This is a genomic window from Rhizobium sp. CB2179, from assembly GCF_057653455.1.
The window spans coordinates 1-391968 of the sequence record NZ_JBYGKR010000005.1; the positions used below are offsets into that span (position 1 = coordinate 1).

A 391968-nucleotide genomic window follows, 5' to 3' on the forward strand; every position below is an offset into this window, starting at 1 on the left:
ATGGATCAGATGACGACCCGCAAGCCAACGAGCGAATCCTCCGCTGCGAAGATTACACGCCAAGCGCAGATGTTGTCAGCGCAGTTGCAGTCTCTTCGCACCCATATGTATCCGCCGGAGGCGATGAAATCGTTGCGCACCTTTACCTCGCGCGACGTGGCCACCATGCTTGGGATCGCCGAATCGACGCTCCGACAGATGTCGTTGGACGGCGAAGGCGCAATGCCCGAGAGGCTGGAGAATGGCCGCAGGAGCTACACGCTCGCCCAGGTCAATGAGATCCGTCGATACCTGGCGGTGAAGCGGCCCATGGAAGCCTTGGATTTCTTTCCGCGCCGGCGTCCCGGTGAGAAGTTGCAGGTTATCGCGGTTGCGAACTTCAAGGGCGGATCGGCCAAAACGACGACGACCGTTCATCTCGCCCATTATCTTGCTCTGACGGGTTTGCGGGTGCTCGCGATCGATCTTGACCCGCAGGCATCCTTGTCGGCCATGTTCGGCTATCAGCCGGAGTTCGATGTCAGCGACAACGAGACCATATATGCGGCGATTCGCTATGACGACGACAACCGCCGGCCGATGCGCGACGTCATTCGCAAAACCTATTTTGACGGAATCGATCTCATACCCGGCAACCTGGAGCTCATGGAATACGAGCATGAGACGCCGCAGGCGATCGCAAGCGGCGGCGGGCGCGGCGACGGGATCTTCTTCCGGCGGCTCGGCGCCGTCATAAACAGCGTCGAGGAAGACTACGATGTCGTCGTCATCGACGCGCCGCCGCAACTGGGCTATCTGACCCTGGGCGCGCTTTGTGCGGCGACCTCGCTGCTGATCACCGTTCATCCGGCGATGATCGACGTTGCCAGCATGAACCAGTTCCTGGCAATGATGAGCGATGTCATGCACGTCATCGAGGAGCGTGGCGGTGTTCTGGAACACGATTTCATCCGATATGTCATCACCAGGCACAATCCGAACGACGTCCCGCAGGTGAACGTCGTCGCGCTCCTGCGCTCCCTGTTCGGCGAGGACGTGCTGGCGCCAGCGGTGGTGGACACGACCGCGATTGCCAGCGCCGGCCTTGAGAAGAAGAGCCTTTACGAAATGGCGCGTGGTTCGGTTGGTCGAGACACGCTCACGCGCGCCCTGGATTCCGTCGACGCAGTCAATCTCGAGATCTTCAACCACCTCAAATCGGTATGGGGACGGTCATGACGAATGCCAAAGAACGCTCCAGTCGGATGAAAAGTCTGTTCGCGAATGTCGATTCCGCGGAACTTGCTAAGCAAATCTCAGCTGGGCCTGCGGTGAAGGTCGGATCTGGAGCCGTCAAGTCGATGGACCGGGCCTTCGTTGCCGTCGAAGAGGAGAATGAACGCCTCCGCCTGCAATTGAGCGGCTCGGAAGCCATTGTCGAAATTGACTCCGCTCTTGTCGTTCCCTCCTTTGTCAGGGACCGCCTCGATATCGAGGGAGATCCGAATTTCCAGGGTTTCGTCGAGGGCATTCGGGAAAGCGGCCAGAGACTTCCCATCCTCGTTCGCCCCTCCCCCGACAAGCAAGGCTACTTTCAGGTCGCTTACGGCCACAGGCGCTTGCGCGCCTGTCAGATCCTTGAACGGCCGGTGAAAGCGATCGTCCGCGATCTTACCGACGATGAACTGGTGGTCGCTCAAGGTATCGAGAATACCGAACGCGCCAATCTCTCCTTCATCGAGCAGGCGTTCTTTGCCGCGACCCTCAAGGCGCGCGGCTTTCGGCGGGAGACGATCGCCGCCGCGCTCGGCAGGGCGGATGGCAAGCTGACCTACGTTTCGATGCTGATTGGAATCGCCGAACAGGTCCCCGCCGAACTGATCGGCATCATTGGTCCGGCTCCTTCGATCGGCCGCCCCAAGTGGGAAAAGCTCGCCGCCCAATTCAAGGATGGCAAGGCACCGGCTGCGGCCCAGACGATCATTGATAAGCTGACTTCGACGGCTGTATGGGCCGCTGCCACGAGTGACCAGCGCTTCGCCGCGCTGATGAGCGCGCTCGAACACAAGGCGTCTAGAGGAAACCAGGGCGAAGAGGTCGACCTCGGCGGCGGCGCCGTGATCACCGCGAAATCTTCGCGTTCTTCAACGCTTATCACGATTCCGGAAAGCAAGGTGCCGGGCCTCTCGGCCTGGCTCGTCGAAAGGCTTCCGGCGCTGGTGGAGGAGTACCGAAAGCAAACGGGAGAGACGCCGATGGGGTAGGCTAATTCAGAAATAGGAAAGGGCCCACCGACGGCAATCGGCGAACCCTTGAATCCTAGCCGACAGTACGAAAACGTCCCGTCGACATCAGCTCTTACAAACTGATTCTATGACGGACCGCTGGCACAATCAACCCCTGCGTAACAGCCGGGAATGAAAAACTGTGCCCGTCTGCTGGCTTTCATCAACAAGAATCTCGATGGAGCCGCACGCCAAGGCGTTGCGGGCAGCTAGCCCATGACAGAAGCAACGGCAATCGCATCGTTCAGACGCGTCAGTCCGGCCATTCTCGCAAGCGCGCGGATGGCGATGGCCAACGACATACCGGACACCTCGAAGTCGGAGATCTCTCTCCTGTTGAAAAAGGCAGCGCCGATCCTTGGGATCGACGGCACGACCTATCATGTCCTGGACATTCTCCTTGGCCTCTCGCGCGCCGATGACTGGAAAGGCGCCGGGCGACCGATCGTTGCCATCTCGAACGCCAAGCTCGCCGAATACACGCTGCGCTCCGAACGCACAGTGATGCGTTGCCTGCGCAGGATCGTTGAGGCTGGGATCGCCGCCTACCGTGACAGTCCGACCGGCCGGCGTTTCGTGTACCGCGACAATGACGGGATGGTTGCCAGCGGCTTCGGGCTTGATTTCACACCGGCGCGCGTGCGGCTCGCAGAGATCAGGGAGAGCGTCGAGAACTACCAAAGGGAACTCAAGGCCAGCCAGGATGCACGTCGCGCGGTCACGCGGTTTTCCAGAGCAATCATCGATGCCTGCGAGGCGTTCCCGGAAAAGGCAGACATCTGGAGGAGCGCCGCACAAGCAATCATCGATGCCGTAGCCGGCCGGGCAGACCAGGCAAGCGGTCTCGAATCACTCCACGGAGAGGTTCTTGAGTACGCGGAGCAACGCTTCCGGGAGCAAGATATGTCATGCGCGGGTGACATCGGCGTCACCTCTAATATTAATACAATCCCTAAAAACCTTCCTGATAGTAATCAACAGACCCGCTCTAACGAGCGAGACATAATTTCCACTGACGTCGGCTACGCCGCCGATATGGCTTATGAAAATAAGCCTGAAGCGGCTGCGGGTGACATGCAATCCCGATTGCGGCAGGCGGAAAAGACGGTTGGTGATATCCAAGGTGTCGTTCTAGCTGCGGTGCCGATTGGTTTGCTTCAGGTTGGGTGCCGCGCGGCGCAGGAATGTGTCAGCGTGGAGTTTGACGGATGGTCCGATGTAGTCGGGGCGGCTGAAACGATGCGGCGCATGATCGGCCTGTCGGAGACTGCATGGGTAGACGGTGTAGGGAGGGTCGGCCGATATGCTGCGTCCGCCATCTTGGCGACCGTGCTCGAAAAATCCTTGCGCGACCCGGAGCTAATTGCAAAGCCCGGGGGCTATTTCCGTGCAATGGTCGACCGGGCTGTCGATGGAAGTCTTCACCTCTCGAAAAGCCTTTACGGTCTTGCGGAAAGCGAGATGAACACACGGGATAGATAGGCGAAAAGTAACAGCTGTTACCCTGCCCTTGGCCTTGCGGGACGGATTAATCGCGACGAGGTTTTGGGGCGAAGCCGCCGCAGGAATGGATCGAGTTCAGGGGCGTGGCCTCGCCATCTGGGGCGGATGGGCGGCAACGGGGCGGGCGAATACAGGAAGAGTGGTCGTTTCGTCGGGTATCCATTTTCGCCCGACGTCGATGCAGCCATATCCATCTGGCTTCCGCAACAAGACGGCGAGGGCGGTACAACTGCCCTGAAGTAACTTCAGACAAAGCTGTTGCCGAGAACTGCCATTCCTACTGTCGATTGAAATGGGATCTGCTTGGCTGCCGATCGAGGGCACCCCTCAGATGTGAATGTGTTGCCGGTGATAGCCCAGCGTCGACGGTTCTGGCGGTTGCGATCTCGCTCTCTGGCTGCGTGGTTCATACTTTTCGGGGATGAATTTTTGCGCGTCCTTGGAGCCACTCCGCTCGAGGAAGAACGTGGATGTTGGCGGGCATAGACGAATTCGAAGGAGCGGGGGCGGCCCACGGCGAGGGCATTGGGTAAGGACGTTCGCATATACGTCCATGATGCTGCGGGGTGGCAGCTGAGCGTGCGCGAGGGATGGAGTTTATGATGAGAGTGAGGGAGAGTCGTGAAGAAGGACGTCTTCGAATGTTCATTCAGCAACCCATGCCACCTGTCTCGGCCCGCCTGTGGCCCGCTCAGAGATCATGTGCATTGCTGCTTAAAGGGACCGAACGTCAGTCGGGGCGTGCGGCACCCGCCATGCAAAAGAAGTTCCAGGAAGGCCGGCAATGGCGTTTGCGCGATGGGTGCTGCAGGCCGTCTTGCTGGAGAGATCGACGGGTGGAGGGTTGCCTATCGTCGCTTCTGAAATGAAAGTTGCCTATCCACGGACGGAGAGGTCCGTGGGCAGGATCCGGTCGACACGCCCGTTTCGCGCTGTCATCATCGTGAATGTTTTTGTCGCTCGCGTTGGACCAACCAGGCGATCTTAACGAGAAACCCAAAAGGTAACAGCTGTTACCTTTTGGGCGTTGCGTGCCGACAAGGATGTGACCCTTCTCCTTCTTCAAAATGCTCAATCACCAAAGGCGACACTGCTTCCTGGAGCTCGGGTAGGTGCCGAGCGGTCTGACTTTCAAGGCGTAAGAGACGTGGAAGGGTCCGGCGCAGGGCGGCAGAAATCGGTGCCACTGGCGACGTCGACACTATGGCGTAGCGTGCACTTGATGCTGGAGCGGTGGCAGCGAGAATGACTTGCGGACAGAGGGCCGAGCGCGATCGTGATAGGCGGGGCCTAAAAAAGTAACAGCTGTTACCTTCTGCGACACGGCTTTAAGACACGCAATGATGCAGCGTTTGAACACGCAATCGTTTCAATCGCGGCATGCGCGCGAATTGCTCGATGACTTCACATCCGCCGCATTGCATGACTTTTTTTGGGCCCCCGTGTCGCCTCGACTGGTTCGGCCTCTTCGGTCCTTTGTCCAAGGGGACGCGGCGGTTGGGATCTATCTCTTTTTCTTAATCAGGGCAGATTTAGTGCATAGCGTGCGTGCCGGCGATCGCCGGTGCGCGTGAGCGCTTCTTTCTCCACCAAGTCATGAAGATCGCGCGTCGCTGTCGCTCGCGAGGTCCGCGTTATCGAAATGTAATTCTCAGCGCTCAATCCGCCTTTAAACCCCCCAGGACCTTCTCGGAACATCCGAGCGAGGGCCTTCTCCTGGCGCTCGTTGAATTGCCCGCGGAACCTGTCATAGAATTGCGCCTTGCTGATGTAGAAGGCCACCCGCATCAAGGTGGTCTGTTGTGCATCAAGGATGGTTCCCGCAAAATACACCAGCCATTCGGTGATATCGAGCGTGCGCTGATGCCGTTCGAGCTGATCGTAATAGGCTTTCCGGCCATTCTCGATCGTGTAGGCAAGTGCAATCAAGCTCGGCTGCCCGATATTTTGGGCAAGCGATTTTTCGGCGAGCGCTCGGCCAAGCCTGCCATTTCCATCTTCAAACGGATGGATGCTTTCGAAGTACAAATGGCCTATGCCGGCACGGGTGAGCGCGGGCAAGGGGAGTTCACCGTGCGGCGCCGTTTTGTTGAACCACTCGGTGTAGGCCGCCATTTCCGCCGGGACCTGCCTTGATGGTGGAGCCTCATAGTGGACGGTCGGATTGTCCAGACGGCCGGACACAATCTGCATGGCATCTTCATGCGTTCGATATGCGCCGATCGCTCCAAGATGGCGATTGCCTGTCATCAACATGCCGTTCCAGCGAAACAGGGTTTCATCATTGAGCGGGGCCGACCAAGTGTCGTACACATCGACCATCATTTCCGCGATGCCGCGCTCTTGCGGAGTTGATGGCCGATTGTCGGCATCGAGACCAAACTGGCGGCGCAATGAGGATTGCACGCTCAACCGATCAAGCATTTCGCCCTCAATCTCGGAGGTTTTCACTGCCTCGTCGCTTAAAAGCTCGATACGAAGCAGATTGCGTTCCTCATCGCCGACATGACGGACTGCGCCGATCACTTCCCCCGAGGACAGAAGGAATCGGCTTTCGAGTGGTTCAAGCGGCGCATGATCATAGATGAAATGCGGCCAACCTTCCTGCGTCCAGTTCCACTTCATGAGTTATAGGCACCTTTTCTATAACTCACTATAATGCATTGCGATGAGTGATAGAAATGAATTCTATCGCTCATGCAATGGATCGAAGGTGCTCGCGGAGACCCAGAGAGCACCTTGAAAGGTTAGAATCGACTATATCCAAAGGGCAGCAAACCCATATGTCGCCAAGCGCCTCGTCGGCTGCGTCACAACCGGCACTCATAAGCGTATGGCCTGAGGACGCGCTTCGTCCAACAGCGCCCTCGGATTGTTGATGACGCTCGCGCCCGGGTTTGGAAGACATTGCGATAGCCGCCACGGCTAAAGTGCACGGATTCACGGTCTTGACCCGCAATATGCGCCATTTCGGGCCCTGGGCGTTCAGGCACTCGATCCGTTTGAAACATTGCCGGAGTTATAGGTGAGGGGGCTTTTTCTGGAAGTCCGGCCGCTCAAGTCAGATTGGTCGGGAGACGAGAACCTGGGCATACAGGCATGGGAAAGACGAAGATCATGGGGGCTCCTCTAGGCGATATGCATCTATCTATTCGCTAAGTAAGACTAATCAGAGCTTTGCCTATCGAGGCTAGCGGCATTGCTTCCACATCGTGCTTTAGGGGGAAAGTTTCCTGCCCAGGGTAAACGACGATGCGTCGTGCCGGGTCGAGATCTTCACATGCAAGATAGAAGCCTTTCTCGAGTTTCGGTGTCAGGCTCCGCTTGATTTCGATAGCCCAAGGTCGTTCGCCCCGGGGCGTTAGAAGAAGGTCGATCTCGGCACCAGCCGACGTCCGATAAAAATTGCTCTGAGTTCCGGGCGGCGCTGCTGCAATCAAGGTCTCGATCACGAACCCTTCCCAGCTTGCTCCGGCGACCGGGTGCCCGAGCAGGTCCTCCTGAGTGGTCAGCCCCAAAAGGGTGTGGGTGATGCCGCTATCGCGAACATAGACCCGCGGTGATTTGACCAGGCGTTTGCCAATGTTCACGTGCCAGGGCTCTAGGCGTCGTACGAGGAGTAGATCAACCAGGAGATCGAGATAGGAGGCGACCGTCTTGCCATCGACGCCGAGCGAACGCGCAAATTCCGCGGCATTTAACAGTCCGGATTGGTGATGCGCGAGCATGGTCCAGAAGCGCCGCAATGTCTCGGCTGGAATGCGAGGACCAAGCAAGGAAATGTCTCGTTCCAGATAGGTTCGTATAAAGTCTTGCCGCCAGCGCTGGCTTTCACGATCACTCGCTGCTAGGAAACTATCCGGGAAGCCGCCTCGCACCCATAGCGTATTCAGATCGTCAACTGGCACTTCCAGGCCGTCGATCGGACCCATTTCAAGGTAGGCGATGCGACCTGCCAGCGTCTCACCCGACTGTTTCAATAGATCGATGGATGCGGACCCGAGCAGCAGGAAATGGCCAGCCTTCCTTCCATTTCGCCGGCCCCGGTCGATAAGCCCACGCAAGTTCTGAAAAAGATTTGGTAGCCGGTGAACCTCGTCCAGGATAACGAGCTTGTCGCTGTGCTGGCTGAGATATAGTTCCGGCTCGGTGAGTTTGGCGCGGTCGGCATCCGATTCCAGGTCGAGATAGATTGATGGGCGCTGTTCGGCTATCGCGAGCGCCAGCGTCGTCTTGCCGACCTGACGCGGGCCAATGAGCCCAACGGCGGGGCTCGAATCGATCAACTCAATCAGTTTTGTAGATATTCGACGTTCAATCATCCTTGCATTTATGGAGGATAATTCCGCAATTGCAAGGATTACATATTGATGTTTGGGCTGCGTCAGTTGGCGCGTCGCTCGGCGTGTGCGATTTGAGGGTCAGTTCCTTCAAATGACCAGCCTTGCGGCCCGCCCGTTCTTCTGTTCTGCGTTGTTGTAGTAGCTTGCAGCCTGCGCACCGGTTTATGAAGGGACTGCCGCTTTCGCCGAACTGCGACCCAAAACATCACCATTGGCGAGGCAACCGGGCCAGGAGTTCTTTTTCAGCGAGCTTTTCGCGGACCATAAGATGAACGGTGCGACGGAGGCGCTCGAGGGGAAATGCTCGGTCGGGCCCTATCGCGTCAAGCGGATTCACATTGCGGTCGCATGGGGGTCACGCAGGGCAATTCAGGTAAATAGGGCAATACAGACGGCCATCCAGATTAACGCCGTCCCCAGTACCATCGCTCGCCTGGCGACGACGACTTTGTCTGCATCGTCCTCCGCTACAGGTGTAGTCACAATCCAAGGCACGGAACCAAGTGCTGCAAATCCGATGATAGCCAGACCCATCACAAAATAGTCGAATGAATGCCAGGCCCCATGTTCATATACCCCCCAGTAACCCAGAAAGGCCATTCCGACTGCAAACATTGTGGCGGACGCCGAGCAGAGGCCTGTGACGGATCCGGTAGGTGCGCGCATGTTCCTTTTTTCACGTGTTTCCAAGTTCATGACGCGATATCCATGACGGTTGGCTGCCTCTCTGCAAATATGTCAGGAATTGAGCGCGGCGTGAAGCGCGTGTGACTGTCTGGGACGGCCGTAAAATTCCCCGCCTCGGCATGGGATGCTGGGCGATCAGCGGCCACTTTCCTCCGTGACAGAAGAGCGCTGCATCCGCGTGTCGCATACGAACATCACATATCACACCATTTGAGCTGCCCGCCCGCTTCGACGTGTCGCGTTGTTGTAGTAACCTGACGCTTGTTGAATCGAGCGGTGGCGGGACTGCTCCATCGCCTCGGGCAGGGGGATGCCACGGTTTGCCGCCTCGGTCAGATATCCAGATCGTAGCCCGTGCGCGGAAAATTCCCCCGGCTCCAATCCAGCCAGTTCCACCCGCTGCTTGATGATCGCATTGACCGACTGCGGATCGATCGCCCGTCGCGACACAGTCCCCCATCGCCCGATCGCCCGAAACACGCTGCCGCTCTCGATCTTGGCGGCCACCATCCAGGCATTCAGCGCATCCACCGGCCGACCGGTCAGATAGACAACGTCGTCCTCGTCGCCGCTAGTCGTCTTGGTGCGTCCGAGATGGATGGCGAGAGAGGGGAGGGAAGGGCCATCGTCCCCCGGGATTGGCGGCTCGACGGTCAGCTGCTCGCTGCGCAGGCCGGCGATCTCGCTGCGCCGCCGACCACCGGAGGCAAAGGCAACCATCAGGATTGCACGGTCACGGAGATCGCGCAGACTGTCGGTCGTGCAGGTTGCAAGCAGTTTTGCCAGCACATCGCTGGTGACGGCCTTGGCGCTCTTGCGACGCCGCGTCCGGGGGACGGCGCGAACGGCGAGGCGAATGGCTGATTTGAGGGCAGGGGAGGCGAAGGCGCCGTCAAAACCGCGCCATCTGGTCAGCGTCGACCAGTTCGCCAGCCGCCGGCGCACCGTCGATGGCGCGTGCGGGCCTGCGGATCTGAGAAAACCCTGGCTCCGAAGGTCTTCGTCGACGTCGGCCGGCATGCCGTGATCCGGATCGGTCTCGCGGTGCTGCGGATCCCAGAGGTGATGCGCGACGAATTTCAAAAGCAGCGCCTCGGGTGCCGGCCAGGGCAGGGATTGTCCGGTCGCCGCCAGTCCCCAGGCTTCCAGATAGGCAAGGTCGGAAGTCAGCGCCCGCAGCGTGTTGTCGCCCATGCCCTGGTTGACGAGATGGCGCAGCGTCTCGACGTCCTGGTCGGTCAGAAGCTTGGCGAGTTCGTCGCGGCGCTCTATCGGGAGGACGGCGGCAATGGTGTCGAGTTCTTCGGCGCGCCGCTCGACGGAAGTCTGTGATTTTTTGGGTTTGGCCACAGGCGCTCCAGAAAGACGGTTTCGGCGGCCTCTGAGACCGTGATTTGCGCCGACTCTTGCTGATTTGGACCTCGAAATCAATCTACCATCGATAAACGCAACTTATCGATGGTTAGGTTTGCGTTCAAAAGCCACGTGCATGGCGGAAGCTAATGGCGATATTGCTTCTGGTTAATGGCGTGTTTACCATGATTTCAAGGCGTTAAGATCAAACCAAACCATGCATCTTGCGCCGTCGGCCGGGTAAGCGGGGCTGATTTGGTGGCGATGCCGACACAATCAGCATGTCTGACCCAGAGCAGGGTGCTAGTTGCGCAGAGGATCGAGAGCGTTCAGGCGCGTGCTGCAACCATCGAGGCGAGGGGTGCAACAAGATGATCTTCGTCACCGATCCCCAGCCGATCGCCGAGATAGTGCCAGAACGACAGGCCGAGCTTTTGGCAGGTCTTCATCAGGCCGAGCATGCTGTCACGCGCCTGCCGACCGTTGCGACTGACCGTGCCGCCGGAGATCTTTCGCTTGATGACAAATCCGCGCAGATCTCTTTCCGAGGCATTGGTATGGAGCGGGGTTTCAGGCCGCTCCAGCACCCGCAGCAGTTCGTCCTTGCGGCGACCCAGTCGAAACAGCAGTTTGTCGAGGTCGCCATAACCGGTGCGCAGCGAAAAGATCCGATCGAACCGGGCCTGAAGGCCCCGGGCCGCGACGAGCAGGAGGAGGTCGCGCGAGCGGCAGGGGCCGATCTCGTCATTAACAGGCACGAAAAAGACGTCCTGCATGCCATACGGTCGGCCACGGTCGGCCATGGCGTCGACCGTATCGTCGACGTTGATGTCGCCGCCAATATCGACGTTGCGCTCGCTTGTCTGGCCCGCGACGGCGTCGTCTCGGCCTATTCGACGGAATCACCGGAAGCTAAGCTCACAATACCGTTCTTCCCGGCGCTGCGGGGAGCTTGTCATTCCGTTTCGTCTACGTTTATACCATGCCGGAAGCTGCGATGCGCCAGGCGGCCGAGGAGATTTCGGCCTGTGTGGCATCGGGAGCATACGTTCCGCAGATCGGGAAAACATATGCCCTCGATGCAGCGGCCGATGCGCACGAGTTTCAGGAGAGCGGCAAGGCCGTTGGAAAGGTCCTGGTCCGACTGCAAAACTCCTGACCCGGTTCGATTGCGGCTCCAAGATGCGGTCATCAAGATATGATGGCTTTCGGCTCCAGGAACGCCTCAAGGCCGAACACGCCGTATTCGCGACCGATCCCCGACTGCTTGAATCCGCCAAAGGGCGCGAGCGGCTCATGTGGGGCGCCGTTGATAACAACCCGCCCGCTGTCCAGTCGATCCGCAAGCGCCTGCATGCGTGCGGCGTCGGTGCCATGTAGATAGGCCTGAAGGCCGTATGGGGTGTCGTTCGCGATGGACACGGCTTCGTCTTCGTCGCGGAAGGCGATAACCGAGAGGACCGGACCGAAGATCTCTTCGCGTGCGATCCGCATCTGGTTGTCAACGCCGAAAAAGATTGTCGGCTTTGTAAACCAGCCGTTATCCAGACCGGCAGGCCGCCCCAGGCCGCCCGTCAGGAGGCTGGCGCCCTCTTCCGTTCCCAGTGCAATGTAGGACTGGACGCGATCGTACTGCTTGCGGCTGACCATCGGCCCGATCATCGCGTCCGGGTCGTTGGGGGCGCCGACCTTGTACGTCTCGATCTCCTGCTTCAGCCGGACCAGGACGTCATCGAGTCGACCGTTCGGAACCAGAATACGGGTACCAGCGATGCAGGCCTGGCCGCTGTTGATGAAGCCCATCCGCAAGACGGCAGGAATGACCAGATCCAGATCTGCGTCGTCGAGAATGATGTTCGGACCCTTGCCGCCAAGCTCCAACGTGACGCGCTTGAAGGTGTCGGACGCGTTGCGCAGGATTTCCCGGCCGACCGCGGTGGAGCCCGTGAAGGTCACTTTCGCGATATCAGGATGTCGGCTGAGTTCCGCGCCGACGACATTGCCATACCCGTTGACGATATTGAACACGCCCTTCGGCAGGCCCGCTTCATCCAGGCATTCGGTCAGGATCTGCGTCTGGATCGCGCTCATCTCGCTTGGCTTTATGATGATGGTCGAACCGGCGGCGATGGCGGTTGCGAGCTTCGAGGTGATGAAGCCGATGTTGCTGTTCCATGGGGTGATAGCCGCGGCGACGCCAGACGGCTGCATGACAATACGGGCTCGGCCCAGATAGCGTTCGAATTCATAGTCCTCCAGGACGGACGCCATGGTGAGAAAGCTCGAAGCAGCATGGGGGATAGCGAACCGTGTGAAGGTCTGCGGAGCACCGTATTCGAGCGCCATTGCTTCGGTAAGATCGGTAACGCGCGCGGCGACCGCCGCGTTCAAGCGCTTCAGCATGTCGATGCGCTCGGCCTTCGACGTGCGGGAGAATAGGGGGAAGGCGCGTTTTGCCGCGGCGACGGCTTCCCAGGCATCCTCGATGCCGGCAAGCCGTACCGTCCCGATCTTCTCTTCCGTAGACGGATTATGAAGATCGCCCGTTTCGGTGCCCTTTGGCGTGACGAACTGACCGTCGATATAGATCTTGTCGATGTTGCGCATTTGAAACTCCTTTCGACTGTCAGGCTTATCTGGCATTTCTCCATTGTCCTGATAAGCTGGCGAAAAGCGCTCAGCCTGATAAGGGATTACGTACAATGATGCGTGGCTCGCTCGCCGAACTCGAAGCAGTTCTCGCTGTGTCCACCCAAGGCGGGTTTCGAGCCGCAGCGCGCGAGCTTGGGGTCTCGTCGTCGTCGCTGAGCCAGCAGATCGCTGCGCTGGAGGCGCGCATGGGGGTCAGATTGTTCAATCGCTCCACACGGAGCGTCGTCCTTTCCGCCGCGGGCGAGCAATTCGTGGCGAGCGTCGGTCCGGCACTGAAGGCCATTCGCAACGCCGTCGAGCATGTCGACGAACATCGTGCCGAAGCCACGGGTATGCTGCGCATCAACACGTCGGTCGGTGCGACCCGCATGATCCTGACGCCGCTGATCCTGGAATACATGCGAAGGAACCCGCAGATGGCGGTGGAGATTGTCACGGAGGGGGCACTTGTCGACGTCAATGCCAAGGGATTCGACGCGGGTATAAGGATTCGGGAAGCCGTTCCGCACGACATGGTCGTCGTTCCGATCGGCGACAGCGTCCGTCCGGCCATCGTCGGTTCGGTCGAATATCTCCGGCAGCATGGAAAGCCGCAGGTCCCGGCAGATCTTCATAACCACGAGTGCATTCGGGCCAGAATGGCGAGCGGCACACTCTATCGCTGGGAGTTCGAAAAGCGAGGAGAGAGCTTCATGCTCGACGTTCCTGGCAAGCTCACGCTCGACGACAGCGACCTGATGCTTCGGGCGGCCCGGGACGGAGCCGGACTCGCCTATCTGAACGAATGGCAGGTTTCAGAGGACGTCGCCGCTGGAAGGCTGGAGCAGGTCCTCGCCGACTGGACCCCGCCCTATCCGGGGCTCTGCCTTTATTATCCGGGAAGGCGAAACATCCCCGCCAAACTGCGGCGGTTCGTCGATCTCATCAAGGACGTTCGGCACGGCAGCCACGTTGATAGCCCGCCTCAAGATTGATGAATGTCTCGACAGGGCTCCCGTAACCCACAGGCGTGAGCAAGGCCCATCCGACTACGCGTTCCTTTCAGGAATGAGCTCACCACGCGAGGCGGGTTCCAAGCACTGTTGCGTCCAGCGTAACGGTGCACTGTCAAACATGAGTATTCAGCCCGCTGATCGCCCGTTGCATCCTTTGCGCATGGATCGGGAACGGACCCGGCCTTCAATCAGGAGCGATCACATGAAACTTTATCACCATCCGCTGTCGGGCCACGCGCACCGCGCCAGACTTTTTCTCTCGCTGATCGGGCTCCCTCACGAGCTGGTCGAAGTCGATCTGAAGGCAGGCGCCCATAAGCAGCCCGACTTCCTCAAAATGAACCCGTTCGGGCAGGTCCCGGTGCTGGCGGATGGCGACGTCTTCATCTCCGATTCCAACGCGATCCTTGTCTACCTCGCCAAGAAGGCAGGTCAGACGGAATGGCTGCCGGAAGACGCAAAAGGCGCGGCCGAAGTCCAGCGCTGGCTCTCGGTTGCAGCCGGTGAGATCGCCTACGGCCCGGCCGCTGCCCGTCTGGTGACGGTCTTCGGCGCCAAGTTCAACCCTGAAGAGGTCATTGGCCGCGCGCATGCCATTCTCGGCCGGATCGAGAGCCAGCTGCAAGGGCGGGAATGGCTGGTGGGCAATGGCCCGACGATCGCCGATGTCGCGATCTACAGCTACGTCGCGCGTGCTCCGGAAGGCAATGTCGATCTGAGCGCCTATCCATCCGTCAATGCTCTGCTGCGCCGGGTCGAACAACTTCCAGGCTTCGTCGACTTCGTCAAGACGCCGGTCGGCCTTGCCGCCTGATCAACGATAGGGGGTGCGACACCTCGCACGCTCTAGCCTCTTTCCCTGGAGAACGCAGATGTCCGTGAACCTCACAAAACTGCCGACGTGGCATGAAGGCGAGACCCTTATCCAGGAAAAGCTTGGCGTAAAGGAGCGCATGGCCTCAGTCGGTCAGCGTGTAATTCGCGATTACATGCCGGACCAGCACCGCGACTTCTACGCCCAATTGCCTTTCATCGTTCTTGGCAGTGTCGACCCAACCGGTGACGCCTGGGCGACTTTTGTTGAAGGCCAGCCAGGGTTCATGTCGTCGCCTTCGCCTGTCGTCCTGGACATTCTCGCAAACCGCGATCCGAGCGACCCGGCAAGCGAAGGACTGGCGGACGGCTTGCCGATCGGCCTCCTCGGCATCGAGATGCACACGCGTCGCCGCAACCGCATGAATGGGTTTGTTTCAACGATCGACGGCGGCTTCCGCGTCGATGTGGACCAGAGTTTCGGAAATTGTCCGCGCTACATTCAGCTGCGCGACTTCGCGTTCGAGCGTCAGCCGGAAGCACCATTCCAAGGTGAGGTAGAGGAACTGCCTGTGCTCGATGATCCGGCACGCGCGATCATCCAGGAAGCCGATGCATTTTTCGTTGCTTCTTATGTCGATCGCGAAGACCGGCGCCAAGTGGATGTATCGCACCGCGGCGGGAATGCCGGATTTGCTCGCGTCGGCGACGACGGCGTCCTGAAGATCCCTGATTTCGATGGAAACCTCTTCTTCGCGACGCTTGGCAACATCCTGCTGAACGGAAAGGCAGGACTTCTCTTCGTGGATTTCGCAACAGGCGACATGCTGCAGATGACGGGGAAAGCCGAAGTCCTCTTCGACTCGCCCGAGATCGTCGCCTTCCAGGGCGCGGAGCGGTTTTGGACATTCAAGCCGACACGGATCGTTCGTCGCCGCAATGCATTGGCTTTGAGATGGGCTTTCCAGAAGGACGGCTGGTCGCCAAGCTCCCTGATGACAGGCAGTTGGAGCCAAGCGGCCGACCGTCTCCGAGCGAAAGAGCTTGCCGGCGTGTGGCGGCCAATGACCGTCAGCGCGATCGTTGATGAGAGCGCGACGATCAAGTCTTTCCATCTGCAGCCCGGCGATGGCGCCGGGCTACTCCCCCATAGGGCGGGTCAGCATCTACCTATACGGATAAAGCTACCCGACGAAAAAAAGCCTGTCATCCGCACCTATACGCTTTCGGTTGCGCCGTCCGACGGAATATACCGCATCAGCGTCAAGCGGGACGGCCGGGTTTCTCAGTTCTTGCATGATAATGTTGCCGTCGGCGATGTCATCGAGGTGCGCGCGCCGGCCGGCGACTTCAGCATCGACGCCCGCTCGACCCGTCCGGCGGTTCTTCTCGCAGGCGGCGTCGGCATCACACCGCTGCTCGCGATGCTCCGTCATATCGTTTACGAGGGGCTCCGCAAGCAGCGTGTCCGTCCGGTCACGTTGTTCTACGCGGCTCGCTCAAAGGCCGATCGACCGTTCGACAAGGAGATCGCCGACCTTATCGGTGCGACAAAGGGCGTGATGCGCTTGGTCAGGGTCCTCAGTGACACCACCAACGCTGAAGAGGGCAGGGACTTTGACGCCGCGGGTCGGATCGATATGGCGATGCTGACGCGGTTCCTTCCCTTCAACGACTATGATTTCTATCTCTGCGGACCTGCCCAGTTCACGCAAGGGCTATATGACGGGCTGCGGACTTTCAACATCGCTGACGATCGCATCCAGGCTGAAGCTTTCGGTCCGTCGTCGCTGATCCGCACGGGGCAACCCACACCAACAGCTGTGTCTTTTACCACGCAACCGTCCGAAAAACCCGTGCCCGTCGTGTTCACGAATTCACTGAAAGAGGCACGGTGGACACCTGGCTCCGGCACTCTCCTGGAACTCGCCGAAGCACGTGGCCTCGAGCCTGAATTCAGTTGCCGCGAAGGCAATTGTGGGACCTGCCGGACCAAACTCGTCAAGGGGGCCGTCGCTTATATCAAGCAGCCCACCGCGAAGATCGATTCCGACGAAGTGCTGCTCTGCTGCGCCGTTCCAGCCGAACAGGAAGGTGGCCTGCAGCTTGCTGTGTAAGGGGCGATTGCTGCGTCCAGCGTAACAGTCCCTTGTTTCCTTTCGATCTTCAGCAAGTTGCGCCACCGGATCATATTCAATCCCAAGAGCAACGTCTCTCTCAACCGAAAAGGGAGATTACAATGTCACGCATTCCCACGCCCGCAACCATCGAAGAAGCTCCGGAAGCGTCCCGTCCAGTCCTCGAGACCATCCAGAAGCAGATCGGATCCGTTCAGAACATTTTTCGGCTGGTTTCCAACAGCCCCGCCGCATTGACGGGCTTGACCTCGCTCCAGGGCGCACTCGACATGGGCAAGCTGCCGCCGGCCACCCGCGAACGCATCGCGCTCGCCATGGCTGAAGCCAACGGCTGTGACTACTGCCTATCCGCCCACACCTTTACGGGAACGAAGTTCGCCAAGCTCGACGAAGCGAAATCGCTGCCAACCGCAGCGGCACATCCAACGACCCCAAGGCAGCGGCTGCCGTCGAATTTACTCGCGCACTGACAGTGGCTCGCGGGTCCGTCGCGCCAGCGGAAATCGCCAGGGTCCGTGATGCCGGCTACAGCGACGCCGAGATCATCGAGATCATCGCCCATGTCGCCCCCAATACCTTCACCAACTACGTGAACGAGGCCCTCGACACCGAGATCGACTTCCCCCGCATCGATCGCGCGGCTGCCTGACGCCTAGCCTGGAGGCGGTGCAAGACGTACCGCCTCCCGCCCCAGAGGAAATTGAACATGTCCCGCCCTCCACTTCCGCCATTCACCCAAGAAAGCGCCATCGAAAAGGTCCGCCTTGCAGAAGATGGCTGGAATAGTCGCGATCCCGCCAAGGTGGCGCTTGCCTATACACTCTGGCCTTCACCGGCAATCGTATCGCCGTCCGGTACGCCTACGAATATCGCGACGACAGCGGTCAGTGGTTCCGCGCCTATGGCAATGAGAACTGGGAATTTGCCGAGGATGGCCTGATGCGGGAACGTCATGCCAGCATCAACGGACATCCGATCGCTGAAGCGGACCGCAAGTTTCGTTGGCCCCTCGGCCGCAGACCAGACGACCATCCCGGCCTGAGCGATTTCGGCTTTTAAGCCTTAACCCGAGGAGATGAACAATGGTTGGCTCGTTAATTGATCCACGGGCAAGACTTTCAATCGAGCTGGCCCTCACAGGAACGAAAGCGAGCAAGCTTCTACTCGCCAAACAAGAGGAAGCCGGTCGTGCCCTCGGGATGACCGGCGCCGAGATGGATGTGGCAAGGCGGGGTTCAAGCTTCGACTTCAATACATCGATCGTCGTATCACTTGCTCTGGATGCCTGTCGCGAAACCCGCCAGCGCGCAATACGCGCTGGCATTTCCGAGGAAACTTGTGATGAAATCGAACGCATCGCGCTTTCTCTTCGTGCGCGGGCTGCCTGAACATGAGTTGCCTCTTGAGGCTTCGGTTTCGAGCACTTAAGGTGCTGGAAACAAACGTGATTGGGGACGCGGATGGACCGGTGGCAGGCAATGAGGATCTTTGTGAAGGTCGCCGAAACCGAGAGCTTCGCAGACACCGCTCGCCAGATGTTCATGAGCGCGCCAGCCGTCACGAGAGCGGTTGCTTCGCTTGAAGACCTGATCGGGGCTCGCCTGCTGGTGCGAACCACTCGCTCGGTGAAGATGACCGAAGCGGGCGTTCGTTATTTTGAAGACTGCCGCCGGATTTTGGCCGATATCGCTGAAGCAGAGGCGGCCGCCGGCGGCTCCTATGCTACGCCGACGGGAACTCTGTCCATAACCGCGTCAGCGCTGTTCGGCCAAATGTACGTCCTCCCGATCGTAACGAGCTATCTCGACACATACGCGACTATGAAAGCAAAGACCCTCTTCATCGATCGACCGGTCAACATCGTGGAGGAGGGCATCGATGTCGCTGTGCGAATCGGCCATCTCCCGGATTCAAATCTTTCTGCCGTCAAGGTCGGAAGTGTCCGTCGCGTCATGTGCGGTTCGCCAAAGTATTTCGAGCGCTACGGCGTTCCGAATTCGCCGGACGATCTCAAAGACCACCGCATCGCTGCATCGACAGCGGCATGGGCTTCACCTGAGTGGAAATTCGGCAACGATCTGCGCATATCCGTGGATGCGGCTCTGCAATGCAACACGAACGAAGCAGCGATACAGTCCGCGCGTGAGGGATGGGGCCTGACCAGGGTTCTCAATTACCAGATCGGTCCAGCCCTCGTCGCTGGAGAACTCCAGATCGTTCTCAGCGAGTTCGAGGAACCAGCTTTGCCAATTCATATACTCCATCCTGAAGGACGGCATGCTCCAGCAAAGGTCCGTGCCTTCGTCGATATGGCTGCAGCCAGGCTACGCGAGAACCGGCTTTTGAATTGATGTTTGGCTTTCAAGGGTCAAATAGTCGGTGACCAAGTTGCTCTTGGCATGCCCATTCTGTTGCACTCATATCATCAGATGCAATAATCCCTTGTCCAATATGGACATTCACCCTCCAGGCAGGAAGAGCGATGGTGATTGCAGGCAACGAGCCGCTCGCAATCACTCCTGAGGAGAACCACAATGTCTCGTACTCTCACCGCACTGCTTCTCGCATCCGCCAGCATCTTTGCTTCCGCTCCAGCCACGATAGCCTTCGCCGAAACACCTGCCATCACTCAGCAGGCGCCTGCAACGATCCATTATCGCTCCATTAAGATCGATGGCGTCAACGTCTTCTATCGCGAAGCCGGCCCGGCCGACGGCCCCATCGTCGTGCTGCTTCACGGCTTTCCGACATCGTCCCACATGTTTCGCAACCTGATCCCGTCGCTGGCAGACCGCTACCGCGTCATCGCTCCTGACTACCCGGGCTTCGGACAGAGCGATGCGCCCGATCACGCAAAATTCGAATATTCCTTCGGCCACTATGCCGATATCGTTGATACGCTGCTGACCAAGCTCGGCGCCGCTAAATATTCGATGTATGTCATGGATTATGGCGCACCTGTCGGCTACCGGATGGCGCTCAAGCACCCGGACCGCGTCACCGGCCTGATCGTTCAAAACGGCAATGCCTATGACGAAGGTATCCGCGATTTCTGGAACCCGATCCGCGCCTACTGGAAATCAGGAGCGAAGAAGGACCGCGAAGCACTCTCCGTGCTCGTCGCGCCTGAGACGACCAAGTTCCAGTATACCGACGGCGTCAAGGACCTGACCCGCATCAGTCCTGACAACTGGGTCCACGACCAGGCTCTACTCGACCGGCCGGGCAACAAGGATATCCAGCTTGACCTGTTCTACGACTACCGCACCAACCTGCCGCTATATCCGCAGCTCCAGGCTTTCTTCCGCGATCGCAAGCCGCCGACGCTGATCGTTTGGGGCAAGAACGACCAGATCTTCCCGGAAGCAGGCGCGCATCCTTATCTGCACGATCTTCCTGACGCAGAGTTCCATCTCTTGGACACGGGACATTTCGCACTCGAAGACAAGCTGGATGAGATGGCGCCGCTCATTCGAAGCTTCCTTGATCGCAAGGTCGCCAATTGAAACGCCGCTGGCTTCCTGTAACTGCCTTACTGGTTGCGGGAAGCCTGTAGCCTTCGATGTTGCAGGCGTTCATTTGTTTAGGAACGCCTGCTGAGTCTGGTCGGGAAACCATTGCAAACTGGATGCCATCACTAGATGCTTGTGTTGGGCTGCGGTTCGACTACCTTCGAGGCCAGGCCCTGATCCTTACGCGCGTGGCAAAAAAATCTCAGGTGTCTTCTTTCAACGCTGTCCAGGCAATTAGCTGAAACGTCGGACCCACCGCATGGTCTCGCCGATTGGATCAAGAGGTTGTTCAACGTTGAATAGCCCGACGCGATAGTCTTCAAATGTGCTCTTCAAATGTGACTGGCGTAAGTGCGTCAGCGATAGCGTGGTATCCGTTTGAAGGCGACATTGTTCCGGACGATCGGCCCCATCTGGTCGGGGTTCATCTGGTAGGCCGGCATCAGGTTGATCAGGCTTTCGGCATTCTGGGCCCATTTCGCGACCCAGTCCTTGTCTTCCATCCGATAAAGATTGCACATGCCGGGCCATGCCCTTCGCTCAAGTCTGACGGAGCAGAGGATAATGACATTGCGTCGAGAGCTACGATTTTGTCGCCTTTGGCTAGCTCGTGCTTGTGGTGGATAGCCCGTTGACGCAGCCTGAAAGAAATCGCCTCATTGGAGGGCAGAAGCCTCTACGGAATTCAACTCATAGCTACTTCTGCCTTCGAATTACTGGGCGTCGAAACGCCACTCGAGGCGATAACGAAGGTTGGATTTCAGTGCTGCGGAATGAGGCTAAGAATAAATTGGGTTCCTGGCGTTGCTTTGGATGTTGGTGACATATATCGATATCCGGCCGACCATTGATCATCAGAGATGAGCCGGTTCCATAAATGCGCGTTACACCTCAACCGTTAATTCGTTGGGTAGGTGGTCGATGGTTCAGATCCGTTCAAGGAGGTCACTGGAGACACGCTGGGGTTTTCGGGCTGGAAAACTGAGCCAGCGTCGCATCCACTATTTAGCCAGTATGTCTCCGACGAAATCGGCAAACGCGCGCCTTGGCGCTCACCAGGCGGCCAGATGGGAAAACGGCCCAAAGATCAATCGTTGGAAGCGTCCAGTCCGGTAGCAGTCGCTGAACTGCGCCGCTTGCCAGTTCCGGTGCGAACATCCAGTCAGAGGTGACTGCTAGTCCCATGTCAGCAAGGACGCCGGCACGGATATGATCGTGCCTGAGAAATCCTCCAGGGCGACTCGCGACCCATGGACCCGAGCGTCACGCTGCAGGCAACGGAGGCATGGCCTCCACCGTCTCATTATCTTGCGGAGCGAACGAAATGCGCGTTCGCGCGTTATGCCAGCTCGGTAGGGGATACTTTGATGATGAACATCAGCATGTCGGATCAGATCGTAAGACTTGCTTTTGAACCATCCGTTCGCCGCGCAGTGCAAGACCTCCCTCAGCACCAGCCTATCCAGTCCGATGACCGATTCAATGCTCTCCTCGACCGCCTTGCTCAGTCTGAACGTGAGAGTCGTGCCGCAGCTTCCATCCCATTGGATGTCTCCCCGTCACTTGTTGAGCGCTGAGTCCCCGGACGCGATAGCCAAGGAAGCAACGACGCGACATTTCCGATGCCTTTGTCCTAGCACTGCCCGTCCAGCCAAAGCTCGCTGTTCCGGCCACTTGAGGCTCAACGCCCGCGATCTATATGCTTTCACCTCTTATTCTCGCTGTGTAGGTAGACCATGTCCGAAGGATCAGACGAAGTAGAGACCATCGACGCCCCGCGCATTTCCACCGGCGTAGAGGGGCTTGATGTCATACTCGACGGCGGTGTGGACGAAAACCGGCTCTACCTCTATGAGGGCCGCCCCGGCACTGGCAAAACAACGATAGCGCTGCAATTCCTCCTAGAAGGCGTCCGGCAAGGTGAGCGGGTGCTGTACATTACCCTGTCTGAGACGGAACGCGAACTGAAGCTCGTCGCCAAACGTCACGGCTGGTCGCTCGATGGCGTCACCCTCTTCGAGCTTGTTCCTCCGGAAACGACGCTCGATCCCGATCGCGAGCTGACGGTGTTTCATCCGGCGGAAATGGAGTTAAATGAGACGACGAAGCTTATCCTGGACCGCGTCTCCGAGCTCAATCCGAAGCGGGTCGTCATCGACAGTCTTTCCGAATTGCGCCTACTTGCCCACAGTCCTCTGCGCTACCGGCGGCAGGTGCTCGCGCTGAAGCACTATTTTACCAGCCGGCAGTGTACCGTCATTCTTCTCGACGATTTGTCATCTCAGCAAAATGACCTGCAGCTTCATTCCATTGCCCATGGGGTTGTCCTGCTGGAGCAGACCGCGATCGACTATGGCGCCGAACGTCGGCGCCTAAGGGTCGTAAAAATGCGCGGCATCAGGTTTCGCGGCGGTTATCATGATTTCATCATCGAGAAGGGAGGGCTGCATGTTTTCCCCCGACTGATTGCCGCAGACCACCATCAGGCGTTTGATGAGGAGTTCACCTCCAGCGGAATTGCTGAACTCGATCAGATGCTCGGTGGCGGGCTCGAGCGGGGCACGAATGCGCTATTTCTTGGAGCCGCCGGCGTTGGCAAGTCGTCGCTCGCGCTGACCTACGCTTTGGCTGCCGCCGACCGGGGCGAGTACGCAGTCATCTACGCTTTCGACGAAGGGCGAGGAACCCTGCAGGCACGCGCCAAAACCCTGGGTCTCGATTTGCAGAAACATTTGCAAAGCGGGATGATCCGCGTGCAGCAGATCGATCCGGCGGAACTCTCGCCAGGCGAGTTCACGGCTAACGTCCAGAGAAGCGTCGAGAGCGACGGTGCCCGTGTCATCGTCATCGACAGCTTGAACGGCTACATGAATGCGATGCCAGACGAGCGTTTCCTAATCCTGCAGATGCACGAACTGCTGACCTATCTCGGCCAGCGCGGTGTCGTGACGATCCTCGTTCTCGCTCAACATGGGCTCGTTGGCCCCCTCGAAGCCCCGCTCGACTTGAGCTACCTTAGCGATTCCGTCGTCATGCTGCGCTATTTCGAGGTGCAAGGCTCGGTGCGCCGGGCGATCTCGGTCGTCAAGAAACGAAGCGGCCGGCACGAGCACAGCGTGCGCGAGTTCAGCCTGTCCGATAAAGGCATAAAGCTTGGGCCGCCGACCACTGGTTTCGTCGGCGTGCTGGCGGGATCGCCTCATTTTACCGTGGCTCCAGTAGTAAATTCAGCTGACGGACATGATGGCATTAAGTAAATTCCACCCCGAGCCCGTCCTCGTCTTTGCTCCGGTAGGCAGGGATGCGGCCGCTTCGGTTGACCTGCTTATGCGCAACGGGATCGCTTCCAAAGCATGCGGCGATCTTTCTGCGTTTGTGACAGCACTGGAAGCCGGCGCCTCAGCAGCGTTTCTTGCAGAAGAAGCCCTCTTTGGAAAACATGCCAACTCGTTATTCAGATGGGTCGCGGACCAGCCTCCGTGGTCAGATCTTCCCTTCGTCCTGCTCACAAGCCGCCAGGAACAAGTGGGCATCGAAGCATGGCGACAGGACCTGATTGCCAGGTTGCGCAATGTGACTCTCCTTGAGCGCCCGGTGCAGGCTCTGACGCTTGTTGGCACGATCCAGGCGGCGCTTCGTGCAAGAACGCGACAGCTGGAACTTCGCGCGCTGCTGGAAGAGCGGGAGCGTTCTGGACAGGAGCTTGAGAAACTCGTCCTGGCACGGACGGAGGCGCTCGAAACGGCCAACGAGGCCCTGCGCGACGAGATGCGCGTCCGGGCAGAAGTCGAGGAGAAACTTCGTCAGGCCCAGAAGATCGAAGCGATCGGCCAGCTGACAGGGGGTGTCGCCCACGACTTCAACAACCTTTTGATGGTCATTTCCGGCGGTCTGGAGATGCTTGACCGCCAGACGGATCCGGCGAGGCGCAAGCGGTTGATGGATGGAATGCGGCAAGCCGCCGAGCGGGGCTCCGGCCTCACACGGCAGTTGCTGGCTTTTTCCCGGCGTCAGGAGCTCAAACCGCAAACCATCGACCTGGCCCACCAGATCGGCGGCATGCGCGAGTTGCTCGACCGCAGCTTGAGAGGCGACGTCCATGTCGTCATCGATCTGTCGCCAGACCTGTGGGCGGTCGAGGTCGATGCGAGCGAACTGGAGCTCGTTGTTTTGAACCTCGCAGTCAACTCACGCGACGCGATGCCTAAGGGCGGCACGATCAAGATCACTGCCGAGAATGAGGTGGCGGAGGCTGAAGCCAACGGTCAACGAGACTTTGTCCGCCTCGTCATCGCCGACGACGGCTGCGGAATGACGCGTGAGGTGAAGGCGAGGGTATTCGAGCCTTTCTTCACGACGAAGGACATCGGCAAGGGATCGGGCCTCGGTCTCGCGCAGGTTCACGGGTTTGCTCAGCAGTCCGGTGGGAGGATCGAGATCGACAGTGAAGTCGGCAAGGGAACCACGATCTCCCTGCTGTTGCCACGCTCCCCGAACCACCCCGCCCCTGATCAGCACCATTTGGTCGACTTGCAGGTCGGGCGGCGGCGGGCAGAAGCTGCCGGCAACATCCTGCTGGTCGAAGATGACGACGAAGTCGCGGCGCTCGTCGCTGAGATGCTCGACGAGTTGGGGTTTGAGATCGTGCGGGCAGCGACGGCCGCCGCGGCTCTCGGTGCCTTGGCCAACAACCGCGCTGTCGACCTGGTGTTCTCCGACATCATGATGCCAGGTGGCATGAACGGTGTGGAGCTGGCAAAAGAGATCCGCCTACGCCGCAAAGATCTGCCCATCCTGCTGACCAGCGGTTATTCGGAGGCAGCCAAACAAGCGGCGGAGAACCAGGGGATCAAGATCCTGCGCAAGCCCTATCAACTGGCGGAGCTCGCGGAAGCGCTCCGAAGAACCATGGCCGGTGGAGATGGGAATTGAGTCTGCGACCAACAACAACGGAAGCGGCTCGCTTTCGCCAGTCATCGTTGGGGGGGTGTCGCGATGGCGATCGATGCCGAGCGCGCGCCATCCTCGCCGCTTGCCGAGCGCTTGATTTCTCACGACATCCTTTCGATGCAAACAGAGGATTTCCAGTCGCACCGCGCCATCTCCACCACAACGACCAGGTCATAGAATGAACACTGCCTCCCGTTTCCCCGCCGAACGCCTCCAGCCGGTCCTCGACAGCGCCGTCGATACCGGGATCATCATGCTCGACGTCGAATCACCGGCTGGAGCAAGGGCGCTGAAGCTCTCCTCGGCTGGTCGCAGGACGAAATGCTGGGCAAAACTCTGGTGGCGATCTTTCCGCCGGAAGGAGGAGCTGCCGTGCTGCTCGAGGCGGAACTGGCCGACGCCAGGTCCAGGGGAAAGGGAAGCGGCGAGGGATGGCGGTTGCAGAAGGGCGGTGGCCGCATTTGGGCCGTAGGCGAGACCACCCCAATCCTCGATGACGCCAAAGGGTTAGTTGGTTTCGTGAAAGTGCTGCGAGATCGCACCGAGCAGCGCGAGACCGAGATGGCGCTTCGGGAGCGGACTCGCGCGCTTGAGATCCTCCATCGAGCCGGAGCAAACCTCGCGCGCGAGGACGACCTGGAAAAAGTTGTCCAACTGGTGACGGATGCCGGTGTCGAGCTTACCGGAGCGCAGTTCGGCGCATTCTTCTACAACGTCATCAATCCATCGGGCGAGAGCTACATGCTCTACACGCTATCCGGTGTACCTCGCGAGGCATTCTCGAAGTTTCCCATGCCACGCAATACGGCTGTCTTTGCACCGACCTTTCTCGGAGAGGGGATTGTGCGTTCCGCCGATATCACCCAGGACAGCCGGTACGGCAAGAATGAGCCACGAAAAGGGATGCCGGAAGGTCATCCTCCTGTACGGAGCTATCTGGCCGTGCCAGTCATCTCGCGAACGGGCGAGGTAATTGGTGGACTGTTCTTCGGGCATGCTGACATCGGCGCGTTCGATGAGGCATCGGAAAGCGGTCTCGCTGGCCTCGCCGGCGAAGCTGCGGTCGCCATCGACAACGCCCGCCTGTTCGATGCCGCCCAACGCGAGCTGCAGGAAAGACGCCGGGCGGAAGAGGCGCTCAAGGACTTGAACACCAATCTCGAGCATCTCGTCAAACAGAAGACCGAGGAACTCACACGGAACGCCGAAGCGCTGCGGCAGGCCCAGAAAATGGAGGCGGTCGGGCAGTTGACGGGTGGCGTCGCCCACGACTTCAACAACCTGCTGCAGATCATCGTCGGCAATCTCGACACCCTTATATGGAACCTAGCGGCGGAAGCGGGGCGGTTGCGGCGGGCAGCCTCACAGGCGATGAACGGCGCCAAACGGGCAGCGGCTCTGACGCTGCGACTGTTGGCCTTTGCCCGCCGCCAGTCGCTCGATCCAAACCGATCGACGCCAACAGCCTGATCCGCGGCATGTCGGAGCTCCTGCACCGGACACTTGGAGAAATTTTCCACATAGAAGTGGTGCTCGAGGCGGAGACCGATCCGAACGAACTGGAAAGCGCGCTTCTCAATCTTGCGATCAATGCGCGTGACGCGATGCCTGATGGCGGCAAGCTAACGATCGAAAGCTTCAATGCCCATCTGGACGAAGCCTATGCTTCATCGCATGCCGAGGTGATCCCCCCGGGCAGTATAGCGCCATCAGCGTCTCCGACACTGGGACGGGGATGGACGCCGAAACGCTGTCGCACGTGTTCGAACCATTCTTTACGACCAAGGATCAGGGCAAGGGCACCGGGCTTGGTCTCAGCCAGGTCTACGAATTCGTCAAGCAGTCGAAGGGCCATGTGAAGATCTACTCGGAAGTCGGCGACGGAACGACGGTGAAAATTTCCCTGCCGCGGCTCTACGCAGACGGAGCCGAAGAAAAGGTCGTAGAGGCACCTACTATCCCCGAGGCTGCACCCGGCGAAGTTATCCTTGTCGTCCAGGACGACCCGGACGTTCGCGCCTATTCGGTCGAGTCACTGCGCGAATTAGGCTACCATGTACTCGAAGCCAAGGACGGCCCAGCGGCCCTGCAGGCGCTGTCGAACCACGGCAAAGTCGATCTGATCTTTTTGGACGTCGTGTTGCCCGGCGGCATGAGCGGCGCCGACGTGGTTGCCAAAGCGCGTGAGACAGACCCCACGCTCATGGCGTTGTTCACGACAGGCTATTCTCGCAACGCCATCGTCCCTCAGGGCCGACTCGACAAGGGCGTGCATTTGCTGCCCAAGCCATTCTCCTTCGAGGACCTGGCGGTGCGGGTTAACGGCACAAGTCGCGACTGCGCATTGAGGCTAATCCTCACGGCGACCTTGCCGGAACTGCTGGGCACCGGAAAGCCATGCAATTAGTTCGAGCAGGTCATCAGGCGTAGCAGGCTGAGAGCTCGTGGCCGCGCCGCGACGAGCTCCGTTTCTCTCCAGACAAAAAGCCCGCGCCGAAGCGCGGGCCCATCCAGGTAAAACATAGCCTTAGTGGCTGTTCTTATGGCTTTGCTGACCAGCCTTCACGTGCTGCTCATGCGAACCGCCTTGGGTGCCACGCGAATTGTCCTCGCGGCCTGCCGAACCGGATGACGCGGATTTCGCGCCTTGGTTCTTGTGGCTTTGCTGGCCGGCTTTGACGTGCTGTTCGTGGCTTCCACCTTGGTTGGCCATTTGACTTCTCCTTGGTTTGACTCTTTCGAGACCCTCATCGGCCTCGCGAAACTAACGACGCGCCCGCGCTGTTGTTCCATCGTTTCTTGGTCCTTTGTTATTATTGAGAATGATGATCGGATGGTCAAATAAGAAGCCGATGGAAGTGGCTAGCCGGCGAAGTCGAGGACGGGTATTTTCTGGTGGTGGAGCTATCGACCGGATGTGTGCCGTGGAGTTTTAACTGCGACCTGCCGGTTCCATCTCCATCGGATAGGGGTAGAGGACATTCGCGAGCTTGGCCAATCTCGAGAGAAAGCCGGTTCTAGATATCCCGCTGGATGACGATGATAGATCAATCCGGAGGTGACTGCCGCGAGCCCGAGATTTCTAAGCTTGTCCGGGAAGTTCCGGTCCTTTCGGATCAGGCGCCAGCGAGGAGACATGTCAGATCTCAGGATCTCTGTCGCCAAGGTGAATTTGGCGCGGTAGCTTGTAGCGGCTTGGGCGGAGAGCCGCCATTGGAGGTACGTCTGTTGCATGGCGTCTTAACGCATCAGCTGCGGAAAACGCCGCCCGCCATCTGTATACAGAGTGAATGTATTTTAACTAAAACTTAAACGTAAGTTAGAGTCTACCTATTAAACTACAGGATATCCGCCTCACGCTCGCGTCGTGCCACAACCTCGCAGGGCGGCCAATAAGGGCGCCGGCCGAAGTTAACGCCCACAATCATCCTAGAGGGTTGTCAGTCCCGACCGGATGCCACTACTGGCGGACCTGCACCACGGTGTGCCTGCGGCTGCCTTCATCGAGATCGAAGCCGTCCCATTCACCCGCTACGGCATCGCTCCGGAACACGGGTCGGAAGGTAGCGGAGGGTGCGATGGGAGCATTGGGCTAAATGGCGTGATGCGCGGGCTCCGTTACAACAATGACTACATGCGGCACGCGAGAACTCCAGACCCTGTCATTTACCTGGGACGGACCCGCCATCGTCTTCATTAATCCGAAACACGTTGTTGCTTTGTGAACACTCGACAACAGCACTCACATCCATGTTAGAAGCACGGGCACCGGGTTATTATCCGCTGAGAGAGACGATTGAGGAAGTCGTTAAGCTGCTAACGGGTCAGTAGTGCCGAGCGGCGGAACTTACATAGTTCACCCAAGTTTTATCGGCATGAGCAACACAGAGCAAAAGCCACCAAAGGCATGGTCAAACTTGTGCTGACTATCGTCGTCGTCGCGGTAATCATAGCGGTGGCGTATTTGGCTTTCTTCACGCCGGGACAAGCCTAGGCTGAACTGGCGCAGTGCACCGACACTGCGAAAGCGGCCAGCAACAGCAGTAGCTCGCCCGGAAATGGCTTTGCCTCCGACTGGAGCAGGCGAGATGAGCGATAACTTCAGCGCAAAAGAGACCTTGGCCATATATGGCGAGTGCGCAACCACGATCACATTCGTCCGTGATGGCTTCCTTGCAGACGAAAAGACGTTTCCGACAATGCAAGAAGCAATGGATTATCTTAAGGCATTGGACGCTACCCCGCTCGGGGTAGTTCTCCACATCCGCGTCCACGGTCGCAACATTCCATTCGACCGCGATAACGTAGCGAAGCTGATGCGGGAGCTTTTGTAGATGCCGGCCTTATTGCGGTAGGACAAGATCTGGGCGGCTGGGCTGGCAACTCGTTTCCCTGCTTTAGCTGTGTTGAAACTGAGTTTTGTTCTTCGTGCGGTCCTCCGCTCGGGAAGGACGCAAGGTGTCTTGTGCGACCCCTGACTTGCCGCGCCTCGGCCGAGCGCTATTTGGGAAAGCACGGGCAGAAGTCGGTCAACCTCGGCGTCTCCCTCATCCGAGGCGCGCACGTCTGGACGAACCGACCTCCGAAACACGCTAGTGCAATGTCACGCGTTCCGACTCGGGCGATGGAGATCCCCGTCCGCACCGGCGACAATAGATACCAGATCATCGAGGGCGATGAGCTTGTTTGGTCGATCGCGCGGTTTTGCCGTCGCCACTTAAGCTAGCCCGGAGTTCTCAGAAGCCACACGCCAGACAGCCCCAACGTCCATCACCAGGGAATGCTCGGTCTTCATCAGCGGTGTCGGAACTTTTTCGGCTTCAATGCGTTTGGCAGCCGGATCTGAAGGTTTAGCCTTCGATGATCCCCTTTCCATGTACGCTCACTAGCCCCGCAGTTCAAACGCGGGGCTCTTTTTGAGAGCCTGGCTGGCTGGCGATGTCTGGCGCCCTTTCGCCGCCCGCCCGTGACCGTCGAGGCGATGGTTTCTGCCAAAGTCAAAGTAGTACCGCTTACCTCCTGTCTGATAGCATTTACCGGTTTCACGCCGGCCGAATAGCGTGCCAAACTCAATTTTTCATTCTTGATGCCCCGACCCCTCTTGAACCGGTAACCGTCTGAATTAAATGATCTATGCTGGTAGCCCAATTGGGACCGGCAAAGTCCAGGAGACGCCGGATCGCTCTTGGCGTCTCCTTGTATCCATGTTGCTTCAAAGGAGGATATGGCTATGAGGACAGACCTCGATTTCTCTCCCCTGTTCCGGTCAAGCATCGGCTTTGACCGAATGTTAAGTGCGCTTCAAGCCGGGATCGACACCGTCGATAACTGGCCGCCCTACGACATCCTCAAGACGGGTGAGGATGCATACCGCATCGAAATGGCGGTGGCGGGATTCTCCCAGGACGAACTGTCGATGACGCAGGAGCAGAACCTGCTCGTGGTCGCGGGCAGGAAGGCGGACAGCGATGACGACGTGCAGTATCTTCATCGCAGCGTCGCTCAGCGAAGCTTCCAGCGCCGCTTCGAACTTGCCGACCATGTCAAGGTCGAAAGCGCTGAACTCGTCGACGGACTGCTGATCATCGATCTGAAGCGCGAGATTCCCGAAGAAATGAAGCCGCGCCAGATCGAGATCGGAACTGGCCAGGCGCTTCCAAAGTTCGAGACCAAGCAGATCGAAGCTGAGACGCAAACAGCTTAAGCCTCGAAAGGCACGTCGGTGCCGGGCACGCCCGGCGCCGATATGCGCGCTTCGCTGCTAACCAAGAGAAAGGAGAAAAACATGAGTGTTCGTGATCTCATTCCCTGGAGCGGGAACACCGGCCATAAGGCTCCCAGCCTTTTGCGTGATGACGATCGTGATCCGTTCCTGTCCCTGCATCGCGAGGTGAACCGATTGTTCGACGACGCATTCCGCGGCTTCGGTTCCAACTTTCCGTCGTTGACTGGCCGCAGTGGCTTTGGTGGCGGATGGCCGAACGTCGAGATCTCCGACAACGAAAAGGAGATCACGGTGACGGCCGAGGTGCCTGGACTTGAGGAAAAGGACATCGAAGTCCTGCTCAATGACGGCGTGCTGACGCTGAAAGGCGAAAAGCACTCCGAGACCGAGGACAAGGATCGCCAGTTCTCCGAACGCTACTACGGCCGCTTCGAGCGTCGCATTCCGCTCGGTGCGGAAGTCAAGGAAGACAATATCGACGCCCGATTCAGAAACGGCGTGTTGACGGTGACCTTGCCGAAGAGTGAACAGGCGCAGTCGCAAGTCAAGCGGATCGCCATCAAGAGCTAACCAACCGATGAGCGACCGGCGGCCGGCTTTGCGGCGGCCGCCGGCATCCTTCGCCGATAGGGAGGGATATGATGATGGACGTTAACAGAGAGACCCACAACAGAGAGACGCAGAAACCAAACACGGCTGTTTCGGATACGTGGCCAGCAAATGACAACCAGCGGCAGCCTCTGTCATTCGGCCGCTCAGTATTTCCCGAGGGTGCTGTCGCCCGAATCTTCAAGCCATCGCGCTCGGTGATGACGTCAGGCACCCCGCGAACGAAAGGTTGGCAGCTCGTCTTCGAGCGCCGTAGCGCACCGTTCATCGAGCCTTTGATGGGCTATACGGGTAGTACCGACACGCTCCCACAGGTTGAGCTGGAATTTCCAACCCTTGAATCAGCAATCCGTTATGCGGAGCGGCAGGGGCTGACCTACAGGGTGCAGCGTCGGGTGAATAAGCCGGCGGCAAAGCAGAGAACCCGCCCGCGAACGTACCGACCTCATGCCTTCTCCGACTCGACATTGCTACGGCTCGGCCTCGCGGCACGTCAGGAGAGCTACGGACAGGCACTGGGCGCCGGGTTGCAGACCCACGATGGTCCCGCAACATGGCCATCGCCCGCTGACGTTGTCCGCGATCGCACGCTGACGCTGCAAGCAAAGCGGACGATCCTGATGAACTGGGCCTGGACGGAGTACCTGATCGACCGGGCAATCAACGAGGGAATGCCTGAGAACAACCGGCCGTCGCGCCTTCACGAGGTCGAGCAGGCACTGCTTGACCTCGAGCGCAACGTCGAGAGGCGAGATCTTCAGCCGACGATCAACCGAGATGCCGCGTGAGGTGGAGCCATGAACCCATCTATCGTCTTCGATTGCGAGAAGATCCTGCCCAACAGGTTCGCGCTGACTATGGCTGCGGCCGCACGAAGCCGCGCCCTTTATCGAGGGGCGGAGCCGAGGCTGGATCCGTTCTCCAGCAGCGAGCTCGCACCCTTTCTGGGCGGACCGGCAGGAACAAAGCGACTTCACTCCGCCGATCCGGCCACTCACCTTCGCGGCAACGGCGAACAATCGCCGCTGCAGCACCCGTCTCCACGCCACCGGAGGCGGTTCAATGATGATGCAAACAAGTGAGGAGAAACGACAATGATGAAATCTCAGTCTTCGAAGGACCGTGCAGCATTCGATATCATCAATATCGTTGCTGGGCTGGCTCTTTTCCTGTCACCCTGGCTCCTTGGTTTCGCAACCGAGGCCTATGCAGCGTGGAATGCCTGGATCGTCGGCCTTGCCATTGCCGTGATCGCCGCCGCCGCTCTCTTCGCATTTTACGAGGCGGAAGAATGGATCAACCTCGTGCTCGGCGTCTGGGCCGTAGTGGCGCCATGGGTTCTGGGTTTCTCGGCTGTGGGCGCTGCGATGTGGGCACATCTGATTGCCGGCATCGTGGTCGCGGTTTTGGCCGCAGGCAGCATCTGGTTTACCCACAACCGCCCGCTGTCGACCACCTGAGGCAAAACGAGCGGGCCCGGAACTCCGGGCCCGCTTCTTTGTTTGCATTGGGCTGGGCGGCATTGACCTCCCGTCAAATCCAAGGAGCAAACCATGTTCGATATCCTCCAGGGATTTCATAGGATTGCCGCGTCGGTCGTGATCGCCTTTGCAGCAATCCTGCTTACGATAGCGCCGGTCACCGCGCAGACGCCGGAATCCGGCACCGCTTCGGCGTCACCTCCATCCCTGGCGCCGATGCTTGAACAAGTCACGCCGGCCGTCGTCAACATCGCGGTCGTCTCCCGCGCACCGTCGCGAGACAATCCTCTCTTCAGCGATCCCACCTTCCGCCGGTACTTCAGTCTGCCGCAACAGCAACGACGATCGAGGATGAGCGCAGGATCCGGCGTCATCGTCGACGCCGCAAAAGGCTATGTTCTCACCAATCATCACGTCGTCGACGGCGGCAGCGAGATTTCAATAACGCTGAAGGATGGACGAGAGCTTTCGGCCAAATTGATCGGCAGCGACAAGGAAACGGACATCGCTCTGTTGCAGGTCAATGCTGCAAATCTTACCGCTATCCAGATCGGGGATTCCTATGCGCTTAAGGTTGGCGACTATGTCGTGGCGATTGGCAATCCGTTCGGGCTTGGCCAGACTGTTACGTCAGGCATCGTCAGCGCGCTGGGGCGAAGCGGCCTGAATATCGAAGGTTACGAGGACTTCATTCAGACAGATGCCTCAATCAACCCCGGAAACTCAGGTGGTGCCCTGGTGACGCTCGACGGCAAATTGGTCGGCATCAATACCGCAATTCTAAGCCCCGCCGGCGCCAACGTCGGTATCGGCTTTGCCGTGCCGAGCAGTATGGCGGCGACGGTCATGAACCAGTTGATCGCGCACGGCAAGGTGGAGCGCGGTGAGCTCGGCATCGGCATTCAGGATCTGACGCCGGAGTTGGCGGAGGCTCTCGGACTCGGTGACCTCCGCGGCGCACTGATCGCCAACGTCCAGTCGGGCTCGCCGGCTGAACAGGCCGGGCTGAAGACCGGAGACGTGGTCACCGCAACCGACGGACGCCCGATCGGTGGTGCGACTGATCTCAGGAACCGCATTGGCCTCATGCCTGCCGGGAGCAAGGTGAGCCTCACAGTGAAGCGCGGCGACGAGGAGAAGGTGATCACGGCTACCATTGCCATGGACGATCGGTCATCCGCAGCTCTCTCCGGCACGCCGCTCGAGGGCGCTATGATGAGGAATGCTTCTGGCGAAGAGGCGCAGCAAGCCGGAGGTCACGGTGTGGTGATCGAAAAGGTGGCTTCCGGCAGCGCGGCCGCCGGTGCTGGCCTTCAAGCAGGTGACATGATCGTCGCGCTCAATAGAGTTCCGGTCGCTTCCGTCACCGAGTTGCAGCGCAGGATTGCCGAAAAACCCGGCGTATTGGCGCTTGAACTGGTCCGTGAGGGCGCGCGACTCCTTCTGGTAATCCGGTAGGAGGACCGTCAGGCGCTCCCTCATGCGGGGCGAGCGCCCTCTGTGCGTTCATTGACTGTATCCTTATGCCATGCAGGTCATCGCTCGTTATCTTTCTGCATGGGATCGGTGCATCCGGCGCGCAGCCTATGCCGCTCGCCTCCTGGCACGCGAGCCTGCCGATCACCGGCTTCGCAGCACCGGACGCTCCCTTCCCACATCGTTATGGCATCAGTGGTTCAGCACGGATGGAAACCCGCTCGATCGATCCCGGATCCGAGCAGCTCGCGAAGCAATCGACGGACTGATGGACGACGCCAGGATCGCATCATCGGCCTCTCGCAGGGCGCGATTGTCGCGCTGGATGCGGTAGCGTCCAGACGATAGAGGATCGGCGCGCTGGTTTCCTTCGCCGGACTTCTGCCGCCTCAGCGGATATCCTCCGCGAGTAGGGAAACTCGGGTGCTTCTGGTGCATGGGCAACATGACACGACGATCCCTGCGGCCGCCCTCGACGCTTGCGCTGCCAGCTCGGAGCGGCTGGCATCAAGGTGGATCTGCATATAGAACCAGTAGTCGGTCACACGATATCCTTTTCAGGGCGGAGAAGACGCTCGCGTTTCTGAAGCAGCCGATCGCGTAGTTCGGTTGCCTACTTCCGCCGGACCGGGACCGTGCTGCGGCAACCTGCCGCGGCATACATTCATGGAAGCTACTCGGAATGCTTTGATTCCCCCGAGCCGGAAGGCTCCGCCTCGAAAGAGTTGCATTCCGCACCCGGCCAGGTCGTACCCTGCTGCTGTGCGGCCATCAGGTATCGCGGCTTTCTCTCCCCTTATTGTTGTTGCGTGTCCGGTTGCGCACAGACGTCGACGGAACGGGAACTGGCGCGAAACAGGAAGGTTCGTTTAGCTGGCATCATACGCAGAAGGAGGCCCGTCAATGGAGACGGTCATCAAAGCTGACCCGCACATCAGATGGGGAGTTCCCGTGTTCGTTCGCATAGGCAATGGCTTCCTTGAGCGTATCGACGGACCTAAGGCCGCACTGGAAGCCTTGACTCATCGTTGGCCATCGCAATCTCAACCGCAGTTCGCGGCTGCGAAGTGCAGATGCGCAGACGCCATCATGCACCACGGAAACGCTGAACTCGCTCGCAGGACGTTCATAGATGCTGCTGTCGCAGCCAAGGTGCTATCATGAGCGTTCGTCCCGGGATCGCTGGTGTTGGATCGCGGCCGGGGAAGACCACTATGGCGACAGTCTCTCGGGGCCGGCAATAGTTGGCTGGGCTCTGACTACTAACCATAGACCGGCAAGCACTCATCGAATTGACGTCGCACGTAAGCATTGCAGCTGAAGCGACACCTCGCCGTCTTCCGAAAATAGCCTCTACCATCCTCCCACGTTTCGGGTTGGTCAACCGCCGCGTTTAGGGTCGTAATGACACGGCTGATATGACTGCGATCGACCCCAGCATGCCGGCCATTCCTGACGAAAGATCACCTCCCTTAGCTTCCAAGGAAACATTGGAATCCCCGGAGATCGCTCCGAGAGACTCGGAGGGAACCGAGCTTTCGAGCCTTGAGGATGCACGGTTCGACGCCAGGGAGGATGCATCGATGGCCTTTCCACCAGCGTCTTCTTCGTTCCGTGGCTGATCTTCTCTGCACGACGAAAGCCTGGCTTGCCGGGCTGGCTTCGATGGAATGCGATTGTCTGCCGCGTCACTGGGTGGCGGCGTTCGGATCAGGCAGCGGCACCGGCGAATCGGCGAGCGTGCGCAGGTAGAGAATGACGTTGGCGCGGTCCTGATCCTTCGCCAAACCGGCAAAGCCCATGGCGGTACCGGGAACATCCTTTTTGGGCGCCAGCAGGAACTTGTTGAGGTTTTCGAAGGTCCACTTCTCGCTGCTGCCCTTGGAGAAATCCTTCATGGGAGCGGAATAGGCGAAGCCTGCATGCGAGGCGATCGGGCGATCTACGACACCAAAGAGGTTGGGACCGACCTTGTTCGGTCCCCCTTTGGTGCCGTCATGACAGGCCTGACACTTCTTGAAGACCGTTTCACCGGCCTTGGCATCCGCAGAAGCGAGCAATTGCGCGATCGGAACGGCAACGGCAGGCGCAGCCTCGCCGCCAGCGGCGGGCGCCTCTTCGGCAACGATCGCGAAACCTTCCTTTTCCGGTGCTTCGGAATGGAAGATCCCTTCGGACGCGATAGAGACCGACATCAGAACGAAAATCGTTCCGAGCAGCGCCCCGACGGCCGTATTGACGTATGAATTCATCCGCAATGCTCCCCTTGCAGCCGGCAGACCATAAACCGGACCATCTTCAAATCGCGCGGAAGCGTCAAAAAGAGCCCCGCTTTTCTTGCGGGGCGAGTGAGCGTACATGAGAGGGATCGACGAAGGCCAAAAAACCTTAGATCCGACCCTCGAACGCATAGAAGTCGGAAGAGTTCCCCGAGCCCCCGAAAAACACTAAAACGAGGCGTGGATATATCGTTTTCACCTGGCGAACGAATCAACAGCCTGCTAATCAGCTGTGACTAATGATGGCTCGGGGCGAAGAGGATTTTCTTGCATTCACGAAGGTCAATCGCGGAACGCACTATCGCGCGGGCGCGGGAGCGCGGCATGCCAATTGACGACGACGTGGAGTACATGACCCTGGTTGAGCTCTGGATCGAAGGCGAGATCGATGTCCAGGGCATGCGTCACCGCTATAACGAGCTCGTTGCCCGCCGGTCCGCGGATCGAAGAGCGCGAAAATCCTCCTTCCCAAAGCTTTAAGCCGGTTCCGGTGTTATGCTTCATGTTCCCGCCCTGGGTCTACCCCTTCAGGAGCTGGGCGCTGCCATCCGCTACGGGACTCGATTAAGCGACCGCGTCCGCGAAATTGCAATCCTCTGCGTTGCCGCCGAAACCGACAGCGCCTTTGAACGATATGCCCACGAGCGGGTTGGGCGCGCTGTTGGGCTCGGTGAAACCGAGCTGAATGACCTGGCCGCAAGCCGCTTTTCGGCACCAAGTTCCTCGCCGGCGAGCTGCCGATGTCTGATGAGGAAGTCGCTGACAAAAGGCATAGGCCGCTGTTTCGACTGGAAAGGGCAAGTATTTCACCGGACGGACGGTTATTACTGGATCACCGGCCGCGTCGACGACGTGCTGAACGTCTCCGGCCACCGGGTCGGCACGGCGGAGGTGTAATCCGCTCTCGTCTCGCACAATCTGGTCTCGGAAGCCGCGGTCGTCGGATCCGATCAAGGGCCAGGGTATTTATTGCTACGTGACGCTGATGGCCGGTCACGAGGGATCGGATATGCTTCGCCAGGATCTGGTGAAGCATATGCGTTGCCGAAATTGACCCGATCGCCGCACCAGACAAGATCCAGTTTGCGCCCCGGCCTGCCGAAGACCCGCTCCGGCAAGATCCTGCGCCGCATCCTGCGCAAGATTGCCGAAGACGACTTCGGTGCTCTCGGCGACACTTCGACGCTTGCCGATCCGGCAGTCGTCGACGATCTGATCGCCAACCGGCAGAACAAGACAGGTGGCGGCGCGTAACACAGGCGATGGAGCGATGTCGACCGGCTCAATTACATCGCATCGAAGTTCCATAAATACCCTTTACGCCACCGACCAATAGCGGGGTCAATGATTCTGGCAGGGCGAGAGCTTCGAGGCCGGCGTCCGACTTGTTGCTATGGGGTTCACGTTGCAAACCAGGCAGATCGCATAATGGATTGACGGGAACTCACGATCTACTCGTGGTGATCAGGTGCAAGGCAGAATTGCCCCTTGTAACCGCTGCTGCTGACAGCTTGCGATCGAAGGTTGCCAGCTGGCCCCCACGCGCCTTGGCGAGCGCGAGCAGGTAGGTGTCAGTTACCTGCCCCGATGTTAGAATTTTCGCGGGAGCGATATCACCTGACCCGACAAGGCTCACATCGTCCGGCCAAAAACTGTGACCGGGGAGCGACCGCAATTTGCGGACAATTTCCATCACGAGTGACGGTGAACCGGGAGAGTTGGGATATTTAGGGTTGCCGACAATCCGGATGACACCATTTTCGGTAATGGGGCAGGTAGCCCACGCGCTCTGACCTATCGCCGCGAACCATTCGTGCGCATCATCATGGGCTACATGGCCCGGATCGATTAAGGCAATCAGCACATTGACGTCGAGCAGGAAAGTCACGGCAGTTCGTCACGCATGGCGTTCACGATTTCGAGCGTCACTGGCGGCGTATCCGGCCGTGTTGACAAGAGAGGAATGCCATTGCGCTCGCCGCTGCTCGGCGGTCGGCGCAGAGAACGTCTCGCCAGCTCGGAAATGACCTCGCCGACGCTCCGGTGCTGCTGGGTTGCCATCGCTTTTGCGGCGGTCAGCACATCGTCGTCGATTGCCAAGGTCGTTCTCATCTTCGTCTCATCGCGCATCAATCATCACGCATCATATAAAGCAAGTGGTCGGTCTTCTCAAGGTGGGTACCGAAAGAACGCACCACTACGCCAATCTGTTCACCTGCGAAACGGTTGCGATCAGGTTCTCAAATGCGCGCAAACCACGGGTCTCCGGTTCGAACCTGCTCAAGCCGCCCAACCGCCCGTAGCCGGAACCGTCTCCTTCAGATTCTTCCGGTGTAGGATGAAGAGCCCCGCAACTGAAATGATTGCGGCGCAGATGATGATCCGTGCACCGGGAATATCGTTGAAGAAGAGGTAGCCGAGGACGATCGCCCAGAGCAGCACCGTACATTGCAGCAAGTGGCGAGGCCGTTGACTTCGGGCATCGCCTTGTCTTTCGTCGTCTGGTAGAGAGGCAGCATCACGTGACCTTGGGCTTTTGCTGAAGGCATATCCTCCTCGTCACGGAAGGCGAAGGTTGAGAACGAACGGAGTTTCAACTGTGGTACGGCGCTATTGTGGACTTCCCATCGTTAAAGGCGCTCGCGATCTTCGAGGCATCCGCCCGCCATTCGAGCCTCACCGTGGCGGCAAATGAGCTCGACATCACGCCGGTGGCCGTCAGCCGGCAGGTCAAGGCGATAGAGGACGAACTCGGAGTCCAGCTATTCATTCGCAAGGGACAGAAGTGACGTTAACGACCCATGGGGAGGAGCTATACAATGTGCTGGCAAGCGCCTTTTCCCGGACCTCTGACGTCGTCAAATCGATAAAGCGCGGGGATAGGGCGCGCAACGTGACATTCGCTTGCAGCGACGTCTTCGCCACCATGTGGCTGATCCCGCGAATGCCCGACTTCTGGCGCAGCCATCAGGAGGTAATGGTAGACCATCTCATTTCGACGACGTGAAGAACTTTCGCCGGGCCGAAGTGGAGTTGAGGGTGCGGTATGGCCTTGGCGCCTGGATCGACGAGACGGCAGAATTCGTGTTCGATGACTGCGCCTATCCCGTGTGCAGTCCGAATTTCGCTGAACAAAATCGGCAAGCGACGAGAACCGAACTCGGCGAACTGCCGCTACTGAATGCTGACTGGCTCGGCCCCGACTGGGTGGGCTGGGAAGAGGCACTTCTTCGAGCCTGTGCTCCTCATCGCGGCCAGGTCGGCCGCAGATTTGGAAAGTTCAATGTGGCGCTGCAAGCGGCAATGGCCGATCAAGGCCTGGTGATAGGTTGGCATCGCTCGTCGGCCACCGGGATCGAGATAGGGCGGCAAAGATCGTCGGGGCGCCGTCCTTGGCGACGAGCGCCAGAGTTGCGAGATCGCCGAGCACCCCATGATCGGCAATAGAGCGAGGGATCCCGCCATCTTCAGCCGAAACGCGACTTGAGGCACCAGCTTCCGCCTGCATATTCATAGGATACTCCGTCCTTGGGATTTCGGACACGTAGGGGCAGTCGGCAAGACGCCGCAGCGTTTCCGATCCCGGCATTCCTGTGTGCCTTGCCGCTCGAGCCTCAAGGTCGATGGGCTATTAGTCCTCATGCATCCTACAAGCTGTTCGCTATTCGCAAGTTCTGCTTAGCCAAATGGTCGTGGGGATTTATCTCGCCGGCAAGCAATTCCGCGTGGGCACGCAGTCTCTCCGATATGAACTCCGTGAAGAGGCGAACACGCTTGGTCTTGCGCGCCTCACCCTGTGTCAGCACCCATAGGGTTCCATGGGGGCCGAGACGTGTGCCTGGAACCCTGACGAACAGCGGCTCACCGTCTCCCACGAAGCTGGGGAGCGCCGATATCCCCAGTCCCAGGCGCATCGCCTCGAGGTGGGCTGCATCTTCCAGGACACGGAACGGGGCGCCGGTGACTTCGACAACATCGCCGCGAGCCCACTCCGGCACGCCTTCGATGTTCTTCGAGATCCACGCCGTCCCGGATGTCGCAAAGGCGCTTCCGACCTGGGATGGCAAGACCATCGTCGATGTGACCAATGCCTACGGTGTGCCTCCAGAGGAACTGGGCGGACAACCGTCTTCAAAATTCAACGCGCAGGCCTTCACTGGTGCAAGTTTAGTCAAGGGCTTCAACCATCTGGGCGCAGCCTCCCTTGCCCAGGATCCCGCTGTGAAGGGCGGCAGGAGAGCCGTGTTTCTGGCAAGCGACGATGACGCTGCCGCGGCGGCGATTTCCACGCTTGCGGAAAATCTCGGCTTCGCTCCGATCAAGCCTGGCGGGCTTTCGGAAGGCGGGTTGCTCGTGCAGGCGCGTGGAAACACATGGGGCCAGCTGATTTTCAAGGACCTGATCAAGTTCGATTGATCAATCGGGATCGCAGATGAAATGCGGTCCCGCCTCGAGCCCAACGACAGACAGTGAAGGAGAGATACGATGAGCGTCGAAAAGAATGTCCAGATTGTGAAGGATTTCTTCACAGCGATAGGCAGCTACAAAGAGCACGATCTGCTGGCGCTGGTCGCAGACGATATTGAGTGGATCATTCCCGGTCGGAACTGGCCCTTGGCCGGCACACACCGCGGGCATGCGGAATTGGCGGCCGTGCTGAAGAAGGCATCCGAAGAAGTGGAAATGGCCTATCCGAAGCCACCGGAATTCGTGGCCCAGGGTGACCGGGTCATGGTGATCGGCGTCGCTACGGGAAAAATCTACGCAACGGACAAGCCGTACAACGACGATTGGGTCTTTGACATGACCGTGCGAGATGGCAAAATTACGAAGATCCGTGAGTACATCGGCACTGGCGCGAGCCTCCGAGACTGATGGCCCCGTTACGTGAGCACCACAAGCCGTCGCGAGACGCTTCATCGAATATCACTCCGACGTCGCGCATCGTTCGGCGAAGTTCTGAAACGGGCTCGGGTGCATTGCTGCAATGTTCGAAAATGCCAATACGACGAACGCGGGCTGGCTGGTCGCCGGCATTGCCACCGGAACCTGGGCGGAACTGTTCGGCTATCATTCCGTTTTCGGCCTCTGCGCTGCTCTGAGCTTTTTCGGCGGCACGCTGCTGGTCTCAGGTTCGTTCCTGGGTGCCGAAACGAAATCATCTCGAGCGTGGTGAGGCGTGGCCGACAAGGTATCGCTGGCGAACTACTATTCGGGGGGGGGGCATGAGCGCGCCCGATGAAGGCAATATGTGCTCGACCAAAGCCGTCGGATTTCCTCCGCAATCCAGTGCCGCAGCGCGGAATGGCAGCGGTCTCTACCTGTCAATCGGCATGAAAATTCACCCCTTATCGGCATCCAAATTTGTGGGCCGGAACACAATCGATAGACGCGCGAATGAGCCGAAAGATATGCCCAGGCTCAGAATATACAAAAAAGGACGCGTTCAGTTCATCCACGTTAAGGTTGCGAAGCCAGGCTCACCCCTTTCAACCAACGTCCCAATTTCGACCCACATTCGAGAGCGCGAGCTAAATGGATCCATTAGAAACACGTGGCCCGTTTCGGTTCCACCTCATCAAAACGGCCAAGGACCGGAAACCTCTCCTGCCGACGGCGCTACACGGGACCTGTCCTGCCGTTCAGTAGTCCGCGCGTTGGAAACGCTGACTGCTGTCGAGGTGGCTCGCTTCCACGGTCAACACCTCCTGATGTCTGATCGACTCCCGAAGCCGCGCCTCCCGCTCTGCCCGTTCATCGCGACCCCGAGCATGGAGGCGAAGCTTTCAAGGAACGCAACGTCCGATTTGTCGAACTGGCCCTCGCCGGGTGTGTCCACTTTGGAGGACGTCGTAACGCCGCTCCTCGCAGCGGATAATCACGTCGTTTAAAGTGCGCTTGATACCATGTTCCACGTGTAGCGCCGGCGTTCGAAATCTCTCCTCGTTCGAGAGATCACCGCCTTCTCCGTGTGAAAAGCATAACCCGCCGGGCTTTCCATATCGTCGCCAACCCTCGCATGTCCAACCACGCTGGGCTCCCAACCGACGCCTGCGGCTCAACGACAAGCCCGCCGATCGAGCCGGTAGCCATCGCTGCGACGAAAGCGGATATTATAGGCAGGAACATGGGCAATAATGAACATATGTCTCTCTTGCAGCGACCGCGAAAGCGTTCAGTTCCCGCGCATCGGCCTGGAGACGAATCCGGCCGAGCGAAGGTGAGCCTATTGCTATCATCGCCCCGGTCACGAGGTCGACACCACTTTGATGTCGCCCCGGCGGTCGATGACCTTGACGACAACCTGCCGCCCCGACCGGCGCAGCGCGACATCAACCGTGCAGTTCGAAAGCCGCAGGTTCCGCAGCGTGACATCATCAACGAACGACGGCAGGGTGGGCTCGTCAAAGCTGATCTGCCGACCGTTCGGATCAAACTCCAGACCTAGGCATGACTGCAGCAGCAGGAGAGGGGCTGCCGCGGCCCAGGCCTGCGGAGCACAGGCGACAGGGTAGAAGGTCGGACCCTGCGCCCGTTGGCGCGACATGCCGCAAAACAGCTCGGGAAGCCGGCGCAGGTCGATGTAGGTCGACGCTGCAAACAGACCCTCGAAGATCCGCGCTGCTTCAGCGCGATATCCATAACGTGCAAGACCGCTGGCGATCATCGCGTTGTCATGCGGCCAGATCGAGCCGTTGTGATAGCTCATCGGATTGTAACGCGCCTCGGTCGAGGGGATCGTGCGAATACCCCAGCCGCAGAAGGATGAGGCACCCATCAAGGTGTGGGCGACCTGCGCAGCCCTTTCGGGATAGGCGATGCCGGTAAACAATGCATGGCCGGCATTCGAGGAACGGACCCGGCAGGGGCGCTTGTCCCCGTCGAGCGCCAGTGCGTAGGTGCCAATTTCCTCATCAAAGAAACTGATGTCGAAGGCACGGCGGAGCCCTTCCGCCCTTGCCAGGAATTTTGCCGCCCGTTCCGGCCGCTCGAGCCGTCGAAAAATCTCAGCGGCAGCGTTCCAGGCACCATAGACATAGGCCTGGACCTCAGCAATCGCGATTGGACCTTTGGCAAGGGTCCCATCGCCATGGAAGACGGAGTCGTGGCTGTCTTTCCAGGCCTGGTTGATCAGCCCTTCTTCGCTCAGTCGCCCATACTCGACGAAACCGTCGCCGTCGCGATCGCCGTGCTCGTCGATCCAGGTCAGCGCCGCCTCGATATTCGGCAGGACCGTTTTGATAGTGGTAAGGTCGCCGGTGCGCTTGAGGTATTCCCCGGCCAGCATCACAAACAGGGGCGTCGAATCGATGCTGCCGTAGTAGCGCCGGAAGGGAACCTCGCCAAGTTCTGCCATTTCGCCGTAGCGCACCTCGTGCAGGATCTTGCCGGGCTCGGCATCCGCGGCCGGATTGAACTCCGTCGCCTGGTTGGCAGCCAGATGTCCAAGCACGCCGCGGGCAATCTGCGCATCGAGCCAAAGCGTTTCCAGCGCGGTAATCAGCGCATCACGGCCGAAGACCGTGCTGAACCAGGGAATGCCGGCATAGGGATAAGGTCCTTCTGGCGTATCCGTCATCAGCATGTGGAGGTCGGACACACCGCGTCGCGCCACCTCGTTGAATATCTCGTTGGACGTTACGATCGACGCCGCACGCGAGGCGGACGAGCGCAGTGCGCGGCGGGCGTCGCGAAATGCGAAGAAAAAGGAAAGGTGGTTCGGTGCCCGGGCTTCGGCTTCGTCGCAGCCGATCTCGACAAATAGCGATCGGGTCTCGTGCGGGGCCAGGTGAAGATCATAAACGGCAAGATCGCCTGCCAACCTATCGGGAGTAGGATCAAAGGATAAACGCGTCGACCGCTTTCGATCGTCGAGCCCGAAATACGAAAGGAGGATGCTGTCCGCCTCGATCACTGCTGGAAGAGAGCGTCCTTTCTTTGCCCTGACGGTTCCCCGAACCTCGAAAAGGTCGGCGAAATCGGCTGCAAATGCGATCTCGATGCGGACCTGCTGGGGCCGTTCGTCGTAGTTCTTGACGGTCAGCCGCTCGTAACAGCGCCTATCCCAGAGGAAGCGTGTCCTGCGCAGGTGGACAAGGTCATGCGCGAGCGCAAGCTTGCCCTTTTTATCGAAGAGATCGGGATTGGTGAGGTCACAGGTCAGCGCCGCGTTGTCGTCGCGGAGCGTCGACGACAGCAGCATCGGCCGCGTGCTGTTGATCGTCAAAGAGAGGTGTGAGAGATACCGCGTATCTCGGTGAAACAGGCCTTCGGGGCTGCCGGGCCCAGAAAGCGCGTCGCCATTATGGTCGAAGACAGCGAAGGTGTCGCCGTGCTTCAAGGTGCGCGGCCGCCGCTCCTGCAGCGATGCGGTGGCCGGAATGAAAAACTGGCCCGTAGGCGACAACTGCGTTGACGTTGCCGGCATCCCGTTGCTGTCTGTCAGCGCGCTCGACATGGCTTCTCCTTACGAGACGACGTTAAGGTCGGGAGCCGTCCCATTGGACCGGCGCATGCGAGCGGTCTCGGTGCGCACTCCCGGCAGACGTCGGTATATATCAAGGTAGTCGGACGCCATGCGGCTTGCGGAAAAGCGTCTCCCGAACGTTTCGCGCACCCTGTGACGATCCATGCGCAGAGCCCATTCGACGTTTTCCACCGCTTCCGTGACTGTATCGACGATGATGCCGGAGAGCCCGGGGTCGATCAGTTCAGGCACCGAGCCGCGGTTGAAGGCGATAACGGGTGTCCCGCACGCCATGGCTTCGATCATCACCAGCCCGAAAGGCTCGGGCCAGTCGATCGGAAAGAGCAGGGCACCTGCATTGCCGAGAAATTCCGCCTTCTGATGTTCGTTGATCTCTCCGATGAACTCGACGTTGGGATGGCTCTTGACCATCGGTTCGATCACCGTGTCCCAGTAGGCCTGGTCGGCATTGTCGACCTTGGCGGCCATCCTTAGCGGCATCCCGGCTTTCGCCGCGATCTGGATCGCTCGATCGGGACGCTTCTCCGGCGAGATGCGGCCAAGGAAAGCGAGATAATTGCCTTTCGACTTGGCGGTGAAGGGCAGGCCATCAGTGGCAAGCCCGTGATAGACTGTTCCGGCCCAATTGACCGGCGGCATGGGATGGCGCTGGTCGTTGGAGATCGACACCAGCGGAATATCGGGGAACGCCTTGTAGAAGGGCCTGAGGTCTGGCAGATCCAGCCGCCCGTGCAGCGTCGTGACGGTAAGATCGGCAAAATCCCGGATCAGCGGGAAATGCAACAGATCGATGTGGAAGTGTAAGACGTCGAATTCATGCGCCCGGCGGCGGACCTCCTCCAGCATGACGACATGATGCGGCAGGTGGTCCTTGACGGCCGGATTAAGCCGCAGGGCGACGTCAGAGCAGGGCACCAGCCTGGCATCGGTGACGGAATCGCCGCTGGCAAAGAGGGTGACATCGTGACCCCGCCGAACCAGCTCGTCGGTCAGGTATGAAACAATGCGCTCGGTGCCGCCGTACAGCTTGGGCGGGACACTTTCAGCGAGCGGCGCGATCTGGGCGATCTTCATCGGCAAAACCTCCGCAATTGAGCAAAGAGTCGACGGTAAAAATCAGATCCGCATCCTTGCTAAGGCATGCGGCAGATTAAGCCGTTTCTACATCTCGAATGGCTGTCGCAGGCGGTCTCCTCTCCGGAAGCTACACAGGCTGAAGCCGCCCATCCGGCGTGGTTGTGGTCTGCGGCGCTGGCTTCGGTGGATGTTGGCGGCAACGGGTAAACCTTGCTCTCCAGCGCGCGTATCGCCCTCGTCCAGATGTTTCAGCGCTTGGATGATCTCGTCATAAGAGACGGCCTTATCCGTGCCGGGGTAAAGTCGTAGGGCGGGTGCGGATTCGATCGCGAATATATCGGATGCCCACGAAGCGAGAATGGCCCGCTTCTCTTGCTTGCCAATGCCCTCGGCCGCAAGCACGTCCCGCGGGTGATTGAAATGTTTGGCCGGATGCAGGAGATGGGCAGCACTGATGGCCGCGGTGGCTTGCTTTGGAAGAGTATTCTCGATGTCCTTTCTCATAGGTTGGCTCCATTGATGTTGCTCGACGGAACGGCTGGTACGGATATGAAATGTAAGGGAAGGCCCGCTGTAACGGCCTGCGCGGGCCTTCCCGCAGGCCTTAGAAGTCCATGCCGGCCCCAGCGGGCAGGGCGGGGGCGGCATCCTTCTTCGGCTTTTCGGCGATCATCGCCTCAGTTGTGACCAACAGACCCGCGACCGAGGCCGCATCCTGAAGCGCGGTGCGCACCACCTTCGCAGGGTCGATCACGCCCTGCGCGTATAGATCGCCATATTCGCCGGTCTGGGCGTTCCAGCCGAAGGACAACTCCGACTTTTCGCGCAGCTTGCCGACGACGATCGAACCTTCGGCGCCAGCATTTTCGGCGATCTGACGCACCGGCGCCTCGATCGCCCGACGGACGATGTCGATCCCGACGCGCTGATCGTCGTTGGCCGTCGGAAGACCGTCGAGCGCCTTGACCGCACGCAGCAGGGCGACACCGCCACCGGGCAGAATACCTTCTTCGACGGCAGCACGTGTCGCATGCAGCGCATCGTCGACACGGTCCTTCTTCTCCTTGACCTCGACCTCGGTCGAGCCTCCGACGCGGATGACGGCAACGCCGCCGGCGAGTTTGGCTAGGCGCTCCTGCAGCTTCTCACGGTCGTAGTCGGAGGTGGTTTCCTCGATCTGAGCGCGGATCTGGGCGACCCGTCCATCGATCTCCGCCTTGGAGCCGACGCCATCGATGATGGTGGTGTTTTCCTTCTCGATCGAGACCGTCTTGGCGCGGCCAAGCATGTTGAGTGTCACGTTCTCCAGCTTGATGCCGACGTCTTCGGAGATCACGGTACCGCCCGTGAGGATGGCAATGTCTTCCAACATGGCCTTGCGGCGGTCGCCGAAGCCTGGGGCCTTGACGGCGGCGATCTTCAGACCGCCGCGAAGCTTGTTGACGACGAGGGTCGCAAGGGCTTCGCCTTCCACGTCCTCGGCAATGATCAGCAGAGGCTTGCCGGACTTCACCACGGCTTCCAGGACTGGAAGCATCGCCTGCAGATTGGAGAGCTTCTTCTCGTGAATGAGGATGTAGGGCTCTTCGAGCTCGACCCGCATCTTGTCCTGGTTGGTGACGAAGTACGGGCTGAGATAACCACGGTCGAACTGCATGCCTTCGACGACTTCCAGCTCTGTCTCTGCGGTCTTGGCTTCCTCGACGGTGATCACCCCTTCGTTGCCGACCTTTTCCATCGCTTCGGCGAGATACCTGCCGATTTCCTCGTCGCCATTGGCCGAAATGGTGCCCACTTGGGCGATTTCCGAATTGCTGGTGATCTTGCGGGCGTTCGCCTTCAGTTCCTTGACAACGGCGTCTACGGCAATGTCGATGCCACGCTTCAGGTCCATCGGGTTCATGCCTGAGGCGACAGCCTTTGCACCTTCCTTGACAATGGCCTGGGCAAGGACGGTCGCCGTCGTGGTGCCATCGCCAGCGAGGTCATTGGTCTTCGACGCCACCTCGCGCAGCATCTGGGCGCCCATATTCTCGAACTTGTCTTCCAGCTCGATTTCCTTGGCGACGGATACTCCGTCCTTGGTAATCCGGGGCGCTCCGAACGATTTGTCGATTACGACGTTGCGTCCCTTCGGGCCGAGCGTAACCTTCACGGCGTTTGCCAGAACGTCGACCCCACGCAACATGCGTTCACGGGCATCGGTATTGAATTTGACTTCTTTCGCAGCCATTGTTCACTCCTTCAATAGGCAGCTTTTTGACTGATGAGCGGCGTGTTACGCGGCCTGCTTCTGTTCGGCCTGGGCTTCGATGATGCCCATCACGTCGCTTTCCTTCATGATCAGCAGGTCTTCGCCGTTGATCTTGATCTCAGTGCCTGACCACTTCCCAAACAGGATGCGATCGCCGACCTTGACATCGAGCGCCTGGATCTGACCGGCTTCATTGCGAGCGCCAGAGCCTATGGCGATAACTTCGCCTTCCTGCGGCTTTTCCTTGGCGGTGTCAGGAATGATGATCCCGCCCTTGGTCTTCTCCTCAGAGTCGACGCGGCGGACGAGAATGCGATCATGCAGCGGTCTGAACGACATGTTTTCCTCCATGGACAAACAAGATGACGTTGACCCCGCGCCGAACCAGATCACCGGTCCAGCCGGGTGCGAAGCCTCTTCGAGCGTTTCGCGCGAAAGATTTATTTTCTAGATTTTCCGATTTCAAGAGGGTGCTGCAGAAAAATTAGCAATCTCGCACGTCGGCTGCTAACGTGCTGGAAAGGAACAATAAGGCATGGGTTTCCGTTTGAAAAACAGTTGATGACCGGGCGCACTCGCGGCATCCGTCCAACGTTACGAAAAGGAGATGAAGCATGCAGTTTTCGTCGGATCTTGAGCGGCAACTTAATGGTTATGGCCTCACTACAGCGCATATCCTGTATCACATCCCCGATTTTGAAACCGTCCTGCAAGCGTACGTCTGGCAGGACTACGATCTGGCGCCGAATTTCCCGGAGATGCAGAAGTTCCTCGATTATTGGCAGGCCAATCTCGACGGGCCTCTGCACTCGGTACGCTATACCCATCAGCGTCTCATCGGCCCGAACGAATGGCGGCGCGTCGACGGCGAGTTCAAGCTGCACTGAATCTTGAATCCGGATTTTTCTCTTCCCAATTCTCCGAGCGATCGAGGCTCCACGAGCTCGGTCGCTATCGAAGGTCTGTTTAGAGTGAGATGATATGGAAGAGCAGATCAGGAATATCGGAGACCTCAGCATCGAGGAACGGGAAGAGGTCTTGTCGATGTCGCTACGGCCCTCGAGGGCACGGCACGTGAGGCCTTTGCTGAAGGTAACCCGCACTTTGCAGCGCTTTGGGCCAATATGGCGCAAGCAATCCGCGTCAACGCCAATGAGCTGGCTCGTGACGATTTGACAAACACCGAACGTATCTTGCGGCAAGCAGCTGCCATGATTGGCGAGATCTGCATCCCAGGAACTGGCGCTGGTCCTCGTGAGTTTGCGGCTGAAGCCAACCTTCCTGGATCCACAGTTCGAGCTCGGTTACTTCGATCTTGAGGCGATGACGGGATTCACGATCGTCCCCCAGCCAGTTAGCGTTTTCACACGGTCGGGGCCATTTTTCTCGCACGGCGGCGAGCCGTTGGGCCGACGGTGCCGTGGAACCGAGACGGCTGTCAAATCTTTTGCCATTGCTTTGATCGAGATAAGGCAGATGAACACGAAGATAAAACCCGAACGCGCCGAAATCCTCCGTCTTCGCGCCCGCATTGTCGCCGTCGAGCGCGCAACCCTCGCAGCACTCGAACTCGTCCTCCTCCTTAAACCAAAAGAGCTCGAAGCTTTCCTCGAAAGCCGAAGGAAAGAATTATCGCAGAACTATTTGGACGAGACGTTCGCGACGGATTTGGTAGATCCGGCTGAACGAGACTTCGTCGCTGAAGAGGTGGAAAGATTGATGCGTGCGCTTCAATCGGAAATGGATTTCAAGGGTGGAGTTTCAACTCCGGAAAGCGGATGATCAACGCCACGGGCCTATAAGCCGCTCGTACTCTGCTTCCGATACACCGTAGCAACCGTTAGACCGTTTGGCCAAGCCAGCACGGTCAATGATCTCGATTGTGCCCCGGCTGGCCTTGATGAGCCGCTCTCCTTCAAGAATGTGGGTTGCATCAGTGACGCTGGGCCGTCTCACGCCCAGCATCAGCGACAGAAAGTCGTGGGTGAGGGAAAGGGGTGACCCCAGACGATCTGCCGACATCAATATCCAGCGGGCGAGCCGTTCTTCAACGTTGTAGCGGGCATTGGCGTAAGCGGTCTGACCGACTTGCAGCTGGAAGACGTGAACATAGCGCAGGAGAAGCTTTCGCAGGGATTCGCTCTCGTCGATCGCTCTCAAAAGGGGTGCGACCGCTATGCGTCTAGCTGGACCGCCAACCTGCATGAATGTCTTGTGTGGCGTTTGCATGGCGCCAAGGATGACCGGCACGCCGATAAGCCCTTCGTAGCCCTGCGCACCGATCTCGGCCGAGCCGTAAACCTCGTCAGGCATTACCGTCGAACCCAAGCCGCCGTCCAGAAAGTATACGTGGGTCAGCGGTCGCTGGCTCTCTATGCACACATCGCCCCTGTTGAGGGCGACGGGCTCGAGGTGATCCCAAAGCAAATCCCCATCCGCTTGCGATAAGGCGCGGAGCAATAGGTTCGATCGGCCAGCGGGCAATGTAGACAGTTGGTTCATGGTAAAATCGTCGAAATAGCTTTTGGCAGAACGCATGACAGCCATCAAGAGTTCAGTATAAGATTGAAAATGGTCTTCAGTTTTCAGAGGCGACACGTAGCTGTCGGAGGCGTTCGTTCTTCTCCTCGCGTCGTCTGCGTTCCTCTTCAGCGGCTTCGGCCGCGGCCTTGTTTGTTCGCTCGAATGCTTCCGCGCGTTCCTGCACGGTCAGAGTGCGTCTGTCCTGCTTACCATTGGAATGTTCCTTGAGGGTTTTCCGATATATGGGTGGATTGCCAAGCCGCTTCAACACCTTGAGCGAAGTGTCTGGTAGCGTACCGCCCTTGAGCGGGCGCTTGCGAAGGGTGCGATCGGGCCCATCTATGTCGGGCCACCCCATAATCGTGAAGCTCCGCAGATGTCCGCCGGCGTCCGCCTCGATGCTCGCGCGTCGGGGTGAGAGGGCGGCTCCCCTTCTTCCGGTGAGCCCCCTCGGTCCATTTCAGCAAGCTACGGAAAATCATGGCCGCTTACGATCACCTCGTCATTTTTCTGCACGGCATCGGGGCGTCTGGCGCTCAGCTCATGCCATTGGCATCATCCTGGCGAGCACAGCTTTATCCTGTGTGCAAAAAGAGATGAATGAACCGGCGTTCCACTTAGTTCATGACGCGCTTGCCTCGCAACCCTACTCGGTCGACATTCGCGTCAACCACTCTCCGGCCTCCGCCGCAAACGTCGCCGGGATGGTTCGGGCGCTCCCCATCGGGTCGAGCGTCCTTTTTTAACCGCTTCCTGGTGACACGCTCTCATCGCCCTTGTCGGGCAATGCTCCGGCGCCGGGCGTCTTGCTTTCGTCCTGCAGGTGCTCCTTGTCATGAGGACCTGCAGCGGGTTGATCCTGACCGTCGACTGGTTTCTTGCGTGTCTCCTCGATTGCCTGCTCGGCTTTGGTGTCCTGGACAGAGCCGTTCGGCGGCACTTTGAGGGTGCCATCGTTGGAACGGCAGTCTCTCAGAGCAGCCCATTTCCCGACGGCGATGGTCAGGGATGCGGCGTCGTTCGGTGTCCCCGGTGCGAACGACCTTCCAGACCTGCGGAACGAAGCTGCAGACGGAACAGACGGAGGCAATATCCGACAATGAGCGCTATATCCATAATTTCGATCTCCTGACTCCGCCATTCACGGCCGTCGGGAACTATCGCCGCTGATCGGTGTTCCAAAACGCTCCCTCCGCCTCAGGGCGGTTACCGATAATGGATGATGGAATGGATCTAACAAAAAGAGACTGCATCATCGTCGGAGGTGGGCCTGCCGGACTGACGGCGGCGATCTACCTGACGCGCTATCACCTGTCTGTGACTGTTTTTGATGACGGAACCAGCCGGGCAGCCAACATCCCGGTGTCCCATAACCATGCCGGCTTCCCCAGCGGCATCAATGGTGCGGACCTGCTCCGCCGGATGCGCGCTCAAGCCGTCATGTACGGCGCGGAAATCGACGATAAACGTGTGACGGCACTGCGCAAGGCAGAAAAGGATTTCGTCGTCTCTTTCGCCGACGGCTCCTTATCGGCCCGAACGGTTCTCGTCGCCACAGGTGTTGTGAACCGCATGCCGTCGATGCCAAAAGACAAGCACGACGAGGCAGTGAAACGAGGGCTCATCCGCTACTGTCCGGTTTGCGACGGCTTCGAAGTCACGGACAAACGCGTGGCGATCATCGGGCAAGGCTCCCAAGCGTTCAAGGAAGCGGTATTTCTCAGAAGTTATAGCCGTGACATTACTTTGGTGTCACCCTCCGGCGAGCATGAACTCAAGGCGAGCGAGGAGACGCGGCTGCAGCAGCTGGGCATATTGGTGAAGGGTGGCCCTTTCGAAATCGATGTCGAACAAGGCGCGATCGCGATCCGTACAAGCAGGGGCACGCATCGGTTCGACTCCATCTACCCCGCGTTAGGATCGGACGTCAGATCGGAGCTCGCCTTAGGGGTGGGTGCAACGGTTTCGGGGGAAGGATGTATTTGCGTCGACGGTCACCAACGCACAAACGTCCGGGGCCTGTATGCCGCTGGAGACGTGGTGATTGGACTGGATCAAATTAGCCACGCGATGGGCCAGGCTGGTGTCGCGGCCACGACGATCCGGAATGATCTTAGCGATTTGTCAGCATTGATCCGCTGAGCCCAGCGGGCCCGATGCGTATAATTAATTGCTGAGCGACGTTGCATGAGTGTCAAGGAAGTCGCACCTCAGCCATATTAGCGACGAAGGCTGGCCGACGCGTTCCGAGAACGCGGCGGATGGACGTCAATAGGTGCTCCTGACCCGATTCGCGTGGGGTGACAAGTTCTGGCCAGACGCAAAAAAGGGCGCTCGTCGAGCGCCATTTTCCATTCTGGTTGGGATCGGGCTGCCTTGTTCCCCTTAACATTCGCGGACGCTTCGGCGAGCTGCGTCAGTTTCTGGTCGGTCACTTCTTCCTCGCCAAGGTTGGCTTGCAAGAGCGGTACGGCGTCTTTAAGCCCCAGCTGCTTCGCCCATGCGAACAGCGTGCCGTCGCGGGCGATCTCGTAGTGTTCTACACCCTGTGCAGACGAAATGAGACCAGCGTCGAGGGCCACGGTGCCGTTGTATTCCTCCATGATCTCCTGGACTTCGGCGATAACACCCTGGATGGCTTCGCAGGTCTTGCCACTCAAACCTGCCCCGTCTTAACTAAGGCGGGGCTTTTCTTGGCGTTTCGCCGATCGGCTTCGACATTCCAGGAGGTTGGATGAGCGACACCGATAAGCCGGCGTTCCGCATCGATGGCCGATATCACTGTCAATGATGAGACGCGGACGATGGCGCGTTTACCTGCAGCGAGTGAAGGCTATCAAACTTCATGATCAGCAGCGTGACCAGTTCCTCGCGCGTCCTATGTCCTTCATTATAGAGGTCGACGGCCGCGCTGCAAAGCAGCTGCATTGATTGTTCCGTCGGCGCAGCGTGATTGTGCCGGTACCAAGTCTGGACGGCATCGGAAAGCACGTTTACGTCGTCCATCTGAAGTGAGAGATTGAAGTCCGCCATCTCATGCTCCTTGAGCGTCGCAACAACTCGCCCGGACCGCGATAGGAAAACTGGTACTGCATTAACCTCCCAAGGACAACCATCAGTACGGTTGCGAACGGTTGCCGGGAGCCTCCGCCAAGTCAGCGGCGATCCGCTTCTCCAACGATTTGTACGGAACCGCGCAGGAACCGGTATCGCACGCGCCCGGTTAGAAAGGCGGATCGCGGGAGGGGAAGCCATGTTTCCTTGCACAACGCCCTTTGCACTCTCCGCGATCCACCCTCCCAGGGGATGGCCGCGCGGAGGCAAGGTTGTTTGGTGTTTCCTCTCATCCAATGCCTTCGGGCTCTGCGCGGCCTCCTGATTTAAATCTGCCGACGAAGGAACAAGAGTGGCCGCCGAGAGTAAGGCCGATGGGCCACGCATCCGTTTCCTTTTACGCGGCCTACTCCTCCAAACTTCCCCAACTCGCCCCGCCTTTTACGCGGGGCTTTTTTCTGAGTCTCATGCGGCTAGGTTTGAATGTGGTCGATCGACAGCCCGGGTGGAACAACTTTGCTATCGAGAGGTTCGGTGGGATTCTCGTTGGTGGAGCAAACCATGCCGAAGTATTTTTTCCACATCCGCCGGAACGATGTCTTCGAGGAAGATTTAGAAGGCATCGACTTGGCTTCGCCTGAACAGGCACGGGAGGAAGCGGTCGCGGCCGCTCGCGAAATCGTGGCGGAGGGGATCCGCAGGGGCGATCCGGCAGACGGAGCGACTTTCGAGATCATGACCGAAGAAGGCTCGCTGGTCGCAACCGTTCCTTTCCGGTCGGCTGTCGGCCTGGAATAGCGCCCTCGCGCAAACGGTTTCAATTGTCAAAACCGCACAGAGCCTGAAGCCTTCGAACGAAAGGAGTAGGTTCTCGTTTTACCATTCGACGGATGGTGCGATGTTATGACAGAATTGCTGCAGAGGCGAGTGAATAACAGATTGTTGCGGCGGTTTCCGGAGGATGCCTTCGAGCTTCTGGCGCCGTTCCTCGAACCCGTCGATCTTCCTGTCAAACGCCCACTCATGCTGCCGCGCAAACCGATCGAGCATGTCTGCTTTATCGAAAGCGGCCTCGCCTCGATGGTCGCCGAAAGCGCCGAGGGCAGAAGCCTCGAAGTCCGCCACATCGGCCGCGAAGGGATTGCCGGATACCCCGTTATCCTCGGCGTGGATCGGACGCCCAATAAGACCTTCATGCAAGTGTCAGGCCACGGGCTTCAGGTCGCTAAGGAGGATTTTCTTCCGACGCTTGAGAACGCGGATGTGCGGCAACTGCTGCTGCGCTATGTCCACACCTGCGAGCTGCAGCTTGCCCACACGGCGCTGGCTGCGGCGAAATTCAACATGCATCAGCGCCTAGCGCGCTGGCTGCTCATGTGTCACGACCGCATCGAGGGCAATGATCTGCCGCTTACGCATGATTTCCTGGCATTGATGCTGGGTGTCAGGCGAGCCGGCGTCACCGATGAGCTGCACATCCTTGAAGGCATGCACGCCATCAAATCGACACGCGGCAACGTCCGCATCCTGGATCGCGACATGCTGATCGAAATCGCCGGCGGCTGCTATGGTGTGCCGGAGCAGGAATACGAGCGGCTGATTGAGAACTCGCCGCAGCCGTCGGCTCTGCCCGTCCAACTAAACGGCAATCGCCATCATCATACGCTTTGAGCAGCCGCCCCAGGGCCCAAAGCTTGCACCGACCCGCACCGCGCGTAATATAATCCCACGTCGTCCCCGCGCGCGCCATCTCCCAAAACTGACCCAACAGTGAGGGTTCCTTTTTGAGCACTCCCACTAAGGGCATCCCAGGGGTATCGCTAAGGAACCGAGCGTCGGCGGCATAAAGGATCGCACCGACATTCATTGTTCGGCCCTCAGATCGTATCGGTTCGGCATGCGCAAGCATTCCGTCTGGCAACTTCCGCGAACTGGGCACAGGCTTAATAGCCCGGTCCCGGAGAACCTCACCATATGCATGCAACCAGTCTGCGAGTTTGCGATGAAACCAAATCGCAGCAATATATGGCGTCTCATGCGTGCTCCGTGATTAATGAGCGATCGGCAAAGTAACGCGATGGCGTGGTCCCAAGCGCCTTCCTGAACATGACGATGAAGGCTGTCGTGGATTCATACCCCAAGTCTCCTGCTACCCGCTGGACTGTCGCACCGCCGGCAAGTTCCCGCAGCGCGATGACCAGATGTAGCTGACGCCGCCAACGGCCGAAGCTCAATCCTGTCTCTTGGACCATAAGCCTCTTCAACGATCGCTCGCTCACCGCGACATGCTCAGCCCATTCGCCAAGGGTTCGGCGGTCGCTCGGGTCTGCCAAAAGAGCCGCGGCGATCAGGGCGATCTTTGGATGGTCAGATACGGGCAGCTCCAGCCTCTCCCGCGGCATCAGCGCGAGCTCATCGAGCATGACCCGCACGAGGCGATCGACATGAGCGTCGCGGGCGTGATTTTCCGATAGGTCCGCTACCCGGTGTATCATCTCCCGAAGCATCGGCGATACCGAAAGCGTGCAGCATACAGCCGGAAGCATGGCCGCGCCGGGCTCGACAAACAGGTACGTTAGACGAGCATTGGACGTGACCTGATTGCTGTGAGGAACGCCACCTGGTATCCAAACTCCGCAGTCGGGCGGAACGATCCAGACCCCACTTTCCGCTCTGCAGGTCACCGCGCCATGGAGCGCCAGGATCAGTTGACCCTGCGGGTGCTGGTGCTGCACCCCCTCGGCTTCATAGTCGGCGAAGTCCATCCTGATCGCCATCGCAGGCCCATGCAAGAGGCTTAGATCTATCGCGGCACTGCAGGGTGGCTTATTCGAAGGTTGGCCCGATTTCGAGATCATATGGCATTATCTCCACTTTTGCTCGCGGGGCAATCCTTTAGGCTCCTGGTTTAGCAACTCTCAGGAGATCACCCATGCGTATAGCCGTGGTTGGCGCGACCGGCAGGATCGGTGCCAAACTTACCGAGAACCTCTTGGCCAAAGGCCATTCAGTCAAAGCTCTTTCAAGAGGAGGGCCGGCCCTCGATGACCTTGTCGCGAAAGGAGCGGAATCGTTCCTTGGCAGCTTCGATACGGGTGCTGGTGAACTTAACGCGTTCTTCGAAGACGCTGACGCTGCGTTCCTCATGGTCAAAACCATCTGGGGCTCGGAGGACCTCCATGGGCACTACCCTACGGTAGCGCTTCGGTTTTTCGACGCCCTTCGAGATTCCCCTGTGAAATTGGCCGTGAGCCTGACCGGAATGGGATCCGAGGTCAGCGGAAACACCGGCCATTTTCAGGGCTTTCATATCCTGGATCAGATCCTCAACCGACTACGCGACATCAAAGTGGTGCACCTGCAGGGTGGCTGGTTCATGCAGGACCTTGCCGGGTGGACCGACTCCATCGCGCAGCACGATAGGATCGGCTGGTCGCTTGACCCAAACGTGAAAACTCCTTGGATTGCCATTCAGGACATCGCGGATCTCGCGGCGAAAGAGTTCGACACGCCGACTGACCAGCACCGATCCGTAAAGCAACTGGGCATCGATTACACGATGACCGAGATCGCCGCGATTATCAGCCGGGCACTCGCTAGAGAGGTGGACTATCGCTTCATCGATAGGAGCGATCGCGAGGTCGAGGCGGTATTCCGGGAGAGGTTCGGAGCTCTCGGACGGTGGGTCTACGATAACGACACCTTGGCTGCTCTTAACGATGGGCGTGTAAAGTTTCACAATGATCGTCCTGCACTGCGCACCACAATGGAAGAATTCGTCAAAGACACACTCCGGCCGCTGATCGAGAAGGCGCGGACGGATGGCGTCAAACCAGAGACCTTCCTAACGTGGAGCTCACATCGCTAGAGCTTTCGGAGATTCCGCAGCGAGCGGGCAGTGGTGGCTGAGCCAATGACAACGATCAACTTCTCGGCGCGTTTGAGAGCCTGATCGTTGATGAATTGGCGACCGATGAAGCGGCTGGAATCTGCCGATGAAGGTCAGGCATTCTCGGTGAGCCGCCGCCCACTTTGGACGTGATTGCGCAGTTTCCATCTACACCGCCGAAGGTTTCTTCCGGATCAACGGCTTCGCTAATAGTAAACACGTCGGCGGTTAGACCCCGTTCAAGGCGGCTGCCATGGACCAGGGCCCAGGTCGTTCCAATCATCGGTGGCAGTAAGGATCTGCATCCAGGCCGCCGCATCCGGCGTCGCGGCCAGCTATACGTTTTGAGGCACGTCCACAGCCTTATCACGGGACGATGTTTTAATCGTCTGACCGATCCTGAGCAGAAAGGCGGCGACATATGGCAGCGAGGCGGGCACCCACATCAACAACCCGGCCAACTGCTGATCTTCGAGGGGCGTGAGACCGTAAAGGTCGGTGGTCAAAAAATGCGGGCTGAACAGAGGGTGTGGAGTGAGCGTCAGAAATGCCCCAAGCATCGTCATCTGCAATATCGTGCCACCGCAGATGGCGAGCGCACTGCCTGAGGCGCGTCGCGGGTAGAGGATTTCACGCCAAAGCCACAGGGCCGACAGAAGGAGAGGGATTTCCATTGCCCAATAGGCAAAATTGCTGGAGAGAGCCCAGGCGTAGGGAAGAGGCAGATGCCAGAGCCAGACCATCACTGTGTGTACGACGAATGCGGCCATGGATGGAAAGCGATCAAGCGTAACAGATGATCCAAAGAAAAAGCGCCAACCGAGCGGCGCAGCAAGCGATACCAAGACAATATGATGGAAGGCCCGTGCCGAGAAGAGGGCGGAGCTGAAGGCACATAGGGGCGAGACAAAGGCGAGGACACAAAGACCCATGAACAGGGCCCACTGACCCACCCGGTCTTCCGCCATAGCTCGGCGCCATGTCCACAGCGCCACTAGAGCGATTGCCGACAGCAGGATTGGGTCGAAGTTCCAGTCCGCCATCAGGGCCTCAGGTGCTGGAGCGTTACCGCAGTAGGGTTCGAGCTGGAAGGTCATGATAAAGCCATCACCGGACAATTGACGAGGAACCAACGCTCGGCCGAATTGTTCCAGGCTTGCCAGTTGCGTCGAGCTGGGAGCTACTATGTGTGACCATGTCAAATCGAAAGAAACCTGCGAAGGCCGCGACTTTACCGGACAAGCTGTTCACTGGCCCGTTCCGGCAACAATATGGCGCTCTCTGTTTTCGGCGGACTGAAGGCGCCGCGATCGAGATACTGGTCATCACTTCGCGCGACAGCGGCAGATGGATCATTCCGAAGGGGTGGCCGATGAAGCGAAAGAAACCATACGAGGCTGCTGCGATCGAAGCCTGGGAAGAGGCAGGCATTCGCGGTGCCGTTCATAAGAAACCCGTCGGCCGTTACACCTATCTCAAGGAACTGGATGACGGAGACGTCGCGCCATGCGTCGTTGAAGTGTTTCAGATCGAGGTCCACGAGCTGAATGCGGACTTCAAGGAACAAGGACAGCGTACGCGTGAATGGGTCAGTCCGGATGAGGCTGCGAGGCGTGTGCGGGAAGTGGAACTGAAGTCAATGCTCGCGGATTTCAGGCCAAGGACAGGGCGAAAGATGCAAGCCGAATGATCGCGACTAGGCCGCGCTCAGAACGGAGAGATCTCAACGAAATGTCGCGTCTGCGGGAACCGGCTGCCTAAGAGAGGGTTTTCGCCTCAATGTGGAGGTCTCAACTATGCGCTGGCGTTCCTGGTTGACGGATTTAGGCACATGGACTGCCAGCCCCATCGCTTTTGCCATTGTAATTTTCTATGGGATCTCCTGGCTCATCTTCAGCCCCGAGACGCTGGAATGGCACGGCCTGGCCACGCTGATCACCTGGATGATGACGCTTTTCATCCAGCGGGCGGAACATCGGGATACACAGGCAATCCATGCCAAGCTCGATGAACTGCTACATGTGCATGGCGATGCGAAAAACGAAATCACCCAGATTGACGAGAAGGAGCCAGAGCAGATCGAGCGCTTTCGGGCAACACATACCGAATCGGAGTAATGGGTATAGCTGGAATGTGTCGCTGTGGCATAATTTTAAACCGTCTGTCTATTCGAAGACATCCACTCGGCAGGATGTGGGATAACTCGGGAGCGAAGGACCATCGGTGAAGACGCGAGTTCGGACAATTTTATTGGGGGCCGCTCTTACTGTTGCAATGCTCGCCGCTGGCGCGTGGCTCATCACCAAACCAAATATCCCTTTTGAAGAGAATGATCCGGCGTTCGTGAAGCCGGGCGATCCTGCTCGTGGCGAATTGATATTCGCCGCAGGAGATTGCTCATCGTGCCATGCGACACCTGGGCAAAAGCATCGGTTGCAACTCGGCGGCGGCCTTGCGCTCGCCTCGCCGTTCGGCACGTTCCGGCCTCCCAATATCTCGCAAGATGCGAAGGACGGAATTGGTTCGTGGACCGCCGCCGATCTTGGCAACGCGCTGATCGGGGGCGTCTCTCCCGACGGACAGCATTATTATCCGGTCTTTCCCTATCCAAGCTACACCGGAATGACGGTGGACGATGTTCGGGACCTGTTTGCCTATCTGAAGACTCTACCAGCAGTGTCGGGCGGCGCGCCGCCCCACGACCTCGTCGCACTCTTCCGCATCCGGCGGTTCGTCGGCTTCTGGAAGCTGCTGTTTTTCGACGAGGGAAAGTCCGAAGCCGTGCTGAGTGGCGATCCCATCCATGACCGAGGCGCCTATCTCGCCGAAAGCGTTGCCCATTGTGCCGAGTGCCATTCGTCGCGCAATGTCTTTGGAGCGATCAAGCAGGCGACGCGATATGCCGGGGGTGAGGATCCTGAAGGAACGGGGTTCGTTCCGAACATCACGCCCGCGCGTATTGGCGATTGGTCTCAGGCCGATATTTTCGAGGTTTTGACCAGCGGCAACACCCCGGACCACGGGCGCGTCGGATCCTCCATGGCCGACGTTGTCACTAACACCGCCAAACTCCCCGCAGGTGACCGCGATGCCATTGCAACTTACATTAAGTCGCTGCCAGCACGACCGACACCGCAGCCGTAGTCACTGCCCGTAAAGATAGGCAGCCAAGTCCCGCGCTTCGGCTTCTGAAATACCGGTGTCCGGCATCGCCGTTTTGGCATCGAACGCACTCGGCGCCACAATCCAGTGGACAAGCGCCTCCGCGTCATTATTCGCGACTCCCGCTAGGTAGACGCGCTGGCGTATGTCGACCAGTGGGCCGCCGACCTTGCCGTTGGCTCCCGCGATGCCGGGAATCGTATGGCATCCGGTGCAACCATAACGCCGGAAAATCTCAGGCGCACGGGCGGGATCGCCGCGAGCAAGTAAACTTGCGACTTCTGTCCTCTGGTTGCGATCTCTAACCTGGTACGTGAGGACCCCCGCCGCGAGCCCGAGCATCGTGACCAGTAACAGAACTACGATCTTGACGGGAAACCCTTCGCCGCTCATTTCTGTCTCCGGCACCGTTTCGGATCAGTGTTGACAAGGGTTTATTATAAAAGTGGCCGCGGCCTGCATCGCCAAGGCAAACGCAAATGCTGATCCCGCGAGAACGCTGATCGTTCTGATGAACGTATCTGACCTCGATTTCGGGCTTCTAGGTGCCGCCAAAGGCGCCAGAACACCGACAACCGCCAACAGTGCTAGAAGCACCGTGGCCATCACGGACCATGGCCTGCCCATCCGGCAGTCCACATAGGGCATGACTTGGCCAATCTGTGTGCTGACGGCCCAAGCTAGTGGGGCGAAAACCAATCCTCCAGCGACTGCGATGGAATATCTCATAGACGCGGCACCCAATAAAGACAGAGATAGAGCGGAACCCACGTTGCGACAACAAAGTTCCAGTACATGACGTTGTCCTCCACATCGCCATAGCGCCTCGGATTGTCGCCGTGCCGCGTGAACATCAGGCACATCAGAACCAGCGTGTCGATCAGATCGGTCAGGATGTGGGTGGTGTGCAGTCCGAGCAGCACCCAGGTGATCGAACCATAGGCGTTGCTGTCCCACATCACGTGGAGGGCCGGGAACTCAAATACCCGCAGGAAGAGCGGGGCGACGCCGAGCAAAGCCATGACGATCAGGCCGATCCGGACCTTTTTTAGCTCTCTGCGTTCAGCCCAGCGCGCCACCAGCACGTTCGGTATTACGCTGACAGCGAGCACAGCGGTCAAAAGAGTGCCAGGCAGCAGATCAGGCGCCGGCGCGTTGATCGGCCAGACGCTGGCGATGCTCATCAGGTAAAGGTAGACGACTATTCCGAGAGCAAAGCCGGTCCCTTCGATCAACATGAACGCCAGTGTTCCCCACCAGGTCGGGCTGGCGGTGCCGGAGCCGTGCAATGGCAGGTGCGAGACATCGAGAACCAGGCGCTCTTTCATGACTCATCCTCCGGGTCGCCCTTTGGCCAAAACCAGCCGGTCAGGGCGATTGCGATCGGGATTGAACCCCAAACGACCGCCCATGGCGAGAACATCGACCATATCAGCATGATCGACGTCGCGATGGCTGCAATGAGTGGCCAGATCGAATTGGTCGGAGAGGACTCCCGTGCTTCAGGCTCGGCCTCGACGACGCCACTGACGATCAGTTCCCGTCGGTCCAGCCGCATTCCGCTGACCACCGGCAGATCCGACGAGCCTGACCATAACGGTTCACGCTGGCTGACAACCGGGATGCGCCGGAAATTATAGGGGCTGGGAGGTGAGGTCGTTGCCCATTCCAGCGTGGATGCGTTCCATGGGTTCTCTTCGGCAACAGCGCCGGAGCGCGCACTGCGGACAACGTCCATGAAAAACAGGAGAAATCCTACGGCGAGAATAAAAGAGCTGAGGCTGACGAACAGGTTCAGACCGGCCCAAGGCATCTCGGGCTGATAGGTATAGATACGACGCGGCATACCGAAGAGACCGAGAAGATGCATCGGGAAGAACGTCAGGTGGAAACCGGTGAATATCAACCCGAATACCCAGCGGCCGATCCGTTCGCTCATCATCCTTCCGGTGAATTTTGGGAACCAGTAATAGATCGCTCCAAGCAGCGGGAAAACAGAGCCGCCAACGAGGACGTAATGGAAATGCGCGACGACGAAGTAGGTGTCGTGCGCCTGCGTGTCGAATGGCACCGACGCCACCATGACGCCAGTCAGTCCGCCAAGCACGAAGGTGATGATGAAGCCGATAATGAACAGCATTGGTGACTTGAACACCGGTCTTCCATCCCACAGTGTTGCGAGCCAGCAGAAGATCTGAATGCCGGCGGGCACGGCAATAGCCATGCTGGAGGCCGTGAAAAAGCTCTCGCCAAGTCGCGGTAGGCCGACGACGAACATGTGATGCACCCAGAGGCCGAAGGCGAGGACGCCCGTCGAAATCAACGCCATCACCAGGGCCAGGTACCCAAACACCGGCCTGCGGGCGAACGTCGAAATCATCGTCGACACCATTCCCACCGCCGGCAGGAAGATAATGTAGACTTCCGGATGGCCAAAGAACCAGAAAAGATGCTGCCACAACAGGACGTCGCCGCCCTCGGCGGGATTGTAAAAATGGGTACCAACCAGACGGTCGAGAATCAAGGTGCTGCTTGCAAACATGATCGCCGGCATCGCCAGGATCACAAGGAATGAGGTGACCAGCATCGACCAGACGAAGAGCGGAATTCGATCCAGGGACATTCCCGGTGCGCGCTGCTTGAATACGGTAACAACGATCTCGACAGAGACAGCAAGCGCCGAAACCTCCGTGAACGTGATCATCTGCGCCCAAATGTCAGCTCGCTTTCCGGCACCATATTGGGGGCCGGAGAGGGGGACATAGGCAAACCAGCCCACGTCGGGACCGACGTCCAGCGCGAATGCGATCCATAACAGCAGGCCGCCGGCTAAAAATATCCAGTAGGAAAAAGCGTTGAGGCGCGGAAAGGCGATGTTGCGGGTGCCGAGCATCAGCGGCACGAGATACACGCCCATGGCCTCCATCACCGGTACGGCAAACAGGAACATCATGTTGGTGCCGTGCATCGTGAAAATCTGATTGTAGCGATCGGGACTGATATAGCGCGCCTCGGGCGTGGCCAGCTGGAGGCGCATCGCCATCGCCAGGATGCCGCCAAGTAGAAGAAACACAAAAGCCGTGATGATGTAGCGCCGGCCGATGATTTTGTGATCGACGGTCGAAAGCGCGCCCCACAAGCCTGTTGGCGTTTTCCAAATCTGATGAAGCCTGAGGTCGATCACCTCGTCGCCAAGATCCACATCGGTCAGCGGGGGAGGATCAGCGCTCATTTGAGACTTTCTAGGTAGGCGGAGACCTGTTTCAACTCTTCCCCGGAGAGCGGCACGAGCGGCATGTTGTTGCCGGGCTTGAGCGTCTGCGGGTCGGCGATCCAAGCAGCGAGGGACCCGCGAGTATTCGGCAAAAGCCCTGCCGCGATCGTCTGCCGGCTTCCAACGTGCGTCAAGTCAGGCCCGGTTACCCCGGCCGCCGATGTGCCGCGAATGGTATGACAGGCGGCACAAGGCTTGCTCATGAACACCGTTTCGCCGGCTGTGACCTGTGGATCTGCCGGCGGGAGCCGTTCACGCTGCTGCCCCTGCACCCATTGCCGATAACTCACCTCGTCTTCAGCAATGACAAGCACCGCCATGTGGCTGTGCTGCAGCCCGCAATATTCCGCACACTGGCCGCGATAGATTCCCGGTCGATCAGCATGCAACGTCAGTTCGTTGATCCGGCCCGGTATTAGATCCAGCTTTCCCGCCAGGCTCGGAACCCAGAAAGAATGAATGACGTCGGCGCTCTCCAACCGTAGTTTCACAGCTTGTCCGACAGGGATGTGCAGCTCGTTGGCCGTCTTGAACTCTCGCCCCGATCCATCATCGGGATAGATGAACTGCCACCACCACTGCTGACCTCGCACGGTGACGGTCAACGCTGTTTCGGAGGCTTCGCCAATCTTGCGCGTCGTATAAAAACTTATGATCGTCAGACCGGCGATGATGAAAGCGGTGGCCGCCACCGCTCCGGCGACAACTTTACGCGCTTTCTGGTCGTTGCCAGCAACCCCGCGTCCGTCACGCGGTCGTAGCAGGGACCATGCCAGCACCAGCATCACCAAAAGCCAGACAACAGCGCAGACCACGACAATGACAACGATGAGCTGTTTCAGGGCGGAAGCCGATGCGCCGGCTGCGTCAAGCGCAGACTGCGACCCCGTACAGCCTGAGAGACAGAGAGACGCAAGGGACGGGCCGATGATCGAAGAGCGCGTCAAGGCGATGGCCCCTGATCAGGGTGCGCGCCGGCGGGCCCCTCGTCGAAGAGAGCCGCGGCCGGTGCGCGGTTCTCGGACGGCCGGGTGTTCTTGTCGTCATTGCGACTGGGCGCGGTCGTTTTTGCCGAATAGGCGCCGATCGTTCTCACATAGCCGGCGAGCTGCCAGATTTCATCGATCGTCATCTTGTCACGAAAGGCAGGCATTCCGTGGGGCCTGCCATCGCGGATGGATGCTACGACCGAGATCATCTCAGGACCGTAAAGCCACCATCCGTCCAGAAAAGATGGGCCGGCCGCACCCCGGCCGTCGCCGTGGCATGCCGGACAGCCAAACCAGGAATAAAGCCGCTTTCCCTGGCTCAAATCGTAAGCGGTACTTTCGTATGGCTTTCCCAGCTTGAAATAGATTTCTGGCGGCGCTCCGCTGATGTCATTCGGCATCAATCGGATCTTCTCGAACTCGGCCGAAAGCGGCGGATCCAGGCGCAAGGTGCGGCCTTCTCGTGCCCAGCCCACGAGAGCGCCCGCGCCGACGACAACGGCGCCACCAAGTGCGATGGCTATAGCTGAACGACGATTACCTCGAACACTGCCCATGGAAAGCTTCCCGTGCCGGATCAGTCCTTCGGCTGCTGCTGTGACCTGGTGACGAATACCGGAAGCAGCTTGTAGGACGGCGTCTTCGACTGGGCATCGTGGTGTCCCAACGGAAATAGCGGGTTGCATTCCGGATAGTATGCCGCGCAGCAGCCTTGCGGAATATCGTACTCGACGACCCTAAGCGCGCCTACCTGGCGCGCGGTCGAGTGATCGATGGCCGTGCGCAAATCGACGCTGTCGCCGTTGGCGAAGCCGAGGCGAGCGACGTCATCGCGATTCATGAAAACGACTTTGCGTGTTCCGTTGACGCCGCGAAACCGATCGCTGTAGCCGTAAATGGTCGTGTTGAACTGGTCGTTCGATCGCAGTGTCGACAGATGCAGGACGTCTTCTTGCGCGCCATCGATTGCAAATTCAGGAAACAGCCGGTCCGGCGTCAGGAAGTTGGCCTTGCCCGTCTTGGTAACCCATTTCCGTTCGCGCGCTGGCAGGGGCCGAGCGAACCCACCCGGCTGGAACAGCCGCTTGTTGAAGTCGCTGAACGTTTCGGGATAGGTGCGCTCGATCGCGTCTCTGATCCGGCTATAGTCGTCGATCCATGCATCCCAGGGGACGTCACCACGGTCCAAGGTGGCTTTCGCCAATCCGGCAATGATCGCTGGCTCAGATCTTAGATGGCTACTCGCCGGTGTCGCTTTGCCGCGCGACCCATGGAAGTGTGCGACTGAGCTCTCGATCGATACAGCCTGTGGACCGGTGGCCTGGTTGTCGATCTCCAACCGCCCCAGACAAGGCAGCAGATACGCGATCTCGCCGTGGAGCACATGGCTGCGGTTTGGTTTGGTCGCGATCTGCACCGTCAGGCGCAATTTCCTCCAGGCCGCCTCCATCGCCTCTGTCTCCGGCACGGCACGCAGAAAGTTACCGCCGAGGCCAATGAAGGCACGCGCTTGGCCATCGAGAATTGCTTTGCAGGTGTCCACCGTCGATCGGCCCGTCCAACGCGGCGGTTCGAATTTGTACAGCTCGGACAGCTTGTCCAGGGGCACGAGCCCCGGCTTTTCGGTAATACCGACCGTTCGTTGTCCCTGGACGTTGGAGTGGCCCCGAATGGAGCAGATATTGGCGCCTGGTTTACCGATGTTGCCACGCAGGAGCGCGAGGTTGGCGATCATATGGATGTTGTCGACGCCCATCACGTGCTGCGTGACACCCATCCCATAGGCTATCAAGACTGCCTTGGCTTTTGCATAAGTCTGTGCCGCATGCGTCATCTGCTCCCGTGTGAGACCGGAAACTCGCTCAAGCTCCGCCCAGCTATAGGACCGGGCCGCATCGGCAAACTGTTCGAAACCGGTTGTGTGCTCCTGGATGAAGTCGTGGTCGAGGACATGCTTCTTGTCGGCAGCTGCAATCGACGCGGCAAATGCGATCGTTCCGGCCTCAGATGGGTCATCTGGGATGTCGTCGTTCCCGGCGATTTTACTTGTTCCTGACGCTTTGAGCGCATCGTCGGCCTCGATCAACGCTTTGCACACGCCAAAGAGCGCTGCGATATCGCCACCATTCTTCACCTGATAGTATTCCGACGAGATCAGTGTTTCCTTCGAGGACAACATCTCGGTTGGCGCCTGCGGGTTCTTGAAACGTTCAAGGCCCCGTTCCCGCAGCAAATTGAATGTAACGATCGGAACGCCGCGGTGTACGGCATCCTGCAGGTCATGCAACAGCCGGGGCGAGGACGTCCCGACATTCTGGGCGATATAAAATATGCAGTCGGTGTTCTCAAAGTCCGAGAGGACCGCCGTTCCGACCGATGCTCCGATACTTTCGGGCAAAGCCACCGAGGTGCTCTCGTGACACATGTTGGAACAGTCGGGGAGATTGTTGCTGCCGAACAGTCGTGCGAAAAGTTGATACATATAAGCCGCCTCCAGAGAGGCGCGACCGGACGTATAAAAGTCGACTTGTTGGGGCGTGAGGGCTCGAAGTTCTTTGCCGATTTCGGCGAATGCCACGTCCCACTCGACCGGCTCATACTTATCAGTTTCCGCGTTCCACCGCATCGGCTGCGTCAACCGACCCTGTTCCTCAAGATCATGGTCGCGCCAGGCTTCTAGCTCCCTCAGCGTATGCGCGGCAAAGAAGCCGGCATCCGCCCTGCGGTTTGTTACCTCCCAGGCGGTAGCCTTGGCGCCGTTCTCGCAAAATTCCAGCGGATGCGTCTTGGCGGGCTTCGCCCACGCGCAGCTGACGCACATATAGCCTTCGGGCTTGTTTTGCTTGTCCAGCAAGGCGGCGCCGCTCGCCGGGATATGCTCACGGAGCAGGATCCCGGCAACTGATTTTGCGGACCCCCATCCACCGGCCGGGCCAGTGTATGGCTTGATCGAGGGTTTGTCTTTCGGATGTGCTGTCATGATCGCTCCCAAACTATCTAAAGCTCTCTGAAAACGACAAGTTCCTTAGTGCGTGCTTTTTTCGCTCCCGGCCGGCTATTTCGCCAAATATTGATCCAGCGCTCGGTGTCCGCGCCCGGAAAGGGCGTCAATGTAAGCCCGAACATCTATCGATCAGCCATTCTCGCGCGTAGGCGTTGGTGATTTTAGCGATAGCCGTCGGAAGCCGGTTGAAACCATGCGGCCCGGCCGGAACGATGCTTAACGATGCGTTTCCGTTTGCGTCTTGCCAAGTGCGGAACATCTGAATGCTGTCATCGACGATGGGATCGAGCTCGCCCGCGATGAACAGAGCCGGCGGGAGGCCCTCGAGCTGCGCATGTAACGGCCCATCCCGTTCATTCCAGGGCAAACTGGAACGTAATCTTTGTAGATTTCGAAGAGCAGCGGGAGCGTCCACGATGAGGGAGGCGCTATTGGCGCTCCTGAGGCTGCGCGATCCCTTGAAATCAAACGCGCCGCATGTCGAGATAAATCCCCAGAATGCTTCGACCATTCCCCGGTCCCGCAGACGCAGCAAGGCCTGGGCGGCAAGGTGAGCCCCAGATGACTCACCGCCCAGAACAATCCGTCCGACGCCGAGATCTGACAGGTTCCGGACCACCCAGTTCAGAGCGATTTCACAGTCGTCTATGGCAAGGTCGACGCGATCATCGAGGGCGTTACGAAAATCGACAGCGACGGCGATGAGTTGGCACTCTTTAGCGACACGTGACGTGATGCCATCATCGAGGCGGGCATTGCCGAGCACCCACGCGCCACCGTGAAAGTGCACATAAACACCTCTTGGCGCTCCATCGGGCAGGAGAAACCGCAAGCCGACGCTACGTTCGCCGGCCGCGATGCTTCTGCTGAAAACGCGGCAGTCGTGAAACAGGCGCGATGGAAAGACGGATTGCAGCCCCAAGACTATGGCGTTGGCGACTTTCGCATTCCACCTGCGATCGGTGTAGTATCGTGGAAGTAAATGCAGAAGCGCGTTCAGCCGCTGAGCGCGGGTGACATGTTTTTCTTCAAGGCGGCCGATCAAGTCGCAGGCGCGTGAGCTCATCCGGCTGCGCCTTCTTCATGCATCGGCGGTCCGACTTCGTCGAGGTCTACCGGTTGGGGAGGTGGCGCGCCTGCATCACAGCCTTGGAATTGTACAGCGAGGCTATGGTCGCCAAGGCGGTCCTGCATCATGCCGGCCATCACGTTGAGAGAAGCCTCGACTCCATGCCTGGCCTCGAAACTGCGACACGCTTCCTTGAGTGCTCTGGCATCAGCGTTCATAATCTCATGCCGTCAGGACGACCTTGATGCAGTTGTCCTTCTTGTCCCTGAAAGTCTCGTAGAGAGCCGGGCCGTCTTCGAGCTTCGCCCGATGCGTGATGATAAAGCTCGGATCGATCTCGCCTTCCTCGATGCGGCGAAGCAAATCGAGTGAATAGCGGTTGACATGGGTCTGACCGGTGCGGATCGTCAGTCCCTTGTTCATTGCGGCGCCAAAAGGAATCTTGTCGAGGAAACCGCCATAGACCCCAGGAACCGAGACGATCCCGGCGGGTCGGCAAGCCATGATCGCGGTTCGTAGCGCATGCGGGCGGTCAGTTCCAAGCAGGGTGGCGGCCTTGACCTTGTCGACGACGGCATCAAATGATGCTGTAGCATGGGATTCCGCACCAACAGCGTCGATGCACTTGTCGGCGCCATGACCCCCGGTCATCTCCTTGATGCGGTCCGGGATTGTGCCGTCCACTTCGTCGAAATTGATGATCTCGGCTCCAGCCGACTGCGCCAGCGCCAGACGCTCCGGAACATTGTCGATGGCAATGATCCGCGCGGCACCCTGCATCAGCGCGCTTTTGATGCAAAACTGACCGACCGGACCGCAGCCCCAGACGGCGACGATATCGGTGGGTTCGATCTCGCAGTTGGCTGCGGCCATCCACCCCGTCGGAAAAATGTCGCCTAAAAACAGCGCCTGCTCATCGGTCATTCCATCGGGAATGACGATTGGAGAAACGTCTGCATAGGGAACACGCACATACTCCGCCTGACCGCCGGCGTAGGCGCCCGTCAGATGCGAGTATCCGAACAAGCCGGCGGTTGGATAGCCAAACGCCTTGGTGGCGTTATCGGCATCGCGGTTGGTGCGTTCACAAACCGACCAGTTGCCTCTGAGGCATTGCTGACATTCCCCACAGCAGATGGTGAACGGCACCACCACCCTGTCACCAACCTTCAGCTTCTTGTTGTCACGTCCGACCTCAACGACCTCGCCCATGAATTCGTGGCCGAGCACGTCGCCCTTTTCCATAAAGGGAATGTAGCCATCCATCAGGTGCAGATCTGAGCCGCAGATGGCGCAGGCGGTCATCTTGATGATGGCGTCGCGCCCATCTTCGATCTTGGGATCCGGAACGCTGTCGCAGCGGATGTCGCCCTTGCCATGCCAGCACAGTGCCTTCATCGATAAGCTCCTTGTAAGTTCAATTGATCGCGGCCGTTCCTTCAGCACGGATTTGCGTGGTGATAGCAAGAATGAGCGCAACAACCCCGATTGCGTAGACCGGCCAGCGCGTATCCATGGGAAAGGGAAAAAGCCAGGGTGAGAGCAGCATTGCTACGCCAAAGATAGCATCAAGCAACGAACGGATCCGTAGGAACCGCACAGCGTCAATTTCATGGTCGGTCAGGAGCCTGTAGAGCACCATAATGATGCCGAGCGCGATAAGCACCATTCGAGGAGTGCCATTGAGTTCGAGAAAAAACGGCAGGCCGATCACAAAGGACCCGACGACATAAGCAATTCCATGAAGCATGGTCGGTACGAAGCGCATTGTTCCCCCTATCCTTTCTGGCCTTCAAACTTCCAAATGAGGCGCTGGTTCCCGCTTTTCAGGGAGCTTACGGATCCGCAAAAACTCAGCTACGCGTGGTCCCCCGATGGCGGGAAGTGGCTTGGGCAGTTTTTGTAGGATTGTAATCTGCTGTCCACCATGATCGTATATCACCTTGCAGCGACGGCTCCTGACGCGGTGGTTTCACCGAGCGCCGAAATTACGGCGGCCCTTGCACGCGAGATACGGCTTTTGATCGTGCCGAGTTCGCACCCGCACACCCCGGCGATATCCTCGTAGCTGTCGCCATTTGCCGCCATCAGCAACACCTGGCGCTTGTCGGCGTCGAGAGCTGAAATGGCTTTATCGACTTCCCCCGTGCGCAAAGACCATTCCTGGGTCGATTGTACCGCCTGCCCGGATGTAGCGACTTCCATGTCCGCACAGAGGGTAAATCTCTGGCGGATCTTGTATTTCGTGCAATAGGTGTTGCGGGCAATCGTGAACAACCAGGATTTTACGTTGGTCCCGGGCCGAAATTGATCAATGTGAGCGAGCGCCTTGAGCATGGTATCCTGCGTGAGATCGTCCGCATCTGTCACAGATCGTTCGAACCGCATCGCGAACCGGTGCACCGCCGGCATTAACGCAACGATTTCCTTTTTGATCTCCGCACCCGTTCCACCCAGTCCGCTCATGTTTTCTCTCCTCGTGGTCGAAGAAGAATGAGGATGGAAGCTACGCGTTCCCGCTCGTTCGGGAACAGTGCGGAACCGTACGGGCGATTCCAGCGGCGGGAAGGCGTAACGTTTCACCACGACCTAGACTATTGCTGGGCCGCGTCGAACATCATCCTGAGGATGGCGAAGACACAGAGTAGACAGACCAGCCAGGTGAAGGCCGAGTTCAGAAACAGAAGGACGAGCTTTCTCATGTGTCCATGGACGTAGTCTTCGATGATCGTCCGCATGCCGATATCCATGTGGACGGCGCTGAGAAGAATGAAGGCGAGGAGGGCGGGGCCAATCCAGAAGCTGCCGATCGAAGCAACGACAAAGTCGCGATCTCTTCCAAGCAGATAGATCCCGATCCCGATCAAATAAGGGGTCAAGATGCCCAATGCCAAACCCGATGCTTGTTTGAGAACGTAAGGCCGGGTGCCTCCCTTCGCGGATCCCAAACCCCGAACGCGTCCGAGCGGTGTCGTCATCGTGGTCCTCCCAATTCGCAAGCGTCCTCTTGCGTCGGCTCGCTGTTGAACCAATTCACCTTTCAAGCAAAGCGAACTTACTTGACCGAAGGTCTTCGCCGTATTCGCTCACCTGCCTTGCTCACGAAGGTCGCGGCCCCTGTTTTAACGACCTGAAGGTCGGGCCGGTCTTCAGGATGAGCAATGGCATGCTCATCAAACTCTAGCTCGCGCTGGCTATCACCATGGTCAGAAATGACTGGGGGTGCAGCTAAGGTTTCAGAGGGTCCCGCGCTGGGCCGTTCCTCCGCCGCCCGACAGTGCTCAGACTGCTTTCCGGCCGGTCGGCCCGCTGCTCCCCGGATCCGATTAGCGCGTCGGCCGATGACATCATCTTGACTTGCCATTCCTTCTTTCTCCCCTGGTCGATCATCAACGTGAGACTATCGGTCTACCGGTAGGCGTCGTTTCCGCTCTTGTCAGGCTTTGCCGGGTCGAGCGCATACGGTCGTCCCTCAGGCACGGCAATTGCTGAAAAATTCGCGGCAAGCTCGTGGAGACGCGCACGCATGTGTTCGCCCCGAACCGGCTGGCCGTGCCCCGTGATGACCAGTTCCGGTTCCAGACTAGCCAGCATGACGACCGAGCGTTCGGCCTCGTCCCAATCGGGTGTCAGGTAGCGCGGTGGCCCGTGCATCTCCGGTTTTTGCGTCAGGACCTCGTAGACGGATTCCTGGCCTGTCGTGACGATCGCGTCGCCGGCTATCAAGGTGCGGTAACTTTCACGCCACAACGAGATGTGACCCGGCGTGTGCCCTGGCGTATGCAGCCACTTCCATCCCGGCATGGCTGGTACACTCCGATCCGGCGGCAGCATCTTCAGCCACCGACCCACATCGACGGGGGAGCGTGGAAAGAGGGGTGACAACAGCGCCATCGCGCCACCGCCGACAAAGGCATCGGCCGGCGGATAAGAAGCTTGTCCGTTTAAATATGGAAACTCGAGAGGATGCGCGTAGACTGGAACGTCCCAATGCTCCGCGAGCCCCTCCAGGGAGCCGGCGTGGTCGAAATGGGCATGCGTCATGACGATCGCAGACGGGCGTGTATTTCGTCCGAACCGGGCTTCCGCCGTCTCGACGATTGTATTCTTCGACGTCGGCAGACCGGTGTCGATCAACACCCAGTCATTACCCTTTGCAGGGTCGCCGTGAAAAATCACATTGACGATCGACATCAGGCGGTATGCCAGATCAGGTGCAAAGACCCGTGCTCCAGACGCGCTTTCCGCAGTCGGCGCAATATCGTCGGTCTCAAGTGAAAGCTGAACAACCATCTAGATCTCCTTCGTGAGCGCAACGAACTCCGCGACGAGGGAGAAGTTCCCTCTGCTCATTCTTCGGAAGGCGCAAACAGGAGGGAACCTGATCGGCTGTCGCTTGTTTGCGGGCTTCACAACGAAGGAGAGCTCCATGTTCTACACTGACGGTAAGCTGCAATATCCTGTGACAGACGCCGGCGGATTGCCGGCGTCTGTCAATGAAGAGCGATGAGCAACGCGGCACCTCTGCGCTCGTTTGGTGGGCACTAAGCGTGAAGCGCGGGAACTCGCAAGCCCGACAGAGGTTCGTGGGGAAAATATACATGAGGTCTCCCATGAATGAGATTATTGACGCCGATTTCTGCGTCACCTGGCAATCGCCTGTCTTCGTCCGGATCGGTAACGGCATGCGGGAACGTCTCGACAGCCCCGATGCGGCATTGGCGGCGCTTCTCCATCGCTGGCCATCAAGCTATGGTTCCGAATACGAAGTTGCTAAGCGCCGATGTGTCGATGCGATTGCAAGTCACGGCAGCCCGGAGCTTGCCCGCAGAGCGTTCGTAGAAGCGGCGGTCGCTGCCAAGTTGCGCGCATGACAGGCTTGGAGAGGCGACCCACGCGAAGCTTCCCTCTGTCCGCTGGCCTGCTTCTGGGCTTGGGACTCGGAGGTTTCTTTGATGGAATTGTCCTCCACCAGCTTCTGCAATGGCATCATATGCTCAGCTCATGGTATCCAATCGCCACGATCGAGAACCTCGAACTGAACACCTTCTGGGACGGCGTCTTCCATTCCGGTACATACGTCTTCGTGCTCGCCGGGCTTTTTATTTTGTGGCGGTGCGGCCGCCTCAGCCATTTCCGCTGGTCGACGGGCGATCTTGTCGGCACCATGCTCATCGGCTTCGGAGCGTTCAACCTCATCGAAGGCGTCATCGACCACCATGTCCTCGGCCTGCATCACGTCAATGAGATGGCTCCCCGCGGGCAGTGGCTATTCTGGGACCTCGGTTTCCTTGCCTGGGGTGGGGCGATGATAGGCGTTGGGTTGTTGATCATGAGGCGGCTCCATGACTGAGATGCTGCGCGAACTCCGCACAGCGGCGATCTGGGCGGCCTTCGGTCTTGGCCTCCTCTTCGCGACGCGACCAGTGTGGTCGTTTCTCCTGTTCGGCCCCCTGATTACCCTGGAAGACCTGCTTTCATTGCGCTGCCTCGGGCTCCCGACATAAAGAGTCGGTTGAATAAGCGATATCGGCGAAGCAGTCGAAAATTTTTTCGATGAACGTAAATGAAGATCGAGCTACCATCGGTGCAGAATGCCGCTCCTCCCGCCGTGTGTATCATCGGCGGCGGTTTCGGCGGTCTCGCGTGCGCAATCGAACTCGGTGCCGCTGGGGATATCAAGGTCACGCTCGTTGACCGACGCAACCATAATCTCTTTCAGCCGCTCCTTTATCAGATCGCCACTGCAGCCTTGTCGCTGGCCGACATCGCCGAGCCCATTCGTAAGATGCTTGCACGTCTCAAAAACTTCAACAAGATCATGGCTGAGGTGTCGGCTCCATCCTCGCGTAGCGTATCACTGTCCGATGGCGACTCGCTCTCCTATAACAAGCTCGTCCTTGCGACAGGTTCTGACTAGAACTATTTTGGACACGATGTTTGGCGGACGTTCGCGCCCAGCCTCAAGAGCATCCATGAGGTGCGCCAGATCCGCCATCGGCTGCTTCTGGCTTTCGAGCGAGCGGAGCGGGCGAAGAGCGAGGCTGAGAAGCAGGCGTTGCTCGCCAGTTATTGGCGGGGGACCCACAGGCGTCCAAATGGCGGTCGCGATTTTTGAGCTCGCTCACTTCATGATCAGCCCCGACTTCCAAAACTTGCAGCCCGACGATATGCGAGTGATCCTGGTTGGGGCCGGACCACGTTTGACGAAACGGCAGGGGAGACCGGCGCCGACCATCATCTCGCAGCGGCTGATGGCGTTAGCAACAGGCCAGTTGATCGCGTACGACCATAATCTTAATATTCGCCCCGAGGGAGTCTAAGTTCGCGATCCGCGATGTTGAGGGCGCATACCGGGCGATGGCCCCGGGGTGTGCTGATGCAAAGCGAGCGGGGCTCGCTGGCGAGGCTATTCCCATCATCGCAGCGCTTTATGAGGTCGAGGCCACTTTGATATCCCCCCGCGATCAATGACGTCGACGACTTGCCGCCCCGACCGGCGCAGCGCGACATCGACCGAGCAATTCGAAAGCCGCAGGTTCCGCGGCGTGATGCGCCGACCTTTTTCGGAATCTTCAGTTTTGCCATGACGGGCTCCTTTCGAGCGGGAGACTCCAGCAATGCACCTCAAGTTCCTGCGCTAAGTTCAATGGCAGCTAAACTGCTGTCGGTTCCGCTTGAAATCATTTCATAACCAGGTCGCTCGCCGGCTGCATCGCCGAAGAACTTCAGAGGGCCACGCCAGCCAGAGCCGATATCATGATAGAGCCCTACTGCTCATTTAGCGAAATCGCTTGCCGGACGTAGGGCGATTTAATGACGCGTTGCCCGATGCAAACCGCTAAGACATGCGTTGAAGCACTCGTTCGGGCAACGCTGATCCGGAAGGGAATCAAGCAGCATTATGCAAATTTTTGCAACTGGACGGCAGCGCATGATGCCTCCGAGGATGTAAAGTGGTGGAAATGCCGCTTTCAAGGAGCATTTATGGTGATCCTAGCGAGAGAGCAGCGGCATTTCCTGTCGCGAGAGACATCAGCAAGCGTTGGCCGCACCGGATTGCGCTGAGCTGGTGGGAGCAGGATTACCGGTGCCAGTTCCCGCTGCGCGCTGGCAATCATTCGGATCGCCGCCGGAGGCACCTGAATTGCTGGTGCTGTCCGTGGGATTGCCAGCGTCGGCTCCAGTGCCAGTAGAATTGCCGCCGCTGTTGCCGCTCCCGGATGCGGCGCCGCCAGACGACGAGCTATTGCCCGAGGTCCCGCCGTTAGCAGCCCCGGAGTTTCCCGAGCTTCCCGACGACTGGGCGATGGCGGATGTCGCGAGTGTGAGTGCGAGCGCGGACGTTGCAAGGATCTTTATGATCATGAGTATCACCTTTGGGTTAGGACATCGTTACTATGGTCCAACCTCGAAAACACGACCGGGTTCCTGCAAGAGAGCCCGCGTTCCGGATATGTCCGTCAACGTACAGAGGAAGGCTCGATCAGGCTTTTATCGGCAGGTGGTGATAGGCAGCCATTGATCTGACTTCGGGATGAAAACTGGCCAACGCCACTCATGCGCTTTGGCCGCCGCGCTGGCCAAATTTGGCCGAATGGAGGAAGCAAGAGTGGCCGCAGCTCGCGTGCTCCAGCTTTCGTTTCGACCGCCAGTTTGTCGGTGTAAACTAAGGCTCCAGCTCTGACATCGGTTTTCTGTAGCGTCCCGCGGAACGAAGAATGCCGGAATAAGCCGCCGTTGCCCTTGGCGATACCCGACGCAAATCAACGCATCGCAAGCTAGCACACTGTGGATCGTTTGCGGATCGCGCGCTTCTGCAATGCCATCAGCATTCTTAGAGCACGTTTACTTGCGTAGGTCGGCTGCCTTTTGATCCAAACCGACGGCGGCGCGCGAGAAAGTTCGGCAGGATGTCGTGGCTGCCAGTTCGGATAACTGCTACTGGTGCCCGGAAATATTGGTCGGCCTTGTTTCGTCGGTGAGGTCAGCATGCCAAGCGGCGGAACTTCCATATTTCGTCTATGTTTTATGGACATGAGCAACACAGAGCAAAGAGCCACGAAAGGCATGGTCAAACTCGGTCTGACTATCTTTGTCGTCGCGGTAATTATTGCGGTGGCGTATTTGGCTTTCTTCACGCCGGGAAAAGTCTAGTCCGACGCTGCGACAGCGGCCACCAACAGCAGCACTGACCCGGCGCCGGCGGAAATGGATTTGCCCCTACTGGAGCAGGCGAGATGAGCGATAACTTCAGCGCGAAAGAGACCTTGGCCATATATGGCGCGTGCGCGACCACGATCACACTCGTCCGGGATGGCTTTTTCACCGAGGAAAAGACGCCGACAATGCAAGATGCAATCGACTACCTTAAGGCATTGGACGCTGCCCCACTTGGCGTCGTTCTCCACATCCGCGTCCACGGGCGCAACATTCCATTCGGCCGGGATAACGTATCGAAGCTGATGGGGGAGCTTTGAGTAGATGCCGGTCCTTTTTCCGATAGGACATGATCCGGGGTGGCTGCCTTGCGCAACTCGTTTCGCTGCTTAACTGTTGAAGGCGGGGTTCGGCTTCACGCGCTCTTTCTCGTGCGGTCCACTACTCCGAAGACGAGGAATGCAAGCTCGCTGCCAGCCAAAATAGCTGAAATCGCGACGGCGAAATCTACCCGCCGATCGCATCTGCGAGATCTCCGTTGCGCTGCTAATCCGCCCTAGCTCGACTTCCGCGACTGGAACGATGGACGTCCGACAGAATTCGCCCTGCTAGCGACAGCTATTCCACCTGGAGCGATCCCGCGAGAGCCCCGTCATTACTGGTTTCGGTACGGTTTTGGACCGTGCGGTTGGGTTTTGGAACGCAGTCACCATTCGGTTGTTGAGTTCAACGCTACATGGAGATCCTCATGTCTCAATCTGATCACCCACGCAGCCCAATGAACTTCCAGTATCCTGGTGAGCAGACCCGCGGCGATCCTACCATGGGCATGATCAATGCCGAACTGGCCGACAAAGGCTTTCTCGTCACTAGTACGGATGAGTTGATCACCTGGGCCAGAACCGGCTCGTTGATGTGGATGACGTTCGGCCTTGCATGCTGCGCCATCGAGATGATGCAAATGTCGATGCCGCGCTACGACGTCGAGAGGTTTGGTGTTGCTCCGCGCGGCAGCCCCAGGCAGTCCGATTTGATGATCGTTGCGGGGACGCTCTGCAACAAGATGGCACCAGCGCTTCGCAAGGTTTACGATCAGATGCCCGAGCCGCGATACGTAATCTCGATGGGCTCTTGTGCCAATGGCGGCGGATACTATCACTACTCCTATTCCGTAGTGCGTGGCTGCGACCGTATCGTTCCCGTGGATATCTACGTTCCAGGCTGCCCACCAACTGCTGAAGCATTGCTCTATGGCATCTTGCTCCTGCAGAAGAAAATCAGGCGTAACGGCACGATCGAGCGATAGATACGACCGTTCCTATTGCCGCACCTCTCGGTTTGCCGCGGCGGCCGAGGCCGACCCGAAACTACTCCAAATTCGAAGTCATTCGCTTTCCAGCTCTGGGCGACTTTCAACGAGTTCGCGGTCGAGGATCTGGAAGAATTCTGAGCAGGGAGGAATGCAAGTCTCGCCGCCGCCGGCGTCTCCTGGACTTGGCGGGTCCCAATTGTACCAGCACAGCCGGGATCGACACCTTCGACAACGGGCCGCCCTACGACATCCTCAAGGCGGTCGAGGATGAATGCCACGTCGAAATGGCGGTGCGGGATTCTTCCAGGATGAACTGACGATGACGCAGGAGCAGAACCTGCTCGTGGTCGCGGGAAGCAATGCGGACAGCGATGACGACGTGCAATATCTACATCGTAGCGTCGCTCGGCTAAGCTTCCAGCGCCGCTTTGAGCTTGCCAACCACATCAAGGCGGTTTCGAACATCATCATCAGGATTGCAAACGCACACAGTAGGCAACCGACCAGCTGAACGCAGCATTCAAAAACAGCAAGGCCAGCTTTCTCATGGGACTGTCCAACGTAGTCCTCAATGATGATCCTCATCCCGATGTCCATGTAATGGCGCTCAGGATAACGAAAGCCAGCGAGGGCGCGCCCCAAAAGCTCCCGGCGGCATCACGGTCGCGACCGAGCAATATATCCCAAGGGCAACCAGGTAGGGCGTGTCAGAATGCCTGGCGCGTTGCCAGATCCCTGCTTTCGAACATAAGATCTCGTCCCCCCTTTGGCTGACCCAAGGCCACGAACTCGTCCCAACGGTGTAGCCATAACTTCTCCAAATATAGGCTGTTCGGCATCATCAGTCGATTGTTACGTACCGTCGGTCAACCGGACCGGCAGCAGGGACAAGCCGCGCCCGGTTGCTCGTGGTGGAGCGTGTCCAGGGAACCGGACAAAGCTACCGAGCTGGCAAACCGATTTGGTTTATTTTCATCGCGGGGACCCAGCAATGACCAGTAGGCGTTTGGGCTTCTCGAATGCGAGTCGTCACGTCGGGTAAGACGCCGGCGATATCGCCGACGTCTGTCATCCTCAGAGCTGCTCCGTCTGCGCACCGCTGTTCGGTTTTGCCGGACCGAGCACCGGTTTCTGTCCAAGCGCTGCCGTCATAGGCATGGAGGTGAATTCGCCCTTTCCATCAACAGAGGAACCCTGTGACCACCGGCCGGGGACCGGATCGCTGGCGTCGGCTTGAAAGCCGAGGAAGGTATAGCTGAATTCCTGCTTTTCCTGCTCTTGCGGAAAGCTGTTTGGGATTGGGAATACACCCGATGTCCCGCCCAATTCCTCGAGAGCGGCTAGCCACTGGTTCTGGTGCATGGTATCGCGGGCGATCAGAAAGGATAACATATCCTTCATGCCGGGATCGTTCGTCATGTTGAACAGGCGGACAGCTAGCACCCGCCCGGTCGATTCGGCAGTTACGTTCGCGGTCATATCCGCGGCAATGTTTCCGCTTGCATAGATATGCGACATGTCGAATGGCACGCCGTCGGAATCGACGGGCATCGCCGAAAGTCCGGCAGAAAGCAGGTTCTTGAGGTTGATGCCGCCAAGGACGGCTCCCCCGATCGGATCGGCGGCAATTTGCTCTTTGAGTTTGAGCGGCGCGCCCTCGAGGTTCATGGCAACCGCGGTCGCGAGCATTTCGATATGTCCGAGTTCTTCCGCAGCGGTGTTCATCAACAGGTCGCGGAACTTAGGGTCCCCGCGAGCGCCGCATGCCTGAAAGAAATATTGCATCGCCACGCGGATCTCGCCCTCGACGCCGCCGATCGCCTGCTGCAAGGCGCGCGCGAACAGGGGATCGGGCTTCTCAACCCGGACAGGATATTGCAGCTTACCGTCGGTATAAAACATGGAGACTCTCCTCTGATGTGAAGCCACACGAACAACTCATGGCGGTTTCGGTTCCATGCCACCCACGAATTTCACCAGTTAAAGGCTGCAGGCGTGTCGTTCGGGCAAAATCTCGCTGACGATCAAAGCTGCATCGGAAAAATTCCCGTACGTTACCGCGCGGTTCTCGAACCGTTCGGAACGCGCAGACGCCATGCCCATTCCTGTTCCAGCACAGTAGGAGAGGGATATGAGTGGACCGGGTTCAGCAGGTGCCGAAATGGAAAGGGAAATTGTTCGTTGATGCCGACAGTGCGCCGGTTTGTAAAGCAGCTCGAGCGATCTGCACAGATGCAGACGGATCTCACGCAGGATACGATGTTAAAGGCGCTCGCCCACCGGATAGCACAACGGCGCAATCGGAAGAATCGCCGTTGGGGGGAGAAACCTCTCGCTGCCAAGTGATGGGATTGGGCGACAACAGACACCGGTGGCGCCGCAGCAAGCTTCCCGAACTACAGCGAGGAGATGCACTGGGGCAGTCGCCATGGCCTCGTCGCCGCCTCGGGCTGCTGGCCTAACTCTTCCATGGAAATTTCCGCTAAAGCCGGCGGTTGGCATGCCACCGCGCGCAATTCTTCAGAAGCGCGCTCCCATTGTTCTCGGTCCCGTCCAGCGGGTGAGCCCTCCCTTATCCAAATGTCATAAGCTCGACGGCGGATTTCTACTTCGGAATCGTTCGCCATCCCAGTGCCTCCTCTGTGCTCGCAATGGCTTGGAAAATCAGACATCACGCCGGGCTCGCGTTGGTCCGTACAAATTGGTTCGTGCCAACTTTTTATCTGGCCCGCGTCAATCCCGCGTTCTGTCGGCATCCACCCGATGTCTTTGATCACCTAGGGAGACGAGGTTCATTCCAGTGCCTCCGTCGAGTGGGCAAACGCGACCCGGTGCTGGTCGTGCTAATCGGAAACACCTATTGCAGTTAGACCTTGGCAGTCTGCCCATCTTCCTTGAGGCTTGCGAACCTGGTAGTGACAGCAGCCACGTTCTCGTCCAGCCACTGGGCCATTGCCTGTTCTTCTTTCAAGTTCGCCAGGAGCGCGGAGGTTACATTTCCGTGACCGGCAAGCTCAGCAAGGATGAGGAGCGATTTATAAGCTGCGATTTCAAAATTCTCGAATGCAAAGTTGGCGAACGAGTTCTTGAGGATTTCGTCGCCTGCTATCGTATGCCCCATCGCCGCCATGCTTCCGGAGAAGGAGAGGGCAAAGTCCTTCAACGTAGAACTGTCAGCGCCGAACTGATCTAGCAACTCGTCAATGCGTCCAATCTGACCCTCCGTCTCGGTGATGTGCTGCTCAAGACGGCGGGCGACCTCGGGATAGCTTTCGATGCGAGCGACCTGAGGACGCATGATCGACAGAGCTTGGTTTTCCATGGCGTGTGCGTTCTTTAGGCCTGTGACGATAAGGGTTTCGTGTCGTGCGTCGGGCATGTTTCTCTCCTGAGTTGAAGGCGATCTAACTTCCAGGGTGTCCCGCGGTTCCCCTGTCCAGCTTTGAAGATTGGAGGAACTAACCGTCAGCAGGCGGCGCTCCAAGGCGTTGCTTTCCGCAATGGCCGTCGTAGCGATTCATCATCCTGAGCAGCGGGGAAGGCAAAAGCTCGGGTCAATGGGCGTATCAGCGCAACCTTTGTGTCGGAGGTGTTGATGACGGGAACGTTCGCGCGGCGCTTCTTGGAAACGAAGTTGAGCACGGCGCGTCACCAAGCGAGCTGCGGTTTTCTGCCCGGCCGACGAGTGGGATTTGAGGGAACCCATCCATCGATCTATAACCAGCCGCAAAGCAGCAGCTACAGCAACATGTATCTGTCATGACACCAGTAGGGATGAAGGAGATGATCCACGCACAAATGACATGACTTGTCTCGTGGTGACGATCCTGCGGTGCCCTGCTCGAATCCGACCAAGGCAAGACGAGTTAAGGACGCACGTGCGGGCCTGTCATCGGCTAGAATGGTTTCGAGCTCGACGAGGAGGACCTCCGGCATGGTCGCAACTATTGTCAAGAGCTCGGTTGTGATTGCGCCGGTCTGGAACTCTTCTCCCACATAAAAAGCTATGAGGGCGTTGTCTTCGAAGGCATCGATAGCCGTTACTACTGCGTTCCCTGGAAAGGCGCTGATCGTGCCGCCAATCATGTTGATACGGTAACCGGCGAGATCGGCGAGCCCGCTGCAGCTCCGACCCCGAAACTGATAGCAGATCCGACCTCTTTTCAGATACTCGACGGAGAACCGGAACGAGAACCCGCTGTCACACGGGTAGGTTAAGGCCGTGAGCTGGGCGAGCGTATCTTGAAAGGCTGTCCGGGCATCAGTCATCGGCTTTCAAACTAGGCCTGCCCCCGGATGTTCCAGGAAGGCAGCAAGCTAGCGAGTTCCAACTGTGATTGGCCACATAGCTGCCTGTTATTCAAGAGGGCATATCCGAGGGAGCGATACCGCCGCCTCGAAATCGCCTGAAGTCAAAAGTCTTTTTACATCACGTTCAAGCTAGCCTCCCACTTGCAGCGTCCGCAATCGTACTGGAACTAGCTGCCCCCTGCACGGTTTCAGAGGGCAGCCGCGTCTAAGGACGCAGGCGAAGGAATAGGCGAGAGTACAAGAGCCCCAGGGAACCCAATGTACAATCTGGAAATCGAGCCGGGTCTGCAACCGGCGCAGAAACTTCGCGTGCAAGAGGTCGGCGTCTACCGTGGCCCGAACCTTCACAGTCGAACCAAAATGGTCCGCATCCAGTTGGACCTTGGGAAGTTGGAACAGTATCCGACAAATCTTCTGCCTGGCTTCGTTGATGCCCTTCTGAAACATGTCCCCGGATTGCGCGAGCATGGTTGCAGCTATGGTGAACCCGGAGGGCTGGTTCTGCGGATGGAAGAGGGCACGTGGCTCGGACATGTCGCCGAGCACGTCGCCATCGAACTGCAGAACATGGCGGGCGCCGATGTTGCCCGCGGCAAGACCCGTTCGGTGACCAACATGCCCGGCGTCTACAACGTCATGTTCGAATATGAAAATGAGGATGTCGGCCTGTTGGCCGGACGCTTCGCGTTAGAGCTCGTCAACTTGCTATTGCCCATCGAATTGCAGGGGCTTGCTGGCGCCGACATGATCGCACCGTCCCCTCTTGCGCTGTTTGCCATGCCTGAAGCCCTGCGCGTTCTGCGCGCGATGCATTCTGAAATTGCCTTCGGCCCCACGACCGCATCGATCGTTCGTGAAGCTGAAGCGCGCTCCATCCCCTGGCGAAGACTGGACAACAGCAGCCTTGTCCAGCTCGGCTATGGCAAACACATCAAGCGCATCAGAGCAAGCTGCAGCTCCCTTACCTCCGAGATCGCAGCGGAAATAGCCAGCGACAAGGAACTCACCAATCGCCTGCTGATCGAAGCTGGCCTACCGGCGCCGCTGGGCACCGTTGTCAGTAGCGCGGAAGAAGCGGTCGAGGCAGCACGGACGATAGGCCTTCCGGTCGTCATCAAGCCCGTGGACGGCAACCATGGTAGAGGTGTCAATATCGGTCTTTCGACCCATAGCGAGGTGGAGTGGGGTTTCGAGCAGGCGCGAGCGCATAGCAGCCTGGTCCTTGTGGAACAGCAGTTTGTCGGCGGGGATCACCGCATCCTTGTTATCGGCGGCAGGCTCGTTGCCGCTGCAAAACGTGTCCCCGCCCACGTCGTCGGGGACGGCAGGGCGACGATCGAGCAGTTGATCAACCGCGAGAACGAAGATCCTCGCCGTGGCGAGGGGCATGAGGCGGCACTTACCCGGATCTCGATCGACGAATGCCTCATCCACTACATCGCCCGTTCCGGATATACGCTGGCTAGCGTTCCGGAAAGGGGGAAACCGGTCATGCTCCTGCCAACTGCGAACCTGTCAACCGGTGGCACCGCCATCGACTGCACCGAAGACATTCATCCGGACAATGCGCTGATTGCCTGTCGCGCGGCGCAGATTATCGGCCTTGACATAGCCGGCATAGACTTCGTCGCGCCGGATATCAGGAAGTCTGTTCTTGAGACAGGCGGGGGCATCATCGAGGTCAATGCGGGACCGGGGTTTCGCATGCATCTTTATCCCTCCCAGGGCAAGCGGCGTGACGTTGCAGGTCCGGTTTTGGATCTTCTTTATCCGCCAGGCGCGCCCAGCCGAGTGCCGGTACTGGCCGTGACAGGCACGAACGGCAAAACGACAACGACCCGGATGCTGGCTCATATCCTCGCCGCCGATGGCCAGATAGGCGGAATGACGTCTAGCAACGGCGTCTACATCGACGGCCGGCGTATCATGGAGGGCGACTGCACCGGTCCAATGAGCGCGCGTGTTGTGCTGGGCGAACCGACCATAGACGTCGCTGTTCTCGAAACGGCGCGCGGTGGACTGCTTCGTGAGGGACTGGCATTCAACGCTTGTGACATAGGCTGCGTGACGAATGTGACGGCTGATCACCTTGGCCTTCGGGGTGTCCATTCGGTGGAAGACCTCGCCGCTGTAAAGTCGGTGGTGGTTGAAGCCGTTCATGAAGATGGGTGGAGCATCCTCAACGCCGATGACCCACTGGTCGCCGCCATGCGCGAGGAAGCCGGTGGCCATATCTGCTACTTCTCCACGAAAGCACCCAAGCAGTGGCCGGACTTTTTGAAGGACCACGTTCTCCACGGCGGCCGAGCCCTGGGATGCGACCTGGCTTCCGGCCTGTTCGACATGATACTCTACGACAAGGCACAGAAAATGCTGATCTGCCGCGTCGACGAGATCCCCGCCACCATGAACGGAATGGCTGCCTTTAATGTCGAGAATGCGCTGGCAGCGTCAGCGATGGCCGTATGCAACGGTGTTCCTTTGCCCGTCATCCGTGAGGCGTTGCGTTCATTTGGAACATCCTACGAGCAGTCGGCTGGACGTCTTAACATGGTCGAGCGCGAGGGGGTCCGTATAATCGTGGATTATGCCCATAATCCGGGAGGTCTTCGCGCCCTTGGGAGGCTGGTCGGAAAGCTTAGGACCGGGAATAGCAGCTGCATTGGCGTCGTCGGCATCGGCGGTGACAGACGCGACCAGGATATTTATGAAATGGGCGAGATTGCGGCTAGCGTTTTTGACCGCTTGATTCTGAAGGAGGACTATGATTTGCGGGGAAGATCGGCTGGCGAGGTTGTTGCCATTCTTCGTCAAGGCGCGCTCAAAGCGGGCTTCGACGCTTCCAAGCTCGAGGTCGTGCTCCGCGAACACGAGGCGGTCGAGCGCGCGCTGGGCTCAGCCCTAAATGACGACTTAATAGTCGTCACCGCTGACGACATCGCCCGTGTTTGGAAGCGGGTCTCTGCCCCGCCGGCCAACGAACTCGATCCTCTCCCATACAAGGGCGCTATTCCACTCCAATCAGAAATTCGGGTTTTCTGATGTGGTCAATCATTCTCCATGGCGGAGCTAAAACAATTGCAATGAAGGATATGGCTGCCAACCGTTCCGGCTGCAGAAAGGCTTTGGAGGCGGGTGCTGCGATCCTCAGGAATGGCGGCACGAGCATTGACGCCGCAGAGGCGGCAGTGCGCGTTCTTGAAGACGATCCGACCTTCAATGCGGGTTACGGCAGTGTTCAGAACGAAGATGGCGAAGTCGAATGTTGCGCGGCGATGATGGAGGGGGAACGCTTCAACGTTGGCGCGATCGCGGCGGCGAAAGGTGTTCGCAATCCGGTTGCGGCAGCAAAAGCAATGTTATTCGATAAGCCCGTGCTGATCGCAGGCGACGGAGCAAGAGCGTTCGCCGCGCAAGCCGGCCTCAGGCTCTGCGATCCGGATGCGCTCATCGTTATGCATGAAGCCAAGCAACCGGATGCCGAAAAACGTCACGACACCGTTGGCTGCGTTGCACTCGATGAACAAGCACTTTTGGCGACTGCCGTGTCAACCGGTGGATTGCAGGGAACTCCGGCCGGTCGCGTCGGCGATTCCCCTCAGCCAGGTTGCGGTTCTACTGCGACAACAATATCGGCGGGGCAGTATTTTCGGGTGATGGTGAGGATATCGCCAGGATGATGCTCGCCGCCCGGGTCATGTACGCCCTTCACGACCTCTCGCCGCGAGAGGCGGTAGAGGCCTCGCTCGCTCATCTCGAGCGTATCGGAGGAGAGGCCGGTGGAATTGCTGTGACGCCTGACGGCAAGTTCGGCTGGGCTCACAACAGCGAGCATTTTGCCGTCGCCTATGCGAGCAGCGGTGAGCCGTCTCCAAAGGTTTATTTGAGCAAATCGGAAGAGCAAAATGCTTAAGAAGACCAAGACTGCGAACGGTCGAGATGGCACGCTCATCATCATCGGCGGCCATGAGGACCATGACGGCGAGCGCGTCATTCTCAAGGAGGTTGCAAAGAATGTCAGAGACGGAAAGCTCGTGTTGGCAACCGTCGCGTCGCACGAGCCGGAAGGATATCTCGAAAAATACCAGCGGTCGTTCGGCGATTTGGGCATACCCCATGTGACCGAGCTCTATATCGAGGAGCGGGACCAGGCGACGAGCGAAGACAAGCTTGCAGGACTTCGCGACGTCGGCGCCGTTTTCTTTTCTGGCGGTGATCAGCTCCGCATCACCAGCCTCATCGGCGACACGCCGATCGACGAGCACGTCCATGAAATCTTTGCAAATGGCGGCGTCATCGCCGGCACGTCCGCCGGAGCTTCGGCGATGAGCGATACAATGCTGGTCCGCGGCTCAAATGCTAGCTCGTTCCGGATTGGTGATCTAAGCATGGCTCCCGGGCTGGGTCTGCTCCCGAACGTCATCATCGACCAGCATTTTGCCGAGAGGGGGAGGATCGGCAGGTTGATCGGCGCCGTATCGCAGAATCCACGGGTCTTGGGTATCGGCATCGATGAGGACACCGCGATCGTCGTGCGCGGTCACCGTTTCGAGGTCATTGGCACTGGAGCGGTTTACCTCGTCGACGCTGGAGACATCACCCATACCAATATCGCTGAAGCTTCCCCGGACGAGGCACTATCGATCTATGATCTGAAACTCCATGTCCTAAGCTCCGGTGACGGCTTCAACCTCGAGACCCGTCGGCCGGACCGCGAGACCGTCGCAGTCTCTCTTGAAAAAAGGTGGTAACAGTATGCGGGGGCGCATGGCAACCGCTGTCGCGAGCATTTCAATGTGACCGAGCGCTTATGCAGCCGTGTTCATCAACAGGTCACGGAAATCTCGGATTGCCGCGCGCACCGCATGCTTGAAAGAAGGGTCAATCGCCTGCCGACGAGCCTTCTCAGTAGCCTGGTTCGTAGATGTACATCGCAGACGCGCCGCGGCTGACAGCGTTGCCGCTCGTTAATCAGCGATCGACTTCGCCGAAGACGATGTCGAGGGAGCCGAGAACGGCGGAGACGTCGGCAAGCTGATGGCCGCGGCACATGAAATCCATTGCCTGCAGATGGGTAAAACCGGGTGCCCTGATCTTGCAGCGATATGGCGCATTCGTGCCATCGGCGACAAGATAGACGCCGAATTCACCTTTCGGCGCCTCCACGGCCGCATAGACCTCCCCCTTCGGCACTCGGAAACCTTCGGTGTAGAGCTTGAAGTGGTGGATGAGCGCCTCCATCGACCGCTTCATCTCGCCGCGCTTAGGAGGCACGACCTTGCCGTCGTTCGAGTTCACGGGGCCGGTGGACGCGCTTCCGAGCAGCAGGTCTGCGCACTGGCTCATGATCCGCACCGATTCCCGCATTTCCTGCATACGGATGAGATAACGGTCGTAGCAATCTCCGTTCTTGCCGATCGGAATATCGAATTCGAGGTCGGAATAGCACTCGTATGGATTGGCTCGTCGAAGATCCCACGCAGCCCCCGAACCCCGGATCAGCACACCGGAAAAGCCCCAGGCCCAGGCATCTTCAAGTGAAATGAGGCCGACGTCCACGTTGCGCTGCTTGAAGATCCGGTTGTCGGTGAGAAGGCCGCCGATATCTTCAATAACCTGGGGAAATTTCCGGCACCATTCGCCAATGTCTGCAACCAACTTCGGCGGGAGATCCTGATGAACCCCGCCCGGCCTGAAATAGGCGGCATGCATGCGAGAGCCGGAGGCGCGCTCATAAAAGACCATCAACTTCTCACGCTCTTCGAAACCCCAAAGGGGCGGCGTCAACGCCCCAACGTCCATCGCTTGAGTGGTGACATTCAGCAGATGAGAGAGAATGCGGCTGATCTCGGCGTAGAGCACGCGGATTAGCTGCGCGCGATAAGGCACCTCAAGGCCGAGCATCTTTTCGATCGCTAAGCAATATGCGTGCTCCTGGCTCATCGGCGCGACATAATCAAGCCGGTCAAAATAGGGCAGCGCCTGAAGATATGTCTTCTTCTCGATGAGCTTCTCGGTGCCGCGATGTAGAAGACCAATATGGGGGTCGATGCGCTCCACGATCTCCCCGTTGAGTTCCAGTACCAGCCGCAATACGCCGTGTGCGGCGGGATGCTGCGGGCCGAAATTGAGGTGGAAGTTTCGTACATCGTGCTCTGCCACTTGGTATTCTCCCTGGATCACCGCCTTTACTGCTTGGATGGGTCGGCAGCTGATTTCTCGTCGCCTGGGAGGACGTAATCGGTTCCTTCCCACGGGGAGAGGAAATCGAAGTGCCGATATTCCTGCTTGAGTTCCACCGGCTCATAAATCACGCGTTTCGCAGCGTCGTCGTAACGAACTTCGACGAACCCGGTCAGCGGGAAATCCTTGCGCAGCGGGTGTCCTTCGAAGCCGTAATCCGTCAGAATTCGGCGCAGGTCCGGATGGCCGGTGAAGAGGATCCCGTACATGTCCCAAGCCTCGCGCTCATACCAGTCCGCGCACGGAAAGAGCTCGCAGGCCGATGGCACCGCTGATTCTTCGTCGGTCTCGAGCTTAACCCGAAGCCTCAGGTTTTGCGTCGGAGATAGCAGATGATAGACAACATCGAAACGCTCGGCCCGGCCCGGCCAGTCGACGCCACAGATGTCGAGTAGGCAGACGAAGCGGCAGTTTTCATCGTTCCTCAGGAAACCGAGCAGCTCAATGATGTGCTCCCGGCCGGTGTGTAGCGTAAGTTCTCCCAGCTTGAACTGATGGTCCGAGATTGCCTGCGGCACCTTGTTGACGAGGTATGATGCGAGTTCGGGAAGATTTCCGCTCAAAGGTGGCTCCATGCGCGCGTTGAAGGCAGTCGAACCCACAAGCGCCCGTTGGGTTCCCGCTTCGGCGAGAATTCGGTGGCGGCGGGTTCGTCTTACGTCGAGGGCGCCGCGCGCCCTCGACTGGCCGTCAGCAGAGGGTAGGGTAGCTATTGCTGGACTTATGAGACCTCGCGATGGCCGGAAATAGAGGGCCGAGATTGACCGCTGGCAGTCAAGGTTGGCTTGGCTCTGACTACTGAACAAGAGCATCATGAGGTCGGCGGACCGAACCGGCACCATGGTGCTTGCCGTGCGACGCTGGCGACGGCAGACGGAGGCTGCTGATGTCGCGCAGCCGACGGCGTCGACCACGCGGTGGCGGGTGAGTGTCATGCCTTCGGGGGAGCGGTCGATGGGATCGTCATGGACACAGAGGGTGCCGATCACCTGCAGGGCGGCGAATTCGCCATGGTGGCGAAGATCGCCATGTGTCGGCCGGCTGGTCCTGCAACTGGTCGAAGAGCTGCAGAGGCGCGGCCTTGGCGTCCGCCGAGCGCACCTGATTTCGAAGAGGTCGACGGTACGCGGCCGGCGATCCGTCCAGCACGGTGAAGCCAGTGCGCGATGTCGCGTGGCTGACGAAGCTGTTTTGTGGAGAAGATCGAGCCCGGGATCGGGATCGGAAGCTGACCCTGTTCGCGGCGATGACCGAGCCGCTGGAGGAGCGCCAGGGATCGTCATCGCTGGTCGAGGAGGATGTCACCGACGTTACGCCGCTGATCGATATTTACGGCAGCCGAAGCCAGCTTGTGTATCGGGTGATACGACGGCTTCATGAAATTCCCTCTTGTTTGATTCTGCAGCTCGCAAACTTCGGAGCGAATTGTTTCATCGGACCTGTCTAAACCACACGCGCAAGCAGCCGCCAGTGGCAGAAATCACCAAAGCTGGTGGCTGGAAGCCCAAACGTCCGCTTGCGCCCTAAACAGCTACACGCCGGAGAAACTCCGGTCTCGGGCTGGGCGCAGATGCGATGGGGCGTCTTTGATGTCGGCAAGTATGCCGCGCTTCTTTAGGAACCGGCGAAAATTGTCTGCGACAGCCTGAGCCGGAAGTTGGCCGCTTGCTGCCTTCCTGCATGCGTCCAACATCACCTCGCAGACGATGTCGCGGTTGTTTTGCGGCCATTCGTCCAGGAGATCAAGACGTCGTCGAGACCATTGATCTCCTGTATGAAACGCTTCCGCTGCGCGTAACTCGGGCGGCCGCCGCGAGGGCAATGGATAGGGCAGCCGTTGGCGGCGAATCATTACCATGCAGATGATGCCAGGCGGCATGAACGGTGTGGAGCTGACGAAGGAGATTCGCTCGCGCCGCAAGGATCTACCCTAGACCAACGGGTATCCGGAGGCGGCGAAACAGGCGGCGGAGAACGAGAGCATCAAGATCCCGCGGAAGCCCAACTGTCGGGACTCGCGGATCGCTTCGGCGAACTAGGACTGTGTGTCCTTTCACCAGTCATTTGTATGGGAGCGCAGAGACGCCGATTGCGCGCCATCTTTCGGCCTCGCTGCGGGCGCTGTGGAGGCCGGGTGCTCTGGGCCAGCCGTATCCGAATAGAATGCCGTCATGAGCATTGAAGAAGTGTCGAGCCATATCCGTTGCTCCTGAACAGGCAAGAGCAATAAGATTCTCCCAGTCATCCGGCGGCCTGACGCTGCTGAGCGGGCAAGGCCATGCGCTGTCCAGTGTTCCTGCGGTAGATGCGCCAATTCGTTGTTTCCCGCACTTTGTCGTAATGGCGGGCGATATAGTGAGCAAAAATGTCGCGCATGCCATTCGCCGTCCAGATTTCGATGGGCCACTTGGGATCGAGGATCAGGTCGACGTGTGCGAACATCTCCTCCGCGGGTGGATGGTATTCGGGACCGAGCGTCCGTCCCCAGTGATACCAGACGCTGTCGCCAATAGGCGGCGGAAGCGCCAAGCCGGCCGAGAAGGGGTTGACGAAGTCCAATACGGCGACAGTCGCCTGGCGAGCGCCCAACTGGGACAGCACGTCCGACGCCTCAGCCAGAGTGCGATTATACTGCACAAAGTAGTCGTACTGACCAATACTCCATGTCTCGACGAGCCGAATTCTCGAGAATTCCGGCAGCGGCATAGGCTCGCCCTGCCCGGCGATGGCGTAACGGGCATGAATGGCGACAGCCGAGGCATTGCTTATCGCCGCTGGCACAAGCAGAAATGCCAGCAGAAGCGATAGGACGAGGCGAGCCTTCCGGTGCAGTCGGGAAAGCTCGCCATTCAAAAGAGATTGAGTGATGACAGCAGCGCTCGGCCCCAGCGTCAGGATGCCCGCGCGTTGAAAGTTTTGTTCAATCAGCAGCACACCGGTTAAGACGCAAAAACCGATAAAAAAAAGACGGCGGTAGCTTGGTGCGAGGACAAGAAAGATGCCGGCGGCAATCGCGTAGACGGTGAGGTCAGCGAAATTGTTCAGGAAAACGTACCCCAGAGCGCCGAGGGCCGGCAGCCCGCCACTATTCTCGCCCGCAAGGCGCAGATCGGCGAGGTAATTGAGGCTGCCGCGCCAGAAAAGTTCGATGGCAACGACGCTTATCGCGATCATCCCGAACGCCAGCGCCGTCCAGCCGATTTGACGTCGGTCGGTTGCCAGGAAGACCAGAAATGCGAGCTCTACAACGCTATAGGTGATCTTCGTGTAGAGCATGAACAATACGAGGAAGCTTGCACAGGCGGCATCCACGGCCTTGCTCCCAGCGCTGGTTAGGCGGGGCAGGTACATGACCAAAAGAAGACCGAGCGAAGACCAGCCCAGCCGATTGTAGAACATCGCAAATGTGAGATCGCCGATCCGTTCTCCAGGATTGGCAGGAGCCGCGACGAGCAAAAGCAGAAAAGCTGCCAACGGCAAACCGAGCGCCTTGTGCATGCGGCTGCCGAGGATCGCCGCGGCAACGGCCGCGAACAGGAGGGTGACTATGGCCATTCCCACTGGCATCGCACCGCCCATACTTCCCGAAAGGCCATAGCCGACAGCGGGAATATAGAAGGTGAGCGCTCCAAGCGACGTATGGAAATCCACGTTCGGAACTTGTCCCGACCAGATGCGATGCGCACCATCGAGAAAAACAAACAGATCGTTGACGTATTTGGAGGTGATCGTCTGGCTGGGCAGAGCGAGAAGAGCTGAAAGCACCAGAGCAAATGGGACGATGGCGGTCCACCAGACGGTTTGGCGGCCCGCCCGTGGCGATGCGCCTTCCTGCTCCGGCATCGACCTCACTGCCTGGGTCATCGCGCCTCGCTTTCCAACGCGGTCTGTGGTCGCTGGTAAATCGTCCATTCCGGCGTTTTCTGCACCATGTCGTAATTCTTCGAAATGAAGGGGCCATACAGCTCCTGCAACGGCAGGCTATTGATGCCAGTCTTCGGCACCATCACAATCTTCACGTCGGCGAACAGTGCTTCTGGTGGGATGTACGCCTTCTCATTGATGTTGCGGTTCCAGTGGAACCACGCAGTGTCACCTGTGGGAGGACGTATCCCGAGACCCGCTGAAAAGGGGTTGACGAAATCGAGCACGAACACCCGTTCGAGCGGAATCGGCAGGGCCTGAAGTAGGGCCCCCCCACTTTCGATACTATCGAGGTAGCGCTGTATGAAATCAGGCTCGCCACCGGGCGGGTCGATTTCCCGGACGTCCTCAAAAAGCGGAGGGCCAAGGGGCTTGCCCACATTCTCCGCCGCAAGAGCCGTGTGGAGAGCGATCGCCTCTCCATGATGGACGATGGGCGGCAACAGAAAGAAGATCAGAAGCAGCGGTAGTGCAGCGGCAAGACGAGCAGGCTTCTCCATTTGCGCGCTTGGATCGACAGATTGAAAGCGCCGTGCCTTTTCCACGACGACGGCCGCTCCGCAATAGAGGGTGATGATACCCCAGCTGTGGGCGTTCTGGTTGATGATTGCCAATCCGGCACCCACGCAGAAGCCACTGTAGAGGAGGTCTCGAAGGCTGCGGATGTGCCAGAAGGCAACCAGCGCAAACACCGTGAAAACCACCAGATCCGACAGATTCTCACGGACATTTTTCAGTATGCTGCGAACGTCGTGATCACCGCTGACCCGTGCGGCGGCCCGCAGATCCTCTATATGATGAAGCGTGCCGCGCCAGAAGAACTCGATTACGATCATTGCCAGTACGGTCAGGAGCAGACTGAGCAGGATCCAGGAACGTTGCTGCCGGTCCAACAACAAGAAGATCAAAAAGGCCACGCCGCAGAGTCCGTAGGTTGCTTTCGTGTAGAATTGGACAAGTAGAAGAAAAGCCGTCGCGAGAATGTCTGCAACGTCGTTGCGCGCGGCGTCGGATCTCGGCTTCAGGTACAAAACCAGGATGAGCCCGAGAGCGACCCAGCCGATGCGATTGTAGAACATCGCGAAAGAAAGAAGCCGGACCGGACTTCCGAGATTGATAGGGACAGCGAGAATAAGAATCAGGAATATGCCCAAGGCGATGGCTAACGGCGAGCTGAGGCGCGAAAGAAGGACACGCATCATCGCAGGCATGAACGCGACGATCAGGAGCGCCATTCCTATCGGTATCGCGGCGCCGAAATTTCCGGACAGGAAGTAGCCAAGGGCAGGGATATAGAAGACCAATGGTCCGAGCGCCGTGTGAAAATCACGGTTTGGCACCTGCCCAACAGCAATACGATGCGCTCCATCAATGAATACCAAAACGTCGTTGATGAAAGCGGTGTTAATGGTCCGTCCAGGAAGGGCAAGCATCGCGGAACAAATAACCGCGACCACCAGGAGCGCAACTTGTGCGGAAAAAAGGCGGCGCTTCATCTAGACCCCGTCCTTCCCGGGTGCAGGTCTCGATCCGCATCGAAGCGCGGAAAAAACCGACAAGAGGGACAGCGCAATCTACCTCTTGTTCCGCCGGCTTCGATCACAGCCGCAACCTTTTGAAGATCGGTTCCGGGACGCCTCGGATTATCGCCATGAGTGGATACCAAATCCGTCTGACATAGACGACGTCCCCTCCCTTGCTGCCATCGGCAACGGCGAAAATCCTTTGAGCGACCTCTGCAGGCTCGGCCGTAAGCATTGGTGGAAGCTTCATTCCATCAGTCATCCCCGTTCGGACAAAACCGGGTTTAATGGTGAGGACGCGTACCCCGGCTGTGAATAGTCTGTTCCTGAGACCGGACAAGAACGCCGTTAGGCCAGCTTTCGCGGCGCCATACACATAGTTTGATCCTCTCCCGCGGTCGCCGGCGACCGAACTTATGCCGACGATGGTGCCGGACCCACGCGCGGCAAACCGGCTTGCCAGGAGGCCGAGCATCAAAGCCGGTCCTTCGAAATTCGTCCGCATCACCATAGCGGCGTGTTCGAGTTCCCTTTCGGCGCGGGCCTGCTCGCCGAGTTCGCCGACGACACAAATGGCCGTGTCAGGCAATGGCGACACGGTGCTCAGGAACTCTTCGAAGCGGCCGGTATCAAGAATATCCAGTTCATGGGCTGCGACGGAGGCGCCGGTGCGCGTGACGATGTCATCGGCCTCGCGTTGAACAAGCTCACGCCTGCGTCCGACCAAATGAACGTCCCAGCCCGCCTCGGCATAGACCAGGGCAGTCGCACGACCAATATCCGACGTCGCGCCAATCAGGAGCAATGTCTTGCCGATGGCTTTCATATTCCAAGCCTTTTTCCCAGCTGGGAACTAAAGTGTCGGTCAGCCCCCGTTGTTCGTCGCACCTCCTTGAACGCCTGCAGTTGGGGGTAACCGGCTTCGAATGTGTGGCGGGATTGCCTCGCATCCTTGGCGAGATAGAGCCGTCCTCCCGCCGCGACAACCAGCTTGTCAATTTCGTCTAACAGCTGGAACACGTCGGGCGCGACCGGCAGGTCGAGCGCGAGGGTATACCCTGGCGCCGGAAATGACAGAAGGCCTGCGCCACCCCTCAGCCTTTTCAGAACGGCCAGGAACGAGGCTTTCCCAGAACGAGCGAAACGATCGAGCATACTGCTCAGAACCGCAAGTGCGTTTTCGTCAGGCACCACGCACTGATGCTGCAGAAAGCCGCGCTTGCCGTAGAGGCGATTCCATTCGAGCAGACCATCAAGCGGGAAGAAGTAGCTGTTCCAGTCGACCAACGAGGCTCGGCCTGCTTTGCGGGCACCCGCCTGATAGTAAAGTTCGTTGAATGCAGAAACACTCGCTTTGTTGAGCGCCCAACCAGGCAGATCGACCGGCAGTGAAAAACGGGCTGCCTTGATGTGAGGCAATAGCGCTGCCTTTGGCATTTGAGCGATGTCGTTCGCGATGGCGTGCTCTCCGACAAAGATCAGCGAGCGGCCGAGCGAAGCGCCCCGCGAAAGGCAATCGACCCAGGCGACGGAATAGGCCGCGTCATCTGTCTGCTTCAAGGCTTTCAGCGTATCGCCAAGGTTTTCCGTCACGACTTGGTTTTGGACAATCCACCCGGTAGTGATGGGCCTCAGCGTAAAAGTAGCTTCAGCGATGATGCCCGTCAGGCCCATACCACCGACCGTTGCGAAAAAAAGCTCGGAATTCTGGGTTCTGCTGCAGGTAAGGATCTCGCCACCGGCAACAACCAGCTTGATTTCGCTAAGGTGCTCTCCAAAGCCACCGTCGCGATGATGGTTCTTCCCGTGCACATCGGATGCGATCATTCCTCCAACCGTGACGAACTTCGTTCCTGGCACCACTGGGGGGAAATAGCCCCGGGGGATGAACGACCTGAGAATCTCTGACAGCATGACGCCACCTTCGACGGTCAGGGAGGCAGTCACCTGATCGAAGCTTTTCATCCGGTTCAATCCGCCGCAGGTCAAAGTGAGATGCTCACCGACAGCGGCATCTCCATACGAGCGGCCGTTGCCGCGAGCAATCAGACCCGCGCGCGATGACACCAGTCCAGGCAGCGTCTCCGGCAGCCTGCAATCAATCACTTCACTTTTATGGCGTGGATAACGTCCCCATCCCTCCATCGGTCTGTCACGCCCCCTCCAACTTGAAAACGAATTTTCGATCCAGCGCGAATTTTGAGATGTAACCGATCGCCAGACCGATCGCGCCGCCGGCATACTTCGCAACATCCGTTCTCCACACTATCCAGAAGACGATTTCGAATCCCCAGAATATGATTGTCGTCACGACGCTGAACAGGCCGTAAAGGACGATCTTGAGCAATTCGTCGCCGTGCGATTCGTATCGGTCAAAGAAGATCCACCTTTTGTCGAGGAAGTACTTAAGCCCGAATCCAGCCGCAGTGCCCGCGAGCATTGACGGCGCGAGGCTTTGCGACGGGTAGATCTTCACGACAGCCGCCTGAATCGCAAAATTTGCCAAAGTCGAGACGATCGCGAACACGACATAGCGAACTGCGATCCGGGGCGGGATTCCTTCACCCCCATAATGGGAACGCATCTCGCTCACCTCACAGTGCGGCGACAACAAAGGCGCTGGCAACGCCCAGAGTCGCAAGACTCACCTTGTCTTTGATCGCAAATACGACCGGATCGTCATGCATCAGTCCCCTATGGGCCAGCAACAGGATGCGGGCAATCCAACAAGCCAGGATTGGTCCAGCCAGCCATAAAATCCCTGGCCGAGTGTAGAGATCCTGCACGCTGTCGCTTGCAGCGTAGAGCGCATACAATGTGAGCGCGTTCATACCGGCCCCGGCCGCCAACGCGCCGACCATGCCGATGTCACCATTCTTGTAGTCGCGGCTCTTGGAGTCGGGTAAGTTCGCGGCTCGGCGCGAAATGAGCTCCGTGTAACGCTTGACGAGTGCAAGCGATAGGAACCAGCTCATCATGAAGGCGAGCAGCCAAGGAGAAGGCCAAACAGAGATCGCCGCCGACCCTCCTACCACGCGTGCGGTGTAAAGAGCGGCAAGGGTCACGACATCCAGGATCATCTTCCGCTTCAGAACGAACGAATAGGCGGTGGTCAACGCAAAGTATCCGGCGAGCACCAAAATGAAGGCGGGTGTAATCGTCAGGGCGACCATAAACGACAGCAGAAGGAGAACGGGGATTGCCATGAGCGCGTGTGAGAGCGGGATCTCGCCACAAGCGAGCGGCCTGCGGCATTTGCTGCGATGTCCGCGGTCGTCCTGAAGGTCGACCAGGTCGTTCAGCACATAGACGCTCGACGCGCAAAGCGAGAAGGCGATCAAAGCCAGAGCGGCATTGGCGAGACTATGGACGTCGAAGAGCTGATTTGTCAGCAACGGGATAAAGACGAGCCCGTTCTTGACGTATTGATGCGCCCGCAGCAACCGCGCCCAAGTCCGCCAGGTCGGTCTGTCGTGCGCAAGATGTTCGACATTGTCGCATTGGCGCGACAATTGCCGAGCAACCCTGGCGGACGACCGAATTGCGTACGCTTTTCCGGCATGACGCCATACAGGCAGATCTGCCGCGTCGTTGCCGACATAGTCGAAGCCGCCATCGCTAAAGGCCGCGACGAGCTTTTCCGCCTTCAACTCGGCGGCGCAGTTTGTCATCTCGTCGGTTGCAAACCAGCCGTTGAAGACACCTAAATGGTCGGAAATGCGCGAGACAAGGCGCTCGTGAGTCGCGGATGCGAGATAGACCTGACGTCCCTCATGCCGCGCCGTATGGATCAAGTTCAGAACTTCGGGATCAAAGGGCAGGATAGCCGGATCGAAATCCGCCGGTGTGGAAAGACGGTGCTTGAGGCATGCCTTTCCCCTGCACGTTGCGAGGACAAGGTCAACGATGGAAAAGGGGCGGCGCCTGAGTTCAGAAAAGGCGGTCTCGATCAGAAGGTCGGATCGAACCAAGGTGCCATCGAGGTCGATGACCAGCGGCCGCGACGAATCCGAACTTTGCGGTGTCGAAGAGCCACCCACCGATGACATCGTTCGACGAGGCAAAATCCACTCGTTCTCCTGGCCCGTCGGCAGAGAATCTCTTCGAAGTTCAAACTCCTGGCGCAATTCGCTCAAAGGATTTCCCTTTTTTACCTTGGCTCGGTGGAAATCGCCGAACAACGGCCACGCCGCTTAGTTCCATGGCGTCCCAAAAGAGGCGTCGTGACGGCTTGCACGACGTTCCCGCACCTCCACTTTCCAGCAGGCAGCGGATATTCCTGGATGATCAATAATCAAGCGCGCACCTGCTCGTTGCCATGTCACGAGCAGGTTGCGCTGAGCGACGTACTCTACCGGACGGAGTTTCGACGGCGGGAACAAAACGGTCATGTACCGGTTTTGTGCCCCATACAAAGGACCGGATGATCGAAGCGATGAACTTGGCACTTGTTTTTGGGACATTGACACTGACCTGCTGGATGATTGGCGGGGCTATTGCAGTCTTCGGAAATGCGGAGCAATGCCATCCCCACCGTCAGCAGATCAGCGAGTTCGTCACGCTCGGCTTGAACATCCTTGGACTCCTCTGCGCAATCATGATGGGAGCCGTTCTGGTCGCGCAGTAGTGACGATACGGTTGAGCGGCTTTTAATTGCCAGAGGCTCCGCTTGGCGTAAGATCTTTGCCTACCGTTTTGTCAAGCTTGGGGCTCATGTCAGTGGGATGGCCTGCGCCGTCTTTGAAACTGCGCGGCTTCGGCAATCCTACACCTAGCTTGTCAGGTGTAAATCCAGCTCGCGATCGCAACCGCCAGCGCAACAAGAGCCAGTGTGGCGATGAAGATGCGCAGAGGGTTAGAGCGCGTCGTCTGGGGTGTGGTCTCTGCACTCCCCGGTTCACGCATGGCGACATCGTAGTCGCGCTGGCGATCGGCCGCTCCCCTGCTCTGGGTATGAAGCGCCGTTTCGATTTCTTCGTGGCTCATCGGCTGACCGGCGGCCTCAGCATCTGTTTCGAGGGGTGCGGCTGCGGGGTCAAATCCCGACCTGATGTCTCCACTGTCTCCTGATTGGATTCGACCGCGCACCTCGGCAGCGGTCTTGCCATCTTTCTTGGTCATCGCGGTCCTCCGAGTTGGCTTGATGTTGATGCCGCCCGTCACCCCCCACTCAATCTCCGGATCGAGATCGAGCCCCGCGGTGACGATGAGGCCGACAATGATGCCAGCGGCCACATAGGATGACAGCTGCCATTTGGGTGAACCTTCTCGATTGTCGGCCCTACTCCTACTCCTGGTAACCCTTCAAAAGAAGGCATATGCCTGCAGATGCCGCTAACAATAAAGGTCGGCAAAGGTTCCAAGGGCGGCTCCTCGATCCGGTAGGCTGCAACAGTCGAGTGCGCCTCCGAGCGCTTGAGAACGACTTATCAACGCTCTCGGACGCGCTGACGACGGAACGCCGATGCTCCACGGGCACGGGCGCTTCGCAACTGGCACGGTTGACGCAAGGCGTCGAGGTTCGGAAGTTAAGGGCGCGCCAGGACGCGACGAAGCGATGACAAGTACTCGTCACAATGATCTCCTACTTGATAGGAATCCCTTTTTCAGCGAACCCGTCTTTCAAGCTGTCGATGAGGTCGTACCGGGTATCCGTCCACTCGCTGGTCGAAGTCCAGTACTCGATCTTGAGCGTCGTCTTGTCGGCCGTCAGGTCATCGGAAAGAACGCTAGGCGAGGGATTTTGTTTGACGCGATGATCGGCTGAGACGATATCGAGGATGATTTTTTTGACAGACCCTACATCGACATCATTGCCGATGGCGATGGAAAGCTCCTGTAGCCGGTCCGGTTCGCGGCTGTGATTGAGGATCGGCGTGTTCCAGAGGTTCGAATTCGGAGCCATCAAGTATAGTCCGTTCGCCGTTCTCAGTTCAGTCGCAAACAAGCCAACTTCAACCATTTTGCCCTTGACGCTGGACGTCTCGATGTATTCCCCAGTCCGAAACGGCCGAAGCACCAAAAGCATGATGCCGGCGGCGATATTCTGCAATGTTCCTTGCAAAGCAAGTCCGATTGCCAGGCCGGCTGCACCCAGGGCTGCGACAATCGATGCGGTCTGAACGCCAAACTGTCCAAGGACCATGACGAAGACCAGGACCAACAGACCATAGTGCAACACATTTTCGAAGAAGCGAGCAAGCATCTCGTCAATGCCGTGGATCCGGGACAAGCCCTTGTAGGCCCACCTGCTGACGAAGCTCGACAAAATCCACCCCCCCACGAGGAGAACAACGGCCCCGGCGAGCGAAAGGCCGTAATGAACTGCTAAGGTGCCGATTTGAGCAAGAGCAGTCGGGGTTTTGAGAATGGCATCAGTCGTTTGGTTTTCCATGCTGTTTCGACACTCGGATGAATTACAGTTGGGTTCCGCAGCGACGATCGTCACAAGCGAAGCGAGCGAGATGTCTGAAGGAATGACGGCAGGTGCGTCCTCGGCAAGAACCGTCGTCTTGTTGGTCAGCTCGGCCTCGAGAATCTGATAGAAATCGTGCTCTTCGGCGTTATCACGCTCTTCGATCTTTGCTCCCCATATTCCTCACCCGTTTCGAGAACTTCTGAACTGGGGTTCACTGCTTTCGGAAGATGTCCTTTCAGGCATCGAGGAGCGCGAAAAGCAGCGGCAGTACTGCGGCGCCTGAATCAGTCCCACAGAAAATCTGGGCCCGTGACCTGATAAGTGAGTTTGAGAGTGCCATCTGGCTGAACCTGATATCGCTCAAAGACCCGGTAGCCGAATTGATCGAGGAAGGTGTTCTTCACGATCGTTCCTGGCTTATACCGGGAGTAGACCACCTTGCCGTAGGTCAGACTGCCTGGCATTGGCCGCTGCGGGTCTGTCAGTGAACAACCGCTGACCGCGATGAGCAGTCCGAGCACCAGGTACCTCATTGTTCCTTGTACGATTGCAATCGCTCGCTCCCACAGCCTGTGCCACAGAGAATGTCTCGCTTAACCACTTTGTGCTGGGGATGTTCCCGACATATTGTGGAAGGAGGTGTATGAAGGAACGGAAACTGGCGCTGATTGCAAAACCTAGGCTGAAACAGCTTTGGCTGAAAAGGGATTTCACCTCGGCGGCGCGGTGGGCAAGACCAAACGCACCGGCTGCTAGTCAATATCTACCGTTCGGGTGGAGAGATCGGTAAGACGCGGTTCAAGGAAGGGTTCGCCAAGAAGTGGAACCGAAACGGAGGAACGACGGGCTCATGACCTATTGACGAAAGCCGGCGTTCCGCATCGATGGCCGATATCACTGTCAATGATGAGACGCGGACGATGGCGCGTTTACCTGCAGCGAGTGAAGGCTATCAAACTTCATGATCAGCAGCGTGACCAGTTCCTCGCGCGTCCTATGTCCTTCATTATAGAGGTCGACCGCCGCGCTGCAAAGCAGCTGCATTGATTGTTCCGTCGGCGCAGCGTGATTGTGCCGGTACCAAGTCTGGACGGCATCGGAAAGCACGTTTACGTCGTCCATCTGAAGTGAGAGATTGAAGTCCGCCATCTCATGCTCCTTGAGCGTCGCAACAACTCGCCCGGACCGCGATAGGAAAACTGGTACTGCATTAACCTCCCAAGGACAACCATCAGTACGGTTGCGAACGGTTGCCGCGAGCCTCCGCCAAGTCAGCGGCGATCCGCTTCTCCAACGATTTGTACGGAACCGCGCAGGAACCGGTATCGCACGCGCCCGGTTAGAAAGGCGGATCGCGGGAGGGGAAGCCATGTTTCCTTGCACAACGCCCTTTGCACTCTCCGCGATCCACCCTCCCAGGGGATGGCCGCGCGGAGGCAAGGTTGTTTGGTGTTTCCTCTCATCCAATGCCTTCGGGCTCTGCGCGGCCTCCTGATTTAAATCTGCCGACGAAGGAACAAGAGTGGCCGCCGAGAGTAAGGCCGATGGGCCACGCATCCGTTTCCTTTTACGCGGCCTACTCCTCCAAACTTCCCCAACTCGCCCCGCCTTTTACGCGGGGCTTTTTTCTGAGTCTCATGCGGCTAGGTTTGAATGTGGTCGATCGACAGCCCGGGTGGAACAACTTTGCTATCGAGAGGTTCGGTGGGATTCTCGTTGGTGGAGCAAACCATGCCGAAGTATTTTTTCCACATCCGCCGGAACGATGTCTTCGAGGAAGATTTAGAAGGCATCGACTTGGCTTCGCCTGAACAAGCACGGGAGGAAGCGGTCGCGGCCGCTCGCGAAATCGTGGCGGAGGGGATCCGCAGGGGCGATCCGGCAGACGGAGCGACTTTCGAGATCATGACCGAAGAAGGCTCGCTGGTCGCAACCGTTCCTTTCCGGTCGGCTGTCGGCCTGGAATAGCGCCCTCGCGGAAGCCGGGCTTAGCTCTCCACCGTTCAAAGATGGATGGATTGACGGCGTTGTTTGGAACTGTGGCATCTCCAGTGCGTGAGCGTTCGACATTTCTATCCTTCATCTTTGCAGCCAATAAGTTCACATTTTGGCTTCCGGCCCCTGCTCACGAAGTTTTTTATTCGCAAGGCTACCACTGAACGCACTTCCCGCAATCACTCTCCGTCAACGTGACTGTCAGCAGGCGACGCGAACTTGCTGAGGGCTTTTGCAATGGCAAGCACCAGTCCTGCGGCCGCTTCTGTCCGTCCTTCCTCAGTTGTTGCGTTGACGAGCACGAAGCCGTGCCGGCGAACAATGCCTAGTGCTTGGTCCACAGCCCAGGAAGGAAGAGTGTGGGCGGGACGGGACATGCCGCCAGCCCCTTCATTTGCGCGCATCATCATGAGTATGGTGGCTGTCGCGTTCGCCACCTCCTCCCGATACGCCGCTTCGCGCTTTGTTATCCGATACCGCCGGGGGCTTTTTTACCTCCAGCGGCGCTCTACTGCTTTCGTGCGACGCACCAGGGCCGCCCTGACGAACTGTGGATGGATGCTTCGATGATGTCGACATGGCTCCTCGCTTTATCGATCCTGCTGGTAACCCTGATGGGTCGTGTTGACCTTGCTGTTGCCTTGCTGTCCGACCTTGTCTGGGTTCTTGGCGGCAGCTACCAGCCTGCCGTCATTATCCGCGTGGGAAGTTTCGCCGGAACCCTTGTCGGAACGGTTGGCCTCCGGCGTCGGCGGCACTTTGCTGCTCATGATATCCTCCTAATCTGGCTCTCTGTTGGCGGCATGGTCTTGATACTGCTCTGTCTGCACGGTTTTGCCATCGAGACCGCGCTCGCGTGAGTGCTGCGCCTTGTCTCTGTTGGACAGGACCATGTTGGGCGGCAGAGTGTCCGGGTCGAGATCAGTCATTGCGCCTGACCCGTCACCTTTGCCTTTGGCGCCGGCGCCGATGTGCTTTCGATCCGCATTGGGCATGAAGCTCCTCCTTCTTGGCTTGCTTCGTGGGCTCTCAACAACGAAAGGCTCCTGAAGTTCCCGACGGAGTGATTATTGGAAATCAGAGCTTACTTCGAAGGGCTCAACCGATTTTGCCGCACGAAGCTTCGAGACGGATGTGCTGGAATAGTGGTCCTCATGTCGAGGAGCCGGTGATTGCCGAAAGCACCCCTTGGTGGTTTAAGCCTCGGCTCATTGAGCCGACCCAAACCTGGATCCACGACGTGCCGCCAGCGGACGACAAACTAAAAAATCATTGGCATAGTCCGCTGCAGATGGAACTTGACCAATGCTGCTCGGTTCGCGGGTCACAGGAGGCAACACATGTCAAACAAAGCGGATAACGGAAGCAAGCCATTGGCAGCACCGATGGTGGCCAAGATAGAGCCGGAGGATCAGCGGTCGCTCAACCTGGAGGACGTCGACATGAGCCGGGCGTGCGTCCAAGGAGACGTGCTGGTTTCCAAAGGCCAGTCGAGCACCTTCGTCTCGAAGCTCAGAAAGCCGAAGGATGGCTGACGCAGCTTACATTCCTGAAGCCGGCTTCTTCCACTCGATGCAGGTCAGCGCAGCTTGAATTGGACCGTGAATACTGTCGACCGTTGGACTTTCGGCTGCTTTGGCGGGTGACTGGATGGTCGTGGCATATCCCCTTTCGGGATTCGGTGTTCGACATCACCCCGGGATGGGGCGCCATCAGCCAAAGTGGTGAGATCGATCTCATGAAGGGATTGGAGGGACTGCAGGCCGTCAAAAGTGTGGTGCTGTCCCTCCTTCGCACAAAGCCCGTCAAGGTTCCGGATCGCGCCACCGCACCCGATGGCGGTGACGGTGCCCATTCAGGCCATAGATGAGAACGGCTCCGGTCAAGGCGATGGCGACAGCTGTGATCGTTTTTGCAGACGGCACACGCTTTCTCACGCGCCAGCCGCCGCTGGTCCCGGTTCCAGCAGCATTTGGTGACATCACGCTGCCGTCGGTGTTAGGCACTGGTTTGGCTTTCTTCCGGATCGCTGCAGCAGTGGCGCCGGCGAGACGCTCGACGGGACCGCGTGCAACCGTATAGGCCACCTGACCGGCACGGGCCGGCCACCCAACGGCGACCTCGTCGCGCGGTATAAGAGCAACGCCGACGATGGCCTCGGCCACATCCTCAGGATCGTACAGGAAAGGGGGCGGCTCCAAAGCATGGCCAGTGTAGTTCGCACCGTGCTCGATAATCGGCGTGTCGATGACGGCAGGAAATACTCCGCAGACGTGAATGTGGGGCATGCCTACCAGCTCCTGTCTCAGGCTGGCGGCAAAACCTCTCAGCCCGAATTTGCTGGCCGTGTAGGACGCGGCAAAGGGGTTCGGCACCCATGCTGCCATGGAGACGATATTGATCAGGGTTCCTCGGTTCTGTCGCATGAAGATCGGCAACACGGCGTAAGCACCGGACATCGCGCCAAGCAGATTTACCTCGATCGTCTTGCGATGCAGTTCGAGTGGCGCGTCGTGGTATGAGCCTGCGACGCCAGTGCCAGCATTGTTGATCCACACGTCAATCCCGCCGAACGCGACTTCGGCGGCATCGGCCAGCGCTGCCACTGCATCAGCATCCGTGACATCCATCGGTACTACGATTGCTTGAACACCCAGCGACTGACATTCGCGAGCCACTTGCTGCAAGACATCTGCGCGGCGCGCTGCAAGGCAGACACGAGCGCCACGTCTGGCGAAGGCGAGCGCTGTCGCACGCCCAATCCCGCTCGATGCGCCGGTGATGACGACCGATGATCCGCGAAGATCCTGCACGCTGTTGGCTCCCACTTATTTTACAGTATTCGACTGTTTCCAAGAACCTTGTCGCCGGGCTGTGGTTCCGATCTTCGACTACGCGCTGCCGAAGGTCTTCCATTGGCCGATCATCCGGAAGAAAAATGTGTAGTGCCACTCCGCGAATTCGTCGGGATCGCGACTACCTTGTCCCTCACTGTGCTCGTTCCCGTTCGATGGCGAGACGTCGCCGGAGCCAATCAAAGCCACAACGTCGCGAGCTAAAGACCGCGGCTGCGTGCGTTATCGTACTGGAACGGCTGTTACCTGGCTTGGTTCGGCTGCCGAGGAGGATGCATGCAGTACCAAGAGGCAATTCGATCACTGACAGATGCGGTGGCGAGACGGCAGGCGATCCTATTCGTTGGAGCCGGGGTTTCCATGAGCGTTGGTCTTCCATCATGGGAAAGCCTGATTGCTCATATCCAGTCAGACCTTGGAATTGACTGTTCGACCAACGATTGTCATCGAAGCTCGTACCAGGAGATTGCGGAGTTCTATCGTCTCAAGCATGGCTCGATTTGTCCGCTCGTCGAGTGGATGAGCCAAGAGTGGCGAGTCGATCCTGATTGTCTGCGGAAATCGCATCTGCACCGCCTGATAGTGGATGCCGATTTCCCGTTAATTTACACCACCAACTACGATGCTAATCTTGAAGCGGCCTATGAGGCGTTCGGCAAACCATACGTTAAGATAACGGGGGCCGCGGATCTGGCCGCAGCTTTGCCGGGCCTCACGCAGATCATCAAGTTCCACGGGGACTTTTCCAATCCCGAGGGTCTCGTCATCACTGAATCCGATTATTTCGACCGGCTGTCATTCGACGCTCCGATGGACATAAAGTTCAGGGGTGACGCATTTGCCTCGACGCTTCTTTTTGTCGGCTACAGCATGACGGATCTGAACATCCGCTTCCTGCTCCACCGGTTATGGAAGACGTGGCGCGATACCGGCCAGGAGCGGGCCCGACCCCCACTCTACATCGTGATGCACGACGCCGACGATGTGCAGAAGCATGTTCTTGACCGATGGGGCGTTACAGTGATCGAAGGAAGGGGTGGAAACGCTGAAGAGTCTCTTTTGCTGTTTCTACAGGAGTTGAAAAACTCTCTTGCGGCTCAGAGGGCGTCCTGTGGATCAGCGGACGCTTTGACTTTCAGCCGAGCCTCGCGACAAACGAAATCCGACAAACTGGTCTCCGATGAACCTCGTTCCTGTTCGACGACAGCCTCTTCGTTGCAAGGAACATCTGTCGCGGCTTTCGATGAGGCTTCGAAAACATGATTGGCGAGCTGGAAATCGATCTCGACGCGATAGCCTTCCCCATCGCATCGGTTCTTCATGAGGTCAGCACTTGAGGGCGAGCCGGATGTGGAAGACCGCGGTGCGTCTGGTCGGGTGCGGCCTGATGGGTCTGGGAATCGTCATCATCATGACGCCCGAATTGGCCGCGCCTCTATTTGCGACGAGCAATTCATCCGGTGCCAGTGCTACATACATCCGCGCAATCGCAATTCGCGATATTGTCATCGGCCTCTGCTTGGTGGTTGGTCCTTATTTTTCGATTGCCGGCACAACCATGTCGATCGCTGCAATCAGCGTCATTCCCTGCGGCGATCTTGTTCTTGTGTGGCTCGCGGGTGGCGGGCTGCTTTCGCTTCTCCCTCATGTCGGGAGCGTGGTGTCGCTACTGGCGCTTGCCGCGTGGGGAAGCCGCGTTGCCTGACCCCCAGACGCTTGATCATAGTACGATGTCGTACAGGAACAGCAACGACAAAAGTGACGTTCGGCAGCACGATATTTGAGGTTCCCCAAGCATGATCGAATGGTGGCAACGTGCCGCGATCTACCAGACTTTCCCTCGATCATTCCAGGACAGCGACGGCGATGGAGAGGGGGACATTCAAGGTATCATCCGGCGCTTGGATTACCTCCCCTGGCTCGGCATAGACGCGATATGGCCAGGGCCGACCTACAGGTCGCCGCTCCTCGATAGCGGTTATGATGTCAGCGACTTCCGCTCCGTCGATCCTGTCTTCGGCAGCATGCAGGATTTCGATGCGCTGATCAGTGAAGCTCACGCCCATGGCCTAAAAAGTCATTCTCGTTCAGCTAAAGTGAAGAAGATTGAAGACAGGCAGGAACCTCCAGGCGCGATCAAAGTTCGCGTTGACATAAATGAGAACCCACTTGGAGAAAGCAATGAGCAGCTCTGACACGACAAACGATCACGGCACCATTCAAAAATGGGCAGAAGCGCGCGACGGTCGGCCCTCCGTTGTTCGTACTGGCGGAAAGGGTGGCGTCCTTCGGATCGATTTCGGCGAAAAGGAAGCGGATTTCGAGGAGGTCAGTTGGGAGGAGTTCTTCAAGATATTCGAGGAGAACAAGCTGAGCTTCCTTTACCAGGACAAGACAAAGGACGGGAAGACGAGCCGCTTCAACAAGTTTGTCGAACGTGAGTGACGTTTGTTTGCCCTTCATGAAGTCGCCGTCACCGGCGATAATGCGAGTGCCTGCAGATGCCCTGCGAGGATACCAGATAATGCTTGTTCGATCTTCGCCGGGCTGTCTTGGAGCAGCCGAACGACAAAGACGCCCCTTACCGCTTTTGGGCTACCTTTACGATTAGATCCATGGCGGCGTTCTCCGCCCCGCCCACCGCGCAATCGTCGAGCTGATGCCAGCGCAAGAGGGACGCGTTCTCGAGGTGGGAGTCGGGCCCCGGCTGTTGCTGCTTCAATACCCGGCGCACCTGCAGGTGACCGGTCTCACATGCTCGCCAAAGCACGCCAAAGAATACAGGATCACCGGCTTGAACATGTCGTCCTGCAGGTGGGTGACGCGCAAAAGCTTGATTTCTCACCCGCGAGCTTCGGCGTTTTGGTGCTGCCGTTCGTGTGCGGGGAGCGATAGCGCGAGCAATCGCTCCGGCGTTCGAGCGGATCTGCTGGAGTGCGACATTTTGGTCTCGGCGTCTTTTGCGATGGATCGAGGGCCGAGGCGATTTCGAAGTCAGCGAATGGCGGCCTGTTTCCCCGCTTGGACTGTTCAAGGTGATCAAGTTGACACGGGTGGCGCGAGGTAGGCGAAGCCTGATGCATTCTCTGCTTTCACCCAGCTTCACAGCGCGAGGGATCGCACGGTGCGAATTCCGACAATGCCGGACGAGGTCGCCAGGACGGTGTATAACTGTGGCGCTTGCACAGAAGGAGCTGAAAATGACGCTTTTGCCGACGGTGTTGCTGTTAGAGGACGAAGCTTTGATCGCGCTCGACATCCAACAGACTTTGCTGGGCGCCGGTGCGAAAGACATCGTACATCTCACGTCGTGCAGCGCCGCAACTGACTGGCTAGGGATTTACATGCCTGATCTTGTGATCCTCGATATATTCTTGCTCGACGGCGAAAGCACGGACATTGCGAGCCACCTCGTCGAGCGCGGCATTCCCTTTGTGGTCCATACGGCTCGTCGGAAGGTGACGCAGGAGAGCCATCAGGTGTTGCTGAATGGACAATGGGTTTGCAAACCGGCACGACCTGACGAACTAATCCGGGCAATCGGTCGGTGCCTCGAACAACGGCGCGACAAAGGCGGGCTTGGCTGCCGCGATCTGAATACACGTCACGCGGCTTGATTGTGGCTAGTCGCGACAGTTGAGTCGTAGTTAGACCAAGGCGGCTGTGCCGGCATAGCCTGCGTTGCTGGCGACGGCCTCGAGGCGCTGCGGAACGACTTACAGCAGGTTTTTCAGGTGTTTTTTTGTGGTCAGCTTGTAGATGTCCAGCCGATTTCGCCGTGGCGGCATCTGATCGAGAGCACGATCAGCCGTGTTCCGTCCTGGTAGCCCCGGCCCCAACGCGCACCGATCGACTTCCGGGAGTAATCGAACGTCTTCATCCCGATTTCGCCTGCGGCGTTTTCGTAAGCCAGGGGGATGATCTCGATCTCGGGACCATCCTACCGGCGAACCGGCTTTTCAGCGCGGCAAGCCCATGCTCGCGCTCTTGGCAAAGAGGGGGTCGGTTGTCCGGCCTAGCGCTCCATCAAGCGAGGCCGGGACAGCGCCTTCTGTCGAAAAGAGATCGACGCGAATACACGTCACCGGATCGGTGGGTTCTTCCGATAGCAGGCAAGCTATTGGGAGGTTGGCTGACACTCCAACAAGTTCCCGACCGCCAATTTCGACCGGCGGGTAGAAGATTGGCAGCGCAGTACCTTTCATGATGTGATCGACGTTCAAAGCCACGATATCGCTGTCGAACACGATGTCCTCGCCCTTCATCCAAGGTGGTAACGACCAGAGAGATGCCGCCGCTGCCGATCCGGTCGAACTCGATCAGGCGTTCCAAGGTTTTGCGCTGGGGCTGGGTGTCGAATAGGCTGTCGTCTACGCCCATGAAGGGAAGCGTCGACCACAGCCGGGGAAGCCCGGCTTGTACAGCGCGGGTCGCCCCGTCAGCAATTCCTGCACGGTCACGGTCGAGCAGCTTTTACCAGGCGGCATGAACATCGCCGGACCGTCGTCGCTAACAAGCTGCCAGAACTCCCGCAGTCGCGCCATCCGCTGGTCGAGGGCGTTTCCGGCGATCAAGGCGCCAGTGACTGCTCCTATCGACGCGCCTGCGATCCGCGATGGTTCGACCCGAGCGTGCAGCGCCTGGTAGACTCCGGCATGGTAAGAGCCGAGAGCATTGCCACCGGAAAGACAGAGGCAAGGGCCGATCGTCATTTCGATGCCCCCAGAATGAACGGGAGGTCGCATCAGCCGCCATGGGCGTCATGCCTTGCTGGCCGCGCCTAACATTGTGGACGTGATCAAGCGTCATGATGGTTTGAAGACCTAGGCTTCGAATGGCCTCGATGTAATGAGCAGCGTGCGGCGAAAATGACCCTGAGGATGGATCGGCACCAAGTCATCGTCGTCATTCCTCTGGGCCGTCAAAAACTGCAGACAAACTTGATTTTGCCATTGTGGTTCCAACGAGGGCAGCCTTCGCTGAGCGGGAACATTGGGGCTCCGCAGAAGTTCGCGACCGATCATGAAACGTCACCGCTGTTCAGGAGGATAAGATGGGACAGGAAGGCAGAGAAGATCTCATACGGGATCGCGCCCAGCAGATATGGGAGCGAGAAGGTAAAAAGGATGGTGATCACGAACGCCACTGGAGGCAGGCTGAGCAGGAGATCAGAGAAGAGCAAGTCGGCGAGGAGGGGGCCAGTGATACCGGAAGCCAAACCGGCCGCAAAGCGGGTGGCGCGAAAGGCATCGCCAGCGGCGTGCAGCCAGGCGGGATGTCTCCAGGAGGAGGACCGGCAGCCGGCGCCGATAGCATGGGCGTCAAGAATAAAGGCGGCAAAGGCATCTCCGGTCCGAATTAACAAGGCATACTGATATGAATGATGTTACCGAGAACGATGCTGAATTTCTCGAACCAGGTCCAGGCCGGCGGGTCGAGGCGCTCGCCGGTCGCGTCGCTGTGGTCACCGGCTCCGATTCCGGAATAGGCCGCGCAATTGCCGAAGCCTTCGCGCTGGAGGGTGCCGACGTTGCAGTTACCTATCACAGAGGAAGGCGCCTGAGCGACTGCGGCGCAAGTGGAAGCCGCCGGTCCACCCGCGATGGTACAAAGTCGCGACGTGCGCGACGAGGCGATCGTGATGATGTTCATGGGTTCATTCCAAGAAACGCTTGGGTTGACCGATATTCTCGTCAACTGCGCCGGCATCGGCTGCTCCAAGCCCTTTGTAGAAACAAGGTTCGAGGACTTCGACAATGTCGTCAAGACGGATCTCTACGAAACGTTCTTCTTCTGCCGCGAGTTCGTGCGCCGCGGTCAGGGAAAGCTTGGCGGCAAGATCATCAACATCACCTCTGTCCACCAGGCGATCCCCAGTCGGGGAAACCCCAGCTTGCGCACGGACGATCCGCAAGCGCGGGCTAAGGAGATGCCACGCATCCCGTGGCGCGACTTGCCGTTTACCCTGCTTCTGACCATATGTCACCTGGCAAAGCTTCACTATCGACAGCAGGCTTGAGATGAACTAGGGCCAGGGCGCAAGCGGATCGGTTGAAATTTGGATGTACCCGCGGCTAGGCCGCCTGGATTTTACCTGCGATGGTTCTTGGGTCTCCGGCTGCTGTCCGCTTTCGCACAAAGGCGGAACCGGCGACTAGCAGCCCAGTTTGCTAGTAATGAAACCAAGGCAGCCACACGCCCCGCTTCGGGGCTTCGACCGAGTCGTCAACGGACGCAACGTGCATCTCCTGAACGTCGGCGATGACGCTTATCCGCCCGTCGTCCTGCTGCATGGCTGCGGCAGCCTCGCTCAGGAAGTTCTGGCGCCTTTCAGGAAAACCGGGCTGCACATCGTCGCGCCCGATCGGCCTGGCTACGGTTTGAGCGACCCGCTACCACAAAGGCTGCGAGGGCCGCTGGCCCAGTCCCTATGGCTCGAGGACTTTGTCGACGCCCTTGGGTTCTCCAGCCTGACAATCGCTGGCCATTCCATCGGCTGCGCGCCGGCTATTCTTCTGGCGCGGCGGCGGCCCGATCTGGTGAAGTCTCTGGTGCTGATCGCGCCGTTTTGTCGCCCGACACCGGAGCAGGCAATGTTGCTGCTTCGGCTGGCCATCGCTCCTTGGATCGGCGGCATGTTCTCACAACACCTCCTGTATCGCTTTGCCGACTATTTTGGCGAACGAGTGATGCGCAAGGCACATCATCCCAATCCTGTTCCGGACACCCTGGCCGATTTCCCCTATCGACACGCGGCGAGCCCGCAGTCGCTGCGGATGATGGCCGACGAGCTGCTGCAGTTCAATGCCGATATGGCAGCCGTCGGCGATGAACCGATACCATGCGTTACGCATATCATCTACGGAATGGAAGATGCCGTCCTCGATCCGCATTGGCACCTCGACTGGCTTGTCCACAGAGTGCCTCAAGCGAGAATCCGGTTGCTGCAAGGTGTAGGCCACAATCCTCACCATGCAGCATCCGCCGTCGTTCGCTCCGCTCTGCAAGATGCCGTATGGGCTGGAGCGATACCGGGGCGCTGCGAACGCCCGCCGGTTGCTGAGGGTCTTGTACGGACATCGTAACTCGGCTCAATTGCCGTTCATTCACCCGCAATCACGATGTCCGTCAGGTAAGCGCTTCCACCCACTGTCAGGCGGTAGCTTCTTGCTCTGAGGTCATCACCCTTGGCCTCGATCAGGCCAAGCTCCTCGGCGACCAGCGCTGTTTTCAAACCGACCTGTTTCGGAAGCTTGCGCCACCGGCCTTTTCGCAGATGGTCGAGGAGCAGCTTGAGGCGGACCTGCTTCGCCCCTGATGTCACTTGCTTCCAATCAAGCGTTCGTATTCTTTCTCGGGCGCTCCGTAACAACCGCCGGCAATCTCTTCCAGCTTGGCCCGGTCGCGCACGCGTATCCGACCGCGCGTCGCCTTGATCGCCAGCATGCCTTCGAGAATATGCAAGTGGTCTGTCACACCGGAGCGGCGCACGCCCAGCATCAGGGAGAGGAATTCGTGCGTGAGCGCCATGTCGTCATCGCGGATGCGGTCGTGGCACATCAGCAGCCAGCGCGACAGTCGCTCCGCCATATTATACCTGCCGTTTGCCAGCGCCGAATGGGCAAGCTGCAGTTCACAGGTGTGGATGTAATGAAGAAACAGATCTCGGGATCGGGCATCTTCGTCGATCAGCCGGTAGACGAGTTCAACTGGAACCCTGATGCCGCTTCCATCGATCTGCATGAAGGTGCGATTGGGGGTCGTGTCGAGTCGCAGCAGCCGATGTGTGCCACACAATCCTTCCCAGCCGATATGGCCGACCTCAATGGCCTCGTCATCTACTGTCCTTGCAACGATCGACGCCAATCCCGTTTCGAGAAAGAACACGTGATGGGTTGGCTGATCACTTTCGATCAGCACGGTCCGTACGGGCAGATCGACCCGCTCCATTCCGGGCTGCAGTGCGTCGAATGCTTCCCGGCCAAGGGCGGCAAGCAGCCGGTTCTGAACGTCTAATTTTTGAATCTGAGGCATCTTTGGGCTCCAGCGGGGAGGAGCCCGCACTCGAACCCATCAAGTGACAAGAGAGGCATAGAAAGATTATGGCGCAGATTGCCGAAATAGCCTAGCGTCGTCCGATAACCGTGCGGTTTTGACATAACTTAGGATTCGCAACCCGCAGCGTATCTGTTCTCACCAGCCGGCACAGGTCCTGACTGACGTTGGCACATTCCGCGAAAGGCGGTCGATGCCAAGATTCTTTTTCCACATTTTGACGCGAACGAACATCATCAGGGACGAGGAGGGCACCGATCTTACGGACTTGGGCGCGGCGCGAAGCGAAGCGATCAAGGATGCCAGGGGTATGATGAGCACGGCGATCCGGGAGGGGAGGGACCTCTCGCACCGCCACATCGAGATCTGCGACGCGGTTGGTACTCTGCTTCTTAAGGTGGCGTTTTCTGAGGCGTACGAACCAGGCGACTGAGCGTCCTGAGGAGCCTCCTCTCGCCTGAAGTTACAATCTCTTGATCGGAAACCCGATACAGTCCGCATATTCCTGCTCGGGGACACCATAGGAGCCTCCGGCAATGTCCTCCAGCTTTTGCCGGTTCACAATCCTGACGTTTCCGCGGGTCGCCTTGATCGCACGCACGCCTTCCAGAATGTGGATTTCGTTGGTAACGCCCGAGCGGCGAACGCCAAGCATGATCGAAAGAAACTCGTGGGTAAGAGGCAAATCGTCGGTCAGTAGCCGGTCATGGCACATCAGAAGCCAACGCGCCAACCGTTCCGGCATGTTGTAGCGGGCATTGGCAAGGGCGGAATGTGCTAGTTGCAACTCACAACAATGCACGTAGCGCAGCAGCAGGTCGTTGGCGGCCGGCACCCGTTCGACCATGTTCAGGAATACAGAGGTCGGTAAGGATATTCCGCTTCCCTCGACCTGCATAAATGTCCTGTTGGGGGTTTTCGGCACTTTCAGCAGGGCGTGCGCGCCCGACATGCCCTCATAGCCGATGTGCCCAACTTCGACGATTTCGTCGTCGCTGCTTGTGGCAACGACAGATCCGAGCCCGCGCTCCAGGAAGTACACCCGGTCGTTCGCCACACCAGGGGTCACCAACTCATACTTCAATGGAAGATCGACCTGCTGCATCGCCGGTCTCAGAAGCTCGAATGCTTCGAGAGGCAAGGCCCGCAACAGCAAATTTGAAACGGTCGATTGCGAACAGTCGGGCATCGCCCAGCCTCCGGCGGGAATGAGCCCGATCTCATGTCGACGAAAAACGAGGCGTCAGCACTGGATAGCTTATGCCGCAAACTGCCGCCCCAGGCCAAGAGCGCTCGCCGCTCTGTGCGGTTTTGACATTTGTCCATTGTGGCGGTCCTTGGAGCAGAGACACCAGGTTGGTCGATGACTTTGACTGCCCCGCTCAACGACGGGACGACACGGCGTTCAACTATAGTCTCTACCGCTTCGCTACGGGCGCTTTCGATGTCGGCATGCTCAGTGCCTACCAAGTCCGGCATAGAGATGCCGTCGTGAACGTTGAAGAAATGGCCAGCCATCGATCCTTGCTCCTGTGCAGGGAAGAGCAAAAAAGACTCTCAGCCAGCCTCGCCTGTGATAAATGCCGGATGATCATCCCATATCGCATGTCACAAAGTTCTGAAGAAGATCCGACTCTCGGTCACCCCTCAACTCGGCTTGGACCAGAACGACTGCTGCCATCTCGATGATGTTCAAGCGCCCCGGAAGATTACGCGACGATGCCGCGATTCACGTCAAACGCAGTTTACCTAGGCGCTGCCAGTTTTTCTTTTGAGATCATATCGGAGATCTTCTCGGCGAGGACCTCGACCGCAAACGGCTTACCGATCATCGCCATATTGGAACCGAGAAACTCGGCCTTCGCTGTGGCATTCTGCGCATATCCCGTCACGAAAATCACGGGGAGCTCAGGACGGTGCTGACGCGCGACCTCGGCAAGTTGACGCCCGTTCATCCCGGGCAAGCCGACATCGGAGATCAATAGGTCAATCGCGCGTGGGGAGGCAATGATCGGTATCGCTGCGTCCGCATTCGAGGCTTCCACCGCTTCGTAAGAGAGATCGGCGAGAACCTCGCAGATCAGCAGGCGGACTGAATCGTCGTCTTCGACGACGAGCACTGTCTGCCCCTGACCCGCTTCGACGGCCAGGCTCTCACGGCTTTGATCCTGATCACCATTATCCGTTGCAGGAAGGAGCAGCCTGATCGTCGTGCCCTCACCAACCCGGCTGTCGATCTCGACCTGACCGCCCGACTGTTGCGCAAAGCCATAGATCATTGAAAGGCCAAGGCCCGTCCCCTGACCAATCGGTTTGGTGGTGAAAAAAGGTTCAAACGCTCTTGCGACAATCTCCGGCGGCATGCCCACCCCCGTATCGCTGACACCGATGGCAACGAACGCTCCGGGCTTCAGACCTGGCAGGGATCGCGCCTCGATTTCATCAATTCTTCTGGTCGCAGTGGAGATCGTCAGACTGCCTCCGTCCGGCATCGCGTCGCGGGCGTTGATCGCCAGGTTCAGCAGAGCGCTTTCCAGCTGATTGGCATCTGCAACGATCCAACCGGCCTCGGGATCAGCCTCGATGTCGATTGCTATGTTCTCAGGCAAGGTCCGCCGCAGCAATTCCCGCGTCGCAACGAGATGGTCGTTGACATCAAGGGGTTTGGCATCAAGCGTTTGGCGACGGGAAAAGGCCAACAACCGGGCGATCAGCGCTGCTGCGCGGTTAGCCGCGTCCGCAGCGGCATCCATGAATCGATCAACATCGTCCAGTCGGCCGCCGGCAATGCGACGCTTGGCAACGTTGATCCCGCCGATGATCCCTGTCAGCATATTGTTGAAGTCGTGTGCAATTCCGCCGGTGAGCTGACCGACGGCCTCCATTTTCTGAGACTGCCGAAGCGCTTCTTCTGCCCGATTGCGCGCCGACATTTCCTCTTCGAGTTCGGCCGTGCGCTGCGCGACCCGCTCCTCGAGCGTCCGATTGAGGTCGTCAAGCGCTTGCCGCTCGATCCTCAACGCTGCTTCCGATGCCGCAAGGGCTTCCTCGGTCTTCTTTCGCTGCGTGATGTCGATGACCGTCCCAATGAAGCGAACTGGTTTACCGCCGGCAAACATCGCCCCACCCTTGGCCGCGACCCAGCGCTCGATGCCGTCTTCGATCCCGATCGTTCGAAATTCGATATCATAGATCCCGCTGCTACCAGGCTGGAGGGCTTTGGCGACAGCGTCGTCTGCCATTTGCCGGTCATCGGGGTGAAGGCCCGCGAGGAAGCTGTCTTCATAGGAGATCGCGCCGTCCGCAAAGATACCGAACATTGCCTTGCACCGGTCGTCCCAGCTCAGCCGGCCGGTGACCGGGTCGAAGTCCCACGTTCCAATCTCTGCAGCGTTTGTCGCCAGCCGCAGCCGGGTCTCACTCTCATCCAGTTCCAGGAGCCGATCGCGCATCAGGAACTGTTTCTGGCGAAGGCGCATTGCGGACGCGACAGCGCTGTGGAGCGAGGCTCGGCCGAGCGGGCGTTCGAGCACGACGCTGTTGATGGCGATGTCAAAGAGCTTTAGGTTCGTCAACTGCGCGTTGGTCGTTCGTCCGGAGCGAGGGGCGGCAAGCAGCACAAACGGCACATCCGACCACGTTGGTTGCTTTGCCAACGCGTCTTTTAATGTGATTAGGCATGGAATAAGGACCCCGCATTTGGGGTGATCGGCGTCCAAACGGGACCCCCATCTGCGATGGGGTTACAACAGCCTCCGGTTTCATCGGAGGCTTTTTATTTGGATGCTTGTTGTGGAGACAATTCTAAAGATACGTCGACTTTCCCGTGTGCAGGGCAAGTCGATCAAGGCGATCTGCCGGGAGCTTGGCATATCGCGGAAAGTGGTGCGGAAGGTTCTGCGCAGCGATGAGACGGAGTTCAAATATGAGCGGACCCGTCAACCTCAGCCGAAGCTCGGCCCCTGGCGCGATCAGCTCGATGGAATGCTGCTCGCCAATGAGGCCAAATCCTCTCGCGAACGGCTGACACTGATCCGGATATTCGAGGACTTGCGCGACCTCGGCTACGAGGGCGGTTACGACACAGTCCGGCGCTACGCCCGAACCTGGGCGAAGGAACGCGGCTCCGTAACGGCGGAAGCCTACGTGCCGCTCTATTATGCGCCGGGCGAGGCTTACCAGTTTGACTGGAGCCACGAGATCGTCGTGCTGAACGGCGTGACGACGACGGTAAAGGTGGCGCATGTCCGGCTCTGTCACAGCCGGATGATGTATGTGAGAGCCTATCCGCGCGAGACGCAGGAGATGGTCTTCGATGCCCATGACCGGGCATTCGCGTTCTTCGGCGGGGCCTGCACGCGCGGCATCTACGATAACATGAAGACCGCGGTGGAGACGGTCTTCGTCGGCAAGGAACGGCAGTACAATCGCCGCTTCCTGCAGATGTGCAGCCATTACCTGATCGAGCCGGTGGCCTGCACGCCGGCGTCGGGGTGGGAGAAGGGCCAGGTCGAGAACCAGGTCAATCTGGTGCGGGAACGCTTCTTCACGCCGCGGCTGCGCTTCAAATCCTACGATGAGCTGAATGGCTGGTTGCTGGACAAGTGCATCAGCTATGCCCGCGCCCATAAGCATGTCGATCAAACGGAGCGCACGATCTGGGAGGTGTTCGATGCGGAACGGCCGCACCTGGTCGGCTATCCCGGCAAGTTCGACGGCTTCCACGCAGTGCAGGCCTCGATCGGCAAGACCTGCCTCGTGCGTTTCGACAACAACAAATACTCGGTGCTGTCCACGGCAGTCGGCCGCCCGGCCGAGATACATGCCTATGCCGATCGCATCGTCATCCGGCAGGATGGCGTGGAGATCGGCCAACACGATCGCTGCTTCGGCCGTGGCGAGACGATCTATAATCCCTGGCATTACGTGCCGGTCCTGACCCGCAAACCGGGAGCGCTGCGCAACGGTGCGCCATTCCACGACTGGGTTTTGCCCGCCGCCATGGAGAAGGTGCGCCGCCGGCTGAAGGCCATGCATGACGGCGACCGGCAGATGGTGTCGATCCTCGAATGTGTGGGCCTGGACGGACTCCCCGCCGTCGAAGCGGCCTGCCAGGAGGCGCTCGATCAGGGCGTATTCTCGGCTGCCGTCATCATCAACATCCTGGCCCGCAAGCGTGATCCGCAGCCGGCCGCCATCCTTTCCATTCCCGACGCGCTTCGCCTGACCCACGAGCCTCTGGCCGATTGCGCCCGTTACGACAGCCTTAGGAGGGCAAGCTGATATGGAACGATCCCAAATCCTTAACATGATGGGCACGCTGAAGCTGTTCGGCATGCGCAGCGCCTATGACGAGATCATGGCCTCCGGCATCAAGCGGCAGCACGAACCGCCACGCATCGTCGGCGACCTACTTCAGTCGGAGATCGCCGAGAAGCAGGCGCGCTCCATCAAATACCAGATCACCGTCGCCAAGCTGCCGCTGGCCAAGGACATCGACGACTTCGACTTCACCGACACGCCGGTCAACGAAGGGCTCGTGCGCCAGCTTGCGACAGGAGCCTTCCTCGCCGAGCAGCACAATATCGTTCTGGTCGGCGGAACCGGCACGGGGAAGTCCCATTTGTCCATCGCGCTCGCACGCGCCCTAATCCGCAACGGCGCACGCGGCCGCTTCTTCAACGTCGTCGACCTCGTCAATCGGCTCGAGACGGAGGCACGTAGCGGAAAGCAGGGGCGGCTGGCCGACTTCATCACCAGGCTCGACTTCGTCATCATGGACGAACTCGGCTACCTCCCATTCGCTCAGGCCGGCGGCCAGCTCCTCTTCCATCTGATCAGCAGGCTCTACGAGCGGACCTCGATCATCGTCACGACGAACCTGGCGTTCGGCGAGTGGCCGGCCGTCTTCGGCGACGCCAAGATGACCGCCGCCCTCCTCGACAGGCTAACCCACCATTGCGAAATCGTTGAGACCGGGAATGAATCCTGGCGCTTCAAAAACCGCTCTCAAAGCTAAAGCCGAAAAGACAAACAACCCGCGCCCGCAGGCCCCTGCGCTAAATGGAGAGCTCCGGGCCTACGCGCGCTGACCCTATGCAACCAGAGGCAGGGGTCCCTTTTGGGAGCCGATAAGGGGTCCCGTTACGATGCCGATTGACATCTTTTAAAGGCGTTAGGTCGCCGGACAGAGTCTCCTCAGTCAGGAGAATGACGCCGATATCGTCGCAGATCTCGCTGGACAACTCTTTTAGGTCACGGCAGACAGCGACCTCGAACTGCTGTTCCCGCAAAAGCGCTGCTAGCGTGTCACCGTCGCGGCCGAACGGTGCGCTGACGAGAACACGCTGCCCCTCCTGCTGACGTTCAAGCATCGCTGCGGCGGTCTTCCAGTAGGGGATCCCTGGACCCGAGATATTCCGGCGTCCCGGTCAGCACACCCCGGAACTGCGACAAGGGTTCGCCGATACGCAGACCTCCACGATCGACCCGCAGCTCGCGGATCGCATCCTCATGCATGCCACCGCGGTTCTTCAGCACAGAGATCGCCTTGCGCACACGGCCTTCAGCCTCGAAGAAGCGCAGCAGTACGACCGTGTCGGCAACATAGGAAATGTTGAGGCTTGTCGACATTGTCCCGACGAGTCCGTGCTGTGGATTGAGCAGGAAAGTCACCACGCCCTTGTGGCTGAGATAGGACAGGAGCTCATGCATCTGCAGGATCAGTTGTTGTTCCTGCGGCATCGCCGCCATGTAACCATTGAGACTGTCGATAACGATCAGCCGTGAGCCGCGGTCTTCAACTTCGCGACGTACCCGAGCTGCGAATTCACCGGGGGAGATTTCCGCGGGATCGATCTGCTGCAGGACGAGAGTTCCGTCGTCGATGAAAGCCTGGAGATCAAGGCTGAACGCCTTCGCGCGGGTGAGAAGCGTGCCGATGCGCTCATCGAACTCGTAGACTGTACAACGCTCACCGCGAGCACAAGCTGCATAGAGATACTGCAGCGCCACTGTCGTCTTGCCGCTTCCGGCTGGTCCGGTCACCAGTGTGCAAGTTCCGCGCATCGGGCCGCCGCCGAAGAGATCGTCCAGTTCTCCGATTCCGCTTGCGATCGTTTCGCCGGTGAACTCTGTATGGTGCGTCGCGGCGATCAAGCGCGGATAAACGTGCAGCCCGCCTTTGCGAATGTTGAAATCATGGTAACCGGCGGTGAAATCCACACCCCGTAGCTTCTGGACCTGCAGGCGACGGCGCGCAGCACCGAAATCGAGCGTCAGGCGCTCCAGAGTAATGACCCCGTGACAGAGGCTATGAAGGTGCGAGTCCCGCTCACTGGCATTGCCTGACATGTCGTCGACCAGAATGACGGTCGTGTCGCGACCGGAGAAGAACTGCTTCAGGGCAAGAACCTGTCGTCGATAGCGCAGGGGATCCTGGGATAGAAGACGCATTTCGGATAGGCTGTCGAAGACGACCCGTTTTGGCTGGACCTTCTCGACCTCCTCTTGGATCAGCCGGATCGTTTCGCCAAGCTCCATCTCCCAAGGATGCAGGATAGACTGTTCGCGCCCGTCTCCGAAGACGTCGGATGCCGAACTGAATTCAAAAACGTCAAATTCGCTGATGTCGAAACCGTGCGAGGCCGCGACCTCGGACAGCTCCTCCTTTGTTTCCGACAAGGTGATGTAGAGCGCCTTTTCGCCCTGCCTCACCCCCTCGCGTAGAAACTGTAGAGCGAGGGTGGTTTTGCCGGATCCTGGCGCCCCTTCGAGCAGATAAAGCCGGCGAGCCGGCAGCCCACCGGCCAGGATTAGATCAAGACCTTCATTCCCAGTAGATATAGTGGCAGACAAGTTTCGATCCCGGCCTCTGCGACCTCGGTCGCGTTTTTTGATAAAATGTATGCAATTGTTATCCGGCGACAAGATGCAACGCAATATTTCCGCGAGTACAACGAAGCCTCAGCGATTGCCCTGTTCATCGCTTGACCCAATAGCTTCGCAACCAAGAGTGGCAAGGCGGTTCGCGCAACCACGCAGGAAAACTTGTGCTGATAAATCTGCATTTCTTATAGCTCCGCAGTTTTTCTTATGCGGGCGAACCCTGATCGGATTGCTACCCGCGGAGCAATTTTGATGCCTGCGTCAGTGTGGAAGCCAATACCTCGAATTGATGGCTGGCGAACTGGTAGGCCAATTTGGCATCCGTTGTGCCGCGACACGTTTAGGGTCGCCATGGAGCTCAGGGTTGCCTCCTCGCGAGAATTCGGCACGATTACAGCTGAGATTCGAGAGGCAGCCATTTTATGAGCCACGCTGTCGCGCGCCTCGCGATACCGGCATCCGGCTCGTCGCGGACGAGGGTACGTTTCCCATCGACAACTTTCAGCCACCGCAGGGATCCGTTTTCGAGCCTTAAGGGATAGCTCAGGTCTGTTTCGGTTTCCTTGGCAAAGATCGCGTCCAATTGCGCGACAAGATCCGATGACTTAAACAGCACGCCCATCTCCGTGTTCAAGGAAACGGACCTAGGATCGAGGTTGAGAGATCCTATGAAGCCATACTTGCCATCCCTGGCAAAGGCTTTCGTGTGCAGGCTGGCTTGTTTGGAACCGCGCAAGGAGAAGGATCCCACGTCGGCGATCGATTTCAGCTCGTAGAGCTCAATGCCGGCTTTCAGCAGGGCGGGGCGGTAGCGCGAATACCCCGCGTGTACTGCAGCAACGTCGGTAGCTGCGAGCGAGTTTGTCAGGACGGAAACCTTCACCCCTTTGTCGCGGAGCTTCGTCAGGGCCCTGACACCGCGTTCGCCGGGAATGAAGTACGGCGAGGTGATATGGATGAACTCGGCTGTGCCGGTGATCACAGGAAGAAGCGTTTCCATCAGCATGTTTTGCCCGGTGCGCAGCTTCCCCGCAGCTTTTTCCGGGGGATCGGCAAGAACATCGACTTTATCGACCCAAATGTAATGGTTTTCGGCGACAGCGTCTTCCAGTGATGTTCTGTCTTGAACCCTATCAAGATAAGGCCGGGCACGCTGTTCGAAATCGAGGCGGTCCATGTTGCGTCGAAGCTTCCTCAACTTGTTGGGGCGGCGCGACAGCAACGAGCGTACAGGCACGGCAACCGAACTGTTCCAGTAGTCGTCGAAAAGACGCTCGGTCTTCGCAACGGCTTGACCGACCATCACCAGATCGAAGTCCCTGAAGTTTGCGTCCTCGCCGGCATCGAAATACGGATCGCCGATATTGCGTCCCCCGACCATCGCGATCCGGCCGTCGGCAATCCATGCCTTGTTGTGCATGCGACGGTTGACGCTTCGAAACCGCAAGACCATCTCGAGGCCGCGGCGCAGGATATTCTCTCGCGCCTTCGTGGGATTGAAGAGCCGCAGCTCGATATTCGGATGGCAGTCAATCGCATAGAAGATCTTGTCGGACATGGAGACGCCGAGATCGTCGAGAAGGATCCTCACGCGTATGCCACGGTCAGCGGCAGCGACGACTTCCCGCATGATCAGCATTCCGGTCAGGTCCGCATTCCACATATAATACATGAGGTCGAGGCTGCGGCCGGCGGAACGGGCAGCTAAAAGGCGGGCTGCGAACGCTTCCAGGTTAGAGGTGATCAAAACGAGCCCGCTTGCCGCCTCCCGCTCGTAACAAAGCCTGGCGCCATATCGATCAAGCTCGGTGTCTGCAGCGGCTATCTTGAGGGCTTGAGAATCCACTTGCTGGACCCGCTTCAGAAACCCGGGATCGCCTGATGCTGCCAAAACCACCCACAGGGCTAGCAGCGCGACAACCGCGATGATGGCAATGCTGAACCAACTCACACGATACCCCTCAGCCGCGACCATGAAGCAATATATTCGATCCGCCCGAGCAAAATAGGGTGTACCGACTTGCGAGCAAGATGCCGCCGAAAGAGGCGCGAGGAGGAGATAGGACCGACTTTCGAAACCTTCTCTACGCCACCTGCTTTCGAGCCGGCCATAGCAGGCGGTCTGAAAATTGCGGAACCCCAATCAAAGCAGAAAGTTATAGGTCGAACGGGAGGCGGGACCTGCGCAATGGCAATGAAGATACTCGTGGTGGAAGACGAACCAATGCTCCTGATGTTGGCGGTAGACATCGTCGAGGAAGCGGGGTTCGAAGCAGTCGAAGCCCGTAATGCTGATGAGGCAATGGTTGTGCTTGAGGGCGACGAAGACATCTCCATCCTTTGGACAGATATCGACATGCCGGGCTCCATGAACGGATTGATGCTTGCGGCCACCGCTCGCAACCGCTGGCCACCCATGGAAATCCTCATCGTCTCCGGTATGAAGCGCCCGGCAAGTTCCGACATACCCGACCGCGGCGTGTTCCTTCCCAAGCCCTACGATACTCACAAGATCACCGAAACTCTGATGAGAATGGCGGCCTGAAGATGGCCGGGCGATCTGTCCGAATCTAGCGGTCGAGAGCGCTACGCACTTTGCGGGCAAGATCGCCGAGTGTCGTGGGTTTCTGCAAGAATATGACGCCGGGGTCCAGTACACCGTTTTGGACGATCGCATTGCGGCTATACCCGGTGGTGAAGACGACAGGCAGGTGGGGATGCTTGCTTCGACCTCGTCTGCCAGCTTGCGGCCATTCATTGGTGCCATGACGATGTCGGTCAACAGCAGGCGAATGTCGGCGCGCTCGTCAACGATCTTGAGAGCCGTGACTGGTCCATCTACTGCAATGACGCTGTAGCCGAGTTCTTCCAGCATCTTGGTGTGGATCTCACGGACACTGGCGTCGTCCTCCACCAGCAAGACGGCTTCGCTCGCGGTCCCTCGCGGCACACTTTCGTCCTTCACGTGGGGCGCGATGTCGTTCGTGCCATAGTCACGCGGCAGGTAGATTTTCATCGTCGTGCCGGTTCCGACCTCTGAAAAAATCTTCAGATGTCCACCCGACTGCCTGGCAAAACCAAAGGCCTGGCTGAGGCCAAGGCTGGTCCCCTTACCGACAGGCTTGGTGGTGAAGAACGGGTCGAACGCCTTCTTGATGATCTCCTGCGGCATGCCGCAGCCGGTATCCGTGACCGCAATCATCACATACTGTCCGGGCGCGACGTCGTGTTCTGCCGCGTAAGCTTCGTCGATATGAGCGTTTGCTGTCTCGATCGTCAGCTTGCCGCCGTCCGGCATCGCGTCACGCGCATTGACGGCGAGGTTGAGCACCGCGTTTTCGAGCTGGTTCGCATCGGCCTTGGTCCTCGTCTCACCAAGGGTCGAGGACAGGATCTCGGCCATGTTAGCAACCAGCTTGTTGGCATCGACAGTGTCAGGAGAAAGCGGTTGCTGTCGCGAAAACGCCATGGCGTCAAGTCGAAGTGTGGAGGTATGGACCAATTGATCTCTCAGACGAGCGTGAAATACCGCTGCGGCCTCGAACCAAGCTCCCGCCCGCGCGTTTCTGTGGTATCTGCAGAGGGCGACTTTACTCATGACAACTGACATTGCGAACCATGTAGCAAGACTTGCGTTCGATTCGACCGTGCTTCGCGCAGTCCATGCATTGCCTCAGCATCAGCCCATCGCGGCCGACGAGCGTTTCAATGAACTCCTCAATCGCCTTTCCCAGTCAGAGCAAGGGCCCTCCCTGCCGGTGCATTCGTCACCTGCGACGCAAGAACTCAGGCACGATCATAGGTAAAGGACGTCAAGAGCGTGGTGACGAAGTTGCTCACCCTTTCCTTGACAACCACTTCCGTCCATTCGTCCGTGCCAAGCAGTCGCAAATCGGTATAGTTGCTGTCGACAGAAGCTTCCTCTATGCGTTTGATATTCCTGTTCTCACTGCCGGCATGATACATGTCCCTGATGACCATGCGCAGGATTTCCTGAATGGCGTTCTGCCAAGGGGTATTGATAGCCTGAAGTTCGTGAGCGTCCTGCGTCATAGGAAGTCCTTCGATCGGGGAAAGGTTAGCCCGCTAATGCAGGAGTTTAACGGGCGCGATGATTTCAAAGGTGGCATCCATCCGGGGCCGCAGCCTGCTACTGCGGCACCGAAGAACGCTGTGGTCGACATGAAATCTCTACGGTACATGGTTCACCTTTTCCGTTGTTCGATCAAAGAGCGAAGTCGACGACGATCTTGCCGAAAGCACCACGGGTGAGGTGGTCCAAGGCCTTCTGGAGATCCGATAGGCCATAGCGGGCGTCGACGATGGGCTTGATCTGCAATTCGTCGATCGCCCTCACAAGCTCTTCCTGCGCGCGTTGATGACCGACGGCAATACCCTGAATGACAGGCCCTTTCAGAAGGAGTGGGCCAACGGAAGCAGATAACTGCCCGCCTTCCAAAACGCCGATCATCGATATGCGGCCACCAGGCGCGACTGCTTCGAGAGCCTTTGCGAGGTGAGGGCCGCCAACAATTTCGAGAACATGGTCGACGCCGCGGTCCGACGTGATGTCGTAGACTTTACCGACCCAGTCCTCGCGAGTTCGGTTGATCACGAAATCGGCAAGGCCGAGTGCCTTCGCCCGTTCGAGCTTCTCGTCGCTTCCGGAAACGAGGATCACGGTCGCACCTTTTGCCTTGGCGATCTGCGCGCCGAAGATCGCGACGCCGCCCGTTCCCTCAATCAGGACGGTCTGGCCCTTCTCGACCCGGCCGAGTTCGACGAGCGCGTACCAGGCGGTGAGCCCCGCGCAAGGAAGCGTGCTGGCCCCGAGCTCGTCGAGTGATGATGGGCCTTTCGTCAGCCATGCCGCCGGAAAAGAGACGTATTCGCTCAAGACGCCCGGATAGTGACCGCCAAGGGATTGGTAGTTTGGATGTCGACCGGACCCGAGAGGACGACCATCTTTCCAGTCCGGAAAGAATGTCGAGATCACCCGGTTTCCGACCGCGAACTTTTCAACAGACTTGCCCACCTCGACAACCGTACCAGACATGTCGGAGCCAATGGTCATTGGCAGGTTGAACGCGCCCATGCGCCCGGCAATAACGTCCTGGTCGCGATAATTGAGTGCGACCGCATTGACCCTGACGAGCACCTCGTCTGCCCCGACTATTGGGACTGGCACTTGTTCAAGGCTCAGTCCGTCACGGCTGAAGGCCGATAGTTCCCAACGCTTCATGAGGTGTCGCATGCATCTAATTCCTTCCGATTTCTGATGATTGAAGCTATCACCTCGAACAGCGCACCAGTTGCGCCGTTTATGCTCGACTATGGTGCGTGGGATGCTACAATTATCAATGACGATTTCCCTGAGCGACATCCCCGTTTTCGTCTGTGCCGTCGATACCGGAGGCTTTTCCGAAGCTGGGCGACGGCTGAACCTGTCACGCTCTTCGGTCGGAAGGGCGGTCGCCCGCCTCGAAGCAGGTCTGAATGTCCGGCTGTTCGACCGAACCACGCGTCATCAGAGCGTCACGGCGGACGGACAGCTCTTTTACGAGCACTGCCAGCGGGCGATGGCCGAACTTCGTGCCGTCGAGGCCGCGCTGGATTCGGGATCGAGCGCGCCGCGGGGCAAGCTTCGAGTATCTATGCCTGTTCTCTTCGGTCGAATGTGTGTCGCTCCCATCCTGACCAGGCTTGCCAGAGAAAACCCCGGCCTTGAGCTGGAACTCAGCTTCAGCGATCGTAAAGTCGATCTCCTGGAAGACGGCTTCGACCTCGCGATACGAAACGGTTCGCCGGGCAATGCCGCGGGCACGCGCATCCGTCGGGTCGGCCATGAGGAGACGATGCTTTACGCCGCGCCGGGCTACCTCGAAAGGCAAGGCGTTCCGGAAGCTATCTCAGAGCTCGACGCCCATGACACGGTCACGTATTCCCGCGCGGGGCGGGTGCAGTCCTGGACGCTCGAGGTCGAAGGTGTCGTCCATGAATTCAATCCTGTCTCCCGGCTCCGGTTTGACGACATCGACGCCATAGCAGACGCCGCGACAGAGGGTTTCGGACTAGCGTGGCTGCCGTTCTGGCTCGTCAAGAAACGGGTCGAGACCGGTGAGCTCGTGCCTGTGATGCGGCAGATGCCTCCCTATGTATCCGAGGTCTGGGCTTTGTGGCCGGATGGCGCTCACCTGCCAACCCGGGTGCGGGCGGCCATAGATGCACTCGTAACGGAACTGCCGAAGCAAGCATCATCGTCGAACGGCGCTGGGAGGGATGATACATGTGTGTAAAAGTATGTGCAGGAATGGTCGGAAATATCCCAGCCTTCCATACCGTAAAGGCATAAGATGGACCGGCTTTCCGAGCTCAAGGCGTTCCTTGCGGTCGTCGAGACGGGCGGCTTTACGGCGGCCGCCCGCAGAACCGGCACGTCACAGCCGGCGGTCAGCAAAGCGATCGGTGCGCTCGAAAACCGTCTGGGCGTCGCACTCTTCAATCGCAGCACCCGAAACGTCACCTTGACGGATCAGGGGCAAAGATACTTCGACAGGATGAAGCCGTTGCTCGAGGAGATCGACGACGCCAATCGCGAGGTCATAGGCAGCGCGGTCGACATGTCGGGGTCGATACGCATTGCTGTCCCCACCACCCTCGGTCGACTTCATATCCTGCCAATCATTCCGGATCTGCTGTCCAGATTTCCCAAGCTCGAAGTGGATCTGGTTCTATCGGACCTCATGCGGGACATGGTCGAGGATCGGGTCGATTTGGTGATAAGAGTGGGGTCTGTCGAAGAGCCCGATGCCGTCGTCAGACGGGTGGCAAAGACTCCTCTCGTATGCGTCGGATCTCGCCAGTATTTCGAAAAGCATGGTATTCCCACAAAGCCTGCCGATCTTGCAGATCACAACTGCCTCGTCTACGGCGGCTTCAAGGAGTCGGCGAATTGGCCATTCGTCGGTCAAGAAGGTCACTTCAGCGTCGCAGTGCGCGGCAACCTCACCTCCAACAGCATCGAGACGATCCGTGCGGGTGTGCTTGCAGGCGTCGGGATCGGCATGTTCACCAAGGCATCGCTCGTCGAAGAGCTCTCGCATCCTGACGTCGTGACGATCCTCGGCGAATATGTTCAGGGCACAAGGGACATCAGCTTTGTCTGGCCGAAGCGTCGGCTGGTTTCTGCGCGGGTTCGGCACGTGACAGACTTCCTCGCCGCGTCGCTCGAAGGGCGGATCTAGCGGCATTTGAACGCCTTGGCGACCTTCGGTAACAAGCGCCGGAGTGTGAGATCCGCACTTTAAGCTCGCTGCTATTTATTCCAATATCGCATCAATTTCATGCCATTCGTCCGTATTATAGTTATTTTCGCCATGCGCTACAAACAGTGATCGTCAGAATTCATCGAGAACACGATCATGAACATTTCACTTGAAGGTCGCAAGGCAGTCGTCACCGGATCCACCGCCGGCATTGGTCGGGCGATCGCACAGGGCTTGGCGCGGGCCGGCGCATCCGTGGTTATCAATGGCCGTAGCGAGGGCCGGGTCTCCACAGCGGTGGCTGAAGTCAAGGCGCTCTTCCCAGACATCGAGATCGCCGGCGTGGTTGCGGATCTGGCCACCAAGGAAGGCAGCGCGGTTCTTGCAGCCCAGGCGCCCGATGCCGACATTCTTATCAACAACGCAGGCACAGCCAATCCCAAACCCTTCTCCGATCTTACCGATGAAGACTGGCTGAGCCTGTTTCAGCTCAACGTCATGAGTGGCGTTCGTGCAGCGCGCCATTACCTGCCGAGGATGACCGCGCGGGGCTGGGGGCGTGTTGTGTTCATCAGCAGCGAATCCGCACTCGCAATCCCAAGGGATATGATCGACTACGGCATGACCAAGACGGCGCAGTTGGCGATCTCGCGAGGTTTGGCTGAGACGGTTGCGGGGACGGGCGTGACGGTCAATTCGGTGCTTCCTGGTCCGACGAACTCTGAAATCATGGCGAACTGGATGGCGGGAACGGCTCGGGAACAGGGCATCACCCAGGAAGAGGCGGAACAGCAATTCCTGAAGGCCATGCGCCCGACAACGCTCATCAATCGGTTCACGAGCACGGAGGAGGTGGCCAACATGGTCGTCTACATATGCTCGGAGCAGGCATCCGGAACAACCGGGGCCTCCATGCGCGTTGATGGCGGTGTGCTTAGACAGATCGCATAGCTCATTCAGACAAACACACTCAAGGAAGCTATCATGGCAACGGCACAGAACGAGCTGAAGCGTGCGCAATCACCTTCATATGATCTCACTGGAAAACGTGTGGTCGTCGTCGGCGGCAAAACAGGGATAGGGCTCGGCATCGCTCAGGCCGCTCACGCGGCGGGAGCGAGCGTAACGGTCGCCAGCCGGCGCTCGGTTTCTTCAGCAGACCATCCAGAGCTGGCGCCCTTCGAGCAGCTAGTGCTCGACATTAGCGATGAGGACGACGTTCGGGCTTCCTTCAAGGCAATTGGCAATCTGGATCATTTGCTTGTCGCTGCGGGGCCAACCGATGGCAGCTGGGGTGCATTCATGGACGAAGACATGCGAGGGGCGCGCAGCTACGGCAATAGCAAGTTTCTCGGCTCCTGGGCATGTGCGCGCTATGCTGTACCAAAACTCTCCTCTAACGGGTCGATCACCTTTATGACCGGAGGGATCGCGGCCCGTTCGAAGATCGGCATGACGAGCGTCACATCGACTTTTGCCGCAGTGGAGGCACTCGCGCGCTCGCTGGCGCTCGAACTTGGCCCAATCAGGGTAAACGTCATTCGGCCTGGGTTCATCGATACCGACCTTTGGAACTTCCTTTCCGCGACAGACGCCGCTGATGTCCGCGAAAAGGTGCGCGCCAATTTCCCAGCGCGCCGGATCGGTCAACCGGCCGACGTGGGGCACGCTGCGGTGTTTTTGATGACCAACCCCTACGTTACAGGCACTGTGCTTGAGGTGTCTGGCGGAGAGCAGCTCGTCGATTGGCAGTTCTGAGCGGTTTCTTGCCGTTTTCACATTCCAAACCCGAGACGGTTATCATCGCGCATCATACTCGTGCCCCTCGTCACCCCATCACGATTACGGATTTTCCTGGAAGCCGGTTGCCGGCTTCGAGGTCTCCGATCAGGGAAATCGCCTCGATAAAGGGGCGGTGCGGCTGATCGGTATCGTGAACTGGCCGGTGGTGGCCAGGTCGATGATCTTTTGCAGGATGGATGTGACCTATGCTCTCGACCGTTATACTGTTTTTGAAGAACAGTATAACGCCGGAGTCGAGCTTATGAAGTCCGTCGATCTCATGTATCAGACGATGCTCGCCGAGTTGCCAGCGCTCGTTAGGTGCTACGCTTCCCGGGCCAGGCCGTGAGTGCGATGTCGATCATCCGCTTCAGCCGCGCATTGCAGGCGCCATCGCAGGCCTGTGCGGACATGCCCTGGATAATCGCACCATAGAAGCGCGCGAGCGTATCGGTATCGGTTTGCGCCGGCAGTTCGCCTTCCTCGACGGCCCGGTCAAACCGGGCTTTGAGTGTCTGCATCGAGGTCTCGCGCAATGCCGCCGTCATCCGCGCCACTGACGCATTCTCTTCCGCGTGCTGCAGGACCGCCGTCGAGACCATGCAACCTCGCGGCTTGTCCGGCTGGGTGTCACCATCAGCGATGTCGTAAAGGTAGAGGCTTAGGGCTTTGTGAACCGGAAGGTTGGACGCTAAGATTTCTAACCGGCGGCTGTTTTCACGGGCAATGCTGAAGTCGAGCGACTGACGGTATAATTCCTCCTTTGAGCCGAACATCGAATAGAGAGTCGGCGGATTGATCCCCATGGCCTTCGTGAGGTCGGCCGTCGAGGTTCCTTCGTAGCCGCGTTCCCAGAACAAGCGTGCCGCGATGTCGAGCCCGACGTCGCGATCAAGCACGCGTGGTCTGCCTCGTTTGCGGACTGGATCCGTCATTAAAATAGCAATCCCTATTAAATTGTTGACAGGCGAGCTTCACCGCTTATGATAGCGATCACTACTTAATTTAGCAACGGAGTGACCCCATGTCCCAAAGACTAGCAAACAAGATAGCCCTTATCACAGGAAGTTCGCGCGGTATCGGCCGGGCGGTTGCTCTTGCGTTTGCGAGGGAGGGTGCCGCACTGATTGGCGTGCACTACACCGCCAACGGGGATGCGGCCAAGGCCACCGTACGCGACATCGAGGCGCTTGGTGTCAAGGCTGTCGGTGTCAAAGCTGATCTGAGACAGGGCAAGGAGGCGGCCGACAGTCTCTGGGCGCAGTTCAGCGAAGCCGCGCGTACCGAGACGGGCTCGTCCGCTCTTGATATTCTTGTGAACAATGCAGGCATTGCGCCGGCGCTGCCGTTGAAGCAGACGAGCGAAGCTGCTTTCGATGAGGTGATGACGATTAACTACAAGGCGCCGTTCTTCCTGATCCAGGCAGTGGCCGATCACATTCGTGACAACGGCCGCGTCATCAATGTCTCCACTGGGTTTACGCGGATCGCGGCGCCGACCCATCCCGCCTATGCGGCCTCCAAGGGGGCGCTGGAGACATTGACCCTGGCGCTGGCGCCTGAATTTGCAGCTCGCGGGATTACGGTCAATGCCGTGCTGCCGGGTGTAACGGAGACGGATATGAATGCCGAGTGGTTGGCATCGCCGGATGCGCGCGCCGGCGCCGAAGCCCTCTCGGTCTTTTCACGTGTCGGACAGGCGGAGGACGTCGCCGACGTCATCGCCTTCCTCGCATCGAACGATGCGCGTTGGACGACGGGCCAGATGATTGATGCGACGGGTGGCGCCCGGATCTGATCGATCCCGACACTCCGCTATGTTTGTAGCCATTCCAGCTGCGGCAGAGGACGCACCCTTGACAAGGCGCCGGTTGAGGTCCGGCTCCCCGTCAAACTACTAGACAGGATCGCGCTCGCCGAGCGCGATCCTGTCTTCATCCACTCGGCGGGGCGGCTGCCCCAAGCTGGCGGGATCATTCCTCACATCGTGCAGAACGATGGAGCGGTCCGGATCGATAGTGGGAATGCATTGCTGCGCGGCCGCCGGCCTAGATCGGCGGCGTTGAGCTGCATCCCTGGAACTGTGAGCCTGGTCAGCCGGAAGTGCCTGGCCATCCGGTGTTCGACCTCGGTCCTGATGTCGAGTTCTCGACTGTCGTCGAAGGCGCCCGTGAAATCCGCGACCGCCTGGAAGAGCTCGGTCGATGTTGCGCTGGGTCACCGGTTGCTCCTAAAACCGTTCAGCAAAACACCAGTGGCTCACTTGGCTGCCACGGTTTAGCAGATCGACCAATTTATTGGCCTCCTCGGCGGTGAGCATGTTCATGACAAACCCATCGATGATGGCCGCCTGTCCGATGACTTTATCGAACACCGTCCAGTAAATGTTGAGGTTCTTGCAAGGGCTGTATCTCTGCGCTGCCATCGTGAACGACCTCCGTGTGGTAACGACTTTCGTCAATTGTGAGCGGTCGATCAGACATGGCTGCCGGGCGTCTCTTGGAAATCTGCGAGGCTCGTGACACCAGTCGGCAGCTCAGCAGAGGAAGAGGGCTCGCATTCAGCGGGTGGCAAATGAACTCTGGCACCACGAAGAGTTAGGCCGCTCGTTGCCTTCAAGAAGGCGCTCACAATAGAGCATTCTTGTACCCGCTAATGAAGAGATGCGTTGGAATCAGGCATGCTATCTTTTCGTATAACGGCGCTTGCATCACTGGTTTATCCACCATGCGCTTGCCGCCGCTTCCTACAGTCCTCCCGGCCTCGTGTTTCCAGTTACCGCGGCCTCGATGAAGAGCTTTCGCGCCAAGGATGACTCAGGTGAAGACCATGGCGAGCCATCGGAGGGCGGACGCAATGGCGGGCGCGACTTCCGCAGGACTGCCATTTCATTCGGCCGTTGGGCTGTGCATCGATTTGTGTGGACCTCCATTCGCTCGGCAAAGAATACTGAGGGCATCTTGCAATCTAAGGGCGGCCAGCGCCCGCGTTGCTTCCTCGGCTGGCCATCCGGCTGCCATTGCCGCCGAAAGCAAGGTGGATTCGGTGCGCAGCGCCAGTCTTTCGTAGAGGGGTTCAAGCGCCTCGTGCGCGGTGACTAGGCGCTCGTCTCGAGGCGTGATCGGAGTCGGAGATAGCGTCGGCATTCTGCGTCCTTCCCTAAGGGTATTGAACCTGAAAACTGGCCATAGTTCCAACGTTCTGTGAATGGCTAGCGACCCCGGTGCGAGGATGAGCAGCGTGGCGAAGCCTGCACTTGCGAGCAACGTTAAAACAAAGTGCGCAGGTCAACCATCATACTTGTGTATGCGGAAATTATACGGCCGCAGCAGACAAGCGGGAGCTGGGGAGCCATCCCAGGCTCAACCAGTCGTTTTCGAGGATGTTGCCCTCGGAAAAGGAGCTCGATATCGGCGTCATGGTCGTCTGTCTTTGCCGAGGGCATCTCGCGAAGCGTGTGATGGTCGACTTTTCAGCAGAGCCATCGCGCGGCTTGCCGGCCTCGAGCAAGGCCTCCTAAACCCCCGTATAAGTCATCCCCTCCCATTTGCCACCCGATCCTAACCTCCGATCAATGGCAGGTCGGGCAGCGTCCTGCTATGGTCAGGTTACATTCTCCCACGCGGCCATTTCGTCAAGCTCACTGGGAGTTCAGCGGGGTACCTGAATCAAGGACATTCCGGACGGCGGGTTCACCGCCGGCGAGCCCACGGGTCGCACCGTTTGCGTCGTTCCTTGCGTTCTTCCGAGGATTGGCACCATGACATATGAACTCGACCGAATCGAAATCGAGCTGGTCCCGTTGACGCTGTTTCCCAGCGCACGAGGGAAAGCTGGGCCCTGGATTCTGGCCTCTCCGCTCCAGATGCCGCCAGATGGTGCATCACGGCCGAATACGGCCTTTGAAGCTCATTTGATGACGTTTTCCACCAAGCCAAGCCAAGCAATCACGCCTCCTTGGGAACAAGCTTTGCTCGCCTGGAGATCTGTCTTTACCCTATATGTTACGGGGACGCGGTTCGATCTTTGGTGCTACTCCCTCGGGCTTGTCCGTCTTGTGGAGGACCTCGAGAATCTTTGCCCTTCAGAGAGTTCCGCGGCCATGCATTGAGCCCAAGCGATCCGCGTCTTGGAAGGGGTTTTTGGGTCCGTACCCGAGGACCATCGAGCTTGGGGCCTAGACCGTTTTGCTGGTGTGGACATGGTGGTACTGTCCGTCGCGTTCAGCTTACTGCCGCAAGATTTCGTGCGATGCGATGCGCTTGTTGCTTTCGCCACTGCTGCCTCCATTGGCCTGAAGACCGCGCCGTGAAGGTGAATTCAACTTCGGCAGCACCTCAGTCGTCTCGCGATGGAGAGGAGAGGCCCGCCGACGGCCTTCACACTTCGCGGAGAGCACTGCCTGCGTGAGCTTCAGCCAGTCGTTGGCCCTATTTTCCAAACATCGCGATTTGGTCGGCATGGGTTGCGCCAGGGGTTTCGTCTCGTTCTAGAGGCAGGGTGAACAGAAACGCCGCCCCACGAGGGCCATTAGCGGTGGCCCACATCCGACCGCCATGAGCCTCGATGATCGAACGGGAGATCGCCAGGCCCATACCCATGCCGCTGGATTTGGTGGTGTAGAAGGCCTCGAAAATGCAGTCCATACTTTGTGGGTCAAGGCCCGGACCCGAGTCGCGCACCCCGACGACCACACCTCCCGAGGCCTCTGTCCCCGTGCTGATCAGCAAATCGCGCTCTTCCTCATTAAGGCCGATCATCGCCTCGATGGCGTTCATGATCAGGTTTAGGATCACCTGTTGCAGCTGGACGCGATCTCCTTCCACGGATGGGAGGCTCGTCGCGAATTGGGTCCGCAGCGTGACGCCTTGTCGGAGCACTTCATTGCCGGTCAAGGCAATCACGTGACGAATGGCCTCGTTGAGGTCGAATTGCCCCTTGCGAGTGGGTTCCTTCTTGACCAAGGCACGGATCCGGCCAATGACATCGCCGGCTCGATTGGCGTTCTCGACAATCCGGTCGAGCGCCTGAGTCACCTCCTCCAGGTTCGGCGGACGGGTAGCGAGCCAGCGCAAGGCCGCCTGGGCGTTGGTGAGCGACGCGGCGAGCGGCTGATTGACTTCATGGGCGATGGAGGCTGTGAGCTGCCCCATCGTGGCGACGCGGTTAACGTGGGCCAGTTGCACCAGCGCTTCGCGCAAGGCCTCCTCGCTCTCCCGTAACGCCTCTTCGGCCTGCCGGCGCTCCGTCAAATCGAGGACGAAAGAGACACCTTCGTTCCTGCTTTCTTCTAAAAGAGCACCGCCCATCAGCACGGGTAGACGGCTGCCGTCTTTCCGAAAGTACTCCTTCTCGAACGGTTGGACCGACCCGATCGTCTTTAACTCCGCGACGTTCCGAGCATCGCGGTCGCGCCATTCGGCCGGCGTCAGGTCCGTCCAGCATAGCCGACCCGAGGCAAGATCCTCTCGGTCGTATCCCACCATGCGGAGGAACGCGTCGTTGGCCTCAAGGATGCGACCTTCGATATCCCAGATGACGATCCCGATGATGTTGGCCTTGACGAGGCGACTGATCTTGGCTTCGCGTTCATCGAGATCGCGGTACAGCCGGGTATTCTCCAGTGAGATCGCTGCCTGAGAGGCGAGCAGCTTCAGCACTACGATCCGGGTCGGCGCGAAGACCCGAGGGGCGAGGTTATTCTCAAGATAGAGTACCCCGGCAAGTTGGCCCTGATTGAGCAACGGAACACAGAGAATGGAACGAGCACGGTGGTGACAAATGTAAGGGTCCGCGGAGAATGGATTCTGAGCCATGGCGTCGTCGAGTACGACGCTTTCGTTTGTGCGCAAGACATAATGAAGGAGCGATTGCGGCAGGGTTGTCCCTGTCACGATCTCGTCACGCATCCGCACCACCACCGTTTCGCCGCCCGTCGTGGCCTCCGCGGTGATCCGTGACTCACCGCCACGCGGCAGGATCAACAAGCCGCGCTCGGCGCCCGCCTGCTCAACGGCTGTGCGCAAGACCGTGTCGATCAGCTTTTGAAGAACAATCTCGCCCGACACGGCTTGCGAGATTTTGATAACGGTCGCGAGATCGAGTTGTTCGACCGGTGCACCAATAGTGCTCGTTGGAGCGGGAGCACGTTCTTCCCCTCTCAGGTCGGGACAGAGTTGGTCGAGTTGCCGCACCTTGCCGTCGGCACCCCAGCGCAGATAGCAGCCACGCGCGTTGCGGAGATAAAGACGAGTGAAGTCCTCGAAGCCTCCTCGCGCATAAAAGCGGCCGGCGAGTTCATATGCGAGGGCTTCATGATGAACGAAGCCGTTTGCGCGCGCCGAGCGGATAGCTTGTTCGTAAAGGCGCGCCGCGTCGATTTCGCGGCCTTCAAGGCGTGCTATCTCGGCGCCGACCAGCCCGGCTCGGTTCTCGAAGTTCTCCGGGCAATTCTTCGCGTAGATTTCAAGCTGTCGGTGGTGGGCGAGCAGCGCCTCCGTATGCCAGGCCCGCTGGTCAGCTGCGGCAGAGTCGCAGCATGCGGCGCGCGCCAAGGCGCCGTAGAAATGATGCTCCGGCGTTTCTTCGAAATGCGACACCGATGTCCATGGCAGTCTCTGTGCCCGCAATGAGGCATCCACGGCCGCCTCATGGTCGCCCGCGAAGAACCGCGCCTGCAGTTTTCTGACGAAGTAGCAGGTTTCCGCAAGATTCGGATTTTCGGAAAACCGGCGTTCGATCTCACCTTCGTCAAATCCGTCGTCGTCAAAGGAGCCGAATTTCCGTGTCAACCCGCGCAGTGTCCGGACGAGTCCGAGCTGCGCGCTGGCGAGGTCTTCAACGAACTGGAACCGCACCTCGCGCGCGAACGCGAGGCCAATCTCTGCTTGCTGTTGCACGTCGATAAGCGGATCGCCAGCCGCCAGCAGGTTCGAGTTCAAACTAACATGGCTGTATCCGGCGAACGTGAGGTCGCCGCTCTGGTTGGCGATGTCAAGCGCGCGCCGCAAGATGTCGCGGCCGGTCCGGACATGTCTCGTCCACGGTATGACGTGAGCCCCGAAGTCTTTGTAAGTCCTGGCCTGAAAGCGGTTCAGGTCGTGCTTTTCGACGAGATGGCAGCCTAGCTGACCGAACCGAAATCCGGCCTCATAGTCGCCGAAGCGCGGCCCGGCAATGTAGCCAAGCGACACATAATGGTAACAGGAGCCGTCGCTGTTACCCCGCTCGAGGCTCAGGTTCACAGCTAGGCAGATTGCCATGCAGGCCAGATTCGCATCCGTATGCCATACCGCCCCAACGAGCCGCGTGAGAATATCCAGGGTCGCGGAGGATGCTGGGTCGCTCATCAACGGAAGATCAATGAGCTCCTCGATGGCGTGGCTCCCGAGCCCCGACCATATCCGGTCATATTCTCGCTGCACCTCCTCGTCGGCCGGATGCGGCGACCAGTCAATGGCGAGATGCTGCCTGAGATAGTCGAGACCGACCGCCGCGGATCGATTGGTCTGACCGAGCGCCGCATAGAGATCGATGCGCAGGCCGGCGACAGCAGCCTGGTCGTCGCAGCAGAGAGCATGATTGGAAAGCTGAGCCAGCCGCTCCTCCGCGTCCGGCAGCGCGCCCAGGTGGAACTCGCATTCGGCTCGGTTCAGCTCAAGCGCGAAGGTCAGATTGGGCCGGCGCTCCCAGGCGTCTTCGGGCAGCAGCTTCGTGCCGGCGACAAAATAGTTGAGCGCAGAGGCGTATGCCGTCGACGCCTCGGCGCGCTTGCCAGCCAGCAGATTGAACTCGGCCAGTTGCTCGCGCTCCTCGGTTGACTTGATCAGTGCGGCTCCCCGATTGAGCTGGCTGACAATCTCGAAAACATAATCGTCGATCAACCCCGGCGCGGTGTTCGCCGCAAGCAGTCTGCCTATGCGTAGGTGCAACTCGCCGCGTCGCTCCTCCGGGATCAGCGAATAGGCGGCCTCCTGAACGCGATCGTGGACGAACCGGTAGGCGTCCGGCAGCCGCTCGAGTAGCTCATGAGCGACGGCGGGCCACAAGGCCCCGGCGACTTGCTCTTCCGGGATCCCGAGGACGAGTGAAAGCATCGTGGTATCAGCGATGTTTCCAAGACAGGCCAACTGCTGCAACGCCTCCCGCGTTTCGAGTGGCTGGCGCGCGAGCTTGCCGACCATAAGGTGCACGACGTTGTCGGTGTATCCCTTGGCGTGAATGCGCTCGAGATCCCAGGACCAGCATGCCGCGTCATGATCGAAGGTGAGCATTCCCTCTTCGGCGAGCGAAAATAGAAACTGACGGACGAAGAACGGATTGCCGCCAGTCTTGTCGTGCATCATTTGCACGAGCGGGTCTGCACGGTCGGGCTGACAGTAGAGCGCATCCGCGATCAAGGACTGGAGACAGCCTTTGGTAAGCGGCGCAAGCGTGATCTCCGCGACCTTGCCGCCGGCGCTTTTGATCGCGTGAAGTTTCCGCATCAGCGGATGGGCGGCGGTTATTTCGTTGTCGCGATAGGCACCAACCAGCATCAGGTATTGTAGATCCGGCCGGGTCAAGAGATCTTCCAGCAGATCGAGCGTCGCTGTGTCAAGCCACTGCAGGTCATCCAGGAACAGTGCCAGCGGATGCTCCGGCTGGGCGAAGACACCAATGAACCGCCGCAGTACGAGCTCAAATCGCCGTTGCGCCTCCGATGGCGGAAGGTCAGCCACCGGCGGCTGGTCGCCGATGATGAGTTTCAGTTCGGGGACGAGATCGACCATCAGCCGTCCGTTCGGTCCCAGAGTCTCTATCAGCGTCTCGCGCCAGGGTGCCAGATCGGCGTCGCTCTTCGCGAGAAGTCCTCGGATAAGGCTTTGGAACGCCTGTGCCAGGGTCGCATACGGAATGTCGCGCTTGTACTGATCGAACTTGCCGGACGCGAACAGGCCGTGCGGCGGCACCAGAACTTTGTGGAGTTCATTGACCACCGCCGACTTGCCGATGCCGGAATAGCCAGAGACCAACACCAACTCCGGCGCCCCGCTCGACACCACGCGTTCGAAGGCGGTGAGCAAGGTCTCGACCTCGTGGTCCCGCCCGTAGAGCTTCTCGGGAATCAGCAGGCGGTCGGGGATATCGCGTTCGCCGAGCGGGAATGCGTCAGTCGGGCACTGCATTTCCCATTGGCTGAGACAGCGGCTCAGATCGTGCTCGACGCCGCCTGCCGTCTGGTATCGTTCCTCGGCCGTCTTAGCGAGCAGCTTCATGACGATGGCCGAGACCGCCGGTGAAACATTCACCACCCTCTCGTTGGGCGGTGTCGGCTGCCGTGCGACATGGCAATGGACCCATTCCATCGGATCGGAGGCGGAAAAGGGCAGGCTCCCGGTAAGCATTTCGTAGAGCGTCACGCCGAGCGCATAAAGGTCGCTGCGGGAATCGATCGAGCGGTTCATGCGCCCGGTCTGTTCGGGGGCCATGTAGGCAAGCGTTCCGGCGACCACTTCGGGCGGCTCGAGGGCCTGCCGCTCGCGGGAGAGGCGCGAGGCGATTCCGAAGCCGGTTAGCCGCACCTCGACGCCCGTGCCCGCTACCAGGATATTGGCGGGTTTGATGTCCTTGTGGACGAGACCGCGTTGGTGGACCTTGCCGAGCGCAGCGGCGATGCCGATCGCGAGGCGCAAGAAAAGCTCCGTTTCCATTGCCGTCCCGAGCAGCCGGGCGAGCGGCTCGCTGCCCGCGTCTTCGAGCACCAGCATGGTCCGGCCGCCTTCGCGCACCAACTCAAGCGGTCGCGCCGCCCATGCACCATCAAGTTCGTCCTTCAATCCATATTCATGGTCGAGGTGGCCTAAGCTTGAAGGTGTCGGGTACTCGAGGGCCGAAAGGACGACCAGCACCGGGTTCAGCTTGCCGTCGGTACCCCGGCGCCATTCCCGGTGGAACACGCGATCACCGTCCTCCCAAAGAACCTCCAAACTCCCATCTCCACCAACGCCGAAGAAAGAACATGTGCCTGCTTGCCGACTTCGTCATCTCGAGTGGCGCATCTGGCACCGCCACTTTCGCTTCGGAGATCCTTCCAGTCAATTTGGCCAGGGTGAGCATATATGACGAACCGCGACCACTCCCCCACCTTCTTATCACATCTCGCCTGATCGTCCCAACAACGAGCGGCCATCGCCGGCCCGTTCGATACGTGGTCCACCTATACGAAGGACCGCCCAGCGGCTGCTGGGCGGCCGGGCGGGTCGTGGACCCGCAGAGCTCCGGATGGAGGGAGCGCCGAAGCTTGGTGGTAGCATCGGGGGGATTCGCCACCTATCTCCCGAGGCAACGAATAGACTCTAGCGATAGACGGGACGATGGGAAATTATACCGTGGTTTCGTCTTTGCGATACTTTGGAATACCCATCGGCGAACTTCTGCCCGGCGGGTCATGTCGGCGAAGTCATCCTGCGCCCCGCTAATGACTGGGGCGATGGTCTGAGGTACTCCAGTGCGGATGAACGTGCCGTCAGTTGCGAACCGTTGCCGGTGTTGGAGTCGAAAGTGTCTTGCCGGGACCGAGGCCAAAAAGAAAGCCTCCCGCGGGGTGGGAGGCCAAGGCGGGCCGATCGGTGGCGATCCGGCCTCTGGGAGGAGGGGAGAAAAGGAACGCTCACCATACGGCAGGGCTCCCGCCGGGGCTATTGGCCACCAGGAAGAATCGATTACCAATGAGGAGGAGATGACCTATACGCGCGGCCAAGACCTTTATATCTGCGTTTGTGGCTTTCCCGGAGCGAGCATCAGCTTATCGGCCATACGCGCAAGTTCCGGCAGGGATCTGGTGCCCATCTTCTGCATGACCTGGCTGCGGTGAACTTTCACGGTAATCTCGCTCACGCCTAGATCGCCGGCAATCTGCTTGTTGGGCCTTCCGGTTACCACCAATGCCATCACCTCGCGCTCCCGCGGGGTCAGGCTATCGAAACGCGCTCGCACCGTCGCCAATGCCTTTTCATTTTCAAGCCAGGCGCGGTCGCGCGCCAGGCCGACGTGAACGGCGTCGAGCAGATCCTGGTCTCGGAACGGTTTCGTCAGGAACTCGACCGCGCCCCCTTTCATCGCCTTGACAGACATGGGAATGTCGCCGTGCCCGGTGATGAAGACGATCGGCAGCTGAATATTTTCCCGCGACAGCTCGAGCTGAAAATCAAGGCCGCTTTGCCCCGGAAGCCGGACATCGAGCACGAGACAGGTTGGTCCGCTGGGTCGCCCAGACCTGAGGAAGTCGCCCACCGAAGCGAGGAGATTGACGGCAAAGCCGACGGAACGCAGCAGACTGCCAAGCGCCTCGCGGATTTCCGGGTCATCATCGATGACAATGATGGTTGCTGGCGCCTCGGTCAATCGTCAGAGCCCTCAAGGTGAATCGACGTCTTGGGATATATACTATCCACCCCCACTGCAGCCGAGGGCGAAGCCCAACCAGCAGAGCGCCAGTCATGCGATGAGAACACTCCTCCTCTCTCCTTCGCTAGTGATGAAACGGAATTTCTTCGTACGCCAGAATGCGCGATAATTACCTCGGCCACAAGACTAGATGCGGGCGGTCCCCAAAAGCGCTGGCGCGTCCTGGACGCCACATGGCTGCGTCCACCGTCAAAAGGGGACGCGTGCTGCAAGTATCGGGCGGCGCGAGGCAAGCAAATCTCAACCACTTGCGATGCTGTGCCGAGTGATACATCGCGACGATCGAAAGAATTCCTTCGCCATCGCAATCAGGACACCGGCACTTTTTGGGCAGATGCCCCGCTCGTTGCCGCAAGTCTTCTCTATACGATCGTATAGCTTGCGCCGCCTTTGTCTCCGTTCAATATTAAATCCATCCAGTCGAGCGCGCCCCGACGCTAATTGGGATGATGCTGATCGGCGAAGTTGGGAGGCGGCCGTGCCAACCAAGAGACCTCTGATTGCGATCGTCGACGACGACGAGTCGATGCGGGAGGCTATCAAGGGGCTCATGAGGTCGATGGGATTTGATGCCGAGACCTTTTCATCCGCGGATGACTTCTTGAGATTCCCTCATATCCGCCGCACGGCCTGCCTCGTGACGGACGTCAATATGCCGGGAATGAGCGGGCTCGATCTGCACCGCCGGCTGGTCGCGCTGGGCAAGAGCATCCCGACTGTTCTGATCACCGCCTTTCCGGAAAAGAATGTGCGCGTGTCTGCGTTGGGCCCGGACATCGTCGGCTGCCTGACAAAACCGTTTGGCGAACAGATTTTGCTTGATTGCATCCGTTCTGCGCTGGCTCTCAATAGCGAGGGCAAGAGCGGTTCGTGAGGTCGCAAAAGCCAATGGAATCTCACATCAAACGGCTTCGACGAACCCCCCGAGCTCTGCGCTTCGATTCGCCGCAGCAGGTCAAGGGACTTGAGCGAGGGGCGGTACCACTGGCAGGCGCGGGAACGCCGGTGATCGGAGCCCGTCCAATCTAGAGCCGCCCACCCGCTGTCGGGCATGCTGGCGGCCGAGAAGATCGCTGCGGTGATTTTATCAGGCCGCATCTGGAATATAGTCTCATGCGACCTGCAACGGGCCGAAGGCGACGGTTTCAGTCGGGGACGGCCTCAAAAGCCTTGACCGAAGAAGGCCGGATGAGGCCTATTTGACCCCAGCACCGCTGCTCAATGCGGCTTACCCAATGGCGGAGTTTGACTAAGTTAGGAAATCCTATTCACTCAGGCCGCGACTCCTTGTTTACGAAGTCGTCAGCAAGGATCCAGCAAGCCACTTTTAACAGAGCCAACACAGAAGGAAACCCGTGGCACTCAAATTGAAAGCCGGAATCATGTTGATTGTGGCAATTGCCGCAGCCTGTCAGGCGCGCGCCGAAGATAGTCTCCTGGTCCATGCTTTGACCTGTGAACTGCCCTCTGGGGAAGTAAAGAACTTGCCGGCAGACCTTGAGGCTTCCGTGCCCGGCTTTGCTGCGCCAAAGAAAGAATTCACCTTGCCTTCCATGGATCTCTACAGCCTGGAAAAGCCAATTTCGGCCTTTGGCTATATGAGTTCAGAGGTCTTGATACAGCCGGGGCGCATATTGCTTGCGATTTCTGGCACCAACTTGGACGCTGTGATCAAATCGCAAGAATTGACGGTAGCCGATATGGATATCTTACCTGCGCTGAAACAGGTCGGCCTAAATACAGCGATCGTTGCGTTTCGGAGCGGCCAGGAAGATTTAGCATCGAAGGTATTATTAGGTTGCGAATATCAGATGCCTGAGGCTGCCTGGCCCATCGGCGGATCGGTCGATGATCTGAAGTTGGCCCAATAACCCTATCGAGCCTGTCAGTCTATGATATGATAAAAGGATTAAAATATCAGGCTTTGATATGTTAATCGGTCATATAAAAGCAGGCTACAGTCTGTCTCAACGAGATCGTCTCCCGCTCCGGCTTCAGGACATGAAACCTGACTCCAAACCCAAGCCTGTCAACAAGATAGCCGATCTTACAAAGGCATCTGGATCGGCATTGCGCGCAAGCCGCAATGGCGCTGCCTGATCCTGCTCACGGGGCTTCGCCGAGATAGTTGGCGAGGGAGTGCCTGGTTCAGAGCACTCGAACCTGTTGGTCGGACGGCCGTCCGAACTTGGTGGATCAATCTCGCCTCAAGCTTGCCAGTTCCGGCGTGACGTTCAATTCGTTTGAGAGCCGGGTTCCTGCCAACGGGCGCCGTAAACCCTGCCACGGGACGAAACGGCCCCAAAGCATCTACGGCGATCGCAACCTTTGGCGACTTGGTAGAGGCGCTCGAGGAGAGCTGGACGCAGTTCGACCGCTTTCAGTTGGGCGTCGAGGGTCACCCGCGTGGGACGCGCTCAACCGAGCAGCTGGTACATCATTATTCGAAATTCTTGGTCCTGTTTCCTGGTTCAGCGCAAAATTACATCCGGCTTGCGACAAGGAGAAATACGATGAACTTCCGAACCATCATCGCAGCCACCTGCACCGCCCTTGCAGTTATTGCTGGCTTGACCGCTCTTTCGAAAGAAGGCCGAGCCGAACCGCTTGTACTCGAGACTGATCTCAACACGAGTATCCTTCAAGCAGAGATACCGGACACTGAATTGACTCGCGACGCAACGCGCCTGGTTCGGAAGGCGGAGGGCGACTTTCTGTTTGAGCACTCTGTTCGCGTCTATCTCTGGGCTTCCCTGGCGGGCCGGCGCAAAGGCCTCCCCTTCGATCCAGGGCTACTGTATGTGGCAGCCTTGTTTCATGACTTTGGTCTGACAGGCAGGTACGGCCAGAGCCATCTGCGTTTCGAGGTGGACGGCGCAAACGCCGCACGTGACTTCTTGAACAGCCACCGCGTGTCTGAAGCTTCAAGCGAGAATATCTGGCTTGCGATTGCGCTGCACACGACGAATGGAATTTCCGCCAATCTTTCCCCGATCGCGGCTCTGGTTGCCGAAGGCGCCAATATCTTGTCGGGGCAGGCTACGATAATTTCACGAGTGCCGAGCGCAATGCTGTCGAGGCGGCTCATCCACACCCACCCCAGTTTGCGGATGGCTTCATGCAAATCCTCTACAAGAGTCTTGAGCATCGTCCATACACCACAAGGCACCGGGCTTGCCGACGTCATGGCTTATAAAGACCCTGCCTTTCGCCGCAGGGACTTCAGCATCTGATGCGCAATTCGAAATGGGCCGTTAGCGACTAAGTGGACAGGCAAAAAAAACGTGCTTCCAGGAGCAGCAAACTCAAGGAGTTCATCATGACACCCGACACCACTAATCCATATCCAGAACAACAGGAGGCATCCATGATGGCGTGGCGCGTCCATGACTTCGGCTCGCCCGAGGCAATGAAATTCGAGCCTGTCCCGAAGCCGGCACCTGGCCCAGGCGAAGTTCTGATCAGGGTCAGGGCCGCTGGAGTGGGTCCATGGGATGGATGGATCAGGGCAGGCAAGAGCGCCTTGCCTCAGCCCCTGCCGCTGACGCTCGGCTCCGATCTATCCGGAGACGTCGTCTCGATCGGCGCCGATGTGGCCGATCTTGCGGTTGGGGACCCTGTCTATGGCGTAACCAATCCGAGGTTCATCGGAGCATATGCGCAGTATGCGGTGGCGTCGGCGGAGATGATTGCTCGCAAGCCTGCAACGATCAGCTACGCAGATGCTGCCTCCGTACCGGTGATCGCGGTCACGGCCTGGCATGGCCTGTTTGATCAAGCGCAACTCGTCTCCGGGCAAAAGGTGCTCATTCATGGCGCCGCCGGAAATGTCGGCGCCTACGCCGTGCAGCTGGCTAGGCGTGCGGGTATCGAGATCATCGCCACTGCTGCCAGGAGAGACTTCGCCTACCTCCGTGAACTGGGCGCGGATACTTTGGTCGACTATCACAGCGAGCGCTTTGAAGACGTTGCCCGGGATGTGGACGCTGTCCTTGATCTCGTCGGCGCCGAAACGCAAAGGCGTTCGTTTCAGATCCTGAGGCGCGGCGGAAAACTGATTTCGGCTGTCTCACCTCCCGATCAGGATCTTGCCAGGCAGCATGGGGTTGAAGCGGCGTTTTTTCTTGTCAGCGTCGGAACCGAGTACCTGACGAAGATCGCCGAGCTGATCGACAATGGCGATTTGAAGACGCGGGTGGGTGTGATCCTCCCGCTTGAGGAAGCGTACGTGGCCCATCTGATGCTTGAGGGCGTGCGCATTGCGCCAGGGGGGAAGATTGTTCTCTCAGTTTAAGCTAACTGCCCGGTAAGGTATCAGGGAGCTTGTTCAGGATGGAGCGGGCAAGCGTGACTGACCTATCACCTCGAGCAGCCGATCACACGATCGGGTAAGGTTCTTCATCGGCGTCGTCGCGACGCCGAGAAGGAGCCCGGATGCCGCGTCGTCGGACGACACGTACCAGGCCGACAGCGGCGATGGCGACATTCCAAAGCTGAAAGCTGCGCGAGCAGCTGCCACGTCTGATACATTCTCGGGCAATCTCAGTAAGACGGCCAAACCGGTCGCCTTGGCCCTATCCACACCAACACGCGACCGCAGGTAATCCAACAGCGCCTCTTGTCTGGCTGCGTAGGCGCGCTTGGTTCGGCGCAGATGGCGGATATAGTGACCCTCCTGCATGAACTCTGCGGTGGCGACCTGTATTGCAGGTCCAGGGGCCGGCGCCAGACAGGCTGCCATCTCAGAGAACCGGCCGACGAGATCGGCCGGCGCGACAACGAAACCAAGCCGTATTGCCGGGCTGATCGTCTTGCTGAACGAGCCGATGTGGATGACGCGCCCGCCCCGGTCGAGTGATGCCAGCGCCGGCGCGGCGCGTCCCGTCAACTGAAGCTCGCTCAGATAGTCGTCTTCGATGACCCATGCGCCAGCGTTGCTGGCCCATTCGAGGAGACCAAGACGTCGGTCAAGCGACAACGTCGGCCCGAGAGGGGCCTGCTGCCCTGGAGTCACGACGGCAATCTTGGCGTCGGGATGCTGACGCAATCCGAAATCAATATCGATGCCATCCACATCGACGGGAATTGGTGCGAGCGAAAGGCCGGAAAGCTCAAGGCCTTTTCTTGACCAAGGGAATCCCGGATTTTCGACCCAGGCGGCATGGCCAGCCAGAGCCAGGACGCTGAGCGCTAAGCCTAGGCCCGCGCCGAATCCACCGGTGATGATCACCTGCGAAGGCGAGCAGTTGATCCCTCGGGCGACGGCGAGGTAGGAGGCAATCTCGCGCCTGAGCTCGAACTCGCCGCGCGGATCGGGATAAAGCGGCAACGCACCTGCCTTTGTGCGGGCAGCCTTCGCGTGGATGCGTGAGAACAACGTCGCTGGGAAGGTGTCGGTTGCTGGGACGCCCATCTGGAAGAATGCCGGTCCCTTCGTCATCTCCAGATAGGTCTCCAGAAACGAGCCTGCCTGTGGCAGAGGGTCGCCTTTTTTGATCGCGTGAGGGCGCTGCGCAACCCGGGTACCTGAGGCTCGGGACGCTTCGATCAATTGTGCGGCGGCTAGTTTTGCGTATGCAGTTCGAACTGTTCCCCGCGCGACACCAAGCTGGGCAGAAAGATCCTGCCATGACGGGAGTCGTGCGCCGGGCACCAACACCCCGCTTTCAATTGCCAAGACGATCCCTTTGCGGATCTGCTCCGATAGGGACGTTTTGGCTGACCGATCGACATTGAAGTTCAGTGGCTTGTTCATGAGCCATGGTACAGGATTTTGCTTCGTTCTTGGTACTTTATTCTGACCTTCCGACTGGCCATCTTTCCAGTGTCAGAAGGAGAAAACCATGAAAATCCGCATTACCTCCCCGCAATCTGCGTCGCACTCGCCTTTAGTCTCGGCGGGCAGGCCGTTGCCCATGACGGCCAAGCCGAAACGGTCATACCCAAATTCGATCAGGCGATTGCTAATATCCCCGGTAAGTCGCTTCGTGTCGTAGAGGTTGATTATGCACCGAGCGCAGCATCGCCGGCACATAGCCACGCCAGGTCCGCCTTCATCTACGCCTATGTGCTCGCAGGCGCGATTGAATCAAAGGTGAACGACGGCCAAATCAGGATATACAAGGTTGGCGACAGCTGGTTTGAACCACCTGGCGCGATCCATTCGGTGAGCCGTAACGCGAGCAAGACAAAACCCGCAAGGTTGCTCGCAGTCTTCGTTGTCGATGCTGACGAGACCACTCTTACCACCCCGATCAAATGAATGGGATCCGGACGCTAACCAATGACAAGCCGGTGGGACGACAGCCATCTCGCTCACAACCGCACCGACCCGCTCGGCGGGATACCCCATGTCATGCAGAGCGGCTCAGCCGGCCGGTTGTCTAGTTTATCGACCGGCCTCGCAGCGAAGGAGATATAGATATGAATACAGACGAGCTTTCCACCTTAGGAATTCCTGACAGCAAACTGACCCGCGATGTGACGCAGTTTATTCGCGACACGGAGAGCGATCTGCTTTTCCATCATTCTGCGCGCGTCTTCTGTTGGGGTGCCATGACAGGAAACCGCAAAGGCATGATCTTCGATCCCGAGTTGCTCTACACGGCTGCGATGTTCCACGACATTGGCTTAACGGCGCACTACGAGAAAAGCCAGCTACGCTTTGAGGTCGATGGGGCCAACGCCGCGCGCGAATTCCTCAAGAGTTACGGCGTCACCAACAACGACCTGCAAATCGTCTGGAACGCAGTCGCTCTCCACACGACGCCCGGCATACCGGAATTCATGGATCCTGAGATCGCGCTGCTCCAGAGCGGGGCCGGCATGGATGTGGCCGGCCGCGGCTACGATCGGTTCACAGATGAAGAACGGCAGGCTGTTGTCAAAGCTTTTCCGCGTGAAAACCACTTCAAGGAAGGGATCATTGACGCGTTCTATCATGGCATGAAACACCGCCCCCACACCACCTTCGGAACCTTCAATGATGATGTCCTGACGTTCAAGGACCCGAAGTTTCAACGGATCGATATGTGCAGCGTCATCTTAGGTTCAAGGTGGCCGGGTTGAACTGGGTCACCGGCAGGGTGCAGTGCCTTGATGACTTCGTGTCTCGGAAAAAGCACCTCTAGCTCGCCTCGCTCACGAATTCGCGCGGGGAGCTCTTCGACAATCGGATGTCGGCTGTCGAGAGCTCGACAGATTTGCACGACGGAAGTGAGAACGAGGGTCAGGGCGCAACTCGATTTGTTGTGTGGCCGACTTTTCATCTGCCCCTCATGGGCGCATGGGCGGAACCGCCCTTTATGAACTTCCGGCGGTCGGGTTACAGCCATCCAGCTTTTCTGAAGCGGGAGTAGAGGATACCACAGACGACGACGATGACGGTCAGGACGACGTAGTAGCCGTACTCTGTCCCTAGTTCCGGCATGTGCTCGAAGTTCATGCCGTATATGCCCGCGATCGCAGTCGGCACGGCGAGAATCGCGGCCCATGCGGCGAGCTGCCTCGTAATGGTCCCCTGCCGCTGCTGCTCCAGAAGGTTGGATGCCTCGAAGACCGATGTGATGATGTCCCGCAGGCCGCCCACGACGCTCTCCACGCGCCGGACGTGATCATGGACGTCGCGGAAGAACGGCTTTGAGTTCTCGTCGACGCAGGGCAGGTCCAGGTGGGTCAGCTTTCCGACGACTTCCGACATCGGCCCCAGCACGCGCTGGAACTTGATGACCTGACGTCTCATTCTGAAAATGCGCCTGATCTGCTCGCGTTCCAGGAAAGAGATCAGGACGTGCTTCTCGAGCTCGAGGACCCTGTCTTCCATGGTTTCCACCATCGGAAGATAGCCGTCGACAACGAAGTCTATAATGCCATGGAGAACATAGTCCGGGCCGTGCTCGAGGAGCTGCGGCGAATGCTCAAGCTGTTCCCGCAGGCCCTTATGCGACTTCGCGGATCCATGCCTCACCGAAATCAGGTGAAGCTTGCCCACGAAGATGCATGTCTCGCCATAGGCTATCTTGTCGCCTTCCAAATGCGCCGTCTTGATGACCACGAAGAGTTGGTCGCCGTAGACGTCGATCTTCGGCACCTGCTGCCCGTTCAGGGCGTCTTCCACTGCCAGCGGATGCAGCCCGAACATCATCTTTAGACTGTCCATTTCGTCGGAAGTGGGTTCTGCGAGCCCTATCCAGACAAACTCGCCGTCTCGGGTTGCGAAGGACTGGGATTGAAGCGCTACCTCCTCGGCGCGCTTGCCGTTTCGGTAGATGTACGATGCGATGACTGTCATAGGATACTCGGAAGTTGGGGTAGCAGCGTGGCTATTCGCCGGTTCATCAACGCGGAGAGTCGTGGAAGGTTCGCTCCCGGCGCTACAGCCAGTGTAGATCAGATGCTGAACTGTTCGCCGATTTCCACGACCCTGTTTGCGGGAAGCTTGAAGTAGGTCGATGGGTCGACGCCTAGCCCCGACTGCGCGATATGGAGGTCATCCTACCACCGCGTAACGCCGAGGTCGGGTTGCCGATCAGCGTGCGTCGACCGCGATAAAACGATGTCGCGGAGGCGATCATGGTGTCGCCAATGAACAGCGCCGAACCTGTTAACCCTGCGAAGAGCGTCGCCGCACCAATGCCGGTGACGCGACGAGGCGCGATACCTGCTCGAACAGGCGCAACTTGCTTAGAGAAAGACATCCGTGGTTAGGTCTGAACAACCCGTCATGCGCTTGCACAGCGCCGCCGCTGCGTTTGCGAGGAGGGAACGCTGGCCGATTGGGTCCCAATGCTGTTGATGTTTCGAGAAACCGAAATATAACAGCAACGGCCTCCCTTCCCAGACGATGCCCGCCATCGGTCCCATTTGCGTAACACAATCCTAGCGAAAGACGAATATGACAAAACGGAAAAGGACCTCGATCGTCAGTACCGGGATTGGTGGACTTGACGAAATCCTACGCGGTGGCCTGCCGGCATCCAATCTTTACATGCTGCAGGGCGCGCCGGGATCGGGCAAGACAACGGCCGCGCTACAATTCCTGCGAGCCGGCGTCGAGGCGGGCGAAAGCTGCATTTACGTGACGCTTTCGCAGACAGCTGCGGAACTCGAAGCCATTGCCGTGTCGCACGGCTGGACGCTCGACGGGATCCGCGTCGAAGAGCTGTCCACATCCGGCGCGGTCAACGAGGCCGACGACCAGAGCATATTCTTGACCACTGATCTCCGGTTGGACGAGACCAGAAAAGCCATCGAAGCCGCGATCGAGAAACATAAGCCCCGCCGCCTCGTCTACGACTCCCTACTTGAGATCCGCTTGATCACCGGTGACTCGCCGCGTTTCCGTCGCGAGTTGATCGGCTTCAAGTCCTTCCTGGCGAAACAGGACGTCGTGGCGCTGTTGCTGGACACGCAGACAGCCGGCAACGACCGCAGCGGTGAGGAGGTGGAGGGGCTGGCGCACGGTGTCATTCGCTTCGACAAATCACTGGAAGAATACGGCGGCGTACGCCGCCGCATCGAGGTCTCGAAGATGCGTAGCGTGCCTGTGGCTGACGGCTATCACGATATGGCGATACGTGAAGGCGAAGGCGTCGTCGTCTTCCCTCGTATCACGCCGAGCACAGCGCCAGAGATCGCCAAGCCACAGCTGATCAAGTCTGGCGTGGCCGAACTCGACGAGATGTTCGGTGGTGGTCAGGAGGCCGGAACAACCACACTGGTAATCGGGCAGTCCGGCACCGGCAAATCAACGATGTCATCTCTTTATGCGACGGCGGCGCTGGAACGAGGCGAGAATGTCGCGCTGTTTCTCTTCGAGGAGCGCTTGGAGACGTTCTTCCGCCGCTCCGAAGGCTTGGGCATGGAACTGCGGCAATTCCACAAGGATGGTAAGCTGGTCCTGCGGGATTTTAACCCGAACGAGATTTCGCCCGGTGAATTCGGGCAGATCGTTCAGGAGGCGGTTACCCAAAACAGGTCGCGAGTGGTGGTGATCGACAGTTTGACCGGTTACCTCAACTCTCTGCCGCATCGAGAGAAAGCCGTTCGCGACATCCAATCGCTCCTGAAATACCTCGCCCGGTCCGGTGTCCTGACCATGCTCATCGTCGCGCAGCACGGCCTGCTTGGTCAAAATGTTGGGATCGACGTCGATGTCAGCTTTCTTGGCGACACCGTCCTCCTGCTTCGGATCGTTGAGCACGAAGGCCGCCTCCGCCGAAACATCACGGTGGTCAAGAAGCGTCATGGACCGCACGATCTCAACGTCCGCGAGCTGCTGATCGAAAGCGGCAGCGTAAGTGTCGTGGCCTACAATCCCTTGCCTGATCCGAAATGAACATCGTTACGCCCGAAAGCGAACTGGACTGGGTTCTCGTCCTCGCTCCTTTTCGCAAGGACGCGGAGTATATAGCGGCGTCTCTTCGTGAGCAGGCGGTCGAGGTCAAAGCAGTCAAGGCGGACGAAGATCTGGTCCAGCATCTTGCCTTGTCACCCGGGATCATCGTTATCACCCACGAGGCACTCAGTTCCGAGGTCGTAGGCAAAATCGCAGAACATCTCGCCGAGCAGGCTGGCTGGTCTGAAGTTCCAATCGTCGTTTTGTTGGAGCGTTCTGCGCCAGTCGCGAGAATACGCACCCGATTGCAGGCTTCCTGGCCAGATGCTCGCCTTCTGTTCCATACCCGCCCGATCGCACCGTTGGAATTCGTGAACGCCATCCAGTCGAATATGCTGGTGCGACTGCGCCAGCGCCAGGTTCGCGATTCCATCGAACGGGAGCGAGAGCTGCGTCTGGAGCTTAATCATCGGGTAAAGAACATCCTGGCGAGTGTCAGCTCGATCTTCCGGATGACCAGGCGCGGCGCGGCATCTGTCGATGACTTGGCCGACGATTTTACAAGCCGCCTTCAGGCGCTTTCCAACGTCCATACTGCTGTCTTCGAAGCCGGCGGGGAGGAGGTCTCGCTGTGCGACGTCGTGGGCCTGACGGTTTCTCCGTACAACAGTGATGGCATGAGCCGCATCAACGTCAGCGGCCCTGAGATCACGGTCGGCCGCGAGGCCGGAACCACGATAGCGCTGTGTTTGCACGAACTCATAACGAATGCGATCAAATACGGCGCATTGTCAGAGCCCGATGGAACGGTCGAAATCGTCTGGACGATCGCGGAAGCGGGCGGCCCCAAATTAAGCTTGAAATGGATTGAAACGGGCGGTCCGCCGGTGCGTGAACCGACGCGGCAAGGCTACGGCACGAGATATGTTCGCTCAGCGTTCGCGTCCTTGTTCGGATCGCTTCCCGACATCTCCTTTGCCCCAGACGGCTTTCGGTGCAGCGTGAGTGGTCCGTTATCGCGCGTCACGCCGCAAAACCACAATACGGCAGATTAGCATTTGTTCAGGCAGCACTTTTCCTGCGCCGCGATTTAACCAGAGTGGTTCACCGAGCGCGAGGCCTTGCCGGGATCCCGCCGCGGTTCCATTGCCCACATCCCAGTCGAAGCCCGCGGGCCCCAGGCTGCCAATCGACCACTGTCACAACAAATCCATCAGAATCCTATCACCGTACCCCTTTGCGGCGCGTGGCGTGGTCGGACCATCCGACACCCTCTCGCATGAACTCTTCCGAGGCTTTTGCGTTGTGGTAGTTCTGCCCGCAATTCAGGTCAGCCACGAGGCACGATGGAATCCCCAATCAATTTTCCCGCCGAACGCCTTCAACAAATCCTCAACAGCGCCATCGATACCGGGATCATAACCCTCGACGCTGAAGGCAATATCACCAGCTGGAGCAAAGGTGCCGAGAGGCTGCTTGGGTGGTCGCAGGAGGAGATGCTCGGAAAGACGCTGATCGAAATCTTCCTAGATGACGAGGGCGCCCCCGATTTGCTGGCAGCTGAGCTGGAAGATGCTCGACTGAACGGCAAAGGAGGAGGCGAAGGCTGGCGGATGCGCAAGGACGAGGGACGGATATGGGCGGTGGGAGAGACAACGCCGCTCTTCGATGACGGGCGCGAGCTGGTTGGGTTCGTGAAAATCCTCAGGGATCGTACCGAGCAGCGACAAATCGAGATCGCCCTTCGGGAGCGCACCCGAGCTTTGGAGATCCTCAATCGCGCGGGCGCCAGCCTTGCACGCGAGAACGATCTGGAGAAGGTCGTTCAGTTGGTGACCGACGCAGGCGTCGAGCTGACCGGTGCGCAGTTCGGCGCGTTCTTTTACAATGTCATCAACAAGGCCGGCGAGAGCTACATGCTCTACACACTCTCAGGTGTGGCCCGGGACGCGTTTTCGAAGTTTCCCATGCCGCGCAACACCGAAGTCTTTGCGCCGACGTTCCTCGGCCAAGGCATTTTGCGCTCTGACGACATCACGAAGGATAGCCGCTACGGAAAAAACCCACCACGCCACGGTATGCCGGAAGGCCATCTCCCGGTCCGAAGTTACCTTGCAGTTCCTGTTATTTCCCGAACAGGAGAGGTTATCGGCGGACTCTTCTTCGGCCACGAGAATGTGGGTGTATTCGATGAGGAATCTGAAAAGGGCTTGGCGGGTCTTGCTGGCGAGGCAGCAGTCGCCATCGACAATGCGCGGCTATTCGACGCCGCTCAGCGCGAGCTGCTTGAGCGGCGGCGCGCCGAGGAGGCTCTAAGGGAGCTCAATGCCAATCTCGAAGATCTTGTCAGGCAAAAAAGGGATGAGCTTACACGCAACGCCGATGCTCTTCGACAAGCACAAAAGATGGAAGCGGTCGGGCAGCTGACGGGTGGTGTCGCCCATGACTTCAACAACCTCTTGCAGATTATTGTCGGCAACCTGGACACGCTGATGCGAACTTTGCCGCCTGAAGCTGGCCGCCTGCGTAGAGCGGCCTCACAGGCGATGAATGGTGCGCGGCGCGCCGCGGCGCTGACCCAGAGACTTCTGGCTTTCGCTCGCCGACAGGCGCTTGACCCGAAGCCCGTTGACGCGAATGCGCTCATACGAGGCATGTCGGAGCTGCTGCACCGTACGATTGGCGAGATCTACCAGATCGAAGTAGTGCTAGCTGGTGGCCTCTGGAGGACAGAAGCGGATCCGAATGAGCTTGAAAGCGCCTTGCTCAACCTGGTGATCAACGCACGCGACGCGATGCCCGGTGGTGGGAAACTGACGGTCGAGACTTTCAACGCTCATCTCGACGAGGCGTATGCCGCAATGCACGCCGAAGTCATTCCCGGCCAGTATGCCGCAATCAGTGTTTCCGATACTGGAACGGGTATGGAGGCCGAAACCCTTTCTCGCGTTTTTGAGCCGTTCTTCACAACCAAGGATCAAGGTAAAGGCACAGGCCTCGGGCTCAGCCAGGTCTACGGTTTTGTCAAACAGTCAAAGGGTCATGTGAAGATTTACTCAGAGGTCGGAGAAGGCACGACTGTCAAAATCTATCTCCCCAGGCTGTTGGCCGAAGGCGCGGAGGAAGAGGTGGCCGAGCGCGCGCCGATCCCTGAGGCAGCAGACGGCGAATTTATCCTCGTCGTCGAGGATGATCCGGATGTGCGGGCATATTCGGTGGAGTCGCTGCGAGAGCTGGGCTACCAAATATTGGAAGCGAAGGATGGCCCTACTGCCCTCCAACTACTGGCGGCCCACGGACCGGTTAATCTGATCTTCACCGATGTTGTCCTTCCCGGGGGGATGAGCGGAGCGGACGTCGTCGCTAGGGCAAGAGAAATGTATCCAGAAATGAAAGCGCTGTTCACCACCGGCTATTCGCGCAATGCTATCGTGCATCATGGCCGCCTGGATAAGGGCGTAAACCTTCTGACAAAGCCGTTCTCGTTCGAAGACCTGGCGGTACGAATAAGGGACGTTCTTGACCTCTGAAATAAAGTTTCAGTATGGATCCCCAGGGCGGCGAGGTGGTGGCTGAAAAGTCTCGGAAACTGCCCCATATTTGGTCCCCGCTTCTGGCGCGGCAACCGGCGGCCTTTGTGTTTTCCGGAGGCCTAGTCAGGCTTCGATCAGCCAATGGCCTTGATGCTGGTAGTCTTCTAGGGTTCCATCGACTGAGACGTCATATGACCAGCAGCGCGCCACGCAGCCCTTAAGCGGTGTTGGACATTGTATTTTAAATTGGCGCCTTTAGATTTTAAATTAGACGGAATGTGAATTAAGAATGGCCGGATGAAGACCGATCCTACCATGGGTTTCTCCTGTCTGCGTTGATCGTTTGACCGGTAAAACGGCTTCCAAACGCCAGGGATTGATCTGCTGGTCACTCACCGATGGCGGCGCGAACCAGACCGGCCGGGAAGGGTCCCCGTGTGAGGCAATTTGATTGAGCCCGGGTGACCTTTAACCCACACGGAGGCCCAACATGCTCCGGCTCGGCCGCTCGAGGGAAATCAATGAAGCGAAGAGACGGAACCTGAAGGTCAAAACGAAGTTCGGCACCGAAATTCTCCAAAAGGAGCCAATGATGGTACCGAACGCATCCCTTGTTTCGCGCCTCGCCGTTGCAGGCGCGTTCATCTCGCTCGCACAACCTGCAAGCGCTCAAACCTCTGACAAGCTGACGAACAAAGCCAAGGAACTGGTTGCCTCGATTACCGGCCAGACCGACGAGCGCCTGCAGAAGGTCGCAACCTTCGACCATCAACCAACCGGCGTTACCGTGTCCGAAGATGGTCGAATTTTTGTGAACTTTCCACGCTGGTCGGAAGATGTGCCCGTGTCCGTCGCCGAGGTCATGACCGACGGTTCAATCAAACCCTATCCCAACAATGAGTGGAACGCTTGGCGCAATGCCAAGATGTCGGAGATCTCGCCGAAAGATCACTTCGTCACGGTACAGAGTGTCGTTGCGGATCAGAAGAGCTCCCTCTGGGTCGTCGACCCAGCTGCACCCAACAGCGAAAAGACAGTCAAGGACGGGCCGAAACTGGTCCAGGTCGACCTCAAAACCAATGCCGTCAAGAAGGTCTATCCCTTTTCGCCAGACGTCGCTGGACCCGCAAGCTATCTCAACGACGTGCGAATCGCCCCCGACCGCGCCTTTGCCTATTTCACGGACTCTGGCATTCCGGGCGGCCTGGTCGTGCTGGATCTTCGCTCGGGCAGGGCTTGGCGGGTGTTGAGCGGTGATCCATCAACGCAGGCCGAAAAGGATGTTATCGTCGAAACCGACGGCAAACCATTACGCCGTCCGGACGGCCGCCAGCCGCAGTTCAACGCCGACAGTATTGCGCTTACGCCTGACGGCAAGACCCTCTATTGGAAGGCATTGACCGGCAAGACCATGTATCGGCTGCCGACCGATGCCTTGCAGAAGGCGGAAACGGATCCCAATGCGGTTCGGCCCGAGAAGGTCGCCGAGACCGAGCCGACGGATGGCCTTTGGATCGACCAGCAGAACCGCATCTACCTCAGCACGATGGCGAACAATGGCATCAAAATCCTTGGCGCTGATGGAACGGTGACGCCAGTGCTCGAAGACAGCCGATTACGCTGGCCGGACACATTCGCCCAAGGACCCGATGGCACAATGTACGTGACCGCATCGCATATTCAGGACTCGCCTTGGTTCAATCAGGCTTGGACCGACAAAAACTTTACTCTCTTCAGATTCGCTCCGCCGAATTGAAAGGCACGTACCTGCTCACGCAAAACACGTTACCGCTTCAACGTGATCCACACTTAAAATAACCGCGCAAATTTGCCGGCTTTAGCGCAAGCGGAAAGTGGCCCAATCTTGCTGAAATCCAACAGAAGCTGACCAGAGCGGGTCGGGACGCCTGTGACGACGTCGCGACGTCAAGAGGTTCTGGCGCTGAAAGCGAGGGAAATTTGTTCATGTTGCAGGAAACTCTCGTGAAACGCGTTTCCGCAGGCGTGCTCGACGTTGGCTATTACGAGACAGGGCCTGCGGATGGCATGCCGACCATTCTTCTTCATGGCTTTCCATACGATGCTCATGCCTATGACGAGGTGGTGACTAATCTTGCCGGCGCTGGCCACCGCTGCATCGTGCCATTTTTGCGTGGCTACGGTCCAACCCGGTTCTTATCGTCGGAAACGCGGCGCTCAGGCGAGCAGGCGGCACTAGGCGCGGATTTGCTGGCGTTGTTGGACAGCCTCGGTATCGAAAGAGCTATCCTCGGAGGCTATGACTGGGGTGGTAGAGCCGGCTGCATCGTCGCTGCGCTATGGCCTGAAAGAGTAGTCGGCCTTGTGAGCGCCGGTACGGGCTACAACATCCAGGACATCGCTGGCGCCGCCGAGCCGGGACCGCCTGATCAGGAGGCACGTGACTGGTATCAATACTACTTTCACACAGAGCGTGGCCGCAAAGGCCTGGACGAGAACCGGGGCGAGATCAGTCGTTTTCTATGGAAGACCTGGTCACCATCCTGGTCCTTCGATGACGCCACATTCAAGAGAAGCGCGGCCGCTTTCGACAATCCTGACTTCATCGATGTCGTAATCCATTCCTATCGGCATCGTTATGGCGTCATTGGAGGCGATCCAGCTTATGCAGAAATCGAAGAGAGATTGGCACGCAAACCCGATATTGCCGCTCCGACCATCGTAATTTTGGGCGCGGACGATGGCGTCGACCCTCCTCAATCGAATGACGAGGAGGCCAGAAAGTTCATCGGGTTCTACCACCGTCGCATACTGCAGGGTGTCGGGCACAACGTGCCGCAGGAAGCGCCGACCAGTTTCGCGGATGCTATCCGGGAACTGCGCGAGCGGGATTGAGCGGCGTTTGGCCTTGCGATGTGATTGCTCGACCAAGCTTCTACCTCACCAAACGATTTGGCACACTCGGCCGGCCTTATCAATGCAGCTGTGCGATGAGGCGGTTACACGACCGCCTGTCCAAAAGCGATCACCTGCCATTCGCTGTTGGCAGAAATCGTTTGTGGGTAGCGGCGAAGACTGGATTGGGTCATCGCCCATCGTCAATATCTTCCCTTCCCTGGCATCGGCTACATTCGTGCTGCAGGCCGGGCTCGTTCTCCTGGGGTCGAATATCGCAACCGCGCCGCCCAATAGAGCCGGACGAAACGCGCCCCCGAGCCTTGCCAGGCCAGTGAACGAACCGGCGCGGCGCGCCTATCCGAACCTTCAGGTCATCGATGAGACGGGACTGGTCGTCGCGCCGTTTCCGCAGGCGGCGCTGTTTCTTGCCGGAAAGGCCCTAACGCCGTATAGCCGGGCCGGTGGCTCGGCCGGGTGCCTGACTGATTTCTTCGTCGGCGCGCATGCTGCGGTTCATTAGGTTTTGCTACCAACGCGAGAGGTTGGTCGACACCGGTCATACTTCCCAACTGTCGTTGCGATCTCAGCGGCTCATTGATTTCGGAATTTCGGCCGGTTCGCCGCCGGGACGACCCGCTCGAAGAAAAGCAGTTGCTCCTCGCCAGTCATATTTGAGGCTTCAAATATCAGCCTGTCTACCCGCCGAACCGCCCCAGCCTTCTTAGTCAAAGCTGCAATGACCTTGGCCGGTGTCTTTGGTGTCAGCGTCATCGCAAGGGCTTTTGGCCCCGCCTCGAGTTTGGCGATGCCAAGCCGTCCCGCTGCAAGCTGCAGTCGGGTTGTCCGCAAAAGCAGGAGTACATCCTGCGGCAGTTCGCCAAACCTGTCCTCGAACTCCTCTTCGAGGTCGTCCATCTCGCTCAGTGTGGATGCCCTCAAAAGCTTGGCGTAGAGATTGAGCCTCACCGCCGGATCCGACACATAGTCCGACGGTATAGTGCCCGCCACACCGAGGTTCACGATGGCACGCAGCGGAGTACCCGCTGGTTGTTTGCGCAATCTCGCGACGGCACCTGCAAGCAGCTTCTGGTACAGGCCGATGCCAATAACCTTCATGTGCCCGGCCTGGTCCTCGCCAGCAATGTCGCCCCCGCCGCGCAAGTCGAGATCTCGAAGGCTGATTGAAAGGCCGGCGCCCAGGCGGTCGTTCTCGACGAGGGTCGAAAGCCGCAAGCGCGTTTCATCGGAGAGCTCGGCGTTTTCTGTCAGAAGAGTGGCGATGCCCTGAGCTCCGCCGCGCCCGACACGCCCGCGCAACTGATGGAGCTGTGCCAGCCCGAACCGGTCAGCCTGCCATACGAACATGGTATTGGCGCGTGGCACGTCGAGGCCGTTTTCGATGATATTGGTGGCGAGAAGGACGTCGCCGTCGCCTTCCGCAAAGCCAACGATTGCTTCATCGATGGCCGCCGCCGGCATGTCGCCATGCGCGACCTTGACGGAAAGTTCCGGAACGATCTTTCGCAGTATCGTCTTGACGACGTCTATGTCCTCGATACGAGGCACTACAACAAAGCTCTGTCCTCCGCGGCGCTTTTCGCGCATAAGGCCGGTCCGCATTGACGCGTGGTAGAATGCCGAAAGCGAGGTACGGACCGGCCGGCGTCTAAAGGGCGGGGTGGTCAAGAGGCTCACTTCGTGCACGCCCACCATCGCCGACTGCAAGGTCCGGGGGATCGGCGTCGCCGACATGGCGAGCGTATGAAGAGACGGTACGAGAGTGTTCATCGCCCGTTTTTCTTTCAACCCGAAACGGTGTTCCTCGTCGACGATTACCAACGCAAGATGGGCAAAGCGGACGTCTTTCGCAAGGATCGCCTGAGTCGTGACAATGACGCCAATCTCGCCAACGGCCAGTGCCGCCTTCACCTTTTTCGCCTCCCTCGGCTTGAGCAGGCGAGACAACATGCCGACCGAGACGCCGGTCCCTGCGAAGCGACGCGTAAACGTGGCAAAGTGCTGACGGGTCAGCACGGTGGTCGGGGCAATAACGACCACTTGCCCGCCGGCAAGTGCTACTGCTGCTGCAGCACGTAGTGCGATTTCGGTCTTGCCAAAGCCAACGTCTCCGCAGACAAGGCGATTCATCGCGCGTCCAGTCGCGAGATCGGAGAGGACTGATCTGATGGTTTCGGCCTGATCATGAGTTTCGGTAAATGGAAAACGCCGCGTGAAGGCGGAAAATCCGGCACGGGGCGGAACGAATGCCTCTGCCCGCGATGCCTGCCTGTGCTTGGCGAGCTTTAAAAGATGACGCGCAGTCGACTGGATGTCCGCTGCGATCTTTTCACGCTTGTTCTGCCAAGCATCGGTGTGAAGGCGGTCGAGTGTGACGGCCTCGGGTTCGGAGCCATAGCGCCACAGCTTTCCAAATTCCTCCATCGGCACGAGCACCGAATCCCCATCGCGGTATTCAAGGCGAGCGGCGTCGCGACAAACGTTCTCGACGGCTATGCTTTCCAGGTCTCTCAGAACCCCAACGCCATGGTCTTCGTGAACAACGACATCGCCGATCCGAAGCTCCGGCTCGACCAGAAGTGTACTGCAATTGGAAGCCGTGCTTATTCCATCGGCTGCGGCGACGACCGCTATCCTTTCTGTCACGTCGATAAACCCCTGGTCCAACTCACAGGCCAGTTTAAGAACAGTTCCGGGCTCGGCCTTCAGGACCGCCTCCCAGGTATCGATGGACTGGGGCGCCGTCCCGGTTGCTTGTCCCAGACGCCGACAAAGGGCTTCCGAGCCGTTGCCTTTCCCGGAAATGACGACCTTCAGCCCATGTCGCAGGCAGTCCTGCATCCAATTAATCAAGGCTGTGCGAGGGTAGGTGTCGGATGCCTCTGTAGGTAGGTCACCGCCTTCTTCGAGATCCAGTTCGCGTGCCGACACGCTGCTGGCCTGCCGCTCCCATTCGGCGCGGTCGAGGTAGAGCGAACGAGAGGAGGGGGCCTCCACCTCGCCGAAATCCTTGCGGGACTGGCGAGCGTCGTCGACGATCTCAAGATAGCGCTCCACCTGGTCGGTCGCACCCGGAGCGAGAACTACGGTGGCGTCGCCCAAGAAATCGAATACGGTTGGCATGTCTTGATAAAGGCGCAGAAGCAAGCGCATCACGGTATCCGAAGTCGGAACAAATTCTTCTGTAATGCCTTCGGTCAGAATAGCTTCGGATGCCGGACCGAATATCACCTTATCGAGATAACTCTCTGTCCGCTGAGACACACGGTCAAAGCCTCTCAATTCCAGAACGCTATCGTCCTTTGAAAGGACGATACGCAGAGGTCCTGGTGCGCCAGCAGGGTAGATGTCAATCACGCCTTCCCGAACTGCGAGCTCGCCGGGATCGTCCGCAACGCCTTCCTCCACATAGCCGGTCCGTTGGATGAAGTCTGAGAATGCGTCGCGATCGAACGCTTTTCCGACGACGAGTTCGAGACGGCTGTTTGCGATGACGGTCGCTGGCGGAATCCGTTGAAGCGTTGCATCGAGCGAGGTCAGAAACAATCGCGGCGCGTCGCTGGGCATGCTCCAGATCCGTAATGCGTCCATCCGCAAACCCATACAGCGCTGCGAAGGCGGCACGCGATCATAGGGCAGGCAGTCCCAAGGCGGCAAAACAATAATCTCGATGTCGGGGAAAAGGGCGCTGACGGCGTCAGCAATTTTGGTAGCCGCGCCTTCGCTCAATGCGACATAGCACAGCGATCGTTCCGAGCGTCGTAGCGAGGCAACCAGCCTCGTTGCTACCAAGCCGGGCGGCGGCTTAAAACCTTGCATTTTTTGGGCTGCGGGAGGAGATGCGGATGCCTTTTCATCTCTATACTCAACGATGCTCACAGGAACTGCCATTCTCTCGTCAGTGATATTACCAACGTGTAAGAACGGGGTCTTAATCAGCTTGTTCCACTCAGACAGAGGCAGCCTATCACTCCGAAGGCATCCTCAGCGGTTTCGCCCAGTGCCCTCACGCTGAAATTCTTCGGGCTGAAGGTCGGCGAGGTCTCGGGCGGCAAGTTCGAGGAGAGGATACGCGAACTCGTCGAGGCGGACCCCGATCTGGCGGAAATCATGGAGCCCTTCCTCGCTGGTCGACGCAAGCTGCGCGAAGAGTTCGCCAAACCGGACAAGAACGTTCTCCAGGAGGCAAAGCATGATGAAGTTTGCAAGCGCCTGATGACGGTGCCAGGGGTCGGGCCGGTTGTCTCCCTCGCCTATGTCTCGACGATCGATATTCCCAGCCGGTTTCGCAATTCGCGGGCGGTGGGAGCCGTACTGGGCCTCACCCCGGTGCTCAACCAGTCCGGCGAAAGCAAGCGGGTCGGTCACGTCTCCCTATGCGGGGATGCCATGATGCGAAAGCTCTTCCGTTCCAAGGCATGCCGACTGTTCGATACCTATCAAGGCGGCCAAGCCTAAAGTGTCCATGCCGAAGACGTAAGCATCAGATCGTAACTAATACACAGGTAACGATCTCGCGCCAGACTCACGCCGGTCCGCACGCCATTTTCCGAGCAAACGCCTCTTTCGAGCTTCGTCGAGACTCCATATTCGAGTACGTTGGCGAAAAAACGCTCCACCTTTCACCTGCCGGTTTCCTTTTGTTTTCTGCCTGAGCGGAGAGGCTTTGGCTTTGGCGCGCGTGGATCAATTTCTGCGAACAAAGCTGAAACGTTCACCGAAAGAACCCGCGCAAACGCCTCGAGCGTAGCGACGGTGACATTTTCCATGCCTCTCTCGACCCGTCCGACATACGAGCGATCGATCTCGGCCTCGAGAGCCAGTCTTTCCTGAGAGAGACCTTTGGCCACACGAAGTCGTCTGAAATTCCAGCCGATGGTTTGTCGAACGTCCATCCCATAACAAACGCATATTCACGGCTTGACAATCGACGGACTGATAGTCCCTAATTAAAGCTGCAAGGAGGACGCTCCCATGGAACTACGCCAGCTCTCCTACTTCGTCGCGGTGGCCGAGGAGCTGCATTTCGGCCGGGCGGCCGCCAAGGTCCGCATCGCCCAGCCGGCGCTCTCCAACCATGTGCATGCGCTGGAGCGCGAACTCGGCTGCGCGCTGTTCATCCGCTCGACCCGGCGGGTGGAACTGACCAGGGCAGGGGAGATCTTTCACGAGCGCTGCGTCGGGATCCTGAGCGAGGTCGATCTGAGTGCCGAGATCACTAGGGCGGTGGCCGGCAAGACGATAAGGCAGATCAGGATCGGCACCGTCTATCCGGCGACCACCGGCGTTCCTGGCGAAAATCGCCCGCAAGTACCCGGATATCCGCATCCATATATCAAGCGGCAATACCGGCGACATCATCCGCGGCCTGGAGAACGGCCAGATCAATCTCGGCTTCATCCGGCCGGTGGGAAACATCGGCTCGTTGCGCTTCTCCTCGATCGCCCATGAGCGCTATCTGCTGGCGGTTTCCCGTACCAACCGGCTGGCGGAACAGGCGGAGATCGTCATCGACGACCTGCGCGGGGAGAAGATCATCGCCTTCAATCGCAAGAACCTCTCCTACACAGAGCGGTACTTCAACGAGAAGTTCGAGGAATACGATCTGACCCGCAACATCGCTTACAGCTGCGACGACACCTATTCGCTGGTGTCGCTGGTCTCGGCCGGCCTTGGCATCGGCTTTGCTCCGGAATGGACCGAGGGCCTGCCGAACCGGGCCTTCGAGCTGAAGGCGGTCAGGGGCATCGACTTCCGGATCGGGCTTGGTGTCGCCTGGAATAAAGAGGATCCAACCGCCTCGCGCGACGACATCGTCGATATCGCCCGCTCATTGGCACGGCCGGGCAGGTGAGGCGAGGGAGCCCACGGGTACCATGCAAACGGAACGGCTTTGCCGGGGGCAGTCGGTCCCGGGTTCCGCTCGTTCCCGAGCGGCGCTCCGCTAACCCTCCTGCGGCTGCCCTTTTAACCGGTCAAGCCCTGCGCGAACTGGCGCCGGCGCGGACGCGCCTTTGCCTGGTATGCTCATTGTTTGTGAGGGGCGTGCCTGCCGTGGCAGGCAGGGCGTCGACACGAGAATTCGACCGGCCAGGAGCAGCGCATGTCGATCGCTGCCATAGCTGAAACGCCGTGTCTCTACGAGGGAGGATCGGCTTGAGCACTCAATGGGATCTGTCGACCGGTATGTGCAGGAAAGCTCCCGCCTTTTCGGCGGCTGCTCGCAAGTGCTTGTCTCTTGTCCACAGCGTTGCTCGCTGCTCCAGGAGGATCGACGCCAACAAGTGGGCATCCGTGTAGCCAATACCCATGCTGAAAATGCCATGTCGATCGATCATTGTCATGACTTCGTCATGCGTGGCGACGATTGCTTTGCGCTGGGCCGCAAGAAAAGCTAGGACGCTGCGGCGATTCCGCAGGCTGCCAAGAGCCATTTCGCCGATGACGCTCGGGTGCAAAGTAGTCGATCATCTTCGATCACGCAGCGTAGCTCGGCATTCATATGGCGGAAGTGATCAATCCAAATCGAGGTGTCCGCGAGTATCACTTAGACGCCGGGCTCCGGCGGCGCGGAGCTGCCTCGGCGTCGGGCATGGTTCCTCCCAGCGCAATGAGGCGTTTTCCCGATTCCACGCGAACAAGTGTCTCCAACGCTTGGCGGATAAGCGCTGCGGTCTCCTTGGTGCCGGTCAAGGACCTTGCTTTGTCCAAGAGTGTGTCGTCGAGATTGATCGTTGATCGCATCATCCGCCTCCGTGACAGAGCACACAAAGTGGCACCATTTGATGATAAAATCTATGCATGGGAGCAGCCAAGGCGCGCGTCGGCCGTTCGCAGAAGGATGACGTCCTTGCCCTGGTCAATTCCAGTGGTCTCGTCGAGCCGAGGGACAGTGGACAGCCTACATCCCGCGTCAGCGCCTGCACGTGATTGGAACGCGCCGGCTGGGCGTCTGCGCCGTGGTAGCATCCGGTCCTGTTTCAAGGGCGGCGGGAAGCAACTCAATGAGCAGATGCGCTGAGGGCTGCTTTTGCCGTTGCCAGCGAGCTTGGCGCACCGGATCGACCGGCAAGCAGGCTCAAAGGTTCGTTTCACTTATTCAGCGCATCTTTTAAAGCCTTGGCCGGCGTAAACGCCAGCTTCTTGGCCGCGGCGACCTTGATGGTCGCGCCAGTTGCCGGATTGCGCGCCTCGCGCTCCGGCGTTGCTTTCACTTTGAACTTCCCAAATCCTGGCAGCGAGGTTTCGTTACCGTCCATCGCAGCTTGAGTGATCGAGGCAATCACGGCCTCGACGATCGCCTTGCCCTGTGCCTTCGTCAGGCTGTGGTCGCCTGCAATCTTGTCTGCGATTTCATTCGTGGTGGTCATTGTGCTTCTCCGCATCATTGTTCCTGGGGAATCCCTGACAGCGGATTGAGCTTATGTCATTGAGGCACTGCGGCATCGTGTGTTGAATTGCCCGGATTTCCACAGTTTCCGAACGTCGCCAGCCTAGCCCGCCTTATCCGTGCCGCTTCCAGGAAAGGAAGCGCAGCTTCCGTCCACCGCGGACACCTGTTCCTTCTCTGCGCCCGCTTTCCAATTCTGCCCGCGCAACTCTTAGCATCGCAGGAATGAGCGCGTTGATCGAATTAGTCTCGAAGCAAAACGTCTGCCGGCCTATACTATTGCCGATCTCGGAAATCAGCAGTCGCCTTGGCTTTGACGAAGCGACCAATTTTGTAAAATTCTTTCGGCGAGAGACAGGTTCAACTCCGCGCATACTTCGCTGAGAGGCTATCCGAAACGCCGGATCTTTGACCTGTCGGACGCGTTGCATCGAGGCCGCAGGTGTCCATGCTGCCACACTGTCGGGCTGCGCTACGTCTAGCTCTCTGCCTTTAAGGCATGCTTGACGCGGAGGATGGTAATCACAACAGATCCCACAACCACCGGAACAGCGACGAGCATGATCATCGGATCGAAATGGAATCCTGCGTGGTCTGCTGTCTCAAATATAAATTTCAGCAAGCTCAGCAAGTAGTAGCTAATCGCGATCATCGAAAAGCCTTCGACCGCGCGCTGGATCTTGACCTGCGTCGCGGCCCGATCAGCCATCGCCTGGATCTGTGTAGAGTTCTGGAACTCAATCTCGACCTGGATTCGGGTTTGTAGCAGGTCGAGCAGGTGCATCGCAGCCCTTGATAGGTGCTCAAGCCTCAACGCGGTTGCTTCGCAGGTACGCACCGCAGGCTTGAACCGGCGCTCCACGAAGGTTCCGAAACGTTGAAAGCCGGGGACATGGGTTTCCCGTAAAAGCGCGATCCTTTCTTCAACGATTTTGGCATAGGCAGCGGTTGCGCCAAACCTGTTTCTGGTTTCCGCGGTGGCTGAAATGATATGCGAGGAGAGAACAGTAATTTCCTCGAGCAATTGTTTGTGCTGATGTGCAGGCGTACTCAAGTTTCGATTGGTCAGCCGAACGAGCTCCGCGTCATATCCGCCCAGAAGCGGGGCAAGACGACGCGCCTCCGGCAATCCGAGCAGCGCCATTGACCTATAGGTTTCGATCTCAAAGATCCGCCGTACCATGCGCCCCAGCCGATGTGCATTCAGGTCCTTGTTGAACAGGATGATCCTGCTTGAATTGTCCCCTCGAACGCGAAAATCGGAGCAAACTTGCGCCGCCCCGCCGCCGATTGATGACGCGGCGGTGTCGCCGAAGTCGAGGGATTTTAGAACCGTTCCCAGCTGGTCCGGAGGGTTTCCGAGGACAAGGATACTCACGTGGCAAACGAGGAGAGGAGAGCTCAACCCTGCTAGCCGCGCAAAATCACCCTCACAAAGGTCAGTTTCCGGCCAATCCTCGGGCTCGCTGGCCAATTTTCGGACCCGCGTGACAGTCACGAACTCAGTGTGCCGTTCCACTCTGACGGAAATTCCACCATCAGCTTGGAGACTATCGTGGAACTCCTTGATCACGCCATCCGACGGCATGAAAGCAAAGTGTTCGACGATCGCCGGACCGGTGAAATAAATCGACGGTCGAGCGTGAAGCTCCGAGTTGAAGTCTGCGGGCTTCTGTTCAAAAGCAGCTGGACGAGACACCTGTGGTGCGGAAGCAGACCCCGTTGGGAAGAATGCTTCCTCTGCGCCCTTTGAATTCATGTCTGTCTTCCCCATTTCCGAAAGCACACCATCGGCAAGCCTATATGAAGCCAATGCAGTCAACTTGAAAAGCCCTGCGTGAGTGCAAATGATTTGGCGCCCTCGTCGAGGTGCGAGCTGTAGCGGTCGACTTGTGCGGCAAGCCAGGGGCGTTGCTTTCCTGTTAACAGGACTAGACACTCGGTCGGCTGACGCCGAGCGTGCCCCCATGCACACCTCCGAGCTTTTGAACGGACATACGGGAGGTAAGGCCGATAACACCTTCGTCAGGTCCGACGAACCGTTTCCTTGTTAACACGCGTCTTAAGCAACCATTCAGACGACATGCATTGTCATCTTCTAGTCTTTCCAGGCATCCTGCTCGGGCAGCTCAAAATGGCCGCAACATTGTGACGCGAGGTGAAGTTATGCTGACCGAACGCGAGGATCAGTTTTACATTGGTGGGAAATGGCAGGAATCTGGGGACGCAAACCGTCTGCCTGTTGTGAATCCCGCGTCGGAACGTGTTGTCGGGCATATTGCTGCGGGCGGTGCTGATCACGTCGATCTCGCGGTTGCTGCTGCGCGCGACGCGTTCCCAGCCTTTTCTCAAACATCGGTGGCTGAACGGCTCGGTCTGCTCGGCAGGATGCATTCTCTCCTGAAAGAAAGAGCAGAGACGTTCGCGGAGGCGCTTGTTATGGAAATGGGGGCGGCGATCAGCTTCGCGCGGGCTTCCCAGGTTCCTTTTGCTTCCGAGCACATCCGTGTCCAGATGGAAACTCTCTAGAAGTACCGCTTCGTAACGATTGATGGGCGTACCGCGACCGCCAAGGAGGCGATCGGGGTTTGTGCGCTGATCACCCCCTGGAACGGGCCACTTTAACTGCGAAAGGCGCTCCCGCGATTGCGGCAGGCTGTACCGTCGTCCTCAAGCCCAGTGAACTATCACCTTAAAGAGGCGCCGGGCTGTTGCCGTTACAGCCGCGCAGCAAAAGCGGCCCTCGTCGCACTGGACAGACAGATCATATGTTTGGCATTCGCGACGGCAGCACGAGCCACGGATATCAGAAGCGCGGGCGCAAGCCGGGTAAAAGGAAGGATTTCATGAGCGATCCGGACTTGATTGCTAAGCGACAGAAAGCTCTGGCTCGTATGGAGGCTGCAGAATGAATGGTGGCGAGCATATCTCAACGCTAAAGCCGAAGGCATCTCATCAGCCCCCGCTCCTCCCTAGCAACCCGGCCTAGCCGGTCGGATCGGGGGCTGATCCGAGGAACAAGTGTCGCGTTTCTAATTGGCTAGAACCGTCGCGGCTCTAACCAGCTTTGACAAGTCGAAATAGTGGGTCCGGCGTTCCGATCCTTTCAAGAGCTGAGAATGAACGCGTAACGACATCATCTTTACGAACTTACCTTGTAAAGATGATGTCGTTACGCTATATGGTCCTTCTAGACAGGAGCTTCCCATGCCGACCTCGCACACAGGCAAAAGCCCGGACGCAAGCGTGGCGCTGAATATGCGCATCAAGCCTTCGACGCGCAACTTGATTGACCGCGCCGCCGAGATGCTAGGCAAGACACGTACAGATTTCATGCTGGAGGCTTCCGAGCGCCGTGCCGAGGAAGTACTACTTGACCGGACGATCTTCACTGTCAGCGCAGAAATCTACGCTGAGTATCTGGCCCGGCTCGATGCGCCAACACAGCCCAATGAGCGTCTTAAACGCACCATGTCGACCAAAGCGCCGTGGGATGAGGTGTGACCTTAAGCGTACCCGCGCCACTTGGTGACCATCACGAGCTAGCCGAATTCCATTCTGGTGTCCCTGAGCTTGACGATTGGCTGCGTCTCCGCGCCCGCGCCAATCAGGCGCGCGGCGCATCACGTACCTTCGTCGTGTGTGAGGCGAACCGCGTCATCGCCTACTACGCCCTCGCTTCCGGCGCGGTAAGGCAATCGGAAGCGCCGGGGCGTTTCCGGCGGAACATGCCTGATCCGATACCAGTCGCCGTGCTTGGACGCCTTGCCATTGATCAAACCTATCAGGGACGTGGTTTCGGCAGGGCGTTAGTGCGCGATGCAGGTCTGCGCTTGATCAATGCCGCCGAGATACTGGGGATTCGCGGCGTTTTGGTCCATGCGATCTCGCATGACGCACGAGCCTTCTACGAAGCGGTTGGTTTCCTGCCTTCCCCGTCCGACCCCATGATGCTGCTAGTCGGGTTGCATGACCTCAACAACGCGTTGACCTCCTTACCAAGCTGATTGCTAAATCGCTGAAACCAAATCACGAACTTCGGCGAAAGTAATGAGGTGCCGAGGGTTCCGATCCGTTCAAGAGCACTAACGGGCGGGGCCTCGGCTCAGTCGCACCGATTTACAACGATTGCTTCGAGTCTTTCTCGCAACACCTGAGCGGGAACTGTAATCTTGGACAGATTTGGCTGGATTAGAGTGATTCAGTTACGGTATCCGTCGGACTGCGAAGCGATTTGCGCGAGCGGGACAGCGAGAGAAGGCACGTCCGCATCTCCTAAAGCAGGACCTTGATGAACGCGGATATGATAGTCGCCTGGGCGGTGGAAAATGGATTCCATGCGATGGATTCCGGGGAATTATCGTCGCCATGACAATGCGGGCGTGATCACGATCGAGATAAAGAGGATGCCTCTCGCACTGTCCTCCAGCTCCTGAACTGGATGAGGCTGGACTTTGCCGTTTGTAGAGCGCCCCATTCTAACATTTTGGTGCCGACGCTTGGGAGCCTTTCAAGCGATCATCGCGCGATTGTGGATGCCATCCCACGCCTGCCATTCGCGCATGGTGAAAAAGGTTAGGCGCTTGTGGTAATCCCCGTTGACGATCTCACCAATCGCGCACCTTATCACGCTTTGATAGCGCAACGATACCGGAGCCAGTTCTTGATTGGACAGCCAGCTCCGATTACGAGTCCGATGGCGACTTGCAATAAAAAGGTAGCGATGTCACCAAATGAACCAGCAAAAGCCTAGAGCAACGCTACGAACCGTTGCCCAGCACCTACTTCGGCTTTCTGTTTGCGGCGGTCGTGATCTCCAGCCTGCCGCTGCTCGTCCTCTACCTTCTGTTCAGAAAGCACCTTCAGGCCGGGTTCTCCATGGGCGCGGTCAAGGGCTAGGCTCAGCCCGTGTCGTCACTAATTTGCAAAAGCAGGAGTAACGAACATTCTTTGTGTAGAAATCCTTGGACCGCGTCAGGCGCAGGTCTCCCAACGGCCGGAACCGCAAGCCTCCGGTGATATAGTCAAGATCCAGGTCCTGATCGCGCCCATGTGCACGGAATGGCAATCTTGGCGTTCTGGCAAGCTTTCGTGTGAGCTCGGTCATGAGGCGGTCGGCGTTGTTGTCGATGCCGCACAATCAAAGCGCCTGAAGGTCGGCGACCGCGTCATCGTCATGCCGCATGCCGGCTGTGGCGTCTGCCCGGCTTGCCGCTCGGGGGAACATATCCACTGCACCTCGCAGCGCGATCTTTTGGACGAGACGGGTTCATCGTCCGGCATCGGCTGTTACGCCGAATTCCTGTTGAAGCCGGATTACCTGTTGCAACTTGTCCCTGACGACATCGAGACGCATCACGCCGCAATGGCGATTTGTGCCCTCGGTCCGAGCTTCACGGCGATGCACCGCATGCACGTAACCGCACAGGATACCATGCTGATTTCCGGCTGCGGCGCCGTCGGCCTTGGGGCGATCATCAATGCGCGAACAATTGGCGCGCGCGTCATCGCGCTCGAATTGAACCCATATCGCGCTGCACTGGCGCAGGAGTTGGGAGCAGAGCTGGTCATCGACCCCCGTGCGCCGGACCTTATCGAGCAGGTGCGGGCCGCAAGCGGCGGTTATGGCGTGGATGCGGCCCTCGACACCAGTAACAATGAGGGCGCTCCCGCAGTGGTCCTGGAGTTGCTGCGGGCGCGGGGGAGGCTTGCCTTCGTCACCTGGAGCGGTTCGCTACCGGTCAACCGCATCACGGGCAAGGGCATCGACATCTTTGGCGCTTGGCACTGGAACCATGACGTCTTCGCCGAAGAGTTGTTGCAGCGCGTGCGCGATGCCAGGCCGCTTCTCGACAGATTGACCACGCATCGTTTCGCCATGTCGGAGGTCGCGTCTGCCTTTGCTCTTCAGGAAACCGGCAATTGCGGAAAGGTGCTGCTCTATCCGGGCAAAATTCCTCAGGCCTGAAGGCCTCAGAGACAAGATGCGGCCGGGGACGCGTTGGCCGCCGCCCGCCAACAGAATCAATTTGGGAGACTATTCATGACGTTCAGACTCGGTGGCTATGGGATCGAATATGGGGGTGATCCCGAAGCCTATGCACGCGCACATGTGGAATTCGGGTACAACGCGGCCTACATGCCGACCATCAAGCTCGAGAACCGCCAAGAAATCGCCGATCTGGTGAAAAGCTTCGCCGCCGCCGATCTCGTCATTGCCGAGGGAGGTGCCTGGAAAAACCTCATTGCCCATGATGATGTGACGCGGAAAGCCAATCTCGAATATGCCGTGCATCAACTGGCTCTGGCGGACGAACTGGGAGCAGGCGCCATCGTCGCCTACCACGGAACCGTTGGCCATCCCGATGACCGGTGGCAGCTGAGCGACAATTACGACTATGGCCCGCATCCAGACAATCAAAGCGAGGCTGGATTCCAGCGCGCGGTCGATACGGCCCGCTATGTCATCGATATGGTGAAGCCCAAGCGCACCAAGTTCTCGTTGGAGATGGTGCCGTGGCTGGTGACCGATACCCCGGAAAACTATCTCAAATTGTTAAAGGCGATCGACCGGCCGCAGTTCGGAGCCCATATTGATGCGGCAAATATGGTCATCTCGCCGCGGCTCTATTTCAATACAGGAAGGATGATCCAAGATTGTTTCGCCCTTCTTGGACCCTGGATCGTTTCGTGCCACGCGAAGGATCTGGTGATGAAAGGCGGACCTGGAACGATCTCTTTCCATTTGGATGAAGTCGTGCCCGGCGAAGGTAATCTCGACTACAAGGCTTATGTCACCGAGATTGCCAAACTCGGGCGCGAAGTTCCGCTCATGCTCGAGCATTTCGATGTGCCCGGCTATCGGCGTGGCCTCGCGCACATCAAGACGGTCGCACGCAGCGCAGGGGTTGTTTAAGAGCGGTGACCAGCTACGAAACTCTTGTGACGATTGGACGGGCCGTGCGCCCCAGGCGCGTCACCGTTCGTTTATACTCCCGAACACATCGAGCAGGCACGCTGAACGAGCCGCAGGCGAAACCTTTCAGGTGGAAGGGGTGTTCATCGGATGCGGAATGCCGCGAGCAAATGTCACGGCTTCCTCCTTCAGCCAGTCGGCAAACCGGACCGCGCTTTTCTTCTTGCCAAATGACGGGCCCTCGATCAGGCGATAGGCATAGCCGGGCAGAATGGGTCCCTCAATTCTGCGCAACGTTCCGTCGCGCAGTTTCTCATCGACGAGTACATTGCTCGTCAGCAATGGACCCAGGCCACGTTCGGCGGCGTGAATGGCCAGTGTCTCTTCACTGAACCAGGATATCTTGAAATCGCCGCCAACCTCGTGCGGCGTCTCCGCCAGCCACGTCGACCACGTCGGGCAAGGGAATGCGGGGTTCTTCCACTTGTAGGCAAGCAGGGGGCGCTTGCGGTAGTGGTCGATCACGGGCTGCCGCTCGGAGTTCGATATCGATGAGGCGGCCACGGCCAGATAGACGTCCCGCAGAAGTATCATCGGTTTCGCCGCGAGATCGACCGGCCCGTACCGTATGGCGAGATCGATGCTTTCGGCCCGGAGGTCGACCACTTTTTCCGAGGCGTGGACGTTTACGACGACATCGGGAAAAGCGGAATGAAACCGGTCGAGCCTCGGCATGAGCCAGCGCTCGGCTAACACCTTCGTCATCGAGACGGCGACGACATCGGCTTCTTTTTCTCCGGAAACCTGAGCAAAGGCTTCGGCCAACTGATCAAAGCCGTCACGCAATCTCGGATAAAACGCAGCGCCCGCCTCGGTCAGGACGACTGCCCTTCCCGAGCGTTCGAAGAGCTTCTTGTCGATCAATTCTTCCAGTTGCCGGATCTGGTGGCTCACGGCCGTGACCGTGACGAAGAGTTCTTTCGCCGCTGCGGTGAAGCTGCCGTGTCTTGCGGCAGCTTCGAAGGCCCTCAACGAATTCAGCGGGGGAAGTTTTCGCATTCCAGCTCCTCGACGTATGGATCGGCGGGTCTTCATAACACGGCTGCATCTCTTGGAAGGGCGATAGAACTATTCCATCCTTGTTAGAGCCGTTGAAGCCTTGATGCCGGCCGGACGCAACGTCCTGGGCGGTCCTGCTATCTGATATCGATACCCGCATCCATGGAAAGACAAAACCCGCCTGTCCGGCGGAGCGCGCCGTCTTCATCCGATTTTGAAATGCGCCTCGGTCGGGTCCATGTTGTTTACGGGTACCATGTCCTGGGGGCAGGCGGAGAAGACGATGATGAGATCCATCTCCGCCCTGAGGGCGATGTACTCGCCCGGCTTGCTGGCCGGAGGCTGGAATGAAAGGGCACCGTCGGCTTCGACCGGAACGTTCATGAACAGGTTGAGAGGGCTCGGGGTTCCCCCGGCCTTGAGCTGGATTGCCGCAAGCGCATTGTGGAGATTGTCGGTGCAATTGTCGTGATAGCCGTGTGCACCGAGTTGTTCGTATCGGTGAATGTCGCAGGCTGCCATCAACGTATCGTGGATACCGGGGGTCGTATCCTCGACGATGGTGAGAATCGGTTGGCGCCTGTTCGTCTTGAATACATCCCCGGCTTTCGGAAACAAGGTGAGCATCGACGCCCGGCTGTGCTCCATCGACATGAATTCGGTCAGGTCGGTTGCGTTATAGGCCCAAGTATCGACAACCTGGGATCCATGGGTGTTGATGACGGTGACCACGCGACCGGCGGCGACATGTGCGGCGATCCCTTTTCGGGCGGGAATCCGATACACCGAATTCGAATCCAGCTCTGTCTGCTTGTTCATTCCTCGAGACCTTCCGTGTCGTATCGTTGTGAATCAAAGAAGCAGAGTGGCTTAGCGAATTCCAATAATAATAATGGCATTCACTATAGCTAAAACCTATAATCAAATGAACCGATCACAGGGCGACAGGTTTGGCGTAATAGGGTAGATCATCCGTCCGCGCCTGATAACGGCCGGCCTTTTCCAGCTCATCGACATAGGACACAATTTCCTCCAGCGGAGCGAACCAGACATCTTTCGTGGAAAGGGTGTGTTCAAGCCAGCGCTCGACGACGCGCCATCGGGCCAGACGCCCCGTCAGGAACGGGTGCCAGATGCCCATCCAGAATCCACCAGCCTCGTATTGCGCATCGAACTCCTCGAAGGAGGCCGCGAGACCTTCCGTCGGCGACTTTACGGGCATCATGTAGCCGATCTCCGCGAAATGCGCGAAGGGAGGCCAATCGTCCGAGCCCCAGTGCGGCGGCACCTCGAAAAGCGCGCCTCCCGCGGTTTTCATTCTGTAGGGAATGTCGTCCGCCATCAGGGATGAATCGTAGGTGAAGCCGTGTTCGATCAGGAGGTCGATCGTCGACTGAGTCGCGTTGTAGACGGGCGCTCTGTATCCCCGCGGTCTGCGTCCCGTCATCCTGACATGCACGTCGAGCGCCTTTTCGAACCAGTGGCGCTGTTCCGGCGGCGAAATCTCGCTCGGGTCCTCGTGGATGTATCCGTGATGGCCGATCTCGTGGCCGCCCGCCAAGATGGCATCAACGATGTCGGGATACTGGTTCATCGTCCAGGCCGGGATGAAGAAGGACTGCTTCAGACTAAGGCGCCTGTAGGTCTCCAGAATGCGCGGGACGGCAACCTGATCGTACCTGCCCATGGTGATCGGGTACAAACGGTCGAAACTGTCTTTTGGTTTCGCGATATGGATGAGACTGTCCGCGTCGATGTCGAAGGAGATCGAGCAGGCGCATCGTGCTCCGTTTGGCCAGGGGATCGGGTTCTGGATCATGGTTATTTTCCTTGTGATCTGAGAATATGGTCGATGCGGACCGCCGATCGAAGCAGGCGGCCATCGTGGCCATTCGGTGCTGAGAACAGAGCCGAGGTATTGCCGCCGGAACCGTCAGTGCCGGTCGGGATCGCGAAGCCCGGCATGTCGAGAAAGCTTCCGATCATCGTCAGCGACAGGGTTTCCAGGTTGACCCGCGAGAACACGTCGTCGTCTTCCACATCGAGAAGGTGCGGAGCCGCATGTTTGACCGTGGGGATGACAAGTATCCGGCCTCTGAGTGCCTGTGCCGCGTCGAGCATGAGTTGTCGCCGCTCGCGGTAAAGCGTGGTGACCTGCTCCTGAGAAAACCCTGATGATGCGAGGAGCCGCGAACGGACCCTACGGTCCAGGATGATACCGTTCTTGCTTGTCACGACGTCCTTCAGAAAAATCCACGCCTCATGGGAACCCAACCAGCCGCTTGTGGCGATGAGGTCGCGCACCCGTGAAATGACATCGACGCGGCCGGAGGTCACTCTGGCACCGGCCCGCGCAACCGCTGCCAGCGCGATTTCCAGATTTTTCCTGACGTCGGGCTGGACATCCAGTTCATTGAGGATCGCGCTATCGATCACGAGATCGAGTTGGTCCGTCGGGAGGGGGCGGACAGGCTCCGGGGCGATCCCGCGCATGGCCTGATCGATCAGCAGGCAATCCGAAGCGGAGCGCGCGATGGGGCCAAGCGTATCGAAGGAGCTGGCAAGCGGATGGACGCCCCGCATGGGATATCGACCCGTGGAGGGCCGAAATCCGTGCAAGCCGTTGAAAGCGGCGGGAACGCGAATGGACCCGGCCGTATCGGAGCCGATAGCGGCGAGGACGACGCCCCGCTCGACCGCGATCGCCGAGCCTGAAGACGACCCGCCCGGGACGCGCTGTTCCGGGGCATAGCCGGGAATCGGAGTTCCAAAATGGGGGTTGATGCCAAGGCCGGAGAACGCAAACTCGCTGAGGTTTGTTTTTCCGATCGATATGAGCCCCACACCGTGGATCGAGGAGACAACCTCGGCATCCTCTCGGGCCGGTGCCAGATTTCTGCGGATCTCCGATCCCGCGGTCGTCACGGTTCCGGCAATGTCGAGGAGATCCTTGACCGCAATCGGAACACCGTCGAAGGCACTCAGCGGCTTGCCCTCCCGGTGGCGACGATCCGACGCTTCGGCCCGAACCAAAGCCTGATCGGCCTGGATGGATATGAAGGCATGGGGCGCGGAGACGGCCCGCGACAATGCCTCATCGACAAGCTGCATCGATGTTGTTCGACCGGTGGCAAGGGCCAGCGCGACTTCGGAAAGGCTTTGCATTTGGAGTTCTTTCCGGCTCACTCGGCAGCGATCGGGCAAACTTGGCCGATCAGCTGGTCGACGAGGCACGGCACCGCCTCAAAAGCCTCCCGGACCGATTTTTCATGCCTTTCGTCGCCGAATTCCTGATAGTCGATGGCAAGCACGTGGCTCTCTTCGACGCCGAGATAGTTGGCGCAGGTGACAATGTGCGTCTCCAGATGGTTCATGTGTTCGCGAACCCCACCGACGCCGAAGCCGAACTCGCCTCTCGCGCTGAGTATGACGAGCGTCTTGCCCGACATGATCGGTGCCAGGGGGTAGTCGCCTCTTTGAAGATCGAAAGTGAAGGTTTTCCCGATCCGGATGACTTTGTCGAACCAGGACTTGAGAGCCGCGGGCATTCCATAATTGTGCATCGGCGCGCCGATGACGATCAGGTCTGAACGGCCGACCTCGTCGATGAGGGTGTCGGAGAGCTTCAGTTCCCGCTGTTGAGCCGGAGTGAGCGTCTCGGCGGGCGTGAAGACGGCGGCGATCCATTCTTCGGTGATGATCGGCGGTGGAGACCGTCCGATATCACGCGTTATGACGACCGCCGACGGATCCTTTGTCTTCCAGTGATCGACAAAGGCCGCGGAAAGCCGACGGCTTAAGGATCGGTCGCCGCGAGGGCTCGCATCAATATGCAAAATCGTGGTCATGAATATGCCTTTCGCTGAAGATCTAAGACCGTTGGATCATCGCGCAGATCGGCATGCATGCGTTATTGAGGTTTCTTTTGGAACTCTTGAGTTAAACTTAAGAATAAATCCCGGCCAGAACGCAGAGGCAGCCATATAGGGCTGCCAAGCAATCCCGTCTTACATGCTTCTCCCCTACTTTCCACTTTGGCTCAACCCGGGTTGAGAAGTTTTCATTTTCATAAATCTGTCACACCTGCGGAAAGTGGCGTCCGGGAGTAGGAGCAACAACCTGACAGGGGAATCCAATGTCAAAATCCGCCAATTTCACCTCAGACGAACTGTCGGCATACGACGTCCATGGCATCGCGCCGGTTCCAGTGTCGCACCGAACGTCGTCACCACTCGACCAATTCTGGATCTGGGCCGGCGCGAACGTCGCTCCGATCAACTGGGTTCTGGGAGCGCTCGGAATCCAGATGGGGCTTAGCCTCTGGGATACGTTTCTCGTCATTGCGATCGGCAATCTCGTGGGGGCAGCGCTTTTCGCCACATTCTGCCTCATGGGATACCGAACCGGCGTTCCGCAGATGGTTCTCACTCGCCTCGCCTTCGGTCGCCGCGGCGCCTACCTGCCGACTTTCGTGCAGCTTCTCATGGCGATGGGCTGGGTGGCGACGAACACCTGGATCGTACTCGATCTTTCGGTCGCTGCGCTCGATCGCATGGGAATTGGTGGTGGGATGGAGGTGAAATATGCGATCGCCCTCGTCATCATGGTGGTCCAGATCGGGATAGCCGCCTGGGGCTTCAATGCGATCAAGTATTTCGAGCGCTACACGATGCCGGCGATCCTGCTGATCATGGTCGCGATGACATTCATGGCGTCTTTTACGGTTGATATCCAATGGTCCACCTCAACAGTCACGGGTATCGCGCGGTGGTCCGCGATGAGCCAGCTGATGACGGCAATCGGTATTGGCTGGGGCATATCCTGGCTGGTCTATGCGTCTGACTACACGCGGTTTTCAAAACCAGGCTTGAAACCGTCCAGCGTCTTCAAGGCAACGTTCCTGGGAATGTTCGTGCCCACGGTCTGGCTCGCCACGCTCGGCGCGGCGATTGCTTCCGCCGGCGTCGGGTCCGATCCGGCCCAGCTCATCATCGCGGCGTTTGGCGTGATGGCCTTGCCGGTCCTGCTCGTGCTGGTTCACGGGCCGATCGCAACGAACATCGTCGTCATTTATTCCGCCGCGCTTTCAAGCCTTGCCATGGATATCAACAAGCCCCGCTGGGTCGTTTCGCTCGCTTGCGGCGTTGCGGGATCGATCATTCTCTACGGCTTCATGCAGTCGCAAGATTTCGCGCATGCGTTCGAAACGTTCATGGTGACGATGGTCGTCTGGATCAGCCCCTGGGCTGGCGTAACCGCTGCCGATTTCTTCGTTATGCGCCGCGGGTCGATCAATGTCGACGAATTGTACAAGCCGCACACGACGAGCCGGCTCGGTGACGTCAACTGGACCGGCGTCCTGTCATTGCTGGTCGGCGTCTTCGCTGCCTATCTCTTCCAGATGAGCGTCGTCGAAGTCCTTCAAGGCCCCCTTGCCCTTGGCCTGGGCGGAATTGATCTTTCCTGGCTGGCCGGCTTTGTCGTCGCGTTCATGGCCTACATCGTTTCTCACAAGCTCCGAAGGACCGCGGATGTCGGCGCGTCCGCACTGACGTTGCCTGTCCGTGGCGAATGAGACCGAAGGGGTCGCGGCAGCGCGACCATCTCTCCGAGAAAAGGAAATGCAATGACTATCGTTCTTCAACAGGACAGCGTCCTGAAGGCGCTTTCCGGCGGGGCTGAAACCGATTCTTTCCTCGGCAACGTGGTGGAATTGGCGATCGTCACGAGCGATCACAAACGTACCATGGACGGCCTGCTGAAGCTCGGCATTGGACCTTGGCGCGTCTACAAGTTCAGCCCCGAAAACACGGAAAACCAGACCTACAGGGGTGAAGCGGTTTCATTCGAGCTCACCGTCTGCTTTGCGCAGTCTGGCAATGTGGTCTGGGAACTGATGGAGCCGGTCTCCGGCCCGACGATCTTCGCGGACTTCCTCAAGGCGCACGGCGAAGGCATTCATCACGTGGCCTATGACTGCAACAATATCCCCTTCGAGGAACGGATTGCGGAATTCGAGCGCCGCGGTTTCAAGAAGATACAATCGGGGTCGTGGATGGGGCGTAACCACTTCGCATTCTTCGCCACCGAGGAGGATACAACCACCTGCTTCGAGACATATGCGTTCCCGGATGACTGGGACTATCCGGAACCCGACTCCTGGTATCCACCGCTGCGGGATTGAGCCCGACTTAAAAATCCTGCCCGCCCTTTGAGGGGGTGGACAGGACCGACGGCTTCAAGGATGCCGAAATGGCTTGGTTTTATCTCGCGCTGGCGGGGTTTTTCGAGTGTGGGTCGGGGATCGAACCGAAATATACGCACGGCTTCACACGGACTCGGTAAACGTCCGGTGGCTCCGTTTCATGACCATACGCCCGCGTCGGGAAAACCTAGGCCGCTAATCCACGCGACCGTCATTGAAAGCCTTGCGCAGGATCTCCACGAAATCCAGTGCTACACGCGATAGCTGGTCGTGAATGGGGTAAAGAATGGCGATCTGGTATGTGATCGTCGGCTCGAAAGGGCGCAGTTCGACCTTGTCGGTAAAGGCCGCGCTGATCACAGGGTCGATAAGCCCGACGCCGTGACCGGAAGCGACGAATTCGCAAGCGCTCGTGAGGAATTCCGTCTCAACAACGACATTCCAGGCGGCATTCATCTTTGAAAAAGCAGCGGCGATACTGAGGTAGAGGGGATCGCCCTTGAAAAGAGTCACGAAGGGAATTCCGTCGAGCTCTCGTGGCGTGAGCGTGTCGAAGCGACACAGCGGATGTCCCTTCGGAAGCATGCATACGCAATCGAACGAGAACACCTCCATATGCGAGATAGGATAATTCGTCGGAAGTTCGGAGATCGCGATGTCGAATGTATTCGTAGAGATTAGTTCCTTGACCGCCTGGGATGGCCGCGTGATGATCTTGAGTTGCAGGTCGGGCCTGTCCGCCGCGAACGATGACATGAGCCGTGGCAGCAAGCTTATCGAAACATTGGGATAGGCAACGATGCTGAGGGAACCGCGCCGGCCGGACCTGATCTCCCGCGCGGCCTGCGCAGTTCCTTCGATCGCGTCGAGGGCCTTGCTTGCTTCAATGTAAAATAGCTGGGCTTCGGGGGTCGGATGCAGCCGCGAACCACGTCTGACGAAAAGCGTCAGGCCAATCGAATGTTCAAGTGCGGCAATCGTGGTGCTGACGGCAGGCTGCGACATTCTAAGCATTTCCGCGGCGCGGGTCATGGTGCCGTGGAGCATGAGCGCGCGAAAGCATTCGAGTTGTCGTAATCTCATGCCTTCTGGTAATTTCTTCTTCGGCCAACCACAATCGTTTTTCTGCTGTCGCGGATTGATACCTTCAATCGGCATCGGCAGACCTGGTCGTCGGCGCTTCAGGTGCGGCTCGATGCATCATCGCGATCTTGCACGGCTATCTGTTCGGGAAAATATTCCGTGAAATCGAGCATGGAGGCTCAGGCGAATGAGCAGTATCAAGGTTCGGCCGCCTCTTCTGGCGATTTTTGTCATTGGCGTCGTGGGTGTCGGATTCGCGATCGGTCTAACCATCAGGCCGGGCGCGTGGTACGAGTCGCTCGAGAAGCCGTTCTTCACCCCTCCAAACTGGGTGTTCGGTCCAGTGTGGACAGTCGTATATTTGCTGATCGCGATAGCGGGCTGGCGCGTAGCGTTGAGCGAAGGTTTCAGCTCGTCGGCGTTCCGTCTTTGGGGATTGCAGATGGTGTTGAATTGGGCGTGGACCCCGATCTTCTTTGGTGCCCACTCTATCTCGCTGGGGCTGATAACGATCCTGAGCTTGTCGGCGGTTGCTATGTTTTTTATGGCCAAGGCTCGTGACGGGTGGGCGTTCTGGTGTTTCGCACCGTATATTGTCTGGCTGTGTTATGCTTCCGCATTGAACGCGGCAATCCTGGCGCTCAACTGAGATGGATTATTTCCGAGGTGCTCCTCAGGCAAACCGCAAACTATCCTTCGCGATCGCCTGGAGGACGAAGTGCTTCCCCATTTTGCCGAACGGAAGGCGATCGCAAGGCGGATGGATATATTGCGGCCACCGCCGTAGCGAACGGCCTTGCCGTCGCAACTCGCGACACAAGCCCTTTGAGGTCGCTGGTTGAAAGTGATTAGCCCCTGGCTCCCATAAACATCCTGTGATTTTAGGTGCCGTGGGTTCGACTCCCATCAAGCCCGGCTATGCTCAGCGACTGATTGCATAGTTATTCATTCGGTATCTTCGAATTCCGGAGGACGGGATCTGCATTGCTTCACAGATGGTTGGTCTGGGCGGCAAGGCAGATAGCTTCACGAGATTCCTGATGGTTTCAGATAATTCTCACAGAAACCGGCGACCGGTGGACAACCTGTGTCCGGGATCAAGACGCTGTCACCAGGCATGATGACGGTGAGGAAAACCGACACCATAAGGCTTTGCCAGAAGACATTACCGCATCAAACGGCCCAACGAGCTTGCGCATCACATTCCATTCAAACGAGGAAGGCGTGAATTTTCAGGTGGTTCACCAAGTTCCGAACCAATTAGTCGCTTCGGGCGCGACCACTGCTCACGTGATACTTCGCTAAGAACAAGACCATGACCTGGCCGATCGGGAGCATAGGCGAATCCATCGCGAATTAGGATCGGCTGCTCCACAAGGTGATCAAAATTCTGGAACGAGTATTCGAGCCACTCGACTTCCGGGAGTGCGACGGCCATGTGGACGCCTACTTCCAGGAACGTATTTCCCAAGCAAACCGGAATGCCAAGCTCGGCAGCCAGCCATCCGATGCGCATGACGTCCGTGACCTGGCCATGAACATTGAGCAGATCGGTTGCGAAGTTCTCCATGAGAAGACGCTTTCCACTGGCATCCAGATACTCTCCGCTGTTGATCTGCGTCCAGTTCACGGCGTGACGGAGCGTACGCAAGCCCTCGAAGTCATGGCGAAGAATTGGATCCTCTACCCACAGCAGGTCATGGCCCGCATCGCGGATCGCCGTCAATTTGACGAGCGCCTCCTTGGAATTCCAGGCTTCATTCGGGTCGATCATAATCTGCGACCCGGCGGGGACGACCTCTTTGAGCAGGTCGAGCCGGCGCATGTCCCGCCGGAAGTCGGGATGACCGACCTTGATCTTGAATGCCTGGTAGCCGAGGGCGGCGGCGTGCGAGAACAGCGCGCGGAATGCCTCGTCGCTGAGATGAAAGTCTAGACCGCTGGCATAGGCGCGGACCCGGTCACGGCGGCTTCCGAGCAGCTTATGCAAAGGCAATCCCACTTCCTTGGCCGCCAGGTCCCACAATGCGACCTGAAGAGCTTCGTGAAACGGCAGCGAGAAAGCCCGCTGATTGCCGCCTCGCGGGCGGTTGACGCGATGGACCAGCCCGATCGCTTCTTGCCCCGCGATCGCGGGCCATGCTTCATGCTTGAACACGGCTTCGATCTCTGCTTGATCCGGCAGGGGATGAAAGAGCGTTTGAATAAAGCCGAGCCCAACCTTTCCGGTTTCGCCGATAAGTTCGAGAGCGGCCACGTTGACGTCATCTGCACGGACCTGACTGTCGCCGATTACCCTGTCGCGGGCGAATTGAAATCGGGTTATACGAAATCCGGATAGGGGCATGGAGCGTGCTCTCTGATCGCTTTATATTGATAACTGATCTATCAGAGGTATTATCGGACGGATGAAGAAATCGCAAGCGCGCAAAGCGAAGGCAACTGTACCGGAGGTCGCTGCCCCCCGGCTCAGCGATCTCGCCTATGATCGCATCCTCGAAAGCCTGTTTGAACGAAGGGTCCCTGTTGGCGCATTTATCTCCCAAAGCGAACTGTCCGAGATTGTCAGCGTGCCAGTTGCGCCGCTTCGCGATGCGTTGCGCATGCTGGAAGCCGAAGGCATTCTGACAATCCATCCTCGTTCCGGCATCCAGTTCGTGAGGCCCGGCCTTGAGCTGACGCGCTCGACGTACCAATTCCGCGCGATCATTGAACGCTCAGCGATTCGCGTGTTCGCCGAGGAAGCCGGAGAGGACTTGATGAACAGCCTGGAAGTCCGGCATTCCAGGCTTTTGCGAAAGCTCGAGAAGGATGGTCTAACGCCTGACCATATTGCGGAAATGGACCTCATCGAGCTCGATCTTCACGGTCAAATCATCGCCGCCTTGCGCAATCCACTCATCGATACCGCATACCGGCGCATGCACAACTATCTGCGTTTGCTGCGATTGGAGCGCAAGGTGACGCCCCCCATGCTTATTCGAACGCTGAAGGAGCATCTGGAAATCCTTGAAGCATGCTCTTCGAGAAACGCCGACACGGCCGAGAAGGCGCTTCAAGCCCATTTCCAGGCGGCGATAAATCGCAATCTCGGCTTGGCTTGATCCCAGGCTATCTAGGTCAACTCCGGTGTTGCCGTACCTTCAAAAGGCTGCTATCTCCATCTGATCGATCAGATCGCCATTCTGATATCTGGGAGGATGAAGAGATGCAGATCACCAAACGCGAATTCCTTGTTGCGACAGCAGCGCTAGCGCTTGCCAGTGGTGTCCGCTCCGCAAGTGCTGCCACAGCGATCAATTATTGGCATCACTTCGCCAGCCAGTCGGAAATGGCCGGCCTGGTGAAAATCATCGAGCTGTTTGGGAAATCCCATCCAGGCATCACGGTCACACAAGAGAGCATTCCGAATTCGGAATATATGGCCAAGGTTTCATCGGCTGTCGTGGCCGGCGGGCGGCCCGACACCGGAATGGTCATTGCGGAACGCTTTGCCGATCTGACGGCGATGGGCGCGCTGACCGATATCACCGAGCGGGTAAAAGGATGGAAGGGAAAAGCCAATCTGCCGGACAACCGGTGGGCTGGCATGTCTCAGGACGGCGCGATATACGCGGTTCCGGCCTATGCTTTCGTCGACTGGATGTACTACCGGAAAGACTATTTCGAAGAAGCGGGCCTTTCGGGCCCACCAAGGACTTTTGATGAGTTTGTCACCGCTTGCCGGAAGCTCACCGATCCGGCAAAGGGACGCTACGCTTTCGGAATGCGCGGGGGCGCGGGGGCGTTCAAATACGTCATCGACGTCATGGAGGCCTTTGGCTCGCCAATTGTAAAGGACGGTCAGGCGGCCATCGATAAGGCTGCCGCGGTGGAGGCGATCACCTTCTACTCAAGTCTGTTCTTGAAAGAGAAAGTCGTTCCTCCAAGTGTGCCGAACGACAGCTATCGGCAGATCATGGAAGGTTTCCGAACTGGCCAGACAGCCATGGTCTGGCACCATACCGGATCGCTGATCGAAATCTCGGCCGCCTTGAAGCCGGGAGAGCAGTTCGCCACCGCTCCAATGCCCGCGGGACCGAAGGCACATATCGCGCGTGTTGCCTACGCCGGCAACGGCATCATGAAGGACGACAATATCGACGCTGCCTGGGACTGGATCAGCTTCTGGGGAGAAAAAGACGCTGCGATAGCCTTGTTGGAAGCGACGGGTTATTTCCCGGCATCAACGGCAGCGCTTGAGGATGAGCGCATCAAGACCAATCCAATCTACCAAGCCGCTTCGCAGACGCTCGACTTCGGTCGTCTGCCGAACAGTTTCGTCGGCGCTGCGGGCTGGTCCGAAAATGTCGTCAATCCCACGTTCCAATCCGTTCTGACGGGTCAACTCACCCCTGAGCAGGCCGTCGACCGAATGATCGAGGGTCTGGAGACCGCGCTCCGGTAGTGAAGCCGACGCGACGAGAAGTCGTCGCGTCCCAGAGGACGGCAAGTCGCCGTGAAAAAATGAAGCCAGCCTTGCACCGTGGTCCACTTACGCTTCTCGGCGACCTGTCCGAAACACGCTACTGGGTCTACTTTCTGCTGTTTCCGAGCCTGATCCTGCTTTTGCTGGTGGTCGCCTATCCGACCCTTTATGGCTTCGTCATCAGTGTACGTGAAATGCGTCTCACCCGACCAGCTCTCAACGGCTGGGTCGGGGCAAAGCACTACGTCGCGATGATGTCGGATCGGGTGTTTTGGATATCATTGAAGAACACGGCGATCTGGGTGGCCGCAGCCATCGCAATCGAGGTGACACTTGGCTTCATCGCCGCAGTCGCGCTGAACCGCAATGTTCCAGGCACGAAGCTATTTGGTGTGTTGATCCTGCTTCCCTACTTTTTGCCGAACGTTGTCGCAGGGCATATGTGGGCGCTTTTGCTCGACCCTCGTCTGGGTGTCATCAACGATCTGCTGGTGCGCAGCGGCGTGTTGAGCACCTACAAGGCATGGTTCGCCGATCCGGCCACAGCCCTGGCCGCGACTATCCTTGTTGAGGCATGGCATGGGTTTCCATTCTTCGCACTGCTGTTTCTGGCCGGTCTCAAAGGCATTCCCGAAGATCTTTACAAAGCCGCTGCTGTCGACGGCGCAGGGCCGGTTCGGCAGTTCAAACTGATCACCGTGCCGATGCTGAGAACGGTGATCACCGCGGCCGTTATCCTGCGCGTGATCAGCCTGGTGAACTCACCCGATTTGCTGCTTGTTCTGACAGGTGGGGGGCCAGGAAACGCCACGCAGGTGCTGTCGCTCTATGCCTTCCAAACCGCCTATCGCGAATTCAATTTCGGATATGCCGGGGCACTCTCGGTCGTCATGTTCGTCATCCTCATGGTGTTCGCAACCCTCTACATCAAGTTCACGCGGGTCTCCAAGGAATGACGATTTTCAAAACCCGTCGCGGTCGCCGCCTCATGGCCGATATCCTGACCTATGCCGTGCTCTTGATGATGACGACTTTCTGCCTCGGACCCATCGTCTGGATGTTTTTGACGTCCCTGAAGAACGAAGCCGACATCGTGACCTCCCAGATGCAGTACATTCCCCGCACGATTACGTTGCAGAACTACCGCGCAATCTGGACGCAATCGAATTTTCCGGTGCTGATCACAAACAGCCTGGTGGTGACGACGATCACGGTGGCGATCTGCGTCCTGACTGGAACGCTTGCAGCCTACGCATTCTCGCGGCTATCGTTCAGGGGCCGCGACAGACTAATGCTCAGCTACCTCCTGGTGCGGATGTTCCCGGCCGTCATGGTGATCATTCCGCTCTTTGTTATGATGCGGACCGTTGGCCTCGTCGACAGCCGCTTCGGCTTGGCCCTTGCCTATACCAGCTTCCTGCTGCCGCTGTTCGTCTGGATGCTTAAAGGCTTCTTTGACGCGGCCCCGAAAGAGCTGGAAAGCGCCGCCCGTATCGATGGGTCCACCAGATTGGGCGCCATGGTGCGCATCGTCTTGCCGCTCGCGCGCAACGGTCTCGTTGCAAGCTCGGTGTTCATCGCAATCGCCGCCTGGAACGAGTTCATTTTCGCGCTGATGCTGACGACCGGACAGGGATCGAGGACCTGGCCGGTCGGTCTGCAACTGATGGTCGGCGAGTTTCAACTGCCCTGGGGCGTTCTTGCTGCGGGTGGCATGCTCAGTATTCTGCCAGTCGTCATTCTGTTTGCGTTCGTCCAGCGCGCGATGGTCCAGGGCCTCACCGCAGGCGCGGTCAAGGGTTAGGAGACGATCATGTCGAGCTTGTCCATCAGGGATGTTCAAAAGTCTTATGGCGCATTCAAGGTGCTGCACGGAGTAGACGTCGACCTCGAGGATGGTGGCTTTCTCGTGCTCCTTGGACCGTCAGGATGCGGCAAGTCGACCTTGCTCAATATCATTGCGGGATTGGATGAGCCGTCGTCTGGTGATATCGCGATCGGCGATCGATCCGTGACGGCCCTCCCACCGAAGGATCGAAACATCGCCATGGTATTCCAGTCCTACGCGCTCTATCCGACCATGTCGGTTGAGCGGAACATTGGCTTTGGCCTCGAGATGCGTGGTGTTCCGGAGCAGCAGCGCAGGGCGGAGGTGCAAAAGGCGGCCGAACTGCTGCAGATCGGCCACCTTCTCGATCGGCTTCCAGCCAACCTCTCCGGCGGGCAGAGGCAGCGCGTTGCCATGGGGCGGGCGATTGTTCGCAGTCCGGATCTGTTTCTCTTCGACGAGCCGCTCTCAAACCTTGACGCGAAGCTGCGCGTCGAGATGAGGACCGAGATAAAAAGGCTGCACGAACGCCTCGGCACGACTATCGTCTACGTGACCCACGATCAGATCGAGGCGATGACGCTGGCGACCAAAGTCGCGGTGATGAAGGGCGGCTATGTCCAGCAGCTTGCCGATCCCAGGACCATCTACGAACGACCTGCAAACATGTTCGTCGCCGGCTTTATCGGATCTCCCGCGATGAACTTCATCAGGGGCGAATTGATCTCGGACGACGGCGGCTCCCGGTTTGAGAGCGGTGGCGTGATCGTGCCTGTCAGTATACCAGATAGCGCAGCCAGACGCCGGGATTGTGTCCTTGGGGTAAGACCGGAAGAGCTTAAGGTCGTCGAGAGGGATAATGCCGCGATCCACGGAGTGATAGACGTCGTGGAACCAACGGGTCCAGACACAATGGTCACCGCTGTGGTTGGCGACCACGCGATCGTGGCCAGAGCTGAAGCGCGCTTCCAGGGACGCAGAAGCGATCAGGTTCGTTTTAGCGTCGATGCGCAGAGCATCAACCTGTTCGATGCTGAAACTCAGGATCGAATAGAAACGGGGGTTAACCCACAGCACTTGTGAATTATCGGACCGCGAGTCCGGTCTCTGTCGAGAGCAAGATGACATTGGATAAAGCCACCTCGACATTGCCCACCATCCCTCTTGCGAATGTCTTTCGCCGCGCCCAATCCCTCGCGGATTGACGAAGGTACAGCGCGAAAACGCCGCAGACAGGCCAGGAAAGCGGACGTCGTCGATGTCGTTTCGCGACCATCTCCACGCCTTGCCATCGTTTCCGACGATGCAATCAGGCTTGATGGAGAAATCAGGCTGCTCCGGGATCAACTGGCGGGGAAGCTTCGGCTGCAAAACGCACAACTGAAGAGCATGCTGGATCGGTTCGAACGCTGAACGCCGCATTATCCACTCTCCGGGTTTCGGCCTGAAGAACATATAGTCTTTAAGGCGTCGCCGAAAACGCGGCTTAGGGCTGACTAGCGACCGAAACAGTAACCTGCGCTCGCGCTCGGATTTCCGCTGATCAAAAGAACTGGCGCCGGTTCGTATCTCGCGATGACGTTTGAATCCACGCAGGCGCCGGCATTATAATCGGGCTCAAAATCGACGAGCATAATGTGTCCATCAATTTGCGTTGCTTCATCGATGGCGAGGAACAATGCGGCCTTTGCGACTTGCGGCTCACCAAGCGATGACGCTTAGTCGTGGATGTTTGTGTTTCGTTGCCTGCCTAAGACCTGCGCTGGTGCGGACCGGCAAAAGCAGGGCAACCGGGATGTTTGGAGTTCGCCCCATGACGGATCAGACCTATACGCTTAAGCAATTGGCACAGGGGCATCGACCGATCCGGATCGGCTTTTTCCTGGTGCCGGACTTCCCTCTGATGACCTTTGCAGCGGCGCTCGACTCGTTGCGGCAGGGCAATCGTCTGGCCAAGCGAAAGGCCTTTGAGTGGCTCATCCTGTCGGCGGATGGCGGCCATGTGAAGTCCAGCAGCGGACTAGGCTTCGATGCAGATGCGGCAATCGGCAGGGCGCCGCGCTGCGATATCGTCATCCTCTGCGCAGGCATCAATTATGCCGATGCCTATGATGCCAATGTCTTTGCATGGTTGAGGCGCATCCATTCGGAGGGGTGCGTGCTTGGAGCAGTCAGCACTGCGGTCTTCTTCCTGGCAAAGGCGCGATTATTGGAAGGGCGACGATGTGCCGTTCATTGGGAGTCGCTTGCAAGCTTTCGCAGCGAGTTTCCGAACTGTCTCGCCACCGACGACATTTTCGCGATCGACGGACGTTTTCTGACCTCGTCGGGCGGAACGGTTACATTGGACATGATGCTTTACCTCATCTCTGCAGTGGAGGGTCGGGAGTTGGCAGCACTCATCTCGGACCAGTTCAACCACGCGCGGATACGGCGCCAGGATGACGTTCAGAGGATGTCGCCCGAAGATCGTTTCGGCATCCGGAACGCCAAGCTCGCCTTCGTTGTTCGTCGGATGGAAGCCAGCCTCGGCGATCCGGTCGAAATTTCCGATCTCGCCAGTAGCGTGGCGCTTTCGCTTCGACAGCTCGAGCGGCTGTTTCACGCCAACCTCGGCAAGAGTCCTACCAATTTCTACATAGAGCTTCGCATGACACGCGCGAAAGAACTGCTGGTCTACACGGAATTGGCGATCGGTGAGATCGCCGAAATCTGCGGTTATCAGTCGGCTTCGCATTTCGGCCGTTCATACCGCACGCGGTTTCGCGAGAGCCCTGCCGCGACTCGAAAGGCGGAGAAACGGCGAGAGGAGCCAATGTCATGAACAATGTCGATTCGCGCAGAGAAGATGTCGGATCACCGCATGTCACAGAGGTCCATCCCGTCTTAACGTAAATCAAGACGGATGGGTGACGGACAAAAAGTCCGCTGCGACCGAGCCTGGGGCGAGTGTCTTGCCGGCCGGTCCGACCAACAAAAATTCGGAACAGTTAAAGCGCTAACCAGGAGATGACAACCGTGGACAAGTCTGAGCATTCCTATATCCCGACTCTGGTCGAACAGATGTCGAGCGGCTCGATCGGCCGCCGAGAATTTCTGCGAAAAGCGACGCTTCTTGGTATTTCGGCCGCAGCCGCATATTCTCTGGCCGGCGTTCCGGTGCCAGGCGGCGCCCGGGCCGACGATATGCCGAAGGGCGGAAACCTGCGCATCGGCATGCGTTGCATGGAAATCAAGGATCCGCATCTGGCCGATTTCGCCGAAAAATCGAACGTCATCCGCCAAGTCTGCGAGTATCTGACCCTCACCGATCGCCACAACATTACCCATCCTTATCTGCTGGAAAAGTGGGAAGTCAGCGACGACCTGAAGACGTGGACGCTCCATCTCCGCACGGACGTCAAGTGGCGCAAGGGCAGGCCATTGACCGCAGACGACGTGATCTGGAACCTGAAGCGCGTCTGCGATCCAGCAATCGGTTCGTCGATGCTCGGGCTCTTCACCGGTTATCTCGTGCAGGAATACGAAACCGGCGAAAAGGACGAGAAAGGCAATCCCAAGAAGTCGAGCAAGCTCTGGGCCGACAACGCCATCGAGAAAGTCAACGACCACACCGTCCGTCTCAACTGCTCCTCGCCGCAGATTGCCGTGCCCGAGCACCTCTATCACTACCCGATGTTCATCATCGATCCCGAAGAAAATGGCGCTTTCGGTCCTGACGCGAACGGCACGGGTCCCTTCGTTATCACCGAATACGTCGTCGGCAAGGGCGCCAAGTACAAAGCCCGCACCGACTATTGGGGCACCGGGCCTTATCTCGATACGTTCGAATATGTCGACCTCGGCGACAATCCGGGGGCCGGTATCGCGGCCATAGCTTCCAAGCAGGTCGATGGCCTGTCGGAAGCCGACGCGGTCCAGATCAATGCGATGAAGAATTTCCCGCATGTGGCGGTCCACCAGGTCGAGACGACCCAGACGGTCGTTGCCCGCATGCACCCCGATATCGAGCAGTTCAAGGACAAGCGCGTGCGCCAGGCGATGCGCTATTCGATCGACCGCGACAAGGTCATTCAGACGGCACTCCTCGGCGCCGGCATTCCCGCCGAAGACCATCACGTCGCGCCCTCGCATCCCGAATACGCGGCACTGCCGAAATATCCGCGCGACATCGAAAAAGCGAAGAAGCTTCTGGCAGATGCCGGCTATCCGGATGGTTTCGAATTCGACATGGTCACACGTCCCGATCCGATCTGGGAACTGAACACGGCGCAGGTCCTTGCCGAGCAGTTCAAGGACATCGGCGTAAAGATCAACATCAAGTCCCTGCCCAGCGCCCAATACTGGGAAGTCTGGACAACGGCGCCATTCAGCCTGACTGCCTGGGGTCACCGGCCGCTGGCGATCATGACATTGTCGCTTGCCTATCGTTCGAATGCCGCCTGGAACGAGTCCAATTATTCCAACGCGGATTTCGACAAGCTGCTGACCGAAGCCGAGGGCATCCTCGATCCGAAGCAACGCAGCAAGGTCATGGCGAAGATCGAGGCGATCATGCAGGATGACGGGCCCATCGTTCAGCCCTTCTGGCGCGTCTTCTCGACCGTCATGGACAAGAAGGTCAAGGGCTTCGAGCTCCATCCTTCTCAATACATCTTCGCGCATCAATACGCGATCTCGGCGTAACCTCCCGGCTGGCGCCTGGCCGCGTTCGCGCGGTCGGGTGCTGGGCTCGGACATTCGGATTCCTCCGGCTATGGCGAATTTCTTCCTCAAGCGCTTGGCGATGATGGTCGTGACGATGCTCTGTGCTTCGTTTCTCGTCTTCGCCGTTTGCGAGTTCACTCCCGGCAGCGTGGCGCGCAAATCGCTCGGTCCTTTCGCTACCCAGCAGCAGGTGGACCTGCTGTCCCAGAAACTGAAGGCCAATGATCCGCTGCTGGTACGCTACGGCCGCTGGCTCGGTGTGCTCGTCGGCGCAATTCCCGATCCGCTTCAGGATCCGACCACCGGGTTAAACTTCAAGGATCCGCGCGGCGCCCAGTACTTCGGCAACTTCGGCTACTCCACCCTGAATAAGCTGCCCGTCAACGATGTCATCTGGGATCGTCTCGGCAATACCTCGATCCTCGCCGGGCTGGCGTTCTTGCTGATCGTCCCGCTGTCGATCATTTTCGGCATCCTGTCGGGGTTGAAAGAAGGTGGGGTGCTGGACCGGACGCTATCGGTCATCTGTATCACCTTCACGTCTATTCCGGAGTTCGCGTCAGGCGTCTTCCTGGTGACGCTTTTCGTGATCCTCTGGCCGATCCTGCCAGGCACCAGTCCGCTCAACAGCGATGGCGGCTGGGCTGTGCCGTATCAGTTCGTCCTGCCCGTCGCGGTGCTCGTCATCTATGACTTCGGCTATGTGGCCCGCATGATCCGGGTCTCGATGATCGGCGTCATGGAGCGGCCCTATATCCGCACCGCAATCCTCAAGGGCATGAGCACGCGCCGCATGGTTCTCGGCCACGCGTTGCGGAATGCGATGATCGCGCCGTTCACCGTGTTGCTGCTGCAAATTAACTTTCTGATCAGCGGCGTCGTCGTCACCGAGCTCGTCTTTGCCTATCCGGGCTTCGGCCGCCTGATCCTCGATGCAAGTCTGTTCGGCGATATCGCAACGCTCGAGGCCGCTACATTGATCACCGTCGCCATCGCCGTTGTCACGCAGCTGCTTGGCGACCTTGGCTACATGCTGCTCGATCCACGCATCCGGGTGAGGTAAATCATGGCTGTTCGAGGCAATATCAGTGGAGTGATCGCCGCACCGCCAAAGCGTGCTGCAAGGCCCAACTGGATGCGCATCCTTCATTCGCGCACGGCCGTCGTCGGGTTGTGCCTTGTTCTCTTCTGGGTGCTTGCAGCCCTTCTTGCGCCCGTCCTGCCGCTACCGTCGCCGACTGATTCCGATGTCATGGCGATGAGCAACCCCTATCCTTCCGCTGCCCACTGGCTGGGAACCGATATTCTCGGTCGTGATATGCTGTCACGGTTGATCTTCGGCGCCCGCACAGTGCTCTCCGTTGCGCCGCTGTCGGTGGCGGTTGCCATGATCGTCGGCATCACGATGGGGATGATTGCAGGCTATTATGGGGGCTGGGTCGACGTGTTGATCAGCCGCTTCTCGGACATCATACTGGCATTTCCGGTTCTCGTTATCTACGTCATCCTGATCGCCAATATCGGACCGTCGGTCCTGAACATCGTCATTGCGACGATGATCGCCTCGGCGCCGGGTATCGGTCGCATAACGCGCGGCCTAGTGCTGGGTCTGAAGCAGCAGGAATATGTCGCGGCAGCAAAGCTGCGTGCGGAAAGCACGCTCTACATCATGATCGTCGAACTGCTGCCGAACTGCCGCAGCCTCCTGATCGTCGATGCCTGTCTGCGCATCGGCTACACGATCATCACCATCGGCATCCTCGGTTTCCTCGGCCTCGGTTTGCCGCCACCGAACCCGGACTGGGGTGGCATGGTCAAGGAAAGTGTCACTGTACTGAACGTCTGGCCACACATGTCGCTTATCCCGTCTGCCGCGCTCGTCAGTCTGGTCCTCGGCTTCAACCTGCTCGCCGACGGCATGCGGGAGGCATGGAAACCATGAACATCATCGCGTCCAGTCTTCAAGGAGCGGCCATGTCCATCACGCCAATGATCGATCGCGAACCCCTTCTCGACATTCGAAACCTGCGCATCGAGTTTCGCGGCAAGAGCGAAACGGTGGTTGCGATCCCCGATCTCTCGTTCAAGGTTATGCCCGGCGAAAGCTACGGTCTCGTGGGTGAATCGGGCTGCGGCAAGAGCACGACGGCTATGGCGATCATGGGTTATCTCGGCGCGACCGGCGTTGTTGCCGGCGGCAGCATCCGCTTCAACGGCAAGCAACTGGTCGATGCCGCCCCCAAGGAACTGCGTTCCATCCGCGGGCGGCAGATTGCGATGGTCTACCAGGATCCGATGAGTGCGCTCAATCCGGTGAAGACGATCGGTGCGCAGCTTGCCGAAGTCCCCCTGCTTCACATGGGCGCCAGCAAGAAAGACGCGATGGCCATGGCGGAAGCGATGCTTGCCGACGTCCGCTTGCCGGACCCTGGTGACATGATGAAGCGATATCCGCATCAGCTCTCCGGTGGCCAGCAACAGCGCGTGGTCATCGCCATGGCATTGCTTGCTGAGCCATCCCTTCTGCTGCTCGACGAACCAACGACCGGCCTCGATGTGACTGTCGAGGCTGCGGTCATCGATCTGATCGAAGAATTGCGCCAACGCTATTCGACCAGCCTGCTGTTCATCTCGCACAATCTCGGTTTGATCGCGGAAAGCTGCGATCGTCTCGGCATCATGTATTCCGGCGAGATGGTAGAAGAGGGAACGACATCAGAAGTATTCCGCCGGCCGAAACATCCGTATACGCGCGGCCTTATCGATTGCATTCCCGACATTACCGGCGATAAGCGCAGCCGCACGCTCGCTGCCATCCCGGGTTCGATCCCGCTGCCGCAGGAACGGCCGCAGGGCTGTCTGTTCGGGCCGCGCTGTTCGAGTTTTGTCTCCGGCCTCTGCGACCGTCCGGACCTTGCTCTGGAGCCGGCGGCGGAAGAGCATCTGGTGCGCTGCGTCCGCTGGCCCGAAATTTCGGCAGGAGAAGCGACGGTTGCTCCGGTCGAGACACAGATGATTGCAAGATCGACGGCGATAACATTGTCTGATGTGAACCGTCTCTACCCCGTCGGCCGCCGGAAGACCGTCAAGGCAAACGAAGCGGTCAGTTTCGAAGCGGCAACAGCCGAGATCGTGGCGCTGGTCGGCGAGTCCGGCTGCGGAAAATCCACGCTGGCGCGCATCGTGACGGGTCTCGACAAGGCGACGTCGGGCGAAATCCGCATGGCTGGCGAGAATATCGCCGAACTGCAGGCCAGCGAACGTCCACGCGCGCTGTTGCAACAGATCCAGATGATCTTTCAAAATCCGGATAGTACGCTCAATCCCTCGCATTCGGCCGCTTTTTCCATTCGTCGTTCGATCAAGAAATTCGGTATCCGCAAGGGAAAGGCGGAGATCGAACAGCGCGTCCGCGAGCTCCTGGAAATGGTGCGTCTATCTCCAGCCGTCGCGGACAGAAAGCCGAACCAGCTGTCCGGCGGTCAGAAGCAGCGTATCGCCATCGCACGCGCGTTTGCGGCGGAACCTTCGCTCATCGTCGCTGACGAACCTGTCTCGGCACTCGACGTTTCGGTGCAGGCCGCGGTCGTGACGCTTCTTCTCGATATTCAACGGGAAAAGCATGCCACGATGCTGTTCATCAGCCACGACCTGGCGCTGGTTCGTCACGTAGCAGACAAGGTTGTGGTCATGTATCTCGGCAAGATCATGGAGCAGGGGACCGTCGAGGAAGTCTTCAGTGAGGGTGCGCATCCCTATACCGAAGCACTTCTCTCAGCGATCCGCAGCCCGCACCCGGATGAAGCGCCGCGCGAGCGTATTCGCCTGTCCGGCGAAACACCGAGCGCGGTCAACGTACCCGCCGGCTGCCGTTTTGCGACGCGGTGCCATCGCAAGCTCGGCAGCATCTGCGACACCGCTCCGCCCCCACTGCGCAAGATGTCCGATACGCACGAGATTCTCTGCCACATCGATCAGGCAGATCTGGCCGCCCGGCCTTCCGTCCTTGCTTTCGCCGAAAAGGCATAATGATGCGCGATCCCGATCGGATTGGTGAATTCTGGCGGAAAGCCGCAGGGCTTCGTGCAATCCTGCATGTCATGGCGAGCATCTGCATCGTCGCGACTGGCAATTCTCTTCTGACGACCACGGTTTCCCTGCACCTCAGTGACCCCGCAATCGATCCCCACATCGTCCAGTTGTTGCTGACGGCGTTTCCCGTAGGCTTCCTTGCCGGCTGCCTCTCAGCTCGTGTCATGGTCGTCCGCTTGGGACACGAGCGGGCTTTCCTGGCCGTCGCATTGCTCGCTGCTTTCGGCGCCTGCGGCTACATGCTGACGCAAGCCGCTCCGGTCTGGTTCTGCCTGCGTCTGATAAACGGTTTTTCCATCGCAACGCTGTTCGTCGTGTCCGAAAGCTGGATCAATCTCTACGCTGACCAGAAGAACCGCGGAGCTTATTTCTCGCTCTATATGCTGATGACGTCGCTGGCGACCCTGTTTGCGCAATTGCTTGTCGAAGCGGCCGGAGCGGACTCTCCCCATCTCTTTCAGATCGTGCTCGGCGTCATCCTTCTTGGACTGATCTACGCCCGCTTTATCGGTGGACTCTGGCCCACCTTGCGCCTGCCGCTGGCAGTAGCGGTCGAGGCCGGCAACGCCCACTCCGGGCATCGCTATGGCATCTGGCGGCTCGTCGCTCTCGCACCGGTGGCTGTCGTCTGCGTCTTTCAAGCGGGCATGACGAATATGAATGTCTATACGATGACGCCGATCTATGCGGAGCGGGTGCACCTCGACGCGGCGGTGGCGGTGACACTGGTAACCGCTTTCAGCCTGGGCGGCATGCTCGCTCAGGCCCCGGTCGGATGGTTGTCGGATCGTATGGACCGGCGCGTTCTACTTCTCGTTCAGGGATTGGCGGGAGCAGGACTGTGCGCAGCAATCGCCTGGCCCGGAAGCTATCCGCAGATGCTTCTCTACGGTCTGTTTTTCGCCTATGGCGCAATTGCGCTGACGATCTATCCGGTCGGTATCGCTTACGCTAACTCACAGCTCGATAGCCGCCATATGGTCTCGGCATCGGGTAGCCTGCTGCTCCTTTATTCGATCGGCAACATCATGACACCTGGGCTCGCCGCCCAGCTGATGGAGCTGTTTGCACCGCAGGCACTCTTCCTTCTGCTCGGGAGCGGCGCGTTCCTGGTTGCTGTCGCTGCCTGCTTCAATCTCTTTCGCCGTCCGATCGGCGCCACCAAACCTTGCCTTGTTTCGGGAGGAAGCGAATGACGCCCGCCAAGCCTTATGACCTCGTGATCCGTCGTGGCCGTGTGGTACTGCCGGATGCGACCAGACAGATCGATATCGGCGTTCGCGACGGCGCGATTGCGGCGCTCGGGCCGGATCTGCCCGAGGGGAAACATGAAGTCGTGGCTGAGGGGCGCATCGTGCTGCCCGGCGGCGTCGATAGCCATTGCCACATGGATCAGCAGCCCTGGGAAGGGAAGGCGACAGCGGACGATTTCAACACCGGCACGCTGTCGGCGATGTGCGGCGGCACGACAACTGTCGTGCCTTTCGCCATGCAGATGCGTGGCCAGTCGCTACGCGACATCGTCGAGGATTATCACGAGCGCGCCCGTTCGAAAGCGCGTATCGACTATGGTTTTCACCTGATCGTCGGCGATCCATCAGCCGAAGTGTTGCGCGACGAGATCCCTCAGCTGATTGCCGAGGGCTGCACTTCGATCAAGATCTACCTGACCTATGACGGGCTGAAGCTCGACGATTATGAGGTGTTGAATGTGCTCGACCTTGCGCGTGCTCAAGGCGCGATGGTCATGGTTCACGCGGAAAACGATGCCTGCATTCGCTGGTTGACCGAAAAGTTCATCGCCTCGCGCAAGACTGAGCTGCGCTATCACGAAAAGGCGCATTCGGCGATCGGCGACCGTGAAGCGACCTTCCGGGCGATCAGCCTTTCGGAGCTGATCGAGACGCCGATTCTCGTCAGCCATGTCGCTGCGGGCGGCGCCGTCGAAGAAATCCGCCGCGCCAAGGCGCGGGGGCTTCCGATCTACGCCGAAACCTGCCCCCAATATCTTTTCCTTTCGGCCGAGGATATCGACACCCATGATCTCTCAGGCTCCAAATGCGTCTGCACGCCGCCGCCACGCGACAAGTCGAACCAGCCTGCAATCTGGGCCGGTATCCTGGACGGCACGCTGGAGGTTTTTTCTTCGGACCATTCGCCGTGGCACTATGCGGATAAGATAGCGGGCGGGCCGGGGACACCGTTCCACCGTATTCCTAACGGTATTCCCGGTATCGAGACACGGCTCGCCTTGCTCTTTTCTGCTGGCGTGAACGGCGGCCTGATCTCGCTGCAGAAATTCGCTGACCTGACCGCCGGCGCCCCGGCGCGGCTGTTCGGTCTTCATCCGCGCAAGGGCAGGATTGCCGTAGGCGCAGACGCCGATATCGCGATTTGGGATCCGGATCGCAGCATGACGATCACCAATTCGCTCCTGCATCACGCGACTGACTACACGCCTTATGAAGGACAGGTCGTCAAGGGCTGGCCCATCATGACGATCTCGCGGGGCGATATCGTCTGGGACGACGGAAGAATCATGGCCGAGCCCGGGCGCGGCCAGTTCATTGCCCGACAGCGACCTTTCCCACCGCAGCAAGGTCTTTCGAAGGTCCTCGCATCATGACCGCATCGATGTCACGTCTTGACGGCAAGGTGGTCTTTCTGACGGGCGCTGCGAGCGGTATCGGCGCGGCACTTGCGCGCCGCTGCATCGATGAAAGCGCTTCGGTGATCTGTGCGGATCAATCGCCGGAGGGCGTCTTGGCGCTCGCGCAATCCCTTGGCCCCCGTGCTTTCGGCATCCAGTGCGATGTGACCGACAATATTTCGGTCGGTCGCGCGGTAGGGACCGGTACCAGACATTTCGGTCGACTCGACGGTCTTGTGCACAATGCCGCGGCACCTTCGATGGACGGCACGGTCATCGATCTTGCTGAAAAGCAATGGCGACTGGAAATTGATGTCATCCTGACGGGTGCCTTTCTAGTCGGCAAGCACGCGCTTCCGGCGATGATCGAAGGCGGCGGCGGATCCGTCGTCTTCATCGCATCGCAGTTCGCGCATGTGGCGACCGGCAAGGCCGTCGCCTATTGCGCGGCAAAGGCCGGGCTCGTGCATCTCGCCAGGGCCATGGCGGTCGATCACGCCGGCGATGGTATCCGCGTCAACAGCCTGTCGCCTGGTGCCGTGGCGACGCCGAGATTGCTGCAGCGGTGGCCGGACCTCGAGGCGGCCAATGCCGGGCTCGGGCCTGCGCATTTGCTCGGCCGTATCGCCAAGCCTGATGAAATCGCTGCCGCCGCCGCCTTCCTCTTGTCGTCGGATGCATCGTTCGTCACCGGAACTGACCTCCTGGCCGACGGCGGCTACGTTACCCGCTGATACCTGCGTTGAAGATCTTTTGGATGGATTTGAAATGACCCTTCTTGTCACCGGGGGAACCGGCTTCGTCATGAGCGTCCTTGCGCGGGAATGGCTCGAACGCGATGCCAAGGCGCGTGTCGTCATTCTCGATCGCGCCGGCCTTGATGCGATGGCGGAGCGCTATTTTGCGCCGGTCCGCGATCGACTGACCGTGATCACGGCCGACATTTGCGAGCCCGCCCAATGGGAAGCGACACTCGACGACCACGATATCCGCTACGTGGTCCACGGCGCCACCGTCACCCCCATCTCGCGCGGCAGTGCCGCCGAGGCAAAGCGCCAACCCGAAGCCGAAGATCCCGCCAGGATCGTCGATATCAATTTCATGGGCACCGTGCACATTCTCGAATGGCTGAGAAAGCGTCCGGGCTTTCAACGCCTCGTCTTCGTCAGTTCGGGCTCGGTCTACCGTCATCACGGGCCGGACTGGACGGGCGAACCGCTTCCCGAAGACGGCTATGTTGCACCGCTGACACTCTATGGCATCTCCAAATTTGCAGCGGAGATGGTGGTCAACCGCTACGCTGATCTTTTCGGCCTGTCGGCGGCCTCCGTCCGGCTTGCATCGGTTTATGGGCCGATGGATCGGGTCACCGGCAGCCGTAATTTCCGGCATGTTCCGAACCGCGTCGCCCATATGGCGCTTGCAGGGGAGACCGTGCGGCCGAATAGCCTGGAACCTGTTGGCGACTATGTCACTTCGACGGATGTGGCCGGCGCAATCATCGCGCTGCTTCTCGCAGAGCGCCTGCGTTATCGGCACTACAATATCGGAAGTGGCGGGACTTCGACCATCGGCGACATCATCGGCTGGGCAAAGGAGCGCGCGCCTTCCCTGCAGGTCGAAGTGAGCCCTGCGGAAACCGCCAACGTCATCCAGGACCTTTCACTGAAGGACGGCATGTGGGGAGCCTACGACATCGCCCGGATCGCGCGAGACACGGGCTGGCAGCCACGCAGCGCCAGGCAGTCGTTCCACGACTACATGGATTGGATCGTCGAGAACGAAAATCAGAGCGAGGGAAAGTGATGAGCGCTGGTGCAAAAGATCAATTGCGCGATTTTGTCGGCTATGGCCCGAACCCCCCGGTCATCTCCTGGCCAGGCGGGGTCAAGCTGGCGATCAACCTCGTGCTGAACTACGAGGAGGGCGCGGAGTATTCCTGGCTCGAGGACGGACGAAACGATAATTGGGGCGAGTACAATATTCCCAACAGCCCGCCGCTGCGCGACCTCGGCACCGAGACCCATTTCGAATACGGCAGTCGCGCAGGCGTCTGGCGCCTGGCTCGCATGTTCGACCGTTACGATATTCCGGTAACGATCTCGGCCTGCGCCGTTGCGCTGGAGAAGAACCCGGCTGTCGTCGATTGGATGAGTGCCCGCGGCCACGATCTGCTCGGCCACGGGCTGCGCTGGAGCGAATATTCCGGCATGCCGCGCGATGAGGAGGAGCGGCAGCTTCACGAAGCACTGGCCCTTTATGAGAAATTGACCGGCACAAGGCCGATGGGTTGGAATTGCCGATCCTTTCCAAGCGTCAACACCCGTGACCTGATCGTCAGGGAAGGCGGCTTCCTCTATTACTCGGACCCCTGCAACGACGATCTTCCGTATTTCCTCGATCACGAGGGTACGAAGCTTCTCGTCGTGCCCTATTCGAAGACGCTGAACGACAGCCGCTATCTGATCGCGCCCGGCTACAGCAATCCGCGCGATTTTGCCGAGGATTGCCGATCGGCGATCGACTACATGATCGGCGAAGCCGACGAGACAGGCGGGCGTATGCTGACGATCGGCGTGCATGCCCGCTGGATGGGCCAGCCTAATCGCGCCTCGGGTCTGCGTGACGTGATCGAGCACGTCAAGAAAACGCCAGGTGCGGCCTTCATGCGGCGCCAAGATATTGCCCGTTACTGGATCGATCATCATGGCTGACGGCACGCATGCACTGCCGAATGACCATTTGCCCGCCGAGGCGAAAACGATGAGCGGCGCCGAATATGTTGCAGGGGTCCTGAAGGAGGAAGGCGTCAAGCAGATCATTGGCTTTCCAGCAAGCGAGCTTTTCGATGCCTCAGCGGCGCTTGACATTCCGCCGCTCATTGCGCGGACGCAGCGTGTCGCCGTCAATATCGCAGAGGGCTATGCCCGGGCGACGGCCGGCAGGGAGCTTGCCGTTGTCACTGTGCAATATGGCCCGGGAGCCGAAAGTGCATTTGCCGGCATTGCCCAGGCTTTCAACGACCGCGTACCGATGCTGTTCTTGCCGACCGGCTACCCGCGCGGATCAGAAGCCATCGCCCCGAATTTCGAATCCCGCCGCAACTTTCGGCACATTACCAAATGGTGCGAGGCGGCAACGCAGGTCGATGATCTGCCCAAGCTCATGCATGCGGCGATATCGCGTGTCAGGAATGGGTCGCCGGCGCCGGTCCTGCTCGAATTGCCTGTCGATCTGCTGGCTGAAAGGCTTGATGCTCTGCCGGCGGATCATCGCCGACCGCGCCGCAGCGTACCGCAGGCCGGTGATCGTGAGGTGGTCGATCTGGCCAAGAGCCTGCTGGCCGCCAAAAATCCCGTTATTCTCGCGGGGCAGGGAGTGCTGTCAGCCTCGGCGACGCCGGAACTGATCGAGCTTGCCGAACTCTTGAACATTCCCGTCATGACGACGCCGAACGGCAAGAGCGCTTTTCCCGAAGACCATCCGCTTGCTCTCGGAACAGCCGGGCGTGCCCGACCCGCGACCGTCGACCATTTTCTAGCAAAGGCCGACGTGGTGTTCGCGCTCGGCAGCAGCCTGACGCGCTCCTACTACATCCTGCCGATCCCCGAAGATAAAACCATCCTTCATGTCACGCTCGACGATGCGGATCTCGGCAAGGACTATGCGATCGCCCAGGGTGTGGTCGCAGATGCCGCCTCGGTCCTGAAACAGATGATCGCACTGATCCGTCGCGATCACCTGCCTCTCGGCGAACGTCAGCAGCCGGCGGCGGAAATCGCTGCCGTTCGCGCGGCTTTCATGGAAAAATGGATGCCGCTCCTGACGTCGGACAGCACGCCGATCTCACCTTACCGTGTCGTCTGGGAGATCATGCAGGCGATCGATCCGAAGACCTCGATCGTCACACACGACGCCGGCAATCCGCGCGACCAGTTCTGCCCATTTTATGTGGCAAGCACACCCGGCGGCTACATCGGTTGGGGAAAGACCACCCAACTCGGAAGCGGCCTAGGCTTTGCGATGGGGGCCAGGCTTGCTCGCCCCGATGCGACCGTCGTCAATCTGATGGGAGAGTCCGCGTTCGGAATGGTCGGCATCGACTTCGAAACTGCGGTCCGCTGCAATCTGCCTGTCTTGACCATCGTGCTGCGCAACAACGTGCTCGGCGGCTACGCGAAAAGCATGCCGATCGCCACCACGAAATACGGCGCGAATCGGGTAACAGGCAGTTACGCACCGATCGCGGAAGCTCTCGGTGGTTACGCGGAATGCGTCGTGGATCCGGAAATGCTGCGCCCCGCGTTGCTGCGTGCCCTCGACAAGGTCAAGGCCGGGCAGGCGGCGCTTATCGAGGTCGTCACGCACGAAGAGCCGCGGCTCGCGGGTCTATGGTAGGGGAGGCGAGGGCGACTATGTTCGACACGCTGATCACCGGCGGCATGGTCGTCAACGCAAGCGGTCAACTTCCTGCGGATATCGGCATTCTCGACGGAAGCGTCGCGGCCGTCCTAGCGCCTGGCGAGCCCGCCATGGCGCGCGGCTTCGTCAATGCGAGCGGCAAAAAGGTGCTGCCCGGCCTGGTCGATGCGCATGTTCATCTGCGCGAACCGGGAATGACGCAGAAGGAGGATTTCGAAAGCGGCACACACGCAGCGGCGCTCGGCGGCGTGACGACCATTCTCGACATGCCGACGGACGATCCCTGGACGGCGACTGCGCAGCAATTGTCGGATAAGATGGCGAGCGCGGCGGGCAGAATTCATGTCGACGTCGGCTTTCAGGCCGTGGTTTCAAAGAGTTATGACAGCCTGGAGGCCCTGCTTGCTTTGTCGCCGGTCTCTCTTGAACTGTTCACGGCTGACGTACCCGTCAACTATCGGTTCGATAGTCTGGATGCTGTCACTGAGACGCTGCGCCGGCTGGCGGGTACCGGCGCGGTGATAGGCGTTTCCCCCGGCGACCAGTCGATCCTCGAGGGAGCCGGCGTGCGGGAGCGCAGTGTTGGCGTTCCGGCATTTTTGGCCAGCAGACCGCCGCTCGCCGAAGCCGGCGGTATTGCACGCGCGGTACTGGCGGCGGCTGAGACCGGCGCGCGCGTGCATGTGCGTCAAATTAATTCGAGGCTCGGCGCCGAGACCTGGAGCCGTCTTCGGAGCATGGCTGATGTCACCGTGGAAACGACACCGCAGAACCTGTTCTTCACATCCGACGACTACGAGACGGAAGGTGCCCGGCTGAAAGGATCGCCTCCGTTTCGCGGTCGCGACGATGTCGCGGCCTTGCGCCGAGCGGTCTCTGAGGGCCTGATCACAATCATGGCGACGGATCATGCGCCGCACACCCCGGCCGAAAAGTCGGCAGTCTATGGATCTTTCGCAGATATTCCCGGCGGGATGCCGGGTCTTCAGACATTGCTCTCGGTGATGCTGGACCTTGTGGCGGAGAAGGTAATAGGGCTTTCGGATCTCGTGCGGATCTGCGCCTACAATCCCGCTCATCGCTTCGGACTTGGACGTTCGAAAGGCTCGATTGCCGTCGGCAGCGATGCCGACATTCTAATTGTCGATATGGACCGACCGACTGTCATCACCAATACCGAGCAGGCCTCCCGTGCCGCCTATTCACCATTTCACGGCAGGCGCACGGCCGGCCGGTTGACCGACGTCTTCCTGCGCGGCGCACGCATCGTCAAAGACGGAACGCTTATTAATCCCCGTCGCGGCCAAGTCGTCCGCAGGACTGCATAAAGGAATGCCGATGCCTTTGCTCGACAGGAAAATTGCCATTGTCACCGGCGCGAGCTCCGGCCTCGGCCGGGCGATCGCACTTCGCTACGCCGAAGAGGGCGCGGTCGTCGTGATCGCCGACGTCTGCGAGGCTCCGATCGAGGGGGGTGAAACGACCCTTTCCTGCATCGTTGCGGCAGGCGGAGAGGGCATGTTCGTAAGGACCGACATCTCCAACTGGGCTGACGTCGATGGGCTGGTCTCACAAACGGTGAAAGAGTTCGGTCGGCTCGACATCATGGTCAACAATGCCGCGATCTATACCTCGACCAATCTCCTTGAAACCTCGCCCCAACAATGGGATAGGGTGATCGCCGTCAATGTCACCGGGTTCTTTTATTGCTGCAAGCGAGCCGCGCAGCAATTTCTGGCGCAGGAGCCGACCGGTGAAACGCGTGGCCGCATCATCAACATTTCATCGCAGCACGGCATGGTCGCTTGCCCTGGTGATTTCCCATACGGCGTCAGCAAGGGTGCAGTCGTACAAATGACCCGGCAAATTGCCGTCGACCATGCTGCGACAGGTATCGTTTGCAATGCGATTGCCCCCGGCAAGATCGTCACCGGCAAACCGGGTGTCGCCAACGATCCCGACGCTCTCGATTATTCGCGCCGTCGCACCCCTTGGCCGCGGCTCGGCGAGCCACACGATGTCGCGAGTGCCGCGCTTTTCCTCGCCAGCGACATGGCGAGCTACATGACCGGCGTTAACCTGATGGTCGATGGCGGCTGGATGGCGGGCTGATGATCACAGCGTATGAAGATCGCCAATAACGGAAAGGAAACGGACCATGGATCTCGGATTGAAAGGCAAGACTGCCCTGGTATTGGGCGCCGGCGGCGGGCTTGGCGGGGCAATTGCTAAAACGCTCGCCGTCGAAGGCGCGCGGATCGCGGTTGCAGATATCGACAGGGAAGCAGCGGATAAAACGGTTGCCGATATCCGCACGGCTGGCGGCTTAGCGATGGCGCTTCAATGGGACCTTGCCGAACTCGGCGTGATCGAGCCCAATCTCGCCGCCATCGACGAGCAGCTCGGCTCGGTAGACATTCTTGTCAATATCACCGGCGGCCCGCCGCCGACGCTCGTTTCCGGTCAGAGTGCCGAGAGCTGGCGTAAATACTTCGACAGCATGGTTCTGTCGGTCATAGCAATCTCCGATGCCGTACTTCCCAGGATGCGTGAAAAGAAGTGGGGACGCATCATCACCTCGACATCATCTGGCGTCGTCGCGCCCATTCCCAATCTTGGCCTGTCGAATGCCCTGCGCATGTCGCTTCTCGGATGGTCTAAAACACTGGCGGGCGAGGTCGGTCGTGATGGCGTGACCGTCAATGTCGTCTTGCCAGGTCGTGTCGCCACACAGCGTATCGCCTTCCTCGACGAACAGAAGGCGAAGCGCGAAGGGAAGGCCGTCGAGGAGGTTTCAGCGGCAAGCACTGCATCGATCCCAGTCGGGCGCTATGGTGATCCGCAAGAATATGCCGATGTCGTCACGTTCATGGCAAGCAGGCGCGCCTCCTATCTGACCGGATCGGTGATCCGGGTGGACGGGGGGCTAATCTCAAGCGTGTGATTGCGCCCTGCCTTCGCTTTCTGTTGACAAGCAGGCCTTTGACTGAAATTTCGACTGCCTTGACTGCGAGAAGAAGCCATCGGTTGACCAGCGATGTTTGCTATGGCTTTAACTCTCAGTCATGGGCGGAGCCATTGAATTTCCAATGGACAGGCGCGGCTAACATATTTGATTGGCCGCATGCTCGCCGGGCGAGAGGCCGCTCCTCCGATGGCCTGTTGTCGCGAACGATGCGCCGCGCAGGCGCTGATTTGCATCACTTTTCAAGCAAGAGTGTTCTGACGCCAAACGATGGGTCTCGGCCGTCTTTTTCAAAAGCTGCGTGACGCGATCAAATACAGCGTCGCCTGCAGCCTTCGGTCCTTGCGCTCGAGTGTAAGCGTCCGGTGAGGGCCGTCTTGCGAGGTTGAGACGAACATCGGAAGTCCTAGTGCAAACACTAGGAGTAGTCCTATGACGAAGCATCAGATTGAAGTGATCACGTCTGTCGAGCGCCGACGGCGCTGGTCTCAGGAAGATAAAGAGCGGCTCGTTGCAGCCTGTCTCGAGCCAGGTGCAGTGCTTTCCGAGATTGCCCGTGCGGCCGGTATCCATGTCAGCCAGCTCTTCCGTTGGCGCAAGGAGCTTTGTCAAATCGAGGAGCCGAGGACGGAAACAGCGAGCACGTTGGTGCCGGTGGTCGTGTCCGAGGCCGCGCTTCCAGCCTCGCCCATTCCCTCGGGGCCACCCACCCCATCGCAGTCCCGCCGGAAGCGCAGCGATGTGACGATTGAACTCGGTCGGGACCGTCGTATCCGCGTAGACAGCGACATCGACACGGACGCGCTGGGCCGCATTCTCGATGTCGTGCTGGGGCGGAGATGATCCCGGTTCCGAGTGGTGTGAAGGTCTGGCTGGCGACCGGTCACACGGACATGCGCAAAGGCTTCCCCGGTCTGTCGCTGATGGTGCAGGAGACGCTGAAGCGCGATCCGATGTGCGGACATTTGTTCGTGTTCCGGGGGCGCGGTGGAGGTCTTATCAAGGTGATCTGGCATGACGGACAAGGAGCCTGTCTATTCACGAAGAAGCTGGAGCGCGGCCGCTTCATCTGGCCGTCAGCCGCTGACGGCACGGTGGTGATCACACCGGCCCAGCTCGGTTATCTGCTCGAAGGCATAGACTGGCGGATGCCGCAAAAGACCTGGCGGCCAACATCGGCAGGATGAGCAAAAGCACTGGAATGGCGGACTCGAATATGATTCCATCCTGCCATGAGCGACGCGACTGATGAGCTTCCGGACGACCTTGCCAGTGCGCTTGCACTGCTGGCCGAGGAGCGTGCCCGGCGTATCGCTGCCGAGGCAGAGGCAGCGACCGCCAAGGCGCAAGCCGCCAGCGCAAAGGCGCTCGTGTCGCATTCCGAAGCGCTGATCGCGCGGTTGAAGCTGGAGATCGAGAAGGTTCGCCGCGAACTTTACGGCAGCCGGTCAGAACGCAAGGCGCGACTCCTCGAACAGATGGAACTGCAGCTCGAGGAGCTGGAGGCTGACGCTGGCGAAGACGAACTGGCGGCAGAGGTTGCGGCCAAAGCCTCGACGGTCAGGGCTTTCGAGCGCAAGCGTCCATCACGGAAACCATTCCCTGAACATCTGCCGCGCGAGCGTGTCGTTATCGCGGCCCCGGCGAGCTGCCCTTGTTGCGGTTCGGGCAAGCTGTCGAAGCTGGGCGAAGACATCACCGAGACCCTGGAGGTCATCCCGCGTCAGTGGAAGGTGATCCAAACGGTGCGGGAGAAGTTCACCTGCCGCGAATGCGAGAAGATCACCCAGCCACCAGCTCCTTTCCATGTGACGCCGCGGGGCTTTGCCGGGCCCAGCCTTCTGGCGATGATCCTGTTTGAGAAGTTCGCGCAGCATCAACCGCTGAACCGCCAGAGCGAGCGCTATGCCCGAGAGGGTATCGACCTCAGCCTGTCGACGCTGGCAGATCAGGTCGGCGCTTGCGCCGCGGCGCTGAAGCCACTCCATTCGTTGATGGAAGCGCATGTCCTGGCTGCCGAGCGGCTGCATGGCGACGACACCACAGTGCCGATCCTGGCGAAGGGAAAGACCGATACGGGTCGCATCTGGACCTATGTCCGAGACGACCGGCCGTTTGGCGGGCAATCGCCGCCGGCGGCTCTCTACTATGCTTCGCGAGATCGACGACAAGAGCATCCCGAGCGCCACTTGAAGGCCTTCACCGGCATTCTGCAGGCTGATGCCTATGGCGGCTACAATCCGCTGTTCAAGGTAGACCGCGATCCGGGGCCGCTGACGCAGGCGCTCTGCTGGTCGCACGCGAGGCGCAAGTTCTTCGTGCTGGCCGACATCGCCCCGAATGCCAAACGCGGCAGCCGCGCCGCGCCGATCTCGCCTATGGCGCTGGAAGCCGTCAAACGGATCGATGCGCTGTTCGACATCGAGCGTGAGATCAACGGGCTTGCCGCAGCGGAACGCCTGGAGCGCCGTCGCAAGCACAGTCTGCCGCTTGTCGGCGAACTGCACCGCTGGCTTCAAACCGAGCGGGCAAAACTGTCGCGCAGTTCTCCGGTCGCAGAGCCGATCGACTACATGCTGAAGCGCTGGAACGGCTTCGTGTCGTTCCTCGACGACGGCCGGATTTGTCTCACGAACAATGCCGCCGAGCGCGCGCTCAGGGGTTTTGCACTTGGAAGGAAGTCATGGCTCTTCGCCGGATCGGATCGCGGCGCTGATCGTGCTGCCTTGATAGTGACGCTGATCATGAGTGCCAAGCTCAACGACATCGATCCCCAGGCTTGGCTTGCTGACGTCCTGTCCCGCATCGCCGACACGCCAATCAGTAAGCTGGAGCAATTACTCCCGTGGAATTGGCAACCACAGGGACTTAACGCTCAAGCAGCCTAACCTGCGGCCCTCACCGGATGCATACGCTCGAGTGCCAGCACCATCTTTTCGAGTTCGACAATCTCGGCGACGTCCGGCGTGTAGCCGCCAAACCCGTCTCCGACGGATTCGACAACCCGTTTGCCGTACGAGCTCGGCCCCAGCACGTCGTCCGCGCGGATTTAGCGGAACTCGCTTCCGCCGTCGAAAAAGCTTTCGCCAGCGACGAGATCGACTTTGCGTCGCGTTTGGCCGAAGCGAAGGATCGAGCTGACATTGCGCGAGGCCGTGAGCCTAATCGTCAGCGGTTCGCCATCCTCCCAATCAAGGTCGAGCAGCATGCCGCCGCGAAGGCGCAAGCCACGGATACTGCCGCCCGGCCATGCCGTCGGCAACGCAGGGAGTAAATGGATTTCCCCCGGACGCGACTGCACGAGCATTTCCACGATGCCTGCCGCGCCGCCGAAATTTCCGTCGATCTGAAAGGGCGGATGAGCGTCGAACAGGTTTTTGTAGCTTCGTTCCGGTGTGAGAAGCAGTTTCAGTACGTTATGAGCATGGTTGCCATCGCGCAGCCGCGCCCAAAGGTTGATGCGCCAGCCGATGCCCCACCCCGTCGCCTCGTCCCCGCGGATCTCCAGTGAACGGCGGGCGGCGGCGGCGAGGTCGGGCGTTCTGTCCATGTCGATCTGCCAGCTCGGGTAAAGGCCGTAGAGATGCGAGACATGGCGGTGATGCATCTCCGGCGCCTGCATGTCCCAGTCTTCGAGCCATTCCTGCAACTGGCCATTCGCGCCGATCCTGTCGGGCGCAAGGCGCGGCAGCACACGATCGATGTCGGCGACAAGCTCGGGCTCTCCACCGATTGAGACCGCGAGAGGGCGCAGGAGACCCAAAAAATCGCGGATGAGTTGGCTGTCCATCGCCGGACCGGCGCAAATCGACGCTCCGTACGGGTGGGCGTTTTCGGGTGAAAGCGATGGGTTCGTCACCAGATAATCCGTGCCGGGGAACGGAACAAGCACGTCGAAGAGGAAGTGCGCCGCCTCCAGGGCGATCGGAAATAGTCGACGTCGCATCGCTTCGGCGTCATCAAGGTAGTCGCATGCGTCCAGCAGCTGCGCCATCAACCAGATACCGCCCATTGGCCAGAGTCCCCACTTGGCGCCGTCGATCGGTCCCGTTGCGCGCCAGAGATCGGTATTGTGATGCATGACCCAGCCGCGGGCGCGATAGTGTACGTGTGCCATCACCTTGCCGGTCTCGGCAAGCTCTTCGGCCATTTCGACGAGCGGCTCGAGACACTCGCGCAGATTGGCCGGCGCCGGCAGCCAATAGTTCATCTGGAGATTGATGTTGGCTGTGTATTTGCTGCCCCAGGGTGGATCCGTTTGCGCATTCCAAATGCCCTGCAGATTGGCCGGTTGCGTCCCGGGACGCGACGAGGCAATCATCAGATAGCGGCCGAACTGGACATAAAGCGCTGCCAGCGCCGGATCATCGCCGCCAGCGAATCCAGCGATACGTTGGTCGGTTGGAAGCGACGCCGCAGGCGTCGATCCGAGATCAATGGCGAATGCGCTAAACAGTCGCCGATGCTCCGCGATATGGTCGTCGCGCAACGATACGAAATCGCGCGAAGCGGCTCTTTCAAGTCTATCGATGATATCGCGCTCGGGATGTCCCAACACGTCGTCGTAGCGCCTGAAGCTCGTCGCCGCGTCGAGAAAGACCAGAACCTCGTCAGCGCCTTCTACCGACAAGCCTCCCCCAGAAGCGTTCACCGTTCCACCGCTGTTGATAAGCCGGACGCCAAAGGCGAACCGGAGAGCGGCGGCAATGCCGGATTCCGCTTTGCCCTTCCCCGAAAAGCTCAACTGCGATCCCTCTCCTATGCTCATCTCTCCCTGCTGCGGACTGTCGATGGAGATCCGGCAGCTGATCGCGCGTTTCCGGTCAGCCGAGAGGCGTAGGACGAGCACACCGTCGACCGGCGACACGAAGGCTTCGCGCAGGTAGGCGATGCCGTTGGCGGTGTAAGACGAGGTAGCGATGGCGGTATCGAGATCGAGCGCACGCCGATACCCGGAGACACTCTCGGCGAACTTGAATTCGAGGCGGAGATCGCCGATCGGCTGGTAGGACATCTGCTTGATCGGCCGTGCCATCAGACGTTTTTCGGCCAGCGCCTCGGCGTCCGCATAATGGCCGTCGAAAATCAGCTGCCGCACGGTTCCCAGATGACCAAAAGCGTCTGGATTAACGGGCTGATAGGGACCGCCGGCCCAGAAGGTGGATTCGTTGATCTGCAGGTGTTCGCGCAGGGGATCGCCGAAGACCATGGCCCCGAGCCGGCCGTTGCCGAGCGGCAGCGCGTCCGTCCATAGCTGTGCGGGCGCATCGTACCAGAGAAGATGAGACGTCATGACTACCCCGCCGGAAGGGTGTTTGCCGGGCGCGCCCCGCGGATGCGCTCACCGTCCCCACCGAAGAGCAGGGCCCTTCGTGCGGGGAAGCCGGCGGTGACGCTTTCCCCGGGGCGGCGGATGGTCTCGGAGCGGTCCTCGATGATGACGGCCTGCCCGGAACTCAGCGTGCCATAGATGAAACGGGTGCCGCCGAGATTTTCCACCACGTCGACCTTGAGGTCAATTGCGCCGCCGGCATCGTCGTGTCCGGTGAAGTGCTCGGGCCGAATGCCGGCCTTGATCAAGATGTCGCCTTCGCCGTGCAAAAGGCCCGTCTTGAAGACAGCGCCGCAATCGAGCCTGACAACGCCATTGGGGTCCAGCGTGCCATCCAGGAAATTCATCCGCGGGGAGCCGATGAAACCGGCGACGAAGAGGTTGTCGGGGTCGGCATAGAGCGTATCCGGTGTCCCTGTCTGCTCGATCTTGCCTGCTCGCATGACGACGATCTTGTCGGCCAGCGTCATCGCTTCCGTCTGGTCATGGGTGACATAGATCATCGTTGCGCCGATGCGCCGGTGCAGTTTCGCGATCTCGACACGCATGGACACCCTGAGTTCAGCGTCGAGGTTCGACAGCGGCTCGTCGAACAGGAAGACGGCGGGATTGCGCACGATCGCCCGGCCGATGGCGACACGCTGACGCTGACCACCGGAGAGTTGCGCCGGCTTGCGCTTCATCAGCGGTTCTATCTGCAGTGTTGCCGCCGCAACGGCAACGCTGCGCTGGATCTCGGCCTTTCCAAGGCCCGCCATGCGTAGCGAGAAGCCGATATTCTGCTCGACGGTCATATGCGGGTAGAGCGCGTAGTTCTGGAAAACCATGGCCACGCCGCGCTCGATCGGATCGGCTTCGTTCATCCGCCGCCCGTCGATCTTGAGGTCGCCTGCCGTGATCTTTTCGAGGCCGGCGATCATCCGTAGCAGCGTCGATTTTCCACAGCCGGAAGGGCCGACGAACACCGTGAACGAGCCATCGTCGACGCTCAGATTGAGATTGCCGATCGCCTCAAAGCTCCCATAGGTTTTGTCGATATTCTGCAATTCTACGCTGGCCAAAATTTCCTCCCTTTGACCGCTTGGCAAGCAGAGCGCGTCAGGTGATCCGTCGCGTCGAGCCTCGCAGGATGATGTCGCATTCGAGAACGATGCTGTGCGTCGCGCCGCTCGAGGATTCCGTCAGGCGTTCCACGAGAATGTCCGTGATCTTTTCCGCGATGCCGGCGACCGGCTGCGCGACCGCGGTAATGCCAGCTTCGTAGAGCCGGAAGACCGCTACGTCGTCGAAGCTCGCCAGCGAGATATCGTCGGGCACGTGACGGCCGTTCTCCTTTAGCCAGCTGAGTGCCCCGACCGCCATGCCGTAATTGGCGGAGAAGATAGCTGTGGGTGGGCGCTCCAGCGACATCAGTCGCTTGGTCGCCTCGTAGCCGCCATCCATGCGCCAGTTGCCGCGCACTGCCAGGGAAGCATCCACGACGATGCCCCGCTCACGCAGCGCCTGCTCGTATCCGGCCAGGCGTTCGATGCCCGACGAATTGCGCGGGTCACCCGTCAGCATGCCGATGCGCGTATGGCCGAGATCGATCAAATGACTGATTAGGCGGTAGCTCGCGCGGTGGTTTTCGACCATCACCCGGTCAGCCGCGAGCCCACGCACGTCGTTATTGTAGAAGATGATCGGCACGTCATGTTCGATCAGGTCGTCCACCCGGTCATAGACTTCGGCCGTACCATCCATGATCAGCGCATCGACGCGCTGCGCGGCGAAAAAGTCCAGCGCTTCAGCAACAACGCGCGGATCGCCGCCATGGCAATAGGTCAGGAGCGCGCGACCAGTCGAGCGGACCGAAGTGGCCAGGTGCTCCAGCATGCGGGCATGAAACTCATCGAAGGTCGGGACCAGAAAGCCGATCATATGGGTTAGATCGGTACGGATAGACGCAGCCGCCGCATTTCGCCGGTAGCCGAGCTCCTGGATCGCCCGCTCGATCTGCTCGCGGTTCGAGCGACGGACCGTCTCGCCGTTGAGATAGCGCGACACGGTGCCGACAGCGACGTCCGCCACCCTGGCAACGTCGATGATCGTGGCTCCCCGCCGCCTTCCGGCCGTCCGATCCGTTTCATGCATTTCAAGCGGGCTCCTGCAGTTATTCATCGGATTGTGACGCGTTTTCGCGTCCATCTCCCTCGTATAGCCCGGCGCCTGGCCGCTCACCAGCATTGAGAGCGGCGGTGCGAAGTCTGACGCATGGAAGGCGTCGATCCTCATCACGCGCCTTCGAAGACCACGGCACTATGGATGCGCAGTCGTGGTACCGTGATGCTGATGGCGCCGTCTGGGCCGGCTTCCCAGGCCAGATCCTCTCCGGTCATGGCATCGAAAACCCGCTTCGGCTTTGCCGGCAACCGCACGCTGGCGTTAACCGGGCCGATCGCCGGGATGTCCTCGATCATTTCCATCACCCGTGTCGAGCCGTCATCGCCACGAACATCCTTGCCGCGGATCTGCGGCGGTCCGTAGAGAAGATGCAGGATGTGGCGATTGTGCCCAATCTGTCGGGTCAGCGTTGCCCGGCCGGATGAGGGAAGATCGGTAACCATCGCCGGATCGGGAACGAGACGATCGAGAAGCCCGCGAACGACATATTTATAGAGCGGCTGACCGATGGCCCGGTAAAGCCGAAAGATCGGGTAGGCGATATAAGCGGTGCCCCCATGCTCGGTCACGGCAGCGCCAAGCATATCAGCGGCTGTATCGTCCGGAGCATGCTGGTGCGAGCAGAAATGTTTGTAAGACCGGTTGAAGTAGGAGGGGTAGATAGCGGCCAGCACCGTTGCGTCGACCGGGCGGACGGTTTCGGCTTCATCGTAGAAAACGAAAGCCGTTTCCGGCATGGACGGATCAAGGTCCTTGCCTGCCTTCACATAGCTCGGTTTGAACGCGACTGGCGTTGGCTGCCGCTCGATGCCGAAATCGACGGCAAATGCACCATCATCCCCGATGCCCGAATGCCAGGAGGCGATGATCTTGCCGCCACTGGCGAGATAGGCTTTCAGCCGCGACGCAAGCGCGGCATCGACCGGGATTTCGTCCGGCAGGATCAGCAGCCGGTATTCCTCGAAACGAGCGGAACTGTCGAGCACGTCGAAGGGCCGCTTCAGTTCCTGCAGCATCTGTGCCGCGCCATCGTCGCTCGGATGGTTGCGCGCGCCCTTGGGGTTCATATGCTCGGCCGACAATATGGCGATCTCGGAGACCTGCTTGGCTCCATGCAGAAACGGCTCCAGCTTTTCGACGCGTCGATAGGCCGGCGCGATCGAGGCATAGGTATCAGGATTGATGGCGCCGTTCGGATGCAGCTGGTCGCCCACCAGGCACTTCGATCCGAGCGCGATCATCTGCGCACATTCATATTCCAGTGCGTCAGGGTGCTTGAAACCGCCGAACTCGCCCCACGAAGTGTGGAACTTGCCTGTATGAGCCAGGAAATCCATGCCGAGCGTTGCCGCGTAGCGCGCGCTGGACGGAAAGTGATCGTAACCCCAACCGCCGGTCGGCAGGCTTTCGAGCTCGAGATGAGAATAGGTGGAAAAGCGCTTCGGGCCCTGCTTGTGGATATGTCCGCAATTGTAGAAGACGCGAAGATTGGGGAACTCCTTAAACAGCGCCTCGCTCGTTTCGCGGCGGAACTGTTCGTTGACGGCCTCGTCGTTCTTCAGCCGGTCCGCCGAATTTTCCGGATCGAGACCCTCGCACTGCATGCGCTCGATGCAAGCCGGGCAGACACAATCCGGCGTGAGGATGATATCGAAGAACAGACCCTGCGTGGGATAGCTTTGCGCGACTTCGCGCGCCTGGTCGAGAATGTATTTCCGTAGGCCGGCATGGTTGAGGCAGAGCGTATGCCACGCCGGGCTGAGCTGCTTACCCGCCGAAGGGTCGTCCGGACGGTCGTGGTGGTATTGGTTCGACGCGGTCATGGCGCGCCATTCGGGATGTTCGCGCGCCGTCAGCTCGTCCCACTGTACCGATATATAGATCGGGCTTTCGATATCGCCTGCCGACAGCGCCTTCACCATGTCGCCGAGGAGGTCCGGGCGGGCCAGCCGCGGATGCGGCTTGCCGACCTTGGTCGGATAGTAGGACCAGCCGTGATGGCACTTGGCGAAGATCGTAATCGAGTCGACATGCGCCGCCTTCAGCGTTGAAACGAAGATATCCGGATCGAAGTCGGCGCCGATGCCGGGAATATGTTCCGACGTATGGAAGTCGAGATGGATCTGGCGGTAGCGCAACGGCTTGTTTTTGGTGTTCGGCATGGTCCTATTCCTTTGCGCCGGTGCGGGTTTGAGAGCCGGCGGCGAACTGACGTTGGAAGACAAGAAAGACGAGGAGGGGAACGATTGTCGTGATGATCGCCGCCACCGAGCGCAAGTCCCAATTGATCTCGTAGCTGCCGGAGATGCGGGCAAGCAGCACGGGCAGGGGTATGTCGTTGCGCAGGAAAAGCATCGGCAGCAGCAGGGCGTTCCAGGTCCAGAGGAACTGCAGGATTCCGACGGCGAAGATCGGCGACAGGCTGTTCGGCAGTACCACATGACGGAAAGTCGCAATCGGTCCGCAGCCGTCAATCTTGGCGGCTTCCACTAGTTCGCGCGGGAAATCCTCGAAGAAATTTTTGACGAGGAAGATCGACCAAGCAAAGGACATCCCGACATAGGGAATGAGAACGGAGAGAATGTTGTCGATCAGCCCGAGATCGCGCCACAGCGTGAAGAGCGGAATGATGACAACCTGCTGCGGCAACACGAATGCGTTGATGATGATGATCAGCAAGATGCGGCGGAACGGGAAATTGAGGAAATGAAAGGCGTAGGCCGCCGCCGGCGTCAAAAGCATCGTCAGCGCCGTCGCGATCCCCGCTGTTTTCATCGTCACCCACATGGATTGGGACAGCGGATATTTGTCCCAGACGCGGTGCCACGCGTCGAAGGTCAGATCGAAGCGCTCGAAGTGCCACCAGCCAAGCGAGACGCCCTCGGGAGGACGCAGGGAGGTAACAACGATACCGACGATTGGGATGACCCAGATGCAAGCGATGATGCCGACGAAGATGACAATCCAGCGGGGAGCCTTGCCGATCATTTCGCACCTGCCGTTCGCTGGATGATGGCGGGGATCGAGACGATGAGCACGGCCAGCAGCAGGATGACGGTCGCGGCGGCGCCGTAGCCCAGTTTGAACTGGGTCATGGATTCCCGGTACATGAAATAGCCGACCGTCTCGGTTGAGCGCACCGGTCCGCCGCCCGTCAGGATGTAGATGATGTCGAAGGCGCGCAGCGAACCCAGAAGATTGATGAAAACCGCGACACGCACGCCGGGCATCGACAGCGGCATCATGATATGGCGCATGGTCGAGAGCGGCTTGGCGCCGTCCATATAGGCTGCCTCGAGCACGGATTTCGGGATTGCCTGGATGGCGGCGAAGATCAGCATTAAGGGCAAGCCCACGCCGCTCCACGATGCGGCTATGATGAGCGCCCACAGTGCGGTATTGGCGTCACCGAGCCAAGCATGCGAGAAGCCGGAAAACCCGAAAAGCTGAATCAGCGAATTGAGCAGGCCGCCGGCATCGGCCCTGTAGATGCCGATCCACATGTAGCCCGAAACTGCCTCCGAAATACCGAAGGCGGCAAAGATCATCACGCGGAACGGCAGCGTCTGTCGTGGCGCGAACGCGCACGTCATTGCCAGAGCCCAGCCAATCGAGACGGAAATCACCGTCGTCCCGATCGTGAAGATCAGGGTCGTTAGCAGCGTGCTGCGAAAGGCGGCGTCCGAAAACAGCCGCACATAATTGCCGAAGCCGATGAAGGAAGGCTTCCGCAGGCCCTGTATGTCCCAGAAGCTCAAGCGGATAGTCTCCACCAGCGGATAGACGACGGCGACGGCAAAGAGCACGATGACGGGTGCGATCAGGATCAATGCGGCGGGCGTGTCCCTGAGCAGACGCCGACGGCCTTGAATGCTGACCGCCAGCGGCGAAACCTGCATCACGCCCGCCGCCTCCCGCGCCGGGGAAGCCGAGGTGCCGGCCATCAGTAGTATCCCTGGGCCTTGGTTTCGATTGCCGCAAGGACGGAATCGATATTGGCAGCCGAGGGATCCTGGAGAAATTTCTGCAGTTGCACCCGATATTCATCGACGAGATCGCCGGGCAAGAGATCTCCGAGCACGAATTGCAGCTTCGAGCTTGCGACCGCTGATGTCGCCACCTTCTGCGTCTCGCCATAGAGCGACGTGTCGGTATTGCTGCTTGGTGACGCATAGCCGTTCTTGGCAAGAATGTTGGCGGCCTCGGCGCTTGTCCAGAAATCGAGGAAGGCGTCTGCTGCCTTCGGATTGGGGCCGTTTGCCGTGACGAGCAGTTCCTTGGTATCGACGCTCGACGTGTCGTCATGACCCATCCCGAGGGCGGGGAACTGGAAGAGACCGTAATCCTTACCTTCGGTGAGTTTGTAGTCGTTCTTGGCGCGGTTATTCATCCACATGCCGATCAGCAGGTAATTTTTGGCATTCGCCTGGAAGATTTGGTCGGCTTCCCCGTCCCAGTCGTTGGCGAGCATGCTGTTCGGCGCTCCGCAGCAGCCCGCGGTCAACATTTCGGCATATTTTGTAAGCGCATTCTTCACGGCCGGATCGGTCCACGAAATTTCGTGCGCGCCTAGCTTCGAAGCCGTCTCGACGCCTGCCGTTCTCAGCAGCAGCGTTTCAAACCATTCGGCATGCGCCCAGTATTTGCCGGGAATAGCGACCGGAGCCGCGAACCCAGCTTTTGTAAGCTTCGCAAAGCTGGCGACGAACTCGTCCCAGCTCCTCGGCGGCTCGGTGATGCCCGCCTTGGCAAGGTGCTCCTTCTTGTACCAGATGCCGGAGCGGTCGCCAAAGGTGTAGGTCAGGCCATAGGTCTTGCCGGCTATAGCGCCGAGATCCTTCCAGGATTGGCTGATGAGCCTGTCCCAGCCGAAGGATTTCCATTGGTCGTCGATCGGCCGCAGCATGCCGGCATCGAGCAATTCCTTCCGGAAGGCCGGCCAGGTGTTGTAGAGGACATCGACCACTTCGCCGCCCATGAGTGCCGTGCGGATGCCACCGCGCATGTCTCCTTGGCCGGTAATGGCAACTTCCCTGATCGTCACTTTCGGATATTTCGCGGTAAATGCATTCTGGATCTTATGCATCATGTCGAGCTCGGAACCGCCGAGCCAATTCAGCACCACAAGTTCGCCACTGACGATATCCTGCGCTTTGGCGCTGCCCGCCAGCGCCATCAATGCGGCACCTCCCGCACCCGCAAGCAGGGTGCGGCGACGTATCTCATGTGAGAATCCACTGCTGTTGGTCATGTCACATCCTCCCAAACGTTGACTTTGCCATTCGCACCAATTTAATTGAAACGTTATCATCTATCTTGAAACTAGCAAGGGTTTATCTGATAGTGCTGCAAAACATAGGAGCATAAAATGACCCGGCTTAAGCACAGCGTAGCGGTCGTCACCGGTGGCGGTAGAGGAATCGGTCGGGAGATCGCCCTTTGGCAGGCGCGCGAAGGCGCCAAGGTCGCAGTGCTTGCACGAACCGCCACTGAGATCGAGGAAACAGTCTCGCTGATTGAAGATGAGGGCGGGCAAGCGATCGCTGTGACGACCGACGTCACCCAATACAGCGCCGTCGAAAATGCTTTTGCGCGGATCGCATCTGAGTTCGGTCAGGTTGATACGTTAGTCAACAATCACGGTTCCTTCCAGGCTTTCGGACCAATATGGGAGTGTGATCCTGTTGCCTGGTGGCGGGATGTGGAGATCAACTTGCAAGGGACGTTTCACACCTCCCGCACGGCTTGTTCGACCATGTTGGCGCGCGGCAGAGGCCGGATCATCAATCTCGTTGGCGGAGGGACGGGCAACAGTTTCCCGCACGGTTCTGGATACGCATCGAGTAAAGCAGCGATCATGCGGCTGACCGAGTGTCTCAATGATACGACGATCGCTCATGGCGTACGCGCCTTTGCCGTCGACCCGGGGCTCGTACGCACTGACATGACGGAAAAGCAGTTGTTTTCGGAGGCAGGCAAAACTTATCTGCCCGCCATCCAGCAGCTCTTCGACGATGGCATCGATATCCACCCTTCTCGAGCTGCACTTCTTATCGCGGACATCGCCGCCGGCCGTTTCGATGTGCTTGCTGGTCGCCTGTTGCGCGGCGTCGACGATCGAGATGTGCTGGAAAAGGAAATGGACGCTTTGGCTGAAGCCGATGGAAGGGCATTGCGTTTCAGCGCGATAGAGCAGCAGAAACTCTGATGGCGATGAAACGGCGCGCCGAGCAGTAGCAGCGCTGCCTTGGCCGGCAGCCCGGAGCGCCGCGCGATCGGTGCGTTGGGCCGCCGCCGAGACAGCGAGAGGATAGACCGCGCTGCAGCCGGCGCCCATCAAGGCAAAGCCCGCCAGCGCGACATAGGGATGCGGCGCCCCCGACACGGCGCAGATGCCGATGGCCGAAAGAACAAGCAACATCGTGGCGACGGCCCGCGCGCCAAACCGATCGACCAGCGGATCGACGAACAGGCGCGCCAGCGCCATGCAGAAGGTAAAGAGCGTCAATCCCGGTCCGCCAATGAAGGGCTCGACCGAAAACACATCGCGCATATAGATCGCCGACCAGTCGATCCCGGCGCCTTCGACGAGAAAGGCCGCGATGCCGATCACGCACAGCGGCATGAGGCCCCAGGTGGGAAGCGCTACCAGCGGTGCCTTGCCTTCATGCAACGCGATCCGCGCCAGCGTATGCCGAGGACAACAACCCCGACAAAGGTCACGGCGAGATGGAGTTCCATCGAAATGCCCGCTTTGGCGGACGACCGATGAGAAAAGCGCCGTGACGAGGCGAACCGGACGGCGGCTCGGCCACCGTCCCAGTCCACGAACTACCGCCCACCCTCGATCTTGCGATGGCGCTGGTTGATGCCGCCCTTGCCGTAGGGATAGTCGAACGGCTGAGGCGCGCTCACCTCGTTCAGTCTCGCCATCTCGTCGTCGGAGAGTTTGAGCTTCATGGCGCCGAGATTGTCGGCGAGCTGTTTCGGTGTGCGGGCGCCGAGGATCACGGAGGTGATCGCCGGCTGCGCCGCTGTCCAGGCGAGCGCCACCTGCGCCATGCTGACACCATGCACCTTGGCGATCTCTTCGACGACAGCGATGATCGCCCAGGTTCTCTCCAGCGCATTGCGCGGCGCATAGGATTCGCCGCCGCGATTGGGGTTTTCACCGAGGCGGGTGGCGCCGGTCGGCATCTCGTCGCGCTTGTACTTGCCGGTCAGCCAGCCGCCGCCGAGCGGTGACCACGGCAACAGACCCATGCCGGCATCCTGGCAGGCCGCGACGATCTCGAGTTCGATGTCGCGCACCAGCAGGTTATATTGCGGCTGCAGCGTCACCGGACGGGTATAGCCGCGCGCCTTGGCGATCTCCGAGGCCTTGGCAATGTGCCAGCCGACATAATTGGAGAAGCCGTAATAGCCGATCTTGCCGGAGGATACCGCATCATCGAGGAAACGCAGCGTCTCTTCGATCGGCGTCAGCGCGTCCCAGGCATGCATCTGGTAGAGGTCGATCTGCTCGAGGTCGAGGCGGCGGAGCGAATCGTCGAGCGCCTGGCTAAGATGCCGGCGCGACAGGCCGATATCATTGGGTCCGTTGCCCATCGGAAAGCGTCCCTTGGTGGCGACGATCGCTTGGCGGGCCTCGGTCGGGCGGGCCTTCAGCCAGCGTCCGATGATCTCTTCCGACTTGCCGGCGCTGTAGACATCGGCGGTATCGATGAAATTGCCGCCCCAGGCGAAATAATCGTCGAGCAGCTTGTGCGAGGCGGCCTCGTCGGCCTCCGCGCCGAAGGTCATGGTGCCGAGGCAATAGGCGGTGACGACGGTCCCGCTGGGACCGAGCTTGCGATAATCCATCTTTTCCTCCTCTTTGAACACAACCGCGGCATCAATGGCGGCTGTCATTTCGATGTCGACGGCGGTGAATGAACGAGCAGCGAACTGCCTTCACACGTCCCAAACGGGCACCAACCGCCGTAATGCAGCAATTCAAAAATGCTACAATGTTGTGAAAAGCCGCGCGGCGTTGTCGTCAGAAACCGGCGACGTGCAGCGATTTGTAGGGGGCTTCGAGCGCCTTGACGTCATCACCGGTGAGTTCGAAGCCGACCGCGGCGATCGCATCCTCGAGATGGCTCATCTTGCTGACGCCGACGATCGGCGAGGTAACGACCGGCTTCTGCAGCACCCAGGCCATCGCGACCTGCGCCATGGACGTCTTGCGCGCCTTGGCGACGGCTTCGACGGCCTCGACGACGTCCCGATCGCCGGTCTTCTCATACATGCTCTTGTTGTAGCGGTCGGTGGTGGCGCGCTTGGTCTCGGTGCCCCAGGGACGGGTCAGCTTGCCGCCGGCAAGGGGGCTCCAAGGAAGGACGGCGATACCCTGATCGCTGCAGAGCGGCAGCATTTCGCGTTCTTCCTCGCGATAGGTGAGGCTGACCTGGTTCTGCATCGAAACGAACTTCGTCCAGCCGTTGACCTCGGCTGCATGCTGGAGCTTGGAAAACTGCCAGGCCCACATCGAGGATGCGCCGATATAGCGGGCCTTGCCGGCGCGCACGACGTCGTTCAGCGCCTGCATGGTTTCTTCGACCGGGGTGAACGGGTCGAAGCGGTGGATCTGGTAGAGATCGACATAGTCGGTGCCGAGGCGGCGCAGGCTGTTGTCGATCTCGCTAAGGATCGCGGCGCGGGAAAGACCCTGGCCGTTCGGCCCGGGACGCATGCGGCCGAAGACCTTGGTCGCCAGCACGATCTCCTGGCGGGGCGCCAGTTCCTTGAGCAGGACGCCGGTGATCTCTTCGCTGGTGCCCTGCGCATAGACATTAGCCGTATCGAAGAAATTGATGCCGGCGTCCCATGCGCGCTTATAAAGTGGCCGCGCCTCTTCGAGCCCCAGAACCCACGGGCGTTCGTCGGTCTGCTTGCCAAAGGACATGCAGCCGAAGCAGATGCGGCTGACTTCCAGCCCTGTCTTGCCAAGTCTTGTGGTCTTCATGGTCTTTCCTCAAAGTTGTTGATCGGCGGTGCCGGAATGCGCCTCGCGGCATCATGCGCCGGTAACGTATTTTCGCCAGTTGTGTTCTTCCTTGAAACCGAGAACCTCCCGGATCTTCCGGTTCGAGAGCGGCGCTTCGAATTCGCCGAGCTCCCGGAGGATCGGCGTGTTCGTCGCCCATTTGCCGAGGAAATCCCGCGTTGGCTCGCTTGCCGTGATCGTGTCGTTGACGGCATTGAAGACCTGGAAACCGAGGCCGTCGGCCCGCAGGCAAAGATCGACGATCTGCCCGAGATCGCGGGCATCGATGTAGCTCCAGGCGTTGCGCTTGCGCGATGGCGGATCGGCAAGGAAGCCCGGAAAACGCTCATATTCATGCGGTTCGATGACGTTGGCGATCCGCAGGGCGTAGATGTCGATGCCGCTGCGCATCGCAAAGGCGCGGGCCGTCTTCTCGTTAACGACCTTGGAGAGCCCATAGCTGTCCATCGGGTCGATGTCATAGTCTTCTTCGAGCGGAAACGAATGGAAATCCTTGTCGCCCTCGGCAAAACAAACGCCGTACGTGGTTTCGCTCGACGCGATGATCACCTTGGGAGGCCGAGCTTCACCGCCGCTTCGATGACGTTGTAGGTCGAGGCCGCATTGACCAAAAAAGTCTGGTTGTCGGGCTTGAGCAGCAGGCTCGGTATAGCGGCGAAATGCACGACGGCATCGACCTTGGCCGGTCCGCCCGGCGCCTGCAGATCCTCGCCGCTGAAATGCATCGACAAGGCGTTGAAGGTCTGGCCGCTATCGCTGAGATCGGTGATCAACGTCTGCACGCCGGGGCAGTTCAAGGGAACGAGGTCGAGGTTGCGGACCTTGTGTCCTTTCCCCACCAGATATGGAACCGCATGGCGGCCGGCCTTGCCGCTACCGCCGGTAAAGATGATCCGCTTGCTCATGTGATGTGTCCGCTTCCTGATGAAGGTTCGATGGAAGCGGTACAACGCGGGAGAGCGATGAATCAATAGAGTGGAAATCACTGTACCGATGAATCAGGCTCATCGATTGGAAACCGTCGCTAAAATCCGTTCAAGCCGCGAACGATCTTGATCAGCGCGTCGACGCCGAAGGGAAGCTGCCGCCGGCTGGAATAATACATCGAAAACGGCGGGCCCATCGATGCCCATTTGGGAAGGACGACTTCCAGGCGGCCTGCGGAAACGTAGGGGCTTGCCAACCGTTCCAGGCAATAGCACAACCCGGCGCCTTCCAGAGCCGCATTGATGGCAAGATCGGTTTCGCCTGATATCAGCGCTCCGGGAACGTCGATCTCGCGCCGGTCATCGCCGCGTTCGAATTCCCACTTGTAGATCTGGCCGCGGCCCGTCCGTATCCGGATGCAGTGGTGGGAATTGAGGTCCTCCGGCATGACAGGGCGACCATGACTTCTGAGATAATCAGGGGCAGCAACCGCGACCCACTTTAAAGGAGGAGTGAGAGGAACTGCGATCATGTCTTCCGGGATGGTGCCGCTGTACCGAATACCGGCATCGAACCCGTCCGCGGTGACATCGATGAACTGGTCATCCACGGCGACCTCAAGCTCGACATTCGGGAAGCGTTGCTGGAACACCGGAATGGCTGGCCGCAAAAGCAGAACGGCGGCATCTTTCAGAACATTGATGCGAATGCTGCCGGCGCCACCTTGATAATGTCCGTTCAAGTCCTCCAATCCGGAGTTGATAAGCTCGAGCCCGGCAGAGATCTTCTCGGCGAGGGCTGTTCCGGCGGCGGTTGGTGCAACGCTGCGGCTGGTTCGATTAAGGAGGCGCACGCCCAGCCTTTGCTCAAGCGCCTTCATGCTGTGGCTCAGGGCGGAAGCCGTTACTTCTAGGTGATCCGCCGCTTTGCGAAAACTACGGTATTGGACTATCGCGAGAAAGATCGACAGCTCGTGAATTTCATTGCGCTTGAACTGCATTATTGATCTCAGGAGGCTAATTTGGCGATACTTCGCAACCGGTCTTAAAGGCTCTAGCTCGTTCGGTGCAACTCAGCACCCGGATCCTGCTTTACCGGCTCGGATTCTCCACTGCTGATCACAGAATTACCCTGTATCATAGAGCCTTTCAATCTCCGGCCATGGTATCGAAAGCGTGAGGGCGCTCTACGACCTGATGTCGGAGCGCCCTGAGCTGCGTTGGCCAATGTTGCGATGGTTCCGTGGGTTCTTTCCGAGGCGCGGTCATTGTCGAGCACGTCCCGACCACGTGCCCTGCAGCTCGGGATCCTATTTGCAATTTGGATGCCACGAGGTGGCGCGACAACGCGACGGCAATGGCCGCGCTATTGCCTAATGGCGGCGAATGGCGCCAAGTCGAACTAACAGGTATCCCGCACCGCTGATCTCAATCAAAAGATCTGCTCTCATTTCCCTGTCGGTTACGACCTTGATTTTGGTCCATTTGTCGACGTCAGCATCAAGAGGAAAGGGCAAACCCTCTCGCAGCATGAGGGTAAGCTCAGGCGCTCTGTCCGACTTATAGATGCAGATCCTCATCGCACGGCGCCCAATTGCACGAGTTCATGACGGTTATATTGCGCTGCGTCATGATCTATTGCAACGCCGCAAAATCCTTTTCCGCAATGCCCTCGTCGACGGCAGTTCCCTTGTCGCTAACCCCGCTGACTTCCCCCACTGACCTGGGTCACGAAAGGTTAACCACGCAGAATGCCGCCGACCGTTTCAAGGCCGAACGGGTGTTCGCCGATGCTTCGATGGTCGTCGACCCGCTGATTTTGATCGACATCTCGGAGATGATCCGCGATGCCGGCTACTACGTAGCCGAGGCGACTTCCGGCGACGAGGCGTTCGCGTTCCTCGAAACGCCCGGCTCCCTGGAGCTCCAAACTCGCAGCCGTCGAGACGACGGCGAGGATCCACCAATGTCCCCGTCGTCATTGCCATGATGATTTGCCGAGAACGCCTGGATCGCAACCTGCCGACCGCTATGGAAGCTTGCCTTCCCGTTCAACGCAATCTATATTCTGTTCAACGCAGGAGCATCTCATGGGCACCCAACCACAAAGTGCGGCGGAACGCGAAGCGAAGGTCGCGTTAGCCCGCAACAAGCTCGTGCTCGAGCAAGCGAAGGCCGTCGGTCTCCTTGGCACGGCGAAGAATACCCGCTTGTCGGGGCGAGTGCCTTCGGAGCTGATCGAGGCAGCTAAGAAGCGGGCCCATGTTACCTCCGACACCGAGCTGCTGGAATTGGCGCTTTCACGGCTGGCTCTCGAAGACGACTTCGGCTCGCGCCTGGTGGGCCGCAAGGGCCGCATCCCGACGGATATCGATCTTGGGATTTGATCTCTCTGAAGCCCTCCGATCACTAAAACCCCAGAAGCACGTCGGGTCGCTCGAGCGCAGGCCCGACGAAGATCTTCCCTGGGTTGCTGACGAACCGGCAATTGGAGGGCCTCTGTTCCTGGACACCAGCGTCTATCTGGATGTGCTTCAAGGGCGCTCGCCGGTGGAGGTCGATAGGCTGATTACGTATCGACTATGCCACCATTCGGCGGTCTGCCTGTCTGAGTTGACCCATGCCTTCGGCCGACTGGACCCCGGGCACGCCTCAACAAAGGCGGTCCTCGACACAATCGCGGCGACGGTCGATGACATTCCGGAACACCGACTTCACGCCCCAGATGCAGCCATCTGGGGACATGCCGGCGTGTTGGCGGGTCTGCTCTTTCGTCTGAGCAGCCTGCCAAAGGGGGAGCGACATGAGCGCCGCTTCGTCAATGACGCCATGGTCTTCTTGCAGGCACGGCAGCTGGGTGCGAGCGTGCTGACTGGCAATGTCCGCGACTTCGATTTCCTCTCACAGATCATACCGACCGGTCGGGTCATCCTCTATCGAGCCCGAGTGGGGGCGCGATCATTATGAACGCCCAGTTCTCACTCTCGGTCGCTATTCTGCACGAACTGGAACAGCTGGGGCTGGCACCGACAACAGATGTCAACTGCCCGCGGCATACGCAGGTATTCTGCGTTTTGTGGCGGCCGGCTCGATCCGGTAGGTGATGCGCGCCGCCGCCGAGAACCTTGACGCCCGCCGTTGTCAGAGCAAGGTACGACCGCCTCGGTCGATCAGATCACGCCCCACCCCGCGTTAAGCAGCATTGATTGGCATCTCGAATGCGATGCGCGACGTCCGGTCGAACGTCACCCGTCGACGCTAGGAAGCTAGCGCCGTTGCTCGATGTAGCCCTAAAGCTGGAAGAGTGTTGGCCACACTCAGACCCCCAGTCGCCTTGTTTTGCGCGGTTGCCGAACCACCGTGCCATTCTGCCGCCCGACGTGTGATCGCCAAGCCAAGGCAGATCGCACGGATCCGTGCCGCAAGCTCGCCCGGTGAACAAGGACGTAATCATCCGCCCCGAGATTGAGACCGGAAATGCGGTCGACATCATCTCCACGAGCCGTCAGCATCAACACGGGCACGTCGCTTACCTGTCGAATTTTCCGCAAGACCTCAATGCCGCTCATGCGGGGCATCATGATATCCAGAACGACGATATCGGTTGAAGGCGACATCGCTTCGGCAACACCGATCCTACCATCCGCGGTTGTCTCGACAACGAAACCCTCCTCGGTCAGGTATTCGCCGAGCAAATTCGTAAGCTCGATATCATCATCGATCAAAAGCACGTTGGTCATGTAATTGCACCCGTCAATTAGATGGGTGCAGCTTAAGGCTAGCAGGCGGGGAATACAGCAGTTTTACCTAACTTAACACGTTCTTGACCGACATTAACATCGCGATCCCTATAGTGCGGCCGACAGCTTCAGGGCAGCCGGGATTTCATGCGCATAGTTTTCTCCTCAGTTTCCATCCTCCCCATTTTGGCGGTACTCAGCGGTTGTACCAGTCTTGGCGCACTCAAACCTTCGAGGTCTGTCGTGGCGCCCTATTGGCACGCGACACTGCCGCACGGAGGTCGCTCCCCCGAGCTCGTCGCGTGGTGGGCAAGCTTTAAAGATCCTTCGCTGACGGAGTTACTGACGCTGGCTGAACGGGAAAATCCCACGGTTCAGGAAGCTGTCGCCAACATTGACAAGGCGCGTGCGACGCTCGATAGCGCAAGGGCTGGCCTCTTCCCGTCGCTGGACGGGTCCGCCTCGGCAACGCGCGAGGCTAACACCGGGGACGACCTCAACAAAATCGTGGCTGGAACGAACAGGAGTGGCGGTCTCGACGCCGCCTGGGAACTCGATTTGTTCGGCAAGACCAAGAAAGAGACACAGGCCGCGGCCTTACGAGCCCAGGGCAAGGTCTGGTCGTGGCATGACGCGCGGATTTCGGTCGCTGCCGAGGTCGGTGATTACTATGTCCAATATCGCGCCTGTCGTCAGTTGGAACAGCTTTACCGTGATGAGCTTGCGTCGCAGAGAGAAACGATACTCGCGACTGAAAAATCGGCGCAGTCCGGCTTTACATCAACAGCCGATCTGGCGCTCTCCCGAGCGAGCGCTGCGACATCCTCTTCCAATCTGACGGCCCAGCGCGGGGACTGCGAAATCATCGTCAAGTCATTGGTCCAACTGACGGCCACCGATGAGTTGGTGATCAAAACATTGCTGGATCACGGTAAGAGTCGCATTCCACAGCCGTCATCGTTGCGGATCCTCTCTGTACCGGCGGATGTTTTGCGACAAAGGCCCGACATCAACGAGCTGGAAGCGGAAGTCGCGGCAACGATTTCAGATGTCGGCGCTGCGAAGGCCGACCTCTATCCCAGTCTCAGCTTGAGTGGATCCATCTCAATCAGCCAGTCCACCGTAACCGGCAGATCGGTTCCGTGGTCATTTGGGCCCGCATTGTCGATACCGCTGTTTGATGGCGGGACGAAAAGGGCTGCCGTCAGAAGCGCAGTTGCGGATTACGATGTTGCTGTCGCAAGTTACAAGTCCGGCGTCTTGACGGCTGTCGCCGACGTGGAGACAGCTCTTATTCGTGTCAACACGGCTCTGAAGCGTATCGGCGATGCAAAGACCGCCGCTGACAATTATCAAAGCTACTTCCGCTCGGTCGATGAGAACTGGAAATCCGGTGGCGCCAGTATCCTCGACCGCGAGGAGGCCCGTCGTTCGGCACAGTCCGCCGCCATCACCCTCATCGAAATCAGGCGCGACGCGGTCCAGTATTGGATCGCCCTCTACAAGTCTCTCGGCGGCGGTTGGGCTGCCCCGGCTGGCGCGCCAATTGCCTCTGCCAATGGAACCCACTGATGCGTAGATTTGCTTTCATCCTGGTCGCGACGACGGTCGCGTTAACGCCCTATCTTGCGCGTAGCGAGGACACCGAACAGAGTACCGCTCAAGCAGCTGCCTTGACCGTTGCCGTCGCCGCTCCGCGGACCCTGGAGTGGCCCGTGACGATACCCGCGAGTGGTCGCCTTGCCGCCTGGCACGAGGCGGTCATCGCGGCCGAGGTCAGCGGCCTAAAGATCTCCGATGTTAGAGCGGATGTGGGCACCGCGGTAAAAAAAGGCGATCTGCTCGTCCAGTTCGACGCCGAGACCTCTCAAGCGGAACTGGAACAACAGCAGGCCACCGTTGAAAAGCAGGAAGCGGCTCTCGACCAGGCAGTCGCGGACGCTGATCGCGCTCGTGGATTGACCGGCTCAGGTGCGTTGTCCAAGCAGCAGACGACGGAATATCTGATTTCCGAGCGGAAAGCGAAAGCCGACGTCTTATCTGCCAAGGCAGCACTTGCCTCTGCCCAACTGACCTTGGAGCGCACGAAGGTTTACGCGGTAGACGACGGGGTTATTTCCGAACGCTCCGCATCTCTTGGAAACGTTGTGAATGCCGGTGATCAGCTGTTCAAGCTGATCCGGCAAAACAGAGTCGAATGGAAGGCCGAGTTGCCGGTCAAACGGCTGGCCGATGTCAAGGAAGGGACCAAAGCCGTCATAAAGACGCCGGTCGGTGACGTCGGCGGCGAGGTGAGGTTGGTTTCGCCGACGACCTCGACAGACAATGGTCGCGTGACTGTTTACGTGACCTTGCAGCCGGACCAGGGAATGCCAGCACCCAAGACGGGCATTCTGGCGAGTGGCTATTTTGAGTTCGACCAGAAAGACGCTCTGACCGTGCCTGAGGCCGCGGTGACCCTCAAGGACGGATTTTCTTACGTTTTCATCCTGAAGGAGGCTGAAAAGCTCACCGTGGCGCGCAAGCGCGTCGAAACGGGCCGGCGCCAAGACGATCGTGTCGAAATCGTCTCGGGGATAGACAAGGTCGACAAGGTCGTCACATCCGGCGGCGCCTTCCTGGCTGACGGTTCGGTTGTAAGAGTGTCGGAAGACGCTCAGTCAGCGAAGAACGAGGAGGCGAAATGAATTTTTCCTCCTGGTCCATTCGCAATCCCGTTCCGCCAATTCTGCTTTTCATTTTATTGACGGCCTGCGGGCTATGGGCCTTCAACCGTCTCGATATCCAAAATTTCCCCGACATGGACCTTCCAACGATCGAGATCAGCGCGTCGCTCGATGGAGCAGCCGCATCTCAGCTTGAAACGGAGGTCGCGCGTAAGATCGAGGATGAGCTGACGGGCCTCACCAAGCTGGATTCCGTTACCACGACGATAACGGACGGTTCGGTCAGCATCTCGGTGGCATTCGAAGTCGGAAAGGACACCCAAGAAGCCCTCGATGAGGTTAAAAGTGCTGTCGACCAGGCGCAGGATGAGCTGCCGGAAGAGATGAATGCGCCGACCGTTACGAAACAGTCGCTAAACTCTTCGCCCTTGATCACCTACGTCGTGCGTTCGGATAAGCTGGATTCGGCTGAACTTTCTTGGTTCATCGATAACGACATGTCACGTGCGCTGATGGCGGTGGACGGTGTTGGCGAAGTCGGCCGCCTGGGAGGGGTCGACCGGGAAATCAGGGTGGAGCTGAACGCAAACCTGCTCGACGGCTTGGGATTGACCGTAAACGACGTCAACAGCCAGGTTGAAGCGGTACAATCCGACCTGTCGGGTGGCAAAGGTAGAATTGGCGGCGAAAGCCAGTCCGTGCGCACATTGGCTGCCGTAAAGAGCGCCGAGCAACTTGGTGCGATGGCGATCCCCTTGCCGGAAGGCAGCTGGGTTGGCTTGGATGAACTCGGAACGGTGACCGATTCACACAGCGATCTAACCTCGCTCGCTTATCTGAATGGCAAGCCGGTCATTGCCGCTCAGATCAAACGGTCGAAAGGTTATTCGGATACGGCGGTCACTGACAAAGTCCGTGACGCCATGAAGGTATTCGCCGCGGCCCATCCCGAAGTGACGATTGAAGAGGCTTACAACACCATCGTGCCGACCGAGCAGAACTATGAATCGTCGATGCATATGGTCTACGAGGGGGCGTTGATCGCTGTCTTCGTTGTCTGGTTGTTTCTTCGCGATTGGCGGGCGACGCTTCTGGCTGCGGTGGCATTGCCCCTATCGATCATTCCCACGTTTCTCGTGATGTATATGCTCGGCTATTCGCTGAACACCATCACGCTGTTGGCAATCTCGTTGGTGGCCGGCATTCTCGTAGATGACGCGATCGTCGAGATCGAAAATATCGAGCGACACCTCAACATGGGCAAAAACCCATTCGACGCGGCGATGGAAGCGGCAGACGAAATCGGTATGGCGGTCATCGCCACCACGTTTACACTGGTTGCCGTGTTCCTACCCACGGCATTCATGGGTGGAATTCCCGGCATCATCTTCAAACAGTTCGGCATCACGGCTTCCGTTGCCGTTCTGACTTCTCTCTTGGTCGCACGGTTGGTAACGCCGATGATGGCGGCTTATATGATGAAAGCCAGCGGCAAGGCGCACGAAGAAGACGGTCGCATCATGAGATGCTATCTTTGGCTCGTGAAAGGCGCACTCCGCCGCCGCTGGATACCAATACTCGGAACAGTCGGGTTTCTCGCATTCACGGCACTGCTTCTATCTCATCTGTCCACGGGCTTTTTCCCGGCATCCGACGATGGGCAGACCCAAGTTAGCCTAACAACGCCATATGGATCGACGATCGAAGCGACCGATGAGGCCGCGCGCAAGGCATCGGCGATCATTGCTGGCGTTGACCATGTCACGTCGGTCTTTCAGGCGACGGGCACGGCCTCCACGGGAGGGATGAACGGCACGTCAAATGCGAGCACCAACAGCGCGACGCTCGTCGTCAATCTCACGCCGATCGATGACAGAGATGTCAAGCAGTCACAAATCGAAGCCGATTTGCGCAAGGCATTGGAACAGCTGCCCGGCGTTCGCCTGGAAATCGGTTCCGGCGGCAATGGCACGCAACTCACCCTGACGCTGGCAGGCGACAATTCCGAGCTTCTTGAAAAGGCCGCGGCAAACCTCGAGGCCGATCTGCGTACTCTTTCGGGCATCGGTAACGTTACGTCATCGGCTGCCATGCAAACGCCTGAAGTCACGATCAAACCTGACTTGGCGGAAGCAGCATCCCTGGGTGTCACGTCCAAGGCCATCGCCGAGGCTATTCGCGTTGCAACGGCCGGTGCCTACGACACCGCTTTGTCCAAGCTCAACCTGCCGGAGCGCCAGGTCGCCATTCGGGTCATGCTCGATACGGCAAATCGACAGTCGCTCGACGCCATATCGCTCATTCCTGTCGAGGGAAAAGAGGGTAATGTCGCGCTGGGTGCCATCGCCGATATCTCTCTTGGATCCAGCCCAAGCCAGATAGATCGGCTGGACCGGTCACGAAACGTCTCTTTGACAGTCGAATTGAACGGCAGAAACCTTTCCGACGTGACGGCAGAGGCCGCGCGATTGCCCAGCTATCAGAACCTGCCACAGGGTGTGAAATTCGTTGAACAGGGCGAGCTCAAGCGTCAGAGCGAGCTGTTCACCAGCTTTGGTACGTCGATGGCGATCGGCATCTTCTGCATTTACGCCGTTCTGGTCCTTCTCTTCCATGATTTCCTTCAGCCGGTGACAATCTTGATGGCACTGCCGCTGGCACTTGGCGGCGCCCTCTTGCCACTCGTTTTGACTGGCACCAGCTTCTCCATGCCAGCGGTTATCGGCCTTCTTCTCCTGATGGGTATCGTATCGAAAAACTCCATTCTCCTTGTCGAGTACGCAATCGAGGCGCGCCGTGCCGGAATGTCTCGTTACGACGCGCTCGTGGACGCCTGCCACAAGCGAGCGCGACCCATCATCATGACAACCATTGCCATGGCCGGCGGCATGCTTCCGGCAGCACTCAGTCTTGTTTCCGGTGACCCAAGCTTCCGCCAACCCATGGGTATCGTCGTGATCGGAGGACTGGTCACCTCGACATTCCTAAGCCTTCTTGTCATCCCCGTCGTCTTTACATTTCTGGATGATGTTCTGAACTGGCTGAAAACAAGGCTCCAAGAAGATAACAGGCACGCCGCCGAATAGCCCTTGGAGCGTCCGATGCGTTTTCTGGCGAGGATCCCTCATCTAACCGCGGTTCCACTGACGCGCATGACCCTTGCTGGGCTTGTTTGCCTTTTGATCGGTTGCACCACGGCGCGACCAGTCTTTCAGGAGGTCGATGCACGTCAGGCGGAAATCGCGGGGTTTGAAAACATCCGCGCCCCGTTGGATGGCGAGATCGATTCAGCGATCAGGAAACGCTTTCAGAGGACTGAATCCCGGGTCCCTCGACAATACTTGGCGATCTCAGGCGGCGGAGCCGGTGGAGCTTTCTCCGTCGGTGTTCTAAAAGCATGGTCTGAGCGCGGCGATCGGCCAACCTTCGACCTCGTGAGCGGCGTTAGTACCGGGGCCCTCATCGCCCCCTTCGCTTTCCTGGGAACGAAGTATGACCTCGTCCTCGAACATCTCTATACAAGCGGCGTCGCGACGGAACTGCTCGACCGAAAATTCATCGTCAGCGGTCTGCTCGGCGAAAGCCTGTATTCTCAGAAGCCCCTGAGGGAGATGGTGGAGAGATATGTGGACAAGCTCCTTCTCACCGAAATTGCTGACGAATACCGAAAAGGCCGAAATCTTTTTGTCCTGACGACAAATCTCGACACTCAACGTGCCGTTCTTTGGGATATGGGCGCCATAGCGAATAGCCCGCGGCCAGACGCTCTCGGCCTCTTCCAAAATGTCCTGATCGCATCGGCCAGCATTCCGGGCGTTTTCCCCGCCGTGCGGATTAACGCGGTGGTTGACGGGCGGCCGATCGTTGAGTTGCACTCCGATGGTGGGCCGTCAGCTCAGATCATGACCGTTCCGGAGGCCGTATTGTCGAACGTCGATCTGCCGGTTCCCGCTGGGGCTCGGGGATCCGACATGTACTTACTGGTGAATAACGCGTTGATGCCCGAGTTTGCCGTGACGGCAAATTCGACGTTGTCGGTTAGCACAAGGGCGTACTCAATCCTTGTGAAGTCGCAGACGCGTCAATCGCTTTACGCGGTCTATGAATATTGCCGCCGGGTTGGTGCCCAGTTCCATATGGCTACCATCGACGTCATGGTGCCCTATAAGATAAGCGACCCATTTAATACTGAATACATGAGAGCCGTTTTCAAGATCGGCTATGACCGGACGTTAAATGGTCGGCTATGGCGTGATCGACCGACGTTCTCCACAACACAGTAATATTACGAAGGCGACTGGCTCTTCCATTCAACTCTATCCGCGCCCGCGGGCCGCCGCCGACAGGTTGCGATGATCGAGGAATTGCGAAGAAATTGCATTATGTATTCGATAAAATATGACAAGCTGATCGATGAGACGCCATCCTGGCTTGACGACCACGAGAAAATCACCCGCGCATACATTGAAAAACGGACTGACGATGCCGCGGGTTTACTCAAGGACCACATCGAGGGGGCAAGGAAGTGTTTGCTCGGGGTGCAAACCGGATGATCCTCAGGAGCGTTGAGATTGCCCTGCTCATGGAGCACCGTTCGTCGGTCTTCCGATTTTCCTGGTGCGCCAGTTCTGCTTCTCGTGCGTCCCTACCGCAATCGATCTTATCGCTGCCCCTCGCAGCCGAATATTCCATCGACCACAAGGGCCTCTACGCTACGGGTCAGTAGGGTGGCGGCATGATGACGATGGCAATGGATATCAAATACCCCGAGCTATTTTCGGCCTCCCTCCCGGTCGCCGGACAATGGGACCCGGCGCTGGTGAAGCCCCTGGCCCATAAATTCTCTGGATCCTCGTGTCCCAGGACGATGACAAGGCTTGGCCCGACGAAAGTGCCATGATTGACGTGCTTTCCAAGGAAGGCGCCACTGCCGCGCGGTTTTGGGACGGCACCTGGAATGCAGAGCAGTTTCACGAACCGTTGCGGAGATCGACGCAGAACGGAGCCCGATCAACTTCGTGGCCTTCCGACAGGTAACGGTAATGTATCCAGTCTCGACGACATCTTAGAGTCGTCGTCGGCGATGATCTCTCCATATTGAGGCGCGAACACGAAGGCGGGTCGCGCGATCTGATCGGCAGGGCTCGCCCATGCCACCGCACCGAGACCCTGGAACAGCGTGGCCTCCGTCTCGGTGCTTGTGGCACCGGCGCCGTGCATGAACAGCACCAGCGGATAGGAGCGCGCGGGATCGTAATCCCGAGGTACGAAAAGATTGTACGGCAGTGTTCGCCTGGTTCGTGGGTCCATGAATTCGCGTTGGCGGAACTCATCGACGACCAGGTTGCGGACCGTGGTTGTTCGCAATGCCAACGGCCTGGCGATATGACTGTTCCATCGCTCGTCCGAATGGGTTCGATCTGGGTAATGACAGCCACCTCGCGGCTCTAACCAGCTTTGACACTATGACATCACGGTCTGCGGTTCGCAGCTCTTCAAGACCAGTCTCTTGCTACAGGCTCCGCCGATAATCGCCATGGTGCAATGAGGCGCGGTTCAGCTGGTAGATCTCCTAGACAACTGCTCGCGCAGTAGAATTCGGCGGCCTACTCCCTAGCAAGTCGGCCCAGGGCGTCCAAAGGATCAAAATTCAGTATTCTTGCCAGCTCGAGGAACTCGATGACGTCGACGCGACGTTGGCCGCTCTCCAATCGGGCGACAAACGACTGGTATTCGCCAAGTTTGTCAGCAAGCTCCGTCTGCGTGAGACCTGATGCCTCTCGCTTCTCGACCAGCAGCGCTATCAGCGCTCTATGCCTTTCCGTGCCGAGCGTCTTCGCCACGTTCACCCACCTTGTCTAAGATGGGGTCTTCGATTATATCTGATTTCCAGTTATCTTAAATTCAGATAATTTGCTTAATCCTCGCATCGATCGTGGAACCCCTCATGGAACTACGCCAGCTCTCCTACTTCGTCGCGGTGGCCGAGGAACTGCACTTCGGCAGGGCAGCGGCCAAGGTCCGCATCGCCCAGCCAGCGCTCTCCAACCATGTGCAGGCGCTGGAGCGCGAACTCGGCTGTGCGCTGTTCATCCGCTCGACCCGGCGGGTGGAACTGACGCGGGCAGGGGAGATCTTCCACGAGCGCTGCGTCGGGATCCTCAGCGAGGTCGATCTGAGTGCCGAGATCACCAGGGCGGTGGCCGGCAAGACGATAAGGCAGATCAGGATCGGCACCGTCTATCCGGCGACCACCGGCGTGCTGCCGGCGTTCCTTGGAAAGATCGCCCGCAAGTACCCGGATATCCGCATCCATATATCCAGCGGCAATACCGGCGACATCATCCGCGGCCTGGAAAACGGCCAGATCAATCTCGGCTTCATCAGGCCGGTGGAAAACATCGGCTCGTTGCGCTTCTCTTCGATCGCCCATGAGCGGTACCTGCTGGCGGTGGCGAGGAGCAACCCACTGGCGGAACAGGCGGAGATTGGCATCGACGACCTGCGCTCAGAGAGGATCATCGCCTTCAATCGCAAGAACCTCTCCTACACCGAGCGGTACTTCAATGAGAAGTTCGAGGAATATGATCTGACCCGCAACATCGCCTATAGCTGCGACGACACCTATTCGCTGGTGTCGCTGGTCTCGGCCGGCCTTGGCATCGGCTTTGCGCCGGAATGGACCGAGGGCCTGCCGAACCGGGCCTTCGAGCTGAAGGCGGTCAGGGGCATCGATTTTCGGATCGGCCTCGGTGTCGCCTGGAATAAAGAGGATCCAACCGCCTCGCGCGACGACATCGTCGATATCGCCCGCTCATTGGCGCGGCCGGGCAGGTGAGGCGAGGGAGCCCACGGGTACCATGCAAACGGAACGGCTTACCGGGGGCAGTCGGTCCCGGGTTCCGCTCGTTCCCGAGCGGCGCTCCGCTAACCCTCCTGCGGCTGCCCTTTTAACCGGTCAAGCCGTGCGCGAACGGGCGCCGGCGCGGACGCGCCTTTGCCTGGTATGCTCATTGTTTGGAGGGGCGACTTTGCCACGCCGGGCACGGCGCCTAGGAGGTCAACCCAGCTGTCATCCAATAACATTTTAAAGCTCAGCCGCACTAAGCTCCGCTCCAGCAAGCGTTCCTGCTCATGTCATTGTTGCGGCTTTTTCGTAGCGCCACAATTATTTCGCGACGGGTGGGGGCAACACAATGCGCCTCGGATGCCCTGTGCCGGGCAGACGAGCTGGACTGACCTTAGCTACGGAAAAATTCCCCACCACGATAGGCGGGGCTTCGATCTTGCTGGTTGGCCGACGGTTCTTAGAACTTTACGCCAATGCCAAACTTGAGTTCGTGCTGATCGAGGTCGACGTCAACGCCGAGAACGTCCTTCTCGCCAAAGTCGTTGTACCGATATTCACCACGAGCGAAGATGTTGTTGGTGATCGCGAAGTCGAGGCCGGCTCCTACGGTGTAGCCGTTGAAGGTCTCCGTTTCCTTGTCAAGGCCAGGCAGATCTACGTAACCGCGCGTCGCGGTCCAACCGGCTGCGCCATAGATCAGCGCCTTGTCGAAAGCATAGCCGACACGACCACGAACAGCGCCGGTCCAATCGGTCCCAACGTCAGCTCCCAGCGCTTCCTCTTCATTCCAGTTGTGTTCGAGGTTGCCCTCGATGCCAACAACAATGTTATCGAACTGGAAGTTGTAACCCACAAAACCGCCGAAGATGCCGCCGTTAAAATCCTCGGAAGCGCTGGCACCACCGGCGCTGAAGTCACCGTTAAGCCATCCCGCGCCGCCATCGATACCCAAGTACGGACCGGACCAGGTAAATGCAGGAGCGGCCGCAACGGGAGCGTCCGAAATGACCGGGACCGCATCGGCCGCAAGCGCGGTGGTCGAGACAAGAGCGAGTAGCGTTGCGGCGGCTATCAACTTCATTTTCTGTACTCCGTGTCATACTAATACAACCAGAGGATATAACTCAATCCAACAAAAAGCTGTAGCAGCGGGGGCACACTCGCGAAAATGTACGGTACAGTACACGGTGCGCGCGGCGATCTTGAAAGGCCATCGGCCACGGCTGGCGCGCGTCGCGCCCCTCCCCAGTGCTCAGGCGCGCTGTCCGCTCCGCGCTGACAATGCAGCCGCTCCACGCAAAGTCGGATTGCTCACCGGCGCGCGGTCCCTGAGCGTCTCTCGCCACAAGTTCCCTGCCGGACAAAGACGCTCCCGTTGCGGTGCCCATGAACGCCGCGGGGTAGGTTGGGACGCTCACTGGCCACCAAGCGAGGGTAGTCCGCTCATTCGCATCTCCGACTGTGCTCCGCCTCGCAAATTGGTAGAACGAGCGCCTGCGGAAATTGATAAGCTTCCACCGCCGGACCCGGGCGGTAGCAGGTGAACAATCTAGCTTGGTCGACCTAGACTTCCGTTCCTGCGAGCTTCATCTCATGGACTCTATGGCAAGTGACGCCGCGCGGGCGAACTTAGCGCTTGAACGGATAGCCTTCGCCACAACCTCCGTCGCCGCGTAAAGGATTACAGTCATGCTCGCAAAGAGTTCCAATTCGGTTCGCCTGCGCCTCGCCTGGGGTGAAGTCAGAGCAATCGAGGTCGTTAGGTTGAGCCGTAGGCTCGAAATTGAAATCGAACAGCAGTCCCCATCGCGGTCCTGATCGTCTCCGGGATCAAGCAACCGGCTAGCGCCACGATACCTGGCGTCCCAGTGTCGTCGGTTTTTGCGAAATATCGTCCGCAAGGATGCCATTACGACTGCAGCGTCCATCCGACGGCCATTGATTCAGATTTTATTAAACATGTAAGCGGATCCTAAAACGAGGGTGCAACACACCCGTGTCGAGCCGCGTTAGGCGATCACATATAGTAGGGATCGAACTTATGGCCGTTATTCTCGTCGTCGAAGACGAGCCGTTAATCCGCTTTCTCTTGTCGGATGAACTCGTGGATGCTGGACATACCGTCATCGAAGCCGCCAGCGCTTTGGAAGCCATCGCGGTGCTGGGCAGATGCGATCATTTGGACGTAATGATTACCGATGTCGACATGCCGGGCGGATTGAGTGGAATTGACCTGATGAAGCTAGTGAGATCCACTCGACCCGAGACGAGCGTATGGGTCGCGTCGGGCCGCGATGTCCGCTCGCAGATCGACCCCGGCGTTTTCTTCTTGCCCAAGCCATACGACTACCGCGAACTGGTCTATATTGTTTCCGAACGCGCTCACGTAAGGCAAGTGCTCGCGACCGACCAGCAGCGATCCGGTTGAAAGATTTCGAGAGAGCTCTTCCCGCCGCGCTAGGTACCGCCTACATCTTTCGAAACTGTGCCAGAGCCATCGCCAGGCCGGCTTCGTCGTAGGGTTTACCGAGAAGTACAGCGTCAGAGATCAGCTGGTGGCCATCGATCTGCGGAATGCCGATCATCCCCGATGAGAACACAATCCCCAGCTCTGGTTGTCGGCGCCGACACGCTACAGCGAGATCGGCGCCGGACATACCGGGCAGTCCATGGTCCGTGATCAGCACATCGAGGTCTTCCTGCCGGATCGATCCTCAGCGCGTTTGTCGGCGGACAGCTCCACGGCCTCGTCCCGATGTCGTCATGCTACAAGTCTTGCGGCGATCCTGGTGATTTCCGCGATCAAGGTATGGCGGCACGCGTGAGCTGCCTATTGACCACGAGGGTCGTCTTCCGCAACTGCATGAGCTTCAGCCTGCGACGACCAAACCTCGCATCCTGTTCTTCCGACCGTTGCCTAGCAGCGTATCCCTCTATCGTAACGGTGGGCCAGGGAAGCGGCGGCTTGATTAATGCCACTTCACTTACCCGTGATTGCGCTGTTCGTCGCTCAACTGGTTGTACTTTTTCCAAACTTCTTCGACTTCACGCGAACACCAGGCTTGCCGATCGGCATCATTTTTTCCTTCTCGTCGGGAGCCGGCGCCATGCCCTGCTGTTGACTAGACTCCTTGATGGGGGGTTCGAGGCCTGGATGTTGGTCTGGAGTATCTGTTACCTTGGTCTTGTCTGCCATGTCGCTGCTCCTCGCAGGCTCGAAACGGGGTGCGCGGCGGGCTCCTGGCGAGCGGCTGCCGCATTTAAATCGGCGGCTTTCGGCGGGGGCAGTTCGGCCTGTAGTTGATCGATGCGCTTGAACATGATTGGGCTCCTCGTTGATGGTTGCATCCTGCAAACCTCGACCGTGACGTGTTGTTCCCAAAAATCGGAACGAGGCGTACGGTCTCAAGACTGGCTAATGAAACGGCCTTCCTAGATCGACCTTGGTTGCCCCTGCCGTCCTCGGCACCAAAAGGGGTGAGCAAATCTTTCTCAGTAAAGATAGTGCCAGCCGTCGCTATTAGCGATGTCTGGCGTCCGGATGTCCTGCCAGACCTCGTTCGCGATGGCGCCAACTGACAACTTCGAGGCCGAATAGAATTTTATCAGACTATTGTCGCCAAAATCGACGATGGCCGCCACCACAGATGGCCTGGCAACGCGGTGACGCCCCCGAGGCTCGCTTCGATGTGATAACCGTCCATTTCCGCCAAGCCGTCGCCCCTGCGACCTATGAACTGAAAGCAAACCTTTCTGCGCGTCAGGTATTCGACCGAGAAATGAAACGTGTCACCGTCGGCTGGGTTCGTAAGCAATGCCAGTTCGGCAAGGATTTCGTGGAAGACAATCGGGCGTTTGCCATTTCGTGCAAACCAGCCGAGCCATCGATTGTTCCCGCACGATGCGGCTTTCCGGCTCGACATGAGGGCCAACCAACACGTGCGACGACAAGCGGAGCTCAGCCGGACCAAGGACTTGGTACCTCGGATCCGCCGCTCGACGTGCATGCATCCGCTGTCTGGATGCGTGGTCTCGAAATCTGTTCAAGCCCTGATGTCGAAGCAATTTATCGTGCTGTGTGGGAACACCTCCCGTGACGACCATTTTGTACCATTACAGACAAAGCTCTCGCGACCCTCGCCCGAATCTCCAATCGCTCCATTTCAGGCTAAACGAAGGGTTGGCAGATGATCGACAATCGAAACGAATGGATCGCTGCGCGTGCTTATGCGCTATGGGAGCAGGCTGGTCGCCCGTTAGGCCAGGACGAACTGCATTGGGAGCAGGCGGTTCTGGAACGCAACTTGCTTGAACGGACACGTGCCTCGAGCGACGGCGCAGAGGTTTACGCTCGCGTGCCAAGGCGCGCGGATCCGGATCCGGTCGAGGGGAGAAGCGTCCTGATCGTGGAGGACGAGCCACAGCTTCGCTACAACATCGTCGATTTCCTCGACAAGGCCGGATACCGCACCCTCGAGGCGGCCAACGCAGACGAGGCGTTGATCCACTTACGGCACAACGACGTCGATGCGCTGTATACCGATATTAATATGCCGGGAAGCATGGACGGCCTGGGGCTTGTCGCCACCGTCCGCAGTCGGTGGCCGCACATGCGGATCATCGTAACGTCAGGCTTCGTGAATCTCTCGCATCGTGACCTAGAGGCTGGAGTAACGTTTGTATCGAAGCCCACCAGCGGACTTGAATTGCTCAATCTCATGGCCAATTCCGCCTAGGCGTGACCGACAATTGTGCTTGGCCGGTCGAAGCCTGGTCGTCTGCTTGAGACCGGGCCTAGTAACGTCGCAATTTGAACAGGGCATTCACAGCAGACAAAAAGTGAAATTTTCGCCCTTGTTCGAAACTAGCCTGAGTCTGCTGGTCAACCATTCACTACGAGACCAGGCGCAATGCGGAACAAAAGTGTACGACCCATGTATCTGGGACGCAGTTGCCGTGCCTCTTAGCCATCAAGAGCGACCCCGATGAACTTGCTACTTACCGTCTGGCTGAGGCCGATCGCCAGCACCTGCTCGCGCGAGCTGAACGGGTACTGCTGCCAAAAGGGATGGTACTTTTGCAGCCAGACCGTCGGCGGAGTACGTTTATTTTGCATCGACGGGCATAGGCAGGGGCGGCGATGACCTTTATTCCAGCAGAGATGCCGAAGACATACTTCTCGTGGTTGGTAGCCCCCGTCGCTCAACACGCTAGTTCCTTCAAGCGGCCGACTGGCCGGCCATTCTTCAGATGCCATAGCGCCGATCGAGTTCATCGAGGGCGGACCGCACGTCATCGATCGAAACTGGCTCTGGTGTACCGGGCGGCCGACGGAGGGCGGGCTTCGACTCGACCGCGTAAAAATCCGACGCCCAGGCGGCCAGGATCGTGCGCTTATCATCGACCGATAGGGACGGCTCTCTCACCACGTCGACCGGGCGCTTGAGCTGCATTCGCGGAACCAGAACCGCGGGGCCCATCGCCATCGCGTTGCCGATGGCCTGCCGCAGCATGTCGTGCATCATCGGACTACCTCAACGAACGTGTGGATCGCTGTCGCCTGGCAGACGAGACGCGGCGATCATGTTGTTTTCCGGCGCGAGAAGATCGTGTTTCTTCGCGAAGGCGGCAAACAGGCCCCGCGCGGTCTCTGCTTCGATCTCACCGCGCAACGCGGCTCTGCATGCCTTTAGTGCGACCGCGTGCGCCGCGTCTCTCGGTGAACCCGGCCATTCGACGAGATGCCGGTAGGCGTCCATCACACTGCGAACCTCGGCCGGAAAGCCTAAGCCGACAAAAATTGAGACAGGCTGTTTGAACATATCGGGTTTCATCGCTCTCTCCTCCTAACCCGTGTTGACGGGCGCCGTGGTCACGGCGCCCTTGGTCTGCGAACGACGCGGTCAAGCGGCCTTTTGTGCTTCGATCTGCGCGGGAGCAGCGGAATTCGGTGCGGGAGCGTTCAGTATGGAGATTTTCCGCGGCTTCAGTGCCTCTGGAATCTCGCGAACGAGTTCGATCGAAAGAAGACCATTGCTGAGCTCCGCCCTATTCACCCTCACGTGGTCGGCAAGTTCGAACCGATGTTCGAACGGCCGGCCGGCTATGCCGCGATGCAGGTAGCCTTCATGTGCGGCCTCCTGCTTCTTGCCCGTCACGGACAGCAGATTGGATTGGAAGGTGATGTCGAGATCGTTTTGGGTGAAGCCCGCCACCGCGATCGAAATCCGATAGCTGTCATCCCCGCTCTTGATGATGTCATAGGGCGGCCAGTCGTTGATCGAGCGGGCGCGCTGGGCGTTTTCGAGAAGATGAAAGACCCGGTCGAACCCGACGCTCGAACGGTAGAGCGGTGCATAGTCGTAAGATGTTGCCATAGCCATATCCTCCTTGAAGCAACATGGTACCGAAGCGCCGACAGACGGCGCCTCCAGCAAGGCCAGCCCTTCCTTAGCGGCTGGCGGCATCGATTTGGTTTTTTAGAATTTCGGATTCAAGAGCCGCAACAGAAAATTTTTCGCGGGCCTCGTCACCCGGCCTCCGCCTTCCATTGACCTCGGACTTGCTTATGCCGAGAGAAGCCTCCAAATTTTGGACGGAGTACGGATCATCGCCCCGCGCCTCCAGTCGCAAGCGTTCAGGCCTCTGCTCTTGTTCCTGCTCCTGGAGGCTGATCAGTTTGGGTAGTATTACAATGTCCTGGCTTTCATCGCGCGTTCCACTTGCTGTCCTCCGTCCTAGGACCAAGGACAGCAAAGCATGCCATGCCCCTTGTCAAAGACCCGCCGCAAACACCGGGTGTTCTCCGTTCCGCAGTGGTCTAGCCGCGGAAAGCCAAAACTTCGTTATTTTCACCAAGACCAGACCGCCTGGATCTTCCACAAAAGAGATTGATAGCAAATTTCTCGCACTAGGAGTGGCTTTACATCGTCGATGTCATAGGCACCGCCGGAATCGGGATCGAGGGTCTTGCCGTGGATTTAGAGAGCAGTGTGCGAACAGTAGATCTTATCTCGCTGGTATCATCCTGGGAAGACGGCGCCGGGCAAGAGCTTAAAAACAGCCGCGGAGGCCCGTACTTGCTACGGGGTTTCTGGTCGGGCTTGAGGTCACGTGGCTACCTCACCTGTTGCGTATGGTACGCGAGGAAGCATTACGCTGTCTACTCGGTCGTCCCCGGAACTGGCTCTAGCGTTGATGCGCGGAAAACTGGATGTTACCCATGGCGGCTTCAATGAAAAGGCCGCGAACTTGGCGTCTCCTCTAAAGGTTTTAGACCGCAACAAAGAGAGAACATTGCATTTTTCGCCCCGATATCAATAATCCGAGTTATCGGGTCCTAGATGCGGTGAAACTACTGGCGAGCCGAGGCGTTCTGATCCTGTGACAACAACAAGCAGGAGAAAGTAATGGCGGACGACAGCACCACCACGATCCGGGCGATTTTCGAGACACGCGAGGCAGCCGACCGTGCAGTTGAACACCTTGTTCAACAGCACGGCATCTCAAGGCCCGACATCTTCATTCAATCCACCACCGATCGAAATACCGTTGGCTCAGTGCCATCGGGCGGTGATGCTTCCCACGCAGACGGCGCCCGCGATGACGCAGCCCTCGAAGGCGACATCGAGGTTTCGGCGGATATTGCAGCCAATCAGATCGCCGCCGTCCAACGCAGTCTCGGTGACGCCGGTGCGGTCCATGTATCGCGTCGATAGGTCAGTGATCGGAGCCGGAGTTCATGAGCGACAATCTTTCGAAATACCGCGCCAAGCGCGATTTCAAGAAGACCGGCGAGCCGAGCGGCGAGGCCCAGGTGAAGCCGTCGAACCGCCGGCGGTTTGTGATCCAGAAGCACGACGCTACCCGGTTGCATTATGACCTTCGGCTCGAACTCGACGGCGTCTTTAAATCCTGGGCTGTGACCAAGGGCCCGTCGCTCGACCCGCACGACAAGCGGCTGGCCGTCGAAGTCGAAGACCATCCCTTGGACTACGGGGATTTCGAAGGCACGATCCCGAAAGGCCAGTATGGCGGCGGCACCGTGATGTTGTGGGACCGCGGCTACTGGGAGCTCGAGGGCAACAGGACGCCGGAAGAAGCGCTCGCCAGGGGCGATTTCAAGTTCAAGCTGGAGGGTAAGCGCCTCCATGGCGGTTTCGTTCTGGTGCGCATGCGCAACGACCGCGATGGCGGCAAACGGACCAACTGGCTGCTGATCAAGCATCATGACGATTTCTCGGTCGAGGAGAACGGCGCGGCCATCTTGGAGGAAAACGATACGTCCGTGGCGTCCGCGAGAACGATGGAGGCGATCGCAGCGGGAAAAGGCAGGAAGCCAACGCCATTCATGATGCAGAATGGCGACGTCGAGGCGGATGCGGTGTGGAACACCAATCACGTTTTCGCGGCCGAGGAGCGCAAAGCGGGCGTGAAGACTGCAAAAAAGCCGTCGGCCGGCAAGCGTGCGAACTCCACCATGCCGGTTTTCGTCCCACCGCAGCTGTGCGAAACCCTGGCGCGCCCGCCATCTGCCGATGGCTGGATTCATGAGATCAAATTCGACGGCTATCGCATCCAGATGCGAGTTGAGGATGGCGAGGCAACCCTCAAAACCCGCAAGGGTCTGGACTGGACGGCCAAATATCCGGCCATCGCCGCCTCAGCGTCCGCTCTTCCCGACGCCATCATTGATGGAGAGATCTGCGCGCTCGACGAAACCGGCGCCCCGGATTTTGCTGCGCTCCAGGCGGCGCTCTCGGAAGGAAAGACCGATAATTTGGTCTACTTTGCATTCGACCTCCTCTTCGTGGGAGGCGAAGATTTGCGCGAGCTGCCGCTCACAGAACGCAAGGAACGCTTGGCGACGTTCTTGTCGGATGCCGGCGAAGATCCGCGTCTACACTTCGTCGAGCATTTCGAAACCGGTGGCGACGCGGTTCTCAGATCCGCCTGTCGTTTGTCGCTGGAGGGGATCGTCTCGAAACAGGCTGACGCACCTTATCAATCGGGCCGCACCGAGACATGGGCCAAGTCGAAATGCCGGGCAGGGCATGAAGTCGTTATCGGCGCCTATGCGAAAACCAATGGCAAGTTCCGATCACTGCTCGTCGGCGTCCATCGCGGCAACCATTTTGTCTATGTCGGCCGGGTCGGCACGGGTTATGGAGCGAAGGTCGTCGACACGCTCTTGCCCAAGCTGCAGGCGATGGAGACATCGGAGTCGCCGTTCACCGGTATCGGTGCGCCGAAGAAGAGCCCTGATATCGTTTGGCTAAAACCAGAACTCGTCGCCGAGATCGAGTTTGCCGGCTGGACGGCCGATGGCCAGGTGCGCCAAGCGGCGTTCAAGGGCTTGCGGGAAGATAAGCCTGCGGCAGAAGTCGAGGCCGAGAAGCCGGCCTCACCAGCCAAAACCGAGGTGCCCGATCCCGAGACTTCGAAACCGGCGCCTGCGCGTTTCCGCAAGGGCGCGAAGGTGGAGGTGATGGGCGTGATGATCTCCAGCCCCGACAAGCCGCTATGGCCGGATGCCGGTGACGGAGAGCCGGTGACTAAGGTCGATCTGGCGCACTACCACGAAGCCGTCGGTTCCTGGTTGATCGACCATATCAAGGGGCGGCCATGCTCAATCATTCGCACACCGGACGGCATTGGCGGAGAGCAGTTCTTCCAGCGCCATGCGATGCCGGGGACATCGAACCTGCTGGAACTGGTCACGGTGTTTGGCGACAAGAAGCCCTACCTACAGATCGATCGCGTCGAGGGTCTTGCGGCAATCGCCCAGATCGGCGGCGTCGAGCTGCATCCGTGGAACTGTGAGCCTAATCAGCCGGAAGTGCCCGGCCGTCTGGTGTTTGACCTCGATCCTGGACCTGATGTCGATTTCTCCACCGTCGTCGCAGCGGCTCGTGAAATCCGCGACCGGCTGGAGGAGCTCGGGCTCGTCAGCTTCTGCAAGACGACGGGCGGCAAAGGACTGCACGTGGTGACGCCGCTTGCCGTGCCGAAGAGCAAGAAACTCAGCTGGGACATCGCGAAGGGTTTCGCCCATGATGTTTGCGAACAGATGGCGCGCGACAATCCGGATCTTTACCTGATCAAAATGGCCAAGAATCAGCGTGAGGGGCGCATCTTTCTCGACTACCTGCGCAACGATCGCATGGCGACGGCTGTCGCACCTTTGTCTCCACGAGCGCGGCCCGGCGCCGCCGTGTCGATGCCGTTGACGTGGACGCAGGTAAAGTCTGATCTCGACCCCAAGCGGTTCACGGTTCGCACAGTTCCTGCGCTGCTTGCGAAAAGCGCCGCGTGGCAGGATTATTGCGATGGTCAGCGACCGCTTGAGCAGGCGATCAAGCGCCTCGGAAAATTAAAGCAGGCAGCGTGAGCGTTCGGGGGCCGCATGGCGATGGGACGGGAATTCGAATTCGTGGTGAGGCGCCATGGAAAAGGAACTGAACGATACCGCTCCTGCTGAACCACGTGTTGGCGCGACCACTGACCTGCCGCACGATCGCATCGCCGTGCAGCGCTTTCGTCGCTAGTCTTTCCCGCGCGCTCGTTGGAGCGATAACTTGAAGGCCTGGTTCGTGCCCGGTCGCACCGCAGAAAGGCGCATCGGAGTTGGATTGGCCGAGATGGAAGCGGAGGCCGACACGTTTGCCGACGAGAAGGAAAGGGACGCATTCGCCTTTGATCCTATCGGAAGCCGCTATCTCGAAGCCGCGCCATCGGCCTTTCAAATCCGGACGCCATACTCGCGCGCCGTCGTGAACGAAATTCGTGAAATCCCGTTTGCGCGCTGGGACGCGGATCGCCGGTTATGGACTGTGCCCTACCGATCTTACGACAAACTCCGCCGACGGTGGCAGGCAATCGAGGCGACAGCCGAACGCAATGAACCCGAGGTTAGGAAAGCGCGCCGCGAGGCAATGAAGGGCACGGAGGAAGAGGAGGCATCGAAGGCGAGACTGAGCGAGCGTCGGCGAAAACGCTATCCGGTGCCTGCACACGATGTTCCGCCGCTCCGAGCGTGCGATCGGCACGCATGTTGGTGTCGTTATCTTCACCAGCACCGATGGCGAACTGGCAGATCCGCCACTGTGGGTACGTTCTATTTTCCTGCAGGACCAAGCCAGGAGTATGTTTGGGCGTCGTGGCGGACCGCTCGAAGAACTGGTGGCGACCTGGCCAGCGAGAACGCCACCCGGCGAGGAAGAACGCGCAAGAGGATGGTGGCTGCCAAACTTGGAGGAGTTGCGGTCCGCTCGGCAAAAGGCCAGATCAAAACGGCGCACCAAACAACGCAGGGGAGAGCGGGACGATACGGCGTGAATAGTTTGCACATCGTCGGGAGAGGAGCGTTCGGATTGATTGAGCAGATGCAGAAGGTACTCCACGAGTTTCCAAACTTGCCGCCGGTGGATCCGCGCGAGATGATCGTACTACGGACCGGTCCGCCTGCCCGCGATCGGCCCCGCTGGCGCCGCGATCCCGCCCAGCCCAATCTCCCCTTGGGTCCGGCCTGATCGGATCGAGCCATGCCTTGCCTTGCTGAAACCAAGCCGCCGAAGGGCGACGACTGGGTTTATGAGATCAAATTGGATGGCTCGCCTGTCGGTTCATATCGAGCCGACGGGCATTCGCATCCTGACGCGCGGCGGCCATGACTGGACGCGTCGTTTCCCGGCGAAACAGGCGGCCATGTGGCTTCCGGCTGGCACTGCAATCCTCGATGGCGAGGGGCTGTTCTCGACGAGGAGGGCCGGTCGTGTTTCAGCCTGCTGCAACAGTCGCTCAGCGGCGGGGGCGCAAGAAGAGCTCGAGCGACGCCATCTTCATGGCCTTCGAACTATTTCGATGCCCATGATCTCAGGAGGTCGGAGCTGGACGCGCCGGCATTAGTCGAGGTTCTCGTGCCGGCCAGCGAGCAGGCGATATCAGCCTTTCCGAGGAGATCGAGGCCGACGGCGATCAGCTGCTGGCAAGCGCCTGCGCGCATGGGCTGGAGGCATCATCGCCAAGCGTAGGAGTGAGCCCTATCGATCCGGCGGCTCGGCGATTGGGTGAAGATCAAATGCGTCCAGGATAAGAGCTTTGTGATCGTCGGCTACGGGCGATCAACCGCCGCGCGCGTGCCGAGATTGGCCGGCTTCTGCTGGCCGCGCGCAAGGCTGTCTAAATATAGCTGCTGCCTAGCAAACCTTTTGTCAATTTTGACGTTGTCGGACGAGAATAAGGTCGACGGAGCAACCTATGACAACATTCTTTTTTTCGATAAAAGATGGCGACGGCGAATTCCACGTCGACAATGGGCTCGAGTTCATCGATTTGGCCGCGGCGCTTGGTTATGCCCACCATGTACTTTCGGAAATGGCGGTGGACGGTATTCCAAACTCGCCCGAGGAAGAAAAGTCAGTCGCGATCGAGGGCCCGGACCGGCAGCCCATGGCGGTGATGTCCATTCGGGTTACACTGGACTTCATCCAGCCATCGGCGCCCGAGGAATGTCGTCTGGCCGCAGCCGACATTGATCGCGGAGAGCGAACACCCAGCTTTGACGGATGACGGAAAGCTGCCGGTGTCCTCCTATAAGGAGCCGCGGGCGGCTGATGAGGTGGCGGTTTATAAAAATAGATTAGGTTTAGGACTAGCGGACGTTGCCAGAATGACGCGATGTAATGCCGAGCATTATCGACATTCTCAACCTTGAGCGCCCAACGGGCCACTGAACCACCACAGGGTTCAGCAGACTTGGGAAGAGGCACTCATCCAGGCATTTCCATAGGCCACGGCAAGACGGATGGAGCACGGCCAGTGCCGTTACGACAGGCGCGGCGACGATATCATCAACTGCCGCTACCTGGCGGACGACACGCCACGTAGACCACTAGTGCTATGGAAAGCGCCATCGCCGTCGCTCCAAAGACAAGGCGATAAATCGCCGCCGCATCCAGAGGAAGTCCCGCGATGATGCCAAAAACGGACGACGACGCCGAAACTCCGAGAAAAACAAGTGTGTTGAGCGCTCCGAGCCCGATGCCTCTCATTTGATACGGCAGCAATGCCTGCGCCTCGGTCATCGCCACGGGATGAACATTGCCCATCGCGTAAAGCAAGGCCAATCCCGCGGATGCGGCGTAAATGCTGATATCTGGCGAGACCGCGAGAAGAAGGCCACTCAAAAGGCCCACGACGTAGGTTGCGGTCACGATCGTAGGCCCGCGCCATCGCAGAAGCGCGAATGGCAGCGTAAATGAAGTCGCTATGCCGACGACACTGACGGCCGTCAGAACAGCGCCGGTATCGGTGCCGTGGCCGAAGATGTCGGTGAGGTATGGTCCCGCCCAAGCGTTACGAAACGTGCCGCCCAGCGAAAGTGTGAAACAGATCGGTATCAGATAGGCGAGACGAGGCAACCTCCACGGTGCGCCCCCGGTCGTGTGTTGGCTGCTTCTAGCGGGCGGGGCGTGGCGCAACGAAGTCGCGACAGCAAGGGCGCATGCCAACATCATCGCGGACGCGGTCGAGCACGCGACGCGCCAGCCCCATTCGGCCGTAAAGAAGGATAGCGGGGATGCTGAAACCAGCGCGCCGATGGAGCCTACCGAACTCACGGTGGCCGCAATTCGCCCAGCCCGGTCCGGCGAGTGGAGGCGACCGAGATAATAAAGGGCGCCCATGAAGATCGGCGCGCAACCTATGCCGATCGCGACCTGACCGATGAACGCCGACCAGAAGCTAGATGATGAAGCGAGGAGCGCCGACCCCGCGGCGCCAACGACCATCATCAATGCCATGGGCCAGCGCACCCCCCAGCGGTCGAACGCGATACCCACGGGGATCTGTAGCAATGCGAATGACCCGAAAAACGCGGACGCGAGCCATCCGAATTCCGCGGGCGACAGCGCGAGGTCGTCCGCAACCAGCGGCCCCACCACGCCAAAATAGCTTCGGAAGTACATGCTCGCGAAGAAGGCGGCGCTTAGGGCTGATAGGGACATCCACATCCTTCTGCTGGTTCAACCGGAATAACGCTGCCGGTTGCGGCGGCCAACGCCGCTGCGCTTTACTTGCGACAAGCGAAGCAGGCCAATCTTCAGCGCTCCGCTAGGAGCCCTGGCGCCATCTGATTGCTGCTTCCGTCCGATTGCTGGCGCCAAGCTTGGACAGTATTTCGGTCATGTGATGCTTGATCGTTTTCTCCTGCAGGTTCAGCCGGCGCCCGATATGCTTGTTGGAAAGTCCTTCGGCGACCAATTCTATCACCTCGGTTTCGCGGGCAGTCAGTGAAGCCGGTCTGTCGAAGAGACTTTTTTCGACCTTGGACCGCATGGTCGGCGAGATGTATCTGGAGCCTCCAGCGACTGTCCGAATGGCCTCTGCAAGTCCGCGTGATCCTTGACGACGTATCCCGCTGCCCCTTGTCGTAGCGCTGCAACAAGCGGGTCGACTTCCTCCGAGGCGGTCAACATCAGGACTTTTGTCTGTGGGCTTCGCACCACGATCTCGGAAATCGCTTCGATCCCTCCTCCGGGCATGGACACATCGAGCAGAACGACGTCAGGCCTTTGGGCCGCCACCAGCATGGTCGCGTCATCGGCACTTGCCCCTTCACCGACAACAACGAAATCCTCGATTTCGGACAGACTGCGGCTCACCCCTTCTCGAAAAAGAGGGTGGTCGTCCACAATCGCTATTGTGATGGCTGTCAAGCTGCACTCTCCATTTCCTCGGTGAAGAAAAACATCCGCCACCTGTCGATTGGCTATCCAACAGACATGGCAAGCAATCAGAAAACGTCCAGAGAGACACTGGAGTGGCGAACGAAGGCTTTTAGTTAGGCCTGTCTGATTTCGCCTCCGGCTACGAAGACCGGGTTTGTGATTTTGCCACCTGGCCGAGCCTTTCCGCCACGGGCTCAAGGGCTGAACTCAGTTCGGCATCCACCTCCGTCAGCCGCATCAGGTGACGTCGAGATTGCGCGGTCTCGTCCGGGCGTTCGACAGACGAAGGGACGATTTGCTGGTCGAATTTCGACCCGTTCACTCGCGGTGGATCTCGACCGTTCGCCGTTGCGGTCACGAGGCGAAGACAATGTTGTCTCAGGCGCAGGCACTTCTCGAGTGCACGCCGAACCACGAAAGATGGTTCGCTTTTTAAGATCGACCAGATCGTCGCAAGTGAGAGATACGTGTTCCTGGCTTGGCGGAACTCCCAAAATGCGTATTTCTGGGTGGCGTTGATCGCGCTTCGGGTTGCGTATTGGGGGAGTTGAGGGTTTGCCGCCAGCGAACGCCTGATAACTTCCAGTGCGCCTCGGCCCATTGGCAGGTGATTGGACGACATGTTGCCGGGATACTGCCGGTATCCAACCAGCCGTTCGGGGATGACTTCGATTTGATAGCGCGCGGCCAGCTTGAGTTCGAAGTCGAGATCTTCGCAGCCGCCAATTCCTGCAGCTGCATATGAGCTGTCAAATCCGCCAATCTCGAGCGCGACATCCCGACGGACAAGAAGCGCGCTTCCGTTGCCGACATATTTGAAAGTCAGATGCCGGGCGAAGATATATCCTCTGGCGACATCGGGCCGGCAGGAGCGAAGGATCTCGTCGTCACTATTGATGATGTAATGCAGCACATAAACCGCAGCCCACTGTGGGGTTAAGCGATTGAGCGCATTCACCTGCTTTTCGATTTTCGTGTGATGCCAGAGATCGTCCGCGTCAAGAAATGCCACAAACCGACCTGCTGCTTCCCGGATGCCGGTGTTCCTTGCTGCGGCAACGCCGCGGTTTGGCGTGGACAGCAGGCGGATCCGCGAATCTGCCAGCGCCACTTGCTCGACCACCCTTGCCGTATCATCGGTAGAGCCGTCATTGACGACGATGATCTCCAGGTTCCGGTAGGTCTGGCGCCCGGCGGATCGAAGCGTGCGTTCGATATAACGGGAAGCATTGAAGGCCGGGATGACCACCGAAACCAGCGGCCCGTTGAAATGACGAACGTCCCTCCGATCCGTGTCTGAAGAGAAAAGCATTTCAGATCCTCATTCGGCCGAACAATGATGCTATTCGTTTCAGACGGAGTTCGTTTGGATTTTCGCCTTGTTCCGACATATCCTCGGAGCGTCACGCAAATCTCACCCGCCATGGTATGGAAGCCCGCAGTTGCGTTGCACTCTAATTTCGTTGCTGGTGTCTCATAATGGACTTTAGTCCGATGTAGCCCATCAGCCATAATCATTGCGTGTACATCCTCCGACTTAGATATGATTGGAAGGCGACGCAATTCGAATGAGCTGGGAGTACGGAAATCGGGCACATCACCCTGGCGATGCATGAATCTTCCGTCGAACGCGCGTCGCTCCGGCGCGAATCCCGCGCGCCGTCAGACGTTGGCGGAGAGACGCATTTGGACGTTCCAATTGGAAAGCATTTGAAGTGCCTCGTCCGGCCTCCCGAAGAGATAGCCCTGTCCCGTCTCGCATCCGAGCCGATGTAGCGCCTCGGCCTCCAGCTCGGTTTCGACGCCCTCGGCGACAACTACCAAGTTCAAGCCGTGCGCCAAGGAGACGATCGCCCGCACTATTTCGAATATGCTTGGATTGCCGTTCATTCGCCTGACAAAGGACTGATCGATCTTGAGCTTGTCGAGAGGAAGATCGGCAAGATAGTTCATCGATGAATAGCCGGTCCCGAAGTCGTCCAGGGCAATGACGACTCCCCGATCGCGAAGTGCGCGCATCTTGGCGATTGAGGCGCCGCCTTTGTCGAGGAACGCGGATTCCGTCAATTCCAGGCACAAGCGGGAGGCGGGAAGCCCGCTGCAGGATAATGCGTCCCGCACGTCGGCCTCGACGTCGGACCCCTCGAACTGAAGTGCCGAAACGTTGACTGCGACGCTGAGCTCGCCAGGCCAAGCGGCGGCCTCGGTGCAGGCTTCAAACAGAGTCCAGCGGCCGATATCGCAGATGATGCCGGAGGATTCAGCGATCGGGATGAACTCGGCCGGAGATATCAACCCGAACTCCGGATGGTTCCATCTGATCAAAGCCTCCGCGCCGACGAGGCGCCTGCTTCTGAATTCGATCTGCGGCTGGAACTGCAGGAAGAACTGCCGGTTCTTGAGAGCATCGCGCATGTCCCGCTCCAGCCGGCGCGACCGCGCTTGGCGAACGGCGGTAGAAGGATCGAAAGACGACCATCGTTGCCCAGGGCTGGCCTTGACGGCATCCAGCGCAGATTCAGCGGCGGCCAGACGAGCGCCGGGCGCCGCGTCGCCCGAGCGGGCTACTCCGAGGCGAACCGAGACCGGGACTACCGCGCCGCGGAGCAATATGGGCTCTTCGAACAGCCGCGAAAGACTATCTGCAAAATCCTCGATCCGACGTTCATCGTTTGTGGGGGTGGCGATGCCGAAATGGTCACCGTCCAGTCTTGCCAGCAAATCGTCGGCGAACGCGCTCGCCAGCCTGGCCGCCACAGCTTTCAAAAGCTCGTCCCCGGCGTCGCGGCCAAGAGTGGCGCAAAGCGACGAGAAACGTTTGATATCCAGCACCGAAACGAGGACCTCGCCTTCAATGGCGGCCAGTCGGGACGCGAATTCCCGACGATTGAGCAATCCGGTGAGGTCGTCCCGTTCGGATAGCTTCTTCAACCGGTGCTCATATTCGCGTCGCGCGGTGACGTCTCGCATGATCATGCAACCGGCGAACCGCGAGCGCGCCGCCGTCGTCTGTTCGGTAGGCGAAATTGTGATGGACACCTCGTAGTGAGCGGCATGCGAACCACCGCTGCCGGTGAAATCGGCAAGAGCCGTGTGTATCCTGTTTGGTTCAGCATCGTGTTCTGAAACCAGCCTTTGCAGAATGTCGATCATGGCGGTGTCGGTGCCATCGAGAAGCAAGGTACCGACATCGACCCGCAGCAAGGCTTTTGCGGATTCGCTCGCCTCGACGATCCTCAGATCGCCGTCGAATGCAACGACGCCGTCCGAACTGTCGGCAATAATCCTTCTCATGAGGCGTCTGGTGTTTCGAGCTTCCCTGTTGGCCACGGCAACAAGCATTTGACCGAGGTCGACGCGTTCGTTCAGAGCCAGTATCCACGCGAGCAGGAGCATCGACCACGGCACCGCTGTCCCCACAAGAAGGCCGTACTGCCGTTGCAGCAGGAATGCGCCGATTTCGCCGACGATGACCGTGGTCAGTCCGGCCGCCGCCATCGTCATAATTCGGGTCGAGCGCCCGCAGATCACAAGGACAATAAGCAAGACCGCAAACAGGAGTTCCAGCGGCGCCTGATCGAATATTCTCAGGAAGCGGTTCTGGAGGAGCGTTTCCGCGGCAAGCACGTGGATGAGCGGGCCGGCGATCGCTCCATATACGGGAACAGGGAAAATGTCTTTCAGCTCGGTCGCAGATGCTCCCACGACAACCGAGCGGTCTCTCATCGCCTCGGCCGGTACGCTTCCATTCAGCACCTCGGACAAGGAGATTGTCGGGATGGTCTCGGGCCTTATCGAGTAGTCGATCAGCAGGGAACCGGAACTGCTGTCGATCCTGCCAACAGCCGATGCAGCGGACTGAGTGCGGTTCCCGTCAAGCTGGCTTCCCAAATCGAAACGGCGGACGACTCCATCCGCATCCATAGCGACATTGGCGAATACGGGCCAGGCATTCTCAAGAAATTGTGGGATCGGCCTCGTCACCGCCGTCTGAGACGATGACGCCGTCTCCTGCTGCCGGAACACCGGCAAAAGCACACCTCCTCCGGCTCTCTTTAGCGCCGCCGCCAGACGGTCGTCCTCGTGCTTGCTGGAGAACGCACTGAAATCGACGTCGAGGAAGATGTCCCTGGCGCCTGACCCAATCAGCTTATCGACTAGGGTCGCATAAATGCTCCGCGGCCACGGCCAGGTCCCAACGGCGTCGAGAGAATGTTTGTCAATTGCAACGAAGATGACGTTGCCGGAAGCTTGGCGAGGAGCCCATTCGAAGCGCTTCGCAAAAAGGCTGTTGTTGAAGGCTTGAAAGATGCCGACGTTGGCTGCGGTGAGCGGCAGCGCCAGCATCGCGGCGATCAGCAGAATACGAGCCGACATGGTGCTGACGTTACCCGAGACATAGTCTCCGCCCGCTGTAGTCCTTCGACTCACTTGTCCTTGCCTTTGCCGTGTCCGCCGGAATTACCGTTACCATTGCCCCCGCTATTGTTGTTGCCCTTGCCGCTGTTTCCGTTGCCATTGCCGCCGGAATTGCCGTTGCCCCCGCTATTGTTGTTGCCCTTGCCGCTATTTCCGTTGCCATTGCCGCCGGAATTGCTGTTGCCGTTGCCCCCGCTGTTATTATCGCTCTTGCCACTGTTTCCGTTCCCGTTTCCACCGGAATTGCCGTTACCATTGCCGCCGCTGTTGCCATTGCTCCCGCTGTTGCCGTTTCCGTTACTGCTGCTGTCAGTGCCCTTGCCGTTCGCACTATTGCCATCGCTGCTGGCACTGGAATTCTTATCCTTGCCAGCAGTCGGAGACTTGTTCTTAGCCTCGGACGCCTCGACCGCACCCGCGATATTCGTGGTGCCGACGGCAGGGACCTTGGCGGCCGACGGTGCAACAGATATGATCTCGGGCTTGGATAGCTGGCCCCTTACCGTCATGCCAGCCTTGCTATCGACCGCTGCGCTCTGGCGCGGCCCTACATTGGATTGCTGGCCGCTTGCGAAGGACGTGACCTGGACTAGGCCGCGATCGACGGAGACGGATGCCTTCGTACGATCTACCGTCACGTGGAAGATCGTTCCTTTCACGACGGCCGCCAGATAGGGCGTCTGCACCGTCGTATGGGGCTGGCTTCGCTTTTCGATCTCAAGGTCCAGCGAACCGACCTGCTGGACGATCTCGGTCTTCCTGGAAAGAAATCCGTTGGTGGTGATGGAGGCCAGCGTATTTGGTTGGAAAGTGATGCTCTCCACGCCTCTGGCAAGCTGCATCCGTCCGCGCGGACCTGTCGAAACCCATGCCCGGTTAGGGACCACGTCTCCTGGGCTCAGGTCCAGCCAGTTCGTTCGGTCGACGGAATATTTCGCTTGATTCGTGGCTTTGACGACCCGCCAGTCGTCGGCAGCCGCGAACGCGGCTGTCGTCAACAATATCAGTGCGGCTATCAGAATTCGATTTATTGCAGGCATGAATGCTTCCCCGACGTTTCGGGTAGTGAAGCACTACCTAATTAAGAATGATTTTAAGACCGAATGCGGATTTTCGTATGGAGCGATTGGTACGAAAGCGTACGAGCCAGGGGATTTGAAAATTGGCTACGACAACGGACGCGCTCATGCTGCCGGCACTTGGACGCACCACGTCGCGCGCTCCAATTGCTCGGGCATCTCACTCGCGGGATCCGCACTCTCGCGCCCCATTCGATCCGCTCCCCGAGCGGAGTTGCCACGCGGTCCACTCGATGTCATGCGCGGCCGATGACGCGACCCCTTCCATGCACGCTCACTAGCCCCGGACTACCTGGGGGCTTTTTTGACAGCCCAGCAAGTTCCGCTCGAGCGTAAGCGGTTCTCTCCACCTGCAACCTAACTTGCGATTTACCGGGCCACGCCGATGGGTGATTGTGGAGTCACTCAACCAACCGTGCGGGTGCCACGGGGGCAACCTCACGCCGCTCGCTGCCGACGATGGGCGAGCCTGCGATGCTCATCCTGGGCGCTGCCAAAATAAACTCCTGTTCTTATTGGCGTCACCCCTCCGCCATACGCCCAGTCCTTGGCATCATCAGACCAAGCGAGTGGTCATCGCACCCGAGCACCTTCCAGCGAAATCGTAGACACCGTCCGATATCAAACTCGATCGGGGGGCCGGTCTAGGCAAAACATTTTCCATCGATGTGCGAGCTGCACACCACTAAGCGTTCTCCATATGCTGCGATCGGAAACCCTACAACGTTCGACAACTTTGAGACGTCATCAGGGAGGTTCTGACTGGAGTTAGCAACATTGCTAGAACCTCCCTGACGTCCTTTCAGCAAGGATCAGGAGAATTTAATGCGGATCGTGCCGAGGGAAAGCCGGACTTAAGTCCGGCTGGCGACGTCAGGACACGCTGCTCATATGTCATGTGAGGCAACGCGAAGGTCCGTGGAGGGGCCGAACAGAAGGGGAAAATGAAGCTCGGCCCCTTCCGCGTCCACGATCGCCACGATCGAAGCAGCGCTTGCCGCCGATCCGGAGATCGACAGCAGCGCCATCGAGATCAGGATGCTCGGTCCTGTCTTCCTGCTCGAAGGCTTTATAACCAAGGCTGTGGACCGCGACAAAGCCATCTCGCTTGCCGCGATGATCGTCGGCTGGGAGAAGGTGCAGGACCGGATGCTGAGCCGTTCTCCCACTCAGTAGGCGGATCCTGAGCTAGGACCAAGGTCGGACCGGCGGTGAGAAATGGTGCCCGAGATGCAGTATGCGGTAAAACTCCCACTGCTCGTCCCTGGAAAGGCGATCACAGATTGGGGCGGCGCCTTCGAATAACACCGGTTACCGCGCAAAATGCCCAATTGAACCCATCAGACCAAGGTCCTAGCTCTGGAACGCCGTTCGCGCCGGGGCATTTACCTTGTCAGAGTCATGAGCAGGAGGTATCGATGCCGACGGAAATCTGGCAAACGCCTATCGAGATCGCGGTCGGGGGCGGGGATCACTTCAAGAGCGTCAAAAACAGCCGCGAGGCCCTCGCGACCCTCATGACCTGTTGGCCCGAAAAGGGCGGCAAATCTTTCGCCATTGCGAAACGTGCCTGCATGAAGTCGCTCAGCGGAGAAGCGGAGCATGCCGCGGCAGCACGTGCCTTTCTGGAAGCGGCGATCGAAGTGGGTATTCTTCGCTCTTAGAGACCGCACAACACTTGCGCTCGTGGGCCACCCGCTCGATTTGAATTTGGATCGCCTCACGAGAGCGCTGAACTGGAGAAGCTTCGTCTTTCGATGCGCGTCACCGCGAGGCGCACCAAATGGTCGAAGCGCGCACACTCTTCGAGCGCATCCGTTCAATTCGACCCCGGTTTGGAAGGCGCGAGACCTGCTCCGAGATCGAGCAGTGCGTCATCCAAGAGAGGAGGCTAGGCTTCCGAGACCCGCTCGCTGAAGTCGGATGAGCCTAATACCCTAGCGGATAGAATCTTTGGCCATCCCATTGGAAAGCCTCTCGACGGAGCTGTCGGGCCTCCGAGCCTTCGGCGACGACTTGCAGGTTCAAGCCGCGCGCCAGGACATAATCGCCCGCACAATCGCGGTCACTGCGAAAGCTTCGCCGATCACCGTTCCCTATTCGTCGTCGACGACTTCCGTATCCGGACGGTCGCCGCCATCGGCATGTTCCGTCTGCCACCGACCATCGGCGAGTTGATAGGAGATTTCGGCATCGCGGCCTTCAATATGCTGACGCTGGGCTGCAGATTTGGCGGCGGCGAGCGCGCTATCGTGATCCGGATAGGTCTCCGACCAGACGTCCCCCAAACGGTAGCCGTAGCCGCCGTCATGCTCGCCGACGTGGTAAGTGATAGTGGCCATGCAGTTGTCCTCCTTGGCGTCGATATCAAGTTAGAGCGGAGCGCCAATATTCCAATCGCGGGGTCTCGCGCAATGGGCGGCAACCACCAGTCCGCAGGCTTATGAAGAGAAGTTTGACGACGGCAGGGCGCGGGGTCTGGTCAATCATCACCTGTCTGACGTCGGTACCACTGCGCATAAGCGTCGCGCTCGCCAGGCGCTTCCGCTCCGCTTAAGGCAGGTTCGGATCCGCCTTCCTCCAAAGGCGGCCCCTCACGACGATGTAGCGCGTCCGGCGTCTCCAAGAACGGCTTCTCCTTCGTCAGATACCATCCTCCAGCCTCGACGGGTCAACTATCCCGAGCCTAGACAAGTACGGCCGCTCGTGCCCGTCGACGAGGATCATCTCGGCGACATCGCTACGGTCCACGCGCCTGGGGTATTCGGCGACCGGCTGACGGTCGTAGACAGCAGATGCTCCGCCGTCGATCATATACAGGTTCAGCATCGACGTCGTACCGCGGGAGCGGCGGGCCTGGAGATGCGAAAACAGGTTCCGAGCGTGCGCTAAAGCCGGGCGAACCCATCGCGGGCATGATCGGGAGGCGGCCGGCTCGACGGGAACGACACGACGGACTGTCTTCTGGAAGAGCAGGTCGTCCGTCCTCGCCGATGGTTAGCCGAGCGTGGACTTCAGCCGTCGTCGAATTCTCGCAAGTTCCAACGGTTATGGCAGCAAGATTCTCCATCGACTGGACTCCGAACGGGTTGGTCGTCGTGTTCGATATACGAAAGCCCAATTGTCGGTATGAATATGCAAAAAGGGTGATCGCCGTCGGCCTTTGTAAAGCGAGATGAACGGTTCACTCGGCGGCTTGACGGATAGGGTACTCTCCTGGGAACTCCGCGGGAGCGATGATCTCGAATTCCGTCGGCATGGCGTGCTGATCTGTTCCCAGCAGCGCCAACGTCCAGTAGTCCGGATCCTTGCCGAAGACCGTAGAGACCTGAACGACCGTCGTTCGTCCATCGAAGTACTTCGAGGATTTCGCCCAGTAAAACGCACCCGGTACCAAACTTGCTGCAACCATCACGCCTACTCCACTGACTCGTGGACAATAACAGAAATCCGGGAAATGAGAATGCCTCGGAACGTTCACGTCGTCATCTGGTGGATAAGGATCACCCGTCAACCCGGCCGGCTTCCAATTTCGCATCTTCGCCTGTCGACCCTCCGGCTCAGAGACGGTACGGCTACGAAGGCGTGACCGCTGTGGATCGGGAGCTTGCAGCCATCCTTCCCACCGATGTCGCCGGCTTCAGCCGCCTCAGGGCGCTGGACGAGGAGCGCACGGTCCGTGCACTCAATTTGTGCCACGGTCGGATTGCCGAGTTGGTGCGCGAGCACGGTGGCCGTATCTTCGGGCAGCACGAGTGACGGCCTTGTCGCGGAGTTCCGAGCGCTGTCCAGGCGGTCCGGTGCGCGATTGGAGTCCAGCGCGGCGTTGTCAGCCTCTCGCAAGACCTCCCGATCGATCGGCGCTTGAAATCTCGCATCGGCGTTAATCTTGGTGACGTGGTTGTGGCGACCATTCGCTAGGCGATGGCGTCAACATCGCGGTGCGCCTGGCCGCCTCGTCAGGTATCTGCATATACGGATCGGCACGCGAACATCTCGACGACTTACGCGTGGTCGAAGGGAGGTTCGCCGGGGAAGGGATCGGCTGCGTATCTGCGTGCGACTGGTCGATGCCGAGATACGGACCCAGCTTTGGCCCGAGCGCTATGATGGCGCGACTGAGGACATCTTCGACTTCCAGGACAGGATCGCGGCGCATCTCGCGGGCGCAATCCATTTCGACTCCGCCTACGACAGCCATCCGGCCATTGCGTGGCGGGCTAGGTCGTGAAGAGCCAGATCATGAAGTCGGTGAGGGGGATTTTCGTCGCAGACATGCCACGTTCCTTCCTTCGAGATTAGAGGCCGCTTGCCACCAAATGGCATGGCGTCGGCACACATGCGCCGACGAGTTGTGACTGCAGCGGATTCGTGCCCTCGCTGATCCCCTGTTAATTCGCTTGACCGCCCTGCGGACCTGGCTTCAGTGCATCGACCTTGGTTACGACACGCTCCTTAACGGCATCGTGGGCATCTGAGGCGATCGAAGCGGCCTCTTCGTAGACCTCCGTCGCCACCTCTTTGCCTTGGTCGACAACGTCGAGGGCTTGAGCGCTGAGCTTGTCTGTGGTCGCGTCGGAAGCCTCGCCGAACACCTCGTCTTCAGTGTCGGTGTGCGGCAACGCTGCGCCGATAGCGGCTCCGACGGCGAAAGCCAGAGCGCCCCCAACCAGCGGCTGATCGCGGAACTGCGTGAGGATTATCTCGTTGAGCTTGCTGGTTTGCTCTTGGAGACTTGTCGCCGCTGAAGACGATTGGGTAGACAGCGAGCTCGCGGCCGCGGACGCACGCGCACTCATCCCGCTTGCGGCGCTTTTTGCCTGCTCCCATCTCTCCGCCGCCCAGCCAGTCGCCGCGTCGAACATCGCACCCGTCTCGTCGGTGATCTGATCGACGTGTCTGCCGGTGGCATCCGCGAACCCGCGATAAGTCTTACCTGCTTCATCGACGAAGTGACCCGCACGGTGTCCGCTTTCATCGGTCAGTGCCTTAAGCCTCTTGCCAGAGCTGTCTGCGAAGTGACTGTAGCGGGATCCGTTCTGGGTCTCGGGTGGGCCAAGACGACGGACCGTGCCGCTCGCCGGATATAGCGGATACTCAGGTTCGGGCTGATGGCTGGCAGCCGGGCTTGCGGGGGTCCCCTTGGCCATGAGCCACGCAAGGCTCACACCCATCAATGCGACGGGCAGTGGATTTGCCTTCAGCGCTTGGCCGAGGTTGCTAACATACTCTCCCCCGCCGCTGCCCTTTGCGTAGGCAAGGACCTCATCGACCAACTGGCCTGGCGACATCCGTTCTTGAATGGCGTCGATGCGATCTCCAATGCGCTGGCGATCCCGATCGATCTCTCGCTGAAGATCGGCGGATGTTTTTTCGGTTGAAGTTTCCATCAGATCTTTTCCTTCACAACGTCGACGTCGCGGCGAAGCGAGGTCGCGGTTCGATCCAGTTTCATGTTGCTTCGACGAAGTGCGGTGAGGCCTCGAGAGACCATCGCCCACGCGATGAGGGCGATGAACACGCCGACGATAAGGGAGGCGAGCGCACCGGCGCTTGTTTCGGTCAAACCCTGAGTGACCAGGAAGGCCGCAACCCCGGCAACCAGGGCGCTCAGCAGGACGCCCACGGCCCCCACCGCCAGGACAAGGCCGAACATGACCACTTCTACGCCGTTGAGCGCTTGCGAGAACTTTTCGGACACCTCGGTCTTCGCGAGATCGATTTCCTTGCGCAACAGACCCGTGACATCGGCGACGAGACCGCCAATCAGTTCTGAAAGGGGAGCAGTCTCGGGAGATTTAGCCATTGGTGTAGCCTCCCGTCGTAGATGATCCCGTGGGCGTCGCCGGGGATGTCCGCCTCTTTGCTTGTGATGGCGCTCGCTTGGCGGAAGCCGTCAAAAATCTGCTTGCGCTCAATCCCGCAAGTGCTGCAATGCCAAGAAACGCTAGCGGCTGCTTGCGGCCGAATTCCTCAGCCATCGCCGCGATTTCGCCGATGTCTTTGTCCTGCATCTGGGTCGCGAAGCCTTGGAAGCTTCGTCCGATCTGCTTGGCATAGCGTCCGACCTCCGGTTGATCGGATGCTTCAAGTTCAGCGCCAACTTTCTCAAGCGCCTTTGCCACGCCGCCAACCTGGCGGGCGGCGAATGTCGTTTGATCGGAAACCACCTCTTTGACCTTCTCGACCGCGGTTTCGGCGCCTTCTTTTATGGTGTTCTTGGCGGCGGTCACGTCATCAGCCAACTTTTCCTTCAATCCCGCGAGTGACGCGGAAGGTTGCGGTGACGACATTGCATCTTTAGATTGTAGTGATGTCTCGGATGACGGCCGTGCCCTGCCATCCATTTCTGTGAATTCGTTTGACACTGAAGCCTCCCATGACTGAACCAGCGGCGATTGCCGCACCCACGAACCTTGAGTGGGCGGCTTTGTTCCCGACTCCGCCCGGAGCAATTTTTTCCAGCCTCACCGTAGTCATTGCTGATTTTGTTTGGTCAACGCGCGGAGTTGGCATTTGGGGACGTTGTCGGTATCTTCGTGGGGCCGTTTCCGATCGGGTTTACTTTCGAGGACGGTTGCGTCGGTCGCCGGCACTCCTGACATGGCAAGATAGGCGCCACTCAGCATCACGACGATGCCAATCACATCCATTGCGGTGATCTGCTCGGCGAAGACTGCGGCGCCAAGGGCGACGGCGATCACCGGTGACACGAAGGCGTAGCTGCCTGCGCGAGATGCGCCGATATCCCGCAAAAGGCGCATGAAGGTCGTGTAGCCGATCAGCGAGCCGAAGATCACAAGGAAAAACCAGCCGAGCCAGGCCACCGTGCCCCAATCGCCCGCGAGGGCGGAAACTGCCCCCGGTTCGAAAGCCAGCGCTGCAATCAGCAGCACGATGCCTCCGACCAAGGTCGTCACACCTGAAACGAACAAGGCCGGATAGGTGCGCAGCAGTGGACGGGCCAGCACCGAGCCGTAGCCATAGGTGAAGGCCGCTGATGCAACCGCCAATCCTCCCCATAGGCTCGCGCCTGGGAAGGCTTCGGCAGCCGGTGGACTTACTTGGGCGGAGGCCGGCCAGAACAGGACGACCAGTCCACAGACCCCCAGAACGATCGCAAGGATGCGACGGCCATCCAACTTCTCTTCGTTGAGGACGAGAGCAAACACCAGGAGCGCGATGGGGGTAAGCGACATTTCCAGAACGGCGGCAGTGCCGGAATCGATATATTGCATGCCCCAGAACAGAGGGCCGTAGCAGAGCGTGATCATCAGGATGCTGACGACGGCGAAGCGAAAGCCGTCTTGCACCTTGAAGCGAGCAGTCTCGCCTTTGGCCAGCGTGTAGAGAAGAAGCAAAATGCCGGCCGCGGTGAAACGGGTGCCGGCGAACAGGAGAGGCGGAACGGCCTCGATGCCCGCCTTCGTTCCGATCCAGGTGCTCCCCCAGATCATGCACAGCATGAGAAAACGCAGGTGATTTTTGTTGACGTCGGCGAGCATGAGGGGCTCCGATCATTGTAACGAGTAAAAGTTAGTTATCTCGTTACAACCCGCTCTTGTTCAAATCGTTCCGCGGAACGATATTCACGTCATGGACACGCAAAAGACGATCGATGACATCAGCCTTCTTGGCGGTCATCCGGCACTCGACTTCGTCAACACGGTCGATAGTCGCGGTGGACGTTGGGGGCCGGATTTCCTGAATAGCTACGACGACCTCGTGGCGTGGGCCCATCGTCTCGATGTGATCGACGACAAGGAACGCGACGCCTTGCTGGTCAGGGCTAACAGATCCAGGTCGGACGCCGAAAAAGAACTCGGCCAAGCAAAGGCCCTGCGTGAGGCCCTATGCCGACTGTTCCTGTCCGAGTTTGATGAAAGCCAAATTAGTTCGAATGATCTCAAGCTTGTCGCCGACATGGCCAGACGTGGCCTGTCGCAACAAACATTGGGCCAGGTTGGAGGCACCATAGAATGGCGTCGCTCGGACGCCAAGGACTTGGATGCGATCAGCAATCGTATCGCCCTGTTGGCTGCCGGGTTGCTGACGTCGCGAGACGAACGCCGTCCTGTGCGCGCGTGCCAAGGTCGAAATTGCGGCTGGCTTTTCCTGGACCAGTCTCGCGGCGGTCACAGGCGATGGTGCTCGGATAAAACCTGCGGATCAAATGCAAGAGTGCGAAAGTTCCGGCTGAGGTCTACTTAACGAGGATAGCACCACGCACGCCGCGCACATGGGCGTGTCCAAAGGAAGCCCGCGTCGTTGCTAACCACCCGCTATGTCGCAGCGTTCCCGGCCCCTCCAAAGCGGGCCGGGCGTGGCTTCAGCCTTCGCAATGGTCGCGGCAGTGGCGTTGTTCTGACAATGGCAGGACGGGACTGAACAACCGGCGGCCAGATCGTTCCCGCCGTCATTTCGAGGTGAGGCCGCGGATCCGCGTCAAATGCATTCGAAGGTCCGGCAGGATCTTTGCAGCCGTCCGCTTGAGTTGCCCGTCCGGCCCCTGCTTTGAATAGCTGTCGAAGAGGCTCACGGCTTCTTCGTGGGCGGTCACTTGAGTGGAAAGATAGGCCTGATCGAGATTGGCGGCGTCGCTTTGCCGGAGGGCATCCAGTTTCGCAGTGTACTCTGCGTTGAGATCGGCGGGCAGTTCGATGCCGTCGTGTTTCGCGGCATCATTCAGAACAGGCCCGGCCTTGCCGTGATCCCTGATCATGTCATGCGCGAACTGTTTGGCGTCATCAGCCTTTCCGCTCGCGATCTCGATCTTCGCGGCCTCGATCTCGAACATGTTGGACATGGCGGCCTTCGCCGCGAAGTCGGTTGCGTGCTGCTTGACAGCGTCGTCTGCTGCCGTGGCGGAAAATCCAGTCAAGTAGACCAGAAGAGAGGCGAGAACGATTCTCATCGATGTCTCCATTACAGGAATTGCCGTCTCAACCTCAGCGCACGGCAAATGTTCCGGAGATGTTTGCCGAGCCGCGATCAGCGCTGCCCTTCGGCGAAAAGTTTTGGAACTTCCGCATCGGGCCGCGGTTTGGTGCGGTTCACCCTAGGGAGTTTTATGATGACGAATTCGAACCACCAGTCGCAGCGCCAGCCCGAGCAGGTGACCGAGAGCGCGACAGACGCGAGACAGGGGCGATACGGCAAGCCTGTGCTTACGGTACTCGTCAGTGGTCTCGTGCTGGCGATGGCTGCCTGGGGGGCGGCCGAGATCTGGGGAGAAAGCATCGACACCGACACGAAATCCACGGCATCGACGGCCCCCGATCCAATCAACGCCCAGCCTCACGGCGCCGGAACGTTCGACAACAACCCGGCTGGCGGCGGTAGCCGGCCGCCCGAAGCTACCGATCGCGATCCTACGCCTCAAGGCAACGGCGGTGGTCCGACCATGGTGACGACACCCAGTGGCACTGAGAAGATTCGCTAGTGCAAATGCCCTTTGACGCATGCCGGCGGAGTAGAGCTATCCTCCGGTGACCCGACCCGACTAGGAAGAAATGCGATGGCACGAATGATGACGAACCGCGCACGACTGAGCGCAGCTTTGTAGCCACATCCTGTCTGGCGCGAGGACGTGCGGGTGGGTCGACCTGGTAGGCGCTCCGATCGAGACCGACACGAAGGATACCGGCACGAAGGCTAAAGACGCGCCGATGATAGACAGCCCGCGCATGCTCAAAAGGTGGGGCCGGTGTCGATATGAGGTGCGGCTCGATGGGCCATACAATAGCCGTCGGCGAAATCCTGAAGACCTCTTTCGCGAACTTCGCTGCGAGAATTTCGAAATGGCGGCTTACAAGTCGCTGTTGACTGTCGCCGAAGCCGGCGGCCACGGCGCAGCAACTGGCGCCCTTGAGGCGAACCTTGCTGAAGAGAAGGCGACGGCACGGTGGCTTGATGAAAATATTGTCTCCGTGACAACCAAGTTCCTTTCGTCGCGAAGCTGGCGAGAAAGCCAAGGTCTGTGGGAACAACGATCGTCCGGCGTGGTTAAATACCAGCGGATCGGCCCGGCGTCTCTTGAAGTCGGACTAGCAGTATCGCTGATCGGCCTCTCTTCCTTGGCCGGAAAGAGACGGCGCTCCGGCAACGGAGCGCCGATGCATGTCGGAGAGGAACGATCATGACGACGCGGCGTTTACCCCGCGCAAGCCCATGCCACAGGAGGTTTAAACATGGCGACCAACACCACCAAAACCCTTGATGACCTTTTCCTTGATACACTCAAGGACATCTATTTCGCGGAAAAGCAGATCCTGAAGGCGCTGCCGAAAATGGCCCGCGCCGCCCAGTCCGAGGAAGGCAAGGCAGGTTTCCTGCAGCACCGCGACGAAACTCAGGCGCAGATCGAACGCCTGGATCAGGTATTCGAGCTTCTCGGCAAGCCGGCACGCGGCAAGACCTGTGAAGCGATCCAGGGCATCATCGCCGAGGGTGAAGAGATCATGGAAGAGTTCAAGGGGTCGCCGGCGCTTGACGCCGGTCTCATCTCTTCGGCTCAGGCCGTCGAACACTACGAGATCGCCCGTTATGGCACCCTCATCGCTTGGGCAAACCAGCTCGGCCTCAAGGATGCCGTTCCGCTGCTTCAGGCAAACCTTGCCGAGGAAGTAGCGACCGACAAGAAGTTGACCCAGCTCGCACAGGCCTCTGCAAACGCCAAGGGCAAGAGGGCGGCCTAGGCGGCTCGACGATGATGCAAAAAGGCCGTCATCGCTGGCGGCCTTTTCCTATCTCTGCCGCCGTGATCAGATCATGATTTCCCCGCCGGTCACCGGGATGACGGCTCCGGTCATGTAGCTGCCGAGATCCGAAGCGAGAAGTACGTAGGCGCCGGCAAGTTCCGCGGGCTGTCCAGCCCGCCCGATAAGGGTATTTTCTCCAAATTTCGCAGCTTTTTTGGCCGGCATCGTCGACGGAATGAGCGGCGTCCAGATGGGGCCGGGCGCGACCGCGTTGACGCGAATGCCTCGTTCACCGAGCATCTCGGCAAGTCCCGCCGTGAAGTTGGAAATAGCCCCTTTCGTTGAGGCGTAAGCTAGCAGCTGGGGTGACGGCTGGCGCGACTGGATGGACGTGGTGTTGATGATGGCACTGCCGCGCGCCATGTGTGGGATTGCCGCCTTCGCGAGAAAGAACGGTGCGTAGATGTTTGTGCGAAAGGTCTCGTCCCACTCTTCGGCATCGATATCGGCGATGTCGGCATAGGTGCGCTGAAAGGCGGCATTGTTCACCAAGATGTCGATACCGCCCAACTCATCGACGGTCCGCTGCACGAGCATCTTGCAGTGATCCTCCGACTTGATGTCGCCGGGGATTACAACAGCTTTGCGGCCTGCGTGCTTCACCCATTTCGCGGTATCATTGGCGTCCTCGTCCTCGCTTAAATACGAGATGACCACATCGGCGCCCTCCCGAGCAAAGGCGATCGCCACGGCTTTGCCAATGCCCGAATCCGCACCCGTAATAAGAGCAGTCTTGCCTTCGAGCTTTCCGTTTCCCCTGTAGGATTTCTCACCATGGTCTGGCACGGGCCGCATGGCCGCTGTCTGGCCCGGCGGCTCTTGTTGTTGCGCAGGATAGGGCGGTGTCGGGCGGAGCGTGTCGTCGGTCATCGTCATGATCTCCTTGATGGTTGCGAGAGGCAAACATCAAGAAGCGGTAAGGGTTCCCGGCAACTTTTCTTGGAGCCGCGGTCGGAAGTGTCGTGTTCGCGGAAATGATGGCGGCCTGGCGCGCTTCGATCTTGCATGCCGGCCGCTAGACGCGTTCAGGTGTCACTAGCTTTCGCGCCGCCAATAGGATGCTGCCCAAAGCTTGCGAACTCTTTTGCTCGTTCGCGTATCGCAGCAACCAAGGGAGCAAATGGCGCCCGTCCTCCCTGGGCGACATCGGCGGAGAGGAGGCCGTTCGCGCAAGGCCGATCATCATCCCAGCCAGGATGATTGACGATCGGATAAAGGCACAAACCTTCCAACGGCACGCCCGAGCGGATCGCGTCCAGAGCTTGGTCGGCGACGTAGTCCAACCAGGATGCGCGACGGTCATCCTCGATGCCGGTCTCGGCAATAAGCATCGGCTTGCCGTAGCGCGCGAACGTTTCGACCAGAATTCGGCTGAGGGGCTTATAAAGCGGATGCCCAACGTCGATCGGCCGACCGCCGTGAATCCACTGGTTATTGGAATAGTAATTCACACCGAGGATATCAAGATAGCGTTCGCCGCCTCCGATCTGTGGCCACATCCTTCCGCCAATCAAGTCCCAGGCCTGGAACTGCGATTGGCGATGTCCTTCGGCGGTATGCGCATCGTGGGGACGCGACGGGTCCGCGACGACATTGATCACCGGCTCGCAGTGCACGAAGCGGGCCCGGGCATCCACTGAGATGATGGCATCCATCGCCGCGATGGCGGCGCGTGCCATCTGCACCTTGAGTTCGAATCCGCGCCCATTGGCAAATGGGTTCAAATAGCCGACGTCACCACCGCCCCATGAGAAAAACGAGATCTCGTTGACAGGGCAATAAAACGGAATGCCGTCGCTCTCCTCGCGGACCAACTCGGCGCAAGCACGTGCGAACCGCGCGAAGCGATCGACGAAGCGCGGCGACCAGATGTCGAGATCGTCGGGCCAGCCATAATGCAGGAGATCCCAGACAACTTGGGTCTTCGTTAGCTTAGCCGCCTGGAGCATCGGACGGATGCTCGACCAGTCGTATCGGCCATTTTTTTCAATCAGGTGCCATCGGAAGCCATCGCGAACAGTGGTGAGTCCGAAGCCTTGAAGTTGGCGATAGTCCGTCTCGGCATGGCGATCATGACCAGTCGCGGCGATTAAGTCGAGTCGATTGCCCTGCGTCTGACCGTTTCTTGGCCGGAGCCGATGGCTCGAACATTCGAAACCGCCTTGCAGGAATGATTGGAACAGACCTGTAGGACGCGCTGCCTTTCGCTCTCGATGGACATCCGCTAGAAGTCGCTCCCACCGCGGCAGCACTGCCTCGACGGAGTAGTCCATCTCGACCTTCCGTCGCAGGGCGGTGCCGAGTGCGTGACGGCGCGCGGGAGACTCGATAAGCGCGATGATATTGTTCGCGACTATGCCTGGACTGCGATGGGGCACGAAGACACCGGACAGCCCGTCATCGATCTGCTGCATGGCACCGTTGTCAGGCGTCGCAATCACCGGGAGGGAGGCTGCCCCGGCCTCGGCGATAACATGCGGCATGCCTTCGCCGGATGACAGCCAAACGAATATATCGAATGCGGCAAGCAGGGGCGGGATATCACTCCGGTCGCCGAGAAACTGAAGCGTTCCATCGAGCCCGTGCCGGGTGGTCAGGGCTTTGAGCTGCACGGCATATTCCGGCTGGAAGGCATCCGGCCCTCCGACAATAACGAACCGTGCACTTTTCGTGGTGGCATGAACCAGCGCGGCGGCCTCGATAAAATCCTCGACGTTCTTTTTGGGATCGAGCCGGCCGACCCAACCGATGAGAACCTCATCTGTCGCGATCCCGAGACCCGCTCGTGCCCGCTCCCGATGTGCCGGATCGAAGGCCGAGAGATCGATCATCGAGGGGATTTCCAAGGCATGACGGTCGCGCCCGGGCATTCGTGACGCGGCCGCGTCACGGATCGTGCGGCACACGCCCACATAACGCGCCGTCAGATGTTTGGGGCCGGCCAAGGCCTCTGAGACCAGCCCGCCATGTTCAATGAGGGGCGGGCGAAGATGCAGTCGCTCCAATGCCGGATAGATGTCCGCTACGTTCTGACAGGAAACGACAATGTCGTAACCCGAGATTTTACCGGCGAGATATCTTACCGTATCCTCGAAGGACAATTCGTAGGGCGTCGTATCGACATCGATCCCCAGCCCTCGAAGCTGCCGGTGTGTTTGCTCTGGCATGCCGGGTTTCCGGAAGCAGGCCACGACGTCGAGGCGATAGCGACGGCGGTCGAGATTCTTGGCAAGCAGCCGGACTTCCGTCTCCTCGCCCCCGACGACCAGCCAGGCGAAAACGAAAAGGATCCGCAGGGGAGATGGTTCAACCGTCATTCGCCGACCTTGAATATAACCTGGAGGAATTCCGGCCGGTTCTCGATCAGATCGACGAGGAAAGCAGGCGCTTCGTCGATGGGCACGATGTGAGTGATCATGTGCTCGCGGATCGCCGCACCTTCCGTCTTCAAGAGGTCGAGCGTTACGCCTGCAAGCCTTCGACGGTCCCACCGTGGGGCGAGCCCGCGGGGGACGCGGTTGATTTGCGCGCAGCGGATGTTCAGGCCGTTGTGATGGAATTCTTCCCCCAGCCGCAATGAGCTGGCCCCGTTCTGGTAAAAGGCAAGATCGATCACGGTGCCTTGTGGGCGCAAGGCCTTGAGCGCCGTGTGCAGGCTACCCGCATGAGCGCGCGTCTGAAACGCTACATCCGCGCCGCGTCCCATGGTGCCGTCGTGCCAGCGCGCCTTGGCATGCTGCCAGGCTTGATCCTCGGCCATCGCCATCAATCCCATCGCCTCCGCCTTGCCGCGGCGAAATTCGGAGGGATCTGTGATCACGATGTCCGATGCGCCGAGCGAACGGGCAAAAAGCGCCGTCATCAAACCCACGGTACCCGCGCCGAGGACGATTACCGTTCGCCCGCAAACGCCCGCGCCGAGTGCGGGCACGGTTGCGCCAAATGCTTCCGCGTCGGCATGGAGGATGCCGTTGGCGGCGATCGGTCCCATCTGCGCGACAAAGACGCCGAGCAGCGGATCGAGGTCCGGCGGCAGCATGACAAGAAGATCGTGTGAGGGGTCGGCAGTGTGCCCAGTCTTGTGCGCGTAGCTTGCCGCGAGCAACTCGCCATCGGCAAAGCCGCGCGCGCGCGATTGCGAAACGCGTGCGACCTCCATGTACCCGAGGAAAGGCACTGGATAGTTAAGGTCCGGCTCGTTTTCGATGAAGACGCCGCGTTCGCCATCAAAGCGCGCGCGGAAATAGGGGTTGGTGTTCTTCAAGAACGTCAGCTCCGTCCCAGCGGAAAGACCGGTATAGAGCGTGTCGAGCCGCACATGTCCATCGGCGGGCGGGCCTTCCTCGTATTCCAAGAAATAGGCTCGGCCCGGCGCCTCGATGCCGAGCGAGCGGATTTTGCGGTGCCCAGGCCGCGGTTCTTGAGACATCTCGGCACGTGGTTGCGCCAGCAAGGGCGATAGCTCGCTTCGCTTTAGAGCCGGGGCGTCGAGGTGTACCGGCTCCCCGCTGCGTGCCGAAGATACGACGGCCACCGCAAGCCGGTGGGTGGCTAGAGCATCACCATACGGGCAGCGAATGCGGTTTTCACCACCCCGGACGGCGTCGATGAAATCGCGGTCTTCGCGCCATACCGGATCGCCATCGGCGCTTCGCACTGGGCGTCCTCTTCCAACATCCACCATGATGTCGCGATCGGTCAATTCGATCGCCAGTCGGTCGGCGAAGATGTGCAAGCCGACGCGGTGGCTCCAGCCGAGAAGGCAGCTCGCGGCGATATTGGCGACCACGCCCGTTTCGAAGGTCAGGCTAGCTGTCGTGACCGTCGGCACATCGAGGCCGGGAAATTCCACCCTTTCCTTGTATCCCGCCCGGCCGTATACGTCGGTGACCTCGCCCACGAGGAAGCGCGCGAGATCAAGGAGATGCGTCGCCTGCTCAACCATCTGGCCGCCGGATTGATCCTTCTTCCACCACCACTGCGGGGGAGGCGTGGAATCCAGCCAGTATCCCGACAGCAGTTGCGCTGGGTTATCCGCCAGCAGGCTTCGGGCTTCATCGACGATATCGAGATAACGCCAGTGATAGCCAACGCCAGTAATCAAGCTGGCCTTCGACACGCCGGCTGCGATCTCTTCCGCCAGCGCCAGATCGAGCGTGACTGGCTTTTCGACAAAGAATGGAATGTTGCGGTCAATGAGGTCCTGTTCCGGCTCGCCATGGGCGAAAGGCGGAATGCAGATGTAGACCGCGTCGAGCCGTTGCGTGTCGAGCATTTCACGGTGATGGCTGAAAGAGCGGGCGCCAAAGCGCATTGCCGCCGCATCCGCACGGGGAAGGTCCAGGTCGGCAAAGGCGACGAGTTCGACGTCGTCGAAGCCGGTTAGGATATCAAGGTGCCGATGGGCGATGCCACCCACGCCGATGAAGCCCAGCCGCGTTTTTCGCATCTCGGTATCCTTTTGTTTTTGATCCGCATGTGGGGTGAGGAACCGCTCGTAGACGGCGCCGGTCTCATCAGCCATTCGGCGGGCGGAAAAGTTGCGCTCGAAACGCGCGTGGCCGACTCTGCCGGTGGCCTTTAGATGGGGATCGCTCAATGCCTGATTGACGACAGCGGTGATCGACGCTGGGTTGCCGGGCTCCGCGAAATAGGGATGATCACCGCCCAGTGCCTCGACGGTTCCGCCGATCCTCGTCGCGACCACGGGGACGGCAAGCGACATCGCCTCGAGAACCGCGAGTGGAAGGCCTTCGAAGAGCGAGGGAAGCACGAAGAGATCGGCGATCGCCATGATCTCCGCAACATCCGCCCGGTGCCCCAGAAAGCGAACGTGACCAAAGGCTTTTAAATCTTCCGCCAGGGTTTGGACACGATCTTCTTCTGGACCCGATCCGACAAAAAGCAACACCGCTTTGGGGTGAGTTCCAAGTATGTTCGGCAAGGCGCGGACAAGCGACACGTGATCCTTCTGCTCGGTGAAGCGGGCGACCGTCAGCAGCACGGTTTTATCCACCAGGTCGAGCGCTCGCCTTAGTTCAGCCGCTGCTCGCGCAGGCGAAAGTGGAAAGATGCCGTTGCGCACGACTGTCAAACGCGACGGCGCGACGTTTGCATCGCAGAAGCTTTCACGCGAGGCTTCGGAAACGACGATGTGATGCGACAGCCTCCCGGTCTCGCGCCGGTAGAGCTCGATCTGATCAGGATCGGTGAGCAGATATGGCAAATGATCGGTGCGGATGATCGGGATTGCCAGGGCATCCGCGGCGGCGGCTAGGCGGTGTCCCTCCCATCCGATTCCCGCATGAACGTGCAGAAGATCAATACTGGATCGCGCCAACCACTGCTGGAATACGCCCGCATCTTCGCTTAGCTTGATGCCAATTCCGTGGCGCGCAGCCCGCGGCAACAAACCGGTCCTGTCCTCGGTCAACAGGGCTATTGTGACATCCCACCGTTCGCTCAAAGCCCGCCCGAGAGCAAGCATGTGTTCGCCCATCCCGGACGGTTCTGCACTGTCGGTCGCCAGTAGGATGTGCGGCCTCCTATTCATGCCGCGCGCCGGCAAACGCCTTGCCGGCCTCATCCCGGAGCTTCAGGCGTCGGTAGGTCGCCAGTGCTTGGCCGACGACTTGATCCATATTGTAATATTTGTAGGTTCCCAGCCGCCCGACGAATGTCACGTTGGTCAGCGCGCGGGCGAGAAGCTCGTATCGTCTATAAAGTGCCTGGTTCTCAGGGCAGGGGATCGGATAATAGGGATCGCCGTCTGCACGGGCATATTCATAGCTGATGCTCGTCTTTGGGTGAACCTGGCCGGTCAGATGCTTGTATTCAGTCACGCGCGTGTAATGCACCTCCTCGGATGGATAGTTGATAACGGCTACCGGCAGTAGCCGTCTTACGTCGTGCGTTTCATGGTGGAATTCCAGACTGCGATATGGCAGCCGACCCAAACAATGGCCGAAATACTCGTCGATGGGCCCAGTAAAGATCGTGTGGCTGGCCGGCCCATCCTGCTTCAGATCGGCGAAATCCGTGCCGACCATGACCGTTATGTTTTCATGGTCGAGCATGCGTTCGAACATGCGCGTGTATCCATCACGCGGCATGGCCTGGAAGCGGTCGAGGAAATAGCGAGTCGGTATCGGTGCGGGTCGGCACTCGTGCGGTGACGGACTTGTCGAGCTTCGAGGCATCAAGGCCCCATTGCTTGCGCGTGTAGCCTTCGAAGAAAGTGCGATAAAGCCCAGAGCCGATTTGAGATGTGACGACGTCTCGTGATGTTATCACGGGGTCGCAGGGTTCCGCCCGGTCGGCCAGGAAGCGTGCGGCCGCGAATTCGTCCGTCAGGTCGAGGCCATAGAGCGCGTTCAGCGTTGTGCGGTTGATGGGGATGGGAAGCCGCAGGGCGCCGACCTGTGCAAGCACGCGATGCTCGTAGGGACGCCATGCCGTGAAGCGCGAGAGATAGGCAACCACATCCTCGCTATTGGTGTGGAAAATGTGCGGGCCATATTTATGGACGAGGATCCCGGCTTCATCGTAGTGATCGTAGGCGTTTCCGCCGATATGAGGCCGCTTGTCGCAAACAAGTACCTTCCTCCCACCATCTGAAGCAAGGCGTTCCGCCAGCACCGAGCCGGCAAATCCTCCACCGACGATCAGATAGTCATAGCTTCCCGGCGCGGGCCGTAGGGTGCGAACGGAAAATCTTTGGGGCAGGCCAGGGGACAGAACTTTCTGCGCTGCGGCCTCTTCGACAAGCGCCGACATCCTACGGAAGGTTGTCTCCCAGGATGATCGGGCTAAAATTTCATCGACGGCTTGCAGCCATGTCTGATCATTGCGGGAAATATGAAGGGCAGCATCGCAGGCCTCCGTAAAGGCTTGTGGGTCATTGGCCAGGAAGACGCCTGGCACATCGCCATACCCGCGGACCACGTCGACAATCTTGGTTCCGACGATCGGCCGGCCCGCGGCGAGGTATTCAGGAGTTTTCGTCGGACTGATAAATCGGGTGGCATCGTTCAGCGCAAATGGCATAAGCGTCGCCTCCCAACCCGAAAGGTAGGCCGGCAGATCGCCATAGGCTTTCTGACCGAGATAGTGGATGTTGGCTGCTCGCGGCAAATCATCCGGTGAAATCTTCACGATCGGCCCGAGGAAGATGAAGGAATAGCCGGGCCGCGCCGCAGCCGCGCTTTCGATCAGATCCAGATCGAGCCGCTCGTCGATGACGCCGTAGTAGCCAAGGCGTGGATGAGGAATATCGACTTGGTCCCAGGGTTCCGGCAAGGCGTTCCGCGCCGTGCGGAAGTGATGGCTATCGACGCCGGATGGAAATGGGTGGATGTTGTCGTGCTGGTCACGTTTCGCTTCATACAGGCTTATCCCACCAGTGAAGACGACGTCGGCGGCGGCAATCAACGTCTGTTCGGAGGCCTTGAGGTTGGCGGGCGCGAACTTGAAGTTCGCCAATTCGTCCATGCAGTCGTAGACCACCACCACCGCATCGACATGCCGGGCGAAAGCAAACATCAACGGGGTGTAGAACCAAAGGATCGGGCGCTTTCCGCCATACAGCGTGATGAGTTCGTCAAGCAGTTTGCCAAGAGCGGCTTCACGCTCGGCCTCGCTCCACCCATTTGGAATGCGCGGACGGACCGCCTTGACGCTTGTCCCCTCGAACGGATGGATCTCCAGATAGGCAAGAGGATGGTCGGTCGGGATGAATTCCTCAAAGAAGAACACTGGGCGCTCCCGCGAGAATCGCTGCATCAGATGCTGGGGCCTCTGGAGCACAAAATCCCATCGAAGATGCGAGAAGCAAATGAGCGGAGCGTCTTGCGGCAAACCGCAGCCGGACAACGGCACAGAACTCAGCAGGTTCATCAAACACCTCGCAACCACGATGGCCCCCGAACCTGCGATTGCGGCGAATGTTCCAATCAATTTGGCTAAGTTATCTCGATAAGGCTCTTGAGCGTCCGGAGGCTATGCGGCCATGTCCAGTTATCCAAGACGACCTGACGTGGATCGAAGCTTTGCAGCCCTCCAAGCATGTCGCGGATACCCGCGTGAAATTCATCGGCCGAGGCAGCGCGCCCCGTCTTCGGCGTGATGTATTGCAGTCCGCACCTCAGCTCACTGTTTGCAAGAACGGGTATTCCAGCCAGCATATACTCCGTCAAAATGGCCGGCGCGCCATCATCGACGCCGCAAACGACGCCGATCCGGGCCTGGTTCATAAGCCTGTTCACTTCGGCAAATGGTACACCGGGCGGATCGATGAAATCGACGTCGATGTTGAGTTCTCCTGCGTGCCGGCGTAGCGCTTCCATCATCTCGCCATAGCCGCAGACGCACAATGCACGCAGCGAACGGGGCAGTTGGCTCAGCGCGTTGAACAGAATGTCATGCCGCTTGTAAGCCTGAGCAGCAGCGACGTAGATCACGTCATAGATCTTTTCCAGACCCAGAGGCCTGAACGTTACCTCAGAAGCAAACTCCGGTCCAATCGGCATAACGGCGACGCGCTTGTCGGGATATAAAACGCGCACTGCTTCCGACTGCCAGGCGGCGCCGGTGAGAATAAGGTCGAAATGGCGGCTCACCTCAGATGGCACGCGCAACGCCGGTGCGTCGATCGAATTGTAAATTTTGAAACTGTCGGGGCAGGCCAGCAATATGTCTTCGCTAACGCCAAGGCCCCATACGCACAAGATTGACGGTGGTCCGAAAGCCTCGATATGGCCCAGCATATCATTTGATGCGAATGGCGCTTCAGGCCCATTCATCTGGAACGACCGGCGCGTCAAGAACGGACTGCCATCGGGCCGATGCATCTTTGGCGATGCACCTCGGCTGTGGGTCCAAATTTCGGCGCGGTCGGCAAGGCCTCCTTTGAGAGCTGCAAGAGGGAGCCGCTCGATGTAGCCCCCCACGACCTCGACGTTCTGTCTCGGGGTGACGGTCATCTCTGGGAGAGGCCCGCGATTTCCCGACAACCATTGCTGCCGAAACCAGGCTATCGTCTTGAATTGGGCGTCGCGCCAATCGCCGTTCTGGAAGTCGCTGATGACAACTATTCGGCGTGGTATGTTTGGTGCTTGCATCGCAACCATTTTCGTTGAAGTCCCGCGTTGGAAGCCGATCTAAGTTTGCATCTCATTTGCCGTGAACCCCTCACTTAAATGCGCCTTCGCCCCATGTTGAACATGCGGCGGCTAACGATCGCCGATAGAAAAGCGCGCGGAAATGGCCACTGCGCGATGGTGACCTCAGGAAATTTCTTGATGTCGGCCAGTCACCACGAAAACATGGCGAGAAGTGATTTAAACCCGACAAAATCTCTTCATGGACCACCTGCAGGGGCGATCTGCATTTGCGCAGGCTGGGATTTATCCGCTTGTCCGGGAAGGGGTTTCTGGTCGGTCGGGCGTTCATCTGCCGGGGCTGCCGGCATCTGCGATTGAGGGGTCGAACCCGTCCTTTCGGTTCCGATGCCAGGATTCATATCGGCGGTCCCGCCCGCCGTCGCATCAGTCGAGACTTGCCGATTTGCCGAAACCTGGTCCGTGCCGATGGGCTGCGGCGTAATCTTGCCGTCGGACGAAGCAACGCGCCAGACGGTGTTGCCGGCGTCATCTGCGACGAGCAGAGCTCCCGTCCCGTCGATCCCGACTCCGACCGGCCGTCCCTTCGCTTGGTCGTCCTGGATAAAGCCCGTGACGACGTCCTGCGCCTTGCCGGATGGCTTCCCGGCCTCGAATGGTACGTACACCACCTTGTAGCCATTGAAGCTGTCCCGGTTCCAGCTGCCGTGCTCTCCGATGAAGGCGCCATTGGCGTAGGCGGCCGGCAGCGCTGAATTCATCGAGAAGGCCAATCCAAGGGCCGCGACATGGCTCGACAGGGCATAATCCGGTGGCGTCGCCCTTTCGACCATGTCCGGACGCGGCGGATGCACGCGCGCATCGACATGGTTGCCGTAATAGCTCCAGGGCCAGCCGTAGAAGCCGCCTTCCTTAACCGAGGTCATGTAATCGGGAACGAGGTTCGGACCGAGTTCGTCGCGCTCATTGACGACCGTCCAGAGCGAACCTGTCTCAGGGTTGAAGGCGAGGCCGTTCGGATTGCGCAGACCTGAGGCGAAGACGCGCGCCGCGCCGGTGTGCCGGTCGACCTGCCAGATCGCTGCACGGCCCTTTTCTGCTTCAAGCCCATTCTCGACGACATTGGAATTCGAGCCGACCGAAACGTAGAGCATCTGCCCATCGGGGCTGAGCGCCAGATCCTTGGTCCAATGATGATTGATCGGACCACCGGGCAGGGGCGTGATGGTTTTCGGTTGGGCGGTGATTTCATTCTGCCCAAGTTCATAGGGGTAGGCGAGAATGGCGGACGTCGAGGCGACATAGAGCGTGTTGTCGACCCAGGCGACGCCGAACGGCGAATCGAGTTTCTTCAGCAGATCGTGCCTCTCATCCACCTTGCCGTCGCGGTTGGCGTCACGCAGCAGTGTGATGATGTTGCTTTCCTTCTGCTCGCCGCCGTCGCCATGAGCGATGGACATGATCCAGCCTCTGATCAAATCCTTCGGCCGGGAGGCCGGTTCGCCTGACGGGCCACGCGCCTGAACTACCAGTACGTCGCCGTTCGGCAAGGTGTGGACTGTCCTTGGATTGGCGAGGTCCTTGGCATAAGCAGTGACCGTCAAACCGTTCGGTGCGGCCGGCGTCTCACCATCCTTCCAGCCAACGACCTCCGCTACCTTCAGATCAGGCAGCAGGGAAGGGGCTGGATCTGGGAGCACGGGGTTCGGTCCGATCTGCTGAGAGATGTCAAAATCTCCGCTCTGGGCGTAAGCCGCAAGACCGACGCCGACAGATATCGACAGAACCGAAGCGCCGAGAATCTGGGACTTCTTCATCATATCCTCCAGGCCAGTCTGGCATATTTGCGGGCGGAAATTGCCGCGGCCACCAGGCACAAGACAAAGGTGACGGCCGAAAGCATCAGTCCGTATGGGACGACGGCCGTCCATCCATCGCCGGCATGGATAAGGTTGTTGGCAAAGGCGAGGCTCAGTATGATTAGATAGAGGAGGGCGGACAGGAACGGCGGCCGTAAAGGGCGCGTGCGGCGACGCATCAGATCCATCAATCCGGCCAGAATCGCAAGCGAGCCCAACATAAGCCCAGCGAACAGCAACCATGCAGAGAAATTCTGCCACATCAGATTGCCGGTCTGCCAGAAAGCGATATCGGTCGCAAGCGCGAGCGTGAAGCAGACGAAGGGAAACGGGACAAAGAGCGACTGAAGCGGATAGGCGGCCGAGTCTCGATTGCTTGTAGAAGATATAGCCATGGATGCTCCGTGAAACTGAGAGCTGGGAGATGCCTATCCAACCCGCGGCGAGAGCATATGGTTCCGTTACGGTGCGTGCTGCACGAACTGCCCGCCTGAAAGAGCATGGTCGGCCCCAGCAGAGAGCGAAGAAGAAAGTGCTCCTTAGCCAGCCGGGTTGCAGCTCAGCCGACTTGTTCGATGGAGAGCGGGCCGGGCGGCAGGGCTCGATCAGCGACTTGGCCGAGAAGGCCGGATCGAGCCAATCGGCCCAGGCGTCCCGTTCGAGAATAACAGTTTGCCGGTCGTGATATGGCGCAATGTCTGGCCTGAACTCCATCGTCCACAAGCGGCGTTCGGCGCCTCCGAAAATATTCCTTCCTCATCATCCGATTGAATCCGCTGTCGATTTTTCTGCGTCGCACTCGTGCTCAACTTCAGCGCGTCATATGCGCGTTGACTCATTTACGTCTTGAGAACAGATACAGAACATATTGCTGTTACTCAAGCTGAAAACGGGTTGCCGTTAAAGGAGATCATGAACTCAGCCGTCGCCCCAATCGCTATCCTCGACGGTCTGCGCGAGCAGATAGCGCACCTGGAAAGCGCCAGTCGGCGCAGGCGAGGCGTTTTGCCTTTCGGCGTGGCCCAGATCGACGGGCGGCTTCCGGGCGGCGGATTGGCCCATGGGGCGCTGCACGAATGCGCTGGCGGCGGGGCCGGCACCGTCGATGGCGCGGCCGCCGCCCTGTTCGTGGCCGGCATTGCCGCGCGTACGAAAGGCAAGATCGTCTGGTGCCTGACACGTCCCGATCTGTTCTTCCCGGCCCTGGCGCAGGCGGGGCTGCATCCGAACCGGGTGGTCTTCGTCGAGTCCGACAAGGAAGAGGACGTCCTTGCCAACATGGAGGCGGGCCTCTCGTACGGCGGGCTCGGCGCGGTGATTGGCGAGATCGTCCGCCTGCCGATGGCGGCGTCGCGCCGGCTGCAACTTGCCGCCGAGAAGACCGGCACGATGGCGCTCGCGGTGCGGCGGTGGCGACGGCAGACCGAGGCCAGCGACTTCGGGCAGCCGACGGCCGCGACCACGCGCTGGAGGGTGAGCGTCATTCCGAGTGAGGAGCTGCCGGTTCCAGGCGTCGGGCGGGCGAGGTGGTTTTTGGAACTGATGAGGGTGAAAGCGGGTGAGTGTGCCGAGTTCGAAGTAGGAGCCTGCGATGCCAAGGGTCGTATCGATATTTTTTCCCGATCTGTCGACCGACAGGATCAGGCGGGCCGATCCCGCCATTCCCGTTGAGCAGCCGATCGCCGTCATTTCGAAGAGCGGATCCAAGCGCTGGGTCTCGGCCGCCGACGCCGCGGCCAGGAAGGCCGGACTCCACGTCGGCATGCCGGCCGCCAGGGCGCAGGCGATCCTCCAGGGCCTGCGGATGATCGACGCCGATCCGGCCGCCGATGCCGTGGCGCTCGAGCGCGTCACCATGTGGGCGCTGACGCAGTATTCGCCGATCGTCGCCGTCGATGCGCTGGACGGCATGGTCATCGATACGGAGGGCGCCGACCATCTGCAGGGCGGCGAGGAGCGCATGTTGACGAGCATCGCCAATCGGTTTCGCGCCAAGGGCCTGACGGCACGGGTCGCCATTGCGGACACATGGGGCGCGGCTCACGCATGTGCCCGCGCCATCAATCGCGAAACTGTCATCGTCCCGAGTGGAGAGACCATCCGGGCGGTCGAGCGACTTCCGATCTCTCTGCTGCGGCTACCCGAGAAGATCGTGGGCGATCTGCGCATGCTCGGCTTCCGGACTATCGGCGAGCTCTCGGCGACGCCGCGCGCTCCCTTGGCGCTTCGCTTCGGCCCGGAGATTGGACGGCGTCTCGACCAGATGTTCGGTCGCGTCCGCGAACCAATAGATCCGATCCGTAGCCCAGAACTCGTCGAGGTCGTTCGATCGTTCGCCGAACCGATCGGTGCAGCGGAAACGATCGACAAGTATGTCGGCCGGCTGATTGTTCAGCTCGTCGCTGAACTCCAACGGAAGGGTCTTGGCGTCCGCCGGACCGATCTTATCGTCGACAAGGTCGATGGGACCAGGCAGGCGATCAGAGCGGGAACCGCCAAGCCGGTGCGAGACATCGCCTGGCTGACGAAACTGTTCCGCGACCGGACGCAGACGATCGAGCCGGGTTTCGGGATCGAAAGGCTGACCCTCGTCGCCGTGATGTCGGAACCGCTTGAAGAGAAGCAGAAGGCGTCCTCGCTTGTCGACGACGAGGATGCCGACATCACACCGCTGATCGACGTCCTCGGCAACCGAGGCCAGCGCGTCTACCGGGTCGCGCCGGTCGCCTCCGACGTCCCGGAGCGCAGCGTCCAGCGTATCGCCGCGGTCGGCGAGGACGCGACGGAAGATTGGGTCCACCATTGGCGACGGCCGGTGCGGCTGTTTGCGCGTCCGGATCGGATCGAGGCGATAGCCCTGCTGCCGGATCATCCGCCGGCCAGCATCACCTGGCGCGGTAAGCGTCATCGCGTCAAGCGTGCGGACGGTCCGGAACGGGTCTTCGGCGAATGGTGGAAGCGCGACAGCGAATTCGAGGCTGTGCGCGACTACTTCGTCATCGAAAACGAGAGCGGGGAACGATACTGGATCTTTCGCTCCGGCGACGGCATCGATCCCGAAACAGGTTCCCACAAGTGGTTCATACACGGGATATTCGGATGAGATACGCCGAGCTCCAGGTCACGACGCATTTCAGCTTCCTTCGTGGCGCGTCCTCCGCCGACGAGCTCTTTTCTACCGCCAGGGAACTGGCCATCGAGGCTCTCGGCGTTGTCGATCGCAACAGCCTGGCAGGGGTCGTCCGGGCGCTCGAGGCGTCGCGCGCGACAGGCGTCCGTCTCGTTGTTGGGTGTCGGCTGGATCTGCAGGAGGGCATGTCGATTCTCCTTTATCCCACGGACCGCGGCGCCTATTCGCGGCTCACCCGGCTCCTCACGCTTGGCAAGGGCAGGGGCGGCAAGGCGAACTGCATCTTGAACCTCGACGATGTCGCTCTCTACTCCGAGGGGCTGCTTGCAATCCTTGTGCCCGACCTAGCTGACGAGACCTGCGCCGTCCAACTTCGCAAGATGGCCGAGATATTCGAGGACCGAGCATATGTCTCGCTTTGCCTCCGGCGGCGTCCGAACGACCAGTTGAGGCTGCACGAATTGTCGAACATGGCGATGAGGCACCGCGTGCGAACAGTCGTCACCAACGACGTCCTCTTCCACGATCCTTCCAGGCGGCAGCTTCAGGACGTCGTCACCTGCATTCGAAACAATACCACCATCGACGACGTCGGCTTCAAGCGCGAGCGCCACGCGGACAGATATCTAAAGCCGCCGGAGGAGATGGAGCGCCTGTTCCCGCGCTACCCCGAGGCGCTGGCCCGGACGATGGAGATCGTCGACCGCTGCAGGTTCTCGCTGGAGGAACTGACCTACCAGTATCCCGAGGAGGCGATCCTCCCGGACAAGACCCCGCAGGAATCCCTCGAGCACTATGTCTGGGAGTGCGTGCCCAACCGCTATCCGGAAGGGCTGCCGCCGGAGGTTCTCAAGATCGTCCGTCACGAACTCGATCTCATCCGGACGATGAAATACGCCCCATACTTCCTGACCGTCTTCTCGATCGTCCGCTTCGCCCGGTCGCAAGGCATCCTTTGCCAGGGGCGGGGCTCGGCGGCGAACTCGGCCGTCTGTTACATCCTTGGTATCACCAGCATCGACCCCTCGACCAACGATCTCCTGTTCGAGCGCTTCGTCTCCCAGGAGCGCGACGAGCCGCCGGACATCGACGTCGACTTCGAACACGAAAGAAGGGAGGAGGTCATCCAATGGATCTACAAGACCTACGGGAAGGATAAGGCCGCTCTCTGTTCGACGGTGACCCGTTACAGGGCGAAGGGTGCCATCCGCGACGTCGGCAAGGCGCTCGGCTTGCCTGAGGACCTCATCAAGGCCCTGTCAACGGGCATGTGGGCGTGGTCGGAAGAGCTGGTCAGTGATCGCAGTCTTCGTGATCAGGGCTTGAACCCGCAAGACCGCCGCCTCGCCCTGACGCTTAGGCTTGCGCAGCAGCTCATGGGCGCTCCTCGGCATCTGGGACAGCATCCAGGCGGCTTCGTCCTGACCCACGACCGCCTCGACGATCTCGTTCCGATCGAACCCGCGGCAATGGTTGACCGGCAAGTGATCGAGTGGGACAAGGACGACGTCGAGGCGCTCAAATTCATGAAGGTCGACATCCTGGCGCTCGGTATGCTGACCTGCATGGCGAAGGCCTTCGCGCTCATCGAAGAACACAAGGACGAGCACCTTGATCTCGCCACCATCCCTCAGGAGGACCAGGCGACATACGCGATGATCAGGAAAGCCGACACCCTCGGCACGTTCCAGATCGAGTCGAGGGCGCAAATGGCGATGTTGCCGCGCCTGAAGCCGCGGACCTTCTATGACCTCGTGATCCAGGTCGCGATCGTCCGGCCTGGTCCGATTCAGGGCGATATGGTGCACCCCTATCTCCGCCGCCGGGAGGGCAAGGAGCGGGTCGTCTACCCGACGCCGGAACTCGAAGCCGTTCTCGGCAAGACACTCGGCGTCCCGCTCTTCCAGGAGTCGGCCATGAAGGTGGCGATGGTTTGCGCCGGATTTACCGGCGGCGAGGCAGACCAGCTTCGCAAGTCGATGGCCACCTTCAAGTTCACCGGCGGCGTCTCGCGCTTCAAGGACAAGCTCGTCTCCGGCATGATCAGGAACGGCTACACGGCCGAGTTTGCCGAGAAGACCTTCAGCCAGCTCGAGGGATTCGGCAGTTATGGCTTCCCGGAATCCCATGCGGCGTCGTTCGCCTTGATCGCCTATGCCTCCAACTATGTGAAATGCCACTGTCCGGACGTCTTTTGCGCGGCGCTGCTGAACTCGCAGCCGATGGGATTTTACGCGGCGGCCCAGATCGTCGGTTGCGCTCGGAACCATGGCGTCGAGATCCGACCGATCTGCATCAACAATTCCCGGTGGGACTGTACGCTTGAGCGTATCGGAGATACCGACCATCACGCGGTCCGCCTGGGAATGCGCATGGTGCGCGGCCTTGCCGCCGCCGATGCCGCGCGTGTCGCGGCTGCTCGCATGGACCAACCGTTCGAAAGCGTTGACGATATGTGGCGACGGTCTGGGGTCCCGGCGGCTTCTCTGGTCGAACTCGCCGAGGCCGACGCCTTCCTGCCATCTCTGGGACTTCAGCGGCGCGACGCATTGTGGGCGATTAAGGCTCTGCGTGACGAACCTCTTCCGCTCTTTGCAGCCGCCTCGGAACGCGAGGCGAGGGCGATCGCCGAGCAGCAGGAACCCGAAGTCGCTCTGCGCCAGATGACGGATGGACACAACGTTGTCCAGGATTACAGTCACATCGGGTTCACGCTCCGCCAACATCCCGTCGCATTCCTTCGAAAAGCTTTGGCAGAGCGCCAGATCGTCACCTGCGCGCAAGCCATGAACGCGCGGGATGGTCGCTGGTTGATGACAGCTGGCCTGGTCCTCGTCCGGCAGAGACCCGGCAGCGCCAAGGGCGTCATCTTCATGACGATCGAGGACGAGACCGGTCCGGCCAACGTCGTCGTCTGGCCCAAGCTCTTCGAGCAGCGCCGCCGTATCATCCTCGGGGCATCGATGATCGCGATCAATGGGAGAATTCAGCGTGAAGGCGACGTCGTTCATCTCGTGGCCCAGCAAGCCTTCGATCTGTCGGGCGATCTCTCCGGGCTGGCTGAGCGCGACGCAGGGTTCCGGCTCCCGACGGGCAGGGGAGACGAGTTCGCGCATGGATCGCCCGGAAGTCCGGATTCGCGCGACAGGGTGGCGGGCGCGAGGCCGAGGGACATTTTCATTCCGTTATGCCGAACTCCGCATAAGGGAACTTATCCCGAGCCGGAGACTATGCCGAGCCCGTTTCCCAAAGCCCGAGATTTCCGGTGAAGCCGCGTGGCAAGCTCGGCATATTTTCAAAGCACTGGAAGGCGATTTTCGCCCTTACGGACATCTACCTTGAACGATTATTGCCTACGAGCTAGGGATCAGCGGAAGCCAATCAAGAAAAGATTCCAATGTTTCCCTTCTCCGAAGCCGATCCCGTTCAGCATTCCGATCCCTAATGCCTCCGAGGTGGTGATCATCGGAGGCGGAATTGTCGGAGTGTGCACCGCCATCTTCCTTGCTAATCGAGATGTGCAAGTGACATTGCTTGAGAAAGGACGCATTGCCGCCGAAGAGTCCTCGCGCAACTGGGGCTGGATACGAAAGCAAGGGCGAGACGCTGACGAGCTGCCAATAGTGATCGAAGCCTGCCGCCTCTGGCAACAGTTGGCGGACGAATGTCTTGAAGACATCGGCCTCCGACAAACTGGCGTTACCTATGTGGCCCGGACGGCCAAGGACATGGCTGCGTTCGAAGACTTCATGAAGATCGCCGCTGCCCACGATCTCGACACGCGCCTTGTAGACGGCAACGATGTGTCATCCGTGGCCTCAGGTATGAGTCGGAGGTTCAGCGGGGCAATGACTACCCCGGGGGTCATGCTCGTCTCCGCTAAATTGTAACAGCGGAGCCTGAATATTATGCCGAGCTTGCCACGCGGCTTTACCGGAAATCTCGAGCTTTAGGAAACGGGCTCGGCATAGTCTCCGCCTCGGGATAAATTCCGGATCTGCACATCGACACCCTGAAGGTGAGAGCGCGGAATTTCCAGGCGGCTGCTTGTCCTCCCGCGGAATCCGCAAGCTGTGTAAAATCCTCGCTGCAAGACACGCTTCTGGGAGAGCGAGGGCCATTTGAATACATGTGCAGGTTTCGGTCAGCGCGCGGGCCCGAAGTGGGTCACCCTCTGACGCTTGCCTCCCATCGCCATTCCGACCAGCGTCCTTGTCTCATTCGAGCAAGACGACCGCGGATGCCACAGGTCAACTCGGTCGTCCCGCTGTGGGTCGCGTATCTGTCTTGGTGCGTGCAATCGATACTTACGCTTCAGATAATTGGGAACAGAAGAGTGATCTTGATGTTCGAGGGCCGCAACGTAAACCACGAAGGAAACGAAAAAGATGAATATCAAGCTCATCTGCGCCTCAATGCTCGCGGCCGGTATGGCCACGAGCGCTTTTGCTCAGTCCAGCACCGGAGCTGGAACCACGACGGAACCCAATGCCATTGGTACCGATGGTCGTGCCAATGTTCAGACAATGCAGCCGATGACATCCGATCCAACCTCCACGGGCAGCACGACGAATGGATCAATGGGCGCGACCATGCCAGGCGGTTGCAGCGGCGGCAGTGATCCTGCGAGCTCCACCGCTTCGGGCTCCGTCCAGACCCAAGGTGGTCTAAGCGACGCGACCCCCCAGGGTCAGGCTTGCGCTCAGTAAGCAGCCAAACTTTTCGAACAGGAGAAGAGGTGGCGCTATGTTGATGCCTGTGGGTATCACCCGCCACTTCAGGAGATTGCTTGATCGCCTCCTGGCGGATGACGTGGCCTAGCGGATATGCGGCAAGACTTCCTGCGCCATGAACCGCATGAAGCCATGTTGATCCAAGGAAACATTGTGCAAATAGACTTCCTCGAATCCGCATGATGCCAATTCACTGATGATTTCTAGCAGCTCGGATCCTTCTGTAATTAGTGGGACGAACTCTTCTATGTCCTCGGGCCTGAGGGTGTTGGTCACCTCGTCGAAGTCCTTGGGGCGCTTCAGGTCAGCTAAGACAGTCGGTGGCACGGCCGCATTGCGCCACCGCTCCCAGGCCGCCAGACGCGCTTCCTCCCTCGACATTGCCCACGAAACCTGAAGCTGCAAGACGAGCGGCTTGCCGTGGCCGCCATTATCTTCGAAGCGGCCGACAAGCTCTTGCATGCTCTCTTTGGATTTCCGCACTGTTATCAAGCCGTCGACCCAGTCGCCCATCCACCCTGCCGTCTTGGCGCTCAAGGCGGCGCCAAATATCGCTGGCGGCCGCTCAGCCAGGGACCAGAGCTTGGCTTCCTCCACCGCGAACCAGGGATAACGAACGGTGACCGTTTCTCCGCGAAGGAGATCCCGGACAATCCCGGCACCGGCACGAAGCCGCGCGTCGCGTTCTGCTTTTTCGGGCCAGCCGCTGCCCACGACGCTTTCGTTCAGGGCTTCACCGCTACCGACTGCAATCCATCGAAAACGGTTCGGGTACATCTCGGCGAGGGTGCCGGCCAAATGCGCAAGTAGGGCTGGGTGGTAGCGCCAGCCACCGGGGATCGCGAGACTACCGAACGGCAGCGATGTCGTTGCAAGTGCTGCGCCGAGCCAGGCCCAGTTGTTACCCGAATTTCCCTGCTCCTCGCTCCATGGCGCGATATGGTCGGACGTCATGACGGCACCGAAACCAGCGCGCTCTGCAGCCTGAACAAAGCATAAGAGTTCGCTGGGCGAGAACTGCTCATGCGACGCATGATAACCTATCAGCATTTGGGCTCCCCGTGATCAAGGCAATGCTTTGGCAATCCAGAAATACCTTGCAGCCTATGACATGCAGTCATGAACCGCCGAAAAAACCCTTTGTTCCGCTGCCGTTAGCGGGGTCGAGTTATGCAGCTGGCCCTGAATAGTTCGTGACCGCCTGTTGCGCCGTATCGTTCCACAAACCTACGACAAGAGATTGCGATCATGGGTTTGAAGCTAATCATTGGTGGAGGCCGCGCCGAGGCAGATGCGGCTCATCTCCGCCAGGTGGAAACAAACTCTGCTATTCTTCCAACGGGATTGCGCTGGCCGGGACCGCTCATTGGATGTTGGCCCCGTTGACCTGTCGAATGATCTCGAAATCCTCATGGCGCGGCACGCAAAATGAAGAAGCTTTTCCAGCGTTGACAGCGGCGAGTACACCCCGATCGTCAAGGTCAGGTAGCTGAAGATCCTCGATCAACTGACCACGTCCGCCTTCGGGAGCACGTCCCTCACACGGTCACGCGTGAACTCTAGGATTCCATGGACGGGCTCAGCGGTATCGGAGAATTCCGGATCACAGAAATGGATCCGAGCGGCGCGACCTGGCAATGCGCTTTTCGTGCCGCTGCCCGTTAATGCGATGAACGCCGGTCCGCTTTCGCCCTGCGCGCTGTGCACCAAAAAGAAGCCCCGCCGAAGCGGGGGAGGTTGGGAACGAACGGATCGCACAGGAAGGAAGGGTTGGCGTACGGCCCCGCTAAAAGAGGGGGACCTGTGCGATCCTTGTGGCCCAACGACAGATAGTCAGAAAAGTTCCTGTGCGTTTCTGCACCAGTCGGTAGATGGACCGCCAGTGACACCAGTCGTTTCGCCGCTTCGGTCCAAGGCCGCGAAAAGCTCCCGCGCCTGAAGAATCGCCGTGTCGGCACCTTGTTTCATTCGAAAAAAGAGCACATCTCGATGGGGTAAGCGCCGTCAGGAAAGCAAATGGCCTACGAGCGGGATATGGCTATCGTCTTCGATAGCGTGACAAAGGCGGTGATCGTCAGTTTCCGCGGAGCCACGGTCTATCTGCCAGGTCCCTATGCCGACCGAAAGGAGGCCGTCCTGATCGCCGAAGCGCATTGCCGCCGACTTGGCTGGCGAGATTGATTGCGACTTCTTTTCAACGATCGACGAGGGGCAGATATTCGTATTGTGAATCGCTCGTCCTTTCGCAATGAGCGCGCATGCCGAGGCAAGATGTGCTAAGCTCTCTTGGTCGGCACCGAACGTCGGTGCCGGTCTATCGTCGCTGATCATCAACAATGTCAGTGGCTTATGTGCGGTTTTGTCATAAACGCACACTTTCGCGGGACCTATAGCCAAATCTTTGGGCGTCCCGTAGCTTTCACCACACCCACAGGCGTTTGGCTTGACATCCAAGCTCCCCACGCGGAGCTGCTATGCCCCACCAATCGACCGTCGAGAACACTCTACTGAAATTGTTGAGCGTAGACGGTTTCGCACGCCTCTCGGGAGCGATGGAGCGCATCGACCTTCCATTGCGGCACGTTCTTGTCGCCAGCGACGTGCCGACCACGCATGTTTGTTTCCTGGAAAGGGGCCTGGCATCCATGGTTGTCAGCAGCATCGACGAAGAAGTTGTGGAAATTGGCCACATCGGGCGCGAGGGCGCATCCGGCATGCACGTCGTCCTGGCGGTAGAGACCACCCCCACGCGCACGTTCATGCAGGTCGCGGGGTCGGGGATTATGGTGCCGATGGAGACATTTCAGCGCGCGCTCGCCGATGATCCCGAGATGAAGGATTTCTTCCTTCGCTATGTTCACACAACCGTGCTGCAGCTCGCCCATTCGGCGCTCGCCAACGCCCGCTACAATATGCATGAGCGGCTGGCTCGATGGATCCTGATGTGTCACGACCGCCTCGAAGGCAATGACCTGGCCATTACCCATGAATTTCTGGCATTGATGCTCGGTGTCCGGCGTTCGGGCGTCACCAATGAGCTACACGTGCTTGAGGGCGTCCACGCCATCCGATCGACCCGCGGAAACGTGCGAATAGTGGACAGGGAAAAATTGATCGAAATCGCCGGTGGCTGTTATGGAGTGCCGGAGCGCGAATATGAGAGGTTGCTGGGTCTTCCGCTCGGCGCCAGGTAGATCAGCCCATTGGCTTCACCGCTTCCGCAAAGGGCAACACGAGCAGGATATCGCCTGTTTCGTTTCTGATCTCGACGCTTCTTGACGAAATGTCATATCCAAGCAGCACGGCACTGCTCATCAATGCCCGCGCATCACGCACCGCTTCAACGCGAGCGGCATCCAAATCGGCAAGCTCGGTTCCTTCCCAGTCGTCGAGCGATCCTGCTTCAGACAGAATGTTGAAGTAGAAGCGTGGCATTCGAAATCCCAAAGCCCGGAAGGACAAGTCGCCTATCTTGCCGTTCCGCGGCGTTCAGATCAACAGCATTGGGCATGCTTTCGTCATCGCCGATCTGAACGCGGCAGCCTTGCGGAAACGCACCGGTGGTTGGCGTTGAGAACTTGGTGGGTTACGTGTTCATTTTTGCGGGGCAGTGGAAGTCGATCCCGGCACGCCCAGGGGGATATGTTCTTCAACGGCCCAGGCTTTCTGCTGGTTCTAGAGCGGAGCTGCTGACAGACTTTCCGTCCAGCTCGATCTGCTTACGACGGAAGAGTTCCTCAGTTCGCTCTGCACGCGGCTGCGGACCGGAAGCCTGCTGCCGCGCTCTGCCACCGGAGAAATGTAAGAGGAGTGCCCTGAGCGTTGGCCCATATTGCGACGAGCACGGCGGTACACCGAGACGACGTGATTCCGACAGATTGCAACCACCACCATCGCATCGCGGCGACTTTTCCAAGTGGTGATCATCGTTGACGCCCTTCGACCATTTATCCCAGGCGGACAGGACGCTTTTCCTAATTTGGCATTTACCAGCTTTCAAACGGGGGGCTGACCCATCTTGGAAATGGCGGCTGTTTTTCGTACGATCGAACAACCAACAAGGATTGCGCTGGGTGCTGTTCATTGCGATTGGCTTTGTCGTTGCTCACATTGCCCTGGCCACGGCGATCTTCGCGCTTCGTGGCGGCGACCAACTATGGGTCCTGGGGTTGGTTTTCGGCTGGTATTGTTTCGCCATGTTCGGTCTCATCGTCTATTTATGGGTTCGCCATAGAAAATCGACCCGGCGAGGATAGTTCACTCGAGGCGATTGCTGTCACGCTCGGCGACGGAACATCTAGGCAGATTCGCTGATCTTCGGCGCTGTCGCGTCTGATCTACGACGACCTCGCGACCCTAGTCCTAGCTAGGCCTAGGCAGCCTGGAAATATACGGCAGTCGATCAAAGGAGCGAGACGTTCTCACATGGACGAACCCCGGCGCGATTCCATTTGCTCGCCCCTATCGAAGCAATGCCGAAGTAGGAATATGACAAATCTCTTAGAAAATCCGGTGGATTGGATGGAACGAGGCTTGCCAGGCATTTGGTCCGCTGGAACGCGCCTTCAGGGCCCCGACAGGTACAGGGTGCCGATTGGGATGCGCGCACACTCGCACTCCCTTCTCAATCTCCGATCGACGCGACAATGGAGGCTGCGATGTAGCGCTCCTCCCCCTCACCGTCGTTGAAGTAGTAGACGGCCAGTATGGAAGCTTGATCGCGCTTGACGACGCGAGGATAACCGAGATCGGCCGTGCCGCCATCGCTTCGGATGATCTTCTCGGCGCCCCATGTCTGGCCGTCGTCGCAGCTCACGCGCATCCTGATGCCAAATGGCGGGTCACGGTAACCGTAGACGAGCAGAAGCATGCCGTCGATCCGCCCGAGCGCGGGCGGATTGCCGTTGCTGCCTGTATTGTCGACGACGCGGCCTTTCCGCGTCCAAGTCTTCCCTTGGTCATCGGAAGTGAAGGCTTCTATCCAACCCTTGTCGCCGCCTGTCCCCATGCAGCGCGTCAGCGTCAGAATGGCGCCACCGGAAAGTGGCGTCGATGCCGGCATGATCGAATAGCCCTCGGGTTCTGGGCCGACAAAGCCTTGAAGGACGAAGCTGCGCCCGCCGTCCGCCGTGCGGGCGCAGAACACTCTGCCTTCCGCGCCATCCTCTTTGGAGGTGCTTAGCATGAAGAGCGCATCGTTCCTCCCAATAGGAACGATATCGGTTCGCGCGGAAATCGGAATGTCCAGACCGGTGAAAGGATATGGACCCCGCCATGTCCGTGCCCGATCCCGGCTGACATAGAACCAACTCACAGCATCGCCCTGCACATCGGTTCTAGCGCACATGACGATCGTCTCTGGATCGAGAAAGTCTATGGGTTGTTCCAGGCAGCGCAGTTCATCATCAGCCGACAGACGGACACCAACCTTGAGATCGGCGTTCAAGTGCTCATCGGCCGAAAGTGACATCCCACCTGGCACGCGACCGGAGAACCGCTCGCTCATCCAGGTCAGACCGCCGTCCAGGCTCCGTGCCTGCCAAGGCACGAATGGGTAATCACGGTCCAGTTCGTGAAGCTCCCCCTTCGCTCCGAGTTTGCCGCGCGCGAAAACGACGACCACCTCGTCACCCCACGACCAGAGACCATAATTCGCCGGCCAGCCTGCGAACTCGTCGCCTTTGCGGTGGACCTCGAGCTTGCGGAATTGCGTCTCCATCGGGGCACCAAGTTGTCAGAGCGCCTCGACAGGAATCGCCCGCACCAGCAATTCATCCTGTCTGAGCAGTTGTTCGAGGTTGCGACGATATCGACGCCACCAGGCCCTATCGAGAGTGTCCACCATGACTTCAACTACGATGACGTCTTCTTCTTCCGCCCCCTCGCCGTTGGACCAAAGCCCCTTTGCTGGCGAGTTGAGGTATGCCGTCGCTCCGCCATGGCGCTCCGTCATCTCGCGTTGAACTTTCGCGATGACGTCTTCTATCTTGATCGTCGATTGCGGCGCTGCCGGTATAAATAGCTGTATCAAGTGCATGTCTAGTTCTCCTTGTCGCCAGACATCGACATAAGACGGCGTTGGATTGGGGTCGGCTTGCGGAGCCGCTGGTGCTCTTTACGATCGCAAGCAGGTCGACGTGAGTGCCAGCGCTGAAAGGGCCCCTCCACCGCGGATCCATGACGACCGCGCGAGCAAGTTTCGTCACTTAAAGATGACGAGGGAGCCACGCCTATAATTGGCCCCGGTCGCTCCTGCTTGCGCCTCTTTACGTCCCCCCAATCACGGTCGAAATTTGCACAACTTCCCAGGCACTTTCCACTTCCCGGCGTCTGGCCCAGTAGAAAAGCTCTGGTTCAAGGCTGGATGACTCAAGCATCGCGAACTCCCAAATCGCCTAACGCGCATGCGACGATGAACCGCTCCTCGGAGCGGAGTCCAAATCAGACAGCCAATCCGACCATCGCACATCGCGGGAATCCCCCAAGCGATCGCGGAGCCGTCCATGTCGAATATATCGCCACGAAAAGCGTTCGCAGGAACGCCTTTTTGTCTTAGGACATGGTGAACTGGCGCCAACCTTGAAAGCATCGGTCGCTAGGATGAGTCACACCTAGCTGTCCACCGTCGATCGATTGCGTTTCACTAGGCTAAGCGCCTATCGACGCATGCATCTGACCGCAGACCGCAAGGCTCTCACGCATTGCCTTCACCCGCATTTCGGCATCTTCGAATGAATACGCCCAGATCTTGGCGGACCAAGTCGATGGCCCCATCTCATATTCCAGTGCGAAGAGATACATTGTCTGCCCGTGTTCGTCTTTTCGGACGAATTGAGCGTCAGGCCGTTCGCGGGTATCGCGCAGTTTATCGAAACTAATTACGCTCATATCCAACTCATCTAGCATTGCGGCGCTTGCCCGATCGCCGAGCCGGGGCACAAGAGCCAAACGATGAACGGCCGCCATGCGGCGGCCGTGAAGGCGCGTCGCCGTATTAGGCCGCGCGCTTTCCCTTTACGTTTGCCGAGGTCTCGGCGATTTGCGTAAGTTTCTTGTCGGTCGCTTCTTCTTCCGCAAGCGTTGCCTGCAGTAGCGGGACGGCCTCCTTGAAGCCAAGCTGCTTGGCCCATGCGATCAACGTGCCATAACGGGCTATCTCGTAGTGCTCCACGGCCTGCGCCGAAGAGATCAGTCCGGCATCCAGGGCGACCGTGCCCTTGAACTCGTCCATGATCTCATCAGCTTCGGCGATGATGCCCTGAATGGCTTCGCAAGTCTTGCCACGTGCCGGCTTGCCGATCATTTCAAAAACCTGTTCCAGACGTTCGACGTGTGCCTGGGTCTCGTCCCGATGCTGCAGGAAACCGGCCTTGCCTTCCTCCGACTGGGCGGCACGGGCCATTTTCGGCAGCGCCTTCAGGATCTGTTTTTCGGCGTAGTAAATATCCTTGAGCGTGTCGAGGAACAGATCGTTCAGCGTCTTCTCGGTTGCCATTTGCGTCCTCCTATGGCGTGTTGATGGGCTCTCGCTCGGTCGAACATTAGCGCGGAGATGACGCCCCCGTAATGGCGGCGCCATCTCTGTCCGGCCAAGGACGAGACCGACTCGGGTTGCGGTCGGCGATTGATCAAACCATTGCCGACGTTTGTTGTTCCTGCGGCGCCTATCTTTTCACGGAATATGGCAGTTACGCACGGAGCTCGCCGGATACGTGAATGTTATCAAAGCTGTGGGGGCATCGCGTGGGAACGATTTTCGCCGGATCGTCGTTTCGAGTCCGGATCGGCGCCTTCCAGCGATGCCTTTGGGCGATCCGCAACAGCATTCCGGCGTCTTCATGCGTTCAGTTGACTTGGAGGCGGTCCGCCGATGAGCGAAAACGAGATTTCGTCCGGTATCGTACAGCAACGATTCAGATGCTTGGAACTTTTCTTTCATCCCAGGAGAGAAAAATGACGGCTCTATCTTCACAACGTCCCGCGTCGCAAGAAACATCCTCGGTCGAGCTGGAGATTGTCGAACTGACACCGGCGTTGCGCGCATTTGCCCGAAGATTCCTGCGTAGTGAGGACGACATCGATGATCTCGTGCAAGAAACGCTGCTGAAGGCGTTGAATTCGATCCAGCTGTACCATCCAGGCACTTCTCTCAAGTCCTGGCTCTTCACCATCCTTCGAAATACGTTCTGCAGTAATTATCGTCGGCGGAAGCGCGAGCCGGTCGGAATGGATGTGACCATGGAACAGGTCTCTGTCGCCCCGAGCCAGGAGTGGGCGCTTCGCGAGCGTGAGCTGCGACAAGCAATGACGCGCCTCTCCGACGACCGACGCCGCGCGTTGACGCTGGTGGCCGCCGGAACGAGCTATGAAGATGCCGCCAGGATCTGCGGCTGCCGCATCGGCACCTTGAAAAGCCGCGTCAGCCGGGCCCGCGAAACCTTGCATTCGCTGCTTGGGAACCAGCTGATCGACTGAGCGCTCCTGCTTCCGATACTCGTCACGTCGGGATGGGAAGAATGGGGCCGGCGGGTTCGCATAGCCGTCTCTTTATCGCGGTTGAACATGGCGCGCGCCATGTACAGGATCTGTTGCGGCCTCTGCGTCTCGCACCCTCGCCGGAACATATCTTCGCTTTTCAGGTTCGGTGGCTTCACCTTTTTCCGAAGTCTAGGAGAAGAAACATGGATAAGCATGAACTTGGCAAGGGTCTCGCGGTGGTCACCGGCGCCTCGACCGGCATTGGCTATGAGCTGGCCAAATGCGCGGCGCGGGAAGGCTATGATCTGATCGTCGCCGCCGACGAGGCACGCATTCAGCAGGCAGCGTCGAGCCTGAAGGAGTTTGGCACGTCGGTCCAGGCAATCGAAACCGACCTTTCAACCGAGGATGGCGTCGACCGGCTGATGGAAGCCATCGCAGCTTCCGGACGTTCGGTCGATCTGCTAATGGCCAATGCCGGGCGCGGCCTCGGCAAGGGTTTCCTCGATCAGGATTTCGCGGAGGCCCGGAAAGTCGTCGATACGAATATCGTCGGCACCATCTATCTCGTCCAGCAGGTGGGCAACCTGATGCGCAGCCGCGGCGAGGGTCGCATTCTCCTCACCGGCTCCATCGCCGGCTTCATGCCCGGTTCCTATCAGGCCGTCTACAATGGCACGAAGGCTTTCATCAACAGCTTCTCCTTCGCGTTGCGAGAGGAATTGAAGGAAACGGGTGTGACCGTCAGCTGCCTGATGCCCGGCGCGACCGACACGGAATTTTTCAGACGCGCCGACCTCATGGATACCTCGGTCGGACAGGCAAAGAAAGACGATCCGGCCGAAGTCGCCAAGATCGGCTTCGATGCCATGATGGACGGCGAAGGAGATGTCGTCAGCGGCTGGAAGAACAAGCTCCAGGCGGCCGTCGCCAACGTGACACCCGCGAGCATCCTTGCGCATCAGCACGCCAAGATGGCTGAGCCAGGTTCGGGCAAGGAATAACCACGTTGCGGGCATGCCTGACCGGACCTCTCAATCGATCGACAGGAACGGCGCCGCGAGCGCACGGTTGCCGTTCTCATCGTCGATCTCGTTATCTTGCCCTGAATGGGCTGTCCCTGCATCCAATTCTGCGACCATTTCCCGGGCGGCCATCAACGTTTCCTGCTCGGCAGCCTCAACGTTGCAATTCGATTCCTTCGAGATCCCGTTCCACTTGGTCGCCGTCCCGAATATGAAAATAGAACCCTGTCATCGTCGTTTCGCCAATCCAGTCGCTCACTTCTCACGCGGTTGCTTCAACCGTCTTCCCGCCGCGACCATCTTGCCATTGCGTCGTGAGGTAATTCCCTCCAACAGGGTTCTGGCGGCATTGCGCACCTCTTGCTGAAAAGCGGTGTCCTTTTCGAAGGCGTCGTGGCTGGTGGCGTAGGGCTCCCAATAACCGATGTAACGGTCGACCTCGGCCAAGGCTCCGGCCGGGACGAGGTCCATCGACGTCAGCCAATCCGAGACGCTGCGGCGGACATTTTCGACGCCTTCGGTATCGCCATGGACGACGACAGAAAATAAGCGGCCGGAAAGATGGCGGGGATAGTCCCATCCTTGCATCTCAAGCTCCTTGGCCTCCTTGGCGTGTTTGCCATGCGTGCTCGTCGGATCTGGATTGCCGCCGTCGGCGCAGACAAGCCGGTCGATCATCAGTTTCAGCGGCGAGGGTGTCTGGTACCAGTTCACCGGACTGACGATCATGATGCCGTGCGCCTCGACCCACATTGGATAGATTTCGTTCATCCAATCGTGGATCTGTCCGAGGGAGTAGTTCGGGTAGCAGGAGCACGGCCAGTGACAGAGCACGGCCGATGTCGAGAAGCACGCCTTGCACGGATGGATCTGTCGGCCATATTTGGAAGCGATGCGGCTGAGGTCGAGGACGTTCACGGTTAGGCCGGCTTCGGCAAACACTTCCTTGGCGATCTCGACCATTCGGAAGCTTTTCGAAATCTCGCCCGGACAGGTATGTTCGCTTCGCGACGAGCCGTTGACGAGGAGGACGCGCGATGGCGCGTTTTCGTCCTCGAAGCGCGCTTGCGCAGCGCGGATTTGATCTCTCGCCTCGAGCCAATCGACGCCAAGATCATAGTCGCGATCGGCAAATCCTGGTCCAGCCTTTTTGGTTATCGGGCTCTTTCGCGAATGGGCGTATGCATTCCATGCGGCCGCGGCCACCTTGCCGAGTTCGTTATCCAGTGTGTCGTAAACCCGATCCTTGAACTGGCTTAGGAAACGCCTCTTGAATTCTCGCTCGTCGAGGCGAGGGCTCGGGCTGCCTTTTCGCGGTTCGAGGTCAGATGCGTTCGCGGCTGGTTCGTCGGGCATGGGGCCTCCACGCATTCATGCGCTCGAAACAACGCGGTGAGCCGGCTTCTGTTCCGGTGCCTCCCAGTTGCATCGTCTATCGAGGATCGGTGATCAGCCCGGAACAATCGGCCGTTGTCCCGGTTCGGAAATAAGGCCGATCGGCTACTCCATGCAGCAAGGGCTTCGGGATCATGAATTCTCGCAATCGAGCCATCTTTTCCAGGGAAAGACCCGCGGGCTTCGTCCGGATAAATCGTGCCAGCTGGATCGACACTTTGCGTGTGGTTGCGGCTGTCATGGTTCCGACGGCTGCCAAAGGTGTCATCATTCGCCGCCCGATCATGGAACGCCTGGCACAGCGGCAGGATCTGGACACGGGTGCTGTCAGTCAGATGCAGCGGCTGGTGAAGAAATATGGCAGGGAGCCTCTGCTTTTGCCTGTCCCGTTCCGGCCGCAGCTGCTGGTGTTCGACCCCTCCGACGTCTCCACGGTGCTCGAGTGTTCAGTCCAGCCATTTGCCACGGCAACCCGGGTCAAGCGCTCCGCTCTTGCGCATTTCGAACCGAAAAACGTGCTGATCTCAGATGCCGCGCGGCGGGCCGAGCTTCGGCCGATCCATGAACATGCTTTGGCAAGCGCGGACCGGCTGCATCCATCTTCGGCCGGCTTCAAGACAATCGTCGATTCCGAACTCCTGGAGATTTTGGACGGTATCGGTTCCGACCGGCCGAACGAACTCGATTGGTCTGCGTTCTCGCGAGCCTGGTTCCGGATTGTTCGCCGCACCGTACTCGGCGATCGCGCGCGCAACGACGTCACTTTGACGAAGACCTTGAACGACCTTCGAAGTCGGGCGAATTGGGCTTTTGCAGCTTCCATCGATCGGCGCAAGCGTCGGCAGTTTCAGCAGCAGCTCGGCCAATATCTGCGCGAACCGGAGGAGGGCAGCCTGATTGCTCGGCTGCCGAAAGGCAGCGATTTTGATTTAGAAAGTCAGGTGGCCCAATGGCTGTTTGCCTTCGACGCTGCTGGAGTGGCCGTTTTCCGGACGCTTGCGCTGCTTGCCTGCCATCCGAGCTACTGGGCCAACGCCGTTGACGAAGTTAAAGATCCCGACCTTGATCGTCCCTTCACGCGCAATTGCCTGCTCGAGGCTCTGCGTCTCTGGCCGACGACACCCGTCATTCTCAGAGAGCTGACCGAGGATGTCAAATCCGGCGACAGGACCGTGGTGCGCGGCACGGGCGTCATCATTTTCGCGCCCTTCTTTCACCGTGATCCCGAACTGGCTTATGCAAACCGGATGGAACCAAGTATCTGGGGGCGCAACGACACCTTGCCGACAGTCGGATTCGTACCTTTCAGCGCTGGTGCTGCCATTTGTCCAGCCCACAATCTCGTACCAGCGATTGCAAGCTTCGCCATCGGCGCGCTGTTGTCGGAGGCGGATATCACGCTGCTTCAGCCGTCTCTGACAGTCGACGACCTGCCCGGCACCCTCAACCATTTCGATATTCGGCTGCGGCTGAGCAAGCGGCCGGTGAAAGCCCGTGCACCGCATGCTGCGGCAGGCTTTCCGCCTCATTGAAATCCGTGCTTGGCGCAGCTGTGGTCCGACGAAACGAGTCTTTCAAGGTGCGGCCACCGGAGGCGGCTCAACCGCATAATGGCGTTGGCCTCGTCGACACAGATAGACCTCGCGTTCCGGATGGTCGTTGATTCGAAAGCCGGCGCTGCGCAGCATCGCCTCGACCGCCGCCTGGTTGGGGATGAACCAGTTTGTCGGATCCGACGCGTAGCGTTCCTCGACAAAGAAGAGCTTCGGATATTCAGGCTGGTCGAAGATGCTCCATTCGGAAAAGTCGTAATCTTCCCTAAGGTCGGGAACGCGCTCGTCGCCCCGCTGGAGGCATTGGAACAGCATCATGTCGCCGACGGCGTGTTCATAGAGAAGATCCAGCGCCAGCAGGGGGTGGCGCAGGTGGTAGAGCACGCCCATGAAGATCACCAGGTCGAATGTTTCACCCAGTCGGGCGACGTCGTAGACGGACATCTGCCGGAACTCGATCTCCGCTCCCGCTTGTTCCGCCGCGAAGCGGGCCTGCGCGAGGTAGCGTGGGTCGGAATCGATGCCGACGACACGGGCGGCGTTGCGCCGTTTCATCTCGAGGGCATAGAAACCCGCGTTGCAGCCGACGTCGAGCACGCTGAGGCCACTAAGATCGGCCGGCAGGACATGCTGGAACCCTTTCCATTTGAAGGTGGGATAATCTCCGAGGAAATGATCGGCCGCTGTCATGTGGCCGCCGATGTTCAAATTCTGAAACCACGGCCCGAGTTGCTGGATCCGCTTTTGCAGGTTCGGATCTCTCGTCGGCTGTGCTGCATCCATCTCGGCTCTCCTTTGTCTGTTATCGCTCTCGAGTCAGATGCCAATCGCGGCGCGTCCAGCTTTTGCGCGCCGTCGCCAAGTCGAGCGCCGCGTGACTTGCGCGTCATCGAAGTCGCCGTCTGGACGGGCCGCGGCGATGAACCAATCGGCCGTCAGGCGTAGACCTTCGGCAAGCGGAATCGTCGGCTGCCAGCCGAGAAGGTCTTTTGCGCGTGAGATATCGGGCCGTCTGCGCTGTGGGTCGTCTTGCGGCAGCGGCTTGTGGACGACGACGGATGTCGACGGCACCATGGCCAGCACCATGTCCACCAGCTGGTTGATCGTGAACTCGCCGGGATTGCCGAGATTAACCGGGACGCCCGGATTTGGATCGACATCCATCAGCGCCATCAGGCCCGCAACGAGGTCGCTGACGAAGCAGAAGGAACGCGTCTGGTCGCCGCTTCCATAAATCGTCAGCGGCGCGCCTGATATGGCTTGCACCAGCAGATTGGAGATGATCCGCCCGTCACTCGGCTGCATGCGAGGCCCATAGGTGTTGAAGATGCGGGCAACACGTGCGTCCACCTTGCCGGCCCGCAGCATATCGAAGCAAAGCGCTTCCGCCGCCCGCTTGCCTTCGTCGTAGCAGGCGCGCGGGCCTGTGCAGCTGACATTGCCGCGGTAATCCTCTGTCTGCGGATGCTCGACGGGGTCGCCGTAGACCTCGCTCGTCGACGCCTGCAGGAGCGAGGCATGATGCTGTTCGGCCAGCGAAAGCAAATTGCCGGTGCCGGCAACGCAGGTCATCATCGTATGCACCGGGTCCGCCTGATATTGTGGGGGCGATGCCGCGCACGCGAGGTTGTAGATCTGGTCCAAATGCTCGTCGACACCATAGAGATGGCAGATGTCCTTTTCGATCAGATGGAACTTCGGATGGTTGATCAACGGCCGGACATTGTCCTCCGATCCGGTGATATAGCTGTCGACACAGATCACCCGGTCGCCGCGGGCCAGCAGCGCATCGCATAAATGAGAACCGACAAAACCGGCTCCTCCGGCGACAAGCACGGTCTTTACTCTTCCGTTTCGCGTCCTTTGCAGCATCATGCGTCTCCTAAGCTGAAATGGATTGAGGCTGGGGACGATTGTCGTTCTCCCCCTTCTTCTGGCAGTTCTCGCAAGGCGGCGGCGAGTTCACGAGCGCGCACCTCGCCGGTATGGCGTTCAAGCACCGTCGCCCTGGCGGCCGATGCGAGCGCACGGCGCCCCGCGGCGGCGATGGTTGTCAGGGCGTCGACGACATCCCCCGATCCTTTGGCGATGATGATCGCCTGACCGTCGGCGAAGAACTCGTTCAAGCCGCGCCACTCGTCACTGATGATCGGCGTGCCGCACGCAGCGGCCTCGAATAGCCGCACGCTCGGCGACCAGCCCGCTGCGATCATGTCGGTTCGCGTGACGTTGAGCGTGAAACGCTGCCGGCTGTAGAAGCTCGGATGATCGGCAGGCGGCAGGTGTTCGATCCGCTCCACATTCGCCGGCCAGTCAATATTTTCAGGATATTGAGGACCGGCGACCACGAAGCTCAGATGCGGCAGTTGCCTGGCAGGCTCAATCAGCAGCCGCTCCAGCGTTGGCTGTCGGTCGGGGCTATAGGTGCCGAGATAGCCGAAATCCCAGCGGAAGGCTTCGTCCGTTGGCCGATATCGGCTCGCATCGACGGAGCAGTAGAGAGCGATCGCCTTGCGCGCGCCGTATCCGCGCTCGAGACCCGCCAACACGTCACCGCCCGAAAACGAGAAGTAGGCGTCGAAGGTCGCAAGCTGTCGGCGCGCCAGATATTCCTCGTCGCCGCGGTCGAGCTTCGCCAGCGTCACCGGCGTGTCGATGTCATAAAAGCACAGCCGTCGGGGCTTCAGGGCGGCGATCCTGTCGATAACCGCCACGCCGGATGGAACGTAGGAGCCGATGATGACCGCGTCCGCCGCCTTGATCCGATCGGCATGGTTTTCGATCATCTCTTCGATGTCGCTGTAATGGACGAGCTGGCAAAAGTCGGGATCGGGAAGATCTCGGTGCGCCGCATACCAGGGCACGTCGCGCTCCAGGAACAACACTCGATGCCCCCCGGCGTGCAAGCCGCCGATGAGGGCGCGATAGGTCGTCGCGTGACCGTTGCCCCACGACGACGACAAGGAGAGGCCGAGGATGAGGATATCGAGCGGATTGGTCATTCGGCCGCCTCCGCTCGCGCTGCGCGGACGCGGAAGACGGCATCGGCGGTCTCGGCGCGATTGCTATAGGTATGTTCGGCAAGCACACGTCTTAGCGCCCGCTGTCCGATCGCCCTGGCCTGCTGCCATGTCAGGCCGGTCAAAAGATCGGCGACATCCTGGCCGTCGCGCGCCACCAGGATTTCTTTGCCGGGCTTCAGAAACAGGTCAATGCCTTGCCAGTAGTCGGTGATCAGGCAGGCGCCGGCGCCTGCGGCTTCGAAAACGCGGGTTGCCGGCGAAAAACCGTTTTCGGCCATGCTGGTACGGGAAATATTGAGCACCGCCTTCGGCGTCGCGTTGAACGCGTTGTGGTCGCGGGTCGGGACATGCCCGACGTGAACGATGTTCGACGACAAGGCTTTGTCGCTCCAGCCGGACCCGCCGAGCAGAAAGCTTTGCCGCGGCAGGCGGGCCGCGGGTTCGAGGAAAAACTGCTCGACCCGCGCTTCACGGTCGGGCAGACGGTTGCCGAGAAAGGCAAGATCCGCGGTGAACCGCGCCTCCTCCTGCACCGGATGATGGGTTTGAGGATCGAGCGCGTTGTAGATCGGCACGCAGTCGGCTGCCCCGAGGCCGCGATAGGCGTCGATCACGGGGTCGCCGCCGCCATAGGTGAGGATGAGGTCGATCCGGCTCAGCGATTTGCGAAGCGGGTGCTCGGAGTTCTGCCGCAGCTCGGAAAGCGTTGCCGGCGCATCCACGTCCCAGAAGATCTTCAAAGCCCCTTGCCTGGCATGGCGAAGGACTTCCTGCAGCAGGAGATCGTCCTCGAAGCCGACGCCGCTGGCTTTGACGACGATATCGGCCTCGGCAGCGGCCGCCGTCACCTGCCTCAGCGCGTCGATAGTGCCTTGATAGATGACGACCTTGCACCATTCCGGCGGATCGATGTCGCGGTTTTTCTGCCGGTCGTAAACATCTGGCTCGTAGAAGGTGATGTCGTAGCCCTTCCGCGCCAAAGCGCGCAGCAGGCCGCGATAGTAGGTGGCGGCGCCGTTCCAGTAGGCGGAAACCAGGCTCGATCCGTAAAAGGCGATCTTCATTCGGCGGCCTCCTTGGCTTGCAACCGCCCGACGACGCCCGCCGTGCCGCATTGCTCCAGAATGGCGAAAAGTTCGTCGACGCGATGCCGGCAGGTGTGCCGCGCCCGGATCGTCTCCAGACCGGATGCGATCAGCGAGGCCGCGAGAGCATCATCCGCCGTCACCTCGCGCAGCAGGCGGGTCATCTCGGTCCCATTCCTGGCGGCAAGGTAATCTCTACCCGGCCTGAAAAGCGCCTCGGCATCGTGCCAGGGCGCGCAGATCAGCGGGATGCCGCAGGCGAGCGCTTCGAAGACACGGATCGTCGGAATGCCGGGGAGGTTTTCGACATAGGGGCGTCGCGGTACATGCACGGTCACCTTGTGGTCGGCGAAAGCGAGTGGCGCCTCCGCATTGGCGATCCAGCCGCCATAGGCGATGCCTGCATCCTCGAGAGCGTCGAGCGCCTGCCTGGGGTAGCGCACACCGCGAACGGTCGCCCTCAGCCCTAGCGCATGCGCGGGACGGACGAGGAATTCCATCAGCTCGGCGGAGCGCTCGTCATCGCCCCAATTGCCGATCCAAATGAGATCGCCTGTCTTTTCGATCTCCGGTCTCGGATAAAACAGCGCGTCGTCGGCCGCCTCATGCCAGGTAAAGACCGATCTGCCCCAACCGGCCCGCAGATAGCGCTGCCGCAGCGTCTCGCCGAAGGCGAGCACGGCGTCATAATCCTCAAGCGTCAGTCCGGCGATGTCGCCTTTCGCCGACACGGCCCGGTGATGCGTGTCGTGGAACAACAAGGTGAAATCAGCGCCTTTGCGCCGGGCTCGCCCGATCCGCTCCACCAGTGCCGGCTCCGTCCACTCGTGGACCACGACGACGTCGGCCTCGGCGATCGCCGCCTCGTGATCGAAATGCGCTCCGTAGATTTGCGAACGCAGCTGCGGAAACGTGTCGTGAAACTTCTCGACCGCCGTCGGCCCTTGATCGCTAAGCAGGTTGCCGCGGCTCCAGGATTGCTCGGGTTCGAGTGCCAGCGCCTCGTGATGGCGGCGGGTCAGCTCCCGCATGATGCCGCGCAGGAAGTGGGCGTTGCCATGGTTCCAGTCGGAAACCAGCGAATGGGTGTAAAACAGAAATTTCATGATTGCTCCGCCGCTACCAGGTTAAATTTGTCGTTCATCAGTCGTGCATAGGTTTCGAGGACCGCTGCCGTCTGCAGTTCCAAACTGAAGACTCGCGAGCGCTCCAGCGATCGCACGACGAGTGCGGCGCGCAATTGCTCGTCTTCGCTGAGGCGCATGCACGCGGCTGCCAAGGCCTTCGGATCATGCGGATCGAAGAACAGCGCGCATCCATCCCATAGCTCGCGATAGGTCGGGATATCGGATAGCGCCAGGGCCGCGCCGCATCGCGCCGCCTCCAGGACGGTCAGGCCGAAAGGCTCGTAGATGGATGGCGATACGACGATTTGCGCGCGCCGCATCAAGGCGATGGTCTTCGAATAAGGCAGCGGCCCGCGATCGTCGGCGTCGTCGAGCTGCAGTCGCTGTCCGTTGGGACCCGAGCAGGAACCTACCATGACGACGGGAAGGGGCATCACCGCTGCCGACCTGTCGAGCACCGCGCCATTCTTGCCCTCGTCCCACCAGCGCCCGGCCGCGAAGACGAAAATCTTCTTTGGACGCGGGTCGGACCCGACGCGACTGGCGTTGTGGACCACCTTCAGCCGGGAGAGAGGACCGTAGGCGGCTCGCAGGGCATCCGCATGGCTCCTGCTTGGCGCAAGCACGGCATCGGCGCGGTCGAAACCTTCACGGTTCGCGTCGCGCTGCCAGGCCCAGTCTGGGGGCGCCGGCGTCCCGCGCACCGCGGCAAACCACGTGACGACGCAGGAATGGGAAACCACGACAACGGGCAGCGGCGTATCGATCCCGGCGGCCTGGGACGGCAGGTTGAGATGCAGCAGATCGGCGCCATAGGCTCTGGCGATCCGAGAGATTTCGGCGGGCGCGGCAGATATTTCGGCCCTGCTCGCCGCCATCCAGTCGAGAGGGGCATCGAGCCACACCAGTTGCCCAAGCGCAGTCGCTTCGCTGGTCTGTGTTGCCGACGGTGCGGGTCCGAGGCCCGCGAAGACGATTTCCGTCCCCTCGCGCCGAAGCCCGGCACCGAGATCCATCGCATAGCGCCAGACACCGCCAACCGCGTCGAGGGTCATCAATATTCGGTTTCGTCGACGGATCATGCCGAGACCTTTCGATCGCGGCGCAGGATCGGTCGGCCGCCGAAACGGTGTTCGATGAGCCACTCCGCCAGGTGCCGCAGTCCGCTTTCCCATCCCACACGCGCGCTCCAGCCAAGGGTGTGCTGGAGCTTACGTGTGTCCGCGACGAAGAAATACTGATCGCCGGGTCGCCAGTCGTCGAAGGAGGTTTCGACCGGGCGCCCAATCAGCTTGCCGATCTCGCGCAGGACCGCGAGCACGCTAACGGCGTTCGTCGGACCGCCCCCCAGGTTGAAGACGCGGCCCTTGACCCCGTCAATGCCATCGAGGACGCCGCGATAGGCGGCAACCGCATCCGCGACGTGAAGAATATCGCGGACCTGCTTGCCATCGCCGTAGATCGAGACGGGCTCGCCGGCGAGCGCCCGGATCAGGAAATGCGCCACCCAGCCCTGGTCCTCGGTGCCGAACTGGCGTGGGCCGTAGATGCAGCTCATGCGCAGCACGGCCGTCGGTATGGAAAAGGATTTCGCATAGTCCAGCACATACTGGTCCGCCACGCCTTTCGAGCAGCCATAGGGGGTGCAGAAATCGAGCGGTCTGTCTTCGCCGATGCCATATGACCGGACGGTCGCGTCGACCGGCAGGTAGCGATCCTCGGCCTCGCGCATGGCGAGGTCGTCGAGCCCGCCATAGACTTTGTTGGTGCTGGCGAAGATCACCGGCGCACGTCGGCCCGCCTTGCGAACCGATTCCAGCACGTTGATCGTGCCGCGCGCATTGGCCTCGAAGTCGTCAATCGGATGGATGAGACTGGTGGTGACCGCGGTCTGGGCGGCGAAGTGAAAGACCGCCTTGGCATCGGCGAAGGCTGCCTCGATGCTTCTGGCGTCGCGCACGTCGGCAAGCACCGGATGTACGTTTGAGCCATGCCTCTCGGTCAGCCAGCCGAGGTTCTGATCGACGCCTGGCCTCCCGAGATTGTCCAGCACTACGACGTCTTCACCGTCCTGGAGGTAGCTGTCGGCGAGGTTGGAGCCAATGAAGCCGCAGCCTCCGGTGATGACGATCGGGGCGGCTCCCTTGGCGACGTTGGGGGTGGCGAGCCGGGCGACCTGCTCGAGCCGTTCGACGCCGCCTTCAATCAGCAGGCGCGCGAGCAGCTTCGGCTGGTTCTCGTGGGTGACGGCACCGAGATGGTAATGCCGCGGGTCGAACCATAGGCCCTCCTGCACCGGCACGTCCGGCGGCACATCCCGCCAGGAATACCAATACATCCGGTCGGCCGGCACGCTCAGAGCCTTCACGAAACGCCGCGCCTGCTCCATCTCGTCGTTGCGCCAGGTCGAATAACCGGTTTCGGTGATCCAGATCTCGGCCTTGTCGTTGAAGCGTCCGATAATGTTTCGCATCTCGCCGAGATGCATGTCCCAGCCGCTCCAGGTGCCTTCCTCGCTGTCCCATGTGCCGGGAAAACCGTGAAAGCCGACGGCATCGACGACGCCAAGCACGCCGCGTTCGCCCATCAGGTTGAGCCAATAGGGATCGAAAGGGCACGGGCCCCCGAGCACCGGCTTCCAGCCGCGATGCTTGGCCCAATAGGCCGCGGCGCCGACCATCTCGCAAAACAGCAGGAAGTCCTTGTCCTCGCGCCAGTCCCAGTCGAGCAAGTTGTTTGGCTCGTTCCACAATTCGACATGGCTGAAATACCGACCATATCTGGTGAGCACGTGATCGACGAAGTCGGCATAGGATTTTAGATCGGCCGGTGCGCCGGAAGACCGTCCTGTCCGGGACAAGGACGGCGGCGTGTAGTGAATGCAGGGGAGGAGATCGATCTCGCGCCCAAGCTTCGGGATCAGCCAATCAAACCATGCCTCGCCTCCCGGAGCCAGATATTCAGCCCATGACAGATGCGTGCGCAAGTAGCTGGCGCCGCTTGTTCCGACGTCGGCGATCGTCTGCGACGTCCGCTCGTATTCGCCAGGGCGAAACCACTCGACGAAGCCATAGGGTCTCGAGCACGTGCCGGTGCCGGCGGAGAACGCGGATATAGTCATGATACCAGTCCTCTTTCCTCCAACTGTCGTTTCATCTCCGCGCCGCGATCGATCGCTCCGGCATTTCTCACCCAATCGGCGAAAGGTCCGAGCGTGTTTTCCAGCTTGAAGCGCGGCTCGAAGCCGAGCAGTTCGCGCGCCTTCGCGATGTCGGCAAAGCAGTTGCGGATATCGCCGGAGCGCGCCTTGTTCATGATCTCGGGCCGTATCTCCGGCACGCCCATCGCGTCGGCGAGAAGCGTCGCGACTTCGGTGATCGTATAGGCCTGGCCGCTGCCGATATTGATCACATGTCCCGGCGCGTTGGGTTTTTCGAGCGCCAGGCGGAAGGCGCGCGCCACGTCGCGCACATGCACGAAATCCCGTCGCTGCTCGCCGTCCTCGAAGATCATAGGCGGCTGGCCATTGGCGAGCCTCGAGGCGAAGTTCGCCAACACGCCGGTATAGGGATTGGACAGGGCCTGGCCGGCGCCGAATACGTTGAAGAGACGGAGCGCCACTGCCTCCACGCCATAGGCTTCGCCAAAGATCAGGACCTGTTTTTCCTGCGCGTATTTCGTTAGCGCGTAGATCGAGGCGAGATCGACGGGCTTTTCCTCATCCGTCGCGACCGGCCTCAGGTCATTGCCGTCAGCGCCACGCGGATCCCATTGGGCGGCCCTGATCTGGTCGCTGCGTCGCCTGACCAGATCGAGTTGCGCGCCTTCGGCGGTCTCATATCGGCCCTCGCCATAGACGCTCATGGACGAGGCGACGACAACGCGTTTGGGCCGGCGACCGATCATCGCCTCCAGAAGGACCGCCGTGCCAAGATCATTGCCGCCGACATATCGGGCGATCTCGTACATCGACTGTCCGACGCCGACCTCAGCGGCGAGATGGATGACGCCATCGGCACCCAACAAAGCCCGTTCGACCGCGGTTTTGTCCCTAACGTCGCCGCGCATGATTTCGGCGGCCTCGGGCGGCGCCGTTTCGGCATCGCCGTGAACCTGATCGATCAACGCATCGAGGACCCGCACCTCATAGCCGTTGTCGAGAAGTTCCTCGACAACATGTCTTCCAATAAAGCCGCAGCCGCCGGTTACAAGGATCATCGCCATCTGATTTCCGTTCGCTCAAGTTGAAGATGACCCGCCGAACCAAGCGCGGCGAAGATTGTTCCGGCTTCAATGTCATCTTCTTTGACATGTTCTTTGACATCATCCGGAACATCCGGCGGCGTCGCTGGTTCGGCGGCCAATCCGTGAGCGAAATATTTTCTCGAGGATTGAGAAGCGGCCACCGGCGTCTGTCAGCTAGCAGGCCGGCCCGTGCCAAACGAAGGAGCAATTCATGAACATGTTGGCAAGAGCGGCCGAGGGTGCGACCCGGGCGGCGATCATCACCGGTCCCGGAGACGTGTCCGTCGAAGAGAGACCTCTTCCTCAGCCGAGGCCGGGGCAGGTCAGGATCAGGCTCGAAGGGTCGGGCGTGTGCGCTTCCAATCTTGGCCCTTGGGCCGGCCCGGAATGGATGAGTTTTCCGACGGAGCCGGGCGGTCTCGGGCACGAGGGCTGGGGCAGGATCGATGCGCTCGGGGACGGGGTTTCTGGCCTCAACCTGGGAGACCGCGTCGCCGCGCTCACCTATCACGCCTACGCCACCCACGACATCGCCGATGAAGACATGGTCGTGTCGCTGCCGCGGGCGTTCGATGGCCAACCCTTTCCGGGCGAGCCGCTCGGCTGCGCGATGAACATATTCCGGCGCAGCCGCGTCGAGGCGGGTCAGACCGTCGCCATCATCGGGATCGGATTTCTCGGCGCCTTGCTAACGCAGCTTGTCAGCGGCGCCGGCGCGCGCGTCATTGCCATCTCGCGCCGTCCGTTTTCACTTGAAATCGCCAAGCGCATGGGCGCCGCCGAGACCGTGTCGATGGACGACCACTGGCGGATCATCGAAGCTGTGAGAGAATTAACCAACGGTGCTTTCTGCCACCGCGTCATAGAGGCGGTCGGCAAGCAGTGGCCGCTCGATCTCGCCGGCGAACTGACCGCCGAGCGCGGCCGGCTGGTGGTTGCTGGATACCATCAAGACGGGCCGAGGCAAGTCAACATGCAGCTCTGGAACTGGCGTGGCATCGACGTCATCAATGCTCACGAACGCGATCCCAGGATTTATGTCAGTGGCATGCGCGAGGCGATCGAAGCAATGGTCTCCGGCAGGCTCGATCCGTCATCGCTCTATACGCACGTCTATCCGCTCGAAGGCCTTGGCGAGGCGCTCGACGCCACCCGCGATAGGCCCGATGGTTTCCTCAAGGCGATGGTGACATGCTGATGAATGGGATGATTGAGCGCTCCCCGCGGACGCGGGTCAAGTCCGTTAGGCTCGGTTTTCTCGGTGTCGGCTGGATCGGCAGAAGCCGAATGGAGGCGATCCTCCGCACGCAAATGGCCGAGGCCGCTGCCGTCGCCGATCCCTCGGAGGACATGCTGAATGAAGCCCTGCGTCTTGCGCCGGACGCGGAAATCGTCGGCGGTCTCGATGCGCTGCTGTCACGCGACCTCGACGGCGTCGTCATCGCCACGCCGAGCGCGCTGCACGCCGAGCAGTCGATCCGAGCGCTGCGGGCCGGGGTCGCAGTGTTTTGCCAGAAGCCGCTCGGCCGATCCGGCGCGGAAGCGGCAGCCGTCGTGGCCGCCGCCAGATCAGCCGACAGGCTGTTGGGCGTCGATCTCTCCTATCGTCATACGCAAGGCATGCAGCGCATCCGCGATCTGATCAGAAATGGCGAACTCGGCACCGTCTTCGCCGCCGATCTGGTCTTCCACAATGCCTATGGCCCCGACAAGTCCTGGTTCTACGACAAGTCGCTATCGGGCGGAGGATGCGTCATCGACCTCGGCGTCCACCTCATCGACATGGCGCTCTGGTGCCTCGACTTTCCCCAGGTGGTTGACGTCACGAGTACGCTGATGAAAGGCGGCCAGCCAATCAGCGCAGCGGGGGATGTCGAGGATTTCGCCATCGCCACCCTGACGTTGGCAAGTGGGGCGGTCATCCGCCTTGCCTGCTCCTGGCGGCTGCAGGCAGGATGCGACGCGGTCATCGGCGCCGACTTCTTCGGAACATCCGGGGGTGCATCCTTCAGGAACGTCGGCGGGTCGTTCTATGACCTTGCGGCCTATCGCTTCCGCGGCACGTCCGCCGAAGATCTTGCCCTGCCTCCGGACGACTGGGGCGGCCGGGCGGCGGCCGACTGGGCGGTCCGGCTCGCCAGTGGTGAGGCTTATGATCCGTCCTGCGAACGACTTGTCGAAGTTGCCGACATCATCGATGACATCTATCGGCACGCATGAAGCAGCGGCCTCGGCCCGGCCGGATGAAATTGTTTGCAGTCAGCGGTGAATCGGCTGGAACCGCCGCGCCCTTTCTCGGTTTTGGCGGTCGCAAATCATCTGCGGGATAGACATGGCCTCTCGACCAGCACGGAAGACGTCGAAGCCGCGGACAGCCTCGAGCGATATGCTCGTCCGCAGCAAAATTCCTGTCTGGATCGTCAAGGCGCTTCTTTCCAGCGGCATCAAGCGCGTCAGTAAATTGTCTTCAATGACCGACGATGAACTGCTGGCGCTTCCCGGCATCGGCAAGCGCGCGATCGAACTGATCCGATCGTCTCGGAAGGCCCGCGAAAGCGGCGGGAGCCAGGCTCGGGGATCGCCTCTTCGTCGATGAAGTGAGGGGCGCTGGTCACACGGAACTCTCCGCCTTCGCGGGGGTTTGATTTGCTTAACATGGAAGCATGCTATGTCGATGCCGAAATCCGAGCAGCAGCAGACCACGATATCGAGACGTCTCGACCGCAACATCGAGGCTCTGTTGAAACGGCGGGAGCAGGAAGCGCGGCAATCGAGCCGGCAGGAGCGGGCAGCCGATGCTATTACCCGTTTCGCGGGATCCTTGATGTTCGTCTACCTGCACCTGCTGGTCGTCACGCTCTGGATCGTCGTCAATATCGGCCTTGTTCCGCTCGTGCCGGCCTTCGACCCCTCTTTGGTCATTTTGGCGATGGTCGCATCCGTCGAAGCCATTTTCATCTCGACATTCGTGCTGATCAGTCAAAACCGGATGGCGGAAGCCGACGACAAGCGCGCCGATCTCAATTTGCAGATTTGCCTTCTGGCGGAGCATGAGGCGACTGAGTTGCTGACCCTGGTCTCGGCCATCGCCGAGAAGCTCGGCATCGAAATCGAGACGAGCGAGGAGCTTGAGGAACTGAAAGAGCACGTGAGGCCGGAAGAAGTGCTGGACGAAATCGAAGAGAAGATGCAGCGGCGGGGGACCAGAGAGCCGCCGGCGTAAACCGCCATCGCCGGCGTGTCGCCCGCTTCACGACGGTTTGGTCGGAAAGAATTTCGGCGGGCTTGGAACCGCGTCGATTCCGCGCGGAACATCCTTTCCGGAGTTTGGCAGCAGAACCGCGTGACGGTACCGGAGGGCGAAGCGTATCACGGCAGATACCAGCCGCTGATCCGACCACTCGGTGTCAGGGACGGATGGGCCGACGTCAGCCGACGCGACAGGGCGTCGGTAAATGCAAGGAAACTTCAAGACATTCCAGACCATGACGGCAAAACCCAGAAAAACACCGAGGATTGGTTTCCACAGCGCCGGCGGGTGGAGGGGCTCGGCGAGATCGGTGGGAGAAAGTCTTCTCCGAGAACATATCCCGGTCTCCAGCCCGGGGCTCTTGGCGCATCAAAACAAGCCGGACGGATATATATGCGTCAGTTGCGCCTGGGCCAAACCCGCCAAGACGCATCCACTGGAATTCCGTGAAAATGGCGCCAAGGCGACGGCCTGGGAGACGACGAACCAACGCGCCGACCGGTCTTTCCTTGAAAGCACATACCCTGACTGAACTCGAAGACTGGCGCGACCACGACCTGGAGGAACAGGGACGCCTCACCCATCCGATGCGGCTCGAGCATGCTTGTTGCCCCCTGCTGGCCTGAACCTGCCGAACGGCGAAGCGAGAGCGAGACCACCGCCCAATTTCAATCGGTCCGGCTGAGCCGGGCGGCGTGACAGGAGGCGCAGTCGGCGGCAAGAAAAACCAGTTTCCCCTTCGTCGCGTCGCCTGCCGTCAATGCAGCATTTTCCGCATCGAGGCGCGGATCAGCCTCGGTCACATGGCGGAACAGAAAAACCACGATCAGGATGCAGATGACAACACCGGCCATCGGGCCTACCGGCGCGCGGACGACAAGGTCTGGCGCAGGCGATGGGCTGCGGCGCGAAAGTCGCCACCGGCTGTAGACAAGCTGTTCATAATACTCTTTCCACTCAGTCAAGCGCGGGTCGGCGCCCCTCCTTCGACGGCTCAAGGTATGCCCGGCAAATCGGTCGTGTTTTCGGACAGTTCCTTTTCCTGCTCTCCGGCGTCCATCATCTCGCGAAGCGGCGAGCGCGACACATTCGCCTCGATCGCCCGATGACCCGGCGTCTCCGGAAGAGCCTGGCGAAAGCTCTTGGCATAGTCTTTGGGCATCTTCGGAGGCATCATCGGCTCGTATTGGTCAACCATCGCTTGAATGACCACCGGACCGGCGACGGAGAAAGCCTCCGTCAAAGTCGGCTCTATCTGATCGAAACGCCGAATTGTGAAGCCGCGGCCTCCCATTGCCTCCGCCGCCTTGGCGAAGTCGATGGGCGCCAGTTCGCAGGCAAATTGCGGGTTGCCAAGGAACATCATCTGCTCCCAGGCGATCTGGTTGAGCATGCCGTTGCAGATCACCAGCAATTTCAGCGGGAGAGCCATGCGAACGGCGGTCGAGAACTCGCCGAGCTGCATGCCGAATCCGCCATCGCCAATGACCGCGTAGATTGGCCGCTTCGGATCGGCGGCGCCCGCCGCTATCGCATAAGGCAGGCCGGAAGCCATCGAGGCGAGCGCGCCGGAGACTGCGAACTGGTTTGTCGTGCGGAGGTCGATGTGGCGCGCCGCCAGCTCGGTGTTCTGGCCGGAATCGGCCACCAGCACGCCATCGGCCGCGATGCGCCTGCCGAAAGCTCGAACCACCGCCTGTGGCTTTAACGGAGCGCTCCGCTCCGTCTCCATCGTCTCCATCTTTCGGCGCCATTCGGACATCGCCGTTTGCGCCTTTTCCAGGAACGACCGATCTGTTTTCCTGGTCAGCCTAGGCCTAAGGAGCCGTAGCGTTTCCCGCGCGTCCCCCACCAGACCGGCATCGACGGGAAATCGTAGGCCAATTCGCTGAGGATCGCTGTCGATCTGCACGCCGCGAGCGGCTTCGGGCCGCGGGTAATATTCGATGTAGGGAAAGGAGGAACCGACAATCAGCACCGCGTCGCACTGTTCCATGATCTCCTGCGAGGGAGCGGTGCCGAGAATTCCAATCCCGCCGGTCGTCAAGGGATCGTCGTCGGCGAGAGCCGTCTTGCCGAGCAGGGCTTTGGCCACCGGCGCGGCGAGCAGGTCGGCGATCTCGCGCAATTCCTCCGCCGCGCCGACAACACCCCGGCCGGCGAGGATGGCGACCTTGCGGGCATCGTTCAGTATCCGGGCCGCACGATCGAGCTCGATCTCCTCTGGCACTTGGCGGCCGTGGAAATAGCGGTTCGGTACGTGTTTCGGGCGGTTCCGTTTCGATCGCGATTTCCCGTCCATCTCCTGGACGTCGTTGGCGATGGAGAGATGTGCGACGCCCCGGCGCGAGAGCGCCGAGCGGCAGGCGAGGCTGGCGACGTTCTCCATGTGCGACGCGTCACTGACATGCGCATTGTAGAGCGCGACATTGTCGAACACGCGGGTCAAGTCGACGTCCTGCTGGGTAAAGGTTTCGATCAGGTCGTGATACTGCGTCCCGGTGATGGCAAGCACCGGCATCTGATCGAGCTTGGCATCATAAAGTCCCGTCAGCAGATTCGTGCCGCCTGGTCCGGACGTTGCAAGGCAAACGCCGAGATTTCCGGTGAATTTAGCGTAGGCACACGCCATGAAAGCGGCCGATTCCTCATGCCGGACCTGGATGAAGCGGATCTGGTCCTGGCGCTTGCGCAACGCCTCCATGACCCCGTTAATACCGTCTCCAGGAAGGCCGAAGATGACCTTCACGTCCCATTCAATCAGTATGTCTATCAATATGTCAGCGGCATTGGGCATCGAAATCGTCCTCTGCTTGTCAAAGACCGCAAACCTGCGTCATTGGGAAAGGTTCCAAAGCCACGCCCCGGAAGAGCTGCGCGGCAGCGAAGCGATGTGGCAGGCAAGTATGCCCGAGCGCGTTCACATCCTATGCGCCAAGCCATAGACGAGGATCGTGACGTAAAGCAGGAAGGCGACGACGGCCACGGTCGCGATCAAGGTGACGGCAATCCGCCCGCCTTTCAGGCTGTTTCGCTGCTGTTCAGTGCTGGGCCGGGTCACCTGGATAGGATCGTGCTCGGGCGCGTCCATCAGGGCTTCGCTTTCGTCGAGATTTTTGCAGGCTCGTCATTTCCGCCGCTTGCGTTAAATGAGACCATCGAGCCGAAAACGATCAAAAGCCCAACTAACGTGATGGCGCCGATGTAGATGAAGGAAGCCCGACCGTCCGATTGCTGGTTCATCTGCCTCTCCCTTGGTTTGCCAAACCAAAGAACAGCGGCAATGTTCCCGCCAGCTGGCCTTATCGCGTCTTTTTGCTTTCCCCGCGGCCATCGACCACGATCGACGTCGGCCCCTGACCTATGCAGCGCATCACTTCCGTCAGCAATATGGAGGGCTCGCATGGTTTTTCCAACCACACGCCCTCGGAAAATGACAAAGCATCCGGGTGCACCTTCCGCTGAGCACCGGTGTAAACAATGAATGGTATATGGCGGCCGCGCAAAGATCTCGCAATCGCTCCAGCGACGCCATCTGTCAATTCGATGTCCATCACCACGAGATCGGGATCGTTCGCTGTCAGCCATTCTTCGGCTGCTCGACAAGACGACACTGTCTCTATCCGATCGAAGCCGGCGCCATGAAGGATGTCTTCCACGTCCATCGCGATGATAATCTCATCCTCCATCAGAAGGATGGACGTCGTTCCTGCAACGCTCATGGCCAAACTCCTAAAATACTGGATTACACAATAGACCTTTCGGGTCAAAATACAGGTTTCGTGCGCTATCGCACAGTTATCCTACCTCGCATGTTTCTCGCGAGGAATACTGGCAAGAGAGACGGGACCACGCAAGTTTTCAAATGGAGCCAAGGCGCGCCGCTGACGCGCCAGATCGTGTCGCCGACGATCTACGGCCTCGTCTTGTGGACGGCAAGTCCGACCGGTCGGCCGTCTGTTTCGTCCTGCATAGTCCGGAACAATCGCTTTGACGAGGAGGTCGGCCGGTTGAGGATTGACCCGGGGATCGACATTCTGGGTCCGGTCGGTTCATGCGTCGCCTGACGAACGAGAATTGCCAGATTGTCGAGGGTGGTGCCATCTCGGCGCGCTCCACGCTGAGACTGTGACTGGCTGCTCAGGCTCGCGATCTCCGTCTGCAAATAGCGGCCCGCGTCGCCCAGCCACTTCCACGCGAAGGAACTGCCGGCCGAGGAAGAGCCGGCTGGCCGTCATTCGAGCGGTTTCGGCGATCGATACCATCGGGCCTCTTTGTTCATAGGGGACAGGGACGCGCGAACACCGGACCGTCTGTACGCTATGGCACAGTGCATTGCTCAACGATTCGAGATGGTTAGGTTCGCCGCAGCAACGGGCGAAGGACTGCCACATGTGGACGAAACCATGGATGACGAGCAATTGAATTTTAGAAATGAGCTGTTGCGGGCCATGGGCCCACAAGAGCGCGATCTGATCGTGCCTCATATGGAGCCAATAACTCTCGATGTCCCCTTAATCCTTGAGATGGAGGATACGCTGGTCGGCGACATCTATATCCTCGAATCTGGACTTGCTTCGATCGTGGCGAGATTTCCGGGTGGGCGCGATATCGAGGTTGGCATCGTCGGCCGGGAGGGAATGACAGGTGCCGCCGTGATGCTCGGCGGAGCCCAGTCCGCCAATCGGACGTTCATGCAGGTCTCAGGCCACGGCTTCAAATTACCAGCCCCGATCCTTTCCGCGGCCATGGAAGAAAGCCGGACCTTGCGCGGCCTGCTTCTCGCGTATGTCCAGGCGCTGCTCGCGCAAACGACTTCGACGGTGCTAGCCAATGGTCACGCCAAGCTAGAGGAGCGGCTCGCACGTTGGTTGCTGATGGTCCATGACCGAACGGACGGCATGATGATATCCCTGACCCACGAATTTCTCGCCGTGATGCTGGGGGTCCGCCGCGCCGGAGTGACGGTCGCGTTGCATCTGCTGGAGGGCAAAGGTCTGATCCGGTCCACCCGAAGGCAAATCGTCATTCTCAACAGGCGCGGATTGATCGAAGAGGCGCATGGCTGCTACGGTGCGGCGGAGGAGGAATATCGGCGACTGATCGGCAGCCCTCTCGCGCGTTGAGCGAACTTTTGATCAAACCTGGTCGTGCCGCGGTCAGAGGCGGCGCTTGCGGGCCGATGCCAGGCGACCCACCGAAAGCAATTTGTCCTGGTCTGCCACTCCATGTCGGTAGAGGCTGATCAGCAATGCCGCGATCTCCTGCGTTTCAGGCGCTCGCAGAGGCTTGCCCGTCTCGCAACAGATGGTATTCAAAATGGCCCGCAGATGACTGAGGTCATCTGAATCGAGGGCCTTCAAATGAGCAGACTGAGAATCGAGCATAGCGCCGTTCCCGACATAAAGGCTTCGGATCATGCGGCCCCCATCATGAGGTCCGCAAACGCCTAGCGCAACGCTTGGTGCGTAAACGCACGGATCTAATGATAATAGCCGGCACCAAATCCGAACAATGCCTCTACGATGGCGTTGATGTCGGCGGCACGATCGCTGAGGACGAAGCCGGCTGAGAGCGCTTCGGCCGGATGCCCTTGAGCGAAGACGAAGGGTATGCGCCGGATCTCCAGCCATTCATTCATTGCGAGCATCGCCTCGTCCGGGATCGTGACGTCGATGATCGCCGCGTCACATGCAAAGGTTTCCTTTGGACCATGCATCGCGAACATATCGACGCTGCTGGTGACGACCACGGCTTGACGCGCGGCCCATGCCTTCTTGACGCTGTCTGAGAGAAAGCCGGGTTCACCAATGATGACGATCGTCTTGCCAGCGACCGGACTAAGCGATTTCATAGCGGACGCCTGCAAGAGTGGTTGGACCGTCATCATGCTGCCAACCGGCGATTCACCGGCGCTGACAGGCTATCCGTACCATATTCAAGTTTGCGATGCGACGTTCCTCTAATCCGTCCCGAACCCGACCGCGCTGTGTTGGTTCCCCAGCCGATGGCGAGGTGAGGGGGAGGATTTCGTACGATTCCGCACTAGCGGTTGAAATCGAAAATCCGGAATTTTAGGATCGCCTTAAATAACGAGGAGGAAGACGATGACCCAGCACTCGGGAATTACGAAGCCGGCTCTGCAGCCTGGTGACATCGCCATGTTGCAGGCTGTGTTGCAGGGTTGGTGCCAAGAAAAATCATGCGGGATGGCCAGCCCCGCGGCGCAGCATGTGGCGAGAGAACTTGTCTCCTGGTTCGAGTGCGGCATTCGAGACCAGGGTAAACTCAGCGGTCTGATGCGCTATATGCAAGTGGATTTCAACAGCTTATCGATCCCGACGAAGCCGCGGCGTCCTGAGCCCCTGCGGTCCGCTGTCAATATTGGCGAAACCAGCGTGCTATAATGGACAGACTTGTCTATTTCAAAAGGATGGCCTCCGATCCGGCCGCGCTCGATACCGTCGTTCGGCGGATTATTGTGCGAAAGATCGTCGATGAACTTCAGGAAATCTGCGATAGCGAGGCGAGCGGCGGTGCTGACCGGTACCCGGCCGTCGATGGTCTGCTTCGGACGATCCGAGCTTCGATAATATCGATCGGCAAAGCCGACGACCGTTGTTGGCAGAAGATCGTTGACGAGCTCCTACAGCTTCGCGCGACGATGGTTGATCTGAAGGCCGGCCATGGTGGCAAGACCTCCCATTGATAGGGGACTACACACGTCCTGCGGATGCGCTCTCATGGCCTTTGGCCAGGACGCATACTGATCGGCGATTGTTTGGGCGTCACTTGCCCGGCAGGTCCTTCTCCGTCGTCGCGGCAGCCGGAAGCCTTTGCTGCGACTGCTCTCTGTCAGAGGCGCGCACCGGAGCCGTCGGCGCCTTGGCGACATACACGCCCAGTCCCAGCGCGCCGATGGCAACGATGAAAGCGCCGGCTATGGCGAAGACAGACCGTCGTCCGTCCTGCTTGATCATTCCAAAAGCGAGGGCGATCCCGAGAAGGGCTGCTCCTCCTGCCACGGCGAACAGCCAGAGATAATTCATCAGCGTAAGCTCCCAATGTCCGGCCGACTAACCCCGAAGAACAAGGAAGGTTCCTGGAGCATCCGTTTTTTCCAAATCTCGGATGTTCCACCTCGTTCTCTTGAATTCGGCGCAACAGCGGCGAAGGCTATTTGTTCAGGTCCTCCGCCATCTGCAGATGATGTTCAAGCGCAGGCCTCGTGCTTGCCGCCCAAGCTTTCAGCTCAGCATTGTCGCCGCCTTCGCCGTAGCGCTTGAAGAGGTCGACCGCGTCCTCGTGCGCGGATTCCTGGTCGGAATGATATTGCTTCATGAAATCATCGCCTTGAAGGCCCTTCAGCTTGTCGAGCATGTCCTGCTGCGCGCTGGTCATGGCGCTCGGCAACTGCGCCTTGACCTTGCCGGCGGAAATCAGCGCCTTGAGCTCGCTGCTCGTCTTCTCGTGATCCGTCACCATCTGCTGGGCGAAGGTTTTGGTCGCGGCATCACCGCGATCGAGTGCCAACCTGCTGGATTCGATCTCGAACATGTCGCTGGTGGCGGCCTCCTGTACGAAGTCCTCTGTCTTCGGCGCAACGCCAATCAGCGAGTTGACGCCGGACTTTTCCGCGGCGGATTGGGCCAGGACAGGTCCAGCAAGCGAAATGGCAAGAGAGGCGATAATGATCTTCTTCATGGTTTGGTCTCCTGGTTGGTGGCTCGATTCGGCCGCTAAACAAGCCCAAGGCGGATTTGTTCCCTGCAAATGGATCCCTCCCGCTTTCCGATGGAACAACTCCTTCCGATCACGGTTTGGCTGTCTTGAGTTTGAAGACCAGAGACGGAAAAATCGTTTCCAAAAACCGAAAGGGTTGCAGGGCGGCGCGTCCGCTCTGCGCTCGGGATCGAAAGGCGGACGACGACATGAAAGCACTTACTTGGCATGGCAAACACGACATTCGATGCGAGAGCGTTCCAGATCCTCAAGTCGAGGAAGGGCGCGATGCCATCATCAAGGTGACGGCCTGCGCGATCTGCGGGTCTGATCTTCACCTCTTCAACGGTGTGATGCCGGACATGCATAACGGCGACATCATGGGCCACGAGACGATGGGCGAGGTCGTCGAAGTCGGCAAGGACAACAAAAAGCTCAAGGTCGGCGACCGTGTCGTGGTGCCGTTCACCATCTCCTGCGGCGAATGCTTCTTCTGCCAGCGCGGCTTTTATTCCGGATGCGAACGCAGCAACCCCGACCCGGCGAAGGTCAAGAAGATGTGGGGGAATTCACCCGCGGGCCTGTTCGGCTACACACATCTTCTTGGCGGCTACAGTGGAGGTCAGGCTGAGTACCTGCGCGTGCCTTACGCGGACGTCGGCCCGATCAAGGTGCCGGACGGACTGACGGATGAGCAGGTGCTGTTTCTCTCCGACATCTTTCCGACGGGGTACATGGCCGCGGACTTCTGCGATATCCAGCCCGGCGACACGATTGCGATCTGGGGCTGCGGCCCCGTCGGACAGATGGCGACCAAGTCGGCCTTCATCCTCGGCGCCGAGCGCGTCATCGCGATCGATACCGTGCCGGAGCGGCTTGCTCTTGCCGAAGCGTCGGGAGCCACCACCCTCGATTTCATGGACGAAGACATCTACGACAAGCTCATGGAGCTGACCAACGGGCGCGGCGCCGACGCGTGCATCGATGCGGTCGGCACCGAAGCCGATCCGTCGGCGAGCTGGGACTCGCGCCTTGACCGCATCAAGGTCGCCACGTTCATGGGAACCGATCGCCCCCACGTACTTCGCCAGGCAATCCATTGCTGCCGCAACTTCGGTACGGTGTCGATCGTCGGCGTCTATGGTGGTTTCCTCGACAAGATCCCTATGGGTTCGGCTATCAATCGCGGCCTGACGTTCCGAATGGCGCAGACCCCGGTGCAGCACTACCTGCCGCTGCTCATGGAACGCATTCAAAACGGCGAAATCGATCCGTCGTTCATTATCACGCATCGTGCGACCCTCGACGAAGGTCCCGAGCTCTACAAGACATTCCGCGACAAGAAGGATGGCTGCATAAAGGTTGTTCTTAAGCCGTAACGAACGTCGCGGACGCCCTGGATCCTAGCCGGCATCGAAGAAAGGTCCGATCATGCAGAAGAAATCAAACGACCCTATCGAAGACCGGAATAAGCTTCGCCCACCGGAGATGGAGCTCGAGCCGATCCGGTCCGAACGTGAAGACCCTGGCGCAGCTGTCGGCAAGCGCGGTATAGCTCGAACCGGCCGTCATGCGGAAAGATCGCCTGCGCCGCGCCGCGCCCAGGTGAACGATGAAAGGGTAGAAGGATTGCCCGAAACAGACGCGGCAGAAAACTTGGCGACGGCGCCACCTCAGATGAAGCGTGACTGAGCGTGGTCCTCCCCTGCCGGATGGAGACACAGGAGACCACGGTCGCTCCAACTTGCGAGGGATTGGCCGATAGCATGGGGCTCGCCCGCATGACACGGAACCTATTCGTTTTTGGAACTTTGAAGAAAGGCTTTCCTCTCCATGAGCAAGGACTTTCCCGCGCCAGCTTTCTCGGAATTTTCCAGACCCGACAATGTTATCCGATGCTGATTGCCGGCCCTTGGTTCGCGCCGATGATGTTCAATGAACCGGGCATTGGCCATCGGGTCATCGGTGAACTTTACCAGCCTGACGATGATACGATAGCAAGCTTGGATCGGCTGGAATCGATAGGCATGCCCGGCAACCTGCGAGTGGTGCTAGAAGTGGAACCGGTCGCCGGCGGGCCAATATGTTCAGCACTGGCATACATGAAATCGCGTCGGCTCGCCCACCCTGTTCACTCGACTTATATGCGAGTCTACGAAGACAGGCGGTTTATTCCCTTTGATCGGCGAGGCCAAGACGTCCCCGGCCTGGCATCAAATACCCGTCGCCAAAAGTGTGGCGGCGAGGCAGACGGCTAGGGGTGCGGACAGCCGTTCGGCGGATTGCGGAACCTAGTCCGCCTCCGAAGTGCGCATCTATCGTACGGCTGAGAACGACCGACGACCCTTGGTTCATCAGGCAGTCCACACCGACGTCGCATGATAGCGGACCAGCTTGATTCTTGAAAATCAAGCCGGAGGAATGGATATGCTGGCGCTAGAGGAAATGAAGCCAGCACGTGTCAGGATCGCCGCACCGTTTTTTCGATTGCTGTCTGGATTTGTTATCGCGATGGCTGCGGTGTTGCCGACATGGAAACGCCCGCGTCACTTCGAGCGCCCTACAAATAGCCCGGCCGCCTGAAGATCCTGTTTGTGGAATTCATGATCCTTCCCGGCCCGGAGGTTTCCTGGATCGCGCATGGGAGGGCTTCTTGCGCAACGCGCGCGGGGATAGCCGTTTACGATACCGGCAAGCAATGTTGGTCCATGCGCCTCTCGCGCTTCCAAGGCCAATCGAACCAGCCGCATGCGGGCGACGTCTCTGGGTTTCCCCAATGCGGGCTTAGCGTTTCAACTACGCCTCGGCGTCGGAATAGTTCTTGTATTGCAGCTTCTGGAGCGACGCATCGAGCTTCAGGACAAACCCTGTCGGCGGGTAGTCAAGCGCGATCTCTCCGAAGGCGGACAGGCTGGAACTGACGAGGCGTGTGCCGAACCCCTTCTTGCTCGGAGCTGCAACCGCCGGGCCTCCAACCTCCTGCCAAGTGAAGGTCAGGCGTTGGTCGCCCGCCTCATCGCGTACCGACCATTCGATTTCGACCGTCCCTGTATCCACCGACAGCGCACCATACTTGCTGGCGTTGGTGACGAGTTCGTGCAGCACCAGGGAGAAGCAAAGGGCCGCCTGTGGACCCAATTCAACCGCGGGACCGCTTGCCTTGAAACGTCCTGACGTCTCAAGTCCGAGATTAATCGCGGTCGCCTCGACGATTGTCGCGATACTCGTACCCAGCCAGTTCTGCTGAAGCAAAATGTCGTGCGCCTTTGAATAAGCATTGATGCGTGCCGTGATCGAATGCTCCGCATCCTCGAGAGAACTGGCGTTTCGGAAGGATTGGCTGGTGATGGCCTGAACGACGGCCAGCGTGTTTTTCATGCGGTGAGAGAGTTCGTGCATCAGGATGCGCTGTCGTTCCTCATTCTCTCTCTGCTCGGTGCGATCCCTCAGAATTTTCACGTATCCCTCGACTTTGCCATCGTCCGACGACAACGCCATCATCTGACCGGACGCCCAGAACAACGAGCCGTCCTTGCGAACGTGCCAGCGCTCATCATTGCCATGACCTTCGGTCAAAGCGGCAGTCATTTCCAGCTGGAGAATCCCGGCCTGCCTGTCTTCCTCGGTGAAGATGACCGCCGCAGGCTGGCCGACAATCTCATCCGCATCCCATCCGAGGATCCGGCGGGCGCCCTCATTCCACGTGGTCACCAGGCCATCGAGATCCGTGGAGATGATCGCATACTCGATCGCACTCTGCAGGATGGCTTCGAGAAAGCGCTCTCGAGAACGGCTGGAATTGGAAAAGAGTTTCATGATCATGTGGTGCGCGCGATCCTTGCGGGGCCTGCGGGCTGAAAGGCCCCATCCTGATTTTATACCGGATGCCGTCGCTTTGGCAAAGGCCGCAGCCATCCTGCAAGTCCCGGAGGAGCGATCGCTAAAGGCACGCAACCTTCGTGGAAACAAAGATACGCGAGCGACGTTATCAAGCGACGTCTTAGTGAGCGTGGAAGCATGACTGGCCATTCGAGAGAAAAACTGCACGGGGATTTACCTTCCGCATCTTCAAAAGCAGCTTCCGCCGATCGGAAAGAGCTGGCAGCGATCGCATTTGAACGGACCAGGATGCCAATGGTCGTCACCGACGCGCGTAAGTCCGATCAGCCGATCGTGCTTGCAAACAAGGCATTCCTCGAGCTGACAGGTTACGAGGCCGAAGAAGTGTTAGGACACAACTGTCGTTTCCTGCAGGGCCCCGCGACGTCTCCGATCGCCGCCGCTGAAATTCGTGCCGCAATCGCCGGGGAGCGTGAGATCAGCATCGAGATCCTCAATTATAAGAAGAGCGGAGAGCAGTTCTGGAACCGCTTGCATCTCAGTCCCGTCCATGGGGATGACGGAAGGATCCTGTATTTCTTTGGATCTCAAATCGACATGACGGAATACCGGCGGATCGAGGCACTGGAGGCCTCCGAACATCGCCTGCTGATGGAAGTCGACCACCGATCCAAGAATGTCCTGGCGATCGTCGACAGCATCGTTCGCCTGAGCAACGCCGATGACCCCGCCCTTTACGCCGCCGCCATTCAACACCGCGTGCAGGCGCTCGCCCGTGCCCATACCTTGCTTGCCGCACGAAGATGGACAAGCATTTCTCTTGAAGAACTCATTCGCCAACAGGTATCGCCGTTCGCGGCCACCCGCACCTTTTTTAGCGGACCGGATATCGACATGCCTGCGCCGGTCGTCCAGCCCCTTGCGCTCGTGCTCCACGAGCTCGCCGTCAACGCAGCCCATCACGGTGCGCTTGCCGCTGCGCAAGGTAGGCTTTCGATCAGTTGGAAGCCCAGACCGTCCGGAGCCGGCTTCAGGATCCGGTGGCAGGAGGTGGGCGTCGACACTCCGCCTAGATTAGCAAAGCGGGGTTTTGGCACGGTGATTGTCGGCGCAATGGTTGAAAAACAGCTTAACGGAAGTCTTGAGAAAACCTGGTCGGATGAAGGGCTGCTTATCGACATTGAGGTCCCGTCTGCCGGTTCGTGATTTCAGGGACGGCCATTGAAATTAGGGAATGCCCGGTGATTAGGAACCAATGATTGGTCACCCTTGAACAGCCGGGGTCCTGCCCCAATATAATTTTCATTAGGACCATTGGTGGCATGAAAGGAGGAAAAGATGCCGCTTAACGATGTTCCGTGGACCCTGCCGGTGAGAATCCGGTTGCAGTGCGGTTTGGAGCGCACCTTCACCGGCGCATACGACGCCTTGGATTTTCTCGAGAACGAATGGCCGCTGCGTCATGGGGAGCGCCATGAACGCGCAGTGAAGACGTGTCGTGGCGTCCTCAACGGGATCATTCCTGGCACCGTCGCGCGCGAAGCCTTCGTTGCGGCCTGCCTCGAAGCGGGCATGCCGTCCGTGCTTGCCCCGTGGAAGGGAAAGCCGACGACGCATCCGGCTCGGCCAGCACGCCTCGTCGCCCATTAATGCAGAATGCCAGACCTCGCCTCGGACGAGGCGAGGTCTGGCATCAGCGCACTTTTCCCCCGACAGAGTTCGTCTCCGAATTGGTTCCGCGCAGCGAACGAGGTCGACAAGCGGACGTCGATCTTCTAGCCGGCATCACTGCGAAACACACCGGGAAAAGGCAGTGCAAAGGGCTTGCCGGATCAGTCATGGTGCGACGTTCGCACGCCACCCAGGCTCGGTCGCGGAAAAAGACGATCTGGACTGCAACAAACCTAATGCAGCACAGCAAGCTTTGCCTGCCTCTCCAGAAGACCTTCGGCGGTGCCAACAAGCCTCGCGGCCTGCCGCAAGATGTCCGCGCCGCTGACGCTCATCGCAATGTCGTTGGACATCCTTTCCATACAGCCCGCCACCTCCATCATTGCCGTGCCGAGCTCGCTGCGGCCGAGGCGGTCCGCCAGCCGTGCAAGGCGGCGGATGTTCTCCACATAGCGGGAAATCACCAATAGCCGCTCTGGCATCGGATCATGGGTAGTGGTGACATTCCGAGGTTGGGTTTGCCGGACTTTCATGTCGGCCTCCGCTTACCCAAGCAAAACCGGACGGCGCGTGGGCTGCGTTTGCGAGCCCTCGCCTCGCCACTCGTCGAGCTTCTTCACTGCGTCGAGAATGTCCCTGTATCGAACTGGATGGTGGACGCCCGGCGGATGGCGCAGTTCCGGCAAGGATCCGACCGCGTGAAGGTCAGAAGCCCACGAAGCGAGAATTTCTCGTTTCTCGTCTGTCGAAAGCCGCGCTGAGACGACCTCCTCCGGGTGGTCGAAGTGTCGGTGCGTGTGAAGAATGTGCGACGCGGATATCGCGTCGACGGCGTTGTGGGGATTAGTGTGGTCAGAGCCTTTCGTTTTCATCTTGCGTCTCCTAAAAACTTCCGGCTAACGGAGCGAAAATCTCCAGGTAGAAAAGAGATTGTTTCAACGAAAACAGCATTCAAGTGGTTTGAAGCGCGACGCTCAAATTTTTTTGATGCGCCTCTTGAATCAAAAAACGCTCGAGACCAGATCATTTTTCGTCGGTCGCCGGATGGGGCCGACAGCAACCAGGAGACGCCAGATTTCGCGTCTCCATTCCATCTCGCTTTACGGAGGATTTGGTATGAGAAACGACTTCGACTTCGCGCCGCTTTATCGGTCCAGCATCGGTTTCGACCGTGTCTTCAATCTCTTGAACAACGCGCAGCAGCGCCTACAGGCCATCGACACCTGGCCGCCCTATGACATCGTCAGGACGGGCGAGAACGGCTATCGCATTCAGATGGCGCTCGCCGGCTTCGCAGACGCCGATCTCGAGATCACGCAAGAGCGCAATGTGCTCGTGGTGAAGGGGCAGAAGGCCGACGAGAAGGATGGTGAATATTTACACCGGGGTATCGCCGGCCGCGCCTTCGAGCGCCGCTTCGAACTCGCCGATCACGTCAAGGTGAAGAATGCCTCCTTGACGAACGGGCTTCTCAGCATCGAGCTCCAGCGGGAGATCCCGGATGCGATGAAGCCCCGTAGGATTGCGATCGGCGGCAACGCCGAAACACAGGCCCCTCTGCAGATCGAGGGCGAAAAGCACGAAGCCGCCTAATTTGAAGGAGGAGCGGGGGCGCTGTCTTGGACGGCGCCCCCGTCCGTATTTGACCCCCACCCCTTCGATGTAAGGGAGCCGGCGGCCTTTTGACGGGCGTGGTTGCTGCGGTTGGCGCCGATCGCTGCCACAACACAATGCATCACAAGCAGGCGCCGCCACGACGCCTGGTCGCCGATCCAAGCGTCCGTCCGCGCTGCCGCGAGCTCGTACTACAAACGACGTTGTGCCCCATCGGTCGTAAAACTATATTTTGTGTCCAGGTTCCTTAGGCGGCGGTCATGGTGGCAACCGTCATTGCCTTTCCGGCAGACCGATCCGGCCCCATGATTCAGAGGCGCCTGCGTGAAAACCCAGGCAGATGGGAGAGAGCGATGCGGAACTGTTTAGGCCTGTTAACGGCGGGAGTTTTTCTCCTCCAGCCATGCTCCTTCGCCAAAGCACAGGCGCCGAACGCGTTGGAGAGAGCCATTGGAGATGTGCAGCCATGCAGGTCGTTGAAGACCAAGGTATCGAGCTTCGGCATCAGTGTCGAGGTAGGCGTCGACAAGCTCGATTCCGTCAAGATCGAAAACCTGCAATTGTCGGTGAATGGCGACACGGCGGAGGCGAGCGCCGGCGGCACGCTTGCTTGCAAAACCTCGGACGAAGCGCTGGTCGAGGGAGGGTTTTCAGCTACCGCTGAAGTTCGGCTGAAGATCGACCTGTCGACCTGCAAGACGACCGATACCTCCATCGAGATCGTCAAGACTGGTGGCCGGTTCGGCGATGTCGTCAAGGGACTGGAGACCCAGATCTCCAGCGCCCTCCGGCAAAGCCTGGAGAAGAATTTAGCCAAGCTTTGCCAGAAGTGATCAGCGAATCGACGTCGCTGCCAAAAAGCCCCATGACCCGTGAGCGATCGCCGAACCTTGGAAATAGAAATGCCTCAGCTTATCCAGGTCGTCATCGGGTGGATAGTGATCACCCGTCGATCTACCCCGCTTCCAATTCGCGTTTTCGCCCGACGACGTTCCGGCGTGGAGACGTGGCACGGCTCCGAAGCCGCTGTTCGTCGTCGGGCAGAACCTTCATATGGGCGGTTGGCTCGGGCTGCGCACACAAAAGCTTGCCTCGCGCAAGTGAGCCGCGTTCGCCTTGAAGCGAACGTAGACACGAGGCAAGCGCGTGCTACCATCTCGGATCATGTAGCTGCCTTGGTCATCTCTCCGACATCAAGACGCCCATCAGGCCCTATATCATGGATGCCGTTGCGAACTGCTGCCGATCCGGCAAAGACACGGCAATTTCAAGGATCGGTATCCTGCTCGGGTCGTGCATGGGGTCGCCGGGCCTTGCTCGACTCAGCTCCCTTCGTCGACGCCGCTGGCCGGGATCAGGCAGCGTTTGATCTTGAACGTGTCCCAGGCATTTCGAGTTCGCCGTGGAACATATGCGCCGCCCGACCGTTGCTCCGCTCAGTTTGAAAGGTTGTCTGAAATGCCAAATCAGCGTGCCAACGATGATGAGCTTCGCGACATTATCGATCGGAAACTGACTGCACTCATCCAGGAAATGGAGGATGCGGATTGGAGCGCCAAGGACGTCGCTTTTGCGATTAACGATGTCCTAAAAAGCAAGTGGCTTGATCGGATGATGGCGCTAAAAGACGCACGCGACGCGGTTCCAAAAGGATTCCTGTCAGACGGGAACGAAGGCTAGCGGTCGGCTATCCACGGCGTGAAAAAGGAAAAACTTTCATGACTGCGACATTCCTGGTCATCGCCATCAGTTCGCTCGATCCGGATGGTAGCGACACCCGTAACGAGCCGATGCTAGTTTACCCCGATGCGCTAAAGACTGCACGGCAACTAAAAGCTGAAGGCAAAGCGTTCAGGGTGATCGCTGACGGCGACCAGACGGAGGAACAGCTGCAGTCGTTCCTGGCGCTCGGTGCGCTCGTATAGTCGGATGATGGCGGTCGAGTTGTGGCAGGCTGAGTTCGAAGCCGTCGAGGCAGGAAACGCCGATCAGGTAGCGGCTGCCGAGAGGGATCGGGCTGAGGACCTGACGCTCTATCTCGACATTCAGGCGCATGGAGCCCGTGTCGTTCGAGACCTATGCCGGCTCGGTCGAAGATCAGTCTTTTGTTGGCTTTGCGGGAAACGTGTCCGCGCATCGAGACTCATCTTGGCCATTTCAAGATGCTGACCGTCAGACGGTAAACCGGGCAACGGGTGCTGACGTTGCAAATGAAGTCGAGGCCGGGACGAGGAGGATCGATTGGTGCAGCGCACTGCTGAAGATAACGCGGCCCGCCGCGCGCGCCGCGCTGAGCGCCGGCAAAAGCAGCGCGACGCCAATGTCGATCGGGCGGCCAAAATGCGTCAGGTACGCCTTGCCGATCCGCAGGCCAACAACCCGACCGAGGATCGACAGGCCGGTCGCACCCATATCGGATGTTCGGGGTGGTACTACTGGCATTGGAAGGGGGCGTTCTATCCCGCGGATGTTCCGTCGAGTCAATATTTCGCAATCTATCAGGGATCCTTCAAGACGGTCGAACTCAACGCCCCGTTTTATTCGTGGCCGACAATCGGAGCCGTGAAGGCTTGGATCCGCCAGGCCGCGCCGGGTTTCGTCTACACCATCAAGGTCTGCGAGCTGATCACCCATATCAAGCGGTTCGAGCACGCGGAAAGTCTGATCCAGGATTTCGGCTATATCGCCGACCTTCTCGGCCCGCAGATGGGCTGCTTTCTCTTCCAGCTGCCGCCGAGCGTTCGCTACACTCCGGAAATGCTGCAATCCATTTTGTCGCAGCTCGACTGCCGCCGCAGGAACGTCGTCGAGTTTCGCCACAAGAGCTGGTGGAATGATGAGGTATTCGAAGCCTTCAACGCTGCCGGGGTGATTTTCTGCTCCTGCAGCGGCCCCCGGTTACCGGATGAACTGGTGCGGACCGCCGATGACATCTACGTTCGGTTTCACGGGATCAGGCAATGGTATCGCCACGATTACAGTGACGCAGAATTACTCGTGTGGGTCGAGCGGATTAGGCAAAGCCGGGCGAAGACCGTATGGGCCTACTTCAACAACGATCGCGACGGACATTCGATCAAGAATGCCAATCGGCTGTCGGAGTTAATGAATGTTTCAGCCACGTAGGACAGCTGCGCGGGACGAGGCTGCGATGGGGCACAGAAATCGCTTCGCGGGATCTTCGCGGTCTCCCGATACTGAACGCGGGGACGGTCGGGTCTGCGTCCTGAAGTGCGGCGCATTTGTATCTGTTGCAACAAAATAGCGGTGAACCCCACTGTTCAAGCGGGCGAATGAGGCACATCCCAGCTAGGTGATAGAAGGTCACAACTAGACTTGGTCGCGGTTGCGACCGAACAGCTCGCTCAAAAGCTCGTGTTCCAAGCGTTCTAGCCAATCTCGACGCGCCTCTACAGCCAAATCCCTTTGAAAAGCAACGCCGCTGGCTGACGTGATCGTTTTTGCTCATCATGGTTCGAATTACGCCTTGGGCTTATATCTCAACCGTTGAAAATCCCTGCAGCCCAGTGGTTGTCAAATCGCTGTCACGGCGGTGAGTGGCCTGTCATCCTGATCGCGAAGGCTATGAGCAGTGCTGACTGCGGCGATAACCGGAAACTTCGCCTCAACCTTTTTCGGGCAGACGAGACCGAATTCGGACGTTCCTTGTTCGATACTCGGAATTAACGCAGGGCTGGAAAAGCAAGAGACGACAAGCTTGGCTCTTCGGTGGGCTACAAGCCTTTCGCACTGTCCTCCATTGAACCGGATGAGGCTGGACTTTGCCGCTTTAGGACGCGCCGATCCCAAGTTTTGTGCCGAAGCCTGGAGCCTTTCCAGCAATCATCGCGCGATTGTGGCCGCCATCCCACGCCCGCCATTCGCAATTCGACCTGCTGGCGGGCCGCACGAGTGCCGCGTTCGAATCTCGCACAATGAAGCAGCGCGGCCGGCTCGGAAACAATTCGTAAAACACGGAAATGTTCAGAGCATGATCGTGCCACGAACCGGTGAGTTACTGGCGGGACGTCCTTCGAAGATTCACCGCCGATTGAAAAGAGCAAAGGCACTAACTCGTGGCTGACATCAATATACCGTCTTCTCCGATCCGAAAAAGTGACAGTGCCTATCAAATCGAATGCAAATTCGCGCTGGAGCCCTCACTTACCAGGCTTTTCGAAAAGGCACGTTCCGCCGGCTGGGACCCACAGCACATAGCCCTCGCAGTCGCCGCGCTCAGTTGGGAGCTGCTGGTTGATCAGCGCGATAGTATGCAACGGGAAGGATGCGGCATTGAACATTAGGGTTCATCCCGCTTTAGGGAAGTCCTCGGTCCATGCCGGCTGGATTGCGCATACAGTTCTCCTGCTCACGCTGCTGTCGTCGGCCACATATTGCCGTGCCGAGAATGTCATCAGCGTTACAGAGACCGGTGTGAATGTCACGCGGCATGTCCGCATCGGTCTAAATAAGACGCTCATCGTTGAACTTCCTCAGGACGCTCATGACATTGTTGTTTCAGATCCAGGCGTGTCTGACGCGATAGTGCGAGCGACACGCACCATCTTTCTCTTTGGCAAAAAGGTCGGGCAAACGAATATCTTCATCCTCGATGCGAACAAGCGACCAATCGTCAATATCGATATCGCGGTTGAGAGAGACATTGCCGGGCTGGAGAAGGATTTGCGTCGTTTGATACCAGATGCGGCCATCAAGGTTGAGATTATTTCCGATAATATTGTCCTCACCGGCACCGTAAGGTCGGCACAGGACTCGGCACAAGCCGCCGATCTTGCATCCGCTTTCGTCAAAGGCGGGGAGGCGACGACCCGCACCCAAAGTGCGTCGAGCGGGGGTAGTCAAGGATCCGTGGCCCTTGTTGCGGAAGATCGGCAGGAATCCAAAATCATCAACCTTCTTCGCATCGCAGCCGACGATCAGGTGATGCTCAAAATGACGATAGCGGAGGTAAAGCGAGAGATCCTGAAGCAACTGGGCTTTGACAATGAGCTAAAAAACGCTGGTGGCTCAACAATTGCCCAGCTGGGAACGGCATCGACGGATGCGACGACCGCGACCTCCGGCGGCGGCCTATCAGCCCTATTCAGCGGATCCTTCGGCAAGTATGGCCTCTCAACGACATTGAATGCGCTTGAACAAGCGAAAGTGGTTCGAACCTTGGCCGAGCCGACATTGACGGCCGTCTCGGGTCAATCGGCATCGTTTCAAGCAGGTGGCGAGGTCCTCTATTCAAACACCGACAGCGATGGCAATACGACCCAAACCCCGTACAGCTACGGCATCAGCCTCTCATTCAAGCCCATCGTCCTAACGTCCGGTCGGATCAGCCTGCAGATCTCAACCGAGGTGTCCGAACCGGTTACCTCTATATCCGGTTCATCCCCGACCTACGGCAAGCGTTCGACCAGCACCACCGTTGAACTGCCATCGGGTGGTTCGATCGCTCTGGCGGGGCTAATCCGAGATAACTTCAACAGGACCTCCAGTGGGACGCCGGTCTTGAACAAGATTCCAGGGTTTGGCGCTTTGTTTCGCCAGACAAGCTTCGAGAGAAACGAGACTGAACTCGTAATTATCGCCACACCCTATTTGGTTCGCCCTGTCGCGGCAAAAGATCTGAATCGGCCTGATGACAATCTTAGCCCAGCTGATGATGCCTCTCAGGGGTTACTCGACCGGATCAACAGGCTCTACGGCAACGGCAAAACCTTGGAGCCGACAGCGCAATATCACGGCACCGTCGGCTTCATATACAAGTGACCGTTGCTGATAGTCTGACGCCCGGAGAGTCCCGGCCTGTCATTCAACCGACCTGCCTCTTCGGTCAGTGCCTTGGCATGCCAGCAGGTGAGCCCGACAAGAACACGGCTAACAAATATCGCCATTGAAGGGGTTTCCCAACGTTAAAAGCTCAGCTCCGAGGTTGGCATGACTTGGACAAACGGGACGCTCACCATCCTTTCCAAACCATCGATCTTGCTCGCGCGCCGGGCGTCCGGGGTCGCACCAGCGGGCACCATCCGTGGTCGGACGTGGCACCCCGGAGCGGTCGCACTCGTCTGCTTTTACTCAATTTTACGCAGCCTTTACGCTGCTTAACGTTGAACCCGCTACCAAGGATGGCGACGTAGTCAGGAACCCGTCCATGGACATCGAAATGAACGACGGTAAATCGCGACAGTCCCTCCTGCCGCGGCGCGGCGTAGACCATCCGCTCAGGACACGGTTGCTTTGCCTGATCGCGGGCCTGGTCGCCTCCGGCTTGTCGACGTCCACATTTGCCGAAGACAGCGCAACCGGCAGTACGTCGCTGTTTCAGGTCGGGTCCAGCATCGCCGACACAGGAACCGGATACTCGCTGTTTCGCGGACCGCAGCACGGCTCCAACGACTATTGGATTGAATGCTCTTGTTCGAACGGCGCATTGGCGGTCAGATCGTGTCCTTCCTTGAGATACAAATGCTATTGCGCAGATAAGCCCTCGATATCTTGCAGCCAATGATCTGTGCGCCCCGCAACCCATCCATGCTCGGTTCTGAGCGCTTCGGCTCAACGGTGTCCGCCAGGATGCCGGCGCCTTGCGACCTAAATCGCGTCGCTCCTTTCCCCGATGCCGGCAACGACTGCCTTCCCGCGACGTCTGTCCCCACCGGTTCCTTTCATTCGGCGTCTGGACGATTTTCGTTCGCGTATATCCGCCATGCCGATCCTGTCGGCAGCCTGTTTGGCGGGCAGAGTTCTCGGGTCGTGGACGGCGACGCCCTTTGCTTCTCCCTCCGCCCCGCCCGAGATCAAGCCGGCCTTTGGGCGATCTATTCATGCCGTGTTTCCGGCCCTGCTGCACTGCGAGGACGGAGGCGAAATCACCCACGATGGGTTCTGCGTTTGGGGATGGGGTTGCTGCAGGTCGCGAGCGAGCGCCGTCGGGAGGTTTGGGTTTGGGGCTGAGACTGGCGAGCGTTTTGGCACTGCTCCTGTCGGGTTTGGTTGGGCCAGAAGCGGCCCAACGAAAAAATTCCGATGAGGCCTCATGGAGAGTGGAAAGTGGGTTCAACCGCGCCGGATCGTTGGCCCTGGGCGCCGCTGCGCCGAGCGGACAGCTCCTCGTCGCCGCCGACGGCATAAAGGAGAAGTACGATGACTGGGGCGTTGAATGCGCGGTCGTCGACGTCGGAAAGCAATGTGCAGCGGGTCAGTTTCATGAAGATCCAAAGAGCGGTTTGGTTGCGTTCGCAATTCAGGTCTACCCTTCTGAAGAGCTGGGTACGAGGGTCCTGATCAGGATGCCGCTCGGCTTGAAGTTGTCGGACGGCGTGCGCCTCGAGCTTGATACGCAACCCTCAAAACAACATGCGGATGTTGCGACGTGCCTGCCCGATGGTTGCGTCGTTCTTCTCATCATGTCCGACGCCACCATAGACATTTTGAAAGCCGCGCAGGTGCTCACGGTCAGCGCCACTTCGTTTGCTTCAGGTGGTAAGCTGACCTTTCGCGTCTCTCTGAAGGGGTTTCCTCGTTCGCTCGAACGGCTGGCGGAACTGCGATGATCGCGACGCTCCCATGGCGGATGCCGTTCCTTACTCCCAACGGCTGACGGACTTGGGCGCATCGAACCATGGCCCAGCGCCGATCTCATGAGATACAGGGCCGCGGCGACAGCACACCATTATTCGGCAATCAAACGCTGCTTGTGACGTTTTCGAATGCAGCGGTTCCAGCAGCTTAACGTTTCTCGGCGATCTCGGGATGTTTCTGGAGGTTTCCCGCAGACGACAACGAGAATTGAAAGCCGGCAGTGGAAGAAGAAATCAATCATCGAGGTGGGCGATATGGACCATATATTAGTCGTTGATGGCGATCTGGAAATCCGCCGGCTACTGACACGTTATCTTGTCGATCAAGGTTTTCGTGTCACCGCTGTTGCATGTCGGCAGGACTGTGAGAGGTGGATCGATACCAGCACGCCTGACCTGATCGTGCTCGACGTCCTGCTTCCGGATGGTTCGGGCCTTGATATCTGCAGGAACCTGCGCGCTAGCCAGTCTCGAATCCCTGTTATTCTGCTGACCGCATTGAAGGAGGAGGTGGACCGTATCATTGGCCTGGAATTCGGAGCGGACGATTATCTTGGCAAGCCGTTCAATCCGCGAGAACTCGTGGCAAGGATCAGGGCAGTCTTGCGACGAGCCGGCGACGCTGAGGACAGTGACACCGACGTCAAGGTCTTCACTTTCGCAGAATTCATCGCTGACACAAGCACCCGGCGGGTATGCAAGTTGCGTGGCCCAGAAATTGAGTTGACCGGAGCGGAATTCGACCTGTTGGTGGTCTTTCTTGAACGACCGGGCCGACTCTTGTCACGAGACCGGCTGCTTGATCTGACACAAGGGCGCAAGAGCGAGCCTATGGACCGATCAATAGACGTCTTGATGAGCAGGCTGCGACGTAAGCTTGGTCAAACCCAAAGCGGCCCCCTTTTCCGGACGATCCGAAATGGCGGTTACCAGTTCACGCTTCCAGTCAAGGCAGGCGTGCCTGACGTGGCAGCTAGCATCGCGGTTCTCACCGGGAACGACAACGTTCGCTCCCTATGAGCGCGCTGGAGTCTTTTTTCGTCTCAGCTTGCCAACGAACTGGCCGGTGGCGACCGCATCTGTCAACGGTCGAGATCGCAGGCGCTAACCCCCGGGATGACCGATTTGATGAGCGGTCCAAAAGGAGAGAAGCGGCGAGCGTTAAACGCAGTTGAGGACATTCTCACTGTTATGATGTCACGTTTCGCTGCGCTGCATCATCATCACTTACGAGAGCCTTGATTGTTGGAGAAGCGGCAATGGCTGACGGCGATGCCTCGAGCTAGCCGAGGCATTCTTGACCGCCTCGCGCGACGGCGACCTGGCGAAATTGCGGCGATACTCGCGGCCGACGTGGCGGTATACGCCGATGGCGGGGGCAAAGCCGCGACGGTCACGAATGAAGTTGTTGGAATAAGGCGGTTATGCGCCTGCATGCCGGGCTCGCGCGGCTGTTCGATCGCAGCCGTTCGCGCCTGCTGCCATGAGTTTTATGACGCCAGTCTGCGCTCCCGCGCCAATAGCCCCAAGTTCCAGTAGAAGGTCGCGCCATACACCGTGCCCCGGGGAGATCGACAAGGCTAAGGCAGCCGGGGAGGTTTTGCGCTCACGGACAATAGGCGGCGGAGCGCGGTTTGACCAGCGCTGAACGCGCGCGTGGCCGTGGTATCAGCCAGGGTATGGACCGCCGGCGCAATAGTCGCTATTTGCAGGACATGCTGCGATGTTGAAAACGTCGCTGAAACATCACCGCAGATACCCAAGGCTTTCTTAAATTGAAAAAAGTGCAGCGCAGCTTTGCCGTCGAGTACAAATCAGGTCGGCGAAAACTCAACTCCAAACCGAGCTCGATCTGGGCAGACACGGATCTCAAGTCCGTTGCGCAAGATATGCAGGACGAGGCAATGCCATTTATGTCATTAGCTCCTCAGGCAAGAAGCACCGGAATGCTTGTATCCGAAGAAGAACAGGCCGGGCCGTTATTGACACTGCCGATCGAGCAAGAGACAAATGCATCGGCTTTACAGGAGACCATAATGGCCGACGAAAAAGATACGACAAACAATGCTGACACGCCGGCCGCCGCGGCGCCCGATGTACTGAAGAAGGTGCGCAAACCTCGCGCCAAGAAGGTGGTGCCTGAAACCGCCTCAGCCGCCGTTTCTTCGCAACCGGCAGCGGCTTCGGGTGCCAAAGCTGGAAAGCAGACGGGAGGACGCAAAGCAAAGCCTGACGTAGGGACGACGAGTGCCAAGCGTGCGCCTGTCAAACGTGCTCCGAAGGCTGTGTCGATAGCGGCTGCACCGCCAGTGGCTGCAGTTGATGAGATTTCGGATCTTCTGCAGCTCGAAGAGGAAAACCAGAAACTGCGCAAGCTGCTGGCGGAGAAGCTCCGCGCTGAAAATGCCGATCTGCGAAAGCGCCTCAACCTCGGTTGATCGGCAGCAGACGGTCAAGCGCTGGCCGCATTCTCATGCTTATTGAAGTGAAGATTTTGGCGGCGGTTCGTTCTGCCGCCAACGTTTTTGCTCGCAGTTTGCATACGCAGTAGAATTCGAGGTCAAATAAAATGGCGTCTCCATGGAAACTTCTTGCTGGGCTGGTGTCACGGCGACGCCAGCAGAAGCAAGAACACGGCTCAACCGATGATGTGAAGCCGGACGTATCAGCCATCGCCGAGCCGACTGAAACGGCGGCCGGCAACCGGTCGAAAGCCGCAGACCGTGCGGCCAACGAAAAGCCGGTCACCCACGAACAACACGAGGCGGTGTCGGTAGACCTGCCTCGTCATGCCGAAGAGGCGGCAAATAGTGCTGATCACACGACAGATGTCGAAAGCGCCACGCTCGAGAAAGCGGCTGATCTGGCCTCATCCGATAAGGTGGACATAGCTGCACACGCCGCGCCCAAGCCCTCGCGGACTGACGATGGTTCAGCGCGAAAGCGCAGCAGACAGGCCAGGAAAGCGGACGTCGTGGATGTCGTTTCGCGGCCATCTCCACGACTTGCCATCGGTTCCGACGATGCTATCAGCCTTGAGGGAGAAATCAGGATGCTCCGGGATCAGTTGGCGAGGAAGCTTCGGCTGCAAAACGCACAACTGAGGAGGATGCTTGATCGGTTCGAACGCTGAATTGTCAATTCCCGTTGTACCCAATGGGGCCAATGCGCCTTGGCCCGGAACGGGTATGAGCTGCGTTGCTGGCGCATTGCCTAAGGTCTATCGGCCCGGCCGTCGAATGATCTAGCTAACAACTGGCGTTTGATGGCGCTCAATCCGGGTTCCGTCTGCCTTTGCCTAAAACGGCTTGGTGGTCCCTCCCGTCTTTACCAGTAGCCCGCCGGACTGGGTTGGCAGTGACATGCGTGAAGTCATGCTGGCCAGTCCGCCCGACCACCTTCCAACGAACATTGCCCGGCGTGGCAATAATTGCAAAAAAGCCACCTCCCGTCGTCGTCGACATCGCCGAGAGATTTGAAGCGTCATACCTCCGGCTTAGCTTGCCTCGTCGAATAAGATCGAGATCGACCGTTGCCGGCCGGCAGTCGATCCCATTCTCGCGCCCATGCCCGGATGTTCGGGACGAGTATCTCGATTGGCGCGTGATGTCTTATCGCGCGCGCTTCATCCGCGAAGCTGGCGACGGGATCCGGATCGCGGGGTTTGCCATGTCCGCCTGCGTCTAAACCCCCCACCTAGACTTCGACCATCGCGTCCTGCCCCGGCTTTGGGTCCTGCCAGGCTCGCGCCGCCGGCAACGGCTTTGCCGTCCTCCACTGCGTTGCGGCCCCGCGGGGTGCAGGCAGCGCTTGCCGCCCGGCTTTCGGACCGCCGTAGCAGGTCGCGATGGCCGCGACCTCGAAACGGAGGTTTAGACATGAGCAGGCAGCAATCCAACCAACGAACCGATATCCACAGCCGCATCACCAACACGATCATCGCCGATCTCGAACGGGGCGTGCGGCCATGGACCAAACCCTGGACGACGGGACATGCGGCAAGTGAGGTCAGCCGGCCACTGCGCCACAACGGCCAACCCTACACCGGGATCAATGTCCTGCTGCTGTGGTCCGAAGCTATCGCCCGCGGCTTTGCCTCATCACGCTGGATGACGTTTCGCCAGGCAATCGAGCTCGGCGGCGCCGTGCGCAAGGGCGAAACCGGCACAACCGTCGTCTTTGCCAGTTCGTTCGTCCGCACCGAGACGACAGACACGGGCAGCGAGATCGAACAGGATGTTCCGTTCCTCAAGGCCTACACGGTGTTCAACACCGATCAGATCGCCGGTCTTAACGGCCGCTTCGATGAGATCGCACCTCACCAGGATCCGATGAGCCGCATCGGCGATGCCGGCCGCTTCTTTGCCAATACCGGCGCACTGATCCGCCACGGAGGATCGGCTGCCTATTATGCCGCTCAGCGTGATTACATCCAGATGCCATGCCTTGATGCCTTCCGGGACGATGCTTCCTATGTCGCCGTCCTCAGCCACGAGATCACGCACTGGACCGCCGCACCGCAACGGCTTGATCGCGATCTCAGCCGCTACGCGAAAGACCGGAGCGAACGCGCCCGCGAAGAACTGATTGCCGAACTCGGCAGCGCGTTTCTCTGCGCCGATCTCGGCATCGTTCCCGAGCTCGAACCACGCCCCGACCACGCCAGCTATCTCGATGGCTGGCTGAAGGTTCTGGCCAACGACAAGCGTGCCATCTTCTCGGCGGCAGCATATGCGCAGCGCGCCGTCGACTACCTGCATTCCCTGCAGCCGGAACTCGATGAGGAGGAGGCGGCGTGAGCCGTCTCTTCTTCAACTGATGAAATGCTCGGATGATCAGGCCGCCCCGCGGGCCTTCCAAGCCTGCATGGTGAAAACCGACGCGCCGCTCCGTAGCCTGATCGCGCCGCCGCCGAGGCCTTGCCCAGACCGAACGGTGAAGTGGCACCAATTGCCTGCTGCACGTTCTCGCATTTTGTTCATGAGCCCCAGACCACTGACTGCTCATGCCGCTTAATCAGGTGCTTGAGGTTATCGAAGCTGGTGCGGATGTGGCGGGCGAAGTTGTCGGCGGCGGGTGTGCGGGGTGCGTCCGAACGCTTCAGCAAGCCGAGCGCGCGTTCCGAATGGGGGATGGGAACGGGCAGGGCGGTGATGGACTTTTCGTTGCGCAATGCGAAGACGACGCTGTGCGGCATGATGGTCAGCGCATCCGCCGCCTTCATGTACTGGACGACGCTCATGAGGGAGCCGCCCGAATAGCGGATCTTGACTTCGGTTGCGCCGAAGGACAGCAGCATGCTGCGCAGATCGGTGAGTAGCGGGCTGCCTGGTGGAGGCGCCACCCAAGGGAAATCGAGCAGGTGCGCCGGCTGAGGGCGCCGCTTCAACAGCAAAGGATGGGTGACCCGGCAGGCGACGACGTTGCGGCCGGGCAGGATTTGCTGAAATTCGAGGCCGGAGCCCTCGTCGAGAATATCGATCGGGCAGATGGCAAGGTCGATCTGGTCGGCATTGAGCGCGGCACGGAGGTCTGGGAAGTAACCATAGCTCTGGTCGATGCGCACGTCTGGATGCAGGTTCTGGAACTCGGCGATCATGCCGGCGATCAACGCATCCATGAAAAAAGGCGTGCCACCGACACGCACTACGCCGCTTCTGCCGGCCCGAAAGCTTTCGACGACATCGGAGGCCTTGCGCGATGCCGACAGCATCGTCTGGCCGTGATCGGCCAGCGCCCGACCCAATGACGTTGGCTGCAACGGCCGCCGCCCTTTGACGAACAGTGGCTCGCCGATGCGAGCCTCGAGCATTGCGAGCGTACGCGAAACAGCCGGCTGCGATAGGCCGAGCAGGGCAGCTCCCTCGGTGACCCCGCCGGTCTTAACGACTGCCGCAAGCTGGACAAGGTGACGTTCGTCTATCTTCATAACGATATGATATATTAATCGCGAATAAAATCATTACCGGCACATAGCGTTTGGACTAAATTTGTCTCCACCAGCCATTGCCTTGGAGGAGACGCATGACGCCGGGTCCGATGGCGCTGAATTTCAGCGAGGCCACCTCGCATGACATCTTCGCGCAACGACTTCAGCCATCAAAGGACAACATCCTGCCACAGGTTCTTGCGGCGGCGGTGACGCATCTTCATACCCTGATCCGCGAAGTGCGGCCCACCCAGGCGGAATGGCGTCAAGTCATCGAATTCTTGACCGACGTTGGCCATGCAAGCGACGAGCGACGCCAGGAGTGGGTGCTCCTGTCGGATCTGCTCGGCGCTTCGACACTGGTCGAGGAGATCAATTCGCGCCGTCCGAAGACGGCCACCCCCAACACCGTGCGCGGACCGTTCTTCCGCGCCGACGTTCCGCAATTGCCGCTCGGCGGCAATATTTCGCTTGATGGTATCGGCGAGCCGCTGGAAGTTTCCGGCCGCGTGCAGGATCTCGATGGCGATCCCATCGCAAATGCCGAGATCATCACCTGGCAGGCCAATGCTCAAGGCCTCTACGAAAACCAGCAGCCGGACCTGCAGCCGGAATTCAACCTGCGCGGCGGCTTCCGCACGGATCCCGACGGACGTTTCCACTATCGGACCATCAAGCCATGCGGCTATGGCGTGCCTGACGATGGTCCCGTCGGAAAGCTTTTGCGGCGGGCGGGCTATCCGCTGCGCCGCCCCGCGCATCTTCATTTCATCATCAAGGCGTCGGACTTCGAGACGATCACCACGCATATCTATGACGGCAGCGATCCGCATCTGGCCGAAGACGCGATCTTCGCCGTCAAGCCCGAGTTGGTGCGAACCTTCGAGCAGCAGGGCAAGGGGTGGTTGTTGAAACTGACTTTCGTCATGGTCCGCGCCAGGCAGGGAGCCGATACATGAGCCGGATTTTCACCTATAGCGGCAGCCCCGCCCATATCGTCTTCGGCGAAGGCAAGAGCGCCGCCGCCGGCGAGTGGGTGGAAAAGCTCGGAAGCACCAAGGCCCTCGTTCTCTCGACGCCGCAACAGAAGGCCGACGCCGAAGCGCTTGCCACGCGGCTGGGCTCTCTCGCTGTCGGCGTCTTTGCCGGCGCCACTATGCACACGCCAGTCGATGTCACCGAAGAGGCGATGGAGGTGGTTTTCCAAACGCAGGCCGATTGCGTCGTTTCGCTCGGCGGCGGCTCGACCACCGGGCTTGGCAAGGCGATCGCCTATCGCACGGATGTGCATCAGATCGTCATTCCGACGACCTATGCCGGATCGGAAGTGACGCCGATCCTCGGCCAGACCGAGGCCGGGCGCAAGACGACCGTGCGCCATGCGAGCATCCTGCCAGAGGTGGTGATCTACGACCCGGCGCTGACGCTTGGCCTGCCGGTCGGCATGAGCGTCACCTCGGGCCTGAATGCCATGGCCCATGCGGTCGAGGCGCTCTACGCGCAAGACCGCAACCCGATTTCGACGCTGATGGCGGTCGAGGGGCTGCGGGCCTTCAAGACCAGCCTGCCTGATATCATCGCTAATCCCCACGAGCCCGATGCCCGTGCCGATGCACTCTACGGCGCCTGGCTTTGCGGCACCGTGCTCGGCACGGTCGGTATGGCGCTGCACCACAAGATCTGCCACACGCTGGGCGGCACTTTCGATACGCCGCACGCCGACACGCATGCGATCATGCTGCCGCACACCGCCGCCTACAATGCCGCGGCGGTGCCGGAACTTCTGGCGCCGGTCGCCGATATTTTCGGCGCCTCGGTCGGCGGCGGGCTTTGGGATTTCGCGAGACAAATCGGTTCACCGCTGGCGCTGAAGGGTCTGGGCCTGAGCGTTGCCGATCTCGATCGCGCAGCCGAGATCGCCACCGAAAATCCCTACCGGAATCCAAGGCCGATCGACCGGAAGTCCATTCGTGCCCTGCTGCAGGATGCCTGGGAGGGCAAGCGGCCGGCATAAGCTGACGACAGACATCACGCTCTCTGGGAGGAGAGGAAAATGGGAGGAGGAAACATGTTTACCCGACGCGATTTTCTGAAGACGACGGCCGCCACCGGTGCATTGGCGGCGACATCCGGGCTCGCCGCCCCCGCGATCGCGCAGGACGCCGCGATCAAGCTCGGCTATGTCAGCCCGCAGACGGGACCGCTTGCCGCCTTCGGTGAGGCCGACAAGTTCGTCATCGACAGTTTTCTGGCAGTCACCAAGTCGAAGGGTCTCAACTACGAGGTTGTCGTCAAGGACAGCCAATCCAATCCGAACCGGGCGGCGGAGGTCGCCAAGGAACTGATCGTCACCGACGAGGTGAACCTGATCCTCGTCGCCTCGACGCCGGAGACCACCAATCCGGTGGCGACCACCTGCGAGGCTGAGGAAATGCCCTGTATTTCGACGGTGGCTCCCTGGCAGCCGTGGTTCATCGGCCAGCAGGGCAATCCCGGCGACCCGACCTCCTGGAAACCATTCAACTACGCCTATCACTTCTTCTGGGGTCTCGAGGACGTCATCTCGGTCTTCACCAACATGTGGGCGCAGATCGAGACCAACAAGAAGGTTGGCGGCCTCTTCCCAAATGACGGCGACGGCAATGCCTGGGGCGACAAGGTCGTCGGCTTCCCGCCGGTGCTGGAAAAGATGGGCTACGGGCTGATCGACCCCGGCCGCTATCAGAACATGACGGATGATTTCTCGGCGCAGATCAACGCCTTCAAATCGGGCCAGTGCGAAATCATCACCGGCGTGGTGATCCCGCCTGACTTCACCACCTTCTGGAACCAGGCCAAGCAGCAGGGTTTCGCCCCGAAGATCGCCTCGATCGGCAAGGCACTGCTGTTCCCGCAGACGGTGGAGGCGCTCGGCAATGCCGGGCATAATCTGTCGTCGGAAGTCTGGTGGACGCCGAGCCATCCGTTCAAATCGTCCTTGACCGGCGAAAGTACAGAAGAGGTGGCGGCCGCCTTTACCAAGGCGACTAGCAGGCCGTGGACGCAGCCGATCGGTTTTGCCCATGCGCTGTTCGAGCTGGCGGTGGATGCGATGAAGCGGGCCGGAGATCCGACAGACGGGGATGCCGTCGCGCAGGCGATTGCCGCCACCAAGCTCGATACGCTGGTCGGGCCGATTGCTTGGGACGGCAAGGGCCTGCCGCCTTTCGCGGCCAAGAACATTGCCAAGACGCCGCTCGTCGGCGGCCAGTGGCGGTTGAAGGACGGCGGGGGCTACGATCTCGTCATCACCGACAACAAGACGGCGCCGAACATTCCGGTCGGCGGCAAGATGGAAGCAATCGCCTGATTTTTTGCGCGGGGCCCGTTCGGCCCCGCCTGTTCTCGGAGGAATGGGTTTGGCAATTCTCGAACTCGATGGGGTCTCGAAGAAATTCGGCGCATTGACGGTCGCCGAGCAGATTTCCTTTGCCGTCGGCGAAGGCGAGGCGCTTGGCATTATCGGGCCGAACGGCGCCGGCAAGTCGACGCTGTTCAATTTGATAACCGGCAATATCCCCGCCGACAGCTGAAGCATCCGCTTTCTCGGCGGCGACGTGACGCGCACGCCGCCGATGGCGCGCTGCCTGGCGGGCATGGGCCGCACCTTCCAGATCCCGCAGCCGTTCGAGAAGCTGACGGTCTTTGAAAACCTCCTGGTCGCAGGCGCTTTTGGCTCGCGGCGGCGCGAGGCCGAGGTGTCGGACCGCTGCGCCGAAATCCTGGTGGACACCGGGCTGATCGACAAGGCGAATGTTTTGGCCGGAAGCCTGTCGTTGCTGCTGCGCAAACGGCTGGAGCTCGCCCGAGCGCTGGCGACGGAACCGAAGCTGCTGCTGCTCGATGAAATCGCCGGCGGGCTGACCGAGGGCGAGTGCCGGTCGCTGGTGGCCACCATCCGCGCCATTCATGCGCGCGGCGTTGCCGTCATCTGGATCGAGCACGTGCTGCATGCGCTGAATTCTGTCGTTGAGCGGCTGCTGGTGCTGCATTTCGGCAGGGTCATCGGCATCGGCAAGCCCGACGACATCATGGCATCGCGCGACGTGCGTGAAATCTATCTGGGGATCGAGATCTGATGGCGCTGCTCGAAACCAGAGGCCTGACCGCCTCCTACGGCGATTTCCAGGCGCTGTTCGGCGTCAATATTGTGGTCGGCGCCGGCGAGACCATCGCTATCATTGGCGCCAACGGCGCCGGCAAGACGACGCTGATGCGCTCGATCTCAGGCGTGCTCACCAATGCGGCGTCATCGATCCTTTATCGCGACGAGCCGATCGGCGCGCTGTCGGCGCCTGACATTCTGGCGCGCGGCATCGCCATGGTGCCGGAAGGGCGAAAACTCTTTCCGTCGCTGAGCGTCGAGGAAAACCTGCTGGTCGGCAATTATGGCCGCAAGGTCGATGGCCCGTGGACGCTCGAAAGCATCTTCGCGCTATTTCCGATCCTGAAGGAGCGGCGCGACAATCCGGCCACGGCGCTTTCCGGCGGGCAGCAGCAGATGGTAGCGATCGGCCGCGGGCTGATGTCCAATCCGGCGATGCTGCTCTGTGACGAGATCAGCCTTGGCCTTGCGCCCGTCGTGGTCCGCGATATCTACGCCGCCTTCCCGCGCATCCGCGAGACCGGCGCTTCGATCGTCATCGTCGAGCAGGATATCGCCCAGGCGCTGAAGGTGGCCGACCGCGTCTACTGCATGATGGAAGGGCGGGTGACGCTTTCCGGCCGCGCCGCCGACCTCAGCCGCGACGACATCCACAAGGCTTATTTCGGGACGGATCACCATGAACTGGCTTGATACCATTCTCCAGGGCGTGCTGCTCGGCGGGCTCTACGCGCTGTTTGCGGCGGGGCTCAGTCTCGTCTTCGGCATCATGCGGCTGGTCAACCTCGCCCATGGCGATCTGATCGTGCTTGCCGCCTTCCTGATCCTGGTTCTGGTGACGACGCTCGGGCTCAATCCGTTCGTTGCCGCCGCGATCGCGATGCCGTTGATGTTCGCCATCGGCTGGGGCCTGCAATATTTCCTGCTCAACCGCACGCTCGGCAAGGATATCCTGCCGCCGCTGCTTGTCACTTTCGGCCTGTCGATCGTCATCCAGAACGGCCTGCTCGAAGGATTTTCGGCCGATAGCCGCCGTGTCTTTGCTGGGAGCCTAGAAAGCGCCTCCGTCAATCTCGGCCCGGTCACCGCCGGCATCATGCCGCTGATGACCTTCTTTTCCGCCGTCGCCGTCATCGTCTGTCTCAACCAGCTCATCTACCGCACCTCCGTCGGCCGCGCCTTCCGGGCGACCTCGGACGATCCGGTGACGGCAGGGCTGATGGGCATCCGGCCGCAACGTATCTTCGCCATGGCGACAGGGCTTGCCATGGTCGTGGTGACGATCGCTGCCCTCTATCTCGGGACCCGCGCCAATTTCGATCCGACGTCGGGACCGGCGCGGCTGATCTATGCCTTCGAAGCGGTGATCATCGGCGGGCTCGGCTCGCTCTGGGGCACGCTCGCCGGCGGCATCATCCTTGGCGTTGCCCAGACGGTGGGTGCCGCGATCAATCCGGAGTGGCAGATCCTTGCCGGCCACCTGGCATTCCTCGCCGTTCTCCTGTTCAAGCCGCGCGGCCTTTTCCCGCGCGCGGTGGATTGAGGTGCATCGATGACCATGGCCATTCCCTCCTTCACCGTCGAGACGCGTACCAGGGCATCGACATTGTCGGCTGTCGCGGTCGTTGCCCTTCTGCTGCTTGCCTTCGCCGCACCCTTCATCGTCTCGCGCGGCGTCATCCAGGACCTTTTCTTCATCCTCACCATGCTGGTGCTGGCGCAGAACTGGAACCTGCTTGCCGGTTATGCCGGGCTGATCTCGGTCGGCCAGCAGGTCTTCGTCGGCTTTGGCGCCTATACGATGTTCGGCTGCGTCATCCTGTTCGGCGTCGACCCGGTCGTGGCCATACTGATTGCCGGCGTATTTTCCGCCGCCCTCGCCATTCCCACGGCCTTCTTCACCTTCCGCCTCTACGGTCCTTATTTCGCCATCGGCACCTGGGTGGTGGCCGAGGTCGTGCGGTTGCTGCTGGCCCAGTTGAAGGCGCTCGGCGGCGGCACCGGCACCTCGTTGCCGCGGGAGGCGACCCGCGACATGATGGGCGTCGGGGCGATGCGCGACCTCTTCGGCATGAAGGCTTCCGAGGCGGGCGACACGCTGACTTACTGGCTGGCGCTGATCCTCGCCGTCGCCACAATTGGCTTCATCTATGGTCTTCTGCGCAGCAAGCAGGGTCTCGGCCTTGCCGCCGTCCGCGACAACGAGCAGGCCGCCCGCGCCGTCGGCGTCGATGCGCGGCGGATGAAGACGCTGGTCTATCTGGCGACCGCCTTCATGACAGGCATCGCCGGGGCGCTGATCTACGTGCAGAAGGCGCGCATCTCGCCGGACGCTGCCTTCTCGGTCACCGACTGGACGGCCTATGTCATCTTTATCGTCGTGATCGGCGGCATCGGCACGATCGAGGGACCGATCCTCGGCGTCATCATCTTCTTTCTCTTACAGAACCTCTTGGCCGACTACGGCTCCTGGTACCTGCTGATGCTCGGTCTTCTCGGCATCGCCATCATGCTTCTTGCGCCGCGCGGCCTCTGGGGATTGTTCTCCGAGCGCACCGGCATCCAGCTTTTCCCGGTTCGCCGCGTCCTGAAGGGCGGGCCGCTCAATCTCACGCATAGGGGAGGGCCTCATGGCTGACATTACCACCGACGTACTCATCATCGGCACCGGGCCGGCGGGCTCCGCCACCGCCGCACTGCTCTCCTCCCACGGGGTCGAGAACCTAGTGATCAACCGCTACCGCTGGCTCGCCAGCACACCGCGCGCCCACATCACCAACCAGCGCACCATGGAAGTGCTGCGCGATCTCGGTCGAGACGTGGAGGACGAGGCCTACATGTTCGCGGCCGAGCAAGACCTGATGGGCGAGAACGTGTTCTGTACCTCGCTCACCGGCGAGGAGATTGGCCGGATGAAGAGCTGGGGTAAACATCCGCTATCGCGCGCCGAGCACCAGCTGTCGTCGCCGGCTCATATGAACGATCTGCCGCAGACCTTCATGGAGCCGCTGCTGTTCAAGACGGCCTGTTCGCGCGGTAGCCAATCGCGCATGTCGACGGAATATCTGGGCCATGCGCAGGACGAGGACGGCGTCACGACAACCTGTCTCGACCGGCTGACCGGCAAGGAATTCACCGTCCGCTCGAAATATCTGGTCGGCGCCGATGGCGGCAATTCCAAGGTCGCGGAACACGCGGGCCTCACCTTCGAAGGCAAGATGGGGGTCGCCGGTTCGATGAACATCCTGTTCGAGGCCGATCTGTCGCGACTGGTCGCCCATCGTCCCTCGGTGCTCTATTGGGTGCTGCAGCCGGGTGCTGACGTTGGCGGCATCGGCATGGGGCTGGTGCGTATGGTAAGGCCCTGGAACGAATGGCTGATCGTCTGGGGTTACGATATCAACCAGCCGCCTCCTTCGGTGGATGAAGCGCATGCGAAGAAGGTCGTGCGCGACCTGGTCGGCGATCCGGATCTCGAGATGACCATCAAGTCGGTCTCGACTTGGACCGTCAACAACATGTACGCCACGTCAATGTCCAATGGCCGCGTCTTTTGCATGGGCGACGCCACCCACCGCCATCCGCCGTCAAACGGGCTCGGCTCGAACACCTCGATCCAGGATGCATTCAACCTCGCCTGGAAGCTCGCCTTCGTCCTGAAGGGGGCCGCAGGCCCGAAACTTCTCGACAGTTATCAGGCCGAGCGGGCGCCCGTCGCCAAGCAGATCGTCACCCGGGCCAACAAGTCGATCGAGGAGTTCGGGCCGATCTTCAAGGCGCTGGGGCTGCTCGATTCCATCGACCCGGTGAAGATGCAGGAGAACATGGACGCCCGCTGCAACAACACTGTCGCGGCCGAGGAGCAACGGGCCGCGATCCGCAAGGCGATCGCCGACAAGGTCTACGAGTTCGATTGCCATGGCGTCGAGATGAACCAGCGCTACCGATCGGGCGCGATCGTAACGGATGAGCAGGCGGAACCGGCCTTCGCCCGGGATCCGGAACTGCACTGCCAGCAGACGAGCTGGCCCGGCGCAAGGCTGCCGCATGCCTGGGTGTATTCTGCGACAGGCGAAAAGCTGTCGACGCTCGACCTTGCCGGACATGGGAAGTTTACCGTGCTGACCGGCATTGGCGGACAGGGTTGGATCGAGGCCGCCCGAACCCTTGGAAAGGAATTGGGCATCGATATCGCCGCACATCTGATCGGTCCACGTCAGCCCTGGCAGGACTTTGCCGGCGACTGGGCGAACATGCGCGAAATCCGAGACAGCGGCGTCCTCCTCGTGCGTCCCGACCATCATGTCGCCTGGCGAAGTGAAGCGATCGTCGACGATCCGTCAGCCGAACTGCGGCGCGTGCTGACCAGCGTTTTGGGGAGATAGGGCGATGATTGATGCACATGAAAAGGGTTTCTTCACGGAAGAGAACTCCGTTGAGGTGGTCACGAGCCGCAACGCCACCACCAAGGACCAGCGCCTGAAGCGCGTGATGGAGGTCGTGACACGCAAGCTGCATGAGGCGGTGAGGGAGCTTGAGCCGACGCAGGACGAATGGATGGAGGCAATTCTCTTTCTGACCCGCACAGGACATACATGCAACGAATGGCGACAGGAATTTATCCTGCTGTCGGACGTGCTCGGCGTGTCGATGCTGGTCGACGCCATTAATAACCGCAAGCCCTCAGGCGCCTCCGAAAGCACTGTTCTTGGCCCGTTTCACGTTGCCGACGCGCCGGAACTGCCGATGGGCACCAATATCTGCCTCGATCACAAGGGCGAGGACATGGTGATCGGCGGCAGCATCCGTAGCACGGATGGCAGACCGATTGCCGGCGCTGTCATCGACGTCTGGCAGGCCAACGACGAAGGCTTCTACGACGTGCAGCAGAAGGGGATCCAACCAGACTTCAACCTTCGCGGCATCTTTCGCACCGGCGCGGATGGCCGCTATTGGTTTCGCGCAGTCAAGCCCAAGTATTACCCGATCCCGGACGATGGACCGGTCGGCAAGCTGCTCGGCGCGCTCGGTCGTCACCCCTACAGGCCCGCTCACCTGCACTACATCATCAAGGCCGACGGCTTCGAGACGCTCACGACGCACATCTTTGATCCGGACGATCCGTACATCCACTCCGACGCCGTCTTTGGCGTGAAGGAGAGCTTGCTTGCCAAGTTCCAGCACGTCGAGGATTCGGTACGCGCTGACGAGCTTGGTTTCTCTGGCAAGTTCTGGCAGATAGAGCACGATTTCGTGCTGGCTCGGCCCGAGGAGTAGCATGCTCGCCAGCCGGCGTTCTGACGAAGAAGGCCGTGATAGCCGATGCAATGGAGATGATCTCCCCGGATGGGAAGGCGGCTCGAATTCCGCCGGTCATAGCCGCAGGGGACGCCAGCCAACGCGGCATTTGAGCCGGTCTTTTCGGTGGCATGCGCCCAAACAAAATGCAAGCCGATATGACGCATATAGTTCCATAACGTTGATTACGCCACAAACTATTTAGCCGGCTACTTAAATTGAGATGCGCCTTGTCGGTTTACGTCGATGACGCCATGCATTCGGGGTTCGCCTTGGGTCCAAGAGCAACCTTTGACTAGCTGACCGCGACGAAGGCGTTCAGCGATGGGCAGCCTCCTGGCATCGACGGCCGTCATCCGTGCCTCGGCCGTTTTGCGTGCGAGCAAGTGGACTGGGTAAGCGGCGCGGCGGTCGAACGCTTCCCCGGTTGGGCCGATCGGTGGCCACTGCTTTGGGGCTGCCTGACTTCGACGATAGACGGCTTGGCGTGACGCATGGATTCTCCGGGCGGCGAACCAGGCTCGGCAAGTCACGTCGATAACAAGGGCAACTGCCCGGTCGGCCGAACTCGTCGCAACCGAATTCGACGCCATGACTTGAGGACAGAGCGCAGGCTTTCCGCTGCAGCTGTTTCGGTACGGAATGCCCTGACGCGGGCCCCCATGCTCAAGTACCTCCCATTGCTGTCGTAGGCCGCTCCTCCGCGGGCTCGATGAGGCATGTCTGACCGGAGACCGGCTGCGCCTCGATCGTCTTCCCGCAACGGCAATTTGCAGATTTCTTACCCCGGACGTCACGTCCTCCTCTCCCGCTAACAAATCTGCGTCTTGCCGCCCTCCATTTCATTTTGGCCTTATCAGGTGCGGTCCGATCGTCACCGGTCTTTGCGACAGCCATCGAGGCCGCGATGGGCGCGGCCCGATACACACGAAAGGAACATGAACATGGCTACCATCGGCATCTTCACCGCAAACGAAAACGGCTTCACCGGCTCGATCCGCACTCTCGCTCTCAACGTCAAGGCCCGCATCGCCCGCGTCGAAAATCCGTCCGACAAGGGTCCGCACTTCCGTATCTACGCTGGCAACGTCGAGCTTGGTGCGGCCTGGCAGAAGCGTTCCAGCGAGAGCGACCGCGACTACCTCTCGGTCAAGCTGGACGACCCGAGCTTCCCGGCCCCGATCTACGCGACGCTTTCGGAGGTCGAAGGCGAGGACGGCTACCAGTTGATCTGGTCCCGCCAAAACCGAGACTGAGATCCCGCTGGCCCCGCCGCTTGAGGCGGGGCCAGCGGCCCGCTTTGAGAAAGCCGACAATAGGCCTCGAGGCCGCCACGACCTTTAGGTCGGATATCAGTGATGCGCGCGTTTGAAAGGAAAACATCATGCAGCAATTCGCCAACTCCCTACCGCGACTGGCCGATATCGTTCCTCATCTAGATCGGCGCGGCATTCTCGAGACCACGCGCCATCAGGGGCCCGTTTCGGCGGTCGTCGTGAAGCTGAAGGACCGAGGAGATCGGATCATCGCTGCAAATACCGGAGAGTTGATCTTGGCCGATAGCCCCGGGCACGTTTTTGTTTCACCAGGGAGAGGAACAGGCGAACCGCTTCCTCCTCCCGCTCGAAGACGTGCTGTTTTTCCTGCCCATGCTGGCCGATGCGTCCCCATCGCCGGATCAGGCAGACCTCTCCAAACATTGTCTGCCCGACTTCCATGGCGTAGTAGCGCGCCATGTTCTTTGCCGGATCCGCGCGTTCGATATAGAGATGGTAGGGCTGCGCAATCATGCTGCCATGATCGCCAAACAGTATCGCGACGTCCAACGACACATTTGAATCAGTCACATGCGACCGATTCAATTTCGTGATGGATGGCAACCGGGCCAGGCGCCAATCGTACCGCGACCGAAGCCCGCAGGCGGTCTTCGCCGATTCCGGTCGCGATCCTCTCGCAACGTAATACAGACGGCGCACGAAGAGGTCGCGTCGAGCTTACCGAACCGTCTTGTGGCCAGCAAAGCTGGCAGGCGGTCGCGTCCTTTCAGGACGCGGTTCTATCTCTCTGACCGCCCATTGTGCACCCGCCGCTCCGGCGTCAAGGACATCACGGCCCCGCCAATTTTCCGCACCGCAGGCGGCACAGAAAATCGGTTCCTCCGCTCGCCGCGTGGCGGCCGCGTACGCGGTCCCTGACCCCTCGCGAGCTACGGTGCAGGCCCCTTTCGTCAGAAAACGAAAAGGAGACTTTGATGACAAGGCGTGAAATCAATCCCATGGATGGAGGAGCCCTCAAGCTGCGGCCTCGACAGTCGGACTTGCTTGAAAATTTGCGTCATAATTTCGATGCGGAAGTCCATCTTCCCTTCGATATCCCACGCGAGTTTCTGTCGGCGGCGCTACTCTTTGCGATCGACAACAAGGTGGATTTCGGCTTGTTCCATGAGGACCACCGGATCATCATCGCATATTTCGGCGGCGACGAAATTTATCTTCCGTCCCGGTGGTCCGATAAGCGCTGGCATATCGGTGTCGAGGACAGAGAGACGTTCTTCGATCCCGCGGATTGAGACCCAGACCAGAGGCGGCAGCCGCCTCTGGTCTTTAGCTTGCCTTATGACCCGGTCCGGCCGGATCGACCGACCGGCCCGGCTGTGAAAGGGGGGCTGCGCCGCCCCTCTCAATCTCACCCCATGAAGGAAGTGCAAGCCCCTCCTTCAAACTTCCTCCCATGAGGAAAGAGGACGGTTCCCTCCTCCCTTTCCCCAAACCCCTATTCCTCTCCCGTCGGATGGAGGTACTGCCAACTGGCGACGCCGATCACCGCCTCCCAGATGACGAGTGTCGGAATGCCGCGCCGCAAGCGGCCGGACGACCACGGTCTCACCGTTTTCCTGAACGGCGTTACGGTGTTCGTCGCCAGTCGATTTCCCCTAGATCCCGGTAGACGCTACATCCGACGTAGCTTCATCGGTGTTTGCGAGATTTATCGCATTCGAACGCTCCTTCCTGCCGCTGTCCGGTGAATGAAACCGGTTCTCGCCGACGCAAGCCTTCATATCGTCACGACGGAACCAGATCGCACGACCGCATCGAAGCGGCGCATTGCCTGCCGTGAAGACGATCTGCTCGTCGGCCCGCATGCGCAGAACTTCGTGCGGCTGGATGAGCGGTCTGGCGGCAAGCTGTTTCGAGCGCGTGCGCGATGAACCCTTCGACTGGACACTGCGACTGACCTGATCGATCTCGACCGTCGTCATGCCGCAGCGCCGCGAGATGTAGTCGGCCGTTTCCGGATCGTTGATGGCAGCAAACGAAATCCAGCTCGCACTCTCAAACCATTTGCTCGCCGCGTCGCGGCCGCCATAGGTTTCTCGCATCTGGCCGATCGACTGGTAAATCATTGTCAGCGTGATGCCGTATTTTCGGCCGGCGTCACGAGCCGTCTCCAGAATCCGCATGTAGCCCAGGCGTGCCACCTCGTCCAAAAGGAACAGCGCCCTGCCCTTCAATGCTCCATCACGATTGTAGATCGCGTTCAGGAAGGACCCGATGATGACGCGAGCAAGACCCGAATGCGTCTCCAGCGTCTTCAGGTCGATGTTGATGAAGACATCCGTGTTTCCCGCGGAAATGTCGTTGGTCGAAAAATTCGACTCCGAGACAAGCGCCGCATAATTCGGATAGGACAGCCAGTGCGTCTCCTTCACCGCATTCGCGTAAACCCCGCTAAACGTTTCTGGCGTCATGTTGACGAAGGCGGCGACGTTCTCCTTTACGAAGTCGGATCTCGAATTGTCGTAGATCGACTGCAGTCGCGCGCGCAGCTTCGGTTCGGGCTCGGACAGATTCTTGCGGACCCGGCGAAGTGTCTGGTCGTTCTCTTCGGTGCGGCCGGATAGACAGACGTCGGCGATCAATGCGGTCAACAGCTGCAGCGCCGATGCGCGAAAGAAATCGTCGCGCACGCCGCGAGCACCGCCGCTGTCGCTCATGATCCATGAGGCAACGGCGGCAATATCCTCTTCCTTCGTGCGGCCATGAAGCCCGATCCAGTCCAGCGCATTGAAGCCCGTGTCGGCGGTTCTTGGATCGAGGATGCGGACGTCGCGTCCGGCGTTTGTCCGATGCCCGATCACCATGGGCGCGACTTCGTTTGACGGGTCCAACAAGACCAATGTACCGCCCCATTTAAGCGCGGTCGGGATCGTCACCGACGTCGTCTTGAAACCGCCTGAGCCGGCAAAGACGATGCCGTGCGAGGATCCGAACGAGCCGTCGAAGCAGAGAAGCGGCGACTTGCCGCCGGCGCCCCACGTCTCCACGCAATCCGCCCTGAACGACCGCATCGCCGTTATGTCCTGGTCGACGCGGTAGCGCTCGCCGACGACGATGCCGCCGGTATCCGGAAAGAGCTTTCCGGCCTCCGTCGATTTCATCCACTCGGCTTCTCCATGCAGTGCGCGCCTTCCTCGAATACGGCGCGGCTCGGAGCGCGCGAACGCCGCGTTGCCGACAAGTGCTACGCGAAGTGCAAAGCCGGCCGACGTCAGCGCCGCCCCTGCCCCGATCATCGTTGCCGGGTCTGCATAGGAGAGCGCCGATCGAACTGCCGGAAAATGGTCGAAAATTGCGGCAAGTCGCACGGTCTCACGCAGCGCGGCGATCACGATCGTCGCACTGCTACCGCCGACAACACCCCATCCGGCGAGCTTGATGTTCGTTGAGCCGGCGCTCGCAAACAGAAAGATGATGCCGGCGGCGGCTGACGCGATATAGGGCAAGGCGATTCCCATCCGACCGAGGGTCAGCCGCGCTGTCTCGGTTTTCCCGAATTCGGAAAACCATTGTTCGATACCCGTCATGCCGATGGTGACGAGCATCATCAGTGCTATGGGCACGCTGACCAGCGCGATCTTATTCGCCGTCATTGCCAAAGGCCTCCGATCCGATCGCCGTGAGCCGAGATCGCTCATCCTCATCGCTCCTGATGCGTCGTGCTGTTTCGATCAGCGCCCCGAGCAGCAGCGCGCGCTTTTCGTATCGTAGGCCCGCCTTGACGATCAGCCCGCCAAGTTCGATCTTCTCGCGTGTGTCCTTCCTGCGGGCGTCGAATGTCTTCGTCCTCGCCATCCGTTCAAGCCTCGCTATCGCCGCCCGCAGCCGTGCCAGACGCGACCGGTGTGGCTTGTGCACCTTTGCGACCATGCTCGTTTGCCCCTTTTCCTTCGGCGGGAACGACTTCGCCCCTGCGAAACCGTTCGGCCAGGTGCTCAAACGCCGCCTGCAGCTCGTTTTCGTCAGTCTCGATCTCGCCAAGGCCAGCCTTGAGCGCGATCCGCCCGATCCGCTCCGCTTCGCGGGTCTCGGCGGTTTTAAGTTGCTCTTGCAGTTTGGCAATTTCGTCGCGGATTTTCGAGGAGTGTTTCTTCATTCCAGATGGTCCCGTGTCTGCCGTTTCGTCTTCGAACGTTTGTGAGGTTCCTCCAGACCGACCTGCCAATCTACCGACACTAATGCGGGTAGGCGCAACCTGCACTTCCGGTCATGATCCCGGCCGTTCCGGAGGAGCGGCTTCCAAGGGCGCAATTATACGTCGCTGACGCGACGCCCTTGCTGGAGGCCGATTTGGCCCGCCGCTCTCGACGAACGCGATGAACTCGTTCGCAACCGGGAAGGAACTGCGCCGTGGCCGTCCCTCATTTCTCCGTCAGCATCGTCGCCCGTGGCTCCGGCCGCAGCGCCGTGCTGTCGGCGGCCTACCGGCACTGCGCGAAGATGGACTATGAGCGGGAAGCCCGGACGATCGACTACACCCGCAAGCGTGGTCTCCTGTATGAGGAGTTCGTCATTCCGGCAGGGGCTCCCACATGGCTGCGTGCCATGATCGCGGACAGGTCGGTGTCCGGAGCGTCCGAAGCCTTCTGGAACAAGGTCGAGGCGTTCGAAAAGCGATCGGACGCGCAGCTCGCCAAGGACGTCACCATTGCCCTTCCGATCGAGCTCTCTGCCGAGCAGAGCATTGCTCTCGTCCGGGATTTCGTGGAGCGGCACATCACGTCGAAGGGCATGGTCGCCGACTGGGTCTATCACGACGCACCGGGCAATCCGCATGTCCATCTGATGACGACGCTCAGGCCGCTGACAGAGCGCGGGTTCGGCGCAAAGAAGATTGCGGTGACCAGTCCGGACGGTAACCCGATGCGCAACGATGCCGGCAAGATCGTCTATGAACTCTGGGCGGGAAGCGCAGACGATTTTAATACGATTCGCGATGGTTGGTTCGCCTGTCAGAATAGGCATCTTGCCCTTGCCGGTCTCGACATCCGCGTCGACGGGCGGTCCTTTGAAAAGCAGGGCATCGAACTGACCCCGACCATCCATCTCGGTGTCGGCACCAAAGCGATCGACCGCAAGGCGGAACAAGCCAACGCAAGGTCGTCGGCATGGTCGCCAAAGCTCGAACGCATTGAACTGCAGGAAGACCGCCGCACGGAAAATGCCCGACGCATACAGCGCCGTCCGGAAATCGTTCTCGACCTCATCACGCGGGAGAAGAGCGTCTTCGATGAACGCGACGTGGCGAAGATCCTGCACCGCTATATCGACGATGCCGCTCTGTTCCAGAACCTGATGGTGAGGATCCTGCAGAGCCCGGAGGCGCTGCGGCTCGAACGTGACCGGATCGACTTTGCGACTGGTATCCGGACGCCTGCCAAGTACACGACGCGGGAGATGATCCGGCTTGAAGCCGAGATGGTCAGCCGGGCTATCTGGCTGTCCGGGCGCGCCTCTCATGGCGTACGCGAGGCGGTGCTGGAGGCGACGTTTGCGCGCCATGCCCGTCTGTCGGATGAACAGCGGACTGCGATCGAACGTGTGGCTGGCGGCGAACGGATCGCCGCCGTCATCGGCCGCGCCGGCGCCGGTAAGACGACGATGATGAAGGCGGCGCGCGAAGCCTGGGAAGCGTCCGGCTATCGTGTCGTCGGTGGTGCGCTTGCCGGCAAAGCAGCCGAGGGCCTGGAGAAGGAAGCCGGTATTCAGTCCCGCACGCTGTCGTCGTGGGAGCTGCGCTGGAACCAGAGCCGCGACCAGATCGACACGAGAACCGTTTTCGTGCTGGATGAGGCCGGCATGGTGTCGTCGCGGCAGATGGCGCTGTTCGTCGAGGCCGTGAGCAAGGCCGGCGCAAAGCTTGTGCTCGTCGGTGACCCCGAACAGTTGCAGCCGATCGAGGCGGGAGCTGCCTTCCGGGCGATCGCCGACCGGATCGGCTATGCCGAGCTCGAAACGATCTATCGTCAGCGCCAGCAATGGATGCGCGACGCCTCGCTCGATCTGGGGCGCGGCAATGTCGGCCAAGCGGTTGATGCCTATCGTGCCCATGGGCATGTCAGGGGGTTGGACCTCAAGGCGCAGGCCGTCGAAAGCCTGATCGCCGATTGGGATCGCGACTACGATCCTTCGAAGAGCAGCCTGATCCTCGCACACCTTCGGCGCGACGTTCGGATGTTGAACGATATGGCTCGAGCCAAGCTGGTCGAGCGCGGCATCCTCGCGGACGGCTTTGCCTTCAAGACCGAGGACGGAACCCGCATGTTCGCGGCCGGCGACCAGATCGTGTTCCTGAAGAACGAGGGTAGCCTTGGCGTCAAGAACGGTATGTTGGCCAAGGTGATCGACGCTGCAGCTGGGCGGCTCGTGGTGGCACTTGGCGAAGGGGAACATCGCCGTCTGGTCACGATCGAGCAGCGCTTCTACAACAAGCTCGACCACGGCTATGCGACGACGATCCACAAGAGCCAAGGCGCGACCGTCGATCGCGTCAAGGTGCTTGCTTCCCTTTCGCTGGACCGTCATCTCACCTATGTGGCGATGACGCGCCATCGCGAGGATCTCGCCATCTATTACGGCCGACGTTCTTTCGCGAAGTCCGGTGGCCTTATCCCGATCCTGTCGCGCCGGAACGCCAAGGAGACGACGCTCGACTACGAGAAGAGCTCTTTGTACGGCCAAGCCTTGCGCTTCGCCGAGGCGCGAGGCCTGCATCTCATGAACGTCGCCCGCACGATCGCCCACGATCGCCTCCAATGGGTCGTACGGCAGAAACAAAAGCTCGCCGATCTCGGCGCCCGCCTGGCGGCAATTGGCGTGATACTCGGGCGCGCCGCCAGCGCCAAAACATCACCCAAATCGAAGGCCAAGGAGTCGAAGCCCATGGTATCTGGCATTTCCACTTTCCCGAAATCCATCGACCAGTCCGTCGAGGACAAGCTCGCAGCAGATCCCGGTCTCAAAAAACAATGGGAGGATGTCTCCACTCGCTTCCATCTCGTCTACGCCCAGCCGGAAAGCGCCTTCAAGGCGGTGAATGTCGACGCGATGCTCAAGGATCAGGCGATCGCCAAAACCACGCTGGCAAAGATCGCCGGCGAACCGGAGCGCTTCGGTGCATTGAGGGGTAAGACGGGCGTGTTCGCCAACCGGGGCGACAAGCAGGACCGCGAACGGGCGATTGCCAACGTGCCGGCTCTGGCCCGCAATCTCGAACGCTATCTTCGCCAGCGGGCCGAGATCGAACGCAAGCATGAAACGGAGGAACGCGCGGTTCGCCGGCAAGTCTCGGTCGACATCCCCGCGCTCTCTGCTCCCGCAAAGCAAACGCTCGAGCGCGTGCGTGATGCGATCGACCGCGATGATCTTCCCGCCGGTCTCGAATATGCGCTTGCCGTCAAAATGGTGAAGGCCGAACTCGATCGGTTCGCCAAAGCCGTCTCGCAACGGTTCGGCGAACGCACCTTCCTCGGCATCGCGTCGAAGGATCCGAGCGGAGAGACCTTCAAGTCCGTCACGGCAGGGATGAACCCCGCGCAAAAGGCGGAGGTACAAGCCGCCTGGAATTCGATGCGGACCATCCAGCAGCTCTCCGCTCATGAGAGAACGACCGAGGCGCTGAAGCAGGCCGCGACCTTGCGGCAGACCAGGAGCCAGGGACTTTCGCTGAAATGATCCCGACAATCAGGCGCCAGTGCCCGACACACGAAAAAATTCACCCCGCCGCGACGCTATTATTGGCCGCGGCCTTGCTGGCGTTTGTCTTGTCCGTCGCCGCCGCCGCCGGTGGGTTCCGCATCAATATGACACCAAGCGAACCGCTCGGCCTCTGGCGGGTCGCAGCACTCGATCGGTCCCCCGCGGTCGGCGATGTCGTCTTCATCTGCCCGCCGGAAAACGACAGGATGCGCGAGGCCCGACAGCGCGGCTATCTGCGCTCCGGTTCGTGCCCGGGCGGTTTTGCCCCGCTGATCAAAACGGTGATCGCCACCGAGGGTCAAAGGGTGGAGATCAGGTCAGCCATGTTCGTCGATGGCATCACCGTGGCAAATTCGGCAGTCGCCAGAGCAGATGGAAAAGGTCGAGCTCTTTCGGTTTTTGCAAGTGGCACCGTGCCAGCTGGACACGCCGTTCTGCATTCCGGTTTCGCGGGCTCCTACGATTCCCGCTATTTCGGTCCTTTACCCGTGTCCGGCATCCTCGGTCTGGCGCAAAAGGTGCTCACCTATGCGCCGTGACCACGTGGGTACCGCAGCGCTGATCGGCCTTGCCCTTGCCGTCGCCTCGATCGGATGGAGCGGCCAGGTGCTTCTCCTACCAGTCGCCCTCGCCTTTCCTGTATTATGGGCTCATGCACCCAATCGGATGGCGGCGGGGCTGGTCTCTGCGGCATATTTCCTCGCAGCCTCACGAGGGTTGCCGCAAGGCGTCGCCACCTTCTATTCGTCCGACCTTTGGCCAGGACTGCTGCTCTGGCTCGCGGCATCGGTCAGCTTTTTCGGGGTCTACACGGTGCTTTGGACATCGGTTCGCACCAAGAGACCCCATCGGTACGTGGCCGCTGGCATCCTGATGGCCCTACCCCCTTTCGGAATTACCGGTTGGGCGCATCCGATCACTGCGGCGGGCGTTCTGTTTCCGGGATGGGGGTGGTGGGGACTGGCTGCCACGACAGCCGGTCTGATCGGCCTCGTAACCCGGCTTTGGCCGGCTGTCGCGATCGCTTTGGCAGGCGCGTGGGTTTGGTCCGGGCTAACCTGGACCGATCCAGAAGTACCTCAGTCATGGCGCGGCGTCGATTGGCAAATGGGTTCTTCGCTCGGACGCGAGGCCGGTCTTCAGCGACAGCGTGACCTGATCGCAACGGTGCAAAAGGTGGCTAGCGATGGTGTCGTCTACATCGTCCTGCCGGAAAGTGCGCTGGGCTTCTGGACGCCCACCATCGAGCGGCTATGGACCAGGGCTCTGGCCGGCAGTCCCGTGACGGTGGTCGCCGGCGCATCCGTTGTCGGCGCAGATGGCTATGACAATGTTTTGGTGGCGGTGTCGGCCGGAGGCGGCCGCGTCCTGTATCGTCAGCGCATGCCTGTTCCCGGCTCGATGTGGCAGCCCTGGTGGGGCGATAGCAAAGGCGCGCGCGCGGACTTTTTTGCAAACCCGGTTGTCGTCCTTAACGGCTACAAGGTCGCGCCGCTGATCTGCTACGAACAGCTCGTTGCCTGGCCCGCCCTGCAATCCATGTTGCACGATCCCGATGTCATCGTCGCCGTCGGCAATGGCTGGTGGACCGCGAATACCTCGGTCGTCGCCATCCAGCGGGCCAGTGCCAGGGCCTTTGCGCGTCTCTTCGCCAAACCGCTCGTCCTTTCATTCAACACCTGAGCTGAGGAGGTAGTCATGCTCGATGCCGCGATGATAGAAAAATGCGCCGATCCCTCACTGACGCCTGCCATTGTCGAGCAATTCGTCCAGGCGGCCGGCTCCTCGGACCCGTTAGCGGTTGCCGTCAAAGCCGGTGGCCGGCTGATCCTCGTCCCGAAGCCGAGAACACCGGACGAGGCGATGGACCTCATCCGTAAATATGTTGGCCAGGCGGTGGTTCGCGTCGGGATCACGCAGGTCCCCGCCGGCATCGGCGTCAAGGATGTCTCTGAGCTCAAGCCTGATCTTGTAGAGGCTTGTGAAAATCTGCGCCTCGGCACGGGGTTGTTCGCCAAGGTGGTGAGGATTGTCGCCAAGTGGTACGGCAATCCCACCGACAGGCAAGTCTTTCCGCAGATATTCGAAGATGCCGTCTATGCCTGGAAGACCGGCGAGTTCGAGGGCGTGAGCGTGTTTCGAGCCAAGGACCCTGACGTATCTGTGAAACTGACCGTCCCGCCCGTTGCCGAACAAGACGCCGACACCGACAGCGCGCCGGCCTCTTCGAAGCTCAAGGGCAGCGAGAATGGCGGTCCTGTCGGAACAGCGGAAATGCGGATCGATCTGTCCCGGATCGGCGCTAAATGAGCTTTTGGAAAACGCCTAGGTTTCCGGCAGCAGATAGCGCGTCAGAACGGCGGTATCGTCGTCGATGGTCACTTCCAGCACCTCGTTGACGAGATATTGCACCCCTACCGGTTCCCGCGGAATAAGAACAAATAGTTCCCGTTGAAGCGCAGGTAGCACTTGCGGCACGATAATCACGAGACCCGCGTGGAGCCGTTCCTTGGCGTAGAGCTTGCGAACGTCGCGGGCGTTGTTCGTCACGAAGGTGAAATCTTCCGCGACGATCCGAGGCAGCATCAGGTCCCAGTCCGTCTCGCCGCTTAACCCCAACCAGTTGACGTGAAAACAATCGTGGCCGTGATCTTAAGCCACGGCCACGAGTGATGTGTGGAGGCATTCGTCGATCGGAAATTTTAAGAGGGCTTATCCGACGACTGTGGAACGCGCTCATTTGCTAGCCGAAGACGCTTTTCCGACTTCACCGTCAAGCCCAGCTCCGAAAGTTTGCGTGGCCGTCCTCGAACGGGATGGGCTGCAGTCCAGATGTCAGCAAGCCCCACCATTCGCCCCGTCAGCGAAGGATAGCCTTCGACGATTTCCTCGGTGCTCGCGCCTTGGGCTTTCATCGCGGCAATTGTTCGCACCGGAACGCGAGTTCCCTTAAAAACCGGTTCGCCGCCGACAACTCCTTTGACGCTCTGGATCAATTTTCCAGCCTCTCGAAGCGCCTCTGCGCGCGCGGCCAATTGCTCCCTTGCCCGCGCGACGTCGATGATAAGGTAATCGTCGGCCCTTACGGTATCGGCGCCCGGGTTCTCATCGATTGTGTCGAACATTCGTTTACGGCGCTCGGCAGATAGGATCGATCCAACGCCGTACCAGAGCTTCAAGCGAAGCAGATCCTCTTCAGTAAGAGCTCGGCCCTTGGTGCTGGACGGACGATTGGCGACGATCCGCTTGTCGATCGCGTTGTGCACCGACTTTATCGCAATCTCGCTCACAGCGGCGGCCTCGGCAGGCGTGTAGATGTGTGAGACAGGGACCATAATCATTCTCCTTGAGAAGAATATATAAGGCGGCTGATGCGCGCCGTAAAGCGATGATGTTGCGAGGCAACGATCGAAGCTTCGCGATCGTTGGTGCTGGCCAAGAATTGCGGCATCGACATCGCGCCGGAGCGTTTTGCGAGCTTCATCGAGATGGTGGCGCTCGGTTCCGCCTCAGGGTACCGGCGACCATCGCCGTTCCGAAGCCCGTCCTTCCTCGTCTCGCTCACACCAGGCAAAGCAACTCGCGCGGCGAAAGCTGGGCTTTGGGCGGGCAGCGATCATTTCCATTGCACGGATATTCGACGGATAGCGATCCGCGGGAAGACAACGCTGAACGGGATGCGCCGCCAAGCTTCGAGAAAACCACCTTGTGAATGCGAAATCGTCATCGCTGCCATTGTCGGGAGAAAATCGCGATGGCCCCCGATTGATAGCTGCGGGGCAACAATCTTCGACGATCGTTATTGGACCCCCGGCCGCCGGCTGTCCACCATCCCCACGGCAACAACACAAAAAAAGCGAGACGAGCCATGGGAACAAAGCAAAGCCGGATTCTGCTCTCGGCGATCATGACAGCAATCCTGTCCACCCCCCTGCGAGCAGAAACGCTTGTGGTCAACAGCTACGGCGGCCCCTACGAGGAGATCATAGAAAAAGCGATCATCGAACCGTTCGAGGCCAAGTTCGGTATCGATGTCATTTATGATCCGGTCGGCTCGGCCTCGCAGGACTATGCGAAGATCAAGGCGACCGGGGGCCGACCGGGGTTCGATGTCGTCGTCATGACCGCTTCGCAGTCGGTGCAGGGCTGCCGTGACGGCGTGCTGGAGAAACTTGACGCGGCCACGATCCCGAACCTTGCCAAGCTCATGCCGAGATTGGCGGCCGCGGCCGGTCCCTGCGGTGCCGTGCACGAAGTCCAGTACCTGTCGCTCCTCTACCGGAAGGACAAGCTTGCCACGCCGTCCTCCTGGACGGCGCTCCTCGCCCCAGAGCTGAAGGGCAGGATCGTGCTGCCGACGTTTCAAAACATCATGGCCATCTACCTCGTCGAGATGATGTCCGTGATCAATGGTGGCGACCTTGTCGACAATCTCGATCCGGGTTTCAAGGCCATGGAAGCTGTCGCCAGGCAGTCCATTGGATTCGAACAATCGTCTGCCATTCTTGAAAGCTACATCAAGGACGGCACGGTCTGGGCCATGCCTTTCTGGAACGGTCGCGCTCAACTCCTCGTCGATGCCGGCTTGCCCGTTGACTACATCCGTCCCAAGGAAGGCACCATTCCTCTCATCGCCACGCTAAACGTGCCCGCGGGTGCACAAAACAAGCAATCGGCCATGAAGTTCATCGATTTCTTCCTGGAAAAGACAAGTCAGGAAGCGTGGATCGGTGGCTACAAGGTCGGGAGCGCGCGAACCGACGTAGAGGTCCCCGAGGCGATTCGCACGCGGCAGATCACCTCGGAAGCTGACCTCAAGACCCTGCTTCTTCCGGACCTGTCGCTCGTCGCCGAGCGCCTGCCGCGCTGGGCCGAGCAGTGGGACCGCGATGTCGTTCCCCAGGCAGACTGAGAGGTCGCGATGAACACCATCACACTTGCGGTTCCGGCGGCGTCTCTATCTCCAATCAGGAGATCCTACAGTTACATGGCTTTGTCGCCAGCTGCCGTATTCCTGAGCGTCTTTTTCGCGCTTCCGATGGGACTGATGATCGGCATCAGCTTTTCACAAGAGGAAGTCGGTGGATTTTCCGTCGAGAGCTACCGACGGTTTTTCACCGACGGACTTTCGGTTGCTGGATTCTGTCGCACGGCCATCATGTCCGGACTCGTTGCGATCGCGGTTACTGTGCTGGGGTATCCGGTCGCCTATTTTCTGGCTCGTTCCAGGAGCCGGTGGCGCGCGGTCGTCTTTGCCCTTGCGCTGGCACCGGAACTTGCGGGCGTGGTGCTGCGGACCTACGGCTGGCTCATCATTCTGGAAGATCGCGGCTTCATCAACGATGTTCTCCTTGACCTCGGTCTTATTTCGTCGCCGCTCCCGCTTTCGAAGAATCTCTTTGCCGTCGTCGTCGGCCTGACCCACGTCGTGTTGCCGTTCGGCATTCTCTCGCTGATGACCAGCATTCAGGGCATCGACGAAAGTCTCGAGCGCGCGGCGCAGATGCTCGGTGCCTCGCGCGTCTCCGTCGTCCGCCACGTCATCGTTCCGCTTTCCGTTCCGGGAATTGTCAGCTCGCTGCTGCTTTCGTTCACCATGGCCGCGAGCGCCTACGCGACACCAGCACTTCTCGGCGGCGCCGGTTTCAAAGTCCTGGCGACGATGATCTCCGAGCAGGTCCTCTTCTACGTCGACTGGCCCTTTGCCGCCGTCATGGCCAATGCGCTTCTCCTTCTGATGCTGGTGATCTCGTTCGTTGGCGTGCGGTTTGAAACGCGGCACCGTACCAAGCGAAGCGGCGCCGGGAGGGCCACGGCATGAACTGGTTCCTCTCGGTCCTCTTCCGGCTCATGCTGGCCGGTGTGCTCACCTTCATCACGCTGCCACTTGCCGTCGTCATAGCGGCCTCGTTCAGCCCGACCTCCGCGGTGACGTTCCGGCCGTGGGAGTGGACGGCGCGGTGGTACGGCGACCTCGTCTCGCAGCGCTGGCTCCTGCCCTTTCTGCTCAGCGTCAAGGTCGCGGTGATCGTCTCTATCGTCAGCGGCATCATCGGCGTCATGGCAGCCTATGCCATCGTCTATGAAAAGATTCGCGGCAGTGAAGCGGTGATGTCGGTGCTTCTCTCGCCGCTGTCGGTGCCGCAGATCGTCAAGGGCGTAGCGATCGTCCTGTTCCTGTCGCTGGTCGGGCTGCAGTCCTTCCTTGGCACGCCTGCGCTGATCGCCGCCCACATCGTCCTCGCCCTGCCATTCGTCGTGAGAATGGTGGCGACGTCTATTGCGAACTTCGACCGCAATCTGGATCGGGCGGGTCAAATCCTGGGGGCGAGCAAGCGGCAGCGGGTGCAGCACATTCTTTTGCCAGCGATCAGGCCTGGTGTGCTGTCAGGCATGACCTTCGCCTTCATCATCTCCTTCAACAACATTCCGCTGTCGGTGTTCCTGGTTCGACCAGGCGATACGACGCTGCCGATCACCGTCATCAATTACCTCGAATACAGCCTCGATCCGGTGATGGCGGCGGTCAATGTCGCGTCGATGATTTTCATCCTCGCGGTGATCTTCCTTTTTGAAAAGATCGGCGGCTTTTCCGTCAAACTCCATGGTGGCAGCAAATGAGCAGCATCGATATTGAACTCGTCTCCGTCAGCAAGTCCTTCGGGGCGATCTCCGTCGTGAAGGACATCAGCTTGCAGATCCCGCAGGGTGAGTTCGTCAGTATTCTCGGACCCTCCGGCTGCGGGAAGACGACAACGCTCAACATGATCGCCGGCTTCAACCAGCCGTCGTTCGGCGATATCAGGATCCGCGGGAGGAGCCAGGGCCGCGTTCCACCAGAACGGCGAAATATCGGACTGGTGTTCCAGAACTACGCGCTTTTTCCGCACATGACGGTCGCCGACAACGTCGGTTTTGGCCTCAAGATGAAGAGCGTGGCGCGATCGGAGATCGAAAGCGGCGTGGCGTCGGCGCTGCGAAGTGTTCATCTTGAAGACTACGGCGCGCGCTATCCGAGGGAATTGTCGGGTGGACAGCAGCAACGCGTGGCTCTGGCGCGTGCCATTGCGCCACGCCCATCCGTCCTGCTCCTCGACGAGCCGCTCTCGAATCTCGATCTGAAGCTTCGAGAGGCCATGCGGCTCGAACTGAAGGAACTCCAGCAGCAGCTGGGCATGACGTTCGTCTACGTGACGCACGACCAGGAAGAAGCGATGGCGATGTCCGACCGGATCGTGGTGATGTGGCAGGGGGTCATTGCCCAAACGGGCGGGCCTGCTTCGATCTACCGTCATCCGGCGAGCTCATTCGTGGCGGATTTCATCGGGAAATCGAACATCCTCACCATCGAAGGGACGAGTGAGCAGGAAGCCACCCTCGACCTTCACCTGTCCGGGAGCGCGATCAGCTTGCGGGCGAAGCGCCCGCCGAACCGTCAGCAAGCCCGCTTCTGCTGCATCCGGCCCGAAGACATCGCGGTGCTGAACAACACCGGCGACGCCGGCGGGTGCGGCGTCAATCGTCTGTCCGGAACCGTCCGCCGGGTCATCAACCTCGGTCCGTCGCTGGAGCTCGCGGTCGAGATCGATCCGCAGGTCGTCTTGACGGTGCTCACACGCTCATCGCTGTCGGCCTCACTTCCAGTTATCGGCGACGTCGTTGCGCTTTCCATCGATCCAGACGACATCCAGGTCCTGCCGGAATAGCCGATGGCGATCGATACGCTACGCCTATCAATCCGATCCAATCGATATTGGTGATGCGTCGCTCGCCTGCCCTACGATCATCGCGACCTTAGAGGAAGGTCAGCAACAGGAGTTTTAGGAATGCTCACCAAAATAAGGCTTCGCGCCGTTCAGCATGCCAGCAATGTCTGCGGCGATATCGAGGGTTTCGACTTCAATGACTATGACGCCGACGACGTCGCGGCGGTGCGAAAGTTCTGGCGGCAATACGGCGTCGTCCGTTTCAAGAAGGCCGGCATCACCGACGCCCAGCAGGTGCAGTTCTCGCGTCACTTCGGCGAGTTCGTCATCCATCCCAAGCAATTGCAGGAAGGCGGTCATCCGACCCACCCGGAAATCCTCGTCATCAGCAATGCGATGAAGGATGGCAAGCCAAGCGGTGCGATGGGCAATAGCGAGGCGACGTGGCACACCGATACGTGGTTCTACGAACGCCCGCCGGCGGGCGCGATCCTGCGTGCCGTCGCTGTTCCGCCTTCAGGCGGCGACACCTATTTCCTCTCGACCTATATCGCTTATGACACCCTGCCGGCTCCTCTAAAGAACGCCGTCGATGGGCGCCAGATCTTCTTCCAGAACGTCTACGACAAGACGGGCAAGCTCAGGCTTGGCAAGTCCATGCCGAAAAGCCAGGACTTCCGCGAATGGAGCGGCATCGTGCATCCGTTGGTGCGCACACATGGTGAGACCGGCCGCAAGGCGCTTTACCTCGGCGGAACGACTGAAGGCGCGTGGATCGTGGGCATGAGCCGCGATGAGAGCGACGCGCTGCTCGCCGAACTGTGGGATCACACGACGAACACGAAGCACATCTTCGTGCAGCAATGGGATGAGGGCGACATTATGATGTGGGACAATCGTTGCACCATGCACCGCCGCGACTCCTTCGATCCCGCGTCCATCCGGATCATGCATCGCACCACCACTTCCGGCGAACGGCCGGTCTGAGCCGATCCAGGCCTACCGACCGAACAGCGAGAAAGCCCAATCGATGACAGCGTTCTATCAGATGATCGACAGAAGCCCTCCCCTGCCCGCTGACCTGATCGAGCGACTGTCATCGGTTGACACGGCGACCATCGGCCATGTCGAGCACCTGGGATTTGTCGGCGGTGATATCCGACCCGTATTTCCTGCCCGCGTGGCCGGTGCCGCCTTCACCGTCGCGGCTCCAGGCCGTGACGGCGTCATCATCTACAAGGCGATCGATCTCCTGTTACCCGGCGACATCCTGGTGATCTCGCGCGTCGATCGCGACGACATCGCCTGTGTCGGTGGTGGTGTCGCCGCCGCCGCAAAGGCCAAGGGGGCTGCGGGCATCGTTATCGACGGTCCGTGCACGGATGTCGATGAAATCATCGCCACCGGCGTTCCCGTCTGGTGTCGCGGCGTCTCCGCCAAAACCACGAACCGCCAGTTTCAGATTGGTGGCTCGCTCAACGTGCCAATCGCCTGCGGCGCGGTCGCGGTTCTGCCTGGCTATGGGGTGCTTGCGGACAATGAAGGTGTGTTCGTGGCCGATCGCAACCGCTTGAGGATCCTTGCTGACGCGGCATTGGAGCGCCAGAAGCGCTCGGTGGCTGTCCGGTCTCATTTGGCCTCCGGCCGGTCGATCTTCGACTTTGACGAGGAGCCGAGGTCTTGAAAATCGCCCTCGTTCAAATGAGTTCGCAGCCCGATCGGGCCTATAATCTTGCCGAAGCCGCGCGGCTGATGCGCGAGGCTATGATCGGCAGACCCGACCTGATCGTGCTGCCGGAACATTTCGACTGGCTTGGCGGGACGGTCGCCGACAAGAGGCGCGCGGCGGACCGCATACCAGGTGGCGAAGCATATGTCCTCGTTCAGCGGTTCGCAAAGGACAACGCGGTCTGGGTCCATGCCGGTAGCCTGATGGAGCGCCGCGGCCAGGATCACCGTGTCTACAACACCACCGTCGTGTTCAACGCCAAGGGCGAGGAGGTCGGCCTCTACCGAAAAATTCACCTCTTCGACATCACCGCGCCCGATGGAAAGACCTATTCCGAGTCTGCTGCCGTGGCGCCGGGGCGCGATCTGTTCATCTATGAACTCGACGGCCATCGGATCGGCTGTGCAATCTGCTACGACCTGCGTTTTTCGCGCCTGTTCGATCGCCTCGCCGAGGAAAAGGTCGATATCTTCGTCCTGCCCGCTGCTTTCACTTACCAGACCGGGCAGGCTCATTGGGAGGTGCTGTGTCGGGCACGCGCGATCGAATTCCAAGCTTATTTCGCGGCCTGCGGACAGTGCGGAAGCTATGCGATGCCGGACGGGGAACTCCGCCGGACCTTCGGTCATTCCATGGTGTGCGATCCGTGGGGGCAGATTGTGGCGCGGGCCGAAAACGACGTCTGCGTCCTTGTGGTCGAAATCGACCCCGCTCGACTGCCTGAGGTTCGGCGCCTGATCCCGATGGCCGAGCACCGCGTTTTGCTCGCGGATAGGCAGGTTCGCCTGTCCCCCGGCACCAAGTCAAGACGTTGAGATATCAACGCCGCGGCTCGTCGATGCGGCCAAGTTCGACGTGACCGACCTCGAGCGCCCGGTCGAGTTCGTGGAGCGTCACGATCATTGGATTGGGGCTTTCCTCTCTCCAGATGGCTCAAAGACCGCTGGATGAAGCCGGGCCGCGATTCGACCTCCTCCGCGTCAGGCCCTTTTTGCGGCGCTGGCGCGCAAAATTCCGGCCGACCAGTTCCGGCGGACGTGCCTCCAACGTCGCCGAAACTTTGCCTTCTCTTTATCGACAATGCTGAAGCTTCATCAAAGCTTGATCTAGCGGTTCGCAGGCAGGTGCTAGGTTCCGCCTCGAGGAACGACGTCTTGTCGTTGGAGGAGACCATGTTCGACAATGCCACGGACTGCAATGTCCGCTTTCTGACCCGCCAGGACCTGCAGTCGGCCGGCGCGGAACTCACGATCGCGGAAATCCATGCAGCCACGGATGCCGCCTGGGCGGATATCAAAAGCGGGAGGACTGTCGGAGGAAAGGCCGTTCTCTCGCTTCCAGAGGAGGAGTTCTGGCAGCGGCAGAGCGTCGCCCCGTTCAGGCGTGACTTCGTCGACGAGCGCCTCGGCTGGAAATTGTCGGCTCTCTATTGCGTCAATCCGACCCATGGCGGCGTCAAGATCATCGGCGCAAACGCCTTCAATCGGCATCTTGGCCTGCCTCGCTCGACGTCGACCTTCGTCCTTTTGGAAAAACGGACGCTTCGGCCCTTGGCGATACTCGACGGGACGGGGATTTCCGCTCTGAGAACCGGCACCTATGCGTCGAAAGTGGCTGAGCTGTTTGTTCGCTGCCGGGTACCTGTGTCGGGCTTCATTTTCGGATCGGGACCCGTCGCCCGAAGTGTGGTCGAGTGCCTTGATTTCGCCTGTTCCGACCTGATCGGAGACATCTTCATCCGCAGCCGATCGATTGAAGGCGTGGAAAGACTGCTGTCGGACTTCGCTGACCGGACGTCGTTTCGGCTTCATGCCGTAACCGACAACCAAAGACTGAAGGAATGCGCCCTGCTGATCACCGCCACGAATGCCCGCCAGCCGCTGTTTGAGGACGAGGAGTTAAACAGGGGGGCTGTGACGCTTCATCTTGGCGGAGACGAAGTGCCCGAAGCCTATCTGCAGCGAGCCTTGAAAAGCGGGACCGTCGTCTGTGACGACATCAAGACGGTCTCGCGCAGGAACTCGCAAAGCATTGCCCTCCACTTCTCCCGAAAAGGGCTTTCTCTGGAGGAGATCGGTCCGTTGCTTGGCGTGAGGGAGCTCTCCGCGCCGAACGACTGGGTCCGGGAGGCGGACACGCCGGTTTGCGTAACCTGCGTCGGCCTGCCGATGCTCGACCTTTATGCCGTGCAAGCGACCTATGAAAAATATCTCGCTCGCACGCAGGAAAACACCTGAAGGGCTGTCTGAGCTTATGAAGACGCCGACAGATCCCATGTACACCACGCACCTCCTCGCCGAGCACGTCCATTCGCTCTCCTCAGCTCCGCCCCCGGTCAGCACCCGTGATACCGCCTTGCGTTGCATTCTCGATCTTATCGGGGCGGCGGTTGCTGGTGCTGCGCTTCAGTGCAGTCGTGCGGCCCGTAATAGCGCTACCGCCCTCTTCGGCAAAGGCGAGGCGGCCATTTGGATGACGGATCGGACCGTGATGCCCATCGCAGCCGTGATCGCCAACGCGACCGCGGCCTCTGCGCTCGACCTGGACGACGGACATCGCGCAGCGCGCGGACATCCGGGCGCCTGTGTCGTTCCCACCGTCTTGACCTTGGCGCCGTTTGCCGGCGTCTCAGCCGATGATGTCCTGTCGGCAATCGTTTCGGGTTATGATGTCGGCGTCAGAGTGGCCGCGGCCCAAAATGCCGAAGGGATTCAGACCCGGCAGTCGGGACGGTGGGCCGCATTGGCCGCGGTTGCGGCAGCGGCGTCACTCTTCAAGGTCGAGCCGGCCTTGATCGCGCAGGCGCTTTCGATCGCCGGCGTGCTTGCCCCCAATCAACAGGCCAATGGAAGTTCAGGCTACTCCCGGCTCACGGGCAATGACGTCAAGGAAGGGATTCCCTGGAGTGCCGCCACCGGTCTTATGGCGCTCGACCTCGCCCGCAACGGCTATACCGGGCCGGAAGATCTCCTCGATCATCCCGGCTATTACGACCGGCAGAGGATACTGGAAGGACTGGGGCAGCGTTTTGAAATTTGCGGCACTTATTTCAAGCCCTATGCCTGTTGCCGGTATATACACCCGGCGCTCGATCGCCTCTTCGATCTTGTGAAGGCTCACGAACTGAGGGCCGCGGACATTGCCTCGGTGGAGGTAGAGACTTTCGGCTGGGCGCTCAAGCTCGGCAACCTGCTTTCGCCCGCGAACCTTGTCGACATTCAATATAGTCTTCCCTATTGCGTCGCCATTGCCGCGATCGAGGGCCGCGGCGCCCTTGCTCCCGTCAGCGAGAGCCTTCTCAATCGGCCGGACCTCACTCACCTCGCGCGTCAGGTGAGGATCACCGTCAATCTTGAGATCGACGCGCTCTTTCCCGCCGAGACTCTGGCGAAGGTGACTGTCGAGACACGGCGGCACAAATACGTCTCGGCACTGGATGGCCCGTCCGGCGATCCCCAGCGTCCGATGGACTGGCAGGCGATCGAAGAAAAGTTTTTGCGCGTCACGCGGCATGTCCTGTCGCCTTCCAAGCAGGGGGCGATCATCGATGGCGTCCTCGGCCTCGCGGCTGGAGAGCTGGACCCACTTCTGCGGCATCTGCGTTCGCCAGGCTAGGACACGGCATCGAGCCGATGCCGACCACTATCCTTGTCGTCAGATGAAACTGACGCAATGACGGGCATTGCCCTCGGCGGTTGACACCCAATTGCGCAAGCGGTCAAAGGCGCCGAGGTCGGCGTCCAACGCCCCGTTAACGGCCCGCTGCCATGGCGTAAGCGTGCAAATCCCCAACCCCCATCGCCGCGTTGAACACCACCAGCTCTCCGTTTGCCACGACATGGCGGACTCGACCGAGATTGTGGTTCTCAACGATGACCACGTCGGCGCGTTTACCCTTTTCCAGCAAGCCACGATCGGCCGCAAGCTCCGGGAATGTTTTCGAGACGTTGCCAGTCGCAAGCGCGATTGCGGCCGGCAGCAAAAGCTGGCTCTTGCGCACCATTCGCTGGATGGCCGACAGAATACTGTCCCAGTCTCCGCCGGCAAAGTCTGTCGATAGGGTATCGACGAGCCCCGCTTCGACCAGAGCATCGATATTTGCGGTGTCATTGCGCCAGCGGGTTTCGATGCAATCGAGCGTCGAGACGTCGATGGCGACGCCGCGCTCCCTCAGTTGCAGCCCGAAACGCACTGCCTCTTCGGGAAGGAACATCGGGTGGTTCGAATGCCCAGCGATGATGCGGGCCTTCGGATATGTCTCCGCAAGCTTCAGCAGCGTTGCCGCGGTGGGTGCCGCATTGTGAAAGATCGCCGGAAAATTGAGTCGTTCAGACGCTGCCGCGATCTCGTCAAAACCCTTCAGTGACAGCGCCACGGGCGGCATCACCGTGTCGCGGATCAGCTTTGTGAGGTCGGACGTACAAATTTTAGCGGCGAGACCGCACTCGATCAGAAGAGCATTGAGCCGCGGAAGATCGGGCAAGCCACGATCGAGATAGCGGCCGAGCACGGCTTCCTTGAGTGCGCGCGCCTCCTTCGGATGGATTGATGTTCCCGTAGCGGCCTCTATAGCCGCAGGTATAAAGCGATAGTCCTGCGCCCCGCCACCAAGCGTCTGCCCGCCGCCTGCTTCTCCGAGTGCCTTTGCGCCTTTGGCGACCATGTCGTCGATGCGCGCGATCTTGTGCCGCTCCGATAATCCGCCACCATCAATCGCGATCGCCGCGGCCAGATTGCTCGTGGTATGCGCCGTCGTCAGATGGATATCCATCGCATGGCGCTGGTTCGAGGGGCCATCGATCTCATCCGGCAGCGCTAAGCCGCAGACGTTGAGCAGGGTGGTTGTTCCGGACAGGAGATGTCTGTTTCTGAAGTAGTCGACATCCGTGGGCCGGACGGGCACCGACCCGCTCGGCATGGACGGGCCGTGGATGCACCCATGAGCATGCGCATTGACGATACCGGGAATGACCGTGCATCCGGCGGCGTTGAGGACGACAGCCTCGCTTCGGGCATCGGCCTCACCTGGCGCGACGTCGATGATCCTTGTCCCACGGATGCGCACGACCCCCCGCTCGTGGAGCGTGGTTCCATCGCCGGTGACGATTCGTCCGCCGACGATGACGATTTGAGTCTCAGGGGGCATTTGACGGGGCCTCCGTTTCCGACCAGCCGGTTGCCACGAGCCCATAGCCGACACCGCGAACCGTCCTGATCGGGTCGGTGGGCGCGACCGCCGTCAGTGTCTCACGCAGCCGACCAATGTGAACGTTGATGGTTTTTGGATCGACGAAGACACCTGCCGGCCAGGCTGCCGACGCGAGCTCATGCCTCAGATAGATGCGCCCGGGGTCCTTGAGCAGATGCAGCAGAATGGCGAACTCGAGACGCGGGAGGTGCAACTCGACGCCCCGCCTCCAGACCCGCCGCGCCAGCACATGCATTTCGATGTCGCCGCATGACAATAGCTCCTGCGAAGCGCCTAACTGTGACGAAAGCGGGTGCAATGCGCGCAGGAGGTGGTCCGGTGAAACAGGCCGCACGAAGCTTTCGTCGGCGCCGGCATTGATGAAATCGGCATATTGCCTGGCGGAGTTGGCGCCGACCAGCGCGATGACCTTCAGTCCAGCCGTCGTCGCATCGCCTTTCAAGCTTCCGCAGGCGGAAACCGAATTCGCCACCCTGCCATCGATCACGACGCCCCGCACTCCAGCGGTCCTTGCCGCTGCGATCGCCTCATTCGCGCTGGTCGTCAGGAGCGTCTCAAAGCCGGTCTGCCGAAGTATATGGCGGGCAAACAGGCTGAAATCTGCGTCCGTTGAACCGATGACAATAATCGGCTTCACAGGGCATTCACCGGGGCTGAGCGGAGTGTGAGGCCGTACGATCCCACGGTGTCTGAGGAAATTCAAATGCTGTGTGCGCCTTGCGTATTAAGAATTATGTCCCGCCTTCCGCGCTGCTTCGCCGATTGATCGTGATTTAGCATGGATGCCCTTCGAGCAGAATTGGAAAGCCCAGGCGAACCCGCGCATCTTCGTTCCATCAGCGACAATCGGAGACGAAAATGAGTGTGGCACGATCGCTCAGCATGAAGAGCTTGGATGATGCTTCGCCTTCACCGTCGAATGGCCCGTCCTCCCCGCAGGCAGGCGTCAGCGGATCTGCCTGTCTCGACTGCGTTGCCTGCCGGCGGCGTCTGTCGGGAAATTGTCCACTGCTTGAACTTCCTGAGCGGCGGCAACAGTCCCGGGCGGCTCCGGCTGCCGATTGACGAGGTCAGATCGCGTCATTGACGTCTGAAGCACGCCTGTTGCCATCCCCGGTCTATGAGGCGAGGCTGTCAATGCCCGCAAAATTGCAGGTTGGCATCGCCAACCCAACCTGCGATTTCTTCAGCATCGGCGACGTCAATGCACATGCCGATAGCGCGCCAGGAAACTGTGGACGGCGGGAGTGGGATCGGGCACCGGAAAACCGCATCGAGAGAAGAAAACGGAGATCGTGATCGCGGCTGGAGGCGGGGACGTCGGGCAGATGCTATCGGAAGCGATTATCCACAAGGGCATGGTGGCTACGACTGTCACCTTTGCGCGGGCGCGTGCCCTCATCAGCCGGCACCTCTTTGATTTGATGATCCTCGACGCCGTCGTCCGGGCCGAAGATGCGCTTCGTCTGTGCCGGCAAATCCGCGCCGTCAGCACGATCCCGATCATCGCAGTCGTTGCGCAAGGGCGTGAGGACATCATCCTTGCCGCTTTCGAAAGCGGAGCCGATGATTGCATTTCCAGTCCCTTCGGGACCAGGGAAATGATTGCCCGGATCCGCAGCGTGTTGCGACGGGCATCACGTGATCGCGTGATACATAGCCTGTCAAAGCCCTTCCGATTCAATGGGTGGCGCCTCGACTCATGGCAACGCGCATTGCGACGACCGGATGGGACAGTGGTTGACGTGACGGCGGCCGAGTTCGACCTGCTCGTCGTCTTTTGTCAAAACCCCGGCAGGATACTCAGCCGGGAAGAATTGCTTGCCTCCACTCACGCAGGCCTGGCCGGCCCGATTGAACGGAGCATCGACGTCCACATCAGTCGCTTGCGCCACAAGATCGAGGACAATCCCCACAACCCCATCCTCATCAAGACCGTGCGGATGGGTGGCTATTTCTTTGCCGCGGTTGTTGAAGCCGATGGATAGCGAATTTGCCGGGGTAAGTGCTCTTCGGTTAGGGGGCGATGTCACGTTGTTTCATCAACGCCCGGACAAGGCTTTTATCTGGCCTCAGACTGTTGCACCGGCGGCCGATTTTACGCCTCGGTTAGAGAGGGCGACGGCAAGGATGCGTCCACACACGGCAGTGCTTAAGCGCCGCGGCGTTACGTCGAGACGTACTGGCGCGAGCCGGCCCTGCGGTCTGCACTCACGGGCGCCAGCTGAGCGAGGTACGTCGGTCCGTCGGAAAGCCCCGTAATCGGTGGCTGAGCGTTCCGGCGAGTAGGGCGTGACTCACACAGATCTTGCGGGAATGGCTGCTTGTGGCGCGACTATGAACTTTAGGTCATCGCCAATGTCGGCTCCCGGGGGCCAACACGAGGGCGCAAAGCGGTCGTTGAGCGTGAACCGCAGTTGGCATCGAGCGGATGCCGGACCAGCTTCTTCGCCTTGAAGAGATCAGAACCTACGGCCTGTCACTGAAATCGGCTAAATGCTTACACTGTCGCCCGCAATCGCCTAGAAGATCGCTCTGAGCGCTTCGGCGAGCCGGCCGAATTCGCAAAGACTGTGCTGTTTCTAGCAAGCGAAGACTCGTCTTACACAACGGGCAGGGAACTGAGCGGGCGGCCGCTATTCTATCTGAGGAACGCGCCCAAATTCACCAAGCGCTTCTCGCAGCTTAGGCACAGCGAAGTCAATGAACCGACGTCGCTTTAAAGGCATGTTGTTGATTCTGTCGAGCGGCCTTTTTCACCCAACAGATCAGCGGTGACTTCCATCCGATCGTGGTGCCCGAACACGAGCGACGCGTGAGGGATATTCACCGCAGAAACATTTCCTTCCGTCGGCAGTTCCTGCAATGCGCCACCCCGGAGCTTCGGATCGTCTGCCAAGAACTCCAGACGAGAATGCCGTGCTCGGTCATGGTCTGCCAACGCCAGTTGACCTTATTGCCCTTGTCATTTCGCGCACGCTCGAAACCCATTTTTTTGAGGTTCTGCTCGAGCGTCCGGTATGCCTCTGTGTCGGCGAGGATCGACAGATCGACGACGACATCGATATCGCCGGTTCCTGCATGAGGCGGGACGTCAGGCGGCCTCTTGGTGACGATGTAGCGCGGTGCAAGCCCACCGACCAGAAAGACGGAATCACGCCAGGGGCCGAGGCCGCTGAAGAGCGTAACCAGGACGCGCTCGCAGTCGCGGGTAACATCGGCACTGTATTCAGTCAGTATCTGGGGCTTTGTCATTCGGGTACCGCGAGTTTTGTCAGCCGAAGATGGTCGGCCAGTTCCTTCGAGCGACCGCTGTCAAGCTGCAGGAGGTCGAGGTAAGTTTGAAGTGGATCTGTGACCCAGACATGACCGACCCGTTGGCGAAACAGAAAGTCATGCCGTGGATTAGAGTCTATAACTCCCAGATTCCAACCCTCTTTGACGGCCTTTGCTCCCAGTTTTCGAAGAAGGCTTTCGCCGCCATGATCGATGCGACAATGGATTTGGGATATTTTCGAGAGGTGCGGTGCATGGATCTGCCCGGCCATGAGCCCGGAAATTTCGTAGCGAACTCCCGTCTCATCGCAGATGCGGTCAATCTCATGGATCGCCTCATCGATATTGGTCATCCGCATATAGTACGAGCGGAGCGGCTTCGGCTTGATCGAAGCGACATAGGAAGACCACTCGTCAAGTAGCGCGCGCGGATTGGAGAGTATCCTTTCCTTCGATGGACCGGCACCCTTGGAGCTCACCCATTCGCGGCGCTCTAGATCGATAAGAACCTGGGATGCCGTTGTCGGAGATACGGATGCCCGCTCGGCCAGTTCATGCACACCGAACCATTGGTCCCTAAATGTCCAGACGGCATGGAGGGCCTGTGCGCGACTTCCAACGAACAGATTGTTGAGCGATCGAGCCTGCTGCTTCGAGGCTGGCTTTTCGACGAGAACAAAGAGATTGTCGGCCGAAAGATAGAGACTGCCGCTACGATCGAAATAACCGACCTTCTCCTCGCGCAGGAGTGCACGTGCACCTGGGGAAATGGTATTGGCCATCAATAAGGGGAGAACTCTGGAATTGCCTGGCGGCATGGCGGCAATGTATTTCTTCAGCTGCCAGATTGCTTCCCTGACGTCTCTTGGAAAAGCTGATCTTTTGACCTCGACAACAAGTTTGAGAGGCGCATCAAAAAATCGCGCATCTATAAGGAAATCTGCGTGAGAGTTTCCCATCTGCGGCTCAAACATGGGCCGGGACGTGATTTCCCCGCCTGCCTCCGTGAGGCTAGCCGTCAACTCACTCAACATATCGAAAGCTATGGACTGTTCCAAAGATATTCCCTGCGCAGCAAATATTACCTTTATGCCGCATATCCGCGAAAATGTCTATATGTACTGCGCAGCAAACAAATGAAACCCCTGTGCAAGGTCCGGCCTGCGCGGCAAGTACGCATTACCAGGTAAGCAACTACCTGATTTGAAATCGAATTCACGTAGCAACGGGATCAAGCGAAACTCATAGGGGGACCAGCCGACGGCGGATTTCAGCTGCTGGCAATCGGCAACACGGTTGATTTGCCAAACGACCTGAGCCCGCATACTAGTGGTCGAATTCCACATGATCGCCATCGGCGAACTGATCAAGTACCCAGCACACCATCCCCGAAGCAAGCCCCAACCGCGGGCCTGTGCTACTACAACTGCAAACGTTCCAGGCACGTAAGGGCGGGCGTGAGCCCGGCTCTGTGAACGAGCATGAAGTGGCGCGAACGTTTCAGTGTGCGGTGCCTGGTTTTTCGTTTGCCCTCACAATGGCGTCCGCTTCCGATGAAGGTGGATGGCGAGGGCTGAGCGTTTCTGGTGCGGCGGGACGAAGAGATTTCGGACTGCTGAAAAGACTGAGATGAAACGTTGCAAGCCGCCGGTATATCGAAATCCCTGTATCATTCGTTCTCGTTTTCGAAGTGGCACGTGAGAATTTTCAGAGGACGGTGCTGTCCGCGGGCGCCGCAAGCTCGTCGCGGCCTGCTTGGGGCGAGACAGCGACATTATTAAGTTTTGTTGCTCGGGGCGCCAACAGGTTGCAGGACATTTGTGACACATCTAAACCGATCAGCGCAGACGTCACGCAAATACGTCCAGTTTGAGTTTGAAAATCACCAAGGAACATACTCATTGCTGAACGCCATCGCCGATGCCTTGCCCGGGCCGCCAGTCAGATTTCCAGGGAGCACGTGATCCCATGCATGGAAGTTCGCTTTTCGACAGATTGATCGACGCGACGGTCGCCGCCGCCAACGAACATTCCCTCAAGACGGCATTGAGCGACGTTGCTCGAGCGCATGGATTTGAGCGGTTTGCCTACCTTAATCTCCATACCGCAAAGAGCTTTGCCGTTTCAACCTACCAAAAGGAATGGCAATCGCTCTATTTCTCCCGTTCTTATATGGCCATCGATCCTGTGGTGACCGCAGCCAAGCGACTGAGGCGGGCTTTCAGGTGGTCAGCCGATTTCGAACGCCGGCGCGCGGACGATGGCATCAAGGAATTCTACGATACCGCGGCTGAATTCGGGATTCGGTCAGGTCTGTCGATCCCCATCTGGACGGGGTTTGGCCAGTTTGCCATCTTGACGCTGGCCTCAGCCAGGCACCTGGAGACCTCGGGACCGGACGATCTCGACACGGTCGGCGCAGCTGGCGCGGCGGCACTGATCCATGCCCGGCTCCAGGGTACGACCACGCCGACCCAAAGACCGGACTTCATCTTTTCCGATCGCGAGGCGCTTTGCCTGCGATGGGCGGCCGAAGGCCTTCCGATGCACTCCATCGCCGATGTGACGGGCCTGACCTATCACACCGTGCGCTGGGACCTCGATCGGGTAAAGGCCAAGCTTGGCGTCTACACCCAGAAACAGGCCGTGGCGGTCGCAAGCCGGTTCGGGCTGATCTGACGGGCCTAGCTGGCGCGCGTATAGATCAGTTGCGATAAGGGCCTGGGAAAACGACGTCCTGGTCGACCAGCACGTTGAACTTGTAGCCGGGTCTGATTTGAAGTGTCGGCTGGACGTCGAGGTTTTTGCCCACGCTCCGTTCGGATAACCGTCCGAAAACATCCGCGAAATTCCGCCGGGCAGCGTCCGAGGCGGTATCCTCCGTCGAACTCTCCGGCATGGCCATATCGACCCCTGTGCCGATAAGAGCGATGAGAACCGCCGAACCGAACGTTTGAAGGTAATGTCGGTCGACTTGGTCCCGAAAGCCGCCGTAGCCTTCAGCGTCGGTCCCCGCCATGCCGCCGAGCTGAAGGGTCGAGCCGTTGGGAAAGATGATATCGGTCCAGACGACCAGCACGCGCGACTGACCGAAAGAGATCTTGTGATCGTAGCGGCCAAAGAGCTTGGCACCTTGCGGGACGAGCAACTGGTGGCCGGTGGCGCTGTCGTAGACATTCTGGCTTGTCTGGGCGGTAATCCGCCCCGGAAGATCGGAGCTTATGCCGGTAATCAGCGTGGCGGGGATGACCGAACCGCGTTTCAGCTCGTAGCGTGAAATCTGAGGCACCACCTTGTTCGGCAGATAGCCGAGATCCTTGATGTCTTGGTTGAAGAATGATTCTTTCGCTGACTGCATGTTGGGATCGCCGTTTTGCCCTGAAAGTCCTGCCTGCATCGCCGCGGCGTACAGGTCTGAGGCCCCGCCAGGTGTTTTTGCGCTTTGGGTATTCGCCTGCGTCGTATCGGCGGCGGAAAGATCCTTTAGACTGACATCGACGGCAAGTGGTGAATCAAGTGCTGCGGCTTTGGCTTGAAGACTTGCCATTTGCTGGCGATGGCGCTCCCGCAGGAATTGCTCTTTCTGCTCGCGCCCGAGGCGGGCAAGCCATTCTTCCTCCGGCTCGAGACCGGGCTTATTGCGCGCCCTTTCGGTCTTTTCGGTTTCGACCGTGTGTTGCGACTTCTCCTCTTGCCTGTTGCTGACCGGTGCCGGCTGATAGATCTGTGTCTGCTCGGGATCGCCGATGATGGCATCCTTGACGCCTCGCTTCAGCTGATCGGCATAAGTGGAGGCCGACGCATTCGAGGCCTGACCAATGCCATCCGCCCCTTGAAAATAAAACCCGCGGGACGAAAGACCGTAGCTGATCACGCCGAGAAAGAGCACGATCAGGGCGATGGCGATGATGATCGGGATGCGGTTCAGCCGCTTGTTGCTGCTGTCCTTGTTTGAAGCGCCGCCAAGCTGAAGCGATTGGACCACCCCCCTCTCCTCCCCTAATTGCGCCTGACAGAGACGGGGCTGGCCGGCGATGCGCCGGTCGCGCTAGTGGCGTAAGCCCGCGCGAGTTCAATCGAACCTGCCGATATCGAAACAAGCGCCTGCCCCTCAAGGTCGTCGACGCCATAGGTTAGCGCGACCATGCGTTTCGTCTCGTCGAGCTTCTGCTCCGTCACGACCTCGTAGCCCCATGCCTTCAGGGCGGCTTCCATGGCCTGCCCGAAGGGCGTGGCGTCCTCGTTCCATTTGACCTTGTTGATCCCCGGGCCCACCTGTTCCGCAAGCCGACCGACCATGTCGCCTGCGATCGCACTGGCGGCAGGGTCGGAGAGGTCGCGCGAGACTGAGCTAGCGGTAGGGCCGTCGGTGGCGGTCGTGCAGCCTGCAAGCAGGCACCCGATGACGGATAGTAGGAGGCTTCGCATGGTCACCCTCCCCTGCGAATGGTGATCTTCTGTTTGTGCTTTCCAACACCGGAGATGAGAACCGCGCGGTCGATATTATAGTCCACTACCATCATGTCGTTCTTCATACGGTAGTTGACGACCCGATTTTGGCCGCCTGAGACGACAAAAAGCACCGGCGCGTCCTGACCGGCGATCGAGCGGGGAAACTGGATGTAGGTCTTCAGGCCGTCCGAATAGACGCGCATGGGCTTCCACGAGGCTTTGCCGCTAACCGAATAGGCGAAGGTCAATTGCTCCGACGGGACGCCTGCTCCCGGCGTCCTTCCAGCTTCGAGACGGGCGTTGACATCGGCAAGCTTGCTCGACACATCCTCCGGATAGTTGAAGCCGACGCGCGCCATGTACTGGCTCGTGTGTGATTTGAGCTGGATATGATAGGTCCGGCGCGAGGTCGTCACCACCATGGAGGTGACGAGGCCTGGTTCCGACGGTTTGACGATGAGGTGGATCGCCTGGCCGCCCGCGGCGCCGGACGTTGCCGGTTCGACCTTCCATCGAACGGTGTCGCCGACAAGCACATCGCGAACGACCTCGCCGCCCTGAAGCTCGATGTCGCAGACCTGCAGCGGCGAACACACCACCGACGGCTGAGTTTCTCCAAACAGGAAGATGACCTTTCCATCCGCCCCCTTGGTGACGAGCCCCGTGCCCCCGCGCCACTTTCCTGAGAGGTTCGCGCCCTTTGCTTCGTTTGCGGTCATGCTCTGCGCCTTGGCTTCGTTTGTCGCAAAGACGACGACCCAGGCGCAGCCAAGGGCCGCGAGATATGTTGCTCTTCTCATCGACGTATCCCTGTCCTCAAAGCTGCGCGGTCCACTCGAAGTCTTTCAGATAAAGACCGATCGGATTAAGCCTGATCACGCCCTCGTCCTGTGGTGCCGTCAGCGTAACGGTCGCAATCCCGCGGTATCGGCGTGTTCCGGTTTCCTTTCCCTTCCGATCGCGCTCGAACTCCGTCCAGTCGATCTGGTAGGACTGGTTGGAGAGGGCGACGATGTTGCTGACTTCGATCGCAACTGTCGCGTTCTTGGCTTTCTCGAACGGCGAATTGCCGCGGAACCAGGCGTTGATTTTCTCGGTCGACGGATCGGATGTCCGAAGCAGCGCATACGTCCGATCGATGTATTGCTTTTGAACGACGGCGTCTGGCGTCACCGACCGGAAGCTCGTGACGAAGCCACCGAGCGTGGCGCGAACCACCCGCGGGTCGGCATATTCGATCTGCTGAGGAAAACCCGCGCTGACCGAGGTCCCAAGCTTGTCGACCTCGACGATATAGGGGACGAGTTTGACCTGCGTGCTCAAATAGAGCGCATAGACGAAGCCGATCACGGCCATTGCCAGTGCGATCATGCCGACAACGCGCCAGGCCGCCGCCGCCCTGACATAGGAACCATATCGTTCGTTCCATTCCTGCCTGGCGGCGAGATATGGGTTCTCAGGGGCGCGTTGCATTGCCATCGACCGATCCTTGCGGTGATTATTTTCTGTCGTCGCGGAGCGGCGACGGGCGTAAACCGCCGCGTGCCTGCGCCTGATCGAGTTTCGCATTGGCGAGGCCAAGAAGAGAGCTGGCATGGGCGCCGGGTGAGCCGATCGCCTTTTCCTTGGCCGCGGATCCGACCGCTTCGCCCGTCGCGCTCAATCCCGCACCAACGCCGCGCAAGGCAGCGCCCGCTATGGACGCACCCTCGGCACGCGCAGCACGCGCGGCGGCAAAGCCCGCGCTGGCGCCACCGCCAGCTAGAATCCCTGCGCCCAGTGCGAATGATCCCGCCTGCCCGCCATGGCGGATCACCTCCATGCCGCCGCTGACGGAGACGCCTTGGACGACACCCTGCAGAATGTTTGGGACGTAGATTGATATCATGAAGACGACAACTGATAGGCCAGCGATCGCCAGGCTGGTGATGAGTTGCTGTTCAGCCGCGACCGACACCTCGGCCAAGCCGATGAGAACCTCCGAGCCGATGCGCGCAATCATTACCAGTGCCATCAGCTTCATACCGACTGAAAACGCATAGACGAGATATTTGACCGCGAAGTCCTTGGTGAAGGATGAACCACCTAATCCAAGCATGATCATGCCGGCCAACAAGCCTACATACATTTCGACGATGACAGCGACGAACACCGCGGCGACGAGCGAGAACGCGATGACGACAACAACCATGGCGAAGACGGCGGCAATAGCCAGAGAGTTGTCCTCAAAGAGGCCGAACTGAACCTGTTCGGACATTTTGTCCGCGACCTCTATGCCAGCGTCGAAGATCGCGGCCGGAGAAGCGGAGCCACCTTCCGCGCCCAACTGGTATAGGCTGTCCACCACCGCTTTGGCGAGGGCTGGTCCCCGATCCAGGATAAAGGCGAAGAGACCGACGAACATGATCCGGCGAACGAGTTCCGCGAACCAACTATCCAGTGACGCAGCTTGCAGCGCCAGCCATACGGCTGCTATTCCAATTTCTATCCCAGCCAGGATCCAAAAGAGCGACCGAGCTGCCCGTGACACCGTCGACTCCCAATCCTTCGCGGCACTGACCACCTGGTTTTCCAACGTCGAGAGCGCCGATCCTTGCTGGGCGAAGGCTGGCCCTACCGCCACGATCGCAAGGCCGATCGCAAGCATGATCAATCCGAGTGTTCGTCCTGAGTTTACCACCTTGTCCGCATCTCCTGTCCTTGCCTCAGATGCCGTTTCGTCAACGGCTTAAAGAAATCCTCAGGCGTTGTTCGGCGGCTGTCGCGGTCGTCGAGGCAGGACGGGAATGTGTGTCCACCATGATGAGGACCGCTGCGGTGGCCACTCCAACCGTACCCACGCGGAAGGCAATGATCGCGACAGGGCTCACCAGCGCGGCTCCATCATTTGTCCATCTGGGATTCCTCTTCCCGCGGGTTCGAAAAACTTCTCTCTTCTCTTCTGCGCCAGGTCCTTGTCGGTCTGGTTTGCCTGCAGCCAGGTGCCCATCATCGTCATTTGCTGGGAAAGTAGACCGCGCAGCTTCTGCATCTGGGCGACCTGCTGCGCCGCGATCTGGTGGCCGACCTGCAGGGCCTTCATCTGCCCATCCGCGCTTTGGGACATCGAGCGGAGTGAGGCCATGGTGGATTCTTCGGTCTCGAACTGGTCCGCCGTCAGGCTTGCGGCGTTCAAACTGCCCGCGATCGTGTCACGGTTGGTGTCGGACCAAGACTGATAGGTCGAGGAGAAGCTCGTCCCGTCCGACAGACTGGTCTTGAGATCCGCATAGCTCGGGAAGCGCTGTTTGAGGATATCGTCGGCGTTGCCCATGGAAAACGCGATCCCCTGCCCTTGCGAGACGACACTCTGCAGGCGCTTGAGGTCGCTCTCGACTTCGCCCCAGATGTGGTTGGGCAGCTGCGCTGTATTCTGCAGCATGTTTTGGTAGATTTTCAGCTGGTTCTGGATCTGCTCGGCGAGCTGGCTGATCTGGGTAAGCTGGTTTTCGACCTGGACGCTGGAGCTTTCGAGCAACTTGATCAGCTCGGCATTGTTGGCAAGTTGTGTCCATTCCGTTGCAGCGCCCGTCGCGCTGCCGGCGTTTGCAGGATCAGGCAGAACGAGCGCGCTTGACAGGGCTGCGACCATCAGAAGCCTATGCGTCTTTGAGAAGCGATGCAGCATCCTTGATCCCTCTTTTGTGGAGCCAGTGCAGCGGCCATTCAGGGCCATGTTCTTCATGAAGCGCACGGATGTGCTTCAAGTCGTCCTTACTCGAGGCGCCCACGAACGACAGCGTCAGCGGGCCAAGAGCCATGTCGAACAGGCGGCGCCCTTCGGGTGACGCGACGTAATATTCCCGTTTCGGTATGGCGGTCGCGACGATCTCGATCTGCCGTCGGTTAAAGCCGATCCGCTCATAGAAATCGCGGGTCCCGGTCTCGCGGGCTGCCCCATTCGGCAGGCAGATTTTCGTTGGGCAGCTCTCCTTCAGGACGTCGATGATGCCAGAGCGTTCGGCATCCGAGATCGACTGGGTGGCAAGCAACACCGCGCAATTGGCTTTGCGCAGCACCTTGAGCCATTCCCGGATTTTGTCGCGGAACACGGGATGACCGAGCATCAGCCAGGCCTCGTCGAGGACGATGAGGCTTGGCGCGCCGGTGAGGCGTTTTTCGATGCGGCGGAAGAGATAGGTGAGCACCGGCACGAGATTGCGCTCGCCCATGTTCATGACCTGCTCGATTTCAAACGTCTGAAATAGCCCCAGTGCGAGGCCGTCGGTCTCGGCATCGAGCAACTGGCCCATCGGGCCGTCGACGGTGTAGTGATGGAGAGCATCCTTGATCTCGCGCATCTGAACGCCACTGACGAAATCCGAGATCGACCGACCCGGAGCCCCGTCCATCAGGCCGATTTGGCGGGAGATGGCGTTGCGGTGATCGGGCGTGATCGAGATGCCCTGCATCGCCACCAAGCTTTCGATCCACTCGGACGCCCAGGCACGATCGCCGTCCGACGACAGTTCGGACAGCGGGCAAAAGGAGAGCCCGGTGTCTTCGTCGCCGCCGATCTCGTAGTGATCGCCGCCGCAAGCAAGTGTCAGCGGCAGCATCGAACGGCCTTTGTCGAAGGCGAAGATCTGGGCGTTCTCGTAGCGGCGGAACTGTGCAGCGATCAGCGCAAGGAGCGTCGACTTTCCTGAGCCGGTCGGACCGAACACCAGGGTATGGCCGACGTCATCGACATGAAGGTTGAGCCGAAAGGGCGTCGAGCCGGTCGCGACCTGCATCAGCGGTGGTGAATCGGGTGGGTAAAACGGGCAAGGTGCCTGCGGATTTCCGGACCAGACGGAGTTGAGCGGGATGAGATCGGAGAGATTGCGCGTGTTGATCAGCGGCTCGCGAATGTTGCAATACCAGTTTCCAGGCAGGCTCCCCAAATAGGCGTCGGTCGCATTCAGCGTCTCGATTCGTGCGCCAAAGCCCTCGGCCTGGATGAGACGCCGGATCGCTTCCGTCTTTTCGTTAAGTCGTTCCGCATCGTTGTCGAACAGCACGACGACCGGCGTGTAATATCCATAAGCGACGAGCTGTGACGATGCTTGTGCGATTGCATCCTCGGTCTCGGCGACCATCGATATTGCGTCCTGGTCGACCGAACGGCTTTGCGTCTGGAAAAGTTGGTCGAAGAAAGGTCGAACCTTCTGCAGCCACTTCTTGCGGGTCCGCTCAAGGCGTACCCTCGCCTCCTCGGCGTCGAGGAAAATGAAGCGCGACGACCATCGATAGCCAAGCGGCATCGCATCCAGGCTGTTCAGGATGCCCGGCCAGCTTTCGGATGGAAGGCCGTCGATTGCCACCACGCCGAGAAAACGGTCCTCCACCTTGGGAGCAAGACCGTGCTGAAGCTCGGCGGTCACGATCCAGTCGATATACATTGGGATATCGGGAAGTCGGACAGGGTGGTTCTCGCCCGTCACGCAAAAGCGGACGAATTGTAGCAGTTCGTCATAGCGAGCAACGCACGCGCCGCCGCGCTCGGCGGTCTCCCGGGTCAGCATTCGCCTGATGGAAATGATATTGGCGAGATACTGTTCGACTTCCCGGATCGCATTGCGGAAGATGAAGAGCACGGTGTCGGCATAGGATTGCTTTCGACTGTCTTCGTCGGAATAGATGTACTTGCTGAGCCTCGATCGACGCTGCTCGGTCGGCCGATAGGTGGCGATGATGGCATGACGGCTTTCGAAATGCCCCTGCTCGCGCTCGAAGTGGGCTCGTCGTTCCTCGTCGATCGCCTGCGTCACCCGATCGGGGAAATGCGATTTCCCAGCCGAGGCGTAGTCGACCGTTGCGAGTCGCACCGCCTCCACCTGGATCATCCAACCGGACCCGAGACGTGACAATATGGCGTTGATCTGGCGCGACACCTCGTTCCGTTCGAAATCGGTGGAGCTTTCGGAATCAGGCCCGGCAAAATACCAGCCGGCCATCAGTGAGCCATCCTTGAGCAGGATGATCCCGTTATCGACAAGCCCTGCGTAGGGGACGAGATCGGCGAAGGACGGCGCCGTGTGCCGGAAAGCGCGAAGGGATACCATCTTTGCCCCTCAGTAACGTCGCCAGGGGGAGGACGTGGCCCTGTAGGAGGGTCTGTAGGCCATGTGGCGGATATACACGCGTCGCATCAGCGGATCGGCCTTTGCCATCATTCTCAACGCTGCGACGATGACGGTCCACAGCGCCGCACCAAACAGCGCGGAATAGATCGTCAGGACGACAAAGATTAGGATGATCGCCGCAAGTCCCGTGATCAGAACCAGTTCCCGGTCCGCACCCATCAGGAGGTTGGGGCGCGAAAGCGCGCGATGTATGGGATTGCGCTGCAAGGTGGTCGCCTCAACCGCCATTACCTGCCCTCCCCTCTTCGCCATCGCGGGCCTTCAGCTTGTGATCGGCAATGCCGATAGAGGCGCCGGTCGCGCCAAAAAGGGCGACGATCTGGGTCGCGCCAAGCAGAATGCCGGCAACGAGCACCACGTACATGAGCCGGCGTGCGAAGTCGTTGAGTTCTCCGCCGAAGATCAACATGCCGCCTGCGATTGCGACAGCAGCAAGCGCGATAAACCCGGCAACCGGACCGGTGATCGATTCTTGGATTTGTTGAAGAGGATCTTCCCAGGGCAGGCCGCCGCCCGAACTTGCCCAAGCCGGGTCGGCAAGGATGAAGGCCAATACAAGCGCGATGGCGGCGAGGTCTATCGAGCGTTCAAGCCGCATGCTGCAGGTCTCCACGAGTCTCGAGCTGATATTCGCCGCCTATAAATCCATGAACGCGCAGGATGTCGCTGACGCGGCGGCCTTTTGGGGTTCGATCGATCGAGATGATCAGGTCGACTGCCTCGCCTATGACTGCTTGTACCGGTTGCCTGCTCACCTCGGCGGTCAGTTGCTCCAGCCGTCGAAGCGCCGATTGCGCGGTATTTGAATGGATGGTCGCCACGCCCCAGGGATGGCCCGTGTTCCAGGCCTTGAGCAGAGTGAGCGCTGCGCCGTCGCGAACCTCGCCGACGATGATCCTGTCCGGCCGCAATCTCATCGTGCTCTTCAGGAGTTGCGCCATGTCGACACGATCGCTTGTGCGCAATGCGACCGCGTTGCTGGCGGCGCATTGGATCTCGACCGTGTCCTCCAGAATGACCAATCGGTCGTTCGGAGCCTGCTCGGCGATCGCTGCGACGACAGCATTGGTCAGGGTCGTCTTGCCGGACCCTGTCCCCCCGCAGATGACCATGTTCCACCGCTTATCTATCGCCTGGCGGATCATGAGGGCCTGACCGGCCGTCATGGCGCTGCTTGTCAGATAGTCTTCGAGCCGGATGCGCTGCGACGCCCGCCGGCGGATCGAAAAACACGGCGCGGGGACGATCGGGGGCAGCAGGCCCTCGAAACGATGGCCGCCAAGGGGCAGTTCACCGGAGACGATCGGCTTTCGGTCGCCCACCTCGGTATTCAACACGTGTGCAACGCAGCCGATGGCGACCTCGGCGGCGCGCTTGTCCATTTGGCCGGTATGGACGATCCCGCGTCCCAGACGCTCCACGAACAGATTTCCGTCGGGGTTCAGCATGATTTCGACGACGCTCGGGTCGTTGAGGGCAAGGCAAAGTTCCTCGCCAAGGGCGTCCTCGAGTTTGCGGATAAGGCGCGGCAGCGCCAGGTTGGGTATCGACATCGCGGCTGCCTGCTTATGCCGCATGCTGGCGCCGCGCACCGAATGCGGAGCGGTAGGCGTGCGGTCGGACCCGTTCGAAGTTCTCCCACTTGACCGGCAGGATGCCGGCCACGCTCAGCGTCTCGTTGATCATGATCGGCTGACCAAGGCGCTGCATCGGCCAGCCGGCGCGCCGCAAGATTCGCTCGAAGCGAACATCGGTGGCTGTTGCGATTTCGCGGTAACCGTGATGGAGGCACCATTCGAGGATGCCTGCGAACATGCCGAACGTGACGTCGCTCAGGCCCCCTTCCCCGGCCCCACGGGAACCCGCGGTATCGACGCAAAAACGAGAGCTTTCGATCATGGCCGGATCGGCGTCGAGCCGTCCTGCCGAAAGAAGCTGCGGGAAGACCTGCTGCAGCATGGTAGGACCGATGGCCGGCAGCAGCCGTGCGCAGCCGATCACCACATCGCCATCCGATAGGGCAAGAATATAGGTCGGCTCGAATTCGTCGAATTGATCGCGCTCCCGCCCGTTGGACCTGGACACGTTCCAGGCGAGACGGTCGGCGAAAACACGCGACCGCAGCCGGTACATTTGATCGAGAAGTGCTGCGTCCTTGCGCGATTTTGTCGTCTTGAGTGCTATCAGCTTCATCATCCCACTCCGCAATTAGGCTGGTCTGCGGATGCTGGTTTGCGGAAAGCGGCGGGTTGGTTCCAGTCGCAAATCTGCGAGTCGCGCATCGGTCAGGGCCGATGGTGACGCCGGGTTGGGCGCCGGGACGGTCGGCCCATATTGGGCCGCACCCGCAAAACTGCGGGTACAGAGACGGGCGCTGGAGGCCGCGGGATCGTCTTAAGCATATGAAAAATATGGCGAAGGCCAGCAACAGGTTGCCGGCAGCGGGTCATTCGTTAAGTTTTCGTTAACCAAAGAACATTTGACGACTCAGGCGAGAACTGCAACCCTTGCGACGGAAAATGCGCGATGATCGGTGAAAAACCGTCGCGAGGTGAAA

At 59.4% G+C, this 391968-nt stretch carries 349 protein-coding genes and 50 pseudogenes; 210 read left to right on the plus strand and 189 right to left on the minus strand.

Features of this window, described 5'->3' with window-relative positions:
* The 3 genes from repA to repC all read left to right on the plus strand — a co-directional run bounded on the left by repA (position 1) and on the right by repC (position 3746).
* The gene (gene repA / locus AC244Q_RS33520; RefSeq protein WP_012760236.1) at positions 1-1218 is read left to right on the plus strand and encodes a plasmid partitioning protein RepA; all 1218 of its coding nucleotides are present in this window, start codon (positions 1-3) and stop codon (positions 1216-1218) included.
* Entirely contained in the window at positions 1203-2243 is a 1041-nt protein-coding gene (repB, locus tag AC244Q_RS33525) for a plasmid partitioning protein RepB (RefSeq protein ID WP_128407118.1), read from the plus strand. Before repA ends, repB begins: the two co-directional genes overlap by 16 nt.
* A 237-nt stretch (positions 2244-2480) precedes the next feature.
* The gene (repC, locus tag AC244Q_RS33530; RefSeq protein WP_128407117.1) at positions 2481-3746 is read left to right on the plus strand and encodes a plasmid replication protein RepC; all 1266 of its coding nucleotides are present in this window, start codon (positions 2481-2483) and stop codon (positions 3744-3746) included.
* A 1542-nt stretch (positions 3747-5288) separates the two neighbouring features.
* Here repC and AC244Q_RS33535 read toward each other — a convergent pair.
* From AC244Q_RS33535 to AC244Q_RS33565, 7 genes and pseudogenes are all read right to left on the minus strand, one after another.
* Positions 5289-6392 (minus strand): Fic family protein, encoded by a 1104-nt coding sequence (locus AC244Q_RS33535; protein ID WP_128407116.1) that lies wholly within the window; start codon positions 6390-6392, stop codon positions 5289-5291.
* A 530-nt stretch (positions 6393-6922) separates the two neighbouring features.
* Entirely contained in the window at positions 6923-8089 is a 1167-nt protein-coding gene (locus tag AC244Q_RS33540; RefSeq protein ID WP_128407115.1) for an ATP-binding protein, read from the minus strand.
* A gap of 108 nt (positions 8090-8197) precedes the next feature.
* Positions 8198-8289: pseudogene (locus tag AC244Q_RS33545) on the minus strand (integrase); the annotation flags it as partial.
* A 32-nt stretch (positions 8290-8321) separates the two neighbouring features.
* Positions 8322-8456: pseudogene (locus AC244Q_RS33550) on the minus strand (recombinase family protein); the annotation flags it as partial.
* A gap of 23 nt (positions 8457-8479) precedes the next feature.
* Positions 8480-8806 carry a hypothetical protein gene (locus AC244Q_RS33555; RefSeq protein ID WP_020487171.1) on the minus strand — a complete coding sequence of 109 codons (327 nt, stop codon included), beginning with the start codon at positions 8804-8806 and terminating at the stop codon, positions 8480-8482.
* Positions 8807-8998: 192 nt separating this feature from the next.
* A complete protein-coding gene (locus AC244Q_RS33560; RefSeq protein WP_128407114.1) occupies positions 8999-10147 on the minus strand; it encodes a site-specific integrase in 1149 nt (382 codons plus the stop codon).
* A 332-nt stretch (positions 10148-10479) separates the two neighbouring features.
* Positions 10480-10851 (minus strand): annotated as a pseudogene (locus tag AC244Q_RS33565) (IS66 family transposase); the annotation flags it as partial.
* A 45-nt stretch (positions 10852-10896) separates the two neighbouring features.
* On the opposite strand from AC244Q_RS33565, the pseudogene AC244Q_RS33570 reads away from it, so the two are divergent.
* Positions 10897-11037 (plus strand): annotated as a pseudogene (locus tag AC244Q_RS33570) (NADPH:quinone reductase); the annotation flags it as partial.
* Between the two features lie 110 nt (positions 11038-11147).
* A complete protein-coding gene (locus AC244Q_RS33575) occupies positions 11148-11309 on the plus strand; it encodes a zinc-binding dehydrogenase (RefSeq protein WP_245460556.1) in 162 nt (53 codons plus the stop codon).
* A 32-nt stretch (positions 11310-11341) separates the two neighbouring features.
* On the opposite strand, the gene AC244Q_RS33580 is transcribed toward AC244Q_RS33575, so the two are convergent.
* A complete protein-coding gene (locus tag AC244Q_RS33580; RefSeq protein WP_128407113.1) occupies positions 11342-12757 on the minus strand; it encodes an aldehyde dehydrogenase family protein in 1416 nt (471 codons plus the stop codon).
* A gap of 95 nt (positions 12758-12852) precedes the next feature.
* Here AC244Q_RS33580 and AC244Q_RS33585 point away from each other — a divergent pair, with 95 nt between their 5' ends.
* From AC244Q_RS33585 to AC244Q_RS33620, 8 genes and pseudogenes are all read left to right on the plus strand, one after another.
* Positions 12853-13776, plus strand: coding sequence for a LysR family transcriptional regulator (locus tag AC244Q_RS33585; protein WP_128407112.1), 924 nt, complete (start codon positions 12853-12855; stop codon positions 13774-13776).
* A 223-nt stretch (positions 13777-13999) separates the two neighbouring features.
* The gene (locus AC244Q_RS33590; RefSeq protein ID WP_128407111.1) at positions 14000-14611 is read left to right on the plus strand and encodes a glutathione S-transferase family protein; all 612 of its coding nucleotides are present in this window, start codon (positions 14000-14002) and stop codon (positions 14609-14611) included.
* A 58-nt stretch (positions 14612-14669) separates the two neighbouring features.
* Positions 14670-16727 carry a 2Fe-2S iron-sulfur cluster-binding protein gene (locus AC244Q_RS33595; protein WP_128407110.1) on the plus strand — a complete coding sequence of 686 codons (2058 nt, stop codon included), beginning with the start codon at positions 14670-14672 and terminating at the stop codon, positions 16725-16727.
* A gap of 122 nt (positions 16728-16849) precedes the next feature.
* Positions 16850-17397 (plus strand): annotated as a pseudogene (locus tag AC244Q_RS33600) (carboxymuconolactone decarboxylase family protein).
* A 57-nt stretch (positions 17398-17454) separates the two neighbouring features.
* Positions 17455-17807 (plus strand): annotated as a pseudogene (locus AC244Q_RS33605) (DUF1348 family protein).
* A gap of 23 nt (positions 17808-17830) precedes the next feature.
* Positions 17831-18136 (plus strand): hypothetical protein, encoded by a 306-nt coding sequence (locus AC244Q_RS33610; RefSeq protein ID WP_128407109.1) that lies wholly within the window; start codon positions 17831-17833, stop codon positions 18134-18136.
* A 72-nt stretch (positions 18137-18208) separates the two neighbouring features.
* The gene (locus AC244Q_RS33615) at positions 18209-19099 is read left to right on the plus strand and encodes a LysR family transcriptional regulator (protein WP_128407108.1); all 891 of its coding nucleotides are present in this window, start codon (positions 18209-18211) and stop codon (positions 19097-19099) included.
* Positions 19100-19282: 183 nt separating this feature from the next.
* The gene (locus AC244Q_RS33620; RefSeq protein ID WP_128407107.1) at positions 19283-20254 is read left to right on the plus strand and encodes an alpha/beta fold hydrolase; all 972 of its coding nucleotides are present in this window, start codon (positions 19283-19285) and stop codon (positions 20252-20254) included.
* A 398-nt stretch (positions 20255-20652) separates the two neighbouring features.
* On the opposite strand, the pseudogene AC244Q_RS33625 reads toward AC244Q_RS33620, so the two are convergent.
* Together AC244Q_RS33625 and AC244Q_RS33630 are read right to left on the minus strand one after the other, a co-directional pair.
* Positions 20653-20781: pseudogene (locus AC244Q_RS33625) on the minus strand (SOS response-associated peptidase); the annotation flags it as partial.
* Between the two features lie 480 nt (positions 20782-21261).
* Positions 21262-21469, minus strand: a pseudogene (locus AC244Q_RS33630) (LysR substrate-binding domain-containing protein); the annotation flags it as partial.
* A gap of 158 nt (positions 21470-21627) precedes the next feature.
* Here AC244Q_RS33630 and AC244Q_RS33635 point away from each other — a divergent pair.
* The 5 genes and pseudogenes from AC244Q_RS33635 (at position 21628) to AC244Q_RS33655 (ending at position 27617) form a co-directional block, all read left to right on the plus strand.
* Entirely contained in the window at positions 21628-21837 is a 210-nt protein-coding gene (locus tag AC244Q_RS33635) for a hypothetical protein (protein WP_487764170.1), read from the plus strand.
* A gap of 159 nt (positions 21838-21996) precedes the next feature.
* Positions 21997-23517: an ATPase domain-containing protein gene (locus tag AC244Q_RS33640; protein ID WP_128407106.1), complete on the plus strand. Its 1521-nt coding sequence runs from the start codon at positions 21997-21999 to the stop codon at positions 23515-23517.
* The gene (locus tag AC244Q_RS33645) at positions 23504-25192 is read left to right on the plus strand and encodes an ATP-binding protein (RefSeq protein WP_128407139.1); all 1689 of its coding nucleotides are present in this window, start codon (positions 23504-23506) and stop codon (positions 25190-25192) included. Before AC244Q_RS33640 ends, AC244Q_RS33645 begins: the two co-directional genes overlap by 14 nt.
* A 63-nt stretch (positions 25193-25255) precedes the next feature.
* A complete protein-coding gene (locus tag AC244Q_RS33650) occupies positions 25256-25387 on the plus strand; it encodes a hypothetical protein (RefSeq protein WP_260690485.1) in 132 nt (43 codons plus the stop codon).
* 1 nt (position 25388) lies between these two features.
* A pseudogene (locus AC244Q_RS33655) lies at positions 25389-27617 on the plus strand (ATP-binding protein).
* A gap of 120 nt (positions 27618-27737) precedes the next feature.
* Here AC244Q_RS33655 and AC244Q_RS33660 read toward each other — a convergent pair.
* A complete protein-coding gene (locus tag AC244Q_RS33660; RefSeq protein ID WP_128407105.1) occupies positions 27738-27923 on the minus strand; it encodes a hypothetical protein in 186 nt (61 codons plus the stop codon).
* 1375 nt (positions 27924-29298) lie between these two features.
* Here AC244Q_RS33660 and AC244Q_RS33665 point away from each other — a divergent pair.
* The 7 genes from AC244Q_RS33665 to AC244Q_RS33695 all read left to right on the plus strand — a co-directional run bounded on the left by AC244Q_RS33665 (position 29299) and on the right by AC244Q_RS33695 (position 35665).
* On the plus strand, positions 29299-29544 hold the full coding sequence (locus AC244Q_RS33665) for a hypothetical protein (protein WP_128407104.1): 246 nt from the start codon (positions 29299-29301) through the stop codon (positions 29542-29544).
* 896 nt (positions 29545-30440) lie between these two features.
* Positions 30441-30914, plus strand: a complete 474-nt coding sequence (locus AC244Q_RS33670) for an Hsp20 family protein (protein WP_128407103.1) — start codon at positions 30441-30443, stop codon at positions 30912-30914.
* A gap of 81 nt (positions 30915-30995) precedes the next feature.
* Positions 30996-31505 (plus strand): Hsp20/alpha crystallin family protein, encoded by a 510-nt coding sequence (locus AC244Q_RS33675; protein WP_128407102.1) that lies wholly within the window; start codon positions 30996-30998, stop codon positions 31503-31505.
* A gap of 71 nt (positions 31506-31576) precedes the next feature.
* Positions 31577-32332, plus strand: coding sequence for an ETC complex I subunit (locus AC244Q_RS33680; protein ID WP_128407101.1), 756 nt, complete (start codon positions 31577-31579; stop codon positions 32330-32332).
* Between the two features lie 306 nt (positions 32333-32638).
* On the plus strand, positions 32639-33004 hold the full coding sequence (locus AC244Q_RS33685; RefSeq protein WP_128407099.1) for an SPW repeat protein: 366 nt from the start codon (positions 32639-32641) through the stop codon (positions 33002-33004).
* A gap of 93 nt (positions 33005-33097) precedes the next feature.
* Entirely contained in the window at positions 33098-34483 is a 1386-nt protein-coding gene (locus tag AC244Q_RS33690) for a DegQ family serine endoprotease (RefSeq protein WP_128407098.1), read from the plus strand.
* A 921-nt stretch (positions 34484-35404) separates the two neighbouring features.
* Positions 35405-35665 (plus strand): DUF982 domain-containing protein, encoded by a 261-nt coding sequence (locus AC244Q_RS33695; RefSeq protein ID WP_017997428.1) that lies wholly within the window; start codon positions 35405-35407, stop codon positions 35663-35665.
* Positions 35666-36189: 524 nt separating this feature from the next.
* Here AC244Q_RS33695 and AC244Q_RS33700 read toward each other — a convergent pair.
* Entirely contained in the window at positions 36190-36753 is a 564-nt protein-coding gene (locus AC244Q_RS33700; protein ID WP_017997427.1) for a c-type cytochrome, read from the minus strand.
* A 309-nt stretch (positions 36754-37062) separates the two neighbouring features.
* Positions 37063-37284: a hypothetical protein gene (locus AC244Q_RS33705; protein ID WP_128408233.1), complete on the minus strand. Its 222-nt coding sequence runs from the start codon at positions 37282-37284 to the stop codon at positions 37063-37065.
* Positions 37285-37564: 280 nt separating this feature from the next.
* Between AC244Q_RS33705 and AC244Q_RS33710 the strand changes: the two are divergent.
* Positions 37565-38034, plus strand: a pseudogene (locus AC244Q_RS33710) (AMP-binding enzyme); the annotation flags it as partial.
* 190 nt (positions 38035-38224) lie between these two features.
* Here the strand turns inward: AC244Q_RS33710 and AC244Q_RS33715 are convergent.
* From AC244Q_RS33715 to AC244Q_RS33725, 3 genes are all read right to left on the minus strand, one after another.
* Positions 38225-38668: a TA system VapC family ribonuclease toxin gene (locus tag AC244Q_RS33715; RefSeq protein ID WP_128408232.1), complete on the minus strand. Its 444-nt coding sequence runs from the start codon at positions 38666-38668 to the stop codon at positions 38225-38227.
* Complete coding sequence (locus AC244Q_RS33720; RefSeq protein ID WP_003555338.1) at positions 38665-38892, minus strand: hypothetical protein; 228 nt, start codon at positions 38890-38892, stop codon at positions 38665-38667. Before AC244Q_RS33720 ends, AC244Q_RS33715 begins: the two co-directional genes overlap by 4 nt.
* 168 nt (positions 38893-39060) lie before the next feature.
* The gene (locus AC244Q_RS33725; RefSeq protein WP_164902435.1) at positions 39061-39237 is read right to left on the minus strand and encodes a hypothetical protein; all 177 of its coding nucleotides are present in this window, start codon (positions 39235-39237) and stop codon (positions 39061-39063) included.
* 158 nt (positions 39238-39395) lie between these two features.
* Here AC244Q_RS33725 and AC244Q_RS33730 point away from each other — a divergent pair, with 158 nt between their 5' ends.
* Positions 39396-39569: a LysR family transcriptional regulator gene (locus AC244Q_RS33730; protein ID WP_244432298.1), complete on the plus strand. Its 174-nt coding sequence runs from the start codon at positions 39396-39398 to the stop codon at positions 39567-39569.
* A gap of 491 nt (positions 39570-40060) precedes the next feature.
* Here the strand turns inward: AC244Q_RS33730 and AC244Q_RS33735 are convergent, their stop codons facing one another.
* On the minus strand, positions 40061-40294 hold the full coding sequence (locus AC244Q_RS33735) for a hypothetical protein (RefSeq protein WP_245460728.1): 234 nt from the start codon (positions 40292-40294) through the stop codon (positions 40061-40063).
* Between the two features lie 133 nt (positions 40295-40427).
* Positions 40428-40802 (minus strand): annotated as a pseudogene (locus AC244Q_RS33740) (LysR family transcriptional regulator); the annotation flags it as partial.
* Here AC244Q_RS33740 and AC244Q_RS33745 point away from each other — a divergent pair.
* The 3 genes and pseudogenes from AC244Q_RS33745 to AC244Q_RS33755 all read left to right on the plus strand — a co-directional run.
* Positions 40792-41196 (plus strand): annotated as a pseudogene (locus tag AC244Q_RS33745) (NAD(P)-binding domain-containing protein); the annotation flags it as partial. The pseudogenes AC244Q_RS33740 and AC244Q_RS33745 sit on opposite strands and share 11 nt — an antisense overlap.
* Positions 41197-41265: 69 nt before the next feature.
* Complete coding sequence (locus AC244Q_RS33750; RefSeq protein WP_128408231.1) at positions 41266-41655, plus strand: nuclear transport factor 2 family protein; 390 nt, start codon at positions 41266-41268, stop codon at positions 41653-41655.
* Positions 41656-41767: 112 nt separating this feature from the next.
* Positions 41768-41956: a hypothetical protein gene (locus AC244Q_RS33755; RefSeq protein ID WP_128408230.1), complete on the plus strand. Its 189-nt coding sequence runs from the start codon at positions 41768-41770 to the stop codon at positions 41954-41956.
* A 1071-nt stretch (positions 41957-43027) separates the two neighbouring features.
* Here the strand turns inward: AC244Q_RS33755 and AC244Q_RS33760 are convergent.
* The 5 genes from AC244Q_RS33760 to groES form a co-directional block, all read right to left on the minus strand.
* Positions 43028-45238 (minus strand): amylo-alpha-1,6-glucosidase, encoded by a 2211-nt coding sequence (locus AC244Q_RS33760; RefSeq protein ID WP_128408229.1) that lies wholly within the window; start codon positions 45236-45238, stop codon positions 43028-43030.
* 9 nt (positions 45239-45247) lie between these two features.
* A complete protein-coding gene (locus tag AC244Q_RS33765) occupies positions 45248-46342 on the minus strand; it encodes a glycosyltransferase family 4 protein (RefSeq protein WP_128408228.1) in 1095 nt (364 codons plus the stop codon).
* A gap of 87 nt (positions 46343-46429) precedes the next feature.
* Complete coding sequence (locus AC244Q_RS33770; RefSeq protein WP_017997414.1) at positions 46430-46849, minus strand: hypothetical protein; 420 nt, start codon at positions 46847-46849, stop codon at positions 46430-46432.
* 100 nt (positions 46850-46949) lie between these two features.
* Complete coding sequence (groL, locus tag AC244Q_RS33775; RefSeq protein ID WP_003555343.1) at positions 46950-48578, minus strand: chaperonin GroEL; 1629 nt, start codon at positions 48576-48578, stop codon at positions 46950-46952.
* Positions 48579-48623: 45 nt separating this feature from the next.
* The gene (groES, locus tag AC244Q_RS33780) at positions 48624-48938 is read right to left on the minus strand and encodes a co-chaperone GroES (RefSeq protein WP_128408227.1); all 315 of its coding nucleotides are present in this window, start codon (positions 48936-48938) and stop codon (positions 48624-48626) included.
* A 275-nt stretch (positions 48939-49213) separates the two neighbouring features.
* On the opposite strand from groES, the gene AC244Q_RS33785 reads away from it, so the two are divergent.
* The 3 genes and pseudogenes from AC244Q_RS33785 to AC244Q_RS33795 all read left to right on the plus strand — a co-directional run bounded on the left by AC244Q_RS33785 (position 49214) and on the right by AC244Q_RS33795 (position 50381).
* Complete coding sequence (locus tag AC244Q_RS33785) at positions 49214-49486, plus strand: usg protein (RefSeq protein WP_003555345.1); 273 nt, start codon at positions 49214-49216, stop codon at positions 49484-49486.
* Between the two features lie 94 nt (positions 49487-49580).
* Positions 49581-49918, plus strand: a pseudogene (locus AC244Q_RS33790) (hypothetical protein).
* Complete coding sequence (locus AC244Q_RS33795) at positions 49815-50381, plus strand: hypothetical protein (RefSeq protein ID WP_245460731.1); 567 nt, start codon at positions 49815-49817, stop codon at positions 50379-50381. The pseudogene AC244Q_RS33790 and the gene AC244Q_RS33795 overlap by 104 nt, the downstream one beginning before the upstream one ends.
* Here the strand turns inward: AC244Q_RS33795 and AC244Q_RS33800 are convergent, their stop codons facing one another.
* The 3 genes from AC244Q_RS33800 to AC244Q_RS33810 all read right to left on the minus strand — a co-directional run bounded on the left by AC244Q_RS33800 (position 50382) and on the right by AC244Q_RS33810 (position 52062).
* The gene (locus AC244Q_RS33800) at positions 50382-51146 is read right to left on the minus strand and encodes a Crp/Fnr family transcriptional regulator (protein WP_012760481.1); all 765 of its coding nucleotides are present in this window, start codon (positions 51144-51146) and stop codon (positions 50382-50384) included.
* A 31-nt stretch (positions 51147-51177) separates the two neighbouring features.
* Entirely contained in the window at positions 51178-51480 is a 303-nt protein-coding gene (locus tag AC244Q_RS33805) for a hypothetical protein (protein ID WP_128408226.1), read from the minus strand.
* Between the two features lie 384 nt (positions 51481-51864).
* Positions 51865-52062 carry a hypothetical protein gene (locus AC244Q_RS33810; RefSeq protein ID WP_003555350.1) on the minus strand — a complete coding sequence of 66 codons (198 nt, stop codon included), beginning with the start codon at positions 52060-52062 and terminating at the stop codon, positions 51865-51867.
* A gap of 287 nt (positions 52063-52349) precedes the next feature.
* On the opposite strand from AC244Q_RS33810, the gene AC244Q_RS33815 reads away from it, so the two are divergent.
* Positions 52350-53264 carry an NAD(P)/FAD-dependent oxidoreductase gene (locus tag AC244Q_RS33815; RefSeq protein ID WP_003555351.1) on the plus strand — a complete coding sequence of 305 codons (915 nt, stop codon included), beginning with the start codon at positions 52350-52352 and terminating at the stop codon, positions 53262-53264.
* Positions 53265-53491: 227 nt separating this feature from the next.
* Here the strand turns inward: AC244Q_RS33815 and AC244Q_RS33820 are convergent.
* Together AC244Q_RS33820 and AC244Q_RS33825 are read right to left on the minus strand one after the other, a co-directional pair.
* Positions 53492-53791: pseudogene (locus AC244Q_RS33820) on the minus strand (YciE/YciF ferroxidase family protein); the annotation flags it as partial.
* A gap of 115 nt (positions 53792-53906) precedes the next feature.
* Positions 53907-54155, minus strand: coding sequence for a hypothetical protein (locus AC244Q_RS33825; protein ID WP_128408166.1), 249 nt, complete (start codon positions 54153-54155; stop codon positions 53907-53909).
* A 504-nt stretch (positions 54156-54659) separates the two neighbouring features.
* On the opposite strand from AC244Q_RS33825, the gene AC244Q_RS33830 reads away from it, so the two are divergent.
* Together AC244Q_RS33830 and AC244Q_RS33835 are read left to right on the plus strand one after the other, a co-directional pair.
* Positions 54660-54974, plus strand: a complete 315-nt coding sequence (locus tag AC244Q_RS33830) for a DUF6894 family protein (protein WP_409934801.1) — start codon at positions 54660-54662, stop codon at positions 54972-54974.
* A 105-nt stretch (positions 54975-55079) separates the two neighbouring features.
* Positions 55080-55847, plus strand: a complete 768-nt coding sequence (locus tag AC244Q_RS33835; RefSeq protein WP_026157731.1) for a Crp/Fnr family transcriptional regulator — start codon at positions 55080-55082, stop codon at positions 55845-55847.
* A 362-nt stretch (positions 55848-56209) separates the two neighbouring features.
* Here AC244Q_RS33835 and AC244Q_RS33840 read toward each other — a convergent pair whose 3' ends face one another.
* On the minus strand, positions 56210-57034 hold the full coding sequence (locus AC244Q_RS33840) for an AraC family transcriptional regulator (protein WP_012760476.1): 825 nt from the start codon (positions 57032-57034) through the stop codon (positions 56210-56212).
* A gap of 74 nt (positions 57035-57108) precedes the next feature.
* Between AC244Q_RS33840 and AC244Q_RS33845 the strand changes: the two genes are divergently transcribed.
* Positions 57109-58044 (plus strand): NmrA family NAD(P)-binding protein, encoded by a 936-nt coding sequence (locus AC244Q_RS33845; protein ID WP_128408063.1) that lies wholly within the window; start codon positions 57109-57111, stop codon positions 58042-58044.
* 356 nt (positions 58045-58400) lie between these two features.
* Here the strand turns inward: AC244Q_RS33845 and AC244Q_RS33850 are convergent, their stop codons facing one another.
* Complete coding sequence (locus AC244Q_RS33850) at positions 58401-59162, minus strand: cytochrome c oxidase assembly protein (RefSeq protein WP_032997101.1); 762 nt, start codon at positions 59160-59162, stop codon at positions 58401-58403.
* Positions 59163-59260: 98 nt separating this feature from the next.
* Between AC244Q_RS33850 and AC244Q_RS33855 the strand changes: the two genes are divergently transcribed.
* The 3 genes from AC244Q_RS33855 (at position 59261) to AC244Q_RS33865 (ending at position 61209) form a co-directional block, all read left to right on the plus strand.
* The gene (locus AC244Q_RS33855; protein WP_003555358.1) at positions 59261-59755 is read left to right on the plus strand and encodes an NUDIX hydrolase; all 495 of its coding nucleotides are present in this window, start codon (positions 59261-59263) and stop codon (positions 59753-59755) included.
* Between the two features lie 106 nt (positions 59756-59861).
* Positions 59862-60182, plus strand: a complete 321-nt coding sequence (locus AC244Q_RS33860) for a low affinity iron permease family protein (RefSeq protein WP_003555359.1) — start codon at positions 59862-59864, stop codon at positions 60180-60182.
* A gap of 157 nt (positions 60183-60339) precedes the next feature.
* Positions 60340-61209, plus strand: coding sequence for a c-type cytochrome (locus AC244Q_RS33865; RefSeq protein ID WP_041935877.1), 870 nt, complete (start codon positions 60340-60342; stop codon positions 61207-61209).
* Here AC244Q_RS33865 and AC244Q_RS33870 read toward each other — a convergent pair whose 3' ends face one another.
* The 12 genes from AC244Q_RS33870 to AC244Q_RS33925 all read right to left on the minus strand — a co-directional run bounded on the left by AC244Q_RS33870 (position 61210) and on the right by AC244Q_RS33925 (position 73856).
* The gene (locus tag AC244Q_RS33870) at positions 61210-61620 is read right to left on the minus strand and encodes a c-type cytochrome (protein WP_003555361.1); all 411 of its coding nucleotides are present in this window, start codon (positions 61618-61620) and stop codon (positions 61210-61212) included.
* Positions 61621-61952: 332 nt separating this feature from the next.
* Positions 61953-62555, minus strand: coding sequence for a cytochrome c oxidase subunit 3 (locus AC244Q_RS33875; protein ID WP_003555362.1), 603 nt, complete (start codon positions 62553-62555; stop codon positions 61953-61955).
* Positions 62552-64459 (minus strand): cytochrome c oxidase subunit I, encoded by a 1908-nt coding sequence (ctaD, locus tag AC244Q_RS33880; RefSeq protein ID WP_222017507.1) that lies wholly within the window; start codon positions 64457-64459, stop codon positions 62552-62554. Before ctaD ends, AC244Q_RS33875 begins: the two co-directional genes overlap by 4 nt.
* Positions 64456-65448, minus strand: coding sequence for a cytochrome c oxidase subunit II (gene coxB / locus AC244Q_RS33885; protein WP_003555365.1), 993 nt, complete (start codon positions 65446-65448; stop codon positions 64456-64458). Before coxB ends, ctaD begins: the two co-directional genes overlap by 4 nt.
* Positions 65445-66047 (minus strand): c-type cytochrome, encoded by a 603-nt coding sequence (locus AC244Q_RS33890; protein WP_012760471.1) that lies wholly within the window; start codon positions 66045-66047, stop codon positions 65445-65447. Before AC244Q_RS33890 ends, coxB begins: the two co-directional genes overlap by 4 nt.
* A gap of 20 nt (positions 66048-66067) precedes the next feature.
* Positions 66068-68470, minus strand: a complete 2403-nt coding sequence (locus AC244Q_RS33895) for an FdhF/YdeP family oxidoreductase (protein WP_003555369.1) — start codon at positions 68468-68470, stop codon at positions 66068-66070.
* 127 nt (positions 68471-68597) lie between these two features.
* Complete coding sequence (locus AC244Q_RS33900) at positions 68598-69560, minus strand: alpha/beta hydrolase (RefSeq protein ID WP_128407293.1); 963 nt, start codon at positions 69558-69560, stop codon at positions 68598-68600.
* Between the two features lie 225 nt (positions 69561-69785).
* Positions 69786-70961 (minus strand): zinc-dependent alcohol dehydrogenase, encoded by a 1176-nt coding sequence (locus tag AC244Q_RS33905; protein ID WP_128407292.1) that lies wholly within the window; start codon positions 70959-70961, stop codon positions 69786-69788.
* Positions 70962-70980: 19 nt separating this feature from the next.
* Positions 70981-71331, minus strand: coding sequence for an SPW repeat domain-containing protein (locus AC244Q_RS33910; RefSeq protein WP_003555372.1), 351 nt, complete (start codon positions 71329-71331; stop codon positions 70981-70983).
* A gap of 170 nt (positions 71332-71501) precedes the next feature.
* On the minus strand, positions 71502-72029 hold the full coding sequence (locus AC244Q_RS33915; RefSeq protein ID WP_012760466.1) for a sigma-70 family RNA polymerase sigma factor: 528 nt from the start codon (positions 72027-72029) through the stop codon (positions 71502-71504).
* Between the two features lie 128 nt (positions 72030-72157).
* Positions 72158-72541 (minus strand): succinate dehydrogenase, hydrophobic membrane anchor protein, encoded by a 384-nt coding sequence (gene sdhD, locus AC244Q_RS33920; protein WP_128407291.1) that lies wholly within the window; start codon positions 72539-72541, stop codon positions 72158-72160.
* 430 nt (positions 72542-72971) lie between these two features.
* Positions 72972-73856: an MBL fold metallo-hydrolase gene (locus AC244Q_RS33925; protein WP_128407290.1), complete on the minus strand. Its 885-nt coding sequence runs from the start codon at positions 73854-73856 to the stop codon at positions 72972-72974.
* Between the two features lie 320 nt (positions 73857-74176).
* Here AC244Q_RS33925 and AC244Q_RS33930 point away from each other — a divergent pair, with 320 nt between their 5' ends.
* The 5 genes from AC244Q_RS33930 to AC244Q_RS33950 all read left to right on the plus strand — a co-directional run bounded on the left by AC244Q_RS33930 (position 74177) and on the right by AC244Q_RS33950 (position 75886).
* Complete coding sequence (locus tag AC244Q_RS33930) at positions 74177-74437, plus strand: DUF982 domain-containing protein (RefSeq protein ID WP_128407289.1); 261 nt, start codon at positions 74177-74179, stop codon at positions 74435-74437.
* Entirely contained in the window at positions 74434-74916 is a 483-nt protein-coding gene (locus tag AC244Q_RS33935) for a DUF2243 domain-containing protein (RefSeq protein WP_128407288.1), read from the plus strand. The genes AC244Q_RS33930 and AC244Q_RS33935 overlap by 4 nt, the downstream gene beginning before the upstream one ends.
* Positions 74909-75070, plus strand: a complete 162-nt coding sequence (locus AC244Q_RS33940) for a hypothetical protein (protein ID WP_003555379.1) — start codon at positions 74909-74911, stop codon at positions 75068-75070. The genes AC244Q_RS33935 and AC244Q_RS33940 overlap by 8 nt, the downstream gene beginning before the upstream one ends.
* Before the next feature lie 59 nt (positions 75071-75129).
* On the plus strand, positions 75130-75483 hold the full coding sequence (locus AC244Q_RS33945) for an FAD-dependent oxidoreductase (RefSeq protein ID WP_245460582.1): 354 nt from the start codon (positions 75130-75132) through the stop codon (positions 75481-75483).
* Positions 75484-75661: 178 nt separating this feature from the next.
* Entirely contained in the window at positions 75662-75886 is a 225-nt protein-coding gene (locus tag AC244Q_RS33950; RefSeq protein ID WP_245460580.1) for a hypothetical protein, read from the plus strand.
* 1458 nt (positions 75887-77344) lie between these two features.
* Here the strand turns inward: AC244Q_RS33950 and AC244Q_RS33955 are convergent.
* Positions 77345-77555, minus strand: a pseudogene (locus AC244Q_RS33955) (hypothetical protein); the annotation flags it as partial.
* A gap of 248 nt (positions 77556-77803) precedes the next feature.
* Here AC244Q_RS33955 and AC244Q_RS33960 point away from each other — a divergent pair.
* The 3 genes from AC244Q_RS33960 (at position 77804) to AC244Q_RS33970 (ending at position 79546) form a co-directional block, all read left to right on the plus strand.
* Entirely contained in the window at positions 77804-78043 is a 240-nt protein-coding gene (locus tag AC244Q_RS33960) for a phospholipase D-like domain-containing protein (RefSeq protein WP_128407286.1), read from the plus strand.
* A gap of 458 nt (positions 78044-78501) precedes the next feature.
* Complete coding sequence (locus tag AC244Q_RS33965; RefSeq protein ID WP_128407295.1) at positions 78502-79029, plus strand: NuoB/complex I 20 kDa subunit family protein; 528 nt, start codon at positions 78502-78504, stop codon at positions 79027-79029.
* A gap of 325 nt (positions 79030-79354) precedes the next feature.
* Positions 79355-79546, plus strand: a complete 192-nt coding sequence (locus AC244Q_RS33970; RefSeq protein WP_245460579.1) for an alpha-crystallin domain-containing protein — start codon at positions 79355-79357, stop codon at positions 79544-79546.
* A 563-nt stretch (positions 79547-80109) separates the two neighbouring features.
* Here the strand turns inward: AC244Q_RS33970 and AC244Q_RS33975 are convergent.
* The 4 genes from AC244Q_RS33975 to AC244Q_RS33990 form a co-directional block, all read right to left on the minus strand.
* Positions 80110-80937 carry a manganese catalase family protein gene (locus AC244Q_RS33975; protein ID WP_128407285.1) on the minus strand — a complete coding sequence of 276 codons (828 nt, stop codon included), beginning with the start codon at positions 80935-80937 and terminating at the stop codon, positions 80110-80112.
* 494 nt (positions 80938-81431) lie between these two features.
* Entirely contained in the window at positions 81432-81791 is a 360-nt protein-coding gene (locus AC244Q_RS33980; protein ID WP_487764171.1) for a DUF2934 domain-containing protein, read from the minus strand.
* Between the two features lie 110 nt (positions 81792-81901).
* Positions 81902-82414 carry a ferritin-like domain-containing protein gene (locus AC244Q_RS33985; protein ID WP_128407283.1) on the minus strand — a complete coding sequence of 171 codons (513 nt, stop codon included), beginning with the start codon at positions 82412-82414 and terminating at the stop codon, positions 81902-81904.
* A gap of 359 nt (positions 82415-82773) precedes the next feature.
* Positions 82774-83304 carry a hypothetical protein gene (locus tag AC244Q_RS33990; RefSeq protein ID WP_003555386.1) on the minus strand — a complete coding sequence of 177 codons (531 nt, stop codon included), beginning with the start codon at positions 83302-83304 and terminating at the stop codon, positions 82774-82776.
* Between the two features lie 300 nt (positions 83305-83604).
* Here AC244Q_RS33990 and cphA point away from each other — a divergent pair, with 300 nt between their 5' ends.
* The 3 genes and pseudogenes from cphA to AC244Q_RS34005 all read left to right on the plus strand — a co-directional run bounded on the left by cphA (position 83605) and on the right by AC244Q_RS34005 (position 88097).
* A complete protein-coding gene (gene cphA, locus AC244Q_RS33995) occupies positions 83605-86388 on the plus strand; it encodes a cyanophycin synthetase (RefSeq protein WP_128407282.1) in 2784 nt (927 codons plus the stop codon).
* Positions 86388-87259: pseudogene (locus AC244Q_RS34000) on the plus strand (isoaspartyl peptidase/L-asparaginase family protein). Before cphA ends, AC244Q_RS34000 begins: the two are co-directional and overlap by 1 nt.
* A complete protein-coding gene (locus AC244Q_RS34005; RefSeq protein WP_003555390.1) occupies positions 87252-88097 on the plus strand; it encodes a cyanophycinase in 846 nt (281 codons plus the stop codon). The pseudogene AC244Q_RS34000 and the gene AC244Q_RS34005 overlap by 8 nt, the downstream one beginning before the upstream one ends.
* 220 nt (positions 88098-88317) lie before the next feature.
* Here AC244Q_RS34005 and AC244Q_RS34010 read toward each other — a convergent pair whose 3' ends face one another.
* Positions 88318-89508 carry an NADH-quinone oxidoreductase subunit D gene (locus AC244Q_RS34010; RefSeq protein ID WP_128407281.1) on the minus strand — a complete coding sequence of 397 codons (1191 nt, stop codon included), beginning with the start codon at positions 89506-89508 and terminating at the stop codon, positions 88318-88320.
* A gap of 26 nt (positions 89509-89534) precedes the next feature.
* Positions 89535-90152 carry an NADH-quinone oxidoreductase subunit C gene (locus AC244Q_RS34015; protein ID WP_003555392.1) on the minus strand — a complete coding sequence of 206 codons (618 nt, stop codon included), beginning with the start codon at positions 90150-90152 and terminating at the stop codon, positions 89535-89537.
* A 259-nt stretch (positions 90153-90411) separates the two neighbouring features.
* Here AC244Q_RS34015 and AC244Q_RS34020 point away from each other — a divergent pair.
* Both AC244Q_RS34020 and AC244Q_RS34025 read left to right on the plus strand, forming a co-directional pair.
* Positions 90412-90537 (plus strand): annotated as a pseudogene (locus AC244Q_RS34020) (damage-inducible mutagenesis protein); the annotation flags it as partial.
* Positions 90538-90621: 84 nt separating this feature from the next.
* Positions 90622-90976: pseudogene (locus tag AC244Q_RS34025) on the plus strand (DNA polymerase Y family protein); the annotation flags it as partial.
* A gap of 854 nt (positions 90977-91830) precedes the next feature.
* Here AC244Q_RS34025 and AC244Q_RS34030 read toward each other — a convergent pair.
* From AC244Q_RS34030 to AC244Q_RS34055, 6 genes are all read right to left on the minus strand, one after another.
* Entirely contained in the window at positions 91831-93453 is a 1623-nt protein-coding gene (locus AC244Q_RS34030) for a hypothetical protein (RefSeq protein ID WP_128407280.1), read from the minus strand.
* Positions 93450-95009: a hypothetical protein gene (locus AC244Q_RS34035; RefSeq protein ID WP_128450452.1), complete on the minus strand. Its 1560-nt coding sequence runs from the start codon at positions 95007-95009 to the stop codon at positions 93450-93452. Before AC244Q_RS34035 ends, AC244Q_RS34030 begins: the two co-directional genes overlap by 4 nt.
* A 103-nt stretch (positions 95010-95112) precedes the next feature.
* The gene (locus tag AC244Q_RS34040; RefSeq protein WP_003555398.1) at positions 95113-95862 is read right to left on the minus strand and encodes an SDR family oxidoreductase; all 750 of its coding nucleotides are present in this window, start codon (positions 95860-95862) and stop codon (positions 95113-95115) included.
* Positions 95859-97181, minus strand: a complete 1323-nt coding sequence (locus AC244Q_RS34045; RefSeq protein ID WP_003555400.1) for an FAD-binding oxidoreductase — start codon at positions 97179-97181, stop codon at positions 95859-95861. The genes AC244Q_RS34040 and AC244Q_RS34045 overlap by 4 nt, the downstream gene beginning before the upstream one ends.
* A gap of 7 nt (positions 97182-97188) precedes the next feature.
* Positions 97189-97620, minus strand: a complete 432-nt coding sequence (locus AC244Q_RS34050) for a GtrA family protein (protein WP_128408249.1) — start codon at positions 97618-97620, stop codon at positions 97189-97191.
* 10 nt (positions 97621-97630) lie between these two features.
* Complete coding sequence (locus tag AC244Q_RS34055; RefSeq protein ID WP_432431640.1) at positions 97631-99085, minus strand: UbiA family prenyltransferase; 1455 nt, start codon at positions 99083-99085, stop codon at positions 97631-97633.
* A gap of 374 nt (positions 99086-99459) precedes the next feature.
* Between AC244Q_RS34055 and AC244Q_RS34060 the strand changes: the two genes are divergently transcribed.
* Positions 99460-99663 (plus strand): hypothetical protein, encoded by a 204-nt coding sequence (locus tag AC244Q_RS34060; RefSeq protein WP_003555403.1) that lies wholly within the window; start codon positions 99460-99462, stop codon positions 99661-99663.
* A 152-nt stretch (positions 99664-99815) separates the two neighbouring features.
* On the opposite strand, the gene AC244Q_RS34065 is transcribed toward AC244Q_RS34060, so the two are convergent.
* From AC244Q_RS34065 to AC244Q_RS34080, 4 genes are all read right to left on the minus strand, one after another.
* Positions 99816-100271, minus strand: coding sequence for a hypothetical protein (locus AC244Q_RS34065; protein ID WP_012760451.1), 456 nt, complete (start codon positions 100269-100271; stop codon positions 99816-99818).
* 349 nt (positions 100272-100620) lie between these two features.
* A complete protein-coding gene (locus tag AC244Q_RS34070) occupies positions 100621-101430 on the minus strand; it encodes a mechanosensitive ion channel family protein (RefSeq protein ID WP_128408165.1) in 810 nt (269 codons plus the stop codon).
* 308 nt (positions 101431-101738) lie between these two features.
* A complete protein-coding gene (locus tag AC244Q_RS34075) occupies positions 101739-101987 on the minus strand; it encodes a hypothetical protein (RefSeq protein WP_017997379.1) in 249 nt (82 codons plus the stop codon).
* A gap of 367 nt (positions 101988-102354) precedes the next feature.
* Positions 102355-102603 carry a hypothetical protein gene (locus AC244Q_RS34080; protein ID WP_128408166.1) on the minus strand — a complete coding sequence of 83 codons (249 nt, stop codon included), beginning with the start codon at positions 102601-102603 and terminating at the stop codon, positions 102355-102357.
* Between the two features lie 504 nt (positions 102604-103107).
* Between AC244Q_RS34080 and AC244Q_RS34085 the strand changes: the two genes are divergently transcribed.
* Positions 103108-103422: a DUF6894 family protein gene (locus AC244Q_RS34085; protein WP_409934801.1), complete on the plus strand. Its 315-nt coding sequence runs from the start codon at positions 103108-103110 to the stop codon at positions 103420-103422.
* A 417-nt stretch (positions 103423-103839) separates the two neighbouring features.
* Here AC244Q_RS34085 and AC244Q_RS34090 read toward each other — a convergent pair whose 3' ends face one another.
* Genes AC244Q_RS34090 through AC244Q_RS34100 form a run of 3 tightly spaced genes read right to left on the minus strand, consistent with a single transcriptional unit; the run spans position 103840 to position 104444 of the window.
* Complete coding sequence (locus tag AC244Q_RS34090; RefSeq protein WP_003555410.1) at positions 103840-104028, minus strand: hypothetical protein; 189 nt, start codon at positions 104026-104028, stop codon at positions 103840-103842.
* Positions 104029-104039: 11 nt separating this feature from the next.
* On the minus strand, positions 104040-104219 hold the full coding sequence (locus tag AC244Q_RS34095; RefSeq protein WP_003555411.1) for a hypothetical protein: 180 nt from the start codon (positions 104217-104219) through the stop codon (positions 104040-104042).
* 9 nt (positions 104220-104228) lie between these two features.
* The gene (locus AC244Q_RS34100) at positions 104229-104444 is read right to left on the minus strand and encodes a hypothetical protein (RefSeq protein WP_003555412.1); all 216 of its coding nucleotides are present in this window, start codon (positions 104442-104444) and stop codon (positions 104229-104231) included.
* 345 nt (positions 104445-104789) lie between these two features.
* Here AC244Q_RS34100 and AC244Q_RS34105 point away from each other — a divergent pair, with 345 nt between their 5' ends.
* Positions 104790-104984, plus strand: a complete 195-nt coding sequence (locus AC244Q_RS34105) for a hypothetical protein (RefSeq protein ID WP_003555413.1) — start codon at positions 104790-104792, stop codon at positions 104982-104984.
* A gap of 270 nt (positions 104985-105254) precedes the next feature.
* On the opposite strand, the gene AC244Q_RS34110 is transcribed toward AC244Q_RS34105, so the two are convergent.
* A complete protein-coding gene (locus tag AC244Q_RS34110; RefSeq protein WP_128408023.1) occupies positions 105255-106262 on the minus strand; it encodes an SDR family oxidoreductase in 1008 nt (335 codons plus the stop codon).
* A gap of 318 nt (positions 106263-106580) precedes the next feature.
* Here AC244Q_RS34110 and AC244Q_RS34115 point away from each other — a divergent pair.
* The 5 genes and pseudogenes from AC244Q_RS34115 to AC244Q_RS34135 form a co-directional block, all read left to right on the plus strand.
* Positions 106581-107396, plus strand: a pseudogene (locus tag AC244Q_RS34115) (SIR2 family protein); the annotation flags it as partial.
* Between the two features lie 256 nt (positions 107397-107652).
* Positions 107653-108009, plus strand: a complete 357-nt coding sequence (locus tag AC244Q_RS34120) for a DUF4267 domain-containing protein (protein WP_245460703.1) — start codon at positions 107653-107655, stop codon at positions 108007-108009.
* A 91-nt stretch (positions 108010-108100) separates the two neighbouring features.
* Complete coding sequence (locus AC244Q_RS34125) at positions 108101-108499, plus strand: alpha-amylase family glycosyl hydrolase (protein WP_012760445.1); 399 nt, start codon at positions 108101-108103, stop codon at positions 108497-108499.
* The gene (locus AC244Q_RS34130) at positions 108486-108749 is read left to right on the plus strand and encodes a hypothetical protein (RefSeq protein WP_003555419.1); all 264 of its coding nucleotides are present in this window, start codon (positions 108486-108488) and stop codon (positions 108747-108749) included. Before AC244Q_RS34125 ends, AC244Q_RS34130 begins: the two co-directional genes overlap by 14 nt.
* A gap of 755 nt (positions 108750-109504) precedes the next feature.
* Positions 109505-109921, plus strand: coding sequence for a response regulator (locus tag AC244Q_RS34135; protein ID WP_128408025.1), 417 nt, complete (start codon positions 109505-109507; stop codon positions 109919-109921).
* A gap of 131 nt (positions 109922-110052) precedes the next feature.
* Here AC244Q_RS34135 and AC244Q_RS34140 read toward each other — a convergent pair whose 3' ends face one another.
* From AC244Q_RS34140 to AC244Q_RS34150, 3 genes are all read right to left on the minus strand, one after another.
* Complete coding sequence (locus tag AC244Q_RS34140) at positions 110053-110184, minus strand: hypothetical protein (protein ID WP_017997374.1); 132 nt, start codon at positions 110182-110184, stop codon at positions 110053-110055.
* Between the two features lie 79 nt (positions 110185-110263).
* Positions 110264-110551: a patatin-like phospholipase family protein gene (locus AC244Q_RS34145; protein WP_041935868.1), complete on the minus strand. Its 288-nt coding sequence runs from the start codon at positions 110549-110551 to the stop codon at positions 110264-110266.
* Positions 110552-110674: 123 nt separating this feature from the next.
* Positions 110675-111016: a patatin-like phospholipase family protein gene (locus tag AC244Q_RS34150; protein ID WP_206615959.1), complete on the minus strand. Its 342-nt coding sequence runs from the start codon at positions 111014-111016 to the stop codon at positions 110675-110677.
* 341 nt (positions 111017-111357) lie between these two features.
* Here AC244Q_RS34150 and AC244Q_RS34155 point away from each other — a divergent pair, with 341 nt between their 5' ends.
* From AC244Q_RS34155 to AC244Q_RS34170, 4 genes and pseudogenes are all read left to right on the plus strand, one after another.
* Positions 111358-111666: a DUF2934 domain-containing protein gene (locus AC244Q_RS34155; RefSeq protein WP_003555421.1), complete on the plus strand. Its 309-nt coding sequence runs from the start codon at positions 111358-111360 to the stop codon at positions 111664-111666.
* Between the two features lie 14 nt (positions 111667-111680).
* Positions 111681-111815 (plus strand): annotated as a pseudogene (locus tag AC244Q_RS34160) (hypothetical protein); the annotation flags it as partial.
* A 91-nt stretch (positions 111816-111906) separates the two neighbouring features.
* Positions 111907-112323, plus strand: a complete 417-nt coding sequence (locus AC244Q_RS34165; RefSeq protein ID WP_281020806.1) for an SDR family NAD(P)-dependent oxidoreductase — start codon at positions 111907-111909, stop codon at positions 112321-112323.
* A gap of 157 nt (positions 112324-112480) precedes the next feature.
* Positions 112481-113389 (plus strand): alpha/beta fold hydrolase, encoded by a 909-nt coding sequence (locus AC244Q_RS34170; RefSeq protein ID WP_128408028.1) that lies wholly within the window; start codon positions 112481-112483, stop codon positions 113387-113389.
* 17 nt (positions 113390-113406) lie between these two features.
* On the opposite strand, the gene AC244Q_RS34175 is transcribed toward AC244Q_RS34170, so the two are convergent.
* Both AC244Q_RS34175 and AC244Q_RS34180 read right to left on the minus strand, forming a co-directional pair.
* Positions 113407-113628, minus strand: a complete 222-nt coding sequence (locus AC244Q_RS34175) for a hypothetical protein (RefSeq protein ID WP_012760442.1) — start codon at positions 113626-113628, stop codon at positions 113407-113409.
* Positions 113625-114338, minus strand: coding sequence for a Crp/Fnr family transcriptional regulator (locus AC244Q_RS34180; protein WP_012760441.1), 714 nt, complete (start codon positions 114336-114338; stop codon positions 113625-113627). The genes AC244Q_RS34175 and AC244Q_RS34180 overlap by 4 nt, the downstream gene beginning before the upstream one ends.
* Before the next feature lie 214 nt (positions 114339-114552).
* Between AC244Q_RS34180 and AC244Q_RS34185 the strand changes: the two genes are divergently transcribed.
* Positions 114553-114792: a DUF6894 family protein gene (locus AC244Q_RS34185; protein ID WP_128408029.1), complete on the plus strand. Its 240-nt coding sequence runs from the start codon at positions 114553-114555 to the stop codon at positions 114790-114792.
* A gap of 30 nt (positions 114793-114822) precedes the next feature.
* Here the strand turns inward: AC244Q_RS34185 and AC244Q_RS34190 are convergent, their stop codons facing one another.
* The 3 genes from AC244Q_RS34190 to AC244Q_RS34200 form a co-directional block, all read right to left on the minus strand.
* Positions 114823-115548, minus strand: coding sequence for a Crp/Fnr family transcriptional regulator (locus tag AC244Q_RS34190; protein WP_128408030.1), 726 nt, complete (start codon positions 115546-115548; stop codon positions 114823-114825).
* Positions 115473-115877 carry a DUF6894 family protein gene (locus tag AC244Q_RS34195; protein ID WP_080518613.1) on the minus strand — a complete coding sequence of 135 codons (405 nt, stop codon included), beginning with the start codon at positions 115875-115877 and terminating at the stop codon, positions 115473-115475. Before AC244Q_RS34195 ends, AC244Q_RS34190 begins: the two co-directional genes overlap by 76 nt.
* 227 nt (positions 115878-116104) lie before the next feature.
* Positions 116105-117979, minus strand: a complete 1875-nt coding sequence (locus AC244Q_RS34200) for an ATP-binding protein (RefSeq protein ID WP_245460704.1) — start codon at positions 117977-117979, stop codon at positions 116105-116107.
* Positions 117980-118142: 163 nt separating this feature from the next.
* Between AC244Q_RS34200 and istA the strand changes: the two genes are divergently transcribed.
* On the plus strand, positions 118143-119642 hold the full coding sequence (gene istA / locus AC244Q_RS34205; RefSeq protein WP_113341084.1) for an IS21 family transposase: 1500 nt from the start codon (positions 118143-118145) through the stop codon (positions 119640-119642).
* A gap of 1 nt (position 119643) precedes the next feature.
* Positions 119644-120378 carry an IS21-like element helper ATPase IstB gene (gene istB, locus AC244Q_RS34210; RefSeq protein ID WP_128408307.1) on the plus strand — a complete coding sequence of 245 codons (735 nt, stop codon included), beginning with the start codon at positions 119644-119646 and terminating at the stop codon, positions 120376-120378.
* Between the two features lie 347 nt (positions 120379-120725).
* Here the strand turns inward: istB and AC244Q_RS34215 are convergent, their stop codons facing one another.
* Both AC244Q_RS34215 and AC244Q_RS34220 read right to left on the minus strand, forming a co-directional pair.
* Positions 120726-122216 (minus strand): ATPase domain-containing protein, encoded by a 1491-nt coding sequence (locus tag AC244Q_RS34215; RefSeq protein WP_128407009.1) that lies wholly within the window; start codon positions 122214-122216, stop codon positions 120726-120728.
* A gap of 421 nt (positions 122217-122637) precedes the next feature.
* Positions 122638-124197 carry a phospholipase D family protein gene (locus tag AC244Q_RS34220; protein ID WP_128407020.1) on the minus strand — a complete coding sequence of 520 codons (1560 nt, stop codon included), beginning with the start codon at positions 124195-124197 and terminating at the stop codon, positions 122638-122640.
* 282 nt (positions 124198-124479) lie between these two features.
* On the opposite strand from AC244Q_RS34220, the gene AC244Q_RS34225 reads away from it, so the two are divergent.
* Positions 124480-124791 carry a response regulator gene (locus AC244Q_RS34225; protein ID WP_313903143.1) on the plus strand — a complete coding sequence of 104 codons (312 nt, stop codon included), beginning with the start codon at positions 124480-124482 and terminating at the stop codon, positions 124789-124791.
* A gap of 234 nt (positions 124792-125025) precedes the next feature.
* Here the strand turns inward: AC244Q_RS34225 and AC244Q_RS34230 are convergent.
* The 3 genes and pseudogenes from AC244Q_RS34230 to AC244Q_RS34240 form a co-directional block, all read right to left on the minus strand.
* Positions 125026-125856, minus strand: a pseudogene (locus tag AC244Q_RS34230) (ATP-binding protein); the annotation flags it as partial.
* A 176-nt stretch (positions 125857-126032) separates the two neighbouring features.
* On the minus strand, positions 126033-126299 hold the full coding sequence (locus tag AC244Q_RS34235) for a hypothetical protein (protein WP_003555433.1): 267 nt from the start codon (positions 126297-126299) through the stop codon (positions 126033-126035).
* A gap of 172 nt (positions 126300-126471) precedes the next feature.
* Positions 126472-127500, minus strand: coding sequence for a zinc-dependent alcohol dehydrogenase family protein (locus AC244Q_RS34240; protein ID WP_003555434.1), 1029 nt, complete (start codon positions 127498-127500; stop codon positions 126472-126474).
* Between the two features lie 106 nt (positions 127501-127606).
* Between AC244Q_RS34240 and AC244Q_RS34245 the strand changes: the two genes are divergently transcribed.
* The 4 genes from AC244Q_RS34245 to AC244Q_RS34260 all read left to right on the plus strand — a co-directional run bounded on the left by AC244Q_RS34245 (position 127607) and on the right by AC244Q_RS34260 (position 131269).
* The gene (locus AC244Q_RS34245) at positions 127607-128542 is read left to right on the plus strand and encodes a LysR family transcriptional regulator (RefSeq protein WP_003555435.1); all 936 of its coding nucleotides are present in this window, start codon (positions 127607-127609) and stop codon (positions 128540-128542) included.
* Positions 128543-128599: 57 nt separating this feature from the next.
* Positions 128600-129490, plus strand: coding sequence for a LysR family transcriptional regulator (locus AC244Q_RS34250; protein WP_017997362.1), 891 nt, complete (start codon positions 128600-128602; stop codon positions 129488-129490).
* Between the two features lie 177 nt (positions 129491-129667).
* On the plus strand, positions 129668-130462 hold the full coding sequence (locus AC244Q_RS34255) for an SDR family NAD(P)-dependent oxidoreductase (RefSeq protein ID WP_012760431.1): 795 nt from the start codon (positions 129668-129670) through the stop codon (positions 130460-130462).
* A 33-nt stretch (positions 130463-130495) separates the two neighbouring features.
* Positions 130496-131269, plus strand: coding sequence for an SDR family oxidoreductase (locus AC244Q_RS34260; RefSeq protein ID WP_003555162.1), 774 nt, complete (start codon positions 130496-130498; stop codon positions 131267-131269).
* Between the two features lie 341 nt (positions 131270-131610).
* Here AC244Q_RS34260 and AC244Q_RS34265 read toward each other — a convergent pair whose 3' ends face one another.
* Positions 131611-132228, minus strand: coding sequence for a TetR/AcrR family transcriptional regulator (locus tag AC244Q_RS34265; protein ID WP_003555158.1), 618 nt, complete (start codon positions 132226-132228; stop codon positions 131611-131613).
* Between the two features lie 89 nt (positions 132229-132317).
* On the opposite strand from AC244Q_RS34265, the gene AC244Q_RS34270 reads away from it, so the two are divergent.
* Entirely contained in the window at positions 132318-133091 is a 774-nt protein-coding gene (locus AC244Q_RS34270; protein ID WP_012760428.1) for an SDR family oxidoreductase, read from the plus strand.
* Between the two features lie 254 nt (positions 133092-133345).
* A pseudogene (ligD, locus tag AC244Q_RS34275) lies at positions 133346-133495 on the plus strand (non-homologous end-joining DNA ligase LigD); the annotation flags it as partial.
* Between the two features lie 28 nt (positions 133496-133523).
* Here ligD (AC244Q_RS34275) and AC244Q_RS34280 read toward each other — a convergent pair.
* From AC244Q_RS34280 to AC244Q_RS34295, 4 genes are all read right to left on the minus strand, one after another.
* Positions 133524-133718, minus strand: coding sequence for a hypothetical protein (locus AC244Q_RS34280; RefSeq protein WP_128407011.1), 195 nt, complete (start codon positions 133716-133718; stop codon positions 133524-133526).
* 463 nt (positions 133719-134181) lie between these two features.
* Entirely contained in the window at positions 134182-134439 is a 258-nt protein-coding gene (locus AC244Q_RS34285; protein WP_003555151.1) for a thioredoxin domain-containing protein, read from the minus strand.
* 1284 nt (positions 134440-135723) lie between these two features.
* Positions 135724-141261 carry an ATP-binding sensor histidine kinase gene (locus AC244Q_RS34290; protein ID WP_128407012.1) on the minus strand — a complete coding sequence of 1846 codons (5538 nt, stop codon included), beginning with the start codon at positions 141259-141261 and terminating at the stop codon, positions 135724-135726.
* Positions 141262-142039: 778 nt separating this feature from the next.
* Positions 142040-142678 carry a response regulator transcription factor gene (locus AC244Q_RS34295; RefSeq protein ID WP_003555145.1) on the minus strand — a complete coding sequence of 213 codons (639 nt, stop codon included), beginning with the start codon at positions 142676-142678 and terminating at the stop codon, positions 142040-142042.
* A 541-nt stretch (positions 142679-143219) separates the two neighbouring features.
* Here AC244Q_RS34295 and AC244Q_RS34300 point away from each other — a divergent pair.
* The 4 genes and pseudogenes from AC244Q_RS34300 to AC244Q_RS34315 all read left to right on the plus strand — a co-directional run bounded on the left by AC244Q_RS34300 (position 143220) and on the right by AC244Q_RS34315 (position 147035).
* A complete protein-coding gene (locus tag AC244Q_RS34300; protein ID WP_012760425.1) occupies positions 143220-143615 on the plus strand; it encodes a response regulator transcription factor in 396 nt (131 codons plus the stop codon).
* 481 nt (positions 143616-144096) lie between these two features.
* Positions 144097-144612: a hypothetical protein gene (locus AC244Q_RS34305; protein ID WP_012760424.1), complete on the plus strand. Its 516-nt coding sequence runs from the start codon at positions 144097-144099 to the stop codon at positions 144610-144612.
* 765 nt (positions 144613-145377) lie between these two features.
* Positions 145378-146006 (plus strand): annotated as a pseudogene (locus AC244Q_RS34310) (HD domain-containing protein).
* A 102-nt stretch (positions 146007-146108) separates the two neighbouring features.
* Positions 146109-147035 carry an NADP-dependent oxidoreductase gene (locus AC244Q_RS34315; RefSeq protein WP_128407021.1) on the plus strand — a complete coding sequence of 309 codons (927 nt, stop codon included), beginning with the start codon at positions 146109-146111 and terminating at the stop codon, positions 147033-147035.
* Between the two features lie 33 nt (positions 147036-147068).
* Here the strand turns inward: AC244Q_RS34315 and pdxR are convergent, their stop codons facing one another.
* The gene (pdxR, locus tag AC244Q_RS34320; protein WP_128407014.1) at positions 147069-148496 is read right to left on the minus strand and encodes a MocR-like pyridoxine biosynthesis transcription factor PdxR; all 1428 of its coding nucleotides are present in this window, start codon (positions 148494-148496) and stop codon (positions 147069-147071) included.
* Positions 148497-148565: 69 nt separating this feature from the next.
* Here pdxR and AC244Q_RS34325 point away from each other — a divergent pair, with 69 nt between their 5' ends.
* Positions 148566-149003: a cupin domain-containing protein gene (locus AC244Q_RS34325; protein ID WP_206641094.1), complete on the plus strand. Its 438-nt coding sequence runs from the start codon at positions 148566-148568 to the stop codon at positions 149001-149003.
* A gap of 161 nt (positions 149004-149164) precedes the next feature.
* A complete protein-coding gene (locus tag AC244Q_RS34330) occupies positions 149165-149809 on the plus strand; it encodes an HD domain-containing protein (protein WP_128407015.1) in 645 nt (214 codons plus the stop codon).
* A gap of 256 nt (positions 149810-150065) precedes the next feature.
* Here AC244Q_RS34330 and AC244Q_RS34335 read toward each other — a convergent pair whose 3' ends face one another.
* On the minus strand, positions 150066-151031 hold the full coding sequence (locus tag AC244Q_RS34335; RefSeq protein WP_128407016.1) for a magnesium and cobalt transport protein CorA: 966 nt from the start codon (positions 151029-151031) through the stop codon (positions 150066-150068).
* 603 nt (positions 151032-151634) lie between these two features.
* Here AC244Q_RS34335 and AC244Q_RS34340 point away from each other — a divergent pair.
* From AC244Q_RS34340 to AC244Q_RS34365, 6 genes are all read left to right on the plus strand, one after another.
* The gene (locus AC244Q_RS34340) at positions 151635-153077 is read left to right on the plus strand and encodes a DUF7125 family protein (protein ID WP_003555124.1); all 1443 of its coding nucleotides are present in this window, start codon (positions 151635-151637) and stop codon (positions 153075-153077) included.
* Positions 153074-154132, plus strand: coding sequence for a sensor histidine kinase (locus AC244Q_RS34345; RefSeq protein WP_012760419.1), 1059 nt, complete (start codon positions 153074-153076; stop codon positions 154130-154132). Before AC244Q_RS34340 ends, AC244Q_RS34345 begins: the two co-directional genes overlap by 4 nt.
* A 291-nt stretch (positions 154133-154423) precedes the next feature.
* Positions 154424-156607 (plus strand): ATP-binding protein, encoded by a 2184-nt coding sequence (locus AC244Q_RS34350; protein ID WP_012760418.1) that lies wholly within the window; start codon positions 154424-154426, stop codon positions 156605-156607.
* 592 nt (positions 156608-157199) lie between these two features.
* The gene (locus tag AC244Q_RS34355; RefSeq protein WP_487764172.1) at positions 157200-158366 is read left to right on the plus strand and encodes an SMP-30/gluconolactonase/LRE family protein; all 1167 of its coding nucleotides are present in this window, start codon (positions 157200-157202) and stop codon (positions 158364-158366) included.
* 209 nt (positions 158367-158575) lie between these two features.
* The gene (locus AC244Q_RS34360; RefSeq protein WP_003555118.1) at positions 158576-159484 is read left to right on the plus strand and encodes an alpha/beta fold hydrolase; all 909 of its coding nucleotides are present in this window, start codon (positions 158576-158578) and stop codon (positions 159482-159484) included.
* A gap of 163 nt (positions 159485-159647) precedes the next feature.
* Positions 159648-160007, plus strand: coding sequence for a hypothetical protein (locus tag AC244Q_RS34365; RefSeq protein WP_245460545.1), 360 nt, complete (start codon positions 159648-159650; stop codon positions 160005-160007).
* A 71-nt stretch (positions 160008-160078) separates the two neighbouring features.
* On the opposite strand, the gene AC244Q_RS34370 is transcribed toward AC244Q_RS34365, so the two are convergent.
* Positions 160079-163396 (minus strand): DEAD/DEAH box helicase, encoded by a 3318-nt coding sequence (locus tag AC244Q_RS34370; protein WP_487764173.1) that lies wholly within the window; start codon positions 163394-163396, stop codon positions 160079-160081.
* Between the two features lie 120 nt (positions 163397-163516).
* Between AC244Q_RS34370 and AC244Q_RS34375 the strand changes: the two are divergent.
* Positions 163517-163924 (plus strand): annotated as a pseudogene (locus AC244Q_RS34375) (transposase); the annotation flags it as partial.
* Between the two features lie 203 nt (positions 163925-164127).
* Here AC244Q_RS34375 and AC244Q_RS34380 read toward each other — a convergent pair.
* Positions 164128-164400 (minus strand): helix-turn-helix domain-containing protein, encoded by a 273-nt coding sequence (locus tag AC244Q_RS34380; RefSeq protein WP_128407019.1) that lies wholly within the window; start codon positions 164398-164400, stop codon positions 164128-164130.
* Between the two features lie 79 nt (positions 164401-164479).
* Here AC244Q_RS34380 and AC244Q_RS34385 point away from each other — a divergent pair.
* Positions 164480-165359: pseudogene (locus AC244Q_RS34385) on the plus strand (LysR family transcriptional regulator).
* A gap of 310 nt (positions 165360-165669) precedes the next feature.
* Here AC244Q_RS34385 and AC244Q_RS34390 read toward each other — a convergent pair.
* The 5 genes and pseudogenes from AC244Q_RS34390 to AC244Q_RS34410 all read right to left on the minus strand — a co-directional run bounded on the left by AC244Q_RS34390 (position 165670) and on the right by AC244Q_RS34410 (position 168654).
* A pseudogene (locus AC244Q_RS34390) lies at positions 165670-166052 on the minus strand (type II toxin-antitoxin system VapC family toxin).
* Positions 166049-166249, minus strand: a complete 201-nt coding sequence (locus tag AC244Q_RS34395) for a type II toxin-antitoxin system VapB family antitoxin (RefSeq protein ID WP_012760413.1) — start codon at positions 166247-166249, stop codon at positions 166049-166051. The pseudogene AC244Q_RS34390 and the gene AC244Q_RS34395 overlap by 4 nt, the downstream one beginning before the upstream one ends.
* A gap of 107 nt (positions 166250-166356) precedes the next feature.
* Positions 166357-166455 (minus strand): annotated as a pseudogene (locus AC244Q_RS34400) (LysR family transcriptional regulator); the annotation flags it as partial.
* A gap of 141 nt (positions 166456-166596) precedes the next feature.
* Entirely contained in the window at positions 166597-166875 is a 279-nt protein-coding gene (locus AC244Q_RS34405; protein ID WP_012760412.1) for an HU family DNA-binding protein, read from the minus strand.
* A gap of 498 nt (positions 166876-167373) precedes the next feature.
* Positions 167374-168654, minus strand: a complete 1281-nt coding sequence (locus AC244Q_RS34410) for a DUF3422 domain-containing protein (RefSeq protein ID WP_012760411.1) — start codon at positions 168652-168654, stop codon at positions 167374-167376.
* Positions 168655-169061: 407 nt separating this feature from the next.
* Here AC244Q_RS34410 and AC244Q_RS34415 point away from each other — a divergent pair.
* From AC244Q_RS34415 to AC244Q_RS34445, 7 genes and pseudogenes are all read left to right on the plus strand, one after another.
* Positions 169062-169588, plus strand: a pseudogene (locus AC244Q_RS34415) (aldehyde dehydrogenase family protein); the annotation flags it as partial.
* A 27-nt stretch (positions 169589-169615) separates the two neighbouring features.
* Positions 169616-169807: pseudogene (locus AC244Q_RS34420) on the plus strand (ISNCY family transposase); the annotation flags it as partial.
* Between the two features lie 295 nt (positions 169808-170102).
* Entirely contained in the window at positions 170103-170399 is a 297-nt protein-coding gene (locus AC244Q_RS34425) for a type II toxin-antitoxin system TacA family antitoxin (protein WP_017997340.1), read from the plus strand.
* Positions 170396-170902 (plus strand): GNAT family N-acetyltransferase, encoded by a 507-nt coding sequence (locus tag AC244Q_RS34430; RefSeq protein WP_128407782.1) that lies wholly within the window; start codon positions 170396-170398, stop codon positions 170900-170902. Before AC244Q_RS34425 ends, AC244Q_RS34430 begins: the two co-directional genes overlap by 4 nt.
* Positions 170903-171665: 763 nt before the next feature.
* Complete coding sequence (locus tag AC244Q_RS34435) at positions 171666-171794, plus strand: hypothetical protein (protein WP_017997338.1); 129 nt, start codon at positions 171666-171668, stop codon at positions 171792-171794.
* A gap of 61 nt (positions 171795-171855) precedes the next feature.
* The gene (locus AC244Q_RS34440; protein ID WP_432431636.1) at positions 171856-172863 is read left to right on the plus strand and encodes a zinc-dependent alcohol dehydrogenase; all 1008 of its coding nucleotides are present in this window, start codon (positions 171856-171858) and stop codon (positions 172861-172863) included.
* Positions 172864-172938: 75 nt separating this feature from the next.
* Positions 172939-173811 (plus strand): sugar phosphate isomerase/epimerase family protein, encoded by an 873-nt coding sequence (locus AC244Q_RS34445; RefSeq protein ID WP_003555097.1) that lies wholly within the window; start codon positions 172939-172941, stop codon positions 173809-173811.
* Positions 173812-173937: 126 nt separating this feature from the next.
* Here AC244Q_RS34445 and AC244Q_RS34450 read toward each other — a convergent pair whose 3' ends face one another.
* The 5 genes from AC244Q_RS34450 to AC244Q_RS34470 all read right to left on the minus strand — a co-directional run bounded on the left by AC244Q_RS34450 (position 173938) and on the right by AC244Q_RS34470 (position 178718).
* Positions 173938-174906 (minus strand): LysR family transcriptional regulator, encoded by a 969-nt coding sequence (locus tag AC244Q_RS34450; protein WP_348630200.1) that lies wholly within the window; start codon positions 174904-174906, stop codon positions 173938-173940.
* Between the two features lie 168 nt (positions 174907-175074).
* The gene (locus AC244Q_RS34455; RefSeq protein WP_003555093.1) at positions 175075-175689 is read right to left on the minus strand and encodes a DUF1989 domain-containing protein; all 615 of its coding nucleotides are present in this window, start codon (positions 175687-175689) and stop codon (positions 175075-175077) included.
* A 115-nt stretch (positions 175690-175804) separates the two neighbouring features.
* The gene (locus AC244Q_RS34460) at positions 175805-176689 is read right to left on the minus strand and encodes a polysaccharide deacetylase family protein (RefSeq protein ID WP_128407785.1); all 885 of its coding nucleotides are present in this window, start codon (positions 176687-176689) and stop codon (positions 175805-175807) included.
* A gap of 2 nt (positions 176690-176691) precedes the next feature.
* Positions 176692-178035: an amidase family protein gene (locus AC244Q_RS34465; protein WP_017997335.1), complete on the minus strand. Its 1344-nt coding sequence runs from the start codon at positions 178033-178035 to the stop codon at positions 176692-176694.
* Positions 178036-178052: 17 nt separating this feature from the next.
* Positions 178053-178718 (minus strand): FMN-dependent NADH-azoreductase, encoded by a 666-nt coding sequence (locus AC244Q_RS34470; protein WP_003555084.1) that lies wholly within the window; start codon positions 178716-178718, stop codon positions 178053-178055.
* Positions 178719-179005: 287 nt separating this feature from the next.
* Here AC244Q_RS34470 and AC244Q_RS34475 point away from each other — a divergent pair, with 287 nt between their 5' ends.
* Together AC244Q_RS34475 and AC244Q_RS34480 are read left to right on the plus strand one after the other, a co-directional pair.
* A complete protein-coding gene (locus AC244Q_RS34475) occupies positions 179006-180445 on the plus strand; it encodes a purine-cytosine permease family protein (protein ID WP_003555083.1) in 1440 nt (479 codons plus the stop codon).
* A 51-nt stretch (positions 180446-180496) separates the two neighbouring features.
* Positions 180497-181054, plus strand: a complete 558-nt coding sequence (locus AC244Q_RS34480) for a VOC family protein (protein WP_128407786.1) — start codon at positions 180497-180499, stop codon at positions 181052-181054.
* 216 nt (positions 181055-181270) lie between these two features.
* Here the strand turns inward: AC244Q_RS34480 and AC244Q_RS34485 are convergent, their stop codons facing one another.
* On the minus strand, positions 181271-182233 hold the full coding sequence (locus AC244Q_RS34485) for a LysR substrate-binding domain-containing protein (RefSeq protein ID WP_245460665.1): 963 nt from the start codon (positions 182231-182233) through the stop codon (positions 181271-181273).
* A gap of 112 nt (positions 182234-182345) precedes the next feature.
* On the opposite strand from AC244Q_RS34485, the gene AC244Q_RS34490 reads away from it, so the two are divergent.
* Positions 182346-182807: a TspO/MBR family protein gene (locus AC244Q_RS34490; RefSeq protein WP_012760403.1), complete on the plus strand. Its 462-nt coding sequence runs from the start codon at positions 182346-182348 to the stop codon at positions 182805-182807.
* 24 nt (positions 182808-182831) lie between these two features.
* Positions 182832-183026, plus strand: a pseudogene (locus AC244Q_RS34495) (PIN domain-containing protein); the annotation flags it as partial.
* A 330-nt stretch (positions 183027-183356) separates the two neighbouring features.
* Here the strand turns inward: AC244Q_RS34495 and AC244Q_RS34500 are convergent.
* Positions 183357-184505: a mandelate racemase/muconate lactonizing enzyme family protein gene (locus AC244Q_RS34500; RefSeq protein ID WP_012760402.1), complete on the minus strand. Its 1149-nt coding sequence runs from the start codon at positions 184503-184505 to the stop codon at positions 183357-183359.
* A 61-nt stretch (positions 184506-184566) separates the two neighbouring features.
* Between AC244Q_RS34500 and AC244Q_RS34505 the strand changes: the two genes are divergently transcribed.
* The 23 genes and pseudogenes from AC244Q_RS34505 to tnpC all read left to right on the plus strand — a co-directional run bounded on the left by AC244Q_RS34505 (position 184567) and on the right by tnpC (position 210178).
* Entirely contained in the window at positions 184567-185262 is a 696-nt protein-coding gene (locus AC244Q_RS34505; protein ID WP_017997329.1) for a GntR family transcriptional regulator, read from the plus strand.
* A 104-nt stretch (positions 185263-185366) separates the two neighbouring features.
* Positions 185367-186605 carry an ABC transporter substrate-binding protein gene (locus AC244Q_RS34510; protein ID WP_012760400.1) on the plus strand — a complete coding sequence of 413 codons (1239 nt, stop codon included), beginning with the start codon at positions 185367-185369 and terminating at the stop codon, positions 186603-186605.
* A gap of 59 nt (positions 186606-186664) precedes the next feature.
* The gene (locus tag AC244Q_RS34515) at positions 186665-187582 is read left to right on the plus strand and encodes a carbohydrate ABC transporter permease (RefSeq protein ID WP_017997327.1); all 918 of its coding nucleotides are present in this window, start codon (positions 186665-186667) and stop codon (positions 187580-187582) included.
* Positions 187579-188430, plus strand: a complete 852-nt coding sequence (locus AC244Q_RS34520; RefSeq protein WP_017997326.1) for a carbohydrate ABC transporter permease — start codon at positions 187579-187581, stop codon at positions 188428-188430. The genes AC244Q_RS34515 and AC244Q_RS34520 overlap by 4 nt, the downstream gene beginning before the upstream one ends.
* A 9-nt stretch (positions 188431-188439) precedes the next feature.
* Complete coding sequence (locus AC244Q_RS34525) at positions 188440-189537, plus strand: ABC transporter ATP-binding protein (protein ID WP_012760397.1); 1098 nt, start codon at positions 188440-188442, stop codon at positions 189535-189537.
* A gap of 96 nt (positions 189538-189633) precedes the next feature.
* Positions 189634-189867: pseudogene (locus tag AC244Q_RS34530) on the plus strand (hypothetical protein); the annotation flags it as partial.
* 400 nt (positions 189868-190267) lie between these two features.
* Positions 190268-191278, plus strand: coding sequence for a GlxA family transcriptional regulator (locus AC244Q_RS34535; RefSeq protein ID WP_012760395.1), 1011 nt, complete (start codon positions 190268-190270; stop codon positions 191276-191278).
* A gap of 185 nt (positions 191279-191463) precedes the next feature.
* A complete protein-coding gene (locus tag AC244Q_RS34540) occupies positions 191464-193140 on the plus strand; it encodes an ABC transporter substrate-binding protein (protein WP_245459858.1) in 1677 nt (558 codons plus the stop codon).
* Positions 193141-193210: 70 nt separating this feature from the next.
* Positions 193211-194224 carry an ABC transporter permease gene (locus AC244Q_RS34545; protein ID WP_012760393.1) on the plus strand — a complete coding sequence of 338 codons (1014 nt, stop codon included), beginning with the start codon at positions 193211-193213 and terminating at the stop codon, positions 194222-194224.
* A 3-nt stretch (positions 194225-194227) separates the two neighbouring features.
* Positions 194228-195103 carry an ABC transporter permease gene (locus AC244Q_RS34550; protein ID WP_012760392.1) on the plus strand — a complete coding sequence of 292 codons (876 nt, stop codon included), beginning with the start codon at positions 194228-194230 and terminating at the stop codon, positions 195101-195103.
* Positions 195100-197190: a dipeptide ABC transporter ATP-binding protein gene (locus tag AC244Q_RS34555; protein ID WP_128407788.1), complete on the plus strand. Its 2091-nt coding sequence runs from the start codon at positions 195100-195102 to the stop codon at positions 197188-197190. The genes AC244Q_RS34550 and AC244Q_RS34555 overlap by 4 nt, the downstream gene beginning before the upstream one ends.
* The gene (locus AC244Q_RS34560; protein WP_128450272.1) at positions 197190-198449 is read left to right on the plus strand and encodes an MFS transporter; all 1260 of its coding nucleotides are present in this window, start codon (positions 197190-197192) and stop codon (positions 198447-198449) included. The genes AC244Q_RS34555 and AC244Q_RS34560 overlap by 1 nt, the downstream gene beginning before the upstream one ends.
* Positions 198446-199879, plus strand: a complete 1434-nt coding sequence (hydA, locus tag AC244Q_RS34565; RefSeq protein ID WP_012760389.1) for a dihydropyrimidinase — start codon at positions 198446-198448, stop codon at positions 199877-199879. Before AC244Q_RS34560 ends, hydA begins: the two co-directional genes overlap by 4 nt.
* On the plus strand, positions 199876-200637 hold the full coding sequence (locus AC244Q_RS34570; protein WP_128407791.1) for an SDR family NAD(P)-dependent oxidoreductase: 762 nt from the start codon (positions 199876-199878) through the stop codon (positions 200635-200637). The genes hydA and AC244Q_RS34570 overlap by 4 nt, the downstream gene beginning before the upstream one ends.
* 34 nt (positions 200638-200671) lie before the next feature.
* Positions 200672-201709, plus strand: coding sequence for an NAD-dependent epimerase/dehydratase family protein (locus AC244Q_RS34575; protein WP_128407790.1), 1038 nt, complete (start codon positions 200672-200674; stop codon positions 201707-201709).
* Positions 201709-202617, plus strand: a complete 909-nt coding sequence (locus AC244Q_RS34580; RefSeq protein WP_012760386.1) for an allantoinase PuuE — start codon at positions 201709-201711, stop codon at positions 202615-202617. Before AC244Q_RS34575 ends, AC244Q_RS34580 begins: the two co-directional genes overlap by 1 nt.
* Positions 202610-204301, plus strand: a complete 1692-nt coding sequence (locus AC244Q_RS34585) for a thiamine pyrophosphate-requiring protein (protein ID WP_012760385.1) — start codon at positions 202610-202612, stop codon at positions 204299-204301. Before AC244Q_RS34580 ends, AC244Q_RS34585 begins: the two co-directional genes overlap by 8 nt.
* 17 nt (positions 204302-204318) lie before the next feature.
* Positions 204319-205653, plus strand: coding sequence for a dihydroorotase (locus AC244Q_RS34590; protein ID WP_128407789.1), 1335 nt, complete (start codon positions 204319-204321; stop codon positions 205651-205653).
* Between the two features lie 10 nt (positions 205654-205663).
* On the plus strand, positions 205664-206437 hold the full coding sequence (locus AC244Q_RS34595) for an SDR family NAD(P)-dependent oxidoreductase (protein ID WP_012760383.1): 774 nt from the start codon (positions 205664-205666) through the stop codon (positions 206435-206437).
* A gap of 46 nt (positions 206438-206483) precedes the next feature.
* Positions 206484-207269 carry an SDR family oxidoreductase gene (locus tag AC244Q_RS34600; RefSeq protein ID WP_017997312.1) on the plus strand — a complete coding sequence of 262 codons (786 nt, stop codon included), beginning with the start codon at positions 206484-206486 and terminating at the stop codon, positions 207267-207269.
* 453 nt (positions 207270-207722) lie between these two features.
* Positions 207723-208133: an IS66-like element accessory protein TnpA gene (gene tnpA / locus AC244Q_RS34605; RefSeq protein ID WP_018244910.1), complete on the plus strand. Its 411-nt coding sequence runs from the start codon at positions 207723-207725 to the stop codon at positions 208131-208133.
* Positions 208130-208477 carry an IS66 family insertion sequence element accessory protein TnpB gene (gene tnpB / locus AC244Q_RS34610; protein ID WP_003551791.1) on the plus strand — a complete coding sequence of 116 codons (348 nt, stop codon included), beginning with the start codon at positions 208130-208132 and terminating at the stop codon, positions 208475-208477. The genes tnpA and tnpB overlap by 4 nt, the downstream gene beginning before the upstream one ends.
* Positions 208478-208522: 45 nt before the next feature.
* Positions 208523-210178, plus strand: coding sequence for an IS66 family transposase (gene tnpC / locus AC244Q_RS34615; protein ID WP_487764169.1), 1656 nt, complete (start codon positions 208523-208525; stop codon positions 210176-210178).
* Between the two features lie 161 nt (positions 210179-210339).
* Here the strand turns inward: tnpC and AC244Q_RS34620 are convergent, their stop codons facing one another.
* The 7 genes from AC244Q_RS34620 to AC244Q_RS34650 form a co-directional block, all read right to left on the minus strand.
* Positions 210340-212583: a glycoside hydrolase family 95 protein gene (locus AC244Q_RS34620; RefSeq protein ID WP_128408224.1), complete on the minus strand. Its 2244-nt coding sequence runs from the start codon at positions 212581-212583 to the stop codon at positions 210340-210342.
* Positions 212584-212585: 2 nt separating this feature from the next.
* Positions 212586-213683, minus strand: a complete 1098-nt coding sequence (locus tag AC244Q_RS34625) for an ABC transporter ATP-binding protein (RefSeq protein ID WP_012760380.1) — start codon at positions 213681-213683, stop codon at positions 212586-212588.
* Positions 213684-213720: 37 nt separating this feature from the next.
* Positions 213721-214755, minus strand: a complete 1035-nt coding sequence (locus AC244Q_RS34630) for a LacI family DNA-binding transcriptional regulator (protein ID WP_003554807.1) — start codon at positions 214753-214755, stop codon at positions 213721-213723.
* A gap of 140 nt (positions 214756-214895) precedes the next feature.
* Positions 214896-216947 carry a beta-galactosidase trimerization domain-containing protein gene (locus tag AC244Q_RS34635; RefSeq protein ID WP_128408223.1) on the minus strand — a complete coding sequence of 684 codons (2052 nt, stop codon included), beginning with the start codon at positions 216945-216947 and terminating at the stop codon, positions 214896-214898.
* A 4-nt stretch (positions 216948-216951) separates the two neighbouring features.
* Complete coding sequence (locus tag AC244Q_RS34640; RefSeq protein WP_003554805.1) at positions 216952-217773, minus strand: carbohydrate ABC transporter permease; 822 nt, start codon at positions 217771-217773, stop codon at positions 216952-216954.
* Positions 217770-218729: a carbohydrate ABC transporter permease gene (locus tag AC244Q_RS34645; RefSeq protein WP_128408222.1), complete on the minus strand. Its 960-nt coding sequence runs from the start codon at positions 218727-218729 to the stop codon at positions 217770-217772. Before AC244Q_RS34645 ends, AC244Q_RS34640 begins: the two co-directional genes overlap by 4 nt.
* Positions 218729-220036, minus strand: coding sequence for an extracellular solute-binding protein (locus tag AC244Q_RS34650; RefSeq protein WP_128408221.1), 1308 nt, complete (start codon positions 220034-220036; stop codon positions 218729-218731). The genes AC244Q_RS34645 and AC244Q_RS34650 overlap by 1 nt, the downstream gene beginning before the upstream one ends.
* Positions 220037-220153: 117 nt before the next feature.
* Between AC244Q_RS34650 and AC244Q_RS34655 the strand changes: the two genes are divergently transcribed.
* Positions 220154-220993 (plus strand): SDR family NAD(P)-dependent oxidoreductase, encoded by an 840-nt coding sequence (locus tag AC244Q_RS34655; RefSeq protein ID WP_003554802.1) that lies wholly within the window; start codon positions 220154-220156, stop codon positions 220991-220993.
* Positions 220994-221050: 57 nt separating this feature from the next.
* Here the strand turns inward: AC244Q_RS34655 and AC244Q_RS34660 are convergent.
* The 5 genes and pseudogenes from AC244Q_RS34660 to AC244Q_RS34680 form a co-directional block, all read right to left on the minus strand.
* A pseudogene (locus tag AC244Q_RS34660) lies at positions 221051-221572 on the minus strand (MFS transporter); the annotation flags it as partial.
* Between the two features lie 44 nt (positions 221573-221616).
* Positions 221617-222648 carry an aldo/keto reductase gene (locus AC244Q_RS34665; protein ID WP_431673204.1) on the minus strand — a complete coding sequence of 344 codons (1032 nt, stop codon included), beginning with the start codon at positions 222646-222648 and terminating at the stop codon, positions 221617-221619.
* 175 nt (positions 222649-222823) lie between these two features.
* Complete coding sequence (locus tag AC244Q_RS34670; protein WP_003554800.1) at positions 222824-223792, minus strand: aldo/keto reductase; 969 nt, start codon at positions 223790-223792, stop codon at positions 222824-222826.
* Positions 223793-223843: 51 nt separating this feature from the next.
* Positions 223844-224739 (minus strand): annotated as a pseudogene (locus AC244Q_RS34675) (NAD-dependent epimerase/dehydratase family protein).
* Between the two features lie 119 nt (positions 224740-224858).
* A complete protein-coding gene (locus tag AC244Q_RS34680) occupies positions 224859-225761 on the minus strand; it encodes a LysR family transcriptional regulator (protein WP_012760372.1) in 903 nt (300 codons plus the stop codon).
* 605 nt (positions 225762-226366) lie between these two features.
* Here AC244Q_RS34680 and AC244Q_RS34685 point away from each other — a divergent pair.
* From AC244Q_RS34685 to AC244Q_RS34695, 3 genes are all read left to right on the plus strand, one after another.
* Positions 226367-226750 carry a response regulator gene (locus tag AC244Q_RS34685; protein ID WP_128407543.1) on the plus strand — a complete coding sequence of 128 codons (384 nt, stop codon included), beginning with the start codon at positions 226367-226369 and terminating at the stop codon, positions 226748-226750.
* Positions 226751-226850: 100 nt separating this feature from the next.
* The gene (locus AC244Q_RS34690) at positions 226851-227147 is read left to right on the plus strand and encodes a hypothetical protein (protein ID WP_003554796.1); all 297 of its coding nucleotides are present in this window, start codon (positions 226851-226853) and stop codon (positions 227145-227147) included.
* On the plus strand, positions 227137-227727 hold the full coding sequence (locus tag AC244Q_RS34695; RefSeq protein ID WP_128407544.1) for a type II toxin-antitoxin system VapC family toxin: 591 nt from the start codon (positions 227137-227139) through the stop codon (positions 227725-227727). Before AC244Q_RS34690 ends, AC244Q_RS34695 begins: the two co-directional genes overlap by 11 nt.
* Positions 227728-228105: 378 nt before the next feature.
* Here AC244Q_RS34695 and AC244Q_RS34700 read toward each other — a convergent pair.
* Positions 228106-228500: pseudogene (locus AC244Q_RS34700) on the minus strand (response regulator); the annotation flags it as partial.
* Between the two features lie 243 nt (positions 228501-228743).
* Between AC244Q_RS34700 and AC244Q_RS34705 the strand changes: the two are divergent.
* The 6 genes and pseudogenes from AC244Q_RS34705 to AC244Q_RS34730 all read left to right on the plus strand — a co-directional run.
* Positions 228744-230072, plus strand: coding sequence for an efflux transporter outer membrane subunit (locus AC244Q_RS34705; RefSeq protein WP_245460629.1), 1329 nt, complete (start codon positions 228744-228746; stop codon positions 230070-230072).
* Positions 230072-231187: an efflux RND transporter periplasmic adaptor subunit gene (locus AC244Q_RS34710; protein ID WP_128407547.1), complete on the plus strand. Its 1116-nt coding sequence runs from the start codon at positions 230072-230074 to the stop codon at positions 231185-231187. The genes AC244Q_RS34705 and AC244Q_RS34710 overlap by 1 nt, the downstream gene beginning before the upstream one ends.
* Positions 231184-234252 carry an efflux RND transporter permease subunit gene (locus tag AC244Q_RS34715; protein ID WP_128407546.1) on the plus strand — a complete coding sequence of 1023 codons (3069 nt, stop codon included), beginning with the start codon at positions 231184-231186 and terminating at the stop codon, positions 234250-234252. Before AC244Q_RS34710 ends, AC244Q_RS34715 begins: the two co-directional genes overlap by 4 nt.
* Before the next feature lie 15 nt (positions 234253-234267).
* Entirely contained in the window at positions 234268-235449 is a 1182-nt protein-coding gene (locus AC244Q_RS34720; RefSeq protein WP_017997296.1) for a patatin-like phospholipase family protein, read from the plus strand.
* Positions 235450-235461: 12 nt separating this feature from the next.
* A pseudogene (locus tag AC244Q_RS34725) lies at positions 235462-235719 on the plus strand (FCD domain-containing protein); the annotation flags it as partial.
* 119 nt (positions 235720-235838) lie between these two features.
* Positions 235839-236211 (plus strand): annotated as a pseudogene (locus tag AC244Q_RS34730) (hypothetical protein); the annotation flags it as partial.
* Here the strand turns inward: AC244Q_RS34730 and AC244Q_RS34735 are convergent.
* Positions 236210-236536: pseudogene (locus AC244Q_RS34735) on the minus strand (hypothetical protein); the annotation flags it as partial. The pseudogenes AC244Q_RS34730 and AC244Q_RS34735 overlap by 2 nt on opposite strands.
* A gap of 236 nt (positions 236537-236772) precedes the next feature.
* The gene (locus tag AC244Q_RS34740) at positions 236773-237015 is read right to left on the minus strand and encodes a helix-turn-helix domain-containing protein (RefSeq protein WP_017997293.1); all 243 of its coding nucleotides are present in this window, start codon (positions 237013-237015) and stop codon (positions 236773-236775) included.
* Between the two features lie 98 nt (positions 237016-237113).
* Between AC244Q_RS34740 and AC244Q_RS34745 the strand changes: the two genes are divergently transcribed.
* Positions 237114-238004 (plus strand): LysR family transcriptional regulator, encoded by an 891-nt coding sequence (locus AC244Q_RS34745; RefSeq protein ID WP_017997292.1) that lies wholly within the window; start codon positions 237114-237116, stop codon positions 238002-238004.
* A gap of 469 nt (positions 238005-238473) precedes the next feature.
* Here AC244Q_RS34745 and AC244Q_RS34750 read toward each other — a convergent pair whose 3' ends face one another.
* Positions 238474-239097, minus strand: coding sequence for an outer membrane protein (locus AC244Q_RS34750; protein ID WP_003554784.1), 624 nt, complete (start codon positions 239095-239097; stop codon positions 238474-238476).
* Positions 239098-240057: 960 nt separating this feature from the next.
* Between AC244Q_RS34750 and AC244Q_RS34755 the strand changes: the two genes are divergently transcribed.
* Complete coding sequence (locus tag AC244Q_RS34755) at positions 240058-240444, plus strand: response regulator (RefSeq protein WP_003554782.1); 387 nt, start codon at positions 240058-240060, stop codon at positions 240442-240444.
* Between the two features lie 40 nt (positions 240445-240484).
* On the opposite strand, the gene AC244Q_RS34760 is transcribed toward AC244Q_RS34755, so the two are convergent.
* Both AC244Q_RS34760 and AC244Q_RS34765 read right to left on the minus strand, forming a co-directional pair.
* Positions 240485-240703, minus strand: coding sequence for a response regulator (locus tag AC244Q_RS34760; RefSeq protein WP_003554781.1), 219 nt, complete (start codon positions 240701-240703; stop codon positions 240485-240487).
* A 323-nt stretch (positions 240704-241026) separates the two neighbouring features.
* A complete protein-coding gene (locus AC244Q_RS34765; protein ID WP_003554779.1) occupies positions 241027-241212 on the minus strand; it encodes a hypothetical protein in 186 nt (61 codons plus the stop codon).
* 451 nt (positions 241213-241663) lie between these two features.
* Between AC244Q_RS34765 and AC244Q_RS34770 the strand changes: the two genes are divergently transcribed.
* Both AC244Q_RS34770 and AC244Q_RS34775 read left to right on the plus strand, forming a co-directional pair.
* Positions 241664-242113, plus strand: coding sequence for a hypothetical protein (locus AC244Q_RS34770; RefSeq protein ID WP_128405686.1), 450 nt, complete (start codon positions 241664-241666; stop codon positions 242111-242113).
* A gap of 90 nt (positions 242114-242203) precedes the next feature.
* Positions 242204-242752 (plus strand): response regulator, encoded by a 549-nt coding sequence (locus AC244Q_RS34775; RefSeq protein WP_003554775.1) that lies wholly within the window; start codon positions 242204-242206, stop codon positions 242750-242752.
* Positions 242753-243262: 510 nt separating this feature from the next.
* Here the strand turns inward: AC244Q_RS34775 and AC244Q_RS34780 are convergent.
* The 3 genes from AC244Q_RS34780 to AC244Q_RS34790 all read right to left on the minus strand — a co-directional run bounded on the left by AC244Q_RS34780 (position 243263) and on the right by AC244Q_RS34790 (position 244393).
* Positions 243263-243541 carry a hypothetical protein gene (locus AC244Q_RS34780; RefSeq protein WP_003554773.1) on the minus strand — a complete coding sequence of 93 codons (279 nt, stop codon included), beginning with the start codon at positions 243539-243541 and terminating at the stop codon, positions 243263-243265.
* A gap of 9 nt (positions 243542-243550) precedes the next feature.
* Entirely contained in the window at positions 243551-243850 is a 300-nt protein-coding gene (locus AC244Q_RS34785) for a DUF982 domain-containing protein (RefSeq protein ID WP_003554771.1), read from the minus strand.
* A 69-nt stretch (positions 243851-243919) separates the two neighbouring features.
* Positions 243920-244393: an Hsp20 family protein gene (locus AC244Q_RS34790; protein WP_017997554.1), complete on the minus strand. Its 474-nt coding sequence runs from the start codon at positions 244391-244393 to the stop codon at positions 243920-243922.
* A 683-nt stretch (positions 244394-245076) separates the two neighbouring features.
* Between AC244Q_RS34790 and AC244Q_RS34795 the strand changes: the two are divergent.
* The 5 genes and pseudogenes from AC244Q_RS34795 to AC244Q_RS34815 all read left to right on the plus strand — a co-directional run.
* Positions 245077-245234, plus strand: a pseudogene (locus AC244Q_RS34795) (LysR family transcriptional regulator); the annotation flags it as partial.
* Positions 245235-245425: 191 nt separating this feature from the next.
* On the plus strand, positions 245426-245734 hold the full coding sequence (locus AC244Q_RS34800; RefSeq protein ID WP_128405688.1) for a hypothetical protein: 309 nt from the start codon (positions 245426-245428) through the stop codon (positions 245732-245734).
* Positions 245735-245757: 23 nt separating this feature from the next.
* A complete protein-coding gene (ligD, locus tag AC244Q_RS34805; RefSeq protein WP_128405689.1) occupies positions 245758-248406 on the plus strand; it encodes a DNA ligase D in 2649 nt (882 codons plus the stop codon).
* 187 nt (positions 248407-248593) lie between these two features.
* Positions 248594-249353, plus strand: a pseudogene (locus AC244Q_RS34810) (hypothetical protein).
* A gap of 921 nt (positions 249354-250274) precedes the next feature.
* Positions 250275-250586: a DUF6894 family protein gene (locus AC244Q_RS34815; protein ID WP_003554763.1), complete on the plus strand. Its 312-nt coding sequence runs from the start codon at positions 250275-250277 to the stop codon at positions 250584-250586.
* A 281-nt stretch (positions 250587-250867) separates the two neighbouring features.
* Here the strand turns inward: AC244Q_RS34815 and AC244Q_RS34820 are convergent, their stop codons facing one another.
* From AC244Q_RS34820 to AC244Q_RS34840, 5 genes and pseudogenes are all read right to left on the minus strand, one after another.
* The gene (locus AC244Q_RS34820; protein WP_245460406.1) at positions 250868-252022 is read right to left on the minus strand and encodes an MFS transporter; all 1155 of its coding nucleotides are present in this window, start codon (positions 252020-252022) and stop codon (positions 250868-250870) included.
* A 106-nt stretch (positions 252023-252128) separates the two neighbouring features.
* Positions 252129-252733, minus strand: a pseudogene (locus AC244Q_RS34825) (response regulator).
* Positions 252734-252884: 151 nt separating this feature from the next.
* On the minus strand, positions 252885-254057 hold the full coding sequence (locus tag AC244Q_RS34830) for a glycosyltransferase family 2 protein (protein WP_128405691.1): 1173 nt from the start codon (positions 254055-254057) through the stop codon (positions 252885-252887).
* A gap of 350 nt (positions 254058-254407) precedes the next feature.
* Positions 254408-257122 (minus strand): EAL domain-containing protein, encoded by a 2715-nt coding sequence (locus AC244Q_RS34835; RefSeq protein WP_128405700.1) that lies wholly within the window; start codon positions 257120-257122, stop codon positions 254408-254410.
* Positions 257123-257172: 50 nt separating this feature from the next.
* Entirely contained in the window at positions 257173-258204 is a 1032-nt protein-coding gene (locus tag AC244Q_RS34840) for a FecR family protein (RefSeq protein ID WP_128405692.1), read from the minus strand.
* 999 nt (positions 258205-259203) lie between these two features.
* On the opposite strand from AC244Q_RS34840, the pseudogene AC244Q_RS34845 reads away from it, so the two are divergent.
* Both AC244Q_RS34845 and AC244Q_RS34850 read left to right on the plus strand, forming a co-directional pair.
* Positions 259204-259419, plus strand: a pseudogene (locus AC244Q_RS34845) (BON domain-containing protein); the annotation flags it as partial.
* A 242-nt stretch (positions 259420-259661) separates the two neighbouring features.
* Positions 259662-259907 (plus strand): DUF982 domain-containing protein, encoded by a 246-nt coding sequence (locus AC244Q_RS34850; protein ID WP_003554756.1) that lies wholly within the window; start codon positions 259662-259664, stop codon positions 259905-259907.
* 432 nt (positions 259908-260339) lie between these two features.
* Here the strand turns inward: AC244Q_RS34850 and AC244Q_RS34855 are convergent, their stop codons facing one another.
* From AC244Q_RS34855 to AC244Q_RS34865, 3 genes are all read right to left on the minus strand, one after another.
* Positions 260340-260585, minus strand: coding sequence for a DUF2188 domain-containing protein (locus AC244Q_RS34855; RefSeq protein ID WP_003554754.1), 246 nt, complete (start codon positions 260583-260585; stop codon positions 260340-260342).
* A gap of 301 nt (positions 260586-260886) precedes the next feature.
* Positions 260887-261072: a hypothetical protein gene (locus tag AC244Q_RS34860; protein WP_128405693.1), complete on the minus strand. Its 186-nt coding sequence runs from the start codon at positions 261070-261072 to the stop codon at positions 260887-260889.
* Between the two features lie 355 nt (positions 261073-261427).
* On the minus strand, positions 261428-261655 hold the full coding sequence (locus AC244Q_RS34865) for a hypothetical protein (protein WP_003554751.1): 228 nt from the start codon (positions 261653-261655) through the stop codon (positions 261428-261430).
* A 173-nt stretch (positions 261656-261828) separates the two neighbouring features.
* On the opposite strand from AC244Q_RS34865, the gene AC244Q_RS34870 reads away from it, so the two are divergent.
* A complete protein-coding gene (locus AC244Q_RS34870; RefSeq protein ID WP_245460407.1) occupies positions 261829-262002 on the plus strand; it encodes a hypothetical protein in 174 nt (57 codons plus the stop codon).
* Between the two features lie 632 nt (positions 262003-262634).
* Here the strand turns inward: AC244Q_RS34870 and AC244Q_RS34875 are convergent.
* From AC244Q_RS34875 to AC244Q_RS34890, 4 genes are all read right to left on the minus strand, one after another.
* Positions 262635-263633, minus strand: a complete 999-nt coding sequence (locus AC244Q_RS34875) for a DUF3618 domain-containing protein (protein ID WP_012760348.1) — start codon at positions 263631-263633, stop codon at positions 262635-262637.
* Positions 263633-264049, minus strand: a complete 417-nt coding sequence (locus AC244Q_RS34880; protein WP_003554747.1) for a phage holin family protein — start codon at positions 264047-264049, stop codon at positions 263633-263635. The genes AC244Q_RS34875 and AC244Q_RS34880 overlap by 1 nt, the downstream gene beginning before the upstream one ends.
* Positions 264042-264611 (minus strand): nutrient deprivation-induced protein, encoded by a 570-nt coding sequence (locus tag AC244Q_RS34885; protein WP_128405694.1) that lies wholly within the window; start codon positions 264609-264611, stop codon positions 264042-264044. The genes AC244Q_RS34880 and AC244Q_RS34885 overlap by 8 nt, the downstream gene beginning before the upstream one ends.
* A gap of 108 nt (positions 264612-264719) precedes the next feature.
* Positions 264720-265748 (minus strand): DMT family transporter, encoded by a 1029-nt coding sequence (locus AC244Q_RS34890; protein WP_128405695.1) that lies wholly within the window; start codon positions 265746-265748, stop codon positions 264720-264722.
* 91 nt (positions 265749-265839) lie between these two features.
* Between AC244Q_RS34890 and AC244Q_RS34895 the strand changes: the two genes are divergently transcribed.
* Complete coding sequence (locus tag AC244Q_RS34895) at positions 265840-266454, plus strand: CGNR zinc finger domain-containing protein (RefSeq protein ID WP_012760346.1); 615 nt, start codon at positions 265840-265842, stop codon at positions 266452-266454.
* A 205-nt stretch (positions 266455-266659) separates the two neighbouring features.
* On the opposite strand, the gene AC244Q_RS34900 is transcribed toward AC244Q_RS34895, so the two are convergent.
* Positions 266660-267157 (minus strand): DUF4142 domain-containing protein, encoded by a 498-nt coding sequence (locus AC244Q_RS34900; RefSeq protein ID WP_012760345.1) that lies wholly within the window; start codon positions 267155-267157, stop codon positions 266660-266662.
* Positions 267158-267316: 159 nt separating this feature from the next.
* On the opposite strand from AC244Q_RS34900, the gene AC244Q_RS34905 reads away from it, so the two are divergent.
* The 3 genes and pseudogenes from AC244Q_RS34905 to AC244Q_RS34915 all read left to right on the plus strand — a co-directional run bounded on the left by AC244Q_RS34905 (position 267317) and on the right by AC244Q_RS34915 (position 268940).
* Positions 267317-267685 carry a hypothetical protein gene (locus tag AC244Q_RS34905; protein WP_003554736.1) on the plus strand — a complete coding sequence of 123 codons (369 nt, stop codon included), beginning with the start codon at positions 267317-267319 and terminating at the stop codon, positions 267683-267685.
* 284 nt (positions 267686-267969) lie between these two features.
* Positions 267970-268221, plus strand: a pseudogene (locus AC244Q_RS34910) (DUF892 family protein); the annotation flags it as partial.
* Between the two features lie 212 nt (positions 268222-268433).
* Positions 268434-268940, plus strand: a complete 507-nt coding sequence (locus AC244Q_RS34915) for a YciE/YciF ferroxidase family protein (protein WP_003554734.1) — start codon at positions 268434-268436, stop codon at positions 268938-268940.
* Between the two features lie 66 nt (positions 268941-269006).
* Here the strand turns inward: AC244Q_RS34915 and AC244Q_RS34920 are convergent, their stop codons facing one another.
* From AC244Q_RS34920 to AC244Q_RS34950, 7 genes and pseudogenes are all read right to left on the minus strand, one after another.
* Positions 269007-269873, minus strand: a complete 867-nt coding sequence (locus tag AC244Q_RS34920) for an SDR family oxidoreductase (RefSeq protein ID WP_012760343.1) — start codon at positions 269871-269873, stop codon at positions 269007-269009.
* Between the two features lie 155 nt (positions 269874-270028).
* A complete protein-coding gene (locus AC244Q_RS34925; RefSeq protein WP_128405696.1) occupies positions 270029-272320 on the minus strand; it encodes a glycosyltransferase family 4 protein in 2292 nt (763 codons plus the stop codon).
* Entirely contained in the window at positions 272317-275556 is a 3240-nt protein-coding gene (locus AC244Q_RS34930; protein ID WP_012760341.1) for a glycosyltransferase, read from the minus strand. The genes AC244Q_RS34925 and AC244Q_RS34930 overlap by 4 nt, the downstream gene beginning before the upstream one ends.
* Positions 275549-277898: pseudogene (gene glf, locus AC244Q_RS34935) on the minus strand (UDP-galactopyranose mutase). Before glf ends, AC244Q_RS34930 begins: the two are co-directional and overlap by 8 nt.
* Before the next feature lie 65 nt (positions 277899-277963).
* Positions 277964-279130, minus strand: coding sequence for a glycosyltransferase (locus AC244Q_RS34940; RefSeq protein ID WP_012760339.1), 1167 nt, complete (start codon positions 279128-279130; stop codon positions 277964-277966).
* Positions 279131-279360: 230 nt separating this feature from the next.
* Positions 279361-280938, minus strand: a complete 1578-nt coding sequence (locus AC244Q_RS34945) for a PQQ-dependent sugar dehydrogenase (RefSeq protein ID WP_128405698.1) — start codon at positions 280936-280938, stop codon at positions 279361-279363.
* Positions 280938-281375: a DUF2231 domain-containing protein gene (locus tag AC244Q_RS34950; RefSeq protein ID WP_003554719.1), complete on the minus strand. Its 438-nt coding sequence runs from the start codon at positions 281373-281375 to the stop codon at positions 280938-280940. Before AC244Q_RS34950 ends, AC244Q_RS34945 begins: the two co-directional genes overlap by 1 nt.
* A gap of 517 nt (positions 281376-281892) precedes the next feature.
* On the opposite strand from AC244Q_RS34950, the gene AC244Q_RS34955 reads away from it, so the two are divergent.
* From AC244Q_RS34955 to AC244Q_RS34970, 4 genes are all read left to right on the plus strand, one after another.
* Entirely contained in the window at positions 281893-282651 is a 759-nt protein-coding gene (locus AC244Q_RS34955) for an ImuA family protein (RefSeq protein ID WP_003554717.1), read from the plus strand.
* Complete coding sequence (locus AC244Q_RS34960) at positions 282572-284083, plus strand: Y-family DNA polymerase (protein ID WP_012760336.1); 1512 nt, start codon at positions 282572-282574, stop codon at positions 284081-284083. The genes AC244Q_RS34955 and AC244Q_RS34960 overlap by 80 nt, the downstream gene beginning before the upstream one ends.
* Positions 284080-287379 carry an error-prone DNA polymerase gene (locus tag AC244Q_RS34965; RefSeq protein ID WP_128405699.1) on the plus strand — a complete coding sequence of 1100 codons (3300 nt, stop codon included), beginning with the start codon at positions 284080-284082 and terminating at the stop codon, positions 287377-287379. The genes AC244Q_RS34960 and AC244Q_RS34965 overlap by 4 nt, the downstream gene beginning before the upstream one ends.
* 69 nt (positions 287380-287448) lie before the next feature.
* On the plus strand, positions 287449-288000 hold the full coding sequence (locus AC244Q_RS34970; protein ID WP_244432312.1) for an NAD(P)/FAD-dependent oxidoreductase: 552 nt from the start codon (positions 287449-287451) through the stop codon (positions 287998-288000).
* Positions 288001-288927: 927 nt separating this feature from the next.
* Here the strand turns inward: AC244Q_RS34970 and AC244Q_RS34975 are convergent.
* On the minus strand, positions 288928-289893 hold the full coding sequence (locus AC244Q_RS34975; RefSeq protein ID WP_012760334.1) for a TIGR03885 family FMN-dependent LLM class oxidoreductase: 966 nt from the start codon (positions 289891-289893) through the stop codon (positions 288928-288930).
* Between the two features lie 136 nt (positions 289894-290029).
* On the opposite strand from AC244Q_RS34975, the pseudogene AC244Q_RS34980 reads away from it, so the two are divergent.
* From AC244Q_RS34980 to AC244Q_RS34990, 3 genes and pseudogenes are all read left to right on the plus strand, one after another.
* A pseudogene (locus AC244Q_RS34980) lies at positions 290030-290269 on the plus strand (HNH endonuclease); the annotation flags it as partial.
* Between the two features lie 590 nt (positions 290270-290859).
* On the plus strand, positions 290860-291024 hold the full coding sequence (locus tag AC244Q_RS34985; protein WP_012760333.1) for a hypothetical protein: 165 nt from the start codon (positions 290860-290862) through the stop codon (positions 291022-291024).
* Positions 291025-291317: 293 nt separating this feature from the next.
* The gene (locus AC244Q_RS34990; RefSeq protein WP_017993235.1) at positions 291318-292037 is read left to right on the plus strand and encodes a Crp/Fnr family transcriptional regulator; all 720 of its coding nucleotides are present in this window, start codon (positions 291318-291320) and stop codon (positions 292035-292037) included.
* A 1-nt stretch (position 292038) separates the two neighbouring features.
* On the opposite strand, the gene AC244Q_RS34995 is transcribed toward AC244Q_RS34990, so the two are convergent.
* Positions 292039-292278, minus strand: coding sequence for a DUF6894 family protein (locus AC244Q_RS34995; RefSeq protein ID WP_003554701.1), 240 nt, complete (start codon positions 292276-292278; stop codon positions 292039-292041).
* 494 nt (positions 292279-292772) lie between these two features.
* On the opposite strand from AC244Q_RS34995, the gene AC244Q_RS35000 reads away from it, so the two are divergent.
* The gene (locus tag AC244Q_RS35000; RefSeq protein ID WP_244432311.1) at positions 292773-293099 is read left to right on the plus strand and encodes a hypothetical protein; all 327 of its coding nucleotides are present in this window, start codon (positions 292773-292775) and stop codon (positions 293097-293099) included.
* Between the two features lie 368 nt (positions 293100-293467).
* Here AC244Q_RS35000 and AC244Q_RS35005 read toward each other — a convergent pair whose 3' ends face one another.
* The 4 genes from AC244Q_RS35005 to AC244Q_RS35020 all read right to left on the minus strand — a co-directional run bounded on the left by AC244Q_RS35005 (position 293468) and on the right by AC244Q_RS35020 (position 296338).
* Positions 293468-294562: a sialidase family protein gene (locus AC244Q_RS35005; RefSeq protein WP_128406506.1), complete on the minus strand. Its 1095-nt coding sequence runs from the start codon at positions 294560-294562 to the stop codon at positions 293468-293470.
* A gap of 15 nt (positions 294563-294577) precedes the next feature.
* Complete coding sequence (locus AC244Q_RS35010; protein ID WP_003554697.1) at positions 294578-294880, minus strand: hypothetical protein; 303 nt, start codon at positions 294878-294880, stop codon at positions 294578-294580.
* Positions 294881-295491: 611 nt separating this feature from the next.
* Entirely contained in the window at positions 295492-295809 is a 318-nt protein-coding gene (locus AC244Q_RS35015) for a hypothetical protein (RefSeq protein ID WP_244432310.1), read from the minus strand.
* Positions 295810-295837: 28 nt separating this feature from the next.
* Positions 295838-296338 (minus strand): YciE/YciF ferroxidase family protein, encoded by a 501-nt coding sequence (locus AC244Q_RS35020; RefSeq protein ID WP_003554693.1) that lies wholly within the window; start codon positions 296336-296338, stop codon positions 295838-295840.
* A gap of 458 nt (positions 296339-296796) precedes the next feature.
* On the opposite strand from AC244Q_RS35020, the gene AC244Q_RS35025 reads away from it, so the two are divergent.
* Positions 296797-297318, plus strand: a complete 522-nt coding sequence (locus tag AC244Q_RS35025; protein WP_128406542.1) for a sigma-70 family RNA polymerase sigma factor — start codon at positions 296797-296799, stop codon at positions 297316-297318.
* Between the two features lie 206 nt (positions 297319-297524).
* Positions 297525-298325: an SDR family NAD(P)-dependent oxidoreductase gene (locus tag AC244Q_RS35030; protein ID WP_012760329.1), complete on the plus strand. Its 801-nt coding sequence runs from the start codon at positions 297525-297527 to the stop codon at positions 298323-298325.
* A 30-nt stretch (positions 298326-298355) separates the two neighbouring features.
* Here AC244Q_RS35030 and AC244Q_RS35035 read toward each other — a convergent pair whose 3' ends face one another.
* Together AC244Q_RS35035 and AC244Q_RS35040 are read right to left on the minus strand one after the other, a co-directional pair.
* Positions 298356-298478, minus strand: coding sequence for a hypothetical protein (locus AC244Q_RS35035; protein WP_281024081.1), 123 nt, complete (start codon positions 298476-298478; stop codon positions 298356-298358).
* Positions 298479-298601: 123 nt separating this feature from the next.
* Positions 298602-299702, minus strand: coding sequence for a flavodoxin family protein (locus AC244Q_RS35040; RefSeq protein ID WP_128406507.1), 1101 nt, complete (start codon positions 299700-299702; stop codon positions 298602-298604).
* Between the two features lie 263 nt (positions 299703-299965).
* Between AC244Q_RS35040 and AC244Q_RS35045 the strand changes: the two genes are divergently transcribed.
* Positions 299966-301273 (plus strand): cytochrome P450, encoded by a 1308-nt coding sequence (locus tag AC244Q_RS35045; RefSeq protein WP_245460475.1) that lies wholly within the window; start codon positions 299966-299968, stop codon positions 301271-301273.
* A 42-nt stretch (positions 301274-301315) separates the two neighbouring features.
* Here the strand turns inward: AC244Q_RS35045 and AC244Q_RS35050 are convergent, their stop codons facing one another.
* Genes AC244Q_RS35050 through AC244Q_RS35085 form a run of 8 tightly spaced genes read right to left on the minus strand, consistent with a single transcriptional unit; the run spans position 301316 to position 310753 of the window.
* Positions 301316-302077, minus strand: coding sequence for a TIGR04290 family methyltransferase (locus AC244Q_RS35050; protein WP_003554680.1), 762 nt, complete (start codon positions 302075-302077; stop codon positions 301316-301318).
* Positions 302078-302110: 33 nt separating this feature from the next.
* Positions 302111-303166: a UDP-glucuronic acid decarboxylase family protein gene (locus tag AC244Q_RS35055; RefSeq protein ID WP_128406509.1), complete on the minus strand. Its 1056-nt coding sequence runs from the start codon at positions 303164-303166 to the stop codon at positions 302111-302113.
* Positions 303166-304296, minus strand: a complete 1131-nt coding sequence (locus AC244Q_RS35060; RefSeq protein ID WP_128406510.1) for a CgeB family protein — start codon at positions 304294-304296, stop codon at positions 303166-303168. The genes AC244Q_RS35055 and AC244Q_RS35060 overlap by 1 nt, the downstream gene beginning before the upstream one ends.
* Positions 304293-305381, minus strand: coding sequence for a CgeB family protein (locus tag AC244Q_RS35065; RefSeq protein ID WP_128406511.1), 1089 nt, complete (start codon positions 305379-305381; stop codon positions 304293-304295). The genes AC244Q_RS35060 and AC244Q_RS35065 overlap by 4 nt, the downstream gene beginning before the upstream one ends.
* Positions 305378-306508 carry a CgeB family protein gene (locus tag AC244Q_RS35070; RefSeq protein WP_128406512.1) on the minus strand — a complete coding sequence of 377 codons (1131 nt, stop codon included), beginning with the start codon at positions 306506-306508 and terminating at the stop codon, positions 305378-305380. Before AC244Q_RS35070 ends, AC244Q_RS35065 begins: the two co-directional genes overlap by 4 nt.
* Complete coding sequence (locus tag AC244Q_RS35075; RefSeq protein WP_128406513.1) at positions 306505-307584, minus strand: glycosyltransferase family 4 protein; 1080 nt, start codon at positions 307582-307584, stop codon at positions 306505-306507. Before AC244Q_RS35075 ends, AC244Q_RS35070 begins: the two co-directional genes overlap by 4 nt.
* Positions 307585-307607: 23 nt before the next feature.
* The gene (locus AC244Q_RS35080) at positions 307608-309650 is read right to left on the minus strand and encodes an NAD-dependent epimerase/dehydratase family protein (protein WP_128406514.1); all 2043 of its coding nucleotides are present in this window, start codon (positions 309648-309650) and stop codon (positions 307608-307610) included.
* On the minus strand, positions 309647-310753 hold the full coding sequence (locus AC244Q_RS35085) for an NAD-dependent epimerase/dehydratase family protein (protein WP_128406515.1): 1107 nt from the start codon (positions 310751-310753) through the stop codon (positions 309647-309649). The genes AC244Q_RS35080 and AC244Q_RS35085 overlap by 4 nt, the downstream gene beginning before the upstream one ends.
* Before the next feature lie 232 nt (positions 310754-310985).
* Between AC244Q_RS35085 and AC244Q_RS35090 the strand changes: the two genes are divergently transcribed.
* From AC244Q_RS35090 to AC244Q_RS35105, 4 genes and pseudogenes are all read left to right on the plus strand, one after another.
* Complete coding sequence (locus AC244Q_RS35090) at positions 310986-311972, plus strand: MDR/zinc-dependent alcohol dehydrogenase-like family protein (protein ID WP_128406517.1); 987 nt, start codon at positions 310986-310988, stop codon at positions 311970-311972.
* Entirely contained in the window at positions 311966-312994 is a 1029-nt protein-coding gene (locus tag AC244Q_RS35095; RefSeq protein ID WP_003554661.1) for a Gfo/Idh/MocA family protein, read from the plus strand. Before AC244Q_RS35090 ends, AC244Q_RS35095 begins: the two co-directional genes overlap by 7 nt.
* 448 nt (positions 312995-313442) lie before the next feature.
* Positions 313443-313997, plus strand: a complete 555-nt coding sequence (locus tag AC244Q_RS35100) for a DUF1003 domain-containing protein (RefSeq protein WP_128406519.1) — start codon at positions 313443-313445, stop codon at positions 313995-313997.
* Positions 313998-314259: 262 nt separating this feature from the next.
* Positions 314260-314629, plus strand: a pseudogene (locus tag AC244Q_RS35105) (FdhF/YdeP family oxidoreductase); the annotation flags it as partial.
* A gap of 16 nt (positions 314630-314645) precedes the next feature.
* On the opposite strand, the pseudogene AC244Q_RS35110 reads toward AC244Q_RS35105, so the two are convergent.
* The 5 genes and pseudogenes from AC244Q_RS35110 to AC244Q_RS35130 form a co-directional block, all read right to left on the minus strand.
* Positions 314646-314878, minus strand: a pseudogene (locus AC244Q_RS35110) (alkylated DNA repair protein); the annotation flags it as partial.
* Positions 314879-315018: 140 nt separating this feature from the next.
* The gene (locus AC244Q_RS35115; protein ID WP_128406520.1) at positions 315019-316821 is read right to left on the minus strand and encodes a thiamine pyrophosphate-dependent enzyme; all 1803 of its coding nucleotides are present in this window, start codon (positions 316819-316821) and stop codon (positions 315019-315021) included.
* A gap of 123 nt (positions 316822-316944) precedes the next feature.
* Positions 316945-317115: a hypothetical protein gene (locus AC244Q_RS35120; RefSeq protein ID WP_003554653.1), complete on the minus strand. Its 171-nt coding sequence runs from the start codon at positions 317113-317115 to the stop codon at positions 316945-316947.
* Entirely contained in the window at positions 317115-317267 is a 153-nt protein-coding gene (locus AC244Q_RS35125; protein WP_003554651.1) for a hypothetical protein, read from the minus strand. Before AC244Q_RS35125 ends, AC244Q_RS35120 begins: the two co-directional genes overlap by 1 nt.
* 59 nt (positions 317268-317326) lie before the next feature.
* Positions 317327-317746: a response regulator gene (locus AC244Q_RS35130; protein WP_003554649.1), complete on the minus strand. Its 420-nt coding sequence runs from the start codon at positions 317744-317746 to the stop codon at positions 317327-317329.
* A gap of 684 nt (positions 317747-318430) precedes the next feature.
* On the opposite strand from AC244Q_RS35130, the gene AC244Q_RS35135 reads away from it, so the two are divergent.
* Complete coding sequence (locus AC244Q_RS35135) at positions 318431-319150, plus strand: Crp/Fnr family transcriptional regulator (RefSeq protein WP_128406521.1); 720 nt, start codon at positions 318431-318433, stop codon at positions 319148-319150.
* 33 nt (positions 319151-319183) lie between these two features.
* Here AC244Q_RS35135 and AC244Q_RS35140 read toward each other — a convergent pair whose 3' ends face one another.
* A complete protein-coding gene (locus tag AC244Q_RS35140; protein WP_020487180.1) occupies positions 319184-319444 on the minus strand; it encodes a hypothetical protein in 261 nt (86 codons plus the stop codon).
* Between the two features lie 62 nt (positions 319445-319506).
* Complete coding sequence (locus AC244Q_RS35145; protein ID WP_012760319.1) at positions 319507-319878, minus strand: hypothetical protein; 372 nt, start codon at positions 319876-319878, stop codon at positions 319507-319509.
* A gap of 253 nt (positions 319879-320131) precedes the next feature.
* Between AC244Q_RS35145 and AC244Q_RS35150 the strand changes: the two genes are divergently transcribed.
* Entirely contained in the window at positions 320132-320431 is a 300-nt protein-coding gene (locus AC244Q_RS35150) for a hypothetical protein (protein WP_012760318.1), read from the plus strand.
* Positions 320431-320733, plus strand: coding sequence for a hypothetical protein (locus tag AC244Q_RS35155; protein ID WP_128406522.1), 303 nt, complete (start codon positions 320431-320433; stop codon positions 320731-320733). Before AC244Q_RS35150 ends, AC244Q_RS35155 begins: the two co-directional genes overlap by 1 nt.
* A gap of 79 nt (positions 320734-320812) precedes the next feature.
* Here AC244Q_RS35155 and AC244Q_RS35160 read toward each other — a convergent pair whose 3' ends face one another.
* Both AC244Q_RS35160 and AC244Q_RS35165 read right to left on the minus strand, forming a co-directional pair.
* Positions 320813-321073 carry a hypothetical protein gene (locus tag AC244Q_RS35160; protein WP_003554637.1) on the minus strand — a complete coding sequence of 87 codons (261 nt, stop codon included), beginning with the start codon at positions 321071-321073 and terminating at the stop codon, positions 320813-320815.
* A gap of 127 nt (positions 321074-321200) precedes the next feature.
* The gene (locus tag AC244Q_RS35165) at positions 321201-321728 is read right to left on the minus strand and encodes a DUF4142 domain-containing protein (protein WP_012760316.1); all 528 of its coding nucleotides are present in this window, start codon (positions 321726-321728) and stop codon (positions 321201-321203) included.
* 227 nt (positions 321729-321955) lie between these two features.
* Between AC244Q_RS35165 and AC244Q_RS35170 the strand changes: the two genes are divergently transcribed.
* The 4 genes from AC244Q_RS35170 to AC244Q_RS35185 all read left to right on the plus strand — a co-directional run bounded on the left by AC244Q_RS35170 (position 321956) and on the right by AC244Q_RS35185 (position 324329).
* Positions 321956-323125 (plus strand): zinc-dependent alcohol dehydrogenase, encoded by a 1170-nt coding sequence (locus AC244Q_RS35170; RefSeq protein ID WP_128406523.1) that lies wholly within the window; start codon positions 321956-321958, stop codon positions 323123-323125.
* 52 nt (positions 323126-323177) lie between these two features.
* The gene (locus AC244Q_RS35175) at positions 323178-323438 is read left to right on the plus strand and encodes a hypothetical protein (protein ID WP_128406524.1); all 261 of its coding nucleotides are present in this window, start codon (positions 323178-323180) and stop codon (positions 323436-323438) included.
* A gap of 89 nt (positions 323439-323527) precedes the next feature.
* Positions 323528-324004 (plus strand): gamma-glutamylcyclotransferase family protein, encoded by a 477-nt coding sequence (locus AC244Q_RS35180; protein WP_245460470.1) that lies wholly within the window; start codon positions 323528-323530, stop codon positions 324002-324004.
* A 136-nt stretch (positions 324005-324140) separates the two neighbouring features.
* Complete coding sequence (locus AC244Q_RS35185) at positions 324141-324329, plus strand: hypothetical protein (protein WP_128406526.1); 189 nt, start codon at positions 324141-324143, stop codon at positions 324327-324329.
* Between the two features lie 213 nt (positions 324330-324542).
* Here AC244Q_RS35185 and AC244Q_RS35190 read toward each other — a convergent pair whose 3' ends face one another.
* The gene (locus AC244Q_RS35190; protein ID WP_128406527.1) at positions 324543-325568 is read right to left on the minus strand and encodes a sensor histidine kinase; all 1026 of its coding nucleotides are present in this window, start codon (positions 325566-325568) and stop codon (positions 324543-324545) included.
* 195 nt (positions 325569-325763) lie between these two features.
* On the opposite strand from AC244Q_RS35190, the gene lov reads away from it, so the two are divergent.
* Positions 325764-326792: a blue-light-activated histidine kinase gene (gene lov / locus AC244Q_RS35195; RefSeq protein ID WP_128406528.1), complete on the plus strand. Its 1029-nt coding sequence runs from the start codon at positions 325764-325766 to the stop codon at positions 326790-326792.
* A 132-nt stretch (positions 326793-326924) separates the two neighbouring features.
* On the plus strand, positions 326925-327236 hold the full coding sequence (locus tag AC244Q_RS35200) for a DUF982 domain-containing protein (protein WP_128406529.1): 312 nt from the start codon (positions 326925-326927) through the stop codon (positions 327234-327236).
* A gap of 254 nt (positions 327237-327490) precedes the next feature.
* Here AC244Q_RS35200 and AC244Q_RS35205 read toward each other — a convergent pair whose 3' ends face one another.
* A complete protein-coding gene (locus AC244Q_RS35205; protein WP_128406530.1) occupies positions 327491-327790 on the minus strand; it encodes a hypothetical protein in 300 nt (99 codons plus the stop codon).
* A 12-nt stretch (positions 327791-327802) separates the two neighbouring features.
* Positions 327803-328129: a hypothetical protein gene (locus AC244Q_RS35210; RefSeq protein ID WP_128406531.1), complete on the minus strand. Its 327-nt coding sequence runs from the start codon at positions 328127-328129 to the stop codon at positions 327803-327805.
* 244 nt (positions 328130-328373) lie between these two features.
* Between AC244Q_RS35210 and AC244Q_RS35215 the strand changes: the two genes are divergently transcribed.
* The 11 genes from AC244Q_RS35215 (at position 328374) to AC244Q_RS35265 (ending at position 341265) form a co-directional block, all read left to right on the plus strand.
* Positions 328374-328850, plus strand: coding sequence for an Hsp20 family protein (locus tag AC244Q_RS35215; protein WP_128406532.1), 477 nt, complete (start codon positions 328374-328376; stop codon positions 328848-328850).
* 374 nt (positions 328851-329224) lie between these two features.
* Positions 329225-329704, plus strand: coding sequence for an LBP/BPI/CETP family protein (locus tag AC244Q_RS35220; protein ID WP_128406543.1), 480 nt, complete (start codon positions 329225-329227; stop codon positions 329702-329704).
* 625 nt (positions 329705-330329) lie between these two features.
* The gene (locus tag AC244Q_RS35225; RefSeq protein ID WP_128406533.1) at positions 330330-330551 is read left to right on the plus strand and encodes a hypothetical protein; all 222 of its coding nucleotides are present in this window, start codon (positions 330330-330332) and stop codon (positions 330549-330551) included.
* Positions 330552-330589: 38 nt separating this feature from the next.
* Entirely contained in the window at positions 330590-330796 is a 207-nt protein-coding gene (locus tag AC244Q_RS35230) for a hypothetical protein (RefSeq protein WP_128406534.1), read from the plus strand.
* Between the two features lie 316 nt (positions 330797-331112).
* Positions 331113-331997, plus strand: coding sequence for a DUF72 domain-containing protein (locus tag AC244Q_RS35235; RefSeq protein WP_128406535.1), 885 nt, complete (start codon positions 331113-331115; stop codon positions 331995-331997).
* Positions 331998-333218: 1221 nt separating this feature from the next.
* Positions 333219-334652: a type II and III secretion system protein family protein gene (locus tag AC244Q_RS35240; RefSeq protein WP_245460478.1), complete on the plus strand. Its 1434-nt coding sequence runs from the start codon at positions 333219-333221 to the stop codon at positions 334650-334652.
* Positions 334653-335854: 1202 nt separating this feature from the next.
* Entirely contained in the window at positions 335855-336439 is a 585-nt protein-coding gene (locus tag AC244Q_RS35245) for an invasion associated locus B family protein (protein WP_245460473.1), read from the plus strand.
* Between the two features lie 282 nt (positions 336440-336721).
* A complete protein-coding gene (locus AC244Q_RS35250; protein ID WP_003554601.1) occupies positions 336722-337486 on the plus strand; it encodes a response regulator in 765 nt (254 codons plus the stop codon).
* Positions 337487-338241: 755 nt separating this feature from the next.
* Positions 338242-338904: a transcriptional regulator gene (locus tag AC244Q_RS35255; protein ID WP_128406539.1), complete on the plus strand. Its 663-nt coding sequence runs from the start codon at positions 338242-338244 to the stop codon at positions 338902-338904.
* A 131-nt stretch (positions 338905-339035) separates the two neighbouring features.
* Complete coding sequence (locus AC244Q_RS35260) at positions 339036-339599, plus strand: hypothetical protein (protein WP_128406540.1); 564 nt, start codon at positions 339036-339038, stop codon at positions 339597-339599.
* A 745-nt stretch (positions 339600-340344) separates the two neighbouring features.
* Positions 340345-341265, plus strand: coding sequence for an ArdC family protein (locus tag AC244Q_RS35265; RefSeq protein WP_128408323.1), 921 nt, complete (start codon positions 340345-340347; stop codon positions 341263-341265).
* Positions 341266-341444: 179 nt separating this feature from the next.
* Here AC244Q_RS35265 and AC244Q_RS35270 read toward each other — a convergent pair whose 3' ends face one another.
* Positions 341445-342395 carry a LysR family transcriptional regulator gene (locus AC244Q_RS35270; RefSeq protein ID WP_128407137.1) on the minus strand — a complete coding sequence of 317 codons (951 nt, stop codon included), beginning with the start codon at positions 342393-342395 and terminating at the stop codon, positions 341445-341447.
* A 95-nt stretch (positions 342396-342490) separates the two neighbouring features.
* Here AC244Q_RS35270 and AC244Q_RS35275 point away from each other — a divergent pair, with 95 nt between their 5' ends.
* From AC244Q_RS35275 to AC244Q_RS35320, 10 genes and pseudogenes are all read left to right on the plus strand, one after another.
* Positions 342491-343354 carry a dioxygenase family protein gene (locus AC244Q_RS35275; protein WP_128407136.1) on the plus strand — a complete coding sequence of 288 codons (864 nt, stop codon included), beginning with the start codon at positions 342491-342493 and terminating at the stop codon, positions 343352-343354.
* Positions 343351-344409, plus strand: coding sequence for a maleylacetate reductase (locus tag AC244Q_RS35280; RefSeq protein WP_128407135.1), 1059 nt, complete (start codon positions 343351-343353; stop codon positions 344407-344409). The genes AC244Q_RS35275 and AC244Q_RS35280 overlap by 4 nt, the downstream gene beginning before the upstream one ends.
* Before the next feature lie 54 nt (positions 344410-344463).
* On the plus strand, positions 344464-345744 hold the full coding sequence (locus AC244Q_RS35285; RefSeq protein WP_128407134.1) for an ABC transporter substrate-binding protein: 1281 nt from the start codon (positions 344464-344466) through the stop codon (positions 345742-345744).
* 49 nt (positions 345745-345793) lie between these two features.
* Positions 345794-346513 (plus strand): annotated as a pseudogene (locus AC244Q_RS35290) (ABC transporter ATP-binding protein).
* Positions 346513-347232 (plus strand): ABC transporter ATP-binding protein, encoded by a 720-nt coding sequence (locus tag AC244Q_RS35295; RefSeq protein ID WP_128407133.1) that lies wholly within the window; start codon positions 346513-346515, stop codon positions 347230-347232. Before AC244Q_RS35290 ends, AC244Q_RS35295 begins: the two are co-directional and overlap by 1 nt.
* Positions 347219-348082 (plus strand): branched-chain amino acid ABC transporter permease, encoded by an 864-nt coding sequence (locus AC244Q_RS35300; protein ID WP_003554581.1) that lies wholly within the window; start codon positions 347219-347221, stop codon positions 348080-348082. The genes AC244Q_RS35295 and AC244Q_RS35300 overlap by 14 nt, the downstream gene beginning before the upstream one ends.
* 9 nt (positions 348083-348091) lie before the next feature.
* Positions 348092-349177, plus strand: a complete 1086-nt coding sequence (locus tag AC244Q_RS35305; RefSeq protein ID WP_128407132.1) for a branched-chain amino acid ABC transporter permease — start codon at positions 348092-348094, stop codon at positions 349175-349177.
* Complete coding sequence (locus AC244Q_RS35310; RefSeq protein WP_012760289.1) at positions 349170-350924, plus strand: FAD-dependent oxidoreductase; 1755 nt, start codon at positions 349170-349172, stop codon at positions 350922-350924. The genes AC244Q_RS35305 and AC244Q_RS35310 overlap by 8 nt, the downstream gene beginning before the upstream one ends.
* Positions 350925-350931: 7 nt before the next feature.
* Positions 350932-351816, plus strand: a complete 885-nt coding sequence (locus AC244Q_RS35315; RefSeq protein WP_026157742.1) for an intradiol ring-cleavage dioxygenase — start codon at positions 350932-350934, stop codon at positions 351814-351816.
* A gap of 965 nt (positions 351817-352781) precedes the next feature.
* The gene (locus tag AC244Q_RS35320) at positions 352782-353093 is read left to right on the plus strand and encodes a DUF736 domain-containing protein (protein WP_012760275.1); all 312 of its coding nucleotides are present in this window, start codon (positions 352782-352784) and stop codon (positions 353091-353093) included.
* 267 nt (positions 353094-353360) lie between these two features.
* On the opposite strand, the gene AC244Q_RS35325 is transcribed toward AC244Q_RS35320, so the two are convergent.
* Complete coding sequence (locus AC244Q_RS35325) at positions 353361-353669, minus strand: WGR domain-containing protein (RefSeq protein ID WP_128407141.1); 309 nt, start codon at positions 353667-353669, stop codon at positions 353361-353363.
* Positions 353670-354088: 419 nt separating this feature from the next.
* On the opposite strand from AC244Q_RS35325, the gene AC244Q_RS35330 reads away from it, so the two are divergent.
* Complete coding sequence (locus AC244Q_RS35330; protein WP_128407131.1) at positions 354089-354406, plus strand: hypothetical protein; 318 nt, start codon at positions 354089-354091, stop codon at positions 354404-354406.
* Positions 354407-354769: 363 nt separating this feature from the next.
* Here the strand turns inward: AC244Q_RS35330 and traG are convergent, their stop codons facing one another.
* From traG to traC, 3 genes are read right to left on the minus strand one after another with little or no spacing between them, the layout of a single operon-like run.
* Complete coding sequence (gene traG / locus AC244Q_RS35335; RefSeq protein ID WP_017997470.1) at positions 354770-356767, minus strand: Ti-type conjugative transfer system protein TraG; 1998 nt, start codon at positions 356765-356767, stop codon at positions 354770-354772.
* On the minus strand, positions 356754-356969 hold the full coding sequence (gene traD, locus AC244Q_RS35340; RefSeq protein ID WP_012760271.1) for a type IV conjugative transfer system coupling protein TraD: 216 nt from the start codon (positions 356967-356969) through the stop codon (positions 356754-356756). Before traD ends, traG begins: the two co-directional genes overlap by 14 nt.
* Positions 356970-356973: 4 nt before the next feature.
* Positions 356974-357270: a conjugal transfer protein TraC gene (gene traC / locus AC244Q_RS35345; RefSeq protein WP_012760270.1), complete on the minus strand. Its 297-nt coding sequence runs from the start codon at positions 357268-357270 to the stop codon at positions 356974-356976.
* Between the two features lie 254 nt (positions 357271-357524).
* Between traC and traA the strand changes: the two genes are divergently transcribed.
* Genes traA through AC244Q_RS35365 form a run of 4 tightly spaced genes read left to right on the plus strand, consistent with a single transcriptional unit; the run spans position 357525 to position 363182 of the window.
* Positions 357525-360848 carry a Ti-type conjugative transfer relaxase TraA gene (gene traA, locus AC244Q_RS35350; RefSeq protein WP_128407130.1) on the plus strand — a complete coding sequence of 1108 codons (3324 nt, stop codon included), beginning with the start codon at positions 357525-357527 and terminating at the stop codon, positions 360846-360848.
* On the plus strand, positions 360845-361411 hold the full coding sequence (traF, locus tag AC244Q_RS35355; RefSeq protein ID WP_128407129.1) for a conjugative transfer signal peptidase TraF: 567 nt from the start codon (positions 360845-360847) through the stop codon (positions 361409-361411). The genes traA and traF overlap by 4 nt, the downstream gene beginning before the upstream one ends.
* A complete protein-coding gene (locus tag AC244Q_RS35360) occupies positions 361401-362555 on the plus strand; it encodes a conjugal transfer protein TraB (RefSeq protein ID WP_128407128.1) in 1155 nt (384 codons plus the stop codon). Before traF ends, AC244Q_RS35360 begins: the two co-directional genes overlap by 11 nt.
* Positions 362556-362570: 15 nt before the next feature.
* Positions 362571-363182: a TraH family protein gene (locus tag AC244Q_RS35365; protein WP_128407127.1), complete on the plus strand. Its 612-nt coding sequence runs from the start codon at positions 362571-362573 to the stop codon at positions 363180-363182.
* Between the two features lie 15 nt (positions 363183-363197).
* Here AC244Q_RS35365 and AC244Q_RS35370 read toward each other — a convergent pair.
* Together AC244Q_RS35370 and AC244Q_RS35375 are read right to left on the minus strand one after the other, a co-directional pair.
* A pseudogene (locus AC244Q_RS35370) lies at positions 363198-363566 on the minus strand (DUF5615 family PIN-like protein).
* An 8-nt stretch (positions 363567-363574) separates the two neighbouring features.
* Positions 363575-364207, minus strand: a complete 633-nt coding sequence (locus AC244Q_RS35375) for a DUF433 domain-containing protein (RefSeq protein ID WP_012760264.1) — start codon at positions 364205-364207, stop codon at positions 363575-363577.
* A 533-nt stretch (positions 364208-364740) separates the two neighbouring features.
* Between AC244Q_RS35375 and AC244Q_RS35380 the strand changes: the two genes are divergently transcribed.
* The 9 genes from AC244Q_RS35380 to AC244Q_RS35420 all read left to right on the plus strand — a co-directional run bounded on the left by AC244Q_RS35380 (position 364741) and on the right by AC244Q_RS35420 (position 373922).
* Positions 364741-365784: an ABC transporter substrate-binding protein gene (locus tag AC244Q_RS35380; RefSeq protein WP_012760263.1), complete on the plus strand. Its 1044-nt coding sequence runs from the start codon at positions 364741-364743 to the stop codon at positions 365782-365784.
* A 9-nt stretch (positions 365785-365793) separates the two neighbouring features.
* A complete protein-coding gene (locus AC244Q_RS35385; RefSeq protein WP_012760262.1) occupies positions 365794-366693 on the plus strand; it encodes an ABC transporter permease in 900 nt (299 codons plus the stop codon).
* On the plus strand, positions 366690-367493 hold the full coding sequence (locus AC244Q_RS35390) for an ABC transporter permease (protein WP_012760261.1): 804 nt from the start codon (positions 366690-366692) through the stop codon (positions 367491-367493). The genes AC244Q_RS35385 and AC244Q_RS35390 overlap by 4 nt, the downstream gene beginning before the upstream one ends.
* Positions 367490-368578: an ABC transporter ATP-binding protein gene (locus tag AC244Q_RS35395; protein WP_012760260.1), complete on the plus strand. Its 1089-nt coding sequence runs from the start codon at positions 367490-367492 to the stop codon at positions 368576-368578. The genes AC244Q_RS35390 and AC244Q_RS35395 overlap by 4 nt, the downstream gene beginning before the upstream one ends.
* A gap of 120 nt (positions 368579-368698) precedes the next feature.
* Positions 368699-369565, plus strand: a complete 867-nt coding sequence (locus AC244Q_RS35400; RefSeq protein ID WP_128407126.1) for a TauD/TfdA dioxygenase family protein — start codon at positions 368699-368701, stop codon at positions 369563-369565.
* 43 nt (positions 369566-369608) lie between these two features.
* Complete coding sequence (locus AC244Q_RS35405) at positions 369609-370262, plus strand: RraA family protein (protein ID WP_012760258.1); 654 nt, start codon at positions 369609-369611, stop codon at positions 370260-370262.
* A 17-nt stretch (positions 370263-370279) separates the two neighbouring features.
* Positions 370280-371122 (plus strand): carbon-nitrogen hydrolase family protein, encoded by an 843-nt coding sequence (locus tag AC244Q_RS35410; protein WP_017997462.1) that lies wholly within the window; start codon positions 370280-370282, stop codon positions 371120-371122.
* Positions 371123-371479: 357 nt separating this feature from the next.
* Positions 371480-372544, plus strand: a complete 1065-nt coding sequence (locus AC244Q_RS35415) for an ornithine cyclodeaminase (protein ID WP_012760256.1) — start codon at positions 371480-371482, stop codon at positions 372542-372544.
* Positions 372545-372560: 16 nt separating this feature from the next.
* Complete coding sequence (locus tag AC244Q_RS35420) at positions 372561-373922, plus strand: MmgE/PrpD family protein (protein WP_128407125.1); 1362 nt, start codon at positions 372561-372563, stop codon at positions 373920-373922.
* A gap of 136 nt (positions 373923-374058) precedes the next feature.
* On the opposite strand, the gene AC244Q_RS35425 is transcribed toward AC244Q_RS35420, so the two are convergent.
* Together AC244Q_RS35425 and AC244Q_RS35430 are read right to left on the minus strand one after the other, a co-directional pair.
* Positions 374059-375453 (minus strand): amidohydrolase family protein, encoded by a 1395-nt coding sequence (locus AC244Q_RS35425; RefSeq protein ID WP_128407124.1) that lies wholly within the window; start codon positions 375451-375453, stop codon positions 374059-374061.
* Positions 375443-376153, minus strand: a complete 711-nt coding sequence (locus AC244Q_RS35430) for a winged helix-turn-helix transcriptional regulator (protein ID WP_041935850.1) — start codon at positions 376151-376153, stop codon at positions 375443-375445. Before AC244Q_RS35430 ends, AC244Q_RS35425 begins: the two co-directional genes overlap by 11 nt.
* Positions 376154-376763: 610 nt before the next feature.
* On the opposite strand from AC244Q_RS35430, the gene AC244Q_RS35435 reads away from it, so the two are divergent.
* On the plus strand, positions 376764-377504 hold the full coding sequence (locus AC244Q_RS35435) for a response regulator transcription factor (protein WP_041935849.1): 741 nt from the start codon (positions 376764-376766) through the stop codon (positions 377502-377504).
* Positions 377505-378250: 746 nt separating this feature from the next.
* Here AC244Q_RS35435 and AC244Q_RS35440 read toward each other — a convergent pair.
* The 3 genes and pseudogenes from AC244Q_RS35440 to AC244Q_RS35450 all read right to left on the minus strand — a co-directional run.
* A pseudogene (locus AC244Q_RS35440) lies at positions 378251-378771 on the minus strand (nucleotidyltransferase family protein); the annotation flags it as partial.
* The gene (locus tag AC244Q_RS35445) at positions 378768-379850 is read right to left on the minus strand and encodes a hypothetical protein (protein ID WP_128407123.1); all 1083 of its coding nucleotides are present in this window, start codon (positions 379848-379850) and stop codon (positions 378768-378770) included. The pseudogene AC244Q_RS35440 and the gene AC244Q_RS35445, both read right to left, overlap by 4 nt.
* A 474-nt stretch (positions 379851-380324) precedes the next feature.
* A pseudogene (locus tag AC244Q_RS35450) lies at positions 380325-380504 on the minus strand (IS6 family transposase); the annotation flags it as partial.
* 256 nt (positions 380505-380760) lie between these two features.
* Between AC244Q_RS35450 and AC244Q_RS35455 the strand changes: the two are divergent.
* Positions 380761-381471, plus strand: a complete 711-nt coding sequence (locus AC244Q_RS35455; protein WP_012760249.1) for an autoinducer binding domain-containing protein — start codon at positions 380761-380763, stop codon at positions 381469-381471.
* A 25-nt stretch (positions 381472-381496) separates the two neighbouring features.
* Here the strand turns inward: AC244Q_RS35455 and trbI are convergent, their stop codons facing one another.
* The 11 genes from trbI to traI all read right to left on the minus strand — a co-directional run bounded on the left by trbI (position 381497) and on the right by traI (position 391604).
* Positions 381497-382777 (minus strand): IncP-type conjugal transfer protein TrbI, encoded by a 1281-nt coding sequence (trbI, locus tag AC244Q_RS35460; RefSeq protein WP_017997454.1) that lies wholly within the window; start codon positions 382775-382777, stop codon positions 381497-381499.
* A gap of 14 nt (positions 382778-382791) precedes the next feature.
* Positions 382792-383220: a conjugal transfer protein TrbH gene (gene trbH, locus AC244Q_RS35465; protein WP_017997453.1), complete on the minus strand. Its 429-nt coding sequence runs from the start codon at positions 383218-383220 to the stop codon at positions 382792-382794.
* Between the two features lie 2 nt (positions 383221-383222).
* Positions 383223-384044: a P-type conjugative transfer protein TrbG gene (gene trbG, locus AC244Q_RS35470; RefSeq protein ID WP_128407122.1), complete on the minus strand. Its 822-nt coding sequence runs from the start codon at positions 384042-384044 to the stop codon at positions 383223-383225.
* Between the two features lie 16 nt (positions 384045-384060).
* Complete coding sequence (locus AC244Q_RS35475) at positions 384061-384723, minus strand: conjugal transfer protein TrbF (protein ID WP_012760245.1); 663 nt, start codon at positions 384721-384723, stop codon at positions 384061-384063.
* 19 nt (positions 384724-384742) lie between these two features.
* Complete coding sequence (gene trbL / locus AC244Q_RS35480; RefSeq protein ID WP_128407121.1) at positions 384743-385891, minus strand: P-type conjugative transfer protein TrbL; 1149 nt, start codon at positions 385889-385891, stop codon at positions 384743-384745.
* A gap of 219 nt (positions 385892-386110) precedes the next feature.
* A complete protein-coding gene (gene trbJ, locus AC244Q_RS35485; RefSeq protein WP_012760242.1) occupies positions 386111-386911 on the minus strand; it encodes a P-type conjugative transfer protein TrbJ in 801 nt (266 codons plus the stop codon).
* On the minus strand, positions 386883-389330 hold the full coding sequence (locus AC244Q_RS35490; protein WP_017997450.1) for a conjugal transfer protein TrbE: 2448 nt from the start codon (positions 389328-389330) through the stop codon (positions 386883-386885). Before AC244Q_RS35490 ends, trbJ begins: the two co-directional genes overlap by 29 nt.
* Before the next feature lie 9 nt (positions 389331-389339).
* Positions 389340-389639 carry a conjugal transfer protein TrbD gene (locus tag AC244Q_RS35495; protein WP_012760240.1) on the minus strand — a complete coding sequence of 100 codons (300 nt, stop codon included), beginning with the start codon at positions 389637-389639 and terminating at the stop codon, positions 389340-389342.
* Positions 389629-390009, minus strand: coding sequence for a TrbC/VirB2 family protein (locus AC244Q_RS35500; protein ID WP_012760239.1), 381 nt, complete (start codon positions 390007-390009; stop codon positions 389629-389631). The genes AC244Q_RS35495 and AC244Q_RS35500 overlap by 11 nt, the downstream gene beginning before the upstream one ends.
* Complete coding sequence (trbB, locus tag AC244Q_RS35505; protein ID WP_128407120.1) at positions 389999-390964, minus strand: P-type conjugative transfer ATPase TrbB; 966 nt, start codon at positions 390962-390964, stop codon at positions 389999-390001. The genes AC244Q_RS35500 and trbB overlap by 11 nt, the downstream gene beginning before the upstream one ends.
* A 13-nt stretch (positions 390965-390977) precedes the next feature.
* Positions 390978-391604 carry an acyl-homoserine-lactone synthase gene (gene traI, locus AC244Q_RS35510; RefSeq protein ID WP_128407119.1) on the minus strand — a complete coding sequence of 209 codons (627 nt, stop codon included), beginning with the start codon at positions 391602-391604 and terminating at the stop codon, positions 390978-390980.
* Between the last annotated feature and the right edge of the window lie 364 nt (positions 391605-391968).

What these genes read in the sequence shown, in the direction of transcription:
- repA (WP_012760236.1), top strand. Translation starts at nt 1, where the DNA reads ATGGATCAGATGACGACCCGCAAGCCAACGAGCGAATCCTCCGCTGCG.
- repB (WP_128407118.1), top strand. Translation starts at nt 1,203, where the DNA reads ATGGGGACGGTCATGACGAATGCCAAAGAACGCTCCAGTCGGATGAAA.
- repC (WP_128407117.1), top strand. Translation starts at nt 2,481, where the DNA reads ATGACAGAAGCAACGGCAATCGCATCGTTCAGACGCGTCAGTCCGGCC.
- AC244Q_RS33535 (WP_128407116.1), bottom strand. Translation starts at nt 6,392, where the DNA reads ATGAAGTGGAACTGGACGCAGGAAGGTTGGCCGCATTTCATCTATGAT.
- AC244Q_RS33540 (WP_128407115.1), bottom strand. Translation starts at nt 8,089, where the DNA reads ATGATTGAACGTCGAATATCTACAAAACTGATTGAGTTGATCGATTCG.
- AC244Q_RS33555 (WP_020487171.1), bottom strand. Translation starts at nt 8,806, where the DNA reads ATGAACTTGGAAACACGTGAAAAAAGGAACATGCGCGCACCTACCGGA.
- AC244Q_RS33575 (WP_245460556.1), top strand. Translation starts at nt 11,148, where the DNA reads ATGCGCCAGGCGGCCGAGGAGATTTCGGCCTGTGTGGCATCGGGAGCA.
- AC244Q_RS33580 (WP_128407113.1), bottom strand. Translation starts at nt 12,757, where the DNA reads ATGCGCAACATCGACAAGATCTATATCGACGGTCAGTTCGTCACGCCA.
- AC244Q_RS33585 (WP_128407112.1), top strand. Translation starts at nt 12,853, where the DNA reads ATGATGCGTGGCTCGCTCGCCGAACTCGAAGCAGTTCTCGCTGTGTCC.
- AC244Q_RS33590 (WP_128407111.1), top strand. Translation starts at nt 14,000, where the DNA reads ATGAAACTTTATCACCATCCGCTGTCGGGCCACGCGCACCGCGCCAGA.
- AC244Q_RS33595 (WP_128407110.1), top strand. Translation starts at nt 14,670, where the DNA reads ATGTCCGTGAACCTCACAAAACTGCCGACGTGGCATGAAGGCGAGACC.
- AC244Q_RS33610 (WP_128407109.1), top strand. Translation starts at nt 17,831, where the DNA reads ATGGTTGGCTCGTTAATTGATCCACGGGCAAGACTTTCAATCGAGCTG.
- AC244Q_RS33615 (WP_128407108.1), top strand. Translation starts at nt 18,209, where the DNA reads ATGGACCGGTGGCAGGCAATGAGGATCTTTGTGAAGGTCGCCGAAACC.
- AC244Q_RS33620 (WP_128407107.1), top strand. Translation starts at nt 19,283, where the DNA reads ATGTCTCGTACTCTCACCGCACTGCTTCTCGCATCCGCCAGCATCTTT.
- AC244Q_RS33635 (WP_487764170.1), top strand. Translation starts at nt 21,628, where the DNA reads ATGATGAACATCAGCATGTCGGATCAGATCGTAAGACTTGCTTTTGAA.
- AC244Q_RS33640 (WP_128407106.1), top strand. Translation starts at nt 21,997, where the DNA reads ATGTCCGAAGGATCAGACGAAGTAGAGACCATCGACGCCCCGCGCATT.
- AC244Q_RS33645 (WP_128407139.1), top strand. Translation starts at nt 23,504, where the DNA reads ATGGCATTAAGTAAATTCCACCCCGAGCCCGTCCTCGTCTTTGCTCCG.
- AC244Q_RS33650 (WP_260690485.1), top strand. Translation starts at nt 25,256, where the DNA reads ATGGCGATCGATGCCGAGCGCGCGCCATCCTCGCCGCTTGCCGAGCGC.
- AC244Q_RS33660 (WP_128407105.1), bottom strand. Translation starts at nt 27,923, where the DNA reads ATGGCCAACCAAGGTGGAAGCCACGAACAGCACGTCAAAGCCGGCCAG.
- AC244Q_RS33665 (WP_128407104.1), top strand. Translation starts at nt 29,299, where the DNA reads ATGAGCGATAACTTCAGCGCAAAAGAGACCTTGGCCATATATGGCGAG.
- AC244Q_RS33670 (WP_128407103.1), top strand. Translation starts at nt 30,441, where the DNA reads ATGAGGACAGACCTCGATTTCTCTCCCCTGTTCCGGTCAAGCATCGGC.
- AC244Q_RS33675 (WP_128407102.1), top strand. Translation starts at nt 30,996, where the DNA reads ATGAGTGTTCGTGATCTCATTCCCTGGAGCGGGAACACCGGCCATAAG.
- AC244Q_RS33680 (WP_128407101.1), top strand. Translation starts at nt 31,577, where the DNA reads ATGATGGACGTTAACAGAGAGACCCACAACAGAGAGACGCAGAAACCA.
- AC244Q_RS33685 (WP_128407099.1), top strand. Translation starts at nt 32,639, where the DNA reads ATGATGAAATCTCAGTCTTCGAAGGACCGTGCAGCATTCGATATCATC.
- AC244Q_RS33690 (WP_128407098.1), top strand. Translation starts at nt 33,098, where the DNA reads ATGTTCGATATCCTCCAGGGATTTCATAGGATTGCCGCGTCGGTCGTG.
- AC244Q_RS33695 (WP_017997428.1), top strand. Translation starts at nt 35,405, where the DNA reads ATGGAGACGGTCATCAAAGCTGACCCGCACATCAGATGGGGAGTTCCC.
- AC244Q_RS33700 (WP_017997427.1), bottom strand. Translation starts at nt 36,753, where the DNA reads ATGAATTCATACGTCAATACGGCCGTCGGGGCGCTGCTCGGAACGATT.
- AC244Q_RS33705 (WP_128408233.1), bottom strand. Translation starts at nt 37,284, where the DNA reads ATGAAGCATAACACCGGAACCGGCTTAAAGCTTTGGGAAGGAGGATTT.
- AC244Q_RS33720 (WP_003555338.1), bottom strand. Translation starts at nt 38,892, where the DNA reads ATGAGAACGACCTTGGCAATCGACGACGATGTGCTGACCGCCGCAAAA.
- AC244Q_RS33735 (WP_245460728.1), bottom strand. Translation starts at nt 40,294, where the DNA reads ATGAATATGCAGGCGGAAGCTGGTGCCTCAAGTCGCGTTTCGGCTGAA.
- AC244Q_RS33750 (WP_128408231.1), top strand. Translation starts at nt 41,266, where the DNA reads ATGAGCGTCGAAAAGAATGTCCAGATTGTGAAGGATTTCTTCACAGCG.
- AC244Q_RS33755 (WP_128408230.1), top strand. Translation starts at nt 41,768, where the DNA reads ATGTTCGAAAATGCCAATACGACGAACGCGGGCTGGCTGGTCGCCGGC.
- AC244Q_RS33760 (WP_128408229.1), bottom strand. Translation starts at nt 45,238, where the DNA reads ATGTCGAGCGCGCTGACAGACAGCAACGGGATGCCGGCAACGTCAACG.
- AC244Q_RS33765 (WP_128408228.1), bottom strand. Translation starts at nt 46,342, where the DNA reads ATGAAGATCGCCCAGATCGCGCCGCTCGCTGAAAGTGTCCCGCCCAAG.
- AC244Q_RS33770 (WP_017997414.1), bottom strand. Translation starts at nt 46,849, where the DNA reads ATGAGAAAGGACATCGAGAATACTCTTCCAAAGCAAGCCACCGCGGCC.
- groL (WP_003555343.1), bottom strand. Translation starts at nt 48,578, where the DNA reads ATGGCTGCGAAAGAAGTCAAATTCAATACCGATGCCCGTGAACGCATG.
- groES (WP_128408227.1), bottom strand. Translation starts at nt 48,938, where the DNA reads ATGTCGTTCAGACCGCTGCATGATCGCATTCTCGTCCGCCGCGTCGAC.
- AC244Q_RS33785 (WP_003555345.1), top strand. Translation starts at nt 49,214, where the DNA reads ATGCAGTTTTCGTCGGATCTTGAGCGGCAACTTAATGGTTATGGCCTC.
- AC244Q_RS33800 (WP_012760481.1), bottom strand. Translation starts at nt 51,146, where the DNA reads ATGGCTGTCATGCGTTCTGCCAAAAGCTATTTCGACGATTTTACCATG.
- AC244Q_RS33805 (WP_128408226.1), bottom strand. Translation starts at nt 51,480, where the DNA reads ATGGGGTGGCCCGACATAGATGGGCCCGATCGCACCCTTCGCAAGCGC.
- AC244Q_RS33815 (WP_003555351.1), top strand. Translation starts at nt 52,350, where the DNA reads ATGGATCTAACAAAAAGAGACTGCATCATCGTCGGAGGTGGGCCTGCC.
- AC244Q_RS33825 (WP_128408166.1), bottom strand. Translation starts at nt 54,155, where the DNA reads ATGGCGGACTTCAATCTCTCACTTCAGATGGACGACGTAAACGTGCTT.
- AC244Q_RS33830 (WP_409934801.1), top strand. Translation starts at nt 54,660, where the DNA reads ATGTGGTCGATCGACAGCCCGGGTGGAACAACTTTGCTATCGAGAGGT.
- AC244Q_RS33835 (WP_026157731.1), top strand. Translation starts at nt 55,080, where the DNA reads ATGACAGAATTGCTGCAGAGGCGAGTGAATAACAGATTGTTGCGGCGG.
- AC244Q_RS33840 (WP_012760476.1), bottom strand. Translation starts at nt 57,034, where the DNA reads ATGATCTCGAAATCGGGCCAACCTTCGAATAAGCCACCCTGCAGTGCC.
- AC244Q_RS33845 (WP_128408063.1), top strand. Translation starts at nt 57,109, where the DNA reads ATGCGTATAGCCGTGGTTGGCGCGACCGGCAGGATCGGTGCCAAACTT.
- AC244Q_RS33850 (WP_032997101.1), bottom strand. Translation starts at nt 59,162, where the DNA reads ATGACCTTCCAGCTCGAACCCTACTGCGGTAACGCTCCAGCACCTGAG.
- AC244Q_RS33855 (WP_003555358.1), top strand. Translation starts at nt 59,261, where the DNA reads ATGTCAAATCGAAAGAAACCTGCGAAGGCCGCGACTTTACCGGACAAG.
- AC244Q_RS33860 (WP_003555359.1), top strand. Translation starts at nt 59,862, where the DNA reads ATGCGCTGGCGTTCCTGGTTGACGGATTTAGGCACATGGACTGCCAGC.
- AC244Q_RS33865 (WP_041935877.1), top strand. Translation starts at nt 60,340, where the DNA reads ATGCTCGCCGCTGGCGCGTGGCTCATCACCAAACCAAATATCCCTTTT.
- AC244Q_RS33870 (WP_003555361.1), bottom strand. Translation starts at nt 61,620, where the DNA reads ATGAGCGGCGAAGGGTTTCCCGTCAAGATCGTAGTTCTGTTACTGGTC.
- AC244Q_RS33875 (WP_003555362.1), bottom strand. Translation starts at nt 62,555, where the DNA reads ATGAAAGAGCGCCTGGTTCTCGATGTCTCGCACCTGCCATTGCACGGC.
- ctaD (WP_222017507.1), bottom strand. Translation starts at nt 64,459, where the DNA reads ATGAGCGCTGATCCTCCCCCGCTGACCGATGTGGATCTTGGCGACGAG.
- AC244Q_RS33890 (WP_012760471.1), bottom strand. Translation starts at nt 66,047, where the DNA reads ATGGGCAGTGTTCGAGGTAATCGTCGTTCAGCTATAGCCATCGCACTT.
- AC244Q_RS33895 (WP_003555369.1), bottom strand. Translation starts at nt 68,470, where the DNA reads ATGACAGCACATCCGAAAGACAAACCCTCGATCAAGCCATACACTGGC.
- AC244Q_RS33900 (WP_128407293.1), bottom strand. Translation starts at nt 69,560, where the DNA reads ATGAGCTCACGCGCCTGCGACTTGATCGGCCGCCTTGAAGAAAAACAT.
- AC244Q_RS33905 (WP_128407292.1), bottom strand. Translation starts at nt 70,961, where the DNA reads ATGAAGGCACTGTGCTGGCATGGCAAGGGCGACATCCGCTGCGACAGC.
- AC244Q_RS33910 (WP_003555372.1), bottom strand. Translation starts at nt 71,331, where the DNA reads ATGCGCTTCGTACCGACCATGCTTCATGGAATTGCTTATGTCGTCGGG.
- AC244Q_RS33915 (WP_012760466.1), bottom strand. Translation starts at nt 72,029, where the DNA reads ATGAGCGGACTGGGTGGAACGGGTGCGGAGATCAAAAAGGAAATCGTT.
- sdhD (WP_128407291.1), bottom strand. Translation starts at nt 72,541, where the DNA reads ATGACGACACCGCTCGGACGCGTTCGGGGTTTGGGATCCGCGAAGGGA.
- AC244Q_RS33925 (WP_128407290.1), bottom strand. Translation starts at nt 73,856, where the DNA reads ATGGTTGTTCAGCTTTCACTTGAGACCGACGATATTGCGCCGACTGCG.
- AC244Q_RS33930 (WP_128407289.1), top strand. Translation starts at nt 74,177, where the DNA reads ATGAATGAGATTATTGACGCCGATTTCTGCGTCACCTGGCAATCGCCT.
- AC244Q_RS33935 (WP_128407288.1), top strand. Translation starts at nt 74,434, where the DNA reads ATGACAGGCTTGGAGAGGCGACCCACGCGAAGCTTCCCTCTGTCCGCT.
- AC244Q_RS33940 (WP_003555379.1), top strand. Translation starts at nt 74,909, where the DNA reads ATGACTGAGATGCTGCGCGAACTCCGCACAGCGGCGATCTGGGCGGCC.
- AC244Q_RS33945 (WP_245460582.1), top strand. Translation starts at nt 75,130, where the DNA reads ATGAAGATCGAGCTACCATCGGTGCAGAATGCCGCTCCTCCCGCCGTG.
- AC244Q_RS33950 (WP_245460580.1), top strand. Translation starts at nt 75,662, where the DNA reads ATGGCGGTCGCGATTTTTGAGCTCGCTCACTTCATGATCAGCCCCGAC.
- AC244Q_RS33960 (WP_128407286.1), top strand. Translation starts at nt 77,804, where the DNA reads ATGAGCGATAACTTCAGCGCGAAAGAGACCTTGGCCATATATGGCGCG.
- AC244Q_RS33965 (WP_128407295.1), top strand. Translation starts at nt 78,502, where the DNA reads ATGAACTTCCAGTATCCTGGTGAGCAGACCCGCGGCGATCCTACCATG.
- AC244Q_RS33970 (WP_245460579.1), top strand. Translation starts at nt 79,355, where the DNA reads ATGACGCAGGAGCAGAACCTGCTCGTGGTCGCGGGAAGCAATGCGGAC.
- AC244Q_RS33975 (WP_128407285.1), bottom strand. Translation starts at nt 80,937, where the DNA reads ATGTTTTATACCGACGGTAAGCTGCAATATCCTGTCCGGGTTGAGAAG.
- AC244Q_RS33980 (WP_487764171.1), bottom strand. Translation starts at nt 81,791, where the DNA reads ATGCCGACAGAACGCGGGATTGACGCGGGCCAGATAAAAAGTTGGCAC.
- AC244Q_RS33985 (WP_128407283.1), bottom strand. Translation starts at nt 82,414, where the DNA reads ATGCCCGACGCACGACACGAAACCCTTATCGTCACAGGCCTAAAGAAC.
- AC244Q_RS33990 (WP_003555386.1), bottom strand. Translation starts at nt 83,304, where the DNA reads ATGACTGATGCCCGGACAGCCTTTCAAGATACGCTCGCCCAGCTCACG.
- cphA (WP_128407282.1), top strand. Translation starts at nt 83,605, where the DNA reads ATGTACAATCTGGAAATCGAGCCGGGTCTGCAACCGGCGCAGAAACTT.
- AC244Q_RS34005 (WP_003555390.1), top strand. Translation starts at nt 87,252, where the DNA reads ATGCTTAAGAAGACCAAGACTGCGAACGGTCGAGATGGCACGCTCATC.
- AC244Q_RS34030 (WP_128407280.1), bottom strand. Translation starts at nt 93,453, where the DNA reads ATGACCCAGGCAGTGAGGTCGATGCCGGAGCAGGAAGGCGCATCGCCA.
- AC244Q_RS34035 (WP_128450452.1), bottom strand. Translation starts at nt 95,009, where the DNA reads ATGAAGCGCCGCCTTTTTTCCGCACAAGTTGCGCTCCTGGTGGTCGCG.
- AC244Q_RS34040 (WP_003555398.1), bottom strand. Translation starts at nt 95,862, where the DNA reads ATGAAAGCCATCGGCAAGACATTGCTCCTGATTGGCGCGACGTCGGAT.
- AC244Q_RS34045 (WP_003555400.1), bottom strand. Translation starts at nt 97,181, where the DNA reads ATGGAGGGATGGGGACGTTATCCACGCCATAAAAGTGAAGTGATTGAT.
- AC244Q_RS34050 (WP_128408249.1), bottom strand. Translation starts at nt 97,620, where the DNA reads ATGCGTTCCCATTATGGGGGTGAAGGAATCCCGCCCCGGATCGCAGTT.
- AC244Q_RS34055 (WP_432431640.1), bottom strand. Translation starts at nt 99,085, where the DNA reads ATGTCATCGGTGGGTGGCTCTTCGACACCGCAAAGTTCGGATTCGTCG.
- AC244Q_RS34060 (WP_003555403.1), top strand. Translation starts at nt 99,460, where the DNA reads ATGATCGAAGCGATGAACTTGGCACTTGTTTTTGGGACATTGACACTG.
- AC244Q_RS34070 (WP_128408165.1), bottom strand. Translation starts at nt 101,430, where the DNA reads ATGGAAAACCAAACGACTGATGCCATTCTCAAAACCCCGACTGCTCTT.
- AC244Q_RS34075 (WP_017997379.1), bottom strand. Translation starts at nt 101,987, where the DNA reads ATGAGGTACCTGGTGCTCGGACTGCTCATCGCGGTCAGCGGTTGTTCA.
- AC244Q_RS34080 (WP_128408166.1), bottom strand. Translation starts at nt 102,603, where the DNA reads ATGGCGGACTTCAATCTCTCACTTCAGATGGACGACGTAAACGTGCTT.
- AC244Q_RS34085 (WP_409934801.1), top strand. Translation starts at nt 103,108, where the DNA reads ATGTGGTCGATCGACAGCCCGGGTGGAACAACTTTGCTATCGAGAGGT.
- AC244Q_RS34090 (WP_003555410.1), bottom strand. Translation starts at nt 104,028, where the DNA reads ATGTCGACATCATCGAAGCATCCATCCACAGTTCGTCAGGGCGGCCCT.
- AC244Q_RS34095 (WP_003555411.1), bottom strand. Translation starts at nt 104,219, where the DNA reads ATGAGCAGCAAAGTGCCGCCGACGCCGGAGGCCAACCGTTCCGACAAG.
- AC244Q_RS34100 (WP_003555412.1), bottom strand. Translation starts at nt 104,444, where the DNA reads ATGCCCAATGCGGATCGAAAGCACATCGGCGCCGGCGCCAAAGGCAAA.
- AC244Q_RS34105 (WP_003555413.1), top strand. Translation starts at nt 104,790, where the DNA reads ATGTCAAACAAAGCGGATAACGGAAGCAAGCCATTGGCAGCACCGATG.
- AC244Q_RS34120 (WP_245460703.1), top strand. Translation starts at nt 107,653, where the DNA reads ATGTGGAAGACCGCGGTGCGTCTGGTCGGGTGCGGCCTGATGGGTCTG.
- AC244Q_RS34125 (WP_012760445.1), top strand. Translation starts at nt 108,101, where the DNA reads ATGATCGAATGGTGGCAACGTGCCGCGATCTACCAGACTTTCCCTCGA.
- AC244Q_RS34130 (WP_003555419.1), top strand. Translation starts at nt 108,486, where the DNA reads ATGAGCAGCTCTGACACGACAAACGATCACGGCACCATTCAAAAATGG.
- AC244Q_RS34135 (WP_128408025.1), top strand. Translation starts at nt 109,505, where the DNA reads ATGACGCTTTTGCCGACGGTGTTGCTGTTAGAGGACGAAGCTTTGATC.
- AC244Q_RS34140 (WP_017997374.1), bottom strand. Translation starts at nt 110,184, where the DNA reads ATGAAGACGTTCGATTACTCCCGGAAGTCGATCGGTGCGCGTTGGGGC.
- AC244Q_RS34150 (WP_206615959.1), bottom strand. Translation starts at nt 111,016, where the DNA reads ATGACGATCGGCCCTTGCCTCTGTCTTTCCGGTGGCAATGCTCTCGGC.
- AC244Q_RS34155 (WP_003555421.1), top strand. Translation starts at nt 111,358, where the DNA reads ATGGGACAGGAAGGCAGAGAAGATCTCATACGGGATCGCGCCCAGCAG.
- AC244Q_RS34165 (WP_281020806.1), top strand. Translation starts at nt 111,907, where the DNA reads ATGGTACAAAGTCGCGACGTGCGCGACGAGGCGATCGTGATGATGTTC.
- AC244Q_RS34170 (WP_128408028.1), top strand. Translation starts at nt 112,481, where the DNA reads ATGAAACCAAGGCAGCCACACGCCCCGCTTCGGGGCTTCGACCGAGTC.
- AC244Q_RS34180 (WP_012760441.1), bottom strand. Translation starts at nt 114,338, where the DNA reads ATGCCTCAGATTCAAAAATTAGACGTTCAGAACCGGCTGCTTGCCGCC.
- AC244Q_RS34185 (WP_128408029.1), top strand. Translation starts at nt 114,553, where the DNA reads ATGCCAAGATTCTTTTTCCACATTTTGACGCGAACGAACATCATCAGG.
- AC244Q_RS34190 (WP_128408030.1), bottom strand. Translation starts at nt 115,548, where the DNA reads ATGCCCGACTGTTCGCAATCGACCGTTTCAAATTTGCTGTTGCGGGCC.
- AC244Q_RS34195 (WP_080518613.1), bottom strand. Translation starts at nt 115,877, where the DNA reads ATGGCTGGCCATTTCTTCAACGTTCACGACGGCATCTCTATGCCGGAC.
- istA (WP_113341084.1), top strand. Translation starts at nt 118,143, where the DNA reads ATGCTTGTTGTGGAGACAATTCTAAAGATACGTCGACTTTCCCGTGTG.
- istB (WP_128408307.1), top strand. Translation starts at nt 119,644, where the DNA reads ATGGAACGATCCCAAATCCTTAACATGATGGGCACGCTGAAGCTGTTC.
- AC244Q_RS34225 (WP_313903143.1), top strand. Translation starts at nt 124,480, where the DNA reads ATGTTGGCGGTAGACATCGTCGAGGAAGCGGGGTTCGAAGCAGTCGAA.
- AC244Q_RS34235 (WP_003555433.1), bottom strand. Translation starts at nt 126,299, where the DNA reads ATGACGCAGGACGCTCACGAACTTCAGGCTATCAATACCCCTTGGCAG.
- AC244Q_RS34240 (WP_003555434.1), bottom strand. Translation starts at nt 127,500, where the DNA reads ATGCGACACCTCATGAAGCGTTGGGAACTATCGGCCTTCAGCCGTGAC.
- AC244Q_RS34245 (WP_003555435.1), top strand. Translation starts at nt 127,607, where the DNA reads ATGACGATTTCCCTGAGCGACATCCCCGTTTTCGTCTGTGCCGTCGAT.
- AC244Q_RS34250 (WP_017997362.1), top strand. Translation starts at nt 128,600, where the DNA reads ATGGACCGGCTTTCCGAGCTCAAGGCGTTCCTTGCGGTCGTCGAGACG.
- AC244Q_RS34255 (WP_012760431.1), top strand. Translation starts at nt 129,668, where the DNA reads ATGAACATTTCACTTGAAGGTCGCAAGGCAGTCGTCACCGGATCCACC.
- AC244Q_RS34260 (WP_003555162.1), top strand. Translation starts at nt 130,496, where the DNA reads ATGGCAACGGCACAGAACGAGCTGAAGCGTGCGCAATCACCTTCATAT.
- AC244Q_RS34265 (WP_003555158.1), bottom strand. Translation starts at nt 132,228, where the DNA reads ATGACGGATCCAGTCCGCAAACGAGGCAGACCACGCGTGCTTGATCGC.
- AC244Q_RS34270 (WP_012760428.1), top strand. Translation starts at nt 132,318, where the DNA reads ATGTCCCAAAGACTAGCAAACAAGATAGCCCTTATCACAGGAAGTTCG.
- AC244Q_RS34280 (WP_128407011.1), bottom strand. Translation starts at nt 133,718, where the DNA reads ATGGCAGCGCAGAGATACAGCCCTTGCAAGAACCTCAACATTTACTGG.
- AC244Q_RS34285 (WP_003555151.1), bottom strand. Translation starts at nt 134,439, where the DNA reads ATGCCGACGCTATCTCCGACTCCGATCACGCCTCGAGACGAGCGCCTA.
- AC244Q_RS34315 (WP_128407021.1), top strand. Translation starts at nt 146,109, where the DNA reads ATGATGGCGTGGCGCGTCCATGACTTCGGCTCGCCCGAGGCAATGAAA.
- pdxR (WP_128407014.1), bottom strand. Translation starts at nt 148,496, where the DNA reads ATGAACAAGCCACTGAACTTCAATGTCGATCGGTCAGCCAAAACGTCC.
- AC244Q_RS34330 (WP_128407015.1), top strand. Translation starts at nt 149,165, where the DNA reads ATGAATACAGACGAGCTTTCCACCTTAGGAATTCCTGACAGCAAACTG.
- AC244Q_RS34335 (WP_128407016.1), bottom strand. Translation starts at nt 151,031, where the DNA reads ATGACAGTCATCGCATCGTACATCTACCGAAACGGCAAGCGCGCCGAG.
- AC244Q_RS34340 (WP_003555124.1), top strand. Translation starts at nt 151,635, where the DNA reads ATGACAAAACGGAAAAGGACCTCGATCGTCAGTACCGGGATTGGTGGA.
- AC244Q_RS34345 (WP_012760419.1), top strand. Translation starts at nt 153,074, where the DNA reads ATGAACATCGTTACGCCCGAAAGCGAACTGGACTGGGTTCTCGTCCTC.
- AC244Q_RS34350 (WP_012760418.1), top strand. Translation starts at nt 154,424, where the DNA reads ATGGAATCCCCAATCAATTTTCCCGCCGAACGCCTTCAACAAATCCTC.
- AC244Q_RS34355 (WP_487764172.1), top strand. Translation starts at nt 157,200, where the DNA reads ATGATGGTACCGAACGCATCCCTTGTTTCGCGCCTCGCCGTTGCAGGC.
- AC244Q_RS34360 (WP_003555118.1), top strand. Translation starts at nt 158,576, where the DNA reads ATGTTGCAGGAAACTCTCGTGAAACGCGTTTCCGCAGGCGTGCTCGAC.
- AC244Q_RS34370 (WP_487764173.1), bottom strand. Translation starts at nt 163,396, where the DNA reads ATGGCAGTTCCTGTGAGCATCGTTGAGTATAGAGATGAAAAGGCATCC.
- AC244Q_RS34380 (WP_128407019.1), bottom strand. Translation starts at nt 164,400, where the DNA reads ATGGACGTTCGACAAACCATCGGCTGGAATTTCAGACGACTTCGTGTG.
- AC244Q_RS34395 (WP_012760413.1), bottom strand. Translation starts at nt 166,249, where the DNA reads ATGCGATCAACGATCAATCTCGACGACACACTCTTGGACAAAGCAAGG.
- AC244Q_RS34405 (WP_012760412.1), bottom strand. Translation starts at nt 166,875, where the DNA reads ATGACCACCACGAATGAAATCGCAGACAAGATTGCAGGCGACCACAGC.
- AC244Q_RS34410 (WP_012760411.1), bottom strand. Translation starts at nt 168,654, where the DNA reads ATGAATTCAAAGGGCGCAGAGGAAGCATTCTTCCCAACGGGGTCTGCT.
- AC244Q_RS34425 (WP_017997340.1), top strand. Translation starts at nt 170,103, where the DNA reads ATGCCGACCTCGCACACAGGCAAAAGCCCGGACGCAAGCGTGGCGCTG.
- AC244Q_RS34445 (WP_003555097.1), top strand. Translation starts at nt 172,939, where the DNA reads ATGACGTTCAGACTCGGTGGCTATGGGATCGAATATGGGGGTGATCCC.
- AC244Q_RS34450 (WP_348630200.1), bottom strand. Translation starts at nt 174,906, where the DNA reads ATGAAGACCCGCCGATCCATACGTCGAGGAGCTGGAATGCGAAAACTT.
- AC244Q_RS34455 (WP_003555093.1), bottom strand. Translation starts at nt 175,689, where the DNA reads ATGAACAAGCAGACAGAGCTGGATTCGAATTCGGTGTATCGGATTCCC.
- AC244Q_RS34460 (WP_128407785.1), bottom strand. Translation starts at nt 176,689, where the DNA reads ATGATCCAGAACCCGATCCCCTGGCCAAACGGAGCACGATGCGCCTGC.
- AC244Q_RS34465 (WP_017997335.1), bottom strand. Translation starts at nt 178,035, where the DNA reads ATGCAAAGCCTTTCCGAAGTCGCGCTGGCCCTTGCCACCGGTCGAACA.
- AC244Q_RS34470 (WP_003555084.1), bottom strand. Translation starts at nt 178,718, where the DNA reads ATGACCACGATTTTGCATATTGATGCGAGCCCTCGCGGCGACCGATCC.
- AC244Q_RS34475 (WP_003555083.1), top strand. Translation starts at nt 179,006, where the DNA reads ATGTCAAAATCCGCCAATTTCACCTCAGACGAACTGTCGGCATACGAC.
- AC244Q_RS34480 (WP_128407786.1), top strand. Translation starts at nt 180,497, where the DNA reads ATGACTATCGTTCTTCAACAGGACAGCGTCCTGAAGGCGCTTTCCGGC.
- AC244Q_RS34485 (WP_245460665.1), bottom strand. Translation starts at nt 182,233, where the DNA reads ATGCCGATTGAAGGTATCAATCCGCGACAGCAGAAAAACGATTGTGGT.
- AC244Q_RS34490 (WP_012760403.1), top strand. Translation starts at nt 182,346, where the DNA reads ATGAGCAGTATCAAGGTTCGGCCGCCTCTTCTGGCGATTTTTGTCATT.
- AC244Q_RS34500 (WP_012760402.1), bottom strand. Translation starts at nt 184,505, where the DNA reads ATGCCCCTATCCGGATTTCGTATAACCCGATTTCAATTCGCCCGCGAC.
- AC244Q_RS34505 (WP_017997329.1), top strand. Translation starts at nt 184,567, where the DNA reads ATGAAGAAATCGCAAGCGCGCAAAGCGAAGGCAACTGTACCGGAGGTC.
- AC244Q_RS34510 (WP_012760400.1), top strand. Translation starts at nt 185,367, where the DNA reads ATGCAGATCACCAAACGCGAATTCCTTGTTGCGACAGCAGCGCTAGCG.
- AC244Q_RS34515 (WP_017997327.1), top strand. Translation starts at nt 186,665, where the DNA reads ATGAAGCCAGCCTTGCACCGTGGTCCACTTACGCTTCTCGGCGACCTG.
- AC244Q_RS34520 (WP_017997326.1), top strand. Translation starts at nt 187,579, where the DNA reads ATGACGATTTTCAAAACCCGTCGCGGTCGCCGCCTCATGGCCGATATC.
- AC244Q_RS34525 (WP_012760397.1), top strand. Translation starts at nt 188,440, where the DNA reads ATGTCGAGCTTGTCCATCAGGGATGTTCAAAAGTCTTATGGCGCATTC.
- AC244Q_RS34535 (WP_012760395.1), top strand. Translation starts at nt 190,268, where the DNA reads ATGACGGATCAGACCTATACGCTTAAGCAATTGGCACAGGGGCATCGA.
- AC244Q_RS34540 (WP_245459858.1), top strand. Translation starts at nt 191,464, where the DNA reads ATGACAACCGTGGACAAGTCTGAGCATTCCTATATCCCGACTCTGGTC.
- AC244Q_RS34545 (WP_012760393.1), top strand. Translation starts at nt 193,211, where the DNA reads ATGGCGAATTTCTTCCTCAAGCGCTTGGCGATGATGGTCGTGACGATG.
- AC244Q_RS34550 (WP_012760392.1), top strand. Translation starts at nt 194,228, where the DNA reads ATGGCTGTTCGAGGCAATATCAGTGGAGTGATCGCCGCACCGCCAAAG.
- AC244Q_RS34555 (WP_128407788.1), top strand. Translation starts at nt 195,100, where the DNA reads ATGAACATCATCGCGTCCAGTCTTCAAGGAGCGGCCATGTCCATCACG.
- AC244Q_RS34560 (WP_128450272.1), top strand. Translation starts at nt 197,190, where the DNA reads ATGATGCGCGATCCCGATCGGATTGGTGAATTCTGGCGGAAAGCCGCA.
- hydA (WP_012760389.1), top strand. Translation starts at nt 198,446, where the DNA reads ATGACGCCCGCCAAGCCTTATGACCTCGTGATCCGTCGTGGCCGTGTG.
- AC244Q_RS34570 (WP_128407791.1), top strand. Translation starts at nt 199,876, where the DNA reads ATGACCGCATCGATGTCACGTCTTGACGGCAAGGTGGTCTTTCTGACG.
- AC244Q_RS34575 (WP_128407790.1), top strand. Translation starts at nt 200,672, where the DNA reads ATGACCCTTCTTGTCACCGGGGGAACCGGCTTCGTCATGAGCGTCCTT.
- AC244Q_RS34580 (WP_012760386.1), top strand. Translation starts at nt 201,709, where the DNA reads ATGAGCGCTGGTGCAAAAGATCAATTGCGCGATTTTGTCGGCTATGGC.
- AC244Q_RS34585 (WP_012760385.1), top strand. Translation starts at nt 202,610, where the DNA reads ATGGCTGACGGCACGCATGCACTGCCGAATGACCATTTGCCCGCCGAG.
- AC244Q_RS34590 (WP_128407789.1), top strand. Translation starts at nt 204,319, where the DNA reads ATGTTCGACACGCTGATCACCGGCGGCATGGTCGTCAACGCAAGCGGT.
- AC244Q_RS34595 (WP_012760383.1), top strand. Translation starts at nt 205,664, where the DNA reads ATGCCTTTGCTCGACAGGAAAATTGCCATTGTCACCGGCGCGAGCTCC.
- AC244Q_RS34600 (WP_017997312.1), top strand. Translation starts at nt 206,484, where the DNA reads ATGGATCTCGGATTGAAAGGCAAGACTGCCCTGGTATTGGGCGCCGGC.
- tnpA (WP_018244910.1), top strand. Translation starts at nt 207,723, where the DNA reads ATGACGAAGCATCAGATTGAAGTGATCACGTCTGTCGAGCGCCGACGG.
- tnpB (WP_003551791.1), top strand. Translation starts at nt 208,130, where the DNA reads ATGATCCCGGTTCCGAGTGGTGTGAAGGTCTGGCTGGCGACCGGTCAC.
- tnpC (WP_487764169.1), top strand. Translation starts at nt 208,523, where the DNA reads ATGAGCGACGCGACTGATGAGCTTCCGGACGACCTTGCCAGTGCGCTT.
- AC244Q_RS34620 (WP_128408224.1), bottom strand. Translation starts at nt 212,583, where the DNA reads ATGACGTCTCATCTTCTCTGGTACGATGCGCCCGCACAGCTATGGACG.
- AC244Q_RS34630 (WP_003554807.1), bottom strand. Translation starts at nt 214,755, where the DNA reads ATGCATGAAACGGATCGGACGGCCGGAAGGCGGCGGGGAGCCACGATC.
- AC244Q_RS34635 (WP_128408223.1), bottom strand. Translation starts at nt 216,947, where the DNA reads ATGCCGAACACCAAAAACAAGCCGTTGCGCTACCGCCAGATCCATCTC.
- AC244Q_RS34640 (WP_003554805.1), bottom strand. Translation starts at nt 217,773, where the DNA reads ATGATCGGCAAGGCTCCCCGCTGGATTGTCATCTTCGTCGGCATCATC.
- AC244Q_RS34645 (WP_128408222.1), bottom strand. Translation starts at nt 218,729, where the DNA reads ATGGCCGGCACCTCGGCTTCCCCGGCGCGGGAGGCGGCGGGCGTGATG.
- AC244Q_RS34650 (WP_128408221.1), bottom strand. Translation starts at nt 220,036, where the DNA reads ATGACCAACAGCAGTGGATTCTCACATGAGATACGTCGCCGCACCCTG.
- AC244Q_RS34655 (WP_003554802.1), top strand. Translation starts at nt 220,154, where the DNA reads ATGACCCGGCTTAAGCACAGCGTAGCGGTCGTCACCGGTGGCGGTAGA.
- AC244Q_RS34665 (WP_431673204.1), bottom strand. Translation starts at nt 222,648, where the DNA reads ATGGATTATCGCAAGCTCGGTCCCAGCGGGACCGTCGTCACCGCCTAT.
- AC244Q_RS34670 (WP_003554800.1), bottom strand. Translation starts at nt 223,792, where the DNA reads ATGAAGACCACAAGACTTGGCAAGACAGGGCTGGAAGTCAGCCGCATC.
- AC244Q_RS34680 (WP_012760372.1), bottom strand. Translation starts at nt 225,761, where the DNA reads ATGCAGTTCAAGCGCAATGAAATTCACGAGCTGTCGATCTTTCTCGCG.
- AC244Q_RS34685 (WP_128407543.1), top strand. Translation starts at nt 226,367, where the DNA reads ATGACGGTTATATTGCGCTGCGTCATGATCTATTGCAACGCCGCAAAA.
- AC244Q_RS34690 (WP_003554796.1), top strand. Translation starts at nt 226,851, where the DNA reads ATGGGCACCCAACCACAAAGTGCGGCGGAACGCGAAGCGAAGGTCGCG.
- AC244Q_RS34710 (WP_128407547.1), top strand. Translation starts at nt 230,072, where the DNA reads ATGCGTAGATTTGCTTTCATCCTGGTCGCGACGACGGTCGCGTTAACG.
- AC244Q_RS34715 (WP_128407546.1), top strand. Translation starts at nt 231,184, where the DNA reads ATGAATTTTTCCTCCTGGTCCATTCGCAATCCCGTTCCGCCAATTCTG.
- AC244Q_RS34720 (WP_017997296.1), top strand. Translation starts at nt 234,268, where the DNA reads ATGCGTTTTCTGGCGAGGATCCCTCATCTAACCGCGGTTCCACTGACG.
- AC244Q_RS34745 (WP_017997292.1), top strand. Translation starts at nt 237,114, where the DNA reads ATGGAACTACGCCAGCTCTCCTACTTCGTCGCGGTGGCCGAGGAACTG.
- AC244Q_RS34750 (WP_003554784.1), bottom strand. Translation starts at nt 239,097, where the DNA reads ATGAAGTTGATAGCCGCCGCAACGCTACTCGCTCTTGTCTCGACCACC.
- AC244Q_RS34755 (WP_003554782.1), top strand. Translation starts at nt 240,058, where the DNA reads ATGGCCGTTATTCTCGTCGTCGAAGACGAGCCGTTAATCCGCTTTCTC.
- AC244Q_RS34765 (WP_003554779.1), bottom strand. Translation starts at nt 241,212, where the DNA reads ATGGCAGACAAGACCAAGGTAACAGATACTCCAGACCAACATCCAGGC.
- AC244Q_RS34770 (WP_128405686.1), top strand. Translation starts at nt 241,664, where the DNA reads ATGGCCTGGCAACGCGGTGACGCCCCCGAGGCTCGCTTCGATGTGATA.
- AC244Q_RS34775 (WP_003554775.1), top strand. Translation starts at nt 242,204, where the DNA reads ATGATCGACAATCGAAACGAATGGATCGCTGCGCGTGCTTATGCGCTA.
- AC244Q_RS34780 (WP_003554773.1), bottom strand. Translation starts at nt 243,541, where the DNA reads ATGATGCACGACATGCTGCGGCAGGCCATCGGCAACGCGATGGCGATG.
- AC244Q_RS34785 (WP_003554771.1), bottom strand. Translation starts at nt 243,850, where the DNA reads ATGAAACCCGATATGTTCAAACAGCCTGTCTCAATTTTTGTCGGCTTA.
- AC244Q_RS34790 (WP_017997554.1), bottom strand. Translation starts at nt 244,393, where the DNA reads ATGGCAACATCTTACGACTATGCACCGCTCTACCGTTCGAGCGTCGGG.
- AC244Q_RS34800 (WP_128405688.1), top strand. Translation starts at nt 245,426, where the DNA reads ATGGCGGACGACAGCACCACCACGATCCGGGCGATTTTCGAGACACGC.
- ligD (WP_128405689.1), top strand. Translation starts at nt 245,758, where the DNA reads ATGAGCGACAATCTTTCGAAATACCGCGCCAAGCGCGATTTCAAGAAG.
- AC244Q_RS34815 (WP_003554763.1), top strand. Translation starts at nt 250,275, where the DNA reads ATGACAACATTCTTTTTTTCGATAAAAGATGGCGACGGCGAATTCCAC.
- AC244Q_RS34820 (WP_245460406.1), bottom strand. Translation starts at nt 252,022, where the DNA reads ATGTCCCTATCAGCCCTAAGCGCCGCCTTCTTCGCGAGCATGTACTTC.
- AC244Q_RS34830 (WP_128405691.1), bottom strand. Translation starts at nt 254,057, where the DNA reads ATGCTTTTCTCTTCAGACACGGATCGGAGGGACGTTCGTCATTTCAAC.
- AC244Q_RS34835 (WP_128405700.1), bottom strand. Translation starts at nt 257,122, where the DNA reads ATGTCGGCTCGTATTCTGCTGATCGCCGCGATGCTGGCGCTGCCGCTC.
- AC244Q_RS34840 (WP_128405692.1), bottom strand. Translation starts at nt 258,204, where the DNA reads ATGCCTGCAATAAATCGAATTCTGATAGCCGCACTGATATTGTTGACG.
- AC244Q_RS34850 (WP_003554756.1), top strand. Translation starts at nt 259,662, where the DNA reads ATGCCGACGGAAATCTGGCAAACGCCTATCGAGATCGCGGTCGGGGGC.
- AC244Q_RS34855 (WP_003554754.1), bottom strand. Translation starts at nt 260,585, where the DNA reads ATGGCCACTATCACTTACCACGTCGGCGAGCATGACGGCGGCTACGGC.
- AC244Q_RS34860 (WP_128405693.1), bottom strand. Translation starts at nt 261,072, where the DNA reads ATGCTGAACCTGTATATGATCGACGGCGGAGCATCTGCTGTCTACGAC.
- AC244Q_RS34865 (WP_003554751.1), bottom strand. Translation starts at nt 261,655, where the DNA reads ATGGTTGCAGCAAGTTTGGTACCGGGTGCGTTTTACTGGGCGAAATCC.
- AC244Q_RS34875 (WP_012760348.1), bottom strand. Translation starts at nt 263,633, where the DNA reads ATGGAAACTTCAACCGAAAAAACATCCGCCGATCTTCAGCGAGAGATC.
- AC244Q_RS34880 (WP_003554747.1), bottom strand. Translation starts at nt 264,049, where the DNA reads ATGGCTAAATCTCCCGAGACTGCTCCCCTTTCAGAACTGATTGGCGGT.
- AC244Q_RS34890 (WP_128405695.1), bottom strand. Translation starts at nt 265,748, where the DNA reads ATGCTCGCCGACGTCAACAAAAATCACCTGCGTTTTCTCATGCTGTGC.
- AC244Q_RS34895 (WP_012760346.1), top strand. Translation starts at nt 265,840, where the DNA reads ATGGACACGCAAAAGACGATCGATGACATCAGCCTTCTTGGCGGTCAT.
- AC244Q_RS34900 (WP_012760345.1), bottom strand. Translation starts at nt 267,157, where the DNA reads ATGAGAATCGTTCTCGCCTCTCTTCTGGTCTACTTGACTGGATTTTCC.
- AC244Q_RS34905 (WP_003554736.1), top strand. Translation starts at nt 267,317, where the DNA reads ATGACGAATTCGAACCACCAGTCGCAGCGCCAGCCCGAGCAGGTGACC.
- AC244Q_RS34915 (WP_003554734.1), top strand. Translation starts at nt 268,434, where the DNA reads ATGGCGACCAACACCACCAAAACCCTTGATGACCTTTTCCTTGATACA.
- AC244Q_RS34920 (WP_012760343.1), bottom strand. Translation starts at nt 269,873, where the DNA reads ATGACCGACGACACGCTCCGCCCGACACCGCCCTATCCTGCGCAACAA.
- AC244Q_RS34925 (WP_128405696.1), bottom strand. Translation starts at nt 272,320, where the DNA reads ATGACGGTTGAACCATCTCCCCTGCGGATCCTTTTCGTTTTCGCCTGG.
- AC244Q_RS34930 (WP_012760341.1), bottom strand. Translation starts at nt 275,556, where the DNA reads ATGAATAGGAGGCCGCACATCCTACTGGCGACCGACAGTGCAGAACCG.
- AC244Q_RS34940 (WP_012760339.1), bottom strand. Translation starts at nt 279,130, where the DNA reads ATGGTTGCGATGCAAGCACCAAACATACCACGCCGAATAGTTGTCATC.
- AC244Q_RS34945 (WP_128405698.1), bottom strand. Translation starts at nt 280,938, where the DNA reads ATGAAGAAGTCCCAGATTCTCGGCGCTTCGGTTCTGTCGATATCTGTC.
- AC244Q_RS34950 (WP_003554719.1), bottom strand. Translation starts at nt 281,375, where the DNA reads ATGGCTATATCTTCTACAAGCAATCGAGACTCGGCCGCCTATCCGCTT.
- AC244Q_RS34955 (WP_003554717.1), top strand. Translation starts at nt 281,893, where the DNA reads ATGAACTCAGCCGTCGCCCCAATCGCTATCCTCGACGGTCTGCGCGAG.
- AC244Q_RS34960 (WP_012760336.1), top strand. Translation starts at nt 282,572, where the DNA reads ATGCCAAGGGTCGTATCGATATTTTTTCCCGATCTGTCGACCGACAGG.
- AC244Q_RS34965 (WP_128405699.1), top strand. Translation starts at nt 284,080, where the DNA reads ATGAGATACGCCGAGCTCCAGGTCACGACGCATTTCAGCTTCCTTCGT.
- AC244Q_RS34975 (WP_012760334.1), bottom strand. Translation starts at nt 289,893, where the DNA reads ATGCTGATAGGTTATCATGCGTCGCATGAGCAGTTCTCGCCCAGCGAA.
- AC244Q_RS34985 (WP_012760333.1), top strand. Translation starts at nt 290,860, where the DNA reads ATGGCCTACGAGCGGGATATGGCTATCGTCTTCGATAGCGTGACAAAG.
- AC244Q_RS34990 (WP_017993235.1), top strand. Translation starts at nt 291,318, where the DNA reads ATGCCCCACCAATCGACCGTCGAGAACACTCTACTGAAATTGTTGAGC.
- AC244Q_RS34995 (WP_003554701.1), bottom strand. Translation starts at nt 292,278, where the DNA reads ATGCCACGCTTCTACTTCAACATTCTGTCTGAAGCAGGATCGCTCGAC.
- AC244Q_RS35005 (WP_128406506.1), bottom strand. Translation starts at nt 294,562, where the DNA reads ATGGAGACGCAATTCCGCAAGCTCGAGGTCCACCGCAAAGGCGACGAG.
- AC244Q_RS35010 (WP_003554697.1), bottom strand. Translation starts at nt 294,880, where the DNA reads ATGCACTTGATACAGCTATTTATACCGGCAGCGCCGCAATCGACGATC.
- AC244Q_RS35015 (WP_244432310.1), bottom strand. Translation starts at nt 295,809, where the DNA reads ATGGCGGCCGTTCATCGTTTGGCTCTTGTGCCCCGGCTCGGCGATCGG.
- AC244Q_RS35020 (WP_003554693.1), bottom strand. Translation starts at nt 296,338, where the DNA reads ATGGCAACCGAGAAGACGCTGAACGATCTGTTCCTCGACACGCTCAAG.
- AC244Q_RS35025 (WP_128406542.1), top strand. Translation starts at nt 296,797, where the DNA reads ATGACGGCTCTATCTTCACAACGTCCCGCGTCGCAAGAAACATCCTCG.
- AC244Q_RS35030 (WP_012760329.1), top strand. Translation starts at nt 297,525, where the DNA reads ATGGATAAGCATGAACTTGGCAAGGGTCTCGCGGTGGTCACCGGCGCC.
- AC244Q_RS35035 (WP_281024081.1), bottom strand. Translation starts at nt 298,478, where the DNA reads ATGGCCGCCCGGGAAATGGTCGCAGAATTGGATGCAGGGACAGCCCAT.
- AC244Q_RS35040 (WP_128406507.1), bottom strand. Translation starts at nt 299,702, where the DNA reads ATGCCCGACGAACCAGCCGCGAACGCATCTGACCTCGAACCGCGAAAA.
- AC244Q_RS35050 (WP_003554680.1), bottom strand. Translation starts at nt 302,077, where the DNA reads ATGGATGCAGCACAGCCGACGAGAGATCCGAACCTGCAAAAGCGGATC.
- AC244Q_RS35055 (WP_128406509.1), bottom strand. Translation starts at nt 303,166, where the DNA reads ATGCTGCAAAGGACGCGAAACGGAAGAGTAAAGACCGTGCTTGTCGCC.
- AC244Q_RS35060 (WP_128406510.1), bottom strand. Translation starts at nt 304,296, where the DNA reads ATGACCAATCCGCTCGATATCCTCATCCTCGGCCTCTCCTTGTCGTCG.
- AC244Q_RS35065 (WP_128406511.1), bottom strand. Translation starts at nt 305,381, where the DNA reads ATGAAGATCGCCTTTTACGGATCGAGCCTGGTTTCCGCCTACTGGAAC.
- AC244Q_RS35070 (WP_128406512.1), bottom strand. Translation starts at nt 306,508, where the DNA reads ATGAAATTTCTGTTTTACACCCATTCGCTGGTTTCCGACTGGAACCAT.
- AC244Q_RS35075 (WP_128406513.1), bottom strand. Translation starts at nt 307,584, where the DNA reads ATGACCCTCGACGCGGTTGGCGGTGTCTGGCGCTATGCGATGGATCTC.
- AC244Q_RS35080 (WP_128406514.1), bottom strand. Translation starts at nt 309,650, where the DNA reads ATGACTATATCCGCGTTCTCCGCCGGCACCGGCACGTGCTCGAGACCC.
- AC244Q_RS35085 (WP_128406515.1), bottom strand. Translation starts at nt 310,753, where the DNA reads ATGGCGATGATCCTTGTAACCGGCGGCTGCGGCTTTATTGGAAGACAT.
- AC244Q_RS35090 (WP_128406517.1), top strand. Translation starts at nt 310,986, where the DNA reads ATGAACATGTTGGCAAGAGCGGCCGAGGGTGCGACCCGGGCGGCGATC.
- AC244Q_RS35095 (WP_003554661.1), top strand. Translation starts at nt 311,966, where the DNA reads ATGCTGATGAATGGGATGATTGAGCGCTCCCCGCGGACGCGGGTCAAG.
- AC244Q_RS35100 (WP_128406519.1), top strand. Translation starts at nt 313,443, where the DNA reads ATGTCGATGCCGAAATCCGAGCAGCAGCAGACCACGATATCGAGACGT.
- AC244Q_RS35115 (WP_128406520.1), bottom strand. Translation starts at nt 316,821, where the DNA reads ATGCCCAATGCCGCTGACATATTGATAGACATACTGATTGAATGGGAC.
- AC244Q_RS35120 (WP_003554653.1), bottom strand. Translation starts at nt 317,115, where the DNA reads ATGGACGCGCCCGAGCACGATCCTATCCAGGTGACCCGGCCCAGCACT.
- AC244Q_RS35125 (WP_003554651.1), bottom strand. Translation starts at nt 317,267, where the DNA reads ATGAACCAGCAATCGGACGGTCGGGCTTCCTTCATCTACATCGGCGCC.
- AC244Q_RS35130 (WP_003554649.1), bottom strand. Translation starts at nt 317,746, where the DNA reads ATGAGCGTTGCAGGAACGACGTCCATCCTTCTGATGGAGGATGAGATT.
- AC244Q_RS35135 (WP_128406521.1), top strand. Translation starts at nt 318,431, where the DNA reads ATGGATGACGAGCAATTGAATTTTAGAAATGAGCTGTTGCGGGCCATG.
- AC244Q_RS35140 (WP_020487180.1), bottom strand. Translation starts at nt 319,444, where the DNA reads ATGATCCGAAGCCTTTATGTCGGGAACGGCGCTATGCTCGATTCTCAG.
- AC244Q_RS35145 (WP_012760319.1), bottom strand. Translation starts at nt 319,878, where the DNA reads ATGAAATCGCTTAGTCCGGTCGCTGGCAAGACGATCGTCATCATTGGT.
- AC244Q_RS35150 (WP_012760318.1), top strand. Translation starts at nt 320,132, where the DNA reads ATGACCCAGCACTCGGGAATTACGAAGCCGGCTCTGCAGCCTGGTGAC.
- AC244Q_RS35155 (WP_128406522.1), top strand. Translation starts at nt 320,431, where the DNA reads ATGGACAGACTTGTCTATTTCAAAAGGATGGCCTCCGATCCGGCCGCG.
- AC244Q_RS35160 (WP_003554637.1), bottom strand. Translation starts at nt 321,073, where the DNA reads ATGAATTATCTCTGGCTGTTCGCCGTGGCAGGAGGAGCAGCCCTTCTC.
- AC244Q_RS35165 (WP_012760316.1), bottom strand. Translation starts at nt 321,728, where the DNA reads ATGAAGAAGATCATTATCGCCTCTCTTGCCATTTCGCTTGCTGGACCT.
- AC244Q_RS35170 (WP_128406523.1), top strand. Translation starts at nt 321,956, where the DNA reads ATGAAAGCACTTACTTGGCATGGCAAACACGACATTCGATGCGAGAGC.
- AC244Q_RS35175 (WP_128406524.1), top strand. Translation starts at nt 323,178, where the DNA reads ATGCAGAAGAAATCAAACGACCCTATCGAAGACCGGAATAAGCTTCGC.
- AC244Q_RS35180 (WP_245460470.1), top strand. Translation starts at nt 323,528, where the DNA reads ATGACACGGAACCTATTCGTTTTTGGAACTTTGAAGAAAGGCTTTCCT.
- AC244Q_RS35190 (WP_128406527.1), bottom strand. Translation starts at nt 325,568, where the DNA reads ATGATCATGAAACTCTTTTCCAATTCCAGCCGTTCTCGAGAGCGCTTT.
- lov (WP_128406528.1), top strand. Translation starts at nt 325,764, where the DNA reads ATGACTGGCCATTCGAGAGAAAAACTGCACGGGGATTTACCTTCCGCA.
- AC244Q_RS35200 (WP_128406529.1), top strand. Translation starts at nt 326,925, where the DNA reads ATGCCGCTTAACGATGTTCCGTGGACCCTGCCGGTGAGAATCCGGTTG.
- AC244Q_RS35205 (WP_128406530.1), bottom strand. Translation starts at nt 327,790, where the DNA reads ATGAAAGTCCGGCAAACCCAACCTCGGAATGTCACCACTACCCATGAT.
- AC244Q_RS35210 (WP_128406531.1), bottom strand. Translation starts at nt 328,129, where the DNA reads ATGAAAACGAAAGGCTCTGACCACACTAATCCCCACAACGCCGTCGAC.
- AC244Q_RS35215 (WP_128406532.1), top strand. Translation starts at nt 328,374, where the DNA reads ATGAGAAACGACTTCGACTTCGCGCCGCTTTATCGGTCCAGCATCGGT.
- AC244Q_RS35220 (WP_128406543.1), top strand. Translation starts at nt 329,225, where the DNA reads ATGCGGAACTGTTTAGGCCTGTTAACGGCGGGAGTTTTTCTCCTCCAG.
- AC244Q_RS35225 (WP_128406533.1), top strand. Translation starts at nt 330,330, where the DNA reads ATGCCAAATCAGCGTGCCAACGATGATGAGCTTCGCGACATTATCGAT.
- AC244Q_RS35230 (WP_128406534.1), top strand. Translation starts at nt 330,590, where the DNA reads ATGACTGCGACATTCCTGGTCATCGCCATCAGTTCGCTCGATCCGGAT.
- AC244Q_RS35250 (WP_003554601.1), top strand. Translation starts at nt 336,722, where the DNA reads ATGGACCATATATTAGTCGTTGATGGCGATCTGGAAATCCGCCGGCTA.
- AC244Q_RS35260 (WP_128406540.1), top strand. Translation starts at nt 339,036, where the DNA reads ATGGCGTCTCCATGGAAACTTCTTGCTGGGCTGGTGTCACGGCGACGC.
- AC244Q_RS35265 (WP_128408323.1), top strand. Translation starts at nt 340,345, where the DNA reads ATGAGCAGGCAGCAATCCAACCAACGAACCGATATCCACAGCCGCATC.
- AC244Q_RS35270 (WP_128407137.1), bottom strand. Translation starts at nt 342,395, where the DNA reads ATGAAGATAGACGAACGTCACCTTGTCCAGCTTGCGGCAGTCGTTAAG.
- AC244Q_RS35275 (WP_128407136.1), top strand. Translation starts at nt 342,491, where the DNA reads ATGACGCCGGGTCCGATGGCGCTGAATTTCAGCGAGGCCACCTCGCAT.
- AC244Q_RS35280 (WP_128407135.1), top strand. Translation starts at nt 343,351, where the DNA reads ATGAGCCGGATTTTCACCTATAGCGGCAGCCCCGCCCATATCGTCTTC.
- AC244Q_RS35285 (WP_128407134.1), top strand. Translation starts at nt 344,464, where the DNA reads ATGTTTACCCGACGCGATTTTCTGAAGACGACGGCCGCCACCGGTGCA.
- AC244Q_RS35295 (WP_128407133.1), top strand. Translation starts at nt 346,513, where the DNA reads ATGGCGCTGCTCGAAACCAGAGGCCTGACCGCCTCCTACGGCGATTTC.
- AC244Q_RS35300 (WP_003554581.1), top strand. Translation starts at nt 347,219, where the DNA reads ATGAACTGGCTTGATACCATTCTCCAGGGCGTGCTGCTCGGCGGGCTC.
- AC244Q_RS35305 (WP_128407132.1), top strand. Translation starts at nt 348,092, where the DNA reads ATGACCATGGCCATTCCCTCCTTCACCGTCGAGACGCGTACCAGGGCA.
- AC244Q_RS35310 (WP_012760289.1), top strand. Translation starts at nt 349,170, where the DNA reads ATGGCTGACATTACCACCGACGTACTCATCATCGGCACCGGGCCGGCG.
- AC244Q_RS35320 (WP_012760275.1), top strand. Translation starts at nt 352,782, where the DNA reads ATGGCTACCATCGGCATCTTCACCGCAAACGAAAACGGCTTCACCGGC.
- AC244Q_RS35330 (WP_128407131.1), top strand. Translation starts at nt 354,089, where the DNA reads ATGACAAGGCGTGAAATCAATCCCATGGATGGAGGAGCCCTCAAGCTG.
- traG (WP_017997470.1), bottom strand. Translation starts at nt 356,767, where the DNA reads ATGACGGCGAATAAGATCGCGCTGGTCAGCGTGCCCATAGCACTGATG.
- traD (WP_012760271.1), bottom strand. Translation starts at nt 356,969, where the DNA reads ATGGCGAGGACGAAGACATTCGACGCCCGCAGGAAGGACACACGCGAG.
- traC (WP_012760270.1), bottom strand. Translation starts at nt 357,270, where the DNA reads ATGAAGAAACACTCCTCGAAAATCCGCGACGAAATTGCCAAACTGCAA.
- traF (WP_128407129.1), top strand. Translation starts at nt 360,845, where the DNA reads ATGATCCCGACAATCAGGCGCCAGTGCCCGACACACGAAAAAATTCAC.
- AC244Q_RS35360 (WP_128407128.1), top strand. Translation starts at nt 361,401, where the DNA reads ATGCGCCGTGACCACGTGGGTACCGCAGCGCTGATCGGCCTTGCCCTT.
- AC244Q_RS35365 (WP_128407127.1), top strand. Translation starts at nt 362,571, where the DNA reads ATGCTCGATGCCGCGATGATAGAAAAATGCGCCGATCCCTCACTGACG.
- AC244Q_RS35375 (WP_012760264.1), bottom strand. Translation starts at nt 364,207, where the DNA reads ATGGTCCCTGTCTCACACATCTACACGCCTGCCGAGGCCGCCGCTGTG.
- AC244Q_RS35380 (WP_012760263.1), top strand. Translation starts at nt 364,741, where the DNA reads ATGGGAACAAAGCAAAGCCGGATTCTGCTCTCGGCGATCATGACAGCA.
- AC244Q_RS35385 (WP_012760262.1), top strand. Translation starts at nt 365,794, where the DNA reads ATGAACACCATCACACTTGCGGTTCCGGCGGCGTCTCTATCTCCAATC.
- AC244Q_RS35390 (WP_012760261.1), top strand. Translation starts at nt 366,690, where the DNA reads ATGAACTGGTTCCTCTCGGTCCTCTTCCGGCTCATGCTGGCCGGTGTG.
- AC244Q_RS35395 (WP_012760260.1), top strand. Translation starts at nt 367,490, where the DNA reads ATGAGCAGCATCGATATTGAACTCGTCTCCGTCAGCAAGTCCTTCGGG.
- AC244Q_RS35400 (WP_128407126.1), top strand. Translation starts at nt 368,699, where the DNA reads ATGCTCACCAAAATAAGGCTTCGCGCCGTTCAGCATGCCAGCAATGTC.
- AC244Q_RS35405 (WP_012760258.1), top strand. Translation starts at nt 369,609, where the DNA reads ATGACAGCGTTCTATCAGATGATCGACAGAAGCCCTCCCCTGCCCGCT.
- AC244Q_RS35410 (WP_017997462.1), top strand. Translation starts at nt 370,280, where the DNA reads ATGAGTTCGCAGCCCGATCGGGCCTATAATCTTGCCGAAGCCGCGCGG.
- AC244Q_RS35415 (WP_012760256.1), top strand. Translation starts at nt 371,480, where the DNA reads ATGTTCGACAATGCCACGGACTGCAATGTCCGCTTTCTGACCCGCCAG.
- AC244Q_RS35420 (WP_128407125.1), top strand. Translation starts at nt 372,561, where the DNA reads ATGAAGACGCCGACAGATCCCATGTACACCACGCACCTCCTCGCCGAG.
- AC244Q_RS35425 (WP_128407124.1), bottom strand. Translation starts at nt 375,453, where the DNA reads ATGCCCCCTGAGACTCAAATCGTCATCGTCGGCGGACGAATCGTCACC.
- AC244Q_RS35455 (WP_012760249.1), top strand. Translation starts at nt 380,761, where the DNA reads ATGCATGGAAGTTCGCTTTTCGACAGATTGATCGACGCGACGGTCGCC.
- trbH (WP_017997453.1), bottom strand. Translation starts at nt 383,220, where the DNA reads ATGCGAAGCCTCCTACTATCCGTCATCGGGTGCCTGCTTGCAGGCTGC.
- trbG (WP_128407122.1), bottom strand. Translation starts at nt 384,044, where the DNA reads ATGAGAAGAGCAACATATCTCGCGGCCCTTGGCTGCGCCTGGGTCGTC.
- AC244Q_RS35475 (WP_012760245.1), bottom strand. Translation starts at nt 384,723, where the DNA reads ATGGCAATGCAACGCGCCCCTGAGAACCCATATCTCGCCGCCAGGCAG.
- trbL (WP_128407121.1), bottom strand. Translation starts at nt 385,891, where the DNA reads ATGCTTGCGATCGGCCTTGCGATCGTGGCGGTAGGGCCAGCCTTCGCC.
- trbJ (WP_012760242.1), bottom strand. Translation starts at nt 386,911, where the DNA reads ATGCTGCATCGCTTCTCAAAGACGCATAGGCTTCTGATGGTCGCAGCC.
- AC244Q_RS35490 (WP_017997450.1), bottom strand. Translation starts at nt 389,330, where the DNA reads ATGGTATCCCTTCGCGCTTTCCGGCACACGGCGCCGTCCTTCGCCGAT.
- AC244Q_RS35495 (WP_012760240.1), bottom strand. Translation starts at nt 389,639, where the DNA reads ATGGCGGTTGAGGCGACCACCTTGCAGCGCAATCCCATACATCGCGCG.
- AC244Q_RS35500 (WP_012760239.1), bottom strand. Translation starts at nt 390,009, where the DNA reads ATGCGGCTTGAACGCTCGATAGACCTCGCCGCCATCGCGCTTGTATTG.
- trbB (WP_128407120.1), bottom strand. Translation starts at nt 390,964, where the DNA reads ATGTCGATACCCAACCTGGCGCTGCCGCGCCTTATCCGCAAACTCGAG.
- traI (WP_128407119.1), bottom strand. Translation starts at nt 391,604, where the DNA reads ATGAAGCTGATAGCACTCAAGACGACAAAATCGCGCAAGGACGCAGCA.